The organism is Streptomyces sp. NPDC014006 (assembly GCF_043088925.1).
Classification (GTDB): Bacteria; Actinomycetota; Actinomycetes; order Streptomycetales; family Streptomycetaceae; genus Streptomyces.
In genome coordinates this window covers 992,348-1,408,225 of the sequence record NZ_JBICAJ010000001.1, presented here as the reverse complement: position 1 = coordinate 1,408,225, position 415,878 = coordinate 992,348, and the positions used below count along the sequence as shown (strand labels likewise).

Genomic DNA, 415,878 nt, shown 5'->3' with positions numbered 1-415,878 from the left:
TATCAACATATCTGGCGTTGACTTTTGGCACGCTGTTGAGTTCTCAAGGAACGGTCGCTTCCTTTGTACTCACCCTCTCGGGCTTTCCTCCGGGCGCTTCCCTTCGGTCTTGCGTTTCCGACTCTATCAGATCTTTCGGATCTGATTTCCGGCCGGTGTCTTGGGGTTTTCGGCTTTCGCCGTCCGCCCTTTCGACATTCACTACGTTAGCTCATTCTCTCGGCGACTCATAATCGAGCCTCGCGAGTTCGAATTCGGGTACGCGGACGCACCAGAAGCGACCCCGCCGAGGGGCTGTAGCTAGGTAGTGGGTTGGCCGCTCCGGCTGCAGGCGATCGCCGTACCCGGTTCAGCGGCTCGGGCCACATTACGCACCTTCCGGCGCCGCGTCAACTGCGGCGCCGCTTCGGGGCATGGGCTCGGTACGGGCTCACTGTCGGGTCGTTGGCGACCCAGAAGCGCCAGGGGTGGACGTCGCCGTTGCCGCCCTCGCCGGCGACGCCGGTGCGGGGGCCGTTGCGTACCTGGTCGGAAGGGATCGGCGTGCCCGTCAGCATGCGCAGCGGGGTCTCTCCCTCGGCGCACGCGTCCGTACCGTCCAGGGCCCGGCCCACGTCCAGGGCGGTGGCCAGGCGGGCGGGGCCCTTGGCCAACTCCTTGTCGTTCTTGGCTGAGAGGCGACGGACACGGGCCAGTTCGGCGCCCTCGACGATCTCACCGGCGCGGAGCAGGACGGCGCTGGCTCGTCCGACCGGTCCGCAGACCAGGTTCATGCAGTGCCACATGCCGTAGGTGAAGTAGACGTACACATGTCCGGGCTCACCGAACATCACGCTGTTGCGGGCGGTCTGGCCGCGGTAGGCGTGGGAGCCGGGGTCGTTCGGGCCGTCGTAGGCCTCGACCTCTGTCAGGCGCAGGGCGATCGGACCGTCCGGGGTGCTGCGGACCAGGATGCGGCCGAGGAGGTCGGGGGCGACCTCGAGGACGGGCCGGTCGAAGAAGGCGCGGGGCAGGGGCGTACGGTCGGGGCTCGCGATCATGACCTCCGAGCGTACTGGAGTCGGTCCGTTCCATGGGGTGGTCAGGGGGCGTGCGGCTTGCCAGGGTGAGGGCGCGGAACCGGCCGGGGCCGGATCGCGTTTGTACGGATCAAGGACGCAGTCGCAGTCGTTTCAGTCGTAGTCGTTGAGGAGAACCATGGCGTTCAAGAAGCTGCTCGCGAGCCTGGGGGCCGGCGGGGCCTCGGTCGAGACCGTGCTGACCGAGGTGAACGTGGTGCCGGGTGGCGTGGTCCAGGGTGAGGTGCGGATCCAGGGCGGGTCCGTCAGCCAGGATATCGAGGGTCTGGCGGTGGGGCTCCAGGCCAAGGTCGAGGTGGAGAGCGGCGACCAGGAGTACAAGCAGGACATCGAGTTCACCAAGGTGCGGCTCGGCGGTGCCTTCGAGCTGCAGGCGGGGGCCGTGCACGCGGTGCCGTTCGGGCTGGAGATCCCCTGGGAGACGCCGGTCACCATGATCGACGGGCAGTCTCTGCGCGGGATGCACATCGGTGTGACGACCGAGCTGGCGATCGCGCGGGCCGTGGACTCCGGCGATCTGGACCCGATCAACGTGCATCCGCTGCCGGCGCAGAAGGCGATCCTGGACGCGTTCATCCAGCTGGGCTTCCGCTTCAAGAACGCGGACATGGAGCGCGGCCACATCCGGGGTACGCGGCAGAAGCTGCCGTTCTACCAGGAGATCGAGTTCTTCCCGCCGTCGCAGTACAGGGGTCTGAACCAGGTCGAGCTGAGCTTCGTCGCCGACGAGCACGCCATGGACGTCGTCCTGGAGATGGACAAGAAGCCGGGTCTGTTCAGTGAGGGCAGTGACACCTACCGGTCCTTCCAGGTGGGTCTGAACGACTGGCAGGGGACCGACTGGGCGGGGTATCTCAACCAGTGGCTGTCCGAGGTCGGCAGCAAGCGGAACTGGTTCTAGGCTCGGACCTACTGAACGCAAGCGATCAGGAGGTACCGAGGTGACCGAGCTCAAGAGGCGGCCGCTCCCCCACGACTTCCATCCGCCCGTGCCGTCCTTCACGGTCACGAGTGAGGACGTCCAGGAGGGTGCCACCCTCAAGGACGCTCAGGTCTACGCGAAGGGCAACACCTCGCCGCAGCTGCGGTGGGAGGGCTTCCCGCCGGAGACCAAGAGCTTCGCCGTGACCTGCTACGACCCGGACGCCCCGACGGGCAGCGGGTTCTGGCACTGGTCCGTCTTCGACATCCCGGCCTCGGCCACCGAGCTGCCGGCGGGTGCGGGCAGCGGCAAGTTCGAGGGACTGCCCGAGGGTGCGGTCCAGGTGCGCAACGACTACGGCTCGAAGGACTTCGGCGGTGCCGCGCCGCCGCCCGGGGACGGGCCGCACCGGTATGTGTTCACGGTGTACGCCGTGGACCAGGAGAAGCTCGGTCCGGATTCCGACGCCTCTCCCGCCGTCGTCGGGTTCAATCTGCGGTTCCACACGATCGCCCGGGCGCAGCTGATCGGTGAGTACGAGGAGCCCGCACAAGCCTGACGTTCACGGAAGGTTTGCCCGTCTCTGGTCTTGGAAGTGATCGGAGGCGGGCATTTTTATTGCGTTGTCCATCTCGGCGTGCCCGTCCAGAGTTGATCCAAGCCCGCCGGGGGGTGGGCCGGTGCACACGGGAGGTGGGCTTGATGCGGGACACGCTCGTTCTGAACGCCAGCTTCGAACCGTTGTCGACGGTGACGCTGAACCGAGCCGTCGTTCTGGTGCTGCAGGACAAGGCGGTCGTCGAGCAGGCCCACCCCGAGCTGCGTATGCGGGGCGCCGATGTCGACATACCCGCGCCCCGGGTGATCCGGTTGTGCCGGTACGTACGGGTGCCGTTCCGAAGACAAGCGCCGTGGTCGAGGCGGGGTGTGCTGGTCCGGGACCGGCACCGGTGCGCGTACTGCGGGCGCAGGGCCACGACGGTGGACCACGTGGTGCCTCGGTCGCGGGGTGGGCAGGACACGTGGCTGAACACGGTGGCCGCGTGCGCGGAGGACAATCACCGCAAAGCGGACCGGACGCCGGAGGAGGCGGGGATGCGGTTGCTGCGGGAGCCGTTCCAGCCGACGCCGGCCGATGCGATGCTGCTGACGCTGGGGGCGGATGATCTTGCCGCCCTTCCCGGGTGGCTGGCCCGGGATGCGGCCTGACTCTTCGCCGTAGGGCCTGTTGTCCGTTGTCGGCTGCGGGTTCGTCGTGGCTTGTCGCGCATTTCCCCGCGCCCCTTTCGGGGCGCGGTTCGCAGCCTTGGACCCAGATGAACCCTCAGTCGATCGACGGCTTTTCTCGGCGGTCCGCGCCGTTGCCTGTCGAGCCGCCGCCCGAACCGCCGCCCATCGCACCGAAGTTGCCCATCGCGCCGGAAAGACCCTTGAGGGCGTCGCCGATTTCGCTGGGGACGATCCAGAGCTTGTTGGCGTCGCCCTCGGCGATCTTCGGGAGCATCTGGAGGTACTGATAGGAGAGCAGCTTCTGGTCGGGGTCGCCGGCGTGGATGGCCTCGAAGACCGTGCGGACGGCCTGGGCCTCGCCCTCGGCGCGCAGGGCCGCGGCCTTGGCCTCACCCTCGGCGCGCAGGATCTGGGACTGCTTCTCGCCCTCGGCGCGCAGGATCTCGGACTGCCGGACACCTTCGGCCTGGAGGATCGCGGCGCGCTTGTCACGGTCGGCGCGCATCTGCTTCTCCATCGAGTCCTGGATGGAGGTGGGCGGTTCGATGGCCTTGAGCTCGACGCGGTTGACGCGGATGCCCCACTTGCCGGTGGCCTCGTCGAGGACGCCGCGCAGGGCCGCGTTGATCTCCTCGCGGGAGGTGAGGGTGCGCTCCAGGTCCATGCCGCCGATGATGTTGCGCAGCGTGGTGACGGTGAGCTGCTCGATCGCCTGGATGTAGCTGGCGACTTCGTAGGTCGCGGCCCGGGCGTCGGTGACCTGGTAGTAGATGACCGTGTCGATGTTGACGACCAGGTTGTCCTGGGTGATCACCGGCTGCGGCGGGAAGGGGACGACCTGTTCGCGCAGGTCGATGCGGTTGCGGATGGTGTCGATGAACGGGACGACGATGTTGAGGCCCGCGTTCAGCGTCCGCGTGTAGCGGCCGAAGCGCTCCACGATGGCGGCGCTCGCCTGCGGAATGACTTGGATGGTCTTGATCAGGGCGATGAAGACCAACACCACCAGAATGATCAGGACGATGATGACCGGTTCCATCGTGGCTGCCCGTACCCTTCTCCGCCTCGGCGCTTTTGGAAGATCTTATGGCTGTTGAAGATCTTGCTGGTCGAGTCTGACAGACCGTCGGAGGGCTCGTGGGGTGTTCGGCCGAGTCCGTGCCCGGTCGTCGCTTGTCGCATCGCAGGAGGTCACATGACGATCGCGGTGGCCCCCTCGATGTCCACGACGTCCACTTCCTGACCCACTTCGTAGGCGCGGCCGGTGTCCAGGGCGCGGGCCGACCAGATCTCTCCGGCGAGCTTGATACGGCCGCCGGAGCCGTCGACGCGTTCGAGGACGACGGCCTGACGACCCTTCAGGGCGTCGATTCCGGTGGCGAGTTGGGGGCGCTGGCGGCTGTGCCGGGCCGCGATGGGCCGTACGACGGCGATGAGGGCGATCGAGACGGCGAGGAAGACGAGCACTTGGACGACGACGCCGAGGCCGAAGCCCGCGGCGACCGCCGCGGCGACGGCGCCCACGGCGAGCATCCCGAACTCCGGCATCGCGGTGACCACGAGCGGGATTCCGAGCGCTGCCGCACCGACGAGCCACCACACCCATGCGTCGATGTCGTTCACACGGCAATCGTAGGGCCGCCGGCCGGGTTGCCGACAGGGCGCCGGGCGGGGCGCACGGGGTCAGGACAGGGGCAGGCCCTGGGCGGTCCAGCGTTCGCCGACCTGCTCGACGACGAGCGGGAGGCCGAAGCACAGGGAGAGGTTGCGGGAGGAGAGTTCGAGCTCCAGCGGGCCGGCGGTCAGGACCTTGCCCTGGCGGATCATGAGGACGTGGGTGAAGCCCGGCGGGATCTCCTCGACGTGGTGCGTGACCATGATCATCGAGGGGGCGATGGGGTCGCGGGCCAGGCGGCCGAGGCGGCGGACCAGGTCCTCGCGGCCGCCGAGGTCGAGGCCGGCGGCGGGCTCGTCGAGGAGCAGCAGTTCCGGGTCGGTCATCAGGGCGCGGGCGATGAGGGTGCGCTTGCGCTCGCCCTCGGAGAGGGTGCCGAAGCGGCGGTCGAGGTAGTCGCTCATGCCGAGTCGGTCGAGGAAGGCGCGGGCGCGCTGCTCGTCGATCTCGTCGTAGTCCTCGTTCCAGGTGGCGGTCATGCCGTAGGCGGCGGTGAGGACGGTCTGCAGGACGGTCTGGCGCTTGGGGAGCTTCTCGGCCATGGCGATGCCGGCCACGCCGATGCGGGGGCGCAGGTCGAAGACGTCGGTGCCGGGCTTGCCGAGCGTCTCGCCGAGGATGGTGGCGGTGCCCTTGCTGGGGTAGAGGTAGCTGGAGGCGACGTTGAGGAGGGTGGTCTTGCCGGCGCCGTTCGGGCCGAGGATGACCCAGCGCTCGCCCTCCTTGACCGACCAGGAGACCTGGTCCACCAGAGCCCGGTCCTCACGGACCACGGATACGTCCTGAAGCTCCAGAACATCGCTCATGAGCGCGTTGTCTCCCCTTGCAGTGTGGCCGGTCGCGGCAGTCGCGTACGCCTGTGGCTCTGTTCGCCGCGCCGGTGGGCGCGGCCCTGAACGAATCTACGCCACCGACCGGGCGGGCCGTTCCATCGGTCCGGTCCTTAGGGTGGGGGGCATGCTCGTGGAACCGCGCGCCGGCCGCCTTGCCGCCTGGGGAAATGCCCTTCTTGCCGGACTTGTCTCTCCGGATGACGCCATGCTCGCCATCGTGGCCGAGGACGCGGTGCACCGGGTGGAGGGACTGCCGGGTGAGTCGGCTCCGGTCGGTCTCACGCTGGCGCTGGGGCGGCTGCGGTCGCTGGGGGTGAGCGGGCTGCGGGTCGCGCTGCCGGCGCCGGGGCATCCGCTGGGGCTGAGTGGTCCGCCGGAGTTCAACAAGCGGGCGCTGGAGGCCGAGGAGGCGGTGGTCTGCCACGGCGGCGCGCTGGGGCTGGTGCCGGAGGTGTACGAGGCCGGGCCCGAGGGCGATGTGCATGTGGAGGTCGTCTGGCACTGCCTGCCGGTGCGGGAGGCTCCGCCGGCCGATGTGCCGTCGCTGGGTGAGGCCGAGCGGGAGCTGGCGGAGGCGTTGCGGGAGGCGACGGCCGCGCTGACGCGGCTGGACGTCGCCGGGTCGGGGCCGGTCGCGCAGGCGGCGCTCGACGCGTACCGGGCGCGGGCCGAGCGGGGGCGGGAGGTGCTGGCGCCGGGGTATCCGCCGCGGGCGGTGCGGGTGCTGGAGCTGGCGCAGCGGGTGGGGCTGCTGGTGTCGCTCGCGTCGGAGAAGGGGCACGGGGGTGCGGTGAGCGCCGGGGAGATGTTCGCGCGGGCGGAGGCGTTGCGGCCTGTGGAACGGGTGGCCCGGCGGGCGCAGGTGGCTGCGTACAACGCGTATGTGGAGGAACGGGAGCGGTGAGCCTGCGGCGGGAGTGAGGGTGCGGTGAGCGTTCGTTGTTCTTGTGCCCTGGGTCGGGGCGGGGTTGGCTCAGCGGGTTCGTCGCGAGGTGACCGGCGTCGGTGCTGAGGGGTCGGGTGCATGGCCCGATGCCGAGGAGTGCCGCCCTGCGGCACGACTGCCCGCGGCTTGTGCGGCCGCGCGGTTGGTGCGGTGGGGGTGGCCGCGGCCGGCGCCGGCCTCCCGGGTGAGGCCGGGAGGCCGGGGGCACCGAGGGAGGTGCGGGGAATGTCAGTGGTTCAGGCCGAGGTTGCCGAGGCCGGGTTCAGCGCGCCGATGACGTTGACGGTGTTGCCGACGACGTTGACCGGCACGTGGACCGGGGCCTGGATGGCGTTGCCCGAGACGACACCCGGCGAGCCCACGGCCGTGCCGTCGGCGTGGGCGCCCTCGGCGGCGGAGGCCAGGCCCGCACCGGCGGCGATCAGCCCGCCGGCCACCATCGTCACGGCCGCTGCCTTCTTCAGGTTCTTCACTTTCAAAGCCCTCCTTGCGATGGCCGCGGCAGTCGCCGCGGCACGCACTGGAGAACGGCGGGGCCCCGCCGTGGGATGCGCCATTCGGGGGACATTCCCACGACGGTATGAATCTCAGTCCGGAAGGGAACCTTCCGAGTTGTCGATCATCCGGACACACCATGACGAACGGCCCACAGCGCGGCCTGTGTGCGATCCGCCAGGTCGAGTTTCATCAGGATGTTCGAGACGTGGGTCTTCACCGTCTTCTCGGACAGGACCAGCGCACGGGCGATCTCCCGGTTGGAGCGGCCGTCCGCGATCAGGCCCAGCACCTCGCGCTCCCGCTCGGTGAGCGCATTCCCCCGGCCCTGCCCGGAGTTCGCCTCCTCCTGGGAGAGCAGCGCGGTGGCGACCTCGGGCTGGAGCAGCACATGCCCGGCGTGCACGGAGCGGATGGCGCCGGCCAGCGCGTCGGGGTCCACGTCCTTGTACAGGTACCCGGCGGCGCCGGCGCGCAGGGCCGGGACCACCGTTCGCTGCTCGGTGAAGCTGGTGACGACCAGCACGCGCGCGGGGTTGCCGAGTTCGCGGAGCTTGCGCAGGGCCTCCACGCCATCCATGCCGGGCATTCTGACGTCCATGAGGACGACGTCCGGCCGCAACTCCTCGGCGCGGGCGACGCCTTCGGCGCCGTCGGCGGCCTCCCCGACGACCTCTATGTCGTCCTGCACCTCCAGGAAGGTGCGCAGGCCCCGGCGCACGACCTGGTGGTCGTCGACGAGCAGCACCCTGATTGCCTCAGCCACCGGGGACCTCCATCTCGATCGTGGTGCCCTTGCCGGGCGCCGATTCCACGGTCAGCCTGCCGCCGACCCCGTCCGCCCGGTCGCGCATGGAGACCAGGCCGAGGTGGCGTCCCGCACGCCGAATCGCCTTCGGGTCGAAGCCGGTTCCGTCGTCGGTGACACGCAGGACGGCACCGGGACCGCGGCGGTCCAGGGTGACGTCGACGTGCTCGGCCGCGGAGTGCCGCAGGGCGTTGTGCAGGGCTTCCTGGGCGACGCGCAGCAGGGCCTCCTCCTGGGCGGAGGGCAGGGCGCGGATGCCGCGGGCGGCGAACGTGACCCGGGCGGAGTGGGCGCGGTCGAGGACCTGGATCTGGGTGCGCAGGGTGGCGACCAGGCCGTCCTCGTCGAGCGCGGCGGGACGCAGCTCGACGACGGCGGCGCGCAGTTCGTCGGCGGCCTCGGCGGCCAGGGCCGCCACCTGCTGCAGCTCGCACTTGGCACGGGCCGGGTCGCGATCGACGAGGCGGGCGGCGGCCTGGGCGGTCAGGCGCAGGGAGAACAGCTTCTGGCTGACCGCGTCGTGCAGTTCGTGGGCGAGGCGGGAGCGTTCCTCGGCGATGGTCAGCTCGCGGCTGCGCTCGTACAGGCGGGCGTTGGTCAGCGCGATCGCCGCGTGCTGGGCGAGGATGGCGAGCAGTTCCTCGTCCTCCTGGGTGAAGCCGCACCGTCCCTCTGCCCTCGGGGCCGGGGGCTGCGGGGGGTGTTCCCCCACGGGGCGCACCTTGTTGGCCAGGAACAGCGCGCCGATGACCTCGTCCCCGTCGCGGATGGGCAGGCCGAGGAAGTCGGCGAGTTCCGGGTGGGCGGAGGGCCAGCCCCCGAAGCGGGGGTCCTTGCGCACGTCGGCGAGGCGCTCGGGCCTGGCCTCCTGGAGCATCGCCGCGAGGATGCCGTGCTGGCGCGGCAGCGGGCCGATGGCCTTCCACTGCTCCTCGCTGACGCCGTCGACGACGAACTGGGCGAAGCCGCCGTGGTCGTCAGGGACGCCGAGGGCGGCGTACTGGGCGTCGAGCAGCTCGCGGGCCGAGGCGACGATCGTCTTCAGGACGTCGCGTACCTCGAGATGCCTGCTCATGGCGAGCAGCGCGGCGCTCACCGCGGCGAGGCCGGACCGGGGACCGTGACTCATGACCTCACGGTACCGGCGCAGTACGACAGCGCGGATCCGCCCCGTGACGGCCATCGCCCAGGACCCGGGACCTAGGCCGAGGGGCGGTGTGGCGGGCGCCGGCGGGCACGCGGCTGGGGTCTGGCGATGGCCGCGCGGGGCGCCGGGGCACTGCAGGAGACGGCTGCGGCGCTCGGGTCGTACGGCACGCGGGGGGGGGGGGGGGGGAGGCGGTGCCCGGGGATGTGACCTATGCCCGGTCACCGATCGGAGCCGGTGGCGGCGGCCTGGAAGCTGCGCGGCGTCGATCTGCTGGTCGACGACGCCGGGGTGCTGGGCATGGAACCGCTGGTGCCGAGCCATCCGCTGGCTTCCGGGCAGTGCTGGAGACGAACGTGGTCGCTCCGCCCGCGCTGGTACAGAAGGCGCTGCCGCTGCTGGCCGGGCGAAGGCCGGTGCCGTGCTCGCGCGGCACACGGGTGTCGCACCACACGTTCGTAGAGCTCCCGCGGCTGCTGCGGGCCGGGTACCTGCACCGGCACACGCGCGTGGCGGTGCACTTCTCCACGCGCGGGGACGACGGCCGGTGGGCGGTGGAGCTGCGCGAGCCGGACGGCAGGGGTACTACACACGCGCGCGCGTGGGCGGGCCCGCGGGTGCAGAGGTGGGGCCGGCCGGGGAAGTGCGCCCGGTCCTGGAGGGGCCGGTGGGCGATCGCGGCGCACCGCTGTGGTGGATCGGCCAAGGGGCACGAGAGCCGTGTCCGGAGCGGTTCGCGGTGCCGCGGGCGTCGGCGCGGCTGATCAACGCCGTCGGGGCGGGTGATCGCCGTGGGGACGACCGCGGTGCGGGCCGTGGAGTCCGCGGGGGCGTCGACTGGGTCGTACGCGCGCGTGGGGGTGGACGGATCTGGTGGTGACGCCCGCGCGCGGGATGCGCTTCCTGGACGGGCTGCTGAGCGGGCCGCACGAGCCGTGGGCCCCGCACCTTCTGATCGCCCTCACCGAGCGCATTGCTCACGCAACTGCCGGTGAGACCGGACGACCACGCATGTGAGCCCGCACATAGGGCCCACGTCACGTACGAAGGGGATTAGGAGGACAAGCCCCCCACATGAACGGGGCAGACAGTCCAATCTGTCCCGTTTTGCCATTACCTGATCCACTACCTGGCTTCGTACGTCACACCTTTGCCACGCGATTTTGCGGCCGCTAAGAATTGCTTCGTCGCTCAGCGCCGCGGGCTCACCGTCCGCGGCGTTCTTGCGGGAAGTGCCCGTAGTCCCCCGCCGGACGTGAGCGAACTCCGCGCTATTCGAAGAGGTCCGTTACGCATGTCCAAGAACTTTTCCAGCCGTCTTTATAGTCGCTCGCTGACCAAGCACCACAAGATCGCCGCCGCCGGTGTCGGTGTCCTCGGCGCCGCCGCGATCGCCATGTCCGCGGTGCCCAGCAGCGCCGAAGGCAAGACCACGGTCACCACCGAGGCCGCCGCGCCCGCGAAGGTCGCCTACAGCACCGAGCAGATCAAGGACGTCAAGGCGAGCATCACCGACCAGCTCGCCAGCGCCGACCTCAAGGCCCAGCAGATCGCGGCCCAGAAGAAGGCCGAGGCCGCGAAGAAGGCCGCCGTGGCCAAGGCCGTCGCCGCGAAGAAGGCGGAGGCCGCTGAGAAGGCGGAGGCCGCGAAGAAGGCCGCCGCAGTCAAGAAGGCCGCGGCCGCCCGCAAGGCCAAGGAGGCCGCGAGCCGCGCCGCCAAGCGCCCCGCCCTCAAGCCGCACGTGGTCAAGAGCTACCCGAACAACCTCGACGGCTGGATCCGTGAGTCGCTCGCCATCCTGAAGAAGCACCACATCCCGGCCAGCTACTCCGGCATCCACCGCAACATCATTCGGGAGTCCTCCGGCAACCCGATGGCCATCAACAACTGGGACATCAACGCCATCAACGGCATCCCGTCCAAGGGCCTGCTCCAGGTGATCCCCCCGACCTTCAAGGCGTACCACGTCCCCGGCACGTCCTGGAACATCTACGACCCGGTCGCCAACATCACCGCCGCCTGCAACTACGCGGCCGACCGCTACGGCTCGATGGACAACGTCAACAGCGCGTACTGAGGTCGGCGCGGACCTCTTCTCGCACCCGCGACGTATCCGCGAAGACACTGTTTTCGCGAGCACAGACGCCGAAGGGCGGCACCCAACTGACGGGGTGCCGCCCTTCGGGGTCGTACGGCCGTCCTACTTGCGCATGACCTCCGGCTCGTGGCGGCGCAGGAAGCGCGCCACGAAGAAGCCGCAGACCACGCCGAGCGCGATCAGCGCGACCATGTCCAGGCCCCAGGCGCCGACCGTGTGGTCCCACAGCGGGTCGGTCTCGCCGGCCTTCTCCGGCGGGCTGATCCGGTTGAAGTCCAGCGTGGCGCCGGCTGCGGCCACCGCCCAGCGCGACGGCATCAGGTACGAGAACTCGTTGACGCCGAGCGAGCCGTGCAGGCTGAACAGACAGCCGGTGAACACCACCTGGATGATCGCGAACATCACCAGCAGCGGCATCGTCTTCTCTGCGGTCTTCACCAGCGAGGAGATGATCAGGCCGAACATCATCGAGGTGAAGCCCAGCGCCATGATCGGCAGGGACAGCTCGACCAGCGTGGCGCCGCCGAGGACCAGGCCCTTGGAGGGGATCTCCCGGCTGGCGAAGCCGATCACACCGACCAGCAGGCCCTGGCCCACGGTGATCAGGCCGAGCACGAAGACCTTCGACATCAGATACGCCGACCGGGACAGACCGGTCGCGCGCTCCCGCTCGTAGATCACCCGTTCCTTGATCAGCTCACGGACGGAGTTGGCGGCGCCGGCGAAGCACGCGCCGACCGCGAGGATCAGCAGGACCGTGGTCGCGGTGCCGTTGGGGATGATCCGGCCGGTCTGCGGGTTGACCGGGTTGGGCAGCAGGCCGCGGTCGTGGTCGATGAGCAGGCTCACCGCGCCGAGAACGGCCGGAAGGATCACCATCAGGGCGAGGAAGCCCTTGTCGGAGACGATCACGGAGACGTAGCGGCGCACCAGCGTGACCCACTGCGACAGCCAGCCCTGCGGCTTCGGCGGCTTCATCGCCTGCATCGGCGCGACCTGTACGGCCTGCGGGGCGACGGCGTCGATGTCCGCGGCGTACATCTGGTAGTGCTGCGAGCCCTTCCAGCGGCCCGCCCAGTCGTAGTCGCGGTAGTTCTCGAAGGCGGAGAAGACGTCGGCCCAGGTGTCGTAGCCGAAGAAGTTCAGCGCCTCCTCCGGCGGGCCGAAGTAGGCGACCGCGCCGCCCGGCGCCATCACGAGCAGCTTGTCGCACAGTGCCAGCTCGGCCACCGAGTGGGTGACGACGAGCACGGTGCGGCCGTCGTCGGCGAGGCCGCGCAGCAGCTGCATCACATCGCGGTCCATGCCCGGGTCGAGGCCCGAGGTCGGCTCGTCGAGGAAGATCAGCGACGGCTTGGTCAGCAGCTCCAGGGCGACCGAGACGCGCTTGCGCTGGCCGCCGGAGAGGGACGTGACCTTCTTGTCCTTGTGGATGTCGAGCTTGAGCTCGCGCAGCACCTCGTCGATGCGGGCGTTGCGCTCGGCGGTCGTGGTGTCGGCCGGGAAGCGCAGCTTGGCCGCGTACTTCAGGGCCTTCTTGACGGTCAGCTCCTTGTGCAGGATGTCGTCCTGCGGGACCAGACCGATGCGCTGACGCAGCTCGGCGAACTGCTTGTAGAGGTTGCGGTTGTCGTACAGGACCTCGCCCTGGTCGGCGGGCCGGTAGCCGGTCAGCGCCTTGAGCAGCGTGGACTTGCCCGAGCCGGACGGGCCGATGACCGCGATCAGCGACTTCTCGGGGACGCCGAAGGAGACGTCCTTGAGGATCTGCTTGCCGCCGTCGACCGTGACGGTCAGGTGACGGGCCGAGAAGGACACCTCACCGGTGTCCACGAACTCCTCGAGCCGGTCGCCGACGATCCGGAACGTCGAGTGGCCGACGCCGACGATGTCGGTGGGGCCGAGCAGCTGCGAGCCGCCCTTCGGGATCGGCTGGCCGTTGACGTACGTGCCGTTGTGCGAGCCGAGGTCGCGGATCTCCATGCGCCCGTCGGGCGTCGAGTGGAACTCGGCGTGGTGCCGGGAGACCTGCAGGTCGGAGACCACCAGCTCGTTCTCCAGCGCACGGCCGATGCGCATCACGCGGCCCAGGGAGAACTGGTGGAAGGTGGTCGGGCTGCGGTCGCCGTAGACCGGCGGCGCCCCCGCGCCACCGCCGGGCGTGTGCTGCGCCGGGCCCTGCTGCTGCGGGATGCCCGGGGCGGGCTGCTGCTGCCAGCCGCCCTGCGGCTGCGCGGGCTGCGGCTGGGGCGTCTGCTGCCAGTCGGCCTGCGGCGTCTGCGGCTGACCCCAGGCCGGGTTGGCGGCCTGCGCGGCGTACGGCTGCTGGGGCTGGGCCACCGCGGCGCCCGTGCCGGTCAGATTCAGCAGCGGGCCGTCGGAGGCGTTGCCCAGGTTCACCGACGTGCCGGGAGCGAGTTCCAGATGGTGGATCCGCTGCCCCTGCACGAACGTGCCGTTGGTGCTGCCATGGTCCTCGATCACCCAACTGCGGCCGTCGAAGCTGACCGTGGCGTGGCGCCAGGAGACCCTGGCGTCGTCGAAGACGATGTCGCCCTGCGGATCACGTCCGAGGGTGTATGCCCTGGACGGATCGAGCGTCCAGGTACGTCCGTTTGATTCCAGTACGAGTTCCGGCACTCCATGCCCCACTGAGTTGTCCCCCGAATTACCCCCGTCGCGGGGAGTCTAGGGATGTCGAACATCGGGGGGAACTATTTCAGTAGCGGCCCCCTGACCGAAAGTCGGGCCTTGTGAAGACCTCTCAACGGCGTCTCGGCCGTTGCCATTGATGGGGTCAAAACCGGGCCGGAGAGTGGTAATCCCCCACGAGGGGGGCAAGCGCGGCGCAAGCCGCAGCCCGGGTCGGGGGGTCTGCCATGGATTCGGCTGCGAAGGGCGACGGCGCGCGGTACGGCGCCCAAGTTCCATGGGGGGACGTCCTGTTGTCCGCGATCACCGCGGTGAGCTGGGCATTCGCGGGGATGGCGGGCACGGCCGCGCTCGGCCTGCATCTTCTCGGGGCCGATCGGCGGGCTCGTTGGGCCCGATGACCGCGGCGGTGGTGGCGCTCGGGGCGGGTGGGGCGGTCATCCCGTCCGGGGATGTGTCCGCGTTCGGGCTGCAGGGCGCCGAGGCGCACACCGCCATCGAGATCACGCCACCGGGCGTGAGCCTGGCCGGTGCGCTGCTGCTGTCGTGGTTCTTCCTACGCTCTCTGCGGGCGGCCACAGTTGTCGTCGCACCGGCCGAACTCCTCGCGCGCGGGGGCACGGTGGTCGCCCTGTTCACCGGCCTGATGGGCCTGCCGGGCTGGGCCGGACACGATGTGGTGCCGATCGACGGCGGCGCGCTGGGGCTGGACCGGCTGCCGGGCGGTGGCGGCGGCGGGCTGGAGATCCCCGGGCTCGGTGCGTCGGGACATCGGCGGGTCGCTCCCGGACCGGATCGGCGATCTGGTCGGCGCCAGGGCGGCCGTGGGGTTCAGGGTCGACGCGGCGCCGACGCTGCTCGGCGGGCTCGGCTGGGCGGCCGGAGTGCTGCTCGTCGCGCTGCCGGCCTCGCGGCACACTCCCCTGCCGCGCGGCTGGGAGGCCGTCCACCGGGTGATTCGGCCGGCCGCCTCCGCCCTCGTGACCGTGCTGCTGCCGGCGGTGGCCCGCCGGGGTCGCGGCGGCGGCGTTCGCGGCGACCGGCGACGCCCATCCGCGGCGGATCGCGGGCGCGGCACTGCTCGGCGCGCCCAACGGGGTCTGGATCGGCGTACCGCTCGGCCTGTTCGTGCCGTGGGACGGCCGGGCGACGGGGAGCCTGACCCACGTCCTGCCGCATCCCGTGGACGATCTCCTCGGCTCCGGCTCCGGCTCCGGCTCCGGCCGGCCGCTGACGCTCACCCGGCTGGCCGATCTGGACGGCCGGGTATGGCTGCTGGCGCTCGGCGCGGCGTCGCTGATGCTGCTCGCGGGAGCGCTGACGGGGGTACGGCTGCCGGTGGGCGGCGCGGGGCTCGGGGCCGCCGCCTTCGCCGGGCGGTGCGCGGCGGGGCCGGCCGCCGCCCCCGCGCCGGCGCTGGTGCTGCTCGGGTGGCTGGCGGGGGTGTCGGCCGACGCGTCGCTGTCCGTCCTCGGCCTCGACGCCTTCGGCGCCGGGATCGAGCTGCACCAGCGGTGGGGCGTCGCCGTGCTGCTGGGGGCCGCGTGGGGCGCGGGGGCGGGGGCTGCCGGGGGGTTTTGCTCACGCGGTGGGGGCGGCCGGAGTGCGGGCGGCGGCTCGGCGGTTCGGCGGGGCGAAGGGCGGTGCGGTAGGGGGTGGTGGCTCGGCTGAAGGCGGCGGGGGCGTGGGTGGTACGGGGCGTGGCTCGGCTGAAGGCGGCGAGGGCGTGGGGGGCGGTCATGGGCGGGGCGGGGTGCTCAGGGGGTCGGGGGCGGGATCGGGAGCTGGTGGGGCGTGGCGAGTTCCGGGGACCGGAGGCGGGAGGGCAAGCGCCGAGGTCGGACGGGTCTGGCGGGTCGCCGGGGCCGTACGAACCGGCCGGGCCGTCGGGGGCGTACACCCGGCTCGAACCGTCCGGGCCGTACGCCCCCAGGACCACGTTCCGGCCGCCGGATCCTGACACGAACCCCTGTCTCCGGGTGCCGGAGAGCCCGCCGGAGCCGGAGGATTCGCGCCCGGCCGCGGAGCGCGAGCGTGAGGGGACAGGGCCCGACCTGCACGGCGCTCCCACCGTCGTCGGCCCGCTGCCGCCGTCGCCGAAGGGCCGGCGGTCGCCGTCCTGGCGCGACGAGGTGCCGCCTCCGCCACCGCCCCCGCCCGCTCCCCCGCCGCGCAGGCCCGAGGGGCCTCGCTGAGCCCGTGGCGCCCGGCGGTGCGGGAACCGACGTCAGCGGCGGATGCGCCGACCGCACACCCTCCCTGCGCACCCCTCCAAGCCCCCAGCAGCGCAGGTCTCGGTCGGCCCACGCCGGACTCCTCCCCTTCGGCCCGGCGTCACCCGAGTGTCGTCGAGTGTTCCGTGTCCGCCAGGCGGACCTCGAGGGCGCGCGGCACTCGGTGCCGGATACGGTGGGAGCACCATGAGCGCTTCGCAGACCTCGACCCCCGGGACTCCCGAGACCCCCGAGTCCTCGGACGTCCCCACCCTCCTCGTCAAGATCTTCGGCAAGGACCGGCCTGGCATCACGGCGGGACTCTTCGACACCCTCGCCGCCTACTCCGTCGACGTGGTCGACATCGAGCAGGTCGTCACCCGCGGCCGGATCGTGCTGTGCGCGCTCGTGACCCAGCCCTCACAGAACCTGGAGGGCGATCTGCGGGCGACCGTGCACAGCTGGGCCGAGTCGATGAAGATGCAGGCCGAGATCATCTCCGGCCACGGCGACAACCGTCCGCGCGGGCTCGGCCGCTCCCTGGTCACCGTGCTGGGCCACCCGCTCACCGCCGAGGCCACCGCCGCCATCGCCGCGAAGATCACCAAGGCGGGCGGCAACATCGACCGTATCTTCCGCCTGGCCAAGTACCCGGTGACCGCGGTGGAGTTCGCGGTGTCCGGCGTGGCGACCGAGCCGCTGCGGACCGCCCTGGTGACGGATGCGGCGGCACTCGGTGTCGATGTCGCGGTCGTCGCCGCGGGCCTGCACCGCAGGGCGCAGCGGCTCGTGGTGATGGACGTCGACTCCACGCTGATCCAGGACGAGGTGATCGAGCTCTTCGCCGCCCACGCCGGATGCGAGGACAAGGTCGCCGAGGTGACCGCGGCCGCGATGCGCGGGGAACTGGACTTCGAGCAGTCGCTGCACGCGCGCGTGGCCCTGCTGGAGGGGCTGGACGCGTCCGTGGTGGACAAGGTGCGCAGCGAGGTACGGCTGACGCCGGGCGCGCGCACGCTGATCCGCACGCTGAAACGACTCGGCTACCAGGTCGGCGTGGTCTCCGGCGGTTTCACCCAGGTGACCGACGACCTCAAGGAGCGGCTGGGCCTCGACTTCGCGCAGGCCAACACGCTGGAGATCGTCGACGGCAAGCTGACCGGCCGGGTCACCGGCGAGATCGTCGACCGCGCGGGCAAGGCGCGGCTGCTGCGCCGGTTCGCCGCGGAGGCGGGCGTACCGCTGTCGCAGACGGTGGCGATCGGTGACGGCGCCAACGACCTGGACATGCTGAACGCGGCAGGTCTCGGGGTCGCCTTCAACGCCAAGCCGGTGGTGCGGGAGGCCGCGCACACCGCGGTGAACGTGCCGTTCCTGGACACGGTGCTGTATCTGCTGGGGATCACCCGCGAAGAGGTCGAGGCGGCGGACACCGTCTCCGGGGAGTAGCACGACGGACACGTCAGAGGCCCGGCACCGCGAAGGTGCCGGGCCCCTGTGCGTCGGGGTCCGCGCGGGAGGCCGGGGCCCGCGCAGGGGTGGGTTCAGTCGGCGGGCGCCCAGTAGTCGGCCAGGGTGGCCACGCCCGGCTCCAGGGACTTCCAGGGGGCGTCGAAGGTGAGGGCGGCGAAAGCGGCGGCCGGGAAGCCGCGTCGGCTCATGCTCGCGCGGGCGTCGTCCTCGGCCGCGCCGGCCAGGACCTCGGCGAGGCCCTGGATGCCCGGGTTGTGGCCGATGAGCAGCAGGTTGCGCACCTCGTCCGGGGTCTCGTTGAGCAGGGTGATCAGTTCACCCGGGGAGGCCTCGTAGATCCGCTCCTCATAGACCGTTTTCGGCCGGTGCGGGAACTCGTGCGCGGCGAGCTTCCAGGTCTCGCGGGTGCGGGTCGACGTGGAGCACAGGGTCAGGTCGAAGGGGATGCCGGTGTCGGCCAGCCTGCGTCCGGCTTCGAGGGCGTCCTTGCGGCCTCGTTCGGCGAGCGGCCGCTCGTGGTCGGGCACCGGTGGCCAGTCGGCTTTCGCATGCCGGAAGAGGACGATCCTGCGGGGTTCTGCGACGCTCATGCGTCCCAGCTTCGCACGAAACAGGCCATGAGGCGCAGGGAGTTGGCAGGCCTTCCCACCATGGGAGTCCTAGCGCGCGACGAGTGCCTGGAGGTGCTGCAGCAGCTGGGTGATCGCCGGCTCGCCGGCTGCCGCCTGCGCGTCCGTGGGATTCAGTATCAGCGCGAACAGGGTGACGAAGGCGAGGGCGGGCAGGGCGAGGCCCCACCAGGGCAGCCGGGTCTGGACGCCGCCCGTGGTCGCCGAGTGGGGCGGGGTGTGCGAACGGGCCGACATGGGTGCCTCCGCGGTCGTCGAGCGTGCCGTGAACGTAGTGGTGGTCCGCCGTTCTGCGGCCACGTCTCGACGCTACGGAATCCGCGGGCTCCGGCCCATCCGGTGATCCACCCACTTGACCCTGACCCTCACCCCCTAGGGGATGGTGGGGACAGCCCCACCATCGGCCGGTGAGGGCCGGGGGAGGTTCACGGGGAGGCGATCGTCGCGATGATGGCGATGATCACGAAGATGGCGAGGAACGAGCCGAAGACGATGAGCATCTTCTTCTGGCCGTTCTGGGGGTTCGGCTCGAGCACGGGCATGCCGCCAGTCTCGCATCCCCGCCCGAAACGCCCGGCTCCGGGGTCGGCCGAAGGGCACCCTCAGCGGGCGGACGCGGCCTCGTCCTCCACCGTGCGGTCGCGCCCGGCGAGGAAGCCCACCGCCATCTGCGGCACCATCAGGGCGGCCATCAGGGCGATCGGCAGGCCCCAGCCGCCGCTGCTCTGGTACAGCACGCCGACCAGCAGCGGACCGGGGATCGAGATCAGGTAGCCGGTGCTCTGGGCGAACGCCGACAGCTGGGCCACACCCGCTCCGGTCTTCGCGCGCATACCGACCATGGTCAGGGCGAGCGGGAAGGAGCAGTTGGAGATGCCGAGCAGCACGGCCCAGGCCCAGGCGCCGGCCGCCGGAGCGAAGTACAGCCCGGCATAACCGGCGAGGCCGCAGACGCCGAGGGCGAGCACGATGGAGCCCTGGTGGGGCAGCCGGGTCGCCAGCCGCGGGATGACGAAGGCGAGCGGCACGCCCATCACCATGGTGACGGCGAGGAGGAGGCCCGCGGTGCCCGCCGAGACCCCCGAGTCACGGAAGATCTGCGCCATCCAGCCCATCGTGATGTAGGCGGCGGTGGCCTGGAGGCCGAAGAAGACGGCGAGCGCCCAGGCGGTGCGGCTGCGGGTGATGCGCAGCGCGGGCGCGGGCTCCTCGGCGGGCGCCTGCCGTGATGCGCCGGGCACACGCGGCCGCGATGCGCCGTGCTCGCTCTCCCTCGACGCGGTGGTCGCGCCCTGCCGCGGCACGGCCGGCTCGGCGGTGCCGCGGTCGCGCAGCACGGGGAGCCAGGGGACCACGGCCGCGACGGCGAGGAAAGCCCACACGGTGAGGCCGGACTGCCAGCTGCCGCCCAGGGCGCGGGTCATCGGCACGGTGGCGGCGGCCGCGATCGAGGTGCCGAACGCGAGGAACATCGAGTACAGGCCGGTCATGGAACCCACCCGGTCGGGGAACCAGCGCTTGACGATGACCGGCATGAGCACATTGCTGACGGCGATGCCCATCAGGGCGAGCGCGCTGGCCGCGAGGAAGCCGGCCGTGCTCCCGGTGTACGGGCGTATGACCAGGCCGGCGGCGATGGCGGCCATGCCCGCGCACACGACGGCGACGGGGCCGAAGCGGCGGGCGAGCCGGGGGGCCGTCACGCCGAAGACGGCGAAGCACAGCGGAGGCACGGAGGTGAGCAGGCCCGCCACGCTGCCGCTCATCCCGAGCCCGTCGCGGACCTCCTCCAGGAGGGCGCCGAGGCTGGTGATGGCCGGGCGGAGGTTGAGCGCGGACAGCATGATGCCGAGCACGACCAGGCGCGTCGCCCACGCGCGCGGGGCGGCACCGCCCGTCTTCCCGCCTGCCGCGGGCTGGGTCGGGGTCGTCCTCGTCCGTGTTTCCTCACTAGCCATGCCACCCATCATAGAATCATGGGATGATTGGTTGTCCATTCCCGGGCGGTCGGCCCCGGCCGCGCGCGTGCGAAGGTGTCCCATGCCCCTGAGCCATCCCCGACGCTCGGTCCTGTCCGAGCAGGTCATCGCCGAGCTGCGCGACCAGATCACCTCCGGCGAGTGGCCGGTCGGTTCACGCATCCCGACCGAACCCGAGCTGGTCGAGCAGCTCGGGGTGGCGCGCAACACCGTCCGCGAGGCCGTGCGCGCCCTCGCGCACAACGGCCTGCTGGACATCCGCCAGGGCTCCGGCACGTATGTGGTCGCGACCAGTGAGCTGGCCGGCGTGATGCACCGCCGGTTCGCCGGCGCCGATCCGCAGCACGTCGCCGAGCTGCGCTCCACGCTGGAGTCGAGCGCGGCCCGGCTGGCGGCGCACCGGCGCACGGAGAAGGACCTCAGGCAGTTGGACGCGCTGCTGCTGCGGCGCGAGGAGGCGTGGGAGTCGGGGGACGCGGAGGCGTTCGTGACGGCGGACGCCACCTTCCACCTCGCGGTGGTCTCGGCGTCCCACAACGACGTGCTGAAGGCGCTCTACGCGGACTTGGGCGAGGTCCTGCGGGACTGGCTGCGCGAGGACGTCGGCGGGCGGCTGACCCCGGAGACGCACATGGACCACCGGCGGCTGCTCGACGCATTGCGCGCGGGCGACGCCGAGGCGGCCGCCGAGGAGGCCGCGAGCTACCCCTTCCTGTGCCGCCCGGGCCGGTTCACCCCGTCCGGCGGCTGACGGACCCGCACGTGCGCGTGGTGCCGCTCACGCCTTGTCGTGGCTGATCCAGACCGCCTCGACCTCCTTCCAGCAGCGCCCGTCCAGCCGTACGGTCGTGGCCGGTCCGACCTCGGCCGGGGCGCTGTCGGTGTCGAGGTCCCACCATCGGGCGCACTCGATGTGCAGAGCGACGCGATCGGTGTCCACATAGGGGTTGTGGCACCAGGCGACGACCTCGGAGCCGTGCACGGTCGTGCGGCACTCGGCGCCGAAGGGCTGCTCGGCGGCGGGGCGCGCCGCACGCGCGTGGGGCAGCGCGTCGGACGGCAGACAGAGGACGGCAGCGGCGGCGACGGTCACTGGGGCGAGGCTGCGGAACAGGCGCACAAGCAGACCTCCTCGGCCGTACGGCTGCGGGGCGGTGCCCTTCCAGCGTGCGTGGTGAGCGCCGCTGTCCGCCCGGCCGGTGAGCCGAACGGGTGACACGGAAAGGGCCCGCACCCCAGGGGTGCGGGCCCTTCACGGGTCGGCCGTGATCAGGCGCCGATGGCGTGCAGACCGCCGTCCACGTGGATGATCTCGCCGGTGGTCTTCGGGAACCAGTCGCTCAGCAGGGCGACGATGCCGCGGCCGGCCGGCTCCGGGTCCTTCAGGTCCCACTCCAGCGGGGAGCGGGTGTCCCACACGGCGGCCAGGTCGCTGAAGCCCGGGATGGACTTGGCGGCCATGGAGCCGAGCGGGCCCGCGGAGATGAGGTTGCAGCGGATGTTCTGCTTGCCCAGGTCGCGGGCGATGTAGCGGCTGGTGGCCTCCAGGGCGGCCTTGGCCGGGCCCATCCAGTCGTACTGCGGCCAGGCGTACTGCGCGTCGAAGGTGAGGCCGACGACCGAGCCGCCGTTCTGCATCAGCGGCAGGCAGGCCATGGTCAGCGACTTCAGGGAGTACGCCGAGACGTGCATGGCGGTGGCCACGGACTCGAACGGCGTGTTGAGGAAGTTGCCGCCGAGCGCGTCCTGCGGCGCGAAGCCGATGGAGTGCACGACGCCGTCCAGGCCGCCCAGCTCCTCACCGACGAGGTCGGCCAGGCGGCCGAGGTGCTCGTCGTTGGTGACATCGAGCTCGATGACCTTGGTGGGCTTCGGGAGCTTCTTGGCGATGCGCTCGGTCAGCGTGGGCCGCGGGAAGGCGGTCAGGATGATCTCGGCGCCCTGCTCCTGGGCCAGCTTCGCGGCGTGGAAGGCGATGGAGGACTCCATCAGCACACCGCTGATCAGGACGCGCTTGCCCTCGAGAATTCCGCTCATGGTGATCAGTGACCCATTCCCAGTCCGCCGTCAACGGGAATGACGGCTCCAGTGATGTACGAGGCGTCGTCCGAGGCGAGGAACCGCACCGTCGCGGCGATCTCCTGCGGCTGCGCGTACCGGCCGAGCGGCACCTGCGACACGATGTTCTGCCGCTGCTCGTCGGTGAGCGCCTTGGTCATGTCGGTGTCGACGAAGCCGGGCGCGACGACGTTGAAGGTGATGTTGCGCGAGCCCAGCTCACGGGCGAGGGAGCGCGCGAAGCCGACGAGGGCGGCCTTGGAGGCGGCGTAGTTGGCCTGCCCCGCCGAGCCGAGCATGCCGACGACCGAGGAGATCAGGACGACGCGGCCCTTCTTGGCGCGCAGCATGCCGCGGTTGGCGCGCTTGACGACCCGGAAGGTGCCGGTGAGGTTGGTGTCGATGACCGAGGTGAAGTCCTCCTCGGACATGCGCATCAGGAGCTGGTCCTTGGTGACGCCGGCGTTGGCGATGAGCACTTCGACCGGACCGTGCTCGGCCTCGATCTCCTTGTAGGCCTGCTCCACCTGCTCGGGATCGGTGATGTCGCACTTGACGGCGAGGCAGCCCAGTTCCTTCAGGGCGGCCGGCGGCTCCCCCGAGCGGTACGTGATGGCGACCTTGTCGCCGGCGTCGGCGAACGCGCGGGCGATGGCGAGGCCGATGCCCCGGTTGCCTCCGGTGACGAGAACCGAGCGGCTCAACGGATCACCCTTTCGATTACGGTCGGACACCCGCCCGAACAGCTGGAATGCAGGCGGCTTCCCGGAAAACCTATCGGTCCGCCGGGGTGCGCGGACATTCGGGCACCGACAGCGGCATACGGAACTGACTGTGGGGTCCCTACAGAAAGCGACGCACGTCAGCCGCAAACCTGTGGTCCGCGGCCCGGCGGGCGCGACATGATCGGGGCAGCCACAGGTCACGATGACAGGTCACGACGACAGGAGAGACCTCGGTGAGTCATACGATCGACGAAGCCTTCACGGCACTCCCCCTGCGCGCCCTCGCCGACGCCGCACTCGCACGCGCGCGTGCGCTCGGGGCCGAGCACGCCGACTTCCGGCTGGAGCGGGTGCGCAGCGCCTCCTGGCGCCTGCGGGACGCCAGGCCGGCCGGGTCGTCGGACACCACCGACCTCGGGTACGCGGTGCGGGTCGTGCACGGCGGGACCTGGGGGTTCGCCTCGGGCGTGGACCTGACGATGGACGCCGCCGCCAAGGTCGCCTCCCAGGCCGTGGCCATGGCGAAGCTGTCCGCGCAGGTCATCAAGGCCGCGGGGTCGGATGAGCGAGTGGAACTGGCCGACGAGCCCGTGCACGCCGACCGGACGTGGATCTCGGCCTATGAGATCGATCCCTTCACGGTGCCGGACGAGGAGAAGGCGGGGCTGCTGACCGAGTGGAGCCGGCGGCTGCTGAACGCGGACGGGGTCGACCACGTCGACGCCTCGCTGCTCACCGTCCACGAGAACAAGTTCTACGCCGACACCGCGGGCACCGTGACCACCCAGCAGCGGGTGCGGCTGCACCCCGTGCTCACGGCCGTGTCGGTGGACGACTCCAGCGGCGAGTTCGAGTCGATGCGCACCCTCGCGCCGCCCGCCGGGCGCGGCTGGGAGTATCTGACCGGCACCGGCTGGGACTGGGACCGGGAGCTCGCCGAGATCCCCGAGCTGCTCGCGGAGAAGATGCGCGCGCCGAGCGTCGAGCCGGGGCTGTACGACCTGGTCGTCGACCCGTCCAACCTGTGGCTGACCATCCACGAGTCCATCGGCCACGCCACCGAGCTGGACCGCGCCCTCGGCTACGAGGCCGCCTACGCCGGCACGTCCTTCGCCACGTTCGACCAGCTGGGCAAGTTGCGGTACGGCTCGGAGCTGATGAACGTCACCGGTGACCGCACCGCCGAGCACGGGCTCGCCACGATCGGCTACGACGACGAGGGCGTGGCGGCGCAGTCCTGGGACCTGGTGAAGGACGGGACGCTGGTGGGCTACCAGCTGGACCGTCGGATCGCGAAGCTCACCGGCTTCGAGCGGTCCAACGGGTGCGCCTACGCCGACTCCCCCGCGCATGTCCCGGTGCAGCGCATGGCCAATGTGTCGCTCCAGCCGGATCCGGCGGGGATGTCCACGGAGGGTCTCATCGGGTCCGTGGACCGCGGGATCTACGTCGTCGGGGACCGGTCCTGGTCGATCGACATGCAGCGGTACAACTTCCAGTTCACCGGTCAGCGGTTCTTCAGGATCGAGAACGGCCGGATCACCGGGCAGCTGCGGGACGTCGCCTACCAGGCCACGACCACCGATTTCTGGGGCTCGATGGCGGCCGTCGGCGGCCCGCAGACGTACGTCCTCGGCGGTGCCTTCAACTGCGGCAAGGCCCAGCCGGGGCAGGTCGCGGCGGTCTCGCACGGCTGCCCGTCGGCCCTGTTCAAGGGCGTCAACATCCTCAACACCACGCAGGAGGCCGGTCGATGAGCGCCGCGACGAACAAGCCGCACGAGATCGTCGAGCGGGCCCTTCAGCTGTCGCGGGCCGACGGCTGTGTGGTGATCGCCGACGAGCAGTCCACCGCCAACCTGCGCTGGGCCGGGAACGCTCTCACCACCAACGGCGTCACGCGCGGGCGCACGCTCACCGTGATCGCGACCGTCGACGGCAAGGAGGGCACGGCGTCGGGTGTGGTCTCCCGGTCCGCGGTGACCGCCGACGAGCTGGAGCCGCTGGTGCGGGCCGCCGAGGCCGCCGCGCGTGGCGCCGGGCCCGCCGAGGACGCGCAGCCGCTGGTCACCGGGGTGCCGGAGTCCGCCGACTTCGCCGAGCCGCCCGCCGAGACCTCGTCGGCCGTCTTCGGGGACTTCGCTCCGGCGCTGGGTGAGGCGTTCGCACGCGCGCGTGCGGGCGGACGGGAGCTGTACGGCTTCGCCAACCACGAGCTGGTCTCCTCGTACCTGGGCACCTCGACGGGGCTGCGGCTGCGGCACGACCAGCCCACCGGGACGCTGGAGCTGAACGCCAAGTCGCCCGACCGCACCCGCTCCGCCTGGGCCGGCCGCGCCACGCGGGACTTCAAGGACGTCGACCCGGCGGCGCTGGACGCCGAGCTGGCCGTACGCCTGGGGTGGGCCGAGCGGCGTGTGGAGCTGCCCGCCGGGCGGTACGAGACGCTGCTGCCCCCGACCGCCGTGGCGGATCTGCTGATCTACCAGCGGTGGTCGGCGTCGGCGCGGGACGCGGCCGAGGGCCGGACGGTGTTCTCCAGGCCGGGCGGCGGCACGCGCGTGGGCGAGAGGCTCACCGATCTGCCGCTGACCCTGCGCAGTGACCCGCACGCACCCGGCCTGGAGTCGGCGCCGTTCGTGATCGCCCACTCCTCGGGCGGGGACCAGTCGGTGTTCGACAACGGTCTGCCGGTCCAGGACACCGAGTGGATCAGCCGGGGTGAGCTGCGGCACCTGACCACCAGCCGGTACAGCGCGGGCCTGACCGGGCTGCCGGTCGCACCGGGCGCGGACAACCTGATCCTCGAGGGTGGCGAGGACCGCTCCCTGGACGAGATGGTCGCGAGCACCGAGCGCGGGCTGCTGCTGACCTGCCTGTGGTACATCCGCGAGGTGGACCCGGCGACGCTGCTGCTCACCGGTCTGACCCGGGACGGCGTCTACCTGGTGGAGAACGGCGAGGTGACCGGCGAGGTGAACAACTTCCGGTTCAACGAGTCGCCGGTGGGCCTGCTCGGGCGGGCCACGGAGGCCGGGCGCACGGAAAAGACGCTGCCGCGGGAGTGGAGCGACTGGTTCACTAGGGCCGCGATGCCTGCCCTGCGCGTGCCGGACTTCAACATGAGCTCGGTCAGCCAGGGCGTCTGAGGTGTCGGTGGCCCCCCATAGACTGGGGGGGACCCCTTCCTTGGGGGACTGGTTTTTTCTTCGTTTTTCCTTCGTTCGAGGAGACATACGACCGTGACGGACATCGTCGACGAGCTGAAGTGGCGGGGGCTGTTCGCCCTGTCCACTGACGAGGACGCATTGCGCAAGGCTCTCGCGGACGGTCCCGTCACGTTCTATTGCGGCTTCGACCCGACCGCGCCGTCGCTGCACGTGGGGCACCTGGTGCAGGTGCTCACCGTGCGCCGGCTCCAGCAGGCCGGCCACCGGCCGCTGGCGCTGGTCGGCGGCGCGACGGGCCTGATCGGTGACCCGCGCCCGACCGCCGAGCGCACGCTGAACGACCCGGAGACGGTCGCCGGCTGGGTGGACAAGCTGCGCCGCCAGATCGAGCCGTTCCTGTCCTTCGAGGGCGAGAACGCCGCGGTCATGGTGAACAACCTGGACTGGACCGCGGGCCTGTCCGCGATCGAGTTCCTGAGGGACATCGGCAAGCACTTCCGCGTCAACAAGATGCTGACGAAGGACTCCGTGGCCCGCCGCCTGGAGTCCGACCAGGGCATCAGCTACACCGAGTTCAGCTACCAGATCCTGCAGGGCATGGACTTCCTGCAGCTCTACCGGCGCTACGGCTGCACGCTCCAGCAGGGCGGCAGCGACCAGTGGGGCAACCTCACGGCCGGCCTGGACCTGATCCACCGGCTGGAGCCGGACGCCACGGCGCACGCGCTGGCGACGCCGCTGATGACCAAGGCGGACGGCACCAAGTTCGGCAAGACCGAGGGCGGCGCCGTCTGGCTGGACCCGGAGATGACGACGCCGTACGCGTTCTACCAGTTCTGGCTGAACGTGGACGACCGCGACATCAACCGCTACCTGCGCATCCTGTCCTTCAAGTCCCGCGAGGAGCTCGAGGAGCTGGAGAAGCAGACGCAGGAGCGTCCGCAGGCGCGTGCGGCGCAGCGTGCGCTGGCGGAGGAGCTGACGACGCTGGTGCACGGCGCCGATCAGACGGCCGCCGTGATCGCCGCGTCCAAGGCGCTGTTCGGCCAGGGCGAGCTCGCCGACCTCGACGAGCGCACGCTGGCCGCGGCGCTGTCCGAGGTGCCGCACGTGAAGGTCACCGAGCCGGCCTCGGTGGTGGACCTGTTCGCCGAGGTCGGCCTCGTGCCCAGCAAGTCGGCCGGGCGGCGCACGGTGAAGGAGGGCGGCGCCTACGTGAACAACGTGAAGGTCACCGCCGAGGACGCGGTCCCCGAGGCGGAGGACCTGATCCACGGGCGCTGGCTGGTGCTGCGGCGCGGCAAGAAGAACCTGGCGGCCGTCGAGGTCACCGGAGCGTGAGCGCGGTGCCGGGCCCCGCATCCCCCAGGGGTGCGGGGCCCGGCCCGTTCAGGCCCGCTGACGCTGCTTGCGGTTCCCCCACATGGCCATGTACGCCATGTCGCCGACGGCCACGATGACGATCGCGGCGACGAGCTGGAACAGGTGGCGCATCCAGTCGATGCCCGAGGTCGCCTCGACCCCCGCGGCGCGGGCCACGGCGTTGCCGACGATGGCGCCGAGCATGCCGAAGATGGTCGTCAGCCACAGGGGGCTGTGCTGCTTGCCCGGGATGATCGCCTTCGCGATCAGCCCCAGCACGAATCCGACGATGATCGCCCACAACCAGCCCATGGCTGCCTCCTCGTCCCGCTCGACGTGAGCATTACGACGAGTCTCGGGCCGTACGCCGTACGGCGCCTGCCGGGTGCCGCCGTACGCGCTACGGCGCAGGTCGCGCGCTCCCTCAGGACGGGGACCCGGTCTCGTGGGCGTCGCAGGGGCGGCGTACCGTGGACGGTGTCCGGGATGTCCGGGGGAGTCCGAGCGGGCGGGTGGTGGAATGTGATGCGGAAGCTGCAGCACGACGGCGGCAACACCCAGGTGTTCCGGATCACGGGAGCGCGCACGGGCCTGCAGGAGGACGTGCGCGGTCGGCAGCGGCGGTATGTCATCTCCATGACGATCCGCACCTTGTCGGTGATCCTCGCGGTCTCCCTGTGGAACGTGGAGCGTCACGTCGCGATCGCGGCGCTGGTCCTGGGCGCGGTGCTGCCGTACATCGCGGTGGTGGTCGCCAACGCGGGGCGGGAGAACGCGCCGGGGCTCCCCTCGACGTTCCTGACGACGCCGGTCCGGACGATGATCGCGCCGCTGCCGGACGAGGATCCGTTCGGCGAGGGCAGCGCGGAACCGGGAGCGGAACGGGCCGGGCGGGCCGTCAAGGAGCCGCCCGGGCCGCAGGTGTGAGTACGGTGCGCGCCGGCTGTGCGCGGCCTGTGCGCGAAGCTCAAGAAAAGCTCAGATCAATCCTGTTGTTCCGCTGCCGTGCGGCCTGTGGGTCGTGACATACTGCGTACGCGCTCCGCATCCCCCGTCGGAGCGACGGACCGACGCCGGGCAGCTCCCCCCGTGGCTGCTCGGCGTCGCCTTTTGTGCGCCTCTTTCTGTGAGACGAACCTGTGAGTGACGAGACCCCGATCTGTTCCGCCAAGGGCTGCCGCGCCGACGCCGTGTGGGTGCTGGCGTGGAACAACCCGAAGATCCACACGCCGGAGCGGCGCAAGACGTGGCTGGCGTGCGAGGAGCACCGAGAGCACCTTGCCCAGTTCCTCGGGGTGCGGGGTTTCCTGAAGGACGTGGTGAGGTTCGACGAGTGGCAGGCGCCCGAGGACGCCTGAGCCCCGTCCTGGGACCCGCCCGGGGCTACCCCCCGATCGCCGACATCGGCCGGTCCGGCTGGATGAAGCTCGGGTCGTCCAGGCCCGCTCCCGCCTTCTTGCCCCACATCGCCAGGCGCCAGATGCGGGCTATCTCCTCGTCGGGTGCGCCCGAGCGCAGGGCGGCGCGCAGGTCCGTCTCCTCCGTGGCGAACAGGCAGGTGCGGACCTGACCGTCGGCCGTGAGACGGGTGCGGTCGCAGGCGGCGCAGAAGGGGCGGGTGACGGAGGCGATGACGCCCACCACATGCGGGCCGCCGTCGACGAGCCAGCGCTCGGCCGGGGCCGAGCCGCGCTTCTCCTGGCCCTCGGCGGTCAGCTCGAACCGGGTGCGCAGCGAGGCCAGGATGTCCCCGGCGGTGATCATGCCGTCGCGCTTCCAGCCGTGCTGGGCGTCGAGCGGCATCTGCTCGATGAACCGCAGCTCGTAGTCGTGCTCGACGGCCCAGGCGAGGAGGTCGGGGGCCTCGTCGCCGTTCAGGCCCGGCATCAGCACCGTGTTGACCTTGACGGGGGTCAGGCCGGCGTCGCGGGCGGCGCCGAGGCCTTCGAGGACGTCCTTGTGGCGGTCGCGGCGGGTGAGGGCCTTGAAGACGTCGGGGCGCAGGGTGTCGAGGGAGACGTTGACCCGGTCCAAGCCGGCCGCCTTCAGGGCGGCGGCGGTCCGCTTGAGGCCGATGCCGTTGGTGGTCAGGGACATCTGCGGGCGCGGGGAGAGCGCGGCGACGCGCTCGACGATGCCGACCAGGCCCGGGCGCAGCAGGGGCTCACCGCCGGTGAAGCGGACTTCGGTGATGCCGAGGGAGGTGACCGCGATGTCGATCAGGCGGACGATCTCGTCGTCGGTGAGCAGGTCGGGCTTGGCCAGCCACTGCAGACCCTCCTCGGGCATGCAGTAGGTGCACCGCAGGTTGCAGCGGTCGGTCAGCGAGACCCTCAGGTCGGTGGCCACCCGGCCGTAAGTGTCGATGAGCACGTGGGCCCCCTCCCTCGTCACGGAGCAGTCGTACCTGTCACTAGTCCTCAGCTCAGCAGCTGTCGTCACGTGCGAGCCTACGCGACAGCACTGACAGCGACACCAGCCCGATCCCACGACGTAAGACGCGGCCGTGTCGTAGGTACCTACCAGTCACCCACGCCACGGCCGCTCGGAGGATGTGCCAGGCGCGCGCTCAATGGGCTCCGGTGCCGGTCAGCGAGCGCACCTCCAGTTCGGCGTACTTGCCGGTGTCCGGCGTCTCCTTCGACAACAGGGTGCCCAGGACGCCCAGCAGGAATCCGACCGGGATGGAGATCAGGCCGGGGTTCTCCAGCGGGAACCAGTGGAAGTCGACGTCCGGGAACATCGACGTCGGCTTGCCCGAGACGACCGGGGAGAACAGCACCAGGCCGACCGCGGTGACCAGGCCGCCGTAGATCGACCAAAGGGCGCCGGCGGTGGTGAACCGCTTCCAGAACAGGCTGTAGAGGATCGTCGGCAGGTTGGCGGAGGCGGCGACCGCGAAGGCGAGGGCGACCAGGCCGGCCACGTTGAGGTCGCGGGCGAGGGCGCCGAGGACGATGGAGACCGCGCCGATGCCGACCGTGGCCCAGCGGGCCGCGCCCAGTTCCTGCTTCTCGGTGGCCTGGCCCTTCTTGATGACGTTGGCGTAGATGTCGTGCGCGAAGGACGACGAGGACGCCAGGGTCAGGCCGGCGACGACGGCGAGGATGGTGGCGAAGGCGACCGCCGAGATGGAGGCCAGCAGGATCGCGCCCCAGCTGGAGTCGGTGCCGCCCAGATGCAGGGCGAGCAGCGGGGCGGCGGTGTTGCCGGCCTTGTTGGAAGCGATGATCTCGTCCGGCTTGATGAGCGCGGCGGCGCCGAAGCCGAGGGCGAGGGTCATCAGGTAGAAAGCGCCGATCAGACCGATGGCCCAGATGACGGACTTACGGGCGGCCTTGGCGGTGGGGACGGTGTAGAAGCGGATCAGGATGTGCGGCAGACCGGCGGTGCCCAGCACCAGGGCGATGCCGAGGGAGAGGAAGTCCAGCTTGGTGGTGCCGGTGGCGCCGTACTTCAGGCCGGGCTCCAGGAAGGCGGCGCCCTTGCCGCTGTTGTCGGCGGCCGAGCCGAGCAGGTCGGAGACGTTGAAGTCGAACTTCAGCAGCACCAGGAAGGTCAACAGCACGGCGCCCGCGATGAGCAGGACCGCCTTGACCATCTGCACCCAGGTGGTGCCCTTCATCCCGCCGATCGTGACGTAGACGATCATCAGCAGGCCGACCAGGGCGACGATCCCGATCTTGCCGCCGTCGCTGGTGATGCCGAGCAGCAGCGACACCAGCACGCCGGCTCCGGCCATCTGCGCGAGCAGGTAGAAGATCGACACGACGATGGTGGAGGTGCCGGCGGCCGTGCGCACCGGGCGCTGGCGCATTCGGTAGGCGAGCACGTCGCCCATGGTGTAGCGGCCGGAGTTGCGCAGCGGCTCGGCGACCAGGAGCAGGGCGACCAGCCAGGCGACGAGGAAGCCGATGGAGTACAGGAAGCCGTCGTAGCCGAAGAGGGCGATGGCGCCGGCGATGCCGAGGAAGGACGCGGCGGACATGTAGTCGCCGGAGACGGCGAGGCCGTTCTGGAAGCCGGTGAACTGCCGGCCGCCGGCGTAGAAGTCGGCGGCGTCCTTGGTCTGCCGGCCGGCCCAGACGGTGATGACGAGGGTCGCGGCGACGAAGACGGCGAACAGGGTGATGATCAGCGTCCGGTGTTCGCTCGCCTCGCCCGCGGCGAGCGGGGTCAGCGCGGCGTGGGCGATCGCGGGGCTCATGTCCGGTCCTCCATACGGGACTTGATGGCCTTCGCCTTGGGATCGAGCTTGGCGGCGGCATGCCGGGCGTACCACCAGGCGATGAGGAACGTGGTGAGGAACTGGGCGAGGCCGAGCGCGAGGGCGACGTTGATGTTGCCGACGAGCTGGGTGCCCATGAAGTCGCCCGCGTAGTTGGACAGCAGGACGTACAGCAGGTACCAGGCGATGAACGCGACGGTGAGCGGGAAGGCGAAGGAGCGGTGTGAGCGGCGCAGTTCACGGAATTCCGCGCTGGCCTGCATATGGACGAACTCCTCTGTGGCGGGGAGCGCAGTGGGGGTTTCGGAGGGGGGTGGTGTCTCGGTGGCCACCTGGTTCTCCTCGCGTCGCGGGACGGTTGCGGCCGGGGCTCCCGGCACTGCGGGGGGCTCCCTGTACAACGGCACGGCGCGGGGCGAGGACCGGTTCAGTGCGCGGTTTTTCTTTCATCCGCATCGCCATAGGTCATTGCTGGCCGTCGAGGTGGCGGGATAGCTTCGGCCTGCACCACCCGTCATGTACCTGCCCGAGGACCACCTGTGTCTCGGGCCGGTGTCGTTTTCCGGATGATGTGGAGACCCCATGGCTCATCTGCGCTCCAGACGCCGTCTCGCCCTCGCGGTGCCCGTCGTGATGTCGCTGACCGCCTCGCTCGGCTTCCTGCCGTCGGTGGCGTCGGCGGCGCCGCACGCCGCGACCACCGTCGAGGCGAGCACGGCCGGAACGCTGGCGTACGTCGTCAACACGCGGACCGACCACCGCACGATCGAGTCGGTGCGGCAGGCGATCACCGCGCACGGCGGGACCGTCGTGGCGACGTACGCGCGCATAGGCGTCTTCGTCGTGCACTCGGCCAACCCGGACTTCGGCAAGGAGATACGCGCGGTGCGCGGCGTGCAGTCGGCGGGTGCCACGCGCACCGCCCCGCTGAGCGCGGCGGGCACCACCGAAGAGGGCGCGGTGCAGTACCTGTCGAAGGCCGAGGCCGCGAAGGTCACGCAGGGCGCTTCGGCGGGCGAGGAGCCGCTGGAGGCCGACCAGTGGGACCTGCGCGCGATCGGCGCCGACAAGGCGGCGAAGACTCAACCGGGCAGCCGGAACGTCACCGTCGCGGTCATCGACACCGGTGTGGACGACACCCACCCCGACCTCGCGCCGAACTTCTCCCGGTCCCAGTCGGCCAACTGCGTCGGCGGTGTCGCGGACACCAGCGAGGGCGCCTGGCGGCCGTACAACCCGGCCGAGGACTACCACGGCACCCATGTCGCCGGTGAGATCGCCGCGGCCCGCAACGGCATCGGGGTGGCCGGTGTCGCACCGGGTGTGAAGGTCGCCGGCATCAAGGTGAGCGACCCGAAGGACGGTCTGTTCTACCCGGAGAACGTGGTCTGCGCGTTCGTGTTCGCGGCCGACCACGGGGTGGAGGTCACCAACAACAGCTACTACGTTGATCCGTGGCTGTACAACTGCATGGACGACCCCGACCAGCGGGCCATCGTGGACGCGGTCAACAGGGCCCAGCTGTACGCCCAGCGCAAGGGCACCCTCAACGTCGCCTCGGCGGGCAACTCCAACGACGACCTGGACTCCGACGCGCTGGTGGACGACTCCAGCCCGGACGACGCGACGCCGGTGACCCGGACGGTGAACCCGCACGAGTGCTTCGACGTGCCGACCCAGCTGCCCGGCGTGGTCACGGTGAGCGCGACCGGCGTCAAGGGCACCAAGTCGTACTACTCCAGCTACGGCCTGGGCGTGGTGGACGTGGCGGCGCCGGGCGGTGACAAGTACCAGATCCCGGACACCCCGTCGAAGAACGGCCGCATCCTGTCGACGATGCCGGGCAACCAGTACGGCTTCCTCCAGGGCACCTCGATGGCCTCCCCGCACGTGGCCGGTGTGGCCGCGCTGCTGAAGTCCGCGCACCCGCACGCGACCCCGACCCAGCTGCAGGCGCTGCTCAAGGCGCAGGCGGACAACCCGGGCTGCCCGGCCGAGCCGTACGACGGTGACGGCGACGGCGTGGTGGACGCGACCTGCGTGGGCGGCGAGCGCGTCAACGGCTTCTACGGCTTCGGCGTCGTCGACGCGCTGCGCGCTGTCAAGTGACCGGATCTCTCCGGCACTTCCGCACGGCCCGCTCGTACCGCGAACGAACTGGAGATTCTCACACCATGACAGCGCCCCACCCGCGCCACCGCCGTCTCGTGGCGATCCCGGCCGGCATGGCCCTGGCCACCGCTCTGGCGTTCCTGCCGAACGTCACCGCCTCGGCCGCGCCGCAGCAGCCGGCGCCCGTGGCCGCCGACTCGGCCGCGCTCAGCTATGTCGTCAACGTCCCGCCGGGGCACGGCGTCTCGGCGCACGTGGAGCAGGCCATCACCGAGGCCGGCGGCACGATCGTGACGTCGTACGACCAGATCGGCGTGATCGTCGTCCACTCCTCGAACGCCGACTTCGCCAAGACCGTGCGCGAGGTGCCCGGTGTGCAGTCGGCGGGCGCCACGCGCACCGCGCCGCTGCCGGCCCAGTCCACGGGCGACATGGGCGCTCCGCAGGTGCTCAGTGCCCAGGAGGTCGCCGCCGCACAGGCCGGCGCCGGGCAGGACCCGCTGGAGCCGTTGCAGTGGGATCTGCCGGCCATCAAGGCGGACAAGGCGCACGAGAAGACGCTGGGCAGCCGGGACGTCACCGTCGCGGTGATCGACACCGGGGTCGACGACACCCATCCGGACATCGCGCCCAACTTCGACCGGGCCGCGTCCGTCAACTGTGTGTCGGGCAAGCCGGACACCGCCGACGGGGCGTGGCGGCCGAGCGCGGCGGAGAGCCCGCACGGCACGCATGTGGCCGGGGAGATCGCCGCGGCCAAGAACGGCGTCGGCATGACCGGGGTCGCGCCGGGTGTCAAGGTCGCCGGCATCAAGGTGGGCAACCCGGACGGCTTCTTCTACACGGAGGCGGTCGTCTGCGGTTTCGTCTGGGCGGCCGAGCACGGCGTCGACGTCACGAACAACAGCTATTACACCGACCCGTGGTACTTCAACTGCGCCGACGACCCGGACCAGAAGGCACTGGTGGAGGCCGTCACGCGCGCGTCGCGGTACGCGGAGAAGAAGGGTGCGGTGAACGTCGCCGCGGCGGGCAACGAGAGCTACGACCTCGCGGCCGACGAGATCACCGACCCGGTCTCGCCGAACGACTCCACCCCCGGTGACCGGGTGATCGACCCGTCGAAGTGCTTCGACATCCCGACCCAGCTGCCGGGTGTGGTGACGGTGGCGGCGACGGGTGCCAAGGGGCTCAAGTCGTCGTTCTCCAACTACGGCCTGGGCGTGATCGACATAGCCGCCCCCGGTGGCGACTCGACCCGCTACCAGACCCCGGCCCCGCCGGCCACGAGCGGCCTGATCCTGGGGACGCTGCCCGGCGGCAAGTGGGGCTACATGGCGGGTACGTCGATGGCGACGCCGCACGTCGCGGGCGTGGCCGCGTTGATCAAGTCGACCCACCCGCACGCCTCGCCGGCCCTGGTCAAGGCCCTGCTGTACGCCGAGGCCGACGCCACGCCCTGCACGGACCCCTACGACATCGACGCCGACGGCGAGGTCGACGCGGTGTGCGAGGGCACGAAGAACCGGAACGGCTTCTACGGCTGGGGCATGGCGGACGCACTGGACGCGGTCACCAAGTAGGCGATCAACGGTAGGGGGTCAAGGTGATCCCCTACCGCATGTTGATTCAGTCAATACTGCATAGTGCAGTCATGACTGACATCGAGTCCGCGTGGTCCGCGCTGGGCGGCGATCCCGCCCTGGCCGCGCGGACGTCCACCGTGGTGCGGGAGGGCGCGCTGACGGCGCGCCTTCCCGTGCGGGAGCTGGCACGCGCGTGCGTCGGGGCATGCGCGCTGGCCGCCGCCGAACTGGGCGCGCGCCGGGCCGGACTCCCTGACGTGCCGGCCGTGCGGGTGGACGACGGCGCCGTGGCCGCCGCGTTCGCCAGTGAGCGGCTGCTGCGCGTCGACGGGCGGGCGCCGGTCTCGTTCGCGCCGCTGTCGCGGTTGTGGCGCACGGCCGACGGCTGGGTGCGTACCCACGCCAACTACCCGCACCACCGCGCCCGGCTGCTCGCCGCGCTGGGCCAGGTCTCCGAGGACGTGAGCGCCGTGCAGGCCGTGCTCGCCGGGCGGTCCGCCGCCGAGATCGAGGAGAACGTGTACGCCGCCGGGGGGCTCGCCGTCGCCCTGCGCACCCGCGAGGAGTGGGCCCGTCACCCGCAGGCCGCCGCCCTCTCGCAGCGGCCCCTGGTCGAGCGGGAGCGGTTGGACGACTCCCCCGCGCGCGCGCTCGCGCCACTCACCGGCACTCCCCTGCTGCCTGCCGCCGGGCTGCGCGTGCTCGACCTCACCCGGGTCCTCGCCGGGCCCGTCGCCACCCGCACCCTCGCCCTGCTCGGCGCCGAGGTGCTCCGGATCGACGCCCCCTGGCTGCCCGAACCGGCCGACCAGCACGCCGACACCGGCTTCGGCAAGCGTTCGGCACTGCTGGACCTGGCGGCCGACCGTGCGGCGTTCGAAGACCTGCTCGCGGGCGCGGACGTCGTCGTCACCGGCTACCGTCCCGGCGCCCTCGACCGGTTCGGACTGTCTCCGCGGGCACTCGCCGCCCGCCGGCCCGGGATCGTGGTGGCGCAGATCTCGGCATGGGGTGCGCACGGGCCGTGGGCCACGCGGCGCGGTTTCGACAGTCTGGTGCAGGTCGCGACCGGCATCGCGATCACCGAGGGGTCGGCCGCGGAGCCGGGGGCGCTGCCCGCGCAGGCGCTCGACCACGGCACCGGGTATCTGCTCGCGGCGGCCGTGCTGCGGGCGGTGACGGAGCAGACGCGGCAGGGCGGCAGCCGGTGCGTGCGGGTGGCGCTGGCGCGCACGGCGGCCTGGCTCACGGACGGTGTCCGCGACACGCCGGCCGGGTCGCCCGAGACGTACGAGGGGCCCGGGCCGTGGCTCGCCGAAGCCAACAGCGCGCTGGGCCGGCTGCGCTACGCACGGCCCGCCGTGTCGTTCGCCGGCGGGCCCACCGACTGGGCCCGGCCCGCCGGCCCGTGGGGCGCCGATCCCGCCCGCTGGACGTGAGCCTGTCCTGCGGAACGGAAACGGACGGATCGCGCCATGCCGTTCGTGCTCGGGGGGATCCCCATGCCCGGCTGACGGGGTCACCTCGCCGCCCGCCCCTCGGGCCCGCCGCCCCGTCCCGTCAGACCCCGGCCGCCCCCAGCAGCGCCCCCGCCGCGTAGGTCACGCCCATCGCCAGGGCACCGCCCGCGGCGTTGCGCAGCACGGCCCGCCCCGGACGCGCCGCACCCAGGCGGGCACTGCTCCACCCCGTGAGCACCAGGGCGGCCAGGACGGAGACGACCGTGACGGCGAGCCGCCAGTCGGCGGGCGGCAGCACGATGGCGAGCAGCGGCAGCAGCGCGCCCACGGTGAACGCGAAGAAGCTCGCCCACGCCGCGTGCCAGGGGTTGGTCAGCGCGTCGGGGTCGATGCCGAGCTCCACACGCGCGTGCGCGCGCAACGCGTCCCGTTCGGTCAGCTGCTCGGCCGCCTCCCGGGCCACCTCGTACGACAGCCCGCGTTCCTCGAGGAGTTGGGCCAGCTCCTCCAGCTCCGCCTCCGGCTGCTCCTTCAACTCCCGCTTCTCCAGGGCGAGCGCGGCCAGCTCGGAGTCGCGCTGGGTGGACACCGACACGTACTCGCCTGCCGCCATCGACATGGACCCGGCGAGCAGCCCGGCCAGGCCGGCCGTCAGCAGAGCCGCGCGGTCGTCGGTGGCTCCGGCCACGCCGACGACTAGACCGGCGGTCGACACGATGCCGTCGTTGGCCCCCAGCACCGCCGCCCGCAGCCAGTTCAGCCGCTCCCCGAGGGCGCCGCCGTGGGCTTCGTCATGGTTGGAGTCGGTCACATCGGGAGCATGGCACCCGGCGCGCCGGGCGGGAACGCCGACCCGCCGGGCCGCCACGGCGGGCGAAGGCGGCGGACGCTGCGGCGTTTCGGAAGAAGACGGGACGTATCGGGCGCACCGGTGGGGCGAATCCGCCTGGCCGCGGGCGGACCTGACGGACGGTGCTGTCAGTGGCGGCCCGTATCCTCGTGAACCATGCTCGAAGACCTCGCGACCGCTGTCTCCTCCCCCACCGAGTGGCCGACCGCGTATCCCCAGGGATACGCGGTCGTTGACGTGGAGACCACCGGCCTGGCCCGCGACGACCGCATCATCTCCGCGGCCGTCTACCGGCTGGACGCGCGCGGCGAGGTCCAGGACCACTGGTACACGCTGGTCAACCCCGAGCGCGACCCCGGGCCGGTGTGGATCCACGGCCTGACGAGCGACGTCCTCGAAGGGGCGCCGCTGTTCCGGGAGGTCGCCGAGGAGTTCGCGGCGCGGCTGTCCGGGCGGGTGCTGGTGGCGCACAACGCGGTCTTCGACTGGCAGATGATCGCGCGGGAGTACGCGCGCGCCGAGAGCGAGGCGCCGGTGCGGCAGCGGCTGTGCACCATCGCGCTGTCCAAGGAGTTGGGGCTGCCGCTGCCCAACCACAAGCTGGAGACGCTGGCCGCCCACTTCGGTGTCGTCCAGCAGCGGGCGCACCACGCGCTGGACGACGCGCGCGTGCTGGCCGAGGCGTTCCGGCCGAGCCTGAAGGCCGCGGCGGCGAGCGGGGCGCGGCTGCCGCTGCAGGAGTGCCGGCCGCTGACGGAGTGGCGGGACGGGGCCGCGCCGCTGATCGGGCGGCAGCCGGGCGGCTCCTACGGCTACGGCGGCCAGGCCTCGGGCAGTTGGCGTCCGTCCCGCAAAAGGCCCGCCTGCCCCTATCCCAACCCGGGCCGGTACGAAGAGGGCAAAAGGCTCAAGCAGGGAATGCGGATCGCCTTTTCCGGTGACACCTCGACCGATCGGGAGCTGCTGGAGGACCGGGCGGTCGAGGCCGGGCTGCATGTGGCGACCAGCCTTTCCCGGCTGACCAGCCTGCTGGTCACGAACGACCCCGATTCGGGCACGTCGAAGGTGGTCAAGGCCCGGCAGTACGGCACGCCGGTGGTGGACGAGGCGGCGTTCGGCCAACTGCTGGCCGACGTGGAGCCGGCGTAGGGCGGGGCGCCGGCGTAGGGCGGGGCGCCGGCGTAGGGCAGGACACCGTCGTAGGGCAGGACACCGGTGGGGCGGGGCGGCCATGACGCCGGTCACCCGGAGAAGGGCCACGGGGGGCCGGTCACCCCGGAGAGGCCACGGCAGCGCGCGGGTCACTCCGGAGCGGCCACCGCGGGGCGGGGCAGCTGGGGCCGCAGCCACCCGCGACCGGTGCGGACGGGTGATTGCCGTGCGACTCGCCCGGCGCCCACTCGCACGCGTCCGGCCGACGGCCCACCCTGTGGCCCATGGCGAGATGCGAAGTTTGCGGCAATGACTACGGAATGACCTTCGAGGTCCACGCCCAGGGCGCGGTGCACGTCTTCGACTGCTTCTCCTGCGCGATCCACCGCATGGCCCCCATCTGCGAACACTGTCGTGTGCAGATCATCGGTCAGGGCGTGGAGGTCGAGGGCCACTGGTACTGCGGCGCCCACTGCGCCCGCGCGGAGGGAAGGGCGGGCATCGTCGACCGGGTCTGAGCCGGCCCGGGAGCACCTCCCGGAGCACGCCCTCGGCACACCCCCTGTGCGAGCACCCCACGGCCCGAGTTGTACCGTCGTGGGGTGTACCGCTTCCTGTTGACCCGGCAATGGGTGATCCTCACGCTGGTCGCTCTGCTGCTCATCCCCACGATGATCAAGCTGGGCTTCTGGCAGATGCACCGCTACGAGGAGCGCAGCGCCCGCAACCAGCTGGTGTCCGACGCACTCGGCTCGAAGCCGGTGCCCGTGGAGCGGCTGACCTCCCCGGGGCACAGCGTGACCACCGACCAGCGCTACCGCAACGTGACCGCGACGGGCCGTTTCGAGCCCGAGCGTGAGGTCGTCGTCCGGCGGCGGGTCAACGCCGACGGCGAGGTCGGTTTCCACGTCCTCACTCCCTTCGTGCTGCACGACGGCAAGGTCGTCCTGGTCAACCGGGGCTGGATCCCCGCCGACGGCCCGACCCAGACCGCGTTCCCGAAGATCCCCGCCCCGCCCGGCGGTGAGACGACCGTCACCGGGCGGCTGATGCCCGACGAGACGACCGCGGCCAGCGGCATCAAGGACGTCAAGGGGCTGCCGGACCGGCAGATCATGCTGATCAACAGCGAGCAGGAGGCCCGGCGCCTGGGCGCGCAGGTGGTCGGCGGCTACCTCGTGCTGAGCACCCCCGAGCCCAAGGGCGGCACGCCCGAGCTGATCGGCAAGCCCGGCATGGAGGACTCCGCGCTGAACTACGCCTACGCCATCCAGTGGTGGCTGTTCTCCGCCTGTGTCCCCGTCGGCTGGGTCGTCATGGCCCGCCGCGAGATCCGGGAGCGGGCGGAGAAGGCCGCGCAGGAGACGGCGGAGGAGGCCGAACCCGCCGCGGTGTGACCCGCGCGGACCCCTGCCGGGGCCGGGCCCTCACTCCCCCGGGCGCACCCGTTGATTGCCGTGATCCCCGCGCGGGAACCCGGAACTGCGTGCAAGCCCGCATCGAGGACTACGCCCTGATCGGCGACGAGCAGACCGCGGCCCTGGTGGGGCGCGACGGCTCCGTGGACTGGCTCTGCCTGCCCCGCTTCGACTCCGGCGCCTGCTTCGCCAGGCTCCTCGGCGACGAGGACAACGGCCACTGGCGTCTCGCTCCGAAAGGCGCCGAAGGCCCCTGCACCCGCCGCGCCTACCGTCGCGACACCCTCGTCCTCGACACCGAGTGGGACACCCCCGACGGCCGCGTGCGGGTCACCGACCTGATGCCGCAGCGCGACCGTGCGCCCGACCTGGTCCGCATCGTCGAGGGCCTGGACGGCCGCGTCACGATGCGCGGCACGCTGCGGATCCGCTTCGACTACGGCTCGGTCGTGCCGTGGATGCGCCGCTCCCGCGACCACCGGGTGGCCGTCGCCGGACCGGACTCGGTGTGGCTGCGCAGCGAGCCGTCCGTGCGGACCTGGGGCGAGGACTTCTCCACCCACTCGGAGTTCAGCGTCGGCAAGGGCGAGTCGGTCGCGTTCGTGCTGACCTGGCACCCCTCGCACGAGCCGCGGCCGAGGCAGATCGACCCCTACGAGGCGCTGCGCGCCAGCGTGCGCGACTGGCGCAGCTGGGTGGCCCGGTGCCGCTACGACGGCCCGCACCGCGACGCCGTGGTCCGCTCGCTGATCACCCTCAAGGCGCTCACCTACGCCCCCACCGGTGGCATCGTCGCCGCGCCGACGACCTCCCTGCCGGAGGAGATCGGCGGCGTGCGCAACTGGGACTACCGCTACAGCTGGCTGCGCGACTCCACCCTCACCCTGGGCGCGCTGCTGTCGGCCGGTTACCGGCACGAGGCGGAGGAGTGGCGCAACTGGCTGCTGCGCGCGGTCGCCGGCGACCCGGCCGACCTGCAGATCATGTACGGGCTGGCGGGTGAACGGCGGCTGCCGGAGGTGGAGCTGCCGTGGCTGTCCGGCTTCGCCGGCTCCACGCCCGTACGCATCGGCAACGACGCGGTCAGGCAGCTGCAGCTCGACGTGTACGGCGAGGTGATGGACTCCCTCTGGCTGGCCCGCCGCGCGGGGCTGTCCACCAAGCCGCACATGTGGGCGATCCAGCGCTCCCTGCTGGACTGGTTGCGCGACCAGTGGCGCCGGCCCGACGAGGGGCTCTGGGAGGTGCGCGGCGGACGCAAGCAGTTCGTGCACTCCAAGGTGATGGTGTGGGTCGCCGCCGACCGGGCCGTGCGCACGCTGCAGACCTACAAGGAGCTCGACGGCGACCTCGACGGCTGGCGCGCGATGCGCGACGAGGTGCACCGCGAGGTGTGCGAGAAGGGGTTCGACAAGCAGCGCAACACCTTCACCCAGCACTACGGCTCACGGGAACTGGACGCCGCGCTGCTGCTCATCCCGCGCGTGGGCTTCCTGCCGCCGGACGATCCGCGCGTGCTCGGCACGATCGAGGCCATCCGCGAGGAGCTCGGCCACCACGGCTTGGTGCGTCGCTACACCACCGACGGAACCACCGTGGACGGGCTGCCCGGCGACGAGGGCACGTTCCTGGCGTGCTCGTTCTGGCTGGCGGACGCCCTGCACGCGAGCGGCCGTACGAAGGAGGCGCGGGAACTGTTCGAACGCCTGGTGGGCGTGGCGAACGACGTGGGGCTGCTGTCCGAGGAGTACGACCCGGTCGGCCGCCGCCAGCTGGGCAACTTCCCGCAGGCGTTCAGCCACATCGGTCTGGTCAACACCGCCCTCGCCCTCTTCGGCGAGCAGCATGCAGGATAGGGGGCATGGATCTTGGACTGAAGGACCGGGTGTACGTCGTCACCGGGGCCACGCGCGGGCTGGGCAACGCCACCGCGCGGGAACTGCTCGCCGACGGCGCGAAGGTCGTGATCACCGGGCGGGACGAGAAGCGGGTCGCGGACGCGGCCGCCGAACTGGGCGCGCACGCGGTCGGGGTGGCCGTGGACAACGCCGACGCCGACGCGCCCGAGCGGCTCGTCGCCGCCGCGCGCGCACACTTCGGCGGCTTCCACGGCATGGTCGTCAGCGTCGGCGGACCGCCGCCCGGCTTCGTCGCCGACAACACCGACGAGCAGTGGCGGGCCGCGTTCGACTCGGTGTTCCTCGGCGCGGTACGGCTGGCGCGGACCGCGGCGGCCGAACTGGAGCAGGGCGGCGTCATCGGCTTCGTACTGTCCGGGTCGGTGCACGAGCCGATCCCGGGGCTGACCATCTCCAACGGGCTGCGGCCGGGCCTGGCCGGATTCGCCAAGTCCCTCGCGGACGAGCTGGGGCCGCGCGGCATCCGCGTCGTGGGGCTGCTGCCGGGGCGTATCGACACCGACCGGGTGCGGGAGCTGGACGCCCTGTCGGCCGACCCGGAGGCGACGCGGGCGGCGAGCGAGTCGCGCATCCCGCTCCGCCGCTACGGCGCCCCCGAGGAGTTCGGCCGCGCGGCGGCGTTCCTGCTCTCCCCGGCGGCCTCCTACGTCACCGGTGTGATGCTGCCGGTGGACGGCGGCACACGGCACGGGTTCTGAACCACCGGGCGCCCCGGCTCAGCTGACCCGCTCCGCGCCGTGTCTGACGCCCCGTAGCCGTACTTCGGCGGGCAGGGAGGTCAGGCCCGTCGCGTCACGGGCGTGGGTGAGGGTCTGGTCGGTGAGGTGGTTCAGGGCCGTCTCCGGGTCCACGTGCGGTTCCAGGTGGACCCGGATGCGCGCCGAGGGCGCGGTGCGGTGGCCCCTGAGGTGGGCGTGCGCGCGGGCGACGCCGTCCAGCGTGCCCGCGTCGCCGACGAGGACGCGCTCCAGGGCCCGGCCACGCAGCCGCGCGCCCTCACCGTCACCCGTGTCGACGAGGACCTCGGCGAGCCTGTGGCGGCGCAGCACCGCGGTGAGCCACCACAGGGCGAGCAGGAGCAGGACGGCGAGCGCGGCGATGACCGCCGGCCACCACCAGCCGGCGTCCCGCCAGTGGGTGCGTTCGGCGTCGCTGAGCAGCACGTCGTGCCGGTCGGCGTGGATCCACCAGGACGGGGCGGGCGCGCCCAGCCCCACGGCGAGGACCGCGCCGCCCAGCGCCAGGAGCACCAGTCCGGCCAGCGCGAGCAGCACGCGGTTGACGGTGGTGAGCATGCGGTTCACCCCTTGCGTCCGGGCCGCCGGACGCGCACGGCGAGGCGGGGCGGCCGGGCGAGGCCCAGTCCGCGCACCGCGTCGCCGAGCACCTCGTCCAGGTCGGCGTGCACGTCGTCCAGTTCACGGAAATGCGACATCGCGCGGACCTTCGCCTTCCTGCGGCGCACCCGCACCCGCGCCGACTGCACGCCGGACACCTCCATCGCCCGGTCGCGCAGCACCAGGGCGGCCGCGTCCCGGGTCAGTGCGGCGCGCACGTCGGGGTGCGTGCGGCGCATCGGCAGCAGGGCCCGCAGGCCGGGCGTGAGGGCCAGCACGATCAGCCACAGCCCGAGGGCCGCGGCGACACCCGCACCGATACGCACCCAGACGTCGTCCAGGGGCCGCGTGGCGAGCTGGTGGGCGAGGACCCGGCGCCAGCGCATCGCCGAATGGCCGGCCCGGACGGCGCTGATGTCGTACAGGAAGAGACCGAAGCCGCCCACGAGCAGCGCGGCGACGATGCCGGCCGGGACGCGGCGGGCCGACCAGAAGCGGCGCGCGTGGGGGTGCCCGCCCTCGTCGGGGGCGGGCTCGGCCTTCTCCAGTACGGGCAGCCGCTGGGTGGCCCCCTCGGGTTCACTCATGACGTCCTCCCCTGTGGCGTGTCGAACGCCGGCGTCAGGTGCAGCCGTTCGACGTGGACGGCGACGTCCGGAACGTCCATGCCCACCAACGTGCCCACACGCTCGGCGACATGGCCGCGCACCGCGCGGCAGCGGGCGCCGATGTCGGTGGGGTAGTCGAGTTCGAGGTGGACGCGCAGATGGGCGGCGTTGTGGCGGACGACCACCGTGGCGTGCGGGGTCGCTGCGTCCTCCGGCAGCGTGCCGATCGCCTCGCGTGCCGCCTGCGCGGCGACCTTCGCCACGACCCGGTCGGCGATCCTGGTCGCGCCGCGCTCGCCGGGCAGCACGGCGCCCCGGGGTTTACGGAGCTCACCGGCCCCACTGGTCACGGGCGTCACCGCCGCCGGTCGCTGCGCGTGCGGAAGAGGTCGCCGATGTCGAGGTCTCCCTCTGCGAACCGGCCGACCACGAAGCCGATGGCGCCCAGTGCCGCCACCAGCACGAAGGCGCCGAAGCCGCCGAAGTATCCGGCGAAGGCCAGTGCCATGCCGGCGATCATGCCGGCCACGGCCATGCTCATGCTGTGCTCCTCAGCTTGTCAGCCTGCTCGACGGCCCGCTCGGCCGTCACTGGATACGGGGCTGCTCGGGCTCCTCGTCCTCCTCCTCGGGGAGCTTCACATCGCTGACGGCGATGTTGACCTCGACGACCTCCAGGCCCGTCATCCGCTCGACGGCCGCGATGACGTTCTCCCGCACATCGCGCGAGAGCTCCGAGATCGACACGCCGTACTCGACGACGATCTCCAGATCGAGCGCGGTCTGTACCTCTCCGACCTCTACCTTCACGCCCCGGGTCACGGACTTGGAGCCGCCCGGTACGCGGTCGCGCACGGCGCCGATGGTGCGGGAAAGACCGCTGCCCATCGCGTGCACGCCCGATACGTCGCGGGCCGCGAGACCTGCGATCTTCTCGACGACGCCGTCCGCGATCGTCGTCTTGCCGCGGCTGCCGAGGTCACCGCCACCGCGACGGGTGCTTTGCGGTTCCTTGCGGATCTCGGACGCGCTTGTCCGGTTTCCGGCCGTCATGTCGCTCATCGCCGTGTCCTTCCGCATCGTCGTCCTTCGACCACCGTAAGTGCGGTTACGCGATCGCGCGCCCGCGATGCGGCAGGCTGGAGGAATGACAGCGGATCGGTGGACGTGGGACGTGCGGCAGCGGCTGGGTCTCGGCAGACTGCTGCCTCTCGGCGAGGCGCGCGACGGCGCGTGGCTGGCGGAGGCCGCGGCGCAGGCGTTTCTTGCGCGGGCCGCGATGGGCCTGCCTGGTGTGCTGCTGGGGGCGGTGCGCGTCGCCCTCGCCGATCCGGCGGACGTGGCCGAGCCGGTTGTACCCCCGCCGCCGAGCGCCCTGCCGCCGGGGCCGCTGCGGGTGACGGCGGAGTTCTCGGCGACGGTGGCCGAGCCGCTGCCGGTGACCGCGGACCGGGTGCGGGCGGTGCTCGGGACGGCCGCGCGGGACGGGCTGGGGCTGACGGTCGCGGAGGTGGACCTGCGGGTCGTCGCTCTGCTGGACGAGGCCGTGCAGCCCGTGGTGGGGCCGGCGCCCGCGGAGGCGCCCCGCGGTTACGAAGGCGGCGCGGGCGGCGACACGACGGGTCCCGATGAGGCGCGTGCCGCCGCGGCGGCTCTCGCGGTGCCGGGCGTGGCCGGGCTCGCCGGTGCACTGGGCGGGCTGGGCCGTCCGGTACATCTGGAGGAACGCGCGCAGGACGGCGCGGCCCTGCCGCACCGCCACGCACGCGTGGAGATCGCCGTACGCACCGGCCACCGGCCCGTGGACGTGGCACGGGCCGTCCGCACGGCGGTGGCCCAGGCACTGCCGTACCGCCCCACGGTGGCGGTACTGGTCACGGCGATCGGCTGAGGCCCCGCCGCAGCGGCGCCGGCTCGGCCGACCGTGGCGGCACCGGCTTACGCCGATCGGGTGAGGCGGCACCGCGGCCCGCCGGACAGCCGACCGCGGCGGCCCCGATACGGCCCGCCCGATCAGCCGACGCGACGAAACCCGATGCGGCCCGCCGTCAGGCGGGACGGCACCGCGGCCCGCCCGGTCAGCCGGCCGTGGCGGTGCCCCGTGCGGCGATCGGGTGAAGTTTCGTGGTCACTCGCCCATGCCGGCCAGGTCGCGCAGGCGGCGGGCCTGGGCCTGGCGTTCGGCCGCGCGCTGTTCGTCGTAGGTGCGGTCGGCGGCGCCGCGCAGCAGGGCCTTGGTCTCGATGACCGCGTCGCGGGGCGCGGCGAGCAGGGCGGCGGCCAGGTCCTTGACCGCGCCGTCCAGCTGGTCGGCGGGCACGGCGAGGTTGGCCAGGCCGCAGGCCACCGCTTCCTCGGCCGCCACGAAGCGCCCGGTCGCGCAGATCTCCAGCGCCCGGGCGTAACCGACCAGCGCGACGAGCGGATGCGTGCCCGTCAGGTCGGGCACCAGGCCGAGGCTGGTCTCGCGCATGGCGAACTGCACGTCGTCCGCGACGACGCGCAGGTCACAGGCGAGTGCGAGCTGGAAGCCCGCCCCGATGGCATACCCCTGCACGGCGGCGATGGACATGACGTCGTTACGCCGCCACCAGGTGAACGCCTCCTGGAACGCGGCGATGGACGCGTCCAGGTCGGCGTCGCTGCTGCGGGCGAGGTCGACGAACGACGGCTCGCCCTCGATCCCCTCGGGCGTGAACATCTGCCGGTCGAGCCCGGCGGAGAAGGACTGGCCCTCACCGCGCAGCACGACCACCCGGACGGAGCCCGGCAGCCGCCGGCCGGCCTGGGCGAGCGTCCGCCACATGGCGGGGCTCTGCGCGTTGCGCTTGGCCGGATTGGTCAGCGTCACCGTGGCGATCGCGCCGTCGACGGTGAGCCGTACGCCGTCCTGGTCGAGCAGGGGAACGAGTTCCGGGCCGGGCGTGGCCATGGGGCGCCTCCGATGCGTGCGGTCACTGTGGATGCCCAGGTGGGCATCCATCGGTTGGATGCCCCTGCGGGCCATCCGTAAGTGACTGCACAGTAACCACCCGCCCGGCCGGTCGGCCGACCGGGTGGCCACCATCGGAGTCGTGGGGCCGCCCGGGGATCAGGCCGTCTGAGCCTTCTTGCCCCGGGTAGCCCCGCCGCGTCCGCGGAGCGTGACGCCCGACTCGCTGAGCATGCGGTGCACAAAGCCATACGAGCGGCCGGTCTCCTCGGCCAACGCCCGGATGCTCGCACCGGCGTCGTACTTCTTCTTCAGGTCTGCCGCGAGCTTGTCGCGCGCGGCGCCGGTCACCCGGCTGCCCTTCTTCAGAGTCTCGGCCACCCGTGCCTCCTCATGGGAAGTGCGCTCTGGTCTCCTCATGATCACCCCTCCGGCGCGGGTTGGCCACCCATTCGGCAAGGTCTGTGCGACACCGTTGTGACGACAGGAGCGCGTCCACACAATCGGAAGTTGAAATTCCGCGTGTCGCCGTTCGCAGGATCGAACCGGCTCGCCAGGAAATCCGCAGGTCAGAGACGCAGAACGGCCGGCCCTCCGGACAGGGAGGAACCGGCCGCCAGATACGTGTAGGACACACCTCGATACGAGGAGATCTCACACAGATGATGGATCACGGATCGGCCGAATGATCCATACCGCTGGATCATCCATTCGATCAAGCCAGGGCGACGAGGTCCGCGTAGTCCGAGCCCCACAGGTCCTCGACACCGTCCGGGAGCAGGATGATCCGCTCCGGCTGCAGCGCCTCCACGGCTCCCTCGTCGTGGGTGACCAGGACGACGGCGCCCTTGTAGGTGCGCAGCGCGCCGAGGATCTCCTCGCGGCTGGCCGGGTCGAGGTTGTTGGTGGGCTCGTCCAGCAGAAGGACGTTCGCCGAGGAGACCACCAGGGTGGCCAGGGCCAGACGGGTCTTCTCACCGCCGGAGAGGACCCCGGCCGGCTTGTCGACGTCGTCGCCGGAGAACAGGAACGAGCCGAGCACCTTGCGGACCTCGACGAGGTCCATGTCGGGCGCGGCGGAGCGCATGTTCTCCAGGACCGTGCGGTCCGGGTCGAGCGTCTCGTGCTCCTGCGCGTAGTAGCCGAGCTTGAGGCCGTGGCCGGGGACGACCCGGCCGGTGTCCGGCTCCTCCACACCGCCCAGCAGACGCAGCAGGGTGGTCTTGCCGGCGCCGTTGAGGCCGAGGATGACGACCCGGGAGCCCTTGTCGATGGCGAGGTCGACGTCGGTGAAGATCTCCAGCGAGCCGTACGACTTCGACAGCCCCTCGGCCATCAGCGGGGTCCTGCCGCACGGCGCGGGCTCCGGGAAGCGGAGCTTGGCGACCTTGTCGGACTGGCGGACCGCTTCCAGTCCGGAGAGGAGCTTGTCGGCGCGGCGGGCCATGTTCTGCGCGGCGACCGTCTTCGTCGCCTTGGCGCGCATCTTGTCGGCCTGCGAATGCAGCGCGGCGGCCTTCTTCTCGGCGTTGGCCCGCTCGCGCTTGCGGCGCTTCTCGTCGGCCTCGCGCTGCTGCTGGTAGAGCTTCCAGCCCATGTTGTAGACGTCGATGGTCGAGCGGTTGGCGTCCAGGTAGAACACCTTGTTCACGACCGTCTCGACGAGGTCCACGTCGTGGCTGATGACGATGAAGCCGCCGCGGTAGGTCTTCAGGTAGTCCCGCAGCCAGACGATCGAGTCCGCGTCGAGGTGGTTCGTCGGCTCGTCCAGGAGCAGCGTGTCCGCGTCCGAGAAGAGGATCCGGGCCAGTTCGATACGGCGGCGCTGACCACCGGAGAGGGTGTGCAGCGGCTGGCCGAGCACCCGGTCGGGCAGGTTCAGCGCGGCGGCGATGGTGGCGGCCTCGGCCTCGGCGGAGTAACCGCCCTTGGTGAGGAACTCCGTCTCGTGCCGCTCGTACTGCTTGAGGGCCTTCTCGCGGGTGGCGCCCTTGCCGGTGGCGATGCGCTGCTCGTTCTCGCGCATCTTGCGGATCAGTACGTCGAGGCCGCGCGCGGAGAGGATGCGGTCGCGGGCGAGGACGTCGAGGTCGCCGGTGCGCGGGTCCTGCGGGAGGTAACCGACCTCGCCGGAGCGGGCGACGGTGCCGGCGGCGGGCATGCCCTCGCCGGCGAGGACCTTGGTGAGCGTGGTCTTGCCGGCGCCGTTGCGGCCGACGAGCCCGATGCGGTCGCCCTTGGTGATGCGGAAGGTGGCGTTCTCGAGGAGGATTCGGGCACCAGCGCGCAGCTCGATACCGGAGGCGGAGATCACGGGGTCATACTCCTGGGCGGTGGGGATTGACGGTGGAAGGCTGGTGGACGGTCCCGCCGTCTAATGCGCGAGGAGAATGGCCATGGGGCCAGTCTAACGGGCCCCTGCAACTGGTTTTCCGGCCTGCGGTGGGGGACGCCTCGGCGGAGGCGGCCCACGGTGGGGGCGTACGTCCGCTGCGGGTCGTGCGCCCCCGGTGCGGTCAGCTGCCGCCGGTGTGCACCTGGAAGGCGGCGCGGCGCACGGCCTTGGCCAGGGCCGGGTCGGGGTGGGCGGCGGCCAGGGCGACCAGGACCTGCACGGTGCGCGGGTGACCGACGGCGCGGACCTCGTCGAGCAGGGCCGGCACGGTGGGCTGCAGGGCCGACTCCAGGTGCCGGACCAGCATCGGGGCCTCGCCGTGGTCGGCGACTGCGGCGGCCGTGTCGACCCACAGCCAGGTGGCCTCCTCGCGGGTGAGCACCTCGTGGGCGTCCTCGGGGTCCACACCGTCGTGCTCGGCCAGCCACAGCAGGGCGTACGGCCGCAGCGTCGGCTCCTCGACGACGGCACGGACGTCGGGCTCGGCGGGGGCGCCGACGACGCGCAGCGCCTCGAAGGCCAGGCCGCGCAGCAGGGCGTCGTCGCCGCGGGCGGCGGCGAGCAGCTCGGTGACGGCGTTGCCCACGGGGCGGGCGGCGAGCCAGGCGCGGTACTCCGCGCGGGCGGCGTTCGGGCGCAGCTGGGCGCAGCCGCGCAGCATGTCCTCGGCCGCCTGCTCGATGTTGCCCGCGGGGCTCTGCGCGGCGACGCAGATCTGCTCCAGCTTGACCCATACCGCCCAGCTGCCGAGCGGGGTGAGCGTGGCCTGCCCGTCGCCGTAGGTGAGGGCGCCGACCGCGGCGAGGGCCCGCAGCGCCCAGTCGAGCAGCGGCGCCAGCTCGGCCTCGCCGACCGGTACGCCGACGGCGGCGTCGGCGGCGCCCCCGACGGTGGCTGACGCGCCGGTGGGCGGCACCTGCGGAGCGCCCGACGTGGGGGCGTAGGGGACCTCGCAGCGCTCGGTGCGCAGTTCGGTGACCCGCTGGCGGAGCAGGTCGAGGAGCTGTTCCACGGGGACGGGGCCGGCGGAGAGCTGGAGGAAGGAGAGGACCTGCGGCATGGCCGAGACGACCTCGGCGACGGCCGCGGGTTCCTGGTCCCCGGGTTCGGGGTGGGCGAGCGACCAGGCGTCGAACAGGGCGACCCAGCCCCGCAGGACGGCGCTGTCGTCGCGGTCCCAGGCGCGCAGCCGCCAGCCGGGGCGGGCGCTGTCGCCGTGGACCTCGACGAGGCCGGCGAGGCGGGCGATGTCCCAGTCGGCCCGGACCTGGTCCACGGTCAGGCCCAGCTCGTGTGCGGCGCGTTCCGCGGTCGTGTCGGAGAGGGTGGCCTTGCCGTCGGCGGTGGCACCGGTCCGGCCGGGGCCGAGCGCGGCGTCGGCCCAGCGGGCGACGCGGGCGGCGGCGGCCAGGCCGGAACGAGCCATTCCGGCCAGCTCCGCGGGCGCCGGGGTGCCCTCGGGCGGGCGGGGCGCCCGACGGCGCGGGCGCCGCTGGTTCACTGCTCTGGGGGCGGCGGCCAGGGGTCGGGGACGGACGAGTCGAAGCCTGGAGTCGCGCGGGATACGGGACGTCACGGGTGCAGTCTTCCGGTTGACGGTCCGAAAACCCAAACGGAATGCCACGGCGGGCGACGGGGCGGGAGCGTGGACCTGCTCGGGACGGCGAAAGCAGGCGTGATCAGGCCAGTCGTACGGCCTTGAACGGAGCCCAGAAGCGGAATGATCCCCACCGCCCCGCAGCCGGAGCGACACCGCGACGCGCCCCCCGGCGGGATCACCCCTGCTCCCGCGGCGACGCCGACGGCCGGCACCTCACCCGCCGGCTCCGACGCCCGGACGGCGCCGCGCGCCCGTCGGCGGCCGGCCCACGGCGGTGCGCCGCTCCCAGGCCGGTGGACGGCCGTCTCGGCGCCTCCCGTCCTCGGCGCACGCGCCCGCGCAGGAACCGTCCCGGCGGATCGGCGGCACCGACGTGGGCGGTCCACCGGATCACATCAAAGGGGTCAGGAAGCGGCGGAGTGCTTCCTCGTAGGACTCCGGGTCGGCGTTCCACATCGCTCCGTGCGGGGCGTGGGCCACCGTGTGCAGGGCGACCAGGTCGGGGCGGCGGTCGGCGAAGCGGCGGGAGAAGCGCCAGGGGGCCACCGTGTCGCCGGGGCCGTGGACGATCAGCGTCGGCACCGCGAGGCCGTCGGCGTCCGCGGCGATGGTCCCGTCGGCGGGGCCGTCCTGCAGCCCCGTTCGGCCCTGCGCGGCGCGCACCGCGAGCGGCAGCAGCGCGCCCGGCGTACGCCGGGCCAGGGCCAGGGAGCGCAGTGTGGTCGGCCAGCTGAGCACCGGGGAGTCCAGCACGAGCCCGGAGACGTGCTCCCGCATCCCGGACAGCTGAGCGGCGCGCAGCGCCATCGTGGCTCCGGTGGACCAGCCGTAGAGAACGACCCGGCGGGCGCCGTAGCGCACGGCGTAGCGGATCGCGGCGTCCACGTCGCGCCACTCGGTCTCGCCGAAGTGGTTGAGGCCGTCCGGGGGGCGGGGGGCGCCCAGGTCGCCGCGGTAGGCGAGGGCGAGCACCGGGAGGCGCAACCGGTTCAGCATGCCCATGACGTTCATGGGGAGCTCCCGGGTGGTGCCGAGGCCGTGCACGGCGATCACCCAGGTGTCCCGGGCGGCGGGTACGAACCAGGCGGGCAGCGGGCCGAGTTCCCCGGGCACGTCGACGTCGGCGTGCTCCAGGCCGAGGGCGGCCCGGGGGTCGCCGACGTGCAGGTTCGCGGTGAACCACACTTTGTCGCCCGGTTCCAGCGTGCCGTGCGTGACGCGCTCCAGACGGCGTACGACGGTGTCGGCGGTGTGCTCGGCGGAGTCCAGGACCTGGCCCACGACCGCGTGACTCCCGTCGCCGGCGAGTCCGTAGGTACCCGGGCGCAGGGTGGCCAGGTCGCGGGTGAGCGCGATCCGGCCGGCCGCCGTGGCGTGCACGGTGAGCCGGGGCTCGGTCGGCAGCGGCCGGCCCGGCGGCGCCTTGAGCGCGGCGTCGCTGGCGAGTCGGCCGGCGACCACGGCTGCGGCCCCGGCACCCATCACGGCGGTGACGGCAGCGGCCGTCGCTTTGACAGTGCGCACGGGAACCAGTTTCCCGGCGTGGTCCGTCCCAAGCCACCGGAAGCGACATGCGCAGTGATCAACCCGGGCGTCGCCGCCACCGCGCCGCGCTCACCCGGCCCCCGTCACCCCCGCTGCCCGTACCCCCGCAGCCGCTCCCCCACCTCCGCCAGCTGTTCCTCGGTCAGCAGGCTCGGGGCGAGGCCGGGGACCGAGGACGCGGTCAGCCACAGCCGGCACATCCACTCCAGCTGGGCGGTGCGGTCGTAGGCCTGGTCCAGGGTGGCGCCGTAGGCGATCGTGCCGTGGTTCTGCAGGAGGCAGCCGGTGCGGCCGGTCAGGGCCCGCAGCATGCTCTCGGCCAGCTCCTGCGTGCCGTACGTCGCGTAGGGGGCGACGCGGACCGGGCCGCCGAGGGCCGCGGCCATGTAGTGGACGAGCGGGAGCTCCGGCACGAGCGTCGAGACCGCCGTGGCGTGGACGGCGTGCGTGTGCACCACGGCCCGGGCGTCCGTGGTGCCGTATACGGCGAGGTGCATCGGCAGCTCGCTCGTCGGCACCAGCGAGCCGCGCACCTGCCGGCCGTCGAGGTCGACCGCCGTCAGGTCCTGCGGCCGCAGCCGGTCGTAGGGCACGCCCGACGGCGTGACCAGCACCAGGTCACCGACGCGTACCGAGACATTGCCGGAGGTGCCGACGACCAGACCGTCGGCGACGGTCCGGCGCGCCGTGGCGACCAGATCCGCCCAGGCCAGAGCCTCCCGCTCGGCGTCGTCCCCCTCGTCGGCCACCCGTCCGCCCTGCCGCTCCCACCGCTGCTCCGTCATGCCGCGATCCTGCCAGTCCCGGGTGACGGAAATCTCCTTCTCCGACCCGCGCACGGCCACGACGCCCCGCGCCGGGCACCCGGCCCGTGTGCCGCCCGGGCCGTGGGCGGGGGAACGGAGCAGCGACCCCCTCTTTCCGACATCGAGACGCCCGGCCCAGTTCACCTTCCGTTCACCCGCGTTACCTACGTTCGACCCGCCAATGACTTCGAACGAATGCCTGGGTAAATGGAAAGCTTCTCGCTGATCCTCGCGATTGTGGTCGTCACCGCTCTCGCGTTCGATTTCACGAACGGTTTCCACGACACCGCCAACGCGATGGCCACCACCATCTCGACCGGCGCGCTGCGGCCCAAGATCGCCGTGGCCATGTCCGCCGCCCTCAACCTCGTGGGCGCCTTCCTCTCCGTGGAGGTCGCCAACACGATCTCCAAGGGTCTCGTCGACGAGAGCGGCATCCGTCCCGAGGTCATCTTCGCCGCCCTGGTCGGCGCGATCCTCTGGAACCTGCTGACCTGGCTCGTGGGCCTGCCCTCCAGCTCCTCGCACGCCCTCATGGGCGGTCTGATCGGCGCCACCGTCGCCTCCGCCGGCTTCGGCGCCGTCCACGGTGACGTGCTCGTCACCAAGGTGCTGCTGCCCGCGGTCGCCGCCCCGGTCGTCGCCGGCGTCGCGGCGATGGTCGCGACCCGTCTGTCGTACACGCTGGGCAAGAAGGCCGACGGCAAGGCCGCCGAGAAGGGCTACCGGGCCGGCCAGATCGCCTCCGCGGGCCTGGTCTCCCTCGCCCACGGCACCAACGACGCGCAGAAGACGATGGGCATCATCACCCTCGCCCTGGTCGCGGGCGGCGCCATCGCGCCCGACTCCGACCCGCCCACCTGGGTGATCCTCTCCGCCGGCCTGGCCATCGCGCTCGGCACCTACATCGGCGGCTGGCGCATCATCCGCACCATGGGCAAGGGCCTGACGGACATGCAGCCGCAGCAGGGCTTCGCCGCCCAGACCAGCGCGGCCACCGCCATCCTCGCCTCCTCCCACCTCGGCTTCTCGCTGTCCACCACGCACGTCGTCTCCGGCTCCGTGATGGGCGCGGGCGTGGGCCGCAAGGGCGGCGTGGTGCGCTGGTCGACCGCGACCCGGATGCTCGTCGCCTGGGTGCTGACCCTGCCGGCCGCCGCGCTGGTCGGCGCGCTCGCCGAGTACGTCACCGGCTTCGGCGCCTGGGGCACCGCGCTGGTCGCCGTCTTCCTGGTGTCCGCCAGCTTCGGCATCTGGAAGGTCTCCCGCCGCGAGGTCGTCGACCACACCAACGTCAACGCCGTGGAGGAGGAGCCGGCCGGCGTGGTCACCACCGCGATCGCCGCCGTGACCCCGCCTCCGGCCGCCGGCCCGGCGGTCACGGACGGCCTGACGGCCACCATCCCCGCCCCCGCCGCCGCGACGGCGGAGCAGCCGGCCACCGCGAACCCGGCCCCGGCCGTCTGACCGCCGCTTTCGGGTACGAAGGAAGAGAAGCAGCATGAAGATCGACTGGGCGGCCCTCGGCTCCGTCTTCGGTGTCAGCCTCATGGTCACCGTGGGTCTGGTGGCCCTGTTCACCCTCGGCATCATGGGCCTGTCCCGCCGCGAGCGGGTCCAGGCGCAGGGCGGTTCGGCCGCCCTCGCGGTCACCGGCGCGTACGCCTGCTTCGCGGCGTGCGCGGCGGCGGTGGCGTACGGCATCAGCCTGATCGTCGCCTGACCGGCCTCGTCAACGAAAAACGCGGGGTGCCCGAGCGGCACCCCGCGTTCCTTTGTGACCTGGCAGGTCGCCTCCGTGTGGGCCTGCCCACACTCCTCCGCCCCAGGTCAAGGGCAAGTTGACGGCCCTCTGACAGCCGTGGTGGACTGCCGGAGCCAAGTTTGCGGCGTGCAGGAGAGGAAGCCGGTGGAAGTCCGGCGCGGTCCCGCCACTGTCACCGGGGTGTGCAACCCCGGGAGCCAGGAACTCTCACCGCCGAATCTCCTTCTAACCAGGGCGCGGACACCCTGAGTGAGGACATGACGCCATGCGCGGCTGCCGGTTGAGGACCAGGCCCATCAGCGACGCTCCGCTCGACCCCACGGCCGGCTGAGCCCGATGCGAGCCGAACGCGTCTTCGCGTACGGCGCCGCCGCCGGCCTCCTCGGTGACCTCCTCCTCGGTGATCCGCGCCGCGGGCACCCGGTCGCCGTGTTCGGACGGGCCGCGGACGCCGTCGAGCGCACCCTGTGGCGCGACCACCGCGGCTGGGGCGCCCTGCACACCGCCGTCTGCGCCGGAGGCGCCGTCGCGCTCGGGGCCGTGGCCGCCCGCTCGGTGCGCCGCTCCCCCGCCGCCTCGGTCGCGCTGACCGCCGCCGCCACCTGGTCCGTGGTCGGGGGGACCTCCCTCGCACGCGAGGCCGGCGCCATCGGGCGCGCCCTGGAAGCCGGGGACGTGGAGGCGGCGCGGGCCCGGCTGCCCCATCTGTGCGGCCGTGACCCCCAGGCGCTGGACGCCGACGGGATCGCCCGGGCCGTGGTCGAGTCGGTCGCCGAGAACACCTCCGACGCCGTCGTGGGCGCGCTGGTGTGGGGCGCCGTCGGCGGGGTGCCCGGGCTGCTCGGGTTCCGGGCCGTCAACACCCTGGATGCGATGGTCGGTCACAAGTCGCCGCGGCTGCGGCGCTTCGGCTGGGCCTCCGCCCGCCTCGACGACGTGGCCGGCTGGCCGGGCGCCCGGCTGACCGCCGCCCTCGCCGTGCTCACCGGCCCGGACCGGCGTGGCGCCGTACGGGCGTGGCGGGCGGACGCGGTGAAGCACCCGAGCCCCAACGCGGGCCCCGTGGAGGCCTCCTTCGCGGGCGCGCTCGGCCTGCGGCTGGGCGGCACCCTGTCGTACGGCGGGCGCGTGGAACACCGGCCCGTGCTGAACCCGCGGGGGCGCGCCGTCGGGACCGAGGACATCGCGCGGGCGGTACGGCTGTCCCGGCGCGTGAGCTGGCTGGCGCTCGGCGTGTGCGCGGGCGCACACCTCATCCGGAAGGGGCGCAATCGATGAACGTCATCGGGAAGGGGCGTGATCGATGAACGGCGGTCTCCTCGTCGCCGGCACCACCTCCGACGCCGGCAAGAGCGTCGTCACCGCCGGGATCTGCCGGTGGCTGGTGCGGCAGGGCGTGAAGGTGGCGCCCTTCAAGGCGCAGAACATGTCCCTGAACTCCTTCGTCACCCGCGAGGGCGCCGAGATCGGGCGGGCGCAGGCCATGCAGGCCCAGGCCTGCCGGATCGAGCCGACCGCGTTGATGAACCCGGTGCTGCTCAAGCCCGGCGGCGAGCAGAGCAGCCAAGTGGTGCTGCTGGGCAAGCCGGTGGGCGAGATGAGCGCACGCGGCTACCACGGCGGACGCCAGCAGAAGCTGCTGGGGACGGTCCTGGAGTGCCTGGCCGAGTTGCGGGGCACGTATGACGCGGTGATCTGCGAGGGGGCCGGCTCACCGGCCGAGATCAATCTGCGCCGGACCGACATCGTGAACATGGGCATCGCGCGGGGCGCGCGGCTGCCCGTGCTCGTCGTCGGCGACATCGACCGCGGGGGCGTCTTCGCGTCCTTCTTCGGCACGCTCGCCCTGCTCTCACCCGAGGACCAGGAACTGGTCGCCGGCTTCCTGGTGAACAAGTTCCGCGGCGACGTCTCCCTGCTGGAGCCGGGCCTGGACATGCTGCACGGCCTCACCGGGCGGCGCACCTACGGCGTCCTGCCCTTCCGGCACGGGCTCGGTATCGACGAGGAGGACGGCCTCAGGGTGTCCCTGCGCGGCACCGTCCGCGAGTCGGCCGTCTCCCCGCCCGTCGGCGAGGACGTCCTGCGGGTCGCCGTCTGCGCGATCCCGCTGATGTCCAACTTCACCGACGTGGACGCGCTGGCCGCCGAACCGGGCGTGGTCGTGCGGTTCGTGGACCGGCCGGAGGAGCTGGCCGACGCCGACCTGGTGGTGATCCCGGGCACCCGCGGGACGGTGCGGGCGCTTCAGTGGCTGCGCGAACGCGGCCTGGCCGACGCCCTCGTGCGCCGGGCCGCCGAGCAGCGGCCCGTGCTCGGCATCTGCGGTGGTTTCCAGATCCTCGGTGAACACATCGAGGACGAGGTCGAGTCACGCGCCGGTGCCGTCGACGGGCTCGGCGTGCTGCCGGTGCGGGTGCGGTTCGCCCGCGAGAAGACCCTGACCCGGCCGAGCGGGGAAGCCCTCGGCGAGCGGGTCGAGGGGTACGAGATCCACCACGGCATCGCCTCCGTGACGGGAGGGGAGCCCTTCCTCGACGGCTGCCGCGTCGGCCAGACCTGGGGCACCCACTGGCACGGCTCGCTGGAGTCCGACGGCTTCCGCCGCGCCTTCCTGCGCGAGGTGGCCGCCGCCGCGGGCCGCCGCTTCGTGCCCGCGCCGGACACCTCCTTCGCCGCGCTGCGCGAGGAGCAGCTCGACCGGCTCGGCGACCTGATCGAACAGCACGCGGACACGGACGCGCTGTGGCGGCTCATCGAGTCCGGCGCGCCGCAAGGACTGCCTTTCATTCCACCGGGAGCGCCCGCATGAGCACAGTGTTGTTGTTGTCCACCGCCGACACGGATCTGCTGGCGGCCCGGGCCTCCGGTGCGGACTACCGGATCGGCAACCCGACCCGCGTGGACGTCGCCGAGGAACTCCCGGCGCTGGTCGAGGGCGCCGACCTCGCCGTCGTACGGCTGCTGGGCGGCAAGCGGGCCTGGGAGGACGGGCTCGCCGCGCTGAAGGCGTCCGGCATCCCTACCGTGCTGCTGGGCGGCGAGACCGTCCCGGACGCCGAGCTGATGGCCGAGTCGAGCGTGCCGGCCGGCGTGGTCGCGGAGGCGCTGCGGTACCTGGTCGAGGGCGGTCCCGCGAACCTGCTGGAGCTGTCGCGGTTCCTGTCGGACACGGTGCTGCTGACCGGTGAGGGCTTCGAGGAGCCGCACACGATGCCGGAGTACGGCGTCCACGGCTCGTACGCGCTGCAGGACGGCCGTCCGACCGTCGGGGTGCTCTTCTACCGCGCCCACGAACTGAGCGGCAACACCGCCTTCGTGGACACCCTGTGCGAGGCGATCGAGGCGCAGGGCGCCAATGCGCTGCCCGTGTACTGCGGTTCGCTGCGCGGCGCGGACCCTGGGCTGTACGAACTCCTCACGCGCGCCGACGCCCTGGTCGCCACCGTGCTCGCGGCCGGCGGCACGCACGCCTCGCAGGCCTCCGCGGGCGGCGACGAGGAGGCCTGGGACATCGGCGCGCTCGCCGACCTCGACGTCCCGGTGCTGCAGGGCCTGTGCCTGACGTCGTCGAAGAGCGCCTGGGAGGAGTCGGACGCCGCCCTGTCCCCCATGGACGCGGCGATGCAGGTCGCCATCCCGGAGTTCGACGGCCGGCTGATCACCGTGCCGTTCTCCTTCAAGGAGCAGGGCCCGGACGAGGTCCCGGTGTACGTCGCCGACCCGGAGCGGGCCGCGCGCGTCGCCGGCATCGCCGTGCGGCACGCCCGGCTGAAGCACAAGCCGAACGCCGAGAAGAAGATCGCGCTGGTCTTCACCGCGTACCCGACCAAGCACTCCCGCGTCGGCAACGCGGTCGGTCTGGACACGCCCGCGTCGGCGGTGCGGGTGCTGGACGCGCTGCGGGACGCCGGGTACGCGGTGAGCGGGTACCCCTCCGGCGGTGACGAGCTGATCCACCGGCTGATCGAGGCCGGCGGCCACGACGTGGAGTGGCTGACCGAGGAGCAGCTGGCCTCCGCGCCCGCGCGGGTGCCGCTGGCGGACTACCGGGCGTGGTTCGACAAGCTGGACCCGGAGCTCAGGGACGCCATGCTGGAGGCGTGGGGTGAACCGCCGGGCTCCCTGTACGTCGACGGCGACGACATCGTCCTGGCCTCCCTGCAGTTCGGGAACGTCGTCGTGATGATCCAGCCGCCGCGCGGCTTCGGCGAGAACCCGATCGCGATCTACCACGACCCGGACATGCCGCCGTCCCACCACTACATGGCGGCCTACCGCTGGCTGGACAACAGCTTCGGCGCGGACGCGATCGTGCACATGGGCAAGCACGGCACGATGGAGTGGCTGCCGGGCAAGGGCCTCGGCCTGTCGGGCGGGTGCGCCCCGGACGCCGTCCTCGGTGACCTGCCGCTGATCTACCCGTTCATCGTCAACGACCCCGGCGAGGGCACCCAGGCCAAGCGGCGCGGGCACGCCACGGTCGTCGACCACCTCGTACCGCCGATGGCCCGCGCCGACACCTACGGCGACCTGGCGAAGCTGGAGCAGCTGCTCGACGAGTACGCGCTCGTGTCCGACCTGGACCCGGTGAAGGCGCCGGCCGTGCGCGCGCAGATCTGGACGCTGGTCAAGGCGGCCGAGCTGCACCACGACCTGCATGTGGACGAGCAGCCGGACGACGAGGCGTTCGACGAGTTCGTCATGCACATCGACGGCTATCTGTGCGAGATCAAGGACGTGCAGATCCGCGACGGCCTGCACATCCTGGGCGGCGGTCCGGTCGCCGAGCCGCGCGTCAACCTGGTGCTGGCCGTGCTGCGCGCCTCACAGGTGTGGGGCGGGCAGGCGAACGCCCTGCCGGGTCTGCGGGCCTCGCTCGCGGCGCACTTCGGGCTGGTGGAGAAGGAGCTGCTGGGCGAGCCGGGCGCCCCGGTGAAGGTGCCGGTGGAGCTGACGGACCTGGTGGACGGTCCGGCGCGCACCGCGTCCGACGCGATCGACCTGCTGGAGCAGTTGTGCCGGCGGATCGCGGAGGGCATGGAGGCGCGGGGCTGGGAGCGGGCGGCCGTGCCGGAGGTGCTGCGCGGCGCGCTGAACGCCGAACTGCCCGACGCGACGGCCGTGCTGGAGTTCGCGTGCGACGAGGTCGTGCCGCGGCTCGCCCGTACGACCGACGAGATCGGGCACATCCTGAAGGCGCTGAACGGCGGTTACGTCCCGGCCGGGCCGTCCGGTTCGCCCACCCGCGGTCTGGTCAACGTCCTGCCGACCGGCCGGAACTTCTACTCGGTCGACCCCAAGGCGATTCCGTCCCGGCTGAGCTGGGAGGTCGGGCAGTCGCTCGCCGACTCGCTCGTGGCCCGCTATCTGCAGGACACGGGCGAGTACCCGAAGTCCGTCGGCCTCACGGTGTGGGGCACGTCCGCGATGCGCACCCAGGGCGACGACATCGCCGAGATCCTGGCGCTGCTGGGCTGCCGTCCCGTCTGGGACGACGCCTCGCGCCGTGTGACCGGCTTCGAGGTGGTGTCCCTGGAGGAACTGGGCCGGCCGCGCATCGACGTCACGGTCCGTATCTCCGGCTTCTTCCGGGACGCGTTCCCGCACGTCGTGGGGCTGATCGACGACGCGGTCCGCACGGTGGCGGAGCTGGACGAGCCCGCCGAGCGCAACCATGTGAAGGCGCACGCCGACGCGGACACCGCCGAGCACGGTGACCGGCGCCGGGCCACGGCCCGTATCTTCGGCTCCAAGCCGGGCGCGTACGGCGCCGGTCTGCTGCCGCTGATCGACGCCCGCAACTGGCGCTCGGACGCCGACCTGGCCGAGGTGTACGCGGTGTGGGGCGGCTACGCCTACGGGCGCGGGCTCGACGGGCGGGCGGCGCGCGGGGACATGGAGACCGCGTTCAAGCGGATCGCCGTCGCCGCGAAGAACGTCGACACCCGTGAGCACGACCTGGTCGACGCCGACGACTACTTCCAGTACCACGGCGGCATGGTCGCCATGGTCCGTCACCTGACCGGCGCCAACCCCGAGGCGTACGTGGGCGATTCGGCCACGCCGGACCAGGTGAAGACGCGCACGCTGGGCGAGGAGACGCACCGGGTGTTCCGTGCCCGGGTGGTCAACCCGCGCTGGATGGCGGCCATGCGCCGGCACGGCTACAAGGGCGCCTTCGAGATGGCGGCGACCGTGGACTACCTGTTCGGGTACGACGCGACGGCGGGCGTGGTCGACGACTGGATGTACGAGAAGCTCAGCGCCGAGTACGTCTTCGACCCGGAGAACCGGGACTTCATGAAGAAGTCCAACCCGTGGGCGCTGCGGGGCATCACCGAACGACTGCTGGAGGCCGCCGAGCGTGGCCTGTGGGCGGAGCCGGACGCGGACACGCTGGAGCGGCTGCGCGCCACCTATCTGGAGCTGGAAGGCGACTTGGAGGGCGACGAGAAGTGACCACCCCCTTTCCCTTCACGGCCGTGGTCGGCCAGGACGATCTGCGGCTCGCGCTGCTGCTGAACGCCGTCTCGCCGGCGGTCGGCGGGGTGCTGGTGCGCGGCGAGAAGGGCACCGCGAAGTCGACGGCCGTGCGCGCGCTGTCGGCGCTGCTGCCCGAGGTCGACGTCGTCGCCGGGTGCCGCTTCTCCTGCGACCCGGCCTCCCCGGACCCGGCATGCCCCGACGGTCCGCACGAGCCGGGGGCCGGTGTGGCACGGCCCGCCCGCATGGTCGAACTGCCCGTCGGCGCCTCCGAGGACCGCCTCGTCGGCGCGCTGGACATCGAGCGGGCGCTCGCCGAGGGCGTGAAGGCGTTCGAGCCGGGCCTGCTGGCCGACGCGCACCGCGGCATCCTCTACGTCGACGAGGTCAACCTGCTCCACGACCACCTGGTCGACCTGCTGCTGGACGCGGCGGCGATGGGTGCGTCGTACGTGGAGCGCGAGGGCGTCTCCGTGCGCCATGCCTCGAAGTTCCTGCTGGTCGGCACCATGAACCCGGAAGAGGGCGAGCTGCGGCCGCAGTTGCTCGACCGGTTCGGGCTGACCGTGGAGGTCGCCGCCTCCCGTGAGCCCGACCAGCGGGTGGAGGTCGTCAAGCGGCGCCTGGCGTACGACGCCGATCCGGCCGCCTTCGCCGCCCGCTGGGCCGAGGAGGAGAGCGCCGTACGGCAGCGGATCTCGGCGGCGCGGGCGCTGCTGCCGCAGGTGCGCCTGGGCGACGGCGCGCTGCGCCAGATCGCGGCGACCTGCGCGGCGTTCGAGGTGGACGGCATGCGCGCCGACATCGTCATGGCCCGCACCGCGACCGCGCTGGCCGCGTGGGCCGGGCGGACCGACGTACTCGCCGAGGACGTGCGGCAGGCAGCGCTGCTCGCGCTGCCGCACCGGCGGCGCCGCAACCCCTTCGACGCGCCCGGTCTCGACGAGGACAAGCTCGACCGGACGCTGGAGGAGTTCTCCGGCGAGTCCCCCGACGACGATCCCGACCCCGACGGGCCCGGCGGGCCCGGCGGGGGCGGCGGGCAGCCGGCGCCGGACTCCGGTCCGCAGGGCGGGGACACCGGGGCGCGGCCCGAGGAGGGCGACGGCGGCGAGCCGCAGCCGTCCGGCGCGGGCGCGGGTGAGCAGCAGGCGGCGCGCGCCTCGGAGCCCTTTCGCACCAAGGTGCTGAGCGTGCCCGGGATCGGCGAGGGTGCGTCCGGGCGGCGTTCGCGGGCGCGCACCGAGCAGGGGCGCACCACCGGGGCGCGCCGCCCGCAGGGTGCGCTGACCAAGCTGCATCTGGCGGCGACCGTGCAGGCGGCCGCGCCGCACCAGCGGGCGCGCGGCCGGTCCGGGCCGGGGCTGGTGATCCGCCGGGACGATCTGCGGCAGGCGGCCCGCGAGGGGCGTGAGGGCAACCTCGTGCTCTTCGTGGTGGACGCCTCCGGGTCGATGGCGGCACGGCAGCGGATGAGCGCCGTGAAGGGCGCCGTGCTGTCGCTGCTGCTGGACGCCTACCAGCGGCGGGACAAGGTGGGTCTGGTGACCTTCCGGGGTTCCGCCGCCGACGTGGCGCTGCCGCCGACCTCGTCCGTGGACGCGGCCGCCGCGCGGCTGGAGTCGTTGCCGACCGGCGGGCGTACCCCGCTGGCGGCCGGGCTGCTCAAGGCGCGCGAGGTGCTGCGGGTGGAGCGGCTGCGGGACCCGGCGCGCCGGCCGCTGGTCGTGGTGGTGACGGACGGGCGGGCCACCGGTGGTCCGGAGCCGGTCGCGCTGGCCGGGCGTGCGGCACGGCTGTTCGCGGCCGACTCGCTCGCCTCGGTGGTCGTGGACTGCGAGTCGGGGCCGGTGCGGCTCGGGCTCGCCGGGCAGCTCGCCGCCGATCTGGGCGGCACCGCCGTCACGCTCGACGAGCTGCGGGCGGACTCGATCGCCGGTCTGGTCAAGGACGTGCAGGGGACTTCTAGGAGGGCCGCGTAATGCCGCAGGGACAGCCGAGTGTCGTACCGGACGACGGTCTGACGACCCGTCAGCGACGCAACCGTCCGCTGGTCGTCGTGCACACCGGCGTCGGCAAGGGCAAGTCGACGGCCGCCTTCGGTCTGGCGCTGCGCGCCTGGAACCAGGGCTGGCCGATCGGGGTGTTCCAGTTCGTCAAGTCGGCGAAGTGGAAGGTCGGCGAGGAGAACGCACTGCGCGTCCTCGGCGCCTCCGGCGAGGGCGGCACCGTCGACTGGCACAAGATGGGCGAGGGCTGGTCGTGGGTCCAGCGCGACGCACAGATGGACAACGAGGAGAAGGCCCGCGAGGGCTGGGAGCAGGTCAAGCGCGACCTGGCCGCCGAGACGTACCGGCTGTACGTGCTGGACGAGTTCGCCTACCCCATGCACTGGGGGTGGGTCGACACCGACGAGGTGATCGACGTGCTGCGCGACCGGCCGGGCACCCAGCATGTGGTGATCACCGGGCGGAACGCCCCCGAGAAGCTGGTGGACTTCGCCGACCTGGTCACCGACATGTCCAAGGTCAAGCATCCGATGGACGCCGGGCAGAAGGGCCAGAGGGGCATCGAGTGGTGATGTCCGTTCCCCGGCTGGTCGTCGCCGCGCCCTCCTCGGGCAGCGGCAAGACCACCGTCGCCACGGGGCTGATGGCCGCGTTCGCCGCGCGGGGGCTCGCCGTGTCCCCGCACAAGGTGGGCCCGGACTACATCGACCCCGGCTATCACGCGCTGGCCACCGGGCGGCCGGGCCGCAACCTCGACGCGTACCTGTGCGGGCCGGAGCTTCTCGCTCCGCTGTTCCTGCACGGGTCGCGGGGCTGCGACCTGGCCGTGGTGGAGGGCGTGATGGGGCTGTACGACGGTGCCGCCGGGGAGGGCGAGCTGGCGTCCACCGCGCAGGTCGCGAAGGTGCTGCGGGCGCCGGTCGTGCTGGTCGTGGACGCCTCCTCGCAGTCGCGGTCGGTGGCCGCGCTGGTGCACGGGTTCGCGTCCTGGGACCCCGAGGTGCGGGTCGGGGGCGTGATCCTGAACAAGGTCGGCTCCGAGCGGCACGAGTCCCTTCTGCGGGAGGCCCTCGATTCGGCCGGGGTGCCGGTGCTGGGCGTGCTGCGGCGGGCGCCGCAGGTGGACACGCCGTCGCGGCACCTGGGGCTGGTGCCGGTCGCCGAGCGGGGCACCGCAGCCGTGGAGGCGGTCGCGGCGATGGGGGCGCAGGTCGCCGCCGGGTGCGACCTGGAGGCGCTGGAGGCGCTGGCCCGCGGCGCCGGTGCGCTGACGGACGAGCCGTGGGAGGCGCCCGTCGCCTCCGTGGCGGAGCGGCCCGTGGTCGCCGTCGCCGGTGGACCCGCGTTCACCTTCTCCTACGCCGAGCACCCCGAACTGCTCACCGCCGCCGGGGCCGACGTCGTCACGTTCGATCCGTTGCGGGACGAGCGGCTCCCGGACGGAACACGAGGGCTGGTCGTCGGCGGCGGCTTCCCCGAGGTGTACGCGGCCGAGCTGTCCGGCAACGAGCCGCTGCGCAAGGCGATCGCGGAGCTCGCCCTGTCCGGCGCTCCCGTCGCCGCCGAGTGCGCCGGGCTGCTCTATCTGTGCCGGGAGCTGGACGGGCAGCCGATGTGCGGGGTGCTGGACGCCACCGCCCGGATGACCGAGCGGCTCACCCTCGGCTACCGGGACGCGGTGGCCGTCGGCGACAGCGTGCTCGCGCCGGCCGGGACGCGGATGCGGGGGCACGAGTTCCACCGCACGGTCGTCGAGCCCGGCGCCGGCGCGGCTCCCGCCTGGGGAGTACGCACTCCCGTCAGGCGGGTCGAAGGTTTCGTACAGGGCGGTGTGCACGCGAGCTATCTGCACACCCACTGGGCGTCCGTGCCCGGTGTCGCCCGTCGGTTCGTGGAGAGGTGCCGGACGTCATGAGCAGCAGGCTGATCGGGGTCGGAGTCGGTCCGGGCGATCCGGAACTGGTGACCGTCAAGGGCGTGAACGCGCTGCGCGCCGCCGACGTGATCGTCGTCCCCGTGATGGACACCGGGGAACGCGGGCGCGCCGAGGCGACCGTGCTGCACTACGTGCCCGAGGAGAAGGTCCTGCGGGTCGTCTTCGCGCTGAACGAGCGCACGGACCGCACGCGCCGGGAGGCGGCCTGGGACGCGGCCGGCGAGCGGGTCGCGGCGCTGCTGCGGCAGCACGGCACGGTGGCGTTCGCGACGATCGGCGACCCCAACGTGTACTCGACGTTCACCTACCTCGCGCAGACGATCGCCGAGCTGGTGCCCGGCACGGTCGTGGAGACGGTGCCCGGCATCACCGCGATGCAGGACCTGGCGGCCCGCTCCGGCGCGGTGCTGACCGAGGGCACCGAGCCGCTGACGCTGGTGCCGGTGACCGCCGGTTCGGCGGTGCTCAAGGACGCGCTGAACGGGCCGGGCACGGTCGTGGCGTACAAGTTCGGGCGGCAGGCGGCGGAGGTCGCGGAGGCGCTGCGGGAGACCGGGCGGCTCGCCGACGCGGTGTGGGGTTCGGCGCTGGGCCTGCCGGAGGAGTCGATCCGGCCGGCCGGTGATCTGGACGGCGCCCCGCTGCCGTATCTGTCGACGCTGATCGCGCCCGCGCGGCGGGACGGCGGCCGGGGCGGCAAGCTGTGAGACGCAGGCCGTCAGCCCATCATGCCCACGACCAGCCAGATGAACGCCGCCCCCGCGACCGTGCACAGCACGGTGGAGCGGGCGGGGTGTTCGTGGTGGGCCTCGGGCAGGATCTCGGCGGCGGCGAGATAGAGCAGGACCCCGCCGAACAGGCCGAGATAGCCGCCGAGGACGCCCTCCGGGATGGCGAGGTACGCGGATGCGGCGGCTCCGGCGACCGGTGCGAGGGCATCCGCGAACAGCATCGCGTAGGCCTTGCGGCGGGCGTTGCCGTACAGGCTGGTCAGGGTGAACGTGTTGAAGCCGTCCGCGAAGTCGTGGGCGATGACGGCCAGCGCGACGCCCGTGCCCATGGAGCCGCCCACCTGGAAGGACGCGCCGATCGCCACGCCGTCCATGAGGCTGTGGCCCACCATCGCCGCGGCGGCCGTCAGGCCCACCTCCGGCGCCCGGTGGTTGTGTTCGTCCCCTCCGTGGGAGGCGCGGCGGGCCGCCAGCAGGCGTTCCACCAGATGGGCCAGCAGGAAGCCGGCCACGAACAGCAGCAGGGCCGCGGGGACGCCGTGGACCTCGGTGCCGGCCGCCTTGAGGGCCTCCGGCAGCAGGTCCAGGCCGACCACGCCGAGCATCAGCCCGCCCGCCAGGCCCAGCACCAGGTGGCGGCGGTCGGTCACACGCTGTGCCGTCCAGCCGCCGGCGAGCGTCATCAGGAACGCCCCGATCGCCACGAAGACCGCCATAGGCCCTTGCTATCCGATGCACGGGCGTGCGCGCACGTCCGACAGCCCCTGACGCACTGACATACCGATCTGTAGGAGAGGACCGATTCCCATGGCCGATGCCCCCACCGGCAAGGTGACCTTCGTCGGTGCCGGCCCCGGCGCCGCCGATCTGCTGACGTTCCGTGCCGCGCGCGCCATCGCCGAGGCCGATGTCGTGATCTGGGCGGCGAGCCTGGTCCAGGCGGAGGTCCTCGAACACGCCCGCGAGGACGCCGAGATCCTGGACTCGGCGACCATGTCCCTGGAGGACGTCGTCGCCGTGTACCGACGTGCGTTCGACGAGGGACTGAAGGTGGCCCGGATCCACTCCGGCGACCCGGCCCTGTGGGGGGGCACGCAGGAGCAGCTGGACCGCTGCCGGGAGATCGGCATCGCCACCGAGGTCGTGCCGGGCGTGTCGTCGTTCTCGGCGGTGGCCGCGCTGGCGCAGCGGGAGCTGACGATCCCCGAGGTGGCGCAGTCGGTGGTGCTGACCCGGCTGGGCGGCGGCAAGACGCCGATGCCGCCCGGTGAGGAGGTCCGCGAGTTCGCCAAGCACGGCACCACCATGGCGGTGTTCCTGTCGGCGGCGCGCAGCGGGCAGCTGGTGCGGGAGCTGCTGGAGGGCGGCTACCCGACGGACACTCCGGTCGTCGTGGCGTACCAGGCGACCTGGCCGGAGGAGCTGATCGTGACGTGCACGATCGGCACGCTGGAGGAGACCGTCAAGGAGCACAAGCTCTGGAAGCACACCCTCTTCCTGGTCGGCCCGGCGCTCGACGCGCATGGCACGCGTTCGCACCTGTACCACCCGGGCCATTTCCACGGTTTCCGCAAGGCGGACCCCGAGGCCCGCAGGGCGCTGCGCGAGCGGGGTGCCGGCACGTGATCACCGTCGTGGGCGCGGGGACGGGTGAGCCCGTCGGCGCGGACGTCCTCGCGGGCGCGGAGCTGGTCGTGGGCGGGCGGCGGCATCTGGACGCGGCCGCCGTGCCGGAGACGGCGGAGCGGATCGTGCTCGGACCACTGACTCCGGCGCTGGACGCGATCGAGGAGTACGTCCGCAAGGAGCGGCGGGTGGTCGTGCTGGCCTCGGGCGACCCGGGTTTCTTCGGGATCGTGCGGATGCTGGCCGAACGGTTCGGCGCGGACCGGCTCGATGTGCGGCCCGGGGTGTCGTCCGTGGCGGCCGCGTTCGCGCGGCTCGGGCTGCCCTGGGACGACGCCGTCGTCGTCAGCGCCCACGGCCGTGATCTGCGCACCGCCGTGAACGTGTGCCGGGCGCAGCCGAAGGTGGCGGTGCTGACCGGTCCCGGCGCGGGCCCCGCCGAGATCGGTGCCGCGCTGCGGTCGTACGACCGGACCCTCGTCGTGGCGACGGCGCTGGGCTCCCCTCGGGAACGGCTGGAGCGGGTGACGCCCGCCGAGGCCGCGGCCCGCGACTGGGGTACGGCGGTCAGTGTCGTGGTCAGCCTGGACGAGCGGCGGGCGCTCGGCCCTGTCCGGACGCTGGCCGGGCGCGGTCCGGGGCCCGCCGGATGGGCGCTCGCGGAGGACGCGTTCGCCCACCGCGACTCGATGATCACCAAGTTCGAGGTGCGGGCGCTGGCACTGGCCCGGCTCGGGCCGCGCCCCGGCGACCTGGTGTGGGACGTCGGCGCCGGTTCCGGTTCGGTGGCCGTGGAGTGCGCGCGGCTCGGGGCCGCCGTCACCGCGGTGGAGAAGACCGTGGACGGTGTGCAGCGGATCCGCGCCAACGCGGCCGCGCACGGTGTCGACGTGCACGTGGTGCACGGGGCGGCGCCGACCGTGCTGGCCGGTCTGGACGAGCCCGACGCGGTGTTCGTCGGCGGTGGCGGGCGGGAGCTGCCCGCCGTCGTCACGGCCTGCGCGCGGCGTGCCCGGCGGACCGTGGTGATCGCGCTGGCCGCCCTCGACCGGGTGCCGGCGGCGCGTGCCGCGCTGGCGGACGCCGGGTTCGACGTGGACGGCGTGCTGCTGCAGTCGTCGCGGCTCGCGCCGCTGCCCGGGGACGTGACCCGGCTCGCGGCGGCCAATCCCGTTTTCCTGCTGTGGGGCGAGCGGCCCCCGGCATCTGCTGATGAAGGAGTTGCCCAGTGATCGGCCTCATTTCCGCCACCGCGGCGGGGGCGGCGGCGCGCGACCGGCTGGCCGCGGCGTGGCCGGACCGCACCCGCGTGTACGACGGCGCTGTCGCGGACGCCGTGCGGCGGGCGTTCGCGGAGTGCGAGCAGCTGGTGTGCTTCCTGGCGACCGGCGCGGTGGTCCGGCTGGTCGCGCCGCTGTTGGGCGACAAGGCGACCGACCCCGGTGTGGTGTGCGTCGACGAGGGCGGCCGGTTCGCCGTGCCGGTGCTCGGCGGGCACGGCGGCGGCGCCAACGAGCTGGCCGCCGAGGTGGCCGAGGTGCTGGGCGCGGTGCCGGTGGTGACGACGGCGACGGACGCCGTCGGGCTGGCCGGCCTGGACACCTTGGGCCTGCCCGTCGAGGGCGCCGTCGCGGCCGTGTCGCGGGCGCTGCTGGACGGGGAGCCGGTGGCGTTGGAGGCGGAGGTGGCGTGGCCGCTGCCGCCGCTGCCGGTGGCCGAGCGGGGCGCGTACACGATCCGCGTCAGCGACCGCGCGGTGGCCGCCGGGGAGCGCGAGGTGCTGTTGCGCCCGCCGACGCTGGTGGCCGGTGTGGGGGCGTCCAAGGGCGCCCCGGTGGACGAGCTGCTGGCGCTGGTCGAGGCCGCGCTGGCCGAGGCGGGGCTGTGCGTGCGGTCGCTCGCCGAGCTGGCCACCGTGGACGCCAAGGCCGGTGAGCCCGGCCTGGTCGAGGCCGCCGAGCGGCTCGGGGTGCCGCTGGTGACGTACCCGGCCGAGGAGTTGGCCGCGGTCGAGGTACCGAATCCGTCCGACGCGCCGCTCGCCGCCGTCGGCACACCGTCCGTCGCCGAGGCCGCAGCGCTCGCGCGGGGCGGTGAACTCCTCGTCCCCAAGCGGAAGTCGGAGCGCGCGGACAGCTCCCCCGCCATGGCCACCTGCGCCGTCGTACGGCGTCCGGGCCGCGGGCGGCTCGCGGTGGTCGGCCTCGGGCCGGGCGCCCGTGACCTGCTCACCCCGCGCGCCAAGGACGAACTGCGCCGCGCCTCCGTCCTGGTGGGTCTCGACCAGTACGTCGACCAGATCCGCGACCTGCTGCGCCCCGGCACCCGCATCCTGGAGTCCGGGCTCGGCGCCGAGGAGGAGCGGGCCCGTACCGCCGTCGCGGAGGCCCGGCGCGGGCAGGCCGTGGCGCTGATCGGCAGCGGTGACGCCGGCGTGTACGCGATGGCCTCGCCGGCGCTGGCGGAGGCGTCCGACGACATCGACGTGATCGGGGTGCCGGGCGTGACCGCGGCGCTCGCGGCCGGGGCGATCCTGGGCGCGCCGCTGGGCCACGACCATGTCTCGATCTCCCTGTCGGACCTGCACACGCCGTGGGAGGTCATCGAGCGGCGGGTGCGGGCCGCGGCCGAGGCGGACCTCGTGGTCACCTTCTACAACCCGCGCTCCCGGGGCCGCGACTGGCAGCTGCCCAAGGCGCTCGCGATCCTCGCCGGGCACCGGGAGCCGACGACGCCCGTCGGTGTCGTACGCAACGCCTCCCGGCCGGACGAGTCCAGCCGCGTCACGGCGCTGGGCGACCTCGACCCGGCGACGGTCGACATGATGACGGTCGTGACCGTGGGCAACACCGCGACCCGGAACATCGCGGGGCGCATGGTGACCCCGCGCGGCTACCGCTGGCAGACCACCCAGGAGGAGGCCCGGTGAACCGTGTGGTCCATCCCATCGAGGAGGAGTCCTACCGGCGGCTGCGCGCCCGGCTGGACACCTCGCACTTCCCGCCGCTGACCCGGGCCGTGGTGGAGCGGGTCATCCACTCCGCCGCCGACCTGGAGTACGCGAGCGACCTCGTCATGGACGAGGACGACCTGGTCACGGCGCACGCCGCGCTGCACGCCGGGGCGCCGGTCGTCGTCGACGTCGAGATGGTCGGGGCCGGCATCACCCGCCGCGAGACCGTGTGCCGGCTCAAGGACGCCACGGCCGGTCCCGGACTGACCCGGTCCGCGCACGGCATCCGGCTCGCCTACGAGCAGGTCGGGCCCGGCGCCCTCTGGGTGATCGGCAACGCGCCGACCGCGCTGGAGGAGCTGCTGACGCTGGACGCCGCCCCGGCGCTCGTCATCGGCCTGCCCGTCGGTTTCGTCGGGGCCGTCGAGTCCAAGGCCGCGCTGCGCGAGAGCGGGCTGCCCGCCGTGAGCAACGTGTCCGAGAAGGGCGGGTCGGCGGTCGCCTCCGCCGCCTTGAACGCCCTGCTGTACCACCCCCTTTCATCTGAGGAGACCGCGTGACCACCCCGCCCGCCCTGCTGATCGCCGGCCACGGCACCCGGGACGACGCCGGAGCCGAGGCGTTCCGCGACTTCGTCCGCGAGCTGGGGCTCCGCCACCCCGAGCTGCCCGTCGCGGGCGGCTTCATCGAACTGTCCCCGCCGCCGCTGGGCGAGGCCGTGACCGAGCTGGTGGAACGCGGGGTGCGCCGCTTCGCCGCCGTCCCGCTGATGCTGGTGTCCGCCGGGCACGCCAAGGGCGACATCCCGGCGGCGCTGGCCCGCGAGAAGGAGCGGCACCCCGGCATCACCTACACCTACGGCCGTCCGCTGGGCCCGCACCCGTCGCTGCTGAACGTCCTGGAGCGGCGCCTGGACGAGGTTCTGGACGGCGTCGACCGCTCCGAGGTGACGGTGCTGCTGGTCGGGCGCGGCTCGACCGACCCGGACGCCAACGCCGAGGTGCACAAGGCGGCGCGGCTGCTGTGGGAGGGGCGCGGATACGCCGGTGTGGAGACGGCGTTCGTGTCGCTGGCGGCGCCGGACGTGCCGAGCGGGCTCGAGCGGTGCGCGAAGCTCGGCGCGCGGCGGATCGTGGTCCTGCCGTACTTCCTGTTCACCGGCATCCTGCCGGACCGGGTGCGCAGGCAGACCGGGGAGTGGGCGGCGGCGCACCCCGAGCTGGACGTCCGCTCGGCGGACGTCATCGGGCCGGAGCCGGAGCTGCTGGACCTGGTGATGGAGCGGTACGAGGAGGCCGTCAAGGGCGATCTGCGGATGAACTGCGACTCGTGCGTGTACCGAATCGCGCTGCCGGGCTTCGAGGACAAGGTGGGGCTGCCGCAACAGCCGCACTTCCACCCGGACGACGACGGGCACCATCACCACGGACACGGGCACGGAGGGCACACGCACTCCCATGCGCACTGACGGGCACGACCTCCGTCACCACGGTGACGCCGAGGTGCGCGACGACGGGGCGGCGCTGGTCGACCTCGCGGTGAACGTGCGCGCGGACACGCCGCCGGCCTGGCTGCGGGAGCGGATCACGGACTCGCTGTCCTCGCTCGCCGCCTACCCGGACGGACGGGCGGCGCGGGCGGCGGTCGCGGCGCGGCACGGGCTGCCGGCCGAGCGGGTGCTGCTGACGGCCGGGGCGGCGGAGGCGTTCGTGCTGCTGGCGCGGGCGCTGAAGGTGCGCCGGCCGGTCGTCGTGCATCCGCAGTTCACGGAACCCGAGGCAGCGCTGCGGGACGCGGGCCACAGCGTGGACCGGGTGCTGCTGCGGGAGGGAGACGGCTTCCGCCTGGATCCGGCGCTGGTCCCCGAGGACGCGGACCTGGTGGTGGTGGGCAACCCGACCAACCCCACGTCGGTGCTGCACCCGGCCGCGTCGATCGCCTCGCTGGCCCGCCCGGGGCGGACGCTGGTGGTGGACGAGGCCTTCATGGACGCGGTGCCGGGTGAGCGGGAGGCGCTGGCCGGGCGGACGGACGTGCCCGGCCTGGTGGTGCTGCGCAGCCTGACCAAGACCTGGGGCCTGGCCGGGCTGCGCATCGGGTACGTCCTCGCCTCCCCCGAGGTGATCGCCGAACTGGAGCGGGCCCAGCCGCTGTGGCCGGTGTCCACGCCGGCGCTGGCGGCGGCGCGGGCCTGCGTGGAGCCCGCGGCACTGGCGGAGGCGGCCCGGGCGGCGGACGCGATCGCGGCGGACCGCGCACACCTGGTCGCCGGACTGCGGCGCCTGGGCGTGCGGGTGGTGACCCCGGCCGAGGGGCCGTTCGTGCTCATCCGGCTGCCGGGGGCCGCCGCCGTACGCCGGCGCCTGCGCGCCCTGGGGTACGCCGTCCGGCGCGGGGACACCTTCCCGGGGCTCGGGGAGGACTGGCTCCGGCTGGCCGTGCGGGACCGGGCGACGACGGACGGCTTCCTCCAGGCACTGGCGTCGGCGCCGTAGGGATCAGCCCCGGCGGCGGGCCAGCGCGACCGCTCCGGCGCCCGCCGCGAGCAGGGCGACCGAGCCTGCCGCGATGTACGGCGTCAGGGAGTTGCCGCCGGTCTCCGCGAGGTCGGCCTGAGCGGGGGCGCCCTGCGGTTTCACGTCCGGGGCCGGGTCGGCGGCGGCCGGCTTCGGCGCGGGCGCGGCCGGCTTCGGCGCCTCGCAGGTCGCCTTCGCCAGGGTCACGGTGCCTTCGACCTCCGCCACGTTGAGTTTCAACGGGTTGACGGAGACCTTGAGTTGCAGGGCCGTCGCCGCCGCCGTGCGGGACGTCGTCTCGCTCTTGGACAGGTCCAGGCGGACCTCGCCCACGCCCGGCACCTTCACGTCCGTCGTGCCGCCCGACGTCAGCGTGACCCGCTTGCCGAGGACCGTCACCGCGCCCAGCACGTTCGACGTGGCCACCGGAGCCTTCCCGGCCTCGCAGGTCGCCTTGGCCGTGACGTCCTCGACCTCGATCAGCGACAGCAGCGGCAGGCCGGGGACGTGCAGCCGGGCGTGCGCGAGGCGGGTGGCGGCCTCCGCCTTGTGCGCGGTCGTCGTCGCCTTCGCGGTGGCCACCTCGGCGCTGAGCACGCTGAACGGGTTGCCGTTGTTCACGCCGTCGAGGCGGACGGCCAGCGCGGTCTTCTGCGCGCTGCGCGGCGCCTGGACCTCGTTGAGGGAGACCGCGAGCGGGACGTTCACGGTCTTGTCGAGCAAGGACACGTCGAGGCCGGTGCGCAGGACCACGGCGCTCGCCCGGCCCTGGTCGCCGGTCGCGTGGGCCGGGCCGGCGCCCGCGAGGACCACGGGTGCGGCGGCGAGGGCCGCGACGGCGGTCAGGCGTCGGCGGCGTGCGGGCATGCGGAAGGTGTTGCCGTTCAAGGGTGGGCCCCCCAGAGAAGGAACGCTTCGGGACCCCGCAAGGATTACGGCTCGAACGCGGGGCGGTCGGCACGGAGAGGGGACTTCACCCCAAAGGGTGTTCGTCGCGCACGTCTTCGAATCCCGCGCCTCATGAGACCGCTCAGCTCACCGGTGTCCCGTTCACCACGACCCGGCGCGGTGCGGCCAGCACGCGTACGTCCGCGCGCGGGTCGCTGTCGTAGACGACGAGGTCGGCCGGGGCGCCCTCGTCGAGGGCGGGGCGGCCCAGCCAGGCGCGGGCGCCCCAGGTCGTCGCGGACAGCGCCTCGATCGGCGGGATGCCGGCCGTCACCAGCTCGGCCACCTCCGCGCCGACCAGACCGTGCGGGAGGGACCCGCCGGCGTCGGTGCCGACGAACACCGGGATGCCGGCGTCGTAGGCGGCGCGCACGGTGTCGTAGCGCCGCTCGTGCAACCGGCGCATGTGTTCCGACCAGCGCGGGAACCTGCTCTCGCCGCCGGCCGCGAGCTGCGGGAAGGTGGCGATGTTGACGAGCGTCGGGACGATCGCCACCCCGCGCTCGGCGAACAGCGGGATGGTGTCCTCCGTCAGACCCGTGGCGTGCTCGATGCAGTCGATGCCGGCTTCCACCAGGTCGCGCAGGGAGTCCTCGGCGAAGCAGTGCGCGGTGACGCGGGCGCCGAGGCGGTGGGCCTCGGCTATCGCCGCCTCGACCGCCTCGCGGGGCCAGCAGGCGGACAGGTCGCCGAGGTCGCGGTCGATCCAGTCGCCGACGAGCTTGACCCAGCCGTCGCCGCGCCGGGCCTCCTGGGCGACGTACGCGACCAGGTCGTCCGGTTCGATCTCCCAGGCGTAGTTGCGGATGTAACGGCGGGTGCGGGCGATGTGCCGGCCCGCGCGGATGATCTTCGGCAGGTCGTCGCGGTCGTCGATCCAGCGGGTGTCGGACGGCGAGCCGGCGTCCCGCAGCAGCAGGGCGCCCGCGTCGCGGTCGGTGAGGGCCTGCTTCTCGGCCGTCTCCGGTTCCACCGGGCCGTGTGCGTCGAGGCCGACGTGGCAGTGCGCGTCGACCAGACCGGGCAGCACCCAGCCCTCGACCGTGCGCACGTCACGGGCGCCGGCCGGGCGGTCGTAGGAGATCCGCCCGTCGACCACCCACAACTCGTCCCGGACGTCGTCGGGCCCGACCAGGACCCGTCCCTTCACGTGCAGCACCGCGCGATCGCTCATGCACGGCACTGTAATAAGCCGGCGCTCACCACGTCAGGGAGCCCCTACTCGCCGTTGCCCACCTGGTCGGAGGTCTCCTCCTCCACCTCGGCCATCGCCGGGTCGAGGAGGCGGGAGAGGAAGTGCCGGGTGCGCTCGTGGCGCGGGTGGGTGATGACCTGCTCCGGGCTGCCGTCCTCGACGATGACGCCGCCGTCCATGAAGACGACCCGGTCGGCGACCTCGCGGGCGAAGGTCATCTCATGGGTGACGACCATCATGGTCATGCCCTCGCGCGCCAGCCTGCGCATGACGGCGAGGACGTCGCCGACCAGCTCCGGGTCGAGCGCGGAGGTCGGCTCGTCGAACAGCATCACCTCGGGGCCCATCGCGAGCGCCCGCGCGATGGCCACGCGCTGCTGCTGGCCACCGGACAGGGAGGACGGGTAGGCGTCCGCCTTCTCGGACAGGCCGACGCGCTCCAGGTTCTCGGCGGCCACCTTGGCGGCCGCCGCCTTGTCCCGCTTGAGGACCCGGCGCTGCGGCAGCGTGAGGTTCTCGGTCACCGTCAGGTGCGGGAACAGGTTGAACTGCTGGAACACCATGCCGATACGGCGGCGTACGGCGTCGATGTCGACGTCCGGGTCGGTGACCTCGGTGCCGCCGACGAAGACCTGGCCCTTGCCCGGTTCCTCCAGGAGGTTCACGCAGCGCAGCAGCGTGGACTTGCCGGAGCCGGAGGGGCCGATGACGCAGACCACCTCGCCCTGGCCGATCTCCAGGTCGATCCCGCGCAGCACCTCGTTGTCGCCGAAGGACTTGTGCAGGTCCCTGATCTCGATCTCGGGTCGGCTCACTTGACCGCCTCCTGGGCCTTGGCCTCCATGCGGCGCACGACGAAGCCGAGCGGGATCGTGATCAGCAGGTAACACAGGCCGGCCACGAGGATCGGGGTGGAGTTGGCGGTCGTACTGGCGAGGTCGCGGCCGTACTTGGACAGGTCGCGCTCCTCCAGGGTGACGCCGAGGAAGAGGACGAGGGAGGAGTCCTTGAAGAGCAGGACGAGTTCGTTGGTCAACGGCGGGAGGATGATCCGGAACGCCTGCGGGATGATCACGGAGATCATGGCACGGGCGGGCGAGAAGCCCAGCGAACGGGCGGCCTCCATCTGCCCCTTGGGCACGGCCTGGATGCCGGCGCGGATCGTCTCGGCCATGTAGGCGGCGGCGACCAGCCCGAGCGCGATGGCGACCTTGCCGTAGGTACCGCCGATGATCTCGGTGCCGGGGAAGGCGAGCGGGACGGCGACACCGATGAAGATGAAGATCAGCAGGGCGGGCAGGCCGCGGAAGATCTCGATGTAGATGCCGGCCAGCCAGCGGTAGGGGCCGACGGACGACAGCCGCATCAGCGCGATCACCATGCCGAGCGCGAGTCCGACGACGAAGCCGGACACCGTGTACAGCACGGTGTTCTTCAGCGCGAGCGTGATGACGTCCGGGAACATCTGGCGCGCGATGCTGCCCTGCGCGAACTGGTTCTTCAGCCGCCCCCAGTCCGCCGTGACCGCGAGCGCGATCACGGCGGCGACGAAGACGGCGTACTGCACACCGCGCGAGACGCTGCGCTTCTGACGCCGGGTCAGGCCCTTCTTGCGAGGCTGGAGTTCGGTGTCCGTCGCGGTCATGAGGCGGACGGCGAGGCGACGGAGGCGTCGTAGGGGCCGATCCACTGCTCGTACAGCTTCTTGTACGTGCCGTCGGACTTGGCCTTCGCGATCGCCTTGTTGATGGCCTCGCGCAGCTTGGTGTTGCCCTTCTTGACGGTGAAGCCGTACTGCTCACCGGTCTTCAGGTTGTCGACGACCTTGAACTTGTCCGCGTTGGCCTTGTCCTTCAGCCAGCCCTGGACGACGGGGTAGTCGATGATGACGGCCTTGACCTGGCCGGTGCGCAGGCCGTTGATGACGGCGTCGGAGGACTCGAAGGAGACCGGGTCGAAGCCCTTGCTCTTGGCATAGTCCTCGCCGGTGGTCTGCGCCTGGGCGCCGAGCTTGACGCCCTTGGCCTTGACGTCGGCGAGGGAGTTGACGCCGCTGTTCTTGTCGACCAGGACGGCCTGGGTGGCGTCGAAGTAGGGGTCGGAGAAGTCGACGTTCTTCTTGCGTTCCGCGGTGATGGTCATGCCGGCCGCGGCCAGGTCGCACTTGCCGGCGTTGAGGAAGGCACCGGTCTTGAAGTTCTCGAACGGCGTGTCGAGGATCTCCTGCTTCACGCCGAGGTCCTTGGCGACCAGGTCGATCAAGGAGACGTCGAAGCCCTGCACCTTGCCGTCGATCTCCGACTGGAAGGGCGGGTACGGCAGGTGGGTGCAGGTGGTCAACTGCCCCGCCTTGACCAGCTCGACCCCGCCGGCGGCGGTCTTGGAGCCGCTGCCGCCGTTGCCGGTGGAGGTGCACGCGGCCACGAGCATCAGCCCGGCCGTCGCGGTGGTGGCGGCCAGAACGCGGGTCCGGCGCCCGGGGAGCGTGTTCACGGGGGAGCCTCCTGTGTTGGAACTGAGAGTTCCGATTATAAGGAGAGGTTTGGGCCTCTCAAATCAAACCCATGGTTACGGGGCGGTCTCACCTTAGAAAGGCGCGCCGGGCAAGGGGGACCAACCCGCCCAAGACGCCGTGACGGAGGGGGCCTGGGGGGTGACGGTTACCCTCGATATGGCCGTACCCCGTGAAGTGAAGAGAGCACCCCCGTGACCCACCCGTTCCTGGACCTCGCCCCGCTGAGCGCCGCCCGCTTCGCCTCCATCGAGGACCGGGTGGCGCGGCTGCTCTCCACGGAGCAGGACGTGCTGATCATGCAGGGCGAGGCGCTGCTTCCGCTGGAGGGCGCGATCCGTGCGACCGCCGGGCCGGGCACGACCGCGCTGAACGTGATCACGGGGCCGTACGGGCAGACCTTCGGCGACTGGCTGCGGGACTGCGGGGCGAAGGTGATCGATCTGTCGGTGCCGTTCCGCACGGCGGTGAGCGCCGAGCAGATCCGTCGGGCCTTCGCCGAGCGCCCGGAGATCGACTTCGTCTCGCTGGTGCACGCGGAGGCGGCGACCGGCAACACCAACCCGGTCGCGGAGATCGGCCCGGTGGTGCGGGAGCACGGCGCGCTGTTCTACCTGGACGCGGTGGCCTCCGTCGGCGCCGAGCCGGTGCTGGTGGACGCGTGGGGTGTCGACCTGTGCGTGATCGGCGCGCAGAAGGCGATGGGCGGTCCGGCCGGGGTGTCGGCGGTGTCGGTGAGCGAGCGGGCATGGGCGCGGATGGCGGCCAACCCCGGGGCGCCGCTGCGGTCGTACCTGTCCCTGCTGGACTGGAAGGAGCGCTGGCTCGACGGCGGCCGCCGGGCGCTGCCGCACGCGCCGGCGCAGCTGGAGATGCTGGCGCTCGAGGCCTGCCTCGACCGCATCGAGGCGGACGGCCTGGAGGCGGTGACGGCCCGGCACGCGCGTGCCGCGGCGGCCACACGCGCGGGTGCGGTGGCGCTGGGCGGCGGCCTTCAGCCGTATGTGGACCGGGCGGCCGAGGCCGCGCCGGTGGCCACGACCCTGCGGGCGCCGGCCGGCGTGGACGCCTCGGAACTGGTCGCGCTGGCCCTCGCGAGCGACCCGGCGCTGCCGCTGGCCGCGGGCGGGGGTGCGCTGGCCACGGAGATGATCCGCGTCAACCACTACGGCCCGGACGCGACACCGGGCACGGTACGCGGCTGCCTGACGGCACTGGGGACGGCCCTGGCCGGCAGGAACCTGGACGCCGACCTGCCGTCGGCACTGCAAGCCGCGGACGAAGCCTGGCGCTGACCGCCGGGAGCTGCCCGCCGGGAGCTGCCCGCCGGGAGCTGCCCGCCTGGCGCCGGCCGCGCGGGCGGGGGTGCGCCGGGCGTGGGTGGCCCGGCGCCGAAGCCGGACGCCGGGACCGGACACCGAGGTACGACGCCGGGACCAGACACCCGCGTCGGACGCCGAGGCCGGGTGCCAGGCACCCGGACCGGCGGCCGGGCCGGACGGCAAGGACGGGTGCCTGGGCCGGGGGCCGAGGCCAGACGCCGGCTGGCGCCCCCGGGGTCGCGCAGCGCCGCACGCAGTGTGGGCCCCGCTCCCCCGCGGTGCCAAAGGCCGGAGCCTTGGCGCCGGGACCGGGGCCAGAGGCCGGGACCGGAGCCTGGCGCCGGAGCCCGAGGCCGCGACCGGAGCCCGAAGCTGGGGCGCGAGCCAAGGGCTGGAGCCCGCCGCGGCCCAGCCTTGGCCGGACCCTGGCTGGCGCCCCCCGGTTCGCGCGGCGCGGCAGGCCCCACGCCCCGCTCCCCCGCAGGGCCCAAGGCCGAGGCTGGAGCCCGACGCCGAGGCCGGACGCCGAAGGCAAAGGCACCGGTCGGACGCCGAGACCGGACACCGGAGCCTGAAGCTGGAGCCCGAGGCCGACGCTGGAGCCCGGGGCCGGAGCCCGACACCCGGGTCAGACGCTGGAGCCGGACGTCGAGCCGGACGCCGGACACGGGGCCGGAGGCCGGGGTGGAGGACCGTCCGGCGGCACCGCCGCGGCCGTGTCGGCGAAGGTCCGGCCGCGGGGTGGCGTGCCATCCTCGGGCCATGGCCAACGACGCGCACCAGACCCTGCCCGACGGTCGCCCCGTGCCGCTGCTGACCGGGGAGGAGCGGCCCATGCTGGAGAGCTGGCTCGCCTTTCACCGGGCCACGCTGGAGCTGAAGTGCGCGGGGCTGGACGACGGGCAGGTGCGGCTGGCGGCGGCCGAGCCGTCCTCCATGACGCTGCTCGGGCTGGTGCAGCACCTGGCCGAGGTGGAGCGCACCTGGTTCCAGCGGGTGTTCGCGGGCCTCGACGTTCCACCGGTGTTCGGTGAGGAGACCGGGTACGCCCTCGACCCCGACCGGGGGCTGGCCGAGGCGCTGGCCATCTGGCGCCGGGAGGTGGCCCGCGGGCAGGAGCTGTGCGCCGGGCGCTCGCTGGAGGCCACCGGGCGTATCGCGGACGGGCCGATGACCGGCCTCGAGGTCTCCCTGCGCTGGGTGCTCATCCACATGATCGAGGAGTACGCCCGGCACAACGGCCACGCGGACATCCTGCGCGAGCGGATCGACGGCACGATCGGCGCCTGAATTAACGGCACACATCTATTCCGGGAATTCCATTCCCTTATTTCAGCCCTATTCTCATGGGTAGCTTCCCGTCTTCTTCTGCCCGCTTCTCGCGACCCTAAACGCGGAGATTTCGCGAACGCCGAGCGGGGGAATTCGGGCGGATCTCGCGCGGGTTACATGGTTGTGACGCGTTACACATCGCGTCCGTTTCACCACCTTTCTGCAGGACTAATACGGACAAACTTCCAGCAGATCGCCCACCTGCCCGCGCCCGCGCGATAACACAGAACGGGCGCGCAGGAAAGACCCACCCTCCATGCATTTTTCAATTTCACTCGGTAAATTCAATCCGCATGACTGCCGCACCAGCAGACCTGCTCATAGACCGCCCGTCGGTGGCCGACGGAGCCGCCCTGTGGCGTATCGCCAGGGACTCCGAGGCCCTCGATCTGAACTCCTCCTACAGCTACCTGCTGTGGTGCCGCGACTTCGCGGAGACCTCCGCGGTGGTGCGCCGGGAGGACGGCGAGCCGGTCGGCTTCATCACCGGGTACGTACGGCCCGAGCGGCCGCACACCCTGCTCGTCTGGCAGGTGGCCGTCGACGCCGCGTACCGCGGCAAGGGCCTCGCCGCCGCGCTGCTCGACGGGCTGACCGCCCGGCTCGCCGCCGAGCACCGGATCACCGACGTCGAGACCACGATCACCCCGGGCAACACCGCCTCCGAGCGGCTGTTCACCTCCTTCGCCGCCCGGCACGGCGCGCGGGTCGAACGGGAGGTCCTGTTCGACGCCGGACTGTTCCCGGACGGCCCGCACGACCCCGAAGTGCTGTACCGCATCGGCCCGCTGACCCTGACTTCCCACTGAGGAGCGATTCGTCGTGACCATCACCCAGCCCGACCTGAGCGTCTTCGAGACCGTCGAGTCCGAGGTACGCAGTTACTGCCGCGGCTGGCCGACCGTCTTCGACCGCGCGCAGGGCAGCCGCATGTACGACGAGGACGGCCACCAGTACCTGGACTTCTTCGCCGGTGCCGGGTCACTGAACTACGGCCACAACAACCCCGTACTGAAACGGGCGCTGATCGACTACCTGATGCGTGACGGCGTCACGCACGGCCTGGACATGTCGACCACGGCCAAGCGGTCGTTCCTGCAGACGTTCCAGGACCTGGTGCTGCGCCCCCGTGACCTGCCGTACAAGGTCATGTTCCCGGGGCCGACGGGCACCAACGCCGTGGAGGCGGCGCTGAAACTGGCCCGCAAGGTGAAGGGCCGCGAGGCGATCGTGTCGTTCACGAACGCCTTCCACGGCATGTCGCTGGGCTCCCTCGCCGTCACCGGCAACGCCTTCAAGCGGGCCGGCGCCGGCATCCCGCTGGTGCACGGCACCCCGATGCCGTTCGACAACTACTTCGACGGCACCATCCCGGACTTCCTGTGGTTCGAGCGGCTGCTGGAGGACCAGGGCTCCGGTCTGAACAAGCCCGCAGCGGTGATCGTGGAGACCGTGCAGGGCGAGGGCGGCATCAACGTCGCCCGGCCGGAGTGGCTGCGCGCGCTCAAGGAGCTGTGCGAGCGGCAGGACATGCTGCTCATCGTCGACGACATCCAGATGGGCTGCGGCCGCACCGGCGCCTTCTTCTCCTTCGAGGAGGCGGGCATCACGCCGGACATCGTCACCGTCTCCAAGTCCATCAGCGGCTACGGCCTGCCCATGTCACTGTGCCTGTTCAAGCCCGAGCTGGACGTGTGGGAGCCGGGCGAGCACAACGGCACCTTCCGCGGCAACAACCCGGCGTTCGTCACCGCCACCGCCGCGCTGGAGACGTACTGGGCCGACGGCGCCGCCATGGAGAAGCAGACCCGCACCCGCGGTGAGCAGGTCGAGCAGTGGCTGATCGCCATCACCGAGGAGAACCTCGCCGACGTCAAGGAGTACCGCGGCCGCGGCCTGGTGTGGGGCATGGAGTTCCACGACAAGGCCCGCGCCGGACGCATCGCGCACCGCGCCTTCGAGCTGGGGCTGCTGGTGGAGACCTCCGGCCCCGAGTCCGAGGTCGTCAAGCTGCTGCCGGCCCTGACCATCACCCCGGACGAGCTGGACGAGGGTCTGAAGACCCTGGCCCGCGCCGTCCGCGAGACCGCCTGAGACTCCCCTCACCCGCCCGCACCCGTACACCCCGACCTAGGAGGCATCGCAACACCGTGATCGTCCGTTCGTTCAAGGAGATCGAAGGCACCGACCGCCATGTGAAGGCCGCGTCCGGCACCTGGGAGAGCAAACGCATCGTGCTCGCCAAGGAGCGCGTCGGCTTCTCGCTGCACGAGACGATCCTCTACGCCGGGACCGAGACGTCGATGTGGTACGCCAACCACATCGAGGCCGTGGTCTGCACCCGGGGCGAGGCGGAGCTGACCGACCACGAGACCGGGAAGACCCACACGATCACGCCCGGCACCATGTACCTCCTGGACGGCCACGAGCGGCACACGCTCAAGGTCAAGGAGGACTTCCACTGCATCTGCGTGTTCAACCCGCCCGTCACCGGGCGTGAGGACCACGACGAGAACGGCGTCTACCCGCTGCTCACCGAACCCGAGGAGGTGTGAACCGCATGACGGCCACCACGACCCCGACCACCGTCACGGACCTGTACCCCACCCGCGGCACCACCGAAGTGACGGTTCCCCGGCAGGACCCGGTCGTCTGGGGCGCCCCGGACGCCCCGGGCCCCTTCGAGCCGGCCGACCTCGGCGCCTTCGAGCGTGACGGTTTCATCGCCGTCGACCAGCTCATCCGCCCCGACGAGGTCGCCGAGTACAAGCGCGAACTCGACCGGCTGGTCAGCGACCCGGTGATCCGCGAGGACGAGCGGTCCATCGTGGAGCCGCAGTCCAAGGAGATCCGCTCCGTCTTCGAGGTGCACCGCATCAGCGAGGTGTTCGCGAAGCTGGTGCGCGACGAGCGGGTCGTCGGCCGCGCCCGGCAGATCCTCGGCTCGGACGTGTACGTCCACCAGTCCCGGATCAACGTCAAGCCGGGCTTCGGCGCCAGCGGCTTCTACTGGCACTCCGACTTCGAGACCTGGCACGCGGAGGACGGTCTGCCGCGGATGCGGACCGTGTCCGTGTCGATCGCGCTGACCGAGAACTTCGACACCAACGGCGGTCTGATGATCATGCCGGGGTCGCACAAGACGTTCCTCGGCTGCGCCGGCGAGACGCCGAAGGACAACTACAAGAAGTCGCTGCAGATGCAGGACGCGGGCACCCCGTCCGACGAGGCGCTCACGTCGCTCGCGAGCGAGCACGGCATCCGGCTGTTCACCGGCAGGCCGGGCTCGGCGACCTGGTTCGACTGCAACGCCATGCACGGCTCCGGCGACAACATCACGCCGTACCCGCGCAGCAACGTCTTCATCGTGTTCAACAGCGTGGAGAACACGGCTGTGGAGCCGTTCGCGGCGCCGATCCGGCGGCCGGAGTTCATCGGCGCGCGGGACTTCACTCCCGTCCGGTGAGCTGACCGGGCACCCGACCACCGGGCCGGGACCTCCTCGTGTGGGACGGGGGGTCCCGGCCCGGTCGTGTGCCCGGGCCGGGGCGGGTGCGCTCAGCGGGCCAGCACGTCCAGCAGCCGGTCCACGTCCGCGGCCGTGTTGTACAGGTGGAACGCGGCGCGCAGGTTGCCGGCACGGTCGGAGACCTCGATGCCCGCCTCGCTCAGCCTGCTCTGCCGGTGGCCCAGGCCGGGCACGGACACGATCGCGGAACCCGGCGCCGCGATCGGCTCGTGGCCGAGGGCGTCGAGCCCCTTGCGGAACCGCTCGGCGAGCGCCACGTCGTGTGCGTGGACGGCGTCCACGCCCAGTTCCTCGATCAGTTCGAGCGAGGCGCGCAGCCCGGCGTAGCTGAAGAGGGCGGGGCTGACGTCGAACCGCCGGACGGCGCGGGCGAGTTCGGTGACCGGTCCGTAGCAGCTGTCCCAGGGCTTCTCCCCCGCGGACCAGCCGGCGAGCAGCGGGGTGAGCCCGCCGAAGTCCCGGGTGACGTCCGGGGCGACGAAGAACGCGGCGCCGTGCGGGCCCATGAGCCACTTGAATCCGACGGCGGCGAGGAAGTCGCAGGCGTCCGCGTCGACGGGCAGCCAGCCGGCCGACTGGGAGGCGTCGAGGTAGACCCGGGCGCCGTGCGCGCGGGCCGCCTCCCGCACCGCTGCGAGGTCGGCGAGGCGCCCGTCGGCGGACTGGGCGACGCTGACCGCGACGAGCGCGGTGCCGGGGCGCACGGAGTCGGCGAGTTTCTCCAGCGGTACGGCGCGCACGGTGAGGTCGGCGCGCATGTGGAAGGGGTTCACCAGGGAGGAGAAGTCGGCCTCGGCGGTGAGGACTTCGGCTCCCTCGGGCAGCGAGGCGGCGATCAGCGCGCCGTACTCGGCGACCGAGGCGCCGGTCGCCACCCGCTCCACCGGGACGCCGGTCAGCCGGGCGAAGGAGGCGCGGACGGCCTCCACGTCCTCGTACAGGGAACCGAGCGGCCTGCCCTCGGCGCGCAGCCGGACCGCTCGGTGCAGGGCGGTCACGGTGCGGGCCGGGAGCAGGCCGTTGCTCGCGGTGTTCAGGTAGGTGTTCTCCGGGGCGAACTCGGCGCGGACGAGGCTCTCGAAGGTCTCCATGGGACCACTGTGCGGCCCCTTGAACTCCCCGTCCATTGCGATTTTTTGCCCGGTACCGCCAAGGACTGCTTATGGGTACGCGGTGAGCTGCGGCTTTGTGGGGGTCAGCCGTGATGGGGCACCGCGCATCCGTCCGGACCGCACGCCTCGGCGCCGCCGTCGTCCAGGAGGGTGAGCGGGGAGCGCTCGCCCCATGCCTGGGTGAGCGCCTGGGTGAAGACCTCGGCGCTCTGGGCGCCGGAGACGCCGTAGGCGCGGTCGAGCACGAAGAACGGCACACCGCGCGCCCCGAGCCGGGCGGCCTCGCGCTCGTCCTCGCGGACGGCGTCGGCGTAGGCGTCCGGGTCGGCGAGGACGGTGCGGGTCGCTTCCTCGTCGAGTCCTGCGGTCACGGCCAGGTCGACCAGTCGCTCGTCGTCGTTGTAGACAGACCGCTCCTCGGCGAAGTTGGCCTTGTACAGCGCGTCCAGCAACTCCTCCTGCCTACCCTGCTCCTTGGCGAAGTGCAGCAGGCGGTGCATGTCGAAGGTGCTGCCGTGGTCGCGGCCGCGGGTGCGGTAGTCCAGGCCCATGGCGGCGGCCTGGGCGCCGAGGTTGTCCTCGCCGGCCTGCGCCTGCGCCTCGCTCATGCCGTACTTCTTGGTCAGCATGGTGAGCACGGGCTGGATGTCGTCCTTGGCCCGGCCGGGGTCCAGCTCGAAGGAGCGGTGCACGACCTCCACCTGGTCGCGGTGCGGGAAGGCCGCGAGCGCCTGCTCGAAGCGGGCCTTGCCGACGTAGCACCAGGGGCAGGCGATGTCGCTCCAGATCTCGACGCGCAGGGTCACGGCTCACTCACTCCAGGGTCGCGGGGCGGGACGGGATGATCCGCCCTCAGTTGTGTGAACGTTCAAGGAGAGGGGTTCATTCCCCGGCCGGTCCCGCACCACGGTCCTCTGCGCCGGCCAGGAGAGCCCGCGCCTGTTCGCGGGCATGGTGGACGGGGTCCGCGAAGGTGTTCAGGCCGTGGGCGACGAGCGCTCCTTCGTGCAGCAGCATGAGCGTCCGGCCCAGATGGCCGGCCGCGTCCGGGGCGATGTCCGCGGCCAGGTCGGTGAACAGGTCGAGCATCCACCGCTTCTGCGCGGTGATGATCGCGTAGGCGGGATGAGACGGGTCGCTGATCTCGGCGTGCGCGTTGACCATGCTGCACCCTTTGGGGCTGTACGGCACCGCCCACGCGCGTGAGGCGTCGAAGACGGCCAGGACGCGCGCCGCCGGTCCGGGTGCGGCGTCCAGGTACGGGGCGAGGAAGGCCCGCCAGCGTTCGTCCCGGTCGGCGAGGTACTCCACGACGATCTGCTCCTTGGAGCCGAACCGGTCGTAGAGGGTCTTCTTCGTCACGCCGGCCTCGGCGGCGATCAGGTCCACCCCGACGGCGTGGATACCGCGCTCGTAGAACAGCCTCGCGGCGGCCTCGAGGACGCGTCGTGCGGCGGGCGTCATGGTGATCCGTCGCGGTCCTTCGGTGGTACTCACACCGCCAGAGTATACCGATCTGTATAGTACGCTGGACGCCAGCGGGTATACCGATCTGTTTAGTGGAGGTGGGGCGTGAACATCGTTCTCTCGACCGCCTTCGTGCTCTGCTGGAGTTCCGGATTCATCGGCGCGAAGCTCGGCGCCGGCAGCGCGGCCGCGGTCACGATCCTCATGTGGCGCTTCCTGCCGCCGGCCATCACCCTGGCCGTCATCGCCGGCGTGCGCAGAGCCACGTGGCACCACCTCGGCAGGCGGGACCTGGCCCGGCAGGTCGTGATCGGCGTGCTCTCGCAGAGCGGCTATCTGTTCACCGTCTACTACGCGATCCAGCTCGGGGTCTCCAGCGGCACCACGGCCCTGATCGACGGCGTCCAGCCCCTTGTCGCCGGGGCGCTCGCCGGGCCGCTGCTGCATCAGTACGTCTCACGTGTGCAGTGGCTCGGCCTGTGCCTGGGGTTGGGCGGCGTCGTCGTCGTCACCCTGGCCGATGCCGCGGTCGGCGCCAAAGTTGCCTGGTGGGCCTATCTCATCCCCTTCCTCGGCATGCTCTCGCTCGTGGCGGCGACGTTCCTCGAGAGCCGTTCGCGGGTGCGGGTCGCCCCCGCGATGTCGCTGACCGTCCACTGCGCCACCAGCGGCGCCGTCTTCACGGCACTTGCCGTGAGCGCCGGAGCCGCGAAACCGCCGCTCGAGCCTTCGTTCTGGGCAGCGATCACCTGGCTGGTGCTCTTGTCGACCTTCGGCGGGTACGGGCTGTACTGGCTCATCCTGAACCGCTCCGGAACCACCCAGGTCAACACGCTCATGTTCCTCATGGCTCCGGTCACGGCGGTCTGGGGTGCCCTCATGTTCGGCGAACCGTTCGGTGCACAGACGGCCCTCGGCCTGGCGATCGGCCTCACGGCCGTCGTCGTCGTCCGTCGCGGTGCCACCTCATCCACCAAGGCGCAGGTCAGGCAGGCCGGCGAATGATCACGCCGCGGGCTCCAGGCGGTTGAACCGGGCGCGGTACGCGCTCGGGGTGACTCGGCGACGAACATCGCCCCCGGCGAACTGGCGGCTTACTACGGCACCCGCGTGCCGATGCCGCTGGGCTGGGCACAGGGCTCGGGCAACGCCGTCGAGGGGCGCGGGGAACTGCGCGGGCAACTCACCACGCCCCGCAGCCCGCATCCCGCCCCGCAGCCCGCATCCGCCCCGCACCCCTACGGCGAAGCCGCGACCCCTCAAACCGCTAGCGCTCCAGCCGCCCGTTGAACCGGCGCGGCAGCCCCAGCGGGTTGTCGTCCCGCAGCTCCGGCGGCAGCAGCGCCTGGGGCGCCCCCTGGTACACCACCGGCCGCAGCCACCGCTCGATGGCGGTGCCGCCCACCGACGTGGACGTCGACGTGGTCGCCGGGTACGGCCCCCCATGGTGCTGCGCCGGCGCCACCGCGACGCCGGTCGGCCAGCCGTTGACCAGCACCCGACCCGCCAGCGGGGTCAGCTCCTGAAGGATCTCCGCCCCGCGGCCCTCCCCGGCGGCCTCGTCCGACGACAGCTGAACCGTCGCCGTGAGGTTGCCCGGGAGCCGGGACAGCACGCCCTTGACCTCGGCCTCGTCCTCGTAGCGGGCCACGACGGTGACCGGGCCGAAGCACTCCTCGAGGAGCAGGTCGTACGCCCCCTCCTCGGCCAGCCTGCTCGCCGGCACGGTCAGGAAGCCCGGGCTGACCGTGTGCTCGCCACCGGCGCCCGGAGTCACCGGCGTCTCGACGTCGGGGAGCTGGGCGCGCTCGGCGACCCCGGCCACGAAGTTGTCCCGCATGCGGTGGTCGAGCAGCACGCCGGCGCCGGTGTTGCTGACCGCGTCGGTGAGGGACTTGACTAGCCCGTCGCCCGCCGCGCCGGACGGCACCAGCACCAGGCCCGGCTTGACGCAGAACTGGCCGACCCCGAGGGTCATCGACCCGGCGAGCCCGGTGCCGATCGCCTCCGGGCGCTCGGCGGCCGCTGCCTCGGTCACCACGACCGGGTTCAGCGAGCCCAGCTCGCCGTGGAACGGGATCGGCACCGGACGGGCGGCGGCCGCGTCGAACAGCGCCCGGCCGCCGCGCACCGACCCGGTGAAGCCCGCGGCGGTGACCAGCGGGTGCTTGATCAGCTCGACGCCGGCCTCGAAGCCGTGGACGAGACCCAGGACGCCCGCGGGGATGCCGTGCTCCGCGGCGGCGTTCCGCAGGACCTTCGCGACCAGCTCGGACAGTCCCGGGTGGTCGGGGTGGGACTTGACGACGACCGGGCAGCCCGCGGCGAGCGCGCTCGCCGTGTCGCCGCCGGGCACGGAGAAGGCGAAGGGGAAGTTGGACGCGGAGTAGACCGCGACGACACCGAGCGGGATCTTGTAGCGGCGCAGGTCCGGGACCGGCGGGGTCGCGGTGTCGTCGGGGTGGTTGATGACGACGTCGAGGAAGGCGCCCTCGTCGACGATGTCCGCGAAGGCGCGCAGCTGGTAGCAGGTGCGGGCGAGTTCGCCGGTGAGCCGGACCGGGCCGAGCGCGGTCTCCGCGTCGGCGACCTCGACGAGGTGGTCCTGCGCCGCGTGCAGCCGGTCGGCGGCGGTGCGCAGGAAGGCGGCTCGGACGGTGCGGTCGGCGAGCGAGTCGCGGGCGGCGTGCGCGGCGCGGACGGCGGCGTCCACCTCCTGGGCTGTGGCTTCCACCGCAACCTGTTCCCGCTGCTTCCCGGTTCGGGGGTCGACACTCCAGACTGGTGCTGCTGCCACCGTGGATCCCTCCCAGTACGTCGCCGCCCACCAGGGCGTTCGATATACTGAACACTGTCTCTGATGATGAACAGTTCGGAGACTATTTCCCGTCCAACGAAGGGGTCAAGGGCGATGTCGGCAGGCGAGACGGGCGGCGGGGCGCAGGTCAAATCGGCGGTACGGACGGTGGAGCTGCTGGAGTACTTCGCGGCGCGCCCCGGCATGCACTCCCTGGCGTCGGTGCAGGAGGCGGTCGGGTATCCCAAGTCCAGCCTGTACATGCTGCTGCGCACCCTCGTGGACCTGGGCTGGGTGGAGACCGACGCCACGGGCACGCGGTACGGCATCGGGGTGCGGGCGCTGCTGGTCGGCACCTCCTACATCGACGGCGACGAGGTGGTCGCGGCGGCCCGGCCGACGCTGGACCGGCTCTCCGACGACACCACCGAGACCATCCACCTGGCCCGGCTGGACGGCACCAACGTCGTCTACCTCGCCACCCGGCAGTCGCAGCACTATCTGCGGCCCTTCACCCGGGTCGGCCGCCGGCTGCCCGCCCACTCCACGTCCCTGGGCAAGGCGATCCTCGCGACGTACAGCGACGAGCAGGTCCGCAAGATGCTCCCGGAGACGCTGCCGGCGCTGACCGAGAACACCATCACGGACCGCGAGAAGCTCATCGAGGAACTGCACCAGGTGCGCGAGCAGGGCTTCGCCGTGGACCGCGAGGAGAACACGCTGGGGCTGCGCTGCTTCGGCGTGTCGATCCCCTACCGCACCCCGGCCCGTGACGCCATCAGCTGTTCGGTGCCGGTCGCCCGCCTCACACCCGCCCACGAACAGCTCGTCAAGGACGCCCTGTTCGACGCCCGTGACCGGCTGACCCTGGCCACCCGCCGGCTCTGAGGGACGGGCACCCGTCCGGGGCGGCCCGTAGGCTCTGGGGCATGGATGTCGTACTCCGTGAGGTCCACGACAGTGATCTGCCGGTGTTCTTCCGGCACATGAACGACCCGGAAGCGCTGCGCATGGCCGCCTTCACGCCGAAGGATCCCGCCGACCGGGACGCCTTCGACGCGCACTGGCGGCTGCTGAGAGCGTCGTCCCACGTGCTGCGCACGATCCTCGCCGAGGGCGACGTGGTCGGCTCGGCGGCGGTGTACGGGGAGCCCGGTGAGCGCGAGGTGACGTACTGGGTGGACCGGGCGTACTGGGGGCGCGGGGTGGCCACGGCCGCGCTGCGGGCCCTGATCGGCGAGGTGCCCGAACGCCCGCTGTACGCGCGGGCGGCCGCCGACAACGCGGGCTCGCTGCGGGTGCTCGGCAAGTGCGGCTTCCGGGAGACGGCCCGCGCCACGGGGTTCGCGCAGGCGCGCGGCGAGGAGATCGAGGAGGTCGTGCTCCGGCTGCCGGGCTGACGACGTCCCGGCGGCCGGTCCGCCGTGCCGGGCGGCCCCTGTCCGCCGGGCTGACCCCGGTCTCCCCCCTGCGGCGGAGGCGGATCGTCACCGCGCAGGAGGCGAGGGCGCACGGGCGCGCGGGAGCGTGGGGGCATGACCCAGTCGCTCCCCCTTCCGCCTGCCGACCGGCCGGGCCGCCTGCTGCGGGCCGTCACCATCGCCGCCTGCGTGCCGTATCTCGCCCTCAAGACCGTCTGGATCAGCGGGAGCCGCGTCGGGATCCCGGACGGCAGCCCGCTGCTGGAGCACCCCGCCACCATGGCTGTGGCCAACGGGGTCACCGTGCTCATGGACGGCGCGGTGATCGTGCTGGCGCTGCTGCTGACCCGGCCGTGGGGGCGGCGGGTGCCGGCCTGGCTGCTCGCCCTTCCCGCCTGGGTGGCCACCGGGCTGCTCGCGCCGATCATGGCCGGGTACCCGCTCCAGTTGCTGGTCACGGCGCTGGGCGGGCGCGCGCACGCGGCCGGTGGCGGTGAACCCTTCCTGGACGCCTGGGTGTTCGCCGTGGTGTACACCGGCTTCATCGTGCAGGGCCTGTGCCTGGGCGCCCTGTTCGTGCGGTACGCCCGCGACCGGTGGGGCGGGCTGTGGCGCGGCCGCGTGGGGCAACTGCCGTCCGGGGCACCGGGGTCCGCACGGCGGATGTCCGCCGGCGCGGCCGCCGTCCTCGCACCGCCCGTCATGGCCCCGCATCTGGTCTGGCTGTCCGGCGGCACGGCCGGGCTCAGCGCGGGCCGCGTCGCCGGCCGGGACAGCGGGTTCTACGTCATGGAGGTCCTGTACGTCGTCTTCCTGGCGTCGGCCGTCGTCGGCGGCCTGCTCCTGGCGTTCCGCCGGGGCCGCAAGCTGCCCGTCGCGGTTCCCCTGACGGCGGCCTGGCTCGGCTCCGGCGCGACGGCCTGCTGGGGCGGCTGGCTCGCGGTGGCCTCGCTGACCGGCGTGGAGAAGGACGCCGACCGGCCCACATCCCTGATGAACCTCACCTACGCTGGCCACATGATCGTCGGGCTTCTGGTCGCCGCCGTCGGCGTGTCCTTCCTCGTGGAGCGGTCGGTGCGGCTCGGCGGACGGCCCGCGCCGGGCGCCGCGCGAGCGGCGGCGCTCGCCGGACGGGCGGCTGAGGCCGCCGGGCCCACCGCGGCGGGCACCGCGCGCGTGGCCTCCGGCGCCGGCCGACCGGCCGCCGGCCCCTGCGCGTCGGACACCAAACCGGCGGCGACCGGGAAGCCGACGACGTGAGATCCGGGGGCCGGCTGCTGTTCGGAAGGCGGGCGCGCCGCCGCTGGATCCACCTGATCCTCGGCGGTGCGCTCGCCATGCCGTACGTCTTCGTCGGCGAGGTGATCGTCGGGCCGGCCCTGGACTCCCGGTACGTCTTCGGCGATCTGCCGCTGCAACTGCTGTCGTTCGTCGTGGGGTTGCCGCTGGCCGCGCTCACCGGCGCCCTGTTCCCGATGACCCGCCCGCTGGAGGCGGGCGCGGCGCGCACCCTGTGCGGCATCGACCCCGACGCCCTCTCCCCCACCCCGGCCCGCGGCCGTGCCGCGCGCGGCCGGTCGGCGGCCTGGTTCACGCTGCATCTCGGGCTCGGCGGCATCCTGTCCGGAATGTCGCTGGCCGTGCCGCCGTTCGCGGTCGTCCTGATGGTGCTGCCGCTGTTCGCGGGGCTGCGCGGCACCGGTCTCGGCCTCCCCGAAGTCCTCGTCCACGGCTGGGGTCTGGCACTCGCCCCGCTCGCCGGTCTGGCCATGCTGGTGGCGCTCGCCGGGTGCGCGGCCGGCAGCGGGGCGCTGCTGGCCCGGTGGGCGCCCGCGCTGCTCGGGCCGACCCCGGAGGAGCGGCTGGCGGCCGCCGAGGCGCGCGCCGCCGACCTCGCCGTGCGCAACCGGCTCGCCCGCGAACTGCACGACTCCGTCGGGCACGCCCTCAGCGCCGTCACCCTGCAGGCGAGCGCGGCCCGCCGGGTGCTGGACAGCGACCCGGAGTTCGTCCGCGAGGCGCTCGCCGCGATCGAGGACACCACCCGGCGAACCGTCGGCGAACTCGACGCCGTCCTCGGCGTGCTGCGCGCCGGTGACACCCCCGGTACCGCGCCCGCGCCCACCCTCGCCGCCGACCTCGACGCCCTGCTGCGCCGTACCCGTGCGTGCGGGCTGCGGGTGCGGGCCGAGGTCGCTGTGGACCCGGCCGCGCTGCCCGACCTGGTCTCCCGGGAGGCGTACCGGATCGTGCAGGAGGGGCTGAGCAACGCGCTGAAGCACGGTGACGCCGGGATGGCGGTGGACGTGCGGATCACGGCGGCCGGCGCGCGTCTGGAGATCACCGTGACCAACCCCGTCGGCACCTGCCGCGCACCGGCCGTCCGGCCCGGCGGCGGCCACGGCCTGCGGGGCATCGCCGACCGGGCCCGGCTGCTGGGCGGCGCCGCCGAGGCCGGCCCGGCCGGGCAGGCGTGGCGGCTGCACGTCCACCTGCCGATACGACAAGCCGCACCACCCGGTGGAAGCAGCCGCACGGCCCCGCCGGGCACCACCGCATGATCCCGAGGAAGGGGGCCGTATGAGCCGGGAGCCGATCCGGATCGTCCTCGCCGACGACGAGCGCATGGTCCGCACCGCGCTGCACGCCATCCTGTCCGCCGAGCCGGACCTGGAGGTGGTCGGGGAGGCGGCGACCGGCGCCGAGGCCGTGACCGTCGTACGCGACCGGCGGCCGGACGTGGTGCTGATGGACGTGCGCATGCCGCAGATCGACGGCATCCGCGCCACCGAGCAGATCCTCGCCACACTCGCCGACCCGCCCCGTGTCGTCGTCGTCACGACCTTCGAGAACGACTCCTACGTGTACGACGCCCTGCGCGCCGGAGCCGCCGGGTTCCTGCTGAAGCGGGCGGACGCCGACACGCTGGTGCAGGCGGTACGGCTGGTCGCGCACAGCGACACCCTGCTGTTCCCCTTCGCCGTGCGCACGCTCGCGGCCGCGCACGCGCAGGCCCGGCCCGCGCCCCCGGCCTGGGTGACGCGCCTCACGGACCGCGAGCGCGAGGTGCTGCGCCTGATGGCGGCCGGGCTGACCAACGCGGAGATCGCCGGGCGCATGGGCGTCGGCCCCGCGACGGTGAAGACCCATGTGGCGTCGGTGCTGGCCAAGACCGGCGCCCGGGACCGGACCCAGGCGGTGATCGCGGCGTACGAAGCGGGCTTCCTGAGCGGACGATGAGAAAACCGGGCGCGAGGGAACGATCGACGCCTTTCCGCTCGTCTTCTGATCGGGATGAACAAGACGATCAGGCGCGCATCGGTCTTCGCGCTGCTCCTGGTGCTCGCCCTGCTGGCGCGGGCGACCTGGGTGCAGTTCTACGACGGCAAGGCGCTCGCGGACGACAAGGACAACCGGCGCAACGCGATCCAGACGTACGCGGAGCCGCTCGGCAACATCATCGTGGCCGGACGCTCCGTGACCGGCTCGGCGCGGACGTCGGGCGGTGACCTGGCGTACAAGCGCACGTACACGGACGGGAGGCTGTACGCGGCGGTGACGGGCTACGCCTCGCAGGCGTACGCCCCGACGCAGCTGGAGGGCATCTACGCGGAGCTGCTCAACGGCACGGACCCGCGGCTGCGGACGGTGATGGACACGGTCACCGGCAAGCGGGCCGACCCGGGCAACGTGCTGACGACCATCGACCCGGACGTGCAGAAGGCGGCGTACCAGGCGCTCGGCGGCAAGAAGGGCGGGGCGGTCGCCATCGACCCGAAGACGGGCCGGATCCTCGCCGTCGTGTCGGCGCCGTCGTACGACCCGTCCGCGCTCACCGACGCCAACACCGCGGGCACGGCGTGGAAGGAGCTGAACGCCGACCCGGACAAGCCGCTGAACAACCGGGGGCTGCGCCAGCCGCTGCCGCCGGGCTCCACGTTCAAGCTGGTGGTGGCCGCGGCCGCGCTGGAGGACGGGCTGTACTCCTCGGTGGACCAGCGCACGGTGAGCCCGGACCCGTACCGGCTGCCGTTGACCACGCAGGATCTGAGCAACGAGAATCCGTCGGCGCCGTGTGAGAACGCCTCCATCCGGGTCGCTCTTCAGTACTCCTGCAACAACGTCTTCGCGAAGATGGCGGTCGACCTGGGCCAGGACAAGGTGCGGGCGATGGCCGAGAAGTTCGGCTTCAACGACGAGCAGCGGGACGTGCCGGTTCGGGCGTACCCGAGCGTGTACCCCAAGGACATGGACAAGGCGCAGACGGCGCTGAGCGGCATCGGCCAGTTCGACGTGACGGCGACGCCGCTGCAGATGGCGATGGTGTCGGCGGCGATCGCCAACGGCGGCAAGCTGGTCTCGCCGCACATGGTGGCCCAGGTCACCGACAGCGGCGGTGACGTGCTGCAGAACTACGACGACGACGCGGGCAGCAAGGAGATCGTCAGCTCCCGCACCGCCGAACAACTGCAGTCGGCGATGCAGACGGTCGTCGAGGAGGGCACGGGCACCAACGCGCGGATCTCCGGCGCGACCGTCGGCGGCAAGACCGGTACGGCCCAGCACGGCGAGAACAACAGCAAGACGCCGTACGCCTGGTTCACCTCCTACGCCAAGGCCGGCGGCAAGGAGGTCGCGGTGGCGGTCATGGTCGAGCAGTCGGACGCGGCGCGCTCCGAGGTCAGCGGCAACGGGCTGGCGGCGCCGGTGGCGAAGGCCATGATGAAGGCCGCGCTGAAGGGCTAGCAAGGGACAGCAGGGCAGGGGGACTTGGGGGCAGCCGCTCGGGGCTGCCCCCTTCGTCCTGCCCGCATTCCCGCGGCGGGTTCGGTCCGCCATACGGTGTTCGAATTCCCGTACGCCGCTGGTACAGTTCCGGATCTCGTCCCGGCGCACCTTCGTTCGACTGTTCCGACGTCGGGACACCGCTGCGAGGAGAGACCGCCCGTGGGCACAGTCGTCGACGACGCCGCCTCCGTGGAGTTCCACGCCTTCTTCGAGCGCCACTACGCCGAACTCGCGCGCCTCGCCCATCTGCTGACCGGCGAGTCGGACGCCGCGGACGATCTGGCGGCCGACGCGTTACTGGCGCTGTGGCACCGCTGGGACCGGGTGCGCGCGGCTGAGCATCCGGTGGCGTACGCACGCGGGGTGGTCGCCAATCTGGCCCGCACCCGGATCCGCAGTGCGGTGCGGGAGCGGCGGCGGATCGCCCTGTTCTGGCCGCACCGCGAGGAGCGGACGGAGAACCCGGACGTCGCCGGCGTGGTCGATGTGCGCCAGGCGCTGCGCCGGCTGCCGTTCCGCAAGCGGGCGTGTGTGGTGCTGCGGCACGCCTTCGATCTGTCCGAGAAGGACACGGCGCTCACCCTCGGCGTGTCGGTGGGTACGGTGAAGAGCCAGACCTCCAAGGGCATGGCCGAACTGCAGCGGCTGCTCGGCCCGCAGGGGGCCGCGCCGACGATCCGGGCGGCGATGGCGCGCGCCACCGGCGAGGCGCAGGGAAGGAAGCGATGAGCATGCGGCGGGAGGGGCACGACGAACTGCGCGCCCGGCTGCGGCAGGCGGCCGGGGAGCATCAGCCCGACCGCACGCGCATGCTGGCCCGGATCGAACGCGGCATGACGGGGCGGGACCGCCCGGCGGCTCATCCCCCGGTGTGGGGCTGGACGCGGATCGCCGGCGCCGCGGCAGCGGTCGCGGGCCTGCTCGCGGCGGGCGGCTACGCGGTCGCCTCCGCCGTACGGGACGGCGCACCCGCGCAGCAGACGGTCGCCGTCTCCCCGACCCCGGTGACCTCGCCCGACGTCACACGCCGTCCATCCGCCGCGCCGGACACCGAGAACGGCCCGCTGTGGTCGGACGGCTCCATCGATCCGCACAGCAACGCGTTCTGGGCGCAGAGCGATCTCACCCTCAGGACCCGGGAACCACTGACCTCGCTCACGGTTCGGTTGCGGGTCGCGCAGACCGGCGGCGTGTCCTCCACCGGTGCCTGGCGGACCCTGCCGGAGGATGACTTCACGCTGACGGTCGGCGAGCGCGACGGCTTCCTGGTGTACACGTGGACCCTCAAGGCGGGGCGTACGGTCCCGGCGGGCGAGTGGGTGTTCGCGGGGCAGTACAACCACGGGCGCGGCGGCCGGGACGCCGGGGACGACCGTTACTCGATCACGGCGACGGCGGCCGGCGAGCCGTACACGGTCGGCGGCGACTTCGCGCCGCACCCGCCGAACAGCGGCGGCTCGTAGAGAACTTCACCGGGCACGGCAACCTTTTCCCCACCGGTGGCGACCACACGGCGCAAGAGTCACCACCCACTTGAGGAATCGGTACATGACTGCACCAGCTCAGCGCCGCGTCCGGCACCGCCGCACGGTCACCCGGCGGCGCGCCCTGATCGCCGGCTCCGCCGCCCTCGGCATCACCGGTGCCGCGCTCGTCACCACGACGCTGCTGTCCCCGGCGGGCGCGGCCACGCCGTGGCCGACGGCCAGGGGCAGCAAGGCCGTGGCGCAGACCATCGAGGTGTCGGGCACCTACGACGGCAGGCTGACCGAGTTCCACGGCACCGGCGACCTGGGGACCGACAGCCAGGACGAATCACAGGGCCCGATCTTCGAGCTGAAGGACGGCGCCGTCCTGAAGAACGTGATCATCGGCACTCCGGCCGCCGACGGCGTCCACTGCCTGGGCAGTTGCACTCTGCAGAACGTGTGGTGGCTCGACGTCGGCGAGGACGCCGCCACTTTCAAGGGCACCTCCGCGTCGGCCGTCTACACGGTCCACGGCGGCGGCGCGAGGAACGCCGACGACAAGGTGCTGCAGTTCAACGGCGCCGGGAAGCTGGTCGTGAGCAAGTTCCGGGTGGAGAACTTCGGCAAGCTGGTCCGCTCCTGCGGCAACTGCAAGAAGCAGTACAAGCGCACGATCATCGTCGATGACGTGGACGTGACCGCGCCGGGCAAGGCGATCGTCGGCGTCAACGCGAACTACGGTGACACGGCGTCGCTGCGGAACGTGCGCATCCACGGCGACACCAGGAAGAAGACCAAGATCTGCGTCCGCTTCCGGGGCAACAGCACCGGCAAGGAGCCCACCGAGCTGGGCACCGGCCCCGACGGCACGACCTGCCTGTTCTCGGCCTCGGACATCAGCTACGACTGACAGCCTCCGCCCACGGCGCGCCCCTGCCGGTGCCGACCGGCGGGGGCGCTGCCGCTGCCGCGTGCGCGGAACTAGGGCCTCTCGTTTGGATCATGCCGGGCTCGCGGCCTGATCCAGACGAAAGACCCTAGCCGACGTAGTACGTCGGGTTGGGCAGTTTGTACGTCCGGTCGGCGTAGCCGCCCTCGAGGTCGGAGTACTGGTCGCCGAAGTCGGCGATGACCTCGTAGCCGAGGTCGTCCTCGATGTGCCGGCGGGTGCCCGCCTTGTACTGCACGGTGGTGCAGTTCCAGGTGCCGGGGGTGGCGCAGTCGCTCAGGTAGGCCGGCGGGGCGGCCTTGTCCTTGAGGAACATGTGGCCGGCGTCCAGGTTCACATCGGCGCCGACCTTCTTCAGGTTCTCCACGGCGGCGGGGCGCTGGGCCTCGCTCAGACCGGAGTTGTAGAAGACCTCGACGCCCTTGGACTCGGCGTAGCGCACGAGTTCCGGGCTGCCGAACACGGCCGGGCGGTCGGCCTTGTTGACGTAGTCGTTCCAGGTGGTGCCGTTGTACGTGTAGTTGGTCTTCTTCTCGTAGTCGAGGCTGAGCAGCAGGGTGTCGTCGATGTCGAAGACGACGGCCGGCTTCTCGCCCTTTTTCAGCGCCTTGCGGGCGGCCTTGTCGATGTACTTGCGGGCGGCCGCGTCGATCTGCGCGAGGTCCTTGGCGTACGGGCTGGTGGGCGAGGCCTGGTAGACGCCGTTGCCGTCGAGCGTCGTGCCGTAGTAGCCGTCGATGTCCTTGACCAGGACGCCGATGTTGTACGGCTCGTGCGTGGAGTTGGCGGTCGACTGGTCGGCGGTGGCCGCGCCGGCGCCGTACAGGGCGGCGCCGGCGACGGCACAGGCGGCCGCGGCGGCCGCGAAACGCAGTGGCTTATGCATGACAAGTTTCTACGCGCGTCACCCCCTCGGGCGCGAGGTCCGTGGCCCGATCGATACCTCTTCCGCAGGCAAAAATCCGGTCAAGGTGCCCTGCGTCCAAGGCGTCCAGTCCCCCAGCCAGGCCGTCCGGGTGTGCTGGCGGGCCGCCTCCGCGTCGAGTTGCGGCCGGTTCTCCGGCACGGAGACGACGGCGCCTGGACCGGTGTCGCGGTACTCGGCGAAGCGCATGCTCTGCCAGGGGTAGGCGTCCCGCATGTTCGCGTAGGGCGCGGCCGGATCGATGCCGGGGCCGAGCCAGGTGTCGCGGACGGTGAGCATGGGGCGGGCGGTCGGGTCGGAGCTGGGCACCCACGGGCGGGCCAGCTTGTAGAACCCGTCCGGGGCCCCACTGGTGACGTGGCTGCGGGTGACCAGGTAGCCGCGTGGGTTGGCGCCCGCCGTGGAGGGCGCGAAGACGAAACCGTACGGCGGCGCGGCGAGGTCGGTGCGGTCCAGCGTCCAAAAGCGGCAGTGCTCGAACACCGCCGTCGCCCGCCCGAAGACGAAGTCGACGTCACCCTCGGCGTAGCAGTGGGCGAAGTACTGGCGGGCGAAGGTGCCGAGCGCCATGGTGTCGGCGTACAGGGTGTCCTGGTGGCCGAGGAAGCGGCAGTGCCAGAAGGAGCTGCGGTCGCCCTGCACCTTCAGCGCCACCGCCTGGGTGCCCTCCACGCCGGGGTGGCCGGCGCGCAGCCAGTCGTTGGCGAAGGTGATCCAGCGGGCGGTGAAGGCGTCGGCCTGCACGGTGACGGTGGCCGAGCCGCTGGTGCCGAAGGTGCCGCCGCCGGGCTTGGGCGTGCCGGCCGCGTTGTCGTACACGATCACGACATCGCGCGGATTCTCCGAGGCGCCGATCCAGGTAGCCCCCGTACGGCCGGTGTCGACGGCGACGGTCTCCCGGTAGATGCCCGGTGCGAGGACGAGCGTCCAGCCGGGACCGGTCGCGGCGGCGAGGGCGGCGCCGACGCTCGTCACGTCACCGGCGCCGCCGGGGTGGACGTACAGGGTGCGCTCGGTGAGCCGGGCCGCCGGTGAACCGAAACGGCCGAAGGGCGAGCGGCGCGCCGCGCCCGCGGGGGCCGCGAAGCCCAGCGCCAGGGCGGCGCCGGCACTCGCGGCCAGGAAGCCTCTGCGTCCGGTGACGAGGGGTTCCATGTCAGCGGACCTCTCCGGCGCCCGCGCCGTGGTCGACGATGGCGGGCACGGCGCGCGGCGGGTCGACGTGCGTGCGCCGGGTGGGCGTCCAGCCGGCGCCGGAGGCGAGGGTCTCGCCGGGGATCTCCGCGTTGTGCACGGCGATCAGATCGGTCGCGCGGCCGTTGACGTAGTTGTCGGCGGCGGTGACCGGGGCCTCCTTCCACTTCTTGAGGATCTTCCCGGCGGAAGCGCCCTCCGGCAGCGTGAAGGCGTTGTGCTCGGCGACCAGCTGGGACTCCATGCCGATGCCGTAGCTGTAGGAGTAGCCGTCGCCGGCCACGAAGTGGTTGTTGTAGGAGTCGACCTGGCCGAACCGCACACGCGGCGCCCGCTCGACCAGGTTGCGGAACAGGTTGTGGTGGAAGGTGACCTTCAGATGCCCGCGGTCCACGGCGGCCGTCGCGGCGCTGTCGCTGTTGCCGATGAGGATCGTCTTGTCGTGGTCGGCGAAGACGTTCCAGGAGGCCGTGACGTAGTCGGCGCCCTTGACGATGTCCAGCTCGCCGTCGTGCTGCTGATAGGTCATGCCGAAGTACACCGGCAGGGACGAGTCCGGGTGGGCGCCGTCGGTGAAGGTGTTGTGGTCCAGCCAGACATGGGTGGAGCCGTAGACCACGGCGCTGTCGTACTCGGAGTTCCAGTTGCCGGTGGCGCCGTCGGTGGGGTCCCACTGCGGGAAACAGTCGAGCGGGCTCTCGAAGGCGAGGTTGCGGACGATGACGTTGTCCACGCCGCTGATCTGCAGGCTCGCACCCTTGAAGCCGGCGTTGCGGCCCACTCCGATGATGGTGGTGTTGCCGGGCACGTTCGCCTTGATCTCCCTGGCCTGGTCGGCGGCGGACACCCGGCGCAGGCCCTCCGGGCTGTCGGCCGGCTCCTTGTCCAGGTCGGTGTCGTACCCCCACTTCTCCGGCGCGTACGTGTCCAGGTAGGCGGCGAAGTCGTAGCCGGGCGCGGCGAAGGCGTCACAGCCCTCGGAGACGGCGTCGATCGTCCCCGTCACCTTGATGATCTTCGGCGCGTCGCCGCCGGCGGCGAGGGCGGCCTTGAACTGCGCCCAGGTGCCGACGGTGTAGACGTGCGCGGCGTCGGCCGCGGCCCCGCCGGTGGTGCCGGTCCCAAAGGCGCCCCAGCCGTCCCGCGCGCCGAGCACCTGCCGGGCCGGGTCGCGGTGCTGCTCGTGGGCGGAGGCGGTCCCGGTGACGGACAGTACGAGGGCGGTGCAGCCGACGAGCGCGGCGGTTCTCTTCATGGCATGGGCATGCCACATACGTGCGTGCATGGTGCGGCTCTCCTTCTCGAAGGGGAAGTGTCAGACGGTGGCGTCGGGCCAGGTGATCCACGACCCGGGGATCTCCTCGTCCAGCCGGCGCGTGTCGCGCGGCGCGAGCACCCGCGTGCGCAGCAGCTCACGCGCCACGAGACGGGCCACGGCGATCGCGCCGGGCGGATTGAAGTGCGTGTTGTCCTGTTCGGTCGCGGTCCAGTTGAAGTAGGTCTTGGTCTCCTCGACGCCCAGCTCCTGCCAGAGGGCGAGCGACAGCCGCTGGACGTCCAGCAGCGCAACCCGCTCCTCCTCGGCGAGCGCCCGCATGGCCGCCGGGTAGTCGCCGTGCGTCGGCTGCGCGTCGCCCGCGGCGTCGAACCGCCGCCGCTCCACGGGCGTGGCGAGCACAGGGCGCGCCCCGCGCTCCCGGGCCCCGTCGACATACCTGCGCAGGCACTCCCGGTACGTCGTCCACGGCTCGGTGTAACGGGTGGGATCGGTGGCCTTCTCGTCGTTGTGCGCGAACTGGACGACCAGGACGTCCCCGGGCCGGATCACGGAAAGGATGGCGCCCAGCCGCCCCTCGTCGATGAAACTCCTGGAACTGCGCCCGTTCATCGCGTGATCGGCGACGACGAGTTCCCGGTGCAGAAAGAATGGCAGAGCCATTCCCCACCCGGTCTCGGGCGCGGCATCGGCGTATTTCTGAGCGGCGGTGGAATCACCGGCGATGTAGAGGGTGCGGGAGGCCTTCGGCGAGGGAGCGGCGGCCACGGTGAGGGGAACGGCGGCAAGAACGGCTCTACGACTGAGGGACACGAACGGCACCTTTCAACGCAGGGTAAGTGGAACCGCCCGGGGGCGCGGGGCGGTATCGACATGCGGCTCCGCCGCGGGGGCGCGACCAGCCACACCGGATCCGCAGCCCCCCACAGACAGCAACCGGCCGAGCTCTCAGTGGTTGGCCTTCCAGTCGGCCTGAGCCTTGTTCAGCTGATCGGCGAGCGTGTCCAGGAACTGCTTCGCCGACATCTTCCCGAGCAGCACCTTCTGGAACCCCGGCTCGTTGTCGGCCTTGGAGATCGTGTTCCAGTCAGGCAGGTAGTACGGCAGCTGCACGATCGACGTGGAACCATCACTCAGTGCCGCGGCGGCCAGCTTCGTCGGCTCGGCCTTCTGGATCCACGCATCGCCGGAGGCCTCCGTGTTGGCCGGCACCTGCCCCGCCGACTCGTTGAACTTGGAGTTCTCCGCGTGGGAGAGCGCGAACTCGATGAACTTCCAGCCCGCCTCCTTGTTCTTGGAGCTCTTGAACAGCCCCAGTCCGTCGACCGGGTTGGAGACCTGGACCCGCTTCCCGCCCGGCCCGGTCGGCTGCGGAATGCCGCGGAACTTGGCCGCGCCGAGCGCCTTCACATGGTCCTGGTAGGAGCCCAGGTTGTGGTTGAGCATGCCGATCGTTCCGGAGTCCCACTGGGCGACCATCTTCGTGAAGTCGTTGTTCACATCGGCGGCCGGGGTGACCTTCTTGTAGAGCGCGGCGTACTTCTCCAGCGCGGCCACGTTCTTCGGGTCGTTCACCGTGGTCTTGTCGCCGTTCCAGAACGACGTGATCCCGGACTGCCCGTACATCGCGTCCAGCGCCTGCGCGATGGAGCCGGCGCCGCCGCGGATGGTGTAGCCGAACGCGTTCTTCTTCGCGTCGGTGAGCTTCTCGGCCGCCGTGTAGAACTTCTCCCAGGTGGTCGGCGCGTCCAGACCGGCCTTCTGGAAGAGGTCGGTGCGGTAGTACAGGACGCCGTTGTTGGCGGAGGTCGGGATCGAGTACAGAGTGCCGTCACCGCCGCCGGCGGCCTTCAGTGAGGCGACCATGTCCTTGTTCAGCTTGCCGTTCAGCGACGACTTGGCGAGCCGCTCGTCCAGCGGCTCCAGGGCGTTCTGCGCGGAGAACTCCGCGAGCATCGCCGCGCCCACACCGCCGACGTCCGGCAGGCCGCCGCCCTGGATGGCGGTGTCCACCTTGGACTGGTACTCCTTGGCGGCGATGCCGACGTACTTGACCTTGATGCCGGGGTGGGCCTTCTCGAAGTCGGCGATGACCTCCTTCCAGATGTCGGTGCGGACACCGCCGTTGTTGTCCCAGAAGACGATCTCGCCCTTGCCGCTGCCCTCGGACCCCTTGTCGCCGCCGGTGCCGTTGCCGTCGTCACCGCAGGCGGTGGCGGTCAGGGCGAGCACGGAGCCCAGGGCGACGGCCAGCGCGGCACGCCTGCTTCTGCGGTTTGTGATCTTCATTGATCGGCTCTCTTCTTCTGGATCAGCGGGATGTGAAGTGGTGGGGGGTCAGCGGCGGGCGAACGGCGCCCAGCCGTCCGTGCCGCGCAGATAGTCCGCGACGGTGTGCATGCGCGCGTCCGCGTCGCTCATCTGCGGTCGGTCGGCGGTGACGGCGGCTCCGGGGCCGTAGGTGTGGTACTCGGTGAAGCGGGCGTCCTTCCAGGAGAAGCCGCTCATGTCGGTCCAGGGTGCCGACTTGATCGCGGCGGGCAGCTCGGTGTCACGGATCAGCACCTGGCCGACGGCCTCCGGTTCCCCGCCCGGGTGCCAGGGCCGGCCGAGGTGGAAGGACTCCGCCGGCGCGTCGCTGACGATCTTCGAACCGGTGATGAGGAAGCCGTACGGGTTGCCGGACCACGTCGAGGCGGCGGTGACGTAGCCGTTGTTCGTGGTGGAACCGCGGCTCAGCGCCCGGATCACCGACCGCTCGATGACGGTGGTGGCCCGCCCGTAGAGGAAGTCGACGTCGCCCTCGATCAAGGAGTCGCGGACGTAGACGCGGCTGATCGTGGTCAGCTTCGGGCTGTCGGTCATCAGGGTGTCCTGATTGCCGAGGAACGCGGTGTCCTCGAAGACGATCCGGTCACCGGTGGTCTTCATGGCCAGCGCCTGCTCGCCGTTCAGCTCGACGGCGGCCTCGTCGAAGTCGTTGCTGAAGGTGAGGTGGCGGGCGGTGGTGTCGTTCGCGGCGATGCGGACGGTCGCACTGCCGGTGGAACCGCCGTACGCGGCCGGGGTGTCGTGGACGATCACCGTGTCGGAGCGCCGGTCCCCCGTCCCCACCAGCGTGACGTACGGCTTGCCGGCCGGGACGTAGACCTTCTCGCGGTACGTGCCCGGCGCGATCGCGATCGTCACCGGCAGGTCGTTGCCGTCGGGCACGGCGTCCACCGCGGCCTGCACGGTCGGGTAGGCGCCGGGGACCGGGAGCGTCACCGAGTCGCCGATCTGCTTCTGCGGGCCGGAGAAGCGGGTGACCAGGGCCGGGACGGCGGCCGCCGGGTCCAGCCGGTAGTCGTAGAAGTCCCGCGGGTCGAACGCGGTGCCCCAGGCGTCGGTACGGCCGGTGGTGTTCCGCAGGATCGATCCACGCTGCACCAGCTCGGCGGTGGCATCGGCCTGGTAGGGGTGCTGGACACCGTCGTAGTAGCTGTTCTCGATGACCATCTTCGTCCTGCCGCGCGACCAGTTCCCGTACGTCCACACCGGGTCGCCGTCGGCCACCTGCCCGGAGAGGTAGTTGTCGTACAGGTGGGCGTAGGCGCAGTTGTCGGCGGACGGGTTGCGCTGCTTGGTGCCGGAGAACCAGTTGTGGTCGATGGTGATCTGCGTCTTGACGTCGGTGGTCCAGCCGATCCCGAACGCCTTGTTGTGGTTGCTGAACCGGTTGTAGGAGACGGTGATGTACTGGCTGTCCTTGCGGATGTCGAGCAGGCCGTCGCCCATGTGCGTCAGGCGGTTGTGGTCGATCCAGACGTGGTCGACGGTGTCCATCTGGATGGCGTCGAAGTCGGTGGTCTTGCCGTCCCAGTCGCCCTCGACATAGGAGTCGCGGATCGTCAGGTTGCGGATGATGACGTTGTGCGTGCCGGGGTTCAGGTGCAGTTCGCCGTGGACGATCTCGCCGGTGTCGCCGACGCCGACGATGGTCTTGTTCGAGCCCACGACGATGTCTGAGCCGAAGGGCGCGACGGCGATCGCACCCTTGACCCGGATGATGTACGGCTCCGGGGCGGCCGCGTACCGGGCGAGCGAGGCCTGGTCGGTGACGGTGACGACCTTGCCACCGGCGCCGCCCGTGGTGCCGCCGGCGAGGGTGGCGAAACCGTGCGGCTGGTCGGTCCAGCGGTCGGCGGCGGCCGCGGAAGAAGAGGCGGGAGGCGTGACGGTGGCGGCCTTGGCCTCGCCGAGGGCGCCGAGACCGAGGGCGGCGACCTGGCCGGTGACGGCGACCAGGACGACACCCGCTCTCGGCAAGCGCTTGCTAGGGACGTGCGGCATTGCGGCTCCCAACAGGCGTACGGGGTACGGACATCACAGGGCGGTGATACGGAAGTGCTCGAAGGTCGCCGCGCCGGCGTGTCCCGTTCCTTCCGGGGCGAGCGCGAACAGGCCGAGCAGTGCGCCGACCCAGCGCCACGGGGTGGCGGCGAAGACGGGGCCGGAGGGCGTCGGCCCCGCCCCGGTGTCGTAGAAGAAGCGGCAGCGCGCGCCGGCGCCGATCTCGATGCGCAGCCGGACCCGGCCCTGCGGGGCGGGACGCGGGTGGGCGGCGTCCCGTTCGGCCTCCGCGACGGGCTCGGCGAACCGGTGCACCAGCTGCACGCCGCCGTCGGTGCCGCGCTCGAGCCCGATCCAGCCGAACGCGTCCCCGAGCACCGCGAGCCCGGCCCGGGCCCCCGGCTCCTCGGCGTCCAGGCGCAGCTCGACCTCGACGGCGCTGGGCAGGCCGGGCAGCCGCTGGGTGAGCAGGTTCGGCAGCGTGCGCAGATCGTGCGCGTCGGCGGAGCGCACGCAGGTCAGCCGCAGGCCGTCGCCGGAGTGCTGGGTGGCCCAGCCGTCATGGGGGTACCCCCTGCTCGAGCGAAGCCGAGAGCTTGGGGGAGGGTTGGCGGTCCACTGCCACTGACGTCCGTACCGTCCGCCGGGGAAGTCGTCGTCGGTGGCGGGCGCGGCCGGCGGCTGCGGCGGCAGGGCGGGCCTGGGGTGCACGGTGACGGGGGCGCCGTCGTTCCCGAGCACCGGCCAGCCGTCGGTGCCCCAGCGCATCGGCTGGAGGTGCACGACCCTGCCGTAGGCGCCGCGCTGCTGGAAGTGCACGAACCAGTCCTCGCCCGCGGCCGTGCGCACCCAGCCGCCCTGGTGGGGGCCGTTGACGTCGGTGTCCTTCTGTTCCAGGACGATCCGCTCCTCGTACGGGCCGAAGAAGTCCCGCGCGCGGAAGGCGCCCTGCCAGCCGCTCTCCACTCCCCCGGCGGGCGCCAGGATCCAGAACCAGCCGTCGTGCCGGTAGAGCTTGGGCCCTTCGAGGGTGAACCAGCCGGGGATGCGGTCGGCGTCGACGATCAGCTTGCCCTCGTCGAGCAGCGAGGTGGCGTCGGGGTGCATACGGTGGCCGGTGAGGCGGTTCTTCACGCCGGCGCGGGACCTGGCCCAGGCGTGCACGAGATAGGCCTCGCCGCTCTCGTCGTCCCACAGCGGGCAGGGGTCGATCAGGCCCCGGCCGGCCTTCAGCAGGTGCGGGCGGGTCCACGGGCCGCGGATCTCGGGCGCGTTGACCTGGAAGATGCCCTGGTCAGGGTCGCCCCAGAAGATCCAGAACCGGCCGTCGTGGTGGCGGATCGACGGCGCCCAGACGCCGCAGTCGTGCCGGGGCCGGGCGAACTCGGCTTCCGGCTCGAGGCGTTCGAGGGCATGGCCGACCAGGGTCCAGTTGACGAGGTCCCGGGAGTGCAGCAGGGGCAGGCCGGGGGCGCGGCCGAAGCTGGAGGCGGTGAGGTAGAAGTCGTCGCCGACGCGGACCACGTCCGGGTCGGACCAGTCGGCGTTGAGGATGGGGTTCTGATACGTGGTCACTGGGCGACTGCCTTTCCGACCAGGGCGGCCGCCTCGTCCCGGTCCGGCCTGCCGTCCGCGACGACCGTGACGATCCGCCGTACGACGGTCTCACCGGCCGGGACCGTCAGCCGCTCGGTGGACGCCAGCGAGGAGCCGACGCCGGGGTACTCGGTGGCGCGCACGAACCACGGGTCGCGCCGGGTCGCGCCGGTGGCACCGGCGAAGACCAGCGTCCAGCCGGAGCCCGCGAGGGCCAGCCAGTCGGCACGGCGGCCGTGCACCGCGTCCTCGCCCTCGGCGTCGGCGGTGAACACCCAGGGCGGCCCGGCTTCCTTGCGGGCCCGCCAGAAGAAGCCGCCGTACGCGGCGCCGGGGCGGCCGTTGGTGGCGGGGCTGCCCAGGGACAGCGGGCCGGGGGTGACGTTGGTGAGGGAGAAGGTGAAGTCCAGCGCCCAGGCGGTGGACGTGAGAGGGGTGGCCGCGACCGTGCGCCGCTCGCGCAGCAGCTCCGCACCGGCCGCCACCCAGCGCAGCTCCTCGACGAAGCCGTCCGGATCGCGCAGCGCGAACGCGGTGTGCCGCTGGGCGCCGTGGTTGTCCAGCTCGGTCGGGCCCTTCTCGCGCAGGAAGGTGCGCCCGCCCCAGAAGTTGTGCCCCTCGACGTCGGGAACGGCGACACCGACGCCGAGGTGGTGTGCGTGGTCGGCGGGGGTCAGCTCGGTGACCGTGGTGCCGGCCAGGGTGGTGACGGGGTGCAGATAGGGGCGCGGGGAGAGCCGGGCGGGCAGCTCGGGACGGATGACGTAGCGGCCGACGGGACGGCCGGCGACCCGCAGGACGGCGCCGTCGTGGGCGGTCATCGGGTGCTCACCTCTCTCGGCAGGGCGCTCGGGGCCCAGGGGGCGCCGAGTTCGGAGTACAGGGCGAGGGTGTCGGCGGCGGCCGCGACGAGGCCGTCCACGCCGCGCACGACCCGGCGGCCCTCCTCGGGCAGCAGGTGCCAGGCGCCCGCGGGCAGCGGGGCCGGGTCGGGGGCGAGCCGGATCCGCTCGACCACCTTCATGAAGGCGCCGGTCGCGTCCGGCGGGACGAGCAGGCCGGCGCCGTGGGTGAGGTGCTCGACGAGGTTGGCGAGCAGGTCGGTGCGGCCGTACTCGAACTCCTCCGGGCCGTGGCCGGCGCGCTGGAGCAGCACCCGGTCCTGCTTGTACCAGAAGGTGATCCGGCCCCGGCTGCCGTGGACCAGCACGTACGGCTCGTCGGGCTGCTCGGCGCACAGGGTGGCCGCGACGACGACGCGCCGGCCGCGTGCGGTGGTGATCCGCACGCAGGAGGTGTCGTCGGACTCGATGGCGTTGGCGCGCAGCAACTCGGTCTCGATGCCGGTGACGTCCTCGGCGCGCACCGAGCCGTCGAGGGCGAGGGCGGTGGCGACGGCGTGCGCGAGGGGGTTGGTGAGCACCCCGTCGACCACGTCGGTGCCGTCCAGCCGCCGCCGGCCCGCCCAGGGCGCCCGCCGGAAGTACGCCTCGGCGCGGGCCCAGGCCCCGGCACCGCCCACGCCCTCCACCTCGCCGATCACGCCGTCCGCGAGCATGTCCCGGATGGCGGGCAGGGCGTGCGAGCCGAGCGACTGGAAGCCGACCTGGCAGGCGACACCGGCCCGCGCCACCCCGTCGGCCATCCGCCGGTACTGGGCGTACGAGGGTGCGGGCGGCTTCTCCAGCAGCAGGTGCACGCCCCGCTCGGCGGCGGTGAGCGCGAGGTCGGTGTGGGTGGGGATCGGGGTGCAGATGACGGCGATCCGGGCGGCGGTGGCGTCCAGCAGGGCGCCGAAATCGGCGGACTGCTCGGGGGCGCCCAAGCCGTCGGGGATCTCCCGCGGGGTCAGCGGGGTCAGCTCGCAGATTCCCACGAGCCGGACCAGGCCCCGGTCCTGGAGGCGGCGGATGTTGTCCAGGTGCCAGCGGCCGTGACCGCGGGCGCCGGCCAGCACGACCGGCACGGGTGCCGTGGTCATCGGATCCTCCCCGCGCCCGCGCCGCGCGCCACCGCCCGGTCGGCCACCGCGGCGCTGTCGACCGGCCCGTGCAGGGCGGGGGTCCAGCCGACGTCGGCGGTCAGATCGCGTTCGCTGCCGGAGTTGTAGGCGTTGTAGAGGGTGAGCAGGTCGACCGGGTAGCCGTTGAAGAGGGTGCCGCTCGCGTGCAGCGCGCTGCCGTTCCAGCTCTTGACCAGGTCGGCCGCCTCCACATGGTTCGGGGTGTGGAAGGCGTTGTTCTCGGCGTGGATGCGGGACTCGGTGGAGACGCCGATGGAGTAGCGGTACTCGCCGTCGTCGGGGACCACGTACCGGTTGTCGTAGAGGTGCACCTGGCCGAAGCGGACGCGCGGGGCGCGCTGCACGACGCCGTCGAACTCGTTGTGGTGGAGGGTGACCCGCAGCTTGCCGCGGTCACCGGTGACGTTGTCCCCGTTGCCGATGAGCATCGCCTTGTCGTGGTCTGCGAACCGGCTCCATGAGACGGTGACCAGGTCGGAGCCGTTCGTGATGTCGAGCAGGCCGTCGTGGCGCAGGTAGTTGCGGGCGAAGCAGGTGGGCTCGTCGGCGTCCGGGTGGCCCTTGTCGGAGGCGGTGACGTGGTCGACCCACACATGGGTGGCGCCGTTCAGCCACAGGGTGTCGTACGCCGCCTTCCAGTCGCCGAGGCCACCGGAGTTGGGCTGCCAGACGGGGAAGCAGTCGTAGGCGTCGCGCAGTTCGACGTTGCGGACGATGACGTTGTCGGCGCCCCTCACCTGAAGGCTCGCGCCCTTGAGGACGGCGGAGGAGCCGAGGCCGACGATGGTGGTGTGGGAGCCGACGGTGAACACGACCCGTTCGGCCTGCCGGGCCGCGGACGCCTGGCGCGCCTCCTCCTGCGGGCCGCTCGGCTTGGCCGCGCCCCAGCTGCGGGGGTCGTACGCGGCGAGGTACCGCTTCGGGTCGTAGCCGCCGGTGGCGTAGTCGGCGCAGTCGAGGTGCCGGCCGCGGTCGTCGGTGTTGGCGTCGATGGTCCCGGCGACCTTGATGATCTTCGGGGTGTCGCTGCCGCCGTCGAGGGCGCGCACCAGGCCGGCCCGGTCGGTGACGGCGTACACGTGGGCGTCGTCGGCGGCGGCGCCTCCGGTGGTGCCGGTGCCGTAGGAGGCCCAGCCGTCGTTCGGGGCGAGGGGGTCGCGACTGATGTCGTGGACCTGTTCGCCGGCGTGGGCGGGCAGGCAGAACGTGCCCAGCAGTGCGGCAGCCAGAGCGAACTGACGAAGCCTCATCCCTTCACCGCCCCGGCGCTGAATCCGGTGATGAGCCACTTCTGGATGAACGCGAACACGATGACCACCGGGACGGCGGCGATGATGCCGCCCGCGGCCAGCGCGCCGAGGTCGACGCTGTCGGCGCTCATCAGGGAGTTGAGGCCGACCGGGATGGTCTGCTTGTCCTGGTTGTTGAGGAACATCAGGGCGAAGAGGAAGTGGTTCCAGGAGTGCACGAAGGCGAAGGAGCCGACGGCGATCAGCCCCGGCCGCAGCAGCGGCAGCACGACGACCCGGAAGGCCCGCAGCCGGTTGCAGCCGTCGACCCAGGCGGCCTCCTCCAGGGAGTACGGCACGTTCTTGATGAAGTTGCTGATCAGGATCATCGACAGCGGCAGCTGGAAGACCGTCTCGGCGATGATGACGCTGCCCAGCGAGTTGATCATCTTCAGTTCGGCGAAGATCTGGAACAGCGGCACCAGCAGCAGTGCGCCCGGCACGAACTGCGAGCACAGCAGGGCCAGCATGAAGGCGCGCTTGACCTTGAAGTCGAACCGGGCGAGGGCGTAGCCGCCGGCCAGCGCCACGACCGTGGTCATCACCAGGGTGGCCAGGCCCACCAGCACGCTGTTGCCGAAGTAGGTGCCGAACGAGCGTTCCGTCCACACCTTCTCGAAGTGGTCGAAGGTCAGCGGCCACGGCACCAGCGAGGTGGAGCCGGCGGGGCGCAGCGCGAACAGCAGGATCCAGTAGAACGGGACCAGCGTGAAGACCAGGTAGACCGACAGCGGCAGGTAGATCTGCCGGCGCGGGGCCTGGTCCCAGGGACGGCGCCGCCCGCGCGGCCGGGTCGGTTCGGGCACCACACGCTCGGGTGCCGGAGCGATCTCGGTGATCACTTGTCGCCTCCGAACTTGCTCAACCGCAGGTAGACGATCGAGCAGAAGAGCAGGATCACGAACGCGACCGTGGTCAGGGCGGACGCGTAGCCGAAGTTGTGGGCGTCGACGGAGGTGTGCGCGATGTACAGCGGCAGCGTGGTGGTCTCGCCGGCCGGCCCGCCGCCGGTGAGGGTGTACAGCAGGTCGACGTTGTTGAACTCCCACACCGCGCGCAGCAGCGTGGACAGGACGATCGCGTCCTTCAGATGCGGCAGTGTGATGTGCCAGAACTGCTTGAGCCGGCTCGCCCCGTCGACCTCGGCGGCCTCGTACAGGTCCTTCGAGACGGACTGGAGGTCGGCGAGGATGAGGATCGCGAAGAACGGCACGCCGCGCCACAGGTCGGCGACCACGGCGGCCGGGAAGACGGTGGAGGTGTCCGACAGCCAGCTGGTGCCGTAGGAGCCGATGCCCATGTCGGCGAGGTAACGGGTGATGCCGGTCTGGGAGTTGTACAGCAGCACCCAGATCGCGGAGGTCAGCACGCCGGAGACCGCCCACGGGGAGAACACCAGGGCGCGTCCCAGCGACCGGCCCACGAAGGTCTGGTTGACGATGAGAGCCAGCGCCAGACCCAGCAGCAGCTGAAGCCCGACCTCGACGACGACCCACTTGGCGCTGAAGGTCAGCGTGTCCCAGAACTGCGGGTCGTCGGTGAAGGCGTGGGTGAAGTTGCCGAGGCCCGCCCAGCCGTTCCGCCAGGGCTTGGTGGGGTTGTAGTTCTGCAGGCTGTAGTAGAAGACGCTGATGACGGGGTAGGCGATGAAGCCGAGCATCAGCAGGGCGGCGGGCGCGATCAGCAGGTACGGCAGCCTGCGCGGCGTGGCGGAGGCATGGCGCCGCCTCGGTGGCGCGGGCGGTTTCGCCACGGCTGCGGCTTGGGCCATGACTGTTCTCCGTTCTGGTACGTCGTGCGGGAAGCGCTTTCTCGGGGTGCAGCGTGGAGCAGGGCGACGGGGAATGGGGGGTTCAGCCCGCGTACGGGTCCTGCACCGTGCCGGGCCGGGCCAGGAACGCGAAGTCACAGCCGGTGTCGGCCTGGGTGATCTGCTCGTTGTAGAGCGCTCCGTAGCCGCGTTCGTACCGGGTGGGCGGCGGCGTCCACGCGGCCCGGCGGCGCTCCAGCTCCTCGTCGTCCACGTGGAGATGGAGGGAGCGGGCACCGACGTCGAGGGTGATCAGGTCGCCGGTCTCGACGAGCGCGAGCGGTCCCCCGACGTAGGACTCGGGGGCCACGTGCAGCACACAGGTGCCGTAGCTCGTGCCGCTCATGCGGGCGTCGGAGATCCGCACCATGTCGCGCACACCCTGCTCGAGCAGGTGCCGCGGGATGGGCAGCATGCCGTACTCGGGCATGCCCGGGCCACCCTTGGGGCCTGCGTTGCGCAGGACGAGCACGCTGTCGGCGGTGATGCCGAGCGCGGGGTCGTCGATGGTGCGCTGCATGGTCCTGTAGTCGTCGAAGACGACCGCGGGGCCGGTGTGCTTGAGCAGCTGCGGCTCGGCGGCGATGTGCTTGATGACGGCGCCGTCCGGGCAGAGGTTGCCGCGCAGTACGGCCACCCCGCCCTCGCTCGCGACCGGGTTGTCGCGCTGCCGGATGACGTCGTCGTCGTGCACCTGCGCCCCGGCGAGCTGCTCGCGCAGGGTGTCGTGGGAGACGGTGGGCCTCTCCAGGTGCAGCAGGTCCGTGATGCGGGAGAGGAAGCCGGGCAGGCCGCCAGCGAAGTGGAAGTCCTCCATCAGGTACGTCTGGCCGCCGGGGCGGACGTTGGCGAGGACCGGGACCGTGCGGGCGATACGGTCGAAGTCGTCGAGGGTGAGGGTGACGCCCGCCCGCCCGGCCATGGCGATCAGATGGATGACGGCGTTGGTGGAGCCGCCGAGACCGAGGACGGTGGTGACGGCGTCCTCGAAGGCCTCCCTGGTGAGGATGTCGCCGATCCCTCGGCCCCGGTGCACCAGGTCGACGGCGGTCATGCCGGCCTTGGCGGCCATCCGGTCGTGCCCCGAGTCCACGGCCGGGATGCTGGACGCGCCCGGCACGGTGACGCCGAGGGCCTCGGCGGCGGCGGTCAGCGTGGACGCCGTACCCATGGTCATGCAGTGGCCGGGCGAGCGGGCCAGGCCGCTCTCCAGTTCCTGCATCTCGCAGTCGCCGATGAGGCCGGCCCGCTTGTCGTCCCAGTACTTCCACATGTCGGTGCCGGAGCCGAGGACCTCGCCGCGCCAGTGGCCCGGCAGCATGGGCCCGGCGGGCACGAAGACGGCGGGCAGGCCCGCAGACGCGGCGCCCATGAGGAGAGCGGGCGTCGACTTGTCGCAGCCGCCCATCAGCACGGCCCCGTCGACCGGGTACGACCGCAGCAGCTCCTCGGTCTCCATGGCGAGGAGGTTGCGGTAGAGCATCGGGGTCGGCTTCTGGAAGGTCTCGCTGAGGGTGGAGACCGGGAATTCGAGCGGGAAGCCTCCGGCCTGCCACACCCCCCGCTTCACGGCCTGGGCGCGGTCGCGCAGGTGGACGTGGCAGGGGTTGATGTCGGACCAGGTGTTGAGGATCGCGACGACCGGCTTGCCGAGGTGCTCCTCGGGCAGGTAGCCGAGCTGGCGGGTGCGGGCGCGGTGGCTGAAGGAGCGCAGGCCGTCGGTGCCGTACCACTGGTGGCTTCTGAGTTCCTCGGGCTTCTTGCGGGGCGCGTTCATATGGACCACCCGGCGGCGAGGGCGGCGACCTCCGCGCGTTCGTGCTCGGGCAGCGCTCGGCTCGGCGGGCGTACGTCGCGGCGGCACAGGCCGAGGGAGGCGAGGGCCTCCTTGACGACGGTGACGTTGTTGGCGCTGCCGTTGGCGGCGCGCAGCTCCTCGAAGCGGCGGATCTGCTCCCAGACCTTCATGGCGGCCGGGTAGTCACCGGCGCGCAGGGCCTCGAGCATGTTGCGGGAAACGGCCGGGGCGACGTTGACGAGCCCCGAGGTAAAGCCGGTGGCGCCGGCGGAGAAGTAGGACGGCGCGTACGGCTCGGCGAGGCCGGCGATCCACACGAAGCGGTCGAGGCCCGCGTCTCGGGCGAAGGCTGCGAAGCGGGCGGCGTCGGGAACGGCGTACTTGACGCCGATGACGTTCGGGCAGACGTCGGCGAGTTCGGCGAGGCGGGCGCCGGTGAGCTGCGCGTTGCGGATGTAGGGCACGACGCCCAGCTCGGGGACGGCCTCGGCGATGGCGCGGTGGTAGTCGACCCAGCCGGACTGCGAGACGTAGGGGTGGACGGGCTGGTGGACCATCACCATCTGCGCGTCGAGAGAGCGGGCGTGGCGGGCGGAGGCGACGGCGGTGGGCACGTCGTGGCCGACGCCGACGAGGATTGCGGCACTCTGCCCTGCCTCCTCGACGGTCAGCTCGGTGACCTGGCGGCGCTCGTCGGGGGTGAGGGCGTAGAACTCGCCGGTGTTGCCGTTGGGGGTGAGGGTGGTGATGCCGCCGTCGAGCAGGCGACGCAGCAGGGCCCGGTGGGTGCCGGCGTCGACGGTGCCGTCCTCGGCGAACGGGGTCACCGGGATCGCCACCACGTCGGCCAGGGCCGCCCGCTGGGTCTCGAACGCCACGCTGCTCATGCCTGACCTTCCTGGTCCTGGACCTGCTCCTCGGTGAGGGGCTCGGCCTCGGGGAACGCGCGCCGGACGAACGACGCGATGTGGGCGTGCAGGGCACGGCCGGCGCCGTCCGCGTCGCCCGCGAGGGCGAGCCGCAGGATCTCGCGGTGTTCGGCGGCCTCCCGCTCCCAGGAGGGGTCGGCGGCCCAGGCGACGGCGGAGACCAGGGCGGCCTGGTCGCGGACCTCGTCGAGCATCCGGCCGAGCAGCGGGTTGCCGCACGGCAGGTACAGGGCGCGGTGGAACTCCCGGTTGGCGAGGGAGCGTTCGGCGGTGTCGGTGGCCTCGTCGGCGCGGGTCAGCGCGGCCTGGGCGGCGTCGAGGGAGGCGCCGCGCGTGACGGCCCGCTTCAGCGCCTCGGGTTCGAGGAGCAGCCGGACGTCGTAGACCTCGCGCGCCATGTCCGCGTCCACCATGCGCACCGTGACGCCTTTGTACTGGCTCATCACGACCAGTCCGGTGCCGGCCAGGGTCTTGAGCGCCTCGCGCACGGGCGTCTTCGACACTCCGAACTGCGCGGCCAGGTCGGTCTCGACGAGGGCCTGCCCCGGCGTCAACCGGCCGGTGAGGATGCGGCGTTTGATCTCCTCCAGCACGAACTGCGTGCGGGAGGGGATCGGCGTGGGCACAGAGGTCATGCGCGCCTCTCGGATCTTCGCGGGACCCGGGGTCTCGCGTATGGGATCTCACGTATCGCGTCTCATATATGACGTACGAGGTACGACGCGATGACGGTAGGAGTGCGCGGATGTTTCGTCAATGCTTCTGACAAAGGAAGGTGAGGTGGCCTCAGACGGGAGGTGAGGACGCCTCAGACGGTGTGGATGTCGCCCTCCCGGGCGGTGGCCGTGGCGTCTCCGAAGACGGCGGCGGCGCGGGCGGTGGCCGCCGCCGGCGTCAGCGTGGGCCCCACATGGGTGATGAGCAGCCGCCGTGCGGGGGCCTCGCGGGCGGTGCGGCCTGCGTCCTCCGGCGTCAGATGGACCTGTTCGCCTTCGCGATGGGCGCCGATGTCGGCCTCGCACAGGAACAGGTCGGCGTCCCGGGCGAGTTCGGTGAGCGCGCCACAGGGCCCGCTGTCCCCGGAGTAGGCGAGCACGCTCCCCCGGCACTCGGCGCGCAGCCCGTACGCCTCGGTGTCGTGGACGACGGCCCGCGCGGTGAGGGTGAGGTCGCCGTGCCGGGCGACGTGCCCGTCGTAGAGGGGGCGGACGTCGAGAATTCCGGCCAGGAATCCGGCGTCGGGCCGACCGAAGAACCCGGCGAGCCGCTGCGCACACCCCTCGGGCGCGTACACCGGGACGGGTTCCGGCGGGGTGAGCCCGCCGAAGGCGAGGCCGTAGACGGCGGCCAGCAGGTCGGCGCTGTGGTCGGCGTGCAGATGGGAGATCCATACGGCCGCCAGCCGCGCCGGGTCGGTGTACTTCTGCAATTCCGCGAATGTCCCGAACCCGGCGTCCACCCACACCTCGGCGCCCCCTCCGCGCAGCAGATACCCGGAGCTGGGGCGCCCGGGGCCGGGGTGCGGGGAGGCGGTGCCGAGGACGGTGAGGGTGAGGGACATGCACGGCAGCGTATGGGGCTGCGGGGGGCGAGCGCCGCCGGATTACGGGCGGCGGCGGCGACCGCGGCCGGCGCGCGGAAGTTGGTGAGCCATGGAGGCGGCCCCCGCCGACGATCGTCGTCTTGCCGCGGCTGCCGGGGTCACCGCCACCGCGGCGGGTGGTCTGCGGTTCCTTGCGGATCTCGGACGTACTTGTCCGGGCGGCCGGTCGCCTCCGCGTCCCGAAGAGTCACCAGCCCACCGCAGGTCCCGTGGAAGGCGGTTGCGTCAGCTCTGCGGCCGCTCCCACCGGGGGTCCCGCCCGCTCAGCCCCACCGCGCGGTCCAGCAGCGGCGCGTCCTGCGGGACCTGGACGACGGGGCCGAAGACGCCGTTGCCGCTGTCGTCGGCGGCCGAGTCGAGGAAGGCGTGTGCCGCCTGGAGCGCGGCCGGGTCGGGCTCGTAGGGCTGACCGGTCGCGCGGGCCAGGTCCCAGGCGTGGATGACGAGCTCGTCGGCGGCGACGGCGGCCGCGACCGCGCCGGGCAGGTCGACACCGCCCGCGCGGGTCATCCCGGTCCAGGCGGCCGGGTCGCGCCAGGCGTCGGCGAGTTCGTCGAGGGCCTTGGGGAGTGCGGCGCGCCAGTCGGGGCCGATGTCCGGCACGTGCGTGGCCGGCGGGGTGTCCGTGGTCGGGCCGAGGTCCTTGCGGGCCGCGTCCCGGAAGGCGACGGACAGGCCCAGCAGGTGCCCGAGCATGTTGCGCACCGCCAGCTCGGGGCACGGTGTCGGGTCGGCGAGCTGCTCGTCGCGCACGCCTTCGGCGAGGCGGGCGACGATCCGGGCCTGGGGTCCGAGGTCGAAGGTGGTCGTGTCGTCGGTCATGCGCTGCTCCCGGGGCTGGTCGGTGGCCACTGGGAAGGCAGACCGAGTCGGACACCGGAACTCATCGCCGCCGGGGCGACTGTTCTACGGCACCTTTCCGACCCCTGCCCCGGGGCCTTGGCTCCACGATGACCAGGCATGACGACTTCCTTTCACCGGTGTGGTGGTCAAAGGACCTCACCGGCTCGGACGGGGCGGCGGCGCTGTCCCTGCCGGCGATGTGGGCGCCGACCCTGGCCGGCCCGGCGCTGGGCACCCTCGCCGACCGCGTCCGCCGCAAGCCGCTGCTCGTCGGCGGCAACCTGCTCCTGGCGGCCCTGCTGCCGGCCTTGCTGTGGGCCGACTCCACCGCCGACGTCTGGCTGGTCCTGGCGGTGCTGGTGGTCTACGGCGGCGCCGGGTCGTTCACGACGCGGCCGAGTCGGCACTGGTCGCCGCCGCCGTCGACCCGGCGCTGCTCGGCGACTTCAACGGGCTGCGGATGACGGCCACCGAGGGCAGAACTGCTGGCCCCGCTTGCGGGCGCCGGCCTCTGCGCCGGGTACGGCGGGCCGGCCGTGGCGCTGCTGGACGCGGCCACCTTCGTCCTCGCAGCGCTCCTGTACGCCCGTCTGCGGGTGGCCGAGGCCCGTCCCGAGCCGCGGCGGGGGGGGCGGCGAGCGCGGACGGCCGACGGCGCGCGTGCCCTGTGGGCGCACCCGGGTCTGCGGCCGCTGCTCGTCGCGGGGGGCACGGCGATGTTCTTCGCCGGCCTCGACGGCGCGCAGGTGTACGCCGTGGTGGACGCCCTCGGGCGGCCCGCCTCGTACGCCGGTGTGCTCGCCGCCGTGCAGGGTGCGGGTTCGGTGGTGACGGGGCTCGTCTCGGGGGCCGTGCTGCGGCGACTGGGCGAGCGGCGCTTCGCCGCGTACGGCATCGCCGTCACGGCGGTCGCGGTGGCGGGCGGTGCCCGACGAGGCCGTGGCGCTGGTGTGCAGCACGGCGATCGGGGCGGGTCTGCCCTGTGTGCTGATCGCCGCGCTCGCCGCGGTGCAGCGGCAGGTGCCCGGCCCGCTGCTGGGCCGGGCGGTGGCCACGGCGAACACGCTGGTCTTCGCGCCGAACGTGGCCGGTCTGGCCCTCGGCGCGGCGCTGGTGGAGTCGCTGGACCACCGGCTGGTGCTGGTGGCTCTGGGCGTGGCGCAGCTGGCGGGACCCGTTCAGCGACTGCTGAGGGCATCACGCACGACCGCCGAGCCACCGTCCGACGCGGGCCCGGCGTAAAGAGAACCCAGTTCGCCGAAGGCCCTGCTAGCCGCCGGCCAGGGCATCGCGCACGGCCGACAGGTCGGCGTCCGACGCGAGCCCCGCGTGATAGAGCCGGACCTGGTTCGCGCCGAGGTCACGCGCGCGTGCCGTGTCCGCCGCGAGTGTGCCGGGACTGCCGCCCATGCCGGTGACCACGGTGAAGTTGGCGGCGAGTACGCCCCGGCGCTGTGCGGCGAACGCCTTCAGCAGGTCCGGCCCGCCGGTGCAGGGGACGACGACGCCGTCCGCGACGGAGAGGATGTGCGCCGGGTCGACGCCGGCGTTGGCGCCGCAGTGGTACGACACCGGGTCGGCGTGCAGCAGCACCTGGAAGCCCGGCGGCGCGGCGGCGCGGACGGCGGCGACGGCCTCCTCCTGGAGAGTGCGGGCGCTCTCGTCGCGGTACGCGCGCGTGGCGGCGGCCGTGGACTCGCCGAGCAGCTTCTCCACGCCGGCCCACCCGGGCTCGCACGGCTCCTCGCGCCACACCGGCTCCAGCGCGGTGCGCACCGCCGCGGCCAACTCGGCCGCGTCCAGGCCGTGGCGTCCGTAACCCTCCCGGCAGGCCGGGCAGAAGCACAGCGACATCAGGTACTGCCCGGCCTCGCCCAGCCCGACGCCGCCCGTCTTGTCGTGGGCGTGCAGATGGGCGAGCCCGTACCAGCCGAGGGACTCCAGCTCGGTGCCGTGCGCCCCGGGCCGTACCGCGGCCTCGGCGGCGAGCGCGACGAGGTACGCGCGCGTGGCGGGCTGCGCGATGCACGGGGCCCACGGATAGCGGTCGCCGTAGGCGTTGACGACCGAGGTGCGCGGATGCTCGGCGCCCAGACGGGAGTTGTGGGCGAGGACCACCCAGCTGTGCACGCTCAGGCCCGCGTCCGCGAGCGCCACGGCGGCCTCGCCGTAGGCGTCGCCGGGCGCCCAGTCCCCGGCCGGGTACGGGCGCAGGGTGCGCTCCTGCCACGCCCCGCCGGGCGGGTAGAGCACGGCGGCGTACTCGGCGGTGACGACGCGGTGCTGCGGGTGGCGGGGTGTCAACGCGCGCGTGGAGTGGTACGCGGCGGCCAGCGTCACCTGCTCGACCCCGAGGGCGGCGATCCGGGCGGCGGCCCGCGGGTCCCCGTTGACGTCCCAGGGGTAGACGAACGCCGACGCCTTCACTTGCCCTCCTCCAGCAGCACCTGTCCTCGCTCGATCAGCCGCGCGAGCTGCTTGACATGGTCCTCGGCCGGCTCGTGCAGCGGGGGCCGCACCTCCCCCACGTCCAGCCCGCGCAGCCGTACCCCCGCCTTGACCAGGGAGACGGCGTACCCGCGGCCGCGGGAGCGCAGCTCCACGAAGGGGCGGTAGAAGCCGTCCACGAGCCGGTCGGCGATCGCCTGGTCCCCGTCCTGGAGCGCCCGGTAGAAGGCGAGGGCGATCTCGGGGGCGAAGCAGAAGACGGCGGAGGAGTACAGCGGGACGCCGACGGCCCGGTATGCGCTCTGGGTCAGCTCGGCGGTGGGCAGGCCGTTGAAGTACAAAAAGGCGCCCGGCACTTCGCTGCGCACGGCGCTGACCGTGCGCTGCATCAGGTCGAGGTCGCCGAGGCCGTCCTTGAGACCGATGACGCCTTGTGTGCGGGCGAGTTCCACGACGGTGCCGGGCGTGAACACGGCGTTGTCGCGCTGGTAGACGATCACCGGCAGGGCGCTCGCGGCGGCGATCTCGCGGTAGTGCCGCAGCAGCCCCTCCTGCCCGGCGACGACGAGGTACGGCGGCATAACGAGCAGCCCGTCGGCCCCGGCGTCCTCGGCGAGCCGGGCGAAGTGGGCGGCGAGGGCGGTGCCGTACCCGGTGCCGGCGAGAACGGGGACGCGCCCGTCGGCGGCCTCGACGGCCGTGCGCACACAGGCCGCGAACTCCTGCGGCGTCAGCGCGTGGAACTCCCCGGTGCCGCAGCAGGCGAACACGGCCGCGGCCCCGTCCTCGACGCCCTGGCGCACATGGGTGCGGTAGATGTCGAGGTCGACGGAGCCGTCGGGGCCGTAGGCGGTGACGGGGAAGAACAGCGGCCCGCCGGGGACGCCGAGTCGAGCGGCGAGGGGGACTGACGTCACGGGCACTCCCTGAGGCACTTATGTTTCCGACCGCTTATGTTCCTGATCGATGTCCATATTCATGAACGCAATCAGCCTAGAGAGCCCGTTCGGCGCCGGTCAAGCACGCAGGCCGGGCCGAGTGCACCGGTCATGGCTCGGGAGCAAGTCGACTCCCCCACGCCGGCCACCCCTTGACGACGCAGCGCATCGATCTTTAGCGTGTCCACGCATGTGAATGCCATCCATGCACGCGGCTCTTGACGCAAGGAGACCGAGGATGCCCGCTCCCCGCACCGTTCTGCTCACCGGCGCCGCCGGCGGGCTCGGCACCCTGATGCGGGACCTGCTCCCCGATCACGGCTACACGCTGCGCCTGCTCGACGCCCGCCCGATCGACGACGCACCGGACGCGATCACCGCGGATCTCGCCGACGCGGACGCCCTGCGGGTCGCCGTCCGGGGCGTCGACGCGATCATCCACCTCGCGGGCATCTCCCTGGAAGCTCCCTTCGCCAAGATCCTCTCCGCGAACATCCAGGGCACCTACAACCTCTACGAGGCCGCCCGCCAGGAAGGCGTGCGTCGCATCGTCTTCGCGTCCTCCAACCACGCCGTCGGCTACACCCCCCGGCCGCAGGGCGACGACCCGCTGATCCCCGTCGACACCCCGCGCCGCCCGGACACCTTCTACGGCCTGTCCAAGTGCTTCGGCGAGGACCTCGCCCAGCTCTACTGGGACAAGCACGGCCTGGAGACCGTCTCGGTGCGCATCGGCTCCTGCTTCCCCGAGCCGACCAGCGTGCGCATGCTGTCGCTGTGGATGAGCCCCGCTGACTGCGCCCGCCTCTTCCACGCCGCCCTGACCGCCGACCACGTCGGCCACACCGTGGTCTACGGCTCCTCCGCCAACACCCGCCTGTGGTGGGACCTGACCTCCGCGCGGGCGCTCGGCTACGAACCGCAGGACGACTCCGAGCCGTACGCGGCCAAGCTGATCGCCGAGCAGGGCGAGCTGGAGCCGGACGACGAGGCGCATGCCCACCTGGGCGGCCACTTCGTCACCGACCCGCCGATCTGGCCGTACTGATCCGGAGCGATCCGGCGGAAAATCATCGCCTCCGGGGGCGGGCGGGCACCGAACGGGCCCGCCCGCCCCCGTATTCGGGCACCGGCCGTGCCCGATCCCACGCCCGCACACGGCAGTCCCGCAGGTCCGCGACGGGCACGGTGCGACGGACACGGGCACACCCGGGCAGCATCGGGCAGGCAACAGACCTGGTCAGCCCCTCGCGCCCGCTGTAGAACTTCCCCCATGGGCCCGAACGGGCACCACGGCGAGGGAGGTGCAGCCGGCCATGACGACGAGAAGTGCGGAAGAACGCCAGCGGGAGATCGTGCGGGTCGCCCGCGCCACCGGATCGGTGGACGTCACCGCACTCGCCGTCGAACTGGGCGTGGCCAAGGAGACCGTACGACGGGATCTGCGCGCCCTGGAGGACCACGGACTGGTCCGCCGCACCCACGGCGGGGCCTACCCGGTGGAGAGCGCCGGCTTCGAGACGACGCTCGCCTTCCGCGCCACCAGCCACGTCCCCGAGAAGCGCCGGATCGCGGCCGCCGCGGCCGAGCTGGTCGGGGACGCCGAGACGGTCTTCGTCGACGAGGGTTTCACCCCGCAGCTCATCGCCGAGGCCCTCCCCCGGGACCGGCCGCTGACCGTCGTCACCGCCTCCCTGCCGGTCGCGGGCGCGCTCGCCGAGGCCCCGAACACCTCGGTGCTGCTGCTCGGCGGCCGCGTCCGCTCCGGCACCCTCGCCACGGTCGACCACTGGACGACGAAGATGCTCGCCGGGTTCGTGCTCGACCTCGCCTACATCGGCGCCAACGGCATCTCCCGCGAACACGGTCTGACCACGCCCGACCCGGCGGTCGGCGAGGTCAAGGCACAGGCGATGCGGGCCGCACGGCGCTGTGTCTTCGCCGGAGTGCACACCAAGTTCGGTGCGGTCAGCTTCTGCCGGTTCGCCGAGGTCGGCGCACTGGAGACGATCGTGACGAGCACCCAGCTCCCGGCGGCCGAGGCCCACCGCTACTCCCTGCTGGGCCCGCAGGTCGTCCGGGTCTGATCCGAGCCAAGTCCCCTCCCGGGACGCCGCCTTGCCCGCGGCGCCCCTTATCTCCCCATACCTCCAGGAGCGATCCATGCGCACCCCGAGCCGACGGAGGCCGCGAGCCGCGCTCGCCATGGCCGCCGCAGGGATGCTGCTCGCCACGCTGTTGTCCGGCTGCTGGGCCGGCGCGGGCGGGTCCGGTTCCGGCGGCGACTCCCTCAACGTCCTGATGGTCAACAACCCGCAGATGATGGAGCTGCAGAAGCTGACCGCCGCCCATTTCACCCGCGAGACCGGCCTCAAGGTCAACTTCACCGTCCTGCCCGAGAACGACGTCCGCGACAAGATCAGCCAGGACTTCGCCAACCAGGCCGGCCAGTACGACGTGGCGACCCTGTCCAACTACGAGATACCGATCTACGCCCGCAACGGCTGGCTGCACGAGATGGACTCCTACGTCGCCAAGGACCCGGCGTACGACGAGAAGGACGTCCTGCGGCCCATCGCCGAGTCCCTCACCGGCGACGACGGCAAGCGCTACGGCCAGCCCTTCTACGGCGAGTCGTCCTTCCTGATGTACCGCAAGGACGTGTTCGCGGCCAAGGGCCTGACCATGCCCGCCCACCCCACCTGGCAGCAGGTCGCCGCCCTCGCGGCCAAGGCGGACGGCGCCGAACCCGGCATGAGGGGCATCTGCCTGCGCGGCCTGCCCGGCTGGGGCGAGCTGACGGCGCCCCTGACCACGGTCGTGAACACCTTCGGCGGCACCTGGTTCGACAAGGACTGGAAGGCGCGGCTCGACTCCCCCGCCTTCCGGAAGGCGACACGGTTCTATGTCGACCTGGTCCGCGCGCACGGCGAGTCCGGCGCCGCCCAGTCCGGCTTCGCCGAGTGCCTGAACAACATGACCCAGGGCAAGGTCGCCATGTGGTACGACGCCACCTCGGCCGCCGGCTCCCTGGAGACCGCGAACTCCCCCGTGAAAGGCAAGGTCGGCTACGCCCCCGCGCCCGTGGAGCGCACCGAGTCCGCCGGCTGGCTCTACACCTGGGCCTGGGGCATCCAGAAGGCCTCCCGCAACTCCGACAAGGCATGGCGCTTCGTCTCCTGGGCCTCCGGCAAGGGCTACGAGCAGCTGGTCGGCGAGGAGTCCGGCTGGTCCAACGTCCCGGCCGGCAAGCGCGCGTCGACGTACACCCGTCCGGCCTACGTCAAGGAGGCGTCCGCCTTCCAGGAGATGACCCGCGAGGCCATCGAGACGGCCCGCCCCCGCGACCCGGGCGTACAGCCACGGCCCGCGCCCGGCATCCAGTTCGTCGGCATCCCCGAGTTCACCGACCTCGGCACCAAGGTCTCCCAGGAGATCAGCGCGGCCATCGCCGGACGCCAGTCCGTCGAGACGGCCCTGAGGAAGTCCCAGCAGCTCGCCGAGCGGATCGCGAAGGAGTACGAGGGACGATGACCGCCACCACCACAACCCCCCTGGCGACAGCCACCGTTTTGGCGATACGGCAGCCCTCCGCCCGGCTGCGCGCCTGGGCCACCCGCGCCCCGCTGCTGCCCGCCCTGGTCTTCATGATCGCCGTGACCCAGCTGCCGTTCGTGGCCACCCTGGTGATCTCCTTCTTCGACTGGAACGCCCTCTACCCCAAGGCCCGCCGCTTCACCGGCCTCGACAACTACCGCCAGGTCCTCACCGACGCCGGCCTGCGCCACTCCGTGTGGACCACGGTCCTGCTGACCGCGGCCGTGGTGCTGGTGAGTCTGGTCCTCGGCCTCGCCCTCGCGCTGCTGCTGGACGTGAGGTTCCGCGGCCGGGGCGTGGTGCGCACCCTGCTGATCGCGCCGTTCCTGATCGTGCCCGTGGCCGCCGCCCTGCTGTGGAAGCACGTGCTCTACAACCCCGAGTACGGCCTGCTCAACGGCCTGTTGCACTACGTCGGCGGTCCGCAGCCGGACTGGATCTCGAACACCCCGCTGCTCGCCGTCGAGGCGTCCCTGGTGTGGCAGTGGACCCCGTTCATGATGCTGATCCTGCTGGCCGGGCTGCAGAGCCGCGACCCGGAGCAGATGGAGGCCGCGCGCGTGGACGGCGCGAACGACTGGCAGGTCTTCCGCCACCTCACGCTGCCGCACCTGCGCCGCTATCTGGAACTGGGCGCATTGCTCGGCTCGATCTACATCGTGCAGAACTTCGACGCGGTCTTCACGATCACGTCCGGCGGTCTCGGCACCGCGAACCTGCCCTACACCGTCTACCAGAGCTTCTACCAGGCCCACGAGAACGGCCTCGCCTCCGCGGCGGGCGTCCTGGTCGTCATCGGCTCGATTCTCATCGCGACCCTCGCACTGCGCGTGGTGTCGTCCCTGTTCCGTGAGGAGGTGGCGCGCTCGTGATCACCGTGATGCGCCGAGGCGGCCCGGCTCTGCTGGCCTGGCTGGCCGGGATCGTGTTCTTCCTGCCCGTCGCGTGGATGGCGCTGACGTCCCTGCACTCGGAGCAGGACGCGGCGGCCAACCCGCCGTCCTTCGCGGCGTCGCTGACGCTGGACGGCTACCGCGAGTTCTTCGGCGCGGGCGGCGGGGCGAGCCCCTGGCCCGCGCTGATCAACTCGGTGGTGGCGTCGGTGGCCTCGACGGCGCTGGTGCTGCTGCTGGCGCTGCCGGCGGCGTACGCGCTGTCGATCCGGCGGGTGCGCAAGTGGACGGACGTGCTGTTCTTCTTCCTGTCCACCAAGATGCTGCCGGCCGTGGCGGGCCTGCTGCCGATCTACCTGTTCGCCAAAAACGCGGGCCTGCTGGACAACATCTGGCTGCTGGTCCTGCTGTACACCTCGATGAACCTGCCGATCGCGGTGTGGATGATGCAGTCCTTCCTCGCCGAGGTACCGGTCGCGGTCATCGAGGCGGCGCGGGTGGACGGGGCCTCTCTGCCGGTGATCCTCGCGCGGGTGGTCGCCCCGATCGCCCTGCCCGGCATCGCGGCGACCTCGCTGATCTGCTTCATCTTCAGCTGGAACGAGCTGCTGTTCGCCCGGGTCCTGACGGGCGTGGTCGCCGAGACCGCCCCGGTGTTCCTGACCGGCTTCATCACCAGCCAGGGCCTGTTCCTGGCGAAGGTGTGCGCCGCGTCGCTCGTCGTCTCCCTGCCGGTGCTCGCCGCGGGGTTCGCCGCCCAGGACAAACTCGTCCAGGGCCTGTCGTTGGGAGCTGTGAAATGAAGGCCGCCGTCATCGAGTCCGTGGGCCGTGCCGTGGTCACCGAGGTGCCGGACCCGGCGCCGGGCCCGCGCGAGGTCGTCGTCGAGGTGGCGGCCTGCGGTCTGTGCGGCACCGATCTGCACATCCTGCAGGGCGAGTTCGCGCCGAAGCTGCCGATCGTGCCGGGGCACGAGTTCGCGGGGACGGTCGTCGCCGTGGGCACGCAGGTCACGGAGGTCGCGGAGGGCGACAGGGTCGCCGTGGACCCCTCCCTGTACTGCTACGAGTGCCGCTACTGCCGCAGCGGCCACAACAACCTGTGCGAGCGGTGGGCGGCGATCGGCGTGACGACGGCGGGCGGCGCGGCGCAGTTCGCGGTGGCCCCGGTCGCGAACTGCGTCAAGCTGCCCGAGCATGTGCGCACCCAGGACGCGGCGCTGGTGGAGCCGCTGTCGTGCGCGGTGCGCGGCTACGACGTGCTGCGCGCCCGCCTCGGCGCGCACGTCCTGATCTACGGCTCAGGCACGATGGGACTGATGATGCTGGAGCTGGCCAAGCGGACCGGCGCGGCGAGCGTGGACATGGTGGACGTGAACCCGGCCCGCCTCGAGACGGCCCGCCGGCTGGGCGTGTCCGCGTCGGCCGCCGGCGCCGACGAACTGGACCGCCCGCAGGGCTGGGACGTGGTCGTGGACGCGACGGGCAACGCGGCGGCGATCCAGGACGGCCTGGGGCGGGTGGCGAAGGCGGGCACGTTCCTGCAGTTCGGGGTCGCGGACTACGCGACGCGGGTGACGATCGACCCGTACCGCATCTACAACCAGGAGATCACGATCACCGGTTCGATGGCGGTCCTGCACAGTTTCGAACGGGCGGCGGAGCTCTTCTCCAACGGCGTCCTCGACCCGGAGATCTTCATCAGCGACCGGCTGCCGCTGGAGCGGTACCCGCAGGCCCTGGAGCAGTTCGCGGCGGGGGTGGGACGCAAGATCGTGGTGGTGCCCTGAGCGGGACGCCGGCCACCACCGCGTGAAAACCGCTGAGGGCCGGGCCCGCCCGGGCCGTACGATCCGGGCATGCCCCGCCCCGAGGGATTCGCCTACGACGCCTACGCGAGCGGAACCGTGCGCATCACGCACCACGGCCGCCCCGCGACCACCCTGCACGGCCCGCGCGCGGCCCGCTTCCTGGCGGAGGTGGAGGGCTCGCAGCACCAGCTCGTCATGGCCCGCTGGACCGGGAACTACAAGCGGGGCAACGAACGCGGCGCCCGCGACCACCCGCGCAACCGGCGCTGAGCCGTCCGGGCGGTGGTAAGGGAACGGTAAAGCGGGGTCGTTCGTTCACCCGGCATGACAGCTATGACCCCTGGCTCGAACATCCCTCTGCCGACCGCGCGTGTGACGGTGGACGTCGCCGCTCCGGTGCGGCTCGACGTGTCGGGCCTGCTGCTCACCTCCGACGGCAAGGTGCGCTCCGACGACGACTTCATCTTCTACAACCAGCCCGCCGGCCCGGGCGTCACGTACCGCTCGGGCGGCGGCACGGCCCCGGACGCGATCACGGTCGACACGGCCGCGCTGCCGCCGGGCATCGAGAAGGTGGTCGTCACCGCCAGCCCGGACGCCGCAGGGCAGACCTTCCAGGGCATCGAGCCGACGGCCACCCTGCGCAACGCGGACGACGGCTCGGTCCTGGCCACCTTCACGCCCCCGCAGCTGGGCACCGAGACGGCCCTGATCGTCGTGGAGATCTATCTGCGCGGCGGCCAGTGGAAGGCCCGCGCCGTCGGCCAGGGGTACGCCGACGGCCTGGCCGGCATCGCCACGGACTTCGGTGTGACGGTGGAGGAGCCCACCGCGGCGGCCGCGCCCGCGCAGCCGACGGCTCCCCCGCAGCCGGCCGCCGTGCAGCCCCCGCCCGCACCACCCGCTCCCCCGGCCGCGCCGCCCGCCCCCGCCCCCGTCCCCGGCGCCGGGAAGATCAACCTCGACAAGGGCCGCGTCAGCCTGCAGAAGAACCAGACCGTCTCGCTGGTCAAGGGCGGCCGCCCGCTGCTCTCCCAGGTGCAGATGGGCCTCGGCTGGGAGCCGGCGTACCGGGGCAAGGACATCGACCTCGACGCCTCGGTCATCGCCTACGGCCCGCAGCGCAACCACATCGACAGCTGCTACTTCGGCAAGCTGACCATCGTGGGCGGCGCGATCCGGCACTCCGGTGACAACCTCACCGGTGAGGGCGGCGGCGACGACGAGGTGATCACCGTCGACCTCGGCCGGCTGCCGCAGGAGGTCACCGGCCTGGTCTTCACGGTCAACTCCTTCTCCGGCCAGAAGTTCACCGAGGTCGCCAAGGCCTACTGCCGGCTGCTTGACGCGGCCACCGGCGAGGAACTGGTCCGCTTCGACCTCACCCACGCCGAGGCGCAGACCGGCGTGATGATGGCCAAGCTCATCCGCCAGTTCACCGGCGAGTGGGAGATGACGGCCCTGGGCGACTTCGTGAAGGCCCGCACGGTCCGCAACATGGTCAAGCCGGGGGCCGAGTCGCTGTAGTGATCCGGCGAGTCCGTACGACACCGGGCGCCCCTCGTGCGGGGCGCCCGCGTCCGGGCGGTCACCCGCGCCTCCGCAAGCCCTCCGTCAGCAGGGACAGATACCGCGGAATGCACCGGCCGGAGTCGTCGGCCAGTTCCGAGGCCGTCGCGACGCCGTGGGCCAGCCGCAGGATGTCGACCGGCTCGACGTCCGGGCGCAGCGTGCCCTCGGCCTGAGCCGCCCGCACCAGGCGTTCCCCGGCGCCGTTGAGCACGGTGCCGCAGACCGTGCCCGCCACGGAGCCGCCGTCGGCGACGGCGGAGCCCAGCAGCGCCTTCAGGCCGCGGACCTGGATCATGCCCTCGGTGAGTTCCCGCAGCCACTGCCACAGCGCCTCGCCCGGCGCCAGCTCCTGCGCGATGGCGTCGGCCCGCGCCCCGAGCGCCTCGACCCGGTCCACGTACGCCGCCTCCAGCAGCGCCTGACGTGTGGGGAAGTGCCGGTACAGCGTGCCGGACCCGACCCCGGCCCGCTTGGCGATGTCGTCCAGCGACGCGCCCTCCCCGTGCTCGGCGAAGGCCTGCGCCGCCACCTGCAGCAATCGCTCGTAGTTGCGCCGAGCGTCCGCGCGCATGGGCCTGACCTGCGTCATCCAGCAACTCCTTGGCGAGACCGCGGCATACGGAGAGCCTCTCCGCATGGTATGCCCGCATGGTCCACCACGTCGTACCGGGACGTCGCACAAGGGCGCGGCCCGGATGGCCCGCGCGCGAGCGCTGATCACCCGGGCCGCGGTGTCCCGCCCTCACGGGAGACAGGTCACCGCTTCTGACGCTTCCAGGGCCCGGTGATCGCCAGCATGATGCCCGGCTCCTGGATGTTGGCGAACAGCGTCCGGCCGTCGGGCGAGAAGGTGACGCCGGTGAACTCGCTGTACTCGGGCTCCTCAGCGGTGCCGATGTTCAGCTCGTTGCGGGCGATGGGGTAGGTGCGGCCGCTCTCGGTGGCCCCGAACAGGTGCTGCACGCCCTCGCCGTCCTCCGCGATCACCAGACCGCCGTAGGGGGAGACGGTGATGTTGTCGGGGCCGTCGAAGGCGCCGTCCTTGGCCGGGTCGGGGTTCACGCCGAGCAGCACCTTCAGCGTGAGGGTGCGCCGCTTGGGGTCGTAGAACCAGACCTGCCCGTCGTGCTGGACGGGGCTCTCCTCACGGGCGAAGGAGGAGACGATGTAGGTGCCGCCGTCGCCCCACCACATGCCCTCCAGCTTGCGGGCGCGGGTGACCTGGCCGGTGGTGAACTGCTTGCGCACGGAGACGGTCTTCGCGTCGCGGTCGGGAACGTCGACCCAGTCGACGCCGTACACCGTGCCGGTCTTCGTGGCGCGGGAGAGGTCGTCGACGAACTTGCCGCCGGAGTCGAAGCACTTGAAGGCCTGGAGCACGCCGGCGTCGTCGGCGAGGGTGCGCAGCTTGCCGCGGCCGTGTTCGAAGCCCTGCGGCGGGACCCAGCGGTAGAGCAGGCCGTTGGGGCCGGAGGCGTCCTCGGTGAGGTAGGCGTGGCCGCGCTCGGGGTCGATGACGACGGCTTCGTGGGCGTAGCGGCCGAACGCCTTGATGGGCCTCGGGTCGCGGTTGGCGCGCCGGTCCTCGGGGTCGACCTCGAAGACGTAGCCGTGGTCCTTGGTCATGCCGTTGTGGCCGGCCTTGTCCTCGGTCTCCTCGCAGGTGAGCCAGGTGTCCCAGGGGGTGCGGCCGCCGGCGCAGTTGGTGGAGGTGCCGGCGATGCCGACCCACTCGGCGACGTGGTCGCGGCGCACCTCGACGACCGTGCAGCCACCGGAGGCGGCCGGGTCGTAGACGAGGCCCTCGGTGAGCGGCACCGGGTAGGTCCAGTTCGCCCGCGGGCCCTTGAGCTCGTGGTTGTTGACCAGCAGGGTCGCGCCGCGCGGGCCGTCGAAGGTGGCGGTGCCGTCGTGGTTGGACGGGGTGGGCTCGCCGGACTCCAGCGTGGTCTTCCCGCTGTAGGTGATGACGCGGTAGGAGAAACCGGCGGGCAGGGCGAGGATGCCCTTCGGGTCGGGCAGGAGCGGCCCGTAGCCGACCCCGTGGTGAGCGTCCGCCGACGCCTCGCCCGCGGTCTCGGTGTCGGCGAAGGCGAGGGCGTTGGGCGCGCTGGCCAGGGCGCCGACCGTGCCGGCCAGGGCGACCCCGGCACCGGTGGCCGCGGTGTTCCTGGCGAAGTCCCTGCGGGTGAGCGACATGCATGTCTCCTGAGACGGTGGGTGTGCCGTGGAGGGTGGCGGACCTCTGAGTCGGCGCCACCGTCGCGCCCGCGACTGAACGGGGGTTGAACGCGGGGCGTCATGAGCGGGTCGGCTTCCCTGCATCCCTACGGCACGGCCCATGAATCCGTATGGATCCCACCAAGCCGGCGTACGGCTGCGCCCGTGCCCCTGGTCGCAGGGGCGCGCGCGTGATGCATCACGACGCCACCGACGCCCCCCATCGGCCTGCCCGTGAGCGCAGACGGCCGCGCCGGGACCTCGCGCATCCGCGCTGCCTTCCGGGCCCCGCCGGTGATCTCTCACGACCGCACCGTGACCCCCGCATCCGCCTGCCGTTCGGGGCGCGCCCGTGAGCCGGCATCGCAAGCACCCGCGCTCCGGCACGGCTCCGCCCGAAGTCGGCGGCTCCGCACGAAGGCCGCACGGTCCCGCCCGTCGGAGGCGCGGAAGGGCCCCCGCGCGCCCAGCGGCGGGGGCCCCGTCGTTCGGTGCGGGCGGGCGCTCAGCCTCCGTGCGCCGACCGTGCCTTGAAGGCGGCCTTCCGCGCCTCCTTGGCAACCTTCTTGTCGGGGTGCAGCCGGCCCATCGCCTCCAGTACGTCGGCGGTGCCGGGGTGGTCGACGCGCCAGGCCGCGGCGAAGAAGCCGTCGTGCTGGGCGGCCAACCCCTCCACCAGGCCCTGGAGTTCCTCGGAGTTGCCCTCGGCGGCTAGCTGGGCGGCCACGGTGTCGATGGTCAGCCAGAAGATCAGGGCCGGGGAGGGCGGGGGTACGTCCTGTGCGCCGTGCTCGGTGAGCCAGACCCGGGCCAGTCCGCCCAGTTCGGCGTCGTCCAGCACCTCGCGCAGGGCCGGCTCGGCGGCCGTACCGACGAGGGACAGCGCCTCCTGGCAGCGCAGCCGCCGCAGCGGTGCGCCGGCGTCGCTGCCGCGGGCGGCGGCGAGCAACTCCCGTGCGGCTGCGAGGGGTTCGCGCCGGACCAGCCACTGCTCGGTCTCCGCGCGGGCGGCCCGCGGGCCGTAGTGGGCGGTGCCGTCCAGCAGCGCGTCGGCGCCCTTGTCGGCGAGGTCGCCGACGGCCGGCGCCGTGAACCCGGCCTCCAGCAGCCGCGCCCGCAGCCCGTACAGGCCGAGCGGGGTGAGCCGGACCATGCCGTAGCGGGCGACGTCTGTGTCGTCGACGGGCGCGGCGGGCTCCTCGTCGGCGTCCGCCATCAGGGCCTCGTCGACCGGCTGGTAGTCGACCAGCCCGACCGGCTCCAGCAGCCGGAACTGGTCGTCGAGGCGCATCATCGCGTCCGAGACCTGCTCCAGCATGTCGTTGGTGGGCTCGCCCATGTCACCGGGCACGATCATCGACGCGGCGAGCGCGGGCAGCGGCACCGGCCCGTCGCCGGGGCCGTCCTCGGTCACGGTGAGCAGGTAGAGATTGCCGAGGACGCCGTCGAGGAACGCGGCCTCCGCCTCGGGGTCCCAGTCCAGCTGCGAGAAGTCGACCTCCCCGCCCTCACCGAGCGCGTCGACCAGGTCGTCGAGGTCAGGCACGCTCGCGTCCGCGATGACCGTCTCCAGGGCGCCGAGCCAGAGGCCGAGCACCTCCTGCGGCGCACCGGTGAGCAGCGCCAGGTCCGGCCCGGCGGCCACGGTGCCGGCCTCCTCGTCGGTGATCTCCACGAGCCCGGTGTCCACGGCGACCCGCCAGGCCTCGCTCGCGTACGCCGCCGCGTCGTCCCCGGTCAGCCCGAGCGCCTCGGCGGCACCCGGCAACTGCTCCTCCAGCAGGCCGCCCCCGGCGTCCACACGGGTGTCGGGCCCGGCCCAGCGGGCGAGTTTCGCGGCCCGGGCGAGCAGCGGCGTGGACAGGGCGTCCCTCGCCAGCTCCGCTTCCGAGCTCAGCCGCACCGGGGGCAGGGGGGAGCTGTCTGACATGGGCTGGTTCTCCTCGGACGCGATGTGCCTCTCTGCCCGTTCAGCCTAGACGGGTTTCGACCCATGCCGCCCGGTTCATCTCCCCGCCGTCGGCCGTACATGGCCGAAACCTTGACAACTGCCCCGCCCAGGCTGGAAATTGACGCGCGTAGAAAGAAGGGAACGACCGTTCACTCGCTTCTACGCGCGTCACGCGCCGACCCCGCACCACCCTCGTCCCGGCGCTGCATTCACGTCCCCGGAGGGAATCCCTTGCCGAGCAAGTCGTCCGCGCGTCTCGCCGCGCTCACCGTCGCCGCCGTGTGCTCCGCGGCGTCCACCGTCGTCCTCAGCTCCACCGCGCACGCGGACTCGGTGCGCATCCACGACATCCAGGGCACGACCCGGACCTCCCCCTACGCGGGCCAGAAGGTCACGGATGTGGCCGGAATCATCACGGGCATACGCACCTACGGCTCGTCCAAGGGCTTCTGGATCCAGGACCCCGACCAGGACGACAACCCCGCGACCAGCGAGGGCGTCTTCGTCTTCACCAGCTCCACGCCCAAGGGTGTGGCCGTCGGCGACGCGGTGAAGGTGTCCGGCACCGTCTCGGAGTACGTTCCCGGCGGCACCTCCTCCGGCAACCAGTCGATCACCGAGATCACCAAGCCGGCGGTGACCGTCGTCTCCGGCGGCAACGCGGTCCCGGCCCCCGTGGTCGTGGACGCCGACTCCGTCCCGGACGCGTACGCGCCCGCCGGGGACGGCGCCGCGGGCAACTCGGTCAACGGCCTGGTGCTGCGGCCCGCGCAGTACGCCCTGGACCGCTACGAGTCCCTGGAGGGCATGAACGTCCAGGTCGCCGACGCCCGTGTGGTCGGCGCCAGCGACCCGTACGCCGAGCTGTGGGTGACGGTGAAGCCGGACGAGCACGCCGCTCGCCGTGGCGGCACGGTCTACGGCTCCTACGGCTCCCAGAACACCGGCCGCCTGCAGATCCAGTCCCTGGGCCCGACGGCGGCGTTCCCCGTCGCGAACGTCGGCGACACCCTCACCGGCGCCACCACCGGCCCGCTCGACTACAACCAGTTCGGCGGCTACACCCTCGTCGCGAGCAGCCTCGGCACACTGCAGAGCGGTGGCCTGGAGCGCGAGACCACGCGCAAGCAGCACAACGGCGAACTGGCCGTCGCCACCTACAATGTGGAGAACCTCGACCCGTCGGACGGCACCTTCGCCGCGCACGCCTCCGCGATCGTGAACAACCTCGCGTCGCCCGACATCGTGTCCCTGGAGGAGATCCAGGACAACAACGGCGCCAAGGACGACGGCACGACCGCCGCGGACGTGACGGTGACCAAGCTGATCGACGCGATCGTCGCCGCCGGCGGCCCGCGTTACGACTGGCGCTCCGTCGACCCGGCCAACGACACCGACGGCGGTGAGCCCGGCGGCAACATCCGCCAGGTGTTCCTGTTCAACCCCGAGCGGGTGTCGTTTACCGACCGCCCCGGCGGCGACGCGACCACCGCCGTCGGCGTGACCCGCGAGCACGGCAAGGCCGCGCTGACCGTCTCCCCCGGCCGGATCGACCCGACGTCCGACGCCTGGAAGTCCAGCCGCAAGCCGCTGGCCGGTGAGTTCGTCTTCCGCGGCCGCACGGTGTTCGTGATCGCCAACCACTTCAACTCCAAGGGCGGCGACCAGGGGCTGACCTCCCAGTACCAGCCGCCGGTGCGCAGCTCCGAGACGCAGCGCCACCAGCAGGCGGCGGAGGTCAACACCTTCGTCAAGAGCCTGCTCGCGGTGCAGAAGAACGCGGACGTCATCGCGCTCGGCGACCTCAACGACTTCGAGTTCTCCGACACCGCGAAGATCCTCGAGGGCGACGGCGAGCTGTGGTCGGCGATCAAGTCGCTGCCCAGGAGCGAGCGGTACACGTACGACTACCAGGGCAATGCCCAGGTGCTGGACCAGATCCTGATCAGCCCGGCGATCCGGCGCGGCTGCGACTTCGAGTACGACAGCGTCCATCTGAACTCGGAGTTCCACGACCAGGTCAGCGACCACGACCCGCAGGTGCTGCGCTTCCACCCGTAGGGACGGGCACCGGTCTCCTCCCCGGTCAGGAGGGGAGGAGACCGAGGGCGTGCTCGTAGCGGGCGGGGGCGAACCCCGTGACGGCCGGGTACGTCCGCACGCGCTCCCACTGCTCGGTGGGCGCGCCGATGCCCTCGCCGGGGGCCGCCAGCACCTCGTCGTAGGCGCGCTCGCTCTCCCACTCGGCGTAGTTGAGGACGTGGCCGCCGTCCGTGCTGAGGTGGAAGTGGGCGGCGATCAGGCCTCGGTGGCCGACCGGGTCGTCGTCGAGCGCCTTGAGCACCAGGTCGATCCAGTGGCGCCGCTCCTCGGCCGCGGCCGGCTCGAAGTCGATCCGCACGGCCACGATCAGGCCGGGCACGCGCGTGTCCCCGACGGCGCGTTCACGGCTGCGGTGGTGCCGGTAGCGGTCGAGCCCCACCCGCTCGATGCCCGGCACGGCCGTGTCGATCTCGTCCACCCGCTCCTGGCGCCGGGTGCGCACGAACGCCTCGTACGCCTGCTCGCTCGCCCACTGCGAATGGTGCATCAGCGTGGACCCGTCGCGGCCGGTGTAGACGTGGTAGCTCAGCAGGTCGCCGGTGGGCCAGGGCTGCCGCTCCCAGGTGTGCGCGATCGCCTCCACGGTCAGCTGCTGCCGCTCGGGCGTGCCGACCCGCCAGGTGCTGAAGAAGGGCGCGCGGGCGCGCGGGTCGGTGAGAACGGGGTGGGCATCGGTACGACGGGTCATGACGACCTCCGGTGATCGGCAGCGGGTGCGTGCGGAGATCACCTTCCAACCTCAAGTCCTGTTGAGGTCAACCCCGTCGGGACGAACGCGCCACGGCCCGGGCCGGACGTCCACCGGCCCGGGCCGCGACCCGTCACTGCTTGTTCTTCGGCTACTTCATGTGCCGGTACGCCCGCCAGGCCCGCCAGGCCCCGGCCGCGGTCAGTACCGCCAGGGTGGCCCAGGCCAGTCCCGGATGGCGCCTTCCCGTCACGACGACGGTCTGCACCGGCCGCGGGAGCTGCCGCTCGGCGCCGTGCCGGCCGTGGGCCGTGCGCTCCTGTACGGCGTGCCCGGCGTGGGAGGCCCGGTCGTGCACGGTGTGGCCCACGTGGGAGGCCCGCTCCTGGACCGTGTGACCCATGTGGGACGCCCGCTCCTGGACCGTGTGGCCGACGTGTGACGCCTTGCCCTGTACCGCGTGCCCGACGTGGGACGCCTTGTCCTGTACCGCGTGCCCGGCCTGTGCGGCGCTGCTGCGCAGCTGGACCGTCATGGCGCCGGCCTTGTCCCGCAGATCGGCGGCGCGGGCCCGGGCCCGCCCCTTCACGTCCGCCTTCGCGGCCAGCTCCTCGACCGTGGCCCCGAGCCGGCTGCGTGTCTCGGCGATCTGCTGCCGCAGCTCGTCGGGGCCCTTGGCGCCCCCGGCGGCCTTGCCGGTGGAGCCGTTCCTCGCGTCCGTCATCGATGCGCCCTTTCCCTGATCTCCTCGACATCGGCCCTCACACTGCCGAGCGCCTCCTGAGGCGCGGGCGGCGCGGCACGGCGCAGCTGGGCGCGGCCGGCGGCGGCCAGCAGGCCGGCGACCGCGAACAGCAGCGCCGTCACGATCAGCGCGGCGGCCCACACGGGCAGCGCCAGCGACAGCGCGGCGATCGCCGTGCCCGCGGCGGCGAGCAGCCCGGCGTAGGCGAAGGCCCCGGCGCCGCCCAGCAGCCCGCCGCCACGTCCGGCGCGCCGGCCCTTCTCGGCCAGCTCCTGCTTGGCCAGGCCGATCTCCTGCCGTACCAGGCGGGAGAGCTGTTCGGTGGCCTGCCCGACGAGCTCGCCGACGGAGTGGTGTGCGGTGTCGTGCGGGGCCCGGCGCTTGTCGTGCACAGGCCGGGTGTCCAAGGTCCCGGTCACGGTGTTCCGCCTCCTCTCGGTCACGGAAACTCCCGAGTACCCTGACCGGCCGTCACTAGACGGGCCGCAGGACACCGCCCCCGGCACCGGGCGGGGCCCGGGCCGTGCGGTCGCCGCTACCCCTGCGGCGCGCTCCCGGTACCCCGGTCTCCGAGCCGGGCCAGCTGGGTCTGGAACCAGTCGAGCCGGGCCTGCAACAGGGCGGCCTCGGCGACGAGTTCGGGCACGTCGAGGCTCTCTCCGGACTCCTGGCGGACCTCTGCGCCGGCCTCGGCCACCACCCGCAGCCCCTCCCCGGCCAGCCGGGCGAAGGCGGCGAGCGACAGGGACGTACGCGCCCGCACACAGCCCGCGCAGGACGGGACGAGCGCGCGCCACCCGGGCCGGCCCCAGCCGGCGTCGGCCAGCACCACGCCGGGGGCGCCGCAGGCGCACGGTCCGACGGTTGCCGTACGCACCCGCTGGCGGGCGCTGCGGAAGCCGCGCTCGAAGCGGATGTAGGCACCCAGGACCGACACCCGGAGCAGCACGGCGTCCCGGTGCTCGGCGGTGCTGAGCAGGGCCTCGGCGTCGGCGCGCTCGTGCACGCTGTGGAAGCCGCAGTCGCACAGCCGGGCGGGCGGCCGGTGCCGGCGGCCGTAGACGCAGGACGCCTCGGCCAGGACGCCGTACGGGAGCGCCCCGCCGAGCGATACTCCGGTGAAGCCGGCCCGGGTGCCGTCCTGGGAGAGCACCGGGTAGGCGATCTTGTATCCGGTCGGCGGCTCGGACGGGCGCTCCTGCGGAAGCCGCAGCCTCATCGGGCGGCGGGCACCTCTTCGGGCACGGAGATCTCCACGTCCGTGATCTCCTGGGTGGGTTCGGGGTCCTCGTCGCGCATCTGCGGCTCTTCCTCCGCGACGCCGGTGGCCAGTGCCTTGCCGAGCTTCATGACGCCTCCATGAGCGGTGGGTGCATGACCGTTCTGACAGCCATGGTGACTCATCAGGGGCCGACTTGGACACAGGGCGGCTGTCGGACTCCCATGGCCGCCATGTCGCAGCGCCTCTTACCCATACCTCGTAGCAAATTTAAGTGGAGCTTCACGATCGGGCTGCCGACACTTCTCCCATGACCTACGCACCCTCCACCGCCCCGCCCTTCGGCCGCGCCCTGTGCGCGATGATCACGCCCTTCACCGAGGAGGGCGCCCTCGACGTGGCCGGCGCGCGGCAGCTGGCCGCGCATCTGGTGGCGGAGGGCTGCGAGGGCCTGGTGCTCTCCGGAACGACGGGCGAGTCAGCGACGACGAGCGACGCGGAGAAGGCGGAGCTGATCCGCGCGGTGCGCGAGGCGGTGGGCGAGCGGGTGCCGGTCGTCGCCGGGGTCGGCACCGCGGACACCCGGCACACCGTCGCCCTGGCGCTGGACGCGGAGAAGGCGGGTGCGGACGGCATCCTGCTGGTCACGCCGTACTACAGCCGACCGCCCCAGGACGCGATCGAGGCCCATTTCCTGGAGGTGGCGGACGCGACCGCCCTGCCAGTGATGCTGTACGACATCCCGGGCCGCACCGGTACCCGCATCGCACCGGAGACGATGCTGCGCCTCGCCGAGCATCCCCGGATCGTCGCGGTGAAGGACTGCTCCTACGACTTCCTCGGCACCCAGAAGGTCCTCGCCGCGACGGACCTGGCGTACTACGCCGGCTGCGACGAGCACAACCTCGCGCTGTACGCGGTGGGCGCGGCGGGCTGCGTCAGCACGGTGGCGAACGTGGCCCCCGGCCACATCCGCGCGGTCCTGGACGCCTTCGACAGGGGCGACACGGCCCTGGCGACGCGGCTCCAGCACGGCCTGACGCCCCTGATCGACCGCATGATGTCCGCGGGCCTCCCCGGCACCGTCACGGCCAAGGCCCTGCTGACCACCCTCGCCCTCCCGGCGGGCCCGGTCCGCCCACCACTGCGCCCGGCGGACACGAAGACGACGGCGGCCCTGCGGGCGACGTACGACGACCTCGTCACCGCCTGACACCTTCCGTAGGGTTCCCCTGCCGAGAGGACTGCGACGGGCCCCGAAATCCCCGGCGGCTGCTGGGCCCGTGACTCCCGCATCCAGACGGAAGGCTTCCGCGCCTCACCGGGCGCTCCGCATCAGCGAGGTGCCGAAAGCATCGCCGGCCCTGGCGGCGAAGTTGAGCCAACAGCCCGTCGAGGGCGGCGAAGCGTGATCAGCTTGCATGGTGGAGTCCATCATCGCCAGCGCCATAGCCGTTGTCGGAGCCCTGCTCGGATCGGGGATCACCCTGGCGTTTCAGCAACGCACCACCGACAGGAGCCATCAGTTCGCTCGCCGCGAGAAGCTTCGCCAGGAACGACTCGACGCCTACTCCGCCTATGCCGGCGCATTGGTCAACTACCGCCGCTGCATGGTCCATCTCTGGTTCTGTGAGCACGAACAGCCACCACCGGAGGATCCCGACGCGGTGCGGATCCGCGCCTACGACCTGCGCTCCAGCACCCAGGAGGCCCTCTTCCGGCTGCAGATGCTGACGGACGACGGACGGCTGAGTCAGACCGCGGAAGACGTACTGACGGACGTCACGAAGCTGGCCAAGGCGGACAACAGGGCCGAGCTGGACGAGTGGAGAGTGCGGACACGCGACGACATCAGCCAACTCGTCGGCTCAGCGAAACAGCACCTTTGAGGTCGCTCACGCGGACTGCTGCGCCGAATCCGAAGCCCACGGCATCCGAGCAAGGTCGGAGCCGTGGGCTTCGTCAGGTGTATCAGGACGCTGATGACGGCCTCGGAACACGGCCGCCGGTGGTCAGTTGTGGCTGTGCAGAATGTCGTTCAGGCCGCCCCAGACCGCGTTGTTCGGGCGGGCCTCGACCGCGCCGGTGACCGAGTTGCGGCGGAAGAGGATGTTGGACGCGCCGTTCAGCTCGCGGGCCTTGACGATCTGGCCGTCGGGCATGGTGACGCGGGTGCCGGCGGTGACGTAGAGGCCCGCCTCGACCACGCACTCGTCGCCCAGCGCGATGCCGACGCCGGCCTCGGCACCGATCAGGCAGCGCTCGCCGATGGAGATGATCACGTTGCCGCCGCCGGAGAGCGTGCCCATGGTGGAGGCGCCGCCGCCGATGTCCGAGCCGTCGCCGACCACGACACCGGCGGAGATGCGGCCCTCGACCATCGAGGTCCCGAGCGTGCCGGCGTTGAAGTTGACGAAGCCCTCGTGCATGACCGTGGTGCCCTCGGCGAGGTGCGCGCCGAGGCGGACCCGGTCGGCGTCGGCGATGCGCACGCCCTTGGGGGCGACGTAGTCCGTCATGCGCGGGAACTTGTCGATCGAGGTGACCTGGAGGTGCAGGCCCTCGGCGCGGGCGTTGAGGCGCACCTTCTCGACGTCGTCCACGGCGACCGGGCCGAGCGAGGTCCAGGCGACGTTGGCGAGGTGGCCGAAGATGCCGTCCAGGCTCTGGCCGTGCGGCTTGACCAGGCGGTGCGAGAGCAGGTGCAGGCGCAGGTAGACGTCGTGGGCGTCGATCGGCTTCTCGTCCAGGGAGGCGATGACCGTGCGGACCGCGACCACCTCGACGCCCCGGCGGGCGTCCGGGCCGATCGCCGCGGTCGCGCCGCCGCCCAGCAGCTGCGCGGCCTGCTCGGCGCCGAGCCGCTCGGTGCCGGCGGGGCCGGGCTGCTCGACCAGCTCGGGCGCGGGGAACCAGGTGTCGAGAACGGTGCCGTCGGCGGCGATGGTGGCAAGGCCGGCGGCGACGGCGCCGGTGGTGCGAGAAGCAGTCGAGTCGGTCATGAGGGCAACCTAACCGGCCGGGGGCCACGGTGGCCAACCAGCGGGCCGTCGTCTCAGGTGGCGGGCGGTGGGAGGGGTCCGCGCTCCCTGCCACCGGACCGTCGGCGCGCCCGCTCACAGCAAGGGGCCACGGCGCCGGCCCGCGCCGACCGGCGCCCCGGCGGCCGCCTCCCGCGCCCGCACCCGACGGGCTTCGCCCACGCGGACCCGCTCCAGTCGTCCCCCCGCCGCCACCGCGCAGGCGGCCACCGCGGCGGCGCTCGCGCACAGCGGCCACAGCCACCCCGGTGCCGCCTGGTACAGCGCGCCGCCGAGCGGGGCGGCCAGGACCACCCCCGTGATGGACGCACCGGCGTACAGCGACTGGAAGCGGCCCTGGAGGTGCGCCGGGGCGCGGTCGGCGACGTAGGCCGTGGCGGGGGTCTTGTAGAGCAGCTCCCCGAGGGTCAGCAGGACCATCATCACCACCGCGGTGCCGGTTCCCGTGCCCGCGAGCAGCGCACCGTAGCCCGCCGCCACCAGCAGCAGGCCGGTCGCCACGACCGGCAGCGGTGAGCGGCGGCGCAGGGCGAGCGCGGCGGGCAGCTCGAGGCAGAGCAGCACCCCGCCGTTGACGGCGAGCAGGGAGCCGTAGACGCCGGTGTCCAGGCCGTGGTCGGCGAGGTGGACGGGAAAGGTCGTGTACTGCTGCCGGTAGACGACGTCGACGACCATGATCGCCCCGAGCAGCACCAGGACCGCCGGGCGCGCCCGCAGTGCCGCCCACAGACCCTCCCCGGCGGCCTCCGTCACCCCACGGCCCTCCCCGGCGGCCGCCTTGCGGGTCGCCGCCCCCGCACGTCCCCGCACGCTCACACCCTTCGGAATCACCCGTGCCGTCCAGCACGCCAGCCCCACACTGCCGAGCCCGTCGGCGACGTAGAGCCAGTCGTACGACAACCGGGTGGCGACCAGCGCGCCGAGCAGCGGGCCCACGGTGAAACCTCCGTTGCCCGCCGCCCGCATCACCGCGAACGCCTGCCGTCGCGCCCCCTCCGGCACGATCACCGCGACCAGCGCGGAACTCGCGGCGCGCTGCACCCCGGCCGCGTACTGGGCGAGCGGCAGGGCGGCGTACAGCGCGGACGTCGGGAGCACGGGTACCGCGGCCAGCAGCAGCCCGCCCGTGGCGGCGGAGGCGAGGAGGGCCGGGCGGTGGCCGAACCGGTCCCCGAACCAGCCGCCCGTGAAGTTGCCGGCGAGCAGGCCGACTCCGCCGGCGCCGGCGAGCAGGCCTGCCTGGCCGGGGCCGAGGCCGCGCGGGCCGGTCAGGTAGAGGAAGAGGTAGGCGAAGGTCACGCTCACGGCCATGTTCACGAAGGTCCCGCAGGCCAGCAGCCACACCGTGCGCGGAACGTCCCTCAGGCCTCGCACCGCCCCACCCCCCGAGTAAGTTTCTTTTGGGAACTGACTATGTCAGCATGGCAGCCTCGGGTCAACGACGACCGGGGGACGAAGAGGTGGAGGGACATGGCCCGCAGAACGAGCCTGGAGGATTCCACCTGCGCCATCGCCCAGGCGCTGGACGTGGTCGGCGACTGGTGGACGCTGCTGATCGTGCGGGACACCGCCCGCGGCGTGCACCGCTTCGACGAGCTCCAGCGAGAGCTGGGCATGTCCCGCAAGGTGCTCACCGAGCGGCTGCGGCTGCTCGTGGAGGCGGACGTCCTCGCCCGCGTCCCCTATCAGGAGCGCCCGGTGCGCCACGAGTACCGGCTCACCCCACGCGGCCGCGCCCTGCTGCCGGTGCTGGTCGCCCTGCAGGACTGGGGCGACGCCTGGGTGCTGGGCGACGGCACCACCTCGGCCACGGCGGCCGACGCGTCGGCCGAGGCCCGGCGGGTGCACGAACTCCTCGGCACGCACGTCCCCGAGCTGACCCTGCCGGACGACACCGGCGCGCCCCGCGACCCGGTCGCCGCGGACACCGCGTTCACGGTCCTGTACTGCTTCCCCGGCGCCTACGCCCGCGCGGACGCTTATCCGCCGGGCTGGTCGCGGATCCCCGGTGCACCCGGCTGCACCCTGGAGTCCTGCACCTACCGCGACCGGCTCGCCGACTTCACCGCCGCCGGCGCCACGGTGTACGGCGTGTCGGTCCAGCGCCCGGACGAGCAGCGGGCGTTCGCCGACAAGGAGCGGCTGGGCCAGCGTCTGCTGTCGGACGCCGACCTGGATCTGGTCACCGCGCTGCGCCTGCCGACGTTCCGCGCGGCGGGCGCGAGCCGGCTCAAGCGGCTGACGCTGGTGGTGGACCGGGAGCGGATCGTCCGCCACGTCCAGTACCCGGTGAGCGACATCGCGGGCAGCGTGGAGGCCGCGCTGGCTGCCGTCAGGGGGCCGGAGGGCCCCCGGGGATGACGCGCGCCAGGATCTCGCGGGCGTAGCGCTCGTCGTACACCGCGTCCGTCAGCAGCACCTGCAGACATATGCCGTCCATCAGCGCCACCAGCGCCCGCGCCGTGACCTCGTCGGTACGGCGGGCGAGCAGCTCGACGAGGCTTCCCACCCACTCGGCGGCGACCGGGCGCAGGGCGGGCCGGCGCAGGGCGGCGAGGTAGAGCTCGTACTCCAGCTCGACACCGGAGCGCTCGCCGGCCAGCCAGGTGCCGAGCAGGGCCGCCAGCTCGCCGGCCAGGTCGGTGCGGGCGTCCGTCAGTCCGCCGCGCGCCGCCAGCAGCCTGCCGAAGCCCTCCGTCGACTGCCGCAGCGCGGCCACCATCAGTTCGTCGAGGCCGGCGAAGTGGTAGGTCGTGGAGCCGAGCGGTACGTCCGCCTCGGCGGCGACGCTGCGGTGGCTCAGCCCGGCCAGCCCCTTGCGGGCCACGACTCTGAGAGCGGCGTCGATGATCCGCTGCCGGCGTTCGGGGTCGTACCGCCGGGCCATCAGCGGGCGCCTCCGAGATTGAGCACGGCCACGCCCAGGATGATCAGCACGATCCCGGCGATCTTCGCCGCGCCCAGTGCCTCTCCGAAGAAGACGAGCCCGATCACCGCGATGCTCGCGGTGCCGAGCCCCGACCAGATCGCGTAGGCGGTGCCGACCGACACCGACTTCAGGGTGCGTGCGAGCAGGACGAAGGAGAGGACGTACCCCACCACGGTCAGCACGGAGGGCCACAGTCTGCTGAAGCCGTCGCTGTACTTCAGGGCCGTGGTCGCGGCCACCTCGGCGGCGATGGCGGCGACGAGCGTGAGGTATCCCATGTGTACGACCGTACACAACGGGATGCGGTGGCACGAGAGCGGATACGGAAAAGGGCGACACCCCGGGGGTGTCGCCCTTTCGCGGCCGGTGACCGTCAGACGTTGAAGCCGAGCGCCCGCAGCTGGTCGCGGCCCTCGTCGGTGATCTTGTCGGGGCCCCACGGCGGCATCCAGACCCAGTTGATACGCAGCTCGTTGACCAGGCCGTCCGTGGCGGACTTCGCCTGGTCCTCGATGACATCGGTCAGCGGGCAGGCCGCCGACGTCAGGGTCATGTCGATCGTCGCGATGTTCGCGTCGTCGATGTGGATGCCGTAGATCAGGCCGAGGTTGACGACGTCGATGCCCAGCTCGGGGTCGACGACGTCGTACAGCGCCTCGCGGAGTTCCTCCTCCGAGGCCGGCTTCATCTCAGCGGTCTCGCTCATGCCGTCTTCCTTTCGGCGTCGGCGCCACCCAGTGCCTGGGCCGTCGCGTCCTTCCACGCCATCCAGCTGAGGAGGGCGCACTTGACCCGGGCCGGGTACTTGGACACCCCGGCGAACGCGACCGCGTCCTCCAGGATGTCCTCCATCGCGTCGTCGGGCTCGATCTTGCCCTTGGACTGCATCAGCTCCAGGAAGGTCTCCTGGATCCTCTGCGCCTCGGACAGCTCCTTGCCGACCAGCAGCTCGTTCAGGACGGACGCGCTGGCCTGGCTGATCGAGCAGCCCTGGCCCTCGTACGACACGTCCGCGACCTTGCCGCCGTCGTACTTCACGCGGAGCGTGATCTCGTCGCCGCACGTCGGGTTCACGTGGTGGACCTCGGCGTCGCCGTCCCGCAAGCCCCGCCCGTGCGGGTTCTTGTAGTGGTCCAGGATGACTTCCTGGTACATCGAGTCCAGCTTCACGGTCTTGAATTCACGCCCCTCAGCCGAAGAAGTTCCGTACGTGCTCCAGGCCGTCGATCAGAGCGTCGATCTCGGCCGGCGTGGAGTACAGATAGAACGACGCTCGCGTGGTCGCAGGAATTCCGTAGCGCAGGCACACGGGGCGCGCGCAGTGGTGACCGACGCGCACCGCGATGCCCTGCTCGTCGAGGACCTGGCCCACGTCGTGCGGGTGGATGTCACCGAGCGTGAAGGAGATCGCCGCGCCGCGGTCCTCGGCCGTGGTGGGGCCGATGATCCGCAGGTCGGGGACGTCCGCCAGCCGCTTCACCGCGTACTCGGTCAGCGCGTGCTCGTGGGCGAGGATCTTGTCCATGCCGATCGAGTTCAGGTAGTCGATGGCCGCGCCCAGACCGACCGCCTGCGCGATCGGCGGGGTGCCCGCCTCGAACTTGTGCGGCGCCGGGGCGTACGTCGAGGAGTGCATCGACACGGTCTCGATCATCTCGCCGCCGCCGAGGAACGGGGGCAGGTCCTCCAGCAGCTCCTGGCGGCCCCACAGCACGCCGATGCCGGTCGGGCCGCACATCTTGTGGCCGGTGAAGGCCACGAAGTCGGCCTGCAGCGCCTGCACGTCCACCGGCATGTGCGGCGCGGCCTGGGAGGCGTCGATGCACACCAGGGCGCCGACCTCCTGGGCCCGGCGCACTATCGCCTCGACCGGGTTGAGCGTGCCCAGGATGTTGGAGACCAGCACGAAGGAGACGATCTTCGTCTTCTCGGTGATGACCTCGTCGATGTTGGACAGGTCGAGACGGCCGTCGTCGGTGAGGCCGAACCACTTCAGCTTCGCGCCCGTGCGCTGCGCCAGCAGCTGCCACGGCACGATGTTGGAGTGGTGCTCCATCTCCGTGATGACGATCTCGGTCTCGTGGTCCACCCGGTAGGGCTCGTCGGCCCAGCCGAGCATGTTCGCCACGAGGTTCAGCGACTCGGAGGCGTTCTTGGTGAAGATCACCTCGTCGCGGCTGGGCGCGTTGATGAAGTCCGCGACCTTGTCACGCGCGCCCTCGTAGAGCGCCGTGGCCTCCTCGGCGAGGACGTGCACGCCGCGGTGGACGTTGGCGTTGTGCTGTTCGTAGTACTCGGCGAGTACGTCGAGGACCTGGCGCGGCGTCTGCGAGGTCGCCGCGTTGTCCAGGTACACCAGCTTCTTGCCGTCGTGGATCACGCGGTCCAGGATCGGGAAGTCCTTGCGGATCGCCTCGGTGTCGAGGAGGCCCGGCATCTGTGTCACGCGGATGCGCCACCCTTCACGTACGACTCGTAGCCCTCGTTCTCCAGCTTGTCGGCGAGCTCGGCGCCGCCGGACTCGACGATCCGGCCCGCGGAGAACACGTGCACGAAGTCGGGCTTGATGTAGCGCAGGATGCGCGTGTAGTGCGTGATCAGCAGGGTGCCGACCTCGCCGGTCTCGCGGACGCGGTTGACGCCCTCGGACACGATCCGCAGCGCGTCGACGTCCAGGCCGGAGTCGGTCTCGTCGAGGATCGCGACCTTCGGCTTGAGCAGCTCGAGCTGGAGGATCTCGTGGCGCTTCTTCTCACCGCCGGAGAAGCCCTCGTTGACGTTGCGCTCGGCGAAGGCGGGGTCCATGTTGAGGCGCTCCATGGCCTCCTTGACCTCCTTCACCCAGGTGCGCAGCTTCGGGGCCTCGCCACGCACGGCGGTGGCGGAGGTGCGAAGGAAGTTGGAGACCGAGACGCCGGGGACCTCGACCGGGTACTGCATGGCCAGGAACAGGCCGGCGCGGGCGCGCTCGTCGACGGACATCTCCAGGACGTCCTCGCCGTCGAGCAGCACGGTGCCGCCGGTGATCGTGTACTTCGGGTGACCCGCCAGCGAGTAGGCGAGGGTCGACTTGCCCGAGCCGTTGGGGCCCATGATGGCGTGCGTCTCGCCCTGCTTCACGGTGAGGTCGACACCCTTGAGGATTTCCTTCGTGCCGTTCTCGACCTCGACGGTGACGTGCAGGTCTCGGATTTCAAGCGTTGCCATGGGTGCCTCAGGACTCCTGGGAGAGGGAGACGAGCACGTCGTCCCCTTCGATCTTTACGGGGTATACGGGGACGGGACGCGTCGCCGGAAGACTGTCGGGCTTTCCGGAGCGCAGGTCGAAGCGCGAGCCGTGCAGCCAGCACTCGATGTGGCAGTCGTCGACCTCGCCCTCGGAGAGGGAGACGTTCGCGTGCGAGCAGATGTCGTGGATCGCGTAGACGTCGCCCTCGGTCCGCACGATGGACAGGGGCGTGCCGTCGAGTTCCACCCGTTTCGGGGTGTCCTCCTCCAGCTCGCTGACGCCGCAGGCGCGTACGAAGGTCATGCGACCGCGGCCTCCAGCTCCTGCTCGATCTTCGCGATCAGGCGCTCCTCGATGTCCGCGACGCCGATCTGCTGGACCAGCTCGGCGAAGAAGCCGCGCACGACCAGGCGGCGGGCTTCGTGCTCCGGGATGCCGCGGGCCATCAGGTAGAAGAGCTGCTCGTCGTCGAAGCGGCCGGTGGCGGAGGCGTGGCCGGCGCCGACGATCTCGCCGGTCTCGATCTCCAGGTTCGGCACGGAGTCGACCCGGGCGCCGTCGGTGAGGACCAGGTTGCGGTTCATCTCGTACGTGTCCGTGCCCTCGGCCTTGGCCTCGATGAGCACGTCGCCGATCCACACCGCGTGCGCTTCGTCGCCCTGGAGCGCGCCCTTGTAGACGGCGTTGGACTTGCAGTGCGGCACGTTGTGGTCGACCAGGAGGCGGTGCTCCTGGTGCTGGCCGGCGTCGGTGAAGTACAGGCCGAACAGCTCGGCCTCGCCGCCGGGGCCGGCGTAGGTCACGCGCGGGTGCAGACGGACGACGTCGCCGCCGAAGGTGACGACGACCGACTTGAAGGAGGCGTCGCGGCCGACGAGGGCGTTGTGCTGGGCCACGTGCACGGCCTTGTCGTCCCAGTCCTGCACGGAGACGACGGTCAGCTTGGCGCCGTCACCGAGGAGGTAGTCGACGTTGGCGGCGAGCACCGCGTCACCGGTGTGGTCGATGACCACGACGGCCTCGGCGAACGCGCCCAGCTCGATGACCTGGTGACCGAAGGCGGTGCCGCCCTCGCCGTGCACCGCGATGCGGATCGGCTCGGTGAGGACGGTCTCCTTCGGCACGGTCACGACCGAGGCCTTCTCGAAGGACGAGTACGCCTGGGCGGCGACGCGGTCCACCGGCGTGCCCGCCTTGCCGAGCCGCGCGTCGTCACGGCCGACGGTCTCGACGATGACGCCCTCGGGGGCCTGCACGTCGACCTTCACACCGTCGCCGGTGGCGGTTGCGGTGCCGTCGTGCAGCCCGCGCAGGCGCTCCAGCGGGGTGAACCGCCACTCCTCCTCGCGGCCGTGCGGGACCGGGAAGTCCGCGACGTCGAAGGAGGGCGGGGCGCTCATGCGGGTGGCGACGGTGGACTCCCCGGCCACCGCGATGGCGCCGGAGGTCGTCGACCCCACGGGGATGTTCTGGGCCTCAGCCATGGCTGTCGTAGTGCTCGCTTTCCGTTACGTGTAGGGCGTGATGGGCAGGGGCGGCGGGCTGGGTCAGCCGACCGCGCCTTCCATCTGCAGCTCGATCAGCCGGTTGAGCTCCAGCGCGTACTCCATGGGCAGCTCCTTGGCGATCGGCTCGACGAAGCCGCGCACGATCATCGCCATCGCCTCGTCCTCGGCGAGACCGCGGCTCATCAGGTAGAAGAGCTGGTCCTCGGAGACCTTGGAGACGGTGGCCTCGTGGCCCATGGACACGTCGTCCTCGCGGACGTCGACGTAGGGGTAGGTGTCCGAGCGGGAGATGGTGTCCACGAGCAGCGCGTCGCACAGCACGTTGGACTTCGACCCGGCGGCGCCCTCACCGATCTCGATCAGACCACGGTAGGACGTACGGCCGCCACCGCGCGCCACCGACTTGGAGACGATGTTGGACGAGGTGTTCGGCGCCATGTGGACCATCTTGGCGCCGGCGTCCTGGTGCTGGCCCTCGCCCGCGAAGGCGATGGAGAGGGTTTCGCCCTTGGCGTGCTCGCCCATGAGGTAGACGGCCGGGTACTTCATCGTCACCTTGGAGCCGATGTTGCCGTCGACCCACTCCATGGTCGCGCCCTCGTAGGCCACGGCGCGCTTGGTGACCAGGTTGTAGACGTTGTTCGACCAGTTCTGGATGGTCGTGTAGCGGCAGCGGGCGTTCTTCTTGACGATGATCTCGACGACCGCGGAGTGCAGCGAGTCCGACTTGTAGATCGGGGCCGTACAACCCTCGACGTAGTGCACGTAGGCGCCCTCGTCGACGATGATCAGGGTCCGCTCGAACTGGCCCATGTTCTCGGTGTTGATCCGGAAGTAGGCCTGGAGCGGGATCTCGACGTGCACGCCCTTCGGCACGTAGATGAAGGAGCCGCCGGACCACACGGCGCTGTTGAGCGACGCGAACTTGTTGTCCCCGACCGGGATCACCGTGCCGAAGTACTCCTTGAAGAGCTCCGGGTGCTCCTTCAGAGCGGTGTCGGTGTCGAGGAAGATGACGCCCTGTTCCTCCAGGTCCTCGCGGATCTGGTGGTAGACGACCTCCGACTCGTACTGGGCGGCGACACCGGCGACGAGGCGCTTCTTCTCGGCCTCCGGGATGCCCAGCTTGTCGTAGGTGTTCTTGATGTCCTCGGGCAGGTCCTCCCAGGACTCCGCCTGCTTCTCCGTGGAGCGCACGAAGTACTTGATGTTGTCGAAGTCGATCCCCGACAGGTCCGAGCCCCAGTTCGGCATGGGCTTCTTCTCGAAGAGCCGCAGGCCCTTGAGGCGAAGCTTCGTCATCCACTCCGGCTCGTCCTTCTTGGACGAGATGTCACGGACGACGTCCTCGTTCAGGCCACGCTTCGCCGACGCACCGGCCACGTCGCGGTCGGCCCAGCCGTATTCGTACTTGCCCAGGCCCTCGAGCTCAGGGTGGGCAGTCTCCGTGGGGAGAGTCATGCGGGGTTCCTCCCGGCCGTGCTTGCAGATGCGTTAGGGGAAATCTTGGGGTCGTTCCTGGGGATGAACGTCGTGCAGACGCCGTCACCGTGGGCGATCGTCGCGAGCCGCTGCACATGCGTACCGAGAAGGTCGGCGAAAAATTCCGTCTCGGCCTCGCACAGCTGCGGGAACTGCTCGGCGACGTGGGCGACCGGGCAGTGGTGCTGACACAGCTGCTCACCGATGGGCGCGCTCCGCGCGGTAGCAGCGTACCCGTCGCCGCTCAGGGCCTTGGCCAGCGCTTCGGTCCGCTTCTCCGGGGGCGCGGCCTCGACCGCCTTGCGGTAGGCGCCGGCCTGCGCGGCGATCCGGGCGCGGGCGAAGGCGGCGACGGCGTCCGGGCCGCCCTCCTGCTGCGCGATCCAATGCAGGGCGTCGGCGGCGAGCTTGTCGTACGACTGGTCGAAGGCGTCCCGGCCGCAGTCGGTGAGCGCGAAGACCTTCGCGGGGCGCCCGCGCGTGCGCGTGCCGTACACCCGCTGCTCGCGCGCCTCCACCACGTCGTCCGTGACGAGGGCGTCCAGGTGGCGTCGTACGGCCGCCTGGGTCAGGCCCAGTCGCGTGGCCAGCTCGGCGACGGTCGACGGGCCGTGGTCCAGGATCGACCGCGCGACCCGGTTGCGCGTCGAGCGCTCCCCGGTCGCGAACTCCTCCTGCGGGGTCCCCGTGGGGGTCTCCCGAGCCTCGCCGACGTTTTTCACAACGCCATTGTTGCGTAATTCCTCGGAGCGTGACAAGCGGCGTCCGAACGGGCCGGCGGTGCCCTGCGTCACTTAGGCATACCTAATGTGACCTGCGGAAAGGATCTGTGATCGATCAAAAGGCCGGCGTCCGCGCAGGTCGCGGGCACGCCGGCGGATCCCTGCCGGCACCGCCGCCGACCGGCCCATTTGTCCCGCGGGACACTCCGGCCACACAGCTACGGCACTGGGCGTGGCGCCCGGCGAGGCGCCCCTCGTCCACGGGGGAGATCCCGCACGGGCCCGCCCGACCGGCAGTCCGGCACCCGCGCGTCGGAGACCGCCGGCGGCTCCCTAGACTCGGGTGTCATGCAAAGTGAGCCCGTGGTCCAGGTCCAGGCCCTGGTGAAGCGGTACGGCACGAAGACCGCGGTGGACGGCCTCGACCTGGTGGCCCGGGCGGGCGTGACCGCCGTCCTCGGTCCCAACGGAGCCGGCAAGACGACCACGGTCGAGACCTGCGAGGGGTACCGGAAGCCGGACGCCGGCACGGTGCGCGTCCTGGGCCTCGACCCGGTCGGGGACTCCGCCGCCCTGCGGCCCCGGATCGGCGTGATGCTCCAGTCCGGCGGCGTCTACTCCGGCGCGCGCGCCGACGAGATGCTGCGGCACATGGCCAAGCTCCACGCCCACCCGCTGGACGTGGACGCGCTCATCGAGCGGCTCGGGCTCGGCTCGTGCGGCCGGACGGGTTACCGGCGTCTGTCCGGCGGCCAGCAGCAGCGGCTCGCGCTCGCCATGGCCGTCGTCGGCCGCCCCGAGCTGGTCTTCCTGGACGAGCCGACCGCCGGTCTCGACCCGCAGGCCCGCCGGGCCACCTGGGACCTCGTACGCGACCTGCGCGCCGACGGCGTCTCCGTGATCCTCACCACGCACCACATGGACGAGGCCGAGCAGCTCGCCGACGACGTCGCCATCATCGACGCCGGCAAGGTGATCGCGCAGGGCTCGCCCGAGCAGCTGTGCCGCGGCGGCGCCGAGAACACCCTGCGCTTCTCCGGCCGCCCGGGCCTCGACGTCGCCTCCCTCCTCAAGGCCCTCCCGGCCGACTGCTCGGCCGCCGAGCTGACCCCCGGCTCGTACCGGGTGAACGGCAAGGTCGACCCGCAGCTGCTCTCGACGGTCGCCTCCTGGTGCGCCCAGCACGGTGTGATGCCGGACAAGATCTCCGTCGAGCGGCACACCCTCGAAGACGTCTTTTTGGAGCTCACCGGCAAGGAGCTGCGCTCGTGACCGCCACCGGCACCTACGCCCCGAACCCCGGGGCGGCGCCGCTGTCCCGCATGATCGCGGCCCAGGCGGCGCTCGAGACCCGCATGCTGCTGCGCAACGGCGAGCAGCTGCTGCTCACCGTGATCATCCCCACGCTGCTGCTGGCGCTCTTCAGCTCCGTGGACATCGTCGACACCGGCGCCGGCAAGGCCGTCGACTTCCTCGCCCCCGGCATCCTGGCCCTGGCCGTGATGTCGACGGCGTTCACCGGGCAGGCCATCGCGACGGGCTTCGAGCGGCGCTACGGCGTACTGAAGCGGCTGGCGTCCTCGCCGCTGCCCCGCTGGGCGCTGATGACCGCCAAGACGGCGTCCGTGCTGGTCACCGAGGTGCTCCAGGTGATCCTGCTGACGGTGATCGCCTTCGCACTGGGCTGGTCGCCGCACGGCAACCCGTTCGCCGTGCTGCTCCTGCTGATCGTCGGTACGGCCGCCTTCTCCGGACTCGGCCTGCTGATGGCCGGCACGCTCAAGGCCGAGGCGACCCTGGCCGCCGCCAACCTCGTCTTCCTGCTGCTGCTCGTCGGCGGCGGCGTGATCGTGCCGCTGGACAAGTTCCCCTCCGGCGTCCAGGACGTACTGGGTCTGCTGCCCATCTCCGCCCTGTCCGACGGTCTGCGCGACGTGCTCCAGCACGGCTCCGGCATGCCCTGGGCCGACCTCGGGATCCTCGCCGCGTGGGCGGTCGTGGGGCTCGCGGCCGCGGGGAAGTTCTTCCGCTGGGAGTAGCGCGCGATGGACCCTCGTGAAAGCGTGCACAAGCAGGCGCCTACCATGGAGCCCGTGCCCAAGCTGACCCGCGCCGACGCCACCGCGGCCGTGCGCAACCCGCTCGCCTTCATCGCCGCACGCTGGACGCCGACCCCGAGGACGGTCCAGCGGGCGGCTCTGTCCGCCGTCGTGATGGCCGTGATCATCGTGGTCACCGGCGGTGCCGTCCGGCTGACCAGTTCCGGACTCGGCTGCCCGACCTGGCCCAAGTGCACCGACGACTCGCTCACCGCGACCAGCGCGATGGGTTTCCACGGCGCCATCGAGTTCGGCAACCGGATGCTGACCTACGTGTTGTGCGCCGCCGTCGGCTGGGCGATCATCGCCGCACGCGCCCAGAAGCCGTGGCGGCGCGGCCTGACCCGGCTGGGCTGGGCCCAGTTCTGGGTGGTCATGGGCAACGCCGTGCTCGGCGGCATCGTCGTGCTCGTCGGCCTCAACCCGTACACGGTCGCGGCGCACTTCCTGCTCTCCACCGCGCTCATCGCCGTGGCGACGCTGATGTGGCAGCGCAGCCGCGAAGGTGACGGGGAGCCCCGGCCGTTGGTCGGCAAGTCCGTCCAGCAACTGGTGTGGTTCCTGGTGGTCGCCTCAGTGCTGCTGATCGCGGTGGGCACCGTGGTGACCGGCGCGGGACCCCACGCGGGTGACTCCAGCAAGGTGGACCGCATCCCCGTGGACTGGGAGGCCGTCGCCAAGCTGCACGCGGTCCTGGCGTGGATCGTGGTCACACTGACCTTCGCGCTGTGGTTCGTACTGAAGGCGGTCGACGCGCCCAAGGGTCCGCTCGCGCGGACGCGGGATCTGTTCCTCATCCTGCTGGCGCAGGGTGTGATCGGCTATGTCCAGTACTTCACCAAGCTCCCCGAGCTGCTGGTCGGACTGCACATGCTCGGTTCGGCGCTGGTGTGGATCGGGGTGCTGCGGGTCCTGCTGGCCCTGCGGGAACGTCCGGAGGCCGCGAAGGCGGACCTGCCGGGGCCGTCGGCCGAGGCGAAGCTGGCGAAGGCCTGAGACCTCCGGGACGGGCTGGTCACCCCAGCCCGTACACCCGCCGTGCGTTCCCCGACGCCACCATGATCGCGACCCGTTGCGCGTCCTCCAGGGACCAGGCGCCCTCGGCCGCCCAGCCGCCCAGCACGCGGCCGAGGGCCTCGCGGAACAGGCGGGCCGCGACGACGTGCAGCTCCGGCAGCCCCCGGGCCCCGCTGGAGAAGAGGACCTTGCCGAAGGGGGCCAGTTCCAGCACCTCGGCGAGCACGGTCGCCGCGCGGGCGCCGGTGCGCACCAGCGCGGCGCCCACGTCGGCGTACACATGCGGGAAGACACCCGCGAGGTGGGCGGCGTGCCGGTGGTAGGGGTAGCCGTGCAGCAGGACCAGGTCGGTGCCGAGCCCCGCGGTCGCCCGGACGAAGTCCGTCAGCAGCACCGGATCGGTGCGGTCGGTGCGCTGCCCCGGCCCCCCGAGCCCCGCGTGCAGCTGGAGCGGCAGCCCGGAGGCCACCGCGATCCACAGCAGGTGCTGTAAGAGCACCGGGTCGCTCAGCTCGCCCCCGACCCGGCGCCCGGCCAGCCAGCGCCCGGCGGCGCCGCGCACCTGTCCCGGCCCGGGCGGCTCCGGCGCGAGCGCCAGTCCGTGCCGTACGCCTGCCACGGAGGTGAAGGCGACCGCGTGCGCGGCGGCGCCGTGCACCGATTCGGCGAGGTTGACGAGGAAGGACCCGACGGTCCCCGAGGTGTCGGCGACCTGCTCGGCGAGCAGTTCGAGGCGCACGATCTCGTGGGCGTCGGCGTCTGCGGCGGTGGCCATCTCGCCGGGCCCGGTGAGGTCGCCGGGCAGTCCCGTGTCGACGAGGTACGTGGTGATACCGCTGCCGCTCAGCAGCCTGCGGCCGGCCTCCAGGACGCCCAGCTCACGGCGGCGGGCGAGGTAGCGGGCCGGCGCGCAGTGCGGTTCCAGGCCGAGCAGGGGCGGGCACCAGCGGCGTACGGCGAAGCCTGTCTGGGTGTCGAAGAGGGTGGTGCCGGGGGCGGGTGGTCCCTCGGTGCGGGCCAGCTGGGCCTCGAAGGTGCCGAGGCCCAGCTCCGTTCTCAGTACGCCGTGGCAGTACTGGTCCACGAGGGACGGCGTTTCGATCATCCGGGTTCCCCCTGAAGGACGCGGTACCCTACCGGTCCTAACGGGTGAACCGGGGATGAGGTGTTGCTCAGCCGCCGATCTGAATGCCGGCCATCCGCTTCCACTCGTACGATCCGGTCTTCACCTTGGCCGCGAACTCGCCGTCGAAGGACTCGTGGGCGGTGATGCCGGACTTCTCGACGGCCTTCTCGGCGATCTCGTACGACGGGGCCACCAGGTCGCCCCAGCCGCCGTCCTCGCCGACGAGGACGATCCGCGCGCCCCGCTCGCCGATGTAGGACACCTGGCCCTCGGCACCGCCGTGCGCCTTGGAGAAGGCGCTGATCCGCCGGGCGAGCTTGTCCGCCGTGCGCTCGGCCTTCGCGTCAACCTGCTGCGTGTCTGCCATGGGCAGGATGCTACCGATCGGTAGATCGAACGGCGACGGGCGGGGGGCGTGGGATAGCCCACGCCCCCCGCCCGGGATGTCCAGAGATGGGCGTTACCGCAGGAACGGGTCCACGGCCACTGCCACGAACAGCAGCGACACATAGGTGATGGACCAGTGGAACAGCCGCATCTCCTTCAGCTTCCCGCCCGTCACCTCGGCCTTCGCCCGGTTCTGCAGGGCGTGCGCCTCCCACAGCCACCAGCCCCCCGAGGCCAGCGCCACCGCCGTGTAGAACCAGCCGGTGTAGCCCAGCGGGGTCAGCAGCAGCGAGACGGCCACCATCACCCAGCTGTAGATCACGATCTGCTTGGCGACGACCTTGTTCGAGGCGATCACCGGCAGCATGGGCACGCCCACGCGCGCGTAGTCGTCCTTGACCTTCATCGACAGCGGCCAGTAGTGCGGCGGCGTCCAGAAGAAGATGACCAGGAAGAGGATGACCGGCGCCCAGGTCAGCGAGTCCTTCACCGCCGTCCAGCCGATCAGCACCGGCATGCAGCCGGCGATGCCGCCCCACACGATGTTCTGCGCGGTGCGGCGCTTGAGGATCATCGTGTAGACGACGACGTAGAAGAGGAGCGCGCCGAGGGAGAGCCAGGCGCTCAGCCAGTTCACGGTGAGGCCGAACAGCAGCGTCGAGACCACCGCGAGGGTGATGCCGAAGGCCAGGCACTCCGGGGGGCTCACCATGCCGGTGACCAGCGGACGCTGCGAGGTGCGGTCCATCAGCGCGTCGATGTCGCGGTCGATGTACATGTTGAGCGCGTTGGCGCCGCCGGCGGACAGGTAGCCGCCCAGGCAGGTGAGCAGCACCAGCTTCAGATCCGGCACGCCCTGCTGCGCCAGGAACATCACCGGAACCGTGGTGATGAGCAGCAGCTCGATGATCCGCGGCTTGGTAAGCGCCACGAACGCCTTGACTCGGGCCCCGAACGGCCGGTGGATCGGGCGCTCATCACTCCCGAGCACGCCCGCTGGACGGGATTCAACGGCCGTCACGCACACCCCTGACAGAGACATCCCAGCAAGCCTCCCCGTGTGAAGTGGCGGTGAAGGCTCGCGCGTACCACGCCACTTTAGACGTTGCCCATACCCCGGCCTTCGCGGGGGTCGGGTCGTGTTGGCAGGAGAGATCGTTGCGGGCCGGACGGCGCCCCGCCGGATGGTGATCGTTCCCGACCCCGTCGGCGCGTTTGCGGAATGCGTTCTTCCGGGCGAACCGAAGCTCGATTGAGCGGTCAGATGAGCGCCTCCGTATTCATGTGCCGAATGCCTTACGGCCCAGTCGGGAGGCGGATCGCACTCAGTCCCGGCAGTCTGTATTGACGGGGAAAAACGCACGTCTTCACGGGGGTAGGCTCGACAGCGGCCGGTGGGCGCCCAGTGCACCGGCGACCGGTGGGCACACGCCCGACCAGACCGGTATTCGACATGTGGAGAGGAGCCCTGAAAAGGGTGAGCACCAAGCCGACCACCACAGACTTCGAGTGGACCGAACTGGACCAGCGGGCCGTGGACACCGCCCGCGTCCTGGCCGCCGACGCCGTACAGAAGGTCGGCAACGGCCATCCCGGCACGGCGATGAGCCTGGCTCCGGCCGCCTACACCCTCTTTCAGAAGGTGATGCGGCACGACCCCGCCGACGCGGACTGGGTCGGGCGTGACCGCTTCGTGCTGTCCGCCGGACACTCCTCCCTGACCCTGTACACCCAGCTGTACCTGGCCGGCTTCGGCCTGGAGCTGGACGATCTGAAGTCGTTCCGCACCTGGGGCTCGAAGACCCCCGGTCACCCGGAGTACGGCCACACCACCGGCGTGGAGACCACCACGGGCCCGCTCGGACAGGGTGTCGCCAACGCGGTCGGCATGGCGATGGCGGCCCGCTACGAGCGCGGCCTGTTCGACCCGCAGGCCCCGGCCGGCGAGTCCCCCTTCGACCACTTCGTCTACTGCATCGCCGGTGACGGCTGCCTGCAGGAGGGCATCTCCGCGGAGGCGTCCTCGCTGGCCGGCCACCAGAAGCTCGGCAACCTGATCCTGCTGTGGGACGACAACCACATCTCGATCGAGGGCGACACCGAGACGGCCGTCTCCGAGGACACGGTCAAGCGGTACGAGGCGTACGGCTGGCACGTGCAGCGCGTGGACGCCAAGGAGAACGGCGACCTGGACCCGGAGGCGATCTTCGCCGCGATCCAGGAGGCCAAGGCGGTCACCGACCGGCCGTCCTTCATCGCCATGCGCTCGATCATCGCCTGGCCCGCCCCGAACGCGCAGAACACCGAGGCCGCCCACGGCTCGGCGCTCGGCGAGGACGAGGTCGCCGCCACCAAGCGCGTCCTCGGCTTCGACCCGGAGAAGACCTTCGAGGTCGCCGACGAGGTCATCGAGCACACCCGGCAGGCGCTGGAGCGCGGCCGCCAGTTCAAGGCGGAGTGGGAGAAGTCCTTCCAGGAGTGGCGGGACGCCAACGCCGAGCGCGCGGCCGAGTTCGACCGCATCGCCAAGGGCGAGCTGCCCACCGGCTGGGAGGAGAAGCTCCCGGTCTTCGAGACGGGCAAGGGTGTCGCCACCCGGGCCGCCTCCGGCAAGGTGCTGCAGTCGCTCGGCGCGGTGATCCCGGAGCTGTGGGGCGGCTCGGCCGACCTCGCGGGCTCGAACAACACGACGATCGACAAGACGTCGTCGTTCCTGCCCGAGGGCAACCCGCTGCCGGAGGCCGACCCGTACGGCCGCACCATCCACTTCGGCATCCGCGAGCACGCGATGGCCGCGGAGATGAACGGCATCGCCCTGCACGGCAACACCCGCATCTACGGCGGCACGTTCCTGGTGTTCTCCGACTACATGCGCAACGCGGTGCGCCTGTCGGCCCTGATGCACCTGCCGGTGACGTACGTGTGGACGCACGACTCCATCGGTCTCGGCGAGGACGGCCCGACCCACCAGCCGGTCGAGCACCTCGCCTCGCTGCGCGCGATCCCGGGCCTGAACATCGTCCGCCCGGCCGACGCCAACGAGACCGCCATCGCCTGGCGCGAGATCCTCACGCGCTGGACGAAGGAATTCGGCAAGGGCCAGCCGCACGGCCTGGTCCTCACCCGCCAGGGTGTGCCGACCTACGAGCCGAACGACGACGCGGCCCGCGGTGGCTACGTGCTGTTCGAGGCCGACGGCGGCGAGGCGCAGGTGCTGCTGATCGCGACCGGCTCCGAGGTGCACGTGGCCGTCGAGGCCCGTGAGCAGCTCCAGGCCGCGGGCATCCCCACGCGGGTCGTGTCCATGCCGTCGGTGGAGTGGTTCGAGCAGCAGGACCAGGGGTACCGGGACAGCGTGCTGCCCCCGTCCGTGAAGGCTCGTGTCGCCGTGGAGGCCGGTGTGGGTCTCACGTGGCACAAGTACGTCGGGGACGCCGGCCGCATCGTTTCCCTGGAGCACTTCGGTGCTTCCGCGGACGGCAAGCTGCTCTTCCACGAGTTCGGCTTCACGGCCGAGAACGTGGCCGCCAAGGCCCGGGAATCCCTCGAAGCCGCTCAGCGCTGACGCTCATATACGACACGTAGGAGATGTAATTTCCATGACAGACGCACTCAAGCGCCTCTCCGACGAAGGCGTCGCGATCTGGCTGGACGACCTGTCGCGCAAGCGGATCACGTCCGGCAACCTGGCCGAGCTGATCGACGAGCAGCACGTCGTGGGCGTCACCACCAACCCGACGATCTTCCAAAAGGCGATCTCCGAGGGCGACGGCTACGACCAGCAGCTGTCCGACCTCGCCGCCCGCAAGGTGACCGTCGAAGAGGCCATCCGCATGATCACCACGGCGGACGTCCGGGACGCCGCCGACATCCTGCGCCCCGTCTTCGACGCCACCGACGGCCAGGACGGCCGGGTCTCCATCGAGGTCGACCCGCGCCTCGCGCACGACACCAAGGCGACCGTCGCCGAGGCCAAGCAGCTCGCCTGGCTGGTGGACCGCCCGAACGCCCTGATCAAGATCCCGGCCACCCGGGCCGGCATCCCCGCGATCACCGAGGTCATCGGCCTCGGCATCAGCGTCAACGTCACGTTGATCTTCTCGCTGGAGCGCTACCGCGAGGTCATGGACGCGTACCTGGCCGGCCTGGAGAAGGCCAAGGAGCGCGGCCTGGACCTGTCGCAGATCCGTTCCGTGGCGTCCTTCTTCGTGTCCCGCGTGGATACCGAGATCGACAAGCGGATCGACGCGCTGGGCACCGACGAGGCCAAGGCGCTGCGCGGCAAGGCCGCCATCGCCAACGCCCGCCTGGCCTACCAGGCGTACGAGGAGGTCTTCTCGTCCGAGCGCTGGCAGGCGCTGGAGAAGGCGGGCGCGCGCACGCAGCGTCCGCTGTGGGCCTCCACCGGTGTGAAGGACAAGGCGTACAAGTCCACCATGTACGTCGACCAGCTGGTCGCGCCGAACACCGTCAACACGATGCCGGAGGCCACTCTCCTCGCCACCGAGGAGAGCGGCGAGATCACCGGCAACACCGTCGCCGGCACCTACGAGCAGGCCCGCGCGGACCTCGACGGGCTGGAGAAGCTCGGCATCTCGTACGACGAGGTCGTGCGGCTGCTGGAGGACGAGGGCGTCGAGAAGTTCGAGGCGTCCTGGAACGACCTGCTCAAGTCGACGCAGGCGGAGCTCGAGCGCCTGGCTCCTTCGGAGGGCTGACAACTTGTCAAGCAGCAACCCGCTGCGTGACCCCGCAGACCGACGGCTCCCGCGTATCGCGGGGCCGTCGGGTCTGGTCATTTTCGGCGTCACGGGCGATCTGTCGCGTAAAAAGCTGATGCCGGCCGTGTACGACCTCGCCAACCGGGGTCTGCTGCCGCCGGGCTTCTCGCTGGTCGGCTTCGCCCGCCGCGACTGGGAGCACGAGGACTTCGCCCAGGTCGTGCACGACGCCGTCAAGGAACACTCCCGCACGCCGTTCCGCGAGGAGGTCTGGCAGCAGCTCATCCAGGGCATGCGGTTCGTCCAGGGCACCTTCGACGACGACGATGCCTTCGAGCGGCTGCGCGGCACGATCGAGGAGCTGGACAAGGCGCAGGGCACGGGCGGCAACTTCGCCTTCTACCTGTCGGTGCCGCCGAAGTCCTTCCCCGTCGTGATCCAGCAGCTCAAGAAGCACGGGCTCGCGGACCAGAAGCAGGGATCCTGGCGGCGCGCGGTCATCGAGAAGCCCTTCGGCCACGACCTGAAGTCGGCCGAGGAGCTCAACGCGATCGTCCACGAGGTCTTCGCCTCCGACCAGGTCTTCCGCATCGACCACTATCTGGGCAAGGAGACCGTCCAGAACATCCTGGCGCTGCGCTTCGCCAACCAGATGTTCGAGCCGATCTGGAACCGGTCCTACGTGGACCACGTGCAGATCACGATGGCCGAGGACATCGGCATCGGCGGCCGTGCCGGCTACTACGACGGCATCGGTGCCGCGCGGGACGTCATCCAGAACCACCTGCTGCAGCTGCTCGCGCTGACCGCGATGGAGGAGCCCGCCTCCTTCGGCGCCGACGCGCTGGCCGCGGAGAAGACCAAGGTGCTCGGCGCGGTCCGGCTGCCCAAGGACCTGGGCCGGGACACCGTGCGCGCCCAGTACACGGCCGGCTGGCAGGGCGGCGCGCAGGCGGTCGGTTATCTGGAGGAGGAGGGCATCGACCCCGGCTCCACGACCGACACCTACGCGGCGATCAAGCTCGGTATCGACAACCGCCGCTGGGCGGGCGTCCCCTTCTATCTGCGCACCGGCAAGCGGCTCGGCCGCCGGGTCACCGAGATCGCGGTGGTCTTCCAGCGCGCTCCCCACTCCCCCTTCGACACCACGGCGACGGAGGAGCTCGGCCAGAACGCGGTCGTCATCCGGGTCCAGCCGGACGAGGGCGTGACGGTCCGCTTCGGGTCGAAGGTGCCGGGCACCTCGATGGAGATCCGGGACGTGTCCATGGACTTCGCCTACGGCGAGTCCTTCACGGAGTCCAGCCCGGAGGCGTACGAGCGGCTGATCCTGGACGTGCTGCTCGGCGACGCCAACCTCTTCCCGCGCACGGAGGAGGTCGAGCTGTCCTGGAAGATCCTCGACCCGATCGAGGAGTACTGGGCGGCCCACGGCCGGCCGGCGCAGTACGAGGCCGGGACCTGGGGTCCGGCCCAGGCCGACGAGATGCTGGAGCGGGACGGACGGAGCTGGCGCCGGCCATGAGGATAGACCTGACGGACACCACGGCCAGCAAGGTCAACAAGGCACTGGTGCAGGGCCGCCGCGCCATCGGCACGCCGGCCGTCGGCATGGTGCTGACCCTCGTCATCGTCACCGACGAGGAGAACGCCTACGACGCGCTGAAGGCCGCCAGCGACGCCTCGCGCGAGCACCCCTCGCGCACGCTGGTGGTCATCAAGCGGGTCTCGCGCACCCCGCGCGACCGCACCCAGTCCCGCCTGGACGCCGAGGTGCGGGTGGGCGCGGAGGCGAGCACCGGAGAGACGGTGGTGCTGCGTCTGTACGGCGAGGTCGTCGACCAGGCCCAGTCGGTGGTCCTGCCGCTGCTGCTGCCGGACGCGCCGGTCGTCGTGTGGTGGCCGGTGAGCGCCCCGCTCGACCCGGCGAACGACCCGCTCGGCGCGCTGGCGCAGCGCCGGGTGACGGACTCCTACGCCGCGGAGGAGCCGGTACGGGAGCTGGCGGTGCGCGCCCGGACCTACGCGCCCGGCGACACCGACCTGGCCTGGACCCGGCTCACGCCGTGGCGCTCGATGCTGGCGGCCGCGCTGGACCAGGTCACGTGCAAGGTCCAGGCGGTCGAGGTGGAGGGCGAGGAGTTCAACCCGAGCTGCGAGCTGCTGGCGATGTGGCTCGCGGACCGGCTGGACGTGCCGGTGAAGCGGTCGCCGTCGGCCGGCCCCGGCCTGACCGCGGTCCGTATGAAGACCGACTGCGGTCCGATCAAGCTGGACCGCGCGGACGGCACGCTCGCCACCCTGTCCATCGAGGGCCAGCCGGACCGTGCGGTGGCGCTCAAGCGCCGGGAGACCTCCGAGCTGATCGCGGAGGAGCTGCGCAGGCTGGACCCGGACGACACGTACGCGTCCGCGCTGCGGTTCGGGGTGGAGAAGCTGAACGCCGCCCCGGCCTCCGACGAACCGGCTCCCGCCGAGGAAGCCACCGCCTCCGACAAGCCCGCCGAGGCCGGCGAGCCTGCCGAGGCCGGCGAGGACGCCGTCGCTGTCGAGACCCCCGTCGAGGAGGCCGCGAAGGCGCCGGCGAAGAAGGCTGCCGCCAAGTCCGCCCGGAAGTCCCCGACGAGGAAGGCGGCGGCGAAGTGAGCACTCCGCAGCTGGTCGTGCACCACGACAAGGAGCTGATGGCGCAGGCCGCCGCGGCCCGCCTCATCACGAAGATCGTGGACGCGCAGACGTCCCGCGGCTCGGCGTCGGTCGTCCTCACCGGCGGCCGCAACGGCAACGGCGTCCTCGCGGCGCTCGCCGCCGCGCCGGCCCGGGACGCCATCGACTGGGCCCGCCTCGACCTGTGGTGGGGCGACGAGCGGTTCCTGCCCGAGGGCGATCCGGAGCGCAACGTCACCCAGGCGCGCGAGGCCCTGCTGGACGCCGTACCGCTGGATCCCAAGCGGGTGCACGCCATGGCCGCCTCGGACGGGCCGTACGGCACCGACGCCGACGCGGCGGCCGCCGCCTACGCGGAGGAGCTGGCGCAGGCGGCGGGCCCGGAGAACCATGGCCCGGTCCCGGTGTTCGACGTGCTGCTGCTGGGCGTCGGCCCGGACGCGCACGTGGCGTCGCTGTTCCCGGAGCTGCCGGGGGTCCGGGAGACCGAGCGGACGGTGGTCGGGGTGCACGGTTCGCCCAAGCCGCCGCCGACCCGGATCTCCCTCGCGCTGCCCGCGATCCGGGCGGCCCGGGAGGTGTGGCTGCTGGCGGCCGGCGAGGACAAGGCGCAGGCCGCGGCGATGGCGCTGTCGGGTGCGGGCGAGATCCAGGCCCCGGCTGCGGGCGCCCGGGGCCGCTCCCGCACCCTGTGGCTGCTGGACACGGCGGCGGCCGCCCAGCTGCCGAGGTCGCTGTACCCGCCGGCGTCGCCGTGAGCGCGGGTCGTTGACGCGGGGCGCCGGGCGGACCGGGACATCGGTCCGCCCGGCGCCTTTTCCGCCCGGTCGGTTCGGGGTGGGGCCAGGGCTACTTCACCGACCCCGCCATCACGCCCTGCACGAAGTGCCGCTGGAAGGCGAAGAAGACCACCACCGGGACGATCAGGGACAGGAACGCGCCCGGGGCCAGGACGTCGATGTTGCTGCCGAACTGGCGGATCTGGGACTGGAGTTGCACGGTGAGCGGCTGGGAGGAGCTGTCGGCGAAGAGCAGCGCGACCAGCATGTCGTTCCACACCCACAGGAACTGGAAGATGGCCAGTGACGCGATCGCCGGGCGCCCCACCGGGAGCACCAGGCGGATGAAGATGCGCCACTCGCTGCCGCCGTCCATCCGGGCCGCCTCCAGCATCTCCTTCGGCATCTCGGCGAAGTAGTTGCGCAGCAGGAACACGGCGAACGGCAGCCCGTAGGCGACGTGGAAGAGGACGACGCCGGGGATCGTGCCGAACAGGCCCAGTTGACCGAAGAGTTTGGCGACCGGCAGCAGGCCGATCTGCACGGGCACCACCAGCAGCGCCACCACGAGCAGGAACAGCGGCTCGCGCAGCGGGAAGTCCAGCCAGGCGAAGGCGTATCCGGCCAGTGCCGCCAGGACCACGACCAGGACGGTCGTCGGCACCGAGATCATGACGGTGTTCCAGAACGCCTGGGTGATGCCCGCGTTCTTCAGCAGTGCCGAGTAGTTGTCGAAGGAGAGCTCGCCGGGGCTGGCGAACACCGTCCACCAGCCGCCCTTGGCCGTGTCCGAGGCCGACCTGAGCGAGGACAGGAACAGTCCCGCGAGCGGGGTCACCCACATCAGGGCGATCACCACGAGGAAGGCCTGCACCACGGCGCTGCCGAGGCCCCGCCTGACCGCGTTCATCGCTGACTCCTTCGGAAGCGGCGGACGTTGAAGACCATCGCGGGGATGACCAGGAGCAGCAGCAGGACGCCGAGGGCGCTGCCGAGGCCCTGGTTGTTGCCGCCGCCGAAGGACACCAGCCACATCTGGGTGGCGAGCACGGTCGCGTCCTCCTGCACCGGTCCGGGCGCGATGATGTAGACGAGGTCGAACACCTTCATCACGTTGATGACGAGGGTGACGAAGACGACCGTGAGGACCGGCGCGAGCAGCGGCACGGTGATCCGGCGGAAGATCTGCCACTCGTTCGCGCCGTCCATCCGCGCCGCCTCCAGGGCGTCGCGGGGCAGCGTGGACAGGCCGGCGCCGATGAGGACCATCGCGAAGCCGGTCCAGATCCACAGGTACGCCCCGATGATCGCCGGGGTGACCAGGGTCGGCCCGAGCCAGGAGACGCCCTGGTAGGGCGGGGCGAAGTTGGTCTTCGGCAGCTTCAGCCGGTAGGTGCCCTCGTCGAGCCCCGAGAAGCGGAAGGAGCCGTCGGTCCCGGTCGTCGCGCTCGCGACCGTGCGGCCGTCGCGGACCGCCTCGACCTTCATCCCGGGCAGGCCGCTCTCCTTGGGGTCGACGCGGCCCTGCTGTCCTCCCCCGCCGGGGGTGAAGTCGAGGTAGACCACCCCGCGCACCTCGTCGGCGCCGGCTGTGCGCGCGGCGGCCCCGTAGGCGGGACGGACGTCCTTCGGCAGGTCCCCGGGCAGCACGCCGACCAGGCCGAGCGCCGCCGACTGTCCCGGCCGCACGCTCGCGGTCGTCAGGTAGGAGCCGTCGCGCCCCGGCTCGAGACCCTGCCCGTCACGGACGCGGGCCGTCGGGTAGGACGAGGTGCCCGTGAACGCGTCGTGGACGGAGACGACGGCCGCGTTGAGGACGCCCTTGCCGGGGTCCTCGTCGTAGGCGAGGCGGAAGATGATGCCGGCGGCGAGGAAGGACACGGCCATCGGCATGAACAGCAGCAGCTTGAAGGCGGTGGCCCAGCGGACCTTCTCCACCAGCACGGCCAGGATCAGGCCGAGTCCGGTGAGCAGCGCGGGGGCCACCACCACCCAGATCGTGGTGTTGCGGATGGCTTTGAGGGTCGCCGGGTCGCGGAACATCTCGGTGTAGTTGTCGCCGCCGACGAAGCGGGTGCCGGAGGCGTCGAAGAAGCTGCGGCCGACGGAGAACAGCACCGGGTAGACGACGAGCGCGCCGAGCAGCAGCAGCGCCGGGAAGACGAACAGCAGGGCGATGACCCGCCCGCGCCGCTTCAGCCGCCGGGCGCGGGTGGCGGGCGGCGCGGTGCGGGGCGGCCCCGCTTCTGTGGTCAGGGTGGCGGTCATCGGCGATCAGCCCTGGTACGCCTTGGCCGCAGCGGCCTCCAGCTTGGCGGCGGTGCCCTGCGGGTCGGACGGGTCGCGCAGGAAGTCCTGGAGCAGCTTCCACTCGCCGACGCCCTTGGTGCCGCCGAAGGAGGCGGGCGCCTGGTCGGACATGTCGAAGCGGACCGAATCACCGGCGGTGATCAGCGACTTGGCGGTGGCGCGGGTGACGTCGTCGCCGTACTGGGCGAAGTCGAGCTTCTTGTTCGGGGACAGGAAGCCGCCCGCCTTCGCCCACACGGCCGCCGCCTCGGGGGTGGCCAGGTACTCCAGCAGCTTCATGCCGGCGTCGGCGTTCTTGCCGTCCTTGAGGACGACGGCCGCGTCGCCGCCGCTGACGACCGGGGCCTTGCCGCCGTCGACCGCGGGGAAGGGGAAGAAGTTCGCGTCCGTGCCGATGTTCCTGCCGAACTGGTCGTGCGCGACGCCGGCCACGAAGTCGCCCTCGTAGACCATGCCGGCCTGCGGCTTGGGCCCGAACACCTTCTCCACCGAGCCGGGGAAGTCGGTGTTCAGGGCTTCCTTCTGCCCGCCGGCGATGAGCTGCTTGTCCTTGAAGAGCTTGCCGAGCGTCTGCAGCGCCTTGACCACGCTGGCGTCCGTCCACTTCAGCTTGTGGGCGGCGAGGGCGTCGTACTTCTCCGGTCCGGCCTGGGAGAGGTAGATGTTCTCGAACCAGTCGGTGAGGGTCCAGCCGTCCTGCCCGGCCACTGCGAACGCGGCGCGCCCGGAGTCGGAGACGGTGCGCCCGGCCTTGAGCATCTCGTCGTACGTCGTCGGCGGCTTGACGCCGGCCTGGGCGAGCGCGTCGGGGCTGTACCAGACGGTGGACTTGTGGGCGGCCTTGAAGTAGAGGCCGTACAGCGTGCCGTCGACGCTGCCGTACGTCTTCCACACGGGCGCGTAGTCGGCGCCGATCGTCTGCTGAGCGGTCGCCGACAGCGGCTTGAGCCAGCCCTTCTTCGCGAACTGCTGGAGCACGCCGACCTGCGGGACCATCACGACGTCGGGGGCGTTGCCGCCCTCGATCTTGCTGCCGACGACCGTGGAGACGTTGTCGCCGGTGGAGACGAACTGCGTCTTGGCGCCGGTCTTCTCGCTGAACGCGTCCAGCACCTTCTGGAAGTTCTTCTGCTCGCTGCCGGACCAGACACCGGCGACGGTGACGGTCTTGCCGCTGAGCGCCTTGTCGCCGCCGCCGGCCGTGACCGGGCCGCCGCCTCCGCAGGCGGTGGCGCCGAGGGCGAGGGCGAGGGCGGTGCAGCCGGTGAGCAGGGTGGTACGTCGTCGCATCATCGTCGATGTCCTTCGAAGGGTGAGGAACGAACGGGCGGGTTCAGAGGTCGGCGATCCACCAGGCGGCCGTGGAGCCGGGCAGTTCGCCGGGGGTGGGGCAGGGGCCGCTGGACAGCAGCGGGGTGCCGGGGGCAGGTGCGGCGGCCGGGGCCGTGGTGAAGTTGACGGCGCAGACCAGGCCGTCGCCGCGGGTGAAGGCGAGCACGCCGGGCGAGGTGTTCAGCCAGCGCAGCTCCCCCTCGCCCAGCTGCGGGAGGTCCTTGCGCAGCTGGAGGCCGTCGCGGTAGAGGTGCCAGAAGGAGCGGGTGTCGGCGAGGGCCCGGTCGGTGGCGTACTCGGCGAAGTAGTCCGGCTGCGGCAGCCAGGGCTTGGCGCTCTCGGCCCCGGAGGTGAAGCCGAACGGGGACGCCTGTCCGGACCAGGGCAGCGGCACCCGGCAGCCGTCACGGATGCGGGCCCGGCTGCCGGTGCGGCGGAAGATCGGGTCGGTGAGCACGTCGTCGGGCAGGTCGACGACCTCGGGCAGGCCCAGCTCCTCGCCCTGGTAGATGTACGCCGCGCCGGGCAGGGCCAGCATCAGCAGGGCGGCGGCGCGGGCACGGGCGGCGCCGAGGCCGCTGCCGTGCGGGGTGGGTTCGCCGTAGCGGGTGACGGTGCGGACCTGGTCGTGGTTGTTGAGGACCCAGGTGACCGTGGAGCCGGTGCCGGCGATGTCCTGCATGGCCTCGCAGATGACCTTGCGGAAGGCGTCGGCGTCCCAGGGGGCGCCGAGCAGGTCGAAGAAGAAGGCCTGGTGCAGTTCGTCGGGGCGCACGTACTGGGCGTGCTCGCGGGCGGTGGGCACGGAGACCTCGCCCACCAGGAGGCGTTCGCGCCCGTCGCGCCCGGCGTACTCCTCGCAGACCGAGCGCCAGTGCCGCCACACCTCGTGCACCTCGGGCTGGTTCCAGGCGAGCGGGTTGACCGAGTCGCGGGTGCGGGCGTCGGCCTCCGGGTCGTCGGAGTCGGGCAGCTCGGGGTGCTTGTACAGGCCGGCGGCGACATCGATGCGGAAGCCGTCGACGCCGCGGTCCAGCCAGAACCGCAGGACCCGGTCGAACTCGGCGGTGATCTCGGGGTTGCGCCAGTTCCAGTCGGGCTGCTCGGGCGTGAACATGTGCAGGTACCACTGGCCGTCTCCGACCCGGGTCCACGCGGGGCCGCCGAACATCGCGTGCCAGTTGTTGGGCGGCTCGCCGCCGTCGGGGCCGCGGCCGTCTGCGAAGTGGAAGCGGGCGCGGGCCGGGCTGCCGGGCGCGCTCGTCAGCGCCTCGCGGAACCACGGGTGCTCGCTGGAGCAGTGGTTCGGGACGATGTCCAGCAGGACCTTGATGCCGAGGCGCCGTGCGGCGGCGATCAGCAGGTCGAACTCGGCGAGGTCGCCGAAGAGCGGGTCGACGTCGCAGTAGTCGGCGACGTCGTAGCCGTGGTCGTGCTGCGGCGAGGGGTAGAAGGGGCTCAGCCAGATCCCGTCCACGCCGAGCTTCTTCAGGTACGGCAGTCCGGCCCGTACGCCCGCGAGATCGCCGATGCCGTCGCCGGTGCTGTCCAGGAAGCTGCGGACATACACCTGGTAGATCACCGCGTCACGCCACCAGCGGTACTTACTCAACATGCATGCATGTTAGGTAGCCATGTCGCAGGGGTGTCAATGAAAAGAACAGAAGCTACTGCCGAGTTGACGAGGCAAAGACGGACAGATCAGGGTATTCTTCGAGCAGATGAGATGTCCGCGTTACCTAACAGGTAACTATCGCTGGGAGGTGGCGGCAAGCTCCCGCGCAAGGCGCCGTACCGCTGCCGCGGGCGTCTGGCGCCCGGTCAGCGCGTCGTGCACGACCGCCTGCACCACCAGGCTGACCTGGTCGTAGTGCGGGCTCTTGGGGCGCGGCGCGGCGTTCAGCACGCTCTCGCGCAGGGTCGGCAGATACGGGAACTGCCGCACCAGGGCCGGATCGTCGTAGAGATCGGCGCGTACGGGCGGCAGCGCGCCCCGCGTGAGGACCTGGCGCTGGACGCGCTCGCTGGTCAGGTACGCGATCAGGCGCTCGGCGGACTGCGGATGCCGGGCATGGGCGTTCACGGCCAGGTTGGACCCGCCGAGCACGCTGGTGCCGGGCCCGTCAGGACCCGGCAGCGGTACGACGCCGATCTTCCCGGCGACCTTGGAACCGGGGGCGGAGGCGACGGCGTAGGCGTAGGGCCAGTTGCGCAGGAAGAGCAGCCGGCCGTCCTGGAACGCCTGCTTGGACTCCTCCTCCTTGTAGGTCAGCGCCGCCTTCGGGATCCAGCCCTCCCGCAGGCCGCGCACCAGGAAGCCGATGCCCTCGCGGGCGGCGGCGGAGTCCACGGTGACCCGGGTGCCCTCGTCGCCGAGGATGGTGCCGCCGGCCGAGTAGACCGCCTCGGCCGCGTTCACGGTCAGCCCCTCGTAGGGCAGGAGCTGGCCGGCGTACCCGTCGAGGCCGTACTTCGGCGCGATCGTCTTCGCGTCGCGCTCCAGCTCGGCCCAGGTGCGCGGCGGGGGCAGGCCCTCCTTGGCGAGGACGTCCTTGCGGTACAGCAGCAGGCCGGCGTTGGTGACGTACGGCACCGCGTACAGCCGGCCGTCGTAGGTGGCCGTGTCCACGACCGGCGGCAGGAAGGTGTGCAGCGGGAAACGGGCGCGCGGCAGCGGGGCGATCCAGCCGGCCGCGGCGAACTCCGAGGTCCAGTCGACGTCGATGTTGAGCACGTCGAACCGGCCGCGGTCGCCGCCGCGCAGGTCGGTGACCATCTGGGCGCGGGTCTCGTCGGCGGAGTCGGGCAGCTCGACGAGCGTGACCTTCTCGCCGGGGTGAGTGCGGTTCCAGCCCTGGAGAAGGGGGCCGAGGTAGCCGGTGAGATCCCCGGCCGTGGCCAGCGTGAGCGGCCCTCGGCCGGCCGCGGCCCCCTCGTCGACGCGGGCTCCGGAGGCGACGTAACCGGTGAGTACGACGGCGAGAACGAGGAGGCCCCTACCGGCGGCACGTATCCACCGCATAGGTTCCTCCCTGTACACCGGCCACGGGCATCCTTGCCCGGGGTCAGAGGCCATGTATACCTGTTAGGTAATGCGCGATACTAGGGCCTGGAGCACATTGGGCGAGACAGGAGGACTGACGGCGTGCGCCTGCCCCTCCTGGCACTCCTGGCCCGCGGTCCGGCCCACGGCTACGAGCTGAAGCAGGACCTTGAGCAACTGCTCGGCTCCGCGTACCCTCAGCCGAACATCGGCCAGATCTATGTGACCCTCGGCCGTCTCGAGAAGCAAGGGCTGATCGAGGGCGAGGAGGTCGAGCAGTCCAGTCGGCCGAACAAAAAGATCTACCACCTCACCGACGCCGGCCGGGAGGCGCTGAGCACCTGGTTCGAGGACACCGAGGACGAGCCTCGGGTGCGGGACGAGTTCTTCATGAAGCTCGCGCTCGCCCTGCAGACCGGTCTCGCCGACCAGATCGCCCTCATCAACCGCCAGCGGCGCCAGTACCTCAACACCATGCGGAGCCTGTCGAAGCTGGCGGCGGCGGAGAGCCGGGAGAACCGCATCGCCCATCTGCTGATCGAGGGCGCGATGCTGCATCTGCAGGCCGACCTGGACTGGCTGGAGCGGTGTCAGGAAGAACTGGAGGAGCTGGAGTGAGCGAGAGCACGCAGACTTCGGCTCCCGTGCTGCGCGCCGAGGGGCTGGTAAAGACACACCACGGCGAGGGCGCCCCCGCGCATGCCGTGCGCGGCGTCGACCTGAGCGTCGCGGCCGGTGAGTTCGTGGCCGTCACCGGCCCGTCCGGCGCAGGCAAGTCGACGCTGCTGCACCTGCTGGGCGGGTTGCAGCGGCCGGATCAGGGCAGCGTCTGGCTGGGCGAGGCCCGCACGGACACCTGGAGCGAGGCTCGCTGGGCGGTGGAGCGGCGCAAGCGCATCGGCATCGTCTTCCAGTTCTTCAACCTGGTGTCCAACCTCTCGGTCGCCGACAACGTCGAGCTGCCCGCGCTGCTCGCCGGAGTGCCGCCGAAGCGGGCCCGCGCCGAGCGGGAGGAGCTGCTGGGCGAGCTGGGTCTCGCCGGCAAGGAGCGCAGCATGCCGGGCGAGCTGTCCGGCGGCGAGCAGCAGCGCGTCGCCCTCGCCCGGGCCCTGGTCAACCACCCGCCGCTGCTGCTGGCCGACGAACCCGCCGGCAGCCTGGACAGCAAGGGCACCCGTGAGGTGATGCGGCTGCTGTCCCGCTTCCACCAGCGCGGCCAGACGATCGTGCTGGTCACCCATGACGCCCGGCTGGCGAGCGCCGCCGACCGGGTGATCAGCTTCTTCGACGGCCGGATCGTGGACGACGCGACCCTGGACGGCGCCCCGCCGGCCCGTGGGCGCGGCACCTCGGGCGTACTGGAGCTGACGGAATGACCCCGGTGAACGGACGTGCGCGACACGGTGCCGGGGCGCGGGCCGGGCTCGTCGGGGCAAGGAGCTGACGGCGGTGCGAGCGACTCTGCGCTGGGCGCACTCCGATCTGCGCGCGCACCGCGGCGAGGCCCTGTTCATCGTGCTGGCCACCGCGGGGATCGTCGCGTCGCTGCTGCTGGCCACGGCCCTGTTCGGGTACGCCACCAACCCCTGGCAGCGGGTCTTCACCCAGTCCCGCGGCGCCCACGTGTGGCTGCACACCACCGCCACGGCCGACACCCACCGGCTCCCCGCACTCGACGGCGTCGCCTCCGTCGCCGGCCCCTACGCCACCGAGCCGGTCACCGTCGCCGCCCGCGGCACCCGTGCCGCGGTCGAGCTGCGTGCCACGGACGGCCGCCCCTCGGTGGGCCGCCCGCTGCTCACCTCCGGGCAGTGGCTGCGGCCGGCGGACCCCGACGGGGTGGTGCTGGAGAGCCGGCTCGCCCACGCGCTGCTGGCCGAGCCCGGGGACACGCTGAGCGTGCCCGGCACCCACCGCACGCTGACCGTCGTCGGCATCGCCGACAGCGCCGAGCCCGGCTACCGCCCCGGTGAGCGGCCCGGCCTGGTCTGGGCGCCACCGGCCGCGCTCCACTCCCCGTACGGCCGGGTCGTCGGCCTGCGGCTGACCGACCCGGGCGACACGGACTACGTCGTGCAGCGGGCCGTGACCGCGCTCGGCGCCGGCACGGTCGGCGAGGTCGCCACCTGGCAGCAGGCGCGCGCCGAGGCACAGGGCGACACCCGGCTGCTGGGCCAGGTGCTGGGGCTCTTCGGCCTCGGCGCGCTGCTCGCCGCCGGCCTGGCGGTGCACGGCGCTCTGGCGACGCGGATCCGCGGCCACCTGCGGGACATCTCGGTGCTGAAGGCGATCGGCTTCACCCCCGGCCAGGTGGTACGGATCTTCCTGCTCCAGCACGTGGCCTACGCCCTGCTCGGCGCGGTGGCCGCGGCCGTGCTGGTGCAGGGCGTCGGCAGTGGCGTGCCGGGCCGGCTGGGGGACGCGGTCGGCGTGTGGCAGGGCCTGCCCGGTCACACCGCGGCGCTGATCGGGGTGCCGGTCGCGGCGGTGCTGTTCATCGCCGCGGTCACGGGGCTCGCGGCCTGGCGGGCGGGGCGGGTCCCGCCGGTGCCGGTACCGCGCCCGGCGGCCCCGGCGGCCGGCCGGCTGACGGGCCCGGCCCGCCGGGCCCTGGGTCTCGGCGTGCCGCCCGGCCTGGTCCTGGGCTGGCACCGCGCGTTCACCCGGGGCCCGCGCAGCGCGGCGACGATCGCCCGTCTGACGCTGCCGCTGCTGCTGATCGTGGTGGCGCTGGGTGCCTGGACGACCATCGACCGTTTCCACACCGCACCCGAGCGGATGGGCCTGCCGGCGGCGCTGACCGTCCGCACGGACGCGAGCATGACCGACACCGCCACGCGAACCCTGCTCGCCCGCACCCCGCAGGTCGCCGCGGCCTATCCGGGGGTCGAGGTGGCGGCGCTGGTCCCCGGCCAGACCGCGACGATCGCGCTGCGCGGCCTGGGCACCCATGCCTCGCCCTACCCCTACACCCTCGCCGAGGGCCGCGCCGCGCACGGCCCGGACGAGGCGGTGGCCGGTCAGGGTCTGCTGGACCTGCTGGACGTCCGCGTCGGCGACTGGGTCCGTATGACCGTCGGCGACCAGCCGCAGATCCTGCACATCGTGGGCCGCAGCATCGAGCCGGAGAACGCCGGCCGGGTCATCTCCACGTCCCTGGACACCCTCCGCGAGAACGACCCGGGCCTGCGCCCGAGCCTGTACCAGCTCCGGCTGCGCGAGGGCGCCGACCCCGGCGCGGTCGCCGCCTCGCTGACGACGGCGGCCCACGGCCATCTGGACGTCCACCGGGTGACGAACCCGGCGGACGGCCTGTCGCCGCTGCGCGGGGTGGTCGCGGGCCTGATCGCGATCCTGGCCCTCATCGGGGTCGTCGAACTCCTCACCGCGATCGGCGCCACGGTCCGCGAGAGCGAGCCGGACCTGCTCGCGCTGAAGGCGATCGGCCTCTCCCCGCGTCAGATCACGACGATCACCGTCACGGCGACGGCCCTCACCACCCTCACGGCGGTCGTGGCGGCGCTGGCGCTGGGCGTCCCCCTGTCCCACTGGCTGGTCGACACCCAGGGCACGACGAGCGGCATCGGCGCGGGCATCGCCCAGACCCCGTCGCCGACGGTCCTGCTCCTGCTGTCGGCGACCGCGACGGCGGGTGCCGTTGCTCTGGCCGCGCTTCCGGCGGCACGCGCGGCGCGCCGGCGCCTGGCGGACACGCTGAGCGCGGTGGCGTAGGGGCGTACGGCCTCCGCGCTCGGACGATCGGGGGTCAGCGCTCGGACGATCGGGGGTCAGCGCCGGCGCAGTGCGCGGTAGGCGGACACCAGGTTCTTCGTCGACGCGTCCAGGCCCGCCACGTCCGCTCCCCGCCTCAGCGCCGGCTCGATCCGCTTGGCCAGGACCTTGCCCAGCTCCACGCCCCACTGGTCGAAGGAGTCGATGTTCCACACGGCGCCCTGCACGAACACCTTGTGCTCGTACAGCGCGACCAACTGCCCCAGCACCGACGGCGTCAGTTCGCGCGCGAGGATCGTGGTCGTCGGGTGGTTGCCCCGGAACGTCTTGTGGCCGACCAGTTCCTCCGGCACCCCCTCCGCGCGCACCTCCTCGGGCGTCTTGCCGAAGGCCAGCGCCTGCGTCTGCGCGAAGAAGTTGGCCATCAGCAGATCGTGCTGCGCCTTGAGGCGGTCGCTCAGCTCCGCCACCGGCTCGGCGAACCCGATGAAGTCCGCCGGGATCAGCTTGGTCCCCTGGTGGATCAACTGGTAGTACGCGTGCTGTCCGTTGGTGCCGGGCGTCCCCCACACCACCGGCCCGGTCTGCCACTGCACCGGCTGCCCGTCGCGCTGCACCGACTTGCCGTTGGACTCCATGTCCAGCTGCTGCAGATACGCCGTGAACTTGGACAGGTAGTGCGAGTACGGCAGCACCGCGTGCGACTCGGCCCCGTGGAAGTTGCCGTACCAGATGCCCAGCAGCCCGAGCAGGAGCGGCGCGTTGGCCTCGGGCGGCGCCGTGCGGAAGTGGTCGTCGACGATGCGGAAACCGTCGAGCATCTCCCGGAAGCGGTCCGGGCCGATGGCGATCATCAGCGACAGGCCGATCGCGGAGTCGTAGGAGTACCGCCCGCCGACCCAGTCCCAGAACTCGAACATGTTGGCCGTGTCGATGCCGAACGCGGCGACCTTCCCGGCGTTCGTCGACAGCGCGACGAAGTGCCGGGCGACCGCGGCCTCGTCACCGAGCGCGTCCAGCAGCCAGGCCCGCGCGGACGTGGCGTTGGTGATCGTCTCGATCGTGGTGAACGTCTTGGACGCCACGATGAACAGCGTCTCGGCCGGGTCCAGGTCGCGGACGGCCTCGTGGAGATCGGCGCCGTCGACGTTGGACACGAAACGGAAGGTCAAGTCCCGCGCGGTGTAGGCGCGCAGCACCTCGTAGGCCATCGCGGGACCCAGGTCCGAGCCGCCGATGCCGATGTTGACGACATGCCGGATGCGCCTGCCGGTGTGACCGGTCCACTCCCCGGAGCGCACCCGCTCGGCGAAGTCGCTCATCCGGTCGAGGACGGCGTGCACCTGCGGTACGACGTTCTCCCCGTCGACCTCGACGACGGCGTCCCGCGGGGCGCGCAGCGCGGTGTGCAGGACCGCCCGGTCCTCGGTGATGTTGATCTTCTCGCCGCGGAACATGGCGTCCCGCAGGGCGAACACGTCCGCCGCGGCGGCCAGCTCGCGCAGCAGGCGCAGGGTCTCGTCGGTGACCAGGTGCTTGGAGTAGTCGATGTGGAGGTCACCGACGCGCAGCGTGTACCCGGTGCCGCGCCCGGGATCGGCGGCGAACAAGTCCCTCAGATGCGTCTCGGCCAGCTCTTCGCGGTGCTTGGCGAGCGCGGCCCATTCGGGTGTCCGGTGGAGCCTCGTGCGGCCGTCTGCGTTCATGTCCGACGTCAGCCTTCTTTCGTACCTGTCCCAGCGGTCCCAACCTATTCGATCACCGGGCGGCACGAGCCGTCGTGGCGTGGTCGTCCGGCGCAACAAGAGGTACGTCCGGATGGCACGCCGGTGTCAGGGAGGTGACCGCCGGGGCGGCACACACGTCCGGCCGGGCGCCCCCGAGGCGCCCGGCCGGTCGTCAAGTCCTAGATTTCGCCGCGCAGTTTGGCGAGCGCCTCGGCGAGGATCGCCTCACCGTCCGCGTCGCTGCGCCGCTCGCGTACATACGCCAGGTGCGTCTTGTACGGCTCGGTGCGCGGCGGGTCCGGCGGGTTGTCCCGGTCCTGTCCGGCCGGGAAGCCGCAGCGCGGGCAGTCCCACGTGTCGGGCACCTGCGCGTCGCTGGCGAAGCTCGGCTGCGTCTCGTGCCCGTTGGAGCACCAGAAGGAGATGCGCAGCCGGGGCGCGGACTCGCCGCGCTCGGCTTCGCCCATCGGCCCAGCCCCGACCCGGCTTCCTCGGATCGCGTTGCCACTTGCCACGGTCGTAACTCCCTGCGTGATGGTGCCGCGAAGCTAGTCGGCGTTTCGCTTCGCCGCGAGCGCCTCAGTCTACGTAAGGCCCAACGCGCGTCCAGTGAGGGGAGTTACAGCCCCCCGGCACGCAGACGCAAGCCCCATGATAGGCCGCGCTCCGCGGCGCGTACCGACCATGGGGCCATACGTATCGGAATGTGCGTGATGTGTGTGATGCGTGCCGTCAGCTGTTCGACTTCATGACCATGCCGAGGACGATGATGCACGCGAGCCACAGCAGGCCGACCACGACGGTGATGCGGTCGAGGTTGCGCTCGGCGACCGAGGAGCCGCCGACGGAGGACTGCACGCCGCCGCCGAACATGTCGGAGAGGCCGCCGCCCTTGCCCTTGTGCATCAGCACCAGCAGCATCAGCAACAGGCTGAAGACGATCAGGGCGATCGAGAACCCCAGAACCACGGCTGGACCAACTTCCTCGGAATCGGATGGACGACGGGGGCCGGCGGACATCCTCCGGCCCCCGCAAGGGTACGACGAAACGCCGTCACCGCATACTCACAGCTCGCCTCACTGATCGCGGAAGCGCACGATCTTGACGAACTCGTCGGCGTCGAGCGAGGCGCCGCCGACCAGGGCGCCGTCGATGTCGGCCTGGGCCATGATCTCGGCGACGTTGCCGGCCTTGACGGAACCGCCGTACTGGATGCGGACCTTCTCGGCCAGCTCCTGCGAGTACAGCTCGGCGAGCTTGGCGCGGATCGCGGCGCAGACCTCCTGGGCGTCCTCGGCGCCGCAGACCTTGCCGGTGCCGATGGCCCACACGGGCTCGTAGGCGATCACGACGGACTCGGCCTGCTCGGCCGGGACGTCCTTCAGACCGCCCTCGACCTGGGTGAGGGTGTGGGAGACGTGGTTGCCCGCCTCGCGGACGTCCAGCTCCTCGCCGACGCACAGGATCGGGGTCAGACCGTGCTTGAAGGCGGCCTTGACCTTGGTGTTCACGATCTCGTCGGTCTCGTGGTGGTACTGGCGGCGCTCGGAGTGGCCGACGGCCACGTACGTGCACTTCAGCTTGGCCAGCATCGAGCCGGAGATCTCACCGGTGTAGGCGCCGGAGTCGTGCGCCGAGATGTCCTGGGCGCCGTACTTGATCTTCAGCTTGTCGCCGTCGACCAGGGTCTGCACGGAGCGCAGGTCGGTGAAGGGCGGCAGGACGGCGACCTCGACGGCCTCGTAGTCCTTGTCGGCCAGGGCGAAGGCGAGCTTCTGGACGTGCGCGATGGCCTCGAGGTGGTTGAGGTTCATCTTCCAGTTGCCCGCCATCAGCGGCGTGCGAGTGGTCATACGGGGTCAGTCCTCCAGTGCGGCGAGGCCGGGGAGCGTCTTGCCCTCGAGGTATTCGAGGGAGGCGCCACCGCCGGTCGAGATGTGGCCGAACGCGTTCTCGTCGAAGCCGAGCGTGCGCACGGCGGCGGCGGAGTCACCGCCGCCGACGACGGTGAAGCCCTTGGACTCGACGAGGGCCTGGGCGACGGCCCGGGTGCCTTCGGCGTAGTCGGGGTGCTCGAAGACGCCCATCGGACCGTTCCAGAAGACGGTCGCGGCGTCGGCGAGTTTCGAGGCGTACAGCTCTCGGGTCTTCGGGCCGATGTCCAGGCCCTCCTGGTCGGCCGGGATGGCGTCGGCGCCGACGGTGGTGTACGTCGCCGGGGCCTTGGTCTTCAGGTCCGGGAACTGAGTCGAGACCAGCACGTCGACCGGCAGGACCAGCTCGACGCCGCTCTTCTCGGCGCGCTCCATGTACTCCTTGACGACCGGGACCTGGTCCTCCTGAAGGAGGGAGATGCCGACCTCGTAGCCCTTGGCCTTGAGGAAGGTGTACGCCATGCCGCCGCCGATGAGGAGGCGGTCGGCCTTGCCGAGGAGCTGGTCGATGACCGCGAGCTTGTCGGAGACCTTGGCGCCGCCGAGGGCGACGACGTAGGGCCGCTTCACATCCTCGGTGAGCTTCTTCAGGACGCCGACCTCGGTGGCGATGAGGTAGCCGGCGTAGTGCGGGAGCTGCTTCGGCAGGTCGAAGACGGAGGCGTGCTTGCGATGCACGGCGCCGAAGCCGTCGCCCACATAGACGTCGGCGAGCGCGGCGAGCTGCCCGGCGAAGGCGGCGCGCTCGGCGTCGTCCTTGGACGTCTCACCGGCGTTGAAGCGCAGGTTCTCGATGACCGCGACCTGGCCGTCGGTCAGGCCGGCGACGGTGGCCTTGGCGGAGTCGCCGACGGTGTCCGTGGCGAAGGCGACGTCGCCGCCGAGGAGCTCCCCGAGGCGCGCGGCGGCCGGGGCGAGGGAGAAGGCGGGGTCCGGCGCGCCCTTGGGGCGGCCGAGGTGGGAGGCGACGACCACCTTGGCGCCCGCGTCGGCCAGGGCCTTGACGGTGGGCAGTACGGCGCGGATGCGGCCGTCGTCGGTGATGGTGCCGTCGGCGAGCGGCACGTTGAGGTCGGCGCGGACGAAGACCCGCTTGCCGCTCACGCCGTCGGCGAGAAGTTCGTCGATCGTCTTCATTGCTGGGGACTCTCCTGAGGAGGGCTCGTGGTGCTCCGTGATCGTAAAGGGGGCCGGTCCTGTACGTGCGTCAGGGCCCGGCCGGTGCGCGACGGTGCGCACCGACCGAGCCCTGCTGGCGCATCGAGATGCCTACAAAGAGGCGATCAGAGCTGGTTGCCGACGAAGACCGTGAGGTCGACGAGGCGGTTGGAGTAGCCCCACTCGTTGTCGTACCAGCCGATGACCTTCACGTTCTTGCCCTCCTGGACCATGGTCAGGGAGGAGTCGAAGGTGCAGGACGCCGGCTCGTTGACGATGTCGGAGGAGACGATCGCGTCCTCGGTGTACTCGAGGATGCCCTTGAGCTCGCCCTCGGCGGCCTTCTGGAAGGCGGCGTTGACCTCTTCCTTGGTGACCTCGCGGGACAGCTCGACGACGAGGTCGGTGACCGAGCCGGTCGGGACCGGGACGCGCATGGCCATGCCGTCCAGCTTGCCCTTGAGCTGCGGCAGCACCAGGGCGGTGGCCTTGGCGGCACCGGTGGTGGTGGGGATGATGTTCTCGGCGGCGGCACGGGCGCGGCGCAGGTCCTTGTGCGGGAAGTCCAGGATGCGCTGGTCGTTCGTGTACGCGTGCACCGTCGTCATCAGGCCCTTGACGATGCCGAAGTTCTCGTCGAGGACCTTGGCCATCGGCGCCACACAGTTGGTGGTGCAGGAGGCGTTGGAGATGACGTTGTGGTTCGCCGGGTCGTAGGTGTCCTGGTTGACACCCATGACGATGGTGACGTCCTCGTTCTTCGCGGGGGCGGAGATGATGACCTTCTTGGCACCGCCGGCGATGTGCTTCTCGGCGTCTTCCTTCTTGGTGAAGATGCCGGTCGACTCGATGACGATGTCGACACCCAGCTCGCCCCACGGGATGTCGGCGGGGTTGCGCTCGGACAGGACCTTGATGGTCTTGCCGTCGACGGTGATGGTGTCCTCGGTGTGCGTGACCTCCTGCTTGAGGCGGCCGAGGATGGTGTCGTACTTCAGCAGGTGTGCGGTGGTCGCGGTGTCACCCAGGTCATTGACAGCCACGATCTCGATGTCGGCGCCCTGCTCAAGCAGTGCGCGGAAGTAGTTCCGACCGATGCGGCCAAACCCGTTGATGCCTACGCGGATCGTCACGAACCGATCTCCTCGCTGGGTACGCCGGCCATGCGGAGCCGGCGAGCTCTGTTTGGGATGTCCCCGACCACCCCCGACCCTACCTCTCCGAGACCCCCGGAGTGACATCGAGATGCCACATACGCGGGCAGGCGGTCCGTACCCGCCGGTAGGGGTACGGACCACGTGGATCGGCGATGGATTCGCCCGGGTTTACTGCGGAATGCCTACCCTTGTTGACGCCGTTGTCACTCGTTCGTGAGCGGGTCGGCTCACCTGATGCGGCCCCTTTTCGTGCACCCCTGAGACGGGCTGCGCTCACCTGTGGAACAACGGGGGCCGCATCTGTCAACGTTGCCTGCGTCACCCGCGCGAAACATCATCTGCGCAGGGCGGCGAACGCCTTGCCCAGAAGTGCCGCACGGTCGGCCGTGGACGTCAGGTGCTCCAGTCCGAAGCCCAGCAGCACGGTGTCCCCGGTGGTGACCGCGCCGTAGGTGCGGAACAGCACTCCGCTGCGGGTCCAGTCCTTCAGGACGGCCGGACTGCCCGCCGGCGGCCCGGCGACCCTCCAGGCGCCGAGCGACGTCTCGAACCCCTCGGTCTCCCGCACGCTCCCCCCGGCGACCAGCTGCACGTCGTCGGCGAGCACGCCGTGCCCGCCGGTGCCCGGGTCGGTGACATAGGCGAGCGAGACCTCGACGGTGCGCCCGGCGTAGGCGCTGAGGTCGAAGCTCACCTGCTGCCAGCCGCTGGAGGCGCCGGTGAGGCTGTTCCAGGCCCCGGTGGTGCCGGTCGCGGTGCAGCCGTTCGCCGTCAGGGTCAGGTAGTGCTTCAGCCACGGGTGCTCACCGACGTAGAAGCCGCCCCCGCACTCCTCGGGCACGGCCCGGCTCGTCGCCCCGCCGGACTCCGGCAGCGTCGTCCAGTCGTCGGCGCCCACGCCGTGCGCTTCGAGCAGCGCGTGGTCGTAGCCCGGTTCGGTGTCCCACAGCAGGCGCATGCGCAGGGCGGGCTGCTCGGCGGCGGTCACGCCGGTGAGGTCGATGGTGCGGGTGAGCCGCTTGTAGGCGTCGTCGGTGTGCACGGCGGCCGCCATCGACGCCCCCGCGTACGGCCCGTACGGGTTGACGGTCCCGGCGAACTGGCCCGCCCCCGCGCTCGCGAACTGCGGATAGGTGCCGACGGGCAGCTCCTCGGAGGTCACGCTGTACGTCCCCGCCTTGTCCAGCGGGTTGCCCGGGGCCTCGGCCAGCGGGCCGGTGAACCCGTTCAATGCGCCGGAGCCGGTGAATCCGGTGGCGCCCGGGGTCGACGTACGCGAGTACGCGCCCAGGTAGTACTGGCTGAAGTCGTCGGACAGGGTGCCGCCACCGAGGTCGACGCTGCCGCCGGCCCGCTCCCCCGCCTCGATCAGCTTGCCGCCCTCGTTGAGGTAGGCGCGCAGCTGGAGCTGGGTGGCGTTGCCGGGGACGGCGGCGCCCGTGTAGTGCACGACGGTCCGGAAGTGCTTCAGCACGCCCAGCGCGTCGGGCGCGCCCTGGGTGGCCACGTCCCACACGACGGCCCGGTGCCCGGCGGCCTTGAGCGCGTCGGCGTACGTCTGCGCCTGCGTGGCCCTGGCGCCCTCCTCCGCGACGACGAGGGTGTCGGCGCGGGGCCGCTCGGCGACGGTGTAGGTGAAGTGCTTGCTCGACGTGGGCCTGCCGCTCTTCGTCTCGCCGGTGAACCACACCTCGACCTTCTCGCCCGGGTCGCCGTCCTTGATCGTGGCCCGGTACTCGTCGAAGTACAGGTTGTCGGCGCCGCCGTAGCGCTCACCGCCCTTCCACGGCCGCAGCGCCATGTCGTGCACCCGGCCGCCGTCGACGCGGTACTTCAGCTCCTTGTCCCGCACCGACTTGCGGACGACGACGGAGACCTCCTGGTCCCCACCGCGGGAGTACGACGTGGTGAACGGCACCGGGGTGAAGTCGGCGGCGCTCAGGCCGACCGAGGACGACGGGCGGTCGGGGTGGGCGGCCGTCTCGGCGACGGACAGCGCGAAGGGGACGTTCTTGGCGAACTCCTGCTGGATCAGCTTCTCGTCGTCCGGGAAGGTGAAGACCGAACGGCAGTCGGCCGCGTTCCAGGCGTCGTTCGGGTCGGCGTCCGACGCGGTCTGACAGGTCGACATCTCCGGGGTGAACATCGCCGTTCCGTTGACGTTCTCCGCGTGCCCGTCCGCCTCGCCGTTGGTGGTGTACAGCTCCGAGGAGACCTGCGGGTGGTAGCCCGGGATCGCGGAGTGCTCCGGCGTGCCCGCGAGCGCCTTGTACAGCACGTCGTCCGGGGTCGGGGTGGCGACCTGCCAGCCGACGCCGTAGAGCAGCAGCTCGGCGGCGGAGTGGTAGTTGATCGCGTACCGGAAGCCGACGCGTTTCTCGAAGGCGTCCAGCGCCCGGGTCTCGGGCTCGGAGGCCGGGGCGGCGCCGCGGTAGGTCTCGCTGGTGGGGTTGGGCGACGAACCCTCGTCGTCGTAGCCCCACTTGTAGGGGAAGTTGCGGTTGAGGTCGACGCCGTCGCCGGTGGAGATGACGCCGTCGCCGTTGACGTCCCGCAGGTTCTTGCGCCACAGGCGCGTGCTCGCGTCCTTGAAGGTGTAGTCGTAGCCGTCGGGGTTGGCCGAGATCACGAACCACAGCTCGGTCGAGTCGACGATCTTCCTGATGCGCCGGTCGGTGGCGTAGTGGTCCAGGTAGTGGTGGAGCAGACGGCGCGTCATCTCCGGCGTGATCCACTCGCGCGCGTGCTGGTTGGACATGTAGAGCACGGCCGGCCTGGAGCCGTCCCTGGTCCTCTTCGCGTTCCTGGTGAGCTTGAGCGCGAGGATGTCCTGGCCGTCGACCGTCTTGCCGATGGAGACGACCTTGGTCAGGCCGGGGTGCTGCTGCGCGGTCCGGACGATCTCCTCCTTGAGACCCCCGGGCCCGCTGTACGGCCGGAAAACGCCCTGAGCGGCGCTCCGGAGGCGTTGGTCGGAGCGGGCGGACAGGGTGTGCTCGGTGAGCGCGACGCCCTGCTCGCGCAGCTTGTGGGCCTGCTCGTCGGTGAGGTAGACCTCGACGGCGGTCCTTGCGTGCCGCGGGGCGCGGGCGCCGAGTTCGTGGGCGTCCTGTCCGGCGGCCAGCAGCAGGGGTACCTGCTCGCTGGTCACGTCGGCGCGGAAGACCTTGACCTCGTCCGCGTCGTGGGCGGGTGAGGGCTGTGCCTGGGCGATGGGTGCGAGGCTCGCTCCGCCGAGCAGGAGCGCGCCGACAGCGAGGATCGATCTCGCTCTGGGTCTCATGAACCCCCCTAGCAGTGGTTCGCCACGGCGGCGAATGGTTGCCAGGCTCATGTCACCGCATGATCGAGTCAAGAGCGCCTCACGGACACGCAAACGCCGGTGGCTCAGACCTGAACGGCCCAAGCCACCGGCGTTCGTGAGGGACGGTCAGCCCACGAGGTTGTCGGCCAGCTCGTCGCTGAGGTTGGCCTCCGTGCCCGGGATGCCGAGGTCGGAGGCGCGCTTGTCGGCCATCGCGAGCAGCCGGCGGATACGGCCCGCCACGGCGTCCTTGGTCAGCGGCGGGTCGGCGAGCGCGCCCAGCTCCTCCAGAGAGGCCTGCTTGTGGTCCATGCGCAGCCGGCCCGCGGCCGCGAGGTGCTCGGGCACGTCGTCGCCGAGGATCTCCAGCGCGCGCTGCACCCGGGCGCCGGCGGCGACCGCGGCGCGGGCGGAGCGGCGCAGGTTGGCGTCGTCGAAGTTGGCCAGCCGGTTCGCCGTGGCGCGCACCTCGCGGCGCATCCGGCGTTCCTCCCAGGCCAGCACCGACTCGTGCGCGCCGAGCCGGGTGAGCAGCGCGCCGATCGCGTCGCCGTCGCGGACCACCACCCGGTCCACTCCGCGCACCTCACGGGCCTTCGCCGCGATCGACAGCCGGCGGGCGGCGCCGACCAGGGCGAGCGCGGCCTCCGGACCGGGGCAGGTCACCTCCAGGGAGGAGGAACGGCCGGGCTCGGTGAGCGAGCCGTGCGCGAGGAAGGCGCCCCGCCAGGCCGCCTCTGCGTCGCAGGTGGCCCCCGAGACCACCTGCGGGGGCAGCCCGCGGATCGGCCGGCCCCGGCCGTCCACCAGGCCCGTCTGGCGGGCCAGCTGGTCACCGCCCGCGACGACCCGCACCACGTAGCGCGAGCCGCGCCGCAGCCCGCCCGGGGCCATCACGATCAGTTCCGAACTGTGGCCGAAGATCTCCAGGATGTCCCGCTTGAGCCGGCGGGCCGCCATCGCGGTGTCCAGCTCCGCCTCGATCACAATGCGCCCGCTCACCAGGTGGAGGCCGCCGGCGAACCGCAGAATGGCGGAGACCTCCGCCTTCCTGCAGCAGGTCCGGGTGACGGGAAGCCGGGAGATTTCGTCCTTCACCGCTGCCGTCATCGCCATGGGCCGATCCTTCCATGCATCCGAAAAATACGGTCGTACGCGGCGGCCAGCAGCTCGGGGTCGTGCCGGGGAGTTCCGTCCGTCCGCGCCACCGGCGCCAGCTCGACCGCGGCGCCGAGCCGCTTGGCGGCCTCGGTGAGCGAGTCGCGGTCGGGCACGGCGGCCTCGTCGGCCAGCACCACGTCGAGGGCGAGTTTAGGGGCGTGTCGCCCCAAAACCTCCAAATGACGCTGCGGTGAGAAGCCTTCGGTTTCACCGGGCTGCGGAGCGAGGTTCAGCGACAGCACCCGGCGTGCCTTGGTCTGGGTGAGCGCGTCCAGCAGTTCGGGCACCAGCAGATGCGGGATGACCGAGGAGAACCAGGAGCCCGGGCCGAGGACCACCCAGTCCGCGTCCAGGACCGCCGCGACGGCCTCGGGCACGGCCGGCGGGTCGTGCGGCACCAGATGCACCGACTGCACCTCGCCGGGCGTGAGCGCCACGGTGGCCTGCCCGCGCACGGTGTCCACGTCCTCCGGGCGCTCCGGGTCGTGCCCCTTGACCAGCGCCTGGAGCTCCAGCGGCACGGCCGACATGGGCAGCACCCGGCCGTGCGCGCCGAGCAGCTTGCCGACCAGGTCGAGCGCCTTGACGTGGTCGCCGAGCTGCTCCCACAGGGCGACGATCAGCAGATTGCCGACCGCGTGCTCGTGCAGCTCGCCCTGGGACTGGAAACGGTGCTGGATGACCCGGGCCCAGGTCTGCCCCCACTCGTCGTCACCGCACAGCGCGGCCAGGGCCTTGCGCAGGTCGCCGGGCGGCAGCACACCGAGCTCGTCGCGCAGGCGCCCGCTGGAACCGCCGTCGTCGGCGACGGTGACGACGGCCGTGAGGTCGCCGGTGATCCGGCGCAGTGCGGCGAGCGAGGCGGACAGGCCCATGCCGCCGCCGAGGGCCACCACCTTCGGCTGGGCGCCCCGGCGGCGGGGGCGGGCGCCGCGGACCTCGACGGGCCGGCTCGCACGCCCTTCCGGCATGACCCGGCGCAGCCGGCTCAGCCGCGGAGTACGTCGCGTCATTCCCGTCCCATGTCCCGGTGTACGACCACCGTCTCCACACCCTCGGCGGCGAGCCGCGCGGCGAGCTTCTCCGACATGGCCACCGAGCGGTGCTTGCCGCCGGTACAGCCGACGGCGATGGTCACATAGCGCTTGCCCTCGCGCCGGTAGCCCGCGGCGACCATCTGCAGCAGCTCGGTGTAACCGTCCAGGAACTCCTTGGCCCCGGGCTGGTTGAAGACGTAGGCGGCGACCTCCTCGTTGAGCCCGGTGAACGGGCGCAGCTCGGGCACCCAGTGCGGGTTGGGCAGGAACCGCATGTCCACGACCAGGTCGGCGTCGACCGGGAGTCCGTACTTGAAGCCGAAGGACATCACGGTGGCCCGCAGCTCGGGCTCCTCGTCGCCGGCGAACTGGGCGTCCATCTTGGCGCGCAGCTCGTGCACGTTGAGGCTGGAGGTGTCGATCACCAGGTCGGCGTCGCCGCGCAGCTCGCGCAGCAGCTCGCGCTCCGCGGCGATGCCGTCGACGATCCGGCCGTCGCCCTGCAGCGGGTGCGGGCGGCGCACGGACTCGAAGCGGCGCACCAGCGCCTCGTCGGAGGACTCCAGGAAGACGATCCGCCGGGTGACGCCCTTGCTGTCGAGGTCGGCGAGGGACTCACGCAGGTTGTCGAAGAAGCGCCGGCCTCGTACGTCGACGACGACGGCGATCCTCGCGACGTTGCCCTGCGAGCGCGCGCCGAGCTCCACCATCGTGGGGATCAGCGCGGGCGGGAGGTTGTCGACGACGAACCAGCCGAGGTCCTCCAGACACTTGGCCGCGGTCGAGCGGCCCGCTCCGGACATGCCGGAGATGATCACCAGCTCGGGGATGGCCGCGTCGGGGACCCCGGGCGTCTCGCCATTCGTGCCCGTACTCACGTGTGCTCCGTCTCCGCTTTGGCCCTGTTGCTCGTCGTGCTTGTTCACGGTCATGTCTCCTGCCCCCGTCGTTCGTCCGGGGCGCCCGTCGTCACGGGTTCCCCGCCGGAACCCATCGTGCCGGGTTCCTCTTCAATGATCTCTCCGGTCGCGGTGTTCACGGCGGGTGCGGCCGGGGACGCCTGGGCGAGGGCCACGGCGACGGTCTCGGCCGTCTTGCGGCCTATGCCGGGGACCTCGCAGATCTGGTCGATGGTGGCGGAACGCAGCTTCTTCAGCGAACCGAAGTGCTTCAGCAGGGCCTGCTTGCGCGTCTCGCCGAGGCCCGGCACGTCGTCCAGGGGGCTGGCGCGGAACCGCTTGGCCCGTTTGCTGCGCTGGTAGGTGATCGCGAAGCGGTGCGCCTCGTCGCGGACGCGCTGCAGCAGGTAGAGGCCCTCGCTGGTGCGGGGCAGGACCACCGGATCGTCGTCGTCCGGCAGCCAGACCTCCTCCAGCCGCTTGGCGAGGCCGCACACGGCGACGTCGTCGATGCCCAGCTCGTCCAGGGCCCGCTTGGCGGCCGCGACCTGCGGCTGCCCGCCGTCGACGACGACGAGCTGGGGCGGGTAGGCGAACTTCCTGGGGCGGCCTTCCTCGTCCTTGAGGCCGTTTGCCTCACCGGGGCTCTCGGGGAGGCTGTGGGCCCCGTCGACGCCGCCGTCAGTGTCGCCGTTCTCGTCGGCCCACTCGCCGGTGCGCTCCTTCTCGGCGAGATAGCGCCGGAAGCGGCGGCTGATCACCTCGTGCATGGAGCGGACGTCGTCCTGGCCCTCGAAGCCCTTGATCTGGAAGCGGCGGTATTCACTCTTGCGGGCGAGTCCGTCCTCGAAGACGACCATGGAGGCCACGACGTCCTGCCCCTGCAGGTGCGAGATGTCGTAGCACTCGATCCGCAGCGGGGCGCTGTCGAGGGACAGCGCGTCGGCGATCTCCTCCAGCGCGCGCGAGCGCGTGGTGAGGTCGGAGGCGCGCTTGGTCTTGTGCAGCACGAGCGACTGCTGGGCGTTGCGCTGCACCGTCTCCATCAGCGCCTTCTTGTCGCCGCGCTGCGGGATGCGCAGCGACACGTTCGACCCGCGGCGGCCGGTCAGCCACTCCTGCACCGGTTCCAGCGGGTCGGGCAGCGCCGGGACGAGGACCTCCCTGGGTACGGCGTCCCCGCTCTCCTCGCCGTAGAGCTGCTGCAGGGCGTGCTCTACGAGGGCGCCGGTGGTGACCTCCTCCACCTTGTCCGTGACCCAGCCGCGCTGGCCGCGCACGCGTCCGCCGCGCACGTGGAAGATCTGCACGGCCGCCTCCAGCTCGTCCTCGGCGACGGCGATGAGGTCGGCGTCGGTCGCGTCCGCGAGCACGACCGCGTTCTTCTCCATGGCCTTCTTCAGGGCCCCTATGTCGTCCCGCAGACGGGCGGCCCGCTCGTACTCCATCTCCTCGGCCGCCTCCATCATCTGCTTCTCCAGACGACGCAGGTAGGTGCCCGTGCGGCCGGCCATGAAGTCGCAGAACTCCTCGGCCAGCTCCTGGTGGTCCTCGGGGGTGATCCGGCCGACGCAGGGGGCGGAGCACTTGCCGATGTAGCCGAGCAGGCAGGGACGGCCGGTGCGGGAGGCGTTCTTGAAGACGCCGGCCGAGCAGGTGCGCACCGGGAAGACGCGCAGCAGCAGGTCGACGGTGTCGCGGATGGCCCACGCGTGTGCGTACGGGCCGAAGTAGCGCACGCCCTTCTTCTTGTGACCGCGCATCACCTGCACCCGCGGGAACTGCTCGTTCATCGTCACCGCGAGGTAGGGGTAGCTCTTGTCGTCGCGGTACTTCACGTTGAAGCGCGGGTCGTACTCCTTGATCCAGGAGTACTCCAGCTGCAGCGCCTCGACCTCCGTGGACACCACCGTCCACTCCACGGACGCGGCCGTGGTCACCATCGAGCGGGTGCGGGGGTGCAGGTTCGCCAGGTCCTGGAAGTAGTTCGCCAGGCGCTGGCGCAGGCTTTTCGCCTTCCCGACGTAGATCACCCGGCGGTGCTCGTCGCGGAACCGGTACACCCCCGGGGAGTCCGGGATCTCACCCGGCCTGGGGCGGTAGCTGGAGGGGTCGGCCATGTCTCACACCCTACTGGCGTGCAGTGACAGCGCGGCGCGGCTGTGGACAACGCCGGCCGGGTGCCCCGGGGGCGTCGGACGCGGCGGCGTTCCGACGCGGCCGTCCGGGGTCTCAGGCCGACGGGTTCGCCACGATCCGGCCGTTCTTGGCCTGGACCGGCAGCTCCTTGAGCGGTTCGGTGGCCGGGGAGTGCAGCACCTTGCCGGTGGTGGCGTCGAACTGGCTGCCGTGGCAGGTGCAGGTCAGTGTCGTGCCGTCCAGCTTGGCGATGGGGCACTGCGCGTGCGTGCAGATCGTGCTGAACGCCTTGAGCGTGCCGGCGGAGTCGCGTCCGACCACCACGTTGTGCTTGCGGTACAGCTTCGCGCCGCCCTTGGGGACCTCGGTCTCGGGGCCGACGTCCACGGGCCCCTCGGACTCGGACGGTCCGGAGCAGGCCGCGAGGCCCAGGCCGGCGGCGGGGACGGCGGCGGCACCCTTCAGCAGGGTGCGGCGGCTGGGGACCGGGCTGCCGGACATGAGGCTCTCCACGGGGTCGGACGGTGCTGCGTGCTGCACGATACCGCCCTTGAACAGGGGGCAGGTCCGTGGGCTCCCTGGCCGTGGAAACGTCGGAGCGCGGTCCAGATGGGTGACGTAAACGCTTGCGTAAACGTTTACGTGCGGGTCTGGGATCGGATAGTTTCCCTCCCAGGTCCGCACCGAGAGCCGGGAAGGGAACCCCCCGCATGCCCACCATGGCCGATGTCGCGCGCTCGGCCGGCGTTTCCGTCGCGACCGTCTCGCACGTTCTGAACGGCACCCGGCCGGTGCTTCCGCAGACCCGCCAGGCGGTGCTGGACGCCATCGACGAGCTGGGGTACACCCCGAACACGCTGGCCCGCTCGCTGGTGACCTCCCGTACCCGCTCCATCGGCCTCGCGGTCTCCGCGATCAGCAACCCGTACTTCACCGAGATCCTCCAGGGCGTCGAGGCGGCCGCGCTGGAGGAGGGCTACAGCCTGCTCATCGCCGATCCGCACGACGACCCCGGGCACGAGCGCCGCGTGGTGCAACTGCTGCACGAGCGCCGCGTCGACGGTGTGATCGTCGCCCCGTCCGCCCGCCCCGACGGCCTGGTCGGCTACCTCGCCCGCCACGCCGTGCCCGCCGTCTTCCTCGACCGGGCCGTCGACGCCCCGACGGACCCGGCCTTCCGCTTCGACCAGGTGTTCGCCGAGAACGCGGCGCCGACCGCCCGGCTCGTCGCCCATCTCGCCGAGCTCGGGCACCGCCGTATCGGCCTGGTCGCCGGGCTGCCCGGGCTCAGCACCACCCGGGAGCGGATGAGCGGCTACCGGCACGGCCTCGCGGCCGCCGCTCTGCCCTACGACGAGCGGCTCGTCGTCCACGGCGACTCCGCGGCCGGCGGTGCCGAGCGGGCCACCGCCGAGCTGCTGGCGCTCGCCGTGCCGCCCACCGCTCTGATCAGCGCCAACAACGCCATGACCATCGGCGCCCTGCGGGCCCTGCGCGCCCGCGGCCTGACCGTGCCCGACGACATCGCGCTCGGCTGCTTCGACGACTTCGCCTGGGCGGATGTGTTCTCCCCCCGCCTGACCGCGATCGCCCAGCCCAGCAGGGAGCTGGGCGCCACCGCCGTCCGCGTGCTGCTGGAGCGGCTCGCGCAGCCGGAGCGGCCCGCGCGGACCGTGCGGCTGCCCTGTTCCTTCGTCCACCGCACCTCGTGCGGCTGCCCTGAACAGCCGTGCGCATGAAAGTCCTGCACCGAAGAGCCCAGAGAGGAACCCGTCGCATGATCGTCGTCGCCGGTGAGGCCCTGATCGACCTGGTACCGCAGGGCACGGGTGCCCTCGCCGCCCTCCGGCCGGCGCTGGGCGGCGGGCCGTACAACACGGCGGTCGCCCTGGGGCGGCTGGGCTCCCCCACCGCCTTCTGTTCGCGGGTGTCGGGGGACGCCTTCGGCGAGGCCCTGCTCGACGGGCTGCGCGCGGCCGGGGTCGACGTCTCCGCCGTACAGCGCGGCTCCGAGCCGACGACCCTGGCCGTCGCCACGATCGACCCGGGCGGTTCGGCCGCCTACTCCTTCTACGTCGAGGGCACCGCCGACCGGCTCTTCTCGACGCCGCCCGCGCTGCCGGCCGGGACCCGGGCGGTGTCCTTCGGGACGTGCTCGCTGGTGCTGGAGCCGGGGGCGAGCGCGTACGAGGAGCTGATGCGGACCGCGGCCGCGCAGGGCGTGTTCACCTCCCTCGACCCGAACATCCGGCCGGGGCTGATCCCCGACGCGGACGCCTACCGGGCCCGGTTCAAGAGCTGGCTGCCTTCCGTGTCACTGCTCAAGCTCTCCGAGGAGGACGCCCTCTGGCTGGGCGGCACCCCTCGGGAGTGGTTGTCCGCCGGTCCGTCGGCCGTGGTGATCACACAGGGCGGCGACGGTCTGACCGCGTTCACCGCGGACGGCGCGGTGCACACCGTGCCCGGTGAGCCGGTGGACGTGGTGGACACGATCGGCGCGGGCGACACGGTGAACGCGGCGCTGCTGCACGGCCTGGCCGCCCGCGACGCCCTCTCCCCGAGCGCCCTGGCGAAACTGGGCCCCGACGGCTGGCAGCAGCTGCTCCGGTACGCGGCCCGCGCGGCGGCGGTCACCTGCTCCCGGGCGGGCGCGGAGCCGCCGTACGCCCGGGAGCTGGAGGACTGACCGGCGCCACGCCTGGGAAACCGGCGCCACGGCTAGGAACCGGCGCCCGCCGCCCCGGTCGGTGTGTGGCCCCGCGAGAGCCCGCGGCGTTCAAGGCGGCCGGAACGGCAGCGGGCGGCGCCCCTGCGGAGGAGCTCCGCGGAGGCACCGCCCGTCGGTGGGCGAGCGTCAGGCCTTGCGCGCCCGCGTCGTCTTCGTCGTCTTCGCCGCGGCCGTCTTCTTGGCCGTGGCCGCCGTCTTCTTGGCGGCCGCACTGCCGACCGCCTTGGTGGCGGTCTTGCGGGTCCCCGCTGCCGCCGCCACCGTCTTCGCCGGGGTCTTCCGGCGTGCCGCGGGCACGGTGGCGTCGCTGATCCGGTCCGCGCCGAGGATCTCCCGCAGGAACTTGCCGGTGTGGCTGGCCGGGACCGCGGCGACCTCCTCGGGCGTGCCCTCGGCGACCACCAGACCGCCGCCGGCGCCGCCCTCGGGGCCCATGTCGACGAGCCAGTCGGCGGTCTTGATCACGTCGAGGTTGTGCTCGATGACGATGACCGTGTTGCCCTTCTCCACCAGGCCGGAGAGCACCTTCAGCAGCTTGCTGATGTCCTCGAAGTGCAGACCGGTGGTCGGCTCGTCCAGGACGTAGACCGTGCGGCCGGTGGAGCGCTTCTGCAGCTCGCTGGCGAGCTTGACGCGCTGCGCCTCACCGCCGGACAGGGTGGTCGCGGACTGGCCGAGGCGGACGTAGCCGAGACCGACGTCGTTCAGCGTCTTGAGGTGGCGGTTGATCGCCGGGACGGCCTCGAAGAAGTTCATGGCTTCCTCGATCGGCATGTTCAGGACCTCGGCGATGGACTTGCCCTTGTAGTGGACCTCCAGGGTCTCCCGGTTGTACCGGGCGCCGTGGCAGACCTCGCACGGGACGTAGACGTCCGGGAGGAAGTTCATCTCGATCTTGATCGTGCCGTCGCCCGCGCAGTTCTCGCAGCGGCCGCCCTTGACGTTGAAGGAGAAGCGGCCCGGCATGTAGCCGCGGACCTTCGCCTCGGTGGTCTCGGCGAACAGCTTGCGGATGTGGTCGAAGACGCCGGTGTAGGTCGCGGGGTTCGAGCGCGGGGTGCGGCCGATCGGCGACTGGTCGACGTGCACGACCTTGTCGACGAGGTCGTCGCCCTCCACGCGCGTGTGCCGCCCGGGGACGCCTCGCGCGCCGTTCAACTCGCGCGCCAGGTGGGTGTAGAGGATGTCGTTGACCAGGGTGGACTTGCCGGAGCCGGACACGCCGGTGACCGCCGTGAACAGGCCAAGCGGGAAGGACACGTCGATGTCCTTCAGGTTGTTCTCGCGGGCGCCGTGCACGGTGAGCTGCCGGGACGGGTCGCGCGGGCGGCGCACGTCGGGCAGCGGGATGGCCTTGCGGCCGGAGAGGTACTGGCCGGTCTGCGACTCCTTGTTGGCGAGGAGTTCCTTCAGGGAGCCGCTGTGCACGACCTTGCCGCCGTGCTCACCGGCGCCGGGGCCGATGTCGACGATCCAGTCGGCGACCTTGATGGTGTCCTCGTCGTGCTCGACGACGATGAGCGTGTTGCCCATGTCGCGCAGCCGGACCAGGGTCTCGATCAGCCGGTGGTTGTCGCGCTGGTGCAGGCCGATGGACGGCTCGTCGAGAACGTACAGGACGCCGACGAGGCCGGAGCCGATCTGAGTGGCCAGCCGGATGCGCTGGGCCTCGCCGCCGGAAAGGGTGCCGGCCGCGCGGTTGAGCGAGAGGTAGTCCAGGCCGACGTCGACGAGGAACCGCAGCCGCTCGTTGACCTCCTTCAGGACCCGCTCGGCGATCTTCTTGTCGCGGGCGGTCAGCTTGAGCCGCCCGAGGAAGTCCGCGCAGTCGCTGATCGACATCGCGGAGACCTCGGCGATCGACTTCTCCATGATCGTGACCGCGAGGACGACCGGCTTCAGCCGCGTGCCCTCACAGGAGGGACAGGGCACCTCGCGCATGTAGCCCTCGAAGCGCTCACGGCTCGCGTCGGACTCGGCCTCGCTGTGCCGGCGCTTGACGAAGGGCACCGCGCCCTCGAAGGGCGTGGTGTACACGCGCTCGCGCCCATAGCGGTTGCGGTAGCGGACCTCGATCTGCGTCTTGTGGCCGTGGAGCAGGGCCTTCTTCGCGCGCTGCGGCAGGCCCGCGAAGGGGATGTCGGTGCGGAAGCCGAGGGCGTCGGCGAGCGCGCCGACCAGACGGTCGAAGTAGTCCCTGGTGTGACCGTGCGACCAGGGGTGGATGGCACCCTCGTCGAGGCTCTTGTCGGGGTCCGGGACGATCAGCTCCGGATCGACCTCCATGCGCGTGCCGATGCCGGTGCACTCGGGGCAGGCGCCGAAGGGCGAGTTGAAGGAGAAGGAGCGCGGCTCCAGCTCCTCGAAGGACAGGTCGTCGTACGGGCAGTACAGGTGCTCGGAGTACATCCGCTCGCGCTCGGGGTCGTCCTCGGGGAGGTCGACGAAGTCGAGCACGATCATGCCGCCGGACAGCCCGAGGGCGGTCTCCACCGAGTCGGTGAGACGGCGCTTGGCGGAGTCCTTCACCGTGAGGCGGTCGACGACCACCTCGATGGTGTGCTTCTCCTGCTTCTTCAGCGTGGGCGGGCTGGAGAGCTGGATCGTCTCGCCGTCCACGCGCGCGCGGGAGTAGCCCTTGGCCTGGAGGTCGGAGAAGAGGTCGACGAACTCGCCCTTGCGCTCGCGCACCAGCGGCGAGAGCACCTGGAAGCGGCTCCCCTCCGGCAGCTCCAGCACCCTGTCGACGATGGCCTGCGGCGACTGGCGCGTGATGGGACGGCCGCACTCGGGGCAGTGCGGCTTGCCGATGCGCGCGAACAGCAGACGCAGGTAGTCGTAGACCTCGGTGATGGTGCCGACCGTGGAGCGCGGGTTGCGCGAGGTCGACTTCTGGTCGATGGAGACGGCCGGGGACAGTCCCTCGATGAAGTCGACGTCCGGCTTGTCCATCTGGCCGAGGAACTGGCGGGCGTACGAGGAGAGCGACTCCACGTAGCGCCGCTGGCCCTCCGCGAAGATCGTGTCGAAAGCCAGGGAGGACTTGCCCGACCCGGACAGGCCCGTGAAGACGATGAGCGAGTCACGGGGCAGGTCGAGCGAGACGTTCTTCAGGTTGTGCTCGCGCGCGCCACGGACGATGAGACGGTCGGCCACGCCGGTCCGCACCTTTCTTGAGAGAAGTGACAGGGGCGGGGCCCCCGTCTTTCCCAGACTAGGGGGAGCCACTGACAACGCCGGTCGGATTCATGTGTTGCCAACAAACCCCGGCTCTCCAGCATGCCCGACGCCACGACCGACCATATAGCACGTGCATTCGAATTACGGCACTGCTTCGCCGACTTCACCCGAAGGTGTGGCGCGGCTAATGTCAGCACCATGATTGATCACGCGCATGACCTGGCGTCTGTACGTGACGCCACCGACCGACTGCTCAGCGCAGTCGCCGAACTGGACAACGCATCGGTGGCCGAGCCGTCACGGCTGCCCGGCTGGAGTCGCGGACATGTCCTGGCTCACATCGCCCGCAACGCCGACGCCCTCGTGAACGTCCTCGAGGGCCGGCCCATGTACGTCTCCGCCGAGGCCCGGGACGCCGACATCGAGCGGGACGCGCCGCGTGCCCTGGACGCCCAGCTCGCCGATCTGCGCGAGAGCGGCGCGCGCTTCCAGGCGGCCGGTGCGGCGCCCCAGGACTGGTCGCGGACGGTCGAACTGCGCAACGGCGTGACCGACGCCGCCGCCCGGGTGCCGTTCCGGCGCTGGGCCGAGGTGGAGCTGCACCACGTGGACCTGGGGATCGGCTACGAGCTGGAGGACCTGCCGGCCGACTTCACCGAGCGGGAGATCGACTTCCTCGCGGCCCGGTTCAGCGGCCACCCCGAGGTGCCGGCGACCCGGATCACGGACGGCACGCGCGTGTGGCGCACCGGACGGGGTGATCGGGAAGGCGCCGGCACCGAGGACACGGACATCAAGGGCGCGGATGCCGAGGTCACCGTCTCCGGCGAGCCGGCCGACCTGCTGGGCTGGCTGGCCGGGCGTCGCGACGGGGCCGCGCTCAGCGTGGACGGCGGCGCGCTTCCGGCCCTGCCGCCCCTGTAGGAGCGGCTCCGGCGTTCCCCTGCGGCGTCCCGGCGATAGGCTGACGGTCATGACGTACAGCGGACAGGTGACGGTCGGCGGCCCGGCGGACGTGCACGAGCTGAAGGACCTGATGATCACCAAGATCGCGGTCGGCCCCATGGACAACAACGCCTATCTGCTGCGCTGCCGGGCCACGGACGAACAGCTCCTGATCGACGCGGCCGCCGACGCGCACACGCTGCTCGGCACGATCGGTGACGACGGCATCGCGTCCGTCGTCACCACCCATCGCCACCCCGACCACTGGCAGGCGCTCGCCCAGGTCGTGGCGGCCACCGGCGCCCGGACCTACGCGGGCCGCGACGACGCGGAGGGCATCCCCGTGGCCACCGACGTCCTGGTGGACGACGGCGACACCGTCCGGGTCGGGCAGGTGGAGCTGACCGCCCGCCACCTCGTGGGCCACACGCCCGGCTCGATCGCGCTCGTCTACGACGACCCCCATGGGCATCCGCACGTCTTCACCGGCGACTGCCTCTTCCCCGGCGGCGTGGGCAACACCCGCAAGGACCCGAAGGCGTTCGCCAGCCTGATCCACGACGTCGAGACCAAGATCTTCGATGTCCTGCCCGACGAGACCTGGGTCTACCCGGGCCACGGCGACGACACCACGCTGGGCTCGGAACGGCCGCATCTGCCGGAGTGGCACGCGCGCGGCTGGTGACAGGCGGAGGGTTGCGCCGAGGGTCCGCGCGCCCGGCTGGCCGCGCACCAGGGAGACGTTCTTCAGCGCGCGGTACGCGCGCGAGGCGCTGCCCAAGGTGCTCGACGGGCTGTGGCTGAACGTGCGCCTGCTGCTGGTCTGCGAGGCCGCGGTGCTGGTCCTCGGCATGCTGATCGCCATCGCCCGCACACTGCGTGGCCCGGTGTTCTTCCCGCTGCGGGTGCTCGCGGCGGCGTACACGGACTTCTTCCGCGGGCTGCCGCTCATCATCAGCCTGATGATCGTGGTGCTGGGTGTGCCGGCCCTGCGCCTGCAGGGCGTCAGTGTCGATCCGGTCCTCCTCGGCGGTACGGCGCTGACGCTGACGTACTCCGCGTACGTCGCCGACGTGTTCCGCGCCGGCATCGAGTCCGTCCATCCCTCCCAGCGCGCCGCCGCCCGCTCCCTGGGCCTGAGCGACCGTCAGGCACTGCGATACGTGGTGCTGCCACAGGCCGTGCGCCGCCACGTGCCGCCCCTGCTGAACGACCGCACCGCACACGGTGACCGCGCTGATCGGCGCCTCCGGCTCCGGAAAGTCGACACTGCTGCGGTGCGTCAACCTGCTGGAGGAGATCGACAAGGCGCGATCTGGCTGGACGGCGAGGAGATCACCGACCCTCGGGTGGACCAGGACGCGGTGCGGCGCCGGATCGGCGTCGTCTTCCAGGCGTACAACCTCTTCCCGCACATGACTGTGCTGGACAACATCACCCTCGCCCCGCGCCGGGTCCACGGCGTCTCCCGCGCCGACGCCGAGGCACACGCGCGTGAGCTGCTTGAGCGACTCGGGCTCGGCGACAAGGCGCGCGCCTACCCGGACCGGCTGAGCGGTGGCCAGCAGCAGCGCGTGGCGATCGTGCGCGCCCTGGCCGTACGGCCCCGGCTGCTGCTGCTCGACGAGATCACCGCCGCCCTCGACCCGGAACTGGTCGGCGAGGTGCTCGCCGTGGTGCGCGGACTGAAGGACGAGGGCATGGGCATGGTCCTCGCCACCCACGAGATGGGGTTCGCCCGCGACGGCGCCGACCAGGTGTGCTTCCTGGACGGCGGGGTCGTCCTGGAACGCGGCACCGCACAGGAGGTCTTCGGCGACCCGCAGCAGGAGCGCACCCGGCGTTTCCTGCGGCGGATCGTGGAGGCGGGGCGGCTGTAGGGGCCGCCGGACGCCGATGGGCCGGGCATCCGGTAAGGGGCGCCCCGCCATGGCCGGCGGGGCTTACGCGTCGGCCTGTGCCGCGCCCACCAGAGCGGCGACCCGTTCCACGCCGAAGACGTAGCCCTGCACGCCGCACCCGGCGATGACGCCGTCGGCGCGCACCGAGACGTAGGAGTGGTGCCGGAAGGACTCCCGCTGGTGGATGTTGGAGATGTGCACCTCGATCACCGGCAGGCCGTCGCAGGTGTTGAGGGCGTCGAGGATCGCGACCGAGGTGTGGGAGTAGGCGGCCGGGTTGATGACGATCCCGCAGTGGCTCAGCCGTGCCTCCTGGATCCAGTCGACCAGCTCGCCCTCGTGGTTGGACTGCCGGAAGTCGATCGTGCCGCCGTGCGCGGCCGCCGCCTTGGCGCACAGCGCCTCGACGTCGGCGAGCGTGTCGGAGCCGTAGATCTCCGGCTGGCGCTGCCCGAGCAGGTTCAGGTTGGGGCCGTTCAGGATCATGATCGGGGCGTTGGCCAGGGTGCGGGGCACGGTTCCTCCGGTCCGTTCGGGGTCGGCGGCCCGGCGGGGCCGCTGCTCGCTCCTCGGTGTATCACGGTGCCCCGGCCCGCCGACGGGCCCTCCCCCGCACTCCCTCTGCCGGCGCATCACCGTCGCCCGCCGAGAGCCCCGTGCCCCCGCGCGCCCCGTAACCGTGGCTGAGCGCGGGTGGTTGACGCGGCATGCACGACGTACGCAGCGCGAGGACACCGTCCATGCCACGGCTCGCGGTCGCCTCGCTCGCGGGCACGGCCATCGAGTTCTACGACTTCTTCGTCTACGGGACCGCGGCCGCTCTGGTCCTCGGCCCGCTGTTCTTCCCGGCCTTCTCACCGCTGGCGGGAACCATGGCCGCCTTCGCGACGTTCGGCGTGGGCTTCGTCGCCCGCCCACTGGGCTCGGTGCTCTTCGGGCACATCGGGGACCGGCACGGACGGCGGCCGGTGCTGATGGCCTCCCTGCTGCTGACGGGCGCGGCGACGGTGGGTGTCGGCTGTCTGCCGACGTACGGCACGATCGGCGCCGCCGCCCCGCTGCTGCTGGTCGCCCTGCGCTTCCTGCAGGGGCTTGGGCTCGGCGGCGAGTGGGGCGGTGCTGTGCTGCTCACCGCGGAGCACGCCCCGCCGGCGCGCCGCGCACTGTGGTCGAGCTTCCCGCAGGTGGGGCCGGCGGTGGGGTTCCTGCTCGCCAACGCGATGGTGCTGGCGCTCTCCGCGGTGCTCACGGACACCGAGTTCGCCACCTGGGGATGGCGGGTGCCGTTCTGGGCGGCGGGTGTGCCGGCGCTGGCAGGGCTGTGGCTGCGGTCGTCGCTCGCCGAGAGCCCCCGGTTCCTGGAGATCGACGACCACGCGCGCGTGCCGCTCGCCGAACTGGTGCGCCATCACGGGCGGCTGGTGCTGCTGACGGCCGGTGCGCTCGCGGCCGGATACGCGATCTTCTACGCCGTGACGACCTGGTCGCTGGCCTACGCGACGGAGCGGCTCGGGGTGAGCCGTCCCGTGATGCTGGGCTGCATCATGGCGGCCGTGGTGCTCAAGGGCGCGCTGACGCCGCTGGCGGCGATGCTCGGCGATCGTTTCGGGCGGCGGCCACTGTGCCTGACGGGATGCGCGGCCTCCGCCCTGTGGATGTTCCCGATGGTCGCGCTGCTCGCCACGGGCGAGCCGCTGACGATGTTCCTCGGCCTCGCGGGCGCCCTGATCGCGTTCGTGACCATGTTCGCCGTCATCGCCGCCTACCTGCCCGAGCTGTACGAGCCGCGGGTTCGCTGCACCGGCGCCGCGGTCGGCTACAACCTCGGCGGGGTCCTCGGGGGCGCGCTGACCCCGATCGTGGCGACCGCGCTGGCCGAGCAGGGCGGCCGGGTGCCGTGGGGCGTCGGCGCGTATCTGACCGGGATCGCCCTGCTCAGCCTCGGCTGTTTCGCCCTGCTGCCGGAGACCAGCCCGGGACCGGTGCCGCCGGTCGTCAGCCCGGCCGCCGGCGCTATGGATTGATCGCCAACTCCAGATATGCCGCGAAGAGCACCAGGTGCACGCCTCCCTGGAGCGGTGCGGCCCGGCCCGGCCCGGTACGACGGTCAGCGAGGCGACCACCACGGGCAGGGCCAGCAACGCCATGTGGAGGGAGTCGAGGCCGAGGACCAGCGGCCCGGACAGCCAGACGGACGCCAGGGCGACCGCGGGAATGGCCAGTGCCGATGCTGGCCATGGAGGAACCGAGGGCCAGGTTCAGGCTGGTCTGCACCCGGTCGCGGCGCGCGGAGCGCAGCGCGGCGATGGTCTCGGGCAGCAGCACCATGGCCGGCCGCCGTTGCCGGAAGCGACCGGCCGCCGCTGTCAGGCCTGCACGTCGTCCTTCGGGGCCTCGGCGCTGTGCTGCTCCGCCGCCTCGACGGCCGCCTGCTTGCGGGAGGCCCGCAGGCTGGTGAGCGTCGTGACGAGCAGGACGGCGACGATGACCCCAAGGGAGACCGGGATGCTGATCTCCGGCACATCGACGCCCGACTCGTGCAGCGCGTGCAACACCAGTTTGACGCCGATGAAGCCCAGGATGATCGACAGGCCGTAGCTCAGGTGCACCAGCTTCCTCAGCAGGCCGCCGATGAGGAAGTACAGCTGCCGGAGGCCCATCAACGCGAAGGCGTTGGCCGTGAAGACGATGTACGGGTCCTGGGTCAGGCCGAAGATCGCGGGGATGGAGTCCAGGGCGAACAGCACGTCGGTGGTGCCGATCGCGAGCATGACCACGAGCATCGGGGTCATGACCCGCTTGCCGTTCTGCTGGAGCCACAGCTTGGTGCCGTGGTAGCGGTCCGCGACACCGAACCTGCGCTCGACGGCCTTCAGGAGCTTGTTCTCCTCGTACTCCTCGTCCTCCTCGTCGGCTCGGGCCTCCTGGATGAGCTTCCAGGCGGTCCAGATCAGGAAGGCCCCGAAGAGGTAGAAGACCCACGAGAAGCTGGCGAGGATCGCGGCACCCGCGGCGATGAAGACGGCCCGCAGGACCAGGGCTATGAGCACACCGACGAGGAGCACCCGCTGCTGGTATTGCGACGGGACCGCGAACTTCCCCATGATCAGGACGAACACGAAGAGGTTGTCGACGCTCAGCGACTTCTCGGTGATGAAACCGGCGAAGAACTCGCCGGCGGGCTGTCCGCCGCCGAAGACGAACAGGCCGAGTCCGAAGAGCGCCGCGAGGGCGATCCAGACGACCGTCCAGATCCCGGCTTCCTTGACGGACACGTCGTGCGGCTTGCGGCCGATGAAGAAATCGACCGTGATCAGGGCGGCGAGGCCCACGATGGTCAGGACCCACAGGGTCATCGAAACGTCCACTGCACCTCCGGCAGTCATCACGGCACGTAGCCGGCGTTTTCGCTACCGGAGGTCTCTTCCACCCGCGAACGGGCCGGCGCCCCGGGATCAATGGTGATCCGTATTGACGGGAACGCCGCAGCGACAGGGAGTACTCCCCTCCGTGCCGTCAACAGTACCGAATCACCAAAGAAAGGTAAAGTGATTGGCAAAGGAAAGGCCAAAATCCCTGGCGGGAGGCGCTTTACGCGTACTTGGTACGTTCGGCGGACACATGGGTCAGGACCTGGCGGAGCACCTGGCTGCCGGGCGGCACGAGCGCGGGCTCGTACGTCCAGGCGTGCCCGACCCACGGGTCGGCCAGGTGGTCGTCGGGCACCGGAGTCAGCCGCAGCAGGGCTCGCCACAGCGGATCCAGCAACGGACCGTAACCGGCGGCGTCCTCGCGGTCGGCGACCATCATCAGATGCACACCGACGGAGGGCCCCTCGTCGGCGAGGTAGCGCAGCTGGGTCACGGCGCGGTCGTCGAAGCCGTGCGGGAAGTCGTTGACCACCAGCAGCTGCTGGGCGGTGTCGAAGCCGGGCGGCAGGGAATCGGCCGCGCCGCCGCGCACCGCCATCTGCACCAGGTCCACGCGCTGCGTCAGCCGGCCCAGCACGTCCGCCACACCGGCGGCGCCCACGGCCGGCGGCTCGGCGAGCACGCCGGTGTCCGTCAGCGGCGCCAGGGCGGATGCCGCCGAACCGGCCGGGTCGATCACGTGCACGGTGAACTCCCCCGCCGGATGCGCGGCGAGCAGCCGCGCGGCATGCGCGACCGCCGCCTCCATGGCCAGCCGTCGCCTGTCGTGGTCGTCGGTGAAGACCCCCGCCTGCGATGCCACGCGCCCGCTGTCGATCCACAGGCCGCGCTCCAGCGGCAGTCGCACGAGCATCGGGATGCGCAGCCGGTCGCTCTCGGGCAGGGTCAGATCGCCCAATCGCAACGCCATCGGCATCTCCATCGGCATCCGGTAGCCGTGCCAGACCGGGCTGTCCCAGCGGGCGTACGCGGGCGGCAGGGCGGGCTCCACCACCTCGGCCTCGGCCATCAGCTGGGCCACGTCCCGGTCGAACGCCTGCCGGGCCTGCTCGACGAGCGCGCCATAGCGGACACGCGCCTCCTCACGGGCCGCGTCCCCCTGGCCGCCGATCCGGCTGCGGGGGTCGGACAGGATCCCATCGAGCTCCTGCTCCTGGCGGGTCTCCGCGAAGTCGACGGCGCTGCGATAGGCGGCGGCCGTGCGGGCGAAGTCCTCGAACATGCCCCACACCTGGTTGTAGAGCCGCTCGTCCATCGTCCAGCCGGTCGCGTCACCGGCGACGGGCTGAGCGGGCTGACCGGGCGGCGGGGCCGGTGCGCTCGGCGGGGGCGGAGGCGGGGCGGTGTGGCGCCGCCCGGGGTGCGTGTAGTCGATCGGGCCACCCGTGGCGGCCGACGGCCGCTCCGATACGGGGGGCGACGGCCGGTCCGTCACGGCGGCCGGTTCCCCCGCGACTCCGGGCGTCTGCGGGGGAACGCCGGCAGGCTGCGGAGGTACGGCACCCGGCGTGCCCTGCGGGGCGGGACCGCCCTGCGGAGCCGAGCCGCCGGCGGTGGCCGGGTCCGCATGAGCGGCGAGGCCGCCCTGTATCGGGGCCGCCGTCTGACGGGTGGGCGCGCCGTCCGGGAGGCGCGGCGCCTGGACGGAGCGGGTGAGCCCCTGTGCCACCGCCTCGTTGATGCCGTTCGCCAACTGCCGGGCCTCGGCCAGGCCCTGGTCGGCGAGGAGTTCCACGATCCCTCCGGCGTATCCCTGGCCGACCGCGCGGACCTTCCAGGCGCCCTGTCTGCGGTACAGCTCCAGGGCGATGACCGCGGACTCGGCGTCCAGGCCGGTGAGGGTGAAGGTGGCGACCTCCCCGCCGTCGAGGCCGGTGACCGCGACGAACGGGGCGGCGACCGCGCCGAAGCGGTCCGGGCCGCCGGTGCCCGTGGGCAGGGCGATCACTACGTTGACGCGGTGCACGGCGTCCGGCACGGCGTCCAGATCCACCGCGAGACGGTGGGCGGCGGCGGCCTGCCGCGGGACTTCGAGGCCGGGCAGCGCGGGGGCTCCGGGGTGGACCACGCACTGCGGTCCGCGCACTGTGCCGGACTCGTCCACGAGCGTCGCGGCGGCCACGACCGGGGCCGCGGCCGAGATCCGGATCTCCAGGCGCACCTGGTCCAGCGGGTGGTTCTGCCCCCGCACCAGCTCCGCGGTCATCGCTCAAGTCCCCCTCGGTGGCACCGTGTCGTCTGGCGCGCCGCCCGCGCCCGCCCCGTCATGCGCCTAGAGCAGCGGCCAGATGGTCGGCATCAGGTCCTGGAAGGTGCGGCCGTTGGCCGGGGACCCCAGGGCCGTCATCGTCCAGCCGCTGCCCGCCCGGTGCACCTTCGCCATGATCTGGGCCGTGTAGGCGCCGCCGCCCGCGAGCGTGTAGCGGGCCAGCTCCTGGCCGTTGGTCTCGTCGACCAGGCGGCAGAACGCGTTCTGCACCTCCTGGAAGGTCTGCCCAGTGAACGAGTTCACCGTGAAGACGATCTGGTCGATGTGGACCGGGACGCGCTGCAGGTCGACGAGGATGGCCTCGTCGTCACCGCCCTGGCCGACGCCGCCGACGAGGTTGTCTCCGGTGTGGCGCACGGAGCCGTCGTCGCTCACCAGATGACGGAAGAAGACGACGTCGACCGGCTGCTTGTCCGCGAAGAGGACGGCGGAGGCGTCGAGGTCGATCTCGCGGGTGCGGGAGCCGAACAGGCCGCGGCGGGGGGCCGCCTGCCAGCCGAGGCCCATGCGCACCGCGGTCAGGCTGCCACCGTCGTCCTTCTGCAGACTGATGGCCTGACCCTTGGTCATGTTGACGGTCACGCGCTGATTCCCCTCTCGAGCAGTCCCCTGTTGCCGCAAAGTCCGCGGTTGATCAGAACCCTACGCAGCCGCACTGACACTGCCGAACCCCGGCGCCTGCTTTGTGTCGGTCTTGCAACACAGTGCGTGCGCACCGGGGTCCGGGCGGGAGGAGTGACTCCGGCCGTCAGGCCAGGCCCGCCTCCTTCATCTGGCGCAGCTCCTTCTTCATCTCGGAGACCTCGTCGCGCAGCCGGGCGGCGATCTCGAACTGCAGGTCCGCGGCGGCGGCCCGCATCCGCTCGGTGAGCTCCTCGATCTGTCCGGCGAGCTCGGTGGCCGGCTGGTCGGTCGGCACGGTCTCCTTGGCCTTGCCCTTGGCGGCCTTGGTGCTCTTGGCTCCCTTGGTGGTGTGCGCGCCGAGGGAGGGCACGGGTGCCTTGGTGCCGCGGCCGTCCTTCTTCGCCCGGTAGCCGGTGCCGAGCAGCTGCTCGGTGTCGACGTCCTCGCGGGCGATCTGGGCGACGATGTCGTTGATCTTCTTGCGCAGCGGCTGCGGGTCGATGCCCTTCGCCTTGTTGTAGGCGACCTGCTTCTCCCGGCGGCGGTTGGTCTCCTCGATGGCCTTCTCCATCGCCGGGGTGATCTTGTCGGCGTACATGTGGACCTCGCCGGAGACATTGCGCGCGGCGCGGCCGATCGTCTGGATCAGTGAGGTGCCCGAGCGCAGGAAGCCCTCCTTGTCGGCGTCGAGGATCGCCACCAGCGAGACCTCGGGAAGGTCCAGTCCCTCACGCAGCAGGTTGATGCCGACCAGGACGTCGAACTCGCCGGAGCGCAGCTCGCGCAGCAGCTCGACGCGGCGCAGGGTGTCGACGTCGCTGTGCAGATAGCGCACCTGGATGCCGAGTTCCAGGAAGTAGTCCGTGAGGTCCTCGGCCATCTTCTTGGTGAGCGTGGTGACCAGGACGCGCTCGTCCTTGTCGACCCGCTTGCGGATCTCGTGCACCAGGTCGTCGATCTGTCCCTCGGTGGGCTTGACGACGACCTCGGGGTCGACCAGGCCGGTGGGGCGGATGATCTGCTCGACCACGCCCTTGGAGCGCGACAGCTCGTAGGTGCCGGGGGTGGCCGACAGGTAGACCGTCTGCCCGATGCGCTGCTGGAACTCCTCCCACTTCAGCGGCCGGTTGTCCAGGGCGGAGGGCAGCCGGAACCCGTGCTCGACGAGGGTGCGCTTGCGGGAGGCGTCTCCCTCGTACATGGCGCCGATCTGCGGGACCGTGACATGCGACTCGTCGATGACCAGGAGGAAGTCCTCGGGGAAGTAGTCGAGCAGCGTGTTCGGCGGGGTGCCCGGGGCGCGGCCGTCGAAGTGCATCGAATAGTTCTCCACGCCGGAGCAGGTGCCGATCTGGCGGAGCATCTCCAGGTCGTAGGTGGTGCGCATGCGCAGCCGCTGCTCCTCCAGGAGCTTGCCCTGCTTGCGCAGCTCGGCCAGGCGCTCCTCGAGCTCGCTCTCGATCCCCTTGATGGCGCGCTCCATGCGCTCGGGGCCGGCGACGTAGTGGGAGGCGGGGAAGACGTACAGCTGCTGCTCGTCGCTGATGATCTCGCCGGTGATCGGGTGCAGCGTGGTGAGCGCCTCGATCTCGTCGCCGAACATCTCGATGCGGACGGCCAGCTCCTCGTAGACCGGGAAGATCTCGATGGTGTCGCCGCGGACCCGGAAGGTGCCGCGGCTGAAGGCCATGTCGTTGCGCGCGTACTGGATGTCGACGAAGCGGCGCAGCAGCTCGTCGCGGTCGATCTCCTCACCGACCTTCAGCGGGACCATGCGGTCCACGTACTCCTGGGGGGTGCCGAGGCCGTAGATGCAGGACACGGAGGCGACCACGACGACGTCGCGGCGGGTGAGCAGCGAGTTGGTCGCGGAGTGGCGCAGCCGCTCGACCTCCTCGTTGATCGAGGAGTCCTTCTCGATGTAGGTGTCCGACTGCGGAACGTATGCCTCGGGCTGGTAGTAGTCGTAGTACGAGACGAAGTACTCGACGGCGTTGTTCGGCAGGAGCTCGCGGAACTCGTTCGCCAGCTGGGCGGCCAGCGTCTTGTTCGGCGCCATCACCAGGGTGGGGCGCTGGAGCTTCTCGATCATCCACGCGGTGGTGGCGGACTTGCCGGTGCCGGTCGCGCCCAGCAGGACGACGTCCTTCTCACCGGCTTGGATACGCCGGGCCAGGTCGGCGATGGCCGCCGGCTGGTCGCCGTTGGGCTGGTAGGGGCTGACGACCTCGATGGGCGCCACCGTGCGTTCGATGTGGGAAACGGGCCGCATGACATCAACCGTACGACCCGCCACTGACAACGGGGTGCGCTCAGCGGTTCTGCGGGGCCCGCGAGCGGTCTCGGGCCAGGTCGCGGCCGGGGCTCAGGCTCGCGCGGCGGGCGGGCCGGCGCGCCGTCGTGTGGGCGGGGACTCCGGGCCGAGGCCCGGCGGCGGGCCGGGAGAGCCGGCCCGCGGCCATTTTCGGATCGAAGATCACCACGGCCGCGGCCAGGCAGAGGAGGGCGAGCGGACCGATCAGCATCGGGGCGAGCAGGGACGCCGGCGAGTCGCCCTCGCCGGGGGCGCCGGTGCCGTGGAGGTGAACGCTGAGGGCGGCCATGCCGGTGTAGTGCATACCGCTGACGGCGAGGCCCATGACGAGGCTGGCGCCCACGCTCCACAGGAAGCCGCGTACCTGCCCGGCGGCCCACAGGGCGGCGGTGGCGGCTGCCATGCCTATGACGACGGAGGCGGCGACGGTGACGGTGTTGTAGTCCAGCCGCCCGTCGAAGCGCAGGCCGGCCATGCCGAGGTAGTGCATGGAGGCGATGCCGAGGCCGGTGATGGTGCCGCCGGTGAACAGCGCCGTTCCGGTGGCGCCCCGGTAGCCGACGATGAAGATCCCGATGCCGACCATGACGACGGCGACGCCGAGGCTCGCGTAGGTCATGGGTTTGTCGTAGTGGATCGGGGCCTGGTCGATGGTGAAGCCCATCATCGCCACGAAGTGCATCGTCCAGATGCCGGAGCCGATGGCCGTCGAGCCGAGGGCCAGCCAGCCCGGGCGCCACGAGTGGGCGAAGAGGAGCGCGCGGGTGGTGCAGCGCAGGCCGAGCGCGCCGCCGAGGCAGGCCATGAGGTAGGCCACCACCGGTGTGACGAGTCCGTAGCTGAATCCGTCGACCGTGCCCTGCATGCGCGGCTGCCCTTCCGCCCTGTTCCGCCCGGGAATCTCCTGAAATGCACCCCCTCCCGGGCGCGCACCAGCGGCCAGGGTTGAGGCAGAGAGTATGGCCCCCACCGGAATGGTCGAACGATTTTCCGGCAAAGAAACACGCCCTTACCTCAGATGTGCGCCCGCGGTGAGCGGACTTGAGCAACTCCATTCATTTTGTGGCCATTCTGCGTTCCTCCGTCGCTGACGCTCTGCTGTCAGAGTTGAGCTGTCTGTGATCGTCATCTGTGATCGTCCGACGCGAGGAGTCCGCATGCACGCGCGCGCACTTGCCGCCACGACCACCGCGCTCCTGGCCAGCGCCATCCTCCTGTTCACCGCATCCGGCACCCATGCCGCCCCCAACGAGCCCCCCGTGGTCATCGCGCACCGCGGCGCCTCGGCCTACGCCCCCGAGAACACCCTGCCCGCCATCGACAAGGCGGCCGCGCTCGGTTTGCGCTGGGTGGAGAACGACGTCCAGCGCACCAAGGACGGCAAGCTCGTCGTGATCCACGACGACAGCCTCAAGCGCACCACCAATGTCGAGGAGCTCTACCCCGACCGCGCGCCCTGGAAGGTGAAGGACTTCACCGCCGCCGAGATCGCCCGTCTGGACGCGGGCAGCTGGTTCGGCCCCGAGTTCAGTGGCACGCGCGTGCCGACGCTGGCTCAGTACATGCGCCGGGTCGAGCACAACCATGAGCGTCTGCTGCTGGAACTGAAGAATCCGGAGCTCTACCCGGGCATCGAGCGGCAGACCCTCAAGATCCTGGCCAACGAGGGCTGGCTCGACGCGCCGCATCTGACGGACCGCCTGATCATCCAGAGCTTCAGCGCGGACAGCGTGCGCACGGTGCATGAGCTGAAGCCGGCGGTGAAGACCGGGTTCCTCGGCACCCCAAACGTGGCGGACCTGCCGGGTTACGCGGGCTTCGTCGACGAGATCAACCCGACGTTCAGCTCCCTCTCCACGACCTACGTCGACGCCGTCCACGCTCTCCTCGGCGCGCACGGCAAGCCGCTGGAGGTCTCCACCTGGACCGTCGACGACGCCGACAGCGCCCGCAAGGCCGCCGGGTACGGCGTGGACGGCGTCATCTCCAACAAGCCCGACGTAGTGCGCGAGGCGCTGGAAGGGTAGCGGGACCGGGCCGCCGAGGTTGCTCCGCGCGGCGTTGTCAGTGGCGGGTCGTACCGTGGTCGCATGAACAGCCATGGGGGTGACGAGCAGCGGGTCGTGTGGGCCGTCATGGACACCGACATCGGCCCGCTGCTGCTGGCCGCGACCGGTGAGGGCCTGGTCAGCGTCGTGTTCCACGCGAGGGAGGCGGTCCGAGACCGGGCGCTGGAGCGCCTCGCGGACCGGCTGGGCGCCGAGCCCGTCGAGGCGCCCGGTTCGCCGCTGCTGACCGAGGCGATACGCCAGATCGAGGAGTACTTCTCCGGTACCCGACGGGCCTTCGCACTGCCCCTGGACTGGTCGCTGATCTCAGGTTTCAACCGCCAGGTGCTGCGCGAGCTGGCCGAGGGCGTGCCCTATGGAACGGTCGTCGGGTACGGCGACCTGGCCCGCCGGGTCGGCCAGCCGGGCGCGGCCCAGGCGGTCGGGATGGCGATGGGGGCCAATCCACTGCCGGTCGTGGTGCCCTGCCACCGAGTGGTGGAGAGCGACGGCGGGATCGGCGGTTTCGGGGGTGGGCTGGAGACCAAGCGCCGGTTGCTCGCATGGGAAGGAGTGCTGCCCGAGCCGCTGTTCTGAGGGCCCGAGCCGCTGTTCTGAGGCGGCAGACGGCTGGGGCGCCGGTGTTTCAGACTGCGGGTCCCGGCTCAGTCGTAGTGCCGGGCCTCGAAGATGTTGCCGTCCAGGTCGCGGAAGTAGAAGCTGCGACGGGCCGCGCCGCGGGCGCCGAAGGAGTCGTGAGCGAGGTCGGACGCCGGGACGGCGCCTTCATGAAGACGTGCGCGCAGGGCGTCGAAGGCGTCCCGGGTCAGGGACAGGCAGATGTGGTTCACCGGGTGGCCCGCGCTGTCCGCGGCGCCGGGCAGCATCGTCATCCGCTGGGCCGTGCTCAGCGGCATCAGGTCGATGATCGTCTCCTCGTTGACCCGTACGGAGGGAAAGGGCGCCCGACCGTCGCAGAACTCGGCGAGCCGGACCGGCGCCAGGCCGACCGCCTTCTCGTAGAAGTCTGCCGCGGCGACCGGGTCGCGCACCCAGACGACGACATGGTCGAGACGTGGCGAGTTGTCCGTCATGCGTCCAGGTTGATCGTCGTCCTCGGCCGTCGCAAGGGTTTGGCCGGGGCCGCCGCCCGCCAGAGATGAGGCAGGAGCGACAGACAGGAGGCTGAAGCCGTGGTGCTGGTGGTGTCCGAAGAGGTGCGTGAGGCGCTCGCCGCGGGTCGACCGGTGGTGGCGCTGGAGTCCACGATCATCGCGCACGGGCTGCCACGGCCGCGCAATCTGCAGGTGGCGCTGGAGCTGGAGGCCGCCGTACGGCAGGAAGGCGCGGTGCCGGCGACGATCGCCGTCCTGGACGGCACCCCGCTCGTCGGCCTGGACAAGGAGCAGCTGGAGCGGGTCGCGAACGAGGACGGCATCCGCAAGCTGGGCCACCGTGACCTGCCGCTCGCCGTGGCGTCGGGGGTGAGCGGGGCGACCACGGTGTCGGCGACCGCCCAGCTCGCGGCGCTGGCCGGCCTGCGGGTGTTCGCCACGGGCGGGCTCGGCGGCGTGCACCGGCAGTGGACTCTCACCCAGGACGAGTCCGCCGACCTGGGGCTGCTGGCCCGGACGCGGATCACGGTGGTGTGCGCGGGCGTGAAGTCGATTTTGGACGTCCCGGCGACGCTGCAGCGGCTGGAGACACTGGGCGTGGCGGTGGCCGGGTACGGCACGGACCGCTTCCCCGGCTTCTATCTGTCCGACTCCGGCCATCCCGTGGACTGGCGGCTGGACACGCCCGAGCAGGTGGCCGCCGTGATGCGGGCGCAGGACGCCCTCGCAGCGCAGGAGTCCGCGCTGATCGTCGCCAACCCGGTGCCCGAGGCGGAGCAGCTGAATCCGCAGCTGCATGCGCGTGTGCTGGCCGAGGCGCTGCACGCGTGCGAGGCGGAGGGCGTCACCGGGCAGACGGTCACGCCGTTCCTGCTCGACTACTTGGTGCGGCACACCGACGGCGCCTCGCTGAGCGCCAACCTCGCGGCGGTGCGCGGCAACGTACGACTGGCGGCGCGCATCGCGGCGGCGTGGACGGGGGCGTGAGCGGGACGGACCGGACGGACGGGGGCGTGGGCGAGACGGACCGGGCGGACGGGGGCGGATCGGGGCACGGCAGCCGCGGGCCGGCAGGGCCGGGTGGGCTGCTGGTCGTGGGCGACGTGGTGACGGACGTCGTCGCCCGGCACCGCGGGGCACCGACACGTGGCACCGACACGGCCGCCGCGATCCGGATCGTGCCCGGCGGCGCCGGCGCCAACGCGGCCTGCTGGGCGTCCCGTTGGGGATGGCACGACGTGCGGCTGCTCGGCCGCGTCGGGGCGGACACGGCGGAGTGGCACGCGCGGGAACTCCAGGCGTGCGGGGTACGACCGCAGCTGGTCGTCGATCCCCAGGCACCGACCGGGACGGTGATCTGCCTCGTGGACACCGCGGCCGCGGCGGAGCGGACCTTCCTCACCGACAGTGGCGCCTCCCTGCGCCTGGATCGCGGTGACTGGTCGGACGCCCTGCTGGACGGTGTGGCGTGGCTGCATCTGTCGGGCTACCTGCTGTTCTCCGAGCCGAGCCGCGGACTGGTGGCCGCCGCTCTGGACGCTGCACGCGCGCGGGGCGTGCCGGTCAGCGTGGATCCCGCGTCGGCCGGGTTCCTCACGGAGTTGGGCGTGGACCGGTTCCTGACGCTGGTGGAGGGGATCGATGTCCTGTTGCCCAGCCGGGACGAGGCGTGCCTGCTCACCGGGTTGTCCGACGCGGCCGAAGCGGCGGCCGAGCTCAGCCGCCGGGTCCCGCTCGTGGTGGCCACGTCGGGTGTCCGGGGGGCGTTGGTGGCCAGGTCGGGCGTCGTGTGCGCCCGGGTTCCGGCGTTCCCGGCCACGGCGGTGGACACCACCGGCGCCGGGGACGCCTTCACGGGCGGTTTCCTCGCCGCTGTGCTGTCCGGTGCCGACCCGCGGGACGCGGCGGCGGAGGGCTGCCGGGCGGGCGCGCTCGCGGTGACCCAGGTGGGCGGCCGCCCCGGCCGGCCCGTCTGACGGCGCGCCAGGCCAGGCTCCTGCCGACGGAGGCGTTACGCCGTGCGCCCCCATGCGGAAATCATCGGAGCCGTCGCCAGGTCCATGGTGCCGGAGGCGACGTTGGCCAGATGGCGGTCGATGTCCTCGTCCGTGGCGAGCCCGGCCTCGACGAGCCGGGAGCGGATCTGGCGGACGGTGGCGGCCTCCAGGGCGGTGCAGGCGGGCGAGGTGAGCGGGAAGTAGGCGTCCGCCTCGACCTGCCGCAGACCCGCCTCGCGCAGCAGACGCGGAAGTTTGCGTCCGTAGGCCAGGTCGGCGCCGCGGTCGGCCAGCAGGGAGCGGAAGCCCTGGCGCAGCCGGTTGGCCAGTCGCTGCTCGGGGCCGTGCTCGTCGGGGCAGACCAGCGGTTGCAGGGCGGGGTCGGCGTCCTCGATCAGCAGCCGCCCGCCGGGGCGCAGGGCCCGCACCATCGCCGCCAAGGCCCGTTCCCGGTCCGGGACATGCACCAGGACGAGACGGGCGTGGACGAGGTCGAAGCCGTGCCCCGGCGGTTCCTCGGCGCCCACATCGTGGACGCGGACCTCCACCGGGGGCCGGGCCGCGGCGGCGAGCCGGGTGGTGTCGATGTCGGTCGCGACGACCCTGCCGGTCGGGCCGACCTTCTTGGCCAGCCAGGAGACGACGGAGGTGCCACCGGCGCCGACCTCCCAGCAGCGCCAGCCGGGCCCGACGCCGAGCCGCTCCAGGTGCCGGAACGTGACGGGGTCGAAGAGATCGGTGAAGGCGTCGAAGCGCTCCGCCGCCTCGCTCTGCCGGTTGTCCAGGAGGTAGCCGTCGCCGTCGGTTCGCGTCATGCCGGGATCATCCCAGTCGTCCGGCCCGAACGGAGCGGTCGACGCTCGGGTACCGGGCGCGCGGCCGTGCAGCTCGTTGTCCACAGGCGGGAACCAAGCGGAATTTCGTCCTCCCACAGGCCCGCCCGCCTGTCGAGGCGGACTGGCAGACTGGCGGCTCCGGCGCGGTCCTCGTGCCGGCAGGGGGCGCGGCGATGCGGCGCGGGGAGATCCACACGAGGAGATCCGTATGTCGATGGCAGGGAATCTGCGGAAGGTCACGGGGTTGGGCAGGGTCGGCGGGTTGCGCGGAGTGGCGCGGCTGGCCCGGCGGCGGCCGAAGGTGGACCTGAGTCATCCGGCGCGCTCCCCGCTCGGTTCCTCGGTGGTCAACTGCGTGACGTACCTCGGCGGAGTGCGCGCGCCGGCCGCCGGGGATCTGGTGGAGGCCGTGCGGCAGGTACGCAAGAGCGGGGACGGCTTCGTCTGGCTCGGTCTGCACGCGCCGACGGACCAGGAATTCGCGGGCATCGCCGAGCTGTTCGACCTGCACCCGCTGGCGGTGGAGGACGCGGTCGAGGCGCATCAGCGCCCCAAGGTCGAGCGGTACGGCGACGTGCTCTTCGCGGTGTTCAAGACGGTCTGCTACGTCGAGCACGAGCAGCTCACGGCGACCAGCGAGGTGGTCGACACCGGGGAGATCATGGCGTTCGTCGGACCGGACTTCGTCATCACGGTGCGGCACGGCCGGCACGGCTCGCTGGGCCCGGTGCGCGAGGGGCTGGAGGCCGATCGGCAGCAGCTCGCCAAGGGGCCGTCCGCGGTGCTGCACGCGATCGCGGACCATGTCGTCGACGACTATCTCGGCGTCATCGACTCCGTGCAGGCGGACATCGACCAGGTGGAGACGGAGGTGTTCGCCGAAACCGGTGCACGGGTCGATCCGGGACGCATCTACCAGCTCAAGCGCGAGCTGCTGGAGCTGAAGCGGGCCGTGGTGCCGCTCGGCCGGCCGCTGCTGGAACTCGCGGACCAGCCGATGCGGGTGATCGAGCCGGAGATACAGGCCTACTTCCGGGATGTCTCCGACCATCTGCTGCGTGCCACGGAGCAGATCGCCGCCTTCGACGAGCTACTGAACTCGATCCTCCAGGCGCACCTCGCGCAGGTCACCGTCGCGCAGAACGAGGACATGCGGAAGATCACGGCATGGGCCGCGGTGATCGCCGTACCGACGATGGTGTGCGGCGTGTACGGCATGAACTTCGACCACATGCCGGAGCTGCACTGGAGGTTCGGCTACGGGCTGGTCATCGCAGTGATATCCGTCGCCTGCATGGCGCTGTACCGGGGTTTCCGGCGCAACGGCTGGCTGTGACGGCGGCCGCCGCGGCGCGCTGCGGACGGGGAGGGGCGGCCTGCCGGCCGGTGACGAGCGGGACCGCTCACCCGCGGGCGTAGACGCTCTCGGCCCAGGACGCGATCTGCCCGTCGGACAGGTGCCGGACGAGGTCGGCCTCGCTGATCATGCCGACCAGCCGCTTGTTGTCGATCACGGGGAGCCGGCGGATGCGGTGCTGCTGCATCTCGCGCAGGACCTCGCTGATGTCGGCGTTCGCGTCGATCCAGCGGGGGGTCCCCTTGGCCAGGTCACCGGCCGTGACACGGGCGGGGTCGTGGCCCATGGCCACGCAGCCGACGACGATGTCGCGGTCGGTGAGGATGCCGCACAGCCGCTCGTTCTCGTCGCTGATGGGCAGGGCACCGACGTTGAGTTCGCGCATCAGCTGGGCGGCGCGGTCGAGGGTTTCATGGGCGGGGATCCACTGGGCACCTCGGTGCATGATGTCTCCGGCAGTGGTCATGGAGTACCTCCCTGAGCCGGACGGCCGGCGCGGCGCGGGACGCACCGCGGTCTCGGCGTCGTCCATTCTCTCCGCGCCGGCCGCGCGCCGCACCTTCGACCACCCGGCGCGCCCCCGCGCGACCCGTCCGGTGCCGGTGCGGTGCTCACCCGCTCCACGCCGGGTGTCGTGGGTCGTCGGCGCGTACCAGGACGTCGGCGGTGCCGGCCGGGTCGGTCTCCTCGGCGTAGCGCTCGTAGACGGGGAGCGTCCAGTGCTCGGCCTCCGGGGTACGGCGGCGCAGCGCCCCCGGGGAGAGGAGGACGTGGACGGTGAGATCGAAGGGGAACCAGTGCCGAAGGAGGAGAGGACCGTGCAGCAACAACGCCGCACCCGGCGGAAGCCGGACGTAGGGGCTGCGGGTGGCGCGGTCGGTGACCGGGTCCCACAGGTCCGGCAGCACGCGTCCGTTGCCGCCGGGTTCGAGCGGTCCGAACACCTCACGCCACAGGGCTTTGGTGTCGAACCAGCCGTCGTAGTACGCCTCCAGGTCATGCCGGCCGTACTCCAGACGCAGCGACGCGGGGCGCAGGAAGCCCTCGGTGCCGACGACGAGGGAGGGGCGGCCGCGGACCCGCAGCGCCTGACTCACGCGCTCGGCGAGGTCGCCCGGGCGGGCGGCCGGGGCGCCGTCGAAGGCGATCCGCGGCCAAGGACCGCCGTCGGCCGGGGTCAGGTCGAGCAGCCGCTCCGCGAGCCGGTCGGCGAGCAGGTCCCAGGTGATCGCTTCGAGTCGCACAGGGCCCATGATGCGGCACCGGCCACCACCGCTGCGCGGGTCCCCGTGCGGACGACGGCACCGAAGGCAGCGCGCTCGCGCATGCCGTGCGGCACGCGCGCCAGGCCCGCGCAGCGCTCGCACCCGGGTGGCGTCGGGCCCGGTGGTGGGCATGAACCGGGTATGTCTTCCGCGACTCCCCCGACCGGTCCGGGCCTCGTCGTCGTCCAGCCGTTGCGGCACAAGCGGTGCGCGGCGTGCGGGCGCGGTCCGTTGCCGATGCTCGTCCTGGAGAGCGGCGTACCGCGCTGCCTGGACTGCGCGGACCTGGGGCATCTGGTGTTCCTGCCGCGCGGGGACACGGCACTGACCCGTCGGTCGCGGGAGGAGAGCAGCCTGTCGGCGGTGGTCGTGCGGTTCAACCGGCGCAAGGCGCGCTACGAGCGGCAGGGCGTCCTGGTGGAGGAGGTGGCGCTGGCCCGGGCCGAGGAGCGCTGCCTGGCGGACGCGGAGGCGCGGCGGCGGCGCCGGGCGCGGGACGCTCGAAGGCGGGCGGCCGAGGACACGCGGTTCACGGCGGCGTTCGCGGCCGAGATCCGGCGGTTGTTCCCCGGTTGCCCGGACGAGCGGGCGCAGGCCATCGCCGCCCACGCCTCGGTGCGTGGCAGCGGGCGGGTGGGGCGCAGCGCGGCGGGGCGGGCGCTGTCGCAGGACGCGGTGGTCGCGGCGGTGCGCGCGGCCGTGCGGCATCGGGACACGCCGTACGACCGGCTGCTGATGAGCGGGATACCGCGCCATGAGGCACGGCGGCGGATCGCGCCCCGCCTGGAGGCGGTGCTCGCGCGGTGGCGGTACGGGGAGCTGCCGTCCGCCGGGTGAGGCTCGCTGCAGGCAAGAGGGGTGAGGCCCTCGAAGGATCACCCTCCGCGGGATCGGCACCCCGGCCCCTGGACGCTCGCGTATGCGTGCGCGCGGCTCGGCGATGGGCGTGCCCGGGCCGTGGCGCTTGGCTGGGGGTGACGGCGGGCGTTCGCCCGGGCAGGATCTACGGCATTTGCCAACGGCGTGACGTGAGGTGGGGGAGCCATGATCGACGGACCGTACCTGGTGCTGGTGGTGGTGGGTGTGCTGGCGACGGCATTGATGGCCGGCGTCTTCTGCGCCTTCTCCGTGCTCGTGATGCGCGGGCTCGCCGCGCTGCCGCCCGCGCAGGGCGTCGCCACGATGAACGCGATCAACCGGGCGGCGATGACACCGGCGTTCATGGTGGTGTTCCTCGGGGCGGCGGTGGTGTGCGCGGTGCTCGCGGTCGTCACCTTCGTGCTGTGGCCGCGGGAGGGCGCCGTGGAGCTGCTGCTGGGCAGCGCGTTGTATCTGTTCGGGGCGTTCGGTGTGACGGCGGCGGCGAACGTGCCGCGCAACGACGCGCTGATGGGGCATACGGCGGGCACCCCGGAGGCGGCCGCGTACTGGCCGTCGTATCTGCGGGAGTGGACGCGGTGGAACCACGTCCGGACGATCGCCTCGACGGCATCCGCCCTGGCGTACCTGCTGGCGCTTGTCTGAGTCCCGACCCGCCCGCCGTACGGCTCGCCGCCCGCCCTGCGCGCCTGCCCGCCCGGACGTATCGTGGCCGCAGGATGTGCCGCCCCGTGGCGCACGGCCTGTCGTACGCGACGCGAGGAAGACGGCCATGGCCGATCCCAAGGGTTTCATGACGACCCCCCGCCAGGACTGGCCGCGCCGGCCCGTCGAGGAGCGGGTGCGGGACTGGGACGAGGTGTACGTCCCCGGGGCGCTGTTGCCGATCGTCAGCAAGCAGGCGGACCGGTGCATGGACTGCGGCATTCCGTTCTGCCACCACGCCTGCCCGCTCGGCAATCTCATCCCCGAGTGGAACGACCTGGTCTCCCGCGAGGACTGGCGGGCGGCGAGCGACCGGCTGCACGCGACGAACAACTTTCCCGAGTTCACCGGCCGGTTGTGCCCGGCGCCGTGCGAGGCGGGCTGTGTGCTGGCCATCGACCAGCCCGCCGTGACGATCAAGAACGTCGAGTGTGCGATCGCGGACCGGGCCTGGGAGGAGGGGTTCGCGCCGCCCCGGCCGCCCGAGCGGCTGTCCGGCAGGACGGTGGCCGTGATCGGCTCCGGACCCACCGGGCTCGCCGCGGCCCAGCAGCTCACCCGGGCCGGGCACACCGTCGCCGTGTACGAGCGGGACGACCGGCTCGGCGGGTTGATGCGGTACGGCATCCCCGCGTTCAAGATGGAGAAGCGCCACCTGGAGCGGCGGCTGGAGCAGATGCGGGCGGAGGGCACGAAGTTCCGCACGTCGACGGCCGTCGGGCGGGACATCGGGGCCGTCGACCTGCGGTCGCGCTACGACGCGGTCGTGATCGCCACCGGGGCCACCGCGTGGCGTGAACTGGACGTGCCCGGCCGGGAGTTGACCGGGGTCCAGCAGGCGATGGAGTACCTCCCCCTGGCCAACCGCGTCTGCGAGGGCGACCTGGGGAGTTCACCGCTGTCGGCCGCCGGGCGGCACGTCGTGATCGTCGGCGGCGGGGACACGGGTGCGGACTGCCTGGGCACGGCGGTGCGGGAGGGCGCCGCCTCCGTCACCCAGCTGGACATCTACGGCCGGCCCGGCGCCGAGCGCGACGAGGACGCCGAGCCGTGGCCGACGTACCCGAAGACCTACCGCCTGTCCCCCGCCCACGAAGAGGCCCGTGACCTGCGGACGGCACCCGAGGCGCACGCCGACGCGCGGCTGTTCGCCGCGTCGACGCTGCGCTTCACCGGGGACGCGGAGGGGCACGTGCGGTGGCTGCACCTGGTCGATGTGGACGCGCACCGCCGTCCGCTGCCCGGCACCGAACGACGCGTGCCCGCCGATCTCGTCCTGCTCGCCCTCGGCTTCACGGGCCCCGACCGGCACGACGGCCTGATCGACCAGCTCGGCCTGGCTGTGGACGTGCGCGGCACGATCACCCGGGACGCGGACTTCGCGACGAACGCCCCCGGCGTGTTCGCCGCCGGAGACGCGGCGCGCGGGCAGTCGCTGATCGTGTGGGCGATCGCGGAAGGCCGGGCGGTGGCGGCCGCGGTCGACCGCCACCTGACGGGCAGCACCCGCCTCACGTCACCGATCGGCCCGTACGACCGCCCCATGACCGCGTAACCCTAAAGAACGCCATCACCGGCCGATCAGGGCTTGCGCGCCACCGCCCCGTAGCCCGGAATCACCCCGTCCTCCTGGCCCGGCACCGGATCCCCGAGCTCGGGGTGCCACCGGTGGACGACCTCGACGCCGGGGTCGACGCGTTCGAGCCCGTCCGAGAACCGGGCGAACTCCTCCCGGGAGCACAGCGCCAGCGTGACACCGGCGGTCTTGAGCTTGGCCGTGGCCGCCGCCGACTCCTCCGGCGTGAAGTCGGCGGTGGCGTGGGTCATCATCAGGTGGCTGCCGGAGGGCAGTTCGACCAGCGGCCGGCCCACCAGCTCGTGCGCGCCGTCCTCATCGGGGACGAAGTGCAGCAGCGCGCCAGGGACAGCGCCACGGGGCGGGAGAGGTCGAGGACCTTGGCCGCCCCCTCCACGAGGGTGGCCGGATCGCGTACATCGGCCTGGAGGTACTCGGTGACCCCCTCGGGCGTGCTGCGCAGCAGGGCGGCGGCGTGGGCGAGCACGATGGGGTCGTTGTCGCAGTAGACGACGCGGGCCGCGGGGCGATGCGCTGGGGTCCTTGCCGTCGAGGTACCAGTCGTACATCCGTGCGGGGTGCGGCTTGCTGGTGTCGATCTCGACGGTGCCCTTGCGGTCCCGCCCGGTCATACGGCGCTCCGTAAGCGTCCGGCGTGGTGAGGGAAGCAGTGAATGATCAAGCGCGGGCCGAGATCTCGTACCAGGATTAGGAAGTGGGGAAAAAGCAACAGACGGGTTCAGGACAGCAGGAAGTCCGCCACCCCCGCCTTCGCGCCCTCGATGAAGGCGGTCATCTCGTCGGAGGTGTAGATCAGGGCCGGCCCGTCGGGGTCGGTGGACTGGCGGACGGCGATCCGTCCGTCGGCGAGCTTCATCGCTTCCAGGCAGTTGCCGCCGTTGCCGCCGCTCCACGGCTTGTGCCAGCCCTCGCTGCCCAGTTCCCGCGCGGGCATGCCGTTGTATATCCCCTCGGCGCGGACCCGCGGGGACGTGGTGTGATCCATTCACAGCTCCTTGCGGAGATCCTGCAGGATCTCCTTCGTGCGATGTGCCGTCGCAGCATGTGCCGCCATGCGGTCCATGACCTCGAGGTGGGCGGCCACCTCGGGGCGCGCGTCGAGATAGACCGCGCCGGTCAGGTACTCGCTGTAGACCATGTCCGGCAGTTCCGGCATGGCGAATCGGAAGAGCACGAACGGCCCGTATGTGCCGGGGTGCGGGCCGGCGGAGAACTCGGCGACCTGCAGCGTCACCTGGGGCAGCTTCGTGGCCTCGAGCAACTTGTCGATCTGGGCGCGCATCACCGCCGGGCCGCCGACCGGGCGGCGCAGGACGGTTTCGTCCATGACGACCCACAGCCGGGGGGCGTCCTCACGGGTGAGCAGTTGCTGGCGTTGCATGCGCAGGGCGACGTGCCGCTCGATGTCCTCCGGCCGGGTCTGGCCGATGGCACCCGAGCGCAGCACACCGCGCGCGTAGTCCTCGGTCTGCAGCAGTCCGGGCACGAAGTGCGGCTCGTACTGGCGGATCAGCGACGCCGCGCCCTCCAAGCTGACGTGCAGGGAGAACCAGCCCGGCAGGATGTCGTGGAAGCGCTGCCACCAGCCGGGCCGGTTGGCGTCCTCGGCGAGCTGCACGAAGGCCTCGGCCTCGGGGTCGTCGACGCCGTACGCCTTCAGCAGCAGCTGGAGGTACGGAATCTTGAGCGCGACCTCGGCCGTTTCCATACGGCGGATGGTGGCGGGGGCGACGTGGAGGATGCGGGCGGCTTCCTCACGCTTGAGCCCGGCGCGTTCCCGCAGGTCCAGCAGGCGCCGGCCGAGGACGACCTGTCCCACGGTCGGCGCGGACCGCGGTTCGCTCACGCTCCACCTCCAGCAAGCGGCTCACCCGACGAAAGCATGCTGACAGCCCTGCGGCGCCATTCGGAGATCCATTCGCAGGTCTGGGCAGACCTCCGGCGATCCGAACTGGCGCCGCTCGACGTGCTGACGCGAGCAGTGTGCCATGACCTGTGCAGCCAGCACATCGCACTCTGCACTTTCCAGAGTGACTCTTGCCAAGTGTTCCCGGCGGGGCGATAGTGGCAGGCGTGATTCCGTCCGCGCCCTTAGGAACAGACGCCGCCGCAGACCCGATCGGTCTCGGTGCCGCCGCGGGAGCGAACCCCCTGGGGAGCGCTGCCGGGCGCCGGTTCCGGTTCGAGCTGGCCGCACACCCGGGTTCCCCGGCGCGAGCCAGACGCCTGACGCGGGCGCGGCTCACCGGCTGGTCGGTAGGCGAGGACGCCTGTGACACCGCGGCGCTGGTCATATCCGAGCTGGTCACCAACGCCATCGTGCACACGGCGAGCAGCCGCGTGGTGTGCGAGCTGCACGACCACGACGACACCGTGCGCATAGCCGTGCGCGACGAGGGCTGTGCGCCAGGCGACCCGCATCCGGCCCCGCAGCGGGGCGAGGCGGAACACGGGCGGGGCCTGCTGTTGGTCGACGCCGTGTGCCGGGCCTGGGGCGCCCAGGAGCACGGGCCCGGACTGCTGGTGTGGGCCGAGGTGCCACGCCAGGCCGGCATGCCGGGCACCCCCGGAGAGCCGCGCAACGACCTGGGCTGGGGTAGTCGCCCCAAGCCTGGCCCGGCCGGCCCCGGAGACGACGGCGACGGCGACGGCGATGAGGGGAAGACCGGCGCCGGGCAGCTGCACCACGCACCGGACGGTTCGCGCGCGGCCGGGCCGGGCGGCCGTGAGAGGGGGAGGCCGTGAGCGCCGGACCCGGCCGCGGCCAGGCACTGACCATGAACACGCTCGTCCAGCTCAACCGCCGTCTGCACACGCCTGCGGCACCTCGCCGACTCACCGTGCCCGAGGGCATGACCGCCCCGCTCGGCTGCGACGCCGTGGCCGTCCCGGCACGCTTCGGCCCCCTGCTCCTGCCCCGCCTGCCGCGCGTCGGCTGTGTGTACGCCGATGAGGCGCGCTGGTGGTGGATCGTCCCGTCCGACTCCGACTACGCGGTGGAATGGCCCGCCCCCGCGCAGTACGCCACCGGCGCGGTCCTGCCCGACTCCGGCGCCCCGCACGCCCCCGGCCTCATCCACCGACCGGACGACACCGTTCCGTACACCCCGCCGATCCCGCTCTACCTTGCGATGTGCCGCCTGACGGACACGGTCCCGAGCTGGTCGCGCCCGGTCAGCGCGTAACGCCTGCTGCGGACCTTCGACTCCGCGCAACTCCGGCTGCCGCCGCACCGACGGCCGGCTCCTCACGATCCACGCGCCCCCCGTGCGCCGCACACCGCGCACGGCGGCCGAGGCCGACATCGACGACGCCCAGCGCCCGCCTGAAGTGGGACGAGGCCCGCCGCATCGGCGCGCCCCGTGTGCCCCGCGCCGCGCCCCTCGGCCGCCCCATCAACGTGCACGGCGTGCGCCCGCGCGCTGCGCCGGTCGGCAGCCCCTGTGCCCGCACCTCCTGTCCCCCGCTCTGCGCCCTCCCCCGCTCCCGCCACCCCCGGGATAGTGACCGTCTGACCGGAGCCGGGGAGGCCATGTGGGTCACGAGCGCGACGCCGCCGAGCGTGAGGTGTCGGAGTCGGAACGCCTGCTGTTCGGCGGGCCACTGCGTTACGACATGGGCTGGAACCAGCACGTGGACGCGTTCCTGGAACTGAACCTGCGCGCGATGGTCACCCGGCTGCCCGCCCTGCTCGGCTCCAGCCTCCGCCTCGCCCGCCAGGCCGACCGCAGGGCCACCCGCACGGTGCTGCTCGCCGAGTCCGGCCGTGGCCTCGGCCAAGCGGTCAGTCTGCTGGCGGTCAACGGCGTGCTGAGCCGGTTGCTCGGCGACGGCACGCTGGAGGCACGCCTGCGCGGCGCCGCCCCGGCACTGGTCGCGCTGTCCGCCGTACTTCTGCTCTCGGCGCTGCTGCGCGCGGCGTCGACGTACGCCACCGGACGCCTGGAGCCCAAGGTGGAGCGGGTGGCCACGGAGCTGTACCTGGAGCGGGCGGCGAACGTGGAGCTGTCCGCGATCGAGGACCACGCCTTCCACAAGCTGCTGGACACCGCCCAGTACGGCGCCTCCTCCGCCCGCCGGATGATCATGTACGGCACGCGTGTGGTGAACGCCGTCATCTCGCTGGCCGCGGCGGCCGGCGTGCTGACCGTGCTGCATCCGGCGCTGTTGCCGCTGCTGGTCACGATGACCCTGCCGAGCGCCTGGAGTTCGCTGACCAACGCGCGGCGCCGCTACGAGTCCTTCCACACCTGGGTGCAGCACGCCCGGGCCGGGCACCTGATCAGCGGTCTGCTGACCGAGCCGCAGGCCGCGCCGGAGATCCGCGTGCACGGCGTGGGCCCGTTCCTGCTGCGCCATTTCCGCGCGATGTCGGAGACGGCGGAGGCCGAGCAGGCCCGCCTCGCCCGGCTCGCCGCCCGCACCGGGCTGATCGCGGCGACCTGGACGGGTCTGGCGACCGTGGCGACGTACGGCACGCTCGGGGGGCTGCTGCTGAGCGGAGCGATGGCGCTGTCGGTGGCGGGCACGGCGGTGGTCGCGATCCGCAGCGGCTCGACGAGCCTGAACACCCTGGTGCTGGAGATCAACGAACTGCACGAGGAGGCCCTGTTCGTCGGTGACCTGGAGCGCCTGTACGTCGAGGCGGCCGAGCGGGCCATTCCGGTCGGCGGCGTGCCCCTGCCCGAGGACCCGCGGGAGATCCGCTTCGAGAACGTCACGTTCCGCTACCCGGGCGACGCGACCCGCCCCGCGCTGGACGACGTCACGCTCGACCTCCCCCTCGGCCGGATCGTCGCGCTCGTCGGGGAGAACGGCTCGGGCAAGACGACGCTGGTCAAGCTGCTGGCGGGACTGTACCGGCCGGACGCCGGACGGATCCTGTGGGACGACGTGGACGCCGCCGGCGCCGACCGGCGGCTGCTGGCCGAGCGGGTGGCGATGGTCGCGCAGGACTTCAAACGGTGGCCGTTCACGGCCCGGGTCAACGTGGCCATCGGGCGTTCCGCTGCCCCGCTGACCGAGGAGCGGCTGGCCGCCTCGATCGCCCAGGCCGGCGCCGAGGACGTGGTCGCTGACCTGCCGCGCGGCCTGGACACGCTGCTGGCCAGGCACTTCTCCGGCGGCCACGAGCTGTCCGGTGGCCAGTGGCAGCGCCTCGGCATCGCCCGGGCCGCCTACCGGCGCGGGCGCATCCTGATCGTGGACGAGCCGACGGCGGCCCTGGACGCCCGGGCCGAGGTGGAGGTCTTCGACAAGATCCGCGCCCTGGCCGCCGCGGGGCAGACGGTCGTCCTGATCACGCACCGGCTGGCATCGGTGCGCCACGCGGACCTGGTGCACGTCCTGGATCAGGGCCGCCTGGTGGAGAGCGGCACCCCGCAGGAGCTGCTGGCCAAGGGCGGGGTGTACGCGGAGCTGTACGCGCTCCAGGCGGAGCAGTTCACGGTGAAGGTGGCGGGGGCGGCGGCGCCCCCGAGGACCGCGGAGACGACGGTGCCCGCCCCGAGGAGTACGGGGGCGGGCTGACCTGTGGCATGTGGCGCGGTCGCCATGCGGAGGGGTCGTCCTGCGGAGCGGTCGCCATGCGGAGCGGTCGTCACTCCATGGCGTCCGCGCTCCGGACGATCACCAGGAATGTGTCTGTCGTGAGGTCCATGACAACCTCGGCCGCCAGGCCCTCCTGTCGCCGCGCTTGCGCGAACTCCTCCGCAGGCCACGATCCGCGCGGCCCACCTGCGGGAAAGCGTTCGAGCACGGTTCGCCCGTTCACCATCTCGCACCTCCACAAAGTGTTGTCCGTGTAGGAGTTAACGCCCTGTGGAGGTCTGACGGCTCGCTCAGTGACCCGACTGAGACGTAGGTGACACAAGTTCACCGCGGACCGTGAGATTCCGTGCACGGACCGCACGCATCCGGTACGAAGCGTGTCAGTCCTCGTACTCGTCGTGATACCGCACCGGCACCCTCGCCTCCTGCCGGCCGAGCACCGTGAGGTCCAGCAGACTGCCCATGGAGCCGATGTCGTCGACTTCTCCTTCGGGCGTCGAGTAGGTGTGGAAGATCCGGTCGCGTTCCCGCAGGAAACAGCTCAGCCCCGGCCGCTCGGCGAGCGAGCCGTCACCCTGCTCCACGGTCACCTCGAAGTCCTGGTTGAAGTCCGTCTCGTGCGACGAGTACCAGGGCACGGTCCATCCCATCCTCGCCTTGAAGGGCAGGATCCGGGTGAACGGCACCCGCGACACCACCGCGAACGACGTCCCCCTCGCACGGAGATGAGCAAGTTGCCCCATTTGGTCCAGGAATGCGGAGCAGCGTCGGCAGCCGCCCTCCCACTCGGGCGCGAACATGAAGTGGTGGACGACGAGTTGGTCTCGCCCCTCGAAGAGGTCGAGCAGGGTCGCCTTGCCGTCGCCGCCCTCGAAGACGTACTCCTTGCCGATCTCCACCATCGGCAGCCGGCGCCGCTCCGCGCTCAGCGCGTCGCGCGCGCGGGTGACCGCCTTCTCCTTGACCAGCAGTTCCTCGCGCGCCGCGCGCCACTGCTCGCGCGAGACGACCTCCGGAAGCGACATGTGCCCTCCTGTGCAACGGTCCGTTCCCAGGAGGTGACCGAGGGTCGGTGCGGAACTCATCGGTGCGGGAGGAAAAATTCTGGAACCGAGGAGGCGACCGCACGCCGGTCGAAGGTGTCATGCTCGGTCAGTTCGTCGAGTTCGCCGAGGAGTTCGGCGAGCCGGCGCTCGTGTCGCGGGCTGAGCCGTCCGGTGTCGTCGAGGTGGACCGCGCAAGCGGTGGTGGTGTCGACGAGGCGTTCGAGGACGGTGGCGACCTCGCCGGTGCCCGCGGTGTGCCGGGCCAGCGGGGGGAGTTCCGCGGCGGCGAGTGCGCTGGCGGTGCGGGCCTCGGACAGGGTGCGGTAGGCCTCTCGGCGCAGGGCCCAGCGCACGGCGCGCGAGCCGGGGTCGGTGAGGACGTGCATCAGGTAGGCGTCCGCGGCGCCGGCCGCCACGGCGAGCCGGTCGCGCACCGTGCCGCCCCGCTTCCCGGGCATCGGCAGATGGCCGACGATCAGCACGATCGCGCAGGCCAGCAGCGTCTCCCCGATCCGGCTCAGGGACGCCTGCGGCTCGCCGCCCACCATGACCAGCCCGAGCACCAGGACGGTGACGACCGCGGTCTGCGCGGCGAAGTGCCGTGCGGCGACGGGGACGAGCGCACCGCACAGGGCGACGAGGACGACGAGCCCGGCCGGCCGGGGCAGTACGGCGGCGAACGCGGCGAAGACGAGGGCCCCGAGCACCGTCCCGGCGGCCCGGCACAGCACCCGCGACGCCAACGGCCCGAGGTCCGGCTTGACCAGGAAGACAGCGGTGACGGGCAGCCAGTACCAGTGGCTGTGCTGTCCGTACCAGTGCGTGCGGTGCAACGCCTGCGCCACGGCGGCCGCGGCGCCGAACGAGACCGCCACCCGCAGCCCGTACTCGCGCCCGCCGGAGCCGACGGCGGCCCGCAGCAGTTGCCGTGCCGTCCGCCGCCGCGCGTGCAGCGCGGTGCCGTGCCCCCGGTCGAAGACCTCGGCGGCCTGCAGCAACGCGTTGTCGAGCGCACGCAGTGCGGGCTCCGCCCGGCTCGGTGCGGGCAGCGGCCCGGTGGGGGTGTTGTCCCGCACCGCGGACGCGAGCCGACGCGGCCCCGCACCGGCCCGCGTCCCGACCGGCTCCCCGGCCCAGGCCAGCGCCGTCGCCGCCTCGGCGAGCGGCAGGGCGGCGGTGTACTGCGCGTGCAGCCGCCGCTCGGCGGCGCAGGAGGCGTACCGCCGCAGCCGGGGGCCGGACAGGCAGTCCTGCGCGTGGTCCAGAGCGGCGGTGAGGGCGGCCCGCCGGTAGAGAGCGAGCGGTCCGCCGACCGCGTCGAGCAGTTCGGCGATCGCGTCATAGACGCGGGCGACGGCGGCCCGCTCCCCGTCGAACCGGAAGTCCTTTCGGAGGTACAGCCGGACAGCCGGCCGGGTGTCCCCGGCGAGGGATCCCGGTGTGGGCAGCGCGAGCCGCAGCGTCAGCAGCCATCCGGCGCCGGCGAGGAAGCAGAGCCCACGCAGCCAGCCGCTCTCCGGCAGCGGCATCCCGGCCCCCACCGCCGCCGCGGCAAGCACCTGCGTCGCCGCCGCCGAGGCGACCGGCCCGACGGCACTGGCCCCACCGGCGAACAGCCCGAGCACGGTGAGCACGGCGGTGAGCAGGACGGGGCCGGCGTACTGCCCGGCGTACGTCCCGACGAGCAGCCCGGCGGCCCCAGCGAGCGCGGGCACCCCGATCCGCTCGACCGAGGCCCGGCGGCTGCCGGGGCGGTCGTTGATCCCGGCGAACATGGCGGCGAGGGCGGCGACGACACCGAGCGACGTACGGCCGGCGGCGAGCGCCCCGAGCAGCAGCGGCCCCGCCGTCAGCGCTCCGCGCGTGACCGCGCTCCAGGGCACCGGTCCTCGCTGGGCGCGCAGGGCGTGGGCGAGCCAGGGCGGAAGGGTGAAGGTGGCGGGGCGGGACACGGGGCTCCTGTTCGGACGAGGGCGGGGTGTGCCTTCGGGCGACGGTGGCCGAGTGGGTGTGTTCCCACCGTAGATCGCGTTCTTGGAGAGGAGAGGACAGTCGTGTTTCAGCCAGGTGACAGTTCCGGCCGGCCGACGCTCGGTCCTCTCGGGCGCAGGGCGATGCGTCGGGATCGTCGCCGGTTGAGCGCGGGACGGCGCGACGGGGATCTGCCGGTTCAGCGCAGTGCGCTCAGGAAGAGTTTTTCGGCGCCGGCGACGGCCGCGGCCAGCCGGCCCGGTTCCGGTTGAAGGCCGGCCAGCAGGCCGTCTATTCCGCGCAGGCCCGCCCGTGCCAGCAGCTGCTTCTCGTTGGTGACCCACTCGCCGCGCGCCGCCATCACCGCGTGCCCGGCCTGTACGGCGGCGGTGGCGACGGCACCGGCCACCTCCGTCAGGCGTGCGGCCGGGGCGTGGTTGTCGCGGGCGTAGGCGAGGGTGAGGCGGGCGCAGCCTAGCCAGTGATCGCGCGCGGTGTGCCGCAGCGGTCCCGGGTAGGCGGCCGGCTTCGGCATCTCACCGCGCAGCACCTGGTTGACGGCCAGCTCCGCGACGACCAGGTAGGTGGGGATGCCGGCGAGGTGGAAGAGGAGCGGCTCCACACGGAAGCGGCCCTGCTCCGCCTCGGCCAGTTCGTGCTCGACGACATCCAGGTCGCGGTAGTGGACGTCGACGCGGCGGCCCTCGACGGTCAGCCACGCTCCGCCGTTGAAGACGCCGCCGCCCCAGCCGCCGACCTCCGACACCTCGCCCTCCCAGCCGACCGCGCGCAGGTCGGCGGGGTCGAAGGGGCCGCGGTAGTAGACGGCCAGGTCCCAGTCGCTGTCGGGCCGGTGCGTGCCCTGCGCCCGCGAGCCCCCGAGGGCGACGGCACGGACGGTGGGAAGGGCGGCCAGACGGTCGGCGGTGCGGTCGAGGAAGACGTGGTCGGAGACGGACGGCACGGGTGCGGCTCCAGCAGGCGACGGGTCGGAGTGGGGGTGCGCTCGGGGGGCAGAGTCAGGTCGGTCTCTGCGGGGGGTGGGATCGGGGTCGGGCGCAGCGTACGCGGGGTGTGACGGGTGGGCGAGGCAATCAATCAGGCACGGGTGGCCACTTCCGCCGCTAGATCACGCTCCACGGTGCAGCACCAGTTCGGGGACGAAATCCGCCCGGCTGAACCACGTCCACCGCGGCACCAGGTGCGTCACCCGGCGTACGGCAACCCGGCTGCCCGCGCCGCCGTGCGCAGAACGTCCCGCAGCATCTCGGGAGTGAGCCGCCCGGTGAAGGTGTTGCGCTGGCTGACGTGGAAGCAGCCGAAGAGCTGGAGCGGTGCCCGACCTTCTCCATCCTCCCCGCCCCCTCCGCCTTCCACTCCGGTCCGGCCGTTCCCGCCGTCAAGCGTCACCCTGGCGCCGTGTGCGAAGGCCGGCCGAGGACGGGGCACCGGCCAGCCCGCCTCGGCGAACGCCGGCAGCGCGGCCTGCCAGCCGAACGCGCCGAGCACCACCACCGCCCGCAGCGTCGGACGCATCAGCGTCAGCTCCTGCACCAGCCAGGGCCGGCAGGTGTCCCGCTCCTGCGGCGTCGGCTTGTTCGCCGGCGGCGCGCAGTGGACCGGCGCGGTGACCCGCACCCCGTACAGCTCCAGTCCGTCGTCCGCACTGACCGCCGTCGGCTGCGAGGCCAGCCCCACGTCGTACAGCGCCTGATACAGCACGTCGCCGGAACGGTCCCCGGTGAACATCCGCCCGGTCCGGTTGCCGCCGTGCGCGGCAGGCGCGAGCCCGACGATCAGCAGCCGCGCATCGGCCGGTCCGAACCCGGGAACGGGCCGCCCCCAGTACGTCCAGTCGGCGAACGCGGCCCGCTTCGTCCGCGCCACCTCCTCCCGCCAGGCGACAAGCCGCGGGCAGGCCCGGCAGCCCGCGACCCGCCGGTCGAGTTCGGGAAGGCCGGAGGGTGCGCTGAGGGTCATGGCACCACGGTATGCCGGGGGCCGGAAACCCGTGGGGCGCACCCCGTGCGGCGAGCTAAGGTCGAGGACATGGTTGCTGAAGGTGCGGACCACGAGACGACGGATGCGACGGGCCCTGACGCGGAACCGTCCGGTGCCGCGCCCGCGGCGGACGCCACCGCCGCCACGCAGGGGGCTGCCGCTCCCGAGATCGCCGCTGGGCAGGAGACCGCCGATCCGAAGATCGCCGCTGCCATCGCCGCCGCCGAGGCTGCAGGCCCCGCTCCCGGGGAGTCCGTCCGCATCGACAGCTGGATCTGGGCCGTACGTCTGATCAAGACCCGTTCGCTCGGAGCCACCGCCTGCCGGGGCGGCCATGTCCGGGTGAACGGGGAGCGAGTGAAGCCGGCGTACAACGTGCGCGTGGGCGACGAGGTCCGACTGCGGAGCGAAAACCGGGAACGGGTCGTGGTCGTCAAACGCCTGATCCGTAAGCGGGTCGGAGCGCCCGTGGCCGTCCAGTGCTACATCGACAACAGCCCGCCGCCCCCGCCCCGCGAGGCCGTCGCCCCCGCCGGCATCCGCGACCGGGGCGCAGGCCGCCCCACCAAGCGCGACCGCCGCGAGCTCGAACGCCTTCGGGCTCTGCGCGGCCTGCCGAGCCTGGGCGGCGCGGGACCGAAGCCGGGTGGCGGTGGCGGAGGATCCGGGCACCGGTGACAGGGGGCTCCCGCCTTGAGTCGGGCCCCTCCCCGCGTCGCCTCACGCCCCGCGTCGCAGCCTGGCCACCAGGTCGGCGTTGTGCTGTCGGCGGGCCCAGGCTATGAGGGCGAGCGGCACCAGCAGGATCAGTGGGGTGGCCGCGTTCTGACCGTCGAAGACGGTCACCTGGACGATGAACGCGCCCACCATCAAGGCGCTCCAGGACACCGCCGCGACCGACTGCAGGACCGGGACCAACAGTGCTACGGCCCCCGCCAGCTCCAGCAGACCGATGGCGTACATCCCCGCGCTGCCCCAGCCGATCCGGTCGAACGACTCCGCCGCCGTGGGGTGCGCGATCAGCTTCGGGAGCGCACTGGCAAAGGCGTAGAACAGCGCGAGCAGCACCTGCACGGTACGCAGGGCGATCCGGGCGTACCGACGGCGCTTGGCCGTGGAGGTCGTCGGGATCGACGCCGTGCCGGCGGTCGCCGCGGTGGCGAGGGAGCCAGCGGGAGCGGTGGTCTCGGACATGAGGGTCTCCTGGTTTCGCGTTTCGTGTGATGCACCCGTACAGACCCCGTGGAGCCCCGAAACTCATCGGCCCGGTGTGCACCTGCTTCAGCTCCCTGCCCGTCCAACGGCCCGCTCCCGCACGGCCGTTCCCCCACGTCTCCTGTTCACCCGTTCGAGCGAAGACCCTTCGTTCGTGGGCGGAGAAGCACCTCGCTCGAGATGCCGGCGACCCTCCGTTCGTGGCCGAGTGAAGACCGCTTGGTGAACGTCCCCGGCCGGAGTACGTTGCTGGGAGGAGTGGTGATCGCGATGCGTACAGGCAGTGAGCCGACGACAGCACGCAGTGCGCTGCGGATGCGCTTCTGGCTGAGCGTGTGGGGGCTGATCTGGGCGATCGCGGGCACTGCCGGGTTCGCGCTCGCCGGGCGACCCGGCTGGGCGGCGGCGTGCGGTGTGCTGTGGCTGGTGGTCACCGTCGACATGGCGGTGATCCTGCGGCACATACGGCAGGGCCCGCACTTCCAGCCTGGCCCCGACATCCCGCCCTACCGGCCGCCGGAACACCGCCGGCCGTGAGCCGAGGGCGTCTCACGCGTCGAAGCGCGCCGCCTTGAGGTACTGCGGGTTCGGGTCCAGCGCGGCCGCCAGACGGAAGTGCCGTCGGGCCTGGTCGTCGCGGCCCTGGCGTTCGTAGGTGCGGGCGAGCGCGAAGTGGGCGTAGGCGTTGTCCGGTTCCCGCTCCAGAACGATCGTGAACTCAAGTTCTGCGGGACGCAGTTGCGCGGCGGCGAAGAAGGCACGGGCGCGCAGCAACCGTGCGGCGGTGTTCTCCGGGTGCGCGGCGATCACCGAGTCGAGCAGCTTCACCGCGCCCCGCGGATCGCGAGCGGCGAGCAGTTGCTCGGCGGCACGGAAGTCGATGACGTGTGTCTCCGGAGTACCTCCGGTCGAACCGCTGGTCTGGGGCACGGAAAATTCCTTCCCTCACTCGAGGGCTTCAACGCCCCGACCGAGTACCCCTATTCCAGCGGCGACAGCGGTGACCGCAACGGCTGCGGTGATCGCGGTGATTACGATAAGCGCAACTCCTGCGACTGCTGTGACCGAACTGCGCCCGCCAGGGCCACCGCGTCCACTGCCGCTACTGCGGCCGTCCCGGTCGCTACCGAGCCTCCCGCGCCCTGCGTGCCAGCTCCGCCCAGACCTCCCGCACGCGCGCCTGCAGCTGCTCCAGTGGCACGTCGTTGTCGATCACGATGTCGGCGATCTCCCGGCGCTTCTCCCGCGAGGCCTGCGCGGCCATGCGTGCGCGGGCGTCCTCCTCCGTCATGCCGCGCAACCGCACAAGCCGGTCGAGTTGCGTGGCGGGGCTCGCGTCGACGACGACCACGACGTCGTACAGCGGGGCCAGGCCGTTCTCGGTGAGCAGGGGGACGTCGTGGACCACGACGGCGTCCTTCGCCGCGGCCTGCTCCAGCTCGCGGGAGCGGGTGCCGACCAGTGGGTGCACGATCGCGTTCAGCACGGCCAGCTTCTCGGGGTCGGAGAAGACGATCGAGCCCAGCTTGGGACGGTCGAGGCTGCCGTCGGGCGTGAGCACCTCGGGCCCGAAGGCCTCGACGACCGAGGCGAGGCCGGGCGTGCCCGGCTCCACGACCTCGCGGGCGATGCGGTCGGCGTCGATCAGCACGGCCCCGCACTCGACGAGCAGCCGCGACACCTCGCTCTTGCCGGCACCGATGCCGCCGGTCAGGCCCACTGTCAGCATGAGCGGAAGCTTAGGGCCTGCCGCCGACAGCGGATGCGGCGGAGGTCAGTTGTCGCCCTCCCGTTCGGCGAGGAAGCGCTCGAACTCGCGGCCGATCTCGTCCGCGGAGGGGATGTCGACGGGCTCGGCCAGCATGTTGCCTCGGCTCTCCGCGCCGGCGGCGGCGTCGTACTGGTGCTCGAGCCCCTGGACCAGGGTGGTGAGCTCCTCGTCGCCCTCTCTGATCTGGCGGTCGATCTCGGTCTGCGTGCGGTGGGCGTCGTTGCGCAGGGAGTGCGCGATGCTCGGCAGCACCAGGCCGGTGGCGGCCGTGATGGACTCCAGCACCGTGAGCGCCGCATCCGGATAGGGCGAGCGGGCGATGTAGTGCGGGACATGCGCGGCGACACCGAGAACGTCGTGGCCGGCCTCCATCATCCGGTACTCGACGAGGGCCTCGGCGCTGCCGGGCACCTCGGCCTCGTCGAACGGGCTGCTGTGGCCCGGGACGAGGTCGTTGCGGTTGCCGTGCGGGGTGAGGCCGACCGGGCGGGTGTGCGGGACGCCCATGGGGATGCCGTGGAAGTTCACCGACAGGCGGACTCCGAGCCGCTCGACGATCTGCCGCACGGCGGCGGCGAAGCGTTCCCACTCGACGTCCGGCTCGGGCCCGGACAGCAGCAGGAAGGGCGCGCCGGTGGCGTCCTGGACGATCCGGACGGTGATGTCCGGCTCCTCGTAGTCGGCCCACCGGTCGCGGCGGAAGGTCAGCAGCGGGCGCCGGGCGCGGTAGTCGACCAGCCGGTCGTGGTCGAAGCGGGCGACGACCTGGTGGGGCAGCGAGTCGAGGAGCCGTTCGACGATCTGGTCGCCGGTCTCCCCCGCGTCGATGTATCCGTCGAAGTGGTAGAGCATGACAAGTCCGGCCGACTCCTGGGCGAGCGCCATGTCGACGACGGCCAGCCCCTTCGGCTCCCACGTGTACAAACCCTGCGGATCAAGCACAGTGACCGCTCCTCCTCGTGTCCGTAGACAACAACGAGGAACGGAGCGTGAGCATTCCCGTGATCACGCCCACGCAACCGGCGATCATGAAAGGCCGGAGTGCGGACAACGCCGTCCCGGGCGCGCAACACTGTCAGGGGCGCGAGAAGCCGCGCGACCAACCACGAACCACCCGCACCCGAAGGACGACAGGCACCAGTCACCAAGCACCGGGGCGGACGCCAACGCGCACGACTGAGGGGCCGCACCTCGAAAGGTACGGCCCCTCAGCTACCGACTAACCCTCAGCGGCAAGCGTTCAGCTCTGGCCGCCGGCCAGCTTCTCGCGCAGTGCCGCCAGCGCCTCGTCCGACGCCAGGGCGCCGGAGGTGTCGCCACCCTCGGAGGAGTACGAGCCACCACCGGTCGCGGCCGGAGCGGCAGCCTCGCCACCCTCGGCTGCGGCCTTCTCGTCCGCCTCGCGGGACTTGATGACCTGCTGCTGGTGCTGCTCGAAGCGGGACTGCGCCTCGGCGTACTGGCGCTCCCACTCCTCGCGCTGCTTCTCGTAACCCTCGAGCCAGTCGTTGGTCTCGGGGTCGAAGCCCTCGGGGTAGATGTAGTTGCCCTGGTCGTCGTAGGACGCGGCCATGCCGTACAGGGTCGGGTCGAACTCGACCGCCGACGGGTCGGCACCGAAGGCCTCGTTGGCCTGCTTCAGCGAGAGGCTGATGCGGCGGCGCTCGAGGTCGATGTCGATGACCTTGACGAAGATCTCGTCGTTGACCTGGACGACCTGCTCCGGGATCTCCACGTGGCGCTCGGCCAGCTCGGAGATGTGGACCAGACCCTCGATGCCCTCGTCCACGCGGACGAACGCACCGAACGGAACCAGCTTCGTGACCTTGCCGGGCACGACCTGGCCGATCTGGTGGGTGCGGGCGAACTGCTGCCACGGGTCTTCCTGGGTCGCCTTCAGCGACAGGGAGACACGCTCGCGGTCCATGTCGACGTCGAGGACCTCGACCGTGACCTCCTGGCCGACCTCGACGACCTCGGAGGGGTGGTCGATGTGCTTCCAGGACAGCTCGGAGACGTGGACCAGACCGTCGACGCCACCCAGGTCCACGAAGGCACCGAAGTTGACGATCGAGGAGACGACGCCGGAACGGACCTGACCCTTCTGCAGGGTGGTGAGGAACGTCTGGCGGACCTCGGACTGGGTCTGCTCCAGCCAGGCACGGCGGGACAGGACCACGTTGTTGCGGTTCTTGTCCAGCTCGATGATCTTGGCCTCGAGCTCCTTGCCCACGTAGGGCTGGAGGTCGCGGACACGACGCATCTCGACCAGGGAGGCCGGAAGGAAGCCACGGAGGCCGATGTCGAGGATGAGACCACCCTTGACGACCTCGATGACGGTACCGGTGACGATCCCGTCCTCTTCCTTGATCTTCTCGATGGTGCCCCAGGCACGCTCGTACTGGGCGCGCTTCTTCGAGAGGATCAGGCGGCCTTCCTTGTCCTCCTTCTGAAGGACCAGGGCCTCGATCTCGTCGCCGACGGCGACGACCTCGTTGGGGTCGACGTCGTGCTTGATCGAAAGCTCGCGGCTCGGGATAACGCCTTCGGTCTTGTAACCGATGTCGAGCAGGACCTCGTCCCGGTCGACCTTCACGATGACGCCGTCGACGATGTCGCCGTCGTTGAAGTACTTGATCGTCTCGTCGATCGCGGCGAGGAAGGCTTCCTCGTTACCGATGTCGTTGACCGCAACCTGCGGGGTGGTGGCGGTGGTCTCGGTGCTGCTCGTCATGTGGGAAAGGGCTCCGGTACGGACATTGAAGTCGTAGGTACTGCTACGCCGGAGCCCGTTTCGCTCTGCAGAAGCCGGACAGCCAAGGAAGCGCCACACTTCGAGCACCAGGTGCTCCGTGGCGCCTCGAGAACCGAGGGGACATACATACAGATGCGAGCGCAGCCTGCTACGTCTGAGGTGCGCAGGCCCGCAGCGCAACTTGTAGCATACGGGGGCAGCCGGGCAGGGTCAATGCGCGAAGCCGCACACCAGGGGCGGATCACCGCATTTCCGGCACAAATCCTGTCTCGCGAGGCCACACGGGCCGTATGGGCCCCGTCATGACACCCCAGGACGGGCTGGTTTCGAAGAGTACGACGAGGGAGCAGATCATCCAAGAGTCCGTATCCGCCCAGTCCTCCCCCGCCGGGCCCGACGCCGATGCGGAGGCCACACGGCGCGCCGCCGGGGTCACCGAGAGCGCCCGCGCCAACCGGGGCTGGTGGGACCGCAACGCCGACGAGTACCAGACCGAGCACGGCACCTTCCTCGGCGACGACCGCTTCGTGTGGGGGCCCGAGGGCCTGGACGAGGTGGAGGCCGAGCTGCTCGGCCCGCCGGAGGAGCTGAAGGGCCGGCACGTGCTGGAGATCGGCGCCGGCGCGGCCCAGTGCGCGCGCTGGCTGGCCGCACAGGGCGCGCACCCGGTGGCCCTGGACATCTCCCACCGCCAGCTCCAGCACGCGCTGCGGATCGGTTCCTCTTTCCCCCTTGTGTGCGCGGACGCGGCCGTGCTGCCGTTCGCGGACGCCTCCTTCGACCTGGCGTGCTCGGCGTACGGGGCGCTGCCGTTCGTGGCCGACCCGCGGCTGGTGCTGCGGGAGGTGCGGCGCGTACTGCGGCCGGGCGGGCGGTTCGTCTTCTCCCTCACCCATCCGATCCGCTGGGCCTTCCCCGACGAGCCGGGCCCGGAGGGGCTGACGGTCGCGGCGTCCTACTTCGACCGCACGCCCTACGTCGAGCAGGACGAGGACGGCAACGCGGTGTACGTCGAGCACCACCGCACGCTCGGCGACCGGGTGCGGGACGTGGTGACGTCCGGCTTCCGGCTGGTGGACCTGGTCGAGCCCGAGTGGCCGGACTGGAACACCTCGGAGTGGGGCGGCTGGTCGCCGCTGCGCGGGCATCTGATCCCGGGCACGGCGATCTTCGTCTGCGAACGGGACTGACGCCCACGCCGTCTGCGCCGGTACTGGGGAGGCGGAGTTGTCCACAGGCCCGGCGGGCGCTCGCGCGCACGTAAGAAACTGGATGCGTGATCCGTTACGACGCCCTGGACGCGCTGCCCGTGCGCAGCGCCCTGCCCGCTCTGGACGACGCCCTCGACGGCCACGGTGCCGCCGTGCTCGGCGCGCCGCCCGGCACGGGCAAGACGACGCTGGTGCCGCTGGCCCTGGCCGGACTGCTGGACGGCGCAGGCGAGCGGCGGGTCGTCGTGGCCGAGCCGCGGCGGATGGCGGCGCGCGCCGCCGCGCGGCGGATGGCGTGGCTGCTGGGCGAGGAGCCGGGCCGGTCCGTCGGGTACACCGTGCGCGGCGAGCGGATCGTGGGGCGGCACACGCGCGTGGAGGTCGTGACGACCGGTGTGCTGCTGCAGCGGCTGCAGCGTGACCAGGAGCTTCCGGGCGTGGACGTCGTACTGCTGGACGAGTGCCACGAGCGCCATCTGGACGCGGACACGGTGGCGGCGTTCCTGTGGGACGTGCGGGAGGCGCTGCGGCCGGAGCTGAAGCTGGTGGCGGCGTCGGCGACGACGGACTGGGACGAGTGGGCGCGGCTGCTCGGCGGGGCACCGGTGGTCGAGGCGCACGGGTCCGCCCATGCGGTCGCCATCGTGTACGCGCCACCGGCTCGTCCGGTGCGGCCGTCGCACGGCATGTGGGTGGATCCCGCGCTGCTGGCGCATGTGGCGTCGGTGGTCAGGCGGGCGCTCGCCGAGCGGGAGGGCGATGTGCTGTGTTTCCTGCCGGGCGTGGGCGAGATCGCGCGCGTGGCGGCGCTCCTCGGGGACCTCGGCGAGGTGGACGTGCTCCAGGTGCACGGGCGGGCGCCGGCCGCGGTGCAGGACGCGGTGCTCTCGCCCGGGAAGCGGCGCCGGGTGGTGCTGGCGACCTCGGTCGCGGAGTCGTCTCTGACGGTGCCCGGGGTGCGGGTGGTCGTGGACTCGGGGCTGGCTCGGGAGCCGCGGGTCGATCACGCGCGTGGGCTGAGCGCGCTGGCGACGGTGCGGGCGTCGCATGCGGCCGGGCGGCAGCGGGCGGGGCGGGCCGGGCGTGAGGCGCCGGGGACCGTCTACCGGTGCTGGCCGGAGGCGGACGAGGGGCGGCTGCCGCGGTTCCCGTCCCCGGAGATCAAGGTGGCCGACCTGACGGCGTTCGCCCTGCAGGTGGCCTGCTGGGGCGACCCCGACGCATCCGGTCTCGCGTTGCTGGACCCGCCGCCGGCCGGTCCGATGGCGGCTGCGCGGCAGGCTCTGGAGGCGCTGGGAGCGGTCGACCCGGCCGGCCGGGCCACGGAGCGCGGGCGGGTGCTGGCGCGGCTGGGGGTGCATCCCCGGTTGGGGCGGGCTCTGCTGGACACCGCCGGTGCGGGGGCGGAGGTGGTGGCGCTGCTGTCCGAGGAGCCTCCGCGGGAGTACGGGGACGACCTGGCCGGCGCCTTGCGGTCGGCCCGGCGTGGGGGTGACGCCTACGCCGCGCGGTGGCGGACGGAGGTGAAGCGGCTGCGGGCCGTCCTCGGCGACGCGGCCCGGCCGGCCGACGCGGCCGTCGGCACAGGCGCGCTCACCGGTGACGACCGGGCGGCCGGCGTCGTGGCCTCACTCGCCTTCCCCGAGCGTGTGGCCAAGCTCGACGGTGGTTCCTACCTCATGGTCTCCGGCACGCGTGCCGAGCTGCCCGCCGGCTCGCCTCTGCACGGCGCCCCCTGGATCGCCGTCGCCGTGGCCGACCGGCCCCTCGGCAAGGGGCACGCGCGGGTGCGGCTCGGCGCGGTGATCGACGAGGAAGTGGCGCGGTCGGCCGCCGGGTCGCTGCTCGACGAGCGGCAGGAGGTGCACTGGGCGGGCGGGGACGTCGTCGCGCGGTGGGCCTGGCGGCTGGGCGCGATCGAGCTGGCGGCGCGGCCGCTCACCGGCGCCGACCCCGGTGCCGTACGGCAGGCGCTGCTGGAGGGGTTGCGGCAGGAGGGGTTCGGGCTGCTGCGCTGGTCGCCGGAGGCCGAGGTGCTGCGGCAGCGGCTGGCCTTCGTCCGGCTGCACCTCGGGGAGCCCTGGCCGGACGTGTCCGACGAGGCGCTGCACGCGCGCGTGCAGGAGTGGCTGGAGCCGGAGCTGAGCCGGGCCCGGCGGCGGGCCGACCTGGCGCGGATCGACGCGGGGCAGGCGCTGGCCCGGCTGCTGCCCTGGGCCTCGGGAGAAGCGGTCCGGCTGGAGGAGCTGGCACCGGAGCGGATCACCGTGCCCAGCGGGTCCAGGATCCGGGTCGACTACGCCGATCCGGAGCGGCCCGTGCTCGCGGTGAAGCTGCAGGAGATGTTCGGGCTGCAGGAGTCGCCCTGCCTTGCCGGGATACCGGTGCTCGTGCACCTGCTGTCCCCGGCCGGGCGTCCGGCGGCGGTGACCGCCGACCTCGCCTCGTTCTGGCGCGAGGGTTACAAGGGGGTGCGGGCGGAGCTGCGCGGCCGCTACCCGAAGCATCCGTGGCCGGAAGACCCGGCTGCCGCGGAGCCGACCCGGCATACGAACGCACGGCTCAGACGCGGATGACGACGCGGCACCCCTCGCGAGGAGGGGCGCCGTGCGGAGCGGGGCGGGTCAGGCGCTCGGGCTCGCCGACGGCGAGGACGAGGGCGAAGGCGAAGGCGAGGAGGAGGAGCCGCCCGACGGGGACGGGGACGGGCTGCCGGTCGCGTCCGGTGCCGTCACGGTGAGTTCGACGGTCAGCGTGGCCCCGCCCGCGGTGGTGATGCGCAGCAGGAACGTGCCGGTGGTGTCGTCCGCGTACAGCTTCGGCAGCTTCAGCAGACCGTTGGCGTCGGTGTGCAGGTCCTTCAGGGTGCGGACGGTCTTGCCGTCGGCGTCCTTGAAGTAGGGGCCCTTGTCGTTCTCGGACGGGTCGTCGCCCGACTTGATCAGGGTTGCGGTGGCGGCGACCTGGCCGGCGGCCGCGCCCTTGTAGGTGGCCTTGACCTCGATCTGGTCGGCGAACGTGCCGCCCGCGACGCAGGTCTGCTTGGTGTCGCTGGTGCGGGCGAGGGCGTCGGCGGCGCGCTCGGTCACGGTGGCGGTGTAGGCGACGGCGGGGACCATCCGGCCGACGACGGCCGCGTGGACCGTGACATCGCCGGTCTTCTCGCCCGCCTGGAGTGCGGGGGCGAGGGCGACGCCGGAGGTGTCGGTGAGGACGGCGGCGACCTTCTCGCCGCCGGCGAAGGTGGTGTCGGTGTCACCGTCAATGGAGAAGCGGATGCGCACCTTGGCGACGGCCTTGCCGCCCTTGGTCTCGGCCCGGGCGCCGATCCGCTGGGTGAAGGCGTCGCCGGCCATCGCGGTGGGCTTGTCCGCGTTCGTCCGCTCCAGGTGGTCCACCGTGTCGGTGGGCGTGGGCTTCGGGGCGGGGGTACCGGGCGTGGTGGGCTTGCCGGGGGTGGCCGGCGTGCCCGGCTTGCCCGGCTTCGGGGGCGTGGTGCCGCCGGGCCTGGGCGTCCCGGGCGACGGGTGCTGCGCGGGGGGCGTCGTCGTCGGACCCGGGTTCGGGCCGGAGGTGCCGGTGTCGCTGGGGTGCGAGGGCAGGGTGCCCGTACCGTCGGGGATCTCGTGGGTGCCCTTGCGGTAGTACTCCAGCCACGTCAGGACCGTGCTCAGGTAGTCCTGCGAGTTGTTGTAGCTGAGGATCGCCCGGCTCATGTCCTGCTGGGCGGACAGGTCCCAGCCGTTGCGGCACAGGTAGTGGCCGGCGGCGAGGGCGGCGTCGTAGACGTTGTTGGGGTCCTTGAGACCGTCGCCGTTGCCGTCGCGGCCGGCCCACGCCCAGGTGGACGGGATGAACTGCATGGGGCCCACGGCCCGGTCGACGGTGGTGTCGCCGTCGTACGCGCCGTGGTCGGTGTCCTTGATGAGCGCGAAGCCGTTGCCGTTCAGCGCGGGGCCGAGGATCTTGCCGACCGTGGTGCCGTTCGCGTCGACGCGGCCGCCGCGGGCCTGGCCCGACTCCACCTTGCCGATGGCGGCCAGCAGCTCCCAGGGCAGGTTGCAGCCGGGCTTGGAGGCGCGCAGTTCGGCCGCCGCCTTCTGGTAGGCGTCGAGGACGGTCGCGGGGATGCCGGACTCGGTCGCGCCCGTGGCCGGCGGCGGGACGGTGCCGGTGGTCGGGGCCGGATTGGGGCTGTTGAGGGGCGGCAGGTCGGTGTAGTACCGCGAGTTGCCGGTGGCGGTGTCGGTGTCGTCCGCCTGCACGTCGGGGGTGGGCGCGGTGCCGGCGGCGGACTGTCTGCCCTGGTCGTCGACCGTGACGCCGGGAGCCTGGGACGCGGAGAGCGCCGCGACCGCCGCAGCCGCCACGGCGGTGGTGAACGCTCCCTTGCGCAGCCTGCTGCCGAATTGCGCCGCCATGTGGTGAACCCCTCCCGTGGACGCCTCAGCGTCCGTCCCTGTTGTGGTGCCGTGCCGTCGTGTTGTGTCCGGTGTGGCGTACTCGCCTTGGTGTGACGAACGAACCACCACTCCGGTTGCCCTCATGGGGCCATTGGTCTGCCCGGCGCTGCATCCCCGTGACCCTACGACAACTTCCTTTCGTCGGGCACCTGTTCGTGCCCGGTTTTTACCGGTTGGCCATATGCCGTTCGAGGTCCTGTGCCACACCGCATACTGGACGCCGCTGATCACGTACCGGTCACATCCGGTCAACACGCGTCACAGGGGGACCCGTTGCCGTTCACGCTGAGCCATGCGGCCGCCGTGCTGCCCGCCGTGCGCATCGACGGCTCCGGCCGGGGCCCGCTCGTGCCGGCCGTCCTGGTGGCGGGTTCCTTCTCACCCGACATGACCTACTACGCGGCGAGTGTCGTGCCCGGTGCGATGGAGTTCGGGGACGTCACGCACTCCTTCGCCGGGGTCTTCACCGTCGACGTGCTCATCACCTGGCTGCTCGTGGCGATGTGGCTGCTGGTGCGCGAGCCGCTCGTGGCTCTGCTGCCGCGGACCCGGCAGGGCCCGTGGGCGGCGCTGCTGCGCTGCGGGGCGCCACGCACGCCTGCGCGACCCGCCGTCGTGCTGTGGTGGTATGCCTCGGCGGCGCTGGGAGCGCTGACGCACGTGGTGTGGGACGCGTTCACGCACCTGGACCGGTGGGGGATGCGTGTGTTCCCCGTCCTGGGGCGGCAGCTGGCGGGCGCACCGCTGTACTGGTACCTGCAGTACGGCGGCTCGGCGGTGGCCGCGGTGGTGATCACCGCGTTCGTGTGGCGCGCGGTGCGCCGGGCGCCCTCGGGCGGGCCGGCCGCCGTGCCCGCGCTGTCGGCGCGGGACCGGTGGTGGGCCGCGGCGCTGCTCGGCGGCTGCGCGCTGGCGGGCGCGGCACAGCGGGCCACGCGCTGGTGGGCCTACCGGGGGGCCACCGCCAAACCGTGGGAGCTGATCCCGACGGTGTGTTTCGGCACCGGCACCGGACTCGTCCTCGGGCTGCTTGTGTACGCCGTCGGGGTGCGGGTGCGCCGACCGGTCACCGTCGGTGCGGGCGGGGTCAGCGGCGTGCTCGAGGGGAGCCGTCCGGCCCGGTGACCGCGGCGGTCGGGGGCAGCGGGACCACGAACACCGTGAACGTGCGCGCCCGGCGGGAGGGGCGCGGCAGCCGGCTGAGCAGCAGCGCCAGGTAGCTCAGACCCAGCTCGGTCCACAGCCGCCAGCGCGGCACCTCACCGGGAGCTTCCCCCACGCCGGTGTCGTCGGCCGCGGCCGACGCGTCCCGGCGGATGAGGCGACGGGCGAGGGCTGTGGTGCCGCGGCGCAGGGCCTCGGCGCGGCTGGTGGGGACGCGGCCGGTACTGGCGTCCGCCGCGAAGGGCGGAACGGACGGAAGCGGCGTGGAGAGATTCGCCGTGGCGTCGGCTCGGGCCGGTGCCTGGTGCTGGGCCTGAGCTCGTGCCGTGCGGCGGTGGAGCATGCGTATACCCATGCCCGCATCCTGGCGGCAGGGCGGCGGGCGGCGCGTTTCTGCGGGGGCCAGCCGAGTGACGGTCCCTCCGGGCGCCGGCCGGGGGTGCCCTGGGAGTCGGCTGGCGCTGAGAAGCGTCGCGGGTGGCTTGCGCCATCGAGGAAATGCGGTGGTGGGGGCCGGTCGCGCAGTTCCCGGCGCCCCCGGAGGTGGGGAGCAGGACCGCCGGCTGAAAGCGCCACGGCGGCCGGCACGGGCCGGGGGCAGCCGAGCGGCGGGTGGCCCCCAGGCCGCTCCCCCGGCCCCACCGTTCGGCGGGCTAGTGCGCTGCCGACTCCCAGTCCGGGCCGACGCCGACCGAGACGCCCAGCGGGACGCGCAGCCGGACCGCGGCCGCCATCTCGCGGCGGACCAGTTCCTCCGCCTGCTCGCGCTCGCCGGGGGCGATCTCCAGGACGATTTCGTCGTGGACCTGGAGCAGCATGCGGGAGGTGAGGTTCGCCTCGCGCAGCGCCCGGTCCACGTTGAGCATCGCGATCTTCACGATGTCGGCCGCCGTGCCCTGGATGGGCGCGTTCAGCGCCATCCGCTCGGCCGCCTCGCGGCGCTGGCGGTTGTCGCTGTTGAGGTCGGGCAGATAGCGGCGGCGGCCGAACAGCGTCGCCGTGTAGCCCGTCGCCCGCGCCTCGTCGACGACCCGGCGCAGATAGTCCCGCACCCCGCCGAAGCGGTCGAAGTAGGCGTCCATCAGCGTGCGCGCCTCGGCGGCCTCGATGTTCAGCTGCTGGGACAGACCGAACGCCGACAGGCCGTACGCCAGGCCGTAGGACATCGCCTTGATCTTGCGGCGCATCTCGGCGTCCACCGCGGCGGGCTCCACCGCGAAGACCTGGGAGGCCGCTGTCGTGTGGAGGTCCTCGCCGGAGGTGAACGCCTCGATCAGGCCCGCGTCCTCCGACAGGTGGGCCATCACCCGCAGCTCGATCTGGCTGTAGTCCGCGGTCATCAGCGACTCATAGCCCTCGCCGACGACGAACCCGCGGCGGATCGCGCGGCCCTCGTCGGTGCGGACCGGGATGTTCTGCAGGTTCGGGTCCGTGGAGGACAGCCGGCCCGTCGCCGCGACGGTCTGGTTGAACGAGGTGTGGATCCGGCCGTCCGAGGCGATCGTCTTGATCAGGCCCTCGACCGTGACCCGCAGCTTGGCCTGCTCGCGGTGGCGGAGCATGATCACCGGCAGCTCGTTGTCAGTCTGGCCGGCCAACCAGGCCAGGGCGTCGGCGTCGGTGGTGTAGCCGGTCTTGGTCTTCTTCGTCTTCGGCAGGCCCAGTTCGCCGAACAGGACCTCCTGGAGCTGCTTGGGCGAGCCGAGGTTGAACTCGTGCCCGGCCGCCGCGTGCGCCTCCTTCACCGCCTGCTGCACGGCGCCCGCGAACATCTGCTCCATGGTCTCCAGGTGGGCGCGGTCGGCGGCGATGCCGTGCCGCTCCATGCGGGCCAGCAGCGCGGAGGTGGGCAGCTCCATGTCGCGCAGCAGGTCCGCGGCGCCGACCTCCTGAAGCTTGCCCTCGAAGGCCCCACCCAGGTCGAGGACGGCACGGGCATGGATCATCAGCGCCTCCGCCTCGGCGGCGTCGTCCGCGCCGAAGGCGAGCTGGCCGTCGGCCGCGGCGGCGGGCGCCAGCTCACGGTGCAGGTACTCCGTCGACAGCGCGTCCAGGTCGAAGGAGCGGCGGCCCGGCTTGACCAGGTACGCGGCGAGCGCGGTGTCCATCGAGACACCGGCGATGCTCCAGCCGTGCTCGGCGAAGACCCGCATGGCGCGCTTGACGTCGTGGAACACCTTGGGCCGCGCGGCGTCGGCGAGCCAGGCCGCGAACGCGTTCTCGTCGGCCTCGTCGAGCTGGGAGGGGTCGAACCAGGCGGCCGGACCACCGGCGGTGGCCAGCGCGACCTCGGCGACGGAGCCGGCGCCCAGCGCCCAGGTGTCGACGGTGGCGACACCGAGCGGCTCGCCGCCGTGCTCGGTCAGCCAGCCGGCCAGCTCGCCGCTGCCCAGCACCGTGCCGTCCAGCTCGACGCCGTCCGCCACCACCGGGGTCGTCTCGGCCTCCGCCGCACCCGGGTCGACGGCGAGCAGGCGCTCGCGCAGCGACGGGTTGCGGATCTCCAGGGTGTCCAGGATCATCGCGACGGCCTTGCGGTCGTAGGCCGGGCGCTCCAGGTCGGCGACCGTCTTGTCCAGCGGCACCTGCCGCTCCAGCTCGGTGAGCCGGCGGTTGAGCTTGACGGCCTCCAGGTGGTCGCGGAGGTTCTGCCCGGCCTTGCCCTTGACCTCTTCGACGCGCTCGACCAGCTGGGCGAAGGAGCCGAACTGGTTGATCCACTTCGCGGCGGTCTTCTCGCCCACGCCGGGGATGCCGGGGAGGTTGTCGGAGGGGTCACCGCGCAGCGCCGCGAAGTCGGGGTACTGGGCGGGCGTCAATCCGTACTTCTCGAAAACCTTCTCCGGGGTGAACCGGGTCAGCTCCGAGACGCCCTTCGTCGGGTACAGCACCGTGACGTGGTCGCTGACCAGCTGGAAGGAGTCGCGGTCGCCGGTGACGATCAGCACCTCGAAGCCCTGCTCCGCGGCCTGCGTGGCGAGCGTGGCGATGATGTCGTCCGCCTCGAAGCCGTCGACGGCGAAGCGGGAGACGTGCATCGCGTCGAGCAGCTCGCCGATCAGCTCGACCTGGCCCTTGAACTCGTCCGGGGTCTTGGAGCGGTTCGCCTTGTACTCGGTGAACTCCTGCGAGCGCCATGTCTTGCGGGAGACGTCGAAAGCGACCGCGAAGTGCGTGGGCGCCTCGTCGCGCAGCGTGTTCGCCAGCATCGACGCGAAGCCGTAGATCGCGTTCGTCGGCTGGCCGGTCGCGGTGGTGAAGTTCTCCGCGGGCAGCGCGAAGAACGCGCGGTAGGCCAGGGAGTGCCCGTCCATGAGCATCAGGCGCGGGCGGCTGCCGCCGGGGCTGCTGTCGGTCTTCTTCGCTGCTGTCTCTGCCACGCCCCCGATCCTGCCACGCCCCACTGACACCGAGCCGCCACCGGGTGGCTGCCGCCGGCTGCGGAGGGCGGCCGCCCACCGCGTCACCGGGCCGCCGTCCCCGGGTGCGGCGCCGCGCGGTTCGACCGGCCCGGCGCGCCGTTCCCGGCCCTCCTCACCGTCACCGGGTCCGGCGCCCCCGCCCGCCGACCTCGCGGCGACGGGTGATCGTCGCCGGGGCGGAATGTGAGGGGCGGCACAAGAACGCGGCCGTAGCAGGAGGGCAGGCGGCAGGCGGCGCGCTGCGGCACCCGGCTGGCTGAGACGGGCGGCGACGGGCCGCCGAGACGAGTCGGGGATCGACCGGCGGTCGAGGCGAGAGGCGCGGCGGGCGACTGGGCGCGGGCCGGCGCGCAGGCGAACGGCAGACGACGAACGCCGATCGGAACGCAGGCCAACGGCGGGAGCAGCGGCGAGGCGGTGGGGACGGCCGGCGGCGGTCGTCGGGACGCGGCGGGGCACCCGCGCCCCGTCGACACCGTGTCCTCCTCCGGCGTGATCGAGCGGCGCACCGGCGTCTGCTGCGTCAAGGCCCATGCCCTGGCCGCACCGCTGCGCGCCGAGGACATCCCGACGGCGCTGTGCTATCAGTCGTCCCCGCCCAGGAGCTGATCGTTGTCAGTGGTCCGTGCGAGGATCTGAGGCCGTACCACCGACGTGTACCCGAAGGAGAGTGCGCGATGGCGACGAAGCCGCCGAAGGCCGACCCCGTTCAGGACGCGCCGCAGGTCGCGGAGCCGAAGCGCGCCGCGGCCGGGCTGCCGGCCATCGGGCACACGCTGCGCATGGCCCAGCAGCAGATGGGCGTGAAGCGCACCATGCTCACGCTGCTGAGCGTGAACCAGAAGGACGGCTTCGACTGCCCCGGCTGCGCCTGGCCGGAGCCGGAGCACCGGCACAAGGCGGAGTTCTGCGAGAACGGCGCGAAGGCGGTCGCCGAGGAGGCCACGCTGCGCCGGGTCACCCCGGAGTTCTTCGCCGCGCACCCGGTGTCCGACCTGGCGACCAGGAGTGGGTACTGGCTGGGCCAGCAGGGCCGCCTGACCCACCCCATGTATCTGCCCGAGGGCGCCGACCACTACGAGCCGGTCACCTGGGAGCGTGCCTTCGACATCGTCGCCGAGGAGATCGTCGCCCTCGACTCCCCCGACGAGGCCGTCTTCTACACCTCGGGCCGTACCAGCAACGAGGCAGCCTTTCTCTACCAGCTCTTCGCCCGCGAGCTCGGCACGAACAACCTGCCGGACTGCTCCAACATGTGCCACGAGTCCTCCGGCTCGGCCCTCGGTGAGACGATCGGCATCGGCAAGGGCAGCGTCCTGCTGGAGGACCTCCACCAGGCCGATCTGATCATCGTCGCCGGGCAGAACCCGGGCACGAACCACCCGCGCATGCTCTCCGCGCTGGAGAAGGCCAAGGCGAACGGCGCGAAGATCATCAGCGTCAACCCGCTGCCCGAGGCGGGCCTGGAGCGGTTCCACAACCCGCAGACCCCGAAGGGCCTCACCGCGGGCGCCGCGCTCACCGACCTGTTCCTGCAGATCCGCATCGGCGGCGACCAGGCCCTCTTCCGCCTCCTCAACAAGCTGATCCTCGACACCGAGGGCGCGGTGGACGAGGAGTTCGTCCGCGAACACACGCACGGATACGAGGAGTTCACGCGGGCCGCCCGCGCCGCCGACTGGGACGAGACGCTCACCGCGACCGGTCTGACGCGGGAGCAGATCGAGCGGGCCCTCGCCATGGTGCTCGCCTCGCAGCGCACCATCGTGTGCTGGGCGATGGGCCTCACCCAGCACAAGCACTCGGTGCCGACGATCAAGGAAGTCGTCAACTTCCTGCTGCTGCGCGGCAACATCGGCCGTCCCGGCGCGGGTGTCTGCCCGGTGCGCGGCCACTCCAACGTGCAGGGCGACCGCACCATGGGCATCTTCGAACGCCCGGCGCCCGCCTTCCTGGACGCGCTGGAGAAGGAGTTCGGCTTCGCTCCGCCGCGCAAGCATGGCTACGACGTCGTCCGGGCCATCCGTGCGCTGCGCGACGGCGAGGCGAAGGTGTTCTTCGCGATGGGCGGCAATTTCGTCTCCGCCTCCCCCGACACGGAGGTCACCGAGGCGGCCATGCGGCGCGCCCGCCTGAGCGTGCACGTGTCGACGAAGCTCAACCGCTCCCACGTGGTGACGGGCGCCCGGGCGCTGATCCTGCCGACGCTCGGCCGCACCGAACGGGATCTGCAGGAGAGCGGCGAGCAGTTCGTCACCGTCGAGGACTCCATGGGCATGGTGCACGCCTCCCGTGGCCGCCTGGAACCGGCGAGCCGGCGTCTGCTGTCCGAGCCGGCCATCGTGTGCCGTCTCGCCCGCCGGGTGCTCGGAGACCGGACCGTCGCCCCCTGGGAGGAGTTCGAGAAGGACTACGCGACGATCCGCGACCGCATCGCGCGCGTGGTCCCCGGCTTCGAGGACTTCAACGCGCGCGTGACCGGTTCCACCGGCGGCTTCGCGCTGCCGCACGCCCCGCGCGACGAGCGCCGCTTCCCGACGGCCACCGGCAAGGCCAACTTCACCGCGGCGCCGGTGGAGTTCCCGAAGCTGCCCGAGGGCCGGCTGCTGCTGCAGACACTGCGCTCGCACGACCAGTACAACACCACGATCTACGGCCTCGACGACCGCTACCGGGGCATCCGGGACGGCCGCCGGGTGGTGCTGGTCAACCCCGACGACGCCCGCTCCCTGAACGTCGCGGACGGCTCCTACGTCGACCTGGTCAGCGAGTGGCAGGACGGTGTGGAGCGGCGGGCGCCCGGCTTCCGGGTGGTGCACTACCCGACCGCGCGGGGCTGTGCGGCCGCCTACTACCCGGAGACGAACGTCCTCGTGCCGCTGGACGCCACCGCGGACACCAGCAACACCCCGGCCAGCAAGTCCGTTGTGGTCCGTCTGGAACAATCGGCCACCGACTGAGCGTTCGCTTAAGTCAGCAGGGCTCAGGCGTCCGCCTGAGCCGGCAAGGACGTGTCACGACGACGAACGGAGCCGGGCCCATGGGCGAGCAGCACCACGTGAAGTTCCCGCAGGAGGTCCTCGACGAGTACGGCGCACTCGGCATCGACCTGCCGGCCCTCTTCTCCGCGGGACACCTCGGGACGCGCATGGGCGTGCAGATCCTGGAGGCCTCCGCCGAGCGGGTCGTCGGCACCATGCCGGTGGAGGGCAACACCCAGCCCTACGGCCTGCTGCACGGCGGCGCGTCCGCGGTGCTCGCCGAGACGCTGGGCTCGGTCGGCTCCATGCTGCACGGCGGCAGCACCAAGATCGCCGTAGGTGTCGACCTCAACTGCACCCATCACCGCGGGGTCAGCTCCGGCCTGGTCACCGGCGTGGCGACGCCGCTGCACCGGGGCCGCTCGACGGCGACGTACGAGATCGTCATCTCGGACGAGCAGGGGCGGCGCGTGTGCAGCGCACGGCTCACCTGCCTGCTGCGCGACGCCAGGCCCGGCGACGAAGCCGCCGCCCGCCCCGCCGGCTGACCCGACCCGACCGGCCCCACCATCGGGCACCCGGCGAGCCGGCCCCAACCCACCGGCCCGCCGAGCCCCGCACCCCCCGCCACCTGCCGCCCGTCCACCCCGGACGGGCGGCTTCGGCTTGTGTGGGTGCATCACGGACAAAGAAGCCACTTCCCCCGCGCAAGATCACGATCACCCCCGCACGCCCCAATGCGGAAATCTGGCCAGGAACCAACGATTCCTTTTCCTGATCCGTAACCGTGCGTAATGCGCACGCAATAAATGATCACTCTTTCTTCTTGATCATCTTCGGCGACCCACCCCGGCCCGACCCCCACCAGTGGCCCATGGCAACGATTTCCAGTAATGACCGAAAACGCCGAGACGCCTGAACGCACCCTGGCGAGTCCTGCGCGTTCTCAGAATCCGGACGGGGCGAATCGGCCTGAATTCCGCTGTTCCCCCCACGCTGCACCGCTCTGCATTACGTCGTGTCATAACAAGAGCGTCACAGCATGGGACAGACTCTCCTCCACGTTCCCCACACACGCCTAGAGTCACCGCCAGTCACCGCGCCGTCGGAATGCCACTTCGGCCCAGCGCTCGACTCAGCCGTTTCCACGGGGATCCGGCTGTGCCAGGGAAAGGACTGACCGTGCGTCAACGTTCGCTCATCGCCATCACCGCCGCGCTGGCTGCGGGAGCACTGACCCTCACCGCCTGCGGCTCGCGTGACAAGGACGGTGGATCGGACTCCGGGAACGGCGGCGGCACCAAGGTCGTCATCGGCGTCGACGCGCCCCTCACGGGCGACCTGTCCGCGATCGGCCTCGGCATCAAGAACTCCGTCGACCTCGCCGTCAAGCAGGCCAACAAGAACAAGGCCGTCGACGGCATCACCTTCGAGACGCAGGCCCTGGACGACCAGGCCCAGCCCTCCTCCGGCCAGCAGAACGCCACCAAACTGGTCGCCAACAAGGACGTCCTCGGCGTCGTCGGCCCGCTGAACTCCTCCGTCGCCGAGTCCATGCAGAAGGTCTTCGACGACGCCAAGCTCGTCGAGATCTCCCCCGCCAACACCAACCCGGCCCTCACCCAGGGCACCAACTGGGCCACCAGCAAGACCCGCACGTACAAGTCGTACTTCCGCACCGCGACCACGGACGCCGTCCAGGGCCCGTTCGCCGCCCAGTACGTCTTCAACAAGGCCAAGAAGAAGAAGGTCTTCGTCATCGACGACAAGAAGACCTACGGCGCCGGCCTCGCGGGCACCTTCACCACCGAGTTCAAGAAGCTCGGCGGCACCGTCGCCGGCACCGAGCACATCAACCCCGACGCCAAGGACTTCTCCGCGGTCGCCACCAAGGTCAAGAACTCCGGCGCCGATGTCGTCTACTACGGCGGCGAGTACCCGCAGGCCGGCCCGCTCAGCAAGCAGATCAAGGCCGCCGGAGCCAAGATCCCGGTCGTCGGCGGCGACGCCCTGTACGACCCGACCTACGTCAAGCTCGCCGGCGCCGCCAGCAACGGCGACCTCGCCACCTCCGTCGGCGCCCCGCTCGAGGAACTCCCCTCCGCCAAGCAGTTCCTGGACAACTACAAGGCCGGCGGCTACAAGGACGCCTACGGCGCGTACGGCGGCTACGCCTACGACTCCGCCCAGGCCATCATCGAGGCCGTCAAGAAGGTCGTCGCCGACAACAACGGCAAGCTCCCCGACGACGCACGCGCCAAGATCACGGAGGCCATGCAGAACGTCTCCTTCGACGGAGTGACCGGCAAGGTCTCCTTCGATCAGTACGGTGACACCACCAACAAGCAGCTCACCGTCTACGCCGTCGAGAACGGGACCTGGAAGACCGTGGAGTCCGGCACCTACAACGGTGGCTGACCCACACTTCCCGCACCACCCATGAGCCGCGCGGGGCGCTGTTCCACTTGGCGCCCCGCGCGGACTCACATCCGGACATCCGGCACATCCGTCGAACATCCGAACGTCTCGGAGGACATGCGGTGAACGAACTGCCGCAGCAGCTGGTCAACGGCCTGCTACTGGGATCCATGTACGGGCTGGTCGCCATTGGCTACACGATGGTCTACGGCATCGTCCAGCTCATCAACTTCGCCCACGGCGAGATCTTCATGACCGGGGCCTTCGGTGCCCTCACGGTCTACGCCTACGTCCTGCCCGACGGGACGAGCATGTGGATAGCCCTCCCCCTCATGCTCATCGGCGGCATCATCGTCGCCGTCCTCGTCGCCGTCGCAGCGGAACGATTCGCCTACCGGCCCCTGCGCACCGCCCCCCGCCTGGCGCCCCTCATCACCGCCATCGGCCTCTCCCTCGCGCTGCAGCAAGCCGTCTGGGCCTGGTACCCCGAGGCCAAGTCCGCCCGCACCTTCCCCCAGATCGAGGGCGGCCCCTTCCACATCGGCAGCGTCACCATCCAGACCGGCGACATCTTCCTGCTGATCGCCGCCCCGCTGAGCATGGCCGTCCTCGCCTACTTCGTCATGAAGACCCGCACCGGCCGCGGCATGCAGGCCACCGCCCAGGACCCCGACACCGCGAAGCTCATGGGCATCAACACCGACCGCATCATCGTCATCGCGTTCGCCCTCGGAGCCGCCTTCGCCGCCGTCGCCGGAGTCGCCAACGGCCTCAAATACGGCCAGATCGACTTCAAGATGGGCTTCATCCTCGGCCTCAAGGCCTTCACCGCAGCCGTCCTCGGAGGCATCGGCAACATCTACGGCGCCATGATCGGCGGAGTCGTCCTCGGCGTCGCCGAGACCATCGCCGCCGCCTACATCTCCGACCTCCCCGGCATGGACAAGTTCGGCAGCCAGTCCTGGGCCGACGTCTGGGCCTTCGTACTCCTCATCCTTGTTCTGCTGCTCAGGCCCCAAGGCCTGCTCGGCGAGCGCGTCGCGGACAGGGCGTGACACCGATGACCACACAGACCACCGCACCCGAAACCCCCAGCACCCCCACCGGCGGCACCCCGGCCGGTCTCATCGGCATCCCGGCCACCCTCGGCCGCGCCCTCGCCACCGGCGGCGCCGTCCTCACCATCGTCGCCACCTTCCTCGCCTGGACCTGGACGAGGGAATTCCCCGGCGACCTCACCGTCTACGGCTACCCGGGCGGCCTGCAGGTCCTCGTCCTCATCGGCGGCATCCTCACCACCGTCCTCGCCGTCGCCTCCTACGACGTCAAGTACCTGCGCTGGCTCATCCCCGCCGGCGCCGACGCCGCCCTGAAGTTCGCGGCCCTCGCCACCTTCGCCACCGCCTGGTACACCGTCATCTCCATCAGCGTCGAACTCGGCGGCGTCGTCAACCTCGAACCCGGCGGCTACATCGTCGCCGTCACCAGCCTCGTCGCCTTCCTCGGCGCCCTCGCGCTGCCCTTCCAGCGGCCCGAACCCGACCCCATCGACCCCGACGACAACGGCTGGGAACACTTCAAGAACCGCGCCGCACACAGCCGCGCCACCCTCAAGGCCGCCTTCACCGCAGACACCGCGCGCCCCGCGCCCAAGCTCCCCGCCTACGCCGAGATCCTCGTCATCGTCGCCGTCCTCGCCGTAGCCCTCATCGTCTTCACCTACGGCATCGGCACCGAATACGACGAACTCTTCGTCGGCTTCCTCATCACCGCAGGCTTCGGCTTCGCCGCCCTCGCCAAGGCCGGCCTCGTCGCCCACGCCTCCGAAATCACCAGCCGGCACCAGAACATCACCATGGTCGGCGCCTTCGTCACCGCCGCCCTCTTCCCCTTCACCCAGACCGACGACCAGTACGCGACCCTCGGCGTCTACATCCTCATCTTCGCCACCGTCGCCCTCGGCCTGAACATCGTCGTCGGCCTCGCCGGACTCCTCGACCTCGGCTACGTCGCCTTCCTCGGCGTCGGCGCCTACGCAGCGGCCCTCGTCTCCGGCTCCCCCAGCTCCCCCCTGCACGTCCACTTCCCCTTCTGGGCCGCCGCCCTCGTCGGCGCCGCAGCCTCCCTCGTGTTCGGCGTCCTCATCGGCGCCCCCACCCTGCGACTGCGCGGCGACTACCTCGCCATCGTCACCCTCGGCTTCGGAGAGATCTTCCGCATCACCGTCAACAACCTCGACGGCACCTCCGGACCCGACATCACGAACGGCTCCAACGGCATCTCCTCCATCCCCAACCTGAACATCCTCGGCTGGGACCTCGGCGCCGAACACACCATCGCAGGCTTCACCATCGGCCGGTTCGCCAACTACTTCCTGCTGATGCTGCTCATCACCGCCGTCGTCGTCCTCGTCTTCCGGCGCAGCGGCGACTCCCGCATCGGCCGCGCCTGGGTCGCCATCCGCGAAGACGAAACCGCCGCCCTCGCCATGGGCATCAACGGCTTCCGCGTCAAACTCATCGCCTTCGCCGTCGGCGCCTCCCTCGCCGGACTCGCCGGCACCGTCCAGGCCCACGTCACCTACACCGTGACCCCCGAGCAGTACCAGTTCGCCGGACCCATCCCGCCCAACAGCGCCTTCCTCCTCGCCGCAGTCGTCCTCGGCGGCATGGGCACCATCGGCGGCCCCCTCATCGGCGCCTCCCTGCTCTACCTCATCCCCAACAAGCTGCAGTTCCTCGGCGACTACCAGCTCTTCGCCTTCGGCGTCGCACTCATCCTCCTGATGCGCTTCCGCCCCGAAGGCCTCGTCGCCAACCGGCGCCGGCAGCTCGAATTCCACGACGAGGCCGAAGCGCCCGCAGTCCTCGGCAAGACAGGGGCCTGACACAGATGACCACCCAGACCATCACCACCGGCGAAACCGTCCTCGACGCACGCGGCGTCACCATGCGCTTCGGCGGCCTGACCGCCGTACGCGGCGTCGACCTCACCGTCGGCAGCGGCGAGATCGTCGGACTCATCGGCCCCAACGGCGCCGGAAAAACCACCTTCTTCAACTGCCTCACCGGCCTGTACATCCCCACCGAAGGCGAAGTCCGCTACAAGGGCAACGTCCTGCCGCCCAAGTCCTTCAAGGTCACCGCTGCCGGCATCGCCCGCACCTTCCAGAACATCCGCCTGTTCGCCAACATGACGGTCCTGGAAAACGTCCTCGTCGGCCGCCACACCCGCACCAAGGAAGGCTTCTGGTCCGCCGTCCTGCGCGGCCCCGGCTTCCACAAAGCCGAAAAAGCCTCCCGCGAACGCGCCATGGAACTCCTCGAGTTCGTCGGCCTCGCGAACAAGGCCGACCACCTCGCCCGCAACCTCCCCTACGGCGAACAGCGCAAGCTCGAAATCGCCCGCGCACTCGCCAGCGAACCGGGCCTGCTGCTCCTCGACGAGCCGACGGCCGGCATGAACCCGCAGGAGACACGGACCACCGAGGAACTCGTCTTCGCCATCCGCGACCAGGGCATCGCCGTCCTCGTCATCGAGCACGACATGCGGTTCATCTTCAACCTCTGCGACCGAGTCGCCGTCCTCGTCCAGGGCGAAAAACTCATCGAAGGCGACAGCGCCACCGTCCAGGGCGACGAACGCGTCATCGCCGCCTACCTCGGCGAACCCTTCGAAGGCGACCCCGGCGCCGCAGAGGCCGCCGAGGTCGAAGCCGCCGAAGCACAGGCCCCCGCCGCGACCGCCGAGGCCACGACGGACGCCGCGCCCGGCAAGGAGAACGACCGATGACCACCCTCCTCGAAGTCGAAGACCTCCGCGTCGCCTACGGCAAGATCGAAGCCGTCAAAGGCATCTCGTTCAAGGTCGAAGCAGGCGAGGTCGTCACCCTCATCGGCACCAACGGCGCCGGCAAGACCACCACCCTGCGCACCCTCTCCGGCCTCCTCAAGCCCGTCGGCGGCCAGATCAAATTCAACGGCAAATCCCTCAAGAAGGTCCCCGCCCACCAGATCGTCTCCCTCGGGCTCGCCCACTCCCCCGAAGGGCGGCACATCTTCCCGCGCATGACCATCGAGGACAACCTCCGCCTCGGTGCCTTCCTGCGCAGCGACCGGCCCGGCATCGAAAAAGACATCCAGCGCGCCTACGACCTCTTCCCCATCCTCGGCGAACGCCGCAAGCAAGCCGCCGGCACCCTCTCCGGCGGCGAACAGCAAATGCTCGCCATGGGCCGCGCCCTGATGTCCCAGCCCAAGCTGCTCATGCTGGACGAGCCCTCCATGGGCCTCTCCCCCATCATGATGCAGAAGATCATGGCCACCATCGCCGAACTCAAGACCCAGGGCACGACGATCCTCCTCGTCGAGCAGAACGCCCAGGCGGCGCTCTCCCTCGCCGACCAGGGCCACGTCATGGAAATCGGCAAGATCGTCCTGTCCGGCACCGGACGCCACCTCCTGCACGACGAATCCGTGCGCAAGGCCTACCTCGGCGAAGACTGAGATCCACGCACGACAGAGGCCCGCGCCCCCTCTCCAGGGGACGCGGGCCTCACGTGCTTCCGGGCTCAGCCCTTCGCGGCCTTCTTCTCCTCGGCGTCCTGAATAACCGCCTCCGCGACCTGCTGCATCGACATACGACGGTCCATCGACGTCTTCTGGATCCAACGGAACGCCGCCGGCTCCGTCAGCCCGTACTCCGTCTGAAGAATCGACTTCGCCCGGTCCACCAGCTTCCGCGTCTCCAGACGCTGGGTGAGATCGGCGATCTCCTTCTCCAGCGTCTTCAGCTCCGTGAACCGCGACACGGCCATCTCGATCGCCGGAACGACATCACTCTTGGAGAACGGCTTCACCAGGTACGCCATCGCCCCGGCATCCCTGGCCCGCTCGACCAGGTCACGCTGCGAGAACGCGGTGAGCATCAGCACCGGCGCGATGCCCTCCTCGGCGATCTTCTCCGCCGCCGAGATGCCGTCGAGCTTCGGCATCTTCACGTCCAGGATCACCAGGTCCGGCTGGTGCTCGCGGGCCAGCTCGATCGCCTGTTCGCCGTCACCGGCCTCACCGACGACGGAGTAGCCCTCCTCCTCCAGCATCTCTTTGAGGTCGAGCCGGATCAGTGCCTCGTCCTCGGCGATGACGACACGGGTCGTCAGCGGAGGCACGTGCGACTTGTCGTCGTCGGTCACGTCAGCGGGCTGGGGCGACTCGGCGGTCACGGGGGCGCTCCTTGTTCCGGGGCAGGCTGGTACTGCTCCCAAGAGCCTACCTAGCTGCGGTAGGGTAGGGGGCACGGAGTCGAGGTCAACCTTCGATTCCATGGGCCCCGGTAGTCCAATTGGCAGCAGACGATGGTCTCAAACACCATACAGTGTGGGTTCGAGTCCCACCCGGGGCACTTTCTCTTCAATTCCAAGGTCTCAGAGTGTGAGCGGAGGATCACGTTCGCGTGATCCTCCGCTTTTTTGCTGCTCGCAGTAGCCACCGGTTCCGCACAGTGTGCATATGCACGACGTCGGCACGCGCAAGCACTCGCACTGGTGGCGCTGGGACGCAGCCTGAACTCCGTCAGCAAGGAAACCGGCATTTCCCGTGCCTCGATCCGCTCGCGGGCAGAAGCGGGTGGAGCCGCTTCCCCGGATGCAGAGCACGCCTTGCCCGGCGGCGGAGATCCCTGAGGGGCAGGCGGCGGCCTACAGCTACCTGCTCGGCCTCTACCTCGGCGATGGCTGCATCAGCCCCGGCCCGAAGGCCGGCCCCGCAGGATCGCCCTCGAGCCCTGGCAGCAGGTCATCGTCGACGCGCACCCCTGGGACGTCATTCGCGGCTCGCGGGGCCGACCCATTCGACATCTCCATCGCCCGCAAAGCCTCCGTAGCCCTCCTGGACGCCCACGTAGGCCCCAAGCACTGACCTCTCTACTTCGGGGTGTCGTCCTCCCCGATGTGGTGCACCCGGACCATGTTCGTCGAGCCCGAGACCCCGGGCGGGGAGCCGGCCGTGATGACGACCACGTCGCCCTTCGCGCAGCGGCCGTACTTCAGCAGCAGCTCGTCCACCTGGTCGACCATCGCGTCCGTGGAGTCGACGTGGGGGCCGAGGAAGGTTTCCACGCCCCAGCTCATGCTGAGCTGGGAGCGGGTCGCCGGGTCGGGGGTGAAGGCGAGGACGGGGATCGGGGAGCGGTAGCGGGAGAGGCGGCGGGCCGTGTCGCCGGACTGGGTGAAGGCGACGAGGAACTTCGCGCCCAGGAAGTCGCCCATTTCGGCTGCCGCGCGGGCGACGGCGCCGCCCTGGGTGCGGGGCTTGTTCTGTTCCGTCAGCGGCGGGAGGCCCGTGGCCAGCATGGTCTCTTCCGCCGCGGCGACGATCTTGGCCATGGTCTTGACCGTGTCGATGGCGTGCTTGCCGACGCTGGTCTCGCCGGAGAGCATCACGGCGTCGGTGCCGTCGAGGACGGCGTTGGCGACGTCGCTGGCTTCCGCGCGCGTGGGACGCGAGTTCTCGATCATGGAGTCGAGCATCTGGGTGGCGACGATCACCGGTTTGGCGTTGCGCTTGGCGAGTTTGATCGCGCGCTTCTGGACGATGGGGACCTGTTCGAGCGGCATTTCGACGCCGAGGTCGCCGCGGGCGACCATGATGCCGTCGAAGGCGGCGACGATGTCGTCGATGCTCTCCACCGCGTGGGGTTTTTCGACCTTGGCGATGACCGGGAGGCGGCGGCCTTCTTCGTCCATGATGCGGTGGACGTCGAGGATGTCCTTGCCGGAGCGGACGAAGGACAGGGCGATGACGTCGAAGCCGGTGCGCAGGGCCCAGCGCAGGTCGTCTTCGTCTTTTTTGGAGAGGGCGGGCACGGAGACGGCGACGCCGGGCAGGTTGAGACCCTTGTGGTCGGAGATCATGCCGCCTTCGACGACGCGGGTGCGGACGCGGGGGCCGTCGATGTCGGTGACTTCGAGGCAGACCTTGCCGTCGTCGACGAGGATGCGTTCGCCCGGGGTGACGTCGTCCGCGAGGCCGTGGTAAGTGGTGCCGCACTGGTCGTGGTTGCCTTCGGCGCCGTCTTCGACGGTGATGGTGAAGGTGTCGCCGCGTTCAAGGAGTACGGGTCCTTCGGTGAAGCGGCCGAGGCGGATCTTCGGGCCCTGAAGGTCGGCGAGGATGCCGACGCTGCGGCCGGTTTCGTCGGCCGCTTTGCGCACGCGGTGGTAGCGCTCCTCGTGCTCGGCGTGGCCGCCGTGGCTGAGGTTGAAGCGTGCGACGTCCATTCCGGCGTCGACCAGGGCTTTGATCTGGTCGTATGTGTCGGTGGCGGGGCCCAGGGTGCAGACGATTTTTGCTCGGCGCATGAGTCGAGCCTATGACTTACCGGTGGGTAGATAATTGGCCGGGCGTGACTACTCAACAACCTTTGAGTGAAGCGCTATTGACAAGTGTTGAATTGTGCGCAGGTGTGCTCCGATGAGCGGGCGGAGGTCATTCTTTCGGGTGGTCCGGTCGTTTTTTCGAATGCCGGAATTACAGGCTGCTACAAGCGGGGCGGGATCATCGTGAAGCGTGCGGTGATCTCGGCGTGGACGTGCTGGCGCTGGGGTTCCAGGTCGAGGGGTGTGGGTTCGGCTTCCTCGGCGGGGCCGGCGAAGGCCATGGAGCGCATACGGCCGGGGGTGCGGGGCTGGGGGGTGTCTGCGGTGCCGGTGTCGGCGAGTTCGATGAGGGCGGCGAGGGTGGTGCCGAGGGCTTCGGCGTATTCGCGGGCGCGTTGGACGGCGGCGTGGACGGCCTGGGTGCGTGCGGCGCGGTGGACGGGTGAGTCGGGGCGCAGGGACCACCAGGGGCCGTCGACGCGGGTGAGTTCCAGGTCGGCGAGGCGGGTGGTGAGTTCGCCGAGAGTGGTGAAGTCGGTGACTTCGGCGGTGAGGTGGACGGCGCCGTGGTGGGTGCGGATGTGTTCGCCGCGGCCTTTGCGGGTGAGTTCGGGGGTGACGGTGAGGGCGCCGGTTTCGATGTGGTGGACGGCGTCGCCGTAGGACCTGATGAGGTCGAGGGCGGCGGTGTTGCGGCGGGTGAGGTCGTCGAGGGTGGTGCGGCGGTCGCGGCCGCGGGCGGTGACGGTGATGCCGATGCGGGCGAGTTCGGGGTCGGTTTCGAGGTGGGCTTCGCCGCGTACGGAGATGCGGGGTGCGTCGGGGGTGCCGTAGGGGAGGGCGGTGGGTTCCTGAGTGGGCGTCATACCGTCACTGTGGCAGTGGTGGTCACCAGATCGAAACCTCCGGGGCCTGTTGCGGTCCGCCGTGTCCGGGTCAGAATCTACGCGCGTTATCTACGCGCGTCGTCTTCTGCGCGTGGTGCGTGTCGTTGTCCCGTTCCGCGAGGACGTTCTGCGAGGAGAGGCAGCCCCATGGCGTTGAACCGCCGGAAGTTTCTGGAGAAGTCGGCCGCGACCGGGGCGGGGGTGGCGGTGGCGGGCGCGGTGGCGGCTCCAGCCGCACAGGCCGTACCCGCGGGGCGTCCTGGTGAGAAGCGGTACTCGCTGACCGTCATGGGGACGACGGACCTGCACGGTCACGTCTTCAACTGGGATTACTTCAAGGATGCGGAGTACGCCGACAAGGCGGGCAACGCGCAGGGTCTGTCGCGTATCTCGACGCTGGTGAACCAGATCCGTGCGGAGCGGGGCCGGGAGAACACGCTGCTGCTGGACGCGGGTGACACCATTCAGGGCACGCCGCTGGCGTACTACTACGCGAAGGTGGATCCGATCACCGCGCAGGGCGGTCCGGTGCATCCGATGGCGCGGGCGATGAACGCGATCGGGTATGACGCGGCGGCGCTGGGCAATCACGAGTTCAACTACGGCATCGAGACGTTGCGCCGGTTCGAGGAGCAGCTGGACTTTCCGCTGCTGGGTGCGAACGCGGTGGACGCGAAGACGCTGCGGCCGGCGTTCGCGCCGTATGTCATGAAGACGTTCCGTGTGAAGGGTGCACGTCCGGTCAAGGTGGCGGTGCTGGGGCTGACCAACCCGGGTATCGCGATCTGGGACAAGGCGTATGTGCAGGGGAAGTTGGCGTTCCCGGGCCTGGAGGAGCAGGCGGCGAAGTGGGTGCCCAGGCTGAAGTCGATGGGCGCGGACGTGGTGATCGTGTCGGCGCACTCGGGTACGTCGGGGACGTCGTCGTACGGTGACCAGGTGCCGTATGTGGAGAACGCGGCGGCGAACGTGGCGAGGCAGGTGCCGGGGATCGACGCGATCCTGGTGGGGCACGCGCATCTGGAGATCCCGGAGCTGAGGGTCGTCAACGAGCAGTCGGGGAAGACGGTCGTGCTGTCGGAGCCGTTGTGTTATGCGGAGCGGCTGACGGTGTTCGATGTGGAGCTGGTGTTCCGTCGGGGCTGCTGGGAGGTGGAGTCGGTCGCGGCGTCGCTGCGTGACTCGAAGACCGTGGCGGACGATCCGCGGATCACTCAGCTGCTGTCGGAGCAGCACGCGAAGGTGGTGGCGTACGTCAATCAGGTGGTCGGCAGGGCGACTCAGACGCTGACGACGGTGGAGGCACGGTACAAGGACGCGCCGATCATCGACCTGATCACGAAGGTGCAGGAGGACGTGGTCAAGGCGGCGCTGGCGGGCACGCAGTACGCGTCGCTGCCGGTGGTGGCGCAGGCGTCGCCGTTCTCGCGGACGTCGGAGATCCCGGCGGGGAATGTGACGATCCGGGATCTGTCGAGTCTGTACGTCTATGACAACACGCTGGTGGCGAAGCTGATGACGGGTGCGCAGCTGCGGGCGTATCTGGAGTATTCGGCGGAGTACTACGTGCAGACGGCGCCGGGTGTGGCGGTGGATGTGGAGAAGCTGACGAACGCGGGTGGTCGTCCGGACTACAACTACGACTATGTGTCGGGGTTGGTGTACGACATCGACATCGCGCAGCCGGCCGGGTCGCGGATCAGGAATCTCACCTTCGGTGGCGCCCCGTTGGATGATGCGCAGCAGTTCGTGCTGGCGGTGAACAACTATCGGGCGAACGGCGGTGGTGCTTTCCCGTTCGTGGCGTCGGCGAAGGAGCTGTGGTCGGAGTCGACGGAGATCCGGACGCGGATCGCGGAGTGGGTGACGGCGAAGGGTGTGCTGGATCCGAAGGACTTCGCGTCGGTGGACTGGAAGCTGACGCGTGAGGGTGTGCCGGTGTTCTGACGTTCGGTGAGATGACGGGTGGGGCGGGTCGGCCGGGTGCCGGCCCGCCTTTGTGTTCGTGGGGCGGGTCAGCGGGGTTCGACGAGCGGGGTGAGGGTTTCGTGGGGGCGGCGGGCGGCGGGCACCTGGGTGGTCTGCTGGAGGCCGAAGGTGGTGAAGGCGGTGCGGGTGGGGAGGGGATAGGTCTCCTTGCCGGTGAGGGAGTTGAGGATGGTGGCGCTGCGCCAGGCGGCGAGGCCGAGGTCGGGGGCGCCGACGCCGTGGGTGTGGCGTTCGGCGTTCTGGACGTGGAGGGAGCCGGTGACCGTGGGGTCGAGGACGAGACGGTAGTGCTCGTCGACGCGGGGGCGGTCGCTGCTGTCGCGGCGCAGGTAGGGGTCGAGGCCGGCGAGGAGCTGGTCGAGGGGGCGTTCGCGGTAGCCGGTGGCGAGGATGACGGCGTCGGTGGTGAGGCGGCTGCGGGTGCCTTGCTGGACGTGTTCGAGGTGGAGTTCGACTTTGGTGGTGGCGAGGCGGCCGGCGGTGCGGACGCGGACGCCGGGGGTGAGGACGGTGTCGGGCCAGGTGCCGTGCAGGGTGCGGCGGTAGAGCTCGTCGTGGACGGCGGCGAGGGTGCCGGCGCTGATGCCTTTGTGGAGCTGCCATTGGGCGGTGACGAGCTGGTCGCGGACGGGTTCGGCGAGGGCGTGGAAGTAGCGGGTGTAGTCGGGGGTGAAGTGTTCGAGGCCGAGTTTGGAGTACTCCATGGGGGCGAAGGCTTCGGTGCGGCCGATCCAGGTGAGGCGTTCGCGGCCGGCGGGGCGGTGGCGGAGGAGGTCGAGGAAGATTTCGGCGCCTGACTGGCCGGAGCCGACGACGGTGATGTGTTCGGCGGCGAGGAGGGTGTCGCGGTTGTCGAGGTAGTCGGCGGCGTGCAGGACGGGTACGCCGGGGGCGTCGGCGAGGGGTTTGAGCGGGTCGGGGACGTAGGGCTCGGTGCCGATGCCGAGGACGATGTTGCGGGTGTGGGTGCGGCCGAGGGCTTCGGCTTGGCCGTCGGCGTCGAGTTGGGTGTAGTCGACTTCGAAGACGTCGCGTTCGGGGTTCCAGCGCACGGCGTCGACCTGGTGGCTGAAGTGCAGTGCGGGGAGGTTGGCTGCGACCCAGCGGCAGTAGGCGTCGTATTCGGTGCGCTGGATGTGGAAGTGCTCGGCGAAGTAGAAGGGGAAGAGCCGGTCGTGGGCTTTGAGGTGGTTGAGGAAGGTCCAGCGGCTGGTGGGGTCGACGAGGGTGACGAGGTCGGCGAGGAAGGGGACTTGGATGGTGGCGCCGTCGAGGAGGAGTCCGGGGTGCCAGCTGAAGGCGGGGCGTTGTTCGTAGAAGGCGGTGTCGAGTTCGGTCAGCGGCTGGGCGAGGGCGGCGAGGGAGAGGTTGCTGGGGCCGATGCCGATGCCGACGAGGTCGCGGGGGGTGCCGGGGGTGGTGGGGGGCGGGGTCATCGGGGGGTGGTTCCTTCCACGTGGGCGTCCTGGACGAGGGTGAGGAGTGTGGTCAGGTCGCCGGTGCTGGTGCGGGGGTTGAGGAGGGTGGCTTTGAGCCAGAGCCGGCCGTCGGGGCGGGCGCGGCCGAGGACGGCTTGGCCTCGGTGGAGCAGGGTGCGGCGCAGGGCGGCGACGGTGGTGTCGTCGGCGCCGGTGGGGCGGAACAGGACGGTGCTGAGGGTGGGTGTGTCGTAGAGGTCGAGGGCGGGGTGGTCCTTGACGAGGGTGGCGAGTTCCTGGGCGAGGTCGAGGACGGTGTCGACGAGGGCGCCCAGGCCGTGGCGGCCGAGGGTGGTGAGAGTGGCGGCCATCTTCAGTACGTCGGGGCGGCGGGTGGTGTGCAGGGAGCGGCCGAGGAGGTCGGGCAGGCCTGCGTCGGTGTCGTCGTCGGCGTTGAGGTAGTCGGCGCGCTGGTTGAGGGCGGTGAGGTCGGCGGGGTCGCGGACGGCGAGGATGCCGGCGGGGACCGGTTGCCAGCCGAGTTTGTGCAGGTCGAGGGTGACGGTGTGGGCGGCGTCGAGGCCGGTGAGGCGGTCGCGGTGGCGGTCGCTGAAGAGGAGTGCGCCTCCGTAGGCGGCGTCGATGTGGAGGCGGGCGCCGTGGGTGGTGCAGCGGGCGGCGATGTCGGTGAGGGGATCGATGAGGCCGGCGTCGGTGGTGCCCGCGGTGGCGGCGACGAGGTGGGGGCCGGGGACCTGGGTGAGGGCGTCGTCGAGGGCGGCGGGGTCGAGGGTGCCGCCCGGTGCGGGGACGATCACGGGGTCGGGCAGGCCGAGCAGCCAGGCTGCGCGGGTGAGGGAGTGGTGGGCGTTGGCGCCGGTGAGCAGGCGCAGGCCGGGGCCGTGCTGCTCGCGGGCGAGGAGGAGGGCGAGGTGGTTGGACTCGGTGCCGCCGCTGGTGATGAGGGCGTCGGCGGTGCCGGCCTGCCGGGCGAGAGCCTGGGTGACGAGGGTTTCCAGGGCGGTGGCGGTGGGGGCCTGGTCCCAGGAGTCGAGGGAGGGGTTGAGGGCGGAGGCGGCGAGGTCGGCGGCGGTGGCGACGGCGAGGGGCGGGCAGTGCAGGTGGGCGGCGCACAGGGGGTGGGCGGGGTCGGCGGCGCCTGCGGCGAGTGCGGTGATGAGGGTGTGCAGGGCGGCCGGGTCGCCGTGGTCGGGCAGGATGTCGCCGATGGCGTCGCGCAGGCGGGCGGTGACCTGCTGGGGGCCGCCGGCGGGGAGTGGGCCGCCGCGGGCGCGGGTGCCTTCGGCGAGGGCGTCGAGGACGGTGTCGAGCAGGGGGCGCAGCGCCTCGGGACCGTCGGGTCCCGAGGCGAGGGGCGGCGTGCTCATGTCGGTCCTCCGGGCGGCCGCGGGACGGGGCTTCCAGCTTGTACGCGGAAGGTTCGGGCGCGCCCGGAATATCCAACGATCGCCACCCTGAAGGGGGTACGTCCTTGCGGAGGCGGTGAGTGGGGGTACGGGCGGTGTCCTGCGGCCGTGGAGGGGTCAGTTGTGGAAATCGGCGGTGTGGTCGGTGGCCCACTGGGTGAAGGTGCGGGCGGGGGTGCCGGTGATCTTTTCGACGGTGGGGGTGATCTCGGGGGGTGTGCCGACGGTGTCGGCGAAGGTGCGCAGCAGCCGGTCGAGCATGTGCGGCGGTACGTGCGGGAAGAGTTCGGCGCCTGCCTCGCCGGGCGGGGTCTCGACGAAGCGCAGGTCGCGGCCGGTGGCCCGGCCGATGGCGGTGATCTGGTCGGCGTTGCTGATCGCTTCGGGGCCGGTGAGGCGGTGGACGGCGCCTTCGTGGCCGGTGTCGAGGAGGGCGCGTTCGGCGACGGCGGCGATGTCGTCCTCGTGGATGGGGGCGGTGAGGCCGTCGGCGTAGACGCCGCGGATGTCGGTGTGTCCGGCGCGGATCTGGGGTGCGTACTGGAGGGCGTTGGTGGCGAAGGCGCCGGGTCGCAGGAAGGTGAAGTCGAGGCCGCTGTCGCGCAGTTGCTGTTCGACTCGGGCGTGCATGATGTGGATGGGGTGGGTGGGGTCGTCGGCGCCTTCGTGGATGATGCTGGAGGACAGCAGGACGACGTGGCGTACGCCGGCGGCGCGGGCGGCGGGCAGCAGGTGCGCGGCCTGGGCGTAGAGGAACACCCGGGTGACTCCGTCGAACACGGAGGCGGGGCCGGTGGGGTCTGCGGGGTCGGCGGGGTCGGTCTGGGGGACGCGGACGACGTCGGCGCCTTCGGGCAGGGCGGCGCGCTGCGGGTCGCGGGTGAGCGCCCGGACGGGGGCGCCGGCGGCGAGCAGACGGTGGACGAGGGCACGGCCGATGTTGCCGGTGGCGCCGGTCACTGCGATCACGGTGGTCTCCTGACGTTTCAGGGCTGATCGCCCTGGGCTCTTGGAGCCTAGGGAGGGTGATCAGCCCCGCGCATCGTCGCCGGGGACCAGCCGTGCCCTACGCCTGTGGTCCTACTCCCCCGCCTCGCCCCGTACGCGCAATGCCCGTGCGAGGTCGTCGAGTTGGTCGGCGAGCTTGCGGCGCAGGGCCGGGATCGGGTCGGCGCTGTGCAGGCACTGCTCGCCGAGGCGGAGGGTTTTGGCGTCGACGGCGTGGACGGGGAACGCCCAGCGGCCGGCGGCGTCGGCCATGGCGGGGCCGCGGCGGGCGGCGACGGCGACGGCGTCGTCGTAGTAGCGCTCGACCCAGGGCTGCACGAGGTCGGCCTGTTCGGGTTGCCAGAAGCCCTGGGCGGTGGCGATGAACAGGTAGTTGGACAGGTCGTCGCCGCCGAACATGGTGTCCCATGCGCGGGCCTTGGCGTCCGCGTCGGGCAGGGCGGCGCGGCAGCGGGCGGCGCCTTCCTGGCCGGCGGCTGAGGGGTCGCGCTCCAGTTCGGCGGCGATGGTGGCCTCGTCGGTGGCGCCGAGGACGGCGAGCCGGGTCAGGATGCGCCAGCGCAGTTCGGGGTCGAGTTCGGGGCCGCCGGGCACGATGCCGTCGGCGAGCCAGGCGTCGATGGTGTCGGGGTGGGCGGCGGTGTCGATGTAGTGGCGTACGGCGATCAGGCGCAGGCCGGGGTGGTCGCCGTCCTCGGTGCGGCGGATGAGGTCGCGGCACAGGTGGGTGAGGGTGGTCAGGGCGGCGGGCCGCTGGTCGGGGCGGACGTAGCGGTCGGCGATCTGGCCGGAGGCGAAGGCGAGGACGCCTTGGACGAGGGCGAGGTCCCGCTCGTGCGGCAGGTGGGCGCGGGCGGCGTCCAGGTAGGCGGTGGGCGGCAGTTCACCGTCGCGTACGGCGTCGCGCAGGGCGTTCCACACGACGGCGCGGGTGAGCGGGTCGGGCAGGCCTGCCAGGCCGGTGCGCAGCGCCTCGAAGGAGTCGGTGTCGAAGCGGATCTTGGCGTAGGTGAGGTCGCCGTCGTTGAGGAGCAGCAGGGCGGGCTTCTTGCCGAGGGGGTACGGCCGGCTGAGGGGGACGTCGATCTCGACGCGTTCGCGCAGGGTGAGCCGGCCGTCGTCGGTGAGGTCCTGGTCGTACAGGCCGACGGCGATGCGGTGCGGGCGGCTGCCGGTGTGTGCGACGGTGAGCAGGCGGTCGCCGTTGCTGCCGCTGATGTGCGGGGTGAGGGTGTCGACTCCGGTGGTGCGCAGCCAGGCATCGGCCCAGGCGTGGACGTCGCGGTCGGTGGCGGAGGCGAGGGAGTCGATGAAGTCGGCGAGGGTGGCGTTGGCGAACTTGTGCCGGGCGAAGTGGGTGTTGATACCGGCGAGGAAGTCCTTCTCGCCGAGCCAGGTGACGAGCTGGCGCAGCGCGGAGGCGCCCTTGGCGTAGGAGATGCCGTCGAAGTTGAGCAGCGCGGAGGCGGTGTCGGGGACGGCTTCGGGGGCGACGGGGTGGGTGGAGGGTCGCTGGTCGGCGTCGTAGCCCCAGGATTTGCGGGTGACGCCGAACTCGACCCAGGGCTGGGTGAAGCGGGTGGCTTCCAGGGTGGTCTGGTAGCCCATGTACTCGGCGAAGGACTCGTTGAGCCAGATGTCGTCCCACCACTGGAGGGTGACGAGGTCGCCGAACCACATGTGGGCCATTTCGTGGGCGATGACCATGGCGCGGGTCTGCCGCTCGGTGTCGGTGACGGCGGAGCGGTAGACGAACTCGTCGCGGAAGGTGACCAGGCCGGGGTTCTCCATGGCGCCGGCGTTGAACTCCGGGACGAAGGCCTGGTCGTAGGAGTCGAAGGGGTAGGGCTCGGCGAACTTCTCGTGGTAGCGGTCGAAGCACGCGCGGGTGATGTCGAGGATCTCCTCGGCGTCGGCGTCGAGGTAGGGCGCGAGGGAGCGGCGGCAGTGGAGGCCGAAGGGCAGGCCGCGGTGTTCGGTGCGCAACGAGTGCCAGGGGCCGGCGGCGACGGCGACGAGGTAGGTGGAGATCAGCGGGGTGGGTGCGGCTTTCCAGCGGCCGTCGCCGAGGTGTTCGGTGATGCCGTTGGCGAGGACGGTCCAGCCTTCGGGTGCGGTGACGGTGAGTTCGAAGACCGACTTGAGGTCGGGCTGGTCGAAGGCGGCGAAGACGCGCTGGACGTCTTCCATGAACAGCTGGGTGTAGACGTAGGTCTCGCTGTCGCTGGGGTCGGTGAAGCGGTGCATGCCTTCGCCGGTGCGGGAGTAGCGCATGGCGGCGTCGACGCGCAGCTCGTGTTCGCCGGCGCTGAGGTTCTTCAGCGGCAGACGGTTGCCGTCGAGGGTGTCGGGGTCGACGGGCTGTCCGTCCAGGGTGACGCTGCGCAGCTCGGCCGGCTTCAGCTCCACGAAGGTGTCCGCGTTCGTCCGGGCGGTGAAGCGGATCATGGTGCGGGAGTCGAAGGTCTCGTCGCCGGTCGTCAGATCGAGGTCGATCGTGTACTGCTGGACGTCGAGGAGCTGGGCACGGGTCTGCGCTTCGTCGCGCGTGAGTACGGACATGCAGGACATGCTGCCTGATGGCACCGGCATCGCACAGGGGCGGTTCGCTACGTGGCGTATGTCCCCCGCGCGCGCCTGTGTCCCGTCGTGGGCCTGTGTCCCTTGCGGGCCTATGCGCCCTCGCATGCCGGAACCGCCCGTGCGGGGCGTGTCGGGTCGGTGGGGGCGGCGGGGTTTGTCAGGTCGCGTTGTTGCGGTACGGCGGCCGGGCGGGGCTCGGGGTGGGGCAGTGGCGCCGGTCCCGCGCGGCCGGGGCCGGCCGGGCGGGCGCGCAGCCGGCGGATCTCCGCCTCCAGGGCGAGGCGGTGCTGGTGGGTGTCGTAGAGGTGGCGGACGTGGGTGCGCAGCGTCCAGGGGTCGACGGGCGTGCCGATGAGGCCGGCGACGCGGAGGTCGAAGGCGGTGGCGGCCAGTTCGGGGTCGGGGCGGAAACCGGTGAGCAGGACGACGGGGATGTGCTGGGTCTGCTCCAGGCGGCGCATGTAGCGCACCACCTCCAGGGCGCCGGCGCCGGGTGTGCGCACCTGCAGCAGGAGCAGCCCGACGCGGCCGCGCAGCAGCTGTTTGAGCGCCGCGTCGCCGCTGGTGGCCCGGCCCAGGCGGTAGCCGAGCGGGGCCAGGGTGCTTTCCAGGGCGTACAGGGTGCCCTGATGGTCGTCGACGATGAGGATCTCGGCATCCGTCGGCATGGCCCGGCGTCCCTCCCGCGCGCTGAGGGGTCCAGCTTACGTCCGGGTGCTGACGGCCGGTGCCGGTCGGATCACCTGCCGTGCACGCGGTGGCCGGATCGGTGCGGTCGGTCGGTGCCGGAGATCGGTGGCCGGATCAGTGCGCGGGGCGGGCGGCGGGGGCGGATCCGGCGGTGCCGTTCGCGGTGTCCTCGGCGATCCGCTCGTGGTGCCTGATCACTTCGCCGACGATGAAGTTCAGGAACTTCTCGGCGAACGCGGGGTCGAGTTTGGCGCTCTCGGCGAGGCCGCGCAGCCGCGCGATCTGGCGGGCCTCGCGCTCGGGGTCGGCCGGGGGCAGCTGGTGGGCGGCCTTGAGGTGGCCGACCTGCTGGGTGCACTTGAAGCGCTCGGCGAGCATGTGGACGACGGCGGCGTCGATGTTGTCGATGCTGTCGCGCAGCCGGGACAGCTCGGCGCGGACGGCCGGGTCGACGTCACCGGTGTGGGTGTCGCTGATGGTCATGGCCGTCCACCCTAGTGTGTGCCGGGCACCGCCCCACCAGCGAGGATCGGCCGGAGCCGGTCTGGCGGAGGTTCGGCCGGATCTGCGTACAGTGGAGTCGGGCTCCAGCGTCTTGGGGGTTGGGCGTGGGCAACGGCGGACCGGTCCGGCACGGCTACCCGCATCTGCAGACGGTGCGGGCCGCCGTCACCGCGCTGTACAAGCGCCTGTCGTACGACACGATCGCGACGTTCGCGACGAGTGTGGCGCCGGTGGATGTGGCGTTCTGCGACACCGACGACCTGTATCTGGGGGCGCAGCGGGTGGCGCGGGAGCTGGTGCTGCACTACCGGCTCCCCGATGCGCGGATGATCGTCTCCTTCCGTGAGATGACGCATGCGGCGAACATCGAACTGACCGCCGGGCCGGAGTACTTCGTGGAGCTGAATGACCGGTTCCGTACGCATCGGCGGGACATCGGGGCGGCTCTGGCGCACGAGATCATGCACGTGTACCTGCACCGCCTCGACCTGGCGTTCCCGGGCACCCGCGAGAACGAGATCCTCACCGACACGGCGACGACGTATCTGGGCGCGGGCTGGCTGCTGCTGGACGCCTACCGGGAGGACGGGGCGTCGTCGCAGAAGTTGGGCTATCTCACGCCGGAGGAGTTCGGGTACGTGCTGGCGAAGCGGTCGCTGCTGTTCGGGGAGGACCCGTCGACGTGGTTCACCAGCGCGCGGGCGTACGAGGCGTACGGCGCGGGGCTCGCGCTGGCCCGGCTGGACGAGCGGCAGCCGCCGCTGACGGCGGCCGGCTGGGCGGGACGCCGGCGCTACGCGCGCGAGAGGCGCCACGCGCAGGAGCACGCGCGCGTGACGGCGCCGGACGGCGTGCCGTACAGCTTCGCCCCGGACGGGCACGGGCCGTTGCGGGTGTCGTTCCCGTGCCCGACCTGCCATCAGCGGATCAGGGTGCCGGTGCGGGGGCGGGTACGCGCGCGGTGCGCGCTGTGCCGGACGGTGTGGGAGTGCGACACCTAGGCCCTGTCGCTCGGATCACTCCCGCGTCGCCGACGACGGGCCCTGGGCGAGGGTGACCCGCGCTGTGTGTACGGCCCCGAGGGTGCCGGGCGTGATGCGCAGCGTCAGTGCGCTGCCGGTCGCCAGCACCTGCACCGTGGGGTCGGCCGACGTCACCGCGGACACCGGCCGGTTCCAGATGAGGTCGATGGCGGCGCCGTCGCGCAGCGGGCCGGAGACGCACACGGTGGCCGTGCCGCCGCTGCGGCGGATCATGACGCTCGCCGGGGTGCTCGCGGTGAGGTCGCCGACGGTGCCGGCGAGCCAGAAGTTGACGCCGGTGAAGCCGAGCGCGGGTGCGCAGACGCCTTGCTGGCCGCTGGTGTTGGCGAGGATCCGCAGCCGGCCGGCGTCGGCGGCGCGGGCGGCGGTCTGCCGGGCCGTGGCGCCGGGCAGTATCGCGTAGGCGTAGCCGGCCGCGGTCGGGTCGGTGCCGTGGTCCGTCCACAGGGTGAGGTAGCGGCGGGTGACGGGATCGGTGGTGCCGCCGGTGTTGATGGCGGACCAGGATCCGGTGCGGGCCTCGCGCAGGGTCTGCAGGGCGGCGCCGCCGGGGAAGACGTAACCGCCGAAGCCGGCGAGGTGGGCCCAGCGGGCGCGGGTGAAGGTGGTGTGCCGGCCGAGGGTGGTGGGCTGGGTGATGCCGTCGACGGTGAGGGCGTGGCTGCCGTTCGCGCCGAGGTTGCGGTTGTCGACGATCGTCTCCACGCCGGTGCCGTCGCGGCTCTGGATACCGGCGCCGAGGCAGACGATCATGTCGTCGAGGAAGAACCAGGACTTCTGGGCGACCAGCGTGGACGACAGGCCCTTGAGGTGCTGGCCGACGGCCGCGTAGGTGCCGTCGGTGGCACCGCCGACCCAGCGCGCGTCGGGGCGGGCCGCGCCCCAGGCGCCGCCCTCGCCTTCGGCCAGGGTCTTGCGGGAGACGGTGGTGCCGGGCAGCCGCATGGGGTCGACGGTGGCCCAGAAGCTGTCGCTGTACTGGCCGTTGCCGAAGGTGTCGCCCCACCAGTAGAGCATTCCGGAGCCGCTGTGCCAGCCGCGCAGGTGCTCGCCGTTGCCGTTCTCGTAGTAGGTGATCCGCTGGGAGGCCATGGAGACGCTCGCGGCCCAGCCGGGGCGGCGGTGCACGGCCCGGTCCATGCCGGGGAAGAGGCGGTGGCCGGTGGGTTCGGGGGCGGCGGTGGTGGTGGTGGAGTCGGCGATCGTCTTCAGGCGGGCCAGCTGGGCGACGTTCAGGGCGTCGCTGGTGAGGATCGGGCGGTAGGCGGCGCGGGCGATCCAGCCCTTGATCATGGCCTCCCAGCGGCCGCGTTCGGCCGGGGACGCGCTGCGGGCGAGCAGGGCGATGCAGGCGATGATGGCGTGTCCGCGCAGATGGTCGTCCTGGAGGACGGCACGGGTGTCGCTCTTCTGCACCCCGCGGCTGACCGCGCGCCCCGACACGTTGTCCATGGCGAGGCCGTTGAAGAGGAACGGTGCGTAGGCCTTCTCGACGGAGTCGAGGATGACCTGCCGGCCCGGGTCGGTGACCTCCCAGGCCGAACCTTCCAGCAGGGCGAACAGCAGGGACAACCCGCCGAGCATGACCGCGCCGTAGGAGCCGGCGTAGGGGACGTAGGTGTGCTGGATGAAGCTGCCGTCGGCGTAGAGGCCGTCGCCGGAGGTGACGTACGGGAAGACGGGGCTGAGCGCGTCGCGGGCGAGGGCGAGCTTGGCGGGATCCTTGCCGAGGACGCCGCGCAGGGCGATGACCCGGCACAGGTCGACGCGGTTGGCGCCGGTGGAGGTGCCGGTGTACTGGGCGACCGCGCTGTCCGGGACGAAGTGGTCGACGGCCGCGGTGCAGTCGGCGATCCGGGCCGCGCCGAGGCTGTCGTAGAGATGGGTCGCGATGTCGAGCAGGGCCTGCGGGGCGCCGATCTGCCAGCTCCACCAGTTGCCGTAGCGGGCCTGGCCGGCGTTGTACGCCTCGGCGTGCAGATGGTCGAGGCCGGTGATGATCTCGGCGAGCAGCCCGGCGTCGCCGGTGAGGCCGGTGCCGGGCTGGGCGTAGGCCTCGGTGAGGGTGCGCAGCCGGGTGTAGCTGGTGACGAGGTTGCCGGAGTACATGTACGACTCGCTGTCGGTGTCCGGGTCGGGGTCGGCGTAGGGCAGGTCGGGCCACAGGGACCCGGGCGCGGGGTTCATTTTGGCGCGCAGTGCGGCGGCGGTGGCGCCGAGGGTGGTGAGGCGGGCGGCGTAGGGGTCGGCGGTGGGGTCGAAGCCGGTGCCGAGGGTGAGGCTGCGCCATTTCAGGCGGAGGGTGTCGTAGGGGTCGGCGGTTGTGCCTTCGGCGGGTTCGGCAGCTTGTGCGGTGCCGGGGAGGCTGAGGGTGAGCGGTGCGGTGGCTGCTGCGGTGAGGGCGGCGCGGAGGAGGGCGCGGCGGGTCATTCGGGGCATGGCGGACGTACCTCCGGGAGGAGGGGAGGAGGGGTGCGGTGCCTTGCTGGGTCGAGGGGCGCGGTGCGGAGGGGGGTGGAAGCGGTTTCTAGCACGAACGAACAGGGGTCGGCAATGAATCGCGCAAGGTAGCGTTTTTTTGTTCGTTCGTTCAGTAACGTTCACGTTCGATCGAATGCCGGTTAGGCTGCTGGTGAGTGGCGGCGGGCGGAGAGGGGCGCGGCGGTGCATGCCGAAGAACGGCACCGGGAAATCCTGCGCAGGGTGCGCGCGAGCGGGTCGGTGCGGGTCAGCGATGTCGCCGCGGAGTTGGGGGTCTCCCCCATCACCGTCCGGCGTGACGTCGAGGTGCTCGCCGAGCGGGGTTTGCTGGTGCGGGTGCATGGGGGCGCGGTGCTGCCGGAGGCCGTGCCCGGTGGGGGTGGTGGGGGCGGTGGGTCTGTCGTGGGGCTCGTCGTGCCTGCGGCTGACTATTACTACCCCGAGGCGATCAAGGGGGCGCGGGAGGCGGCCGCCGAATGGGGAGTCCGGCTCGTCCTCGGCATCTCGCAGTACGACCCGGAGCAGGAGCGGGCGCAGGTGCGGCACATGCTCTCCGAGGGGATCGACGGGTTGCTGATCGCTCCCTGCGAGCGGGTGGGCGGTGAGGGTTTCCTCCCGGATGATCTCGGGGTGCCGTATGTGCTGGTGGAACGGCAGCCGGAGGACGATGTCACGGACGCCGAGCAGGTGGTCAGTGACCATGCGTACGGGGCGCGGATCGCGGTGCGGCATCTCGCGGAGGGCGGTCGGTCGCGGATCGGGTTGCTGCTGCGGGACGACAGTCCGCACCGGGGCCTGGTGCGGGAGGGGTTCGTCGGTGGGCTTGCGGGGGTGGGGCTGCCGCTGCCGGGTGACTTCGTCGTTCCGCTGCCGTCGCAGGGGCGGGCAGGTGAACGGGACCGGGTGCTGGAGGAGTTCACCGACGCGGTGGTGTCGGGGCGGATCGATGCGGCGCTCGTGCACAACGACCACGACGCGATCGTGGTGCTGCAGCGGCTGCGGGCGCGGGGGGTGCGGGTGCCGGACGATGTGGCGCTCGTGGCGTACGACGACGAGGTCGCGGGGCTGGCCGACGTTCCGCTGAGCGCGGTGGCGCCGCGGAAGCGGGCGGTGGGGGTGGCTGCGGTCGAGTTGATCGCGCGTCGGCTGGCCGAGCCGGGGCGGGCTCGGCATCGGGTGGCGCTGTTGCCGGAGTTGCGGGTGCGGGGGTCCAGCGGGTGAGCCCGCGGCGCCCTGTGCGGGTGCCTGCGGCGCCGGGTCGTGTTTCGGGTGCGGGTTGCGTTGTGACTGGTCGCGCCCACACGGCGGAGCCGCATGTCGAATACAGCCCCGCGCCCCTTTCGTGCCTGCGGCGGCCCGCTGCTGTCCGGTGGCCGGTTGCTGTCGCGCCTTCTGTTGCCTGTGAGTCGGGGCCGGGGTGAGGGTGTCCGTCCTCGTCCGGCCGCCCGTCCCCGACGAGGACCCTTGCCCGGTGCCGGCCGCTGCGGGCGGACCCCCCCCCCCCACCCTGTCCCTTCCCGCCGTCGGCGACTGCCTCCGGTCGTAGCTGCGGGTAAGCGGATACCGCACCGTCACCCCTCCCCCGTCACCGCCCGGTGCGGCAGCGCGACCGTCAGGGCCGCGCAGGCGATGAACGTCGCCGTGACCCAGGGCATCGCCGTGGTGAGGGCGTCGGTCAGGCCGTGGGTGGTGTGGCCGAAGAACACCGTGCCGATCGCCGCCGCGCCCAGCGCGCCCCCGAACTGCTGGGCCGTGGAGAAGATGCCGGACGCGCCGCCGGCGAGGTCGGCCGGTACGGCGGACAGGACCACGTTGACCAGGGGCACGACGAGGAAGCCGAGGCCGGCGCCGGCCATGAGGAGGCCGGGGACCAGCGGCCACGCACCCGTGTGCGGGCCGGAGGCGTCCGCGACGGCCGCCCAGACCCAGCCGAAGCCGCCGGCCATCATCAGCGCGCCCGCGCCCAGCACCACCCGGCCGTACTTCACCGCGAGGGAATCCGCGACGGGCGCGGTGAGGAAGCCGCCGGCCGAGAAGGCCACCGTCACCAGTCCGGCCTGCATCGGCGTGTAGCGCTCCGCGGCCTGCAGCCAGATCGCGAAGACCAGGAAGAAGCCCTGCATGCCGATGGAGAAAAGGAGTTGGACGAGGACACCGAAGGAGAACGCGGGGAGTTTGAAGGCGCGGGCCGGGAGGAGGGGGGTGGTGTGGGTCGTGCGGCGGCGCTCCTCGGCGATCGCGAGCGCCGCGACCGCGCAGACGCCCGCGGCCAGGCACAGCCAGCCCCACAGCGGCCAGCCGTTCTCGCGGCCCTGTACCAGCGGCAGCACGATCGCCACCAGGCCGGCCGCGAGGAGCAAGCTGCCGAAGACGTCGGGGCGTCCGGCCGAGCGCTCCTTCGTGGGCGGCACCAGCAGCAGGCCGCCGATGAAGGTCGCCACCGCGATGGGCACGTTGACGAGGAACACCGAGCGCCAGCCCCAGCCGAACAGGTCGGCGTCGGTCAGCAGGCCGCCCAGCAGCAGGCCCACCGCGGAGGCGAAGCCGGACACCGCGCCGTACATCCCGAAGGCGGCGCCGCGCTCCTTGCCGGCGAAGAGGGTGCGGAACGAGCCGATCACCTGGGGGACGAGGACGGCTGCCATGACGCCCTGCACGGCGCGTGCGGCGATCAGCTGGTCCGGCGACTGGGCGATGCCGCAGGCCAGGCTCGCCAGGCCGAAGCCCGCGGTGCCGGCGAGGAACAGGCCGCGGCGGCCGTAGCGGTCGCCGAGGTGGCCGGAGACGATCAGCGTGGCGCCGAAGCCGAGCAGGTAGGCCGAGACCAGCCATTGGAGATCTCCGTCCGAGGCGTGCAGGTCGCGGCCGATGGAGGGGACGGCGACGTTGACGATGGTGACGTCGAGGAGGTCCATCAGGGCCGCGGTCATCATCACGACGGCGGCCGCCCAGCGGCGGGGGTGGGGCTGCGAGGTGGTGGCGGGTGGGGGTGTGGTCAGGGACGGTGAGTTGGACACGGTGGCTCCCCGGTTCATTATTTCGTTCGGACTAACGAAAGAGTTGCAGGGGTGGCGGGGTGAGCGCAAGTCATTCGTTCGGGCGAACTAAATTTTTAGTAGGGTGGGAGCATGTCGGACGAGAAGCGCGCGGAGACTCTGGGACGGCTCATGGCCGTCGGCCGTGAGCACAGTGGCGTCACGGTGATGTTCCACTCGGCGATCGCCGCCAAGCAGGGGCTGAACGCGACGGAGGAGAAGACGCTCGACCTGCTGGAGCGGCACGGCCCGCTCACCGCCAAGGACCTCGCGCGGCTGACCGGGCTGGCCCCCGCCTCCGTCACCGGGCTGGTGGACCGCCTGGAGTCCAAGGGGTTCGCCCGGCGCGTCAAGCACCCCACGGACAAGCGCAGGGTGCTGGTGGAGCTGGACGCGGACCGGGTCGGTGAGCTCGCCGTGTTCTTCGAGGACTGGGCCCGGGACATCGTCGAGGCGTGCGAGGAGTTCAGCACCGAGGAACTGGACACCGTCGTGCGGTTCCTGGCGGTGATGGCGGAGCGCCAGCGCGCGGCGGCGGCCCGTCTCACCGGGTCCTGAGGGATCGCAAGTGGCCTGATCAGGCCGGGCGCACGATGCCCTGGGCGCGGGCGGCCGCCAGCCACTGCGGGAACTCCCCCACCAGCCGGTCGTACAGCTCGGCGTCGGAGACCGTGCGCGGGTCCGTGCCGGCGGGGAAGAAGCCGGCGTTGTCGACCGCCCGCCTGTCCGGTACGGCGAGGTCGTCGAGCTTGCGCAGGAAGTCGAACTGCTTGCTGTGCGGGTCGCCGAACCCGACGAACTGCCAGAACAGCGGCAGCCGCGCCGCCTTGCACAGACAGCGCTCCGCGGCGAGCTTGTCGGTCGGGCCGCCGTCGGTCTGGAAGACCACCAGGGCGGGGTCCTTGGCGCCGCTGTCGAGGTAGTGGTCGATGACGGCGTCCATCGCCGAGTGGTAGCTCGTCCTGCCCATGTGGCCGAGTCCGGCCACGATCCGGCCGATCCGGCCATGGTGGTCGGCGAGCGCGATGTCGGTGACGGCGTCGACGTCCGTGGAGAAGAAGACGACCGGCACGCTGCCGTCGTCGTCGAGGTGCGCGGACAGGCCCAGTACGCGGTCGGCGAGCGCCTGCACGCTGCCGTCGCGGTAGTACGGCTTCATGGAGCCCGAGTGGTCGACCACGAGGTAGACCGCCGCCCTCAGGCCGTCCAGGCCGTGCTTGGTGAGCGAGATCCCGGCGTTCTTGTAGAGGCTGACCAGCGCGGGTGCGGTCTCCTCCACTGTGGTCAGACTGATCGCGGCCACGCGCTTCTCCCCCTCGGCTTCGTGGTTCCGGTGGGGCGAGGGTATGTCACGCGTGGCCCCTAACATCCCGCCATCCACAGGCGTTCGTTATTTTGTTCGCCGCCGTCCCCACCGGCTCACCGTCCGTCCCATCTCTGTGAGGAGCCGGCGTGGAACCCGAGTCCACCGTCACCACCTGCTATCGCCACCCCAAGGTGGAGTCCTACGTCCGCTGCACCCGCTGCGAGAGGTTCATCTGCCCGGACTGCATGCGCGAGGCGGCGGTGGGCCACCAGTGCGTGGAGTGCGTGAAGGAGGGCGCGCGCTCGGTGCGGCAGGCCCGTACGGTCGTGGGCGGCCGGGTGCCGGCGGCGCCGGTGCTCACCTGCGTGCTGATCGGGATGAACGTGCTGGCGTATCTGGGCGAGCTGGCGCGGCCGGAGATTGTGCAGCGGTTCTCGATGCTCGGGGCCCGGCTGGTCGGCCCGGACGGCGGCTACTACGTCTACGACAGCGGCCTCCCGGCCGGCTACGACGCCCAGGGTGTCGTGGCCGGCGAGTGGGAGCGGCTGCTGACCGGCGCGTTCCTGCATCTGCCGCCGACCGAGGGCGCGTTCGGGATCGCCCACATCGTGATGAACATGTTCGCGCTGTGGCAGATCGGCCGCGCCGCGGAGGTGCTGCTCGGCCGGGTCCGCTATCTGGCGCTGTATCTGCTGTCCGCGCTCGGCGGTTCGGTGCTGGAGCTGCTCATCGCCGACCCGGCGACCGAGTCGGTGGGCGCCTCGGGTGCCATCTTCGGCCTCGGCGCGGCGTACTACGTCCTGGCCCGGCGCATGGGCGGCGACCTCGGGCAGGTCAACCGGTTCATGGGGATGCTGCTGCTGTGGATGCTGGTCTCCGCCGGTCTGACGTCCTGGCAGGGCCACCTCGGCGGCCTGCTGACCGGCGGCGCGCTGACCCTGGCCTACGCCTACGCGCCCCGCAACCGCTACCGCGCCCTGGTTCAGGCGGGCGCCTGTGTGGCGCTGCTGGCGCTGCTCGCGCTGTGCGCGTGGGGCAGGTTCGTCGAGCTGACCTCGGTCACGGCGTGAGAGTGATCGGAGGGACACCCCGGCCCGGACGGAGTCCTGCCGGGTGCCGTAGGCGTGCGGAGAAAGGCGACGGCGCCTGCCCAGGGTCCGGTCGGGGACAGGGCAGGCGCCGTCTGTGTTCCGCACGCCGTTGTACGGGACGTTTTCAGGGCCGTCAGACCGCCAGGGCGCGGTCCGTCGGGCGGATCGGGGCCGGCAGGTCGCTGGCTCCGGTCAGGTGGCGGTCGACGCCGCGTGCGGCCGAGCGGCCCTCCGCGATCGCCCACACGATCAGGGACTGGCCACGGCCGGCGTCACCGGCGACGAAGACACCGGGGACGTTCGTCTGGAAGTCGGCGTCGCGGGCGATGTTACCGCGTTCGTCGAGGTCCAGGCCGAACTGCTCCACCAGGCCGTTGTCCCGGTCGGTGCCGGTGAAGCCCATCGCGAGGGTGACCAGCTGGGCCGGGATCTTGCGCTCGGTGCCCGGCTTGGAGGTCAACTTGCCGTCGACGAACTCGACTTCACTCAGGTGCAGCCACTGCACGTTGCCGTCCTCGTCGCCCTCGAAGTGGGTGGTGGAGGCGGAGTAGATCCGCTCGCCGCCCTCTTCGTGGGCCGAGGTGACCTTGTACAGGATCGGGAAGGTCGGCCACGGCTGGTTCGTCGGGTGCCGCTCCTCGCTGGGGCGGGGCATGATCTCCAGCTGCGTGACGGAGGCCGCACCCTGGCGGTGGGCGGTGCCCACGCAGTCGGCGCCGGTGTCGCCGCCGCCGATGACGACGACGTGCTTGCCCTCGGCGGAGATGGGGGGCGCCACGAAGTCGCCCTCCTGCACCTTGTTCGCCAGGGGCAGGTACTCCATGGCCTGGTAGATGCCCTTGAGCTCGCGGCCCGGCACCGGCAGGTCGCGGGCGGTGGTGGCGCCCACGGCCAGCACGACCGCGTCGTACCGCTTCTTCAGGTCCGTGGCCTTCAGGTCGCGGCCGATCTCGATGCCGGTGCGGAAGCGGGTGCCCTCCGCGCGCATCTGCTCGATACGGCGGTTGATGTGCCGCTTCTCCATCTTGAACTCGGGGATGCCGTAGCGGAGGAGACCTCCGACGCGGTCCGCGCGCTCGTAGACGGCGACGGTGTGGCCGGCCCGGGTGAGCTGCTGGGCGGCGGCCAGGCCCGCGGGGCCCGAGCCGACGACGGCGACGGTCTTGCCGGACAGGCGCTCGGGGATCTGCGGGGCGACGTCCCCGGTCTCCCACGCCTTGTCGATGATCGAGACCTCGACGTTCTTGATGGTGACCGGCGGCTGATTGATGCCGAGCACGCACGCCGACTCGCAGGGAGCCGGGCACAGGCGGCCGGTGAACTCCGGGAAGTTGTTGGTGGCGTGCAGGCGCTCCTGCGCGGCCGACCAGTCCTCGCGGTAGGCGTAGTCGTTCCACTCGGGGATGAGGTTCCCGAGCGGACAGCCGTTGTGGCAGAACGGGATGCCGCAGTCCATGCAGCGGCTGGCCTGCTTGCTGATGATCGGCAGCAGGGAGCCGGGGACGTAGACCTCGTTCCAGTCCTTGACGCGCTCTTCCGCCGGACGGGACTTGGCGACCTCGCGGCCGTGGTTCAAAAAGCCCTTCGGGTCAGCCATTGATCGCCGCCTCCATCATCTTCTCGGTGATCTCGGTCTCCGACAGACCGGCTCGCTCGGCGGCGTCCTTGGCGGCGAGCACTGCCTTGTACGTGCTGGGGATGATCTTGCTGAAGCGCTCGACGGCGGTGTCCCAATCGGCCAGGAGCTTCGCGGCGACGGTGGAGCCGGTCTCCTCCTGGTGGCGGCGCACGACGTCGTGCAGCCACTCCTTGTCCGTCTCGTCCAGCGCCTCGATCGCGTCGATGTTGCCGACGTTGACGTTGTCGCGGTCCAGGTCGATGACGAACGCGATGCCACCGGACATGCCGGCCGCGAAGTTGCGGCCCGTCTCGCCGAGGACGACCGCGTGACCGCCCGTCATGTACTCGCAGCCGTGGTCACCCACGCCCTCGGAGACGACCAGCGCGCCGGAGTTGCGCACGCAGAAGCGTTCGCCGGTCTTGCCGCGCAGGAACATCTCGCCGCCGGTCGCGCCGTAGCCGATGGTGTTGCCGGCGATGACGCTGTACTCGGCGAGGTGGTCGGCGCCCCGGTCCGGGCGGACGACGATCCGGCCACCGGACAGGCCCTTGCCGACGTAGTCGTTGGCGTCGCCCTCCAGGCGCAGCGTGACACCGCGCGGCACGAAGGCGCCGAAGGACTGGCCGGCGGAGCCGGTGAAGGTGATGTCGATGGTGTCGTCGGGCAGGCCCGCACCGCCGAACTTCTTCGTCACCTCGTGGCCGAGCATGGTGCCGACCGTGCGGTTGATGTTGCGGATGGCGACCTGGGCGCGGACCGGCTGTGCGTCCGTCGCGCTCCCGGCGGCCAGCGCGTCGGCGGCCAGCTTGATCAGCTCGTTGTCGAGGGCCTTCTCCAGGCCGTGGTCCTGGGCGATGACCTGGTGGCGGACCGCGCCCTGGGGCAGCTCGGGCACGTGGAACAGCGGGTTGAGGTCCAGGCCCTGGGCCTTCCAGTGGTCCACCGCGCGCTCGACGTCCAGCACCTCGGCGTGGCCGACGGCCTCCTCGATGGAGCGGAAGCCCAGCTCGGCGAGCAGCTCGCGGACCTCCTGCGCGATGAACTGGAAGAAGTTCACCACGTACTCGGCCTTGCCGGCGAAGCGGTCGCGCAGCACCGGGTTCTGGGTGGCGATGCCGACCGGGCAGGTGTCCAGGTGGCACACGCGCATCATCACGCAGCCGGAGACGACGAGCGGAGCGGTCGCGAAACCGAACTCCTCGGCGCCCAGCAGCGCGGCGATGACCACGTCACGGCCGGTCTTGAGCTGGCCGTCGGTCTGCACGACGATCCGGTCGCGCAGGCCGTTGAGCAGCAGGGTCTGCTGGGTCTCGGCGAGGCCGAGCTCCCAGGGACCGCCGGCGTGCTTGAGCGAGGTCAGCGGGGAAGCGCCCGTGCCGCCGTCGTGGCCGGAGATCAGCACGACGTCCGCGTGCGCCTTGGACACACCGGCCGCGACCGTGCCGACGCCGACCTCGGAGACCAGCTTGACGTGAATCCGCGCCTGCGGGTTCGCGTTCTTCAGGTCGTGGATCAGCTGGGCGAGGTCCTCGATGGAGTAGATGTCGTGGTGCGGCGGCGGGGAGATCAGGCCGACACCCGGCGTCGAGTGACGGGTCTTGGCGACCCACGGGTAGACCTTGTGGCCGGGCAGCTGGCCGCCCTCGCCGGGCTTGGCGCCCTGGGCCATCTTGATCTGGATGTCGTCCGCGTTGACCAGGTACTCGGAGGTCACGCCGAAGCGGCCGGAGGCCACCTGCTTGATCGCCGAGCGGCGCGCCGGGTCGTACAGGCGCTCCGGGTCCTCGCCGCCCTCACCGGTGTTGGACTTGCCGCCCAGCTGGTTCATGGCGATGGCGAGGGTCTCGTGCGCCTCCTGCGAGATGGAGCCGTACGACATGGCGCCCGTGGAGAAGCGCTTGACGATCTCGGAGACGGGCTCGACCTCGTCGATCGGGATCGGTCCGCGGCCGGACTTGAAGCCGAACAGGCCGCGCAGCGTCATCAGGCGCTCGGACTGCTCGTTCACGCGGTCCGTGTACTTCTTGAAGATGTCGTAGCGGCCGGTGCGCGTGGAGTGCTGGAGGCGGAAGACCGTCTCCGGGTCGAACAGATGCGGCTCGCCCTCGCGGCGCCACTGGTACTCGCCGCCGATCTCCAGCGCGCGGTGCGCCGGGGCGATGCCGGAGGCCGGGTAGGCCTTGGCGTGGCGGGCGGCGACCTCCTTGGCGATGACGTCGATGCCGACGCCGCCGATCTTGGTGGTGGTGCCGTTGAAGTACTTCTCGACGAAGGCCTCGTCCAGGCCGACGGCCTCGAAGACCTGGGCGCCGCGGTAGGAGGCGACGGTGGAGATGCCCATCTTGGACATGACCTTCAGCACGCCCTTGCCGAGGGCGTAGATCAGGTTCTTGATGGCCTTCTCGGGCTCCAGGCCGTTCAGGAACGTGCCCGCGCGCAGCAGGTCCTCGACCGACTCCATCGCCAGGTAGGGGTTGACGGCGGCGGCGCCGTAGCCGATGAGCAGGGCGACGTGGTGGACCTCGCGGACGTCGCCGGCCTCGACCAGCAGGCCCACCTGGGTGCGCTGCTTGGTGCGGATGAGGTGGTGGTGGACGGCCGAGGTGAGCAGCAGCGACGGGATCGGCGCGTGCTCGGCGTCCGAGTGGCGGTCCGAGAGGACGATCAGGCGGGCGCCGTTCTCTATGGCGGCGTCGGCCTCGGCGCAGATCTCGTCGATGCGGGCGGCCAGGGCCTCTCCGCCGCCGTGCACCCGGTACAGGCCGGAGAGGGTCGCGGCCTTGAAGCCGGGCATGTCGCCGTCGGCGTTGATGTGGATGAGCTTGGCCAGCTCGTCGTTGTCGATCACCGGGAAGGGCAGGGTGACCGAGCGGCACGAGGCGGCCGTAGGCTCCAGCAGGTTGCCCTCGGGGCCCAGCGAGGAGCGCAGCGAGGTGACCAGTTCCTCGCGGATGGCGTCCAGCGGAGGGTTGGTGACCTGTGCGAACAGCTGGGTGAAGTAGTCGAAGAGCAGGCGCGGGCGCTCGGACAGGGCCGCGATCGGGCTGTCGGTGCCCATGGAGCCGATCGGCTCGGCGCCGGCGCGGGCCATCGGGGCGAGGATGACGCGCAGCTCCTCCTCCGTGTAACCGAAGGTCTGCTGGCGGCGGGTGACCGAGGCGTGGGTGTGGACGATGTGCTCGCGCTCGGGCAGGTCGCCCAGCTCGATCTCGCCGGTCTCCAGCCACTCGGCGTACGGCTTCTCGGCGGCGAGCTGCGCCTTGATCTCGTCGTCCTCGACGATGCGGTGCTCGGCGGTGTCGACGAGGAACATCCGGCCGGGCTGCAGGCGGCCCTTGCGGACGACCTTCGCGGGGTCGATGTCGAGGACGCCGACCTCGGAGCCGAGGACGACGAGGCCGTCGTCGGTGACCCAGTAGCGGCCGGGGCGCAGACCGTTGCGGTCGAGCACGGCGCCGACCTGGGTGCCGTCGGTGAAGGTGACGCAGGCGGGGCCGTCCCAGGGCTCCATCATCGTGGAGTGGAACTGGTAGAAGGCGCGCCGGGCCGGGTCCATGGAGTCGTGGTTCTCCCACGCCTCCGGGATCATCATCAGCACGGAGTGCGGCAGCGAACGGCCGCCGAGGTGCAGGAGTTCGAGCACCTCGTCGAAGGACGCGGAGTCGGAGGCGTCGGGCGTACAGACCGGGAAGATCCGCTCGAGGGTCTTCTCGGAAGAGCCGAACAGGTCCGAGACCAGCTGCGACTCGCGGGCGCGCATCCAGTTGCGGTTGCCCTTGACGGTGTTGATCTCACCGTTGTGGGCGACGAAGCGGTAGGGGTGCGCGAGCGGCCACGACGGGAAGGTGTTCGTGGAGAAGCGCGAGTGGACGAGCGCGATCGCGGAGGCGAAGCGGCGGTCGGACAGGTCCGGGAAGAACGGCTCGAGCTGGCCGGTGGTCAGCATGCCCTTGTAGACGATGGTCCGCGCGGACAGCGACGGGAAGTAGACGCCCGCCTCGCGCTCGGCGCGCTTGCGCAGCACGAACGCCTTGCGGTCCAGGGCGATGCCCGTGGCAGGCACCGCGGCACCGTCGGCGACGAAGAGCTGGCGGAAGAGGGGCATGGTGGAGCGGGCGGTGGCGCCCAGCAGCTCCGGGGCGACCGGGACCTCGCGCCAGCCGAGGACGGTCAGGCCCTCGTCGGCGGCGATCGTCTCGATCTGTGAGACGGCGTCGGCGGCGCCGTCCTCCGGGAGGAAGGCGATGCCGGCGGCGTAGGCACCGGCCTCGGGCAGCTCGAATCCGGCCACCTCGCGGAAGAACGCGTCGGGGACCTGGGAGAGGATGCCCGCGCCGTCGCCCGAGTCGGGCTCGGAGCCGGTGGCACCGCGGTGCTCCAGGTTGCGCAGGACCGTCAGGGCCTGCTCGACCAGCGTGTGGGACGCCTCGCCGGTGAGGGTGGCGACGAAGCCGACGCCGCAGGCGTCGTGCTCGTTGCGGGGGTCGTACATACCCTGCGCAGCAGGGCGAGCATCCATGAAGGACCAGTTCGAGCGGTCCGTGGAATGCTGGGACGGCTGGCGCGGCGTACGCATCGGCTCTCCCGTCGTCGTCAAGTGGCTGGGGGCACCTCCCAGGCCTTCAGGCTCTGGGGGAGCAAGTGCCGAGGGACGACGTTGGCCCTCTGCGTGTCTCAAAATTTCGTGCAGGTTACATGATGGAGCGGTTCTCGGGAACCGGATACTCCGTTCCAACATGCGGACGCCGCGCGGGTGCTCGGGCGGGGGGTGACGCGACCCTGCGGCGGAAAGTGTGGGGCCCGACACGGACAGATCCGTGTCCGTCGGACCGGTGACCGGGACGGGCGTCGTCGCACGCCCCGGGGGCGCGCCGCAGGCCTCATTGCCCACAGCGCTTACGGCTCATGCCCCGCGGTCACACTGCCGAAACCAGCGGGTAATGGAGAACTTATGCGGCCCATCGCATAAGTACCAGCCGCGTCATCCTACGGCCGTTCCGAACAGGCTGCCCAGGGCGTACGTCACACCGGCGGCGGCACCACCCAGGACAAGCTGGCGCAAACCGCTGTACCACCAGCTGCGCGCGGTCACCTTGGCGACCACCGCACCACAGGCGAACAGCCCGAACAGCGCGAGCAGCAGGGCCGGCCACAGCACGGTCGCGCCGAGCAGATACGGCAGCACGGGCAGCAGGGCACCCAGCGCGAAGGAGCCGAACGAGGACACGGCCGCGACCAGCGGCGACGGCAGATCCCCCGGGTCGATGCCCAGCTCCTCGCGGGCGTGGATCTCCAGCGCCTGCTCAGGGTCCTTCGACAGCTGCCGGGCGACCTCGCGGGCCAGCTCCGGCTCCACGCCCCGCGCCTGGTACAGGGCGGCCAGCTCCGCCTCCTCGTCCGCGGGGTGCTTGCGCAGCTCGCGGCGCTCGACGTCCAGTTCGGCCTCGACCAGCTCACGCTGGGAGGCGACCGAGGTGTACTCGCCTGCCGCCATCGAGAAGGCGCCGGCGGCCAGGCCCGCGAGCCCGGTCAGCACGATCGTGTGCTGACCGACGGAGCCGCCCGCGACACCGGTCATCAGGGCCAGGTTGGAGACCAGTCCGTCCATCGCGCCGAAGACGGCGGGGCGCAGCCACCCTCCGTTGACGTCACGGTGGGTGTGGTTGTCGCGGTGCGCCTCGTGCAGCGCCGCCCGGGTCTCGATGATGGCCATTGCGGTCCCCCAAGAAAGCTAAGGCAAAGCTAAGTCTGGACAGATTCCAACTTCCGACAACGCCAAATCTATGCCAGGTGATTCCCTCGCCGCCAGCAAGGAAAGGCTGGGCTAACCTGCGGTTTTGCCCGCCGCCTGATGACAGCCGACCGGGTGACACCGGGCCCGCATGCGCGAGGCGTGACGCCCGCCGTGGCACACCTGGCGCAAGGGGCTGTACGCCCTCGACGGGACTGTCCGGAGGTGACGCCGTCATGGCCTCGATCCGTGAGCGGGCCCGTGGCGCCCTGCTCGGCCTGGCCGTGGGCGACGCCCTCGGGGCGCCCGCGGAGAACCTCAAGCCCTCCGAGATCCGCGCCCGCTGGGGCCGCATCACCGGATTCGTCGCCGCCGAGCCGGCCGGCACCGACGACACCGAGTACGCGATCTTCTCCGGACTGCTGCTGGTCCGGCACGGTTCGGCCCTGACCCCGGCCGATGTGGAGGCGGCCTGGCACGAGTGGATCGCCGACCGCGCCGAGGGCCCCTTCCGCGGTGCGGGGTTCAGCGAGCGCGGCACCCTGGAGAACCTGCGCCGGGGCCTGGCCGCGCCCATCTCCGCCCAGCACCGGCACGCCTGGAGCGACGGGCTCGCCATGCGCGCGGCGGCGTCCGGGGTGCACGCCGCGGGCCGCCCGGCGGAGGCGGCACGGCTCGCCGCGATCGACGGCGCGGTCAGCCACGAGGGCGAGGGCATCTACGGCGGCCAGGCGGTCGCGGCCGGGGTCGCGGCGGCGATGGGCGGTGCCACGCCGGAGGCGGTGGTCGCGGCCGCGCTCACCGTCGTACCGGACGACTCCTGGACGGCTCGCTCCCTGCGGCGCGCGGTCATCGCCGCCCACCGCGGCGAACGCGCGGTGCGTACCGCCGTCGTCATCGGCGGCTACCCCTGGACCGACCTCGCCCCCGAGGCGGTCGCCCTCGCCTTCGGCGCCTACGCGGCGGCCGACGGCGACTTCCGCGACGCGGTGCTCACCGCCGTCAACATGGGGCGCGACGCGGATACGACGGCGGCGGTGGCCGGCGCTCTGGCGGGCGCGACGCAGGGAGTGGCGGCGATCCCGGCCGACTGGGCGGCGGCGATCGGCCCGGCCCGCGGCAGCTGCCTGCCGGCGATGAAGGGGCGGCATGTGCTGGAGGTGGCGGACCTGCTCGTGGAGGCCGCTTCTCCCGGGGCGGGCGGGGACAAGAAGGCCGAGAGGGCGGCGCAGACCGAGAGGACCGCGCAGGCCGGGGAACCGGGCGCGTGGGCGGCGCGGGTCGTGGTGCCGGACCTCGTCCCGGACACGGCGCCGGACCGTCTCCCCGAGAAGGTGCCGGACTTCGTCCCCGGCAAGGTGCCGCACTACGGCCCCGACAAGATGCTGGACGAGGCGCGCGGCTCCCTCGCGCCCGCCCCTTCCCCGGCCGAGCCGGCCGGCGGAGGGGCGCCGCCCCGCGGGTCCCGGGCGCCGAACCCTCTCGTACCGGCGATGGATCCCGGTGAGCCCGACGAGGTGAAGCCGTGACGCGCCGTATCGAAGGACTGCTCCTCGGGCTCGCCGCCGGAGACGCGGCCGGATGGCCCGCCGCCCGGCACCGGGCCGCGCGCATGCCGGAGTGGACCCGGCGGCTCACCCGCGAGCTGGACACCTTCGCCGAGCAGAACGCCACCACCACCCTGCCCGTCCCCATCGCCCTCAACCAGCCGCCGGAGCCGCTGCGCCTCGGCCCCTCCGACGACGCCGAGTGGGCGGCGTTCGCCGCCGAAGCGGTGCTGCGAGCCGGTGACGACCACGCCCTCGGCGACCTCAGCCGGGAACGCCGGGTGCGCACCGCGCTGGACCTGACCTGGACCGCCGTGGCCGCCGAGGTCGCCGCCGCGGCGGAGCGCGCCGCCGAGATCGAGTCCGCCGTCCTGCCCCTGCGCGCCCGCATCTCCGTGCGCGCGGGCCTCGGCAACCTGGCCGCCGGACTGCGTCCGCCCGCCACCGGCCACGACAACCCGCACCACTTCGACGACGCGGCCTGCGTGCGCGCCTGCGTCCTGGCCGCCGCCCACGTCGGCGACCCCCGAGCCGCCGCCGACCTCGCCGAGTTCGACGCCCGCTACACCCAGGACGGCGACGGCGTGCACGGCGCCCGGGCGATGGCGGCGGCCCTCGCGCTCGCCCTGACCGGCGCCGACACCGGCACCTGCGTGACCGCCGCCCTCGGCGAACTCCCCCCGGACACCGAGATCGGCCGCAACGCCCGGCACGCGCTCACCCTCGCGCGCGACGCCGGCAGTGCCTTCGCGCTGGTCCCGCCGCTGGAGCACCAGATCGTCGACCACGTCTACAGCTACGGCATCGCCGCCGCCGAGACCGTGCCGGTCGCCCTCGCGCTGGCCAGCGCCGCGGACGGCCGCATCGCCGTCGCCGTGCCCGCGGCCGCCTGCCTGTCCCGGGTCGCGGACTCCGCCCCGGCTCTCACCGGCGCCCTCACCGGCGCGCTCGGCGGCGCGGAGGCGATCCCGGAGACCTGGCGTGACGCCTGCCGCACCCTCACCGGCTGCGCCCTGCCCCGTCTGACCGGCACCGACCTGGTGGAACTCGCCGAGCTGCTGGAAGCCGCGCAACCGGCCCTGCCGGGAGGATGATTCGGCACATGACGCCCAAAGGAGAAGAAACCCCAGGGGCCGTGGCCCTGGCGGAGCGGATCACCGGCGCCCTCGTCGGCGCCGCCGTCGGTGACGCCCTCGGCGGCCCGGTCGAGGGCTACTCCCCCGACCAGATCACCGAACGTCACGGCGGCCGCATCCACGGCATCGTCGGCCCCTGGCACGGCGACGCCTGGCGCACCGCCCGCCCGCTCGCGCCGTACCACAAGGGCGACGGGCACGTCACGGACGACACCCTGATGACCCACGCACTGGTCAGGGTGTACGCCACGGTCCGCGACCACCTGGACGCCTACGCGGTCGCCGACCACCTGGTCCCGGACCTGATGACCACCCCGCGCTGGATCCCGGAGCTGGAGGCGGAGGCGCTGCCCCTGCAGCGGATCTTTCTCGCGGAGAAGTGGCTGGTCGCCCGACTGCACTACGGCCATGTCGACCCCCGCGAGGCCGGCGTCGGCAACCTCGTGAACTGCGGCGCCGCGATGTACATGGCCCCGGTCGGCCTGGTCAACGCGGCGAACCCGGCCGCCGCGTACGCCGAGGCGCTGGACGTGGCGGGCGCCCACCAGTCGTCGTACGGCCGGGAGGCGGCCGGCGTCTTCGCCGCGGCCGTGGCGGCGGCCTGCGCTCCGGGCGCGACACCGGAGTCCGTGGTCCGCGCCTGCCTGGGCCTGGCCAAGGACGGCACCCGGACGGCGATCGAGGCGGTGTGCGAAGTCGCCGCCCGCTACACCGACTTCGAGTCGGCGCTCGCCCCGCTGCGGACGGCCGTCGCCCCGTACGACACCGTGGGCCCCGACTACCGCTCCCCCTCGCTGGGCGCCCGCCGCCCGTCCCGGCTGCACGCGATCGAGGAACTGCCCGTCGCGCTGGGGACGGTGCTCGTCGCGCGCGGCGACTACCGGCACGCGGTGCTCGGCGCGGTGAACTACGGCCGCGACTGCGACTCCATCGCGACGATGGCGGGCGCGCTGGCCGGTGCCCTCGGCTCCCCGGTCCCGGAGGACTGGGCGAAGACCGTCGCCGAGGCCAGCCGCCTCGACCTGTGGGAGCCGGCCCGCGCCCTCACCGAGGTCGCCCGGGAGGTCTTCCGGCGGGACGTGGAGCGCCGGCGCGCCCACGAGGAGGCGTTCGCGCGGCTCGGAGGCGCCGGATGCGCCGACTGACCTGGGTCCAGCCCGAGGACCTGATCGGCCACGAGTTGCGCCAGGCGGCGCTGGACGGCCGGGAGCCGAAGGCGATCGCGGCGCGCTGGCGGGCGGCCGGCGGCCCGGACGCCCCCGAGCGGGCCGGGGCCTCCCCGCAGCGCACCTCCCGCTATCTGCGGCAGCTCGCCGAGGACCTGCTGGACGAACTCGCCGATCTGCCCAGCCGGCTGGACGAGCCGACCGACCTGGAGCGGATCGGACGGCTCTGCCCCGACTGGCCCGCCCCCGCACCCCGTACGCCCCTCACCGCGGAACGGCTGGAGGCCGCCTGGCTCGGCCGGGCTGCCGGCTGCCTGCTCGGCAAGCCCGTCGAGAAACTCCCGCTCGACGGCATCCGCGCGCTCGCCCAGGCGGTCGGCAACTGGCCGCTGAGCACGTGGTTCACCGCCCGCGGTGTCCCCGCCGAGCTGCTCGCGGCGCACCCCTGGAACCGCCGCTCGGCCGCTACCTCCCTGGCCGAGACCATCGAGGGCATGCCCGAGGACGACGATCTCAACTACCCTTTGCTGAACCTGTTGTTGCTCCAGCGTCACGGCCGCGCCTTCACCACCGCCGACGTCGCCGGCCTCTGGCTGGACGAGCTGGCGCCCGGCCGGGTCTTCACCGCCGAGCGCATCGCCCTGCGCAACCTGCTGCTCGGCCTCGAACCGCCGGAGACCGCCCGCCACCGCAACCCCTTCCGCGAGTGGATCGGCGCTGTGATCCGCGCCGATGTGCACGGCTGGACCAACCCCGGCGACCCGGCGGGCGCCGCCGCACAGGCCCACCGCGACGCCATCCTCAGCCACACCGCGAACGGCGTGTACGCGGCGATGTTCACCGCGGCCACCCTCGCTGCGGCCGCCTCCGGCACCCAGGACGTGCACGCCTGCCTGCGCACCGGTCTGACGGTGGTCCCGCCCGGCTCCCGGCTGGCGCAGGCGGTCCGGCACGCGGTGCAACTCGCCCACGAGCACGCCGACTTCGACACCGTCGTCGATCGTCTCCACGCCCGTTACGCCTCCACCCACCACTGGGTGCACGCCCTGCCCAACACCGCGCTGACCGCCGCAGCCCTCACCCACGCCGACGGGGACTTCGCCGGGTCCATCTGCCGGGCGGTGTCGGGCGGCCTGGACACCGACTCCAACGGCGCCACGGCCGGCAGCGTCGCCGGACTGCTCGCCGGTTCCCCCGCCGCGCTGCCCGACCGCTTCACGGCCCCGCTGAAGAACCGGCTCGCCACCTCCGTCTCCGGCTTCGACGGCATCGGCTTCGACGCCCTGGCCCACCTCACGCACAGGGAGGCATCCCGTCCATGACCGACGCCCCGCTCACCGGCCTGCGTGTGCTGGACCTCGCCACCCTTTTCGCCGGGCCCCTCGCGGCCACCTTCCTGGGCGACTTCGGCGCGGAGGTGATCAAGGTCGAGCACCCGGCGAAACCCGACCCGTCCCGCGGCCACGGCCCCGCGAAGGACGGGATCGGCCTGTGGTGGAAGGTGCTCGGCCGCAACAAGCGCACCCTCACCCTCGACCTGTCCACCCCGGGCGGCCGCACCACCCTGCTGCGCCTGGCCGCCGGCGCCGACGTGATCGTGGAGAACTTCCGCCCCGGCACCCTGGAGAAGTGGGACCTCGGCTGGGAGGAACTGTCCGCCGCCAACCCCCGGCTGGTCCTCGCCCGGGTCACCGCCTTCGGCCAGTTCGGCCCCTACGCCCACCGGCCCGGCTTCGGCACGCTCGCCGAGGCCATGAGCGGCTTCGCCGCGATCACCGGCGAACCGGACACCCCGCCCACGCTCCCGCCGTTCGGCCTGGCCGACTCCGTCGCCGCGCTCGCCACCGCCTACGCGGTGATGACCGCGCTGGCCGCCCGGGAGCGCACCGGCGCCGGGCAGGTCGTCGACATGGCGATCATCGAGCCGATCCTGACCGTCCTCGGCCCCCACCCGACGTGGTACGACCAGCTCGGATACGTCCAGGAACGCACCGGCAACCGCTCCGCCAACAACGCCCCGCGCAACACCTACCGCACCGCCGACGGCACCTGGGTGGCCGTCTCCACCTCCGCCCAGTCGGTCGCGGAGCGGGTGATGGAGCTGGTCGGCCGCCCCGAGCTGATCGACGAGCCGTGGTTCGCCACCGGCGACGGCCGCGCCCGCCACGCCGGCCTGCTCGACGAGGCGGTCGGGCGGTGGATCGCCGTCCGACCCCGCGAGGAGGTCCTCGCCGCCTTCGAGAAGGCCGAGGCGGCGATCGCCCCCGTGCAGGACGTACGGGAGGTGATGACCGACCCGCAGTACCAGGCGCTGTCCACGATCACCACCGTCGACGACCCGGAGCTGGGCCCGCTGCGCATGCAGAACGTCCTGTTCCGGCTGTCCGCCACACCCGGCGCGATCCGCTGGGCCGGCCGGCCGCACGGCGCCGACACCGACGCCGTCCTCACCGAGCTGGGCCTGACCGCGGCCGAGGTGGCCGCGCTGCGCGCCGAGGGCGCCGTATGACGCGCCCGCCGCGCGCCCCGTCCGCCTCCTCCTCACCGGCCGCTTCCGCGCCGGCCGCGTTCGCGCGCACCGGTTTGCCGCGCACCGGTTTCCCGCTCACCTGGCTGTACGCCCCCGGTGACCGGCCGCGGGTCGTCGTCAAGGCGCTCGGCTGCGGGGCCGACGTGGTGGTGGTCGACCTGGAGGACGCGGTCGCCCCCGACCGCAAGGAGTACGCCCGCGCCGCCACCGCCGAGCTCCTCGCCGAGCGGCAGCCGGTGCCGGTGCACGTGCGGATCAACGCCTTGGACGGCCCGCTCGCCGCGGCCGACCTGCGAGCCCTCTCCCCTCTGCCGGGGGTGGCGGGGCTGCGGCTGCCGAAGGTCGGCGGGCCCCAGCAGATCGTGCGGGTCGCCGAGCGCGCGGTGGCCGCGGACGGCGGGGCGTTGCCGCTGTACGCCCTCCTGGAGTCGGCGCTCGGCGTCGAGCACGCCCACGCCATCGCGACCGCTCACCGTGCCGTGCGCGGCATCGCGCTGGGCGAGGCCGATCTACGGGCCGATCTCGGGGTGCGGGCCGACGCCGGGCTGGACTGGCCGCGCTCCCGGGTGGTCGTCGCCGCGCGGGCGGCGGGGCTGCCACCGCCCGCCCAGTCCGTGCATCCCGACATCCGCGACCTGGACGGCCTCGCCACGAGCTGCGCCCACGGCCGCGCTCTGGGCTTCCTCGGACGCGCCGCGATCCACCCGCGCCAGCTCCCGGTGATCGAACGGGCCTACCTGCCGACCCCGGCGGAGATCGAGGACGCGGAGGCGGTGATCAAGGCGGCGGCCGCCCACCCGGGCGCCCACGCCCTCCCCGACGGCCGCTTCATCGACGCCGCGGCGGTGACCGCGGCCCACCGCACACTGGATCTGGCCCGCCGCCGCTGAGATGCCGAAGGGCGCCCGGAAGACTCCGGGCGCCCCTTATGGCCGTACGACGCGAAGCGTCACGACTTCTTGGTCGCGGACCCCGCCTCGTTCTTCGCCTCGTCGCTCACCGAAGTCCTCGCCACAGCGTCGGGCTCGGCCTCGGACGTGGTCCCGGCCTCGTCCGCCGCGGCCTCGCCGGCCGCGCCGTCACCGCCGGGCACCTCGTCGTCGCCGGCCGCCTCGCCGGAGACCTGCGGTTCCACGACCGCCTCCCGGCCCGGCCGCTTCTTCGCCGACAGCACGATGTAGAGCACCGCGAGCAGGAAGACGAACAGCGCGGTCCAGTTGTTCAGCCGCAGGCCGAGGATGTGGTGCGCGTCGTCCACGCGCAGGTACTCGGTCCAGAACCGGCCCACGCAGTAGGCGGCGACATACAGCGCGAACGCGCGGCCGTGGCCCAGCTTGAAGCGGCGGTCGGCCCAGATGACGAGCAGCGCGACGCCGATGCACCACAGCGACTCGTACAGGAACGTCGGGTGGTAGGTGCCGGGCACCCGCCCGTCCGCCGAGGACGTGATCTTCAGCGCCCAGGGCAGGTCGGTCGGCTTGCCGTACAGCTCCTGGTTGAACCAGTTGCCCCAGCGGCCGATCGCCTGGGCCAGGGCGATGCCGGGGGCCACCGCGTCGGCGTACGCCGGCATCGGGATGCCCCGGCGGCGGCAGCCGATCCACGCGCCCAGCGCGCCCAGGGCGATCGCGCCCCAGATGCCGAGGCCGCCCTCCCAGATCTTGAAGGCGTCCACCCAGTCACGGCCCTCGCTGAAGTACAGCTCGTAGTCCGTGATCACGTGGTACAGGCGTCCGCCGACCAGGCCGAACGGCACCGCCCAGACCGCGATGTCCGCGACCGTGCCGGCCCGTCCGCCCCGGGCGATCCAGCGCTTGTTGCCGAGCCAGACGGCAACGAAGACGCCGATGATGATGCAGAAGGCGTAGCCGCGCAGCGGAATGGGCCCGAGGTACAGCACCCCGCGCGACGGGCTGGGAATGAAGGCAAGTTCCATGGCAAGGTCGACGCTACCGTGCCGGACCCGGCCGACGGCAGGCACCCTGGCTACGGGTCCATAACGGGGCGTGAGAAAACGCCGTGTGGCGCCGCCGGGCCCGGGGTCCGCCGCCGGTCTCAGCCCTTGGCGGCCTCCTTGACCATCTGCTTCAGCTTCGCCGGGGTCATCGTCTGGTCCTGGTAGATGTTCTTGCCGTTGAGCAGCACGGTCGGCGTGCCCTGGAAGCCGGCCTTCTGGAACGCCTGGTGCGACTTGGCCACCCAGCTGTTGTGCTTGCCGTCCTGTACGCAGGAACGGAAGGCGGGCGTGTCGAGGCCGGGGACCTTGCCCGCCAGCCCGATCAGCTTGCTGTCCTCGGCGTAGGCGTCGTCGGTCTCCTTAGGCTGGTTCGCGTACAGCACGTCGTGGTACGCGGTGAACTTGCCCGCGTCCTGGGCGCAGGCCGCGGCGTTCGCGGCGTGCCGGGAGCCGCTGCCGCCGAGGTTGCCGTCGATCAGGGTGACCAGGTGGTACTCGCCTCTGAGCAGGCCGGCGCCGGTGAGCTCGTGGATCGTGGGGCGGTACGCCGCCTCGAAGGCCTGGCAGGCCGGGCAGCGGAAGTCCTCCCAGACGACGAGGGTGGATTTGGCGCCGTCCTTGCCGACCGGGATGGCCAGGGCGTCCTTGCCCTGCGCGCCCGAGGGCGCGACGACGGGACCGGCACTGCTGGAGCCCTTGTCCTTGCCCGCGTTCGCGGCGACGACGCCGATCACCGCCGCAAGGCCCAGCACGCACACGACGCTGGCCCCGATGATCAGGGCGCGCCTGCGCTTCTCGGCGGCCTTCTGCTTCTCGCGCTCGACTGCCAGCCGCTCCCTGGCGGTGCGCTTTCCGTCACGGTTCTTCTCGCTCACACCCCCAGAACGAACCGGGGAGGCGCATTGCGCCTCCCCGGTCCCAGGTCCACCCGTTCGAGTGACCGATACGAAATGTCCCTGTCTGTGTCCCTGTCTCTTACGCCTGCCCGCGGACGCCTACGCCTGTCCGCGCACGCCCTGCGCCAGCTCGCCCGCGAGGGAGCGCACCGCTTCCAGGCCGGCCGCCTCGTCCGGCGCGTCCAGCATCCGCTTGACGAAGGCCGAGCCGACGATCACACCGTCGGCGAAGCCGGCGACCTCGGCGGCCTGGGCGCGGTTGGAGACGCCGAGGCCGACGCAGACGGGCAGGTCGGCCCCGGTGGCGCGGGTGCGTCCGACCAGGTCCTGGGCCTGCGCGCCGACCGACTCCCGGGTGCCGGTGACGCCCATGAGGGAGGCGGCGTAGACGAAGCCGCTGCCGGCCGCGGTGATCTCCCGCAGCCGTGCGTCCTTGCTGCTGGGCGCCACGACGAACACGGTCGCGAGTCCGTGCTTGTCGGCGTGCTCGCGCCACAGCGCCGACTCCTGCACCGGCAGGTCGGGCAGGATGCAGCCGGCGCCGCCCGCCTCGGCCAGCTCGGCGGTGAACCGCTCGACGCCGTAGCGGTCGATGGGGTTCCAGTAGGTCATGACGAGAACGGGCTTGCCGGTGGCCGCGTGGGCCTCGCGGACGGTCCGCATCACGTCGGCGATCTTCACGCCGCCGCGCAGTGCGATGTCGTCGGCGGTCTGGATGACCGGGCCGTCGAGCACGGGGTCGCTGTGCGGCAGGCCCACCTCGACAACGTCGGCGCCGCCGTCGAAGACGGCCTTGATCGCCTCGATGCCGCCGTCCACGGTCGGGAAGCCGGCCGGCAGGTAGGCGATGAGCGCGGAGCGCCCCTCGGCCTTGGCGGCGGCCAGGGTGTCGATCAGCAGCTGAACGTTCCCGCTCACTTGGCGTCCCCCTCGATCTCCGCCGTGTCGGCCTCGTTCGCCGCCACCTCGGCGTCGGTGTCGTACAGCCCGAAGTAGCGGGCGGCGGTGTCCATGTCCTTGTCGCCGCGGCCGGACAGGTTGACCACGAGCAGCGCGTCCTTGCCCAGTTCACGGCCGACCTCCAGGGCGCCCGCGAGAGCGTGGGCGCTCTCGATGGCCGGGATGATGCCCTCGGTCCGCGACAGCAGGCGCAGCGCCTGCATCGCGGCGTCGTCCGTGATCGCGCGGTACTCGCCGCGGCCGGAGTCCTTGAGGTAGGAGTGCTCGGGACCGATGCCCGGGTAGTCCAGACCGGCCGAGATGGAGTACGGCTCGGTGATCTGTCCCTCCTCGTCCTGCAGGACATAGGAGCGCGAACCGTGCAGGATGCCCGGCTCGCCGGCGGTCAGCGTGGCCGCGTGCTCGCCGGTCTCGACGCCGTGGCCGGCGGGCTCGCAGCCGATGAGGCGGACGCCCTCGTCGGGGATGAAGGCGTGGAAGAGGCCGATGGCGTTGGAGCCGCCGCCGACGCACGCGATCGCCGCGTCGGGCAGCCGGCCGGCCCGCTCCAGGAGCTGGCGGCGGGCCTCCACGCCGATGACGCGGTGGAAGTCGCGGACCATCGCCGGGAAGGGGTGCGGACCGGCGACCGTACCGAAGAGGTAGTGGGTGTGGTCGACGTTGGCGACCCAGTCGCGGAACGCCTCGTTGATGGCGTCCTTCAGCGTGCGGCTGCCGGACTTCACGGCCACGACCTCGGCGCCGAGCATGCGCATGCGGGCGACGTTGAGGGCCTGGCGGCGGGTGTCGATCTCACCCATGTAGATCGTGCACTCGAGGCCGAACAGCGCGCAGGCGGTGGCCGTGGCGACGCCGTGCTGGCCGGCGCCGGTCTCGGCGATCACGCGGGTCTTGCCCATGCGCTTGGTGAGCAGGGCCTGGCCGAGCACGTTGTTGATCTTGTGTGAGCCGGTGTGGTTGAGGTCCTCGCGCTTGAGGAACACGCGGGCGCCGCCGGCGTGTTCGGCGAAGCGGGGAACCTCCGTCAGGGCTGACGGACGGCCGGTGTAGTTCACCAGCAGGTCGTCGAGTTCCCTGGCGAACTCGGGGTCGTTCTTGGCCTTGTCGTACTCGACGGCCACCTCGTCCACGGCGGCGACGAGGGCCTCCGGGATGAACTTGCCGCCGAATTCTCCGAAGTAGCCTGCGGAGTTGGGGACTTGACCCTGGGGGTCGGGGATGAAGAAATCGCTGGGCATGCCAGAACCTCACGGTGAGTGCGTGGAAGAACACTGATCGCCGTGGGGGCGGAGCTTGTCGTTCGACCTCAGGCCGTGTGTGGCTGGTCGCGCAGTTCCCCGCGCCCCTGAAGGGCGCGCTGCCATCGGCGTCCGTTCACCTGACCCGGTTCGTCTCCGATGACGTAGCGGACCCTGCGGCCGTGTACCCGGCGGGCGGGCGCGCGGCAGCCACGCGGGCGGCAGCCGCGCGCGAGGCGCGCGTACCGGTCCGTCGTGGTCGCGGGGGTCGTCGCAGTCATCGGGGAAACTCTACCGGGACCTCAGCCCCGGCCGTGGCGGAGCGCCGGGTGTTCGCCCGCGGCGACCAGGTCGGCGACCGCGGCCTTGGGGTCCTTGCCGGTGACCAGGGACTCGCCCACGAGGACGGCGTCGGCGCCGGCGTTGGCGTAGGCGATCAGGTCGTGCGGGCCGCGGACGCCGGACTCGGCGATCTTGACCAGGTGGTCGGGGATCTCCGGGGCGACGCGCTCGAACGTGCCGCGGTCGACCTCCAGCGTTCTGAGGTTGCGCGCGTTGACGCCGATGATCTTGGCGCCGGCGTCCACGGCCCGCTCGACCTCGTCCTCGTCGTGCACCTCGACCAGCGGGGTGAGGCCGATGGAGACGGCGCGCTCGATCAGCGACTCCAGGGCCGGCTGCTCCAGAGCGGCGACGATCAGCAGGGCGAGGTCGGCGCCGTAGGCACGGGCCTCCCACAGCTGGTACGACGTGACGATGAAGTCCTTGCGCAGGACCGGGATGTCCACGCGGGCGCGGACGGCCTCCAGGTCGGCCAGCGAGCCGCCGAAGCGGCGCTCCTCGGTGAGGACGGAGATGACGGCCGCGCCGCCCGCCTCGTAGTCCGCGGCGAGACCGGCCGGGTCGGCGATCGCGGCCAGCGCACCCTTGGAGGGGCTGGAGCGCTTCACCTCGCAGATCACCTTGACGCCGTCGCCCTTGAGCGCGGCCACCCCGTCCTTGGCCGCGGGGGCCTTCGCCGCGCGCTCCTTGAGCTCGTCGAGGCTGACGCGCGCCTGCCGCTCCGCGAGGTCGGCACGGACTCCGTCGATGATCTCGTCGAGCACACTCACGCGAGCGGCCCCCTTCCAGACGGTTGACAGTTCCAGCGACCAGGGGGGAACCATTGGTCACTGCGATGGTATCCGCCCGAAGGCCATGACTTCGCATCCGGTGGATGCCGGTCCCACTACCTGGACATTCACCGATCCCTCACGGATGGAGCCAACCGCCGAACGGCAGGTTCCGGACAACCGTGAAGACCAGCAGCAGCCCGCCCAGCGTCCACAGGTGGACGGGCCGCGGGTCGGGCCGGAAGGGCCGTACACGCACGGCGTGAACCACCCAGACGGTCCACAGCACCGCGAAGCCCAGATAGCCCACAACGGCCGCCGCGTTGTCGTGCAGCGCGCCCGTCAGGTCGCCGTGCGCGACGGCGTGCGCGCTGCGCAGCCCTCCGCAGCCGGGGCAGTAGACACCGGTGAGGCGCAGCAGGGGGCACACGGGGTAGTGGCCGGGCTCGTTGGGATCGACGGCGCCGACGTAGGCGAAGGCGCCCACGACGGCGGCGAGGACGGCGGCGGGCACCGCCAGCCGCTGAAGGAGTCCGTGTCTCACGTGTCGCATTGTGCTCCCCGCGGGCCGAGGACGCCTGAGGGGCGCCCCGGCACGCGTGTGTGCCCGGGCGCCCCTCACGGCATCTTCGTGCGGTCGGTCCGAGGGCTCAGCCCTTGGCGACGGCCGCCTCGCGGTTGGCCGTGGGCTGGTCGGCCATCACCAGCGGCTGCGACGCGGACTTCGGGGCGCCCATGCCCATGGCGCGCATGATGCCGCCGGCTACACCGCCGAGGCACACGACCCCCATGCTGACCCAGAAGCCGACGGGCTGGGCCAGCACCACGAAGGCGCCGGCGGCGCAGAAACCGATGAAGGCGATGATGACACCGGTCCAGGCGGCCGGGGTGTGTCCGTGGCTGCTGCCCGCCATTGCTAGCTCCTCGTTGCCGTGTACGTGTCGTACGTGTCCGTGATGGACGTTGTGTTCAGCTCCATTGTCCCGTACGCACGCGCGTGCCGTGCGCCGGGGTGGGCCGTCGGAGCGCGTCAGGCCGGGCCGGTGCCCGTCGGGTCCTCGCCGCGGTCGAGAGCCTTCCACAGGTCCTCGGGGCGGTCGGTGTCGACGGCCTTGGCGGCGCGGCGCGGGCGGGGGGCGCCGTTGCGCTCGTAGCGCCCGGACATCGCGGGCCACAGCCGGCCGTAGCGCAGGGCGAGCAGGCCGGCCAGCAGGATCAGCGCGCCGCCGACGGCGGCGACGTAGGGCCAGGCCGTGTGGGTGAGGGCGGCGACGGTGGCGGAGGTGTCGCCGGAGGCCGCGGCGGCCTTGTCGTCGAGGGCGGCGCTGTCGCTCGCGCCGACCACGGCGGCGACGACGATCCCGGCGCCGGACAGGGCGAGGACGGCGGACACCAGCAGCCGGCCGGACCGGCGTACGGCGAAGACGGCGACGAGCGCGGCCAGGCCCACTACGGCAAGCGCCGCGGGTACGCCGGTGACGTCGCTGCCCTTGGCGGTGAGCGGGAAGGCGCCGCCGGCGACCGTCGCGGTGCCCTCGGCCCAGCGCTGCCGGGTGGACAGCAGTGCGACGGCCGCGCCGAGCGCTCCGCACAGCAGGGCGAGGGCGAGGCTGCGGCGGCCCGACCGGGCGGGGGCGGCTTCGGTACGGGGGTGAGGTACGGCAGTCACGTACTCCACTATCGCCCGGACCCCGGGTGAACCGTCACCCGGGGTGCCGTGAGAAGCGCCCCACCGTGGGGAGTGCCTACGCGCCGAGCCGGTTGGCGGTGTGCACGGCGCGCAGGACGGCGGCCGCCTTGTTGCGGCACTCGGTGTCCTCGGCGACCGGGTCGGAGTCGGCGACGACGCCGGCGCCCGCCTGGACGTAGGCGGTGCCGTCGCGCAGCAGGGCGGTGCGGATCGCGATGGCGGTGTCGGAGTCGCCGGCGAAGTCCAGGTAGCCGACGCAGCCGCCGTACAGCCCGCGCCGGGACGGCTCCAGCTCGTCGATGATCTGCATGGCGCGCGGCTTCGGGGCGCCGGAGAGGGTGCCGGCCGGGAAGCAGGCGGTGAGCACGTCGTAGGCGGTGCGGCCGGGGGCGACGCGGCCGGTGACCGTGGAGACGATGTGCATCACGTGCGAGTAGCGCTCGATGGACATGAAGTCGACGACCTCCACCGAGCCCGGCTCGCAGACCCGGCCCAGGTCGTTGCGGCCGAGGTCGACGAGCATGAGGTGCTCGGCGCGCTCCTTGGGGTCGGCGAGCAGCTCGTCGGCGAGGGCCTGGTCCTCCTGCGGGGTGGCGCCGCGGTGCCGGGTGCCGGCGATGGGGTGGACCATGGCCCGCCCGTCCTCGACCTTGACCAGCGCCTCGGGCGAGGAGCCGACGACGTCGAACCCGTCGAAGCGGAACAGGTACATGTACGGCGAGGGGTTGGTGGCCCGCAGCACCCGGTAGACGTCCAGCGCGCTCGCCGTGCACGGCGTTTCGAAGCGCTGCGAGGGGACGACCTGGAAGGCCTCTCCGGCCCGGATGCGCTCCTTGACGTCCTCCACGGCGGCCTGGAAGTCCGTGCCGCCCCAGCGGGCGGTGAACTCGGGCAGCTCGGAGGGCGGCAGCACCGCGGGCGGCTGGGCGACGGCGCTGGAGAGGTCCGCCTGCATGGCGTCGAGGCGGGCGATCGCGTCGGCGTAGGCCTCGTCGACGCCGCTGTCCTGGTCGTTGTGGTTGATCGCGTTGGCGATCAGCAGGACCGAGCCCTCCCAGTGGTCCATGACGGCCAGGTCGCTGGTGAGGAGCATGGTCAGCTCGGGCAGCTTCAGGTCGTCGCGCTCGCCGGGGCCGATCTTCTCCAGGCGGCGGACGATGTCGTAGCCGAGGTAGCCGACCATGCCGCCGGTGAAGGGCGGCAGGTGCAGGTCGTGGGCGAGGTCGCGCGGGGTGTGCAGTGTCTCGAGGGTGGCGCGCAGCGCGGCCAGCGGGTCGCCGTCGGTGGGCACGCCCACGGGCGGGGTGCCGAGCCAGTGCGCCTGCCCGTCGCGGGCGGTGAGGGTGGCGGCGCTGCGCACGCCCACGAAGGAGTACCGGGACCAGGAGCGGCCGTTCTCCGCGGACTCCAGCAGGAAGGTGCCGGGGCGTTCGGCGGCGAGCTTGCGGTAGAGGGCGACCGGGGTGTCGCCGTCGGCGAGGAGTTTGCGCGTGACCGGGATGACCCGGCGGTCGGTGGCGAGCTTGCGGAACGTCTCGAGGTCCATGGCGGCCGACCCTACTGATCCGAGCCCGGTACGCCGGAACCGGCGTCCTTGAGCAGCACGTCGACGTCGAAGCAGGTGCGCGCGCCGGTGTGGCAGGCGGCGCCGACCTGGTCGACCTTCACGAGCACGGTGTCGGCGTCGCAGTCCAGCGCGACGGACTTCACCCACTGGAAGTGCCCGGAGGTGTCACCCTTGACCCAGTACTCCTGGCGGCTGCGCGACCAGTAGGTGCAGCGGCCGGTGGTGAGCGTGCGGTGCAGGGCCTCGTCGTCCATCCAGCCGAGCATGAGCACCTCCCCGGTGTCGTACTGCTGGGCGATCGCGGGCAGGAGGCCGTCGGGGCTGCGCTTGAGACGCGCGGCGATCTCCGGGTCGAGGCTGCTGGGCGGAGAGCTGTGGTGCGAAGCGCCTCCACCAGGGGCGGTGGTCGGGTGACGGGCGGGCGTGCTGCTGGTCATGGGTGCCATTGTGCCGCGCGCGGGTGATCGCACCGGTGCCGTGTCCACTGGGTGGTCGTAGGCTGACGGTATGTCGACCTTCGCCAAGCGTGAACGACTCCTGCTCGCCGACCTCCTGGAGACGGCCGGTCCGGACGCCCCGACCCTGTGCGAGGGCTGGCAGACCCGCGATCTCGCCGCGCACGTGGTGGTGCGTGAGCGCCGCCCCGACGCCGCCGGGGGCATTCTGATCAAGCCGCTGGCGTCCCGCCTGGAGAAGGTGATGGAGGAGTTCGCGGGCAAGCCGTACGGGGAGCTGATCCGGCTCATCCGCACCGGCCCTCCGCGGTTCTCACCGTTTCAGCTCAAGCAGCTCGACGAGGCGTCGAACACGATCGAGTTCTACGTCCACGCCGAGGACGTCCGCCGCGCCCAGCCGGACTGGTCGACGCGCGAGCTGGACCCGGTGTTCCAGGACGCCCTGTGGTCCCGGCTGGAGCGCACGGCCCGGCTGATGGGCCGCGGCGCCCCGACGGGCCTGGTGCTGCGCCGCCCCGACGGCCAGACGGCGGTCGCCCACCGCGGCACACCGGTGGTCACGGTGACGGGCGAGCCGTCGGAGCTGCTGCTGTTCCTGTACGGCCGGCAGAGCGCGGCGAAGGTGGCGCTGGACGGCGAGGAGGACGCCATCGCCAAGCTGCACGAGGCGAAGGAGCTGGGGATCTAGCGCCCGCGTTCGCCCGGTCCCGGGTCACGGCAGTTCGGCGCGGCGCAGTGGGCGGGCGCCCAGGACGACGACGCCGGCGAGTGCGCTGACGCCCGCGCACACCGCGAACACCGGTCCGGTGCCCCACAGCGTCACGGCCCCGCCGACCAGGGGGAAGGTGAGGGGTGCGACGCCGAAGCCCACCAGGGTGGAGACGGACATGACCCGGCCGAGGTAGGCGGCACCGGCCCGGACCTGGACGAGTGCTCCGCACAGGGCGCCGGACAGTCCGGCGGTCACGCCGATGAGCGCGGCCACGCCGGCCGCGGCGGCGACGGACGGGACCTGGGCGAGCGCGGCGATGGCGAGGGCCGCCACCAGGTTGGTCACCGCGGCCACCACCGCGGCGCGGGGGATGCGGCCGCGCCAGGTGATCAGCAGGGCGGCCCCTGCCGCGCCGGTGCCGAAGCCGGCGAGCACCCAGCCCATGCCGGCGGAGCCCCAGCCGCGCTGCTGGGCGAGGACGGTCAGGCCGAGGTTCATGGGGCCGACGAAGCCGAGGTCGCTGAGCGCGGCGGCGATCACCAGCGGACGCAGCACCGCGTCCCGCCGGATGTGCCGCAGTCCGTCCCGCAGTTCGGCGAGCACGGGCTGCCGGTCCTGGCGTTCGTCCGGCGGCAGCGCACCGACCCGCACGCCCAGCAGCAGCGGCAGGGACACCCCGACGAGCAGCGCGGCCAGGCCGAAGGCGCCGGCGGTGCCGCCGACGGCGACGCCGAGGCCGCCGAGCGGTCCGCCGAGGACGTTGGCGAGCCGGGTGGCCATGCCCCGCATGCCCTGGACGCGGGTGAGCTGGTCGCGTGAGGTGATCCGCGCGGGCAGCGCACCGGCCGCGGGCAGGAAGACGGCGTCGACGATGCCGAAGAGCACGGCGACCGCGCCGAGCACCCACAGGCCCGGGCTGGTGACGAGCAGCAGGACGGCGGCGCCGAGAACGAGGGCGCTGCGGGCGGCGGTGGAGCCGAGGACGACCCGGCGCGGCCCGTAGCGGTCGGCCACCACTCCCCCGCCGAGCATCAGCAGGGCGCGCGGCACCGCGCTGGCCGCGGTGACGAGCCCGGCCTGGGCGGGGGTGCCGCTCTGGACGGCCGCCCAGGACAGGGCGATGTAGTAGACGTTGTCGCCGACCGCGGACGAGGCGTAGGCGCCGAGCCAGCGCAGGACGTTGGGGTCGCGGTGGGCGGGTCTGTCGACCGGGCGGGCGGGTGAGGCGAGGGTGGTGGTCACGCGGACCGTCCTCTCGAAACAGGATCCCGGGTCGCGGGATCTCAGGTGCGGAAGGGGAAGCCGTACGTGTGCATCGCGACGTTCTCGCGGCCTTCCGTGTCGCCCGCTTCGGCTGCGGCACGGCCGAGCTCCTCGTACTTGCGCACGAGGTCGTAGATCTCCTTGGACAGCCGTGCCAGTTCGTCCGGGGTGAGCTTGAGCAGCCACTCGGAGGAGTCGGAGGCGGTGTTCCACGCGGCGCCCCAGTGGGGGCGTTCGTCGAGGAAGCGGCGGTACATGTCGGCGCGCTGCTCGAAGAAGAGGCGGCTGGCGGCGGTGTGCGCGGCGGCCTTCTCCGGGGCGTCGCGGAAGTCCTCGTCGCGGATCGAGACACCGTCGGTGGAGGGCTGCCACCAGCGTTCGCGGGCGTCCGTGCTCTGAGTCCCGGCCTCCTCGATCAGGCCGTGCTCGGCGAGTTTGCGCAGGTGGTAGCTGACCAGCGACACCGCTTCGTCGACCTGTTCGGCGAGCTGGGAGGCGGTGGCGGTGCGGGCGATGGTCAGCGCCCGGTACAGCTTCATCCGCAGCGGGTGGGCGAGCGCCTTGAGCGTGCCCACGTCGCGGATCCGGCGGTCTCTCTCCCTGTCTGGCATGCCTCCACGCTAGATGCACAAGAAAAGTTGCACAATCTATTTTGCGCAACTTTCCTTTCGCTTCTGCCCGCGAAAAAGCCCCGGCCGGTCACGCAACCGGCCGGGGCCCTGGCCGAAGGGGTCAGCGCACGGGGTGGCCCGCTTCCCGCAGCGTCTGCTTCACCTCGCCGATGCGCAGGTCGCCGAAGTGGAACACCGATGCGGCCAGCACCGCGTCCGCGCCCGCCTCCACGGCCGGCGCGAAGTCGGCGAGCTTGCCGGCGCCACCGGAGGCGATCACCGGGATCGTGACGTGCTTGCGCACGGCCGCGATCATCTCCAGGTCGTAGCCGTCCTTGGTGCCGTCGGCGTCCATCGAGTTCAGCAGGATCTCCCCGGCGCCCAGCTCGGCCGCCCGGTGGGCCCACTCGACGGCGTCGATGCCGGTGCCGCGGCGGCCGCCGTGGGTGGTCACCTCGAAGGAGCCGGACTCGGTACGGCGGGCGTCCACCGACAGCACCAGCACCTGCCGGCCGAAGCGCTCGGCGATCTCCCGGATCAGCTCCGGGCGGGCGATCGCGGCCGTGTTGACGCCGACCTTGTCGGCGCCCGCGCGCAGCAGCTTGTCGACGTCCTCGGCCGTGCGCACACCGCCGCCGACGGTCAGCGGGATGAAGACCTGCTCGGCGGTGCGGCGCACCACGTCGTACGTCGTCTCCCGGTTGCCCGAGGACGCGGTGATGTCCAGGAAGGTCAGCTCGTCGGCGCCCTCGGCGTCGTACACCTTGGCCATCTCGACGGGGTCGCCCGCGTCGCGCAGGTTCTGGAAGTTGACGCCCTTGACGACCCGGCCGTTGTCCACGTCCAGGCAGGGAATGACTCGGACCGCCAGGGTCATGCGGACACCCCCTGCACTCCGCCGGAGCGGTACGCCTCCACCTCGACCTCGACGACCAGCGAGGGGTCGACGAAACCGGAGACGATGATCATCGACGTGGCGGGCCGGACGGAGTCGAACAGCTCCTTGTGCGCGCGGCCGACGTCGTCCACGTCCCGGGCGTGGGTGATGTACATGCGCGTTCGCACGACGTCGTCCCGGTCGAGCCCCACCTCCTTCAGCGCCGCCAGGGCGACCTGGAAGGCGTTGACCGCCTGCTCGTACGGGCCGCCCCCGGCGATCTGCCCGTCCACGATGGACGTGCAGCCCGAGACCAGCACCAGGCCGTTCGGCAGCTCCACCGCGCGGGAGTAGCCGAACTGCTCCTCCCAGGGCGCGCCGGTCGACACGCGTCGGACATCGCTCACTTGGCTACCGCCTCCAGAGCCTCTTCGAGGGTGAACGCCTTTGCGTACAGCGCCTTCCCGACGATGGCGCCCTCCACACCGAGCGGTACCAGGTCGGCGATGGCGCGCAGGTCGTCCAGCGAGGACACGCCGCCGGAGGCCACGACCGGGCGGTCGGTGGCCGCGCAGACGTTCTTCAGCAGCTCCAGGTTGGGGCCCTGCAGCGTGCCGTCCTTGGCGATGTCGGTGACGACGTAGCGGGCGCAGCCCTCCTTGTTGAGGCGGTCCAGCGTCTCGTAGAGGTCGCCGCCGTCGCGGGTCCAGCCGCGGCCGCGCAGGGTGGTGCCGCGCACGTCGAGGCCGACGGCGATCTTGTCGCCGTGCTCGGCGATGACCTTGGCGACCCACTCGGGGGTCTCCAGGGCGGCCGTGCCGAGGTTGACGCGGGTGCAGCCGGTGGCCAGCGCGGCGGCCAGGGTCTCGTCGTCGCGGATGCCGCCGGACAGCTCCACCTTGATGTCCATGGCCTTCGCGACCTCGGCGATCAGCTCGCGGTTGTCCCCGGTGCCGAAGGCGGCGTCCAGGTCGACCAGGTGCAGCCACTCGGCGCCGGAGCGCTGCCAGGCGAGGGCGGCCTCCAGCGGGGAGCCGTAGGAGGTCTCGGTGCCGGACTCTCCGTGCACCAGGCGGACGGCCTGGCCGTCGCGGACGTCGACGGCGGGGAGGAGTTCGAGCTTGCTCACAGTGTTCCGATCCAGTTGGTGAGGAGCTGGGCTCCGGCGTCGCCGGACTTCTCGGGGTGGAACTGCGTCGCCCACAGGACGCCGTTCTCGACGGCGGCCACGAAGGGCTTGCCGTGCGTGGCCCAGGTAACCTTGGGAGCCGCGATGACCGGGTTGGTGACCTCGAGGCTCCAGTCGTGGACCGCGTAGGAGTGCACGAAGTAGAAGCGGGCGTCGGCGTCCAGGCCGGCGAACAGCTCCGAGCCGGCCGGGGCGTCCACGGTGTTCCAGCCCATGTGCGGCACGATGTCGGCCTGGAGCGGCTCGACCGTACCGGGCCACTCGTCCAGCCCCTCGGCCTGGACGCCGTGTTCGATGCCCCGCGCGAAGAGGATCTGCATGCCGACGCAGATGCCCATCACCGGGCGGCCGCCGGCCAGCCGGCGCTCGACGATCCAGTGGCCGCGCGCCTCCTTGAGCCCCGCCATGCAGGCGGCGAAGGCACCGACGCCGGGCACGAGCAGGCCGTCGGCGTTCATGGCCCGGTCGTAGTCGCGGGTGATCTCGACATCGGCACCCGCGCGTGCCAGAGCGCGCTCGGCGGAGCGCACGTTCCCGAAGCCGTAGTCGAAGACGACGACCTTCTTCGGGCTGCTCATCAGCTCCACACCTCCAGCCGCATCACCCCGGCGACCAGGCACATGGCCGCGCCGATGGACAGCAGCACGATCAGGCTCCGCGGCATCTGCTGCTTGACGAAGGAGATGATGCCGCCGATCAGGAACAGACCGACGACGATCAGGACGGTGGACAGACCGTTCATCGCTTTTACAGCGCACCCTTCGTGGACGGGAGGATGCCCGCCGCGCGCGGGTCGCGCTCGGAGGCGTAGCGCAGGGCCCGGGCCAGCGCCTTGAACTGGCACTCCACGATGTGGTGCGCGTTGCGGCCGTAGGGCACGTGCACGTGCAGGGCGACCTGGGCCTGCGCCACGAAGGACTCCAGGATGTGCCGGGTCATCGTGGTGTCGTACTCGCCGATCATCGGCGCCATGTTCTCCGGCTCGGTGTGCACCAGGTAGGGGCGGCCGGAGAGGTCGACGGTGACCTGGGCGAGGGACTCGTCCAGCGGGACCGTGCAGTTGCCGAAGCGGTAGATGCCCACCTTGTCGCCGAGGGCCTGCTTGAACGCGGCGCCCAGCGCGAGGGCGGTGTCCTCGATGGTGTGGTGGGAGTCGATGTGCAGGTCGCCGTCGGTCTTCACGGTCAGGTCGAACAGACCGTGCCGGCCGAGCTGGTCGAGCATGTGGTCGTAGAAGCCGACGCCGGTGGCGATGTCGGTCTTCCCGGTGCCGTCGAGGTCGATCTCGACCAGCACCGAGGTCTCCTTGGTGGTGCGCTCTATGCGTCCAACGCGGCTCATGCCTCAAGCTCCTTCTTCACTTCACGGACCGCGTCGAGGAACGCGTCGTTCTCCTGCGGGGTGCCGGCGGTGACCCGCAGCCATCCCGGCACGCCGTTGTCGCGGACCAGGACACCCCGGTCGAGGATCCTCTGCCAGACCTCGTGGGCGTCGTCGAACCGGCCGAACTGCACGAAGTTGGCGTCCGACGCCGTCACCTCGTAGCCGATGGCCAGCAGTTCGCTCACCAGCCGGTCCCGCTCGGCCTTCAGCTGCTCGACGTAACCGAGCAGCGTGTCGGTGTGCTCCAGCGCGGCCAGCGCGGTCGCCTGGGTGATCGCCGAGAGGTGGTACGGCAGCCGTACCAGCTGGACGGCGTCCACGACGGCCGGGTGCGCGGCGAGATAGCCGAGGCGCAGTCCGGCCGCGCCGAACGCCTTCGACATGGTGCGGGAGACGACGAGGTGCGGGCGGCCTTCGAGCAGCGGCAGCAGCGAGTCGCCGTGACTGAACTCGATGTATGCCTCGTCCGCGATCACGATCGAGGGCTTGGCGGCCTGCGCGGCCTCGTACAGCGCGATCACGGTCTTTGGCGGGACCGCCGTGCCCGTGGGGTTGTTGGGGGTGGTGATGAAGACGACGTCGGGCCGGTTCTCGGCGATCGCCTTCTCTGCGGCGGCGAGGTCGATGGTGAAGTCGTCGTTGCGCGGGCCGGAGATCCAGCCCGTGCCGGTGCCGCGCGCGATGAGCGCGTGCATCGAGTACGACGGCTCGAAGCCGATGGCGGTGCGGCCCGGCCCGCCGAAGGTCTGCAGCAGCTGCTGGATGACCTCGTTGGAGCCGTTGGCCGCCCAGACGTTCGCCAGGGCGACCTCGTAGCCGGACGTGCCGGTCAGGTACTCGGCCAGCTTGGTGCGCAGCTCGACGGCGTCGCGGTCCGGATAGCGGTTGAGGGTGCGGGCCGCCTCGCGCACCCGCTCGGCGATCCGCTCGACCAGCGGCTCGGGCAGCGGGTAGGGGTTCTCGTTGGTGTTCAGCCGTACGGGGACGTCCAGCTGGGGCGCGCCGTAGGGGGACTTGCCGCGCAGCTCGTCCCGTACGGGGAGATCGTCGATCCGGACGTTCACTTGCTCTCCGGCACCTTCCAGTCGAACCTCGCCTTGATCGCAGCGCCGTGCGCGGGCAGGTCCTCCGCCTCCGCCAGCGTCACCACGTGGTGCGCGACCTCGGCCAGCGCGTCCTTCGTGTAGTCGACGATGTGGATGCCGCGCAGGAAGGACTGCACGGACAGGCCGGAGGAGTGGCAGGCGCAGCCGCCGGTGGGCAGGACGTGGTTGGAGCCGGCCGCGTAGTCGCCGAGCGAGACCGGCGCCCAGGGGCCGATGAAGATCGCGCCGGCGTTCTGCACGCGGTCGGCGACCGCGTCGGCGTCGGCGGTCTGGATCTCCAGGTGCTCGGCGCCGTAGGCGTCGACCACGCGCAGACCCTCCTCGACGCCGTTGACCAGCACGATCGCGGACTGGCGGCCCTTGAGGGCGGGCACGATCCGGTCGTCGATGTGCTTGGTGGCCGCGACCTGCGGCTCGAGCTCGCGCTCGACCGCGTCGGCCAGCTCCACGGAGTCGGTGACCAGGACGGCGGCGGCCAGCGGGTCGTGCTCGGCCTGGCTGATCAGGTCGGCGGCGACGTGCACCGGGTCGGCCGTGGCGTCCGCGAGGATCGCGATCTCGGTGGGACCGGCCTCGGCGTCGATGCCGATCTTGCCGGTGAAGTAGCGCTTGGCGGCGGCGACCCAGATGTTGCCGGGGCCGGTGACCATGTTGGCGGGCGGGCAGGACTCGGTGCCGTGGGCGAACATCGCGACGGCCGTGGCGCCGCCCGCGGCGTACACCTCGTCGACGCCGAGCAGGGCGCAGGCGGCGAGGATCGTCGGGTGCGGCAGCCCGCCGAACTCGGCCTGGGCGGGCGAGGCGAGGGCGATCGAGGGCACACCGGCCTCCTGCGCCGGCACGACGTTCATCACGACGGACGAGGGGTAGACGGACCGGCCGCCGGGCGCGTACAGACCGACGCGCTCGACCGGCACCCACTTCTCGGTCACGGTGCCGCCGGGCACGACCTGGGTGGTGTGCGTGGAGCGGCGCTGCGCACGGTGGACGAGACGGGCGCGGCGGATGGACTCCTCCAGGGCCGCGCGCACGGCCGGGTCCAGTTCGTCGAGCGCCTTGGTGAGCGCCTCGGCCGGCACCCGTACCCGTTCCAGCCGGACGCCGTCGAATTTCTCCGCGAAGTCGATCAGTGCCGCGTCGCCACGATGATGCACGGCCTCGCAGATCGGACGCACCTTCTCCAGTGCGGCAGAAACGTCGAAGTCGGCTCGGGGCAGCAGGTCACGCAGGGCGGGGCCCTCAGGAAGGGCGTCGCCGCGCAGATCGATTCGGGAGATCACGGTCTCAATTCTCTCAGACCCGCGCCGAGTGCCGTGCGGCCGTATCAATGGCTGATACACGACGTGGTACGACGCGGGGGTGCGGGCGCGGGACCGCGCGGCCGTGGGGGCGCACGGTCTGTCCGGAACACGACCGTCACTTTCGGTGTTCGGCGTGTCACTCACCGGGCATGAACGGCTGTACGAAGACCGAACCCGCGAGTAGCCGGGGAGGAAGTGAGCGTGGTGACCGAGGAGGTGGGCCTCCACGACACCGGCGATCTGCCGGACGAGCTGACCGCCACGGAAGCCGGCATGTGGCTGGCCTTCCGCAACGGCAGTGTGTACGACCTGAGCAGCGGCGACGTGACCGTCGACGACCCGCACGGCGGGCACCCCTGGGGAGCGGAGCGCACGGTGCGGGCGCGGATCGTGGCCTGGCTGCTGCTGGACGGCCCGCCCGCCCTCGCGGGTCGCGTCTCCGCGCTGAAACTGGTCGGGGTGCAGCTCAGCGGCGCGCTCGACCTCGCGGGCGGCACGGTCGCGCCGTACGTGGAGCTGCGCGGCTGCCGCTTCGAGAGTGACGTGCTGCTGCCGGAGGCCCGCTTCACGACGCTGCGGCTGGTGAACTGCTCGGTGCCGCGGCTGGAGGCCGCGCGGTTGCACACCGAGGGCGATCTGCATCTGCCGCACTGCCGCTTCCACCGCGGCGTCCGGCTCACCGACGCGCACATAGGCACCGATCTGATGCTCAACGAGGCGATCGTGCACCGCGACCGCACCGGCCGGTCCATCGCCGGGGACGGCCTGAGCGTCGGCCAGGACCTGCAGGCCGAGCTGCTCCAGTCCGACGGCGAGCTGAGCCTGCGCGGCGCGAAGATCGGCGTGTCGCTGAGCCTGCGCGGGGCGCGGCTGGCCAACCCGTACGCCCGGCACGCCCTGAACGCCCCGCAGCTGACCGTCGAGCGCACGCTGTACCTGACCCCGGCCGGAATCGGCCAGGCGCTGATGGGTGTCACACCGGCGCAGGGCACGCGGATCCAGGCGTTCGAGTGCCGGGGCGGGGTGCGGCTGGACGACGGGCGGTTCGGGGACGCGGTGGACTTCGAGCGGGCCCGGTTCGCGCTCGGCGAGGAGCAGGAGCTGTCGCTGCGCCGGGTGCAGACACCGGAGCTGCGCTTCCTCGGGGAGCAGCCGCGGCTGGGGCGGGTGGTGCTGTCCGGAGCACGGATCGTCACGCTCATCGACCGGGCGAGCGCCTGGCCGGGTCCGGGGCGGCTGCAGATGGCCGGCTTCACCTACGAGTGCCTGGTGCCGCACGGACCCTTCCCGCTGGCCGAGCGGCTCGGATGGGTGGCCGCGGCGACCGCCGAGTACAACCCGGAGCCGTACGAGCGCCTCGCCGCGGTGCTGCGGGGCGCCGGCGAGGACGAGGACGCGCGCGAGGTGCTGCTCGCCAAGCAGCGCCACCGCCGCGAGACGCTGCCGCTCGCCGCGAAGCTGTGGGGATACGCCCAGGACTGGACGGTGGCCTACGGCTACCGGCCGGGCCGGGCTGCGCTGTGGCTGGCGGTGCTGTGGGCGGCGGGTTCGCTGGCCTTCGCGCAGGCGGGACCGCCGCCGGTGCAGCGCGACGAGCACCCGGCGTGGGATCCGGCGCTGTTCGCCCTGGACCTGCTGCTGCCGGTGATCGACCTGGGCCAGGTCGGGCAGTGGCAGCTGACCAGCGGCTGGCAGTGGCTGGCCGCGGCGCTGGTCCTGCTGGGCTGGGTCCTGGCCACGGCGGTGGCGGCGGGCGCGACACGGCTGTTACGGCGCGGATAGCGCGACCTGCGGTTACCCGAGGTACGCGGCACAGGGGTTCGATAAGTTGAGGAAGGGTCACGTTTTGCTCTTCCTTGACCGCGGGGCGTACAACTTTCGGGAGGTTCCGTGTAGCCACTGGCGCCGTCACGACCAGCGGCTTTTCAATGGTCGACACCATGGCTCTGCTGCTGCCGTTCATCCGCTCGGGCCGGATGACCCCCACCGCCGCGCACCCCGCCGGGCCCGACTCGGACGCCCCCCACGTCCCCGACGACGAGGTGCTCCTCGACGCGCCCGACTCCCGGCTGGCCCCCGTGCTGGTCGCGGTCGCGCGCGGCGACCACGCGCCCGCCGCCGGGCTGCTCGGCGCGACCCGCGCCGCCGCCGAGTGGGAACGCCGGGACCGCTACGTCCTGCGGCTCGCCGCCTTCGCGCACTCGCGCCCCGACTGGCTGGACGCCTGGCGCACGGCCGACCCGCACGACCCGCACGGGCTGGTGGTCGAGGCCCAGCTCGCGGTGGACCGCGCCTGGCGTTCCCCGGCCCGCACCGAGGCGCTGCGCGAGGTGAGCCCGCTGATCACCCGGGCCGCCCGCAGCGACGACGGCGACCCGGTGCCGTGGCGCATCGCGCTGGACCACGCGCGCGGGGCGCGGGCCGGGCACCGGTACTTCGAGGAGCTGTGGGAGGCGGCGGTGCGGCGCGCGCCGCACCACTACGGCTGCCATGTGGCCGCGCTGCGGTATCTGGCCGCCTCCGGGCAGGACGCCCACCGCGCCTGCTTCGACTTCGCCGACCGGGCCGCACAGGACGCGCCGGCCGACTCGTTCGTGCAGGCGCTGCCGTTGCGGGCGGCCTTCGCCTTTCTGATCGGCCCGCGCGGTCCGCGCGCATCGCGCGTGGAGCGCGAACGGCTGGACGCGGCGGCCGACCGGGCGATCGCGCTGTCGGCGCGGCTCGGGCCCCCCGATCCCTGGCCCGCACCCATCCGGAACCTGCTGATCCATGTCCTGGCCCGGCTGGACCGGCCGGGCGACGCGCTGGAGCAGCTGCGGATGAACGGCCCGTACGCCACGTCGTTTCCCTGGGAGCGGCAGTCGGACGACCCGCTGGGGCGGTTTCTGCAGGTACGGGAGGAGCTGCGGGTGGCGGTCTCCGGGAGGCGGTGACGTGTGGTGTCCCGGGTGCCGTGGCCACCGGTGACCACCGCTGGGCGGGTGTCGTGACCGCCGCGGGGGGTGTCGTGACCGCTGCTGGGCGGGTGTCGTGATCACCGTCGGGCGGGTGTCGTGGCGTCCGCAGGGCGGGCGGGGCGGACACGGGTGCCGGGTCGGCCATTAGGCTTTGGCGCCGTGACCACCGTCCGGCTCCCGCTCTTTCCCCTGAACTCGGTGTTGTACCCCGGGCTCGTCCTCCCGTTGAACGTTTTCGAGGAGCGATATCGCGCCATGATGCGCGAGCTGCTCAAGACGCCCGACGACGAACCGCGCCGGTTCGCCGTCGTGGCGATCCGCGACGGCCGCGAGGTCGCGCCCAGTCTGCCCGGCATGCCGGACCAGACGGCGCTGCCCGAGCACGGGCCCGCGGCCGGTTTCGGCACCGATCCGGCGAAGGCCTTCCACTCCGTGGGCTGTATCGCGGACGCGGCGACCGTCCGCGAGCGCGCCGACGGCACCTTCGAGGTGCTGGCGACCGGGACGACGAGGGTGCGGTTGCTGTCGGTCGACGCCTCGGGGCCCTTCCTCACCGCGGAACTCGAGGAGCTCCCCGAAGAGCCCGGCGACGAGGCCGGTGCGCTCGCGGAGGGGGTGCTGCGGGCGTTCCGGCAGTACCAGAAGCGGCTGGCGGGGGCGCGGGAGCGGTCGCTGTCGACCGGTGCGGATCTGCCGGACGAGCCGTCGGTGGTGTCCTACCTGGTCGCGGCCGCCATGATGCTCGACACGCCGGCGAAGCAGCGGCTGCTGCAGGCGCCGGACACGGCGTCCCGGTTGCGGGACGAGCTGAAACTCCTGCGCGCCGAGACGGCGATCATCCGTACGCTGCCGTCGCTGCCCGCGGCGGATCTGACGCGAGGGCCGACGAGTCTGAACTGAACTCGTCAACTCGGGCAGCTCGTTAACTGCTGAACTGATCTTGGGGAACGGCCGGGTATGGCGAAGAAGGCGAAGAAGCAGCAGCAGTCCGCAGGGACGCCGGCGACGGTGGCGCTCGCGGCGGCGGGCGTGGACTTCACGGTCCATGCCTACGACCACGATCCGAGCCATCCCTCGTACGGCGAGGAGGCCGCCGAAGCGATGGGCGTCTCCCCGGAACGGGTGTTCAAGACGCTGGTCGCGGACGTGGACGGCGCGCTGACGGTGGCGGTCGTGCCGGTGGCCGGGCAGCTGGATCTCAAGGCGCTGGCCTCGGCGGTGGGCGGCAAGCGGGCGGCGATGGCCGATCCGGCGCTGGCGGAGCGCACGACGGGGTATGTGCGTGGGGGGATCTCGCCGCTGGGGCAGCGGAAGCGGCTGCGGACGGTGCTGGACGCGTCGGCTTCTTCGTTCGACACGATTCGTGTTTCTGCGGGGCGTCGGGGGCTGGAGGTCGAACTGTCCCCGGGGGATCTGGCGAAGCTGACGGAGGCGGTGCTCGCGCCGATCGGGCGGGGGTAGCTTTTCGGGCGCGGGTCGGGTTGTGGCTGGTCGCGCAGTTCCCCGCGCCCCTTTTATGCCTGCGGCGGCCCGTCGCTGTCCGGTGGGTGGCTGGTGTCGCGCCTGCGGTTCGTTGTGGGTCGGGGCCGGGGTGGGGGGTGTCCGGCATCTGGCTTGGCTGCGGGCAGTCGTGCCTCCCCCAGGCTCTTCGAGCAGGGGGACCCCCAGGGCGGCACGGGTGGGCGCAGCGGCACCCGGCCGGCGCCGGCGAGCCCACCTTTGGCAAGTGCCACTCGGTGCGGACGCACCTACGCCGGCGGCACCCCGTAACCTCCCAGCGGCTCCGGGTCTCGGGGGCCGAAGAGGGCTGTGAGGCCGAGGTGGACCAGTAGGGCCGCCAACGGCCACGCCAGCAGCGCGCCCTTCGCTCCCAGCTTCAGCGGCGCGGAGAACGTGACGCCCTCGCCCACCGCCTTCGCGTGGGCGATGACGTCGGATCCCGGGCCGAGCCATACGCCCAGGCGCCAGGCCAGCAGCGACGCGAGCAGGCCGCCGACGCCCAGGCCGGCCACCAGCGGCACGCCCCCGCGCCGTCGCCACAGGAATACGGCGATCCCGCTGAGCACGCCGAACGCGAGCGCCAGCAGCGTGAACGTTCCGTCGACGCCGATCGCCTGCTCGCCCTCGCTGTCCTTGAGGTAGACGACCCAGCTGTCGTCCACGACGCTGCCCACCAGCGGCACGTGCGGGGCGAGCCACCACCACAGCACCCCGAACAGCAGGCCCGCGATGGTCACCGCCCCGGTGACCACGGCGGCCTCACGCAGTTCCGTCTTCATCCCGGGCCCGTCCTGTCCGTACACGGCGTCCTGCGGCGCAGGAGTCACATACCCGTATCCGTCCGCGGCAGGCGGACCGGCCTGGTCGGAGGAGTACGAGGAGTGGTTGTGCGGCCCGGTGGGCGGTGTCAGCGGTGCGGTCACCCCCACATCGTGCCAGGTGCGCCCGCGGGCCGCGTCACCGGACGGCGGCCCGCCGGTACGCCCAGGTGGCGACCGCCAGCGACGCCATCCCGACCCCGGCGCACACGGCGAGGTCACCGAGCACGTACGCCCAGTCGGGGCTCGCCGCGAAGGTCCGCGCGAGGGCCTCGACGCCGTAGGTGGACGGCAGCAGGTCACGGGCCAGTCGTACGACCTCCGGCATCCGGTCGGCCGGCAGCACGCCCAGCAGCAGCGCCGCGGACATGCCCAGCTGGCCCAGGAGCGTGGCCAGTTCCGGGCGCGGGGCGAGCAGGCCGCAGGCCGCGCCGAGCCCGGACAGCGCGGCGCCGGCGAGCGGGATGACGGCGGCCAGCACCCACAGGTGGGTCAGCGGCAGCCCGAACAGCACGCATCCGAAGACGGCGGTGACCACCGTGCCCGGCACCGTGAAGGACGCGTACGCGGCCGCCGCGCCCAGCACCACGGCGGCCGGCGGTACCGGCAGCGTGGCGTAGTGGTCGAGGCCGCCGCTCGCGCGCAGCTGCCCGAAGTACTGAGCGAGCAGGTTGAGCGCGACGAACGCGACGACCAGCACCGCGGACCCGGCGACGACCGCCTCGGCCTCGTTGCCGCCGTCCACCACCCCGCGCATCATGACCAGGATGCCGATGGACTGGAAGGTCGCCACGAACAGCAGCGGGATCCGCGCGACCCGCGCCCGGGACAGCTGCGCCCGGTAGACGGCGCCCAGCGACGGCCACAGCCGGGCGCGCGGCCCGAGCTCGGCCGGGGCCGCCGGGGCGGCGGCCCGGGCCACGCCCCGGGCGCTGCCCGACAGACTCTCGGCGGGTACGACACTCACGTGGAGCTGCTCCTTGTCGGTACGGCACTCGCCCGGCTCATGCCTTCACCAGCCCCTGCCGTGCGGCGCCGCCCAGGGCCAGGTAGACGTCCTCCAGGCTGGGTGTGGCGAGCGTGAAGTCGTCCAGCGCCGCGAAGGCGGCACCGCCGGTGACGGTCGCGACGACCGCGCGGGCCTCCTCGGGCGCGAGCCGGAGCGTCCAGCGGCGCCCGGACTCGGTGGCGCGGTCGCGCAGCGCGGCGACCTCCGGCACGTCCAGCGGGGCACGCTCGCGCCACACCAGTTCGACCCGGACCTCGTCGGCGACCTGCTCCTTGAGGCCGGTGGGTGTGTCGCAGGCGATGACCCGGCCCCGGTCGAGCACGGCGACCCGGTCGAGGACGGTCTCGGCCTCGATGACGTTGTGGGTGACCAGCAGCACGGTCGTGCCGCGTTCGGCGCGGCGGCGGTCGACGGCGGACCACACAGCGCGGCGGGCCACGGGGTCCATGCCGGTGGTGGGTTCGTCGAGGACGAGCAGCGGCCGTTCACCGACCAGCGCGGCGGCGAAACAGGCGAGCCTGCGCTGGCCGCCGGACAGCTTCTTCAGCGGGCGTCCGGCGATCGGCGTGAGGCCCAGTTCCTCCAGTACGGAATCCCGCTCGGCGCGCGCCCGGCGGATGTCCAGGCCGCGCAGCCGTCCGGTGGTCTCGGCGGCCAGCGACACGGTCAGCTCGTCGAGAGCGGTGGACTCCTGGCCGAGGTAGGCGAGGATGCGGGCGGCCCGCTCCGGGTGGCGGACGATGTCGTGCCCGAGGATCTCCACACTGCCCGCGTCGGGGCGCATCAGCCCGGTGAGCTGGCGGACGAGGGTGGACTTGCCGGCGCCGTTCGGCCCGAGCAGACCGAAGATCTCGCCCCGCCGGATGTCCAGCCGTACGTCGTCGGTGGCGCGCACCTCGGGCGTGCCGGGGGCACCGCGCCGGGCCCGCACGGCCGGATACGTCTTGATCAGTCCGCGCACCGCACAGACGACCTCACCGAGGGGCCGTTCCGATGGTGCCGTGCGCGTACTCACAAAGGACGAGACTACGGGGTCGGGGGGCTTTACTTGCCGTTGGGGCGGTTTACCGCCACCGGCTCAGTCCCCCGCCCCGGCGGGTTCCGCTGTCGTCGGGACGTCGATCTCTCTCCAGAAGCCCGCCCGGATGGCGTAGCGGTCGTGCTCGTCGATCTGGTCGTCCTTGTGGGCGAGGAGGCCGAAGCGGGCGGCGTAGCGCAGCAGCTCGCCGTCGATGCGGTGCGGGATGCGCGGGTACATGCCGGACAGCCGCTGGAGGTGGACCGGGTCGCCGAGGCGGGCGATCCAGCGGCGGGCGAAGACCTGCCCCACCTCGTAGGGGTCGCCGCCGACGGTGGTGATGTCCTCCTCGCGGTCGGCCCAGCGCTGCTCGGCGGTGGTCAGCTGGGCGAGCGTGGGCATGGCGGCGGCCTCGGGCGGCTCGGAGGGGGTGCCGGGGCGGTCGACCCAGCCCTTGTCGGAGGACCAGCGCAGGGTCGCCGTCGTGGGCTGCTGCGGGGCGGCGGGCGCGCCGGCGCGCAGTTCGGCGAGGTCCTTGGGGGTCGGGACGCCTTTGGCGCCGGGGACGCGGTCCTGCGAGCCGTTGCGCCCGGCGGCCCCGGGCGTGTGCTCGTCCTCGCGCGGGGGCCGCTCGGCTGTGGTGAGCCCGGACTCGGGCAGGGGCGCGGAGAGGATCGCGGCGATCTCGGGGCGGGGCGCGGGCGGCGGAGCGCACACGCCGGTGAGTTCCTTGGCGCGCACGGCCCGGGTGATCCAGACGCGGTCCAGTACCCGCCGCTCGTCGGCCTCGGCGACCAGGTCCTCGGACTGGTTGTAGTCGCCGTCTGCGGCCTGCACGGCCCACAGGTGTACGGCGACGCCGTGCTCCTTGGCGGACATCATGCCCGGCAGCAGATCGCCGTCACCGGTGACGAGGACGATGTCGGAGCAGGCGCGGTTGCGGGCCAGCTCGGTCAGCTCGGCGTGCATGGCGGCGTCCACGCCCTTCTGCGCCCAGCGGCCGTCACTGCGGGTGAGGGCGCCCAGGCGGACGGTGACGCGGGGCATGACGCGCAGCCGGCGGTGTTCGGGCTGCGGAACGCGGTCGGGGGCGCCGTCGAACCAGTAGATCCGCAGCAGCGGCTGCTGGGTGTCGGCCTCGGCGCGTTCGCGCAGGCCCTGGATGAGGGCGGCGTGGTCGACGGTGATGCGGGACCGGGAGGGCTCCCCCGCGAGGAGGCTGGCGGCGGCCCCCAGCAGGTACCCGGCGTCCACCAGGACGATGCAGCGGTCCACGCGACTCACCCTCTTCCTGGGAGGTTTGCTTCGGGCTTCCTTCGAGTCTGCCCGACCGGGCGGAGGTTAACGGCCGGAACTCGATCTTCGGCGTGGCGTTTCGGTGCGGTGCGACTCCAGAGTCCTTGTCACGCACGGTAATTGTCCGATATGCGCTTGTTGTCAGTCTATGTGAATCTGGTCGCGGCCCTGGCCCCTAGATCCCCCACAGGAGGCATCACCATGGCCAAGAACAAGAACCGTGATCGTAAGCAGCGTCCGACCGAGCGTGGTCAGCAGGCGACCCGGCAGCCGGCGATGGACACCGAGTCGCAGCCCGAGGTGGAGGCGACCCCCGGTGACGTCGCCACCCGCAAGCGGAAGCGCAGCTTCGGCCACAACTGAACACGCGTGACGGGTCCCTTGCGATCCAGGCAATGACGAGGGGCGCACCCGGTACCGGGTGCGCCCCTCCTGCGCGTTCGCCGATCAGCCCGCCAGGCAGGACGGGCCCAGCAGCACCTTCAGGTCGCCGAACAGAGCCGGGTCGGGCTTGACCCGGTGCCGGTCCAGACGCAGCACGGTCGTCTTGGTCGGGCCCTGGAGCCTGATCCGGACCTCGCTGTCGCCCTTGTGGTGGCTGAGGATCTCGCCGAGCCGGCTGACCATGGGCGGGGTGACCCTGGTGGCGGGGATGGTGAGGACCACGGGCGCGTTGGTTCCCGCGTTGGACAGGTCCGGGACCATCAGCTCCATGGCGACCAGACGCGGCACGTCCTCCCGCTTGTCGAGCCGTCCCTTGACGAACACGACGGCGTCCTCGACCAGTTGGGTGGAGACCAGCTGGTAGGTGGCCGGGAAGAACATGCACTCGATGGAGCCCGCGAGGTCCTCCACGGTGGCGATCGCCCAGGCGTTGCCCTGCTTGGTCATCTTGCGCTGCAGGCCGGAGATGATGCCGCCGATCGTCACGACCGCGCCGTCCGCGTGCTCACCGCCGGTGAGCTGGGAGATGCCCGCGTCGGCCTTGTCGGACAGGATGTGCTCCAGGCCGAAGAGCGGGTGGTCGGAGACGTACAGACCGAGCATCTCCCGCTCCTGGGCGAGGAGGTAGGTCTTGTCCCACTCCTCGTCCGTGAACTGCACGTCGAGTCCGAAGCCGGGCTCGCTGGACGTCTCCTCGCCCATCCCGCCGAAGAGGTCGAACTGTCCCTCGGCCTCCTTGCGCTTGACCGCGACCACGTTGTCGATCATCGGCTCGTACTGCGCCGTCAGGCCCTTGCGGGTGTGGCCCATCTCGTCGAAGGCGCCGGCCTTGATCAGCGACTCGGTGGTGCGCTTGTTGCAGACGACCGCGTCGACCTTGTCGAGGTAGTCGGGGAAGGAGGTGTACTTCCCCTTGGTCTTGCGGCACTTGATGATCGACTCGACGACGTTGGTGCCGACGTTGCGCACGGCGGACAGGCCGAAGAGGATCACGTCGTCGCCCTGCGCGGCGAAGTTCGCCTCGGACTCGTTGACGTTCGGCGGGAGCACCTTGATGCCCATGCGGCGGCACTCGTTGAGGTAGACGGCCGACTTGTCCTTGTCGTCCTTGACCGAGGTCAGCAGCGCGGCCATGTACTCGGCGGGGTGGTTCGCCTTGAGGTAGGCGGTCCAGTAGGACACCAGGCCGTACGCGGCGGAGTGCGCCTTGTTGAAGGCGTAGCCGGCGAAGGGCACCAGCACGTCCCACAGCGCCTGGATCGCCTCGTCGCTGTAGCCGTTCTTGCGGGCACCGGCCTGGAAGATGGTGAAGTTCTTCGCCAGCTCGTCGGGCTTCTTCTTGCCCATCACGCGGCGGAGGATGTCGGCCTCGCCGAGCGAGTAGCCGGCGATGATCTGGGCGGCCTTCTGCACCTGCTCCTGGTAGACGATCAGGCCGTAGGTGACGTCCAGGACCTCCTTGAGCGGCGCTTCCAGCTCGGGGTGGATCGGCGTGATCTCCTGCTGGCCGTTCTTGCGCAGCGCGTAGTTCGTGTGGGAGTTCATGCCCATCGGGCCCGGGCGGTACAGGGCCGACACGGCGGAGATGTCTTCGAAGTTGTCGGGCTTCATCAGCCGCAGCAGCGAGCGCATGGGGCCGCCGTCGAACTGGAAGACGCCGAGGGTGTCGCCGCGCTGGAGCAGCTCGAAGGTCGTGGGGTCGTCGAGCGGGAGGCTGAGGAGATCGATGTCGATCCCCTTGTTCGCCTTCACCATCTTGACGGCGTCGTCCATGATCGTGAGGTTGCGCAGGCCCAGGAAGTCCATCTTCAGCAGGCCGAGCGACTCACAGCTCGGGTAGTCCCACTGGGTGATGGTGACGCCGTCGGTGTGCCGCACCCAGACCGGGACGTGGTCGACGATGGGCTCGCTGGACATGATCACGCCGGCCGCGTGCACGCCCATCTGCCGCACCAGGCCCTCCACACCGCGTGCGGTGTCGATGACCTTCTTCACGTCCGGTTCGTTCTCGTACATCCCGCGGACCTCGCCGGCCTCGCTGTAGCGGGGGTGGCCGGGGTCGGTGATGCCGGACAGCGGGATGCCCTTGCCGAGGACGTCGGCGGGCATCGCCTTGGTGATGCGGTCGCCCATGGCGTACGGGTAGCCCAGCACGCGCGCGGAGTCCTTGATCGCGTTCTTCGCCTTGATGGTGCCGTAGGTGCCGATCATGGCGACCTTGTCGGCGCCGTACTTCTCGGTCACGTACCGGATCACCTCGACGCGCCGGCGCTCGTCGAAGTCGATGTCGACATCGGGCATGGAGATGCGCTCGGGGTTGAGGAACCGCTCGAAGATCAGGCCGTGCGGGATCGGGTCGAGGTCGGTGATGCCCATGGCGTAGGCGACGATCGAGCCGGCCGCCGATCCTCGGCCGGGGCCGACGGCGATGCCCTGCTTCTTCGCCCACATGATGAAGTCGGCGACCACGAGGAAGTAGCCCGGGAAGCCCATCGAGATGATGACGTCCATCTCGTACTCGGCCTGCTTCTGGCGGTCCTCCGGGACGCCGCCGGGGAAGCGGCGCTCCATGCCGCGGCGGACCTCCTCCTGGAACCAGGTGACCTCGGTGTAGCCCTCCGGGATGTCGAACTTGGGCATCAGGTCGCGCTTCTCGAACATGCCGGTGGTGTCGACCATCTCGGCGACCAGGAGCGTGTTGGCGCAGCCCTCCTGCCAGGCGTCCGAGGAGTCGATGGCGTACATCTCGTCCGTGGACTTCAGGTAGTAGCCGGTGCCGTCGAACTTGAAGCGGTCGGGGTCGGAGAGGTTCTTGCCGGTCTGGATGCACAGCAGGGCGTCGTGCGCCTGCGCCTCGTGCGCGTAGGTGTAGTGCGAGTCGTTGGTGACCAGCGGGGGGATGCCGAGCTTCTTGCCGATCTCCAGCAGGCCGTCGCGGACCCGGCGCTCGATCTCGATGCCGTGGTCCATCAGCTCCAGGAAGTACTTGTCCTTGCCGAAGATGTCCTGGTAGTCGGCCGCGGCCTTGAGGGCCTCGTCGAAGTGGCCGAGGCGCAGCCGGGTCTGCACCTCGCCGGAGGGGCAGCCGGTGGAGGCGACGATGCCCTCGGACCACTGGGCGATGGTCTCCTTGTCCATCCGGGGCCACTTCTGCAGCCAGCCCTCGGCATAGGCGTCGGAGGAGAGCCGGAAGAGGTTGTGCAGGCCGGTGCTGTTCACCGCCCACATCGTCTTGTGGGTGTAACCACCCGAACCCGAGACGTCGTCCCTCTTCTGGTGCGGCTGGCCCCACTGGATCTTGCGCTTGTTACGCCGGGACTCGGGGGCGACATACGCCTCGATCCCGATGATCGGGGTGATTCCGGCCTTCTTCGCAGTGTGGAAGAAGTCGTACGCGCCGTGCAGGTTGCCGTGGTCGGACATGGCGATGTGCGTCATGCCCATCTCGTTGCACGCGTTGAACATGTCCTTCAGCCGCGCGGCACCGTCCAGCAGCGAGTACTGGGTGTGGACGTGCAGGTGCGTGAACGGCGGCTTCGACACTGTGTGGCCTCCAGCGGAAAACAGTCGGCAACGGATGGGCGGACGATTGTGGATTCAGCGTCGAAGTCTATGCCGCAGGACTGACAGCGGCCGGGCACTACGGCGTACCTTCATCCGTTGGAAGCGGCGAAGACGCTTCGCACACCCACTGCACCACCTGCACCAGGAGGCACCCCGCGATGTCGGTACCCCAGCTCAGCGACGAGCAGCGCGGTGAGGAGATTCTCACCGTCTTCGACACCGCCTTCGGCGAGCTCCTGGCCGCCGACCCGGCCGCGTTCCGGGTGAAGTTCCGCAAGATGGCGGCCTCGGCGTTCGCGTTCTACCGGGGTACGGCGTGCCTCTTCTACCACGATGTGGACGAGGACAAGCGGGGCGGCCCGTTCCTGGACGACCGCACCTCGCGCGTGTGGATCCACGGCGATCTGCACGCGGAGAACTTCGGCACGTACATGGACTCCACCGGCCGTCTGATCTTCAACGTCAACGACTTCGACGAGGCCTACGTCGGCCCCTTCACCTGGGACCTGAAGCGCTTCTCCGCCTCCATCGCGCTCGTCGGGTACGCGAAGGCGCTCAGCGACGAGCAGATAACGGAACTGGTGCGCATCTACGCGGGCGCCTACCGCGAGCGGATCCATGCCCTGGCCACCGGCGCCAAGAGCGACGAGGTGCCGCCGTTCACGCTGGACACCGCCCAGGGCCCGCTCCTGGACGCGCTGCGTGACGCCCGCTCGCTGACCCGGTTCGGGCTGCTGGACTCGATGACGGAGATCCGCGACTTCGAGCGCCGCTTCGCCCCCGGCGGTGGCGCCATCGAGCTGGACGCGGCCACCCGCTACAAGGTGCTGGCCGCCTTCGACGGCTATCTGGAGACGCTGCCGGAGACCTCGCTGACCCGCCCGGACTCCTACCGCGTCAAGGACGTCGTCGGCCGCCGCGGTATCGGCATCGGCTCGGCCGGCCTGCCGTCGTACAACATCCTGCTGGAGGGGCACAGCGACGCCCTGGAGAACGACGTCGTGATCTACATCAAGCAGGCCCAGACCCCGGCCGTCTCCCGGCACATCACGGACCGGTCGATCCGCGACTACTTCCAGCACGAGGGTCATCGCACGGTGATCTCGCAGCGCGCCCTGCAGGCGCACGCGGACCCGTGGCTGGGCTGGACCGAGCTGGACGGCACCGGTCAGCTGGTCGCCGAGGTGTCGCCGTACGCGGTCGACCTGGACTGGGGCGACATCGACGACCCGGAGGAGATCGCGAGCGTCGTCGCCGACCTCGGCCGGGCGACGGCCACCATGCACGCGGCGGCCGACGACACCTCGGGCGAGTCGCTGGTGCCGTTCTCCACCGAGCGGGCCATCGACGCGGCGATCGCCGCCGACGAGGAGGGCTTCGCGCCGCTGCTGGTCGACTTCGCGCACACCTACGGGGCACGCGCGCGTGCCGACCACCAGACCTTCCTCGACCTGTTCCGCAACGGCCGCATTCCGGGGCTGTGAGCCGCACGATGACGGTGTGAGCTCTCACAGGGACCCTTTAGGGTTCCCTTACCGGAGCTCGTGCCACACTCTTGACTCGCTATGGACATATCCGGGACCCACCTCAGAGCGCTCCGCGCGGCGCTGTTCACGGCACTCGTCGTGACGGTCAGCGCCGCGTCGCACGTGCTGCTGTCCCGGGTCCCGCTGCCCGCCAACACGGTCGCCGCGGTCGCGGTGGCCGTGTTCGCGCCCGCCTACGCCCTGGCGGGCCGCGAGCGGGGCTTCGGCCGGATCGCCGCGCTGTTGATCCCGCTGGAGCTGGCCGCGGACACCCTGTTCACCACAGGGCAGCACCTCTGCTACGGCGCGGCGGGCGGCCCGGTCGCCGGTCCGCTGCGCTCGGTGGGCTGGGACGTGCTGTGCGGCAACCGCGCCGTCGGCACCCCGCTGGCCCGGATGACCGGCACGGACACCGACCGGCTCCCGGCCCTGCTCTCCCACGCCGACCCGGCGACGGCCTGGCTGCTGCTCGCCGCGCACGTGAGCGTCGGTCTGCTCGCCGCCGCCTGGCTGCGCCGGGGCGAACGGGCACTGACGCAGCTGGTGCGGGCGGTGGCCGCGACCTCCTTCCGGCCGCTGCTGCTGGCCGTCGCCGCGGTGGCCGTCCGGCCGGCCGGCCCGGCCCGCCGGCTGCCACGCCCCGTCCGCCGTACGGCCGCGCTCCGCGGTCCGCTGCTCGCGCACTCCCTGGGACGGCGCGGACCGCCCCGCTCACCGGTGTTCGCCTGACCGTTCGTGCCCGAACGCGCACGACGGGCGAACGCCCGAGCCCGGCAGTCCCCCTTCCCCATCCCGTGCACCACGGTGCGCGTCCTCCACGGAGATCATCACCATGAGCAAGCGGAACACCCAGGCGGCGAAGACGGCGGCACGCGAGCGGCTGCGGGCCGAGCGCGAGCGCGAGGCCAAGCGGGCCAAGGTCAAGCGGCAGGTCACCGTCGCGCTGTCGGTCGTCGCCGTCCTCGCGGCGGCCGGCGGCATAGGTTACGCGGTCGTCCAGGCCAACAAGCCGGGGCACTGGGAGGCCGTCAAGGACCAGAAGCTCGTCAAGCCGGCCAACACCACCGGCGCGGACGGCACCACCGTCGTGATCGGCAAGAGCAGCGCCAAGAAGACCCTCGCGATGTACGAGGACCCGCGCTGCCCGGTCTGCGCGGCCTTCGAGCAGACGGTGGGCCAGACGGTGAAGAAGGACGTCGACGAGGGCAAGTTCAAGATCCAGTTCGTCGGCGCCACCTTCATCGACACGAACATCCCCGGTGAGGGCTCCCGCAACGCCCTCAGCGCGCTCGGCGCGGCGCTGAACGTCAGCCCCGAGGCGTTCGTCGAGTACAAGGCCGCGCTGTACTCGGCGAAGTACCACCCCGACGAGCAGGACGACAAGTTCAAGGACGACGCCTACCTGCTGAAGGTGGCGGACACGGTCGGCGCGCTGAAGAACAACGCCGCGTTCGAGAAGGCCGTCAAGGACGGGACCTACGACAAGTGGGCCCTGGTGATGAGCGAGAAGTTCGACACGGACGGCCAGAAGTACGGCTTCCAGGGCACCCCGACCCTCGTCATGGACGGCAAGAAGGTCACCGGCGCGGACGGCAAGAACGCGCCCATGTCGGTGGACGAGTTCAACACGGCGATCGACAAGGCGCTCAAGGGCTGACCCGGGTACCCCGGGCGGGTCCGACGCCCTGGGCGCTGATCCGACCGCGCACCCAACAGCGGGCGAACTTTTGCCGGTTCGCCCGCTGACGCGCATACCGATCAGTAACCTGATCGGTCGTGACCAGTCGATACAGAGCCGATTCCGATCTCGCCTCCGAGGCGAACTCCTTCACCCCTCGCCGCCGTACGGTCGTCAAGGCCGCGGCGGCGACGGCTGTCCTGGCCGGGCCGCTCGCCGCCGCCCTGCCCGCCCGTGCCGCGTCCGCGGCCCCCGCCTTCCTGCACGGCGTGGCCTCCGGCGACCCGCTGCCCGACGGCATCCTGCTGTGGACCCGGGTGACGCCCGCCCCGGAGGCGATACCGGGCTCAGGCGTGGGCCCGGACACCGAGGTGGCGTGGGTCGTCGCCACGGACCGGGCGCTGACCGACGTCGTCGCCCAGGGCTCGGTCACCGCGACCGCCGCCTGTGACCACACCGTCAAGGCCGACGTCCGCGGCCTGAAGCCGGCCACCGACTACTGGTTCCGCTTCTCCGCCGGCGGCACGGACTCCCCCGTGGCCCGCACCCGCACCACGCCCGCCGCCGACGCCGCCGTGGCCAACCTGCGGTTCGGCGTGGTCTCCTGCGCCAACTGGGAGGCCGGTCACTTCGCGGCGTACCGCCATCTCGCGGCCCGCTCCGACCTGGACGCCTGGCTGCACCTGGGCGACTACATCTACGAGTACAAGTCGGGCGAGTACGCGGCTCGCGGCACCGTCGTGCGGCCGCACGCGCCCGCGCACGAGATCCTCACCCTCGCCGACTACCGGATCCGGCACGCGACGTACAAGACCGACCCCGATCTGCAGGCGCTGCATCTGCGGGCGCCGGTCGTGGCGATCTGGGACGACCACGAGTTCGCCGACAACGCCTGGTCGGGCGGCGCGGTCAACCACACCGAGGGTGCCGAGGGCACCTGGGCCGCGCGCCAGGCCGCCGCCAAGCAGGCCTACTTCGAGTGGATGCCGGTGCGTCCGGCGCTGGCCGGCACCACCTACCGCAGGCTGCGCTTCGGCAAGCTCGCCGACCTGTCCCTGCTGGACCTGCGCTCCTTCCGCTCCCAGCAGGCGTCCACGGCCTCCGGTTCGGTGGACGACCCGGACCGCACGCTCACCGGCCGCGCGCAACTGGACTGGCTCAAGGCCGGGTTGAAGTCCTCGGACACCACCTGGCGGCTGGTCGGCAACTCGGTCATGATCTCGCCGTTCGCGATCGGCTCGCTCTCCGCGGATCTGCTGAAGCCGCTGGCCAAGCTGCTCGGGCTGCCGCAGGAGGGCATCGCCCTCAACACCGACCAGTGGGACGGCTACACCGACGACCGCCGTGAGCTGCTGGCCCATCTGCGCGCCAACGCCATCCGCAACACCGTCTTCCTGACCGGCGACATCCACATGGCGTGGGCCAACGACGTGCCGGTGGACGCCGGGACGTACCCGCTCTCCCCGTCGGCCGCCACGGAGTTCGTGGTCACCTCGGTGACGTCAGACAACCTCGACGACATCGTCAAGGCGCCCGAGGGCACGATCTCCGCGATCACCTCACCCGTGATCCGGGCCGCGAACCGGCACGTCCACTGGGTCGACACCGACCGGCACGGCTACGGCGTACTGGACCTCACCGCCGACCGGGCGCAGATGGACTACTACGTGCTGTCCGACCGCACCGACCCGGACGCGACCTCCACCTGGGTGCGTTCGTACCGCACCCGCAGCGGCACGCAGAAGGTCGAGCGAACCTACAACCCTGTGTGACAGCTGTGAGCGAAGGGCGGTTTTCAGCCATCGCAACGACTTCGTTGAATGGCTGACTTCTCGTCACGCCACCGCGGCGGGTGGTGTGATCCGCACTCGAATCCGGACACACCACCCGCCCCGGTACAGGGGTATCCCTATGAGCCGATGTGGCTTGATCACTGCTCTTCGCGCTTGGTCATGGGCACGTAATCTCCGGGCCACGACACAGGAAACCCCCCTGCGTCGCATACCCCACCGCCTCCACCAGGAGACACCCATGCGTGCGCTTGCCCGGATATCCCCCTCCACGCGCAGACGCCTGCTCGGCACCGCAGCCGTGGCCGGAACCCTGCTGCTCTCCCCGCTGTCGGCCCCCACCACCGTCGCCGCGGCCGCCCCGGCGGCCACCGCCTGCGCCGACAGCGGCAACGCCGCCGCCCGCGAGGCCCGCCCCGCGGCCGGACAGCACATCGCCGAGCCCAACGAGGTCACCGACGCCAAGGCCAAGGCCATGGACGCCGACCTGCACAAGAAGCTCGACCAGCTGCGCGCGAGCGGCCGCAGCTCGCTGGCGGCCACCTCCGCCACCATCCCGGTGTACTTCCACGTCGTCCACGACGGCGCCGCCGGCAACCTGAGCGCCACGGACATCAGCGCCCAGATGAACGTGCTGAACGCGGCGTACGCCGGGCAGGGCACCGGCAACAACGCCACCGGCTTCCAGTTCACGCTGGCCGGCACCGACTACACGGACAACGCCGCCTGGTACAACCTGACCGACGGCTCGGCCGAGGAGAAGGCGATGAAGACCGCCCTGCGCAAGGGCGGCGCGAACGCGCTCAACATCTACACCGCCAACCTCGGCGGCGGGCTGCTCGGCTGGGCCACCTTCCCCAGCTCCTACAAGTCCAGCCCGTCCATGGACGGCGTGGTCATCCTGGACGCCTCGCTGCCGGGCGGCTCCGCCGCCAACTACAACGAGGGCGACACCGCGACCCACGAAGTCGGCCACTGGATGGGCCTCTACCACACCTTCCAGGGCGGCTGCAGCGGCAACGGCGACTACGTCGACGACACCCCGGCCGAGAAGAGCGCCGCGTACCAGTGCCCGACCGGCCGGGACACCTGCACCAACAAGCCGGGCGCCGACCCGATCCACAACTTCATGGACTACACGTACGACGCGTGCATGTACCAGTTCACCGCCGGCCAGGTGACGCGCATGCAGCAGAGCTGGGCGGCCTACCGCGCGGCCGGATGAGCCTGACCCAGAGGCTCCGGATGAGCCTGACCTAGAGGCTGTCGAGGAAGCCGAGCGCCACCCGCCAGGTGGCCTCGGCCGCCTCCGCGTCGTGGTCCGGCAGACCGGGGTCGGTGTAGAGATGGCCGGCCCCGGCGTACCGGTACACCTCGACGTCCGCACCGGTCCGGCCCATCTGCAGATACCAGGCGCTCAGCCAGTCGTCCGTCTCGAAGGGGTCAGGCTCCGCCACGTGCAGCTGCACCGGCAACTCGTCCACCTGCGCGTTCGGCGCGATGTCCGACGTGCCGTGCAGCAGGAGCAGCCCGCGCGCCTTGTCGTCGCCGAGGGCGAGGGTCTGCGCGATGGACGCACCGAGCGAGAAACCGGCGTAGACCAGGCCCCGCTCCGAGTAGGGCGCGGCGGCCAGCACGGCCCGCTTGAGCAGCTCGTCCTTGCCGATCTCCTCCTTGTACGCCATGCCCTCCTCGACCGTGTCGAAGGTCCGTCCTCCGAAGAGGTCCGGGGTCCACACCTCGTGCCCGGCTTCCCGCAGCCGGTCCGCGGCCTCGCGCACCGCGGGGCGCAGGCCGTAGGTCGAGTGAAAGAGCATGATGTTCATGACCCCATGGTGCCGTACCCAGCCGGCCCCGGAACTCACATGTTCATGAGCGGCCGGGCCCGGTTAGGAGCCCAGGCATGGAAGACGTACTCCGCCCGCTGATCGTCATCGGCGGCTCAGTCGTCCTCACCCTGGCCATCGGCTGGGCCACGGACCGGCTGCTGCAGAAGGCCGACACCCGCACCCCGCACACCCCGCTGTGGGGTCTGCTGCGCCGGGGCCGCATCCCCTACCAGGTCGTGCTGGGCGCGGCCCTGCTCAGAGGGTCCTACGTCCAGGCCGGGGTGCTGCCCCACCACCGGGTCGGCGTCGGACAGACCCTGACCCTGGTGCTGATCGGCTCCACCGCCTGGCTGGTGATCCGGATCGCCGCCGCGGTCGTGGAGACCTCCTACACCCGCTACGCCAGCGCCCGTATGCACCGCGATCCCGCCCGGGTCCGCCGGGTGCGCACCCAGGCGACGCTGATCATGCGGGTGGTGTCGGCGCTGGTGGGTGTGGTGGCGGTCTCCGCGATGCTGCTGACGTTCCCCGAGATGCGTGCGGCCGGCGCCTCGCTGCTGGCCTCCGCCGGCATCATCGGCGTGGTCGCCGGTGTCGCCGCCCAGTCCACGCTGAGCAACATGTTCGCCGGCTTCCAGATCGCCTTCGGGGACATGGTGCGCATCGGGGACACCGTCGTGGTCGACGGCGAGTGGGGCACGGTGGAGGAGATCACGCTGACCTTCCTGACCGTGCGGACCTGGGACGAGCGCAGGATCACCATGCCGGTGTCGTACTTCACGTCCAAGCCGTTCGAGAACTGGTCGCGCGGCACCCCGCAGATGACCGGCACCGTCTTCTGGCATCTCGACCACTCAGCGCCGGTCGAGGCGATGCGCCAGAAGCTGCGGGACATCCTGCGCGAGTGCCCGGCCTGGGACGGCCGCGACTACAGCCTGGTCGTCACCGACTCCACGCCCAACACCCTCCAGGTACGGGCCCTGGTCACGGCCAAGGACGCCGACGACATCTTCACCGTGCGGGTCACCGTGCGCGAGCAGATGATCGCCTGGCTCTGCGACCAGCACCCCTACGCCCTGCCCCGCGTCAACACGGCGGACGCCGTACGCCCACCGGGCATACCCCCGGCCCGCACCGCACACCGCGCCTACGAGACGACTCCGCCCTCGGGCCGGGGCCGCGGCTGACGCGGCACAAAGGGGGCGCGGGGAACTGCGCGAGCATCCACGACGCACGCACACCCGGAACCCGACCTTGCGCCGCAGGCACCGCACCCGCAGGTCTCAGTGGCCGCGCTCCGCGCCCCCATTGACCTGAATGATCTGCGAGGTGATGTGCGCGGCGCCGGGTGAGGCCAGCCAGTGCAGCGTGGCCGCCACATCGCCGGGCGTGCCCGCGCGGCCGTTCGAGGTCTCCGCGATCCGCAGCGCCCGCCGCTCCTCGGTCATCGTGCCCCCGAAGAACTCGGTGTCCTCGATGTACCCGGGCGCGACGACGTTCACGGTGACTCCGCGCGGCCCCAGCTGCCGGGCCAGGTCGTGGGCGTACGGGTGCAGCGCGGCCTTGGCCGCCGCGTACGCCCCGCTGCCGGAACCGCGGTAGGCGGCGATGGAGCTGAGGAAGAGCAGCCGGCCGCCGGGGTCGGCGAGCCGGTTCTTGAGCGCCTCGGTGAGCAGCGCCGCGGTGAGCGTGTTCTGCCGGAAGTTGAGGTTCCAGTCGTGGGCGACCCGTTCCAGCGGATCATCGCTCTCGCCGGCCGGCTCCAGATAGCCGGCCCCGCCCGCGCTGTGGATCAGCACGTCCACGGTGCCGAACTCGTCGGCGACGAACCGCTCCACCCGCCGCACCTCGGCCGGCTCGCCGAGATCGGCCGCGAAGGTCAGCGCCCCCGGCACCCCGGCCTTGTCGAGCACCTCGGCCCGGCGCCCGAGCAGCAGCACCCGGTCCCCGTCCGCGGCGAACACCCGCGCCGCGGCGAGTCCGATGCCCGTTCCTCCACCACTGATCACGACGTTGCGAGTCATGATCCGATCATAGGCACCGGGCTCGCTGAGGCGGTGTCAGCGAAGTGAACGTACGTCCAGGTGCCGCAGCACCCGGTCCACGATCTCCGGATCCGCCCCCGGTTCGCTGCGCGCCGCCAGCACCTCGTGCCGCGCCGCGCTCAGCATCTCCTGCTGGATCCCGCGCACCCGCTTCAGCCGCCGCACCCGCTGCTCGTGCGCCTCGCGCCGCTCCTCCTCGCCGATGTCCGGGCTGATCCGCACGCCGATGTCGAAGGCCCGCCGCAGCATCTGCTCGGACAGCTCCTCCGGCAGCTCCTCCACCGCCTCGATCTCCCGCAGCCGTCGCTTGGCCGCCTTGGCCGCGCGGACGGCGAGCTCCTTCTCGAAGTCCTTCTCCCGCTCGGTGTCGGCCCGCACGCCGAGCCGCTTGACCAGCCATGGCAGGGTCAGCCCCTGCACCACCAGCGTCGCCATGATCACGCCGAAGGCGATGAACACGATCTCGTCGCGGTCCGGGAAGGGCCCGCCGTCGTCCGTCTTCAGCGGCACCGCCAGCGCCAGCGCCACGGAGGCCACGCCGCGCATCCCGGACCACCACATGACGACGGTCTCCCGCCAGCTCATCGGGATGTCCTCGTCGTAGTCGCGCCTGGCGTGCAGCCGCTTGGTCAGCCAGGTCGCCGGCAGCAGCCACGCCAGCCGGACGAGGATCACCACACCGACCACGGTGCCGGCCCAGCCGAGCATCTCGCCCCAGCGCCCGGACGCGGTGCGGATCGCGTTGTGCAGCTCCAGGCCGATCAGCCCGAAGGCGACGCCGGTGACGAGCGTGTCGACGATGTCCCAGAAGGTGTGCCCGGCGAGCCGGGTCATCACGTCGTCGGCGTCCGTCGCGTACTCCGCGAGGAAGAGGGCCGTCATCAGCACGGCCAGCACCCCCGACCCGTGCAGCTCCTCGGCGAGCACGTAGGAGGCGTACGGCACCAGCAGGGTCATCCCGATCTGCAGGGTGGCGTCGCCGAGCAGGTCCATCAGTTTGTTGGCGCTCCAGCCGAGCGCCAGGCCGATGGCGATCGCGACGACGGCGGAGAGCAGGAAGTCGAGACCGGCCCGCCACGGAGAGAAGGTGCCGCTGACCGCGGCGGCGATGGCGACGTGGTAGAGCACGATGGCCGTCACGTCGTTGAACAGGCCCTCGCCCTCGAGGATCGACACCAGACGGCGCGGCAGCCCGAGCTGGCCGGCGACGGCGGTCGCCGCGACCGGGTCGGGCGGCGCGACCAGCGCGCCCAGTGCGACCGCGGCGGCGAGCGGCAGCCCCGGCACGATGGAGTGGGCGACGGTGGCCACGCACAGCGTGGTGACGAACACCAGCGCGACCGCGAGCAGGAAGATGGGCCGTCTGTTGGCCGCGAACTGCCGCCAGGACGTCCGCCGCACGGCCGCGTACAGCAGCGGCGGCAGCAGCGTGGGCAGGATCAGATCCGGCGGGATGTCGACATTCGGCACGAAGTCCAGTACGGCGAGGACCACACCGAGGATCGTCATCAGCACCGGTGCCGGCAGCCCCCACCGGTCCCCGGCCGGGACGCTGATCACGGCCCCGAGCAACAGCACGAACAACAGGGCCAACTGATCCACGGTCAGCGCTCCGGGAGACGAGACGACGGGGCTACGCGAGTCGGACGATCAAGAGCGCCCAGACGTCCAGCCTGCCACGCCTGCCGCTTTTGTCGCCCTCAGCACACGGAGTACCCCGGCGGTCGACAAGCGCGCACACCGCTCAGAGCACGCGGCGCATGGCCCGGTGCGGGATGCCGGCGTCCGGGAACTCGGGGCCGTACACCTCGTAGCCGAGGCGCTCGTAGAAGCCCGTAGCGTGCGTCTGCGCGTGCAGGTCCACGGCCGTCAGGCCACGCGCGCGTGCCGCCTCCTCGATGGCCCGCACCAGCGCCGCGCCGACGCCGAGCCCGCGGGCCGCCTGGGTCACGGCGAGCCGGCCGAGGGAGCCGACCGCCGGGTCGCCGCCGTTCTTGGCGGCGGCCGCCTCGCCGTACAGCAGGCGTCCGGTGCCGAGCGGCACCCCGTCCGCGCGGACCGCCAGGACGTGCACGGCACCGGGGTCGTAGGCGTCGTACTCGATGTCCTCGGGGACGCCCTGCTCGCGCACGAAGACGTCCTTGCGCACCGCGAAGCACGCCTCGCGGTCGGCCGGGTCCTCGGCGACCCGGACCTCGTAAGCTTCCGCACTCATGCGTAGGTCTCCTCCCGGACCTGGTCCAGGGCGCGCTGCAGGTCCTCGGGGTAGTCGCTGGCGAACTCCACCCACTCGCCGCTGCCCGGGTGCTCGAAGCCGAGCCGTACGGCGTGCAGCCACTGGCGGGTGATGCGCAGCCGCTTGGCGAGGGTGGGGTCGGCGCCGTAGGTGAGGTCACCGACGCAGGGATGGCGGTGGGCGGCCATGTGCACGCGGATCTGGTGCGTGCGGCCGGTCTCCAGCTTCACGTCGAGCAGGGAGGCCGCGCGGAACGCCTCGATGAGGTCGTAATGCGTGACGGACGGCTTGCCCTCTGCCGTCACCGCCCACTTGTAGTCGTGGTTCGGGTGGCGGCCGATGGGCGCGTCGATGGTGCCGCTGGTCGGGTCCGGGTGGCCCTGGACGAGCGTGTGGTAGCGCTTGTCGACCGTGCGCTCCTTGAACTGGCGCTTGAGTGAGGTGTACGCGTACTCGGACTTGGCGACCACCATCAGGCCGGACGTGCCGACGTCCAGGCGGTGCACGATGCCCTGGCGCTCGGCGGCGCCGGAGGTGGAGATCCGGTAGCCGGCCGCGGCGAGTCCGCCGATGACCGTGGGGCCGCTCCAGCCGGGGCTGGGATGGGCCGCGACGCCGACCGGCTTGACGATCACGACCACGTCGTCGTCGTCGTGCACGATCTCCATGCCCTCGACCGGCTCGGCGACGACCTGCACCGGCGCGGGCGCCTGCGGCATCTCGACCTCGAGCCAGGCCCCGCCGTGCACCCGCTCCGACTTTCCGACCACCGCCCCGTCGACCGTGACCTTCCCGGCCGCGGCCAGCTCGGCCGCCTTGGTGCGGGAGAAGCCGAACATGCGGGAGATGGCGGCGTCGACGCGCTCGCCCTCCAGGCCGTCGGGCACGGGCAGGTTACGGATCTCGGGAAGCGTACTCACCCGTCGAGTATGCCGGACGGGGCCGACAGCCCCGAACGCCCGTCCCGGCGCCTCAGTCCTTGTGGACGGTGCCGTCCGGGTCGAGTCCCTTGAAGGAGAGCAGCACGATCAGGATGCCGCCGCACACGATCGCCGAGTCGGCGAGGTTGAACACGGCGAAGTGCTTGGGCGCGATGAAGTCCACGACGGCGCCCTCGAACACCCCCGGGGTGCGGAAGATCCGGTCGGTGAGGTTGCCGAGCGCGCCGCCGAGCAGCAGGCCCAGCGCGATCGCCCAGGGCAGGCTGTACAGCTTGCGCGCGAGCCGGGCGATGACGACGATCACGGCCGCCGCGATCACCGTGAAGATCACGGTGAAGGCCTCACCGAAGCCGAACGCGGCGCCCGCGTTGCGGATCGCGTCCAGCTTCAGCCAGTCACCGATGATCTCGATCGGGGCGTGGTGCTCCAGCTTCGCGACCACGAGCATCTTGCTGACCAGGTCGACCAGGTACGCGAAGGCGGCGACCGCGAACAGCACGGCGATCCGCCGCCCGCCCTGGGGCCGCGCGTCGGCCCCGGCCCGCCCGTCCGAACCGGACGACTGGTCCGGTTCGGATCCCGGCGCCTCAGGAGTCTCCGGCGTACCGATGATGCGCTCCGCCTCTGCCACGTGAGTCCCTCAACCTAGGTACCTGACTGAGGACGAGGGTACGGCACGCCCACCGGCACCCCGATACCCATCAGTACCCATCAGTACCTGCGCTCCTGCTTCTGCTTGCACTCCACGCAGAGGGTGGCGCGCGGGAACGCCTGCATGCGGGCCTTGCCAATCGGGTTGCCGCAGTTCTCGCACAGGCCGTAGGTGCCCGCGTCGAGCCGTTCCATGGCGTGCTCGATCTGCGTGAGCATCTCGCGCGCGTTGGCGGCCAGCGCCAGCTCGTGCTCGCGGGTGATGTTCTTGGTGCCGGTGTCCGCCTGGTCGTCGCCGGCGCCGTCCCCCGAGTCCCGCATGAGCCCGGCCAGGGACTTCTCCGAGGAGTCCAGCTCCGCGCGCAGCCGGTCCCCCTCGGCCTGCAGCTCCGAGCGGGCCTCCTCGACCTCCTGAGGGGTCCAGGGGTCCTCGCCGGGGCGCACCGCCAGGTCGCCCGGTTCCGCCGCGGCGACGCGTGCCTTGGGCACGGCGGTCGTGGCCGCCGTGGCCGTGCCAGGAGTCTTCTTCGCAACCACCGTCGTGGCTCCCGTCTGCTCCGCGGCCGCAGCCGCGCCCACCTTCTTGGCCGTGCTCTTCTTACGGGTCGTGCTGTTGCCCGTGCTCTTCGCCCGGGCCGTGCCGGTCGCGCCGCGGGGTGTGCCGGTCGCGTCGGCCGCGGCCTTCGGGGCCGCGGCCTTCTCCGCCGCGGCCGCTTCGGCGCCGGCCATGTGAGCCGCGGTCTTCTCGGCAGCGTTCTTTTGGGCCGGGGCCGTCCCGGCGCCGGTCGTCTTCGCCGCGGTCTTCTCGGCCGGGGCTGTCCCGGCCCGGGTCGTCCTGCGGACGGTCGTCTCCCCGGCTGTCTTCTTGGCCGGGGTCGTCTCGGGCGGGGTCGTCTTGGCGGTCCCCTTCTTCGCGACGCCCTCGGTCACCGCTGTGGTCTTCTTCGCCGTCGCCTTCCCCGGCGGTTCCTTCCCCTCCGTGGTCTTCCTCGTCTCGCTCTTCTTCCCTGCCGCCTTCTTCGACGCCGCCTTGTCGACCGCCGCCGTCCTCTCCACCGCCGCCTTCGGTGCCGCCGCCGTCTTGCGCGCCGTCGCCTTCGGTGCCGCCGTCACCTTCTTGGTCGCCGCCTTCCCCGCCGCCGTCTTCTCTGCCCCGGCAGACCGCGCGGCAGACCTCCCCTGTGCCGACGTCTTCGTCAGGGGTGCCTTCTTCGCGGGCGTCTTCTGATCGGCCGCCTTCTTGCCGGCGGTCTCCTTCGTGGCCGTCTTCTTCACCGTGCCGGCTCTCCCCGCAGCCGTTTTCCCCGCGGCAGCGGTCCCGGCGGCCGTCTTCCGCCCACTCACGTCCTTGGCCGCACCGCCGGAGGCCTGCGTGGGCCCGCGGGACGCCGACTGCTGTACGGCGGTCTTTTTAGCCACCATGGCCGCGGCCCCTTCACATATTGTGATCTTGCGCGCGAATCGTGCTGGGACGATAAATCGACTTGAGTCCCGCGGCAACGGGGCACGCCGCCCGATTCGCCCACCCCGCGCCCCCCACGCGGCAGGTCTGCATGCGTTGTGCCCAGCTCTCCGCCGGGTATGCCGCGCAGCGACAGGTACCGGTATCCGGCCACCCGGCGCCTGCCCATTCGGGTCACGGCCGCGGCCCCCGCCCCTGCGTCCCGCCCGCGCGGAACGGGGCCGCCGCGGGAAAACCGGTCGGCCGCTGTCCGAGCGGCGCCGTACACTGGGCGCAGCGAAAAGCGTGGATGGGGACGAGTAGCGGCGTACGCAGCCCAGAGCGACCCGGGGACGGTGTGAGCCCGGGGGCGAGCGCGACGTGAAGATCACCCCGGAGCCGCCGGAAGAACACCCCGTAGGGGTCAGTAGACCCGGCATCGCGACCCCAATGAGGGGGCTCACCGGTGCACACGACGCGCCGGGGGGCCAAGGAGGGTGGTACCGCGGGAGCGCGCCGACAGCGGCGCAAGGCACGACAGGCTCTCGTCCCTCCGACGGAAGACAGAAAGTCCGTTGGAGGAAGCTCGCAGATGACAGCGCCGACGTACCGCCAGGTGCCCGCCCAGGTCGACCTGCCCGCGCTCGAGCACGCCGTGCTCGACTTCTGGCGCGAGCACAAGATCTTCGCCAAGAGCCTGGAGCAGTCCGAGGGCCGCCCCGAATGGGTGTTCTACGAGGGCCCGCCCACCGCCAACGGCATGCCCGGCGCGCACCACATCGAGGCGCGCGTCTTCAAGGACGTCTTCCCCCGCTTCCGCACCATGCGCGGCTACCACGTGGGCCGCAAGGCCGGCTGGGACTGCCACGGCCTGCCGGTGGAGCTGGCGGTGGAGAAGGAGCTGGGCTTCTCCGGCAAGCAGGACATCGAGGCGTACGGCATCGCCGCGTTCAACGACAAGTGCCGCGAGTCCGTGACCCGGCACACCGACGCGTTCGCCGAGCTGACGACGCGAATGGGCTACTGGGTCGACCTCGACGACGCCTACCGGACCATGGACCCCGAGTACGTGGAGTCCGTGTGGTGGTCTCTGAAGGAGATCTTCAACAAGGGTCTCCTCGTCCAGGACTACCGCGTCGCCCCCTGGTGCCCGCGGTGCGGCACCGGCCTGTCCGACCACGAGCTGGCCCAGGGCTACGAGACGGTCATCGACCCGTCGGTGTACGTCCGCTTCCCGCTGACCTCCGGCCCGCTGGCCGGCGAGGCCGCGCTGCTGGTGTGGACGACGACCCCGTGGACCCTGGTGTCCAACACGGCCGTCGCCGCACACCCCGAGGTCACCTACGTCGTCGCCACCGACGGCGAGGAGAAGCTCGTCGTCGCCGAGCCGCTGCTCGCCAAGGCCCTCGGCGAGGGCTGGGAGAGCACCGGCCAGACCTTCACCGGCGCCGAGATGGAGCGCTGGGCCTACCAGCGCCCCTTCGAGCTCGTCGAGTTCCCGGAGCCTGCGCACTTCGTGGTGAACGCCGAGTACGTGACCACCGAGGACGGTACGGGTCTGGTCCACCAGTCCCCCGCCTTCGGTGAGGACGACCTCAAGGTCTGCCGCTCCTACGGCCTGCCGGTGGTCAACCCGGTCCGCCCGGACGGCACCTTCGAGGAGGACGTCCCGCTGGTCGGCGGAATCTTCTTCAAGAAGGCCGACGAGAAGCTCACCGAGGACCTCGGCGAGCGCGGCCTGCTCTTCAAGCACCTGCCGTACGAGCACAGCTACCCGCACTGCTGGCGCTGCCACACCGCGCTGCTGTACTACGCGCAGCCGTCCTGGTACATCCGCACCACGGCGATCAAGGACCGCCTGATCGCGGAGAACGAGAAGACCAACTGGTTCCCGGAGACGGTCAAGCACGGCCGCTTCGGCGACTGGCTGAACAACAACATCGACTGGGCGCTCTCCCGCAACCGCTACTGGGGCACGCCGCTGCCGATCTGGCGCTGCGAGGACGGCCACCTCACCTGCGTCGGCTCCCGCGCGGAGCTGTCCGAGCTGTCCGGCACCGACCAGTCCGAGCTGGACCCGCACCGTCCGTACATCGACGACGTGACCTTCGCCTGCCCGCACGAGGGCTGCGGCGCGACGGCCACGCGCGTGCCGGAGGTCATCGACGCCTGGTACGACTCGGGTTCGATGCCGTTCGCGCAGTGGGGCTACCCGTACAAGAACAAGGAGCTGTTCGAGAGCCGGTACCCGGCGCAGTTCATCTCCGAGGCGATCGACCAGACCCGCGGCTGGTTCTACACGCTGATGGCGGTCGGCACGCTCGTCTTCGACCAGTCGTCGTACGAGAACGTCGTCTGCCTGGGCCACATCCTCGCCGAGGACGGCCGCAAGATGTCCAAGCACCTGGGCAACATCCTGCAGCCGATCCCGCTCATGGACCAGCACGGCGCGGACGCGGTGCGCTGGTTCATGGCGGCCGGCGGCTCCCCGTGGGCGGCGCGCCGCGTGGGCCACGGCACCATCCAGGAGGTCGTCCGCAAGACGCTCCTCACGTACTGGAACACGGTCGCCTTCCAGGCCTTGTACGCGCGCACGTCCGGCTGGGCGCCCAGCGAGGCCGACCCGGCGCCGGCCGAGCGCCCGCTGCTGGACCGCTGGCTGCTGAGCGAGCTGCACGCGCTGACCGACCAGGTCACCCAGGCGCTGGAGGCGTACGACACCCAGCGCGCCGGCAAGCTGCTGTCGGCGTTCGTCGACGACCTGTCGAACTGGTACGTGCGCCGCTCGCGCCGCCGGTTCTGGCAGGGCGACAAGGCGGCGCTGCGCACGCTGCACGAGGTGCTGGAGACGGTCACCAAGCTGATGGCGCCGATCACCCCGTTCATCACCGAGCGGGTGTGGCAGGACCTGATCGTCCCGGTCACCCCGGGTGCGCCGGAGTCCGTGCATCTGTCCGGCTGGCCCGAGGCGGACCTGTCGGCGATCGACCCGCGGCTGTCGCAGCAGATGGTCCTGGTCCGCCGGCTGGTGGAGCTGGGCCGCGCCACGCGCGCGGAGTCCGGCGTGAAGACGCGTCAGCCGCTGTCCCGCGCGCTGATCGCTGCGGCGGGCTTCGACGCGCTAGACCCGGAACTGCACACGCAGATCACCGAGGAGCTGAACGTCTCCGCCCTTGCCTCGCTGTCCGAAGTCGGTGGCTCGCTGGTCGACACCACGGCGAAGGCGAACTTCCGGGCGCTGGGCAAGCGGTTCGGCAAGCGGGTGCAGGACGTGGCGAAGGCGATCGCGAACGCCGACGCGGCTGCGCTGTCGCTGGCGCTGCGCGAGGGCAGGGCGTCGGTCGAGGTCGACGGCGAGACGGTCGAGCTGGCTCCGGACGAGGTGATCATCACGGAGACGCCGCGTGAGGGCTGGTCGGTGGCCTCCGACTCCGGCGCCACGGTGGCGCTGGACCTGGAGATCACGGAGGGGCTGCGGCAGGCGGGCCTGGCCCGTGACGCGATCCGCCTGATCCAGGAGGCCCGCAAGAACAGCGGCCTGGATGTCGCGGACCGGATCGCGCTGCGGTGGGTCTCGACCGACCCGGCGGTGATCGCCGCACTGGCCGAGCATGCGGAACTGATCGCCGAGGAGGTCCTGTCGACCGACTTCGCCCAGGGCGAGGCGGACGACCGCTTCGGTGAGCCGTTCACCGACGAGGGACTGTCGCTCACGTTCCGGCTGCGGAAGGCGTAAGCGCCGAGCGGATCGAGAAGGGCCCGGTCTCCAAGTGAGGGGATCGGGCCCTTCTTGGTCTGTCCCGTTGGCCTGACCACTGTGCGCGGTTCCCCGCGCCCCTCAGAGGCGGTCACCTGCACCGGTACCTCAGACGCAACCCGCGTAAAAAGGGCGGGCCCCCAGGACCGAAGTCCGGGGGGCCCGCCCTAGTGACGTTGCCGACGCCGTTGTCGTACTCGCCTCAGCGGCCCGTCAGTTGTCGTCCTCGTCGATCAGGAAACCGCGCATCGGCGACGGGGCCTGGCCCATCGGGGACGGGCCCTGCGGGCGGACCGGCGCCATCGGCTGGGTCATCGCCGGCGACATCTGCTGCTGGCCGCCGTAGGACGGGCCAGACGGGCCGGAGTTGCCGCCCATCGTCTGGTTGCCACCGTACGACGGGGCGCTCGCGCCGGCCGGAGCCATGGAGGGCGCCGGCGACGGCGGCAGCGACGCCGTCGCCGGGGTGCGCGGCGGGGCCAGCGAGTCGTCGGCCTGGGTCTCCAGCTGACGCAGCTGCGACTCCAGGTACGACTTCAGTCGCGTGCGGTACTCGCGCTCGAAGCCGCGCAGGTCCTCGACCTTGCGCTCCAGCGTGGCGCGCGCGGACTCCAGGGAGCCCATGGCGACACGGTGCTTCTCCTGCGCGTCCCGCTCCAGGGCGTCGGCCTTGGCACGGGCGTCACGCTCGAGACCCTCGGCACGCGAACGCGCCTCGCCGACGATCTTGTTGGCCTCCTGACGGGCCTCGGCGATCGCCTGGTCGGCGGTCTGCTGGGCCAGCGACAGGACACGGGCGGCACTGTCGCCACCGGGGCCCTGACCCATTCCGCCGGGACCCTGACCCATCGGACCGGGGCCGCCCATGGGGCCACCCATCGGGCCGCCGGGGCCCATCTGGCCCTGCATCGGACCCTGGCCCATCGGACCGGGACCCATCTGGCCGGGACCCTGCGGACCCTGACCGCCCGGACCGGCCGGCAGCTGCGGGGCACCGCTCGGCAGCTGGGGCGGGCCGCCCATGGGGCCGCCCATCTGCTGCTGCGGCGGGCCCGATATTCCGGCGGGCACCGGCTGGCCGGGACCTCGCATGCCCTGCGGCGGCTGCTGCTGCTGGTCCTGCTGGTCCTGAGGCTTGCGCATGTTCTGCTGGTTCTGCGCGGCCGCGCGCGTGGCGGCGGCCAGCTTGGCGCGCAGGTCCTCGTTCTCGCGGAGCAGGCGGGTCAGTTCGGCTTCGACCTCGTCGAGGAAGGCATCGACCTCGTCCTCGTCATAGCCTTCTCGGAGGCGGACGGTCGTGAACTGCTTGTTCCGCACGTCCTCGGGGGTCAACGGCATCTCTTCACCTCAACGTAGTCATCGGCAGTCGGCAAGACCGTATCGTCCACATTCACCTCGCGAAGCTGCCCACGATGGAGATCAGGATGTAGACGATGATCATCAGTACGAAGAAGGACAGGTCGAGCGCCACGCCCCCGAGACGCAGCGGCGGAATGAACCGCCGCAGAAGCTTCAACGGTGGATCGGTGACAGTGTAGGTGGCCTCCAGGACGACCACCATCGCCTTGCCGGGTTGCCACGAGCGGGCGAACTGGAAGACGTAGTCCATGACCAACCGGAAGATCAGCACGACGAGGAACACCATCAGCGCGATGTAGATCACCTGCGCGAACACGCTCATGGCTGGTGCTTCCCTCTCCCCTGTTTCGTACTGCGTTTCCGGTCGTGCGTCTCAGCTCTGGTTGAAGAACCCGCCTTCTGCGATGCGGGCCTTGTCCTCCGCCGTGACATCGACGTTAGCAGGCGACAACAGGAACACCTTCTGCGTCACCCGCTCGATGCTGCCGTGAAGACCAAACACCAAACCGGCCGCAAAGTCGACAAGTCGCTTCGCGTCTGTGTCATCCATCTCAGTCAGATTCATGATCACCGGGGTGCCCTCACGGAAGTGTTCCCCGATGGTACGGGCCTCGTTGTAGGTCCGCGGGTGAAGTGTGGTGATCCGGTACGGCTCTCGTTCCGACACGACCTTGGGCATGATCACCGGTGCGTTCTTCTCCAGGGACTGACGTTCTTGTGTGATGGATGACACGGGCGCGATGCGCGCCGGGCGGCTGGATTCCGCGGGGAGCGAAGCGGCGCGTGCCACCGGCTCACGCGGGGCGGGCGGTTGGACGATTCGCACCTCTTCGTCCCTTTGGGACTGATGCGCACCGTGAGACTGGTGGGACGGCTCGTGCCGTCGGTGATCCCGCTCGGGCTCCGGGTCCAGCTCGGGCTCGAAGTCGTCATCGGGGTCGAATCCCCGGCCGTCGTACCCATCGTCCTCCACGAGGCCGAGGTAGACCGCCATCTTGCGCATCGCGCCGGCCATGCTCTGAGTCCTCCGCTCTGTGGTGGATCGGCTGACGCCTGCCGAGTGCCTGCGATCCACGTGGTCCTTCTGCCCGCTTTTCAGCGGAAATGACCATATTTTCTGCTGTGGTCCGACTTCTTGGCGACGTTACCGGAGCCTGGGGCGGACTCCGAGTACCGCCGTACCGACGCGCACGTGTGTCGCCCCGACCGCCACGGCCTCCTCGAGGTCCGCACTCATCCCTGCCGAGACCATGGTTGCAGTCGGATGGGTCCGGCGCAGGTCAGTCGACAAATCCATCAACCGCTCGAACGCCGCGCGTTGGCGACCGGCGTACTCCCCGGTGAGCGGGGCGACGGTCATCAGGCCGTCGAGCCGCAGCCCCGGCGAGGCGGCGACGAGGTCGGCCAACTCTTCGATTCCGGCGGGAGCCACGCCCCCGCGCTCCCCCCTCCCGCTCGCGCCCGCGTCGAGCGCGACCTGGAGGAGGCAGCCGATCTCCCGACCGGCCCGCACGGCCTCCTTCGACAGAGCCGTGACGAGCTTGGCTCGGTCGACGGACTGCACGAGATCGGCATAACCGACCACGGAACGTACCTTGTTGGTCTGCAACTGACCGACGAAGTGCCACGAGAGGGGCAGATCCGCGCACTCGGCAGCCTTGGGCGCCGCGTCCTGGTCGCGGTTCTCCGCGACATGGCGCACCCCGAGCTCCGCGAGAATCCGCACGTCACCCGCCGGATAGGTCTTGGTGACCACGATCAGGGTCACCTCGTCACGCGGGCGCCCGGCCGCCGCGCACGCGGCGGCGATGCGCTCCTCCACCTTCGCCAGATTCCCGGCGAGTTCGTCCTTGCGGTCCGTCATGCCCATCAGTCCAGCCACACATAGCCCGCGAGCCGCCCGGTGGTGCGGTCACGGCGGTACGAGAAGTGGTCGCGCGACTCGCGCGTGCACACCGGCGAGTGCTCCCGGTCGCGCACCCCGAGCCGCTCGAGCTGGGCATGCACGCCGGCGCTCACATCGAGCGCCGGTGTGCCCCAGCTCGTCTCGGCGTACGCCGCCGGTTCGACGGCGGTCACTTCGGCGCGCATCTCCTCGGGCACCTCGTAGCACCGGCCGCACACCGCTGGTCCGGTGCGGGCGACGATCCGGGACGGCTCGGCGCCCAGGTCCATCATCGCGCGTAGCGCCGCGGGCACGACCCCGGCGACCATGCCGGGCCGGCCGGCGTGGGCCGCGGCGACGACCCCGGCGACCGGGTCGGCGAGCAGGACCGGAGTGCAGTCGGCGGTGAGCACGGCGAGGGCGAGGCCGCGCCGGGTGGTGACGATCGCGTCCACCTCCGGCACGGGTCGCTCGCCCCACGGCCCGTCGACCACGGCGACGTCGTCGCCGTGCACCTGGTTCATCCACACCACCCGCGCCGCGTCCAGTCCGAGCGACTTCGCGGCCAGCTCACGGTTGGTGGTGACGGCGTCGGGGTCGTCGCCGACCGCGCCGCCGAGGTTGAGCTCCTCGTACGGAACGGCGCTCACCCCGCCCCACCGGTCGGTGAAGGCGAAGTGCGCGCCGTTCACGGTGTCGCGCTGTCCTATCACTTCAGGAAGTCCGGGACGTCCAGTTCCTCGGCCGCGCTGTCCGAGTAGCTCCGCGGCGCCGGGGTGATGGGCGGGGCGACCGGGATGTCGGGCGCGGGCTCGGGGGCGGGAGCGGGAGCGGGCTCCGGCTCCTCCTTGGGCTTGACGCTCCCGAGCGAGCCGAAGGACGGGCGGCTCTCGGGCTGCCGTACCGGAGCGGGCTCCTCGCGCTTGGCCGAGGAGGAGCCGAGGACGTTGTCCCGCTTGGCCGGGGGCTGGCCGCCGTCGAAGCCGGCCGCGATCACGGTGACCCGGACCTCGTCACCGAGGGCGTCGTCGATGACGGCACCGAAGATGATGTTGGCCTCGGGGTGGGCGGCCTCGCTGACCAGCTGGGCGGCCTCGTTGATCTCGAACAGGCCGAGGTCGGAGCCGCCGGAGATGGACAGCAGCACGCCGCGGGCGCCGTCGATGGACGCCTCCAGCAGCGGGGAGGAGATCGCCATCTCGGCCGCGGCCACCGCGCGGTCGTCGCCGCGGGCCGAGCCGATGCCCATCAGCGCCGAACCGGCCTCGGACATGACCGACTTGACGTCGGCGAAGTCGAGGTTGATCAGGCCGGGGGTGGTGATGAGGTCGGTGATGCCCTGGACACCGGAGAGCAGGACCTGGTCGGCCGACTTGAAGGCGTCCAGGACCGAGACCTGGCGGTCCGAGATGGACAGCAGCCGGTCGTTGGGGATGACGATGAGGGTGTCGACCTCTTCGCGGAGTTCGGCGATGCCGTCCTCGGCCTGGTTCGCGCGGCGCCGTCCCTCGAAGGTGAACGGGCGTGTGACCACGCCGATGGTGAGGGCGCCGAGCGAGCGTGCGATGTTGGCCACGACGGGTGCGCCGCCGGTGCCGGTGCCGCCGCCTTCACCGGCCGTCACGAAGACCATGTCGGCCCCCTTGAGGACCTCCTCGATCTCCTCACGGTGATCCTCGGCGGCCTTGCGGCCGACGGCCGGATTGGCTCCGGCGCCGAGTCCCCGGGTGAGTTCACGGCCGACGTCGAGCTTGACGTCGGCGTCGCTCATCAACAGAGCTTGCGCGTCGGTGTTGATGGCGATGAACTCGACGCCCTTGAGACCGACCTCGATCATCCGGTTGATGGCATTGACACCACCGCCGCCGACACCGATGACTTTGATGACTGCGAGGTAGTTCTGCGGTGCTGCCACGTCGAAGGCCTCTCGCCTCGAGTTACGTGTCGCCGTCTCGCGTTGTGGCGCGCTCCGGCGACTGATGCCGAATGGGACGGTCCGAATCGCCGACCCGAACCCTAACCCTGAAGTTTAGGGTTACCAGTGTGTCTGTTCCTTGGAGTCCTCTGAACAGGACACTAAGTCGACAAGTGGCGCACGTTCAACGAACACGCCGAACCTCCCGTTTTTCTTTTCACCCTATGTGATCAGCCGTAGCGCTGCCCAACCAGGGTGCTGGCCTGCGCGGATGTGCGTCAACTCCCCGCTGACGCCGGGGCGGTGGGGACACTCACGTCGAAGTGCCGTGCACGCGGTGCGGCTTTCATCAGCGCGATGAGGGTACGGGCCTTCAGGGACCCCTTCTCGGCACTCCCCCAGGCCACCGTGCGGTTGCCGCCCAGCTCCAGCGAGATGTCGTCATAGGAACGGACCTTGACCACACGGGTCTCGTGCGCCACGGCGGCCGGGAGGGAGCCCGCCACGGACACCGCCGCGCGCACCAGCCGGCCCTCGCCGAAACGGCGCAGGCTCGCGGTGGCGGAACCCGGTTGAGCGGTCATCAATTGCAGCAGCGGAACGCCATTAATCGGCTCGGAAATCACGGCAAAACGGACGCCTTCTGCGTCCACTTCCATGAAGTTCCTACCGTTTTGCACGAGAAGAACCGGAGTCCGCTCGGTCACTTTCAGCGTGATTCCGTGCGGCCAGGAACGCGCCACGTCCACCGTGTCGATCCGCAGCAGTTTCCGGCGCAGCCGCGCCTCGATCGCGTCGGTGTCGACCGACGCCAGGGGTTCCCCGAGCGGCACCCGCGCCACGTCACGCACCTGCTGCGGCGTCAGTTCCCGGGTTCCGGAGACGGTGACCCGGTCCACGCGCAGCCACTGGGAACCGTAGAGCGCCCACAGGGCTCCCGCCGCGACCAGGACGAACCCCAGCGCAAGAACGATGATCATACGAAGCCGGCGCCGCCCCAGCCTGCGGACCAGGGGCGGGCCGGACGACTCCTGCTGGCGTTCCCCGCGCTCGGCGGTCGTCGATCCGGCCACGCTCCTGCCCTTTCGTCATACGTCCCTAACGGTGTGCACGATGGGCGGCGATCGCCTCGTACACCATGCCGACGAGGAGGTCGTCGGCGTCCCGGCGGCCGAACTCGGCGGCGGCGCGGGACATCTGGTACAGCCGGTGCGGATCGGCGAGCACGGGCAGGACGTTGTGCTGCACCCACTCCGGGGTGAGGTCCGCGTCGTCGACCAGCAGACCACCGCCGGCCTTGACCACCGGCTGGGCGTTCAGCCGCTGCTCGCCGTTGCCGATGGGCAGCGGGACGTAGGCGGCCGGGAGTCCGACGGCGGAGAGTTCGGCGACGGTCATCGCGCCCGCGCGGCAGAGCATCATGTCGGCCGCGGCGTACGCGAGGTCCATCCTGTCCAGGTAACTTACCGGGACGTAGGGAGGCATTCCCGGCATCTGGTGGACCTGCGGCAGTTCGTTCTTCGGACCGACCGCGTGCAGGATCTGGATGCCGGCCTGCTGCAGCCAGGGCGCGACCTGCTGGACGACCTCGTTGAGGCGGCGGGCGCCCTGCGAACCACCGGAGACCAGCAGCGTCGGCAGGCTGGGGTCGAGACCGAACATCGCGCGCGCCTCGGGGCGGACCGCGGCCCGGTCCAGGGTGGCGATGGAGTGGCGCAGCGGGATGCCGATGTAGCGCGCGTTCCTCAGCTTGCTGTCCGGGGTGGCGACGGCGACCTGGGCGGCGTACCGCGAGCCGATCTTGTTGGCCAGGCCCGGGCGGGCGTTCGCCTCGTGGATCACGATCGGCACACCGAGGCGCTTGGCGGCGAGGTAGCCGGGCAGGGCGACGTATCCGCCGAAGCCGACCACGGCGTCGGCCTTGGTGCGCTCCAGGATCTGCTCGGCCGCCTTGATCGTGCCGCGCAGCCGGCCCGGGACGGTGATCAGCTCGGGGGTGGGCTTGCGTGGCAGCGGCACCGCCGGAATCAGCGCCAGCTCATAGCCCCGCTGCGGCACGAGCGTGGTCTCCAGGCCGCGCTCCGTGCCCAGGGCCGTGATCCCCACGGTCGGGTCCTGCCTGCGCAGGGCGTCCGCGAGGGCGAGCGCGGGCTCGATGTGGCCCGCGGTACCCCCGCCGGCGAGTACGACATGCACCGAAATTCACCGCTCTCCGGACGAGCGCGCCGAGGCACGCCGTCGCATCGTGTTCCAACTCCGGGCACTCCGGGCGGACCCGGAGCCCCCGGCCCCCCGCTTTCTACCAAAACGGGGTTGCCGCATCGCAAGCGCCGCCCGCGCAGCGGGATCGTCACGCGCGAAGGCGATCAGCAACCCGATGGCGAACATGGTCGGCAGCAGGGCGGAGCCCCCGTAGGAGAACAGCGGGAGCGGGACGCCGGCGATCGGCAGCAGGCCGAGCACCGCACCGATGTTGATCACCGCCTGGGCGGTGATCCAGGTGGTCACGCCTCCCGCGGCATACCTCACGAAGGGGTCCTCCGTGCGTCCGGCCACGCGGATACCCGCATAGCCTAGAGCCGCGAACAGGGCGAGGACCGACAGCGTCCCCGCCAGACCCAGTTCCTCACCGGTGACGGCGAAGATGAAGTCGGTGTGCGCTTCTGGGAGTTGGCCCCATTTTTCCACACTCGCACCGAGCCCCGAACCGAACAGTCCGCCCGAGGCGAGGGCGTAGATCCCGTGTACGGCCTGCCAGCAGCTGTCCCCCGCCCCCGGATCGGTGGCGCCGATGCAGGCCAGGCGGGCCATCCGGTTGGGGCTGGTCTTGATCAAGATCACACCGAGGGTGGCCGCCACGGACAGCACGCCGACGAACATCCGCGTCGGCGCCCCCGCGAGCCACAGCAGGCCGAACAGGATCGCCGTGAGGATGATCGCCGTGCCCATGTCACCGCCGAGCATGATCAGCCCGAGCAGCAGGAACGCCATCGGCACCAGCGGGACCAGCATGTGCTTCCACTGGTTGAGCAGGTTTTTGTCCTGCTTGCGGGCCATGAGGTCGGCGCCCCACAGCACCAGCGCCAGCTTGCCGAACTCACTGGGCTGGATCTGGAAGGAGCCGCCGAGCGAGATCCAGTTCTGGTTGCCGTTGACCGCCATCCCTATCCCCGGCACCTGCACCAGGGCCATCAGGAACACCGCGCCCGCGAGGATCGGGTAGGCGAGCCCCCGGTGCAGCTTCACCGGCATCCGGGAGGCGGCGTACAGCAGCGCACCGCCGATCACCGCGGCCAGCAGCTGCTTGCGGAAGAAGTACGAGCCGGTCAGCCCCATCTGCAGCGCGGTGATCTGGGAGGCCGAGTAGACCATCACCAGGCCGAGCACGGTGATCAGCGCGCTGCCGCCGACGATCAGGTAGTAGGCGGTCAGTGGCCGGTCCCAGGCCCGCCGCGCCCGCGCGTACGCCAGGGTGACGGCATTGTCGCGCGGCTGGCGGGGGGCGGGGGGCCGGCGCACGGCCCGCTGCACGGGCGGCCGGCCGGTACGGCTACTGGGCATCAGCGCCTCCGCTGCGCATCGTGCGTCCCACGCGTCCCTCCGAGGTCGCCCGGCGCCAGGCGGCCGGGTCAGGCGCCGAGTTCGGACACGGCTTGAGCGAACGCGTCGCCACGCTTGTTGTAATTGGCGAACATGTCCATGGAGGCGCAGGCCGGGGCGAGCAGCACCGTGTCGCCGGGCTCGGCGAGCCGCTGGGCCTCCTGGACAGCCTGGAGCATCGCCCCAGTGTCGGTCCGGTCGAGGTCGACGACGGGTACTTCCGGGGCGTGTCGCGTGAGGGCCTCCCGGATGAGGGCCCGATCGGCGCCGATGAGGACGACACCGCGCAGCCGCTTCGCCGCGCCCGCGACCAGCTCGTCGAACGTCGCACCCTTCGCCAGACCGCCCGCAATCCATACGATCGACTCATATGCCGCCAACGAGGCCTGCGCGGCGTGCGTGTTGGTGGCCTTGGAGTCGTCGACGTAGGCGACGCCGTCCACGTCCGCCACGTGCGCGATGCGGTGCGCGTCCGGGCGGAAGTTCCGCAGACCGTCGCGTACGGCCCGGGGCTGAACGCCGAAGGCGCGGGCGAGGGCCGCCGCGGCAAGGGCGTTGGCGATGTTGTGCGGCGCGGGCGGGTTGACGTCGGAGACCTCGGCGAGCTCCTGGGCGTTCTTGTGCCGCATCTCCACGAAGGCGCGGTCGACCAGGATGCCGTCGACGACGCCGAGTTGCGAGGGCGCGGGCGCGCCGAGGGTGAATCCGATGGCGCGGCAGCCCTCTTCGACGTCCGCCTCGCGCACCAGGTCCTCGGTCGCCTTGTCGGCGACGTTGTAGACGCAGGCCACCCGGTTGCCCTCGTAGATGCGGCCCTTGTCGCGCGCGTACGCCTCCATGGAGCCGTGCCAGTCCAGGTGGTCCGGGGCGAGGTTCAGCACGGCCGCGGAGTGGGCGCGCAGCGAGGGCGCCCAGTGCAGCTGGTAGCTGGACAGCTCCACGGCGAGGACGTCGTAGGTCTCCTCGCCGAGGACGGCGTCCAGCAGCGAGACGCCGATGTTGCCGACGGCGGCGGTGCGCAGCCCGGCGGCCTTCAGGATGGAGGCCAGCATCTGCACGGTGGTGGTCTTGCCGTTGGTGCCGGTCACGCACAGCCAGGGCGCTGCGTCGGGCCCGCGCAGCCGCCAGGCCAGCTCGACGTCGCCCCAGACCTCGATGCCGGCCTTCTGCGCCGCCTGGAAGAGCGGCTTGGTGGGCTTCCAGCCCGGCGCGGTGACGATCAGCTCGGTGCCCTCGGGCAGGGTGTCGCCGTCGCCGAGGCGCACGGTGACACCGAGCGCCTCGAGTTCGGCGGCCTGCTCACGCGCGCGTGCGTCGTCGCCGTCGTTGACGACCGTGACGAGGGCCCCGCGCGCGTGCAGCACCTTGGCCGCCGGGATACCGGAGACGCCCAGTCCGGCGACGGTGATGCGCTTGCCGTGGAAGTCCGGGGACACCGAGGAGGTCACTTGTCCGCTGCCCATCCCGCGTAGAAGAGGCCCAGTCCGACGATCACACAGATGCCCTGGATGATCCAGAAGCGGACCACCACAAGTACCTCGGACCAGCCCTTGAGTTCGAAGTGGTGCTGCAGTGGCGCCATCCGGAAGACGCGCTTACCGGTGAGCCGGAAGGAGCCGACCTGGATGACGACCGACATGGTGATGAGGACGAACAGGCCGCCCATGATGGCCACCAGCAGCTCCGTGCGGGAGAGGATGGCCAGACCGGTGAGCACACCGCCGAGGGCGAGCGAACCAGTGTCACCCATGAAGATCTTGGCGGGCGACGTGTTCCACCACAGGAAGCCCAGGCAGGCACCCATCAGCGCGGAGGCCACCACCGCGAGGTCCAGCGGGTCGCGCACCTCGTAGCAGGCGCCCGGGTTGGTGAGGGTGAGCGCGTTGGCGCAGGACTCCTGGAACTGCCAGACGCCGATGAAGGTGTAGGCGCCGAAGACCAGCACGGAGGCGCCGGTGGCCAGACCGTCCAGACCGTCGGTGAGGTTCACGCCGTTGGACATCGCCAGGATCATGAACAGCGCCCACACGACGAAGAGCACCGGACCGATCGTCCAGCCGAAGTCGGTGATGAAGGACAGCTTGGTGGACGCCGGGGTGTTGCCGCGGGCGTCGGCGAACTGCAGCGAGAGCACGGCGAAGGCGATGCCGACGATCAGCTGGCCGGCCATCTTGGCCTTGGCCCGCAGGCCGAGCGAGCGCCGCTTGACGATCTTGATGTAGTCGTCGAGGAAGCCGACCAGGCCCATGCCCACCATCAGGCCGAGGACCAGAACACCCGAGTACGTCGGCGCGTAGCCGGTGATGACCTTGGCCAGGAAGTAGGCGGCGACCGTCGCCAGTATGAACGCGATGCCGCCCATGGTCGGCGTGCCGCGCTTGCTGGCGTGCTCGCGCGGACCGTCGTCGCGGATGTACTGGCCGTATCCCTTGCGGGCGAGAAGTTTGATCAGCAGCGGGGTGCCGACCAGGGTGAGGAAGAGGCCAATGACTCCTGCGAACAGGATCTGCTTCATCATCGGGCGGCACCCTCACCCTCGGCACCGGTCTCGAGCAGCGCCTGTGCGACTGCTTCCAGACCGACCGAACGCGACGCCTTCACGAGTACGACGTCCCCCGGGCGCAACTCGCTGCGCAACAGGTCGACCGCCGCCTGTGCGTCGGACACGTGCACCGACTCCTCACCCCACGAACCCTCGTTATATGCGCCCAGTTGCAGCCAGGCGGCTTCCCTGCCCCCGACCGCGACGAGCTTGCTGACGTTGAGCCGGACGGCGAGCCGCCCGACCGCGTCGTGCTCGGCGAGCGCCTCGTCCCCGAGCTCGGCCATCTTGCCGAGCACCGCCCAGGTCCGCCGCCCCTTTCCCATGGCCACCAGCGCACGCAGGGCGGCCTTCATGGACTCGGGGTTGGCGTTGTAGGCGTCGTTGACGATGGTCACGCCGTCCGGGCGCTCGGTGACCTCCATACGCCACCGGGAGAGGGAGCCTGCCTCGGAGAGCGCGGTGGCGATCTCTTCCGCGGACATGCCCAGCTCATGGGCGACGGCGGCCGCGGCGAGCGCGTTCGACACGTGGTGCTCACCGTACAGGCGCATTGTCACATCGCTTGCACCGGAGGGTGTGTGAAGCCTGAAGGAAGGCTGTCCGCTGTCCGTGAGTCGCACGTTCTCGGCGCGTACGTCCGCTTCGTCGGACTCACCGAAGAAGAGCACCTTCGCCTTGGTTCGGGAGGCCATGGCGCGGACGTAGGGGTCGTCGGCGTTGAGGACCGCGACGCCGCCCTCCGCCTCGGGCGGCAGGGACTCCACCAGTTCGCCCTTGGCCTGGGCGATCTGCTCGCGGCCGCCGAACTCGCCGATGTGCGCGGAGCCGACGTTGAGCACGAGGCCGATCCGCGGCGGGGTCAGTTCGGTGAGGTAGCGGATGTGCCCGATGCCGCGGGCGCCCATCTCCAGCACGAGGAACCGCGTTTCCCCGGTGGCGGACAGGGCGGTCAGCGGCAGCCCGATCTCGTTGTTGAGCGAGCCGGGGGTGAACACCGTCGGCGCCTTGCGCTGGAGCACCTGCGCGATGAGGTCCTTGGTGCTGGTCTTGCCCGCCGAGCCGGTCAGCGCGACGAGGGTTGCGCCGAGGCGTTGTACGACATGGCGGGCGAGGGCGCCGAGGGCGCGCTGGACGTCGTCCACGACGATCGCGGGCACGCCGACGGGGCGCGAGCCGAGCACCGCGGCCGCGCCCGCCCGGGCGACCTGTTCGGCGAAGTCGTGGCCGTCCACGCGCTCGCCGACGAAGGCGACGAAGAGGCTGCCGGGCTCCACCTCGCGGGAGTCCCGGACCACCGGCCCGGTCACCTGCACCGACGGATCCGGTATGTCGTACGTCTGCCCGCCGACGACGCTTGCGATCTCGGCGAGGGAGAGGGCGATCACTGGTTCATCCCTGGGTCTTCTGGATTGCTTCGCGAAGCACCTGGCGGTCGTCGAAGGGACGGACCACCCCGGCGATGTCCTGCCCCTGCTCGTGCCCCTTGCCCGCGACCAGCACGGTGTCGCCGGGCTGCGCGCGGTCGACGGCCGCGGCGATGGCGGCGGCGCGGTCCTCGAAGAGGACCACTTCGCCGCGCTCGTGCGCGGGCACCGAGGCCGCGCCCTGGAGCATGGTCGCGAGGATCGCGAGCGGGTCCTCGGAGCGGGGGTTGTCGGAGGTCAGTACGGCGGTGTCGGCGAGCCGCGCCATGGCGGCGCCCATCGGCGCGCGCTTGGTCTTGTCCCGGTCGCCGCCGCAGCCGAGCACGACGTGCAGCCGGCCTTTGGTGACCTTGCGCAGCGCCTTGAGCACGGACTCGACGGCGTCGGTCTTGTGGGCGTAGTCGACGACCGCGAGGTAGGGCTGCCCGGCGTCGACGCGCTCCAGGCGGCCCGGCACACCGGGTACGGCGGCGATGCCGTCGGCGGCGGCCTGCGGATCGAGGCCGGCCGTGGCGAGGGCGACGACGGCGGCGAGGGTGTTCGCCACGTTGAAGGGGCCCGGCAGCGGCGACTTGGCCCGGAGGCGCCGCCCGTCGGGCCCGACGACGGTGAACGTCGAGTCCATGGTGCCGACCTCGACGTCCTCGGCGCGCCAGTCGGCGTCGGGGTGGCCCTCGGCGGAGTAGGTGACGACCGGGACGGTCGCCTCCTTGGCGAGCCGGCGGCCGTAGTCGTCGTCGAGGTTGACCACGCCGCGCTTGCTGCGTTTCGGGGTGAACAGCTGCGCCTTGGCCCGGAAGTAGTCCTCCATGTCGGAGTGGAACTCCATGTGTTCCGGGCTGAGGTTGGTGAAGACGGCGACGTCGAAGACACAGCCGTCGACCCGGCCGAGCACCAGCGCGTGACTGGAGACCTCCATGGCGACCGCCTCGACGCCACGCTCGCGCATGACCGCGAACAGCGCCTGCAGGTCGGTGGCTTCGGGGGTGGTGCGCTCGGACTTGATGCGCTCGTCGCCGATCCGCATCTCGACGGTGCCGATGAGGCCGGTGGCGCGGGCGGTCTTCAGGCCGCCCTCGACGAGGTAGGCGGTGGTGGTCTTGCCGGAGGTGCCGGTGATGCCGATCTGCAGCAGGTCCCGGCCCGGGTGACCGTAGAGCGTGGCCGCCAGTTCGCCCATCCGTCCGCGCGGGTCGTCGACCACGAGGACCGGCAGGCCGGTGGCCGCGGCGCGCTCGGCGCCGGTCGGGTCGGTCAGCACCGCGGCCGCGCCCAGGCTCGCCGCCTGGCTGACGAAGTCGGCGCCGTGCGCGCGGGCGCCCGGCAGTGCGGCGTACAGGTCGCCGGGGCGGACCGCGCGCGAGTCGTGGGTGATGCCCGTGACCGCCGCGGCGCTCTCCGGCTGCTGGATCCCCAGCTGGTCGGCGAGGTCCGCGAGGGGTGTGGCGGAGACCTCGGCCGGCCGGGGCGGTCCCGGATAGGTCACGGAAGCGCCCTTCTGGGTGGTTTGGGACTGATCAGCGTGTGGCACGGCGGTGAGCGTACCGGGCGCACCCGCCCCTGAGCGAAGTGAGGGGCCGGAGGCGTTCTGGTTCCCGGGCTGGGGGGTGATCATGGTCACGGCTCGTTCCTGGCTGGTCGCGCTGATCGGCAGGGGTCGGGTCCGGGGTCTGGCGGGGGTCTGGGCTGTGGGTGACCGGGCCGGGGGCCGGCCCGGTCACGGCTGGTAGGAGACGGGCAGGTTCGCGGGGTGCGCGCCGGTCGGCGGGACCTGGAGGGTCTTGAGCGCGAATTCCATCACCTGCTTGTAGATGGGGCCGCAGATCTGGCCGCCGAAGTAGCTGCCCGCGGTGGCGTTCTGGATCGCGCAGTAGACGGTGATGCGCGGCTTGTCGGCAGGCGCGAACCCGGCGAAGGACGAGGTGTAGCCCTTGTAGCGGCCGGTGGCCGGATCCACGCGGTTGGCGGTGCCGGTCTTGCCCGCCACTCGGTACCCGGGAATGCGCGCCTTGATGCCGGTGCCCTGCTCGTCGTCCACGACCGACTCAAGCATCTGGGCGAGCGTCTTGGCGGTCTTCGCGCTCACGACCCTTGTTTCCCGGGGCTTCGGGGCCGGGGCGAAGCGCCCGTCGGGCCCCTTGGTGCCGCGGACCAGGGTGGGTTCGACGCGAACCCCGCCGTTGGCGATGGTCGAGTAGACGGACGCCGCCTGGATGGCGTTGATGGAGAAGCCCTGGCCGAAAGGGATCGTGTACTGCTGCGAGGTCGACCACTGGCCGGGCGGCGCGAGGATGCCCTTGGTCTCGCCGGGGAAGTCGAGGCCGCTGTAGCTGCCGATGCCGAACCGGCGCAGGTAGGAGTAGAGCACCCGGTTCGCCTGCGGCTGGGTCTTGCCGAGTTGGCCGGTGGCGAGGATGGTGCCGATGTTGGAGGACTTGGCGAGCACGCCGTTGAGCGTGAGGTACCAGGTGGCGTGGTCGATGTCGTCCTGGAAGAGCCGGTCGCCGCGGTGCAGCCGGTTCGGCACGACGACGTGCGTGAGCGGCGTGGCGACGTTCTCCTCCAGTACGGCGGCCATCGACATCACCTTGGCGGTGGAGCCCGGCTCGTAGGCGTCCTGCACGGCCGCGTTGCCGAGCGCGGCGCGGTCGGCGTGCCGCAGGTCGCCCGGGTCGAAGCCGGGCGAATTGGCCATGGCGAGGATCTGACCGGTGCGGGTGTCCTGGACGATGACGTAGCCGCGGTCGGCCTTGGACTTCTTCACCTGCTCGGTGATGGCGTTCTGCGCGGCCCACTGGATGTCGCGGTCGATGGTCAGCTCGACCTGGGAGCCGGGCACGGCCGGCGTCTCCGTGGAACCCGCGGTCGGCACCTGACGGCCGCCTGACTGGGCGTAACGGATCTTGCCTTCCTTGCCCGAGAGCGTCTTGTTCAGCTGCTGCTCGATGCCTCCGCCGCCCCGGCCGTCGGCGTTGACCCAGCCCAGTATCCCGGCGGCGAGATCGCCGTTGGGGTAGATCCGCTTGCTGCTGGGGTCGGCGAAGACGCCGGCCAGGACGTTGACGGTGGACTTGTCCGTCTCGGCCTTCTTGGCGAGGGCGAGCCTGAGGTCCTTGATCTGCGTCCACACCTGCGGGGTGCGGCTCAGGGCGAGCCGTACGTAGCGCAGGTCCTTGTCCTTCGGCCGCAGCTTCTCGACCAGGGCCGCCTGGTCCTGGCCGAGGATCGGGGCGAGCAGCGCGGCCGCCTGCTCGGGACCGTCGTCGATCTTGAGCTGCTTGCGGGTGAACATCGTGGGGTCGGCCGTGATGTCGTACGCGTCGACGCTCGCGGCCAGGGCCACGCCGTTGCGGTCGGTGATGCCGCCGCGCTCGGCCGCGAGGGTGTGCACGACGTACCGGTTCTGCTCGGCCTTGGCCGCGTAGGTGCTGGCGTCGACCGCCTGCACCTGCAGCAGGCGGAAGACGAAGGCCGCCATGACCAGGGTCAGGCCGAGGCCGACCAGGCGCAGCCGGGGGCGCGCGCTGGCGAGGCGGAGCGTGCGCGGTGGCACGGACTGGCGGGGCGCCGGACGTCCGCGCGGGCCGGGCTGCCGTCGGCCCGCCCCGGATCGGGCGGGCCGGGTGGGCCGGGCGGGGCCGGGCACGCGGCGGCGCGGCGGTTTCCTGCCGAAGTCATCGACCACTTCCGTCACCTGCCGGGGGGCGTCGTCTGGGATGTGTGGGGCGTGGTGGCGGCCGCCGCGGGGGCGGTGGCCGCGGGCGCGGTCGCTGTGGCTGTGGCTGTGGCTGTCGGCGAGGGGGAGCCCGAGGGGGACGCCGGGGGTGTCGTCGGTGCCTGGCCGGTGGGGGCGGCCTCCGGGGCGATGACGAGCGGGGCGTCCTCGAGGTCCGCGGCGGCGGGCGAGGGGAAGCCCTTGACGGTGCCGTCAAGGCCGAGGAAGGCGGGGTCGCCGCCCGGCACCATGCCCAGCTCGCGGGCGCGGCGCTGCAGGGCCTCGGGGGCGGAGTAGGCGTCCACGTCGCGTTGCAGGGCCTGCTCCTCGTCGGTGAGCGACTTGGTGTCCTTCTGCAGATCGTCCTGCTGGAAGGAGCCTTCGCTGAGCGCGGAGTTCAGCACGAGGAGCCCGATGAGCCCGCCGCCCAGCAGCAGGACGACGAGCAGGACGAACGGCGTACGGGCCGCCTGCCCCCGCCCCGCCGCCGGAAACAACCGAGCAAGCCGCGCGGCCCGCCCCTTCAGCTGGGGTTTCCTACTCATCGCCCCTCCCCCGGGTTCGCTGTGCCACGTGGTCGCTGCCGCGCCGTACCGAGGACGCGGGCGGGTGCCGGTCCGACGGGGCTGACGGCATGCACGGCTGCCGCACCGCTCGCGGATGGCGCAGCCGAGGCCGACCGTACGGCAGGTGCGGCCGTCGCACCGCTCGCGGATGGTGCGGTCGGCGCGGACCGGGCGCCGGCAGTCGGCCTCCCGGTGGGCCCGGCCGCGCAAGGCCGCCGGGTGATGCGGGCGCGCGCGTGGGCGACGTGCCGCAGGTGGCCCAGGACAGCCCGGCCAGGTCGCGGGGGCCGGGTGCCCAGGCCGTGGCCGGGCGTGACCGGCGGAGCCTGACACCCCCGCCGGGTGTCGCGGCCGTCGTCGGCCCCGGCCGCCGGGGGGTGATCCCCGCGCGGGCCCGCCCCGTCGCCTGGCTCACTCCACGTCCTCCCTGATGCGCTCGGCGCCGCGCAGCCGCGCGGGGGCCGCCCGGCGGTTCTCGGCGACCTCTTCCTCGGTGGGAAGTTCGGCACCACGGGTGAGCAGCTTGAGCCGCGGCTGGTAACGCTCCGGCACGACGGGCAGCCCGGGCGGCGCGGTGGTGGCGGCGCCGGCCGCGAAGACCTGCTTGACCAGCCGGTCCTCAAGGGAGTGGTAGGACAGGACGGCGATGCGTCCGCCCACGGCGAGCGTCTTGACCGCGGACGGGATCGCCCGCTCCAGTACGGACAGCTCCCCGTTGACCTCGATGCGCAGCGCCTGGAAGGTGCGCTTGGCCGGGTTGCCGCCGGTGCGCTTGGCGGCCTGCGGCAGCGCGTCCCGGATCAGCTCCACCAGCCGCGCGCTGTTGCTGAACGGCTCCTTCGCCCGCTCGCGCACGATCGCGGACACGATCCGCTTGGCCTGCTTCTCCTCGCCGTACGCGCGCAGGATGCGGACGAGCTCGCCGGGCGGATAGGTGTTGAGCACCTCGGCGGCGCTGACCCCGGTGGTCTGGTCCATGCGCATGTCGAGCGGCGCGTCCTGCGCGTAGGCGAACCCGCGATCCGCCTCGTCCAGCTGCATGGAGGAGACGCCCAGGTCGAACAGCACGCCCTGCACGCGCGCGATGCCGAGCCGGTCGAGGACCTCGGGCAGCTCGTCGTAGACGGCGTGCACGAGCGTGGCGCGTTCCTCATACGGCGCGAGCCGCTCGCCGGAGAGCCGCAGCGCCTCCTTGTCGCGGTCGAGGCCGATCAGCCGGGCCTCGGGGAAGCGGGTCAGCAGCGCCTCGCTGTGGCCGCCCAGGCCCAGGGTGCAGTCGACGACGACCGCCCCCGGCTCCTGCAGGGCGGGCGCCAGCAGGTCCAGACACCGCTGGAGCATCACCGGGACGTGTCGACTCTGACTCAAGGGGCCCTCTCAGGTCCGGCGCGAACGCTCCGCACCGCCGGGTCCCCGCCCGCTCCCGGAAGGGGAGGCCGACCGGCGCCTCACGGCGGCGGCCGGCCGGGAGCGGGAGGAGGCCGAGCCGTACGTACGCGCCGCGCACGTGGGAGATCTCCGGACAGCACGCCGGGGGTCTTGCAGCGTTCTTACGGGGGACGGGACGTCCCGTGGGGAGGGCCTCGCCTCCCGCTTCGCGTCACTTTAGTCCACCCTGTCTCGCGGTCAATCAACCGGCCTGCGCGTCGTGCACCGGCACGCGCGCGGAGCGCCGGATCCGGGAAATTCACCCGTTCGGCACCGCCTGCGTCACCCATGTGGGTAACGGCAGTGGAGTGACGTGCTGACCGGTCCCGGACTTGCCCGAACGCGCGGGCCGGGACGGTCGCGGATGCCCGTTCCGGAGCCCGGTCCTCGCGTTCCTCTCACGCATCGTTCGCGAAATCCGGCGTTTCCAGGGCCGAAAGGCCGCAAGGGCCGACATATCGCAGCCAGTTGTCCACAGGCGAGTGACACGAACCGGTAACGGCAACAAGAATGCGGTTGTGACGTCGCGTGGAACCTTTTCCGCGGGGTGTCCGTGATTCGGGGTGGGCCGGTTTCGCATCACAGAGCGGCGGCCCGAAAGCAAGAAACGGGCCGAGGAGGGCCGGGTGACGACCTATGACGAGCGAGCGAGCCTTACAGATCTGACCGCTACCGCGGAGCGTGTGCGCAGCTCCGTGGAGGGAGTGATCGAGGGCAAGCCCGAGGTCGTTCGGCTGGCACTGACCGTGCTGCTCGCCGAGGGACACCTCTTGATCGAGGACGTCCCCGGTGTCGGCAAGACGATGCTCGCCAAGACGCTGGCGCGTTCGATCGACTGCTCGGTGCGGCGGATCCAGTTCACCCCGGACCTGCTGCCCTCGGACATCACCGGTGTGTCCATCTGGGACCAGCAGCGCCGGGACTTCGAGTTCAAGCCGGGCGCGATCTTCGCGCAGATCGTGATCGGCGACGAGATCAACCGGGCCTCGCCCAAGACGCAGTCGGCGCTGCTGGAGTCGATGGAGGAGCGCCAGGTCACCATCGACGGGCAGACCTACGAGCTGCCGAGCCCCTTCATGGTGGTGGCCACGCAGAACCCGGTCGAGATGGAGGGCACCTACCCGCTGCCCGAGGCGCAGCGCGACCGCTTCATGGCCCGTGTCTCCATCGGCTACCCCAGCCCGGAGGCCGAGCTGCAGATGCTGGACGTGCACGGCGGCGTCAGCCCCCTGGACGACCTCCAGCCGGTGGCGCACGCACACGACGTGGTGAAGCTGATCGACGCCGTCCGCGGTGTCCACGTCGCCGACACGGTCCGGCGCTACGCGGTCGACCTGGTCGCCGCCACCCGCACCCACCCGGACCTCAGACTGGGCGCCTCCCCCCGCGCGACGCTCCACCTGCTGCGCGCGGCGAAGGCGTCCGCGGCCCTCAGCGGCCGGGAGTACGCGCTGCCGGACGACGTGCAGGCGCTCGCCGTGGCCGTCCTCGCGCACCGTCTGCTGCCCACCGCCCAGGCCCAGCTCAACCGCCGTACGGCCGAGCAGGTCGTGCTGGAGATCCTGCAGCACACCCCGGTCCCGGCCGCCTCCCAGCAGCACGGCTTCGGCCTGGGCGCCACCGCCGCCCCGGCCTACCCGCAGCGGCCGCCGCGGAGGCTGTGATGACGTACGACGGGGGGACGGGACGTCCGCAGGCCGGCCGCGGGGAGCAGGGCGGCATGCGGACGGCCCTGGCCGGGCTGACCACGCGCGGCCGCTCCTTCCTGGCCGCCGGCATCGCCGCCGCGATCTGTGCCTACGTCCTCGGCCAGGAGGGTCTGCTGCGCGTCGGACTGCTGCTGGCGGCGCTGCCACTGCTGTGCGCGGCCGTGCTCTACCGCACCCGCTACCGGGTCGCCGGCAGCCGCCGCCTGAGCCCCGCGCGGGTGCCCGCGGGCAGCGAGGCCCGGGTCCATCTGCGGGTGGACAACGTCTCGCGGCTGCCCACGGGACTGCTGATGCTCCAGGACCGGGTGCCCTACGTGCTGGGTCCGCGCCCGCGCTTCGTGCTGGACCGGGTGGAGGCCGGCGGGCGCCGCGAGGTGTCCTACCGGGTCCGCTCCGACCTGCGCGGCCGCTTCCCGCTGGGCCCGCTCCAGCTGCGGCTGTCGGACCCGTTCGGCATGTGCGAGCTGACCCGGTCCTTCTCCTCGTACGACACCCTGACGGTGATCCCGCGGGTGGAGCCGCTGCCGCCGGTGAGACTGACCGGCGAGGCGAAGGGGTACGGCGACGGACGGCTGCGTTCGCTGGCCCTGGCCGGCGAGGACGACGTCATCCCGCGCGGTTACCGCTACGGCGACGATCTGCGCCGAGTGCACTGGCGGTCCACCGCCCGCTACGGCGAGCTGATGGTGCGGCGCGAGGAGCAGCCGCAGCGCTCGCGCTGCACGGTGCTGCTGGACACCCGGGGCGTCGCCTTCCGCGGCGCGGGCCCGGACTCCGCGTTCGAGTGGGCCGTGTCGGGGTGCGCCTCGGTGCTGACGCACATGCTGGAGCGGGGCTTCTCGGTGCGGCTGCTGACCGACACCGGCAGTTCCGTGCCCGGCGAGGGCGCCGACGGGTTCGCGGGCGCCAGCCAGCAGTCCGCGGACGCGGCCGGGCTGATGATGGACACCCTCGCGGTGATCGACCACTCCGACGGCGCGGGTCTGTCCCGGGCCTACGACGTGCTGCGCGGCGGCAACGAGGGGCTGCTGGTGGCCTTCTTCGGTGACCTGGACGAGCAGCAGGCCGCGGTGGCCGCCCGGATGCGGCAGCGCAGCGCGGGCGCGATCGCGTTCGTGCTCGACAGCGAGGTGTGGCTGCGTGAACCGATCGACGCCCCTCGTCCGACGAACAGGACACCGGAGCGGTTGCGGCTGCTGCGGGAGGCGGGCTGGACGGCGCTGAGCGTCCCGCGGGGTGCGACGCCGGCCGATCTGTGGCGCCAGGCGGACCAGGAGCGCACGGCTCTCGCGGCCGCGGGCGGGCAGGGCCGTACGGGGGAGGCACGATGATGAGCGGACGGGCACGGCTGGCGCTGTTCGCCTGGGCGGCCACGGTGATGGCGTCCTGCGCGCTGCTGCCCCTGGTCGACCCGGCCACCTGGATCCTCCAGGCGGCGATCCTGCTGGCGATCCAGTCCGGCGTGGGCGCGGCGGCCCGGCGGGTGCCGCTGGCCCGGCCGCTGACCGTGGCCGCGCAGGCGCTGGTCACCCTGCTGCTGCTCACCCTGGTCTTCGCCGGCCGGCAGGCGGTGGCCGGGTTCCTCCCCGGCCCGCAGGCCTTGCAGCACTTCTCCGACCTGCTGCGGCAGGGCTCGGACGACATAGCGCGGTATGCGATCCCGGCGCCGCTGGAGTCCGACGGCATCCGGCTGATGCTCCTCGGCGGCGTGATGGTGATCGGGCTGCTGGTGGACACGCTCGCGGTGACCTACCGCAGCGCGGCCCCGGCGGGGCTGCCGCTGCTCGCGCTGTACTCGGTCGCGGCGGGGCTGTCCGACGGCGGCATGAGCTGGCTGTGGTTCCTGGTGGCGGCCGCCGGGTATCTGATGCTGCTGCTCGCCGAGGGCCGGGAGCGGCTGTCGCAGTGGGGCCGTGTCTTCGGCGGCACCCCGCACGTCCCCGGAGCTCCGGACGGCCCGCTGGCCCCGGTGCGCACGGGCCGGCGCATCGGCGCCGTCGCGCTGGGCATCGCCCTGGTGGTGCCGCTGCTTCCACTGCCGGCGATCCAGGGCGGACTGCTGGCCGACGCCCGGGCGGGCGTGGGCTCGGGCAGTGGCGGCGGGGGCACGATCTCCGCGGTCAACCCGCTGGTCTCGCTGCGCGACAGCCTGAACCAGGACGAGGACCGCACGGCCATGGTCCTGCGCACGGACAGCGACGACATCAGCGGCCTGTATCTGCGGATCGTGTCGCTGGACGACTTCGACGGCACCACCTGGAAGCCCGCCAAGCGGCACATCACCGAGGTGCCGGAGGAGTTCCCCAGCCCGGCCGGCCTGGGCGCGGACGTCAGGCGCGCGCAGATCACCACCCGCGTCTCCGCCGCCGACTGGTACGCCCAGGACTGGCTTCCGATGCCGTACCCGCCGAGCGGGGTGACCGTGGGCGGCAAGTGGCGCTATGAGCCGGTGGGCATGACGCTGGTCGGCGACCACGGCCAGACCACACGCGGTGAGACGTACGAGGTGCGCAGCCTCGATGTGCGGCCGACGGCCCGGCAGCTGGCGTCGGCTCCGCAGGCGCCGGAGCCGATCCGCCAGGAGTACACCAGGGTGCCGGGCTCGGTGCCGTCCGTGGTGGCGCGCACGGCCCGCCGCATCACCCGGAACGCGACGAGCGACTACGACAAGGCGGTCGCGCTGCAGGACTACTTCGCGCTGACCGGCGGCTTCCAGTACGACACGCAGGTGGAGGTGGGCAGCGGGCCCGACGCGATCGCCAGGTTCCTCAAGGACAAGCAGGGCTTCTGCGTCCACTTCTCCTTCGCCATGGCGGCGATGGCCCGGACGCTGGGCATCCCCGCCCGGGTCGCGGTCGGTTTCGCGCCGGGGACGGTGCAGTCGGACGGCTCGGTCGCGGTGGGGGTGAAGGACGCGCACGCCTGGCCGGAGCTGTACTTCGAAGGCGTGGGCTGGACCCGCTTCGAGCCGACGCCGACCCGCGGTACGACGCCGTCCTACACACAGCCGGACAGCCCCGGCAACAACATCCCCGAGGCTCCGCAGGCCACGCGTTCGGCGGGCACGGCCCCGTCGGCGGCGCCCTCGGCGAGCACGAGCTGTTCGGTGCAGGCCAAGAAGCTCGACGAGTGCGCCGGTGCGCTGCCGCTGAATCCGACGCAGGGCAGCGGCGGCTCCACACCCTGGTGGGCGATCACCACTTGGACGCTGCTGGGCCTGGCGGCGTTGAGCGTGCTGCTGCTGCCCATGCTGTGGCGGGTGCGGCGGCGTGCGCTGCGGCTGGCGTCGGCGCAGCACGCGGCGGGCGCACCGGCCGCGTCCGGCCCGGGTCGCAAGGGCGGCGCCGAGGGCCTCGAGGTGACCGCGGAGCCGGCGCGGCTCGCCGCGCAGCAGGCGGCGGCCGGGCATGTCCTGGCGGTGTGGCGCGAGCTGATCGACACGGCGTGGGACTACGGCATCCCGCCGGACGACGCGCTCACCCCGCGCAAGGCGGCGGCGCGGATCGTGCGGCTGGGTGAGCTGGAGGGACCGGCGGCCGCGTCGGTGCACCGGGTGGCGGGCGCCGTGGAGCAGGTGCTGTACGCGCCGCGTCCGCGGGCGGAGGCCGGGCTGGCCGACGACGTGCGCCGGATGCGGGCCGCGCTCCGAGCGAAGGCCGACCGCCGCACCCGCCTGCGAGCCCTCGTCGCCCCCCGCTCAGCGGTCCGCGCGCTGTGGGACCTCTCGGCCCGCTGGACAGCACTCAGATCCCGCTGGTCCTTGCGCTGGACCCACCTCCTCCACCGCCCCTCGGGCCAGCGCACCGGCTGACACAGCGAGAGGCGACGCCCGGGCCGACGGGGCTCCCTGGGCCGGCCGGCGGGGGCTCCGCTGGCCGGCCCGGGGCTCCCCGGCCGACCCGCGGTTTCCCCGGCGGCCCCGGGATTCTCGCGGCTGGCCGACGGGCCCCCGGCCAGCCGACGCGGGCTCCCCGGCCGACCCGCGGTTTCCTCCGCGGCCCCGAGGCGCCGGCGGGTGGAGCTCCCACGGCGGAAGCCGCCTCCGGCCGGACCATGGCGCGGGGGCGCCGGACTCCCCCGGCCGGCCACCCGGGTCGCCCGCCCCTCAGGCCCACCGCCGAGTCCACGCGGCGGCGGGGTCGTCCTGACCCCGCGGTGCGCCGCGCAGTGTGCGCCGCGCACCGCGCACCCCCACCGGGCTGCCGGGGTCCGTAGGCGCAGACGCGCGAGGGGTGACCACCTGCTGGTGGTCACCCCTCGGGATGTCGTTGAGAACCTGGCCCTCAGTGCCCCTGTTCGTCGCGGCGGCGCTGCCAGCGCTGTTCGATGCGGTCCATCATGGAGCGCTTCGGACCGCGCTGCCGCCGCGCGTGCGGACCGGCCGCGGCCGGGTGTTCTCCCGGCTTGGGCGCCTTGCGCCAGCCGGTCACCGCGAGGACGGCACACCCCAGCATCACGAGGAAGCCCACGACACTGAGCCAGACCTGCTTGGCGACCATTCCGGCCATGAGGAGCGCGATACCCACGAGGAAGCCCGCGACCGCCTGGTAGACCCGCCGCCGGGTGTACGTACGCAGCCCGCTTCCCTCGAGCGCCGACGCGAACTTGGGATCTTCGGCGTACAGCGCTCGCTCCATCTGCTCGAGCATGCGCTGCTCGTGCTCCGAGAGCGGCACGGAGTCCTCCTCATCGTGCAGTCGCCGGGGCGACCCGGGGGGTCCCTTCAGGATAGGCAGGGAATCGCCCCCGTGAAACCCGCCCCTCTGCGCCAATTGGCCAACCGAATCCGTCATGAGCGTCCCGGCTCGCTGAGGCTTCCATTCCCCGGCGGCCGACCCGTCATGCCGGGCGGTCTCCTTAGATCATACGGCGACACGCACCCGAACGGGGGGTCTGTGGCGGACTCCATCCGACGCCAACGCGCTGATCAACGGCGCGCCACGGATCGCCTCGGGAGCCGGTTCAGCCCTGCGCCGTCGCCCGCGTCTCACCCAGGATGTGCAGCTGGGTCGCCACGGAGTGGAACGCGGGGAGTTCGGCGGCGGCCTCCTCCAGCTTCAGCAGCGCCTCCAGCGCACCGGGCTCGGTGTCGACGAGCACCCCGGGGACGAGGTCGGCGAAGACCCGCACGCCGTGCACCGCGGCGACCCGCAGTCCCGCGCTCTCCACCAGCCCGGTGAGCTGCTCGGTGGTGAAGCGGCGCGGCACCGGGTCGCCGGTGCCCCAGCGGCCGTCGGGGTCGGCGAGGGCCTGCCGGGCCTCCTTGAAGTGCCCGGCGAGCGCCCGGGCGAGCACGGCTCCGCCGAGGCCGGCGGCGAGCAGGCTCAGCACGCCCTCGGAGCGCAGTGCGGCGACCGCGTTGCGCACGCCCTCGGCCGGGTCGTCCACGTACTCCAGGACGCCGTGGCACAGGACGACGTCGTAGCCGCCGCGCTCCGCCACGTCGAACAGGCCGTGGGCGTCGCCCTGCACGCCCTGCACCCGGTCGGCCACGCCCGCCTCGGCGGCGCGGCGCTCCAGGGCGAACAGCGCGTTGGGGCTGGGGTCGACGACGGTGACCTTGTGGCCGAGGCGGGCGACGGGCACCGCGAAGTTGCCGCTGCCACCCCCGGTGTCGAGGACGTCCAGCACCTGCCGGCCCGTGGCCTTCACCCGCCGGTCGAGGGCGTCCTGGAGGACCTCCCAGACCACGGCGGTACGAAGAGAGGCTCGGGGTCGCATCGGGTCCGACACGTTGGTTGACTCCTCGGCGCGGCACCGCCACGTCCCGGCGGCGCGATACGGGCTGCCCTCCGGGCCCGGGTGCGGGACGGAAGGCTTCAGGCGTGCTCCACCCTATTGCCTCCGCGGTCGCCCCAGGCCACCGCGGTCAGCCCGCGTCCGGCATGTCCGCGCCCCTCACCTCCCCGCGGCCCGCCTCGTCCGGGTCCTGGCGCGGTTGCGGCAGGACCGGCTGGAGGACCAGCATCCGCTCGACGAGGCGGAGGAACATCGCCACGTCGCGTATCAGGTCGTCGGCGTCGCGGTGGCCGGCCGCGCCCTGGATGCCCGCCTCGGCCAGGGCGCGGCGCCGGGCGCCGGAGGCGAACAGGGCGCTCCACTCGGTCAGTTCGGGCGCGATCTCGGGGAGCACTTCCCAGGCGCTCCGGATCCTGGCCCGCTTCCTGGGACTGGTCTCGGGGCGGCCGCGGGCGGCGAGCACGGCGGCGGCGGTGCGCAGCGCGGCGAGGTGGGCCGTGGCGTAGCGCTCGTTGGGGGTCTCGAGGACGGTGGCCTCCTCGAGGCCGGCGCGGGCCTGGGCCAGCAGGTCGAGTGCGGCGGGCGGGGCAGAGGCCCGGCGCAGCACCGGGTGCACGTCGCTCGCCGGGCCGTTCAGTGAGGGGGCAGGGCCGGTGGCGCGGCGCCGGTGGGCGGCTGCTGCGGAGTAGGTGGCCATGACGAACCTCCTGTCGTCTGCGTGACGGCACTGCCCTAGGGGGTGCCGTATGTGCCCATCGTGAGGTATGCCACTGACAATCCGTTCTGACCTGGGCTTTTGCCTCGATCGAAGGTTCGGGCTAGTTTTTGCACTGACCAGTCAGTTCAAAAACTAGGGGGTCACGTGGACGACGACGACTCGCCCGGGCTCGCGATAGCGGCCCGCGGCCTCGGACTCAAGGGGCCGCGGGGCTGGGCGTTCCGCGGCATCGACATCGACGCGGAGCCGGGGGCGCTGATCGCGGTCACCGGACCGTCCAGTACGGGCCGTACCTGTCTCCTGCTCGCACTCACCGGACGTATGCGTCCCACGGAGGGGACGGTCACGGTCGGCGGCCACCGGCTGCCGAAGCGGATGGCCGCCCTGCGCCGGGTCAGCGCGCTCGCCCACGTCCCCGGCGTGACCGACCTGGATCCGGCCCTGACCGTCGGCGAGCACCTGCGCGAACGGGCCCTGCTCCAGCGGCGATTCGGTGACGGGGTGCGCGCCCTGCTCCGGCCGCGCACGGAGCGGTCCGCGACCGCCGCCCGGCGCATCGACGCCGCCCTGGCGGCCGCCGGGCTCGACCCGGAGACCCTGCCCAAGGGCCCCCGCACGGCCGTACGGGATCTGGAGCGGCTGGAGGCGCTGCGGCTGTCGGTCGCGCTCGCCCTGATCGGGCGGCCCGGGCTGCTCGGCGTGGACGACGCGGATCTGAAATTGGCGGACGCCGGGCGTGCCGAGATGTGGGAGCTGCTCAGGTCCCTGACCCGGGCCGGCATCACCGTCGTCGCGGTGTGCAGCGAGGCCCCCGACGGCGCCGTCACCGTGACCACCGGCGGCGAGCGGGCAACCGGCGCGGACGGCACCACCCCCGACGACGAGGACGAGGACGAGGCCGGCACGGCCGAAGAGACCCCCGAGGGCGACGAGAGCCCCGAGGACGACGCGAAGGAGGCGGCGGCCGATGCGCTCGCCGAAACTGGCCGCTCTTGAACTGCGGCGCTTCGGCCGGGGCAAGCTGCCGCGCGCCGCCCTGGTCGCGCTGCTGCTGCTCCCCCTGCTGTACGGCGCCCTGTACCTCTGGTCCTTCTGGGACCCCTACGGCCGCCTCGACCGGATCCCCGTCGCCCTGGTGAACGCGGACCAGGGCGCCACCGTCGGGGGGAAGAAGCTCACCGCCGGCGACGACATCACGCAGCGGCTGCTGGAGAGCCGCACGTTCGCATGGCATCAGGTGAGCGCCGAGCAGGCGCATCGGGGCGTCGAGGACGGCACGTACTACCTGTCGCTGACCATGCCCGCCGACTTCAGCGAGCGGATCGCCTCCAGCGCGGGTGACCACCCCGAGACCGGCGCCCTTCAGGTGCGCACCAACGACGCCAACAACTACATCGTCGGGCAGATCTCCCGGACGGTGTTCAGCGAGGTGCGCACGGCGGCCTCCACCAAGGCGTCGCGCTCCTTCCTGGACAAGATCTTCATCTCCTTCTCCGACATCCACGCCAAGACCGTCCAGGCAGCGGGCGGCGCCGACCGGCTCAGCACCGGCATCGGCAAGGCGGAGAAGGGCTCCAAGGACCTCGCCGACGGGCTGAAGGAAGCCAAGGCCGGCAGCGGCAAGCTGAACACCGGGCTCACCAAGCTGAACCAGGGCGCCGGTGATCTGGAGGACGGCTCGCAGCAGGTGGCCGACGGCACCCGGACGCTCGCCGACAAGGTCAACGGCACCGCCGAGCAGGTGCGCCCGTTCCTGAAGGCCAACCAGAAGACCATCGGGGACACCGCCCGGCTCGTCGCCGACTCCGCGGCCGCCGTCCAGCACAACCTCGACGACCTGGTGAAGCGGGCGCCGCAGGCCGCCAAGGGCGCCCATCTGGCCTCCGACGCGCTGAACTCCTTCTACCGGGAGCACTGCGAGAAGTCCCTGCTGCCGGACTCCGGCTGCGCCAAGCTGAAGGACGCCAAGCAGGCGGCCGCCGACGTGGCGGGTATCGCGGACGACCTCAACACCCTGATCGCCGACCAGAACGGCGATCTCAAGACCATCCGCGCCAACCTCGCCACCCTCCAGAAGCAGGCGCAGGCCCTCGCCAAGCGCGCCCCGCACCTGACCGAGGACCTCGACGACGCCGTATCGAAGATCAACAAGCTCAACGACGGCGCGGCCAAGGTCGCCGCGGGTGCCAAGAAGCTGCACAGCGGGCTCGGCACCGCCTCGACCGGGGCCGGCACCCTCGACCAGGGCGTCGGCAAGCTCAAGACCGGCGCCGAGACCCTGAACGGCGGCATGTACAAGCTGGTCGACGGTTCCGGAAAGCTCGCCGGCGGGCTGCACGACGGCGCCGGGAAGATCCCCGACTACGACCGGCAGGACCGTGACCAGCGCACCGGTGTCATGGCCGACCCGGTCCGGCTCGCCTCCCACGACCTGCACGACGCGCCGAACTACGGCACCGGCTTCGCCCCGTACTTCATCCCGCTGTCGCTGTGGGTGGGCGCGATGGTGGCGTACATGCTGATCCCGCCGATGAACCGGCGCGCGCTCGCCGCGGGCGCCCCGGCGTGGCGGATCGCGCTGGCGGGCTGGCTGCCGGTGGTGGCCGTCGGCGTCCTGCAGACGGCGGCGCTCATGGCGGTCCTGCACTGGGCGATCGGTCTGCAGATGGCCCGCGCGGCCGGCACGATCGGCTTCCTGTTCCTGGTGGCGGCGTGTTTCGCGGGGATCGTGCAGTGGCTCAACGCCCGCTTCGGCGCGGCCGGCCGCATCCTCGTCCTCGCTCTGCTGATGCTCCAGCTGACCTCGGCGGGCGGCACCTATCCGGTGCAGACCTCGCCGGGCTTCTTCAACGCGATCCACCCGTTCCTGCCGATGAGCTACGTCGTCGAGGCCCTGCGCCGGCTCATCACCGGCGGTGGGCTGCAACCGGTGTGGACGGCGTGCGCGGTCCTGGCGGCGTTCACGGCCGGGGCGCTCGCCCTGACCGCCCTGTCGGCGCGACGCAGGCAGGTGTGGACCCTGGACCGGCTGCACCCGGAGCTGAGCCTGTGACCACCGCACCCGGGGCCGAGCCGGTGACCACGCGCGCGTACCGCCGCGCGGGACCTGTGAGAATCAGCGCCATGGACAGCAGCACCACGCCGGGCGGCAGCTCCCGCCGCGAGGCCACCCGGCAGAAGCTCTACGAGGCCGCCGTCACGCTCATCGCCGAGCAGGGGTTCTCCGCCACCACGGTGGACGAGATCGCCGAACGGGCGGGCGTCGCGAAGGGCACGGTCTACTACAACTTCGCGAGCAAGTCCGTCCTGTTCGAGGAGTTGCTGCGGCACGGCGTGGGCCTGCTGACAGCCTCCCTGCGCCAGGCCGCCGAGTCCACCGCGAGCGGGGGCGGCTCCCGGGTGGACGCGCTGGACGCGATGATCCGCGCGGGGCTCGTGTTCATCGACCGCTACCCGGCCTTCACCCAGCTGTACGTGGCGGAGCTGTGGCGCACCAACCGGGCCTGGCAGTCCACCTTGATGGTGGTCCGGCAGGAGGCGGTCGCGGTCGTCGAGGACGTCCTGCGCGAGGGCGTGGAGAACGGCGAGTTCAGCGAGGAGCTCGATGTCCCGCTGACCGCCGCGGCCCTGGTCGGCATGGTGCTGGTGGCCGCCCTGGACTGGAAGTCCTTCCAGCCGGAGCGTTCCCTGGACGACGTCCACGCGGCGCTGTCGCGGCTGCTGCAGGGCCGGGTGAGCGGCCGCCGGTGAACGGTCGCGGCTGACCCCGAGCGCTGACCGGTGGGCCGGTGGACGCCGGCCCACCGGGCGCTGACCGGTGCGCGCACGGGAAAGCGCCGGTCCGAAGTGGCCGCGTCCCCCGCGGGCCACGCCGGAACCGGCGCTTCCTGTCGCTCCCCCGTACGTCCCCCGTGAGACCCCCGTGGTGCGGTCGTCCCCCGGATCTCCCCCGTGTCTCGCTCCCGCCGGCGTCCGCCGGCGGAAGGAGCGGATCGAGGGCCGCCGAGGTTCCGGCGCCCCGTGTCGCCGGTACTTCGGCCGTGCCCCTTCTCCGTGCCTCCACTCTCTCGTTCATGCAGGTCCGGGCCCATCCGCACAGCTACTCATCTCACCGGCTGAGTACGGATACTCAGAGCCGCGCGCTCATGCCCGGGCACTCGGTCGGCGGTGTCGGTGAGGGCGGATAAAGTCGCAGGCATGGCACGGATTGCGGTGATCGGCGCCGGGATGGGCGCGATGGCGGCCGCCGCCCGGCTGGCCGTCGCGGGCCACCGGGTGGTGGTGTACGAGCGGTCGGACACGTACGGCGGAGCGGTGCGCCGCTTCGAGCGGGACGGGTTCCGCTTCGACACGGGCCCGGGGCTGCTGCCGCTGCCCGCGGTGTGGCGGGATCTGTTCGTCAAGACCGGCAAGGAGCCGCTGGAGAGCTGCGTCGATCTGGTGCAGGTCGACCCGGCCTCGCACCACGTCTTCCCGGACGGCACGCGCGTGTCCCTGCCCAACGCCTCCCGCGCGGGCGTGGTCGCCGCCCTGGACGAGGCGCTCGGCAAGGGCGCCGGTGAGCGCTGGGGCGACTTCCTGGTCCGGGCCCGCGAGACCTGGGACCGTACCCGCCGGCCCCTGCTGGAGGAGCCGCTGTGGCCGAACTGGCGGGTGCTGGCGGACAAGGAGCCCTACCCGGCGCTGGAGCGCAAGCGGCTGCTGCGGACCCGGAAGGCGGCGACGCTGGAGCAGATCGGGGCGTGGGAGCTGGGCGACGAGCGCCTGTGGGCCCTGCTCGACAGCCATGCCCTCGCCTACGGCCTCGACCCGCGCCGTACGCCCGCGAGTGCGGCGGTGCTGCCGTACATGGAGCACGCCTTCGGCCTCTGGTACGTCCGCGGCGGCATCCGTGAGCTGGCGCGGGCCGTGTACGAGCGGTGCCTCGCACGCAAGGTCGAGTTCGTGTTCGGCGCCGAGGTCACGGGCATCGCGGAGAAGGACGGCCGGGCCGTAGGGGTGGAGCTGGCTGGGGGCACCTCCCAGGCTTCCGGCTCCGGGGGAGGCACGGTGGCGGAGGCCGATCATGTCGTGGCCGGGGTGGACCCCGTGCGGCTCAACGGGCTGACCGCGCATCTGCTCGACGCGGACGGCGACGTCCGGGCGGACACGGTGACCGCCCGCCCGGGCCGGTTCACGGTGCTGCTGGCCCTGCGAGGGGCGCCCGAGGCCGGTGCGCCCCACCGGACGGTCGTGCACGCCCCCGACAGAACCGCCGAGCTGGAGTTCCTCACCGCCCGCTCCAGCGAGCCGGTGCGCCCCACGGTGACGGTGCTGCGGCCCGACGACCCTGCCCTGTGCCCGGACGCGGATCACGAGTCCGTCGTGCTGTCGGCCGTCGCGCCGACCGAGGCCGACTGGGATGTCGACGGCACCGCCGAGCGGTTCGCGGATCTCGTCGTGGACGCTGCCGAATCGGCCGTTCCGGGATTGCGCAAGCGTGTCCTGTGGCGCGAGGTGCGCAGCCCGGACCGCACCGAGGACGAGACGGGGGCCCACTTCGGCGCCGTACCCGCCCCCTCGCTCGCCGCCGCCCACGGCGCCTTCCTGCACCCGGCCAACACCACCCGCCTGCCCGGCCTCTACCGGGTCGGTGGCTGGTCACACCCCGGCGGTGGGCTCCCCCACGCCGGCATGTCGGGCGCCCTCGTCGCCGGGCTCATCGTCGAGGGGCCGCAGTTCCGCGGCTCCCAGTGAGGGACGCGGGGCGGCGTCAGAAGCGGTACTGCTCGTCGAAGCCGTGGCCGGCCTGCTGCTGGCCGGTCCCGGTGCCCTGCTGGTAGGGGTAGGGCTGCTCCTGCGGGAGCTCCCCGCCGTAGGAGTCGTCGGTGCGCTGCTGCGGGACCCAGACCCCGTCCGGCGGTGTCGTCTGGTCGTAGCCGCCGAGGTACGGGTCCTGCCCGTAGCCCTGCTGGTCGTACGAACCGCCGTAGGTGGTGTCGTACGAGGCGCCGCCGTAGGTCTGGGTGCCGATGTACGGGTCGGAGTAGGCGGCGTACTGCTGCTGGCCGGTGGTGTCGTAGCCGTACTGGCCGTAGCCGGAGTAGTCGTAGCCGTAGGCCGACTGGTCCCCGGCGGCGGTCTGGGCCGTCGACGCGTACGCGGTGGAGGACGCGGGGTCGCCGTAGACGCCGTAGGAGCCGGTGTCGTCGGGGATCGGCTGCGGCTCGTAGACCGTGGTCGACTCGGCGGCCATGGCGGCGGGTGTGCGGGCCGGGGTGAAGACGTCGTCGTGGTCGTCGTCGGGGCCGTAGGACATGGTCCGGGCGGCGGAGGAGCCGCCGTGGTCCGCGTCCGCGTCGTGGTGTCCCGCGGCGGGCGTCTCCAGGTCGGAGACCTCCGGCGAGGGGTCCCGGCGCCCGGCCCGGCCGCGGCGCCCCTTCACGGGCTCGTCGTCATGGCGGCGGACCGCCCAGCCCGCGGCGAAGCCACGCCGGAACGACAGCGTGACGTAGGTCTGCCCGATCGCGAACGCCGCAGCGCCCGCTCCGATGACGACGACCGACGGGATCAGCACGCCGAGCACGACGACGAGGAAGCCGACGAACGCGAGCAGCCGCCAGCGAAGCCGCGCCTTGTACTGCAGCAGCACTTCACCGAGCAGCCACAGCGCGACGCCGCCGAATGCGATGTAGAGGACCGTCCAGCCCATGTACGCCCCTCTCCCAGTGGCCGCTCCGCAGTGTGTCGTACGGCGGTGCGGCCGGTCTAGGCCTGCGGAGGGTGGTGCAGGCCCAGGTTCTCGTAGATTTCCAGCGTCGCCGTGGAGTTGTTGAGCGTGATGAAGTGCAGACCCGGCACTCCCTCGGCCAGCAGCCGCGCGCAGAACTCCGTGGCGAAGTCGATGCCAATGGAGCGTACAGCGGCCGGATCGTCCTGTGCTGTGAGGATCCGCTCTTTCAGCTCGTCCGGGAAGGCGGCGGTGCTCAGCTTGGGGAGGCGCTCCAGCATCTTCATGCTGGTCACCGGCAGGACCTCCGGGATCACCGGGGTGTCGCAGCCGGCCGCGGCGACGCGGTCGCGCAGGCGCAGATAGGACTCGGGATGGAAGAACATCTGTGTGATGGCGTAGTCCGCCCCGGCCCGGCACTTGTCGACGAAGTGCCGGATGTCGCTGTCCCAGTCGGTGGAGCGCGGGTGCATCTCGGGGAAGGCGGCGACGCCCACACAGAAGTCGCCCGACTCCTTGATGAGCCGGACGAGGTCGGCGGCGTACGTCAGACCCTGCGGGTGCGGCACCCACTCCCCCATCGGGTCGCCGGGCGGGTCGCCGCGCACGGCGAGCATGTTGCGGATACCGGCGTCGGCGTACTGGCCGATGATGTTGCGCAGTTCTGCGAGGGAGTGGTCGACCGCGGTGAGGTGGGCGACCGGCGTGAGCGTGGTGTCCACGACGATCTGCTGGGTCTCCTTCACCGTGGTGGTGCGGGTGGTGCCGCCCGCGCCGTAGGTGACGGAGACGAAGTCGGGGGCCATGGCCTCGACCCTGCGCAGCGCGTTCCACAGGTTCCGCTCGCCGGCCGGCGTCTTGGGCGCGTAGAACTCGAACGAGTACGTCGTCTTGCCGGTGGCGAGGATGTCGCGCACGGTACGGGCGCGATCAGTCCTGGTGGATGCGGTTCCTAGGGCCATACGGGCAGGTTAGCCAGGGGTGGACGATCCCCCAACCGAAAGCGGGAGATTTGCCGGAATTGCCGGGTTGTTGTCCACCCCTTGGACATTCATGAGACACAGGCGGGTGAGCTGCGGACACCGGTGGGTCCGCGACGGCCGCCCCCGCGCTCAGAGCCGGCGCAGCCGCTCGGCGAACTCCGCCGCCGCGGCACCCGGGTCCTGCGCCTCGGTGATCGCCCGGACGACGACGACACGGCGGGCGCCCGCCTCGAGCACCTCGTCGAGGTTGCCGAGGTCGATGCCGCCGATGGCGAACCAGGGGCGGTCGGTGCCGAGCGCGGCGGTGTGCCGGACCAGGTCGAGGCCGGGGGCGTGCCGTCCCGGCTTGGTGGGGGTCGGCCAGCACGGGCCGGTGCAGAAGTAGTCCACGCCCTCCTGGACGGCGGCGGCCTTCGCCTCCGCCTCGGCGTGGGTGGAGCGGCCGATCAGCACGTCGTCGCCGAGGATCGCGCGGGCCGCGGGAACCGGGAGGTCGCCCTGCCCGAGGTGCAGGACGTCGGCCCGGGCCGCGTGAGCGACGTCGGCGCGGTCGTTGACCGCGAGGAGCTTGCCGTGGCGGGTGCAGGCGTCGGCGAAGACGCTCAGGTGCTCCAGCTCCTCGGCGGCCTCCATGCCCTTGTCGCGCAGCTGCACGATGTCGACGCCGCCGGCGAGGACCGCGTCGAGGAACTCGGGCAGGTCGCCCTGGCGCCTGCGGGCGTCGGTGCACAGGTACAGCCGGGCGTCGGCGAGGTGGGCACGAGCGGTGGCGGCGGTGGTCATGCGTGGTCCCCCCGGGGGTGGGTGCGGTGTGCCGGATCGTACGAGCCGCGGCGTGCGGGCGGCGGCGGCGCGCTCCGCGGACCGGCCCACGGACGCACCCCAGGAACGTATCCCGCGAACCGTCACGACCGGGACCCCGGCCCCGGCCGGGGCGCGGCACGCGCCCCGCACATGGCTCACGGCTGGAGCGGCCTTCTGCCTTCTCGCGGGCCCGGGCTTGGCGTGCGCGGCAAATCCCCACGGCAGCCCACGCAGCCCACACCGGGCGGGCCGCGGCCGTCGGGCCACGGAGCCGAGAGTTCCGCGGACGCGCGGCGCCGCGGACGCGAAGCGCCGTGACGACGGGCGCCGCGACCGGGCGGCCGTGTCCGAGGGCGTACGTGGCCCCGGCCGTGGCCACCCGGACCACGGCCCCTGTGTCGGCGGTGTTCAGTGCGGGTGCGTCAGACGGCGAGCGCCTGGGCGCGGCGCTTCACCTCCGTGCCGCGATTCTCGCTCAGCGCCTGCGCGGGCGTGCCGGGCAGGCTCGGGTCCGGCGTGAAGAGCCACTCCAGCATCTCCTCGTCCGTGAACCCGTCGTCCCGCAGGAGCGTCAGGGTGCCGGTCAGGCCCTTGACGACCTTGTCCCCGTCGATGAAGGCGGCGGGGACGTGCAGTGCGCGGTTCTCACCGCGGCGTACGGCGATGAGCTGGCCCTCCTTGACCAGCTGCCGGACACGCGTCACCTCGACGCCGAGCATCTCGGCGATGTCGGGAAGGGTGAGCCAGGCGGGGACGAGAGCATCGATCTTTGCGTCAATCTCGGTCACGGAACCAAGCGTAGGCGCTCCGCCGACCCTGCCGCGATGTCAGGGCCGCGACGTGGCGTGGTCGACCGCGGTCACGTCATGGCTGGTCGAGCACCGTCAAGCCGCCGCGGTCGCGGCCTTCAAGGGGCGCGCCGGGTCCGCCAGCAGCTCCGGATCCATCGCCGTGCCCGCCTCGATCAGCCGCCGCCCCTGGGCCAGGTCGCGCGGGCGGCCCACCGCCAGCAGGGCGATGAGCCGGCCCTCCCGCAGCCAGCACACCGTCCAGGCCGGACCGGAGGTGTCACCGCGCCACACGGTGCGGTCGGCAGCGGTGTGATGGCCGGCGTACTGGACGAAGCGGCCGAACTGCTCGGACCAGAAGTACGGCACCGGGTCGTACTCCGCGAGAGTGTCGCCGACGATGTTCGCGGCGACCGTGCGCGGCCCCTGGAGGGCGTTGTCCCAGTGGTGGACGAGCAGGCGTTCGCCGTAGCGGGCGGAGGGGAAGGAGGCGCAGTCGCCGACCGCGTACACGTCCGGCAGCGACGTGCGCAGCTGCGCGTCGGCCACCACCTCGCCCCGCGGTCCCAGCTCGACGCCGGAGCCGGCCAGCCAGCCGGTGGCGGGCCGTGCGCCGATGCCGACGACGACCGCGCCGGCGGGCAGCCGGGAGCCGTCGTCGAGGACCACCACGCCCGGCTCGACGCCCGCCACGCGCGCGTGCGTGCGCAACGCGACACCGGCGTCGGCGTACCACTCGGTCATGGGCGCGGCGACCTCGGCGGGCAGCGCCCCGGCGAGCGGGCGGCCGGCGGCCTCCACGACGGTGACCGCGCAGCCCGCCTCGCGCGCGGCCGTGGCGAACTCGGCGCCGATCCAGCCCGCGCCGACGACGACGATGTCGTGCTGCCGGGCGAGCACCGGGCGCAGCCGCTCGGCGTCGTCCAGGGTGCGCAGCAGGTGCACCCCGGGCACGCCCTCGGCACCGGGCAGGGTGATCGGTTCCGCGCCGGTGGCGAGCACGAGGACGTCGTAGCCGACCGGGCCGGCCTCGGTGTCCAGTTCGTGGTCGGCGGGGCGTACGCCCAGCACCTCGCAGCCGAGGCGCAGCTCGATGCCCAGCGCCTCGAAGTCCACGTCGAAGGCGGAGCCCTCGGCCGTGCCGAGCAGGACGGCCTTGGACAGCGGCGGCCGGTCGTAGGGCTGGTGGGGTTCGGCGCCGATCAGCGTGACGCTGCCGGTGAAGCCCTGTTCACGCAGGGCCACCGCGGTCTGCACCCCGGCCATGCCCGCGCCCACGACGACCACGCGCCGCGCCTGCGCCGCCGCCGAGGTGTCCCGTTGCTGCGTCTGCTCGCTCACCTGATCACCATAGACACCTGACACATCGTCAGTCAGCGGTCCTGTGCCGTGACCTGCTCCACACGCGCGGGCAGCTCCTCCACCACGCTGGTGCCGCTGCCCTCCTGGGACTCCCACTCCCAGGTCTCCTCCAGCCGCAGCCGCCCGTCCGGCAGCTCCGCGACCGTGGACACGCAGTGCCCGCCGGAGGTCGTCCCGTCCTGCTTGAGCTGCACGTACCGGAAGTCCAGCCGGTCTCCCTGCCGGGTGCCCACGAGATGCCCGCGCACCACGTCGCCGCCGGTGTACTCGGCCCAGATCTCGCCGCCGCGCTCGTGGTACGTGAAGCGGGTGCGCGTGCCCACCTGACCGGGCGCCTGATCGGCGACGGGGGCGAGGACGAGACCGTCGAGGGACCGGGCCATGACGGAAGGCTCCCTTACAGACACACAGCGGCACGGGCTAGGGTGGCCACCGTAAAGCACTCGCGGGAGCCCGGACGCACCGGGCTGAGAGGGAGGCTGGGACGGCCTCCGACCGTACGAACCTGATCCGGGTCATGCCGGCGAAGGGAGGGGCTGGACGCCCATGTCGCCTACGCGTACGTCAGACGTCCTCGTCATCGGGGGCGGGATCATCGGGCTGGTCACGGCCTGGCGGGCCGCGCAGAGGGGGTTCGCCACCGCGGTCGTGGACCCCGAGCCCGGCGGCGGAGCCGCGCAGGTGGCGGCCGGGATGCTGGCCGCCGTCACGGAACTGCACTACGGCGAGCAGACCCTGCTCGGCCTCAACCTGGCCTCGGCGCGCCGCTATCCGGACTTCGCGGCCGAACTCTCCGAGGCCACCGGCCACGACCTCGGCTACCGCCGCAGCGGCACGCTCGCCGTCGCCCTGGACGCCGACGACCGCGCCCACCTCAAGGAACTGCACGCCCTGCAGCGGCAGTCGGGCCTGGAGTCGCAGTGGCTGTCGGGCCGGGACTGCCGGCGCCTGGAGCCGATGCTCGCGCCGGGCGTGCGCGGTGGGCTGCGGGTCGACGGCGACCACCAGGTGGACCCACGACGGCTCGCGGCCGCGCTGGTCACCGCCTGCGAGCGGGCCGGGGTGGTGTTCCACCGGACCCGGGCCGAGCGGCTCGCGGTCGCGCGGGAGCGCGCGGAGGGCGTCGTCACGAGCGAGGGCGAGGAGTTGGGCGCGGGACAGGTCGTGCTCGCCGCCGGCAGTCTGAGCGGGCGCCTCGCGGGCGTGCCGGAGGCCGTGCTGCCGCCGGTGCGGCCGGTGAAGGGGCAGGTCCTCAGGCTGACCATGCCGAACCACCGGACGCCGTTTTTGAGCCGGACCGTGCGCGCCGTGGTGCGCGGCGGCGCGCTGTATCTGGTGCCCCGCGAGAACGGTGAGCTGGTCGTCGGCGCGACCAGCGAGGAGATGGGCTGGGACACGACCGTCACCGCGGGCGGCGTCTACGAACTGCTGCGCGACGCGCACGAGCTGGTGCCCGGCATCACCGAGCTGCCGCTGACGGAGACCCGGGCCGGACTGCGCCCCGGCTCCCCCGACAACGCGCCGCTGCTCGGCCCGACCGCGCTGGACGGGCTGCTGCTGGCCACCGGCCACCACCGCAACGGCGTCCTGCTCACCCCGGTCACCGGGGACGTGCTGGCCCACGCCCTGGTCACCGGCGAGCTGCCGGAGGAGGCCCGCCCCTTCACCCCGAAGCGCTTCTCCCCCGCCGCGCAGCAGCCTTCACGCACCCTCACGGAGCAGCCCGCATGAACATCTCGGTCAACGGCGAGCCCCGCCGTGTCGAGCCCGGCACGGCTCTCGACGCCGTCGTGCAGTCCCTGACCGCGGCCCCCTCCGGGGTGGCCGCCGCCCTCAACGAGACCGTCGTCCCGCGCACCCAGTGGTCCACCACGGCCCTCGCCGACGGCGACCGCGTCGAGGTCCTGACCGCCGTCCAGGGAGGCTGAAACATGGCTGACGACCCCCTCGTCCTCGGCGGTACGCCGCTCACCTCCCGTCTGATCATGGGCACCGGCGGTGCGCCCAGCCTGGAGGTGCTCGAGCGGGCGCTGGTCGCCTCCGGCACCGAGCTGACGACCGTCGCGATGCGGCGGGTCAACCCCGAGGTGCACGGCTCGGTGCTGTCGGTGCTGGACCGTCTGGGCATCCGGGTCCTGCCGAACACCGCCGGCTGCTTCACCGCCGGGGAGGCGGTGCTCACGGCCCGGCTGGCGCGGGAGGCGCTGGGCACGGACCTGGTCAAGCTGGAGGTGATCGCCGACGAGCGCACGCTGCTGCCGGACCCGATCGAGCTGCTGGACGCGGCGGAGACGCTGGTCGACGACGGGTTCACGGTGCTGCCGTACACCAACGACGACCCGGTGCTCGCGCGGAAGCTTCAGGACGTCGGCTGTGCGGCGATCATGCCGCTGGGCTCGCCCATCGGTTCCGGTCTCGGCATCCGCAACCCGCACAACTTCCAGCTGATCGTCGAGGACGCGCGCGTGCCGGTGATCCTGGACGCGGGGGCGGGCACGGCGTCGGACGTGGCGCTGGCGATGGAGCTGGGGTGCGCGGGTGTGATGCTCGCCTCGGCGGTGACCCGGGCGCAGGAGCCGGTGGTGATGGCGGAGGCCATGCGCCACGCGGTGGAGGCGGGACGGCTGGCGTACCGGGCGGGGCGGATTCCCAAGCGGCACTTCGCCGAGGCGTCCTCGCCCACGGAGGGCGTCGCCCGGCTGGACCCGGAGCGGCCGGCTTTCTGAAGCCCGCGGCCCGTGCGTCATACCGGTGCGCGCGACACGTCACAGGTCGGCTGCAGTCACCCCCCTGGCTGGGTGAAAGGGCTGGGGTGCCGGTGACGGCTCGTACACTCGCCTCCGTGGATACGACCCTCTCGGACCCCCTCGTCGGGCAGGTGCTCGACGGCCGGTATCGCGTCGACGCGCGGATCGCGGCCGGCGGGATGGCCACGGTCTACCGGGCCCTGGACACCCGTCTGGACCGCGTGCTCGCGCTGAAGGTGATGCATCCGGCGCTCGCGGCCGACGCCACGTTCGTCGAGCGCTTCATCCGGGAGGCGAAGTCCGTCGCCAGGCTGGCCCACCCCAACGTGGTACAGGTCTTCGACCAGGGCGCCGACGGCAGGTACGTCTATCTGGCGATGGAGTACATCGCCGGCTGCACCCTGCGCGACGTGCTGCGCGAGCGCGGGGCGCTGCAGCCGCGTGCCGCCCTGGACATCCTGGAGCCGGTGCTGGCCGCGCTGGGCTCCGCGCACCGGGCCGGGTTCGTGCACCGGGACATGAAGCCGGAGAACGTCCTGATAGGGGACGACGGCCGGGTCAAGGTCGCCGACTTCGGGCTGGTGCGCTCGGTGGACACCGTCACCAGCACCACCGGTGAGGTGCTCGGCACCGTCTCCTATCTGGCGCCGGAGCAGATCGAGCAGGGCACGGCCGACCCGCGCGTGGACGTGTACGCGTGTGGTGTCGTGCTCTACGAGATGCTCACCGGGGGCAAGCCGCACGACGGCGACTCCCCGGCCGCCGTGCTCTACAAGCATCTGCACGAGGACGTCCCGGCGCCCTCCACGCTGGTGCCGGGGCTGCCGTACGGGCTGGACGGACTGGTCGCGGCGGCCACCGCCCGCGCGCCCGAGGCGCGGCCGCACGACGCGGTGGCCCTGCTGGCGCGGGCGCGCGAGGCGCGGGCCGGCCTGAGTGAGGAACAGCTGGACGCGGTGCCGCCGCAGGCGCTGGCCGCGGACCACGACAACGCCGACGACCGCACGAGCGTGATCCCGCGCGCGCTGACCGTGCCCCGCCCGCTGCCGGTCAACGAGGACGACGAGGGCGACGCGGCCGCGCTGAATCGCACCAGCCGCTTGCAGCCCCCGCCACCGGCTCCCCCGCGGCCGGCGCCCTCGCGCTCCCGGCGGCGGCTGATCACCCTGATCGCCGCCGTGCTGCTGGTGTTCGGTGTCGGCGCGGGCGTCTGGTACATCAACTCCGGGCAGTTCACCAAGGTGCCGCCGCTGCTGGCGCAGTCCGAGGCACAGGCGAAGCAGCGGCTGGAGCGGGCCGGTCTGAAGGCCGGCAAGGTGACCTACGCCTACAGCGACACGGTCGCGCGGGGCAAGGTCATCAGCACCGACCCGGATCCGGGTGCCCGCATCCGCGACCACGACGCGGTGAAGCTGACCGTCTCCAAGGGTCCGGAGACCGTGAAGGTGCCCGATCTGCAGGGCTACAAGGTGGACAAGGCCCGGTCCGTGCTGAAGGACAGCGGGCTGGAGCCGGGCATGATCAACCGTGAGTTCAGCGACGAGGTGACGCGGGGCTCGGTGATCGGCACCGATCCGGAGGCGGGCACCGAGCGGCATGCGGGCTCGGCGGTCGCGCTCACCGTCAGCAAGGGCAGCGCGGTCGACATCCCGGACGTGACCGGCTCCGACCTGGCCGACGCCCGCTCCGAGTTGGAGGAGGCCGGCCTGAAGGTGAAGGTCTCCCCGGAGCGGGTGAACTCCGAGCTCGACGCCGGACAGGTCGCCGCGCAGTCGCCGGACTCCGGTGGCCAGGCCGCCGAGGGCGACACGGTGACGCTGACCCTGTCCAAGGGGCCGCAGATGATCGAGGTCCCGGACGTGGTGGGCGACAGCGTCGACGACGCCAAGCAGGCCCTGAAGGACGCCGGGTTCCAGGTCAAGGAGGACCGCGGGCTGCTCGGGCTGTTCGGGGACACGGTGAAGAAGCAGTCCGTGAAGGGCGGCCAGAAGGCGCCGCAGGGCTCGACGATCACGATCACCATCCGGTGAGGTCGGTCACGCGTCCGGCGGTGACCGAGGCCACCGCGGCCGCGTGACCGGGCACGCCCGGGCGCATGGCAGGCTGAACGGGTGACACCTCGATCCCCCTTGCGCAATCCCGTCGGCTCGCATGTCCCGGTGGCCGGCGGTCTGCACTCCGTCGGTCTGTCGTACGCCCGTGACCTGGGCGCCGAGACCGTGCAGGTCTTCGTCGCCAACCCGCGCGGCTGGGCCACGCCCGCCGGCAATCCGCGACAGGACGAGGCGTTCCGCGCGGCGTGCGAGGCTCAGTCGATCCCGGCGTACGTGCACGCGCCGTATCTGATCAATTTCGGCTCCCACACGGAGGCGACGGTCGAGAGGTCGGTCGAGTCGCTGCGGCACTCCCTGCGGCGGGGGCGTGAGATCGGGGCGCTCGGTGTGGTCGTGCACACCGGCAGCGCGACCGGCGGCCGGCACCGGGAGGTGGCGCTGAAGCAGGTGCGCGCGTACCTGCTGCCGCTGCTGGAGGAGCTGACCCACGACGACGACCCGTTCCTGCTGCTGGAGTCCACGGCCGGGCAGGGTGCCTCGCTGTGCTCACGGACCTGGGACTTCGGGCCGTACTTCGACGCGCTGGACCGTCACCCGAAGCTGGGCGTGTGCCTGGACACCTGCCACATCTTCGCGGCCGGGCACGACCTGACGGGGCCGGACGGCGCGCACCAGACGCTGGACCTGCTGGTCGACACGGTCGGTGAGGGGCGGCTGAAGCTGATCCACGCCAACGACTCCAAGGACGTGGTGGGCGCGCACAAGGACCGGCACGCGAACATCGGCGCCGGTCATATCGGCGAGGACGCGTTCCGCGCGCTGCTCACGCATCCCGCGACCGACGGCGTGCCGCTGGTCATCGAGACGCCCGGCGGCAAGGAGGGGCATGCGGCGGACGTCGAGCGGCTCAAGAAGCTCCGGGATTCGTGAAGCGTTGAGGAATACCCCAGGGGGGTATACGGTTCCTGTCATCGCAGGAGCCGTTACCTGACGTTGGGGGCAGTCATGCAGCACGAGGCGCACACCGACCACGCGCACCACCACACCGACCACGGCGGGCACACCGACCACGCGGACCACGCGGACCACGGCCACGACGGTCACCACCACACCCCCTCCGCCAGTTGGGCCATGGCCGCGCAGGCCACCCTGCACTGCCTCACCGGATGCGCCATCGGCGAGGTGCTGGGCATGGTGATCGGCACCTGGCTGGGCTGGGGCAACGTGGCCACGATGGTGCTTGCGATCGCGCTGGCCTTCGTCTTCGGCTACTCCCTCACGCTGCGCGGCGTGCTGAAGGCCGGCGTGGACTTCCGTACCGCGTTCCGGGTGGCGCTGGCCGCGGACACCCTGTCGATCGCCGTGATGGAGCTGATCGACAACGGTGTGATCGCGCTGTGGCCGGCCGCGATGGACGCCCACCTGGACGACCTGTTGTTCTGGGGCGCGCTGGCGATCTCGCTGGCGCTGGCGTTCGTCGTGACGACCCCGGTGAACAAGTGGATGATCGGCCGCGGCAAGGGCCACGCGGTGGTGCACCAGTACCACCACTGACCGGCGCGACACCGCCAGGACTCAGAGCTCGGGGCCGTCCCCGGGCTCTTCCTGGTAGGAGTAGCGCTGTTCCTTCCAGGGGTCACCGACGTTGTGATAGCCGCGCTCCTCCCAGAAGCCGCGGCGGTCGGCGGTCATGTACTCCACGCCGCGCACCCACTTGGGGCCCTTCCAGGCGTACAGATGGGGCACGACCAGGCGGAGCGGGAACCCGTGCTCGGCGGTCAGCAGCTCGCCGTCCTTGTGGGTGGCGAAGAGCGTGCGCTCGGCGGCGAAGTCGGCGAGGCGCAGATTGGAGCTGAAGCCGTACTCCGCCCACACCATCACATGGGTGACCTCGGGCGCGGGCGGCGCGATGTCCAGGATGACCCGGGCGGGGATGCCGCCCCACTCCGCGCCCATCATGCTGAACTTCGTCACACAGTGCAGATCGGCGACGACCGTGGTGTACGGCAGAGCCGTGAACTCCTCGTGGGCCCAGCAGTGCTTCGCGCCGTCGGCGGTGGCGCCGAACACCCGGAACTCCCAGCGTTCGGGCCGGAACTTGGGCACCGGCCCGTAGTGCGTGACCGGCCAGCCCTTCTGCACTCGCTGTCCCGGCGGAAGCTCGGACCGTGCTGCTTCTCCAGATTCTCGCTCCACCGGATGACCCATGTATCCATCCTGACAGACCGGGAGCGGTGCACAGGACCAGGCAGCCCCCGAACCGGACAAACAGCCACCAAATCCACTAAGCATGCACTTACTTACTAAGTGCGCACTTACTGGACGATCCACGAGGCCGGTGCAATCATGCCGCCGCAACCTCCCGATCCCCCAGGTGGAAGGAGCCCGCCGCGATGCAGGGCGACCCCGAGGTCATCGAGTTCCTCAACGAGCAGCTGACCGGTGAGCTGACCGCGATCAACCAGTACTTCCTGCACGCGAAGATGCAGGAGAACTTCGGCTGGACCAAGCTCGCCAAGTACACGCGGCACGAGTCGTTCGACGAGATGAAGCACGCCGAGGTGCTCACCGACCGGATCCTGTTCCTGGACGGGCTGCCGAACTACCAGCGGCTGTTCCATGTGCGGGTCGGACAGACGGTCACGGAGATGTTCCAGGCCGACCGCCAGATCGAGGTGGAGGCGATCGACCGGCTCCGGCGCGGCATCAAGGTGATGCGCGAAAAGGGTGACATCACGTCCGCGAACATTTTCGAGGACATCCTCGCCGACGAGGAACACCACATCGACTACCTCGACACCCAGCTGGAGCTGATCGAGAAGCTCGGCGAGGCGCTGTACCTCGCGCAGCTCATCGAGCAGCCGGAGAGCTAGGCCGCCGCAGGGCAGCCGGAACTAGGCGGCCTCGTCCAGGCCCTGCAGCTCGGCCAGTACCGGGCTGCCCTGGTCGGCGAGCTCGCGGCGGGGGCAGGAGCCCCGGCCCAGCAGCGCCTGGATGCGGCGGACGCAGGAGCCGCAGTCCGTGCCGGCCTTGCAGGCGGAGGCGATCTGGCGGGGGGTGCAGGCGCCGTTCTCCGCGTGCTGCTTGACCTGGGCCTCGGTCACGCCGAAGCAGCTGCAGACGAACACGCGGGTCACCTCCCGGTCGGTCGGGGTCGTGCCACTCCGACCCTTGATCGGTGAGGCTAACCTAACCTTACCTGCCGTGCGGGGGCCGTAAAAGAGCCATGGGGCGCGGATCGTATGTGATCCGCGCCCCACTTCTTGGCCGAAAACAACCCGTACCGAGCGGCCCCGTCACTGGCCGCCGTACAGGCCGCTCACTGGTCCCGGTACATCTCCGCGACCAGGAACGCCAGGTCCAGCGACTGGCTGCGGTTCAGCCGCGGGTCGCAGGCCGTCTCGTAGCGCTGGTGCAGGTCGTCGACGAAGATCTCGTCGCCGCCGCCCACGCACTCCGTGACGTCGTCGCCGGTCAGCTCCACGTGGATGCCGCCCGGGTGGGTGCCGAGCGCCTTGTGCACCTCGAAGAAGCCCTTGACCTCGTCGAGCACGTCGTCGAAGCGGCGGGTCTTGTGCCCCGAGGCCGCCTCGAAGGTGTTGCCGTGCATCGGGTCGGTCACCCAGGCCACGGTGGCGCCGGAGGCGGTGACCTTCTCGACCAGCTCGGGGAGCTTGTCGCGGATCTTGTCGGCGCCCATGCGGACGATGAACGTCAGCCGGCCCGGCTCGCGCTCGGGGTCGAGACGCTCGATGTACTGCAGCGCCTCCTCGGCCGTCGTGGACGGGCCGAGCTTGATCCCGATCGGGTTGCGGATCTTCGAGGCGAACTCGATGTGCGCGTGGTCCAGCTGCCGGGTGCGCTCACCGATCCACACCATGTGCGCCGAGACGTCGTACAGCTTCCCGGTGCGCGAGTCGACACGGGTGAGCGCCGTCTCGTAGTCGAGCAGCAGCGCCTCGTGCGAGGCGTAGAACTCGACCGTCTTGAACTCCTCCGGGTCCGTCCCGCAGGCGTGCATGAAGTTCAGCGCGTTGTCGATCTCGCGCGCCAGCTGCTCGTAGCGCTGCCCGGACGGCGAGGACCTCACGAAGTCCTGGTTCCAGGCGTGCACCTGGCGCAGGTCGGCATAGCCGCCCGTGGTGAAGGCGCGCACCAGGTTCAGCGTCGAGGCCGACGCGTGGTACATGCGCTTCAGACGCTCCGGGTCCGGCACACGCTGGGCCTCGGTGAACTCGAAGCCGTTGACGGAGTCGCCGCGGTAGGTCGGCAGCGTCACCCCGTCGCGGGTCTCGGTGGGCTTCGAGCGCGGCTTGGAGTACTGGCCGGCGATCCGGCCCACCTTCACCACCGGGACGGACGCGGCGTACGTCAGTACGGCGCCCATCTGGAGCAGCGTCTTGAGCTTGTTGCGGATGTGGTCGGCGGACACCGCGTCGAAAGCCTCGGCGCAGTCGCCGCCCTGGAGGAGGAACGCCTCTCCCTTGGCGACAGCCGCCATCCGGGCGCGCAGCTGGTCGCACTCGCCCGCGAAGACGAGCGGCGGATACGACTCGAGGTCCGCGATCACTGCGCGCAGAGCCTCGGGGTCGGGGTACTCGGGCTGCTGCGCCGCGGGCAGGTTTCGCCAGGTGTTGCCAGCGCCAGGGCTGGTTGCGTTCACGGTCACGCCCCCAACATTACGGGGTCGCCTGATGCCTCCATGCCCTGGCTCACAGGATGAGACGGACGGGTCCGCCGCGCGGTCGGCGCCCGGCGGACCCGTCCGGGCCTTCTCCGGCGGCCGTCAGTGCCGGTCCTGCACCGCCGGATCGGTGAACCCGACGGAGAACACCGTGCGCAGGGAGAGATCGCCCGCGCCCTGGTAGCCGAGGCACGCGTCACCCTCTTCGGTGGCGGCAGTGAACTCGGGATGCGCCGCCCGCAGGGTGCTGCCCGCGCAGATGCCCTCGGTCAGCCCCCATACCTCGTCGACCGGGTCGGCGTCGAGTTTCGGCCAATAGCTGAGGGCCTGCGGCGGACCCGCCGCCCAGTTGCCGCCCGCGCCGCAGCTGGTGCCGGCCCGGGTGTCGCCCACCCAGGTGTGCGAGTACACGCCCGGCTTGGTGCCGCAGCCCTTGTGGAAGGCGAAGTTCAGCACGCCCCCGCCGTCGGTCCAGGTCATGCCGCCCTGCAGGCCCCGGTAGCGGGAGGCGGCCCAGGCGTCCTCGATCACCGTCCTGCCGCCGGACATGTTGAGCAGGCCCGGGTAGGTGCCGGCACCGGCCGGGTTCAGCTGGTACCGCACGACGCGGCCGCCGTCGGCGTACCCCTGCCACTCGCCGGCGACCAGCTTGTAGGGCGCCCCTCCGGTCTTGTCGAGGGACAGCCAGGAGAAGCACAGCTGCTCGGGGTCGATGCTGTGGCCCGAGCAGTCCGAGGGGGTGCCCGCCTGCTTGTAGTAGTGCACCTGCGGCAGCACGTACGGGTAACCGCAGGCGCTGGAGCGGCCGGCGCCGTCGATGCCGTAGGAGCTCACGCCGGAACCGTAGGTGTCGACCTTGGCGAGCTTGTTGAGGTCGAAGACCCGGATGCCGTTGGCGGTGTCCGTGACGTACAGGTAGTTGGCGTACCAGACGATGCCGCCGCCGTGACCGGTGACGAACCGGAAGTTCGTGCCCGAGCCGGTGGGCTCGGCGAGCAGGACGTGCCGGTACTTGCCGGTGTCGCGGTCGAGCAGGGAGAGCTTGAGCAGGTTGTCGGTCCGGCAGCCGGTGGACGTCTCGTCGCTGAGCGTGCGGTAGTGCCAGGCGACGGCCAGGACGTGGCGGCCCTGGATGGTGCCGTCGGCGCCGTCGGCGGTGCCGGTGCTGCTCATGCCCTGCGGCCACCAGTGCGGGTTGGTGTCGTCGCCGTGGGTCTGCGACCAGCACCAGGCCGTCTTGGTGCCCACCGGAGGCAGGGCCTTGGTCTCGGTGCCGGCGCAGGAGCGCATCGAGCGCAGGTTCAGCCAGGGGTCGCTCGCACCGGCGGAGTTCCTGGTGAGGTCGGTGGTGACCACGTCGGAGAGAGAGGCGTGGCTGGTGAGGTAATTGGTGTAGAGGGTGTTCGCGGCCGACACCGAGCTGGTGTCGGTCAGCTTGAACTGGTCGGCGCCGAGCGAGAGTTTCGTCATCGTCGGCGCGTCCGCGGCCACGGCCGGCCGGACGGTCAGAGCCGTCAGCAGCGCCGCGATGGCCGCGAGCCAGGCGAGCAGCCTGGATCCCCGTATGAGTCCCAATGCACACCTTCCATGGAGTCGATAGGGACATGCCAAAGAGCAGACGGGGATCGTAACCCCGGCGGGGCATCGGGTAGGGTGCCGGGCATGTTCGCGCAACTCGTCCAGAACTGGTGGTGGACCGCTTCTCCGGCGGCCCACTGACTGCGCGTACGCAAGACTTCGCGAAGGCCGCCCGAGGGGCGGCCTTCGGTGTGTCCGGGGTCGTTCCTCTCCCTCTTCAGATCGAGAAGGACCGCCCATGAACCTCACGGACCTGCTGTCCGACCCCCGCCCCTTCGCCCTGCTGCGCCGCCGCACCCCGGGTCGGCGTCCGGACGTGGTCGAGCTGCTGATCGGCCCCGTCACGCACCACGACCGCCTCGCCGACCTGCCCGACGAGTGCCTGGCGCTGGTGCCGTTCCGGCAGATCCGCGAGCGCGGCTTCGACGTCCGCGACGACGGCACGCCGCTCGCGGTACTCGTCCCCGAGGAGCGGCACACGCTGCCCCTGGACACCGCACTGACCGAACTGCCCGGGCACGCGGTGCGGGTCGAGGGCGGCGGCTTCGACGTCGACGACGAGACGTACGGCGCGATCGTCGCCCGGGTGCTGCGCGAGGAGATCGGCCGGGGCGAGGGCGCGAACTTCGTCATCCGGCGCACCTACGAGGGCGACATCCCGGGGTTCGGCAGGGCCGACGCGCTCGCCCTGTTCCGGCGGCTGCTGGAGGGCGAGCGGGGCGCGTACTGGACGTTCGTCGTGCACACCGGGGACCGCACGCTCGTCGGCGCGAGTCCCGAGGTGCATGTGCGGATGTCCGGAGGGACGGTCGTGATGAACCCGATCAGCGGGACATACCGCTATCCCGCCGACGGACCGACGCCGGAGCACCTGCTCGACTTCCTCGCCGACGGCAAGGAGATCGAGGAGCTGTCGATGGTCGTCGACGAGGAGCTGAAGATGATGTGCACCGTCGGCGACATGGGCGGTGTCGTCGTCGGCCCGCGGCTGAAGGAGATGGCCCACCTCGCGCACACCGAGTACGAGTTGCGCGGCAGGTCGACGCTGGACGCGCGGGAGGTGCTGCGCGAGACGATGTTCGCGGCGACCGTGACCGGCTCGCCGGTGCAGAACGCCTGCCGGGTCATCGAGCGCCATGAGCCCGTCGGGCGGGACGGTGCGGGGCGCGGCTACTACTCCGGCGCCCTGGCGCTGCTCGGCCGGGACTCCGGCGGCGCCCAGACTCTCGACTCCCCCATCCTCATCCGCACCGCCGACATCGCCGCCGACGGGACGCTGCGCGTCGCGGTCGGCGCGACCCTGGTGCGCGGTTCGGACCCGGCCGGTGAGGTCGCCGAGACGCACGCGAAGGCGGCGGGTGTGCTTGCCGCGCTGGGCGTGCGCCCGTCCCGCCCGCGTGAGGAGCACACGCGCGTGCGCCTCGCCGACGATCCCCGCGTACGTGCCGCGCTCGACGGGCGCCGCGCCTCGCTCGCGCCGTTCTGGCTGCGGATGCAGGAGCCGTCGGCGGAGCTGACCGGGCACGCCCTGGTGGTGGACGGCGAGGACACCTTCACGGCGATGCTCGCGCACATGCTGCGGGCCGCCGGGCTCACCGTCACCGTCCGGCGCTACGACGAGCCGGACCTGCGTCGCGCGGTCCTCGCGCACGAGGGCCCGGTGGTGCTGGGCCCCGGCCCCGGCGACCCGTCCGACCTGGACGACCCCAAGATGCGCGTGCTGCGGGAGCTGACCGCGGCCGTCCTCGCCGAGCACCGGCACGGCGTCCTCGGTGTCTGCCTCGGCCACGAGCTGATCGCGGCCGAGCTGGGCCTGGAACTGGTGCGCAAGGAGGTGCCGTACCAGGGGGCGCAGACGGTGATCGACCTGTTCGGGCGCAAGGAGACGGTCGGTTTCTACAACAGCTTCGTCGCCCGCTGCGACGACGAGACGGCTGCGGGACTGGCCGCGCACGGCATCGAGGTGAGCCGCGGCCCGTCGCATGAGGTGCACGCGCTGCGGGGGCCGCGTCGTGCCGGAGGCGCGCCGAGGAACGCGGTCGCGGGCGTCCAGTTCCACCCGGAGTCCGTGCTGTCCATGAACGGCGCCAAGGTGGTGCGGGAGCTGCTGGGCCAGCTGCGCGGCACCGGCACGTTCTCCGAACAGCGGCCCGCGATGTAGTCCAGGACATTGCGCACCGTGGTGTCGGCGATCTGCCCGACGGCGTCCTCGGTGTAGTACGCCTGGTGGGAGGTGACCAGCACGTTCGGGAAGGTGACCGGGCGGGCCAGCGTCCTCGATGGCCTGAGGGACTTGTTCCGCATGCCGGACTCGACGCACGCCGGGTTCTCGGCGATGTCCCAGCCGAGCAGCCGCATGCCGAAGCCGTGGGCGATCCGGGCGACCGCCTCGCCGACCTTGCCGGTGCGGGCCCTGTCGCCGATCTCCCGTCGTCCGCCCGAAGGGCCAGGCGGGAGATCGGCGACAGGGCCCAGGGACCCCGGCGGTGCGGCCGTGCATGTCGCGGCCCATCGCTGGGCGATCATCCGGGTGCCCCCGGCCGCCAGGGTTTCGAGGACGCGGCCGCTCAGGTCGGCGTTGACGCTGGTGGAGACGGCGTCGTGGCCGGGCGGGACGGGGGCGGTGTCCTGGTCGAGGAACACCTCCAGGCAGCGCACCTCGTCCGACCGGCGAAGGCGGCCTCGATCAGGGGCCTTTCGTCGGCCTGAACACCGAAGGCCAGGATGTCCACGAGCTGTACCGTTCCGGTCGGTCGTGGGCCGGACATGCCGAACATACGGCCCTGGACCGCCGCCCACCGGTCAGCCGAAGAACACCCCGACCTCCTCGTAGAGCCGCGGCTCCACCCGCTTGATCCGGGCCGTCGCCTCGGAGATCGGCACCCGGACCACGTCCGTGCCGTGCAGCGCGACCATCATGCCGAAGTCCCCCTCGTGCACGGCGTCGATGGCGTGCAGGCCGAAGCGGGTGGCCAGCCAGCGGTCGAAGGGACTGGGCGAGCCGCCGCGCTGGATGTGGCCGAGGACCGTCGTGCGGGCCTCCTTGCCCGAGCGGTGCTCGATCTCCCGGGCGAGCCACTCACCCACCCCGGACAACCGCACCTGTCCGAGGCCGCCCTCCGCTGCGTGCTGCAGCACCATCGAGCCGTCCTTGGGCCGCGCCCCGTCGCCGACGACCACGATCGGCGCGTAGGACGCCCGGAAGCGGGAGGTGACCCACGCGCACACCTCGTCGACGTCGAAGGGCTGCTCCGGGATGAGGATGACGTTCGCGCCGCCGGCCAGGCCGGAGCGCAGCGCGATCCAGCCCGAGTCGCCGCCCATCACCTCGACCACGAGCACCCGTTTGTGGGACTCGGCGGTGGTGTGCAGCCGGTCGATCGCCGCGGTCGCGACGGAGACGGCCGTGTCGTACCCCACCGTGTAGTCGGTGCCGGACAGGTCGTTGTCTATGGTCTTCGGTACGCCGACCAGGGGCAGCCCGTACTCGTCCGCGAGGCGTGCCGCGGTGCCGAGCGTGTCCCGGCCGCCGATCGTGATCAGCGCCTCCACGTCGTGCTTGGCGAGGTTCTCCCGGATCCGGCGCACTCCGTCCGGGTGGTCGAGCGGATGGCTGCGCGAGGAGCCGAGGATGGTGCCGCCGCGCGGGAGGGTGCCGCGCACCTGGGGGATGCCGAGCGGGACGGTCTCCCCGTCCAGGGGGCCGCGCCAGCCGTCCGCGAAGCCGACGAACTCGTCGCCGTACTCCTGGACGCCCTTGCGGACGACGGCGCGCACCACGGCGTTGAGGCCCGGGCAGTCACGGCCTCCGGTCAGTACTCCGACGCGCATGGGATGTCCCTTCGCGGACCTCAAGCTGCTGCTCCCCACGAGCTGCTGCTGTCCACGCTAGCGGTGTGACGGGGCCGTGCGCGGGCGACTCACTCGTCGTCGAGACCGCGCTCTATCGCGTACCGCACCAGCTCCACCCGGTTGTGCAGCTGGAGCTTGCCGAGGGTGTTCTGGACATGGTTCTGCACGGTGCGGTGGGAGATGACGAGGCGTTCGGCGATCTGCTTGTAGCTCAGCCCCTTGGCGACGAGCCGCAGCACCTCGGTCTCGCGCTCGGTGAGCCGGGGCGCGCGCGGCTCGTCGGTGTCCTGGGCGGGCGCGGGCTCGGAGGCCAGGCGGCGGTACTCGCCGAGGACCAGCCCGGCCAGGCCCGGCGTGAAGACGGGGTCGCCGGCCGCGGTGCGGCGCACGGCGTCGAGCAGCTCCTCGGTGGAGGCCGACTTCAGCAGATAGCCGGTGGCGCCGGACTTCACCGCCTCCAGTACATCGGCGTGCTCGCCGCTCGCGGACAGCACCAGAACGCGCAGCGCCGGGTCGGCGGCGACGACCTCCTTGCAGACCTGGACGCCCGGCTTGGCGGGCAGGTTGAGGTCGAGGACGAGCACGTCGGGGGCGGCGGCCCTGGCACGGCGTACGGCCTGCTCGCCGTCACCGGCGGTGGCGACCACCTGGAAGCCGGACTCCCCCAGGTCGCGGGCGACCGCGTCACGCCACATCGGGTGGTCGTCGACCACCATGACCCTGATCGGGTCCTGCTGCTCACTCATCGCTGTTCCGCCTTCCCCCGTGCGGCCTTCGCCTTCGGTACCTTCAGTTCCACTTCGGTGCCCTGCCCGGGCGTCGAGATCAGTTCGGCGCTGCCGCCGAGGTCGCGCAGCCGGCCGCGGATCGACAGGGCGACCCCGAGCCGCCCCTCCCCCTCGGCCTGCGCGAGCCGTCCCTCGGGGATGCCGGGGCCGTCGTCGCGCACGGTCACGACGATCTCGTCGGGCTCGTCCTCCAGCAGGATCCAGGCCCGCGCGCCGGCACCCGCGTGCCTGCGGACGTTGTCCAGCGCCGCCCCGACCGCCGCGGCCAGCTCCCGCGCGGCGGCCGGCGGCAGCGGCACGGGCGCGCCGGGCTCGGCGAAGGAGACCCGGTCCGCGGCGTACGGCGCGAGCAGCGTGCGCAGGTCGACCTGGCCGGTGTCGTCGTCCGGTTCCTCCACGGCCCGCACGAACGCCCCCTCGGCGGCGTCCTCGGACACCCGCGAGACGGGCACCAGACCGCCGGAGACCAGGGTGCGCAGCGCCACCTCCTGCTCGCCGGCCAGCCGGCCCAGTTCGCCGGCCTCACCGCCGAGCGCGGCGCCGCGCCGCTTCACCATGGCCAGCACCTGGAGCACGCTGTCGTGGATGTCCCGGGCGAGCCGCTCCCGTTCCCTGGTCGCGGCCTCGATCTCCAGGGCCCGGGCCAGGGTGCGTTCGGAGGCGCGGGCCACCTCGACGACGTAGCCGATGGCGATGGAGGCCACCCAGACGAGGATCACGTTGTGGACGGTGTCGCGGGCCGGGGCGCCGCGCTCGAGAAGGTTCGCGACGGCGACGAGGGTGGAGGCGTACGCCGCCCAGCGCCAGCCGCCCTTGATGGCGAAGGCCAGCACGGCACCGGCGGTCCATATCGACGGCAGCGTGGGACCGCCGTCCATGATCCGCTGGTGGGCGTCGGCGAGCGGGGTGAGCAGGATGCCGGCGAGCGCCACGGCCAGGTCGGCGGCGAGGAAACGCCGGGTGCAGGCCCCCGCGTTCGCGACGCTGGGCAGGGTGGCGAGGGTCCACACGCACAGCACCGCGTAGTAGGCGATGGCCAGCCAGGGGCGGGTGAAGCGGTCGTAGGCGGTGGCGAACAGGCCGACCGCGTACAGCATGGTCAGCACCCGGTAGGCGGTCAGCGCACGCCACAGCGGCAGCTCGACCGACATGCGCATGACTCTCTCGCGTCTGGCCACGTCCCCCACCCCCGTCGGCCCGCAGGCGTCCTAAGCGTCCTGCTCCTTCTTGGCCTGTTCCTTCTCGGCCTTCGCCAGCGCGGCCTCGGCCTCCTTCTGCGCCTTCGCCGCCTCCGCGATCTGCCGCTTGGCGGCGGTCGCGTACATGTCGACGTACTCCTGGCCGGAGAGCTTCATGATCTCGTACATGACCTCGTCGGTCACCGCGCGCAGTACGAAGCGGTCGTGCTCCATGCCCTGGTAGCGGGAGAAGTCGAGCGGCTTGCCGATGCGGATGCCCGGCCGCATGACCTTCGGGACGATCTTCCCGGGCGGCTGGATCTTCTCCGTGTCGATCATGGCGACGGGGATCACGGGGGCGCCGGTGGCCAGCGCCACGCGCGCGAGGCCGCCCGGCTTGCCGCGGTAGAGGCGGCCGTCGGGCGAGCGGGTGCCCTCGGGGTAGATCCCGAACAGCTCGCCGCGCTCCAGCACCTCGATACCGCTCTTGATCGCGGCCTCACCGGCGCCGCGCGCCCCGGAGCGGTCCACCGGGAGCTGCCCGACGCCCTTGAAGAACGCGGCCGTCAACCGGCCCTTGACCCCGGGGGTGGTGAAGTACTCGGCCTTCGCGATGAACGTGACCTTGCGGTCGAGCACCGCGGGCAGGAAGAACGAGTCGGAGAAGGAGAGGTGGTTGCTCGCCAGGATCGCCGGGCCGTCGGCCGGGACGTTCTCCAGGCCTTCCACCCAGGGCCGGAAGACAAGCTTCAGCGACCCTCCGACGGAAACCTTCATCGCGCCGTACAACAACCGAGTGCCTCCTGTATGTGTCGAACAGACCATAACCCGGAGGGCCGCGAAGAGCCCGACGCCCCTGGTCGGTGTCAGTGCCGTCGCGTACGGTGAAGCTCACCTGGAAGTCTCGGGAGTCGTGCACACCCTTCTCACGAACAGGAGACCGACCGTGCCGGTCCTTCCTGGAGCCGAGCCGTACCGCCACGAGGGCGGGGAGGTGGGGGTCCTCCTCTGCCACGGCTTCACCGGTTCCCCCCAGTCGTTGCGCCCCTGGGCGGAGTACCTCGCCGAGCACGGGCTGACCGTCTCGCTGCCGCTGCTGCCGGGGCACGGCACCCGCTGGGAGGACATGCAGGTCACCGGCTGGCCGGACTGGTACGCGGAGGTGGACCGCGAGCTGCGCGCCCTGCGCGAGCGGTGCGCGCGCGTCTTCGTGGCCGGCCTTTCCATGGGCGGCGCGCTCGCCCTGCGCCTCGCGGCGCGGCACGGGGACGCGGTGGAGGGCATCGTCGTCGTCAACCCGGGGAACAAGGTGCACGGCGTCGCCGCCCACGCCCTGCCCGTCGTACGCCACCTGGTGCCGGCGACGAAGGGCATCGCCAGCGACATCGCCAAGCCCGACAGGACCGAGCTGGGCTACGACCGGGTGCCGCTGCACGCGGCGCACTCGCTGCGGAACTTCTTCCGGCTGGTCGACGGCGAGCTGCCGCAGGTCACCCAGCCACTGCTGCTCCTGCGCAGCCCGCAGGACCATGTGGTCCCGCCGGCCGACTCGGCGCGCATCCTCAGCCGGGTGTCGTCCACGGACGTCACGGAGATCCTGCTGGAACAGAGCTACCACGTGGCGACGTTGGACCACGACGCGGACCGCATCTTCGCCGAGAGCCTCGCGTTCATCGGCCGGCTCGCACCCAGCTTCGGCAAGGAAGGGACGGCGGCAGGTGGCTGAGCACGACTCGGAGCGCGAGGAGCGAGAGGGCCGCGACGAGCGCGAGCCTCAGGAGCAGAGCGTCCCCTTCGACGAGGAGGCCGCCTGGAAGGCGATCGTCGCCGCCTACGGCGAGGAGCCGCCGGACCCTCCGGGCAGCAGACCGTTCCGGTCGGTGGAGGATCTGGCACTGCCGGAACCCGCCAGGGACGACGAGCCCGAGGAGCAGCGCAAGCCGGCGAAACCGGCCCGGCCGCTGGGCAGCTCGATCTCCTTCGCTCCCGGCCTCGGCCCGCGCGACCACAGCGTGCCCGAACCCTCCGACGACGACTTCGACGAGGACGACGACGGCCACTTCGTCCCGCCGGAGCCGCCGCCGCTGCCCGACGCGGACGCCACGGCGAAGTTCGCCTGGCTCGGCGTGGTCGGCGGCCCGCTGCTGCTCCTGCTGGCGGTCCTCCTGCGCTGGGACATGACCTGGTGGCTGACGACCCTGTCGGTCGGCGGCTTCCTCGGCGGCTGCGCGACGCTGGTGATGCGGATGCGGACGGACGAGGACGACGACGGGGACCCCGGGCGCGGGGCCGTCGTCTGACGTTCCCTACTGCGCGGGGATCTTGAGGGCGGCCAGGACCGGCATATGGTCGGTGGCCGCCCTCAGGTCTGCCTCCGTGACGCCCGGGGCGCCGAGCGGCACCCCGCAGCCGAGCACCTCGACGCCCTGCGTGACGAAGACCGCGTCGATGCGCTGGTAGGGGTCGGCGGAGGTCCAGGTGTCCGTACCGCCCCAGCGCGCGACGGTGTGGCAGTCCTGGAGGTCCCCGGCGAGGCGGCGGAAGGTGGGCCCTTCGGGCCGCTCGTTGACGTCGCCGCCGACGACCGTGTGCGTGACGCCCATCGCCGCGAGCCGGTCCAGGAGCATGCCGCCCTGCGTGTACCGCTCGTCCTTGTCGAGGGACAGATGGCAGCTGATCACGCCGAGCCGGACCCCGCCGAAGCGGACCACGGCCGTGGCCAGACCGCGGCGGTGCAGGCCGGGGGTGGGAGGCAGCAGAACGTCCTCGGTGCGTTCGACGGTGGCGCGCAGGTTGCTCAGGATCGCCGGTCCCGTGGTCGTCGCGCCGCCGGTGACCATGACCAGGTCCGCCGCGTGGGCGAGCCGGGCGAGCTTCTTGCGCCAGCGGAAGAAGCGGGGGGCCTCCTGGATGAGGACCAGGTCGGGGGCGCAGGCGCGGATGACGCGGGCGAGGGCGTCGGTGTCGTCGCGCATCGAGCGGATGTTGTAGCTCAGGACGCGGATGGTCGCAGAACCGTCGGGCTCTGCGCGGGAGTTGGGGAGCGGCTCCATGTGGATCAATCTACGCCCAACGGCTCGGGGCGCGGGGACCGTACGCGACTGCCGGTTCGTGGTGGCTGGTCGCGCAGTTCTCCCGCGCCCCTTCAGGTCGGCACGGTGGCCGCCGGGTGGAGCGTGGACGTCACATGATCGGGTCGGGCTCGCGGGCCAGGTCCGCCGCGCCCACCATCCCCGCCTTGTTGCCCAGTTCCGCGGCCCGCACCTCGGCCACCGGACGCCAGTTGCCGCCGACCAGCCAGCGCTTGTACGACTTGCGGATCGGGTCGAGGACCAGCTCGCCCTCGTCCGACAGGCCGCCGCCGACGATGAAGGCGGACGGGTCGAAGAGGGAGGCGAGGTCGGCCAGGCCCGCGCCGACCCAGCGGGCCAGCTCGCGGTAGGAGTCGACGGCGACCTTGTCGCCCTGGCGGGCGGCCACGGAGATGTGCTTGCCCTCGATGCCGTCGGGGCTGCCGTCGCCGAGGCCGAGCAGGATCTCGGCGCGCTCCGGGGTGGCGTTGGCGCGCTGCCGGGCGTAGCGCACGAGGGCGCGGCCGGAGGCGTACTGCTCCCAGCAGCCCTGCGATCCGCAGCCGCACAGCAGGCCGTCCGGCACCATCCGGATGTGGCCGAACTCCGCGGCCACGCCGAAGTGGCCGCGGCGCAGCTTGTTGCCGATGATGATGCCGCCGCCGAGACCGGTGCCGAGCGTGATGCAGATGACGTTGCGGTGGCCCTTGCCCGCGCCGAACTTGTACTCGCCCCACGCGGCGGCGTTGGCGTCGTTCTCCACGACGACCGGGAGGCCGGTGCGCGCCTCGACCTTCTCCTTCAGCGGCTCGTTGCGCCAGTCGATGTTGGGCGCGAAGTAGACCGTGGACCGCTGCCGGTTGACGTATCCGGCGGCGCCGATGCCCACACCGACGATCTCGTGCCCCGCGCGTGCGCCCTCCACCGCCGAGGCGATGGCGTCGATGATGGCCTCGGGCGTGGTGGGGGTCGGCACCTTGAAGGTCGAGAGGATGTTGCCTTCCTCGTCGACCACGCCGGCCGCGATCTTCGTGCCGCCGATGTCGACGCCGATGGTGAGTCCCATGAATCCCTCAGTTTCGGTCGAGCCCCGCTACGGCCCACGGTACCCGAGCCGTTTGCCCTCGGGTTGCCGTCGTCCGCCCGGTGGACCCGGCGCCGACACGGGCGGGGCTCAATCGAGGTCGATGCGCTGCCCGGGACCGTCGTCGTCGCCGCGCCCCCGCAGGTCGTCGTCCAGGTCGCTCGCGCCGGCCGTCCAGCGCTTCTCCTGGGCCTGGACGGCGGAGCGGTAGGCGGCGAGCAGCTCGCTGCCGGCGGCGGCGAGGTGGTCGAAGACGTCCGGGTTGCGTTCGATGACCGGCTCGACGGCGGCCTTGGCCTGCTGCACGACCTGCCGCACCACCTCCTGGGCGGCCGGCCCGGCGACCGAGCCGAGCAGCGGTGACTGGATACCGGTGAGCTTTTCGGCGACCGAGTCGACCAGCTTCTTCAGCTCCTCGGCGGCCGAGCCGGGGGGCGGGCCGTGCTGTGTGCGACGGCGGGCCTTCTCCTCCGCCAGGTCCTCCGCGCAGGCGGCGGCCCAGGCGTCGGCGTCGGTGGCGCGGAACTCCTCGCCGGCGCTCTCCTGCTCACCGGCACCGGACGGGGGGCGCTCTTCGCTCATGACGCACTCCTGACTACGGCTGGTCCTTACGACGTTACCCGAACGGTGGTACGCGGTTCACCGCTCGCGGGGCCACAGCGCGGGGTCGGGCACGAACCGGACGCGCAGCTCGCCGTCGCGCAGGGCGGCGCCGTCGACGGTGCAGCGGCGCAGGGCCGAGGGCAGCGGGACGATACGGCGGAAGGGGCCCGCGCTGACGACGAGTTCGTCGCCGCGCCGCACGAGGTCGAGTTCCTCCCGTACGGCGCCGGGCAGGGCGAGGTGCCAGACGAGGACGCCGTCGTCGGCGATGTGGTCGGTGAGTGACCACTCGACGGGGGCGGGCTCCGCGCCGGCGCCCGGTACGGCCAGGGCGGTGAGGTCGTCGGTGCCACGTGGGTCACGGCCCAGGTGGGCGGTCTCCCGCACCGGTCCGTAGGCCTCCCGCCACTCCTCCAGGGCCTTGCGCTGCTGGGCGACGGGACCGGCCAGCCAGGAGGCGGCGGCGTCCTCCGGCAGGACCCGTGCCGCGATGACGGACTCCACGGGCAGGGCGCGCAGGGCGAGGCCGAGGGCGGCGGTGCGCAGGGCGTCGGTGCCGGCCGGGCCGGGTTCGGCGACGAGGCGTACGGCGGTGTGCCGGTCGGCGAGGACGGCCTCGACCGCCGCCAGCTCGGTGTCCCAGCGGCCGGCGGTGTCGTACAGCCACTCGGCCGGCATGGGGACGCCGGCCAGGCGGCCGAGGACCGGGCGCAGCGCGCGGGCGGCCTGCCGCTCCGGCGGGAGCAGGCGGCGCAGGTAGCGGCGCAGCTCCTCGGGGAGGGAGAGCAGGGCGAGGGCCTGCGGCGTGGGCGGCAGGTCGACGACGAGGAGGTCGTGGGTCTCGGCGAGGGCGGCGTCGCGCAGGGCGCGCAGCAGGGTGAGTTCCTCGGCGCCGGGCAGCGGGGTGACCTCTTCGGGGTCCAGACGGGAGGCGCCGAGCAGGTCGAGGACGTTCGCGGCGCGGTTCTGGAAGCCGGTGAGGTCGTCTCGGAAGCCGGCGGTGGCGTCGGGACGCCAGGCGGTGAGCTGCGGGGCCACCTGGCGGGGCACCGGTCCGGTGGGGGTGCCGAGGGCGGCGCCGAGGGTGTCGGTGCGGTCGGCACTCAGGACGAGCGTGCGGGTGCCCTCCCGGGCGGCGGTGAGTGCGGTGGCAGCGGCGACCGTCGTACGGCCACTGCCACCGGGACCGGTGATCAAGAGGGTGCGCATGGGGGTGAACGGTACCGAAGCCGACGTCGGCCGTGCGCTCGCCGGTGCTGCAACCCCCTGGGGGCGCGTGGAACCGGGCGACCTGCCACCCACGGCCCGCGGTCGGCGTGCGTCAGGAGCGAGCCTCTCAGGAGCCGCTACCGCCCCGACTCGACCCGCTTCTTCAGCCCCGCCAGGGCCCGGTCGATGATGACCTTCTCGGCCTTGCGCTTGATCATGCCCAGCATGGGGATCTTGACGTCGACCGTCAGCGAGTAGGTGACCTCGGTCGACCGCGCACCCACCGGCTTGAGCAGGTACGAGCCGTCCAGCGACCGCAGCATCTGCGACTTCACCAGCGTCCAGGAGACCTCGTCGCCCCCGGTCCAGGTGTAGGCCAGCGTCTGGTCGTCCTTGATCGCACCCGCGTCCATCACGAGCCGCACCTGCTCCGCGCGGCCCGCCTCGTCGGTCTTGAGGACCTCCGCCTCCTTCACCTCACCGGTCCAGTCGGGATAGCGCGCGAAGTCGGCGATGACCGCCATGACGTCGGCCGGTGCCGCCTCGATCACGATGCTCGAGCTGGTGTGTTCCGCCATCGCCGTGGCTCCTCCAGATGCGGGCCGGTTGGGACAGGTAACAGGTGCGGTGTGAAGGCTACCGCGCCCGCGACCAGCCTCCTTCACCGCCGGTCACCACTGAAGCGCCCACGGCTTCCCGGTCCCCGCGAAGTGCCCGACGTTCACACACTCGGTGGCCCCGATCCGCATCCGCTTCACCAGCGGCTGGTGCACGTGCCCGAACAGCGCGTACCGCGGCCGGGTGCGCCGGATCGCGTCCAGCAGCGCGCGGCTGCCCCGCTCGAAACGGCGCGCGACGGTGTCGTAGACCAACTCCGGTACCTCCGGCGGGATGTGCGTGCACAGCACGTCGACCTCGCCGACCGCCTCGATCTTGGCGGCGTACTCCTCGTCGGAGATCTCGTGCGGCGTGCGCATCGGCGTGCGCAGCCCGCCGCCGACGAAACCGAAGGTCCAGCCGCCGATCTCGACGCGCTCGCCGTCGAGGACGGTGGTGCCGGGGCCGGCGTACTCCTTCCACAGCGTCGGCATGTCGACGTTGCCGTAGGTGGCGTACGTCGGCGTGGGGAACGCCGCGAACAGCTCCGCGTACTGCCGCCGCACCGCCTGCTCGATCACCGCGGCGCGCTCGCCCTCGATGCCCGCCCACAGCCGGGCGCCCAGCTCGCGTGCCTCCTCGAACCGGCGGGCGGTGCGCAGGGAGACGAGGCGGCCGGCGTTCTCGGTGCCGAACAGGTCGGGGAAGATGCCGCGGGAGTGGTCGGCGTAGTCGAGGAAGAGAATGAGATCACCCAGGCAGACCAGGGCGTCGGCACCGTCGCCGGCCCGGGCCAGGTCACGGGCGTTGCCGTGCACGTCACTGACCACATGAACACGTGTCCTGCGCCTGCCGGCCGGTGGGGATGACATGGCGATCAAGCGTAGGCGCAGCGATGCACCTGTGAACAGTGGCAGCCGGGCCTGCGGTTACTGGCTAGTCAGGAAAGCCGTGGACTACTGTGCGCAAAGGAACACCAATCTGTGTGACGCAGCGAACATCTCGCCGGGACCCCCTGTCGAAGAAGCCATACCGGCGGGTAACGTCCGGGCCGTCCAGTCGTGCTCAGGATTTCAACCAGTGGGCTCCCCATCCTCCTGGCGTCCTCCCGAGCATCTGACCGAGCCTTGGACCGGACCGTCGCATCACACAACGTCGTGGCGCCGGCGCCCTATGAGGAGCAGCAGTCTTGCGCGAGTTCAGCCTTCCGGCTTTGTACGAGGTCCCTGCGGACGGAAACCTGACCGACATCGTCCGCAGAAACGCCGCGCAGCACCCGGACGTCGCCGTCATCGCCCGTAAGGTCGAAGGGGCCTGGCAGGACGTGACGGCCACGGCGTTCCTGGCCGAGGTGCACGCCGCCGCCAAGGGCCTGATCGCCTCCGGCGTCCAGCCGGGCGACCGGGTGGGCCTGATGTCCCGCACCCGCTACGAGTGGACGTTGCTGGACTTCGCAATCTGGAGCGCCGGCGCGATCACCGTGCCGGTGTACGAGACCAGCTCCCCGGAGCAGGTGCAGTGGATCCTGTCCGACTCGGGCGCCATCGCCTGCATCACCGAGCTGGACACCCACACCGCCGCCGTGGAGTCGGTGCGCGAGCAGCTGCCCGCGCTCAAGCACGTCTGGCAGATCGAGGCCGGCGCCCTCGAGGAGCTGGGCCGGGTCGGGCGGGACGTCTCCGACGAGACGGTGGAGGAGCGCGGCTCGCTCGCCAAGGCCGACGATCCGGCGACGATCGTCTACACCTCCGGCACCACCGGCCGTCCCAAGGGCTGTGTGCTCACCCACCGCAGCTTCTTCGCCGAGTGCGGCAACATCGTCGAACGGCTGCGCCCGCTGTTCCGCACCGGCGAGTGTTCGGTCCTGCTCTTCCTGCCGCTCGCGCACGTCTTCGGCCGGCTGGTGCAGATCGCGCCGATGATGGCGCCCATCAAGCTGGGCTGCGTCCCGGACATCAAGCACCTCACCGACGAGCTGGCCGCCTTCCGGCCGACGCTGGTCCTCGGCGTGCCGCGCGTGTTCGAGAAGGTGTACAACTCCGCGCGCGCCAAGGCGCAGGCCGACGGCAAGGGCGCGATCTTCGACAAGGCGGCCGACACCGCGATCGCCTACAGCAAGGCCCTGGACACCCCGTCGGGTCCGTCCCTCGGCATGAAGGTCAAGCACAAGGTCTTCGACAAGCTGGTCTACAGCAAGCTGCGCGCGGTCCTCGGCGGCCGCGGCGAGTACGCCATCTCCGGTGGCGCCCCCCTCGGTGAGCGCCTCGGCCACTTCTTCCGCGGCATCGGCTTCACGGTGCTGGAGGGCTACGGCCTGACCGAGTCCTGCGCGGCGACCGCGTTCAACCCGTGGGACCGGCAGAAGATCGGCACGGTCGGCCAGCCGCTGCCCGGCTCCGTGGTCCGCATCGCCGACGACGGCGAGGTGCTGCTGCACGGCGAGCACCTGTTCAAGGAGTACTGGAACAACCCGGGCTCGACCGCCGAGGCGCTGGCCGACGGCTGGTTCCACACCGGTGACATCGGCACCCTCGACGAGGACGGCTACCTGCGGATCACCGGCCGCAAGAAGGAGATCATCGTCACGGCGGGCGGCAAGAACGTCGCGCCGGCCGTGATCGAGGACCGGATCCGGGCGCACGCGCTGGTCGCGGAGTGCATGGTGGTGGGCGACGGGCGGCCGTTCGTGGGCGCGCTGGTCACCGTCGACGAGGAGTTCCTCGGTCGCTGGGCCGCCGAGCACGGCAAGCCCGCCGGTGCCACGGCGGCGTCCCTGAAGGACGACCCGGATCTGCTGGCGGCGATCCAGGCGGCGGTCGACGACGGCAACGCGGCCGTGTCGAAGGCGGAGTCGGTGCGGAAGTTCCGGATCCTGTCCCGCCAGTTCACCGAGGAGTCCGGCCATCTGACTCCGTCGCTGAAGCTGAAGCGGAACGTGGTGGCGAAGGACTACGCGGACGAGATCGAGGCCCTTTACGCGAAGTAGGGGCGCCTTCCAGGGTGCCGGGTTCTGCGTTGGCGCTTTCCCATGTCGTTGGCTGGTCGCGCCCGCGCGGCGGAGCCGCATGCCGACACAGCCCCGCGCCCCTGGGTGGGCTGCACTACAGCAGCGTTTTCAAGTTCTCCGCCAGCAGGTCCCAGCGCCACTTCTCCTCGACCCACTGGCGGCCCCGCTCCCCCATCCGCCGGCGCAGTTCCGCGTCGGCGAGGAGGGCGACGATGCGCTCGGCGGCCTCGTCGGGGGAGCCGCCGCGCACGACCCAGCCGGTCTCCCCGTCGAGGACGGCGTCGGGCGCCCCGCCGGAGTCCCCGGCGACGACGGGCAGTCCGGTCGCGGAGGCCTCCAGGTAGACGATCCCGAGGCCCTCGACGTCGAGCCCCCCGCGGCGCGTCCGGCACGGCATGGCGAACACGTCCCCGGCGCCGAAGTGGGCGGGCAGGTCCGACCAGGGCACGGCACCGGTGAAGACCACCGAGTCCGTGACCCCCGTCTGCGCGGCCAGGCGGCGCAGGTCCTTCTCGTACGGCCCGCCGCCGACGATCAGCAGCACCGCGTCCGGCTCGGCGGCCAGGATGCGCGGCATGGCCTGGATGAGCGTGTCCTGCCCCTTGCGCGGCACCAGCCGTGAGACGCACACGACGACGGGCCGGTCGGTGAGCCCCAGCCGGGCCCGCACCTGGTCGCCCCCCGACGCCGGGTGGAAGGTCTTCTCGTCGACGCCGGGCGGCAGTTGCACCATCCGCGCGGCCGCCTCGGGAGTCAGCGCGCCGGCGATCCGCGCACGCGTGTACTCGCCGAGGTAGGTGATCGTGTCGGTGCTCTCGCCGATCCGGCGCAGCAGCCGCCGGGCGGCGGGCAGCTGGGCCCAGCCGGCCTCGTGCCCGTGGGTGGTGGCGACCAGCCGCCGCGCGCCGGCCCTGCGCAGCGCCGGCGCCATCAGCCCGAGCGGCGCGGCCGCCCCGAACCACACCGATGTGCACCCGTGCTCGCGCAGCAGCCCGACCGCCCGCCGGGTCGCCCCGGGCGTCGGCAGCAGCATCGTCGTGGAGTCGCGTACGACGGTGAAGGGCTGCTCGGCGTCGAAGGCGGCGGTCGCCTCGGCGCCCTCCCGGCCGCGCTTCCAGGTGGAGGCGTAGACGACGACCCGCCCGGGGTCCAGCCGGAGCGCCATGTTGTGCAGGAAGGCCTGGATGCCGCCCGGCCGGGGCGGGAAGTCGTTCGTCACGATCAGGGTCTTGTGCATCGCCGCCGACCCTACAAGAGCCCCCGTATGTGGCAGGCACCCAGCCGGGCACGCCATCATGTTCTGCAAGCTGGTATTCGAACGGACGGGGATCACGTGAAGACGACGGCCACCAGGTGGTCCCTGACCGGGCTGCTCGGCGTGTGGGCGGCGACCCGGCTGTTGCTGCTGCTGTTCGTCTTCCGGGTGTACGTCTTCCCCGGCCCGGACGTGACCAGCGACGTGTGGGTGATCTACCAGGGCTGGTACGACGTCCTGCGCGGCGGAACGTTCCCGCAGCAGGACGTCACCTGGCAGTACCCGCCCGCGGCCGCGCTGGCGATCCTCTCCCCCGCCGCGCTGCCCTTCCTCGGCTACGCGCACGGCTTCTTCGTCCTCGCCTTCCTCGCCGACCTGGTGACGCTCGCGCTGCTCGTGTACGCGGGCCTGCGCCCCGGCAAGTCGCTGTGGGGCCCCTGGGTGTGGGTGGTCGGCGTCCCGCTGCTCGGCCCGACGGTGTACGCCCGCTACGACGTGATGGTGACCGCGGTGGCCGTGGCCGCGCTGCTCGCCGGTGTGCGCCGGCCACGGCTGATGGGGGCGCTGGCCGCCTTCGGGGCGATGCTGAAGGTGTGGCCGGCACTGCTCCTGGTCGGCGTGTGGGGCGCGGCCCGGCGACGGGCGTGGACGACGGCCGCGGTGACCGCGGCGGTGCTGGCGGCCCTCCTCGCCGTCTGGATGCCCGGCGCCTTCGCCTTCCTCACCGCCCAGCGGGACCGGGGCACCGAGGTGGAGTCCCTCGGCTCGATGGTCTTCCATGTGGCCCGGCACTTCGGGTGGAACGGGCAGGTGCTGCTGAACTACGGCTCGGTGGAGTTCCTCGGCCCCTACGTCCAGGTCGTGAGCACGGCGGCGCTGGCGCTGACCGGGGCGGTGTTCGCCTGGCTGCTGCTGTGGAGGGTGCTGGCGTCCGAGTTCTCGCCGCACTCCCTGGCGGACGCGGCGTTCACCGCCGTGCTGCTGTTCACCACGACCAGCCGGGTGATCAGCCCGCAGTACCTGGTGTGGCTGGTGGGTCTGGCGGCGGTGTGCCTGTGCTTCCGCTCGACCCGGATGCGGTGGCCGGCGGCGCTCGTGCTGGCGGCGACGCTGTTCACGGTGCTGGAGTTCCCGGTGCACTTCGGCAACGTGGTCGCGAGCGACAACCTGGGCATGACACTGCTGTTCGCCCGCAACGGCCTGCTGGTCGCCGCCACGGCCACCGCCGCCGTCCTGCTGTGGCGCTCGACGGTCCCGCCTGCGCCCCGCAAGGCGGTCCCCGCACAGGCCGCCGACCCGAACAGGACCCCGGTCGCCTCCTGAGCCGGTCCCCGGGCACCCTCCGGGCCGGGCCCGGTCGGCTCCTCGAGCCCACGCCGGTCGCCGCCGAGCCGGGCCTCAGGCGGCCCGTACCAGGGAGGCCGTCTCCTCCTGCGGCGCCGGGGAGCGCCGCAGCAGCAGCGCCACCGCCGCGCACTGCACGGCCATCGCCAGCGCGAGCGCCAGGCACACCCCCGGCAGACCGAGCCCGGCCAGCACCAGGGCGAGCGGCAGTTGGACGGCCGTACCGGCGAGGGTGATCCGCAGCAGCGCGGGCGCTCCGCCGCTGCCCTCGAAGACCCCGCCGAGCGCGATGAAGCAGGCCATCAGCAACAGGTAGGGGCCGACGCAGCGCAGGAAGAGCACGCCGTCGTGGGCCACCGCGGGCCCGGCGCCGAAGGCGGCCATGATCCAGGGGGCCGCGAGGGCGAGCAGCGCGGACGCGGCGAGGCCCACCGTGCCGGAGACCAGCACGGCCTGCCGGCCGATCGCCCGCCGCGCGTCGCGGCCCTCGCCCCGGGCGTGCGCGGTGTGGATCGAGGCCGCCTGCCTGACCGAGTAGAAGGCCATGGTCGCCACGTACATGACCTTGTAGGCGATGGCGTACGCGGCCACCGCCGTCACCCCGATCCGCGCCACGATCGCGACGAGGACGAGCGCGCCGGTCTGCCGCACGGTGAAGTCGGCGGACATCGGCAGCCCGGTGACCAGGGTCCGTCGCAGGGCGGCCGGGACCGGCTCCGTGGCCGCCACGGCGCCGGCCGCGCGCAACAGGGCGTTGCGGCGCAGCGTGACGAACCCGGCGGCGAGCGCGACGCAGCGGCACGCGACGGTGGAGGCGGCGGCGCCCCGGATGCCGTAGAGGTGGATGAAGAGCGGGTCGGCGACCAGGATCAGGCCATTGGCGAGCAGGGCGAGGCGCATCGGGGTGCGGGTGTCGCCGGTGCCCTTGAGGACGGCGTCGAGAAGTTGCTGGGCGAAGAAGACGGCGACGCCGGGCAGGGAGACGGCGAAGTAGGCCGTGGCGAGCGCAACCGCGGCCCCGTCCCCGCCGCCGAGCACCAGCCGGGCCAGCGGCTCGCGCAGCAGGAACCCGCCCACCACGACCACCGGTGTGACGACCCCGAACAGCGCCCATCCGCCCCGTACTGCCGAGCGCACCGCCCCCGGATCTTGCGCGCCCCGGGCGTGGGCGACCAGCACGGTCGTCCCGGAGGCGAAGACGAGGGCCACCCCCAGCAGCACGTTCTCGGTGTTGGTGGCCACGGCCACGGCGGCCACGGCGGGTCCGCCGAGCCGGGAGACCCAGACGGTGTCGATGATCCCGGCGGCGACCGAGGCCAGCAGGGAGAAGTAGACCGGGTGGGCCAGTGCGATCAGTTGCCTGCGATGTGCGTCCAAGACGTCCCCCTCGACCCTCATACCTCGAAACGAGGTAGCTCGACCAGAGGTACCATGGCGCGGAGGCCACCCGCAAGGAGGATGCGTGCTGGAGCTGTCGATCCTGGGCTTTCTCGCCGAGGAGCCGTTGCACGGCTACGAGCTGAAGGAGCGCATCAAGGCGCTTCAAGGTCACGTCCGCCCGGTGAGCGACGGCGCGCTGTATCCGGCGATCACCCGTCTGGTCGCCGCCGGCAAGCTCGGCCAGCACACCGAGGAGGGCGCGAGCGCGGCCCCCCGGCGGGTGCTCTCCCTCACCGAGGCCGGCCAGGCGGACCTGCTGGAGCGCCTGCGGCGGCCGAAGCGGGTGGAGATCACCGACCAGGTCCGCTTCAACGTGGTCCTGGCGTTCCTGCGCCACCTGCCGGACCGCACGGAGCAGGCGGCCGTCCTGCGCCGCCGGCTCGAGTTCCTGCAGACCCCCTCGAGCTTCTTCTACCGGGACGGCAGCCCGGTGCGCGCGGAGGAGGCCGGCGACCTGTTCCGCCAGGGCATGCTGCGCGTGGCCCGGGCGACCGGCGAGGCGGAGCGGGCGTGGCTCAGGGAGGCGATCGACCTGCTGGAGCAGCCCGGCTGACCGCCCGACGACCTCCTGGAGCAACCCGCCGGCCGCCCGGCCCGGGGCGCCGCTCTCAGCCCAGCTGCACCCGCAGGTAGTCCCGCCACTGTGCGGTGAAGTCCGGCAGGGTCACGCCGAGCGTCGTCCGCATCGCGTCCTCCACCGCCCCGGCCCGCACCCGGTGCTCGCCCACCGCGCGGTAGAACGCGCGCAGCCGCGCCTCCCCCCACCGCTCGGCGATCATCCGGCAGGCCAGCCAGCCGCTCTCGTACGCCCGCGCCAGCCGCCCGGCGTCCCCGGCGAAGCCGAAGTCCCGGTCGCCGGGCAGCGCGGCCGGCACCTCGCCGTCGGCCACCGCCCGCTGGAGCTCCGGCGCGGCCTGCACGGCGGTGCGTCCGCTGCCGCGGTAGCCGACCCAGTCGGCGTACCCCTCCGACAGCCACAGCGGCGTCGCGGCGTCGGTGGCGCGCCGGGTGGCGACGTGCGTGGTCTCGTGCGTGAGGACCACCTGCCGGCCGAGCGTGCCGAGCATGCCGTACGCGTCGGGGTTGACGATGACCCGGTCGGCGGCCGCCTTGGCCGGCGCCCCGGTCTCGCCGGTGGTGACGGCGGCGATGCCGCGGTAGGAGGAGGCGGGCGAGCCGAGCAGCCGTGCCATCCCGTCCAGCGACTTCGGTACCAGCACCACGATCCGGCCGGGCCAGTTCGCTCCCCAGGCGTCGGTCACGGCGGGCACCGCCCGGTCGGCGAGCGAGACGTAGGCGCGCAGTTGCCCGTCGGGCCGGCCGACGCCCAGCACGAGGCTGTGCTGCCCGCGCACGACCCGTACCGTGCCCTGGTCCCACAGTTGGTCGGCGGAGTTCGGCGCGGGCCGGTCGGCGGCGACCGACCACCGGCCGTCCGGGGAACGGGTGAGCGTGAGCGTACGTCCCGCCGTCACCGGCGCCTGGTCGTAATCCCGCACCCGGTAGCGCAGCTCGGCGTCCACGGTCGCGGTGGCACCGCTGCGGCGCACCCCCGTGACCCGGTACGACCACGAGGTGAGCGGCACCTCCCGCACCGCGGCGAACCCGGCCCGCGTGCCCGTGGCGCCGTAACCCGCCGCGTCGTGGTGCAGCACCGCCTCGGCCCGCCGGTCGAGCAGACGCTGCACCTCGGCCCGCACACCGTCGGCGCCGGGCCGCCCGCCGCACCCCACGAGCAGCAGGCACACCGAGACGAGAACCGACACCCCCGACGCACGCCCTCGACCAGCCACCTTCCCGAGGGTACGGGGCCAGGGCCCGGTCAGACCCTGGTCACCGACGAGATCGGCATCATGCCGACCGGGTCGTAGCGCACCGGGGCGCCCGGATAGGGGGCGTGGATGACCCGGCCGTTCCCGACGTACATCCCGACGTGGCTGGCGTCGGAGCGGTAGACGACCAGGTCGCCGGGGCGGGCCTGGGAGAGCGGCACCTGATGGCCGGCGAAGCGCTGTTCCTGCGAGGTGCGCGGCAGATGCACCCCGGCCCGCGCGTACGCCCACTGCATCAGGCCCGAGCAGTCGAACCCGGAGGGCCCGTTGGCGCCCCACACGTACGGCCTGCCGAGGGCCGCGCGGGCGGCGGCGACCGCGGCGGCGGCCCGCTCGGAGGCCGGCCCGGCCCCGCCGAGCTCGGGCAGGTCGGTGCGGCCGGTGCGCGAGATGCGCTCATAGGCGGCGCGTTCGGTGGCGGGCAGGGAGTTGAGCAACTGGCGCGCCTTGGCGAGCTTGTGCTCGACGGTCTTCTTGTGCCGGGCGACGGCCGCGCGGCTGCGCTCGAGTTCGGCCAGCTGCCGGGTGGCCTCGGCGCGTTCCTGGGCGAGTTCGCGCAGGGCGCCCTGCAGCTCGTGCAGTTGCCCGGCCTGGTGGGCGGTGATCCGGTCGAGCACGGAGGCCTTGTCGAGGTAGTCGTCGGGGTCGGCGGAGAACAGCAGCGCGACGGCCGGGTCGATGCCACCGGAGCGGTACTGGGCTCCGGCCAGCGAACCCAGCGCGTCCCGCATGGTGTTGACCCGCTCCTGCTGACGGGCGATCAGATCCTGGCTGTCGCTGACCTGCCGGTGCAGCGCGTCGGCCCGCTCGTCGGCCTTGTTGTACGCCTCGGTGGCCTTCTCGGCCTCCTCGTAGAGGCGGTCGACCTCGGCCCGGGCATCGCCCTGCGGCGCGGCCACGGCGGAGCCGGCCGGTACGGCGCCGAGGGCGGCGGCCGCGACGGAGAGCGCACTGAGGGCGGCGCACGCGCCCCGGTCGAACCCGGAGTGCGCGAGGCGACGGCGATGGGAACCCACGGGAGGCCGCGCTCCTTCCACTGGGGAACAGGACTGCTCCCCGCGGACACCGAAAACGCCGTGGACGGCGAGGGCCGGGGGAAACGCGGCAGACAGTAGCCCCGTCACGGGCCGGCGGCCAAAGACCGCCGCGGGCACACACGGTGACGCCCCGCCGCTGACGCAGGTCATCGGCGGGGCGGGGGGTCATTTCCCGTCGTCACGATTCGCCCGTTCGGGCGGCACGGCACGTTGATCTTGTCGAGGCCGGGGTGTCCCGGCGCGGGTCCCGAGGGTCAGATCCGCACGCCGAACTGGAACGGCATGTTGTTGATCGACTCGTAGCGCACGACGGTGCCGGTGCGCGGGGCGTGCAGCACCTGGCCGTTGCCCGCGTACAGGCCGACGTGGTGCAGGTCGCCGTAGAAGAGCACCAGGTCGCCGACCTGGAGGTCGCTCATGGAGTAGATGCGCGTGCCGGCGTTCGCCTGGTCCTGCGAGGTGCGGGGGATGGAGACGCCGGCCTGGGCGTAGGCCCAGGAGGTCAGACCCGAGCAGTCGAAGGAGGACGGGCCGGTGGCGCCGTAGACGTACGGCGAGCCGATTCGGCTCTGGGCCGCGGAGAAGGCGGCGGCGGCGCGGCCGGAGGCGGCCTTGGAGTTGCCGAGGTCGACGCGGCTGCTCGCCGAGCGGCTGGCGCGGGCGTCCTCCGCGGCCATGGCGGCCTTCTCGGCGGCGGTCAGGGAGTTGAGCAGCTTCTGCGCCTCGGCGAGCTTGCCCTGGACTTCCTTCTTCTTCTTGCCCAGCTCGGTGCGGGTGGCGGAGAGGTCCTTGAGCTTCGCTGCGGCCTCGGAGCGCTCCTGGGCGAGCTGACGCTGCTTCTCCTGGATCTTCTTCAGCGCCTCGACCTGCTGGCCGCTCAACTGGTCGAGCGTGGAGGCCTTGTCGAGGTAGGAATCCGGATCGGAGGAGAGGAACAGCTGCACGGAGGAGTCGATGGTGCCGGTGCGGTACTGGGCGGCGGCCGCCAGGCCTATGCCGTCGCGCAGCTCGTTGAGCTCCTCCTGGCCGCGCGCCACGTTGTCCTGGATGGTGGAGATCTCCTTCTGGAGCGTCTCCTGCTTCTCCTTGGCGCCGTTGTACTTCTCGGTGGCCTGCTCGGCCTCCTCGTAGAGCTTGTCGACCTTGGCCTTGACCTCGTCCTTGCTCGGCTTCTCGCTGGGCGCGGCGTTGGCCGCCTGCGCGCTGATGGCGACGGCAGCGGCGGCTGCGGTGGTCAGCACGGTCACACGTGCACGGCTCGGCTGCTTGGGTCGACGGTGGGACGCCACGGAGGCGAACTCCTTCTTGTGAGTAATCACCCGGTCGGAGGTTCGAAGGCAGACCCTAGTGACCTCGCTGTGATGAGTTCAAATCCTCACAGCAAAAAAACCCGTTACGCCATGCATTCTTTGCACACAACTCACCAGCAGTGACATGGGATTGACCGTCTGTGGATCGCCGCGGGCGCCAATTCGGGTATTGGGCCCGTGCGTTCACCTTCTAGGACAGTCGCTTGAGGAGTACCGCAGAAGCCACCGGTCGGGCACCGGCCCGGGCGACGCCGTCGGCCACCTCGCGGTCGGTTGAGGCGACGATGACCGGGCGGCCCGGCGGCTCGGCGCGCACCAGCTGGCGGATCAGCTCGTCCGCCGTGACACCCGGCTTGGAGAACAGCACCCGCACCCCGCGCGGCGGAGCCAGCAGCACCGGCGCGACCAGTTCGGCCCCGTCGAAGACACAGGTGACCTCGGCGCCGGTCTGCGCGGCGAGCGCGGACAGCTGCCCGAGGAGCCTCAGGCGCTGCTTCTCCAGCGGCATCTGGGGATAGCCGGTCTTGGTGACGTTGTAGCCGTCGACGACCAGATGCGCCTGCGGCAGCGCGAGCAACTGGTCCAGGATCGCCGGGTCGTTCTCGGACAGCGCGCGCGCCGCGATGTCCTTCGGCGTCATCCGCCCCGGCTCGACGGCGTCCACGGTCTCGGCCGGACGCACGGACACCGGGGGAAGGGCCAGTTCGCGCCGCAGTCCCTGGGTGGCGTCCAGCAGGGTGTCCAGCAGCAGCCGGACCCGCATGTCCTCCACGCTGCGTCCCTCGCGCGCCGCGCGGCGGGTGGCCTCCAGGGCGGCCTCCGCCTCGCTCAGACGCGTCTTGAGCCGCCGTGACTCGCTCTCCGCCGCGGACACCTGCGCCTGCGCTTCGGCGCGTACGCCCTCGGTCTCGGCCTGCGCCTTGCGCAGCGCCGCCTCGCCTCGCTTGACGTCACTGAGGGCGGCGCGCAGCTTGCGGTGCAGCGATTCCGCTTCCTTCTTGACCTGGTCCAGCTCCGCGCGCAGCCGCTCGGTCTCGGCCCGGGTGTGCTCCTTGGTCTGCGCGAGCAGTTCGCGCAGCCGCTCCAGCTCGGCGCGGCTCTCCTCGTCGGCGCGCTCGGCGTGGGCGCGCTGCGCCTCCTCGCCGGCCGCCGTGACCAGCTTCACCCAGCCCGCGGGGCGAAGAACATAGGCCGCAGCCGCCACGTCGAGCGGGTCCGCGGCCGGGGGCGGCGAGCCGGAGTCCAGGGCGCCGGCCAGTTCCGGCTGCGCTTCTCTGAACTTCTCGCCGATCCGCTGCCGGAACAGCGGATCGGTCTCCAGCGCGGCCGCCATCGCGTTCCCGGCGAACTTGGCCCGCCGGTTCGGTGCGAACCGGGCGTACTGCCGAAGCTGTGCGGGCAGTTCACCGACGGTCAGCCCGCCGAAGCCGTCCGCGACGATCTGGACGACCCTGCGGCGCACGCCGTCGGGCAGCGGACGGTCGAGCACCTCAGCGGCGCCGTCGCCCGGCCCCCCGCCTGTGGTCTCCACCATCCGTCACTCCTGTACCTGTCGTACGTCTTTCCTGTCGGCCGTGAGGGGGCGCCGGCTCAGGCCTCGACCGCGGGCCGGTCCACGAGCTCCACCTGGTCCACGGCGTTGCACCAGCGGCAGCGCACCGACTCGATGGTCTCACTGAGCACCTCGCGCTCCTCGACCTTGGGCTCGCCGGCGAGATCGAGGTGGACGTACTCGACGACCTTCGACGAGCGGGTCACGTCGAAGCGGGTGAGGTTGCCGCAGAGCGTGCAGCGCCACCGCGTCGTGGCGGTCGGCAGGGGAACCGTCATCGTGACTGTTCGCTTTCTTCCAGTGTCCGTGACGCACCGGCCTCCCCGGTGCGTGTGGCTCGTAACCCTACGGCCTGGCGGTCACTCGCCGCTGGTCCGTCCACGGCGGCGAGGCGGCCTCGTCCGATGCGTCCGGTTACGTCATGCTCTGTAGGCATGATCGGCAACTGGACGACCGCGGTCGGCAAGGTGACCAGGACCCTGTCGCGCACCTCGGCCCCGGTGACGTACGCACTGATCGCCGTGTGCTGCCTGATCTTCCTGCTGGGGCCGGCGGCGGGCGTGAACCCGGCCTACGGCCACGGCGACGAACTGCTCACCGCGCAGCGGGCGTACTTCCGGCGCTGGGGCGTGATCCCGGACGAGCTCTTCCAGGGCTCCCCGCGGGCCGTACTGACGCCCATGACGGCCCTGTTCGTGCACGGCAGCTGGGTGCATCTGCTCGGCAACATGCTCTTCCTCTACGTCTTCGGAGCGATGACCGAGGAACGGATGGGCCGCGGCCGGTTCGTCGTGTTCTACGTCGGCTGCGGTTACCTGGCCCTGCTGGGATACGCCGCCGCCCACGCCGCGTCCGAGCAGTCGCTGGTCGGCGCCTCGGGGGCGATCTCGGCGGTCCTCGGCGCGTTTCTCTCCCTCTTCCCCCGCGCCCGGGTGACCAGTCTCCTGCCGTTCCTGTTCTTTGTGCCGCTGCGCTTCCCGGCGTGGGTCGTCCTGCCGTTCTGGGCGGTGCTGCAGTGGCTGGCGGCGGGGCGTGCCACCCAGGGGCCGGGGGTGGCGTACCTGGCCCATCTGATCGGCTTCGGGCTGGGCTTCCTGGTCGCGTGGGTGGCCGTCCGCCGTGGGACTAGAGTGAAAGCCGCCCCTGCTCCGGCCCCCGAGGGAGAGAACCAGCCGTGATCACCGCGATCGTCCTCATCAAGACCAGCGTGGACCGGATCCCCGAGATCGCCGAGCAGATCGCTTCGCTGGATTCGGTGAGCGAGGTCTTCTCCGTCACCGGGACGTACGACCTGATCGCCATGGTGCGGGTGCGGCAGCACGAGGACCTGGCGGAGGTCATCCCGGGGCGGATCAGCAAGATCCCGGGCGTCGAGGGCACGGACACGCACGTGGCTTTTCGGACGTACTCCCAGCACGACCTGGAGGCGGCGTTCGCGATCGGTCTGGACTCCTGACCGGGGGAACACCGCCTCACCGGGCGTTCGACTGCCTCGGACCGCGCCTCAGACAGCGGGAACGCAGCGGCCGTCTTCCGTCCTGTACGTCCACTGCGCGCCCTGGGTGACCAGTTCCTTGACCGCCGTGATGAAGCGCTCCACATGCTCGTCCGGGGTGCCCGCGCCGAAGCTCACGCGGATCGCGTTGAGGGACTTCTCGCCGGGGGCCGCCTCGGGGGCGCCGCACTCGCCCTGGGTCTGGGGGTCGCTGCCGAGCAGGGTGCGCACCAGCGGGTGGGCGCAGAAGAGGCCGTCGCGGACGCCGATGCCGTACTCGGCGGACAGGGCCGCGGCGAAGTGGGAGCTGTTCCAGCCCTCGACGACGAACGAGATCACGCCGACCCGAGGGGCGTCGTCGCCGAAGAGGGAGAGGATCCTCACCTCGGGCACGTCGGCCAGGCCCTCGCGGACCGCGGCGATGAGCTGCTGCTCGCGGGCGACCAGAGTGTCCCAGCCGGCCTCGGTCAGCGCCTTGCAGGCGGAGGCGATGGAGTAGGCACCGATCACGTTCGGGGAGCCGGCTTCGTGGCGGGCGGCGCTGTCGTGCCACTCCACGTCCACTCCCCCGTCCTCGCGCCGGGCGACCTTGCGGCTGGCGCCGCCGCCGGCGAGGTAGGGGTCGGCGGCCTGGAGCCAGTCGGCGCGGCCGGCCAGGACGCCGGAGCCGAAGGGGGCGTACAGCTTGTGGCCGGAGAAGGCGACCCAGTCGACGTCGAGGTCGCGCACGCTCACCGGGTGGTGCGGGGCCAGCTGGGCGGCGTCCAGGACGATCCGGGCACCGTGGGCGTGCGCGGCGGCCGCCAGCTCGCGCACCGGCCACAGTTCGCCGGTGACGTTGGAGGCGCCGGTGACGCAGACCAGGGCGGGGCCGTGGGGGTCGCGGTCGGCGAGCGCGCGCTCCAGGGTCTCGACGGCCTGCCGCGGGGTGCGCGGGGCGTTGAGGTAGGTGACCTTCGCGTGCTGCCAGGGCAGCAGCGAGGCGTGGTGCTCGGTCTCGAAGACGAAGACCTGGCAGTCGGCCGGGACCGCCCGGGCCAGCAGGTTGAGCGAGTCCGTCGTGGAGCGGGTGAAGACGACCTGGTCGCCATCGCGGCAGTCGAGGAACTCCGCGACCGTCTTCCGGGCGTTCTCGAACAGGTCGGTGGACAGCTGCGAGAGGTATCCGGCACCGCGGTGCACGCTGCCGTAGTACGGCGCGTACGCCGCCACGTCGTCCCAGACGCGCTGCAGGGCGGGAGCGCTGGCGGCGTAGTCGAGGGCGGCGTAGGTGACCTCGCCTCCGGTGACGAGCGGGACGGTGACATCTCGGCCCAGAACGGGCAGCGGGGCACAAACGGACCGGTCGGCGGCAGCGGTGGAGACAGACATGGCGGAACTCCCGTGAGGATGCGCGAGAAAGCGCGGGAAAGGATGAAAAAAGGGTGCGCGGAGGCGGGGCTCGGCGGCCCTATCGCATTCGCTTGCTCACGGAAGACTCCTCGACGACCAGGACCCCTGGGTTCGCGAGGGGTCCGCGCTTGCCGCAGACCTTGCTGACTGCGGCCTGGTCTTCACCCGGGGCACCCCGCCACGGACGGAGGGTTGCCGGACAGTCGGCCGGGGCCTCATGACTGTCA

At 71.9% G+C, this 415,878-nt stretch carries 369 protein-coding genes, 1 tRNA gene, 13 pseudogenes and 3 riboswitches (1 of these 386 running past the window's edge); of the genes and pseudogenes, 160 read left to right on the top strand and 223 right to left on the bottom strand.

The window, feature by feature from the left end; genetic code table 11:
• Nucleotides 1-389: 389 nt before the first annotated feature.
• Entirely contained in the window at nt 390-1,040 is a 651-nt protein-coding gene (locus tag ACF1GV_RS06465) for a DNA-3-methyladenine glycosylase (RefSeq protein WP_391678405.1), read from the bottom strand.
• Nucleotides 1,041-1,197: 157 nt separating this feature from the next.
• Here ACF1GV_RS06465 and ACF1GV_RS06460 point away from each other — a divergent pair, with 157 nt between their 5' ends.
• From ACF1GV_RS06460 to ACF1GV_RS06450, 3 genes are all read left to right on the top strand, one after another.
• Entirely contained in the window at nt 1,198-1,980 is a 783-nt protein-coding gene (locus ACF1GV_RS06460) for a sporulation protein (RefSeq protein ID WP_391678403.1), read from the top strand.
• Between the two features lie 40 nt (nt 1,981-2,020).
• Nucleotides 2,021-2,560, top strand: coding sequence for a YbhB/YbcL family Raf kinase inhibitor-like protein (locus ACF1GV_RS06455; RefSeq protein WP_391678402.1), 540 nt, complete (start codon nt 2,021-2,023; stop codon nt 2,558-2,560).
• A 143-nt stretch (nt 2,561-2,703) separates the two neighbouring features.
• Nucleotides 2,704-3,210 carry an HNH endonuclease gene (locus ACF1GV_RS06450; protein ID WP_391678400.1) on the top strand — a complete coding sequence of 169 codons (507 nt, stop codon included), beginning with the start codon at nt 2,704-2,706 and terminating at the stop codon, nt 3,208-3,210.
• Nucleotides 3,211-3,325: 115 nt separating this feature from the next.
• On the opposite strand, the gene ACF1GV_RS06445 is transcribed toward ACF1GV_RS06450, so the two are convergent.
• The 3 genes from ACF1GV_RS06445 to ACF1GV_RS06435 form a co-directional block, all read right to left on the bottom strand.
• On the bottom strand, nt 3,326-4,270 hold the full coding sequence (locus ACF1GV_RS06445) for an SPFH domain-containing protein (protein WP_363267666.1): 945 nt from the start codon (nt 4,268-4,270) through the stop codon (nt 3,326-3,328).
• Between the two features lie 152 nt (nt 4,271-4,422).
• Nucleotides 4,423-4,854 (bottom strand): NfeD family protein, encoded by a 432-nt coding sequence (locus ACF1GV_RS06440; protein WP_391678397.1) that lies wholly within the window; start codon nt 4,852-4,854, stop codon nt 4,423-4,425.
• A 60-nt stretch (nt 4,855-4,914) separates the two neighbouring features.
• The gene (locus ACF1GV_RS06435) at nt 4,915-5,712 is read right to left on the bottom strand and encodes an ABC transporter ATP-binding protein (protein ID WP_391678395.1); all 798 of its coding nucleotides are present in this window, start codon (nt 5,710-5,712) and stop codon (nt 4,915-4,917) included.
• Between the two features lie 151 nt (nt 5,713-5,863).
• Here ACF1GV_RS06435 and ACF1GV_RS06430 point away from each other — a divergent pair, with 151 nt between their 5' ends.
• Nucleotides 5,864-6,643, top strand: coding sequence for a hypothetical protein (locus ACF1GV_RS06430; RefSeq protein ID WP_391678393.1), 780 nt, complete (start codon nt 5,864-5,866; stop codon nt 6,641-6,643).
• Between the two features lie 270 nt (nt 6,644-6,913).
• Here the strand turns inward: ACF1GV_RS06430 and ACF1GV_RS06425 are convergent.
• The 3 genes and pseudogenes from ACF1GV_RS06425 to ACF1GV_RS06415 form a co-directional block, all read right to left on the bottom strand.
• Nucleotides 6,914-7,158, bottom strand: a pseudogene (locus tag ACF1GV_RS06425) (chaplin).
• Nucleotides 7,159-7,304: 146 nt separating this feature from the next.
• Entirely contained in the window at nt 7,305-7,946 is a 642-nt protein-coding gene (locus ACF1GV_RS06420) for a response regulator (RefSeq protein ID WP_391678391.1), read from the bottom strand.
• Nucleotides 7,939-9,117, bottom strand: a complete 1,179-nt coding sequence (locus ACF1GV_RS06415) for a GAF domain-containing protein (protein ID WP_391678390.1) — start codon at nt 9,115-9,117, stop codon at nt 7,939-7,941. Before ACF1GV_RS06415 ends, ACF1GV_RS06420 begins: the two co-directional genes overlap by 8 nt.
• Before the next feature lie 392 nt (nt 9,118-9,509).
• Between ACF1GV_RS06415 and ACF1GV_RS06410 the strand changes: the two are divergent.
• Together ACF1GV_RS06410 and ACF1GV_RS06405 are read left to right on the top strand one after the other, a co-directional pair.
• Nucleotides 9,510-10,152: pseudogene (locus tag ACF1GV_RS06410) on the top strand (S-adenosylmethionine:tRNA ribosyltransferase-isomerase).
• Nucleotides 10,153-10,429: 277 nt separating this feature from the next.
• Nucleotides 10,430-11,212, top strand: a complete 783-nt coding sequence (locus ACF1GV_RS06405) for a transglycosylase SLT domain-containing protein (protein ID WP_391678388.1) — start codon at nt 10,430-10,432, stop codon at nt 11,210-11,212.
• A gap of 123 nt (nt 11,213-11,335) precedes the next feature.
• Here ACF1GV_RS06405 and ACF1GV_RS06400 read toward each other — a convergent pair whose 3' ends face one another.
• Nucleotides 11,336-13,873: an FHA domain-containing protein gene (locus ACF1GV_RS06400; RefSeq protein WP_391678386.1), complete on the bottom strand. Its 2,538-nt coding sequence runs from the start codon at nt 13,871-13,873 to the stop codon at nt 11,336-11,338.
• A gap of 151 nt (nt 13,874-14,024) precedes the next feature.
• On the opposite strand from ACF1GV_RS06400, the pseudogene ACF1GV_RS06395 reads away from it, so the two are divergent.
• The 4 genes and pseudogenes from ACF1GV_RS06395 to serB all read left to right on the top strand — a co-directional run.
• Nucleotides 14,025-14,555 (top strand): annotated as a pseudogene (locus ACF1GV_RS06395) (streptophobe family protein); the annotation flags it as partial.
• A gap of 4 nt (nt 14,556-14,559) precedes the next feature.
• Nucleotides 14,560-14,832, top strand: a pseudogene (locus ACF1GV_RS06390) (streptophobe family protein); the annotation flags it as partial.
• Between the two features lie 115 nt (nt 14,833-14,947).
• On the top strand, nt 14,948-15,556 hold the full coding sequence (locus ACF1GV_RS06385) for a streptophobe family protein (RefSeq protein ID WP_391678514.1): 609 nt from the start codon (nt 14,948-14,950) through the stop codon (nt 15,554-15,556).
• 749 nt (nt 15,557-16,305) lie between these two features.
• The gene (gene serB / locus ACF1GV_RS06380) at nt 16,306-17,547 is read left to right on the top strand and encodes a phosphoserine phosphatase SerB (RefSeq protein ID WP_363267676.1); all 1,242 of its coding nucleotides are present in this window, start codon (nt 16,306-16,308) and stop codon (nt 17,545-17,547) included.
• A 95-nt stretch (nt 17,548-17,642) separates the two neighbouring features.
• Here serB and ACF1GV_RS06375 read toward each other — a convergent pair whose 3' ends face one another.
• From ACF1GV_RS06375 to ACF1GV_RS06360, 4 genes are all read right to left on the bottom strand, one after another.
• Nucleotides 17,643-18,161: a SixA phosphatase family protein gene (locus ACF1GV_RS06375; RefSeq protein WP_391678383.1), complete on the bottom strand. Its 519-nt coding sequence runs from the start codon at nt 18,159-18,161 to the stop codon at nt 17,643-17,645.
• A 69-nt stretch (nt 18,162-18,230) separates the two neighbouring features.
• Nucleotides 18,231-18,500, bottom strand: coding sequence for a hypothetical protein (locus ACF1GV_RS06370; protein WP_391678381.1), 270 nt, complete (start codon nt 18,498-18,500; stop codon nt 18,231-18,233).
• A 125-nt stretch (nt 18,501-18,625) separates the two neighbouring features.
• Nucleotides 18,626-18,742 carry an SGM_5486 family transporter-associated protein gene (locus ACF1GV_RS06365; protein ID WP_363267678.1) on the bottom strand — a complete coding sequence of 39 codons (117 nt, stop codon included), beginning with the start codon at nt 18,740-18,742 and terminating at the stop codon, nt 18,626-18,628.
• A gap of 60 nt (nt 18,743-18,802) precedes the next feature.
• Nucleotides 18,803-20,170 carry a CynX/NimT family MFS transporter gene (locus ACF1GV_RS06360; RefSeq protein ID WP_391678378.1) on the bottom strand — a complete coding sequence of 456 codons (1,368 nt, stop codon included), beginning with the start codon at nt 20,168-20,170 and terminating at the stop codon, nt 18,803-18,805.
• A gap of 70 nt (nt 20,171-20,240) precedes the next feature.
• Between ACF1GV_RS06360 and ACF1GV_RS06355 the strand changes: the two genes are divergently transcribed.
• Nucleotides 20,241-20,930 (top strand): FadR/GntR family transcriptional regulator, encoded by a 690-nt coding sequence (locus ACF1GV_RS06355; RefSeq protein ID WP_391678376.1) that lies wholly within the window; start codon nt 20,241-20,243, stop codon nt 20,928-20,930.
• Between the two features lie 27 nt (nt 20,931-20,957).
• Here ACF1GV_RS06355 and ACF1GV_RS06350 read toward each other — a convergent pair whose 3' ends face one another.
• From ACF1GV_RS06350 to fabG, 3 genes are all read right to left on the bottom strand, one after another.
• Nucleotides 20,958-21,299 carry a hypothetical protein gene (locus ACF1GV_RS06350; protein WP_391678375.1) on the bottom strand — a complete coding sequence of 114 codons (342 nt, stop codon included), beginning with the start codon at nt 21,297-21,299 and terminating at the stop codon, nt 20,958-20,960.
• A 149-nt stretch (nt 21,300-21,448) separates the two neighbouring features.
• Complete coding sequence (gene fabI, locus ACF1GV_RS06345; RefSeq protein WP_391678373.1) at nt 21,449-22,216, bottom strand: enoyl-ACP reductase FabI; 768 nt, start codon at nt 22,214-22,216, stop codon at nt 21,449-21,451.
• Between the two features lie 5 nt (nt 22,217-22,221).
• Nucleotides 22,222-22,941 carry a 3-oxoacyl-[acyl-carrier-protein] reductase gene (fabG, locus tag ACF1GV_RS06340; protein ID WP_391678371.1) on the bottom strand — a complete coding sequence of 240 codons (720 nt, stop codon included), beginning with the start codon at nt 22,939-22,941 and terminating at the stop codon, nt 22,222-22,224.
• A gap of 254 nt (nt 22,942-23,195) precedes the next feature.
• Here fabG and ACF1GV_RS06335 point away from each other — a divergent pair, with 254 nt between their 5' ends.
• From ACF1GV_RS06335 to tyrS, 3 genes are all read left to right on the top strand, one after another.
• Nucleotides 23,196-24,719, top strand: coding sequence for a TldD/PmbA family protein (locus ACF1GV_RS06335; protein ID WP_391678368.1), 1,524 nt, complete (start codon nt 23,196-23,198; stop codon nt 24,717-24,719).
• Nucleotides 24,716-26,110 (top strand): metallopeptidase TldD-related protein, encoded by a 1,395-nt coding sequence (locus tag ACF1GV_RS06330; RefSeq protein WP_391678366.1) that lies wholly within the window; start codon nt 24,716-24,718, stop codon nt 26,108-26,110. Before ACF1GV_RS06335 ends, ACF1GV_RS06330 begins: the two co-directional genes overlap by 4 nt.
• A 93-nt stretch (nt 26,111-26,203) precedes the next feature.
• Complete coding sequence (gene tyrS, locus ACF1GV_RS06325; RefSeq protein WP_391678365.1) at nt 26,204-27,472, top strand: tyrosine--tRNA ligase; 1,269 nt, start codon at nt 26,204-26,206, stop codon at nt 27,470-27,472.
• A 48-nt stretch (nt 27,473-27,520) separates the two neighbouring features.
• On the opposite strand, the gene ACF1GV_RS06320 is transcribed toward tyrS, so the two are convergent.
• Entirely contained in the window at nt 27,521-27,805 is a 285-nt protein-coding gene (locus ACF1GV_RS06320) for a GlsB/YeaQ/YmgE family stress response membrane protein (RefSeq protein WP_391678363.1), read from the bottom strand.
• Nucleotides 27,806-28,018: 213 nt separating this feature from the next.
• Between ACF1GV_RS06320 and ACF1GV_RS06315 the strand changes: the two genes are divergently transcribed.
• Together ACF1GV_RS06315 and ACF1GV_RS06310 are read left to right on the top strand one after the other, a co-directional pair.
• The gene (locus tag ACF1GV_RS06315) at nt 28,019-28,420 is read left to right on the top strand and encodes a DUF3099 domain-containing protein (protein ID WP_391678362.1); all 402 of its coding nucleotides are present in this window, start codon (nt 28,019-28,021) and stop codon (nt 28,418-28,420) included.
• A 212-nt stretch (nt 28,421-28,632) separates the two neighbouring features.
• Nucleotides 28,633-28,851: a hypothetical protein gene (locus ACF1GV_RS06310; protein ID WP_391678360.1), complete on the top strand. Its 219-nt coding sequence runs from the start codon at nt 28,633-28,635 to the stop codon at nt 28,849-28,851.
• Between the two features lie 25 nt (nt 28,852-28,876).
• Here the strand turns inward: ACF1GV_RS06310 and moaA are convergent, their stop codons facing one another.
• From moaA to ACF1GV_RS06295, 3 genes are all read right to left on the bottom strand, one after another.
• Nucleotides 28,877-29,866, bottom strand: coding sequence for a GTP 3',8-cyclase MoaA (moaA, locus tag ACF1GV_RS06305; protein WP_391678358.1), 990 nt, complete (start codon nt 29,864-29,866; stop codon nt 28,877-28,879).
• A gap of 196 nt (nt 29,867-30,062) precedes the next feature.
• Complete coding sequence (locus ACF1GV_RS06300; protein ID WP_391678356.1) at nt 30,063-31,700, bottom strand: cation acetate symporter; 1,638 nt, start codon at nt 31,698-31,700, stop codon at nt 30,063-30,065.
• Nucleotides 31,697-32,053 (bottom strand): DUF485 domain-containing protein, encoded by a 357-nt coding sequence (locus tag ACF1GV_RS06295; protein ID WP_391678354.1) that lies wholly within the window; start codon nt 32,051-32,053, stop codon nt 31,697-31,699. The genes ACF1GV_RS06300 and ACF1GV_RS06295 overlap by 4 nt, the downstream gene beginning before the upstream one ends.
• 250 nt (nt 32,054-32,303) lie before the next feature.
• Between ACF1GV_RS06295 and ACF1GV_RS06290 the strand changes: the two genes are divergently transcribed.
• The 3 genes from ACF1GV_RS06290 to ACF1GV_RS06280 all read left to right on the top strand — a co-directional run bounded on the left by ACF1GV_RS06290 (nt 32,304) and on the right by ACF1GV_RS06280 (nt 36,858).
• The gene (locus ACF1GV_RS06290) at nt 32,304-33,830 is read left to right on the top strand and encodes a S8 family serine peptidase (RefSeq protein ID WP_391678351.1); all 1,527 of its coding nucleotides are present in this window, start codon (nt 32,304-32,306) and stop codon (nt 33,828-33,830) included.
• Between the two features lie 65 nt (nt 33,831-33,895).
• Nucleotides 33,896-35,416: a S8 family serine peptidase gene (locus ACF1GV_RS06285; RefSeq protein WP_391678349.1), complete on the top strand. Its 1,521-nt coding sequence runs from the start codon at nt 33,896-33,898 to the stop codon at nt 35,414-35,416.
• Nucleotides 35,417-35,487: 71 nt separating this feature from the next.
• Nucleotides 35,488-36,858 (top strand): CoA transferase, encoded by a 1,371-nt coding sequence (locus tag ACF1GV_RS06280; protein WP_391678348.1) that lies wholly within the window; start codon nt 35,488-35,490, stop codon nt 36,856-36,858.
• Between the two features lie 121 nt (nt 36,859-36,979).
• Here the strand turns inward: ACF1GV_RS06280 and ACF1GV_RS06275 are convergent, their stop codons facing one another.
• The gene (locus ACF1GV_RS06275) at nt 36,980-37,690 is read right to left on the bottom strand and encodes a VIT family protein (RefSeq protein ID WP_391678345.1); all 711 of its coding nucleotides are present in this window, start codon (nt 37,688-37,690) and stop codon (nt 36,980-36,982) included.
• 195 nt (nt 37,691-37,885) lie between these two features.
• Between ACF1GV_RS06275 and ACF1GV_RS06270 the strand changes: the two genes are divergently transcribed.
• The 5 genes from ACF1GV_RS06270 (at nt 37,886) to ACF1GV_RS06250 (ending at nt 42,916) form a co-directional block, all read left to right on the top strand.
• Complete coding sequence (locus ACF1GV_RS06270) at nt 37,886-38,878, top strand: DEDDh family exonuclease (protein ID WP_391678344.1); 993 nt, start codon at nt 37,886-37,888, stop codon at nt 38,876-38,878.
• A 287-nt stretch (nt 38,879-39,165) separates the two neighbouring features.
• Nucleotides 39,166-39,399, top strand: coding sequence for a hypothetical protein (locus ACF1GV_RS06265; RefSeq protein ID WP_078633039.1), 234 nt, complete (start codon nt 39,166-39,168; stop codon nt 39,397-39,399).
• 84 nt (nt 39,400-39,483) lie between these two features.
• Entirely contained in the window at nt 39,484-40,278 is a 795-nt protein-coding gene (locus ACF1GV_RS06260; protein ID WP_391678342.1) for an SURF1 family protein, read from the top strand.
• An 89-nt stretch (nt 40,279-40,367) separates the two neighbouring features.
• Complete coding sequence (locus ACF1GV_RS06255; protein ID WP_391678340.1) at nt 40,368-42,155, top strand: glycoside hydrolase family 15 protein; 1,788 nt, start codon at nt 40,368-40,370, stop codon at nt 42,153-42,155.
• Between the two features lie 5 nt (nt 42,156-42,160).
• Nucleotides 42,161-42,916 carry an SDR family oxidoreductase gene (locus ACF1GV_RS06250; RefSeq protein WP_391678339.1) on the top strand — a complete coding sequence of 252 codons (756 nt, stop codon included), beginning with the start codon at nt 42,161-42,163 and terminating at the stop codon, nt 42,914-42,916.
• Nucleotides 42,917-42,934: 18 nt separating this feature from the next.
• On the opposite strand, the gene amaP is transcribed toward ACF1GV_RS06250, so the two are convergent.
• Genes amaP through ACF1GV_RS06225 form a run of 5 tightly spaced genes read right to left on the bottom strand, consistent with a single transcriptional unit; the run spans nt 42,935 to nt 45,224 of the window.
• Nucleotides 42,935-43,513 (bottom strand): alkaline shock response membrane anchor protein AmaP, encoded by a 579-nt coding sequence (amaP, locus tag ACF1GV_RS06245; protein WP_391678337.1) that lies wholly within the window; start codon nt 43,511-43,513, stop codon nt 42,935-42,937.
• A 5-nt stretch (nt 43,514-43,518) separates the two neighbouring features.
• Nucleotides 43,519-44,142, bottom strand: coding sequence for a DUF6286 domain-containing protein (locus tag ACF1GV_RS06240; protein WP_391678336.1), 624 nt, complete (start codon nt 44,140-44,142; stop codon nt 43,519-43,521).
• Nucleotides 44,139-44,522 (bottom strand): hypothetical protein, encoded by a 384-nt coding sequence (locus ACF1GV_RS06235; protein ID WP_391678334.1) that lies wholly within the window; start codon nt 44,520-44,522, stop codon nt 44,139-44,141. The genes ACF1GV_RS06240 and ACF1GV_RS06235 overlap by 4 nt, the downstream gene beginning before the upstream one ends.
• Complete coding sequence (locus tag ACF1GV_RS06230) at nt 44,519-44,704, bottom strand: hypothetical protein (protein ID WP_363267708.1); 186 nt, start codon at nt 44,702-44,704, stop codon at nt 44,519-44,521. The genes ACF1GV_RS06235 and ACF1GV_RS06230 overlap by 4 nt, the downstream gene beginning before the upstream one ends.
• A 46-nt stretch (nt 44,705-44,750) precedes the next feature.
• Nucleotides 44,751-45,224 (bottom strand): Asp23/Gls24 family envelope stress response protein, encoded by a 474-nt coding sequence (locus tag ACF1GV_RS06225; RefSeq protein ID WP_391678331.1) that lies wholly within the window; start codon nt 45,222-45,224, stop codon nt 44,751-44,753.
• A gap of 85 nt (nt 45,225-45,309) precedes the next feature.
• Here ACF1GV_RS06225 and ACF1GV_RS06220 point away from each other — a divergent pair, with 85 nt between their 5' ends.
• Complete coding sequence (locus ACF1GV_RS06220) at nt 45,310-46,053, top strand: nucleopolyhedrovirus P10 family protein (RefSeq protein ID WP_391678330.1); 744 nt, start codon at nt 45,310-45,312, stop codon at nt 46,051-46,053.
• 237 nt (nt 46,054-46,290) lie between these two features.
• Here ACF1GV_RS06220 and ACF1GV_RS06215 read toward each other — a convergent pair whose 3' ends face one another.
• From ACF1GV_RS06215 to ACF1GV_RS06190, 6 genes are all read right to left on the bottom strand, one after another.
• The gene (locus tag ACF1GV_RS06215) at nt 46,291-47,094 is read right to left on the bottom strand and encodes an enoyl-CoA hydratase/isomerase family protein (RefSeq protein ID WP_391678328.1); all 804 of its coding nucleotides are present in this window, start codon (nt 47,092-47,094) and stop codon (nt 46,291-46,293) included.
• A 159-nt stretch (nt 47,095-47,253) separates the two neighbouring features.
• Nucleotides 47,254-47,475 carry a helix-turn-helix domain-containing protein gene (locus ACF1GV_RS06210; RefSeq protein ID WP_190220789.1) on the bottom strand — a complete coding sequence of 74 codons (222 nt, stop codon included), beginning with the start codon at nt 47,473-47,475 and terminating at the stop codon, nt 47,254-47,256.
• A 334-nt stretch (nt 47,476-47,809) separates the two neighbouring features.
• Entirely contained in the window at nt 47,810-49,408 is a 1,599-nt protein-coding gene (locus ACF1GV_RS06205) for an ABC-F family ATP-binding cassette domain-containing protein (RefSeq protein ID WP_391678326.1), read from the bottom strand.
• A 202-nt stretch (nt 49,409-49,610) separates the two neighbouring features.
• Complete coding sequence (locus ACF1GV_RS06200; protein ID WP_391678324.1) at nt 49,611-51,065, bottom strand: hypothetical protein; 1,455 nt, start codon at nt 51,063-51,065, stop codon at nt 49,611-49,613.
• Between the two features lie 414 nt (nt 51,066-51,479).
• The gene (locus ACF1GV_RS06195) at nt 51,480-52,613 is read right to left on the bottom strand and encodes an alpha/beta hydrolase (RefSeq protein WP_391678323.1); all 1,134 of its coding nucleotides are present in this window, start codon (nt 52,611-52,613) and stop codon (nt 51,480-51,482) included.
• 104 nt (nt 52,614-52,717) lie between these two features.
• The gene (locus tag ACF1GV_RS06190) at nt 52,718-53,419 is read right to left on the bottom strand and encodes a class II aldolase/adducin family protein (protein WP_391678322.1); all 702 of its coding nucleotides are present in this window, start codon (nt 53,417-53,419) and stop codon (nt 52,718-52,720) included.
• A gap of 228 nt (nt 53,420-53,647) precedes the next feature.
• On the opposite strand from ACF1GV_RS06190, the gene ACF1GV_RS06185 reads away from it, so the two are divergent.
• The 9 genes from ACF1GV_RS06185 (at nt 53,648) to cobI (ending at nt 66,343) form a co-directional block, all read left to right on the top strand.
• Nucleotides 53,648-54,907 carry an anion permease gene (locus tag ACF1GV_RS06185; protein ID WP_391678321.1) on the top strand — a complete coding sequence of 420 codons (1,260 nt, stop codon included), beginning with the start codon at nt 53,648-53,650 and terminating at the stop codon, nt 54,905-54,907.
• Nucleotides 54,908-54,941: 34 nt separating this feature from the next.
• Entirely contained in the window at nt 54,942-55,163 is a 222-nt protein-coding gene (locus tag ACF1GV_RS06180) for a hypothetical protein (RefSeq protein ID WP_391678320.1), read from the top strand.
• Nucleotides 55,164-55,288: 125 nt separating this feature from the next.
• A riboswitch (cobalamin riboswitch) is annotated at nt 55,289-55,435 on the top strand.
• A 106-nt stretch (nt 55,436-55,541) separates the two neighbouring features.
• Nucleotides 55,542-56,483, top strand: a complete 942-nt coding sequence (locus tag ACF1GV_RS06175; protein ID WP_391678319.1) for a cobalamin biosynthesis protein — start codon at nt 55,542-55,544, stop codon at nt 56,481-56,483.
• A gap of 25 nt (nt 56,484-56,508) precedes the next feature.
• Nucleotides 56,509-58,017, top strand: a complete 1,509-nt coding sequence (locus tag ACF1GV_RS06170; protein WP_391678316.1) for a cobyric acid synthase — start codon at nt 56,509-56,511, stop codon at nt 58,015-58,017.
• A complete protein-coding gene (gene cobN, locus ACF1GV_RS06165) occupies nt 58,014-61,667 on the top strand; it encodes a cobaltochelatase subunit CobN (protein ID WP_391678314.1) in 3,654 nt (1,217 codons plus the stop codon). Before ACF1GV_RS06170 ends, cobN begins: the two co-directional genes overlap by 4 nt.
• The gene (locus tag ACF1GV_RS06160; RefSeq protein WP_391678311.1) at nt 61,664-63,673 is read left to right on the top strand and encodes a putative cobaltochelatase; all 2,010 of its coding nucleotides are present in this window, start codon (nt 61,664-61,666) and stop codon (nt 63,671-63,673) included. Before cobN ends, ACF1GV_RS06160 begins: the two co-directional genes overlap by 4 nt.
• A complete protein-coding gene (cobO, locus tag ACF1GV_RS06155) occupies nt 63,673-64,272 on the top strand; it encodes a cob(I)yrinic acid a,c-diamide adenosyltransferase (RefSeq protein WP_391678309.1) in 600 nt (199 codons plus the stop codon). The genes ACF1GV_RS06160 and cobO overlap by 1 nt, the downstream gene beginning before the upstream one ends.
• Nucleotides 64,272-65,615, top strand: coding sequence for a cobyrinate a,c-diamide synthase (locus ACF1GV_RS06150; RefSeq protein WP_391678308.1), 1,344 nt, complete (start codon nt 64,272-64,274; stop codon nt 65,613-65,615). Before cobO ends, ACF1GV_RS06150 begins: the two co-directional genes overlap by 1 nt.
• Nucleotides 65,612-66,343, top strand: coding sequence for a precorrin-2 C(20)-methyltransferase (gene cobI / locus ACF1GV_RS06145; RefSeq protein ID WP_391678306.1), 732 nt, complete (start codon nt 65,612-65,614; stop codon nt 66,341-66,343). Before ACF1GV_RS06150 ends, cobI begins: the two co-directional genes overlap by 4 nt.
• 11 nt (nt 66,344-66,354) lie before the next feature.
• On the opposite strand, the gene ACF1GV_RS06140 is transcribed toward cobI, so the two are convergent.
• A complete protein-coding gene (locus ACF1GV_RS06140; RefSeq protein ID WP_391678304.1) occupies nt 66,355-67,083 on the bottom strand; it encodes a ZIP family metal transporter in 729 nt (242 codons plus the stop codon).
• Nucleotides 67,084-67,174: 91 nt separating this feature from the next.
• Here ACF1GV_RS06140 and cobM point away from each other — a divergent pair, with 91 nt between their 5' ends.
• Genes cobM through cobC form a run of 6 tightly spaced genes read left to right on the top strand, consistent with a single transcriptional unit; the run spans nt 67,175 to nt 73,441 of the window.
• The gene (gene cobM / locus ACF1GV_RS06135; protein WP_391678303.1) at nt 67,175-67,993 is read left to right on the top strand and encodes a precorrin-4 C(11)-methyltransferase; all 819 of its coding nucleotides are present in this window, start codon (nt 67,175-67,177) and stop codon (nt 67,991-67,993) included.
• Nucleotides 67,990-69,225: a precorrin-6y C5,15-methyltransferase (decarboxylating) subunit CbiE gene (gene cbiE / locus ACF1GV_RS06130; RefSeq protein WP_391678301.1), complete on the top strand. Its 1,236-nt coding sequence runs from the start codon at nt 67,990-67,992 to the stop codon at nt 69,223-69,225. Before cobM ends, cbiE begins: the two co-directional genes overlap by 4 nt.
• The gene (gene cobJ / locus ACF1GV_RS06125) at nt 69,222-70,922 is read left to right on the top strand and encodes a precorrin-3B C(17)-methyltransferase (protein WP_391678300.1); all 1,701 of its coding nucleotides are present in this window, start codon (nt 69,222-69,224) and stop codon (nt 70,920-70,922) included. Before cbiE ends, cobJ begins: the two co-directional genes overlap by 4 nt.
• Entirely contained in the window at nt 70,919-71,506 is a 588-nt protein-coding gene (locus ACF1GV_RS06120) for a precorrin-8X methylmutase (RefSeq protein WP_391678298.1), read from the top strand. Before cobJ ends, ACF1GV_RS06120 begins: the two co-directional genes overlap by 4 nt.
• Nucleotides 71,503-72,414 (top strand): sirohydrochlorin chelatase, encoded by a 912-nt coding sequence (locus tag ACF1GV_RS06115; RefSeq protein ID WP_391678295.1) that lies wholly within the window; start codon nt 71,503-71,505, stop codon nt 72,412-72,414. The genes ACF1GV_RS06120 and ACF1GV_RS06115 overlap by 4 nt, the downstream gene beginning before the upstream one ends.
• Nucleotides 72,404-73,441, top strand: a complete 1,038-nt coding sequence (cobC, locus tag ACF1GV_RS06110) for an Rv2231c family pyridoxal phosphate-dependent protein CobC (protein WP_391678294.1) — start codon at nt 72,404-72,406, stop codon at nt 73,439-73,441. The genes ACF1GV_RS06115 and cobC overlap by 11 nt, the downstream gene beginning before the upstream one ends.
• A gap of 3 nt (nt 73,442-73,444) precedes the next feature.
• Here the strand turns inward: cobC and ACF1GV_RS06105 are convergent, their stop codons facing one another.
• From ACF1GV_RS06105 to ACF1GV_RS06085, 5 genes are all read right to left on the bottom strand, one after another.
• The gene (locus tag ACF1GV_RS06105; RefSeq protein ID WP_391678291.1) at nt 73,445-74,350 is read right to left on the bottom strand and encodes an SCO1860 family LAETG-anchored protein; all 906 of its coding nucleotides are present in this window, start codon (nt 74,348-74,350) and stop codon (nt 73,445-73,447) included.
• A gap of 142 nt (nt 74,351-74,492) precedes the next feature.
• On the bottom strand, nt 74,493-75,584 hold the full coding sequence (locus ACF1GV_RS06100; protein ID WP_391678290.1) for an amidohydrolase family protein: 1,092 nt from the start codon (nt 75,582-75,584) through the stop codon (nt 74,493-74,495).
• A 44-nt stretch (nt 75,585-75,628) separates the two neighbouring features.
• Complete coding sequence (locus ACF1GV_RS06095; RefSeq protein ID WP_363267738.1) at nt 75,629-76,420, bottom strand: amino acid ABC transporter ATP-binding protein; 792 nt, start codon at nt 76,418-76,420, stop codon at nt 75,629-75,631.
• Entirely contained in the window at nt 76,417-77,250 is an 834-nt protein-coding gene (locus tag ACF1GV_RS06090; RefSeq protein WP_391678288.1) for an amino acid ABC transporter permease, read from the bottom strand. Before ACF1GV_RS06090 ends, ACF1GV_RS06095 begins: the two co-directional genes overlap by 4 nt.
• A complete protein-coding gene (locus ACF1GV_RS06085; protein WP_391678287.1) occupies nt 77,247-78,098 on the bottom strand; it encodes an ABC transporter substrate-binding protein in 852 nt (283 codons plus the stop codon). Before ACF1GV_RS06085 ends, ACF1GV_RS06090 begins: the two co-directional genes overlap by 4 nt.
• A 213-nt stretch (nt 78,099-78,311) precedes the next feature.
• Here ACF1GV_RS06085 and ACF1GV_RS06080 point away from each other — a divergent pair, with 213 nt between their 5' ends.
• The 6 genes from ACF1GV_RS06080 (at nt 78,312) to thpD (ending at nt 84,237) form a co-directional block, all read left to right on the top strand.
• Complete coding sequence (locus ACF1GV_RS06080) at nt 78,312-79,412, top strand: pyridoxal-phosphate-dependent aminotransferase family protein (protein ID WP_391678285.1); 1,101 nt, start codon at nt 78,312-78,314, stop codon at nt 79,410-79,412.
• Between the two features lie 789 nt (nt 79,413-80,201).
• The gene (locus ACF1GV_RS06075; RefSeq protein ID WP_391678284.1) at nt 80,202-80,729 is read left to right on the top strand and encodes a DinB family protein; all 528 of its coding nucleotides are present in this window, start codon (nt 80,202-80,204) and stop codon (nt 80,727-80,729) included.
• 335 nt (nt 80,730-81,064) lie between these two features.
• On the top strand, nt 81,065-81,580 hold the full coding sequence (ectA, locus tag ACF1GV_RS06070; protein ID WP_363267744.1) for a diaminobutyrate acetyltransferase: 516 nt from the start codon (nt 81,065-81,067) through the stop codon (nt 81,578-81,580).
• A 13-nt stretch (nt 81,581-81,593) separates the two neighbouring features.
• Nucleotides 81,594-82,865, top strand: coding sequence for a diaminobutyrate--2-oxoglutarate transaminase (ectB, locus tag ACF1GV_RS06065; protein ID WP_363267745.1), 1,272 nt, complete (start codon nt 81,594-81,596; stop codon nt 82,863-82,865).
• Between the two features lie 56 nt (nt 82,866-82,921).
• On the top strand, nt 82,922-83,326 hold the full coding sequence (locus ACF1GV_RS06060; RefSeq protein ID WP_361636407.1) for an ectoine synthase: 405 nt from the start codon (nt 82,922-82,924) through the stop codon (nt 83,324-83,326).
• A 5-nt stretch (nt 83,327-83,331) separates the two neighbouring features.
• Nucleotides 83,332-84,237 (top strand): ectoine hydroxylase, encoded by a 906-nt coding sequence (thpD, locus tag ACF1GV_RS06055; protein ID WP_391678281.1) that lies wholly within the window; start codon nt 83,332-83,334, stop codon nt 84,235-84,237.
• Nucleotides 84,238-84,329: 92 nt separating this feature from the next.
• Here the strand turns inward: thpD and ACF1GV_RS06050 are convergent, their stop codons facing one another.
• The 3 genes from ACF1GV_RS06050 to ACF1GV_RS06040 all read right to left on the bottom strand — a co-directional run bounded on the left by ACF1GV_RS06050 (nt 84,330) and on the right by ACF1GV_RS06040 (nt 86,876).
• A complete protein-coding gene (locus ACF1GV_RS06050) occupies nt 84,330-85,391 on the bottom strand; it encodes an aminotransferase class V-fold PLP-dependent enzyme (protein ID WP_391678279.1) in 1,062 nt (353 codons plus the stop codon).
• A 104-nt stretch (nt 85,392-85,495) separates the two neighbouring features.
• Nucleotides 85,496-86,212, bottom strand: coding sequence for a DsbA family oxidoreductase (locus ACF1GV_RS06045; protein WP_391678512.1), 717 nt, complete (start codon nt 86,210-86,212; stop codon nt 85,496-85,498).
• A gap of 82 nt (nt 86,213-86,294) precedes the next feature.
• The gene (locus tag ACF1GV_RS06040; RefSeq protein ID WP_391678511.1) at nt 86,295-86,876 is read right to left on the bottom strand and encodes a TetR/AcrR family transcriptional regulator; all 582 of its coding nucleotides are present in this window, start codon (nt 86,874-86,876) and stop codon (nt 86,295-86,297) included.
• A gap of 108 nt (nt 86,877-86,984) precedes the next feature.
• Between ACF1GV_RS06040 and ACF1GV_RS06035 the strand changes: the two genes are divergently transcribed.
• Entirely contained in the window at nt 86,985-87,884 is a 900-nt protein-coding gene (locus tag ACF1GV_RS06035; protein WP_391678277.1) for a DMT family transporter, read from the top strand.
• A gap of 262 nt (nt 87,885-88,146) precedes the next feature.
• Here the strand turns inward: ACF1GV_RS06035 and ACF1GV_RS06030 are convergent, their stop codons facing one another.
• On the bottom strand, nt 88,147-89,676 hold the full coding sequence (locus ACF1GV_RS06030) for an aldehyde dehydrogenase (NADP(+)) (RefSeq protein ID WP_391678275.1): 1,530 nt from the start codon (nt 89,674-89,676) through the stop codon (nt 88,147-88,149).
• Nucleotides 89,677-89,790: 114 nt separating this feature from the next.
• Between ACF1GV_RS06030 and ACF1GV_RS06025 the strand changes: the two genes are divergently transcribed.
• From ACF1GV_RS06025 to ACF1GV_RS05985, 9 genes are all read left to right on the top strand, one after another.
• Nucleotides 89,791-90,564 carry an IclR family transcriptional regulator gene (locus tag ACF1GV_RS06025; RefSeq protein ID WP_361636390.1) on the top strand — a complete coding sequence of 258 codons (774 nt, stop codon included), beginning with the start codon at nt 89,791-89,793 and terminating at the stop codon, nt 90,562-90,564.
• Nucleotides 90,565-90,605: 41 nt separating this feature from the next.
• Nucleotides 90,606-91,076 (top strand): GNAT family N-acetyltransferase, encoded by a 471-nt coding sequence (locus ACF1GV_RS06020; protein WP_391678271.1) that lies wholly within the window; start codon nt 90,606-90,608, stop codon nt 91,074-91,076.
• Between the two features lie 135 nt (nt 91,077-91,211).
• Nucleotides 91,212-92,357: a hypothetical protein gene (locus ACF1GV_RS06015; protein ID WP_391678269.1), complete on the top strand. Its 1,146-nt coding sequence runs from the start codon at nt 91,212-91,214 to the stop codon at nt 92,355-92,357.
• Entirely contained in the window at nt 92,354-93,658 is a 1,305-nt protein-coding gene (locus ACF1GV_RS06010) for a sensor histidine kinase (protein WP_391678267.1), read from the top strand. Before ACF1GV_RS06015 ends, ACF1GV_RS06010 begins: the two co-directional genes overlap by 4 nt.
• A 19-nt stretch (nt 93,659-93,677) precedes the next feature.
• Nucleotides 93,678-94,337, top strand: coding sequence for a response regulator (locus ACF1GV_RS06005; RefSeq protein WP_391678266.1), 660 nt, complete (start codon nt 93,678-93,680; stop codon nt 94,335-94,337).
• A 54-nt stretch (nt 94,338-94,391) separates the two neighbouring features.
• A complete protein-coding gene (locus ACF1GV_RS06000; protein WP_391678263.1) occupies nt 94,392-95,843 on the top strand; it encodes a peptidoglycan D,D-transpeptidase FtsI family protein in 1,452 nt (483 codons plus the stop codon).
• 201 nt (nt 95,844-96,044) lie between these two features.
• A complete protein-coding gene (locus ACF1GV_RS05995) occupies nt 96,045-96,614 on the top strand; it encodes a SigE family RNA polymerase sigma factor (protein ID WP_391678261.1) in 570 nt (189 codons plus the stop codon).
• The gene (locus ACF1GV_RS05990; RefSeq protein WP_391678258.1) at nt 96,611-97,348 is read left to right on the top strand and encodes a hypothetical protein; all 738 of its coding nucleotides are present in this window, start codon (nt 96,611-96,613) and stop codon (nt 97,346-97,348) included. The genes ACF1GV_RS05995 and ACF1GV_RS05990 overlap by 4 nt, the downstream gene beginning before the upstream one ends.
• Before the next feature lie 85 nt (nt 97,349-97,433).
• Entirely contained in the window at nt 97,434-98,264 is an 831-nt protein-coding gene (locus ACF1GV_RS05985) for a pectate lyase (RefSeq protein ID WP_391678255.1), read from the top strand.
• A 127-nt stretch (nt 98,265-98,391) separates the two neighbouring features.
• Here ACF1GV_RS05985 and ACF1GV_RS05980 read toward each other — a convergent pair whose 3' ends face one another.
• The 17 genes from ACF1GV_RS05980 to ACF1GV_RS05900 form a co-directional block, all read right to left on the bottom strand.
• Nucleotides 98,392-99,189, bottom strand: a complete 798-nt coding sequence (locus ACF1GV_RS05980) for an HAD family acid phosphatase (RefSeq protein ID WP_391678252.1) — start codon at nt 99,187-99,189, stop codon at nt 98,392-98,394.
• An 18-nt stretch (nt 99,190-99,207) separates the two neighbouring features.
• Nucleotides 99,208-100,383 carry a pectinesterase family protein gene (locus ACF1GV_RS05975; protein ID WP_391678250.1) on the bottom strand — a complete coding sequence of 392 codons (1,176 nt, stop codon included), beginning with the start codon at nt 100,381-100,383 and terminating at the stop codon, nt 99,208-99,210.
• A 1-nt stretch (nt 100,384) separates the two neighbouring features.
• Nucleotides 100,385-101,707 carry a polysaccharide lyase family 1 protein gene (locus ACF1GV_RS05970; protein WP_391678248.1) on the bottom strand — a complete coding sequence of 441 codons (1,323 nt, stop codon included), beginning with the start codon at nt 101,705-101,707 and terminating at the stop codon, nt 100,385-100,387.
• A gap of 30 nt (nt 101,708-101,737) precedes the next feature.
• Nucleotides 101,738-102,511, bottom strand: coding sequence for a rhamnogalacturonan acetylesterase (locus ACF1GV_RS05965; RefSeq protein WP_391678246.1), 774 nt, complete (start codon nt 102,509-102,511; stop codon nt 101,738-101,740).
• A 135-nt stretch (nt 102,512-102,646) separates the two neighbouring features.
• Complete coding sequence (locus tag ACF1GV_RS05960) at nt 102,647-103,987, bottom strand: ABC transporter substrate-binding protein (RefSeq protein WP_391678245.1); 1,341 nt, start codon at nt 103,985-103,987, stop codon at nt 102,647-102,649.
• 48 nt (nt 103,988-104,035) lie between these two features.
• The gene (locus ACF1GV_RS05955) at nt 104,036-106,030 is read right to left on the bottom strand and encodes a pectinesterase family protein (RefSeq protein WP_391678243.1); all 1,995 of its coding nucleotides are present in this window, start codon (nt 106,028-106,030) and stop codon (nt 104,036-104,038) included.
• Between the two features lie 33 nt (nt 106,031-106,063).
• The gene (locus tag ACF1GV_RS05950) at nt 106,064-107,605 is read right to left on the bottom strand and encodes a family 43 glycosylhydrolase (protein WP_391678242.1); all 1,542 of its coding nucleotides are present in this window, start codon (nt 107,603-107,605) and stop codon (nt 106,064-106,066) included.
• On the bottom strand, nt 107,602-108,447 hold the full coding sequence (locus ACF1GV_RS05945; RefSeq protein WP_391678241.1) for a PmoA family protein: 846 nt from the start codon (nt 108,445-108,447) through the stop codon (nt 107,602-107,604). Before ACF1GV_RS05945 ends, ACF1GV_RS05950 begins: the two co-directional genes overlap by 4 nt.
• Entirely contained in the window at nt 108,444-109,607 is a 1,164-nt protein-coding gene (locus ACF1GV_RS05940; RefSeq protein ID WP_391678240.1) for a Gfo/Idh/MocA family protein, read from the bottom strand. The genes ACF1GV_RS05945 and ACF1GV_RS05940 overlap by 4 nt, the downstream gene beginning before the upstream one ends.
• On the bottom strand, nt 109,604-110,899 hold the full coding sequence (locus ACF1GV_RS05935) for a polysaccharide lyase family 1 protein (protein WP_391678239.1): 1,296 nt from the start codon (nt 110,897-110,899) through the stop codon (nt 109,604-109,606). The genes ACF1GV_RS05940 and ACF1GV_RS05935 overlap by 4 nt, the downstream gene beginning before the upstream one ends.
• Entirely contained in the window at nt 110,896-111,780 is an 885-nt protein-coding gene (locus ACF1GV_RS05930; protein ID WP_391678238.1) for a carbohydrate ABC transporter permease, read from the bottom strand. Before ACF1GV_RS05930 ends, ACF1GV_RS05935 begins: the two co-directional genes overlap by 4 nt.
• Nucleotides 111,777-112,709: a carbohydrate ABC transporter permease gene (locus tag ACF1GV_RS05925; RefSeq protein ID WP_391678236.1), complete on the bottom strand. Its 933-nt coding sequence runs from the start codon at nt 112,707-112,709 to the stop codon at nt 111,777-111,779. The genes ACF1GV_RS05930 and ACF1GV_RS05925 overlap by 4 nt, the downstream gene beginning before the upstream one ends.
• Before the next feature lie 82 nt (nt 112,710-112,791).
• A complete protein-coding gene (gene araD, locus ACF1GV_RS05920; RefSeq protein ID WP_391678234.1) occupies nt 112,792-114,525 on the bottom strand; it encodes an L-arabinonate dehydratase in 1,734 nt (577 codons plus the stop codon).
• A complete protein-coding gene (locus tag ACF1GV_RS05915) occupies nt 114,522-115,433 on the bottom strand; it encodes a dihydrodipicolinate synthase family protein (protein ID WP_391678231.1) in 912 nt (303 codons plus the stop codon). The genes araD and ACF1GV_RS05915 overlap by 4 nt, the downstream gene beginning before the upstream one ends.
• Nucleotides 115,430-116,110, bottom strand: a complete 681-nt coding sequence (locus tag ACF1GV_RS05910; protein ID WP_391678230.1) for a GntR family transcriptional regulator — start codon at nt 116,108-116,110, stop codon at nt 115,430-115,432. The genes ACF1GV_RS05915 and ACF1GV_RS05910 overlap by 4 nt, the downstream gene beginning before the upstream one ends.
• A 173-nt stretch (nt 116,111-116,283) precedes the next feature.
• On the bottom strand, nt 116,284-117,036 hold the full coding sequence (locus tag ACF1GV_RS05905; protein ID WP_391678228.1) for an MBL fold metallo-hydrolase: 753 nt from the start codon (nt 117,034-117,036) through the stop codon (nt 116,284-116,286).
• 267 nt (nt 117,037-117,303) lie between these two features.
• The gene (locus tag ACF1GV_RS05900; protein ID WP_391678225.1) at nt 117,304-117,900 is read right to left on the bottom strand and encodes a TIGR03086 family metal-binding protein; all 597 of its coding nucleotides are present in this window, start codon (nt 117,898-117,900) and stop codon (nt 117,304-117,306) included.
• Nucleotides 117,901-118,028: 128 nt separating this feature from the next.
• Between ACF1GV_RS05900 and ACF1GV_RS05895 the strand changes: the two are divergent.
• Nucleotides 118,029-119,163: pseudogene (locus tag ACF1GV_RS05895) on the top strand (MFS transporter).
• A gap of 27 nt (nt 119,164-119,190) precedes the next feature.
• On the opposite strand, the gene ACF1GV_RS05890 reads toward ACF1GV_RS05895, so the two are convergent.
• Nucleotides 119,191-120,348 carry a hypothetical protein gene (locus ACF1GV_RS05890; protein WP_391678223.1) on the bottom strand — a complete coding sequence of 386 codons (1,158 nt, stop codon included), beginning with the start codon at nt 120,346-120,348 and terminating at the stop codon, nt 119,191-119,193.
• Nucleotides 120,345-121,286, bottom strand: coding sequence for a 5-dehydro-4-deoxyglucarate dehydratase (locus tag ACF1GV_RS05885; protein WP_391678220.1), 942 nt, complete (start codon nt 121,284-121,286; stop codon nt 120,345-120,347). The genes ACF1GV_RS05890 and ACF1GV_RS05885 overlap by 4 nt, the downstream gene beginning before the upstream one ends.
• A 259-nt stretch (nt 121,287-121,545) precedes the next feature.
• Here ACF1GV_RS05885 and ACF1GV_RS05880 point away from each other — a divergent pair, with 259 nt between their 5' ends.
• The 8 genes from ACF1GV_RS05880 to ACF1GV_RS05845 all read left to right on the top strand — a co-directional run bounded on the left by ACF1GV_RS05880 (nt 121,546) and on the right by ACF1GV_RS05845 (nt 129,134).
• Nucleotides 121,546-122,355, top strand: coding sequence for an NAD-dependent epimerase/dehydratase family protein (locus ACF1GV_RS05880; RefSeq protein ID WP_391678218.1), 810 nt, complete (start codon nt 121,546-121,548; stop codon nt 122,353-122,355).
• 268 nt (nt 122,356-122,623) lie between these two features.
• Nucleotides 122,624-123,394, top strand: coding sequence for a DeoR/GlpR family DNA-binding transcription regulator (locus tag ACF1GV_RS05875; RefSeq protein ID WP_391678215.1), 771 nt, complete (start codon nt 122,624-122,626; stop codon nt 123,392-123,394).
• Between the two features lie 76 nt (nt 123,395-123,470).
• The gene (locus tag ACF1GV_RS05870; RefSeq protein WP_391678213.1) at nt 123,471-124,841 is read left to right on the top strand and encodes an ABC transporter substrate-binding protein; all 1,371 of its coding nucleotides are present in this window, start codon (nt 123,471-123,473) and stop codon (nt 124,839-124,841) included.
• Nucleotides 124,838-125,776: a carbohydrate ABC transporter permease gene (locus ACF1GV_RS05865; RefSeq protein ID WP_391678211.1), complete on the top strand. Its 939-nt coding sequence runs from the start codon at nt 124,838-124,840 to the stop codon at nt 125,774-125,776. Before ACF1GV_RS05870 ends, ACF1GV_RS05865 begins: the two co-directional genes overlap by 4 nt.
• An 8-nt stretch (nt 125,777-125,784) precedes the next feature.
• Complete coding sequence (locus ACF1GV_RS05860) at nt 125,785-126,600, top strand: carbohydrate ABC transporter permease (protein ID WP_391678509.1); 816 nt, start codon at nt 125,785-125,787, stop codon at nt 126,598-126,600.
• Complete coding sequence (locus ACF1GV_RS05855) at nt 126,597-127,586, top strand: zinc-dependent alcohol dehydrogenase family protein (RefSeq protein ID WP_391678208.1); 990 nt, start codon at nt 126,597-126,599, stop codon at nt 127,584-127,586. The genes ACF1GV_RS05860 and ACF1GV_RS05855 overlap by 4 nt, the downstream gene beginning before the upstream one ends.
• Before the next feature lie 69 nt (nt 127,587-127,655).
• Nucleotides 127,656-127,877: a hypothetical protein gene (locus ACF1GV_RS05850; protein WP_391678206.1), complete on the top strand. Its 222-nt coding sequence runs from the start codon at nt 127,656-127,658 to the stop codon at nt 127,875-127,877.
• Between the two features lie 63 nt (nt 127,878-127,940).
• Nucleotides 127,941-129,134 (top strand): TerD family protein, encoded by a 1,194-nt coding sequence (locus ACF1GV_RS05845; protein ID WP_391678204.1) that lies wholly within the window; start codon nt 127,941-127,943, stop codon nt 129,132-129,134.
• 61 nt (nt 129,135-129,195) lie between these two features.
• On the opposite strand, the gene ACF1GV_RS05840 is transcribed toward ACF1GV_RS05845, so the two are convergent.
• The 3 genes from ACF1GV_RS05840 to ACF1GV_RS05830 form a co-directional block, all read right to left on the bottom strand.
• On the bottom strand, nt 129,196-129,768 hold the full coding sequence (locus ACF1GV_RS05840; RefSeq protein ID WP_391678201.1) for a TetR/AcrR family transcriptional regulator: 573 nt from the start codon (nt 129,766-129,768) through the stop codon (nt 129,196-129,198).
• A gap of 167 nt (nt 129,769-129,935) precedes the next feature.
• The gene (locus tag ACF1GV_RS05835) at nt 129,936-131,378 is read right to left on the bottom strand and encodes an alkaline phosphatase PhoX (protein WP_391678199.1); all 1,443 of its coding nucleotides are present in this window, start codon (nt 131,376-131,378) and stop codon (nt 129,936-129,938) included.
• A 526-nt stretch (nt 131,379-131,904) separates the two neighbouring features.
• On the bottom strand, nt 131,905-133,329 hold the full coding sequence (locus ACF1GV_RS05830; protein ID WP_391678196.1) for a hypothetical protein: 1,425 nt from the start codon (nt 133,327-133,329) through the stop codon (nt 131,905-131,907).
• 252 nt (nt 133,330-133,581) lie between these two features.
• Here ACF1GV_RS05830 and ACF1GV_RS05825 point away from each other — a divergent pair, with 252 nt between their 5' ends.
• Complete coding sequence (locus tag ACF1GV_RS05825; RefSeq protein WP_391678194.1) at nt 133,582-135,411, top strand: endonuclease/exonuclease/phosphatase family protein; 1,830 nt, start codon at nt 133,582-133,584, stop codon at nt 135,409-135,411.
• Between the two features lie 25 nt (nt 135,412-135,436).
• On the opposite strand, the gene ACF1GV_RS05820 is transcribed toward ACF1GV_RS05825, so the two are convergent.
• The 5 genes from ACF1GV_RS05820 to ACF1GV_RS05800 all read right to left on the bottom strand — a co-directional run bounded on the left by ACF1GV_RS05820 (nt 135,437) and on the right by ACF1GV_RS05800 (nt 138,236).
• Entirely contained in the window at nt 135,437-136,141 is a 705-nt protein-coding gene (locus tag ACF1GV_RS05820) for a hypothetical protein (protein ID WP_391678192.1), read from the bottom strand.
• Nucleotides 136,142-136,292: 151 nt separating this feature from the next.
• Nucleotides 136,293-136,865, bottom strand: coding sequence for a DUF3618 domain-containing protein (locus ACF1GV_RS05815; RefSeq protein WP_391678189.1), 573 nt, complete (start codon nt 136,863-136,865; stop codon nt 136,293-136,295).
• Nucleotides 136,862-137,305 (bottom strand): phage holin family protein, encoded by a 444-nt coding sequence (locus tag ACF1GV_RS05810; RefSeq protein ID WP_391678187.1) that lies wholly within the window; start codon nt 137,303-137,305, stop codon nt 136,862-136,864. The genes ACF1GV_RS05815 and ACF1GV_RS05810 overlap by 4 nt, the downstream gene beginning before the upstream one ends.
• Nucleotides 137,306-137,421: 116 nt before the next feature.
• Entirely contained in the window at nt 137,422-138,105 is a 684-nt protein-coding gene (locus ACF1GV_RS05805) for a hypothetical protein (protein WP_391678186.1), read from the bottom strand.
• Nucleotides 138,102-138,236, bottom strand: coding sequence for a hypothetical protein (locus ACF1GV_RS05800; RefSeq protein ID WP_391678184.1), 135 nt, complete (start codon nt 138,234-138,236; stop codon nt 138,102-138,104). The genes ACF1GV_RS05805 and ACF1GV_RS05800 overlap by 4 nt, the downstream gene beginning before the upstream one ends.
• Before the next feature lie 179 nt (nt 138,237-138,415).
• On the opposite strand from ACF1GV_RS05800, the gene dapA reads away from it, so the two are divergent.
• Both dapA and ACF1GV_RS05790 read left to right on the top strand, forming a co-directional pair.
• Entirely contained in the window at nt 138,416-139,318 is a 903-nt protein-coding gene (gene dapA / locus ACF1GV_RS05795) for a 4-hydroxy-tetrahydrodipicolinate synthase (protein WP_391678183.1), read from the top strand.
• Nucleotides 139,319-139,529: 211 nt separating this feature from the next.
• Nucleotides 139,530-139,994: a hypothetical protein gene (locus tag ACF1GV_RS05790; protein ID WP_363267090.1), complete on the top strand. Its 465-nt coding sequence runs from the start codon at nt 139,530-139,532 to the stop codon at nt 139,992-139,994.
• A gap of 123 nt (nt 139,995-140,117) precedes the next feature.
• Here ACF1GV_RS05790 and dapD read toward each other — a convergent pair whose 3' ends face one another.
• Nucleotides 140,118-141,107: a 2,3,4,5-tetrahydropyridine-2,6-dicarboxylate N-succinyltransferase gene (dapD, locus tag ACF1GV_RS05785; protein ID WP_363266968.1), complete on the bottom strand. Its 990-nt coding sequence runs from the start codon at nt 141,105-141,107 to the stop codon at nt 140,118-140,120.
• A gap of 114 nt (nt 141,108-141,221) precedes the next feature.
• Nucleotides 141,222-142,520, bottom strand: a complete 1,299-nt coding sequence (locus tag ACF1GV_RS05780; protein ID WP_391678181.1) for an MFS transporter — start codon at nt 142,518-142,520, stop codon at nt 141,222-141,224.
• 96 nt (nt 142,521-142,616) lie between these two features.
• Here ACF1GV_RS05780 and ACF1GV_RS05775 point away from each other — a divergent pair, with 96 nt between their 5' ends.
• The gene (locus tag ACF1GV_RS05775) at nt 142,617-143,507 is read left to right on the top strand and encodes a winged helix-turn-helix transcriptional regulator (protein ID WP_391678180.1); all 891 of its coding nucleotides are present in this window, start codon (nt 142,617-142,619) and stop codon (nt 143,505-143,507) included.
• On the opposite strand, the gene ACF1GV_RS05770 is transcribed toward ACF1GV_RS05775, so the two are convergent.
• The 10 genes from ACF1GV_RS05770 to ACF1GV_RS05725 form a co-directional block, all read right to left on the bottom strand.
• Nucleotides 143,479-144,033: a TetR/AcrR family transcriptional regulator gene (locus ACF1GV_RS05770; protein WP_391678178.1), complete on the bottom strand. Its 555-nt coding sequence runs from the start codon at nt 144,031-144,033 to the stop codon at nt 143,479-143,481. The genes ACF1GV_RS05775 and ACF1GV_RS05770 overlap by 29 nt on opposite strands.
• Nucleotides 144,033-144,353: a DMT family transporter gene (locus ACF1GV_RS05765; protein WP_391678177.1), complete on the bottom strand. Its 321-nt coding sequence runs from the start codon at nt 144,351-144,353 to the stop codon at nt 144,033-144,035. Before ACF1GV_RS05765 ends, ACF1GV_RS05770 begins: the two co-directional genes overlap by 1 nt.
• Before the next feature lie 95 nt (nt 144,354-144,448).
• Nucleotides 144,449-144,781 carry a metal-sulfur cluster assembly factor gene (locus tag ACF1GV_RS05760; RefSeq protein WP_363266973.1) on the bottom strand — a complete coding sequence of 111 codons (333 nt, stop codon included), beginning with the start codon at nt 144,779-144,781 and terminating at the stop codon, nt 144,449-144,451.
• A complete protein-coding gene (sufU, locus tag ACF1GV_RS05755) occupies nt 144,778-145,245 on the bottom strand; it encodes a Fe-S cluster assembly sulfur transfer protein SufU (RefSeq protein ID WP_363266974.1) in 468 nt (155 codons plus the stop codon). Before sufU ends, ACF1GV_RS05760 begins: the two co-directional genes overlap by 4 nt.
• 19 nt (nt 145,246-145,264) lie before the next feature.
• Nucleotides 145,265-146,521 carry a cysteine desulfurase gene (locus ACF1GV_RS05750; RefSeq protein ID WP_391678175.1) on the bottom strand — a complete coding sequence of 419 codons (1,257 nt, stop codon included), beginning with the start codon at nt 146,519-146,521 and terminating at the stop codon, nt 145,265-145,267.
• Entirely contained in the window at nt 146,518-147,282 is a 765-nt protein-coding gene (gene sufC / locus ACF1GV_RS05745; protein ID WP_391678173.1) for a Fe-S cluster assembly ATPase SufC, read from the bottom strand. The genes ACF1GV_RS05750 and sufC overlap by 4 nt, the downstream gene beginning before the upstream one ends.
• 7 nt (nt 147,283-147,289) lie before the next feature.
• A complete protein-coding gene (locus tag ACF1GV_RS05740) occupies nt 147,290-147,607 on the bottom strand; it encodes a non-heme iron oxygenase ferredoxin subunit (protein ID WP_361637575.1) in 318 nt (105 codons plus the stop codon).
• Nucleotides 147,604-148,788, bottom strand: a complete 1,185-nt coding sequence (gene sufD / locus ACF1GV_RS05735) for a Fe-S cluster assembly protein SufD (RefSeq protein ID WP_391678171.1) — start codon at nt 148,786-148,788, stop codon at nt 147,604-147,606. The genes ACF1GV_RS05740 and sufD overlap by 4 nt, the downstream gene beginning before the upstream one ends.
• A 63-nt stretch (nt 148,789-148,851) precedes the next feature.
• The gene (gene sufB / locus ACF1GV_RS05730) at nt 148,852-150,273 is read right to left on the bottom strand and encodes a Fe-S cluster assembly protein SufB (protein ID WP_363266978.1); all 1,422 of its coding nucleotides are present in this window, start codon (nt 150,271-150,273) and stop codon (nt 148,852-148,854) included.
• Entirely contained in the window at nt 150,270-151,016 is a 747-nt protein-coding gene (locus ACF1GV_RS05725; protein WP_391678168.1) for a helix-turn-helix transcriptional regulator, read from the bottom strand. The genes sufB and ACF1GV_RS05725 overlap by 4 nt, the downstream gene beginning before the upstream one ends.
• Nucleotides 151,017-151,364: 348 nt before the next feature.
• Between ACF1GV_RS05725 and ACF1GV_RS05720 the strand changes: the two genes are divergently transcribed.
• Genes ACF1GV_RS05720 through ACF1GV_RS05710 form a run of 3 tightly spaced genes read left to right on the top strand, consistent with a single transcriptional unit; the run spans nt 151,365 to nt 154,111 of the window.
• On the top strand, nt 151,365-152,288 hold the full coding sequence (locus ACF1GV_RS05720) for an ABC transporter ATP-binding protein (RefSeq protein WP_391678165.1): 924 nt from the start codon (nt 151,365-151,367) through the stop codon (nt 152,286-152,288).
• A 50-nt stretch (nt 152,289-152,338) separates the two neighbouring features.
• Nucleotides 152,339-153,055, top strand: coding sequence for an ABC transporter permease (locus tag ACF1GV_RS05715; RefSeq protein WP_391678507.1), 717 nt, complete (start codon nt 152,339-152,341; stop codon nt 153,053-153,055).
• 45 nt (nt 153,056-153,100) lie between these two features.
• Complete coding sequence (locus ACF1GV_RS05710; protein WP_391678164.1) at nt 153,101-154,111, top strand: heme A synthase; 1,011 nt, start codon at nt 153,101-153,103, stop codon at nt 154,109-154,111.
• 19 nt (nt 154,112-154,130) lie between these two features.
• Here ACF1GV_RS05710 and ACF1GV_RS05705 read toward each other — a convergent pair whose 3' ends face one another.
• The 3 genes from ACF1GV_RS05705 to ACF1GV_RS05695 all read right to left on the bottom strand — a co-directional run bounded on the left by ACF1GV_RS05705 (nt 154,131) and on the right by ACF1GV_RS05695 (nt 156,672).
• Nucleotides 154,131-155,237: an amidohydrolase family protein gene (locus ACF1GV_RS05705; protein WP_391678161.1), complete on the bottom strand. Its 1,107-nt coding sequence runs from the start codon at nt 155,235-155,237 to the stop codon at nt 154,131-154,133.
• A gap of 67 nt (nt 155,238-155,304) precedes the next feature.
• On the bottom strand, nt 155,305-155,625 hold the full coding sequence (locus ACF1GV_RS05700) for a hypothetical protein (RefSeq protein WP_391678159.1): 321 nt from the start codon (nt 155,623-155,625) through the stop codon (nt 155,305-155,307).
• A gap of 93 nt (nt 155,626-155,718) precedes the next feature.
• Nucleotides 155,719-156,672, bottom strand: coding sequence for a heme o synthase (locus ACF1GV_RS05695; RefSeq protein ID WP_391678505.1), 954 nt, complete (start codon nt 156,670-156,672; stop codon nt 155,719-155,721).
• A gap of 450 nt (nt 156,673-157,122) precedes the next feature.
• Here ACF1GV_RS05695 and tkt point away from each other — a divergent pair, with 450 nt between their 5' ends.
• From tkt to pgl, 5 genes are read left to right on the top strand one after another with little or no spacing between them, the layout of a single operon-like run.
• Entirely contained in the window at nt 157,123-159,210 is a 2,088-nt protein-coding gene (gene tkt, locus ACF1GV_RS05690; protein WP_391678157.1) for a transketolase, read from the top strand.
• Between the two features lie 34 nt (nt 159,211-159,244).
• Nucleotides 159,245-160,363, top strand: coding sequence for a transaldolase (tal, locus tag ACF1GV_RS05685; RefSeq protein ID WP_391678155.1), 1,119 nt, complete (start codon nt 159,245-159,247; stop codon nt 160,361-160,363).
• 4 nt (nt 160,364-160,367) lie between these two features.
• Nucleotides 160,368-161,891 carry a glucose-6-phosphate dehydrogenase gene (zwf, locus tag ACF1GV_RS05680; protein ID WP_391678153.1) on the top strand — a complete coding sequence of 508 codons (1,524 nt, stop codon included), beginning with the start codon at nt 160,368-160,370 and terminating at the stop codon, nt 161,889-161,891.
• Nucleotides 161,888-163,012, top strand: coding sequence for a glucose-6-phosphate dehydrogenase assembly protein OpcA (gene opcA / locus ACF1GV_RS05675; RefSeq protein WP_391678152.1), 1,125 nt, complete (start codon nt 161,888-161,890; stop codon nt 163,010-163,012). Before zwf ends, opcA begins: the two co-directional genes overlap by 4 nt.
• Nucleotides 163,009-163,791, top strand: coding sequence for a 6-phosphogluconolactonase (pgl, locus tag ACF1GV_RS05670; protein WP_391678150.1), 783 nt, complete (start codon nt 163,009-163,011; stop codon nt 163,789-163,791). Before opcA ends, pgl begins: the two co-directional genes overlap by 4 nt.
• Nucleotides 163,792-163,882: 91 nt before the next feature.
• On the opposite strand, the gene ACF1GV_RS05665 is transcribed toward pgl, so the two are convergent.
• The 5 genes from ACF1GV_RS05665 to ACF1GV_RS05645 all read right to left on the bottom strand — a co-directional run bounded on the left by ACF1GV_RS05665 (nt 163,883) and on the right by ACF1GV_RS05645 (nt 170,476).
• Nucleotides 163,883-164,722, bottom strand: a complete 840-nt coding sequence (locus ACF1GV_RS05665) for a carbohydrate ABC transporter permease (RefSeq protein ID WP_391678147.1) — start codon at nt 164,720-164,722, stop codon at nt 163,883-163,885.
• Nucleotides 164,719-166,080 (bottom strand): ABC transporter permease subunit, encoded by a 1,362-nt coding sequence (locus ACF1GV_RS05660; RefSeq protein ID WP_391678145.1) that lies wholly within the window; start codon nt 166,078-166,080, stop codon nt 164,719-164,721. Before ACF1GV_RS05660 ends, ACF1GV_RS05665 begins: the two co-directional genes overlap by 4 nt.
• 6 nt (nt 166,081-166,086) lie before the next feature.
• Nucleotides 166,087-167,415, bottom strand: a complete 1,329-nt coding sequence (locus ACF1GV_RS05655) for an ABC transporter substrate-binding protein (RefSeq protein ID WP_391678143.1) — start codon at nt 167,413-167,415, stop codon at nt 166,087-166,089.
• A gap of 40 nt (nt 167,416-167,455) precedes the next feature.
• On the bottom strand, nt 167,456-169,069 hold the full coding sequence (locus tag ACF1GV_RS05650) for a glycoside hydrolase family 13 protein (RefSeq protein WP_391678140.1): 1,614 nt from the start codon (nt 169,067-169,069) through the stop codon (nt 167,456-167,458).
• Between the two features lie 135 nt (nt 169,070-169,204).
• Nucleotides 169,205-170,476, bottom strand: a complete 1,272-nt coding sequence (locus ACF1GV_RS05645) for an ABC transporter substrate-binding protein (RefSeq protein ID WP_391678139.1) — start codon at nt 170,474-170,476, stop codon at nt 169,205-169,207.
• Nucleotides 170,477-170,599: 123 nt separating this feature from the next.
• On the opposite strand from ACF1GV_RS05645, the gene ACF1GV_RS05640 reads away from it, so the two are divergent.
• The 3 genes from ACF1GV_RS05640 to ACF1GV_RS05630 all read left to right on the top strand — a co-directional run bounded on the left by ACF1GV_RS05640 (nt 170,600) and on the right by ACF1GV_RS05630 (nt 174,229).
• On the top strand, nt 170,600-171,115 hold the full coding sequence (locus ACF1GV_RS05640; RefSeq protein ID WP_391678137.1) for a PadR family transcriptional regulator: 516 nt from the start codon (nt 170,600-170,602) through the stop codon (nt 171,113-171,115).
• Nucleotides 171,112-171,873 (top strand): ABC transporter ATP-binding protein, encoded by a 762-nt coding sequence (locus ACF1GV_RS05635; protein ID WP_363266998.1) that lies wholly within the window; start codon nt 171,112-171,114, stop codon nt 171,871-171,873. Before ACF1GV_RS05640 ends, ACF1GV_RS05635 begins: the two co-directional genes overlap by 4 nt.
• A 73-nt stretch (nt 171,874-171,946) precedes the next feature.
• A complete protein-coding gene (locus ACF1GV_RS05630; RefSeq protein WP_391678136.1) occupies nt 171,947-174,229 on the top strand; it encodes an FtsX-like permease family protein in 2,283 nt (760 codons plus the stop codon).
• A gap of 56 nt (nt 174,230-174,285) precedes the next feature.
• Here the strand turns inward: ACF1GV_RS05630 and pgi are convergent, their stop codons facing one another.
• The 12 genes from pgi to ACF1GV_RS05570 form a co-directional block, all read right to left on the bottom strand.
• Nucleotides 174,286-175,935 carry a glucose-6-phosphate isomerase gene (pgi, locus tag ACF1GV_RS05625; RefSeq protein ID WP_391678135.1) on the bottom strand — a complete coding sequence of 550 codons (1,650 nt, stop codon included), beginning with the start codon at nt 175,933-175,935 and terminating at the stop codon, nt 174,286-174,288.
• Nucleotides 175,936-176,135: 200 nt separating this feature from the next.
• Nucleotides 176,136-176,471 carry an RNA polymerase-binding protein RbpA gene (locus ACF1GV_RS05620; RefSeq protein ID WP_003957010.1) on the bottom strand — a complete coding sequence of 112 codons (336 nt, stop codon included), beginning with the start codon at nt 176,469-176,471 and terminating at the stop codon, nt 176,136-176,138.
• 217 nt (nt 176,472-176,688) lie between these two features.
• Nucleotides 176,689-176,925: a preprotein translocase subunit SecG gene (gene secG / locus ACF1GV_RS05615; RefSeq protein ID WP_363267001.1), complete on the bottom strand. Its 237-nt coding sequence runs from the start codon at nt 176,923-176,925 to the stop codon at nt 176,689-176,691.
• A gap of 108 nt (nt 176,926-177,033) precedes the next feature.
• Complete coding sequence (gene tpiA, locus ACF1GV_RS05610; RefSeq protein ID WP_391678132.1) at nt 177,034-177,810, bottom strand: triose-phosphate isomerase; 777 nt, start codon at nt 177,808-177,810, stop codon at nt 177,034-177,036.
• Nucleotides 177,811-177,816: 6 nt separating this feature from the next.
• The gene (locus ACF1GV_RS05605) at nt 177,817-179,028 is read right to left on the bottom strand and encodes a phosphoglycerate kinase (RefSeq protein ID WP_391678131.1); all 1,212 of its coding nucleotides are present in this window, start codon (nt 179,026-179,028) and stop codon (nt 177,817-177,819) included.
• Nucleotides 179,029-179,174: 146 nt separating this feature from the next.
• Entirely contained in the window at nt 179,175-180,182 is a 1,008-nt protein-coding gene (gene gap / locus ACF1GV_RS05600; RefSeq protein ID WP_391678129.1) for a type I glyceraldehyde-3-phosphate dehydrogenase, read from the bottom strand.
• A gap of 358 nt (nt 180,183-180,540) precedes the next feature.
• Nucleotides 180,541-183,489, bottom strand: a complete 2,949-nt coding sequence (locus ACF1GV_RS05595) for a M14 family zinc carboxypeptidase (RefSeq protein WP_391678128.1) — start codon at nt 183,487-183,489, stop codon at nt 180,541-180,543.
• A 147-nt stretch (nt 183,490-183,636) separates the two neighbouring features.
• Entirely contained in the window at nt 183,637-184,626 is a 990-nt protein-coding gene (whiA, locus tag ACF1GV_RS05590; RefSeq protein WP_391678127.1) for a DNA-binding protein WhiA, read from the bottom strand.
• Nucleotides 184,617-185,684 carry a uridine diphosphate-N-acetylglucosamine-binding protein YvcK gene (gene yvcK / locus ACF1GV_RS05585; RefSeq protein ID WP_391678125.1) on the bottom strand — a complete coding sequence of 356 codons (1,068 nt, stop codon included), beginning with the start codon at nt 185,682-185,684 and terminating at the stop codon, nt 184,617-184,619. Before yvcK ends, whiA begins: the two co-directional genes overlap by 10 nt.
• Nucleotides 185,681-186,640: an RNase adapter RapZ gene (rapZ, locus tag ACF1GV_RS05580; protein WP_391678123.1), complete on the bottom strand. Its 960-nt coding sequence runs from the start codon at nt 186,638-186,640 to the stop codon at nt 185,681-185,683. The genes yvcK and rapZ overlap by 4 nt, the downstream gene beginning before the upstream one ends.
• Complete coding sequence (gene uvrC / locus ACF1GV_RS05575; RefSeq protein ID WP_391678121.1) at nt 186,637-188,727, bottom strand: excinuclease ABC subunit UvrC; 2,091 nt, start codon at nt 188,725-188,727, stop codon at nt 186,637-186,639. The genes rapZ and uvrC overlap by 4 nt, the downstream gene beginning before the upstream one ends.
• 112 nt (nt 188,728-188,839) lie before the next feature.
• Nucleotides 188,840-189,247 (bottom strand): Rieske (2Fe-2S) protein, encoded by a 408-nt coding sequence (locus tag ACF1GV_RS05570; protein ID WP_391678119.1) that lies wholly within the window; start codon nt 189,245-189,247, stop codon nt 188,840-188,842.
• Nucleotides 189,248-189,456: 209 nt separating this feature from the next.
• On the opposite strand from ACF1GV_RS05570, the gene ACF1GV_RS05565 reads away from it, so the two are divergent.
• A complete protein-coding gene (locus ACF1GV_RS05565; RefSeq protein ID WP_391678116.1) occupies nt 189,457-190,485 on the top strand; it encodes a LacI family DNA-binding transcriptional regulator in 1,029 nt (342 codons plus the stop codon).
• A 38-nt stretch (nt 190,486-190,523) separates the two neighbouring features.
• On the top strand, nt 190,524-191,432 hold the full coding sequence (locus tag ACF1GV_RS05560; protein ID WP_391678114.1) for a carbohydrate kinase: 909 nt from the start codon (nt 190,524-190,526) through the stop codon (nt 191,430-191,432).
• A 168-nt stretch (nt 191,433-191,600) separates the two neighbouring features.
• Here the strand turns inward: ACF1GV_RS05560 and uvrA are convergent, their stop codons facing one another.
• On the bottom strand, nt 191,601-194,630 hold the full coding sequence (gene uvrA, locus ACF1GV_RS05555) for an excinuclease ABC subunit UvrA (RefSeq protein WP_391678112.1): 3,030 nt from the start codon (nt 194,628-194,630) through the stop codon (nt 191,601-191,603).
• A gap of 222 nt (nt 194,631-194,852) precedes the next feature.
• On the opposite strand from uvrA, the gene ACF1GV_RS05550 reads away from it, so the two are divergent.
• The 4 genes and pseudogenes from ACF1GV_RS05550 to ACF1GV_RS05535 form a co-directional block, all read left to right on the top strand.
• Nucleotides 194,853-195,578, top strand: a complete 726-nt coding sequence (locus ACF1GV_RS05550) for a maleylpyruvate isomerase family mycothiol-dependent enzyme (RefSeq protein WP_391678110.1) — start codon at nt 194,853-194,855, stop codon at nt 195,576-195,578.
• Between the two features lie 49 nt (nt 195,579-195,627).
• On the top strand, nt 195,628-196,284 hold the full coding sequence (locus tag ACF1GV_RS05545) for an MBL fold metallo-hydrolase (RefSeq protein ID WP_391678107.1): 657 nt from the start codon (nt 195,628-195,630) through the stop codon (nt 196,282-196,284).
• Between the two features lie 22 nt (nt 196,285-196,306).
• Nucleotides 196,307-196,813 (top strand): annotated as a pseudogene (locus ACF1GV_RS05540) (amino acid ABC transporter permease); the annotation flags it as partial.
• A 1-nt stretch (nt 196,814) separates the two neighbouring features.
• Nucleotides 196,815-197,479, top strand: a pseudogene (locus tag ACF1GV_RS05535) (amino acid ABC transporter ATP-binding protein); the annotation flags it as partial.
• Nucleotides 197,480-197,542: 63 nt separating this feature from the next.
• On the opposite strand, the gene aroQ reads toward ACF1GV_RS05535, so the two are convergent.
• Nucleotides 197,543-198,016 (bottom strand): type II 3-dehydroquinate dehydratase, encoded by a 474-nt coding sequence (aroQ, locus tag ACF1GV_RS05530; RefSeq protein ID WP_391678106.1) that lies wholly within the window; start codon nt 198,014-198,016, stop codon nt 197,543-197,545.
• Nucleotides 198,017-198,240: 224 nt separating this feature from the next.
• Between aroQ and ACF1GV_RS05525 the strand changes: the two genes are divergently transcribed.
• Nucleotides 198,241-199,524, top strand: coding sequence for an MFS transporter (locus ACF1GV_RS05525; protein WP_391678105.1), 1,284 nt, complete (start codon nt 198,241-198,243; stop codon nt 199,522-199,524).
• Here ACF1GV_RS05525 and ACF1GV_RS05520 read toward each other — a convergent pair.
• The 6 genes and pseudogenes from ACF1GV_RS05520 to ACF1GV_RS05495 form a co-directional block, all read right to left on the bottom strand.
• Nucleotides 199,514-199,828, bottom strand: a pseudogene (locus tag ACF1GV_RS05520) (ionic transporter y4hA); the annotation flags it as partial. The gene ACF1GV_RS05525 and the pseudogene ACF1GV_RS05520 sit on opposite strands and share 11 nt — an antisense overlap.
• A 38-nt stretch (nt 199,829-199,866) precedes the next feature.
• Nucleotides 199,867-200,856 carry a TerC family protein gene (locus tag ACF1GV_RS05515; protein ID WP_391678104.1) on the bottom strand — a complete coding sequence of 330 codons (990 nt, stop codon included), beginning with the start codon at nt 200,854-200,856 and terminating at the stop codon, nt 199,867-199,869.
• A 235-nt stretch (nt 200,857-201,091) separates the two neighbouring features.
• The gene (locus tag ACF1GV_RS05510; protein WP_391678102.1) at nt 201,092-203,137 is read right to left on the bottom strand and encodes a TerD family protein; all 2,046 of its coding nucleotides are present in this window, start codon (nt 203,135-203,137) and stop codon (nt 201,092-201,094) included.
• A gap of 66 nt (nt 203,138-203,203) precedes the next feature.
• The gene (locus tag ACF1GV_RS05505) at nt 203,204-203,782 is read right to left on the bottom strand and encodes a TerD family protein (RefSeq protein WP_391678100.1); all 579 of its coding nucleotides are present in this window, start codon (nt 203,780-203,782) and stop codon (nt 203,204-203,206) included.
• Between the two features lie 166 nt (nt 203,783-203,948).
• On the bottom strand, nt 203,949-206,096 hold the full coding sequence (uvrB, locus tag ACF1GV_RS05500; RefSeq protein ID WP_391678099.1) for an excinuclease ABC subunit UvrB: 2,148 nt from the start codon (nt 206,094-206,096) through the stop codon (nt 203,949-203,951).
• A 40-nt stretch (nt 206,097-206,136) separates the two neighbouring features.
• Nucleotides 206,137-207,003: an MHYT domain-containing protein gene (locus ACF1GV_RS05495; protein ID WP_391678097.1), complete on the bottom strand. Its 867-nt coding sequence runs from the start codon at nt 207,001-207,003 to the stop codon at nt 206,137-206,139.
• Nucleotides 207,004-207,295: 292 nt separating this feature from the next.
• Between ACF1GV_RS05495 and ACF1GV_RS05490 the strand changes: the two genes are divergently transcribed.
• The gene (locus ACF1GV_RS05490; protein ID WP_391678094.1) at nt 207,296-208,165 is read left to right on the top strand and encodes a glycerophosphodiester phosphodiesterase; all 870 of its coding nucleotides are present in this window, start codon (nt 207,296-207,298) and stop codon (nt 208,163-208,165) included.
• Between the two features lie 63 nt (nt 208,166-208,228).
• Complete coding sequence (locus ACF1GV_RS05485; protein WP_391678091.1) at nt 208,229-208,783, top strand: methylated-DNA--[protein]-cysteine S-methyltransferase; 555 nt, start codon at nt 208,229-208,231, stop codon at nt 208,781-208,783.
• A gap of 68 nt (nt 208,784-208,851) precedes the next feature.
• On the opposite strand, the gene ACF1GV_RS05480 is transcribed toward ACF1GV_RS05485, so the two are convergent.
• The gene (locus tag ACF1GV_RS05480) at nt 208,852-209,280 is read right to left on the bottom strand and encodes a VOC family protein (protein WP_391678088.1); all 429 of its coding nucleotides are present in this window, start codon (nt 209,278-209,280) and stop codon (nt 208,852-208,854) included.
• Between the two features lie 99 nt (nt 209,281-209,379).
• On the opposite strand from ACF1GV_RS05480, the gene ACF1GV_RS05475 reads away from it, so the two are divergent.
• Nucleotides 209,380-210,288 carry a pseudouridine-5'-phosphate glycosidase gene (locus ACF1GV_RS05475; protein WP_391678086.1) on the top strand — a complete coding sequence of 303 codons (909 nt, stop codon included), beginning with the start codon at nt 209,380-209,382 and terminating at the stop codon, nt 210,286-210,288.
• A 26-nt stretch (nt 210,289-210,314) separates the two neighbouring features.
• The gene (locus ACF1GV_RS05470) at nt 210,315-211,277 is read left to right on the top strand and encodes a carbohydrate kinase family protein (RefSeq protein WP_391678503.1); all 963 of its coding nucleotides are present in this window, start codon (nt 210,315-210,317) and stop codon (nt 211,275-211,277) included.
• 35 nt (nt 211,278-211,312) lie between these two features.
• On the opposite strand, the gene ACF1GV_RS05465 is transcribed toward ACF1GV_RS05470, so the two are convergent.
• Nucleotides 211,313-212,113 (bottom strand): methyltransferase domain-containing protein, encoded by an 801-nt coding sequence (locus tag ACF1GV_RS05465; protein ID WP_391678084.1) that lies wholly within the window; start codon nt 212,111-212,113, stop codon nt 211,313-211,315.
• A 229-nt stretch (nt 212,114-212,342) separates the two neighbouring features.
• Between ACF1GV_RS05465 and ACF1GV_RS05460 the strand changes: the two genes are divergently transcribed.
• Nucleotides 212,343-213,470: a magnesium and cobalt transport protein CorA gene (locus tag ACF1GV_RS05460; RefSeq protein WP_391678082.1), complete on the top strand. Its 1,128-nt coding sequence runs from the start codon at nt 212,343-212,345 to the stop codon at nt 213,468-213,470.
• Between the two features lie 67 nt (nt 213,471-213,537).
• Here the strand turns inward: ACF1GV_RS05460 and ACF1GV_RS05455 are convergent, their stop codons facing one another.
• Nucleotides 213,538-213,957 (bottom strand): CBS domain-containing protein, encoded by a 420-nt coding sequence (locus ACF1GV_RS05455; protein ID WP_391678080.1) that lies wholly within the window; start codon nt 213,955-213,957, stop codon nt 213,538-213,540.
• A 145-nt stretch (nt 213,958-214,102) separates the two neighbouring features.
• Nucleotides 214,103-214,735: a uridine kinase gene (locus tag ACF1GV_RS05450; RefSeq protein ID WP_391678077.1), complete on the bottom strand. Its 633-nt coding sequence runs from the start codon at nt 214,733-214,735 to the stop codon at nt 214,103-214,105.
• 162 nt (nt 214,736-214,897) lie between these two features.
• Between ACF1GV_RS05450 and ACF1GV_RS05445 the strand changes: the two genes are divergently transcribed.
• The 3 genes from ACF1GV_RS05445 to ACF1GV_RS05435 all read left to right on the top strand — a co-directional run bounded on the left by ACF1GV_RS05445 (nt 214,898) and on the right by ACF1GV_RS05435 (nt 217,895).
• Nucleotides 214,898-215,593 (top strand): DUF2293 domain-containing protein, encoded by a 696-nt coding sequence (locus ACF1GV_RS05445; protein WP_391678075.1) that lies wholly within the window; start codon nt 214,898-214,900, stop codon nt 215,591-215,593.
• A 207-nt stretch (nt 215,594-215,800) separates the two neighbouring features.
• Nucleotides 215,801-216,280, top strand: coding sequence for a DUF1772 domain-containing protein (locus tag ACF1GV_RS05440; RefSeq protein ID WP_391678073.1), 480 nt, complete (start codon nt 215,801-215,803; stop codon nt 216,278-216,280).
• 127 nt (nt 216,281-216,407) lie between these two features.
• On the top strand, nt 216,408-217,895 hold the full coding sequence (locus ACF1GV_RS05435) for a glutamate synthase subunit beta (RefSeq protein WP_391678070.1): 1,488 nt from the start codon (nt 216,408-216,410) through the stop codon (nt 217,893-217,895).
• Between the two features lie 26 nt (nt 217,896-217,921).
• Here the strand turns inward: ACF1GV_RS05435 and ACF1GV_RS05430 are convergent.
• From ACF1GV_RS05430 to ACF1GV_RS05420, 3 genes and pseudogenes are all read right to left on the bottom strand, one after another.
• Nucleotides 217,922-218,548: pseudogene (locus ACF1GV_RS05430) on the bottom strand (SAM-dependent methyltransferase).
• 107 nt (nt 218,549-218,655) lie between these two features.
• Nucleotides 218,656-218,922 carry a DUF397 domain-containing protein gene (locus ACF1GV_RS05425; RefSeq protein ID WP_391678067.1) on the bottom strand — a complete coding sequence of 89 codons (267 nt, stop codon included), beginning with the start codon at nt 218,920-218,922 and terminating at the stop codon, nt 218,656-218,658.
• Complete coding sequence (locus tag ACF1GV_RS05420) at nt 218,923-219,783, bottom strand: helix-turn-helix domain-containing protein (protein ID WP_391678066.1); 861 nt, start codon at nt 219,781-219,783, stop codon at nt 218,923-218,925. It lies immediately after the preceding gene.
• Between the two features lie 218 nt (nt 219,784-220,001).
• Between ACF1GV_RS05420 and ACF1GV_RS05415 the strand changes: the two genes are divergently transcribed.
• From ACF1GV_RS05415 to ACF1GV_RS05405, 3 genes are all read left to right on the top strand, one after another.
• Entirely contained in the window at nt 220,002-220,682 is a 681-nt protein-coding gene (locus ACF1GV_RS05415; protein ID WP_391678063.1) for an ATP-binding protein, read from the top strand.
• Nucleotides 220,683-220,714: 32 nt separating this feature from the next.
• Nucleotides 220,715-221,122, top strand: a complete 408-nt coding sequence (locus ACF1GV_RS05410) for a hypothetical protein (RefSeq protein ID WP_391678501.1) — start codon at nt 220,715-220,717, stop codon at nt 221,120-221,122.
• A gap of 430 nt (nt 221,123-221,552) precedes the next feature.
• Entirely contained in the window at nt 221,553-223,466 is a 1,914-nt protein-coding gene (locus ACF1GV_RS05405; protein WP_391678499.1) for an ABC transporter ATP-binding protein, read from the top strand.
• A 401-nt stretch (nt 223,467-223,867) separates the two neighbouring features.
• Here ACF1GV_RS05405 and ACF1GV_RS05400 read toward each other — a convergent pair whose 3' ends face one another.
• The 4 genes from ACF1GV_RS05400 to ACF1GV_RS05385 form a co-directional block, all read right to left on the bottom strand.
• Nucleotides 223,868-224,512 carry a DUF899 domain-containing protein gene (locus ACF1GV_RS05400; RefSeq protein WP_391678061.1) on the bottom strand — a complete coding sequence of 215 codons (645 nt, stop codon included), beginning with the start codon at nt 224,510-224,512 and terminating at the stop codon, nt 223,868-223,870.
• 56 nt (nt 224,513-224,568) lie between these two features.
• Nucleotides 224,569-226,485 (bottom strand): FUSC family protein, encoded by a 1,917-nt coding sequence (locus tag ACF1GV_RS05395; protein ID WP_391678058.1) that lies wholly within the window; start codon nt 226,483-226,485, stop codon nt 224,569-224,571.
• Nucleotides 226,486-226,703: 218 nt separating this feature from the next.
• A complete protein-coding gene (locus ACF1GV_RS05390; RefSeq protein WP_391678056.1) occupies nt 226,704-227,468 on the bottom strand; it encodes a nucleotidyltransferase domain-containing protein in 765 nt (254 codons plus the stop codon).
• A gap of 242 nt (nt 227,469-227,710) precedes the next feature.
• The gene (locus ACF1GV_RS05385) at nt 227,711-228,484 is read right to left on the bottom strand and encodes a uracil-DNA glycosylase (RefSeq protein WP_391678053.1); all 774 of its coding nucleotides are present in this window, start codon (nt 228,482-228,484) and stop codon (nt 227,711-227,713) included.
• Between the two features lie 69 nt (nt 228,485-228,553).
• Between ACF1GV_RS05385 and ACF1GV_RS05380 the strand changes: the two genes are divergently transcribed.
• A complete protein-coding gene (locus tag ACF1GV_RS05380; protein ID WP_391678050.1) occupies nt 228,554-229,183 on the top strand; it encodes an RNA-binding S4 domain-containing protein in 630 nt (209 codons plus the stop codon).
• 42 nt (nt 229,184-229,225) lie between these two features.
• Here the strand turns inward: ACF1GV_RS05380 and ACF1GV_RS05375 are convergent, their stop codons facing one another.
• Nucleotides 229,226-229,699: a DoxX family protein gene (locus ACF1GV_RS05375; RefSeq protein ID WP_391678048.1), complete on the bottom strand. Its 474-nt coding sequence runs from the start codon at nt 229,697-229,699 to the stop codon at nt 229,226-229,228.
• A gap of 291 nt (nt 229,700-229,990) precedes the next feature.
• Between ACF1GV_RS05375 and ACF1GV_RS05370 the strand changes: the two genes are divergently transcribed.
• Nucleotides 229,991-230,257 carry a DUF6343 family protein gene (locus ACF1GV_RS05370; RefSeq protein WP_391678047.1) on the top strand — a complete coding sequence of 89 codons (267 nt, stop codon included), beginning with the start codon at nt 229,991-229,993 and terminating at the stop codon, nt 230,255-230,257.
• A gap of 12 nt (nt 230,258-230,269) precedes the next feature.
• Here the strand turns inward: ACF1GV_RS05370 and ACF1GV_RS05365 are convergent, their stop codons facing one another.
• The 4 genes from ACF1GV_RS05365 to rpsA all read right to left on the bottom strand — a co-directional run bounded on the left by ACF1GV_RS05365 (nt 230,270) and on the right by rpsA (nt 234,225).
• A complete protein-coding gene (locus ACF1GV_RS05365; RefSeq protein ID WP_391678045.1) occupies nt 230,270-230,650 on the bottom strand; it encodes a tetratricopeptide repeat protein in 381 nt (126 codons plus the stop codon).
• A 193-nt stretch (nt 230,651-230,843) separates the two neighbouring features.
• Nucleotides 230,844-231,449, bottom strand: a complete 606-nt coding sequence (gene coaE, locus ACF1GV_RS05360) for a dephospho-CoA kinase (RefSeq protein ID WP_391678043.1) — start codon at nt 231,447-231,449, stop codon at nt 230,844-230,846.
• Between the two features lie 45 nt (nt 231,450-231,494).
• Complete coding sequence (locus ACF1GV_RS05355) at nt 231,495-232,433, bottom strand: PAC2 family protein (RefSeq protein ID WP_391678040.1); 939 nt, start codon at nt 232,431-232,433, stop codon at nt 231,495-231,497.
• A 298-nt stretch (nt 232,434-232,731) separates the two neighbouring features.
• Entirely contained in the window at nt 232,732-234,225 is a 1,494-nt protein-coding gene (rpsA, locus tag ACF1GV_RS05350; RefSeq protein ID WP_391678038.1) for a 30S ribosomal protein S1, read from the bottom strand.
• Between the two features lie 323 nt (nt 234,226-234,548).
• Between rpsA and ACF1GV_RS05345 the strand changes: the two genes are divergently transcribed.
• Together ACF1GV_RS05345 and hrpB are read left to right on the top strand one after the other, a co-directional pair.
• The gene (locus ACF1GV_RS05345; protein ID WP_391678035.1) at nt 234,549-235,436 is read left to right on the top strand and encodes a class I SAM-dependent methyltransferase; all 888 of its coding nucleotides are present in this window, start codon (nt 234,549-234,551) and stop codon (nt 235,434-235,436) included.
• An 86-nt stretch (nt 235,437-235,522) separates the two neighbouring features.
• The gene (hrpB, locus tag ACF1GV_RS05340) at nt 235,523-238,033 is read left to right on the top strand and encodes an ATP-dependent helicase HrpB (protein ID WP_391678033.1); all 2,511 of its coding nucleotides are present in this window, start codon (nt 235,523-235,525) and stop codon (nt 238,031-238,033) included.
• Between the two features lie 48 nt (nt 238,034-238,081).
• Here hrpB and ACF1GV_RS05335 read toward each other — a convergent pair whose 3' ends face one another.
• Nucleotides 238,082-239,878, bottom strand: coding sequence for a lytic transglycosylase domain-containing protein (locus ACF1GV_RS05335; RefSeq protein ID WP_391678031.1), 1,797 nt, complete (start codon nt 239,876-239,878; stop codon nt 238,082-238,084).
• Between the two features lie 315 nt (nt 239,879-240,193).
• Here ACF1GV_RS05335 and ACF1GV_RS05330 point away from each other — a divergent pair, with 315 nt between their 5' ends.
• Nucleotides 240,194-241,045, top strand: a complete 852-nt coding sequence (locus ACF1GV_RS05330; protein WP_391678029.1) for a DUF4184 family protein — start codon at nt 240,194-240,196, stop codon at nt 241,043-241,045.
• Here the strand turns inward: ACF1GV_RS05330 and ACF1GV_RS05325 are convergent.
• On the bottom strand, nt 241,008-241,439 hold the full coding sequence (locus ACF1GV_RS05325; RefSeq protein WP_391678027.1) for a hypothetical protein: 432 nt from the start codon (nt 241,437-241,439) through the stop codon (nt 241,008-241,010). The genes ACF1GV_RS05330 and ACF1GV_RS05325 overlap by 38 nt on opposite strands.
• A gap of 298 nt (nt 241,440-241,737) precedes the next feature.
• Nucleotides 241,738-244,464: a DNA polymerase I gene (gene polA, locus ACF1GV_RS05320; protein WP_391678025.1), complete on the bottom strand. Its 2,727-nt coding sequence runs from the start codon at nt 244,462-244,464 to the stop codon at nt 241,738-241,740.
• A 492-nt stretch (nt 244,465-244,956) separates the two neighbouring features.
• Here polA and ACF1GV_RS05315 point away from each other — a divergent pair.
• The 8 genes and pseudogenes from ACF1GV_RS05315 to ACF1GV_RS05280 form a co-directional block, all read left to right on the top strand.
• Nucleotides 244,957-245,094: pseudogene (locus ACF1GV_RS05315) on the top strand (transglutaminase); the annotation flags it as partial.
• Between the two features lie 89 nt (nt 245,095-245,183).
• Nucleotides 245,184-247,466, top strand: coding sequence for an FdhF/YdeP family oxidoreductase (locus ACF1GV_RS05310; RefSeq protein WP_391678022.1), 2,283 nt, complete (start codon nt 245,184-245,186; stop codon nt 247,464-247,466).
• An 80-nt stretch (nt 247,467-247,546) separates the two neighbouring features.
• Entirely contained in the window at nt 247,547-248,035 is a 489-nt protein-coding gene (locus ACF1GV_RS05305; RefSeq protein ID WP_391678020.1) for a hotdog fold thioesterase, read from the top strand.
• A gap of 634 nt (nt 248,036-248,669) precedes the next feature.
• Nucleotides 248,670-249,905: a branched-chain amino acid ABC transporter substrate-binding protein gene (locus tag ACF1GV_RS05300; protein ID WP_391678017.1), complete on the top strand. Its 1,236-nt coding sequence runs from the start codon at nt 248,670-248,672 to the stop codon at nt 249,903-249,905.
• A gap of 122 nt (nt 249,906-250,027) precedes the next feature.
• The gene (locus ACF1GV_RS05295; protein ID WP_363267071.1) at nt 250,028-250,960 is read left to right on the top strand and encodes a branched-chain amino acid ABC transporter permease; all 933 of its coding nucleotides are present in this window, start codon (nt 250,028-250,030) and stop codon (nt 250,958-250,960) included.
• Between the two features lie 5 nt (nt 250,961-250,965).
• Nucleotides 250,966-252,792 (top strand): branched-chain amino acid ABC transporter permease, encoded by a 1,827-nt coding sequence (locus ACF1GV_RS05290; RefSeq protein WP_391678015.1) that lies wholly within the window; start codon nt 250,966-250,968, stop codon nt 252,790-252,792.
• A gap of 5 nt (nt 252,793-252,797) precedes the next feature.
• Nucleotides 252,798-253,697 carry an ABC transporter ATP-binding protein gene (locus ACF1GV_RS05285; protein WP_363267074.1) on the top strand — a complete coding sequence of 300 codons (900 nt, stop codon included), beginning with the start codon at nt 252,798-252,800 and terminating at the stop codon, nt 253,695-253,697.
• Entirely contained in the window at nt 253,694-254,410 is a 717-nt protein-coding gene (locus ACF1GV_RS05280) for an ABC transporter ATP-binding protein (RefSeq protein ID WP_391678012.1), read from the top strand. The genes ACF1GV_RS05285 and ACF1GV_RS05280 overlap by 4 nt, the downstream gene beginning before the upstream one ends.
• A gap of 65 nt (nt 254,411-254,475) precedes the next feature.
• Here ACF1GV_RS05280 and ACF1GV_RS05275 read toward each other — a convergent pair whose 3' ends face one another.
• Nucleotides 254,476-255,129, bottom strand: coding sequence for an ANTAR domain-containing response regulator (locus ACF1GV_RS05275; RefSeq protein ID WP_391678010.1), 654 nt, complete (start codon nt 255,127-255,129; stop codon nt 254,476-254,478).
• A gap of 104 nt (nt 255,130-255,233) precedes the next feature.
• Between ACF1GV_RS05275 and ACF1GV_RS05270 the strand changes: the two genes are divergently transcribed.
• Nucleotides 255,234-255,308 (top strand) — tRNA-Leu (locus ACF1GV_RS05270).
• Between the two features lie 70 nt (nt 255,309-255,378).
• A pseudogene (locus ACF1GV_RS05265) lies at nt 255,379-255,823 on the top strand (hypothetical protein).
• A 5-nt stretch (nt 255,824-255,828) separates the two neighbouring features.
• Here ACF1GV_RS05265 and pyk read toward each other — a convergent pair.
• Both pyk and ACF1GV_RS05255 read right to left on the bottom strand, forming a co-directional pair.
• A complete protein-coding gene (gene pyk, locus ACF1GV_RS05260) occupies nt 255,829-257,265 on the bottom strand; it encodes a pyruvate kinase (RefSeq protein WP_391678008.1) in 1,437 nt (478 codons plus the stop codon).
• Nucleotides 257,266-257,444: 179 nt separating this feature from the next.
• The gene (locus ACF1GV_RS05255) at nt 257,445-258,149 is read right to left on the bottom strand and encodes an SIMPL domain-containing protein (protein WP_391678007.1); all 705 of its coding nucleotides are present in this window, start codon (nt 258,147-258,149) and stop codon (nt 257,445-257,447) included.
• A gap of 168 nt (nt 258,150-258,317) precedes the next feature.
• Here ACF1GV_RS05255 and ACF1GV_RS05250 point away from each other — a divergent pair, with 168 nt between their 5' ends.
• Nucleotides 258,318-260,117 (top strand): bifunctional metallophosphatase/5'-nucleotidase, encoded by a 1,800-nt coding sequence (locus tag ACF1GV_RS05250; protein WP_391678498.1) that lies wholly within the window; start codon nt 258,318-258,320, stop codon nt 260,115-260,117.
• A gap of 68 nt (nt 260,118-260,185) precedes the next feature.
• On the opposite strand, the gene ACF1GV_RS05245 is transcribed toward ACF1GV_RS05250, so the two are convergent.
• From ACF1GV_RS05245 to ACF1GV_RS05220, 6 genes are all read right to left on the bottom strand, one after another.
• Nucleotides 260,186-261,595: a lysine N(6)-hydroxylase/L-ornithine N(5)-oxygenase family protein gene (locus ACF1GV_RS05245; RefSeq protein WP_391678004.1), complete on the bottom strand. Its 1,410-nt coding sequence runs from the start codon at nt 261,593-261,595 to the stop codon at nt 260,186-260,188.
• On the bottom strand, nt 261,592-262,965 hold the full coding sequence (locus tag ACF1GV_RS05240) for a pyridoxal phosphate-dependent decarboxylase family protein (protein WP_391678002.1): 1,374 nt from the start codon (nt 262,963-262,965) through the stop codon (nt 261,592-261,594). Before ACF1GV_RS05240 ends, ACF1GV_RS05245 begins: the two co-directional genes overlap by 4 nt.
• Nucleotides 262,966-263,121: 156 nt before the next feature.
• Nucleotides 263,122-263,973, bottom strand: coding sequence for an NmrA family NAD(P)-binding protein (locus ACF1GV_RS05235; protein ID WP_391678000.1), 852 nt, complete (start codon nt 263,971-263,973; stop codon nt 263,122-263,124).
• A gap of 111 nt (nt 263,974-264,084) precedes the next feature.
• Complete coding sequence (gene pepN, locus ACF1GV_RS05230; RefSeq protein WP_391677998.1) at nt 264,085-266,583, bottom strand: aminopeptidase N; 2,499 nt, start codon at nt 266,581-266,583, stop codon at nt 264,085-264,087.
• 101 nt (nt 266,584-266,684) lie between these two features.
• Nucleotides 266,685-267,263, bottom strand: a complete 579-nt coding sequence (locus ACF1GV_RS05225) for a response regulator (RefSeq protein ID WP_391677997.1) — start codon at nt 267,261-267,263, stop codon at nt 266,685-266,687.
• A gap of 136 nt (nt 267,264-267,399) precedes the next feature.
• Complete coding sequence (locus ACF1GV_RS05220) at nt 267,400-267,768, bottom strand: chorismate mutase (RefSeq protein WP_391677996.1); 369 nt, start codon at nt 267,766-267,768, stop codon at nt 267,400-267,402.
• Between the two features lie 125 nt (nt 267,769-267,893).
• Here ACF1GV_RS05220 and ACF1GV_RS05215 point away from each other — a divergent pair, with 125 nt between their 5' ends.
• Nucleotides 267,894-268,790, top strand: a complete 897-nt coding sequence (locus ACF1GV_RS05215; protein ID WP_391677994.1) for a hypothetical protein — start codon at nt 267,894-267,896, stop codon at nt 268,788-268,790.
• Between the two features lie 15 nt (nt 268,791-268,805).
• On the opposite strand, the gene ACF1GV_RS05210 is transcribed toward ACF1GV_RS05215, so the two are convergent.
• Nucleotides 268,806-271,271, bottom strand: coding sequence for a polysaccharide lyase 8 family protein (locus ACF1GV_RS05210; RefSeq protein WP_391677992.1), 2,466 nt, complete (start codon nt 271,269-271,271; stop codon nt 268,806-268,808).
• Nucleotides 271,272-271,496: 225 nt separating this feature from the next.
• Between ACF1GV_RS05210 and ACF1GV_RS05205 the strand changes: the two genes are divergently transcribed.
• Nucleotides 271,497-272,534 (top strand): substrate-binding domain-containing protein, encoded by a 1,038-nt coding sequence (locus ACF1GV_RS05205; protein ID WP_391677990.1) that lies wholly within the window; start codon nt 271,497-271,499, stop codon nt 272,532-272,534.
• Between the two features lie 350 nt (nt 272,535-272,884).
• Here ACF1GV_RS05205 and ACF1GV_RS05200 read toward each other — a convergent pair whose 3' ends face one another.
• Nucleotides 272,885-274,330, bottom strand: coding sequence for an MFS transporter (locus tag ACF1GV_RS05200; RefSeq protein ID WP_391677988.1), 1,446 nt, complete (start codon nt 274,328-274,330; stop codon nt 272,885-272,887).
• A 111-nt stretch (nt 274,331-274,441) separates the two neighbouring features.
• Here ACF1GV_RS05200 and ACF1GV_RS05195 point away from each other — a divergent pair, with 111 nt between their 5' ends.
• Nucleotides 274,442-274,906: a MarR family winged helix-turn-helix transcriptional regulator gene (locus ACF1GV_RS05195; RefSeq protein ID WP_391677985.1), complete on the top strand. Its 465-nt coding sequence runs from the start codon at nt 274,442-274,444 to the stop codon at nt 274,904-274,906.
• 19 nt (nt 274,907-274,925) lie between these two features.
• Here ACF1GV_RS05195 and ACF1GV_RS05190 read toward each other — a convergent pair whose 3' ends face one another.
• Nucleotides 274,926-275,651 carry a vWA domain-containing protein gene (locus ACF1GV_RS05190; protein ID WP_391677982.1) on the bottom strand — a complete coding sequence of 242 codons (726 nt, stop codon included), beginning with the start codon at nt 275,649-275,651 and terminating at the stop codon, nt 274,926-274,928.
• 149 nt (nt 275,652-275,800) lie between these two features.
• On the opposite strand from ACF1GV_RS05190, the gene ACF1GV_RS05185 reads away from it, so the two are divergent.
• The gene (locus ACF1GV_RS05185; protein ID WP_391677980.1) at nt 275,801-276,724 is read left to right on the top strand and encodes a rhomboid family intramembrane serine protease; all 924 of its coding nucleotides are present in this window, start codon (nt 275,801-275,803) and stop codon (nt 276,722-276,724) included.
• 154 nt (nt 276,725-276,878) lie between these two features.
• Here ACF1GV_RS05185 and ACF1GV_RS05180 read toward each other — a convergent pair whose 3' ends face one another.
• The 3 genes from ACF1GV_RS05180 to ACF1GV_RS05170 form a co-directional block, all read right to left on the bottom strand.
• Complete coding sequence (locus ACF1GV_RS05180; RefSeq protein ID WP_391677979.1) at nt 276,879-278,342, bottom strand: glutamate synthase subunit beta; 1,464 nt, start codon at nt 278,340-278,342, stop codon at nt 276,879-276,881.
• A complete protein-coding gene (gltB, locus tag ACF1GV_RS05175) occupies nt 278,335-282,942 on the bottom strand; it encodes a glutamate synthase large subunit (RefSeq protein WP_391677977.1) in 4,608 nt (1,535 codons plus the stop codon). The genes ACF1GV_RS05180 and gltB overlap by 8 nt, the downstream gene beginning before the upstream one ends.
• Nucleotides 282,943-283,347: 405 nt before the next feature.
• Nucleotides 283,348-284,079 carry a VIT1/CCC1 transporter family protein gene (locus ACF1GV_RS05170; RefSeq protein ID WP_391677975.1) on the bottom strand — a complete coding sequence of 244 codons (732 nt, stop codon included), beginning with the start codon at nt 284,077-284,079 and terminating at the stop codon, nt 283,348-283,350.
• 254 nt (nt 284,080-284,333) lie between these two features.
• Between ACF1GV_RS05170 and ACF1GV_RS05165 the strand changes: the two are divergent.
• The 6 genes and pseudogenes from ACF1GV_RS05165 to ACF1GV_RS05140 all read left to right on the top strand — a co-directional run.
• Nucleotides 284,334-285,284, top strand: a pseudogene (locus tag ACF1GV_RS05165) (ADP-ribosylglycohydrolase family protein); the annotation flags it as partial.
• A 338-nt stretch (nt 285,285-285,622) separates the two neighbouring features.
• Nucleotides 285,623-286,738: an ADP-ribosylglycohydrolase family protein gene (locus ACF1GV_RS05160; protein ID WP_391677973.1), complete on the top strand. Its 1,116-nt coding sequence runs from the start codon at nt 285,623-285,625 to the stop codon at nt 286,736-286,738.
• A gap of 8 nt (nt 286,739-286,746) precedes the next feature.
• Nucleotides 286,747-287,925: an ADP-ribosylglycohydrolase family protein gene (locus ACF1GV_RS05155; RefSeq protein ID WP_391677971.1), complete on the top strand. Its 1,179-nt coding sequence runs from the start codon at nt 286,747-286,749 to the stop codon at nt 287,923-287,925.
• Complete coding sequence (locus tag ACF1GV_RS05150; protein ID WP_391677969.1) at nt 287,913-289,268, top strand: ADP-ribosylglycohydrolase family protein; 1,356 nt, start codon at nt 287,913-287,915, stop codon at nt 289,266-289,268. The genes ACF1GV_RS05155 and ACF1GV_RS05150 overlap by 13 nt, the downstream gene beginning before the upstream one ends.
• Nucleotides 289,265-290,455 (top strand): CaiB/BaiF CoA transferase family protein, encoded by a 1,191-nt coding sequence (locus ACF1GV_RS05145; RefSeq protein WP_391677968.1) that lies wholly within the window; start codon nt 289,265-289,267, stop codon nt 290,453-290,455. Before ACF1GV_RS05150 ends, ACF1GV_RS05145 begins: the two co-directional genes overlap by 4 nt.
• Entirely contained in the window at nt 290,452-291,366 is a 915-nt protein-coding gene (locus ACF1GV_RS05140) for an HpcH/HpaI aldolase/citrate lyase family protein (RefSeq protein ID WP_391677966.1), read from the top strand. Before ACF1GV_RS05145 ends, ACF1GV_RS05140 begins: the two co-directional genes overlap by 4 nt.
• 59 nt (nt 291,367-291,425) lie before the next feature.
• Here the strand turns inward: ACF1GV_RS05140 and lgt are convergent, their stop codons facing one another.
• From lgt to hisI, 11 genes are all read right to left on the bottom strand, one after another.
• The gene (lgt, locus tag ACF1GV_RS05135; RefSeq protein WP_391677964.1) at nt 291,426-292,412 is read right to left on the bottom strand and encodes a prolipoprotein diacylglyceryl transferase; all 987 of its coding nucleotides are present in this window, start codon (nt 292,410-292,412) and stop codon (nt 291,426-291,428) included.
• A 119-nt stretch (nt 292,413-292,531) separates the two neighbouring features.
• Complete coding sequence (locus ACF1GV_RS05130) at nt 292,532-293,308, bottom strand: DsbA family protein (RefSeq protein ID WP_391677963.1); 777 nt, start codon at nt 293,306-293,308, stop codon at nt 292,532-292,534.
• A 120-nt stretch (nt 293,309-293,428) separates the two neighbouring features.
• Nucleotides 293,429-294,247, bottom strand: a complete 819-nt coding sequence (trpA, locus tag ACF1GV_RS05125) for a tryptophan synthase subunit alpha (protein ID WP_391677961.1) — start codon at nt 294,245-294,247, stop codon at nt 293,429-293,431.
• Nucleotides 294,244-295,527 (bottom strand): tryptophan synthase subunit beta, encoded by a 1,284-nt coding sequence (gene trpB, locus ACF1GV_RS05120; protein WP_391677959.1) that lies wholly within the window; start codon nt 295,525-295,527, stop codon nt 294,244-294,246. The genes trpA and trpB overlap by 4 nt, the downstream gene beginning before the upstream one ends.
• A gap of 68 nt (nt 295,528-295,595) precedes the next feature.
• Nucleotides 295,596-295,808, bottom strand: a complete 213-nt coding sequence (gene trpM, locus ACF1GV_RS05115; protein ID WP_391677956.1) for a tryptophan biosynthesis modulator TrpM — start codon at nt 295,806-295,808, stop codon at nt 295,596-295,598.
• A 21-nt stretch (nt 295,809-295,829) separates the two neighbouring features.
• Nucleotides 295,830-296,639 carry an indole-3-glycerol phosphate synthase TrpC gene (gene trpC, locus ACF1GV_RS05110; RefSeq protein WP_363269157.1) on the bottom strand — a complete coding sequence of 270 codons (810 nt, stop codon included), beginning with the start codon at nt 296,637-296,639 and terminating at the stop codon, nt 295,830-295,832.
• 139 nt (nt 296,640-296,778) lie between these two features.
• Nucleotides 296,779-297,192: a DUF2752 domain-containing protein gene (locus ACF1GV_RS05105; RefSeq protein WP_391677952.1), complete on the bottom strand. Its 414-nt coding sequence runs from the start codon at nt 297,190-297,192 to the stop codon at nt 296,779-296,781.
• Between the two features lie 97 nt (nt 297,193-297,289).
• The gene (locus ACF1GV_RS05100; RefSeq protein WP_391677949.1) at nt 297,290-297,553 is read right to left on the bottom strand and encodes an HGxxPAAW family protein; all 264 of its coding nucleotides are present in this window, start codon (nt 297,551-297,553) and stop codon (nt 297,290-297,292) included.
• A 116-nt stretch (nt 297,554-297,669) separates the two neighbouring features.
• Entirely contained in the window at nt 297,670-298,317 is a 648-nt protein-coding gene (locus tag ACF1GV_RS05095) for a TIGR02234 family membrane protein (protein ID WP_391677947.1), read from the bottom strand.
• Nucleotides 298,318-298,384: 67 nt separating this feature from the next.
• The gene (locus tag ACF1GV_RS05090) at nt 298,385-299,875 is read right to left on the bottom strand and encodes an anthranilate synthase component I (RefSeq protein WP_391677945.1); all 1,491 of its coding nucleotides are present in this window, start codon (nt 299,873-299,875) and stop codon (nt 298,385-298,387) included.
• Between the two features lie 11 nt (nt 299,876-299,886).
• Nucleotides 299,887-300,333: a phosphoribosyl-AMP cyclohydrolase gene (gene hisI, locus ACF1GV_RS05085; RefSeq protein WP_391677943.1), complete on the bottom strand. Its 447-nt coding sequence runs from the start codon at nt 300,331-300,333 to the stop codon at nt 299,887-299,889.
• Between the two features lie 70 nt (nt 300,334-300,403).
• Here hisI and ACF1GV_RS05080 point away from each other — a divergent pair, with 70 nt between their 5' ends.
• Nucleotides 300,404-301,039 (top strand): TIGR03085 family metal-binding protein, encoded by a 636-nt coding sequence (locus ACF1GV_RS05080; RefSeq protein ID WP_391677941.1) that lies wholly within the window; start codon nt 300,404-300,406, stop codon nt 301,037-301,039.
• 24 nt (nt 301,040-301,063) lie between these two features.
• Here ACF1GV_RS05080 and ACF1GV_RS05075 read toward each other — a convergent pair whose 3' ends face one another.
• The 10 genes from ACF1GV_RS05075 to hisD all read right to left on the bottom strand — a co-directional run bounded on the left by ACF1GV_RS05075 (nt 301,064) and on the right by hisD (nt 308,772).
• Nucleotides 301,064-302,305, bottom strand: coding sequence for an MFS transporter (locus tag ACF1GV_RS05075; RefSeq protein ID WP_391677939.1), 1,242 nt, complete (start codon nt 302,303-302,305; stop codon nt 301,064-301,066).
• Nucleotides 302,306-302,346: 41 nt separating this feature from the next.
• Nucleotides 302,347-302,937 carry an ArsR/SmtB family transcription factor gene (locus tag ACF1GV_RS05070; protein ID WP_391677937.1) on the bottom strand — a complete coding sequence of 197 codons (591 nt, stop codon included), beginning with the start codon at nt 302,935-302,937 and terminating at the stop codon, nt 302,347-302,349.
• Between the two features lie 121 nt (nt 302,938-303,058).
• Nucleotides 303,059-303,814 (bottom strand): imidazole glycerol phosphate synthase subunit HisF, encoded by a 756-nt coding sequence (gene hisF / locus ACF1GV_RS05065; protein ID WP_363269148.1) that lies wholly within the window; start codon nt 303,812-303,814, stop codon nt 303,059-303,061.
• A complete protein-coding gene (locus ACF1GV_RS05060; RefSeq protein ID WP_391677934.1) occupies nt 303,811-304,221 on the bottom strand; it encodes a RidA family protein in 411 nt (136 codons plus the stop codon). The genes hisF and ACF1GV_RS05060 overlap by 4 nt, the downstream gene beginning before the upstream one ends.
• A complete protein-coding gene (priA, locus tag ACF1GV_RS05055) occupies nt 304,218-304,943 on the bottom strand; it encodes a bifunctional 1-(5-phosphoribosyl)-5-((5-phosphoribosylamino)methylideneamino)imidazole-4-carboxamide isomerase/phosphoribosylanthranilate isomerase PriA (RefSeq protein ID WP_363269146.1) in 726 nt (241 codons plus the stop codon). The genes ACF1GV_RS05060 and priA overlap by 4 nt, the downstream gene beginning before the upstream one ends.
• The gene (gene hisH / locus ACF1GV_RS05050; protein WP_363269145.1) at nt 304,940-305,581 is read right to left on the bottom strand and encodes an imidazole glycerol phosphate synthase subunit HisH; all 642 of its coding nucleotides are present in this window, start codon (nt 305,579-305,581) and stop codon (nt 304,940-304,942) included. The genes priA and hisH overlap by 4 nt, the downstream gene beginning before the upstream one ends.
• The gene (locus ACF1GV_RS05045; RefSeq protein WP_363269144.1) at nt 305,581-305,745 is read right to left on the bottom strand and encodes a hypothetical protein; all 165 of its coding nucleotides are present in this window, start codon (nt 305,743-305,745) and stop codon (nt 305,581-305,583) included. The genes hisH and ACF1GV_RS05045 overlap by 1 nt, the downstream gene beginning before the upstream one ends.
• A gap of 5 nt (nt 305,746-305,750) precedes the next feature.
• On the bottom strand, nt 305,751-306,344 hold the full coding sequence (gene hisB, locus ACF1GV_RS05040; protein ID WP_363269143.1) for an imidazoleglycerol-phosphate dehydratase HisB: 594 nt from the start codon (nt 306,342-306,344) through the stop codon (nt 305,751-305,753).
• Nucleotides 306,341-307,450, bottom strand: a complete 1,110-nt coding sequence (locus tag ACF1GV_RS05035) for a histidinol-phosphate transaminase (RefSeq protein ID WP_391677930.1) — start codon at nt 307,448-307,450, stop codon at nt 306,341-306,343. The genes hisB and ACF1GV_RS05035 overlap by 4 nt, the downstream gene beginning before the upstream one ends.
• Nucleotides 307,447-308,772, bottom strand: coding sequence for a histidinol dehydrogenase (hisD, locus tag ACF1GV_RS05030; protein WP_391677928.1), 1,326 nt, complete (start codon nt 308,770-308,772; stop codon nt 307,447-307,449). The genes ACF1GV_RS05035 and hisD overlap by 4 nt, the downstream gene beginning before the upstream one ends.
• 225 nt (nt 308,773-308,997) lie before the next feature.
• On the opposite strand from hisD, the gene ACF1GV_RS05025 reads away from it, so the two are divergent.
• The 4 genes from ACF1GV_RS05025 (at nt 308,998) to ybaK (ending at nt 313,211) form a co-directional block, all read left to right on the top strand.
• Nucleotides 308,998-310,575, top strand: a complete 1,578-nt coding sequence (locus ACF1GV_RS05025; RefSeq protein ID WP_391678496.1) for an oxidoreductase — start codon at nt 308,998-309,000, stop codon at nt 310,573-310,575.
• A gap of 146 nt (nt 310,576-310,721) precedes the next feature.
• On the top strand, nt 310,722-311,726 hold the full coding sequence (locus tag ACF1GV_RS05020; protein WP_391677926.1) for a hypothetical protein: 1,005 nt from the start codon (nt 310,722-310,724) through the stop codon (nt 311,724-311,726).
• 183 nt (nt 311,727-311,909) lie between these two features.
• Nucleotides 311,910-312,650 carry an LON peptidase substrate-binding domain-containing protein gene (locus tag ACF1GV_RS05015; protein ID WP_363269138.1) on the top strand — a complete coding sequence of 247 codons (741 nt, stop codon included), beginning with the start codon at nt 311,910-311,912 and terminating at the stop codon, nt 312,648-312,650.
• Between the two features lie 57 nt (nt 312,651-312,707).
• Entirely contained in the window at nt 312,708-313,211 is a 504-nt protein-coding gene (ybaK, locus tag ACF1GV_RS05010; protein ID WP_391677923.1) for a Cys-tRNA(Pro) deacylase, read from the top strand.
• A 287-nt stretch (nt 313,212-313,498) separates the two neighbouring features.
• Here the strand turns inward: ybaK and ACF1GV_RS05005 are convergent, their stop codons facing one another.
• From ACF1GV_RS05005 to ACF1GV_RS04990, 4 genes are all read right to left on the bottom strand, one after another.
• A complete protein-coding gene (locus tag ACF1GV_RS05005; protein ID WP_391677921.1) occupies nt 313,499-314,173 on the bottom strand; it encodes an AAA family ATPase in 675 nt (224 codons plus the stop codon).
• A gap of 34 nt (nt 314,174-314,207) precedes the next feature.
• On the bottom strand, nt 314,208-315,035 hold the full coding sequence (locus tag ACF1GV_RS05000) for an ABC transporter permease (protein WP_391677918.1): 828 nt from the start codon (nt 315,033-315,035) through the stop codon (nt 314,208-314,210).
• A gap of 37 nt (nt 315,036-315,072) precedes the next feature.
• The gene (locus ACF1GV_RS04995) at nt 315,073-316,092 is read right to left on the bottom strand and encodes an ABC transporter ATP-binding protein (protein WP_391677915.1); all 1,020 of its coding nucleotides are present in this window, start codon (nt 316,090-316,092) and stop codon (nt 315,073-315,075) included.
• 63 nt (nt 316,093-316,155) lie between these two features.
• Nucleotides 316,156-317,370 (bottom strand): NYN domain-containing protein, encoded by a 1,215-nt coding sequence (locus ACF1GV_RS04990; RefSeq protein WP_391677914.1) that lies wholly within the window; start codon nt 317,368-317,370, stop codon nt 316,156-316,158.
• A gap of 222 nt (nt 317,371-317,592) precedes the next feature.
• Between ACF1GV_RS04990 and ACF1GV_RS04985 the strand changes: the two genes are divergently transcribed.
• A complete protein-coding gene (locus tag ACF1GV_RS04985) occupies nt 317,593-317,754 on the top strand; it encodes a hypothetical protein (RefSeq protein ID WP_363267206.1) in 162 nt (53 codons plus the stop codon).
• Between the two features lie 84 nt (nt 317,755-317,838).
• Here the strand turns inward: ACF1GV_RS04985 and dnaE are convergent, their stop codons facing one another.
• Nucleotides 317,839-321,378 carry a DNA polymerase III subunit alpha gene (gene dnaE / locus ACF1GV_RS04980; RefSeq protein ID WP_391677912.1) on the bottom strand — a complete coding sequence of 1,180 codons (3,540 nt, stop codon included), beginning with the start codon at nt 321,376-321,378 and terminating at the stop codon, nt 317,839-317,841.
• 179 nt (nt 321,379-321,557) lie between these two features.
• Here dnaE and ACF1GV_RS04975 point away from each other — a divergent pair, with 179 nt between their 5' ends.
• The 5 genes from ACF1GV_RS04975 to ACF1GV_RS04955 all read left to right on the top strand — a co-directional run bounded on the left by ACF1GV_RS04975 (nt 321,558) and on the right by ACF1GV_RS04955 (nt 327,618).
• Nucleotides 321,558-322,883, top strand: coding sequence for a DUF2252 domain-containing protein (locus ACF1GV_RS04975; RefSeq protein WP_391677909.1), 1,326 nt, complete (start codon nt 321,558-321,560; stop codon nt 322,881-322,883).
• Nucleotides 322,884-322,964: 81 nt separating this feature from the next.
• Nucleotides 322,965-323,654, top strand: a complete 690-nt coding sequence (locus ACF1GV_RS04970) for a hypothetical protein (protein ID WP_391677907.1) — start codon at nt 322,965-322,967, stop codon at nt 323,652-323,654.
• A gap of 103 nt (nt 323,655-323,757) precedes the next feature.
• On the top strand, nt 323,758-324,582 hold the full coding sequence (locus ACF1GV_RS04965) for a DsbA family protein (RefSeq protein ID WP_391677905.1): 825 nt from the start codon (nt 323,758-323,760) through the stop codon (nt 324,580-324,582).
• A 119-nt stretch (nt 324,583-324,701) separates the two neighbouring features.
• Nucleotides 324,702-326,375, top strand: a complete 1,674-nt coding sequence (locus tag ACF1GV_RS04960) for an alkaline phosphatase D family protein (protein WP_391677903.1) — start codon at nt 324,702-324,704, stop codon at nt 326,373-326,375.
• A 259-nt stretch (nt 326,376-326,634) separates the two neighbouring features.
• A complete protein-coding gene (locus ACF1GV_RS04955; protein WP_391677902.1) occupies nt 326,635-327,618 on the top strand; it encodes a zinc metalloprotease in 984 nt (327 codons plus the stop codon).
• A 31-nt stretch (nt 327,619-327,649) separates the two neighbouring features.
• Here ACF1GV_RS04955 and ACF1GV_RS04950 read toward each other — a convergent pair whose 3' ends face one another.
• A complete protein-coding gene (locus ACF1GV_RS04950; protein ID WP_391677901.1) occupies nt 327,650-328,219 on the bottom strand; it encodes a dienelactone hydrolase family protein in 570 nt (189 codons plus the stop codon).
• Between the two features lie 77 nt (nt 328,220-328,296).
• Between ACF1GV_RS04950 and ACF1GV_RS04945 the strand changes: the two genes are divergently transcribed.
• Nucleotides 328,297-329,409, top strand: coding sequence for a mechanosensitive ion channel family protein (locus tag ACF1GV_RS04945; RefSeq protein WP_391677899.1), 1,113 nt, complete (start codon nt 328,297-328,299; stop codon nt 329,407-329,409).
• A gap of 96 nt (nt 329,410-329,505) precedes the next feature.
• Here the strand turns inward: ACF1GV_RS04945 and ACF1GV_RS04940 are convergent, their stop codons facing one another.
• The 6 genes from ACF1GV_RS04940 to ACF1GV_RS04915 form a co-directional block, all read right to left on the bottom strand.
• Nucleotides 329,506-330,246 (bottom strand): SDR family NAD(P)-dependent oxidoreductase, encoded by a 741-nt coding sequence (locus ACF1GV_RS04940; RefSeq protein WP_391677897.1) that lies wholly within the window; start codon nt 330,244-330,246, stop codon nt 329,506-329,508.
• Between the two features lie 36 nt (nt 330,247-330,282).
• On the bottom strand, nt 330,283-331,869 hold the full coding sequence (locus tag ACF1GV_RS04935; protein WP_391677895.1) for a Na+/H+ antiporter: 1,587 nt from the start codon (nt 331,867-331,869) through the stop codon (nt 330,283-330,285).
• Between the two features lie 142 nt (nt 331,870-332,011).
• Nucleotides 332,012-332,482, bottom strand: a complete 471-nt coding sequence (locus ACF1GV_RS04930) for a GNAT family N-acetyltransferase (RefSeq protein ID WP_391677893.1) — start codon at nt 332,480-332,482, stop codon at nt 332,012-332,014.
• Nucleotides 332,479-333,423, bottom strand: a complete 945-nt coding sequence (locus ACF1GV_RS04925; protein ID WP_391677892.1) for an RluA family pseudouridine synthase — start codon at nt 333,421-333,423, stop codon at nt 332,479-332,481. Before ACF1GV_RS04925 ends, ACF1GV_RS04930 begins: the two co-directional genes overlap by 4 nt.
• A 52-nt stretch (nt 333,424-333,475) precedes the next feature.
• Complete coding sequence (gene lspA, locus ACF1GV_RS04920; protein WP_391677891.1) at nt 333,476-334,075, bottom strand: signal peptidase II; 600 nt, start codon at nt 334,073-334,075, stop codon at nt 333,476-333,478.
• An 80-nt stretch (nt 334,076-334,155) separates the two neighbouring features.
• On the bottom strand, nt 334,156-335,517 hold the full coding sequence (locus ACF1GV_RS04915) for a TraR/DksA C4-type zinc finger protein (protein ID WP_391677889.1): 1,362 nt from the start codon (nt 335,515-335,517) through the stop codon (nt 334,156-334,158).
• 611 nt (nt 335,518-336,128) lie between these two features.
• Between ACF1GV_RS04915 and ileS the strand changes: the two genes are divergently transcribed.
• A complete protein-coding gene (gene ileS / locus ACF1GV_RS04910) occupies nt 336,129-339,272 on the top strand; it encodes an isoleucine--tRNA ligase (protein ID WP_391677887.1) in 3,144 nt (1,047 codons plus the stop codon).
• Nucleotides 339,273-339,506: 234 nt separating this feature from the next.
• On the opposite strand, the gene ACF1GV_RS04905 is transcribed toward ileS, so the two are convergent.
• From ACF1GV_RS04905 to rsmH, 16 genes are all read right to left on the bottom strand, one after another.
• Entirely contained in the window at nt 339,507-340,631 is a 1,125-nt protein-coding gene (locus ACF1GV_RS04905) for a DivIVA domain-containing protein (protein ID WP_363267187.1), read from the bottom strand.
• A gap of 52 nt (nt 340,632-340,683) precedes the next feature.
• Nucleotides 340,684-340,974 (bottom strand): YggT family protein, encoded by a 291-nt coding sequence (locus ACF1GV_RS04900; protein ID WP_363267186.1) that lies wholly within the window; start codon nt 340,972-340,974, stop codon nt 340,684-340,686.
• 51 nt (nt 340,975-341,025) lie between these two features.
• Nucleotides 341,026-341,667 carry a cell division protein SepF gene (locus tag ACF1GV_RS04895; protein WP_103782991.1) on the bottom strand — a complete coding sequence of 214 codons (642 nt, stop codon included), beginning with the start codon at nt 341,665-341,667 and terminating at the stop codon, nt 341,026-341,028.
• Between the two features lie 129 nt (nt 341,668-341,796).
• Nucleotides 341,797-342,516 carry a YggS family pyridoxal phosphate-dependent enzyme gene (locus tag ACF1GV_RS04890; protein WP_391677886.1) on the bottom strand — a complete coding sequence of 240 codons (720 nt, stop codon included), beginning with the start codon at nt 342,514-342,516 and terminating at the stop codon, nt 341,797-341,799.
• A gap of 5 nt (nt 342,517-342,521) precedes the next feature.
• The gene (pgeF, locus tag ACF1GV_RS04885) at nt 342,522-343,250 is read right to left on the bottom strand and encodes a peptidoglycan editing factor PgeF (protein ID WP_391677884.1); all 729 of its coding nucleotides are present in this window, start codon (nt 343,248-343,250) and stop codon (nt 342,522-342,524) included.
• Complete coding sequence (gene ftsZ, locus ACF1GV_RS04880; protein ID WP_391677883.1) at nt 343,247-344,452, bottom strand: cell division protein FtsZ; 1,206 nt, start codon at nt 344,450-344,452, stop codon at nt 343,247-343,249. The genes pgeF and ftsZ overlap by 4 nt, the downstream gene beginning before the upstream one ends.
• Nucleotides 344,453-344,730: 278 nt before the next feature.
• Nucleotides 344,731-345,525 carry a cell division protein FtsQ/DivIB gene (locus ACF1GV_RS04875; RefSeq protein ID WP_391677880.1) on the bottom strand — a complete coding sequence of 265 codons (795 nt, stop codon included), beginning with the start codon at nt 345,523-345,525 and terminating at the stop codon, nt 344,731-344,733.
• Nucleotides 345,526-345,550: 25 nt separating this feature from the next.
• Nucleotides 345,551-346,648, bottom strand: coding sequence for an undecaprenyldiphospho-muramoylpentapeptide beta-N-acetylglucosaminyltransferase (gene murG / locus ACF1GV_RS04870; protein WP_391677879.1), 1,098 nt, complete (start codon nt 346,646-346,648; stop codon nt 345,551-345,553).
• 6 nt (nt 346,649-346,654) lie between these two features.
• Entirely contained in the window at nt 346,655-348,013 is a 1,359-nt protein-coding gene (gene ftsW / locus ACF1GV_RS04865; protein WP_391677876.1) for a putative lipid II flippase FtsW, read from the bottom strand.
• A 68-nt stretch (nt 348,014-348,081) separates the two neighbouring features.
• On the bottom strand, nt 348,082-349,515 hold the full coding sequence (murD, locus tag ACF1GV_RS04860) for a UDP-N-acetylmuramoyl-L-alanine--D-glutamate ligase (RefSeq protein WP_391677875.1): 1,434 nt from the start codon (nt 349,513-349,515) through the stop codon (nt 348,082-348,084).
• A complete protein-coding gene (gene mraY / locus ACF1GV_RS04855) occupies nt 349,497-350,567 on the bottom strand; it encodes a phospho-N-acetylmuramoyl-pentapeptide-transferase (RefSeq protein ID WP_391678494.1) in 1,071 nt (356 codons plus the stop codon). The genes murD and mraY overlap by 19 nt, the downstream gene beginning before the upstream one ends.
• A complete protein-coding gene (gene murF, locus ACF1GV_RS04850) occupies nt 350,567-351,982 on the bottom strand; it encodes a UDP-N-acetylmuramoyl-tripeptide--D-alanyl-D-alanine ligase (protein ID WP_391677874.1) in 1,416 nt (471 codons plus the stop codon). Before murF ends, mraY begins: the two co-directional genes overlap by 1 nt.
• Nucleotides 351,983-351,986: 4 nt before the next feature.
• Entirely contained in the window at nt 351,987-353,642 is a 1,656-nt protein-coding gene (locus ACF1GV_RS04845; protein ID WP_391677873.1) for a UDP-N-acetylmuramoyl-L-alanyl-D-glutamate--2,6-diaminopimelate ligase, read from the bottom strand.
• 96 nt (nt 353,643-353,738) lie between these two features.
• On the bottom strand, nt 353,739-355,706 hold the full coding sequence (locus ACF1GV_RS04840) for a peptidoglycan D,D-transpeptidase FtsI family protein (RefSeq protein WP_391677870.1): 1,968 nt from the start codon (nt 355,704-355,706) through the stop codon (nt 353,739-353,741).
• 5 nt (nt 355,707-355,711) lie between these two features.
• Nucleotides 355,712-356,281: a septum formation initiator family protein gene (locus ACF1GV_RS04835; protein ID WP_391677869.1), complete on the bottom strand. Its 570-nt coding sequence runs from the start codon at nt 356,279-356,281 to the stop codon at nt 355,712-355,714.
• Between the two features lie 432 nt (nt 356,282-356,713).
• A complete protein-coding gene (gene rsmH / locus ACF1GV_RS04830) occupies nt 356,714-357,670 on the bottom strand; it encodes a 16S rRNA (cytosine(1402)-N(4))-methyltransferase RsmH (RefSeq protein WP_391677867.1) in 957 nt (318 codons plus the stop codon).
• Between the two features lie 686 nt (nt 357,671-358,356).
• On the opposite strand from rsmH, the gene ACF1GV_RS04825 reads away from it, so the two are divergent.
• Genes ACF1GV_RS04825 through ACF1GV_RS04815 form a run of 3 tightly spaced genes read left to right on the top strand, consistent with a single transcriptional unit; the run spans nt 358,357 to nt 363,250 of the window.
• Nucleotides 358,357-359,394 carry an AAA family ATPase gene (locus ACF1GV_RS04825; protein WP_391677865.1) on the top strand — a complete coding sequence of 346 codons (1,038 nt, stop codon included), beginning with the start codon at nt 358,357-358,359 and terminating at the stop codon, nt 359,392-359,394.
• Nucleotides 359,394-360,770, top strand: a complete 1,377-nt coding sequence (locus ACF1GV_RS04820) for a DUF58 domain-containing protein (protein WP_391677862.1) — start codon at nt 359,394-359,396, stop codon at nt 360,768-360,770. The genes ACF1GV_RS04825 and ACF1GV_RS04820 overlap by 1 nt, the downstream gene beginning before the upstream one ends.
• Nucleotides 360,770-363,250: a DUF3488 and DUF4129 domain-containing transglutaminase family protein gene (locus ACF1GV_RS04815; protein WP_391678491.1), complete on the top strand. Its 2,481-nt coding sequence runs from the start codon at nt 360,770-360,772 to the stop codon at nt 363,248-363,250. The genes ACF1GV_RS04820 and ACF1GV_RS04815 overlap by 1 nt, the downstream gene beginning before the upstream one ends.
• Before the next feature lie 472 nt (nt 363,251-363,722).
• Here ACF1GV_RS04815 and ACF1GV_RS04810 read toward each other — a convergent pair whose 3' ends face one another.
• From ACF1GV_RS04810 to ACF1GV_RS04800, 3 genes are all read right to left on the bottom strand, one after another.
• Nucleotides 363,723-364,115 (bottom strand): DUF3040 domain-containing protein, encoded by a 393-nt coding sequence (locus ACF1GV_RS04810; RefSeq protein ID WP_361632768.1) that lies wholly within the window; start codon nt 364,113-364,115, stop codon nt 363,723-363,725.
• 286 nt (nt 364,116-364,401) lie between these two features.
• A complete protein-coding gene (locus ACF1GV_RS04805; protein WP_363267171.1) occupies nt 364,402-365,172 on the bottom strand; it encodes a methyltransferase in 771 nt (256 codons plus the stop codon).
• A gap of 136 nt (nt 365,173-365,308) precedes the next feature.
• The gene (locus tag ACF1GV_RS04800) at nt 365,309-365,875 is read right to left on the bottom strand and encodes an SAV_6107 family HEPN domain-containing protein (protein WP_391677860.1); all 567 of its coding nucleotides are present in this window, start codon (nt 365,873-365,875) and stop codon (nt 365,309-365,311) included.
• 165 nt (nt 365,876-366,040) lie between these two features.
• Here ACF1GV_RS04800 and ACF1GV_RS04795 point away from each other — a divergent pair, with 165 nt between their 5' ends.
• The 4 genes from ACF1GV_RS04795 to ACF1GV_RS04780 all read left to right on the top strand — a co-directional run bounded on the left by ACF1GV_RS04795 (nt 366,041) and on the right by ACF1GV_RS04780 (nt 371,632).
• Nucleotides 366,041-366,892, top strand: coding sequence for an ATP-binding cassette domain-containing protein (locus ACF1GV_RS04795; RefSeq protein WP_391677858.1), 852 nt, complete (start codon nt 366,041-366,043; stop codon nt 366,890-366,892).
• Nucleotides 366,864-368,948, top strand: a complete 2,085-nt coding sequence (locus ACF1GV_RS04790) for a YhgE/Pip family protein (protein WP_391677855.1) — start codon at nt 366,864-366,866, stop codon at nt 368,946-368,948. The genes ACF1GV_RS04795 and ACF1GV_RS04790 overlap by 29 nt, the downstream gene beginning before the upstream one ends.
• A 71-nt stretch (nt 368,949-369,019) precedes the next feature.
• On the top strand, nt 369,020-369,646 hold the full coding sequence (locus tag ACF1GV_RS04785; RefSeq protein ID WP_391677853.1) for a TetR/AcrR family transcriptional regulator: 627 nt from the start codon (nt 369,020-369,022) through the stop codon (nt 369,644-369,646).
• A 447-nt stretch (nt 369,647-370,093) separates the two neighbouring features.
• The gene (locus ACF1GV_RS04780; RefSeq protein WP_391677850.1) at nt 370,094-371,632 is read left to right on the top strand and encodes a phytoene desaturase family protein; all 1,539 of its coding nucleotides are present in this window, start codon (nt 370,094-370,096) and stop codon (nt 371,630-371,632) included.
• A gap of 16 nt (nt 371,633-371,648) precedes the next feature.
• Here ACF1GV_RS04780 and ACF1GV_RS04775 read toward each other — a convergent pair whose 3' ends face one another.
• The 6 genes from ACF1GV_RS04775 to ACF1GV_RS04750 form a co-directional block, all read right to left on the bottom strand.
• The gene (locus ACF1GV_RS04775) at nt 371,649-372,587 is read right to left on the bottom strand and encodes a hypothetical protein (RefSeq protein WP_391677849.1); all 939 of its coding nucleotides are present in this window, start codon (nt 372,585-372,587) and stop codon (nt 371,649-371,651) included.
• Nucleotides 372,588-372,643: 56 nt separating this feature from the next.
• The gene (gene metF / locus ACF1GV_RS04770; protein ID WP_363267164.1) at nt 372,644-373,567 is read right to left on the bottom strand and encodes a methylenetetrahydrofolate reductase [NAD(P)H]; all 924 of its coding nucleotides are present in this window, start codon (nt 373,565-373,567) and stop codon (nt 372,644-372,646) included.
• Between the two features lie 150 nt (nt 373,568-373,717).
• Complete coding sequence (gene thiE / locus ACF1GV_RS04765) at nt 373,718-374,371, bottom strand: thiamine phosphate synthase (RefSeq protein ID WP_391677847.1); 654 nt, start codon at nt 374,369-374,371, stop codon at nt 373,718-373,720.
• Nucleotides 374,372-374,814: 443 nt separating this feature from the next.
• On the bottom strand, nt 374,815-375,180 hold the full coding sequence (locus tag ACF1GV_RS04760; RefSeq protein ID WP_073936587.1) for an Rv2175c family DNA-binding protein: 366 nt from the start codon (nt 375,178-375,180) through the stop codon (nt 374,815-374,817).
• 96 nt (nt 375,181-375,276) lie between these two features.
• Nucleotides 375,277-376,521, bottom strand: a complete 1,245-nt coding sequence (locus tag ACF1GV_RS04755) for an NAD(P)/FAD-dependent oxidoreductase (protein WP_391677845.1) — start codon at nt 376,519-376,521, stop codon at nt 375,277-375,279.
• Nucleotides 376,522-376,553: 32 nt separating this feature from the next.
• Complete coding sequence (locus tag ACF1GV_RS04750) at nt 376,554-376,925, bottom strand: hypothetical protein (protein ID WP_391677842.1); 372 nt, start codon at nt 376,923-376,925, stop codon at nt 376,554-376,556.
• A gap of 52 nt (nt 376,926-376,977) precedes the next feature.
• Nucleotides 376,978-377,091, top strand: a riboswitch (TPP riboswitch).
• Here ACF1GV_RS04750 and thiO point away from each other — a divergent pair.
• From thiO to ACF1GV_RS04720, 6 genes are all read left to right on the top strand, one after another.
• A complete protein-coding gene (thiO, locus tag ACF1GV_RS04745; RefSeq protein ID WP_391677840.1) occupies nt 377,089-378,273 on the top strand; it encodes a glycine oxidase ThiO in 1,185 nt (394 codons plus the stop codon). It overlaps the preceding riboswitch by 3 nt.
• Entirely contained in the window at nt 378,270-378,470 is a 201-nt protein-coding gene (gene thiS / locus ACF1GV_RS04740; protein ID WP_391677837.1) for a sulfur carrier protein ThiS, read from the top strand. Before thiO ends, thiS begins: the two co-directional genes overlap by 4 nt.
• 3 nt (nt 378,471-378,473) lie before the next feature.
• On the top strand, nt 378,474-379,268 hold the full coding sequence (locus ACF1GV_RS04735) for a thiazole synthase (RefSeq protein ID WP_391677836.1): 795 nt from the start codon (nt 378,474-378,476) through the stop codon (nt 379,266-379,268).
• Nucleotides 379,269-379,384: 116 nt separating this feature from the next.
• A complete protein-coding gene (pknB, locus tag ACF1GV_RS04730) occupies nt 379,385-381,319 on the top strand; it encodes a Stk1 family PASTA domain-containing Ser/Thr kinase (protein ID WP_391677834.1) in 1,935 nt (644 codons plus the stop codon).
• Between the two features lie 81 nt (nt 381,320-381,400).
• Nucleotides 381,401-382,273 (top strand): deoxyribonuclease IV, encoded by an 873-nt coding sequence (locus tag ACF1GV_RS04725; RefSeq protein WP_391677833.1) that lies wholly within the window; start codon nt 381,401-381,403, stop codon nt 382,271-382,273.
• Between the two features lie 75 nt (nt 382,274-382,348).
• Nucleotides 382,349-382,897: a DUF4396 domain-containing protein gene (locus tag ACF1GV_RS04720; RefSeq protein WP_391677830.1), complete on the top strand. Its 549-nt coding sequence runs from the start codon at nt 382,349-382,351 to the stop codon at nt 382,895-382,897.
• Between the two features lie 21 nt (nt 382,898-382,918).
• Here the strand turns inward: ACF1GV_RS04720 and ACF1GV_RS04715 are convergent, their stop codons facing one another.
• On the bottom strand, nt 382,919-383,551 hold the full coding sequence (locus ACF1GV_RS04715) for a sulfite oxidase-like oxidoreductase (protein ID WP_391677828.1): 633 nt from the start codon (nt 383,549-383,551) through the stop codon (nt 382,919-382,921).
• A gap of 185 nt (nt 383,552-383,736) precedes the next feature.
• Between ACF1GV_RS04715 and bfr the strand changes: the two genes are divergently transcribed.
• Nucleotides 383,737-384,216 (top strand): bacterioferritin, encoded by a 480-nt coding sequence (gene bfr / locus ACF1GV_RS04710; RefSeq protein WP_363267152.1) that lies wholly within the window; start codon nt 383,737-383,739, stop codon nt 384,214-384,216.
• 21 nt (nt 384,217-384,237) lie between these two features.
• On the opposite strand, the gene ACF1GV_RS04705 is transcribed toward bfr, so the two are convergent.
• The 3 genes from ACF1GV_RS04705 to ACF1GV_RS04695 all read right to left on the bottom strand — a co-directional run bounded on the left by ACF1GV_RS04705 (nt 384,238) and on the right by ACF1GV_RS04695 (nt 387,602).
• Nucleotides 384,238-384,480 carry a bacterioferritin-associated ferredoxin gene (locus ACF1GV_RS04705; protein ID WP_391677826.1) on the bottom strand — a complete coding sequence of 81 codons (243 nt, stop codon included), beginning with the start codon at nt 384,478-384,480 and terminating at the stop codon, nt 384,238-384,240.
• Nucleotides 384,481-384,662: 182 nt separating this feature from the next.
• A complete protein-coding gene (locus ACF1GV_RS04700) occupies nt 384,663-386,012 on the bottom strand; it encodes a class II 3-deoxy-7-phosphoheptulonate synthase (protein ID WP_391677824.1) in 1,350 nt (449 codons plus the stop codon).
• Nucleotides 386,013-386,129: 117 nt separating this feature from the next.
• Nucleotides 386,130-387,602 carry a hypothetical protein gene (locus ACF1GV_RS04695; RefSeq protein ID WP_391677822.1) on the bottom strand — a complete coding sequence of 491 codons (1,473 nt, stop codon included), beginning with the start codon at nt 387,600-387,602 and terminating at the stop codon, nt 386,130-386,132.
• Nucleotides 387,603-387,614: 12 nt separating this feature from the next.
• Between ACF1GV_RS04695 and ACF1GV_RS04690 the strand changes: the two genes are divergently transcribed.
• Both ACF1GV_RS04690 and ACF1GV_RS04685 read left to right on the top strand, forming a co-directional pair.
• The gene (locus ACF1GV_RS04690; protein WP_391677819.1) at nt 387,615-387,746 is read left to right on the top strand and encodes a trp operon leader peptide; all 132 of its coding nucleotides are present in this window, start codon (nt 387,615-387,617) and stop codon (nt 387,744-387,746) included.
• 97 nt (nt 387,747-387,843) lie between these two features.
• On the top strand, nt 387,844-389,766 hold the full coding sequence (locus ACF1GV_RS04685) for an anthranilate synthase family protein (RefSeq protein ID WP_391677818.1): 1,923 nt from the start codon (nt 387,844-387,846) through the stop codon (nt 389,764-389,766).
• On the opposite strand, the pseudogene ACF1GV_RS04680 reads toward ACF1GV_RS04685, so the two are convergent.
• The 5 genes and pseudogenes from ACF1GV_RS04680 to ACF1GV_RS04660 all read right to left on the bottom strand — a co-directional run.
• Nucleotides 389,721-390,337: pseudogene (locus ACF1GV_RS04680) on the bottom strand (hypothetical protein); the annotation flags it as partial. The gene ACF1GV_RS04685 and the pseudogene ACF1GV_RS04680 overlap by 46 nt on opposite strands.
• Before the next feature lie 70 nt (nt 390,338-390,407).
• The gene (locus tag ACF1GV_RS04675) at nt 390,408-391,436 is read right to left on the bottom strand and encodes a 6-phosphofructokinase (RefSeq protein ID WP_391677816.1); all 1,029 of its coding nucleotides are present in this window, start codon (nt 391,434-391,436) and stop codon (nt 390,408-390,410) included.
• Between the two features lie 89 nt (nt 391,437-391,525).
• Nucleotides 391,526-392,203 (bottom strand): response regulator transcription factor, encoded by a 678-nt coding sequence (locus tag ACF1GV_RS04670; RefSeq protein WP_363267144.1) that lies wholly within the window; start codon nt 392,201-392,203, stop codon nt 391,526-391,528.
• A complete protein-coding gene (macS, locus tag ACF1GV_RS04665; RefSeq protein WP_391677813.1) occupies nt 392,200-393,423 on the bottom strand; it encodes a MacS family sensor histidine kinase in 1,224 nt (407 codons plus the stop codon). Before macS ends, ACF1GV_RS04670 begins: the two co-directional genes overlap by 4 nt.
• A 30-nt stretch (nt 393,424-393,453) precedes the next feature.
• On the bottom strand, nt 393,454-394,200 hold the full coding sequence (locus tag ACF1GV_RS04660) for a lysophospholipid acyltransferase family protein (protein WP_363267142.1): 747 nt from the start codon (nt 394,198-394,200) through the stop codon (nt 393,454-393,456).
• Between the two features lie 169 nt (nt 394,201-394,369).
• Here ACF1GV_RS04660 and ACF1GV_RS04655 point away from each other — a divergent pair, with 169 nt between their 5' ends.
• Together ACF1GV_RS04655 and ACF1GV_RS04650 are read left to right on the top strand one after the other, a co-directional pair.
• Nucleotides 394,370-395,149 (top strand): alpha/beta hydrolase, encoded by a 780-nt coding sequence (locus ACF1GV_RS04655; RefSeq protein WP_391677812.1) that lies wholly within the window; start codon nt 394,370-394,372, stop codon nt 395,147-395,149.
• Nucleotides 395,142-395,723, top strand: a complete 582-nt coding sequence (locus ACF1GV_RS04650) for a hypothetical protein (protein WP_391677810.1) — start codon at nt 395,142-395,144, stop codon at nt 395,721-395,723. The genes ACF1GV_RS04655 and ACF1GV_RS04650 overlap by 8 nt, the downstream gene beginning before the upstream one ends.
• A gap of 6 nt (nt 395,724-395,729) precedes the next feature.
• Here the strand turns inward: ACF1GV_RS04650 and ACF1GV_RS04645 are convergent, their stop codons facing one another.
• From ACF1GV_RS04645 to ACF1GV_RS04620, 6 genes are all read right to left on the bottom strand, one after another.
• Entirely contained in the window at nt 395,730-396,476 is a 747-nt protein-coding gene (locus ACF1GV_RS04645; RefSeq protein ID WP_391677809.1) for an endonuclease/exonuclease/phosphatase family protein, read from the bottom strand.
• 130 nt (nt 396,477-396,606) lie between these two features.
• Nucleotides 396,607-397,560, bottom strand: a complete 954-nt coding sequence (locus tag ACF1GV_RS04640) for an ROK family glucokinase (protein ID WP_363267138.1) — start codon at nt 397,558-397,560, stop codon at nt 396,607-396,609.
• A gap of 108 nt (nt 397,561-397,668) precedes the next feature.
• Nucleotides 397,669-398,160, bottom strand: coding sequence for a DUF5304 domain-containing protein (locus tag ACF1GV_RS04635; RefSeq protein WP_391677807.1), 492 nt, complete (start codon nt 398,158-398,160; stop codon nt 397,669-397,671).
• 57 nt (nt 398,161-398,217) lie between these two features.
• Nucleotides 398,218-399,390, bottom strand: coding sequence for an ArsA family ATPase (locus tag ACF1GV_RS04630; protein ID WP_391677804.1), 1,173 nt, complete (start codon nt 399,388-399,390; stop codon nt 398,218-398,220).
• A 137-nt stretch (nt 399,391-399,527) separates the two neighbouring features.
• Nucleotides 399,528-399,968: an SRPBCC family protein gene (locus ACF1GV_RS04625; protein WP_391677802.1), complete on the bottom strand. Its 441-nt coding sequence runs from the start codon at nt 399,966-399,968 to the stop codon at nt 399,528-399,530.
• 93 nt (nt 399,969-400,061) lie between these two features.
• Nucleotides 400,062-400,859, bottom strand: a complete 798-nt coding sequence (locus ACF1GV_RS04620) for a metallophosphoesterase (protein ID WP_391677800.1) — start codon at nt 400,857-400,859, stop codon at nt 400,062-400,064.
• 317 nt (nt 400,860-401,176) lie between these two features.
• Between ACF1GV_RS04620 and ACF1GV_RS04615 the strand changes: the two genes are divergently transcribed.
• The gene (locus ACF1GV_RS04615; protein ID WP_391677798.1) at nt 401,177-402,973 is read left to right on the top strand and encodes an AMP-dependent synthetase/ligase; all 1,797 of its coding nucleotides are present in this window, start codon (nt 401,177-401,179) and stop codon (nt 402,971-402,973) included.
• 115 nt (nt 402,974-403,088) lie between these two features.
• Here the strand turns inward: ACF1GV_RS04615 and ACF1GV_RS04610 are convergent, their stop codons facing one another.
• On the bottom strand, nt 403,089-404,231 hold the full coding sequence (locus ACF1GV_RS04610; RefSeq protein ID WP_391677795.1) for a glycosyltransferase family 4 protein: 1,143 nt from the start codon (nt 404,229-404,231) through the stop codon (nt 403,089-403,091).
• Between the two features lie 96 nt (nt 404,232-404,327).
• Here ACF1GV_RS04610 and ACF1GV_RS04605 point away from each other — a divergent pair, with 96 nt between their 5' ends.
• Nucleotides 404,328-405,572 (top strand): glycosyltransferase 87 family protein, encoded by a 1,245-nt coding sequence (locus ACF1GV_RS04605; RefSeq protein ID WP_391677793.1) that lies wholly within the window; start codon nt 404,328-404,330, stop codon nt 405,570-405,572.
• Nucleotides 405,573-405,647: 75 nt separating this feature from the next.
• Here ACF1GV_RS04605 and ACF1GV_RS04600 read toward each other — a convergent pair whose 3' ends face one another.
• Nucleotides 405,648-406,970, bottom strand: a complete 1,323-nt coding sequence (locus ACF1GV_RS04600) for an MATE family efflux transporter (protein ID WP_391677791.1) — start codon at nt 406,968-406,970, stop codon at nt 405,648-405,650.
• An 85-nt stretch (nt 406,971-407,055) separates the two neighbouring features.
• Here ACF1GV_RS04600 and ACF1GV_RS04595 point away from each other — a divergent pair, with 85 nt between their 5' ends.
• Nucleotides 407,056-407,586: a PadR family transcriptional regulator gene (locus ACF1GV_RS04595; protein ID WP_391677790.1), complete on the top strand. Its 531-nt coding sequence runs from the start codon at nt 407,056-407,058 to the stop codon at nt 407,584-407,586.
• 55 nt (nt 407,587-407,641) lie between these two features.
• Here the strand turns inward: ACF1GV_RS04595 and ACF1GV_RS04590 are convergent, their stop codons facing one another.
• From ACF1GV_RS04590 to ACF1GV_RS04570, 5 genes are all read right to left on the bottom strand, one after another.
• Nucleotides 407,642-408,826, bottom strand: a complete 1,185-nt coding sequence (locus ACF1GV_RS04590; protein ID WP_391677788.1) for a hypothetical protein — start codon at nt 408,824-408,826, stop codon at nt 407,642-407,644.
• Nucleotides 408,827-408,855: 29 nt separating this feature from the next.
• A complete protein-coding gene (locus ACF1GV_RS04585; protein ID WP_391677785.1) occupies nt 408,856-409,881 on the bottom strand; it encodes an NlpC/P60 family protein in 1,026 nt (341 codons plus the stop codon).
• Nucleotides 409,882-410,156: 275 nt separating this feature from the next.
• On the bottom strand, nt 410,157-411,191 hold the full coding sequence (locus ACF1GV_RS04580) for an NlpC/P60 family protein (RefSeq protein ID WP_391677783.1): 1,035 nt from the start codon (nt 411,189-411,191) through the stop codon (nt 410,157-410,159).
• A gap of 211 nt (nt 411,192-411,402) precedes the next feature.
• Nucleotides 411,403-412,746: an NYN domain-containing protein gene (locus ACF1GV_RS04575; protein WP_363267121.1), complete on the bottom strand. Its 1,344-nt coding sequence runs from the start codon at nt 412,744-412,746 to the stop codon at nt 411,403-411,405.
• A 56-nt stretch (nt 412,747-412,802) separates the two neighbouring features.
• Nucleotides 412,803-413,042, bottom strand: coding sequence for a hypothetical protein (locus tag ACF1GV_RS04570; protein WP_391677781.1), 240 nt, complete (start codon nt 413,040-413,042; stop codon nt 412,803-412,805).
• A gap of 156 nt (nt 413,043-413,198) precedes the next feature.
• Between ACF1GV_RS04570 and ACF1GV_RS04565 the strand changes: the two genes are divergently transcribed.
• Both ACF1GV_RS04565 and ACF1GV_RS04560 read left to right on the top strand, forming a co-directional pair.
• Nucleotides 413,199-413,942 (top strand): rhomboid family intramembrane serine protease, encoded by a 744-nt coding sequence (locus ACF1GV_RS04565; protein ID WP_391677778.1) that lies wholly within the window; start codon nt 413,199-413,201, stop codon nt 413,940-413,942.
• Nucleotides 413,939-414,220, top strand: a complete 282-nt coding sequence (locus ACF1GV_RS04560; protein ID WP_100572304.1) for an Lrp/AsnC family transcriptional regulator — start codon at nt 413,939-413,941, stop codon at nt 414,218-414,220. Before ACF1GV_RS04565 ends, ACF1GV_RS04560 begins: the two co-directional genes overlap by 4 nt.
• A 48-nt stretch (nt 414,221-414,268) precedes the next feature.
• Here the strand turns inward: ACF1GV_RS04560 and ACF1GV_RS04555 are convergent, their stop codons facing one another.
• Complete coding sequence (locus tag ACF1GV_RS04555; RefSeq protein WP_391677776.1) at nt 414,269-415,630, bottom strand: aminotransferase class V-fold PLP-dependent enzyme; 1,362 nt, start codon at nt 415,628-415,630, stop codon at nt 414,269-414,271.
• Between the two features lie 140 nt (nt 415,631-415,770).
• Nucleotides 415,771-415,878: riboswitch (SAM riboswitch) on the bottom strand; it runs 9 nt beyond the window's last position.

Excerpts from the sequence above, each read along its gene's own strand:
- ACF1GV_RS06465 (WP_391678405.1), bottom strand. The coding sequence starts at position 1,040 with ATGATCGCGAGCCCCGACCGTACGCCCCTGCCCCGCGCCTTCTTCGAC.
- ACF1GV_RS06460 (WP_391678403.1), top strand. The coding sequence starts at position 1,198 with ATGGCGTTCAAGAAGCTGCTCGCGAGCCTGGGGGCCGGCGGGGCCTCG.
- ACF1GV_RS06450 (WP_391678400.1), top strand. The coding sequence starts at position 2,704 with ATGCGGGACACGCTCGTTCTGAACGCCAGCTTCGAACCGTTGTCGACG.
- ACF1GV_RS06445 (WP_363267666.1), bottom strand. The coding sequence starts at position 4,270 with ATGGAACCGGTCATCATCGTCCTGATCATTCTGGTGGTGTTGGTCTTC.
- ACF1GV_RS06435 (WP_391678395.1), bottom strand. The coding sequence starts at position 5,712 with ATGAGCGATGTTCTGGAGCTTCAGGACGTATCCGTGGTCCGTGAGGAC.
- ACF1GV_RS06430 (WP_391678393.1), top strand. The coding sequence starts at position 5,864 with ATGCTCGTGGAACCGCGCGCCGGCCGCCTTGCCGCCTGGGGAAATGCC.
- ACF1GV_RS06415 (WP_391678390.1), bottom strand. The coding sequence starts at position 9,117 with ATGAGTCACGGTCCCCGGTCCGGCCTCGCCGCGGTGAGCGCCGCGCTG.
- ACF1GV_RS06405 (WP_391678388.1), top strand. The coding sequence starts at position 10,430 with ATGTCCAAGAACTTTTCCAGCCGTCTTTATAGTCGCTCGCTGACCAAG.
- serB (WP_363267676.1), top strand. The coding sequence starts at position 16,306 with ATGAGCGCTTCGCAGACCTCGACCCCCGGGACTCCCGAGACCCCCGAG.
- ACF1GV_RS06375 (WP_391678383.1), bottom strand. The coding sequence starts at position 18,161 with ATGAGCGTCGCAGAACCCCGCAGGATCGTCCTCTTCCGGCATGCGAAA.
- ACF1GV_RS06365 (WP_363267678.1), bottom strand. The coding sequence starts at position 18,742 with ATGCCCGTGCTCGAGCCGAACCCCCAGAACGGCCAGAAGAAGATGCTC.
- ACF1GV_RS06360 (WP_391678378.1), bottom strand. The coding sequence starts at position 20,170 with ATGATGGGTGGCATGGCTAGTGAGGAAACACGGACGAGGACGACCCCG.
- ACF1GV_RS06355 (WP_391678376.1), top strand. The coding sequence starts at position 20,241 with ATGCCCCTGAGCCATCCCCGACGCTCGGTCCTGTCCGAGCAGGTCATC.
- fabI (WP_391678373.1), bottom strand. The coding sequence starts at position 22,216 with ATGAGCGGAATTCTCGAGGGCAAGCGCGTCCTGATCAGCGGTGTGCTG.
- ACF1GV_RS06330 (WP_391678366.1), top strand. The coding sequence starts at position 24,716 with ATGAGCGCCGCGACGAACAAGCCGCACGAGATCGTCGAGCGGGCCCTT.
- ACF1GV_RS06320 (WP_391678363.1), bottom strand. The coding sequence starts at position 27,805 with ATGGGCTGGTTGTGGGCGATCATCGTCGGATTCGTGCTGGGGCTGATC.
- ACF1GV_RS06315 (WP_391678362.1), top strand. The coding sequence starts at position 28,019 with ATGCGGAAGCTGCAGCACGACGGCGGCAACACCCAGGTGTTCCGGATC.
- ACF1GV_RS06300 (WP_391678356.1), bottom strand. The coding sequence starts at position 31,700 with ATGAGCCCCGCGATCGCCCACGCCGCGCTGACCCCGCTCGCCGCGGGC.
- ACF1GV_RS06290 (WP_391678351.1), top strand. The coding sequence starts at position 32,304 with ATGGCTCATCTGCGCTCCAGACGCCGTCTCGCCCTCGCGGTGCCCGTC.
- ACF1GV_RS06285 (WP_391678349.1), top strand. The coding sequence starts at position 33,896 with ATGACAGCGCCCCACCCGCGCCACCGCCGTCTCGTGGCGATCCCGGCC.
- ACF1GV_RS06280 (WP_391678348.1), top strand. The coding sequence starts at position 35,488 with ATGACTGACATCGAGTCCGCGTGGTCCGCGCTGGGCGGCGATCCCGCC.
- ACF1GV_RS06270 (WP_391678344.1), top strand. The coding sequence starts at position 37,886 with ATGCTCGAAGACCTCGCGACCGCTGTCTCCTCCCCCACCGAGTGGCCG.
- ACF1GV_RS06265 (WP_078633039.1), top strand. The coding sequence starts at position 39,166 with ATGGCGAGATGCGAAGTTTGCGGCAATGACTACGGAATGACCTTCGAG.
- ACF1GV_RS06250 (WP_391678339.1), top strand. The coding sequence starts at position 42,161 with ATGGATCTTGGACTGAAGGACCGGGTGTACGTCGTCACCGGGGCCACG.
- amaP (WP_391678337.1), bottom strand. The coding sequence starts at position 43,513 with ATGCTCACCACCGTCAACCGCGTGCTGCTCGCGCTGGCCGGACTGGTG.
- ACF1GV_RS06240 (WP_391678336.1), bottom strand. The coding sequence starts at position 44,142 with ATGAGTGAACCCGAGGGGGCCACCCAGCGGCTGCCCGTACTGGAGAAG.
- ACF1GV_RS06230 (WP_363267708.1), bottom strand. The coding sequence starts at position 44,704 with ATGAGCATGGCCGTGGCCGGCATGATCGCCGGCATGGCACTGGCCTTC.
- ACF1GV_RS06225 (WP_391678331.1), bottom strand. The coding sequence starts at position 45,224 with ATGAGCGACATGACGGCCGGAAACCGGACAAGCGCGTCCGAGATCCGC.
- ACF1GV_RS06220 (WP_391678330.1), top strand. The coding sequence starts at position 45,310 with ATGACAGCGGATCGGTGGACGTGGGACGTGCGGCAGCGGCTGGGTCTC.
- ACF1GV_RS06215 (WP_391678328.1), bottom strand. The coding sequence starts at position 47,094 with ATGGCCACGCCCGGCCCGGAACTCGTTCCCCTGCTCGACCAGGACGGC.
- ACF1GV_RS06190 (WP_391678322.1), bottom strand. The coding sequence starts at position 53,419 with ATGACGGAGCAGCGGTGGGAGCGGCAGGGCGGACGGGTGGCCGACGAG.
- ACF1GV_RS06185 (WP_391678321.1), top strand. The coding sequence starts at position 53,648 with ATGGAAAGCTTCTCGCTGATCCTCGCGATTGTGGTCGTCACCGCTCTC.
- ACF1GV_RS06180 (WP_391678320.1), top strand. The coding sequence starts at position 54,942 with ATGAAGATCGACTGGGCGGCCCTCGGCTCCGTCTTCGGTGTCAGCCTC.
- ACF1GV_RS06175 (WP_391678319.1), top strand. The coding sequence starts at position 55,542 with ATGCGAGCCGAACGCGTCTTCGCGTACGGCGCCGCCGCCGGCCTCCTC.
- ACF1GV_RS06170 (WP_391678316.1), top strand. The coding sequence starts at position 56,509 with ATGAACGGCGGTCTCCTCGTCGCCGGCACCACCTCCGACGCCGGCAAG.
- cobN (WP_391678314.1), top strand. The coding sequence starts at position 58,014 with ATGAGCACAGTGTTGTTGTTGTCCACCGCCGACACGGATCTGCTGGCG.
- cobO (WP_391678309.1), top strand. The coding sequence starts at position 63,673 with ATGCCGCAGGGACAGCCGAGTGTCGTACCGGACGACGGTCTGACGACC.
- ACF1GV_RS06150 (WP_391678308.1), top strand. The coding sequence starts at position 64,272 with ATGTCCGTTCCCCGGCTGGTCGTCGCCGCGCCCTCCTCGGGCAGCGGC.
- cobI (WP_391678306.1), top strand. The coding sequence starts at position 65,612 with ATGAGCAGCAGGCTGATCGGGGTCGGAGTCGGTCCGGGCGATCCGGAA.
- ACF1GV_RS06140 (WP_391678304.1), bottom strand. The coding sequence starts at position 67,083 with ATGGCGGTCTTCGTGGCGATCGGGGCGTTCCTGATGACGCTCGCCGGC.
- cobM (WP_391678303.1), top strand. The coding sequence starts at position 67,175 with ATGGCCGATGCCCCCACCGGCAAGGTGACCTTCGTCGGTGCCGGCCCC.
- cobC (WP_391678294.1), top strand. The coding sequence starts at position 72,404 with ATGCGCACTGACGGGCACGACCTCCGTCACCACGGTGACGCCGAGGTG.
- ACF1GV_RS06100 (WP_391678290.1), bottom strand. The coding sequence starts at position 75,584 with ATGAGCGATCGCGCGGTGCTGCACGTGAAGGGACGGGTCCTGGTCGGG.
- ACF1GV_RS06090 (WP_391678288.1), bottom strand. The coding sequence starts at position 77,250 with ATGACCGCGACGGACACCGAACTCCAGCCTCGCAAGAAGGGCCTGACC.
- ACF1GV_RS06075 (WP_391678284.1), top strand. The coding sequence starts at position 80,202 with ATGGCCAACGACGCGCACCAGACCCTGCCCGACGGTCGCCCCGTGCCG.
- ectA (WP_363267744.1), top strand. The coding sequence starts at position 81,065 with ATGACTGCCGCACCAGCAGACCTGCTCATAGACCGCCCGTCGGTGGCC.
- thpD (WP_391678281.1), top strand. The coding sequence starts at position 83,332 with ATGACGGCCACCACGACCCCGACCACCGTCACGGACCTGTACCCCACC.
- ACF1GV_RS06050 (WP_391678279.1), bottom strand. The coding sequence starts at position 85,391 with ATGGAGACCTTCGAGAGCCTCGTCCGCGCCGAGTTCGCCCCGGAGAAC.
- ACF1GV_RS06040 (WP_391678511.1), bottom strand. The coding sequence starts at position 86,876 with ATGACGCCCGCCGCACGACGCGTCCTCGAGGCCGCCGCGAGGCTGTTC.
- ACF1GV_RS06025 (WP_361636390.1), top strand. The coding sequence starts at position 89,791 with ATGTCGGCAGGCGAGACGGGCGGCGGGGCGCAGGTCAAATCGGCGGTA.
- ACF1GV_RS06020 (WP_391678271.1), top strand. The coding sequence starts at position 90,606 with ATGGATGTCGTACTCCGTGAGGTCCACGACAGTGATCTGCCGGTGTTC.
- ACF1GV_RS06015 (WP_391678269.1), top strand. The coding sequence starts at position 91,212 with ATGACCCAGTCGCTCCCCCTTCCGCCTGCCGACCGGCCGGGCCGCCTG.
- ACF1GV_RS06005 (WP_391678266.1), top strand. The coding sequence starts at position 93,678 with ATGAGCCGGGAGCCGATCCGGATCGTCCTCGCCGACGACGAGCGCATG.
- ACF1GV_RS06000 (WP_391678263.1), top strand. The coding sequence starts at position 94,392 with ATGAACAAGACGATCAGGCGCGCATCGGTCTTCGCGCTGCTCCTGGTG.
- ACF1GV_RS05990 (WP_391678258.1), top strand. The coding sequence starts at position 96,611 with ATGAGCATGCGGCGGGAGGGGCACGACGAACTGCGCGCCCGGCTGCGG.
- ACF1GV_RS05985 (WP_391678255.1), top strand. The coding sequence starts at position 97,434 with ATGACTGCACCAGCTCAGCGCCGCGTCCGGCACCGCCGCACGGTCACC.
- ACF1GV_RS05980 (WP_391678252.1), bottom strand. The coding sequence starts at position 99,189 with ATGCATAAGCCACTGCGTTTCGCGGCCGCCGCGGCCGCCTGTGCCGTC.
- ACF1GV_RS05975 (WP_391678250.1), bottom strand. The coding sequence starts at position 100,383 with ATGGAACCCCTCGTCACCGGACGCAGAGGCTTCCTGGCCGCGAGTGCC.
- ACF1GV_RS05970 (WP_391678248.1), bottom strand. The coding sequence starts at position 101,707 with ATGCACGCACGTATGTGGCATGCCCATGCCATGAAGAGAACCGCCGCG.
- ACF1GV_RS05960 (WP_391678245.1), bottom strand. The coding sequence starts at position 103,987 with ATGAAGATCACAAACCGCAGAAGCAGGCGTGCCGCGCTGGCCGTCGCC.
- ACF1GV_RS05955 (WP_391678243.1), bottom strand. The coding sequence starts at position 106,030 with ATGCCGCACGTCCCTAGCAAGCGCTTGCCGAGAGCGGGTGTCGTCCTG.
- ACF1GV_RS05945 (WP_391678241.1), bottom strand. The coding sequence starts at position 108,447 with ATGACCGCCCACGACGGCGCCGTCCTGCGGGTCGCCGGCCGTCCCGTC.
- ACF1GV_RS05940 (WP_391678240.1), bottom strand. The coding sequence starts at position 109,607 with ATGACCACGGCACCCGTGCCGGTCGTGCTGGCCGGCGCCCGCGGTCAC.
- ACF1GV_RS05935 (WP_391678239.1), bottom strand. The coding sequence starts at position 110,899 with ATGAGGCTTCGTCAGTTCGCTCTGGCTGCCGCACTGCTGGGCACGTTC.
- ACF1GV_RS05925 (WP_391678236.1), bottom strand. The coding sequence starts at position 112,709 with ATGGCCCAAGCCGCAGCCGTGGCGAAACCGCCCGCGCCACCGAGGCGG.
- araD (WP_391678234.1), bottom strand. The coding sequence starts at position 114,525 with ATGAACGCGCCCCGCAAGAAGCCCGAGGAACTCAGAAGCCACCAGTGG.
- ACF1GV_RS05915 (WP_391678231.1), bottom strand. The coding sequence starts at position 115,433 with ATGAGCAGCGTGGCGTTCGAGACCCAGCGGGCGGCCCTGGCCGACGTG.
- ACF1GV_RS05910 (WP_391678230.1), bottom strand. The coding sequence starts at position 116,110 with ATGACCTCTGTGCCCACGCCGATCCCCTCCCGCACGCAGTTCGTGCTG.
- ACF1GV_RS05905 (WP_391678228.1), bottom strand. The coding sequence starts at position 117,036 with ATGTCCCTCACCCTCACCGTCCTCGGCACCGCCTCCCCGCACCCCGGC.
- ACF1GV_RS05900 (WP_391678225.1), bottom strand. The coding sequence starts at position 117,900 with ATGACCGACGACACGACCACCTTCGACCTCGGACCCCAGGCCCGGATC.
- ACF1GV_RS05880 (WP_391678218.1), top strand. The coding sequence starts at position 121,546 with ATGCCCGCTCCCCGCACCGTTCTGCTCACCGGCGCCGCCGGCGGGCTC.
- ACF1GV_RS05875 (WP_391678215.1), top strand. The coding sequence starts at position 122,624 with ATGACGACGAGAAGTGCGGAAGAACGCCAGCGGGAGATCGTGCGGGTC.
- ACF1GV_RS05870 (WP_391678213.1), top strand. The coding sequence starts at position 123,471 with ATGCGCACCCCGAGCCGACGGAGGCCGCGAGCCGCGCTCGCCATGGCC.
- ACF1GV_RS05865 (WP_391678211.1), top strand. The coding sequence starts at position 124,838 with ATGACCGCCACCACCACAACCCCCCTGGCGACAGCCACCGTTTTGGCG.
- ACF1GV_RS05860 (WP_391678509.1), top strand. The coding sequence starts at position 125,785 with ATGCGCCGAGGCGGCCCGGCTCTGCTGGCCTGGCTGGCCGGGATCGTG.
- ACF1GV_RS05855 (WP_391678208.1), top strand. The coding sequence starts at position 126,597 with ATGAAGGCCGCCGTCATCGAGTCCGTGGGCCGTGCCGTGGTCACCGAG.
- ACF1GV_RS05850 (WP_391678206.1), top strand. The coding sequence starts at position 127,656 with ATGCCCCGCCCCGAGGGATTCGCCTACGACGCCTACGCGAGCGGAACC.
- ACF1GV_RS05845 (WP_391678204.1), top strand. The coding sequence starts at position 127,941 with ATGACCCCTGGCTCGAACATCCCTCTGCCGACCGCGCGTGTGACGGTG.
- ACF1GV_RS05840 (WP_391678201.1), bottom strand. The coding sequence starts at position 129,768 with ATGACGCAGGTCAGGCCCATGCGCGCGGACGCTCGGCGCAACTACGAG.
- ACF1GV_RS05835 (WP_391678199.1), bottom strand. The coding sequence starts at position 131,378 with ATGTCGCTCACCCGCAGGGACTTCGCCAGGAACACCGCGGCCACCGGT.
- ACF1GV_RS05830 (WP_391678196.1), bottom strand. The coding sequence starts at position 133,329 with ATGTCAGACAGCTCCCCCCTGCCCCCGGTGCGGCTGAGCTCGGAAGCG.
- ACF1GV_RS05820 (WP_391678192.1), bottom strand. The coding sequence starts at position 136,141 with ATGACCCGTCGTACCGATGCCCACCCCGTTCTCACCGACCCGCGCGCC.
- ACF1GV_RS05815 (WP_391678189.1), bottom strand. The coding sequence starts at position 136,865 with ATGACGGACGCGAGGAACGGCTCCACCGGCAAGGCCGCCGGGGGCGCC.
- ACF1GV_RS05805 (WP_391678186.1), bottom strand. The coding sequence starts at position 138,105 with ATGAGGCTGCGGCTTCCGCAGGAGCGCCCGTCCGAGCCGCCGACCGGA.
- ACF1GV_RS05800 (WP_391678184.1), bottom strand. The coding sequence starts at position 138,236 with ATGAAGCTCGGCAAGGCACTGGCCACCGGCGTCGCGGAGGAAGAGCCG.
- dapA (WP_391678183.1), top strand. The coding sequence starts at position 138,416 with ATGACCTACGCACCCTCCACCGCCCCGCCCTTCGGCCGCGCCCTGTGC.
- dapD (WP_363266968.1), bottom strand. The coding sequence starts at position 141,107 with ATGACCGACTCGACTGCTTCTCGCACCACCGGCGCCGTCGCCGCCGGC.
- ACF1GV_RS05775 (WP_391678180.1), top strand. The coding sequence starts at position 142,617 with ATGGCCCGCAGAACGAGCCTGGAGGATTCCACCTGCGCCATCGCCCAG.
- ACF1GV_RS05770 (WP_391678178.1), bottom strand. The coding sequence starts at position 144,033 with ATGGCCCGGCGGTACGACCCCGAACGCCGGCAGCGGATCATCGACGCC.
- ACF1GV_RS05765 (WP_391678177.1), bottom strand. The coding sequence starts at position 144,353 with ATGGGATACCTCACGCTCGTCGCCGCCATCGCCGCCGAGGTGGCCGCG.
- ACF1GV_RS05760 (WP_363266973.1), bottom strand. The coding sequence starts at position 144,781 with ATGAGCGAGACCGCTGAGATGAAGCCGGCCTCGGAGGAGGAACTCCGC.
- sufC (WP_391678173.1), bottom strand. The coding sequence starts at position 147,282 with ATGGCAACGCTTGAAATCCGAGACCTGCACGTCACCGTCGAGGTCGAG.
- ACF1GV_RS05740 (WP_361637575.1), bottom strand. The coding sequence starts at position 147,607 with ATGACCTTCGTACGCGCCTGCGGCGTCAGCGAGCTGGAGGAGGACACC.
- sufD (WP_391678171.1), bottom strand. The coding sequence starts at position 148,788 with ATGGCTGAGGCCCAGAACATCCCCGTGGGGTCGACGACCTCCGGCGCC.
- sufB (WP_363266978.1), bottom strand. The coding sequence starts at position 150,273 with ATGACTCTCCCCACGGAGACTGCCCACCCTGAGCTCGAGGGCCTGGGC.
- ACF1GV_RS05720 (WP_391678165.1), top strand. The coding sequence starts at position 151,365 with ATGCAAAGTGAGCCCGTGGTCCAGGTCCAGGCCCTGGTGAAGCGGTAC.
- ACF1GV_RS05715 (WP_391678507.1), top strand. The coding sequence starts at position 152,339 with ATGATCGCGGCCCAGGCGGCGCTCGAGACCCGCATGCTGCTGCGCAAC.
- ACF1GV_RS05710 (WP_391678164.1), top strand. The coding sequence starts at position 153,101 with ATGGAGCCCGTGCCCAAGCTGACCCGCGCCGACGCCACCGCGGCCGTG.
- ACF1GV_RS05705 (WP_391678161.1), bottom strand. The coding sequence starts at position 155,237 with ATGATCGAAACGCCGTCCCTCGTGGACCAGTACTGCCACGGCGTACTG.
- ACF1GV_RS05700 (WP_391678159.1), bottom strand. The coding sequence starts at position 155,625 with ATGGCAGACACGCAGCAGGTTGACGCGAAGGCCGAGCGCACGGCGGAC.
- tal (WP_391678155.1), top strand. The coding sequence starts at position 159,245 with ATGACAGACGCACTCAAGCGCCTCTCCGACGAAGGCGTCGCGATCTGG.
- opcA (WP_391678152.1), top strand. The coding sequence starts at position 161,888 with ATGAGGATAGACCTGACGGACACCACGGCCAGCAAGGTCAACAAGGCA.
- ACF1GV_RS05665 (WP_391678147.1), bottom strand. The coding sequence starts at position 164,722 with ATGAACGCGGTCAGGCGGGGCCTCGGCAGCGCCGTGGTGCAGGCCTTC.
- ACF1GV_RS05660 (WP_391678145.1), bottom strand. The coding sequence starts at position 166,080 with ATGACCGCCACCCTGACCACAGAAGCGGGGCCGCCCCGCACCGCGCCG.
- ACF1GV_RS05655 (WP_391678143.1), bottom strand. The coding sequence starts at position 167,415 with ATGATGCGACGACGTACCACCCTGCTCACCGGCTGCACCGCCCTCGCC.
- ACF1GV_RS05650 (WP_391678140.1), bottom strand. The coding sequence starts at position 169,069 with ATGTTGAGTAAGTACCGCTGGTGGCGTGACGCGGTGATCTACCAGGTG.
- ACF1GV_RS05645 (WP_391678139.1), bottom strand. The coding sequence starts at position 170,476 with ATGCGGTGGATACGTGCCGCCGGTAGGGGCCTCCTCGTTCTCGCCGTC.
- pgi (WP_391678135.1), bottom strand. The coding sequence starts at position 175,935 with ATGAACGCAGACGGCCGCACGAGGCTCCACCGGACACCCGAATGGGCC.
- tpiA (WP_391678132.1), bottom strand. The coding sequence starts at position 177,810 with ATGACCACTCGCACGCCGCTGATGGCGGGCAACTGGAAGATGAACCTC.
- ACF1GV_RS05605 (WP_391678131.1), bottom strand. The coding sequence starts at position 179,028 with ATGAAGACGATCGACGAACTTCTCGCCGACGGCGTGAGCGGCAAGCGG.
- ACF1GV_RS05595 (WP_391678128.1), bottom strand. The coding sequence starts at position 183,489 with ATGAGACCCAGAGCGAGATCGATCCTCGCTGTCGGCGCGCTCCTGCTC.
- whiA (WP_391678127.1), bottom strand. The coding sequence starts at position 184,626 with ATGGCGATGACGGCAGCGGTGAAGGACGAAATCTCCCGGCTTCCCGTC.
- yvcK (WP_391678125.1), bottom strand. The coding sequence starts at position 185,684 with ATGACGCGACGTACTCCGCGGCTGAGCCGGCTGCGCCGGGTCATGCCG.
- rapZ (WP_391678123.1), bottom strand. The coding sequence starts at position 186,640 with ATGACCGTGAACAAGCACGACGAGCAACAGGGCCAAAGCGGAGACGGA.
- uvrC (WP_391678121.1), bottom strand. The coding sequence starts at position 188,727 with ATGGCCGACCCCTCCAGCTACCGCCCCAGGCCGGGTGAGATCCCGGAC.
- ACF1GV_RS05570 (WP_391678119.1), bottom strand. The coding sequence starts at position 189,247 with ATGTCCGGCAGCCCGGTCCCCAGCCGCCGCACCCTGCTGAAGGGTGCC.
- ACF1GV_RS05565 (WP_391678116.1), top strand. The coding sequence starts at position 189,457 with ATGCCCACCATGGCCGATGTCGCGCGCTCGGCCGGCGTTTCCGTCGCG.
- ACF1GV_RS05560 (WP_391678114.1), top strand. The coding sequence starts at position 190,524 with ATGATCGTCGTCGCCGGTGAGGCCCTGATCGACCTGGTACCGCAGGGC.
- ACF1GV_RS05550 (WP_391678110.1), top strand. The coding sequence starts at position 194,853 with ATGATTGATCACGCGCATGACCTGGCGTCTGTACGTGACGCCACCGAC.
- ACF1GV_RS05545 (WP_391678107.1), top strand. The coding sequence starts at position 195,628 with ATGACGTACAGCGGACAGGTGACGGTCGGCGGCCCGGCGGACGTGCAC.
- ACF1GV_RS05525 (WP_391678105.1), top strand. The coding sequence starts at position 198,241 with ATGCCACGGCTCGCGGTCGCCTCGCTCGCGGGCACGGCCATCGAGTTC.
- ACF1GV_RS05515 (WP_391678104.1), bottom strand. The coding sequence starts at position 200,856 with ATGACCCTGTGGGTCCTGACCATCGTGGGCCTCGCCGCCCTGATCACG.
- ACF1GV_RS05510 (WP_391678102.1), bottom strand. The coding sequence starts at position 203,137 with ATGACCGCGGAGCTGGTGCGGGGGCAGAACCACCCGCTGGACCAGGTG.
- uvrB (WP_391678099.1), bottom strand. The coding sequence starts at position 206,096 with ATGCGGCCCGTTTCCCACATCGAACGCACGGTGGCGCCCATCGAGGTC.
- ACF1GV_RS05495 (WP_391678097.1), bottom strand. The coding sequence starts at position 207,003 with ATGCAGGGCACGGTCGACGGATTCAGCTACGGACTCGTCACACCGGTG.
- ACF1GV_RS05490 (WP_391678094.1), top strand. The coding sequence starts at position 207,296 with ATGCACGCGCGCGCACTTGCCGCCACGACCACCGCGCTCCTGGCCAGC.
- ACF1GV_RS05485 (WP_391678091.1), top strand. The coding sequence starts at position 208,229 with ATGAACAGCCATGGGGGTGACGAGCAGCGGGTCGTGTGGGCCGTCATG.
- ACF1GV_RS05480 (WP_391678088.1), bottom strand. The coding sequence starts at position 209,280 with ATGACGGACAACTCGCCACGTCTCGACCATGTCGTCGTCTGGGTGCGC.
- ACF1GV_RS05465 (WP_391678084.1), bottom strand. The coding sequence starts at position 212,113 with ATGACGCGAACCGACGGCGACGGCTACCTCCTGGACAACCGGCAGAGC.
- ACF1GV_RS05460 (WP_391678082.1), top strand. The coding sequence starts at position 212,343 with ATGTCGATGGCAGGGAATCTGCGGAAGGTCACGGGGTTGGGCAGGGTC.
- ACF1GV_RS05455 (WP_391678080.1), bottom strand. The coding sequence starts at position 213,957 with ATGACCACTGCCGGAGACATCATGCACCGAGGTGCCCAGTGGATCCCC.
- ACF1GV_RS05445 (WP_391678075.1), top strand. The coding sequence starts at position 214,898 with ATGTCTTCCGCGACTCCCCCGACCGGTCCGGGCCTCGTCGTCGTCCAG.
- ACF1GV_RS05440 (WP_391678073.1), top strand. The coding sequence starts at position 215,801 with ATGATCGACGGACCGTACCTGGTGCTGGTGGTGGTGGGTGTGCTGGCG.
- ACF1GV_RS05435 (WP_391678070.1), top strand. The coding sequence starts at position 216,408 with ATGGCCGATCCCAAGGGTTTCATGACGACCCCCCGCCAGGACTGGCCG.
- ACF1GV_RS05425 (WP_391678067.1), bottom strand. The coding sequence starts at position 218,922 with ATGGATCACACCACGTCCCCGCGGGTCCGCGCCGAGGGGATATACAAC.
- ACF1GV_RS05410 (WP_391678501.1), top strand. The coding sequence starts at position 220,715 with ATGAACACGCTCGTCCAGCTCAACCGCCGTCTGCACACGCCTGCGGCA.
- ACF1GV_RS05405 (WP_391678499.1), top strand. The coding sequence starts at position 221,553 with ATGGGCTGGAACCAGCACGTGGACGCGTTCCTGGAACTGAACCTGCGC.
- ACF1GV_RS05400 (WP_391678061.1), bottom strand. The coding sequence starts at position 224,512 with ATGTCGCTTCCGGAGGTCGTCTCGCGCGAGCAGTGGCGCGCGGCGCGC.
- ACF1GV_RS05385 (WP_391678053.1), bottom strand. The coding sequence starts at position 228,484 with ATGACCCTCAGCGCACCCTCCGGCCTTCCCGAACTCGACCGGCGGGTC.
- ACF1GV_RS05380 (WP_391678050.1), top strand. The coding sequence starts at position 228,554 with ATGGTTGCTGAAGGTGCGGACCACGAGACGACGGATGCGACGGGCCCT.
- ACF1GV_RS05375 (WP_391678048.1), bottom strand. The coding sequence starts at position 229,699 with ATGTCCGAGACCACCGCTCCCGCTGGCTCCCTCGCCACCGCGGCGACC.
- ACF1GV_RS05370 (WP_391678047.1), top strand. The coding sequence starts at position 229,991 with ATGCGTACAGGCAGTGAGCCGACGACAGCACGCAGTGCGCTGCGGATG.
- coaE (WP_391678043.1), bottom strand. The coding sequence starts at position 231,449 with ATGCTGACAGTGGGCCTGACCGGCGGCATCGGTGCCGGCAAGAGCGAG.
- rpsA (WP_391678038.1), bottom strand. The coding sequence starts at position 234,225 with ATGACGAGCAGCACCGAGACCACCGCCACCACCCCGCAGGTTGCGGTC.
- ACF1GV_RS05345 (WP_391678035.1), top strand. The coding sequence starts at position 234,549 with ATGACACCCCAGGACGGGCTGGTTTCGAAGAGTACGACGAGGGAGCAG.
- ACF1GV_RS05335 (WP_391678031.1), bottom strand. The coding sequence starts at position 239,878 with ATGGCGGCGCAATTCGGCAGCAGGCTGCGCAAGGGAGCGTTCACCACC.
- ACF1GV_RS05325 (WP_391678027.1), bottom strand. The coding sequence starts at position 241,439 with ATGGGTATACGCATGCTCCACCGCCGCACGGCACGAGCTCAGGCCCAG.
- ACF1GV_RS05310 (WP_391678022.1), top strand. The coding sequence starts at position 245,184 with ATGGCGACGAAGCCGCCGAAGGCCGACCCCGTTCAGGACGCGCCGCAG.
- ACF1GV_RS05305 (WP_391678020.1), top strand. The coding sequence starts at position 247,547 with ATGGGCGAGCAGCACCACGTGAAGTTCCCGCAGGAGGTCCTCGACGAG.
- ACF1GV_RS05290 (WP_391678015.1), top strand. The coding sequence starts at position 250,966 with ATGACCACACAGACCACCGCACCCGAAACCCCCAGCACCCCCACCGGC.
- ACF1GV_RS05285 (WP_363267074.1), top strand. The coding sequence starts at position 252,798 with ATGACCACCCAGACCATCACCACCGGCGAAACCGTCCTCGACGCACGC.
- ACF1GV_RS05280 (WP_391678012.1), top strand. The coding sequence starts at position 253,694 with ATGACCACCCTCCTCGAAGTCGAAGACCTCCGCGTCGCCTACGGCAAG.
- pyk (WP_391678008.1), bottom strand. The coding sequence starts at position 257,265 with ATGCGCCGAGCAAAAATCGTCTGCACCCTGGGCCCCGCCACCGACACA.
- ACF1GV_RS05255 (WP_391678007.1), bottom strand. The coding sequence starts at position 258,149 with ATGACGCCCACTCAGGAACCCACCGCCCTCCCCTACGGCACCCCCGAC.
- ACF1GV_RS05250 (WP_391678498.1), top strand. The coding sequence starts at position 258,318 with ATGGCGTTGAACCGCCGGAAGTTTCTGGAGAAGTCGGCCGCGACCGGG.
- ACF1GV_RS05245 (WP_391678004.1), bottom strand. The coding sequence starts at position 261,595 with ATGACCCCGCCCCCCACCACCCCCGGCACCCCCCGCGACCTCGTCGGC.
- ACF1GV_RS05240 (WP_391678002.1), bottom strand. The coding sequence starts at position 262,965 with ATGAGCACGCCGCCCCTCGCCTCGGGACCCGACGGTCCCGAGGCGCTG.
- pepN (WP_391677998.1), bottom strand. The coding sequence starts at position 266,583 with ATGTCCTGCATGTCCGTACTCACGCGCGACGAAGCGCAGACCCGTGCC.
- ACF1GV_RS05225 (WP_391677997.1), bottom strand. The coding sequence starts at position 267,263 with ATGCCGACGGATGCCGAGATCCTCATCGTCGACGACCATCAGGGCACC.
- ACF1GV_RS05220 (WP_391677996.1), bottom strand. The coding sequence starts at position 267,768 with ATGACCATCAGCGACACCCACACCGGTGACGTCGACCCGGCCGTCCGC.
- ACF1GV_RS05210 (WP_391677992.1), bottom strand. The coding sequence starts at position 271,271 with ATGCCCCGAATGACCCGCCGCGCCCTCCTCCGCGCCGCCCTCACCGCA.
- ACF1GV_RS05195 (WP_391677985.1), top strand. The coding sequence starts at position 274,442 with ATGTCGGACGAGAAGCGCGCGGAGACTCTGGGACGGCTCATGGCCGTC.
- ACF1GV_RS05180 (WP_391677979.1), bottom strand. The coding sequence starts at position 278,342 with ATGGCTGACCCGAAGGGCTTTTTGAACCACGGCCGCGAGGTCGCCAAG.
- gltB (WP_391677977.1), bottom strand. The coding sequence starts at position 282,942 with ATGCGTACGCCGCGCCAGCCGTCCCAGCATTCCACGGACCGCTCGAAC.
- ACF1GV_RS05170 (WP_391677975.1), bottom strand. The coding sequence starts at position 284,079 with ATGGCCATCATCGAGACCCGGGCGGCGCTGCACGAGGCGCACCGCGAC.
- ACF1GV_RS05155 (WP_391677971.1), top strand. The coding sequence starts at position 286,747 with ATGACGCCCAAAGGAGAAGAAACCCCAGGGGCCGTGGCCCTGGCGGAG.
- ACF1GV_RS05150 (WP_391677969.1), top strand. The coding sequence starts at position 287,913 with ATGCGCCGACTGACCTGGGTCCAGCCCGAGGACCTGATCGGCCACGAG.
- ACF1GV_RS05145 (WP_391677968.1), top strand. The coding sequence starts at position 289,265 with ATGACCGACGCCCCGCTCACCGGCCTGCGTGTGCTGGACCTCGCCACC.
- ACF1GV_RS05140 (WP_391677966.1), top strand. The coding sequence starts at position 290,452 with ATGACGCGCCCGCCGCGCGCCCCGTCCGCCTCCTCCTCACCGGCCGCT.
- lgt (WP_391677964.1), bottom strand. The coding sequence starts at position 292,412 with ATGGAACTTGCCTTCATTCCCAGCCCGTCGCGCGGGGTGCTGTACCTC.
- trpB (WP_391677959.1), bottom strand. The coding sequence starts at position 295,527 with ATGCCCAGCGATTTCTTCATCCCCGACCCCCAGGGTCAAGTCCCCAAC.
- trpM (WP_391677956.1), bottom strand. The coding sequence starts at position 295,808 with ATGACTGCGACGACCCCCGCGACCACGACGGACCGGTACGCGCGCCTC.
- ACF1GV_RS05105 (WP_391677952.1), bottom strand. The coding sequence starts at position 297,192 with ATGCGACACGTGAGACACGGACTCCTTCAGCGGCTGGCGGTGCCCGCC.
- ACF1GV_RS05100 (WP_391677949.1), bottom strand. The coding sequence starts at position 297,553 with ATGGCGGGCAGCAGCCACGGACACACCCCGGCCGCCTGGACCGGTGTC.
- ACF1GV_RS05090 (WP_391677945.1), bottom strand. The coding sequence starts at position 299,875 with ATGGACCTCGAGACGTTCCGCAAGCTCGCCACCGACCGCCGGGTCATC.
- hisI (WP_391677943.1), bottom strand. The coding sequence starts at position 300,333 with ATGACCAGCAGCACGCCCGCCCGTCACCCGACCACCGCCCCTGGTGGA.
- ACF1GV_RS05080 (WP_391677941.1), top strand. The coding sequence starts at position 300,404 with ATGTCGACCTTCGCCAAGCGTGAACGACTCCTGCTCGCCGACCTCCTG.
- ACF1GV_RS05070 (WP_391677937.1), bottom strand. The coding sequence starts at position 302,937 with ATGCCAGACAGGGAGAGAGACCGCCGGATCCGCGACGTGGGCACGCTC.
- hisF (WP_363269148.1), bottom strand. The coding sequence starts at position 303,814 with ATGACCCTGGCGGTCCGAGTCATTCCCTGCCTGGACGTGGACAACGGC.
- hisH (WP_363269145.1), bottom strand. The coding sequence starts at position 305,581 with ATGAGCAGCCCGAAGAAGGTCGTCGTCTTCGACTACGGCTTCGGGAAC.
- ACF1GV_RS05045 (WP_363269144.1), bottom strand. The coding sequence starts at position 305,745 with ATGAACGGTCTGTCCACCGTCCTGATCGTCGTCGGTCTGTTCCTGATC.
- hisB (WP_363269143.1), bottom strand. The coding sequence starts at position 306,344 with ATGAGCCGCGTTGGACGCATAGAGCGCACCACCAAGGAGACCTCGGTG.
- ACF1GV_RS05020 (WP_391677926.1), top strand. The coding sequence starts at position 310,722 with ATGGTCGACACCATGGCTCTGCTGCTGCCGTTCATCCGCTCGGGCCGG.
- ybaK (WP_391677923.1), top strand. The coding sequence starts at position 312,708 with ATGGCGAAGAAGGCGAAGAAGCAGCAGCAGTCCGCAGGGACGCCGGCG.
- ACF1GV_RS04985 (WP_363267206.1), top strand. The coding sequence starts at position 317,593 with ATGGCCAAGAACAAGAACCGTGATCGTAAGCAGCGTCCGACCGAGCGT.
- ACF1GV_RS04975 (WP_391677909.1), top strand. The coding sequence starts at position 321,558 with ATGTCGGTACCCCAGCTCAGCGACGAGCAGCGCGGTGAGGAGATTCTC.
- ACF1GV_RS04970 (WP_391677907.1), top strand. The coding sequence starts at position 322,965 with ATGGACATATCCGGGACCCACCTCAGAGCGCTCCGCGCGGCGCTGTTC.
- ACF1GV_RS04965 (WP_391677905.1), top strand. The coding sequence starts at position 323,758 with ATGAGCAAGCGGAACACCCAGGCGGCGAAGACGGCGGCACGCGAGCGG.
- ACF1GV_RS04955 (WP_391677902.1), top strand. The coding sequence starts at position 326,635 with ATGCGTGCGCTTGCCCGGATATCCCCCTCCACGCGCAGACGCCTGCTC.
- ACF1GV_RS04950 (WP_391677901.1), bottom strand. The coding sequence starts at position 328,219 with ATGAACATCATGCTCTTTCACTCGACCTACGGCCTGCGCCCCGCGGTG.
- ACF1GV_RS04945 (WP_391677899.1), top strand. The coding sequence starts at position 328,297 with ATGGAAGACGTACTCCGCCCGCTGATCGTCATCGGCGGCTCAGTCGTC.
- ACF1GV_RS04940 (WP_391677897.1), bottom strand. The coding sequence starts at position 330,246 with ATGACTCGCAACGTCGTGATCAGTGGTGGAGGAACGGGCATCGGACTC.
- ACF1GV_RS04930 (WP_391677893.1), bottom strand. The coding sequence starts at position 332,482 with ATGAGTGCGGAAGCTTACGAGGTCCGGGTCGCCGAGGACCCGGCCGAC.
- ACF1GV_RS04915 (WP_391677889.1), bottom strand. The coding sequence starts at position 335,517 with ATGGTGGCTAAAAAGACCGCCGTACAGCAGTCGGCGTCCCGCGGGCCC.
- ileS (WP_391677887.1), top strand. The coding sequence starts at position 336,129 with ATGACAGCGCCGACGTACCGCCAGGTGCCCGCCCAGGTCGACCTGCCC.
- ACF1GV_RS04905 (WP_363267187.1), bottom strand. The coding sequence starts at position 340,631 with ATGCCGTTGACCCCCGAGGACGTGCGGAACAAGCAGTTCACGACCGTC.
- ACF1GV_RS04900 (WP_363267186.1), bottom strand. The coding sequence starts at position 340,974 with ATGAGCGTGTTCGCGCAGGTGATCTACATCGCGCTGATGGTGTTCCTC.
- ACF1GV_RS04895 (WP_103782991.1), bottom strand. The coding sequence starts at position 341,667 with ATGGCCGGCGCGATGCGCAAGATGGCGGTCTACCTCGGCCTCGTGGAG.
- ACF1GV_RS04890 (WP_391677886.1), bottom strand. The coding sequence starts at position 342,516 with ATGACGGACCGCAAGGACGAACTCGCCGGGAATCTGGCGAAGGTGGAG.
- ftsW (WP_391677876.1), bottom strand. The coding sequence starts at position 348,013 with ATGCCCAGTAGCCGTACCGGCCGGCCGCCCGTGCAGCGGGCCGTGCGC.
- murD (WP_391677875.1), bottom strand. The coding sequence starts at position 349,515 with ATGGGCAGCGGACAAGTGACCTCCTCGGTGTCCCCGGACTTCCACGGC.
- mraY (WP_391678494.1), bottom strand. The coding sequence starts at position 350,567 with ATGAAGCAGATCCTGTTCGCAGGAGTCATTGGCCTCTTCCTCACCCTG.
- ACF1GV_RS04835 (WP_391677869.1), bottom strand. The coding sequence starts at position 356,281 with ATGAGTAGGAAACCCCAGCTGAAGGGGCGGGCCGCGCGGCTTGCTCGG.
- ACF1GV_RS04820 (WP_391677862.1), top strand. The coding sequence starts at position 359,394 with ATGACGTACGACGGGGGGACGGGACGTCCGCAGGCCGGCCGCGGGGAG.
- ACF1GV_RS04815 (WP_391678491.1), top strand. The coding sequence starts at position 360,770 with ATGAGCGGACGGGCACGGCTGGCGCTGTTCGCCTGGGCGGCCACGGTG.
- ACF1GV_RS04800 (WP_391677860.1), bottom strand. The coding sequence starts at position 365,875 with ATGGCCACCTACTCCGCAGCAGCCGCCCACCGGCGCCGCGCCACCGGC.
- ACF1GV_RS04790 (WP_391677855.1), top strand. The coding sequence starts at position 366,864 with ATGCGCTCGCCGAAACTGGCCGCTCTTGAACTGCGGCGCTTCGGCCGG.
- ACF1GV_RS04785 (WP_391677853.1), top strand. The coding sequence starts at position 369,020 with ATGGACAGCAGCACCACGCCGGGCGGCAGCTCCCGCCGCGAGGCCACC.
- ACF1GV_RS04780 (WP_391677850.1), top strand. The coding sequence starts at position 370,094 with ATGGCACGGATTGCGGTGATCGGCGCCGGGATGGGCGCGATGGCGGCC.
- ACF1GV_RS04775 (WP_391677849.1), bottom strand. The coding sequence starts at position 372,587 with ATGGGCTGGACGGTCCTCTACATCGCATTCGGCGGCGTCGCGCTGTGG.
- metF (WP_363267164.1), bottom strand. The coding sequence starts at position 373,567 with ATGGCCCTAGGAACCGCATCCACCAGGACTGATCGCGCCCGTACCGTG.
- thiE (WP_391677847.1), bottom strand. The coding sequence starts at position 374,371 with ATGACCACCGCCGCCACCGCTCGTGCCCACCTCGCCGACGCCCGGCTG.
- ACF1GV_RS04750 (WP_391677842.1), bottom strand. The coding sequence starts at position 376,925 with ATGGCCCGGTCCCTCGACGGTCTCGTCCTCGCCCCCGTCGCCGATCAG.
- thiO (WP_391677840.1), top strand. The coding sequence starts at position 377,089 with ATGTCGCCTACGCGTACGTCAGACGTCCTCGTCATCGGGGGCGGGATC.
- thiS (WP_391677837.1), top strand. The coding sequence starts at position 378,270 with ATGAACATCTCGGTCAACGGCGAGCCCCGCCGTGTCGAGCCCGGCACG.
- ACF1GV_RS04735 (WP_391677836.1), top strand. The coding sequence starts at position 378,474 with ATGGCTGACGACCCCCTCGTCCTCGGCGGTACGCCGCTCACCTCCCGT.
- ACF1GV_RS04720 (WP_391677830.1), top strand. The coding sequence starts at position 382,349 with ATGCAGCACGAGGCGCACACCGACCACGCGCACCACCACACCGACCAC.
- ACF1GV_RS04715 (WP_391677828.1), bottom strand. The coding sequence starts at position 383,551 with ATGGGTCATCCGGTGGAGCGAGAATCTGGAGAAGCAGCACGGTCCGAG.
- bfr (WP_363267152.1), top strand. The coding sequence starts at position 383,737 with ATGCAGGGCGACCCCGAGGTCATCGAGTTCCTCAACGAGCAGCTGACC.
- ACF1GV_RS04690 (WP_391677819.1), top strand. The coding sequence starts at position 387,615 with ATGGAGTCGATAGGGACATGCCAAAGAGCAGACGGGGATCGTAACCCC.
- ACF1GV_RS04685 (WP_391677818.1), top strand. The coding sequence starts at position 387,844 with ATGAACCTCACGGACCTGCTGTCCGACCCCCGCCCCTTCGCCCTGCTG.
- ACF1GV_RS04675 (WP_391677816.1), bottom strand. The coding sequence starts at position 391,436 with ATGCGCGTCGGAGTACTGACCGGAGGCCGTGACTGCCCGGGCCTCAAC.
- ACF1GV_RS04670 (WP_363267144.1), bottom strand. The coding sequence starts at position 392,203 with ATGAGTGAGCAGCAGGACCCGATCAGGGTCATGGTGGTCGACGACCAC.
- ACF1GV_RS04660 (WP_363267142.1), bottom strand. The coding sequence starts at position 394,200 with ATGAAGGTTTCCGTCGGAGGGTCGCTGAAGCTTGTCTTCCGGCCCTGG.
- ACF1GV_RS04645 (WP_391677809.1), bottom strand. The coding sequence starts at position 396,476 with ATGGAGCCGCTCCCCAACTCCCGCGCAGAGCCCGACGGTTCTGCGACC.
- ACF1GV_RS04640 (WP_363267138.1), bottom strand. The coding sequence starts at position 397,560 with ATGGGACTCACCATCGGCGTCGACATCGGCGGCACGAAGATCGCGGCC.
- ACF1GV_RS04635 (WP_391677807.1), bottom strand. The coding sequence starts at position 398,160 with ATGAGCGAAGAGCGCCCCCCGTCCGGTGCCGGTGAGCAGGAGAGCGCC.
- ACF1GV_RS04630 (WP_391677804.1), bottom strand. The coding sequence starts at position 399,390 with ATGCGCACCCTCTTGATCACCGGTCCCGGTGGCAGTGGCCGTACGACG.
- ACF1GV_RS04625 (WP_391677802.1), bottom strand. The coding sequence starts at position 399,968 with ATGGCGGAACACACCAGCTCGAGCATCGTGATCGAGGCGGCACCGGCC.
- ACF1GV_RS04620 (WP_391677800.1), bottom strand. The coding sequence starts at position 400,859 with ATGTCATCCCCACCGGCCGGCAGGCGCAGGACACGTGTTCATGTGGTC.
- ACF1GV_RS04610 (WP_391677795.1), bottom strand. The coding sequence starts at position 404,231 with ATGCACAAGACCCTGATCGTGACGAACGACTTCCCGCCCCGGCCGGGC.
- ACF1GV_RS04575 (WP_363267121.1), bottom strand. The coding sequence starts at position 412,746 with ATGGTGGAGACCACAGGCGGGGGGCCGGGCGACGGCGCCGCTGAGGTG.
- ACF1GV_RS04570 (WP_391677781.1), bottom strand. The coding sequence starts at position 413,042 with ATGACGGTTCCCCTGCCGACCGCCACGACGCGGTGGCGCTGCACGCTC.
- ACF1GV_RS04565 (WP_391677778.1), top strand. The coding sequence starts at position 413,199 with ATGATCGGCAACTGGACGACCGCGGTCGGCAAGGTGACCAGGACCCTG.
- ACF1GV_RS04555 (WP_391677776.1), bottom strand. The coding sequence starts at position 415,630 with ATGTCTGTCTCCACCGCTGCCGCCGACCGGTCCGTTTGTGCCCCGCTG.